The sequence below is a fragment of the Devosia sp. UYZn731 genome, from assembly GCF_040546795.1.
In the GTDB taxonomy this organism is placed as follows: Bacteria; Pseudomonadota; Alphaproteobacteria; order Rhizobiales; family Devosiaceae; genus Devosia.
On sequence record NZ_JBEPOL010000002.1, the window covers coordinates 340,856 to 668,827 of the forward strand.

The window sequence follows — 327,972 nt, forward strand, 5'->3', positions numbered from 1 at the left end:
GTGGCAATCTCCGCCACCGGCACCACCACCGCTATCTTGCCCGGCGTCTTCACCGGCCGCCCATCCAGCGCCACCGTGAACCCGCCATCCACCGCTAAGACACTGACATCCTTATAGAATCTCTTCGGCAAATCCGACTTCACACGATGATGTGCCCGGCCAAGGCCAGCGTCGCTGTGCTGGTGGGCATCTTCAAGCTGGTCACGCATCGCTCAACTCCAAAACCGTCCGGATCGCCGCGTCGAGATCCTCGTAACGATCAATCACCGCGTCCGCCCCAGCCTCCAGCATCTCGGCCGTCTCATGGTACCCCCATGATACTGCAATAGCTTTCGCCCCGGCAGCCTTGCCCATCTCGATATCGAACGTGGTATCGCCGACCATCACCGTCTGCTCGGCCGACGCCCCCGTCTCGCTCATCGCGCGATACATCATCCCCGGATGCGGCTTGGACGGATTGTGGTCCGGTGTCTGCAGGGTCACGAAGTAATCCTCGATGCCATGCAGCCCCAGAATGCGATGCACCCCATTGAGCCCCTTGCCCGTCGCAATGCCCAATTGCGTATCCGGCCACAGCCGCAGCCGCTCCAGCGCCGACAAAGCGCCAGGAAACAGGCCCTCGCGGCCCTCATCAGTGACCACCGAGGCGCGATAGTGGCTCTTGTAGCTCTCGACTAGCCGCTCGATCAGGCCGGCATCGTCGCTCTTGGCCAACCGCCCCAGCGCCACCGGCAGTGATAGCCCGATCACCCGCCGAGACTCTTCGGGCACCGGCGCCGCCAGTCCGGCTCCGGCGAATGTCGCGGCCATATGCTCGGTGATCAGCGCCTGCGTGTCGATCAGTGTGCCGTCCATGTCGAACATAACGAGGATCACGCGCCCTCCTCCTCGGGGTCCTGTTGCTGGATATCGTACCGATCCGGATCGAAACCCAGCGCATCAAAACTCTGCCGCATATGCGGCGGTAGTGGCGCCGAAATATCCAAACGTTTTCCGCCCCTCAGCGGAAAAGCGATACGTCGTGCATGCAGGTGCAAGCCCTCGCCGAGCCCCGGCGCGCCCTGCCAGTTCTCGATATTGAAGTAGCGCGGATCGCCAATGATCGGCGTGCCCAACTGCGCCATATGCACGCGCAACTGATGTGTGCGCCCGGTCACCGGCTTCAGCGTCACCCAGGCAAAGCGCCGGCTGGCCGTATCGGTCGTCGAATAATACGTGGTCGAATGCTGCGCTCCGGGCGTGCCGTTTTTCACGACAACCACCTGCTCGCCATCCATGCCGCCCTGCTTGGCGAGGAAACACGAAATTTCGCCCTGCTGCGGATGGGGATTGCCGGCGACCACGGCCCAATAAATCTTCCGCGCCGAACGCGATCGGAACACCGTGCCGAAATGGCTGGCCGCCGCGTGCGTCTTGGCAACGACGAGACAGCCCGAAGTGTCCCGGTCCAGCCGATGCACCAAGCGTGGCGGCTCGCCCTTCTTGTTGGGCAGGCTTTTCAGCATCCCGTCGAGATGCCGATAGGTGCCGCTACCGCCCTGCACCGCCAGGCCGCTGGGCTTGTTGAACACGTAGATATCGTCATCCTCATAGAGGATCAGGTCGCGAAGGAAGTCGGCGTCCTCGTCGCGCACCTTGACCGGCTTGACCGTTTCGGGATCGTCGATTGGCGGGATGCGCACGGTTTGGCCGGCAACCACTCGCGTGCTGGTCGTCACCTTGGCCTTGTCGACCTTGACCTCGCCATTGCGGATCAGCTTTTGCAGGCGCCCAAAACCGAGCTGGGGAAAATGGTGCGCGAACCAACGGTCCAGCCGCATTCCATCTTCGTCCTGGCTCACCAGGCGCTGTTGAACCGCACTCATACGGGCAGGCCTCTTGTCATCAAAAGCCCCAGATATAGGCAGACGACCGAAACCACAACCGACAACACCACATAGGTGCCCGCCTGGCCGATTTCGCCGCGCTCGATCAGCGCGATCGTATCCAGCGAAAACGAGGAAAACGTGGTGAACCCGCCGAGCACGCCGACCGCGAGGAACAGCCGTCCTTCAGGCGCCCAGCTCGGCATCGCCCTGGCCATCCCGCCAATCAGGAGCCCCATGGCCAGCGAGCCGACGATGTTGATGAGCAGCGTCGCCAGCGGGAAGCCCGATGGCCAGATACGGCCCACCAGGACCGAGGCCCCGTAGCGGGCCATGGCGCCGATCCCGCCGCCAATGCCCACCAATACCACGCCAACCATTATTCGTCCCCGCCCCGCTTCTCGGCCCGCAACCGCTCGAAATACTCGATCCGCTTGCGGTATTCCCGTTCGAAGCCGCGCTCGACCGGCTCGTAGAATTTCTGACGACCGATCTTTTCGGGGAAATATTCCTGCCCCGAAAACCCCTCCGGTGTGTCGTGGTCATATTGATAGCCGTCGCCATATCCCGAGCCCTTCATCAGCTTGGTCGGCGCATTGAGGATGACCATGGGCGGCATTGGCGAGCCGGTGGCCTTGGCGACGCTCGTCGCCCCCTTGAAGGCCGTGTAGACCGCGTTCGACTTGGGCGCGAGCGCCAGATAGACCACCACCTGCGCCAGCGCCAGCTCGCCTTCCGGCGATCCCAGCATCTGATAGGCATCGCGGCCGGCCACGGCCTGCGGCAGCGCCTGCGGGTCGGCGAGGCCGATATCCTCGACGGCCATGCGGATCAGCCGGCGCGCGAGGAACAGCGGGTCCTCGCCGGCGTCGAGCATGCGAGCGAAATAGTAGAGCGCCGCATCCGGGTCCGAACCGCGCACCGTCTTGTGCAGGGCAGAAATGAGGTTGTAGTGCCCGTCCTGCGCCTTGTCGTAGATCGGCGCCCGGCGCTGCACCACCGTCAGCAGCGCTTGCCCATCCAGCACTTCGCCGGGTTTGGCGGAAGCCAATACTTCCTCCACCAGCCCGAGCAGCGCCCGCCCGTCGCCATCCGCCAACGTCAGCAGCGTTGCGCGCGCCTCCTCGTTGAGCGGCAGGGCCTCGCCGGTCAGCTCTTCCGCACGCTCCACCAGCAGCGCCAGATCGTCCAGCGACAGGGATTCGAAGCGCAGCACCTGGCTGCGCGACAGCAAAGCGGCGTTGAGTTCGAACGACGGGTTTTCCGTCGTGGCGCCCACCAGCACCACCGTGCCGTCTTCCATCACCGGCAGGAAGCCATCCTGCTGGGCGCGGTTGAAGCGGTGAATTTCGTCGACGAACAACAGCGTCTTGTGACCGGACAGCCGCTCGAACCGCGCCTTCTCGAACACCTTCTTGAGATCGGCAACGCCGGAAAACACCGCCGATATCTGCTCGAACCGATAGCCGATTTGATCGGCCAGTAGCCGCGCCACCGTGGTCTTGCCGGTGCCCGGCGGCCCCCAAAGGATCAGCGACCCCAGCCGCCCCGAAGCGATCATCCGTCGCAGGGTACCATCAGGCCCCAACAGATGGGTCTGCCCGATCACCTCATCGAGCACCCGCGGCCGCAATTGGTCGGCCAGCGGTCGCGCGGTGTCACTATCGATGGGGTCGGCGGAAAACAGGTCGGTCATGGCTGCATTCTATCAGACTGCTCAAGCGCATACACCGTGCTCGGGCGTCAACTTCACAGTGATCCCCGATAAAGCGGGGATGCAAGTTTTCAGCGGTCACGACGAAACGCCGTGCGGCGCGAGCGGCTCACGGTTTTGCAAGGACTGCGGCATGCGGCGAGACGTGCCTCATGGTTTTTGTAGTAAGCGAGACACGTCTCGCCGCACGCGATGGGGTTTCTGGCCGCCCGAACGTGGCCCCTTTGAAGTGAGGAACGAACGTCGCACTGGCCCAGGGATCGCGCGACCGCATTCCCCTCCCACCAAACTCCCCACGGCCGTTCGTCGCGAACCCGCAGCCATTGTGGAGATATCGGCGGCGAGGATAGCGCGACGTGGAGGGGATGGGGATTAGTTGGGTAAGAGGCACAAAAGCATCCTCATTCTCGGTGTCACCCCGGCGCAGGCCGGCGCCCATTCTGAGATCGTGGAGCGGGCCGCTAAGTCGTGCGTTGTGCTACTCACTTGCGGCTGCAGCCACATCTCAGGATGGTACCGGACCTGCGCCAGCATGACACCGTGGGTGGAGCGGCGTTGTGCCAAAAGCCGAGGCGGTCGTGATGGGAGGGTCGACAGATGGGCGCCAAACCATCACGGTCAGCCCGAATCCGCCCCTAACCACTGACGATGCTGCGCAACACCTGCCCGCTACGCTCCAACGTCACCTGCCATGTGCGCACGCGCTGGGACGCGGTCCGCTCGAAGGTCTTGGCCGTATCCATTGCCGCATCGTTCAGCGTCATCAGGACATCGTCGACCTGCAAGCCCATCTGGTCCGCCGGCGAACCCTTCGCCACCACAGTCACGATCACGCCCTTGGCGTCGTAAGGCAGTCCCTTGGCCTCGGCGAGGTCCGGGGTGATCTGCCGCACCGTGGTGCCCGAAAACCGTGAATCGCCATTGATGGTCGCCAGCATATCCGGCGTCGGCACCGGCGCAGCCTCGACATTGAACGGCACGTCGTCGGTCTTGCCGCCGCGTAGCCGTTGCAGCGTCGTGGCCTTGCCGATGGGCTTGGTGGCCAGCCGGAAGTTGAAGGCGCTGGGATCGTCGATCGCCACGCCATCGACCGACAGGATCACATCGCCCGAGGCGAACCCCGCCTTGGCGGCTGGCCCATCCGGCGCCACCTCGGTGATCAGCGCACCATGCGGCGCCACCATGCCCAGGCTGCTGGCGATATCGGAATTGACCGCCTGCATCTTGGCGCCGAACCACGGCCGCACGATCGCGCCGCCGCTGACCCCGGCATCGGCCACCAACCGGGCCATGTTGGCCGGGATGGCAAAGCCGATCCCCACCGAACCGCCGGTCTGCGAATAAATCGCCGTATTGATGCCCACCAGATGTCCGTCCAGATCGACCAGCGCTCCACCCGAATTGCCCGGATTGATCGCAGCGTCGGTCTGGATGAAGAACTCGTAGTCAGAGCTCTCGACGCCGGTGCGCGCCAAGCCCGAGACAATGCCGCTGGTGACCGTCTGGCCCACCCCAAACGGATTGCCGATCGCCAGCACCAGGTCGCCGACCTGCAGCGCATCGGAATCGGCGAAAGTGATCGCCGGGAAGGTCGTGCCCTTGGGATCGCGGATCTTGAGCACCGCAAGGTCCGTCTGCGCATCCTCGACCGCCACGTCGACCGCGAACTCCCGGCCGTCCGACAGCGCGATGCGCACATCAGTTGCCCCTTCGATCACATGGCGGTTGGTCAGGATCATGCCCGAGGCATCCACGATCACGCCAGACCCCAGCGATTGGGACTCCCGCGGCCGCGACTGGAACTGGCCCTGCCCGCCGAAGAACCGCTGGAAGAACGGATCATTGGCAAAGGGCGAACTGGATTGCTGCTCGATTGTCGTCGCATAGACATTGACCACTGACGGCGCCACGGCCTTGACCACCGGCGCGAAGCTCAGCTTGACCTGAGCATCGCTGGACGGAACCACCACGTCCGGTGCTATGGCTGCCGCCAGCGTCTCGTTGCGCACGGTCAGCGGCGCCAGCGCCAGCGTGCCGCCAATAGCCAGAACTGCAAGAGCGCCAATTGCCAAAGCCAAACTGCGCGGTGTCATCGGACCAACCTCCGGATTGATACGTTCGGGGACAACCGAACGCTAACATTTCCGCAGCAGAACGCCCCGATTCCGGCGCCATTAAGGTGTCATCGCAACCCTACAAAATCGTCATAAATAAACGTTTGCGTGAGGGGGCATGCGGCCCTATATGCAGCGCTCTTCTCACCGCTTTTTGCAGCCCCAGAAAGGCAAGATGTCCATGACAGACGAGCCGAACCACGTGTTCCCGAACACCTCCGCCCTGATCGCGGCGGAAGCCCCGGATTTTCCGGCCTTCCTGTTCTCCGAACGTGAGCTGCACAAGGCCACAAAGGTGTTCAAGAAGGGTTTTGACGGGCTGCTGACCTATGCGGTCAAATGCAATCCCTCGCCCCACATCATCGCCCAGCTGCACCGCGAAGGCCTCAAGGCCTTCGACGTCGCCTCCAATACCGAAATGGAACTGGTGCGCGACAACGCGCCCGGCGCCGTGATGCACTACAACAACCCGATTAAGAACAAGCGCGAGATCGCCCGCGCTTATGAAGAATTCGGCGTTCGCTCCTTCACCATCGACCATCCCCAGCAGCTCGACCAGCTTGCCGCCGTGGTCTCGCCCTCGCGCGATGTCGAAGTCACGACCCGCTTCAAGGCCGGCAAGGCGCTGAAATCCTACGATTTCGGCATCAAGTTTGGCGTCATGGAACAGGGCGCGGCTGAAATCGCCACCATGGTCGACCAGATGGGCTACACGCCGAGCCTCTGCTTCCACGTCGGCAGCCAGTGCGAAGACGCTTACGCCTATGAGCGCCACATCGCCGCGGCCGCGCGCATCGTCGAGGAAGCCGGCATCGAGCTTAAGCGCCTCAATATCGGCGGCGGCTATCCGGCCCCCTACCCGACCAGCGAAGCCCCGCCGATGGACTATTACTTCGAAACCATCGCCACCGCCGTCAACGACCACTTCGGCGAAAAGCGCAAGCCCGAGCTGATCATCGAGCCTGGCCGGGCCCTCGTGACCTCGTCCACCTCGCTGTTGCTGCGCGTAAAACATCAGCGCGGCGGCCAGTCGGTCTATGTCAATGACGGCGCCTATGGCAGCCTGATGGAAGTCAAGTTCATGCACTTCACCCCGCCGGTCCGCGTCTGGCGCGGCGCTCGCGTGCATGACAACGATGCCGAGTTCTCCGAATTCACCGTCTGGGGCCCCACCTGCGATAGCTACGACGTGCTGCCCCAGACTTTCACCCTGCCGTCGGATATCGATGAGGATGACTGGATCGAGTTCGGCCTGATGGGCGCCTACACCCAGGCCTCGCTGACCCCGTTCAACGGCTTCGACCGCCGCGACCAGTTCTGGGTCGACGAGGTCTATACCGGCAAGGACGTGCAGCCGGAGTAAGCTCGGGCTTGCCAGCGCGATATCAGGGAGCTATAGACCCGCTCCCTTAACCGCCACAAACAATGCAGTTGCGGGGCCATTCCTTCCGGAGTGGCCCTTTCTATTGGAGCTCCGCCGACCGCTCTTCGCGCCTTTTCCACCCCGATCATCGAACGACATATCGGAACTGAAAATGCAGACATTTCCGCCTCTCGCATCATTGGGCACGCGCATCGTGATCCTCGGCCCGAGCAATTCGGGCAAATCGACTTTGGCTGTCGCCCTGGGCAATGCACTCGATGTTCCCGCTATCCACCTGGATCGGCTCCGGCATTTGCCCAATACCAATTGGCAGGCCCGCTCCAACGACGACTTCGCCAAGCTGCACGACGAGGCCATTCTGGCGCCTGGCTGGGTCATGGAGGGCAGTTATTCCAAGCTCGCGCCGCAGCGGCTTCGGCGCGCCACCGGCATCATCGTTGTCACCGACGGCCTCATGACGCGCTATCGACGCTATTTTCATCGTACCCTGTTCCAGAGCACACGTGTCGGCGCCCTGGACGGAGGGCAGGATACAGTCAATTGGACGATGATCAGTTGGCTATGGAAATCCCGGAATGCAGCCAGCAAGTATCGGAGCATGGCGCAAGCATCCGGCCTGCCGCATGTCTTCGTCAATAATCAGAGCAAGTTGAACCGGCTTTACGCGGACTGGGGGCTGGCGCCGGTCCGGAATGCCGCTAACCGCCGAGGACAACTTTGACGCCACGCGAGGCTTCACCAGCCCAAGCCGGACGCTGACCTCTTTTCGCCTTTTCCACCCCGATCCCATCAAACATATCGGAACTGAAAATGCTCGCTTTCCCGCCTCTCGACAGCCTGGGGCCACGCATCTGCGTCTGCGGCCCGTCCAATGCCGGCAAATCGACGCTGACATGGGCCATCGCCGACAAGATCGGCGCCACCCCAGTCTCGCTCGACCAACTCCGCTTCCTGCCCGATACCGATTGGCAGCTTCGTCCCGACGCCGATTTTGAGTTGCTGCATGAGCAGGCCATCGCCCGCGAACGCTGGATCATCGAGGGCAATTACATGAGCCTGCTGCCGCCGCGCGTGGCTCGCGCCACCGGCGTTATCCTGCTCGGCACAGATCGTTGGACCGCGTTCGGCCGCTATCTGCGCCGCACGCTGTTTGAGCGCCAGCGCCACGGCCATCTGGCCGGAGCCAAGGACAGTCTCAAATGGGACATGGTGAGCTTCATTCTCATCGAGCAGCCGCGCAAGCGCCAACGCGACATTGACCTGCTGCGCGCTACCGGCCTGCCCATGGTGCAGGTGGAATCCATGCGCGAGCTCAAGGCCGCCTATGCCACCTGGGATCTCGAGCGGTCGCCGGTTATTTCGCCGATGGCTTGAGCAGGCCCAGTTCGATCAGGCTTTCCGCCGCACTCAGGATTGCGTCCTTGGCCGGGATAAATGCCCGGCCGAGCAGCATCTCGCCCTTGCTGCGGTCAAAGTGCTTTTCGTTGCCGATGTCGTGGATGATCTGCCGGGTGGGCCCACCAAAGCAGGCGAGCAGCTTGATGATCCAGTCTGGCACGGACTTGGACGTGACCATCCGCTCCGGATACGCCGCGCGGAGAATGTTGGCGACCTCGGGAAACGGGACATAATCCGAGGTGGCGAGGTAGCGCTGTCCCACCGACGCCAGCTGCTGCAGCGCTGCCACATGCAGCGCCGCCACGTCGCCGTCCAGCGCCCTGGCCGCCGCCCTGCGCACGGCCCTCCGCCTTTGCGGCCGACCGAACAGTGCCGCGCACCGAATGGCCGGCGCGCAGAAGCTCGATCACGGTCCACTTGCCGACGAAGCCGCTCGCGCCCGTGACCAGAACCAGCCCTTTGCCCGCCATCGCATCCCCCAAAGCAATGATGGCCACGCACAACAAAAAGCGGCCACGGATAATCCGTGGCCGCCCAAAATTATTCCGTCAAGTCGAAGCAGTCTTACGCTGCGACCGACTCGTCTTCGTCTTCGCGCGTGAACACCGGGCCGCTATCGAGGCCCTTGGCATTGACGTCGCGATCGACGAACTCGATCACTGCCAGCGGCGCGTTGTCGCCATAGCGGAAACCGGCCTTCAGGATGCGGATATAGCCGCCCTGACGTTCCTTGTAGCGCGGCCCGAGGACTGCGAACAGCTTGGCCACCTGGCCCTCGTCGCGCATCTGCGCGATCGCTTGGCGGCGAGCATGCAGGTCGCCGCGCTTGCCCAGCGTGATCAGCTTCTCGACGATCGGACGCAGTTCCTTGGCCTTTGGCAAGGTCGTGACGATCTGCTCGTGCTTGATCAGCGCGGCGGACATATTGGCGAACATGGCCTTGCGATGGCTGGCAGTCCGGTTAAGTTTGCGGCCTGAATTACCGTGGCGCATGGTTGTCTCCTAAAGTGCTTGGCAGCGCGGGATCAATAATGATCTTCGTAGCGCTTGGCGAGGTCATCGATATTCTCGGGTGGCCAATTGGCAACGTCCATTCCGAGATGAAGGCCCATCTGCGCGAGCACTTCCTTGATTTCGTTGAGCGACTTGCGGCCGAAATTCGGTGTCCGCAGCATCTCGGCTTCCGTCTTCTGGATAAGGTCGCCGATATAGACAATGTTGTCGTTCTTGAGGCAATTGGCCGAACGCACCGAAAGCTCGAGCTCGTCGACCTTCTTGAGCAGTGCCGGGTTGAACGCCAGTTCCGGAACGGAATCCTGGGTCTTTTCCTTGCTGGGCTCTTCGAAGTTCACGAACACCGACAGCTGGTCCTGCAGGATGCGGGCGGCATAAGCCACGGCGTCATCCGGCGAGATTGCACCATTGGTTTCGACCTGCAGGGTCAGCTTGTCCTTGTCCAGGCTCTCGCCCGCACGGGTCGCATCGACCTTGTAGGAAACGCGGCGAACCGGCGAGAACAGCGCATCGACCGGGATATAGCCAATCGGAGCGTCTTCCGGACGATTCTTGTCGGCCGGGACGTAGCCCTTGCCGGTATCGACCGTAAACTCGATATTGATCTCGGCGCCGTCATCAAGATGACAGATCACGAGTTCAGGGTTCAGCACTTCGATGTCACCGGTGACCTTGATGTCGCCAGCAGTCACGGCCGCGGGGCCGGATTTGGAGAGCTGCAGGCGCTTGGGGCCTTCGCCGCCCATCTTCAACGCGATTTCTTTCACGTTGAGCACGAGATCGGTCATGTCTTCACGCACGCCCGGAAGCGACGAGAATTCATGCAAGATGCCGTCAATCTGGATTGCAGTCACTGCGGCGCCCTGAAGCGACGACAGCAGCACGCGACGAAGAGCATTGCCCAGGGTAAGCCCGTAACCGCGCTCAAGCGGCTCGGCAACCACCGAGGCCACGCGCGCGTTGTCGCTGCCCGAAACAATCTCCAGCTTGGTCGGCTTAATCAGTTCTTGCCAGTTCCTCTGGATCGTCACGGTTATGTCCTTTCAAAATCGCGGCCTCGCCCAGGCCGCTCCGCCGCAAACGCAATGAGACTCCCGGCCGCGCGGCCGGGAGCTTCTAAACCGTCTAAATTAGACGCGGCGCCGCTTGCGCGGACGGCAGCCATTGTGCGGGATCGAGGTCACGTCGCGGATCGAGGTGACATTGAACCCAGCCGCCTGCAACGCCCGGAGTGCCGATTCGCGGCCCGAACCAGGACCGCGCACTTCGACCTCAAGGGTCTTCATGCCATGTTCCTGGGCCTTCTTGGCAGCGTCTTCAGCAGCAACCTGAGCGGCATAAGGGGTCGACTTGCGCGAACCCTTGAACCCCATAACGCCCGACGAGGACCACGAAATCGTGTTGCCCTGCATGTCGGCGATGGTGATCATCGTATTGTTGAACGAGGCATTCACGTGGGCAACACCCGACGTGATATTCTTACGTTCCTTGCGCTTAACGCGAGTCGTTTCAGTCTTAGCCATGTAATTCCTCTATTCGATATCGGCGCTGCCGTTAGCCATCCGGCCCCAGCAGCTACATCGAAGAACCCGAAGCGGGTTCTTACTTCTTCTTGCCAGCGATCGCCTTTGCCGGACCCTTGCGGGTACGAGCATTGGTGTGGGTGCGCTGACCACGAACCGGCAGGCCACGACGATGGCGAAGGCCACGGTAGTTGCCCAGATCCATCAGCCGCTTGATATTCATCGCCACATTGCGGCGAAGGTCACCTTCCACGACGTAGTCGCGGTCGATGGCTTCACGGATCTGGATCACTTCCGCGTCGGTCAACTCGTTGACGCGACGATCGGCCGGAATGCCAACCTTGGTGCAGATATCCTCGGCGAACTTGTCGCCGATCCCGTGGATATACTGCAGCGCGATGACTACGCGCTTATTCGTCGGGATATTGACGCCAGCAATACGGGCCACGTCTGCTCTCCTTCATTCAACACCAGCCATCACGGCGGTGTCCTTAAACAACAAGGGACCGGATTTCGACCCCCAACCTGCGTGAGGAACCGAATCCAGCCCAATAATCCATGAGACTGGTGCGGTTCATAAGGATAAGACAGGGCAGTGTCAACTGCCCCGGCCAATCCAAAGCTTTCAGTTTTCGATGGCTGCCTTGATCGCAGCAGTTACCTGCTCGACCGGTGCCATACCGTCGACCGTTTTGACCAGCCCATGCTGGCGGTAGTAGTCCACCAGCGGTGCCGTATCGCGATTGTACACTTCCAACCGCTTGCGAATGACGTCCGGATGATCATCCGGGCGGTTGCTTTCCTTGGCGCGGTTGATCACACGCTCGACCAGGACCTCGGCATTCGCCGTCATCTCGATCACGGCGTTGAGCTGCATGCCCTTTTGCTCGAGCATTTCGTCGAGCGCCTCGGCCTGCGCAATCGTGCGTGGAAAGCCGTCAAGGATAAACCCGTTATGGCAATCAGCGGCGTCGAGACGCTCCGAGACGATACCGTTGACGATATCGTTGGACACCAGGTCACCACGGTCCATGACGGCCTTGGCCGCCAGTCCCATCTCCGTCTTCGCCTCGATGGCCGACCGCAAGATGTCGCCAGTCGAGAGTTGGGGAATACCGTAAGCTTCGACCAGAATCTTGGCCTGCGTACCCTTCCCCGCTCCAGGCGGTCCCAGCAGGATCAACCTCATCGACGCTTACCTCCCCCACCAAGACGGGACTTCTTGACGAGCCCCTCATACTGCTGCGCGATCAGATGGCTCTGGATCTGGCTCACTGTATCGAGCGTCACCGTCACCATGATCAGCAGCGAGGTGCCGCCGATGAACTGGCTGACCGCCAGCTGGTTGTGGATGATCTCGGGGATCAAGGCCACGACCGTCAGGTAGAGCGCGCCGACCACCGTGATGCGCGTCAGCACATAGTCGATATGTGCCGCCGTGCGTTCGCCCGGACGCACGCCCGGAATGAAGCCGCCGGAGCGCTTCAGGTTATCCGCGGTCTCCTGCGGATTGAACACGATGGCCGTATAGAAGAACGAGAAGAAGATGATGAACACGGCGAACAGCGTCAGGTAGAGCGGCTGGCCGCGGCCGAGCATGGCCGTTACCGTCTGCAGCCACACCGGCGCATTGCCCTGCGCAGCGAACGACGCGATGGTCGCCGGCAGCAGCAGCAAGGACGAGCCGAAAATGACCGGGATAACACCCGAAGTATTCAGCTTAAGCGGCAGGTGCGAGGTATCGCCCTGGAACATCTTGTTGCCGACCTGGCGCTTCGGATACTGGATCAGCAGCCGGCGCTGGGCGCGTTCGAAGAACACGATACCGGCGATCACCACGATAGCCAGCACCAGGATGAAGATGCCTGCAGCAGCCGGCAAGGCACCGGTGCGGCTCAGTTCCATGGTCTGCACCAGGGTCGTGGGCAGATTGGCGACGATACCGGCGAAAATGATCAGCGAAATGCCGTTGCCGACACCGCGCGACGTGATCTGCTCGCCCAGCCACATCAGGAACATGGTGCCGCCGACGAGGGTAATCACCGTGGTAAAACGGAACATCCAGCCCGGATGCAGCACGACGCCCTGGCTGGCTTCCAGCCCGATGGCAATGCCATAGGCCTGCACGGCGCAGAACACGACCGCCAGATAGCGGGTGTACTGGTTCATCTTGCGACGACCCGCCTCACCCTCTTTCTTCATCGCTTCGAGACGCGGCGACGCCGTGGCGATCACCTGCACCACGATCGACGCGGTAATATAGGGAATAAGGTTCAGGGCAAAGATCGCCATGCGCTGCACGGCACCGCCGGAGAACATGTTGAACATGCCGATGATGCCCTGCTGGCTCTGTTCGAACGTCGCCTGGAAAGCATCCGGGTCGATGCCCGGAACCGGAATGAAAGTCCCCAGACGATACACAAGCAGCGCGCCCAGTGTGAACCAGATGCGCTGCTGCAGGGCTTTCGCCTTGGAGAATGTCGAAAAATTCAGATTACGAGCTAGTTGCTCGGCTGCGGACGCCATGTATCGCTCCCTATGGCTTCAAGGCCAGGTGCGCTCGGAGCGCTTCAGGATGCAGATGCATCTGTATCCCCAACGCAACAAACCAGAAGAGCACACCCAGCCAATGGCCGGATGTGCCCGTGCCGATAATTAACCAGCGTATGGAGTCTTCTTCCACGTCGCCTTGGTCGGGATGATATCGAGCTTGCCACCGGCCGATTCAATAGCTGCCGTTGCGCCAGCGGTCGCATAATCGACCTTGAAGGTCACATTCTTGGCGGTGAAGCCAGCCGAGCCGATCAGGCGCACGCCGTCCTTGGGACGACGGATCACGCGTGCGGCGATCAAGGCAGCAGCGTCAACCACGCCCTTGATGTCCAGCTTGCCGCTGTCGATATAGGCCTGGATACGGTCGATGCGAACCTCGTTCCAATCCCCTGGGTTCAGGGCATTGAAGCCGCGCTTTGGCATACGCATGTGAAGGGGCATCTGGCCGCCTTCGAAGCCGTTGATGGCAACGCCGGAGCGCGCCGTCTGGCCCTTGCCGCCACGGCCGCCGGTCTTGCCCTTGCCCGAGCCAATACCACGGCCGATACGCATACGGACCTTGTTGGCGCCTGGATTGTCGCGAAGTTCGTTCAAACGGGTCATTACGAAGCTACCTTCTTACTCGCCGATAACACGGACGAGATGCGGGAGCTTACGAATCATGCCACGCACTTCGGGCGTATCGATCAGCTCGCGCTCTTTGTTCATCTTGTTGAGCCCGAGACCGATCAGGGTCGCGCGCTGCACTTTGTCGCGGCGGATCGGCGAGCCGATCTGCTTCACGACGAGGGTCTTTTGTTCAGCCATGATATCTCTCCGTCCGGGTTACCGGATCAAGCCTCGACTGTTTCGCCACGACGGGCTTGCAGTTCCGAAACCTTCAAGCCACGACGCGATGCAACCGAGCGAGGGCTATCGACGCGCTTGAGCGCATCGAAGGTGGCCCGCACCATGTTGTAGGGGTTTGCAGTCCCCTGCGACTTGGCAACGATGTCGTTGATGCCCAGCGTCTCGAACACGGCGCGCATCGGACCACCGGCGATGATGCCGGTACCCGGAACGGCGGCACGCAGGATGACCTTGCCAGCGCCGTGACGTCCGGTGACGTCATGGTGCAGCGTACGGGCGTCGCGCAGCGGCACCCGGATCATCTGGCGCTTGGCCTGCTCGGTTGCCTTGCGGATTGCCTCTGGAACTTCACGGGCCTTACCGTGACCAAAGCCAACGCGGCCCTTCTGGTCACCGACCACGACAAGCGCGGCGAAACCAAAACGACGGCCACCCTTGACCACCTTGGCCACACGGTTGATGTGGACCAGGCGATCGACAAATTCGCTATCGCGTTCTTGAACGTCTCTGCTCATAGTATCTTCTTTCTCGCGCCGTGGATCAGAACTGCAGGCCGCCCTCGCGGGCAGCGTCTGCTAGGGCCTTGACCCGGCCATGATAGATGTAGGCGCCGCGATCGAAGATCACTTCGGCAACGCCGGCCTTGGAGCCGCGCTCGGCAATCAACTTGCCAATCGCTGCAGCAGCCTCGGCGGTAGCACCGTTGCCAACCGACGCCTTGACGTCCTTGTCCAGCGTCGATGCGGCGGCCAGCGTACGGCCTGTCGTATCGTCGATGATCTGGGCGTAGATATTCTTGTCCGAACGGAAAACCGACAGACGCGGACGACCGAAGGCACGAGCCTTGAGCGCCTTGCGGACACGGGCCTTGCGGCGATCCGCTCCCTTTGCACTGATAGCCATTGCAGGCGCTCCTTACTTCTTCTTGCCTTCTTTGCGGAAGACGAACTCGCCAGCATAGCGAACGCCCTTGCCCTTATAGGGCTCTGGCTTGCGCCATGCACGAATGTTCGCCGCAACCTGGCCGACGGCCTGCTTGTCGATGCCGGTGATGACGATTTCCGTCGGCACTGGCACGGCAAGGGTGATTCCCTTGGGGGCTTCATAGATCACTTCGTGGCTGAACCCAAGCGACAGCTTGATGTCCTTGCCCTGAAGAGCAGCGCGATAACCAACGCCCTGGATGTTCAGGCGGCGTTCGAAGCCGGCGCTGACGCCCGTCACCATGTTCTGGATCAGAGCGCGCGTGGTGCCCCAGGCTGCCTTGGCAAACCGGGTGTCGTTCGCAGGCGACACAACCAGACCAGCTTCGGTCTGCTCGACATTGATGGCGTCCATGAGCTCGATGCTCAGTTCACCCTTGGGGCCCTTGGCGGAAACGGTGCGACCATTAATGGTCACCGTAACACCACCGACCGGGGCTACCGGCTGTTTGCCTGTACGTGACATGCTAGTTCAATCCTTGAGTAATCGTCTTACCACGCCTTCATTAGAAGACGCGGCAGAGTACCTCGCCACCAACGTTGGCAGCCTTGGCTTCGTGGTCGGCCATCACACCCTTGGGGGTGGAGAGGATCGAAACACCCAGGCCATTGGCAACCTGCGGAATATTCTTCACCGAAGCGTAAACGCGACGGCCGGGACGCGAAACGCGCTCGATCGTGCGGATAACCGCTTCATTATCCGAGTACTTGAGTTCAATCTCGTACTCGGCAGCACCGTTCTCGAACTTGGTCTCCGAATAGCCGCGGATAAAACCCTCGGACTGGAGAACGTCCAGCACCCGACCACGAAGGGTCGAAGCTGGGGTCGAAACGGAATTCTTACGGCGCATCTGCGCATTACGGATGCGGGTCAGCATGTCGCCGATGGGATCTGAAAAGCTCATCTGTCTTTTTCCTTACCAGCTCGACTTAACCAGGCCTGGGATCTCGCCCATATTGCCCAGCTGGCGCAGCGCGATGCGGCTCAGTTTCAGCTTGCGGTAGAAGCCGCGCGGGCGACCGGACACTTCGCAACGATTGCGAACGCGGACCTTGGCGGAGTTGCGCGGCAGTTCTGCCAGCTTGAGCTGGGCGGCGAAGCGCTGGTCTGCCGGGATCGACTGATCCTTGGTCAGAGCCTTCAAAGCAGCGCGCTTGGGCGCGTACTGCTTGGCAAGTGCCTTGCGCTTGTTGTTCTTTTCGATGGAGCTGGTCTTGGCCATGTCCTGATCCTTATGCCTTCCCCTGCCCGCTTACGTGCGGAAAGGGAAGTTGAAAGCCTTGAGAAGCGCACGCGCTTCGTCATCACTCTTGGCCGTCGTCGCGATGACGATGTCCATGCCCCAGACCTGGTCAACCTGGTCGTAGTTGATTTCCGGGAAAATGATGTGTTCCTTGATGCCCATAGCATAGTTGCCGCGGCCATCGAACGAATTCGGGTTCAGGCCGCGGAAATCGCGAACACGCGGCAGAGCGATGTTCACCAGGCGGTCGAGGAATTCATACATGCGCTGCTTGCGCAGGGTCACCTTGACGCCCAGCGGCATGTCTTCACGCACCTTGAAGCCGGCGATCGACTTGCGGGCATGGGTGATGACGGGCTTCTGGCCGGCGATCTTTTCCAGATCGGCCGCAGCGGTCTTGACCTTCTTGGTGTCGTTGACGGCTTCGCCAACGCCCATGTTCAGCACAATCTTGTCGAGCTTGGGTAGCTCCATGACATTCTTGTAGCCGAACTGCTCGGTCAGAGCCTTGCGGATATTTTCTTCGTACTCGACCCGAAGGCGAGGCATATAAACTGTATCAGCCATCGATCACGTCTCCGGTCGACTTGGCGACGCGCGATTTGACGCCGTCCTTGATCTGGAAACCGACGCGAGTGGCCTTGCCATCCTTATCGGCGAGCGCGATGTTGGACAGATGGATCGGCGCTTCTTTGGTGAAGATGCCGGCATCAGTCGACGCGGTCTGCTTGGTGTGGCGCTTGACAAGGTTGATACCCTGCACGAGCGCCTTGGTTTCGGTCGGAATGACGGAAAGAACCTGGCCAGTCTTGCCTTTGTCCTTGCCTGTCAGGACGACGACCTTATCGCCCTTCTTAATTTTGGCAGCCATTACAGCACCTCTGGTGCGAGCGAGATGATCTTCATGTGGTTCTTGGCGCGAAGCTCGCGCGGAACCGGTCCGAAGATACGGGTGCCGATCGGCTCTTTCTGATTGTTGATCAGAACCGCGGCGTTCTTGTCGAAACGGATCACCGTGCCATCGGGGCGACGGATATCAAAGGAAGTGCGAACGACCACTGCCTTCATAACCTGACCCTTTTTTACGCGGCCGCGCGGAATAGCGTCCTTGACCGACACAACGATAATGTCGCCAACCGACGCGTACTTGCGATGCGAACCGCCCAGCACCTTGATGCACATGACACGACGCGCGCCGGAATTATCCGCGACGTCGAGATTTGATTGCATCTGAATCATGACTGGATGCCTTCTTGTTAAACCGACCTACCGTCCCCGGAACTGCCGATCTTGACCTATATCTTACGCCGACGGCGCTGCTGCTGCAGTCGGAACAAGCGTCCAGCGCTTGTTCTTCGAAATTGGCGCGCACTCTTCGATCCACACGATATCGCCGATCTTCGCCACATTAGCTTCATCGTGCGCATGGTACTTCTTGGACCGGCGCACAACCTTCTTCATGACGGGATGCGTAAAGCGGCGCTCGACGCGCACCACAACCGTCTTCTCATTGGTGTCGGAGACAACAGTCCCCTGTAGAACGCGTTTTGGCATGGTCGCCGCTCCTTACTTCGCTGCGTTCTTCTCGGCCAGGATCGTCTTGATCCGCGCGATATCGCGGCGGACCTTCTTGACCTGGGCCGGGGCTTCGAGCTGCTGGGTAGCACGCTGGAAACGCAGGTTGAACTGTTCTTTCTTCAGGCTAACGAGCTGATCCTTCAGCTCATCCGGGGTTTTGGCCCGCACATCTTTGGCAGTGGTCATAACCGCGCCCCTCAGTCTGCAATGCGGGTAACAACCCGCGTCATGATCGGAAGCTTCATCGCGCCGAGGCGAAGGGCTTCCTTGGCAACGTCCTCAGGGACGCCGTCGATCTCGAATACGATACGGCCCGGCTTGACGCGAGCGGCCCAGAGTTCAACCGAACCCTTGCCCTTACCCATACGTACTTCGGTCGGCTTCTTGGAAACCGGTACGTCTGGGAAAATGCGGATCCAGACACGACCCTGGCGCTTCATCTCGCGGGTGATCGCGCGGCGAGCCGCTTCGATCTGGCGAGCGGTCACGCGCTCCGGCTCGGTTGCCTTGAGGGCATACTGGCCGAAAGCCAGCTCGGTGCCACCCTTGGCAACGCCATGGATGCGGCCCTTATGGGCCTTGCGGAACTTGGTCTTCTTAGGTTGCAGCATAATGAACTAACCTTCTTATGCGCGTTCGCGGTCGCGATCGGGCCGCGGAGCACGCTGCTGACCTTCGCCGCCGCCGCTATTGCCACCTTCGGTAGCACGGCGTTCGTGGGCCATCGGATCGTGCTCGAGCACTTCGCCTTTGAAAATCCAGACCTTGATACCGATGATGCCGTAGGTGGTCGCGGCTTCGGCAGTACCATAGTCAATGTCGGCACGCAGCGTGTGCAGCGGAACGCGACCTTCGCGGTACCATTCGGTACGAGCGATGTCGGCGCCACCGAGACGGCCACCAACGTTCACGCGGATGCCGCCGGCACCCATGCGCATTGCGGTCTGCACCGAACGCTTCATGGCGCGACGGAAAGCCACGCGGCGTTCCAGCTGCTGGGCAATGCCCTGGGCAACCAGCGTCGCATCGGTCTCCGGCTTGCGCACTTCAACGATGTTGATGTGCACTTCGCTGTCGGTGAACTTCTTCACCTTGGCGCGAATCTTGTCGATGTCAGCGCCCTTCTTGCCGATCACAATGCCCGGACGGGCAGTGTGGATCGACACGCGGCACTTGCGGTGCGGACGTTCGATGACGATCTTGGAGACCGCTGCGGCCTTCAGGTCTTCGAGCAGCATGGTGCGGATCTTCAGGTCTTCCTGAAGCAGGTTACCATACTCGCCCTTGTTGGCGTACCAACGGGAATCCCAAGTGCGGTTGATGCCGAGGCGAAAACCGATTGGATTGATCTTCTGACCCATTATGCGGCCTCCTCAACTTGACGGAGAATGATCGTCAGATGCGCAAATGGCTTCTGGATCTGCGCTGAACGACCACGACCGCGTGCCATGAAGCGCTTCATCACGAGCGAATTGCCCACGAAAGCTTCAGCAACGACCAGGGCGTCGGTATCGAGCCCATGGTTGTTTTCGGCATTGGCGATAGCGCTTTCCAGCACCTTCTTGACCTGGCCAGAGATACGCTTGTGGCTGAATTCGAGTTCGGCCAGAGCCTTCTCGACCTTCTTGCCACGGATCAACTGAGCCAGAAGGTTGAGCTTCTGCGGGCTGATGCGCAGCATGCGCAGCACAGCCTTGGCTTCGTTGTCCGCAAGCGCGCGCTGGGTTTTTGGCTTGCCCATGTTACTTCCTCTTGGCCTTCTTGTCGGCCGCATGACCGTAGTACGTACGGGTCGGTGCGAATTCGCCGAACTTGTGGCCGATCATGTCTTCGGTCACGTTGACCGGGATATGCTTGTGGCCATTGTGAACGCCGAAGGTGATGCCAACGAACTGTGGCAGAACCGTCGAACGGCGGCTCCAGATCTTGACCACGTCGTTGCGGCCAGATGCCAAGGCCTTCTCGGCCTTCTTGAGCATGTAGCCGTCGACGAACGGGCCCTTCCAGATTGAACGGGTCATGGCTTACCTGCCCTTCTTCACGTGACGCGAGCGAACGATAAACTTGTCCGTCGCCTTGTTGCTGCGGGTCTTCTTGCCCTTGGTCGGCTTACCCCAAGGGGTAACCGGATGACGGCCACCCGAGGTACGGCCTTCACCACCACCATGCGGGTGATCGATCGGGTTCATGGTCACACCGCGGTTGACCGGCTTGCGGCCGAGCCAACGCGAACGACCGGCCTTGCCGAGCGACGTATTGGAGTGATCCTGGTTCGACACAGCGCCAACAGTGGCGAGGCACGAACCATGGACGCGGCGCTGTTCGCCCGAGTTCAGGCGAAGGATCGCCCAACCCTGGTCACGACCGACATACTGGGCATAAGCACCAGCCGAACGGGCGACCTGGCCACCCTTGCGGGGCTTCAGCTCGATGTTGTGCACGATCGTACCGACCGGCATGCGCTCCAGCGGCATCGCATTGCCCGGCTTCACGTCGACGGTCTGCATCGACGAGATCACCTTGTCGCCGGCGCCAAGGCGCTGGGGAGCAACGATGTAAGCCTTCTCGCCATCGGGATAGATCACCAGGGCGATCCAGGCCGTACGGTTGGGATCGTATTCCAGGCGCTCGATGGTCCCGACGACGTCGAACTTGACGCGCTTGAAGTCGATGATGCGGTAGGTCCGCTTATGACCGCCACCGCGATGGAACGCAGTGATACGACCACGGTTGTTACGGCCGCCGGACTTCGAAAGACCCTGGGTCAAAGTCTTGACCGGGGCGCCCTTCCAGAGTTCGCTCCGATCGGTCGTCACCAGCTGGCGACGGCCTTCGGAAGTTGGGTTGTAAGTTTTAAGAGCCATTTTTTGTCTCTATTCCCTTAGAGGCCGGTCGAAATATCGATCGACTGGCCGTCGACGAGGGTAACGATAGCCTTCTTGACGTCATTGCGGACGCCGATCTTGCCGCGGAAGCGCTTCACCTTGCCCTTGCGGACCAGGGTGTTCACTGCCTTGACCTTGACCGAGAACAGCTGCTCGACGGCGGCCTTGATCTCAGTCTTGTTCGCATCGATGGCAACATCGAACACGACCTGGTTGGCTTCCGAAGCCATCGTGGACTTTTCAGTCACGACGGGATTGCGGATCACGTCATAAGCGCTGAGCTTGTTCATGCGAACCTCGCTTCCAGCGCTTCGAGCGCTGCCTTGGTCAGGACGAGCTTCTGACGGCGCAGGATATCAACAACGTTGATGCCCTGGATCGGGAGCACGTCGATATGCGGAATGTTGCGAGCGGCCAGAGCGAAGTTCTGGTCGACGGTCGCACCATCGATGATCAGCGCGTTCATCCAGTCCAGCTTGCCGAAAGTGATGCGGAGAGCCGCAGTCTTCGGAGCCTTGGTGATGACGCTGTCCAGCACGATCAGCTCGCCAGCTGCGGCCTTGGCCGACAGGGCATGCTTGAGCGCCAGGGCACGGACCTTCTTGGGCAGGTCGATCGCGTGGCTACGCGGAGTCGGACCGAATGCACGGCCACCACCACGGAACTGTGGAGCCTTGCGATCGCCGTGACGAGCGCCGCCACCCTTCTGCTTCTTGAACTTCTTGCCGGTGCGAACGCCTTCCGAACGATTTTTGACATCGTGCGTGCCGGCCATCGCCTTCAGCTGCTGGTAGCGGACCATGCGGTGCAGGATGTCCTGACGCACTTCCAGGCCGAACACGTCGTCTGCGAGTGTCACGGTACCGTTAGATTTGCCGTCCAGAGTAGTGATCTGGAGTTCCATTATTCAGCCCCTTCCGCAACGTCAGCAGCGGCCTTGAACGAGCCCGGGAAGGCAGCATTCTTGGGAGCAGGCTTCTTGACGGCATCCTTGATCTGGATCCAGGCGCCCTTGGCACCGGGAACCGCACCCTGGATCATGATCAGACCGCGTTCCACGTCGGTCTTGACGACCGTCAGGTTCTGCGTGGTGATGCGACGATCACCCATGTGACCAGGCATCTTCTTGTTCTTGAAGGTCTTGCCCGGGTCCTGGCGGCCACCGGTCGAACCGATCGAACGGTGAGACACCGACACGCCGTGGGTGGCACGAAGACCACCGAAGTTCCAGCGCTTCATACCGCCGGCGAAACCCTTACCGATCGAAGTACCGGTGACATCCACCAGCTGGCCTTCGACGAAATGGTCAGCCTGCAGCGTGGCGCCAACCTCGATGAGGTTTTCGGCATCGACGCGGAATTCCGCGACATGGCGCTTGGGCTCGACCTTGGCAACGGCGAACTGGCCGCGCTCTGCCTTGGTCGTGTTCTTCACCTTGGCCTGTCCGGCGCCCAACTGGAGCGCGACATAGCCATCTTTTTCCGACGTCCGCTGGCCTACCACCTGGCAGTTCTGCAGCCCGAGCACCGTAACGGGCACATGTGCGCCGTCATCGGTGAATATGCGGGTCATGCCCAGCTTCTGTGCGATCAAACCAGAACGCATCGGTTAGTACCTTCTTGTTTAGCGCTGAACCGGGTCATTGGTTCTCAAGAGGACCCTGTTATTTGGTCAGCGCGGAAATCCGTGACTTTAGAGCTTGATTTCGACGTCGACGCCGGCGGCAAGATCGAGCTTCATCAGTGCATCAACCGTCTGAGGGGTCGGATCCACAATGTCCAGGAGACGCTTGTGGGTCCGGATCTCGAACTGCTCACGCGCCTTCTTGTCGATGTGCGGCGAGCGGTTGACGGTAAACTTCTCAATTCGCGTCGGCAGCGGGATCGGACCGCGAACCTGAGCACCCGTACGCTTGGCCGTCTGCACGATCTCACGCGTGGATGCGTCGAGGACGCGATGGTCAAACGCCTTGAGGCGGATGCGAATATTTTGACCGTTCATCTTGTTATCCTGACAACAATGGACCGTGGCGCGCGCAACTCGCGCGCCACGAAATCATTCGCTTCTTATTTGAGGATCTTCGCCACGACGCCGGCGCCGACGGTACGGCCACCTTCACGGATAGCGAAGCGCAGCTTCTCTTCCATGGCGATCGGAACGATGAGCTGAACGTTCATGTTGATGTTGTCGCCCGGCATAACCATTTCCGTGCCTTCCGGCAGGGTCACGATGCCCGTCACGTCCGTGGTACGGAAGTAGAACTGGGGACGGTAGTTGCCGAAGAACGGAGTGTGACGGCCGCCTTCTTCCTTGGTGAGGATATAGGCCTCAGCAACGAAGTCGGTGTGCGGGGTCACGCTGCCTGGCTTGCAGAGAACCTGGCCGCGCTCAACCTGCGTACGGTCGATACCGCGGATCAGGGCGCCGATGTTGTCGCCAGCCTGGCCCGAATCGAGCAGCTTGCGGAACATTTCGACACCGGTGACGGTGGTCTTCTGGGTTGCCTTGATGCCGACGATTTCGACTTCTTCGCCAACCTTGACGATGCCGCGTTCGACACGGCCGGTGACCACAGTACCGCGACCCGAGATCGAGAACACGTCTTCGATCGGCAGCAGGAACGGCAGGTCAACCGGACGTTCCGGCTGCGGGATGTACGAGTCAACAGCAGCCATCAGCTCCACGATCGCGTCGTGGCCGAGCTTCTTGTCGCCGTTGTTCAGCGCTTCGGTAGCCGAGCCCTTGATGATCGGGATATCGTCGCCGGGGAAGTCGTAGCTGGTGAGCAGTTCGCGAACTTCGAGTTCGACGAGCTCGAGCAGCTCGGCGTCGTCAACCATGTCGCACTTGTTCAGGAACACGACCATTGCGGGAACGCCAACCTGATAGGCGAGCAGGATGTGCTCGCGAGTCTGGGGCATCGGGCCGTCAGCAGCGGACACAACCAGGATCGCGCCGTCCATCTGGGCAGCACCGGTGATCATGTTCTTCACATAGTCGGCGTGGCCTGGGCAATCGACGTGAGCATAGTGACGGTTGGCCGTCTCATACTCGACGTGGGCGGTATTGATGGTGATGCCGCGTGCCTTTTCTTCCGGCGCAGCGTCGATCTGGTCGTACGCCTTGAAGGTCGCGCCACCAGTCTCAGCCAAAACCTTGGTAATCGCTGCGGTCAGCGAGGTCTTGCCATGGTCAACGTGACCAATGGTGCCGATATTGCAGTGAGGCTTATTGCGGGAAAACTTTTCCTTGCCCATCGCTTCTCTCCGTATTCGTTAGCCGTTCGGCCAACCTTGAGTTTCAGTTTGTTATTAGGCGTACTTGGCCTGGACTTCGTCGGCGACAGCCTGCGGAACCTGCTCATAGTGATCGAACGTCATCGAATACTGTGCACGGCCCTGGCTCATCGAGCGCAGGGAGTTCACGTAGCCGAACATGTTCGCGAGCGGGACATAAGCATCCACAACCTGGAGCACACCACGGCTTTCAGTGCCGTGAATCTGTCCGCGTCGTGAATTCAGATCGCCGATAACGTCGCCCATGTAGTCTTCTGGCGTGACAACTTCAACCTTCATGATCGGCTCGAGGATCTTCGGCGACGCCTTGCGCAGGGCTTCATTGAAGCCTGCACGACCGGCGATTTCGAAGGCCAGAACCGAGGAGTCGACGTCGTGGTACGCGCCTTCGGTCAACGTCACCTTGACGTCCACGATCGGGAACCCGATCAACGGACCAGACGACATGACTGACTTCACGCCCTTTTCAACGCCCGGGATATATTCCTTGGGCACCGAACCGCCGACGACGGCATTCACGAAAGTCAGACCCGAGGCGACTTCGCCCGGCTCGACCGACAGCTTGACGCGAGCGAACTGGCCCGAACCACCCGACTGCTTCTTGTGGGTATAATCCACATTGGCAGACTTCGTGATCGTCTCGCGGTAAGCCACCTGGGGCTGACCGATATTGGCTTCCACCTTGAACTCGCGACGCATGCGGTCGACGAGAATGTCCAGGTGAAGTTCGCCCATGCCCGAAATGATGGTCTGGCCGGATTCTTCATCGGTCTTGACGCGGAACGACGGATCTTCAGCAGCCAGGCGGTTGAGCGCGAGGCCCATCTTTTCCTGATCGGCCTTGGACTTCGGTTCCACCGAGATGTCGATAACCGGTTCCGGGAAGATCATGCGTTCAAGGATAACCTGCGCATTGGAGGCACACAGGGTGTCGCCAGTGGTGGTGTCCTTGAGACCCACGATGGCGACGATGTCACCAGCGAAGGCTTCCGTGATCTGCTCGCGGCTATTGGCATGCATCTGGAACAGACGACCAACGCGCTCGCGCTTTTCCTTGACCGTGTTCTCGATCATCATGCCCTGCTCGAGCTTGCCCGAGTAGATACGGCAGAACGTCAGCGTACCCATGTGCGGGTCGTTGGCGATCTTGAACGCCAGCATGGCCAAGGGCTCGCTGTCGTCCGCATGACGCTCGATCGGAGCCTCGGTGCGGGCGTCGATGCCCTGGATGGCAGGAACGTCAGCCGGCGACGGCAGGAAGTCGATAACGCCATCGAGCAGAGGCTGAACGCCCTTGTTCTTGAAGGCGGAACCGGCAAACACCAGGAAGAACTTCGCGTCGATCGCACCGCGACGCAGCAGACGACGGATCGTTGCATTGTCGGGCATATCGCCGTTCAGATAGGATTCCATCGCGCTGTCGTCGAGTTCGACGGCGGCTTCGATCATGGCTTCGCGATACTTCTTGGCAGCATCCTTGAGGTCATCAGGGATCTCAACGACGTCCCAGGCAGCGCCCAGTTCTTCGTTGTGCCAGATCAGCGCGTTCATCTCGATCAGATCGACGACGCCCTTGAAGTCATTCTCGGCGCCGATCGGCAGCTGCACGGGAACGGCCTTGGCGCCCAGGCGGGTGCCGACCATCTCGACGCAGCGATAGAAATCGGCACCGATCTTGTCCATCTTGTTGACGAAGATCAGACGCGGAACGTTGTACTTGTCGGCCTGGCGCCACACGGTTTCCGTCTGCGGCTCGACACCGGCATTGGCATCCAGCAGTGCGACGGCACCGTCGAGCACACGCAGCGAACGCTCGACTTCAATGGTGAAGTCCACGTGGCCGGGGGTGTCGATGATGTTGAAGCGGTGCGTGACGCCATCACGGTCTTTCCAGAACGTGGTGGTGGCAGCGGACGTGATCGTGATGCCGCGTTCCTGCTCCTGCTCCATCCAGTCCATGGTCGCGGCGCCGTCGTGGACTTCGCCGATCTTATGGGACTTGCCGGTATAGTAGAGGATGCGTTCGGTCGTGGTCGTCTTGCCAGCATCGATGTGAGCCATGATGCCGAAATTGCGATACAGATTGATCGGGTATTCGCGTGCCATTGTAAGCTCCTACCAGCGGTAGTGCGAGAAGGCACGGTTGGCGTCAGCCATACGGTGCGTATCTTCGCGCTTCTTAACGGCCTGGCCGCGACCGTTGACCGCATCCATAAGCTCGCCGGACAGACGCTCACGCATCGTGTTCTCGCCGCGCTTGCGGGCACTGTCGATCAACCAGCGAATGGCCAGGGCCTGCTGACGATCGGTACGGACTTCAACCGGAACCTGATAGGTGGCGCCGCCAACACGACGCGACCGGACTTCAACCGACGGGCGGATGTTGTCGAGTGCGGTGTGGAACGCCACGATGGGGTCCTGCTTGGTCTTGGACTCGACGATTTCAAATGCACCGTAAACGATGCCTTCGGCGGCCGACTTCTTGCCGTCCTTCATCAAGGAGTTCATGAACTTGGTGACAACCAGATCGCCAAACTTGGGATCAGGAATAACATCACGCTTCTCTGCGCTATGGCGACGGGACATGACTCTATCTCCTTATTTCGGACGCTTCGCGCCGTACTTCGAACGGCGCTGCTTGCGGTCCTTCACGCTCTGCGTGTCGAGGACACCGCGGAGCACGTGGTAACGAACGCCCGGAAGATCGCGAACACGACCGCCGCGAATGAGCACAACTGAGTGCTCCTGCAGGTTGTGGCCTTCGCCCGGGATATACGAGATCACTTCGCGGGAGTTGGTCAGGCGAACCTTGGCAACCTTACGCAGAGCCGAGTTCGGCTTTTTCGGAGTGGTCGTGTAGACACGTGAGCAAACGCCGCGCTTCTGCGGGTTGGCTTCCATCGCCGGAACTTTGTTCCGCTTTGGCTTGCTGGCGCGTGGTTTGCGGATCAGCTGATTAATGGTGGGCATTGAGCTCTTTCCATCGTCCAAATCGTTTCGATCACAACGCAGCAAACCAAAACGGCGCTCATCCGACCCGGTTAAGGGAACGGCGGCGCCTTAATTGCAGCGGACCGTAGCCCGAAAGGACCACGTTCATGCGCACAAGGATTTGCTTCGTCTATCTACCCACCAGTGTGTTTGAGTGTCCTGGATGCCCGCACAAGATGGCAGGTACCCGAAGCGACATTCACGACCGACTGCTTAGGTATGGGCTGTTTAGTGCCGATGTCTGCATGCGTCAAGGATTCTTTCGCGAAAATCTGCATGCCGGATATGCTTTGGTAGCGTATTCGTTTCGCGCCTCTTAATGCCCGTAGCATAGCGCTTCTGCGCACAGTTACGCCCGCACAATTGATTTGGACCATACTTCTCGCCTCCTTGGGAAACGTGTAGAACCGGATGCGGGGACGCGCATGGGCCTTTCCGGCCCTGTCTGACGACTCACGAGAGGGAATGCAGATGAAATTGAATGCCATGTTTGCTGGCGGCGCACTTGCGCTTGCCTTGACGGTTTCGGCCCAGGCCCAGTCGCTAACGGCCGCCAACACCGATGAGATTCTCAATGCGGCGCGCGGCTACGGCTCGGCGACGCTGACGGCCCAGAGCAACGGTGACCCCCAGATCACCGGCAAGGTCGATGGAATCACCTACCAGATCTATTTCCGCAATTGCACCGACAACAAGAATTGCGAGGACCTGAACTTCTATCTCGGCTTCCTCGACCTCAAGCCGAAGTTCGAAGTGATCAACGACTGGAACATGAACAAGCGTTTCAGCCGCGCCTATCTCGATCAGGACAAGGACGCCGTCGTGGAGATGGATCTGGATATGGTCAAGGGCGTCAGCGCCGAATACCTCGATTCGCAGATTGGCCTCTGGACCCTGGTCGTCGGCCAGTTCGCCGATCACGTCGGCTTCAAGAAGTAAGCCACGCGTTACCATCGAATCCAAAGGGGCCCCGACGGGCCCCTTTTTTGTTGCGCTATCACTCGTCCATAGAAAAAGGGCCAAGGCCCCTTCCCCAGTGGTCTCGTTATTTGGCTTTGAGCAGGTCGGTGACGTCGAGGATCATGAATTCATCGTCATCCTGCTTGCCCTGCTCGCGGCTCACGTCGAAGGGGAAGTTGTTGTCATTGGCGACAACGATAGTGTTTTCGTCAACGCGATCGACATTCTCGATGGTGTCGAACGGGAAGGTGAAGACGCCATCCTTGGAGCCACGCGGCGCGATGCCATCGGGATCCTTGATATCGAGCAGGTCGATATAGCCCAGCTTCTTGACCACGCCATTGGCATCTAGCTGGTCGATGTCGATGAGGTAGATGCGCTTCAGCAGCGCCGGCTTGGCGGCCCAACCGTCACGGGCATCGCCCTGGTTCTGGTCACGCTCGATGACCAGCGCACGATGATCGTCGATCATGTTGAAGTCGCCGATCGAGTTCGGGGCGTCTTCCAGCGGATAGTAGCGAACCTTGTCGGCAAAGGCGCCAGTGGCCACGTCGAACTGCAGCATGCGGATGGCCGGCTTGCCGTCGATCAGTTCGAACGCCTTCTTGTCGGCATCCCAGAAGGTTTTTTCGAGCAGCGGATACAGCGTCTTGCCATCAGGCGATTGGGCCATGCCCTCAAAGCCACCCGAACGCTGGGTCACGACGCCGGTCAGTTCGGCACCGGGGTTCGGAGCCGAAACGGTCTGGTTGTCCGGGCCCTTGTAGACGAGGTCGCCGATCTGGGTCTTGTAGACATTGGTGACGACACCCTTGGCATCGGTCTTGATCAGCCAGGGGCCGAATTCATCTCCGAAATAGTAGCTGTCGCCCACGGGCTGGATCGACTCGATGTCGAAATCGGCGCCGGTCAGGTAGCGCGTATCGGTGGCTTCATTGACGATCGGGAACGGCACGACGCGGTTCGGGTCCGACAGGAACACGCCGGATTCGCGGGCGACGGTGTGGCCGGCCCAGTCGACCTTGAGGGTGTTGAACATCAGCAGCGAGTCAGCGGAATTGGCCTTGGCACCGAAGCCATTGTCGGTCAGCACGACGAAGCGGCCATCGCCAAGCGAGCGGATGCCGGAAAAACCCTGCAGTGCCTGGCCCTTGAACGGCATGCCGATGCCGGTCTTGGCATCCTTGAATTCTTCCAGTGTCTCGACGCGGGTGCCCGAGGTGAAGCGGCCCGACATCTGGAACTCGGCGGGGGCATCGGCGGGCGCATCGACGAAGGTCGCGCCCGGCTGCTGGGCGTGAGCCTTGAGCACGGCCTCAAATTTCGGGACGTCCTGGGCATTGGCAGTGGCCATGAGGCCAAGCAGGCTGACCCCAGCCAGAAGGAGGGAACGGAACATGACTTCTCCGGAAGGTAAATTGAACCCGCCTTCCCTACCCAGCCAATGTGTCGGTTCGCCTACAGGTTGATTGCACTGCCGTTACGGATTTGCGTCAGTTTGCAAACCGTAGCCGGCCCAAAAAGAAAGGGGACCTTGCGGCCCCCTTCCCTAAACTTCTCGATCGATCCGAACTTACTCGGCTGGCGTTTCCACCGGCTTGTCGAACACGCGCGGCGACGGGATCGCGGCGGTGTTGGCCTGGCGGCGGCGTTCGTCGAGGATCAGCTCGTCGCGCTTGGCGGCGATCAGCTTGGCCGAGGTGATGCCCGCGCCGGTACCGGCCGGGATCAGGCGACCCACGATGACGTTCTCCTTGAGGCCTTCGAGCAGATCGGCCTTGCCGGACACGGCCGCTTCGGTGAGGACGCGGGTGGTTTCCTGGAACGAGGCGGCCGACACGAACGAGCGGGTCTGCAGCGACGCCTTGGTGATACCGAGCAGCACAGGATTGGCCGTTGCCGGCTTCTTGCCATCGGCGACCAACTGGTCGTTGAGCTCGTCGAAGTCCAGCTTGTCGAGCTGCTCGTCCTTGAGCAGGCCGGTATCACCTGGATCGACGATCTCGACCTTCTGCAGCATCTGGCGAACGATCACCTCGATGTGCTTGTCGTTGATCAGCACGCCCTGCAGACGATAGACTTCCTGAATTTCATTGACGAGGTAACGAGCAAGCTCTTCCACGCCCTTGATTGCCAGAATGTCATGCGGAGCCGGATTGCCGTCGAGGATGTATTCGCCCTTCTCGATGGTATCGCCTTCCTGCAGATGGAACGGCTTGCCCTTCGGGATCAGGTACTCGACCGACTCTTCGCCTTCGTTATGCGGCTTGATGATGACGCGACGCTTGTTCTTGTAGTCGCGGCCAAAACCAATGATGCCGTCGATCTCGGCGATGATGGCGTGGTCCTTGGGACGACGTGCCTCGAACAGCTCGGCCACACGCGGCAGACCGCCGGTGATGTCCTTGGTCTTGGCGCTTTCCAGCGGGATACGCGCCAGCACGTCGCCGGGCGAGACCTTCTGGCCAGGTTCCACGTTAAGCACGGCATCCACCGACAGAAGATAGCGCGCTTCGCCACCACGGTCGACCTTGACCACGGCGCCGCTGCGAGCGATCGCCAGTGCCGGCTTGAGGCCGTCACCGCGCTGATTGGTGCGCCAATCGATCACGACGCGCTTGGTGAAGCCCGTCGCCTCGTCGGTGTTTTCCGCAACCGAGGTACCGTCGAGGAGATCCTCGAACTGCACTTCGCCATCGACTTCGGCCAGGATCGGACGGGTGTAGGGGTCCCATTCAGCCAGACGTTGGCCACGGCGAACCTGATCGCCCTCTTTGACGAGGAGCTTGGAGCCGTAGGTCACCTTGTGGGTGCTGCGTTCCTTGCCTTCGGCGTCGAGAACGGCCAGCGACACGTTACGCGCCATGACGACGAGCTTGTTGCCTTCGACCTTGACCACGTTCGGGTTGCGGATGGCGATAGTGCCTTCGGCGCCCGATTCCAGGAACGAGCTATCGACCACCTGAGCCGTGCCACCGATGTGGAACGTGCGCATGGTGAGCTGCGTGCCGGGTTCACCGATTGACTGTGCGGCGATAACGCCGACAGCTTCACCCATGTTCACGGGCGTACCGCGAGCCAGGTCACGACCATAGCAGGCCGCGCAAGTGCCCTGGCGCATGTCGCAGGTCAGCGGCGACCGGATGCGGATCGACTGGATCCGGGCGTCCTCGATGATATCGACATGCTTTTCTTCGAGCAGCGTGCCCTTGGCGGCAATCAGGTCACCCGTCAGCGGGTGATTGATGTCGTCAGCGGCCGTACGGCCGAGAACGCGCTGGCCGATCGAAGCCACGATCTGGCCGGCATCGACGATCGGCTCCATGGTCAGGCCGCGATCGGTCCCACAATCGGTGGAAACGATGATCGCGTCCTGCGCCACGTCGACGAGACGACGGGTCAGATAGCCCGAGTTCGCGGTCTTCAACGCCGTATCCGCCAGACCCTTACGGGCACCGTGGGTGGAGTTGAAGTACTCGAGAACGTTGAGGCCTTCCTTGAAGTTAGCCGTGATCGGGGTCTCGATGATCGAGCCGTCAGGACGGGCCATCAGGCCGCGCATGCCGGCAAGCTGCTTCATCTGGGCCGGTGAACCACGTGCGCCCGAATGGCTCATCATGTAAACCGAATTGATCGGCTTCTGGCGCTTGGTTTCCTTGTCGATCTGAACGGCAGCAATGCCCTTCATCATCTCCTCGGCAACCTTGTCGCCACACTTGGCCCAGGCGTCCACGACCTTGTTGTACTTTTCGCCCTGAGTGATCAGGCCGTCATTGTACTGCTGCTCGAATTCCTCGACCTGCTTACGCGCCGCTTCCACGATCGCATACTTGGTCGGCGGAATGACCATGTCGTCCTTGCCGAACGAAATGCCGGCCTTGCACGCATGGGTGAAGCCCAGCTGCATGACGCGGTCACAGAAGATCACGGTCTCTTTCTGACCGCAGCCACGGTAAACCGTGTCGATCATCTTGGAGATCATCTTCTTGGTCATCAGCTGGTTGGCCGTAGCGTACGGCACCGACGGATGCTTGGGAAGAATCTGGCCGATGATCATGCGGCCCGGGGTCGTTTCCACGATCTCGGTCTTGGACGCGCCGTTCTCGTCGAACGTGTGTACGCGGCCCTTGATCTTGGTGTGCATGGTCACGACGCCGTTGTAGAGCGCGTGTTCCAGCTCGCCCATGGACGAGAAGCTCATGCCCTGGCCGGGCTCGTTCTCGTTCATCAGGCTGAGGTGATAAAGCCCCAGCACGATATCCTGGGACGGCACGATGATCGGCTGGCCGTTGGCAGGATGCAGGATGTTGTTGGTCGACATCATCAAGACGCGCGCTTCCAGCTGCGCTTCGAGCGACAGCGGAACGTGAACGGCCATCTGGTCGCCGTCAAAGTCGGCGTTGAATGCCGAGCACACCAGCGGATGCAGCTGGATGGCCTTGCCTTCGATCAGGATGGGCTCGAATGCCTGGATGCCAAGACGATGCAGCGTCGGAGCACGGTTCAGCAGAACCGGATGCTCGCGGATCACTTCGTCCAGGATATCCCAAACCTCGGGCTTTTCCTTCTCGACCAGCTTCTTGGCCTGCTTCACCGTCGACGAGAAGCCCTTGGCTTCAAGACGCGAATAGATGAAGGGCTTGAACAGCTCGAGCGCCATCTTCTTGGGCAGGCCGCACTGGTGCAGCTTGAGGTTCGGACCCACGGTGATGACCGAACGACCCGAATAGTCGACGCGCTTGCCGAGCAGGTTCTGGCGGAACCGGCCCTGCTTGCCCTTGAGCATGTCGGACAGCGACTTCAGCGGACGCTTGTTGGCACCGGTGATGGTGCGGCCACGGCGGCCGTTGTCGAACAGCGCGTCCACGGCTTCCTGCAGCATGCGCTTTTCGTTGCGGATGATGATGTCTGGAGCGCGCAGCTCGATCAGGCGCTTCAACCGGTTGTTGCGGTTGATGACGCGGCGATAGAGATCGTTCAGATCGGACGTGGCGAAGCGACCGCCATCCAGCGGCACCAGCGGGCGCAGCTCGGGCGGGATGACCGGGATGATGGTCATGATCATCCATTCGGGCTTGTTGCCCGAAACGATGAACTGCTCGACGATCTTGAGGCGCTTGGCGAGCTTCTTGGGCTTAAGTTCAGTGGTGGACTCAGCAATTTCCACGCGCAGGTCGGCCGCGATCTTCTCGAGGTCGAGGGCGAGCAGGATATCGCGGATGGCTTCGGCGCCGATCTTGGCGGTGAAGCTATCGGCACCGTATTCGTCCTGAGCGTCGAGGAACTGCTCTTCGGAGAGCAGCTCATGCTGGCTGAACGGAGTCAGGCCAGCATCGAGCACGACGTAGTTTTCGAAGTACAGGATGCGCTCGATGTCCTTGAGCGTCATATCGAGCAGCAGCGCGATGCGCGACGGCAGGGACTTCAAGAACCAGATGTGAGCGACTGGCGCGGCCAGTTCGATATGGCCCATGCGCTCGCGACGAACGCGGCTCAGGGTGACTTCCACACCGCACTTTTCGCAGATGACGCCCTTGAACTTCATGCGCTTGTACTTGCCGCACAGGCACTCATAGTCCTTCACGGGGCCAAAGATACGCGCGCAGAACAGGCCATCGCGTTCGGGCTTGAACGTGCGATAGTTGATGGTTTCCGGCTTTTTGATTTCGCCGAACGACCAGGAGAGAATCTTCTCCGGGCTCGCGATGGAAATCTTCATCTGGTCGAACGTCTGCACCGGCACTGCCGGATTGAACGGGTCCATGACGTGGGAATGATGGTTCATCAATTCTCTCCTCTATCCGTCCAGCCCTACTGGGCCAGACGGAAAATGAATGGGGTTAGGAAGTGCCGGATTACTCCGCCGCTTCCTGAGGAGGTGCGAGCTCCGCGCGATCGGGCTCGATGACATCGCGCATGTCGAGTTCGACATTGAGGCCCAGGGAACGGATTTCCTTGACCAGAACGTTGAAGCTCTCGGGGATGCCGGGCTCGAAAGTGTCGTCGCCGCGCACGATGGATTCGTAGACCTTGGTCCGGCCCGCGACGTCGTCCGACTTGATCGTCAGCATTTCCTGCAGAGTATAGGCGGCGCCATAGGCTTCGAGCGCCCACACCTCCATCTCGCCGAAACGCTGCCCGCCGAACTGCGCCTTGCCGCCCAGCGGCTGCTGGGTAACGAGCGAGTAAGGACCGATCGAGCGCGCATGGATCTTGTTGTCCACCAGATGGTCGAGCTTGAGCATATAAATATACCCAACCGTCACCTGGCGATCGAACTGCTCACCGGTACGCCCATCATAAACGGTGGACTGGCCAGAGCCCTTGAGCCCCGCCTTTTCCAGCATCTTGACGATGTCGGCTTCCTTGGCGCCGTCGAACACCGGGGTGGCGATCGAGACACCCTTGGACAGGTGCTCGCCGAGCCGGATCATGCCGTCGTCGTCGAGGTCGGTGATGCTCTCATCGCCGGCAAACAGGTCCTGAATCTCGGCCCGGAGGGGCTTCAGATCGCCCTTCTGGTGATAGATCCGAACCATCTCGTCGATCTTCTTGCCCATGCCGGCGCAAGCCCAGCCCAGGTGAGTTTCGAGGATCTGACCAACGTTCATGCGCGAGGGCACGCCCAGCGGATTGAGCACGATGTCAACATGGGTACCGTCTTCGAGGTACGGCATGTCTTCGATCGGCACGATGCGCGAAACCACGCCCTTGTTGCCGTGACGGCCAGCCATCTTGTCGCCCGGCTGGATCTTGCGCTTGGTCGCGATGAAGACTTTGACCATCTTCATCACGCCCGGTGGCAATTCGTCACCACGCTGCAGCTTGTCCACCTTGTCGATGAACCGCTGTTCCAGCAGACGACGGCTCTCTTCATACTGAGCATGAAGCGCCTCCATCTCGGTCATGACCTTGTCGTCCTCGACCGCAAACTGCCACCACTTGGAGCGGGGCTGGGCCTCGAACATCTGGTCATTCAGCTTGGTGCCGACCACATAGCCCTTCGGGCCAGCAGTGGCAGCCTTGCCGAACAGCATCTCCTTGAGACGCGCATAGACGTTACGGTCGAGGATCGACTGTTCGTCGTCACGGTCCTTGGCAAGGCGTTCGATTTCCTCGCGCTCGATAGCCATGGCGCGCTCGTCCTTGTCGATGCCGTGGCGATTGAACACGCGCACTTCAACGACAGTACCAGCATCGCCCGGCGGCACGCGCAGGGAGGTGTCACGAACGTCGGATGCCTTTTCGCCGAAGATGGCGCGGAGCAGCTTTTCTTCCGGCGTCATCGGCGATTCACCCTTGGGGGTGATCTTGCCGACGAGGATGTCACCAGGAGCGACTTCGGCGCCGATATGCACGATACCGGCTTCGTCCAGGTTCTTCAGCGCTTCTTCCGATACGTTCGGAATGTCGCGCGTGATTTCCTCAGGCCCAAGCTTGGTATCGCGAGCCATCACTTCGTATTCCTCGATATGGATCGAGGTGAAGACGTCGTTCATGGCAATCCGTTCGGACAGCAGGATCGAATCTTCGAAGTTGTAGCCATTCCACGGCATGAAGGCGACGAGCACGTTGCGGCCCAGGGCGAGATCGCCCAGGTCCGTCGACGGGCCGTCGGCGATGATGTCGCCCTGGTTGATGTGATCGCCAACGACAACCAGCGGACGCTGGTTGATGCAGGTCGACTGGTTCGAACGCTGGAACTTCATCAGGTTGTAGATATCGACGCCGGACTTGCTGGCATCGGTTTCTTCGGTGGCGCGGATAACGATACGGGTCGCATCGACCTGGTCGACGATACCCTTGCGCTTGGCAACGATAGCGGCGCCCGAGTCACGAGCCACGACAGCTTCCATGCCGGTGCCCACGAACGGAGCGTGAGCCCGCAGCAATGGCACAGCTTGGCGCTGCATGTTCGAGCCCATCAGAGCGCGGTTGGCGTCGTCGTTCTCGAGGAACGGGATCAAGGATGCGGCAACCGACACCATCTGCTTGGGCGAAACGTCCATCAGATCGACGTTTTCACGCGGCGTCAGGCCGTTGTCGCCGGCATGGCGGGCAATGACGAGTTCGTCATTGAGTTCGCCCTTGGCGTTGATCTTGACGTTGGCCTGAGCGACGTAGTGCTTGGCCTCTTCCATCGCAGACAGATAGACGACGTCATCGGTGATGATGCCATCGACCAGCTTGCGGTATGGCGTCTCGATGAAGCCGTACTTGTTGACGCGGGCGAAGGTCGACAGCGAGTTGATCAGACCGATGTTCGGGCCTTCCGGCGTCTCGATCGGGCAGATACGGCCGTAATGGGTCGGGTGCACGTCGCGCACTTCAAAGCCAGCACGCTCGCGGGTCAAACCACCAGGCCCAAGCGCCGACAGGCGACGCTTGTGGGTGATTTCCGACAGCGGATTGGTCTGATCCATGAACTGGCTGAGCTGGCTCGAGCCAAAGAATTCACGCACCGCAGCCGCGGCCGGCTTGGCGTTGATCAGGTCCTGCGGCATCACCGTGTCGATTTCGACCGAGCTCATGCGCTCCTTGATCGCCCGTTCCATGCGCAGCAGGCCGAGGCGATAGGAGTTTTCCATCAGCTCGCCCACCGAACGCACGCGACGGTTGCCGAGATTGTCGATGTCGTCGATTTCGCCACGGCCGTCGCGCAGGTCCACGAGGGTCCGCACGACTTCCACGATATCTTCCTTGCGCAGCACGCGCACGGTGTCTTCGGCGGTCAGGTCGAGACGCATGTTCATCTTGACGCGGCCCACTGCGGACAGGTCATAGCGCTCGCTGTCGAAGAACAGCGACTTGAACATGGCTTCGGCCGTGTCCACGGTCGGCGGCTCGCCGGGACGCATGACGCGGTAGATATCGAACAGCGCGTCTTCGCGGCTTTCGTTCTTGTCCACGGCCAGCGTGTTGCGGATATAGGCGCCAATGGTGATGTGATCGATGTCGAGGATCGGCAGCTCATCGAAGCCGAGGTCCATCAGCTTGGCGAGAACCTTCTCGTCGATCTCGTCGCCGGCCTCGACATAGACTTCGCCCGTCTGCATGTTGATCAGGTCTTCGGCAACATACATGCCGTAAAGATCTTCATTGACCGCAAGCAGGTGCGTCAGGCCGTTGTCGGCCAGCTTCTTGGCCTGGCGGGCCGCGAGCTTCTTGCCGCCTTCATGCACGACGTCGCCGGTCTTGGCGTCGATCAGGTCGTGGCTTGGCTTGGCGCCCTTCCACTTCTCGGCATCGTAAGGAACGCGCCAGCCCTTCTCGGTCTTTTCGTAGTTCAGCGTCTTGTAATAGGTGCTGAGGATTTCCTCGGCATCCATGCCCAGCGCCTTGAGCAGCGAGGTCACCGGAATCTTGCGGCGACGATCGATACGGGCGAACACCACGTCCTTGGCGTCGAATTCGATATCGAGCCACGAACCACGGTACGGAATGATACGGCCGGCAAACAGCAGCTTGCCCGACGAATGGGTCTTGCCCTTGTCGTGATCGAAGAACACGCCAGGCGAACGATGCATCTGCGAAACGATAACGCGCTCGGTGCCGTTGACGATAAAGGTGCCGTTCATCGTCATGAAGGGCATATCGCCCATATAGACGTCCTGCTCCTTGATGTCCTTGACGGAGCGGGCGCCGGTTTCTTCGTCCACTTCGAACACGATCAGGCGCAGCGTCACCTTGAGCGGGGCAGCGAACGTGATGTCGCGCGCACGGCACTCATCGATGTCGTACTTGGGCGCTTCGAATTCATACTTCACGAATTCGAGAGAGGCCGTATTGGAGAAGTCGGTAATCGGAAAAACCGAACGGAAGACGGATTGAAGCCCTTCATCCGGACGTCCGCCCTTGGGCTCGTCCACGAGAAGAAACTGATCGTAGGAAGCCTTTTGGACTTCGATCAGATTGGGCATCTCCGTGACTTCGCGAATGGAACCGAAGGACTTGCGTACCTTGCGGCGGCCGTTGAACGTGGTAGCCATGAAAGCTCCTAGTTGTGCGATTTGTCTCGGAGGCAAATATCCAAAACTCCGACTATCAGCCGTCGGACCTCAGGATAGTTGCCCGTAATGGGCGCTCGTTTCGGCTCGTAATGCCCATGCCCTGCCCCAGCCAAGGACAGAAAGCGCGAAAACGCCAAACACCCCATGGTCAGCAAACCATAGGGCAGGATCGGTGTTACCGTGCCTTAGACATCAAATTCGTCATATATTCCGCAAATGGCGCCAGGGACCCATCCAATCGGTCCGGCGAATCGTATCCCGCATAAAAACAGATACGAGATGGCACATAATGCGCCATCTCGCTAAATTCAAGCCGTAAAGTCGAATTACTTGAGTTCGACCTTGGCGCCGGCAGCTTCGAGCTTTGCCTTGATGTCAGCAGATTCCTGCTTGTTCGCGCCTTCCTTGATGGCCTTCGGTGCGGACTCGACGAGTGCCTTGGCTTCGCCAAGACCCAGGCCGGTGATCGCACGGACTTCCTTGATGACGTTGATCTTGTTCTCGCCGAACGAGACCAGGATCACGTCAAATTCAGTCTTTTCTTCAACCGGAGCGGCAGCAGCGGCAGCAGGGCCGGCAGCAGCAGCAGGAGCGGCGGCGGAAACGCCCCACTTCTCTTCGAGCATCTTGGACAGCTCGGAAGCTTCCAGAACGGTCAGGGCAGACAGGTCGTCTACGATTTTGGCGAGATCAGCCATTTGATAAATCTCTCTTTTTTACGTGTGTTAGGGTCGAACCATGGGTGGCCCAGGATGGGCCGATGGGATTACGCTGCTTCGCTTTCAGTGCTCTTTTCCGCATGAGCGGCCAACACGCGAGCGATATTGCCTGCCGGCGCCACGATGACGGACGCGATACGCGTTGCGGGCTGCAGAAGCATCCCGGCCAGCGTTGCACGCAGTTCATCGAGCGAAGGCATGGTCGCCAGCGCCTTGACGTTATTCGCGTCAAGTGCGGTCTTGCCCATGGCGCCACCAAGAACGACGTATTTCGCGTTCTTTTCAGCAAACTTTGCCGCAATCTTGGGCGCAGTCATGGGGTCGGCCGCATAAGCGATGACGATCGGCCCGGTAAACAGGGCCGACATGTCCGCATTGTCGGTGTCTTTAAGAGCAAGCTTGGCAAGACGGTTTTTGGCGATTTTTACCTGTCCGCCGGCCTTCTTGATCTCGCGACGAAGCGATTCAAGATTAGACACGGTCAGACCGGCATTCTGCGCAAGGACGATCGATCCAGCGCCCGACAGGGCTGACTGGAGCGATGCGACAAGCTCACGCTTTTCCGCTCTTTCCACTGCTAGTCTCCACATTGAGCCCGGCGATATTCAGCCGGACCATTGCCAATTGCTGCCCTCCGCGCCCGCGAACGGGTGGAGGAGCAACGGTTACATGCCTGTGAACCGCTACCCCGAGGGGCAACCGGCCTGGTTCGAACCGACGTGTCCAACCTCGCGGCCGGAAATTTCGGTCTTCACCCCATCTATGCTGGCACCCTTCGGGCATTAAGCTGAGCTGGATCGCTCAGCACCGGCAGTCTCGGACAGGACTTCCACCCCCGAAGGAGTGATCCAGGCGGTCGAAACCGCCCGGAATTTCTTACAGAGCCGAAGCCGGCTCGATATGCACGCCCGGGCCCATCGTCGAGCTCAGCGCGACGCGCTTGACGTAGGTGCCCTTGGCGCCAGCAGGCTTAGACTTCAGAACGGCGTCGGTGAACGCCTTGATGTTCTGCAGCAGCGCTTCGTCCGAGAACGAAACCTTGCCGACGCCAGCATGCAGGATACCGGCCTTCTCGACGCGGTATTCCACGGCGCCGCCCTTGGCAGCCTTGACGGCACCAGCGACGTCCGGAGTAACCGTGCCAACCTTGGGGTTCGGCATCAGGTTGCGTGGCCCCAGGATCTTGCCGAGACGGCCGACCAGCGGCATCATGTCCGGCGTGGCAATGCAGCGATCGAAATCGATCTTGCCAGCCATGATCTGTTCCATCAGGTCTTCGGCGCCAACGATATCGGCACCAGCCTTGCGGGCTTCTTCGGCCTTGGCGTCCTTGGCGAACACGGCCACGCGCACGGTCTTGCCCGTGCCGTTCGGCAGGTTCACCACACCACGGACCATCTGGTCGGCGTGACGCGGATCGACGCCCAGGTTGATGGCGACTTCGATGGTCTCGTCAAACTTGGCGGTGGCGCGAGCCTTCACCATCTTGAGCGCTTCATCGAGCTTGTACAGCTTGTTGCGGTCGATGCCTTCGCGGGCCTTGGCCAGCTTCTTACCAATGTGTGCCATCTATCAGCCCTCGACCTGAATGCCCATGGAACGGGCAGAGCCAGCAATCATCGACACAGCAGCGTCGATATTGTCGGCGTTGAGATCCTTCATCTTCTTGGTGGCGATATCACGCAGCTGAGCGGTCGTGATGGTGCCAGCCGATTCCTTGCCGGGCAGCTTGCTGCCCGACTTGAGGTTCACGGCCTTCTTGATGAAGTAGCTGACCGGCGGCTGCTTCATCTCGAAAGTGAAGCTCTTGTCGGCATAGGCAGTGATCACGACTGGAATGGGCGAACCCTTTTCCATTTCCTGCGTGGCGGCATTGAAGGCCTTGCAGAATTCCATGATGTTCAGACCGCGCTGACCGAGCGCGGGCCCGATCGGCGGGGATGGGGTTGCGGAACCCGCAGCCACTTGCAGCTTTACGTAGCCAACGATTTTCTTTGCCATAATCGTCCTATTTAAAAATGCCCGGTGTCACCCGGACCGTTGACGCTGTGGTGTGAGGTTTTGCGGAGGCTTGGCAGCCACCACCCTCTCCCACAGATTTTGTCCAGCATGCTGGACTTCTTGCTGACTTGCGCCAGCAAAGAATGATGATCAGACCTTTTCGACCTGACCGTATTCGAGCTCCACCGGAGTGGGACGCCCGAAAATTGAAACTTCGACCTTGAGGCGCGCGCGCTCCTCGTCGACTTCCTCGACGATACCGTTGAAGGAAGCGAACGGGCCATCCGAAACGCGGACGCTCTCGCCCACTTCGAACGACACGGACGGCTTGGGATGCTCAACGCCTTCCTGCACCTGCTGCAGAATGGCCATGGCTTCCTTTTCCGAGATCGGCATCGGCTTGTTGTCCGAACCCAGGAACCCGGTAACCTTGGGCGTATTCTTGATCAGGTGGAACGCCTCGTCGGTCATGTCCATCTTGACCAGGACGTAGCCCGGAAAGAACTTGCGCTCGGTATCGACCTTGCGGCCACGACGGATTTCAACGACCTTTTCGGTCGGCACAATCACATCCTCGAACAGGTGCTCAAGCTTCTTCTGCGCAACCTTCTGACGGATGTCTTCCGCAACCTTGCGCTCGAAATTCGAATACGCCTGAACGATATACCAGCGCTTTGCCATGCAGCGTCGCCGCTCCTAATTCTATAAAGTCGGGGACCCGCTTACGCGCGGATCGAAAGCATCAGCTGCACCAGATACGAGATAATCTGGTCGGCGATCAGGAAGAACAGGCTCGCCGCGGTCACCAGAACCAGCACCATCACCGTCGAAACGAGAACCTCGTTACGGGTCGGCCAGGTGACTTTGGAAACTTCCGTACGGACCTGCTGGAAGAAAGTGATCGGGTTCGTCCGGGCCATCAGCTAACTCAATTCGTGCAGTTTTTGGTGCAAAACCAAAGGCCGCGCAGTTAACCCGCACGGCTTGAGGGGCTTATCTATGCAATTGCGACACGATTTGCAACACCGGCGTGACAGAAATTAAACACCTCATCACCAATCTGTGCGCGAGCCGCGTTAAGCAGAATCGCAGAATTCCGTGAATTGGCCTTGCGCGGCAATATGCAATGGCATTTGATCAAAATGCAGCCCATTTGTGGCAGCAATGGGGGCATCAAAGATGTCGTTCGAGGTCAAGTCTTGTGAAGTGCTGTATTATGGACCGCACCGCACCATTACCGGTCGCATGACCGGAGTCGTTCGCGTCAAGATTCGCGAGCACTTCATGGGTACATTGACTGATTACTCGCTCGACCTCAAGGTGCGTGCCGAAACTGGGTTCCGGCCGTCCGGCGAAGTCAAGAGCGCCCTGCTCGCCCACGCCGCCCGCCAGCTCAACAAGATCAAGGAACGCCACGCGCGGCCGACCATCGTCGCCAACGTCCCGCGCCCGGCCGTGGCTGCCGAATAGATTCTTCCTTCATCCACGAGGCCCTAACGGGCAAGTGCCGCAAATCTTGATTTGCATCAGGGCCCGGCACACCCCATCTTGTGGGTATGAAACCGCAAACCACCATAAAATCCGGCCTGGCAATCCTGGCACTCCTTGGTATGGCCCTGCCCGCGATGGCGGCCTGCCCTGCTTTGCCCGATGGTCCTGCCACCGATAACGTCACCAATGGCCAGCAGCAGGCCCTGTGCCTGCAGCAGGAATTGCACGACAACACCATGGACCGAAACGCTCAAACCCAGTTCGACAGCCTCAAGAGCACGATCCAGCAGCAGCAGATCCAGCGCCGCTTCGACCAATTGCCCCCCATCACGCGCCCCACGCCCTGGGACCGGAAATAGGCGGGCGCTCGGCCACCCGCCGAGCATCCCCCTCAAGCTACGAATAAAGCCCGTTCGCCCCACGCCCATGATAGGCCTGCGCTTCAAACCAGCGAGGCCTCATGGCAACCGCCTTTATCGTGCAGAGTTTCCAGCTCAAGGGCCGCAAGCTCACTCCCGACCCCATCAAGACCACCAAGACCGCCGAAGCCTGCATCGCCCTTGCCGAACGCATGGGTGAATACAAGGCGGGCGTGTTCGCCTTCTCCCAGGAAGTCGATATCGAGACCGACACCTATGATGAGCCCCGCGTCTTGCTCCGCCTCGGCAATCTGCCTCCCGGCCTGCCAGAATAGTCCGCCAGCGCGTCGCGCCGTCTTGAGCCGCGCCAATATGTTTGGTCTAGTCCCGGCATATTGGGGAGGATTTAATGACCAGGGATTTGATCTGGAAAGCGGTGCTCGCTCTCGTGGGGTGCATTGCCGGCGCCTATGTGGGCCAGGAACTGCTGGGCGGCGCGGCGCTCGGCTGGGCGGTCACCGGCGCGATCGTCGCAGCGACCTGCTGGCCGCTGTTCCGAACGTTAATGGACCGGCGCAACCTGCGCTAATGTCGAGATTTGCCTGGCAGGGGCGGGGGGACTCGAACCCACGACCCTCGGTTTTGGAGACCGATGCTCTACCAACTGAGCTACACCCCTTCAGGCGAGGCAGTGTCTAAAGGCAAAGCCGCTGCCATGCAAGACCCTGCGACGCGTTAGCTCCAGATATGTGGAACCAACGGAATGGCCATCGCCAGCGCGCCCAGCACCCCGAGCAGGAAACAGATCGAGCGCCAGGGGCTGAGGCCGCGCATGTAGCAGACGACGTGGCCCGCCCGCGCCAGGAAATAAACCGCGCCACCGACAAGGGACAACCAGCCCTGCTCGCCCAGAACGATCGACAAAATCGCGAGGGTCAGGAATACCGGCAGGGTTTCCTGCAGATTGGCCAGCGCCCGCCGCGACCGCGCCAGCTCGCGGGTGGGCTCGGGCAGGTCGTCGCGCGGACCCGTTTGCAAGGCATGGCCAACCTGCTCGGTCAAATAGCGCCCCGGCAGCATCACCTGGACCAGCAGTAAAATGAGCACGAGAAAGATAATCAACAACATCGACTTAACCTTGGCCCTCGCGGCTAAACTGCCGCTTCAATGCCCACACAACGCAGATGGAGCAACAAAGATCATCGACTCCGCGGCCGCAGCCACTGGCGAATCGTCGCGCCCCGTGGCCAAGTTTTGAATTCCGCGGCAGGAAAGCCAGTGATTTCGTGACCGAGCCAACGAGCGAGCAGATCGCCGCCATCGCCCAGACCTACCGTCTGCTGGGCGATACCACGCGGCTGCGCATCCTGTTGGCGTGCCTCGACACCCCTTGCCCGGTCAACGAGATCGCCCGCCGCGTCGACGCCTCCCAGTCGCTGGTCAGCCACCACCTGCGCCTGCTGCGCGCCGCCCGCCTGGTGCGCGGCACCCGCCAGAATCGCCAGGTGCTCTACGAGGCCGACGACGAGCACATTCGCCACATGCTGATCGATATGATCGAACATGTCGGGGAAGCCTGACGTTCACCTCAAATACGGCCTTATCCTGAGCCTGATAAAAAAGCCTTTCCCAATGGGCACGGCTAGGCCAACCTGAACGCCTGGGCTCAGAGCGTGGGAGCGGTCACATGAGGGGCGGGCCATTGGCTGCCAGGGCATTGGTGTCGGTTGCATTGGGTCTTGCCGTTGCCGCTTGCGGCGCGGCGCCCGAGCCGGCTGCGAAGGCCGCCACCATCGTGGATGCCCAGACGATATCCCTTGTGGATTTTGCGCCCCAGCTCACCCTGACCGGCACTATCCAGGCGCGCAACGAAACGCAGTTGGCCTTCCGGGTCACGGGCCAGGTCACCGAACGGCTGGCCGATGTCGGCGACCATGTCGACGCCGGACAAGTGCTCGCCCGGATCGATGGTGCCGGCCAGCAGGCAGACCTTGAGGCGGCCCAAGCCGCGCTTGATGCCGCCAAGGCCCAGGTGGACGTGGCGCAAGCCACCTTCGATCGGCAGACCTCCCTGCTGGCCCAGGGCGTCATCACCCGCAGCAGCTTCGAAACAGCGCAAACGGCCCTGCAAACGGCTCAGGGCTCCCGTGACGCCGCGCAAGCCCAGCTCGATACCGCCAAGGAAGCATTGACCTACACCGCGCTGGCCGCGCCCGCCGCAGGGGTCATCACCAAGCGCAATCTTGAAGTCGGCGAAGTCGCCCAGGCCGCTTCCCCCATTTTCGTGGTAGCCGAGGATGGTCCGCGCGATGCGGTGTTCAATGTGCAAGAATCGGCATTTCTCGGCCAGGCCGGGGATGTTAGCATCGGGTTGGCGCTGACCGCCGACGCCAGCGTGATCGCCAAGGGCAGCATACGCGAAGTGTCGCCGGTCCTTGATCCCGAGACCGGCACGGTTCTGGTCAAGGTGTCCATCGATAATCCCCCCGCCGGCATGACGCTGGGCGGCTCGGTGGCCGGCACCGTGGCGGCAAGCCCCACCCAGCAGGCGATATTGCCGTGGAGCGCCCTGTGGTCACGCGAGGGCGAGCCCTCCGTCTGGGTGATCGATCCACAGAACGACACTGTCTCGCTGCAGCCGGTCACGGTCAAAACCTACCAAACCGGCAGCGTGGTCATCGCTTCGGGGCTGCAGCCGGGGCAACTGGTCGTGACGCAAGGCGGCAAGCTGCTGGTGCCGGGTCAAACCGTTGCTATAGCGCAGGGGGCGAGCAAATGAAGGCCCGGACATTCGTGTTCCCCCTGGCGGCCTTGGCCCTGGCCTCTTGCCAGAAAGCCCCGGAAGCGCCCGCGCCGATCCGCCCGGTCCTCTCCATCGCGGTCCAGCCGCAAACGAGCGCCGGAGCAAGCTTCGTCGGCACGGTCGAGCCCCAGGTCACCGCGGCATTGGCCTTCCGGCTCGGCGGCACGTTGGTTGACCGCAATGTCGATGTCGGCGCTTCGGTCAAGACCGGCGACGTGCTCGCCAGCATCGAATCCACAACTCTCGTGCTCGCGGTGAAGTCGGCGAACGCCAATCTCGCCAATGCGCAGGCTCAGTTCCAAAATGCTGAGGCGGCCGAGGGCCGGCTCGCCGCACTGCTGCAAACCGACACGATCAGCCAAGCCAATCTCGAACAGGCCCAGCAGCAAACCAAGGCGGCGCAGGCCGGCGTCGTGCAGGCGCAATCGAGCGTGACTCAGGCGAGCGATCAATTGGGCTATGCGCAGCTCGTCGCCGGCTTCGACGGCATCGTCACCGCTGTGGGCGCCGAAAGCGGGCAAGTGGTCACGCCGGGGCAGGCAGTCGTCACCCTGGCCCAGCCGGACGCCCGCGATATCGTCATCGACGTGCCGGACGCCTTCGCGCAAAGCGTCGCCATCGGCGCCAAATTCACCATCGCGCTGCAGCTTGCGCCCCAGATCACCGCGACCGGAACCCTGCGCGAAATCGCCCCACAGGCCGATGAGGTCACCCGATTGCGGCGGCTGCGGATCGGCCTGGAACAGCCGCCGGCCAGCTTCTGGCTCGGCACCACCGCTGTTGCCACGGCTCCCGCCACCGAGGCGGATCAAATCGCCCTGCCCGCCTCGGCAGTGAACATGACCGGTGCATCCGCGTCGGTGTGGGTCGTGGATGAACCCAAGGGCACAGTGGCATCCCGGCCGGTGCAGGCAGGCCCTCCGGTTGGCGGCCTGATCCCGATCCTGTCCGGCCTCAAGCCCGGCGAGCGGGTGGTCACTGCTGGCGTTCATAGCTTGGCCGAGGGTCAGCAAGTCAGGTTCGACACAGGAGCCGTGCCATGAAGGGGTTCAACCTTTCCGACTGGGCTCTCGAGCACCGCGCCATCGTCTGGTATTTCATGATCGTGGCGGTCGTGGCCGGGCTCGTCTCCTATATCAATCTGGGCCGCGAGGAAGACCCCGCCTTCACCATCCGCACCATGGTGGTCTCCGCGCAATGGCCTGGCGCCGATGCCGAACAGGTCGCCCTCCAGGTCACCGAACGGATCGAACGCCAACTCCAGGACCTGCCCAGCCTCGACTATAGCCGCTCCATCAGCACCTCGGGCCAGACCACGGTCTATGTGAACCTGCGCAGTTCCACCCCCGCCGCCACCGTGCCGTCGATCTGGCTGCAGGTGCGGGCGATGATCAACGACATCCGCACCTCGTTCCCCCAGGGCGTGACCGGCCCGTTCTTCAACGACCGCTTCGGCGACGTCTACGGCAACATCTATGCCTTTACCGGCGACGGCCTCACCCAGCGCCAGTTGCGCGATTATGTCGAGGGTGCGCGCTCGCGCATCCTGTCGGTCCCCAATGCCGGCCGCGTCGATGTCATCGGCGCCCAGAACGACGTCATCCACCTCGAATTTTCCACGCGCAAACTCGCGGCTTTGGGCATCAGCGCCCAGGCGGTGATCGCCACCCTGCAGGACCAGAACGCGGTGTCGCCGTCCGGGGTCATCGATGCCGGGCCCGAACGCATCAACATTCGCGTCGGCGGCCAGTTCACGTCCGAGGAAAGCCTGCGCCAGTTGAACCTGCGGGTTGGTGGCCGGTTCTTCCGGCTGGCGGACGTTGCCGATATTTCCCGGGGCTATGTCGATCCGCCCACCGCACTGTTTCGCTATAACGGCGTGAACGCTATCGGGCTGGCCATCGGCATGCGTGCGGGCGGCAACCTTCTTACTTTCGGCGCAGCGGTGGACGAAAAGGTCGCTGAAATCACCCGCGACCTGCCCATCGGCGTCGATGTCCATCTGGTTTCGGACCAACCCAAAGTGGTGGAAGAGGCCGTCAACGGCTTTACCACCGCCCTATTCGAAGCCATCGGCATCGTGCTGCTCGTCTGCTTCCTGAGCCTGGGCTTTCGCGCGGGCCTCGTGGTGGCGTTTTCCATCCCGATCGTCTTGACCATCGTGTTCCTGGCCATGTCGTATCTGGGCATTTCGCTGCAACGCGTGTCGTTGGGCGCGCTGATCATCGCACTGGGCCTCCTGGTCGATGACGCCATGATCGCGGTCGAGATGATGGTGTCGCGCCTCGAGGCCGGCGACACGCTGCGGAAGGCGGCGACCGCCGTCTATACCTCCACGGCCTTCCCCATGCTCACCGGCACGCTGGTGACCGTCGCCGGCTTCATCCCCATCGGGCTCAACACCAGCTCCGCCGGCGAATTCACCTTCACCCTCTTCGTGGTCCTGGCTATCGCCCTATGCGTCTCATGGGTCGTGGCGGTGATCTTCACCCCGCTGATCGGCGTGTCCATCCTTCCCAAGACCCTGAAACACAAACAGGAGGGCGGCGGCCGCCTGATGGGCGCATTCGCCGCCTTCCTGCAAACCTGCATGCGGCTCCGCTGGCTCACAATCGGCGTGACCGTCCTGATCTTCGCCGCATCGGTCTATGGCGTCACGTTCGTCCAAAGCCAGTTCTTCCCTGCCTCCGACCGACCCGAGCTGATCGTCGACTGGAACCTGCCGCAAAACAGCTCGATCGGTGAAACCAGCGCCCAGATCGCCAAATTCGAAGCCGAAGCGCTGACCGGCAATGCTGATATCGAGCATTGGTCCAGCTATGTAGGCCAAGGCGCGCCGCGCTTCGTGCTGGCCTTCGATTCCCCCACGGCCATGCCCTCGACGGGCCAAACCGTTATCGTCACCAAGGGCAACGACGTGCGCGACCGCGTCGCCGCCCAGCTCACCGATTACCTGCGCAAGACCTTTCCCGGCACCGACGCCGTGATCAAGACGCTGTCGCTCGGACCTCCGGTGGGACGGCCGATCCAATACCGCATCAGCGGCCCCGACATTCAGGTCCTGCGCGACCAGGCCTACGCGCTGGCCGCCGCCATAGAGACCAATCCCGATCTCGGCCAGGTAGGCTTCGACTGGATGGAGCCGTCGCGCACGGTCCAGGTCAATGTGCTCGAGGACAAGGCGCGCCAGCTCGGCATCACCACGGCCGACATCACCTCCGCACTCAATGGCATCACCAGCGGCACCACCATCACCCAGGTGCAGGACAGCATTTATCTCGTCAACATCGTCGGCCGGGCCGAAAGCTCCGAACGCGGTTCCATCGAAACCCTGCAGAACCTGCAGCTTTCGACCGGCGACGGCCGCGCCGTGCCCCTCGCCGCGGTCGCCACTTTCCAATACCGCCTTGAACAGCCCGTCATCATTCGCCGCGACCGCGTCCCGACGCTGACTGTCAGCGCCGGTGTGAATGGCGATGTGCAGCCCGCGACCGTAGCCACAGCGCTCGGGCCAGTGGTCGCCGAGCTCGAAGCCAAGCTGCCCCCCGGCTACTCGATCGCCGAGGGCGGCACCGCTGAAAGCAGCGCGGAATCGATCGCGCCCATTCTCGCCGTTGCCCCGCTCATGCTGTTCGTCATGGCCACCATCCTGATGCTGCAGCTGCAGAGCTTTTCGCGCCTGTTCCTGGTCGTCGCCGTGGCGCCGCTTGCCCTGATCGGCGTGGTTGCGGCCCTGCTGCCCACCGGCAAGCCGCTCGGTTTTGTCGCCATTCTGGGTGTCCTCGCCCTGATCGGCATCCTGATCCGCAATTCGGTGATCCTGATCGTCCAGATCGAGCATCTGCGCAGCGAGGGCCGGCCGCCCTGGGAGGCTGTCGTAGAGGCCACGCAGCATCGCGTGCGACCAATCCTGCTGACCGCGCTGGCCGCCAGCCTGGGCCTGATCCCGATTGCCGGCGAAATCTTCTGGGGCCCGATGGCCTTCGCCATGATCGGCGGCATCGTCGTCGGCACGGTGCTGACGCTGATCTTTCTGCCGGCGCTCTATGTCACCTGGTTCCGCATCAAGCCTGCGGCGAGCGCGGAGCCGGTGCCCGAGCCGCAATAGAAGTTCAGCGGATATCGCGCACGCCTCGCGCCGCGTACTGAAGCACCCGGTAGGCCGCGCTGCGTGCGTTGTGCCAGGCGCGAACAGCATCCGTCGGTTCATAGGTTTGGCTGAGGACGCTCATGGCCGACATGGCCGCGTTGGCATCAGCGAAATTGCCGAAGGCCAGTGCGCCCAGGATCGCCGCCCCCACCAGAACCGGCTCGTCCGCATCGGTGGCGGCCACTGTGAGGCCGGTCGTGTCGGCCAGAATCTGCCTGACCAGCGGGCTTTGCGCGGCACCGCCACTCACCACGATGGTGTCGATCGATATGCCCTCCTCCGTCTGGGCGGCCAGAATCTGGCGCAGCCCATAGCCGAGGCCGGCCAGTCCCGCCAGATACAGCCCCACCAGCGTATCGACGCCGCCATCCATGCCCAGGCCGGCGATCAGTGCCTTGGCGTCAGGGTCGGCGAACGGCGAACGGTTGCCCAGAAATTCGGGCACGACGTGAATGGGGCCGACCAGTTGCGGCAATTGCGCGGCGCCTCCACGCCGCTCGGCCTCGCGCGCCAGCCAGCCGACCAGCGACAGCCCTTCCGACCTGGCCAATTCGCGCGTGGCGACAGCAGCTGGGTGGTACTGCACCAACTGCTCGATGGCCGCCCCGGCGGCGGACTGGCCACCTTCGTTCAGCCAGAAGCCGGGCACCATGGCCGAGTAATACGGCCCCCACACACCGGGTACGAATGCCGGAGCCCAGGTCGTCGACATCGAACAGGCCGAGGTGCCGAAAACATAGGCCATGCGGGACTCGAGGCTCCCCTGCCCGCCCCGCGCACCCACAGTGCCGAGACCGCCCGCATGCGCGTCGATCAGTCCGGCGCCTACGGCAATCCCCGCTGGCAAACCAAAATCGGCGGCGGCCGCCGCATTGAGGCCCGTCCCCAATGCCGTGCCGCCGGGCACGACTTGAGTGCCGATCCGCGCAAAGCCCTCCGCCGCCAGATCGCCCAGCCCGATGCCCTCGAAATAGCTCGGGTCCCAGCGGCTTTCATGGGCCATGTAGGTCCACTTGCAGGTCAACGTACAAATCGAGCGGGCCAGACTGCCGGTGGCGCGCCAGGTCAGGTAATCCGCCAGATCGAAGAACTGCCACGCGCCCGCATAGGTGTCCGGCTTGTTCTCCTTGAGCCACAGCAGCTTCGGCGTTTCCATCTCCGGCGAAATCACCCCGCCGACATAGATCAGAACCTTGTGCCCTAGTGCATTGATCCTGGCCGCCTGCTCGCTCGCCCGATGGTCCATCCAGACGATGATGTTGCGCTCGGCGGCGTCGCCCACCGGGAGTGGCGCCCCCTGGGCGTCCACCACCACCAGCGAACAGGTCGCATCGAACCCAATGCCCTTGATCGCGCCGGGATCGACCGCGCTTTGAGCGACTGCCGCCCGCACGCTGGCGGCCACGGCCCGCCAGATGTCTTCGCTCGATTGCTCGGCAATGTCCCCTGGCGCCTGATGCAGCAGGATGTCATGCTTGCCCGAACCGAGCATGGCGCCGGCGGCATCGAACACCCCCGCGCGGGCGCTTCCAGTGCCGACATCCACGCCGATGAAATAGGGTCCACTCATTTAAAGGTCATTGCTCTGTGGCAGGATCACCAAGTCCCGAATGGTCACGTTGCGCGGTCGCGTCAGCATGAACTTGACCGCGGCGGCGACCTCGGTCGGGTCCATCAGGTCGCCCGCGGCCAGCGCCGCATCGAGCTTATCCTTCGGCCAGTCGCTGATCAACGCCGTCACCACCGGTCCGGGCGCTACTGCCCCCACGCGTATCCCATGTGGCGCCACCTGCCGCCGCACCGTATGGACAAACGCCTGGATGGCGTGCTTGGAGGCCGTGTAGATGGGCTCCCACACCACCGGCACCAGCCCGGCAATAGAGCTGGTCATGATGATATCGCCGGTCTTGCGCGCGATCATGTGCGGCAAAACCGCGTGGACCGAACGGAAGGCCGCGTTAATGTTGAGGTTGAGCATCCGGTCCCACTGGTCCGGATCGCCCTCGGCAATTGGCCCGCCCACATAGGAGCCGGCATTGGCGTGAAAGATATCGAGCTGGCCCGCCCAATCCAGAATTTTCGGCAACATGGTGGCGACGCTGCCCGCATTGGTCAGGTCGATGACCACCGGCAAGGCGCGCGCTCCCAGCCCGGCGCAGATGTCGCGCAGCCTGGCCTCGTCGCGGTCCACCAGCGCAACGCGAGCGCCGGCGTCCAGCAGGGTCTTGGCGCATTCGAGGCCGATACCCGAGGCCGCCCCGGTAATGGCGGCAACGCGATCTGACAAATCCTGGTCCATGGATAGGCTCTTTCAATAGGGTCGATAGATGCCGAGAACGGCGCGAACCGGCAGACGCGCAAGCGGCGCCTGCCGAAGGTGGATCAGGCGCGGCCGTGCATAACCCGTGAGCGCCGCGCCAGGGAGTCGACAATGACCGCGACGGCGAGCACACCGCCGGTAATCATGTAGCGAAGCGACGAACTCAGATCGAGCAGGGTCAGGCCGTTAGCGATGGACTGGATGACGATGATCCCCAGCAGGGCCGAATAGGCGCTGCCTCGGCCACCGAACAGGCTGGTGCCACCAATCACCGCGGCCGCAATGGCGTTGAGATTGACGTCGCCGGTGCCCGCCTGTTGGCTGGCCGAAGCCAGTCGTGCGGCCGCCAGCATGCCGCCCAGCGCCGCGAACATGGCGCAGAACACGAAGGCGCTGGTATAGATGGCCTTGACGTTGATGCCGGCCCGCCGCGCCGCCTCGCGATTGCCGCCGACAGCGGTCATCGAGCGGCCCCACTGGGTGCGGGTCAGCGCATAGTTCATGCCGACGACGAGCAGCACGAACAGTGCGAACATCCACGGCACGCCCCGCGATGTGTTGAGATAGGCCACCGCCAGCTCCAGGCCGAGCGTCACCACCACGGCGAAGAACAGGACGCCGCCGAGAGACTTGGAGGACAGTCCGGCCTCCCGGCGGCGAGCGGAGGTGCGATATCCGGTGACGAGCATCGCAATACCAGGAAGAGCGGCAAGGCCGTATGCAATGGGCTGTGGCATGGTCAGCAGCTGGCCGAAATTCACCAGCGGCGAGCCGTATGGCAGGTTGATCGAGCCGGTGCCGCCCAGAATATAAAGCTGCAATCCCAACACTGCGAGCAGTCCCGCGAGGGTGGCCACGAAACTGGGCATGCCGAAGCGGTTATAGAGCTGGGCATAGATGTAGCCGATCAGCCCACCCACCGCGAGCGCGCCCAGGATTGCCAAGGGCACGGGCCAACCGTGATTGACCCACAGCACGCCCAGCAGCGCCGAGGCGAAGCCGCTGACCGAGCCGATCGACAGGTCGATCTCGCCCACCATCAGCATCAGTACCACGCCCAGCGCGATCACGCCGACCGTCGAAGAATCGAACAGCAGGTTGACGAGGTTAGTGCTGGACAGAAAAATCGGGTTCAGCGTGGTGAACACCGTCCAGATCACCACGAGACCCACGACCACCGGTAGCGCGCCGAGATCGCCCGACCGTACCCGGTCGAGAAACGCGCTGATCGCCCCGCCAATGCCCGCTTCATGCTTGACGCGAACATCGGCGCGGTCGAGCAATTGCTGCTGCTTGTCCACATTATTGCTCATGGCTGTGCATCCCCAGTGAGATTGGCTTCGGCCTTGCGACCAGCGCGGCGCGACACCGAATTGTCGGAAGCGCCGGTGATGGCGCCCACCAGTTCGGCATTGCTCGCGTCGGGGTAGAACACCCCATTATTCTTGCCCAGCCGCAGCACCACGATGCGGTCGGCGACTGCGCGCACGTCCTCCATATTGTGGCTGATCATGACGACGCCGAGCCCACGATCGCGCACCCGCTCGATCAGGTTGAGCACTTCGGCCGTCTGGGCGACGCCGAGCGCGGCAGTTGGCTCGTCGAGCAGGATGATCCGGGGGTCGAGCAGTAAGGACCGGGCAATCGCCACCGTCTGGCGTTGCCCGCCCGACAGCGAGGCCACCGCCTCGCGCACGCTGGGAATGCGGGCCGACAATTCATTGAGCAGCTTCCACGAGCGGATTTCCATGCCCACTTCGTCGAGCTGGAGCGGATTGAGCTCCTTGCCGAGGAAGATATTGGCCACCACGTCGAGGTTTTCACACAGCGCAAGGTCCTGGAACACAGTGGCGATGCCAATGGCCAGCGACGCGGAGGGATTGGGAAGGCTCACCTCCTGGCCGCGAACCTGGATGGTGCCAGAGGTCGGCCGGTGCACGCCGGAGAGGATCTTGACCAGCGTCGACTTGCCCGCGCCATTGTCGCCCACCAGGGCCACGACTTCGCCGGCATGCACGTCGAGATCAATATCGGTCAGTGCCGAAACGGCGCCGAAATTCTTGCAGATGCCGCGCAGGCTCAGCAGGAGTTCGCCGGTCGCGGCACTATCGCTGGATGAGTCAGTCATCGTGGGCGAGCCTTATGCTGGAGGGTTGCCTGGCCCCGTGTGGGGCCAGGCGAAGGATTTACGGCGTGATGCCGAGGGCCTTGCAGCCATCCACATAGCGGTCGACACAGAGCACCTCGGCGCCAACGATGCCCTTGTCGACGATCTCGGCCTTGAGGTTTTCGGCGGTCACCACGGCCGGCACGAAGAGCTGGCTGGGGGTGTCGTACAGCGTCGTCTCGGCCTTGGGCGTTTCACCCTTCAGCAGCGTCACCGCGACATTGGCGGCGGCGGCGGCCACGATCTCGCTGGGCTTGGAGATAGTGTTGTACTGGTCGCCCGCGATGATGAGCTGGAGCGCCGCGATCGTCGCGTCATTGCCCGAAACCGGCGGCACCGGATTGACGCCGGCTGCCTTGAAGGCCGCGATGGCGCCACCACCGGTGCCGTCATTGGCCGCCACGACGCCCACGATCTGCGCACCGAAGCGCGCGATCTGGCCGCTGGCCCATTCCTGCGCCTTGGGTGGCGCCCAATCCGGCGTATCGAACTCGGCCAGCGTCTTGTAGCCGGCCGTGGCGATGCCTTCGTGGATGCCGTCCTTGATCAGGCCGGCCGCCGCATCAGTCGGCGAACCATTGATCTGCAGGATGCCGACGCCATCGGTGGCGACGCCCGCTTTCGTCAGGTGCCCAACCAGTGATTCCGCGATGGCCTTGCCAATGCCCTGATTGTCGAACGACACGTAGAAATCGGCCTTGGCGCCCGGAATTGGACGATCATAGGCGATGACCTTGACGCCCTGGCTCTGCGCCGCCTGCACCATGCCGGCAGCCGCCGAGGAATCCACGGGGTCCAGCACGATAACCTTGGCACCCTGCGTGATGACCGAATTGAACTGCTGGCTCTGCTTGGTCGCATCGGCGTCGGCGTTCAGGTAGAGCACCTTGCAGGTCTCGCAGAGCTTCTTCATCTCGGCCTGGAAGCCCGGGAAATCGTGCTCTTCATAGCGGGTCGATGCCTGGTCGGGCATCAGGAAGGCGACGGTCGAATTGGCGATATCGGCCTGCGCCATGGCGGCGGTGCCGCTGAGCAGCACTATGCCCAGGGCCGCCATGCCGAGGCGCGCGCTCAAGAATTTAGTCATGCGATCTTCTCCCATTGATGTGGATTGCAGCCTTGGGCTGCGCTACAGATTTGCGAGAGGGTTTTGGCAGCGGCGTTGACGCGCCTGTGCTGTTTTGGCTCCTCCCAGATGTCGAAGTCTGGACGTGTTTTTTCGATCGCGGGCCGCCACCAGCGCGCCCGCGTTCGTCTTTCGGCGATGTCCTTCGGTCCTCCCCTGCTCCTTTGCTGTTAGGCGGCTTCGGCCGCTCTTGTGTTCTCGATCAAAAGCGTCCTGAAGCGGCTGGGCGGCATGCCCTTCTGCGTCAGGAACTGGCGATTGAAATTGGACAGGTTGTTGAAGCCTACCGCGTAGCAGATCTCGATGATCGGCATGGCGTCGTCGCTCATCAGCAACTGGCAGGCCAGGTTGATGCGCAGCCGGTTCACATATTGCACCAGCGCCATGCCGGTATGCTTGCGAAAGCTGCGCGAAAAGGCGCTCGGGCTCTGCCCGGCAATGGCCGCCAGGTCACCCTCGTTGAACGGCTCGGTCAGGTGACAACCGATATGGGCCAGCACCTTGTTGATGGCGATCGACATATAGCCCGACGGGTCCGGCAAATAGGTGGAACTGGCCAGCGTCTTCACGTCGCCGGCGCGGCACAGATTGCCCATGATGTGCATGAACAGCTCGATCCGCCGCACGCCCTGCGCCTCGATCAGCTCTTCCAGCTCGGCCGCGATGCCGTCAGCGGTGCGAGGCGAAAACAATGCGCCATGGCGGCTTTGCTCCAGCACCCGCCCGAAGGCGGTCAATTCCGGCAGCACCTTCATGGCATTGCCGATGAAATCCTCGGAGAACTGCACGATGCGGCAGCGCAATGGCACCACAACGCCTTCGGGCAGTTCGCTGACCCAGTTATGGGGCAGGTTTGGGCCGGTGAGCACCAGATTGCCGGGCTCGAATTCGCCGATGAAATCGCCGACGAAATAGCGACCGCGCGTGGCCACCACATGGTGCAGCTCATATTCGGGATGAAAGTGCCAGCGCACCGTGTGGAACGGATAGCCGTGCGACCATGCCTTGAATGACTCACCGCGGCGGATCTGAACGACCTCTAGGTCTGGCTCCATGGCCTGCTCCCTCCGACGAGGTCTCGACCCCGTCTCTTCCTGCGGGCCAGTTATCCGGTTCTCCGCATGACCCTGAAGCTAGACCTGTTAAATCCTCCGCGCCACCACAGGGCGTCGCCACAACCGATACTTTTTTGACACCAACAGCGCCTGCGCCGAACGCCGACGAGACTTGCCTACGAAATAGCGATGATTTCGAGTTCCCGGTCGCCGAGCGTGACGACGTCTCCAATGGCTTTGCCGATCAGCATGCGCGCCACCGGCGACACGTAGGAAATCGAGCCGGCTTTGGGATCGGCCTCGTCCTCCCCCACGATGCGGTATTTCTGCACCCGCCCGTCGTCGCGACTGAAGCTGACCGTGCTGCCAAAAGAGACCGTATCGGTCGAGGCCTGGTTGAGAACCACCTGGGCGGTGCGGAGGCGGTCCGTGAAATAGCGCAGGTCGCGAAACGGCACAGCCGATTGCCGCCGCCGCTCATTGACGTCTTCAATCGTGCTCGCGGCGTTGTAGGCATCGCGCGCCTCGGCGAGTTGCGACTGCAAGGCCTGCAATCCGGCCTCGGTGACAAGGTTCGGCTCTGCAGAAATCGGGCGGTCGGGCAGCAGCGTTTCCGACGCCGTTTCGGCACTGTCTTCCTTGGTAAACGCAACGCTCAATTTCGAACTCCATTTGCACAAAGGCCGATGCGCAACGTCGCAGTTCCTCAAAGGATGCGGTTCACGCTCATACGCGACAGCCGTCATGATGCCCATACCCAAGAACCGAACATCCCTCTTGCGATTACTAATACACTTAGGATACTAGACATCCTGCATAGGAAAGCAGGAGGGAACGTTGGCACGAGCCGGGTTGACCGCAGATCGCCTTGTGCGGGCCGGCGCAGTGCTGGCAGATGAAATTGGCTTCGAGCAGGTAACGCTGGCCGCTCTGGCCAGGCAATTCAACGTCAAGCTCGCCAGCCTCTATGCGCATGTGAACAATGCGCATCACCTCAAGACCGGCATCGCCCTGCTGGCTTTGGATCAACTCGCCGCTTTGGCGGCCGATGCCGTGGCGGGACGGGCCGGCAAGGAGGCGCTGGTCGCTCTGGCCAATGTGCACCGCGACTTCGCCCGGGCTCATCCCGGTCTCTTTGCCGCCTGCCAGTTCGAGCTTGACGAGGCGACTGCCGCCACCAGCGCCGGCGTTCAGCTTGCCCAAATGCTCCGCGCCGTACTGCGCGGCTATAGTCTGACCGAGCCGGACCAGACCCATGCCGTCCGGCTATTGGGCAGCGTCTTTCTTGGCTTTGCGACCCTCGAGCTGGCGGGCAGCTTCAAACACAGCCTGCCCGACCCCACCGAGTCATGGTCGCGCACCCTGGATGCAATCGACATGACCTTACGGAGCTGGCCGACAAAATGAACGTCCATCCCAATTGGATAACCACCCCGATCACCCAAAGCCTTGTGCGCGGCGCCCTCGAGCTGGAGCAGACCGCCGACGGCCTGCTGCCGCATCGGTTGCCGGCCTGGGCGCGCGCGCAATATGCCGACCCGCAATTGGCCATGGTCGAAGCGCAGCCCTCGGGAGTTCGGCTCGTCTTCCGCACTGAGGCAACCGCCATAGAATTGGACGCACTTCCTACCAAGCGGGTCTATGTCGGCATGCCGTCGCGGCCCGATGGCGTGTATGACTTACGGATCGAAGGCGACCTGACGGCACAAGGCAGCCTTGAAGGCGGCAAGGTGCTCCGCATCGATATGGCCAGCGGCTCAACCACGCTCGAAGCCGGCCCCGCTGGCACGCTCCGCTTTCACGAGCTGCCACCGGGCGCCAAGAATATCGAAATCTGGCTGCCGCATAACGAAACCACCGAGCTCATCGCGCTGCGCACCAACGCCCCCGTCCACGCCATCGATGACAGCGGCCGCAAGGTCTGGCTGCATCATGGCAGCTCGATCAGCCACGGCTCCAACGCCACCAATCCCACCGGCACGTGGCCCGTGATTGCCGCCTCGCGGGCCGATGTCTCGCTCGTCAACCTGGGCTTTGGCGGCAGCGCGTTGCTCGATCCCTTCACCGCGCGCACCATGCGCGATATTCCGGCCGATCTCATCAGCCTCAAGCTCGGCATCAATCTGGTCAATACGGACCTGATGCGCCTCCGCGCCTTCGGCCCGGCCGTGCATGGCTTTCTCGACACCATCCGCGAGGGCCACAAGACGACGCCGATCCTGCTCGTTTCCCCGATCCTGTGCCCCATCCACGAAAACACCCCCGGCCCCAGCGCGCCCGACCTCCCCGCCCTTGCCCAGGGCCAGTTGCGGTTCCAGGCCGCCGGAAATGCCGCTGACATCGCAGCCGGGAAACTGACACTCGGCACCATCCGCATGCATCTGGCGCAGATCGTCGAGCATCGCGCCGCAACCGATCCAAACCTCCACTACCTGGACGGACTTGCGCTCTATGGCGAAGCGGATATCGCCCAATTCCCATTGCCCGATGCGCTCCACCCCGATGCGGCCACGCATCAACTCATCGGCGACCGCTTCGCCAGGCTTGCTTTCGGCCCTGGCAGTCGGTGGGCGGACCCGATCAACGCGAAAGCATAAGCGTTTGCGAGCGTTTGGCAGCGTCGCCTAATGCGTTGCGGCGGCCAGAAGTTGCTCCACATAGGGCAGGATATTCGCAACGATCCGCTTCACGCCCACCGCATTGGGGTGGATGCCATCCGCCTGGTTCAACGTCGCGTCCAGCGCCACGCCATCAAGGAAGAACGGAAACAGCGCGGCCTTGTATTTTTCCGACAGCGTCGGAAACACCGTATCGAACGCGGCCACGTAATCCTGGCCCAGGCTGGGATTGGCCTTCATTCCGGCGAGCAGCACGGGTACGCCATCAGCCGCAAAGCGATCGAGGATGGCGTCAAGATTGTGCCCCACGGCCTCCGCCGGCAGCCCCTGCAGCATGTCATTGGCGCCAAGTTCGAGCAGCACCGCATCGGGCCGATCCGCCAGCGTCCAGTCAAGCCGCGCCAGCCCATCCGCCGTGGTATCGCCGGAAACGCTGGCATTGACCACCGCGACATCCAGGTGTTTTGCGTCGAGCGCGGCCTGCAATTGAGCGGCGAAACCGTCCTTCGCGTCGAGGCCCAATCCGGCCATCAGCGAGTCCCCGTAGAGCAGTAGCGTTTTGGGCGCCGCCTGCGCCAGCGTCGGCAGGGCGATGAGCGCCACCGCCCCGAGGACGATCAGCCGCAGGCCATCACGCAGAATTTGGGCGGCACGCACTGTTCTTTTGGTCATTCCTGCTTACCTGTTGGGCGATCTTCAGCCAGCCGAGAGATGCATCATGAGCGGCCCCGTAGTCGAGACTGCCGCGATGAACCTGCATCTGACCTCCGGCAAGACCCCGCTGCACATTCTCAAGGATATCAGCTTCCACATCGATCCGGGCGAGGTTGTGGCCGTGGTTGGCCCATCAGGCAGCGGCAAGACCTCGCTGCTGATGGTGCTGGGCGGTCTGGAACGCGCCACGGACGGCGCCGTCACCGTGGGAAACACCACGCTGGCAGGCTTGGGCGAAGACGAACTCGCCATTTTTCGGCGGCGCAACCTGGGCATCCTGTTCCAGAATTTTCACCTGATCCCGTCGATGACGGCCCTGGAGAATGTCGCGCTGGCGCTGGAAATCGCCGAGGACGGCAGGTCCTACAAGGCCATCCGCACTGCGGCGACCGAGGCACTGGCCGCAGTCGGACTCAGCGATCGCCTCGATCATCTGCCCAGCGCCTTGTCGGGTGGCGAGCAGCAGCGGGTCGGCCTCGCCCGCGCCATCGTCAACAAGCCAAAACTGCTGCTGGCGGACGAACCCACCGGCAACCTCGATCAGGAAACCGGTGCCATGGTCATCGACATGATGTTCGCCCTGGCGCGCGACAACGACACCGCCGTGTTCCTCATCACCCACGACCGCAGCCTCGCCGCCAAGGCGGATCGTATCCTCAACATGAACCACGGACATCTGTCGGCCGCGGTCGCCGTGCCCGCATGAGCAGGCTGGGCGGCTGGGTCCGCGTCGCCTTGGTCGATCTGCGCGGCGACGTGCGGCGCTTTGCCATCCTGCTGGCCTGCCTGGCGCTCGGCGTCGGTGCCATCGCGGCGGTCTCGTCAGTTGGCGCCGCCCTGCAATCCGCCATCGCCCGCGATGCGCGGGTGATCCTGGGCGGCGACCTGGAGGTGCGCAATAGCGGCACCGATATCCCAACTGACCAGGTCGCCTATTTCAGCAAGCTTGGCGCCGTCGCCAAGGTCGTCGATCTCAACGCCCGCGCCACTGCCGGCGATAAAAGCGTATTCTTGAGCTTGCGTGCCATCGGCGACAACTATCCCCTGGTGGGCGGCGTTGAACTCGGTGCGGACGCCAATGGCGCGACCCTGCCCGATCTGCTGGCGAGCCGCGACGGCGTGGCCGGCGTCGTTGTAGATGCCAAGGTTCTCGACCGCCTCGGCCTCTCGCTCGGCGATCAGGTCAGCATCGGCAATGCCGATTTCATCATCCGCGCCACCCTCAAGGCACTGCCGGATCAGGCCGCACAGGGCTTTCAGCTCGGCCTGCCTGCACTGATGTCGCTCGAAAGCCTGCACAATGCCGATCTCGATGTTGCCGGCGCGCTGACCCGCTTCCGATACAAGATTGCGCTGGCGACCATGGACTTCGCCACCGCCTCGGCAGACCTGCGCAAGGCCTTCCCCGATGCCCCCTGGGATCTCCGCTCTCCCCGCGATGCGACCGCCGATCTGGCCAAATTCTTTGATCTGTTCAGCCGGTTTCTCGTCCTCGTGGGCCTGTCGTCGCTGCTGGTCGGCGGCGTCGGCGTTTCCAATGCGGTCGCCGCCTATATCAACGAGCGCCAAAGCTCCATCGCCACTTTGCGCAGCCTCGGGGCCACCAGTGCGCGTGTGCTCGTGCATTTCCTCAGCCAGATCATGCTGCTGTCACTGGTGGGCATCGCCATCGGGCTGGTGCTCGGCGCTGGCTCGACGCTGATCGCGCTGCCCATCCTGTCCGGCATGCTGGCCATTGACTTGCCCCCAACCCTCGACCCCGCCGCCTTGGCTGCGGCGGCTGGCTTCGGCATCCTGATCGCCTTCGCCTTCGCCCTACTCCCGCTACGGGGCGCACAAAAACTGCAGCCAGCCAGCCTGTTCCGCGCCGCCGGCGGCAATCTGGCCGGCGGCATTAGCTGGCGCGACATCGTCCGCCCGCGCACGGCCGTGCCGCTGGTCCTCGCCTTTGCCGGCATTGCCGGCCTTGCCGTGGCGGTGACGGGCGAGCCCATGCTCGTGCTGTGGTACGGCGTCGGCGCCCTCCTCGCCTTCGCCCTGCTCCGCGCCGCGGCCTGGCTGCTGCAATTCGCGCTCCGGCTGCTGCCGCCGCTCCCCACCGGCGTGCTGCGCCAGGCCATTCGGGCCATTCATCGCCCCGGCGCCCCTGCTCCCGTCGTCATCCTGTCGCTCGGCCTCGGGCTCGCCCTGCTGCTCATGATCACCCTGCTGGACAGTAATCTGCGAGCGCAGATCGACGGCGCGGTTGCCGACAAGGCGCCCTCCTTCATCCTGATCGACGTCAAGCAGGACCAATTGGCGGCCATCAAGAGCTTCGCCGATACCGACCCGCAGATCACCAAGTTCGACAGCGTCTCGATGCTCCGCGGCACCATTGAGGCCGTCAAAGGCAAGCCCGTGACCGAACTCGGTCCCCTGCCCGACGACATCGCCGATATGTTCAAGGGCGACACCGCCCTGAGCTGGGCCAAAGACCTCCCCGCCGGCTCGACACTTGCCGAAGGCAAGTGGTGGGCGCCCGATTATTCCGGTGATCCTCTGATTTCCCTCAGCACCGAGCTGCAGAAGCCCCTTGGCCTCAAGCTGGGCGATCAGCTAACCATCAGCGTGCTCGGCCGCCCCCTCACCGCCACCATTGCCAGCTTCCGCGATATCGATTGGCGCGATGGCGGCCTCAATTTCCGCCTGCTCTTCTCCCCCGGCCTGATCGAGAAGGCGCCGCAGAATTTCATGGCCAGCATCAAGGCCGCAGACGGCGCCAATGACGCGGTCGAAAGCCGCCTGAGCAAGACATTCCCGGCGCTGACCTTCCTGCCGGTCGGCGATGCGCTTGAGCGGATTGCCGGCATACTGGCGAGCCTCGCCAACGCCGTAGCGCTGGTCGGCAGCATCGCCGTGCTCTCGGGCATGCTGGTGCTGGCCGGCGCCATGGCCGTAGGGCGCAAACAGCGCGAGGCCGACGCAGTGGTCATGAAAGTGCTGGGCGCGACGCGCCGCGACGTCATCGTGGCCTTCACCGTTGAATACGGCATCCTGGGATTGCTGGCCGCTCTGCTGGCCCTGATATTGGGCACGACCGGCGCCTGGGCAATTCTCACCTACGTGCTGGAAATTCCCTTCGCGCTCGACATTGAAACCAGCCTGACCATCACGCTCGGCGCCGTCGCGCTGACGATCGTTACCGGCATGCTCACGACCTGGTCCGCCATGTCGATCCGCCCCGCCCGCCAGCTCCGCGCGGAGTCATAGCGCGCACGATTGTCAGTCTCCCAACGTGATCCAAGTCGGCGCATGGTCGCTCGCGCCCTCTCGCCCCCGAACCTCGCGATCGACGCCCGAACTGACCAGCCGCTTCGCCAGCTTCTTGCTCAGGAGCAGATGATCCAGCCGCAGCCCGGCGTCGCGCGGCCAGCGGTTCCGCATGTAGTCCCAGAAGGTATAAACCGTCTCGTGCGGATGCTGCTTGCGGATGGCATCGGTCCAGCCTTGCTCAAGCAGGCGTGCAAACTGGGCGCGCGGCTCCGGCTGAACCAGCGCATTGGCGTCGTAGGACTTGGTCGCGTAAATGTCGCGCGGTTCGGGGACAATATTGTAGTCCCCCGCCAGCACAACCGGCAGGCCGGTGGCGAAAAGTTCGCCCGCATGGGCGATCAGCCGCTCGGTCCATTCCAGCTTGTAGTTGAACTTGGGACCCGGCTGCGGATTGCCGTTGGGGGCATAAAGCGAGGCGATGAGCACCCCATCGACCGCCGCCTCGATGTAGCGCGCCTGGCCGTCGTCGCTGTCGCCCGGCAGTTCGGTTCGCGTCAACACCGGCTCGGCGCCGCGAGCCAGGATGGCCACCCCGTTCCACGCGGATTCTCCCCGCCACACCGCGCCATAGCCCGCATCGGCAATGGCCGTTGCCGGGAACTGCCGGTCGGTCGCCTTGAGCTCCTGCAGGCACACCACATCCGGCGCCGCGTCGGCCAGCCAGTCCATAAGATTGGGCAGGCGCCGATTGATGCCGTTGATGTTGAAGGTAGCGATCTTCATCGTGCCATCACGGCACGATGCGCCCGATCCATGCCGCGACGGACGCCGCCATGGTTGCCAGGTGATCGGCCGCGCTGAACCCCGAAATCGATTTGCGCGGCTTGAGGTCGTGGTCCCCATCCTCGAGCCACATCAGCTCGATCGCTGGCGACAACTCGTAATGCATCACCTCTTGGCGGGTACCAAATTCGTCGCGGGTGCCCTGGACGATCAGGCTTGGCGTCTTGAGGCCGACCAGGTGTTTGGTGCGCAATTGCTCGGGATTTGCCGGCGGATGAAACGGATAGCCCAGGCACAGTAGCCCAGCGATCCGCCCGGCATCGTATAACGGGTCTGCCACCATGCTGGCGACGCGCCCGCCCATCGATTTGCCGCCGATGATCAAGGGACCGTTCGTCGGGCCCAGATCGTCCACCGCGGCGACGAATTCGGGCATCACCTTGTCGGCGCGCGGCGGTGGCCTGCGCCCCGCATCGGTCCGCCGGCTGGCCATGTAGGCAAACTCGAACCTGGCAATCCGGAGGCCTGCCGCGGCAAGCGCCTTGGTGGTGGCGTTCATGGAGCCGGAGTCCATCGGCGCCCCTGCCCCATGCGCCAGCAGGATGGTGACCTCGGCGTCTTCGGGGCCGTCGAAAATGAAGCTGGTTGCCATGCTATCCTGCCGTTCGAAGCTGTTGGTCTGCAACAGCAATACCGGCCCGGGCGCGCCGGGCCCAGTCCGATGTAGCATCTAGTTCAAGATAACGACGCCACCAGCCGCGCGCGGCAGACAGCACCCCGGCCTCATATTCCAGCGCGCCGATATTGTAGATCGCGTCGGCATAACCCTCGTCCAGCTCGATAGCGCGGGCCAGGTGCCGGCGCGCCGCGTCGACCTTACCGAGTTCGCGCAACAGGCCGCCATAGTTGAACCAGGCCTCCACGAATAGCGGATCCCGCTTCAGCGCCGTGGCATAGGCGATGGCTGCGTCGTCCGTCTGCCCGATCGCCCGCAGGCAATTACCCAGGTTGAACGCCGAGGTCGCGTCGGTCGGATCGATAGCCGAGCAATGCGCATAAAGCGTCGCGGCCTCGGCATAGAGTTCCGCCGCCTCCGCCGTTTCCGCCAGGCCAAAGTAGTCTTCGGCCTCCGCATCGTCATCGGGCATGGGCAGCAAACGCTGGCCGTCCAGTTCGGACGTGGAATGGGTGTCGCGTGAAAGTATCTTATCGCTGCCCCCGGAATGCAGGCTAAGCGAAGTCAGCGATCCGACCGGCCCGATTTGATGTACCGAGCGGGCAATCGCGCTCCAGCTCGCGCCGCTGGCGATCAGGCCCGCATACTTCTTCGCCAGGATCAGATCGCGAAACGAAAACGGCTCGGCGTCATGCTCGAACCCATCGAACAATGCCAGCAGGTCGAACACATCGCCGCTGAGGCCCGACTGGTCGAGGATCGACCGCCGCAACATATTGGATGCAGCGACCGGCGGCAGCGTTGCCAACGCCCGCAGAAACCCGTTCTCGCTGAGCAATCGCCGCGGCCGCGCCGCAGCCACCCGGCGTTCGATTTCGCCCTCGTCGCTCTTGGACAACAAGGTGCGCCCGAACACCACCGTCGTGGTCCCCCGGGTCACGCTGCGATGCAGCCGTCCACCCAGGCTCTCCACCCGCCTGACTGCCAGACGCACGGGAAAGGCTCGCAAGGCGCCGACGACGCCGAAACTTTCCCCATTGAGGTGCATGCTGGCCTAAGCCTTTTTCTTCGGAGCCGCCTTCGGTGCTGCCGCCTTTGACGCGTCGAGCGCGGCCTTCAACGATACCTTTGTGGGCGACTCCTTGGCAACAACAGCCGCCGCCTTGGGTTTGCTCTTGGCGGCGGGCTTGGCCTCGCCGAGGCTGGCCTTGAGCGCATCCATCAGGTTGATGACATTGCCGCGTTCCGGCGCCGAGGCGATGATGGGATTGTGGCCCTTGAGCTTCTCGCGGATCATCGCCATCAGGGCGACTTCGTAACGGTCCTCGTAGTCCTTGGGATTGAACGGCTTGACCTTCTGCTCGATCAGCTTCTGCGCCAGCTCGAGCATTTCCGGCTCGGGATCGCCATAGGGAATATTGCCGAAATATTCGCCTGTGCCGCGCACTTCGCTGGGATTGCGCAGGGTGGTGAGCACCATGCCGTTTTCGCGGGCGCCGATGGTGACGACGCGCTCGCGACTGGTCATCACCAGGCGGGCGACCGCCAGCTTGCCGCTCTTGATCATGGCTTCGCGGATGACGCTGAAGGTTTCCTCCGCCATGGCGCCATCGGGCACCAGGTAATAGGGCGCATCCTGGTAGACGGCATCGACATCGTCCTTGTCGACAAAGGCCTCGATGCTGATCGTGTGATTGGACTCGATGCGCACCGCATCGATGTCTTCATCGCTGATGATGATGTACTGCTTGGGCTCGTACTCGTAGCCGCGCACCAGGTCGGATCGCTCGACGAGGCCAAGCTCCGGGTCCACCGCCTTCATGTTGATGCGGTTGTGCGTGTCCTTGTGCAACTGGTTGAAGCTGATGCGCTCGGCGGTGCTGGTCGCCGGGTACAACTTCACGGGACAGCTGACCAAACTCAGTCGAAGATGCCCCTTCCAACTCGCCCTTGCTGCCATCGTCGCCTCCTACGCGCGCACTACTGCTCCACCACAAGAAATCATGCAGGCAAGTCCCGTGCTGACTCGTTAATGTCGGCCCAGGGGTCGCCTGTTGTGGTTAATAGACCTGGAAGAGAAGAGTAATTCAGGTCCTCGGGAGAGTCGATGGACTCGAGGTCCCGCCAATCGACTGGGGTCGATGCTGGCAGGTGCGGCCGCGCGCGCAGCGAATAGGCCGCCACCGCCGTCGCGCTGCGGGCATTGCGGTGATAGTCGATGAAGATGCGGCGCTTGCGGTTCTCGGCGCCCATGACGGTCACGAATGTATCGGGCCCGGTTGCCGCCAGCTTGGCCGCGATGGCAGCGGTCGCTTGATGCGTCTGCTTCCAGTTCCGCTTGGGCGGGATCGGCACCACGATATGCAGCCCCTTGCCCCCCGAGGTCTTGACGAACGGCACCAGCCCCATCGCCTCCAGCCCACCGCGCAGATGCACCGCCGCATTGACCACCTCACGCCACGCCACCCCCTCGCCCGGATCGAGATCGAAGATCACGCGGTCCGGCTTGTCCAGATGCGCCTCATGCGTGCCCCAGGCATGGAATTCCACGATGCCGAACTGCGCCAGCGCCAGATACCCCTTGGCGTCCTCCACCGTCAGGAACGACTTGACCTCGCCCTCCGAATTCTTGGTCTCAAAACTCTTGAGCGTCGGCGGCATGCCGGTAAACGGATGCCGCTGGAAGAAACAGTCATGCGGCTTGCCGCTGGGACAGCGGAACAGCGATACCGGCCGATTGAACAAATGCGGCAACATATAATCGCCCACCGCCGCGTAGTAGACCGCGATATCGAGCTTGGTCGGGCCCGATTTACCGAACAGCCGCCGCGTCGGATTGGTCACCCAGATACCCGCAAGGTCGGCGTCCGAGACGATGCGTTTGCGCGGCGCCGTCACCGGCGTGCTAAGTTCGGCCTCGCGCAAACCCTTGAACACGGCGTGGCGCAACATGCCGTCGGTGGTGATCGTCGCATATTGGATGCGCGCCCGCAGCGTGGGACGCACGGGCTGGATTTCCTTCGGCGCACCTTCAAGCTTGTCCGCGATGCGCAACGTCTCAAGCCGCCCGATCAGGTCGGCCATATTCACCGCGTCGAACCCGGTGCCGACCTTGCCGCGATAGACCAGATCCTCGCCCACCCATTCGGCCATGGCCAGGGCCCCGATACCGCCATTGGCCGCGCTCTCGCTATAGCCCGCAATAACGAAATCGCCGGTCTTGAGCGCCTTGACCTTGAGCCAGCTCGCGGATCGACCCCCGATATGAAGGCCGTTCGCGCGCTTGGAGACGATCCCTTCAAGGCCACGGCTGGATGCCAGGTCGTAGATGCCTTCGCCGTCGCCCTCCACATGGTCGCTATATTGCAGCGCCGAGCGGCCAGTCACGTGCCCGCCGAGCAGTTGCCCCAGCAGCGCCTTGCGCCTGAGCAGCGTCACCTGCCGCAAATCCCAGCCATCCAGATGAAGCAGATCGAAGGCGTAAAACACCAATCTGTTGCCGGCCCCTTCCGACAGGGCCTCCTGCAACTTGCCAAAACGGCTGATGCCCTTCTCGTCCAGCACGACGATCTCACCGTCAATGACCGCCTCGCGGCAATCGAGCGCCGCAAACGCCTTTGGCAGGTCGCCATAGCGCCGGGTCCAGTCGAGCCCCCCGCGAGTGATCAGGCGCACCGCACCGCCCTCAAGGAAGGCCATGGTGCGATAGCCGTCAAACTTGATTTCGTGCAGCCACGGCGTGTTCTTGTCGTGACGCGGCGGCTTCTCCGCCGGGCTGGCAAGCTGCAGTTCCATGGTAACCGGCATCGGCGCCTTGATCGCACCGGGCGCCTTGCCGGGAGCCGGCTTGATCATTTTTTGCGGTTGAACCGGCGCCGCAACAAGCTCCTCGATCCTGCGCCCCGATTTGACGCTTTCGGGACGTTCGGCAAGAATATCGACCTCGGCATCCATCGCCGTGTCGTGCTCCTTGAACAGCAGCCAGCCGATCTTGCCATTGTCCTCCGGCTTCTGCTTGAGCCGGGTCAGCATCCAGCCCCCCTTGAGCTTTTGCCCCGCCAGCCGAAACTTGAAACTGCCCTTGGCAATGTCCGCGGCCGCATCCCCCATCGGCGCCCACTCGCCAGTGTCCCACACGATCATAGGCCCGCCGCCATACTCCCCCTCGGGAATGACGCCTTCGAAGTCGATATACTCGATCGGATGGTCCTCGGTTGCCACGGCAAACCGCTTGTCCGCCGGGTTGAGCGACGGCCCCTTCGGCACCGCCCAGCTCTTCAGCACCCCGTCCAGTTCGAGCCGAAGATCATAATGATCTGCAGTGGCGGAGTGCTTGTGAACGACGAAACGGCTACTTCCACCGTCGCCCCCGCCGCTTGGTTCGGTGGTTTTCGAGAAGTCCCGCTTTGCACGGTAAGTTTGAAGTTTCTGTCGACCCATGCGCCGACGCTACACTGCAACCTCACTAGCAGGAAAGCCCAACGCATTCGTCGCAGCTTTCCGCCGCCACTTGGGCGGCCGGGCCCCTGAAACGCGGTGCTGTTTTGCCACGCGACATATAAATTTGATGCGGTGCTATCCAGAACAATTCCGGTTCTGTCCGGTTCAAGACAGCTCCGGCGACACATGACAGGTTGCGGCAAATCGCTCTGCCCGCTCAAGGATTGTCATGTATCAGCGAAACCGCCTGCCAGCTTCGGCCCGCCCGACAGCGATCCATTGCGGAATCTTGGGCCTGTCCACCTCGGCGATTGCCCTGGCTCTGGCGGGCGCGCTGTCCTCCCCCGTCCTCGCCGCCGAGATCACCGTCCCCGGCGGCGCGACGGTTGGCCAGCAGCTTCTCAACCCCGGCGACAAGCTCACTATCGAGGCAGGCGCCAAGGTCACCGATAACGTGACGCCGGTCTACGCCAACAACAACCCGGGCAATTATACTGTCGTCAACCAGGGCACCATCGAGATCGCCAATGGCAACACGATCTCCCTCGATAATTTGGACCTTAACAACAGCGGCAGCATTCTCTCCGTGACCGGCGGCGGCGTCTACATTTCGGGCACGGGCAAAATCGTCAACAGCGGCCTCATCACCGGCCACGACGCCATCATGGCGTCCTCAGTTTACGCCCTGAACAACGTCAGTGGCGGCACCGTCACCGGCGACGAATACGGCGTGCAGGCTGTCAACGTCGACCTGATCGACAACGCCGGCCTGATCAATGGCGACTACATCGCCCTCAACCTCAACGCCCTGGGCACCCTCAACAATACCGCGACGGGCGTCATCACCAATCATACCCTCGGTCGGGCAGCGATTTCCGTGGGCACAAATGTGGGTGCGATCAACAACGCCGGTGCCATCACGGGCGAAACCTTCGGCATCGAAGTCGGCGGCAATATCGCTTCGCTCAACAATAGCGGCACATTGATCGTCAACGACCTCGCAAATGGCGCTGCCGTGATCGCACATTCCATCGGCGCGGTCGACAATTCGGGCACAATGGACGGAGGCTATTTCGGCCTTTATGCCAACACCATTGGCACGCTGGTCAACTCCGGCGTGATCAACGGCAACAATTCGGGCATTGCCTCATCCGACACCATCAATTCGTTGACCAATAGCGGTCACATAACGGCCAATACCTACTACGCCATCCACGGCAATATCATTGGCTCCGTCGTCAATACCAACGAGATCCGGGGCGGTCGCTTCGGCATCGTGGCGGACACGTCCCTCGCGTCGCTGACCAACAGCGGCACCATCATCGGCGACAATGATTACGGTGTCGTCGCCAACGAAATCGGTTCGATCGGCAATACTGGCCTGATCCGCGGTGGCCAGAGTGGCATCAAAAGTTACACGACCATTTCTTCCATCGCCAATGCCGCGAGCGGCCGGATCACCGGCCTGCACGGCATCGAGGCCGACAGCAATATTGGCTCCATCACGAATGCCGGCACGATTGCCGGCGAGATCGGGGGCATCGAGTCCACCTTTGGCGCCATCACGTCCCTGACCAACACCGGCCATATCACCGTTTCAGACCAGGTCAACGGCACCGCCGTCGCCGCCACTGCCATCGGATATCTCAACAACTCTGGCGACATCGGCGGCGGCTTCACCGGCATTCAGGCCGGCGCCCTTGGCTTGGTCGTCAATAGCGGCCGTATCAGTGCCGTCAATGAAAGCCTGCTCGCCACCTCGATTGACTCGCTGGACAATAGCGGCATCATTTCCGGCGGCGACCACGCCGTGTTGGGTTTCCTCCATATCGGCACAATCAGGAACAGCGGTACGATCGTGGGCGACGCGACCGGCGTGCTCAGCACCGGCGACCTGGACTCGCTGGAAAATACCGGCACCATCAAGGCGACCGGCGAGGCCATGTATGTAGGTGGCGCCATCAAGTCGCTCGTTAACAGCGGCACGATAACGGCCCATGATTTTGCCATTGAGGCGAAAGCCTTTACCAGCCTCACCAATTCGGGGCTGATCGGCGCGGCCGATCCCACCGGCATCGCACTTCGCGAAACTGGCGCCAACAGCGATACGCTCCTCACCCTCAACGCCGGCTCGGTGCTGATCGGCCACGTCGACATCGCGGCCGGCAATGACATTCTCAACGTCGGCAATGGCCTCAATCTCGCCCTGACCTTCGATACCAGCGTACCCGAACTGATCGAGACCAACGGCGCGCCTTACGTCATCGTCGGCAACACCGTCTACGTCGCCGACCTCGCCGCCTTCGCTGCCGCTGGCGTCGCCACATCTGACCTTGCCAATGCCGTTAGCGGCGCGACCGGCGCGGCGCTGGACGAAGGCTTTGACGAGAAGGGGTCGAGTGGCCAGGGCCACTACTGGCTGCAGACCATCGGGGGACTAGGCCATGACGGCGCTACGGACATGGATCTGCGCTACGGCGGCGTTGTCGCAGGTGTGGATTTCGGCCCCGACGCGGTGACCCGCTTTGGCGCCTTCGGCGGCGCCTCGCGCGGGGCGGTGGGCGACACCAGCGCGGTCTCAAGCTTCTATGCCGGCGTCTATGGCGCCGCGCAGCTTGAAGACTTTTCCGTCAAGGGCACCCTCACGGCCGGTGCAACCAATGCCGATACCGATCGGCTGGTTGCCAACAATACGGTGGCGACCGGCATAGAAACAGCCAGCAGCACCCAGGACGCATACTTCATCGCCCCCAGCCTGCTCATCACCCGGCCATGGCAAACCCAGGACTTCAGCTTCGAGACCAGTCTGGGGTTAAGCTATACCGGCGTCTTTGGGGCGGACTTCACGGAAGACCTGGCAACCGGCCTCACCGTCGAGGGCTATGACACCCACGTGTTCAAGGCTCAGGGATTGCTGCACCTGCCGTTTCAGACCGTACTGGACGGCGGCACTCTGACCGGCGATGCCCATGCGGGGCTTGAAGGCCGCGCGGTGGTGGCGCCCGAAATCACCGGCTCGCTGGCCGGCAAGGCAATGACGCTGGCAAGCTCCAACACGCAAGCGACGGCGGGAGCCGTGGCCGGCGGGTCGCTGACATACGAGCTTGTGGGCGGCGCCTCGATCTACGGCGGTATCGACGCCATCCTGCGGACCGACGGCTCCTCCGTTCTGTCAGCCAATGCCGGGCTCAAAGGCGAATTCTAGGCGCCCATCGTCGCAATGTCGTGCACCGTCAGAACCGGGGAGTGGCCATTTCAGACGATAGTCAATTATCATCGAAATGGCCCCAGTTTGCGAAGACGCCGCCGGTATACAGATGGCGCGGGTCGTTGGGGTCGAGGGAAGCATGGGGATCGGGTTGGCCGAGTTCGGTCGAGCTATGCTGCGGCGCCCAGCCTAGTTCCGGATCGGGCGTATTGACGTAGAAGGCGTTGGGATTGCTGGAGATGCCGAACACGGTGCGGTGGCCAAGGTCGGGCATGTCCAGGCCACGCTCGACCAGGCCGGCCAGATCGTCGCGATTGCACCACAACCGGGCCTCCCGCGGCGTGCCGGGATTGCCGGCAGTGCAGATGCGGATCGCGAGGCACTCTATGCCGAATTTATCGAAATAGAGCCGGCTCAGGGTTTCGCCAAAGGCCTTGGAGACGCCGTAGAGCGAGTCCGGGCGATAGGCATCACCAGGGCCAATGGGGGCGGCGTCGAGCGGATACATGCCCTGCACATGGTAGGAGGAGGCGAAGACGACGCGTTTGACGCCGGCTTTGCGTGCGGCTTCGAAGATATTGTAGGCGCCAACGATATTGGCATCGAGCACAGTCTGCCAGCCGGCCTCCTTGGACATGCCGCCGAAATGAATGACCGCGGAAATATCCTGCGCCATCAACCGATCAACGGCGCTGCGGTCGGCCAGATCAGCGATCTCCACCGCTCCGCCGTCCTCGGCCACGACGATATCGGTGGCCAGCACCGCCCTGCCCCGCGCCGCGAACCAGGCGCGCAAATGGCTGCCCAGTCGGCCCGAAGCACCTGTCAGCAAAACTTGGGGCATGGCAAAATCCTCAGGCGGGTGCGTCGGCGCGCAGGCGCGGATTGGGCCGCGGCACCGCACTGATCAGGGTCTTGGTATAATCGTGCTGCGGTCGTTCGCAAATCTGGGCGACATCGCCGATCTCGACGATTTTGCCGTTTTTCATCACCACCACCCGGTCGCAGAAATAGCGGATCACCGAAATGTCGTGCGAAATGAACAGGTAGGACAGCCCGAATTCCGACTGCAGGTCGCGCATCAGGTCGAGCACCTGATGGCGCAGCGACACATCGAGCGCCGAGGTCGGCTCATCGGCAATGATCAGGCGCGGCCGGACTGCGATGGCGCGGGCGATGGAGATGCGCTGGCGCTGGCCGCCCGAAAAGGCATGCGGATAACGGTCACCGATATCGGCAGGCAGCCCGACGCGGGTCAGCAGATCCTGCACCCGGTTGAGCATTTGCCGTTCGGACATGTCGGTATTGGTGCGCAGTGGCTCGGAGATGATCTGGTAGATGGTCATGCGCGGATTGAGCGAGGAATGCGGGTCCTGGAAGATCATCCGCACCTCGCCATACAGCGATTTCATCTGCCGTTTCGACAGGTTGGCGATATCGACCTCGGTGCCGTCCCCCTGCCAGTAATTCACCTGGCCGGCGGTGGGGTTGTAGACGCGTAGCAGGGTGCGCCCCAGCGTGGTCTTGCCCGACCCTGACTCGCCCACCACGCCGACCGTCTCGCCCTGGTTGATGGTGAAGCTGACGCCATCGATGGCCTTGAGATAGGCGGCTGGCTTGCCCAGAATGCCCAGATTCAGCGGGAAATGCAGCGACAAGTCCTTGATCTGGGCGATCGGCAGTTCCGAGACTGGCCGCGTCGGGCGTGGGCCTGGTGTTTCCAATTTCAGCACCGAGCCGAGCAATGCGCGGGTATAGGGTTGCTGGGGGTTCTCGAACAGGTCGAACACGCCGGCCTCCTCGACCTTCTCGCCGCGGAACATCACCATGACCCGGTCGGCGATCTGGGCGACGACGCCCATGTCATGGGTGATGAACAGCACCGCCATGCCCCGGTCGCGCTGCAATTCGCGGATCAGCGACAGGATTTCCGCCTGCGTGGTCACGTCGAGTGCGGTGGTCGGCTCGTCGGCAATGAGGATTTCCGGATTGCACGACAAGGCCATGGCGATCATGGCGCGCTGGCGCATGCCGCCGGAGAATTCGAACGAATAGCGGTCCAGCGCTGCGTCGGGATTGGGAATGCGCACCCGATCGAGCAGCGCGGCGGCGCGCTTGCGGGCATCGTCCTTGCTGATGTTTTCGTGCAGCCGGATCGCCTCGATGATCTGGTGGCCGATGGTATGGACCGGCGACAACGACGTCATTGGCTCTTGGAAAATCATGGCGATGCGGCGGCCGCGAATCTTGCGGATTGCCTCGCCGCGATTGCCCAGGGCGACAATGTCGGTCTCTCCGCTCTCGGTGGAGAGCAGGATCTGCCCGCTGGTGATCTCGCCGGGCGCCGCGATCAATTGCAGGATGGCGCGGGCGGTAACGGACTTACCGGAACCGCTTTCGCCAACGACGCAGAGCGTCTCGCCCCGATTGAGCTCGAAGCTCAGATCCTTGACCGCATGCACCACCTGCTTGTGGATGGGAAAGTCCACCGTGAGGTTGCGAACCTTGAGAATGGGAGCCTGGATTTCGGTCATCGCAATCTCACTTGGCATAGGGATCGGCAGCGTCGCGCACGCCATCGCCGAGGAAATTGAGGGTCAACACCGCGATCACAATGCAGATGCCGGGCACGAACAGCCACGGCGCCTGGGTGATGGCGCGCAGGTTCTGCGTATCCTGCAGCAGCACGCCCCAACTGACGATCGGCGGCTGCAGGCCAAGCCCGAGGAAGCTCAGCGAGCTTTCCGCCAGGATCATATTGGGAATGGCCAGGGTGATGGCGGCGATGATGTGGGAATAGAGCGAAGGCATCATGTGGCGCATGATCAGCCGGAATTCGCTGACGCCATCGAGGCGCGCGGCGATGACGAAATCATCCGAGCGCAGACTGAGGAAACGGCCACGCACCACGCGGGCGATCTCGGTCCAACCGATTAGCGACAGGATAACCAGGATGGCGAAGTAGATTTGCAGCGGCGGCCAATCCTTGGGCATGGCGGCGGCCAGCCCGAGCCAGAGCGGAATGGTGGGGACCGAGCGGATGAACTCGATGACGCGCTGGATGCCGCGATCGATCACGCCGCCGTATTAGCCCGAAATGCCGCCCAGGGTCATGCCGATCAGCAGCGACAGCCCCACCCCTACCAGGCCGATAGACATGGAAATACGGGTGCCGTGGATGGTGCGGCTGAGCAGGTCGCGGCCGAGGCGATCGGCGCCGATCAGGAAGAACGGCTGGCTCTGGTCGAGCGGGCCGATGAAATGCAGGCTGCTCGGGAACAGGCCCCACATTTTATAGGGCTGGCCCTGCACGAAAAACCCGATGGGCACGATGACGCTGGGGTCGGGCACGAAGACGCGGCGGAAGCTTTTGACGTCGAGCGTAATCTTGTAGCCGGTGACATGCGGCTGGAAGCTTTGCCCGCCCTGCCCGTCATCGGCAAACAGCCCGATCGATTGCGGCGGCGCAAAGGTATAGCGCGGATCGAACTTGCCCGGATCGGCGGGCGCCAGGAATTCGGCCAGCAGCGCCACCAGATAAATCAGCCCGACCACGAACAGCGACACCAGCGCCAGCTTGTGCTTGCGGAACTTGTGCCAGATCAACACCCACTGGCCGGCTGCCTGCATGAGCCCGGCATCGATCTGGCGATCGAGCAGGTCGTCGTCGCTGGGCGGCAATTGCGTATCGACGCTCATGACAATCGGATCCTGGGGTCGGAGATGGCGAGGAGGATGTCGGAGATCAGCGTACCGATGAGCACCAGCCCGCCATTGAGCAGTATGAACGCGCCCGCCAGATACATGTCCTGGCTCTTGAGCGCCTGCAACAGCAGCGGCCCGGCGGTGGGCAGGTTGAGCACCGTCGAGACGATCAGTTCGCCCGAAATCAGCGCCGGCAGCACCCAGCCGACGGTCGAGATGAACGGATTGAGCGCCACCCGCACCGGGTAGGTCAGGATCAGCCGCATTTCGGGCATGCCCTTGGAGCGCGCCGCCTCGACATAGGGCTTGTGCAACTCATCGAGCAGGTTGGCGCGCATGATGCGGATCAGCGAGGCTGTGCCGGCGGTGCCCAGCACGAAGATGGGTATCCAGGCATGGGTGATGAAATCCCACACTTTGGCCAGCGAGAAGCCGGCATTGACGAATTCAGGCGAAAACAGCCCGCCTACCGAAACCCCGAACCACATGGTGGAGACGTAGAGCAAAAGGATGGCCAGCAGGAAATTGGGCGTCGCCATGGCGAGGAAAGCGAAGGCCGTGGCGATATAATCGACCGCCGAATATTGCCGCACCGCCGAATAGACGCCAATCGGCAAGGAAAACGACCACATCACGATCAGCGTGACGAAGGAGATCAGCGCCGTCATCGCCATGCGGCCCCAGACCAGTTCGGTCACCGGCTGGTTCCATTCGAAACTCTGGCCGAAATCGCCCTGCACGACGCCGCCGATCCATTTGAAATATTGCACCACGACATTCTCGCCCAGCCCATAACGGTCGCGCAGGCTGTTGAGCATGTCGCTGTCGACGGTCTCGCCGGATTGGGCAAGCTGGGCCGCATAGGTCGAGACATAGTCGCCGGGCGGCAATTGGATGACCGTGAAGGCCAGGATCGAGATAGCGATCATGGCCGGGATCATCCCGAGCATCCGTTTCAAGATATAGATCAGCATCAGCCCAGCATCCTGCCCGTGGGGGGAGTGGACCGGCCCGCGATGATCGCCGGCCGGGCCGTCGCATCGCGTTACGGCTTGAAGTAGAACTGCTCGACGTTCAGCGTGCCCGGATCGGGATGGATCCAGCCAGTCGGCGTATCATCGGGGACATTGCCCAGATTGTTGGCGACGATGGCGTATTTCGGAGCCGGCGTGGTTACGCCAATCTGGTAGAACTGCTCGGCCGTGATATCGAGAATCTGCTGGAACAGCTTGACCTGTTCATCGGAGTCAGCCGTCGCCTTGATGGCGTCGTAGAGTTCCCACTGCTTTTTCACGTATTCGGGCGGCTCCTCGCCACCGTCGTGGATGTAGAACTTGGCCCAATCGACAGCGAAGTTGGACTCGGTGGTGAAGGGGAAATAGTCACGCGGATCGATATAGACGTCGACGCCGCCTGAGGTGGCGCCCCAGATGACGATATCATGAGCGCTGGCGGTCTTTTCTTCGTAAAACCGGGTGCGGTCCATGACGGTAAAGCGGATATCGAGGCCAATGGCCTGCCAGTACTGCGCCATCATTTCGCCGGCGTCGGCGGACGCGCCGAGCGCGGTGATGGTGGCGAGGTTGATAACCAGCGGACTGCCATCGGGCGCCAGCCGGAACCCGTTGCTGCCGCGCTTGTCGAGACCCATGGAATCCAGCAACCGATTGGCTTCCGTGGCATCGTAGTTGATGTACTGGGTGGCCAGTTTCTCGTTGTAGAACGGGGTGCCCTTGGTCGGCGAGACCTGCTGCGGGGTGCCCTGCCCGAGATAGAGCGCATCGATCATCGCCTGGCGATCGAGCCCAAGCGACAGCGCGACGCGGAAGTCCTTGTTATCGAAAATCGGCCGCTTGACCGGATCGTGCGAGTTCAGGTTGACCGAAACGGCCAGCTCGTTACCGACCTTCGACACGCGCGGACTGATGCGGAACTTGCCCGCCTCGGCGCCATCCGCATAGACCGGCAGGTTCGCCGTGGTGGCGGTGTGACGCACTTCGTAGCTGATATCGCCGGCCAGCACGCCGAGCACCAGGGTCTGCGGTTCGGCACTGACCGACATGCTCAGGTTGTCGATATAGGGAAGCTGGTTCCCCGCGGTATCGACCTTCCAGTAAAAGGGGTTGCGATCGAGCGTCACCCGGGTGGCGCCCGCCACATAAGGCTCGACCACATGCCAGGCTTCGATCGTCGGCCGCTCCGGATTGCGCCAGCGTTCGATGTTTTCCATGCCGACGCCGCACATGCTGACCATGCGCTCGGCCCAGTCAGCAGCGCCGGCGGCCTTGGCATTGGCTTCAGCTTCGGGATTATATTTGGGCATGAACTGGCTGCAATAGGCCTTGCTCAGCAGCGTCAGTTGCACGCCATAGACGCTGGCGGCATTGAGGACGAACAGCCCGTTTGGCTTGCTCCAGGAAATGGTGAACTTGGTGGGCGACTCCACCTTGATGGCGGGCAGTTCGCCCGCAACGGTCAGCCAGCCCGGCTTGGTCGGGAACAGCTTGTCGTCGGGCAGCACGTCATTGATGAAGAAGGCGACGTCATCGGCCGTATAGGGCGTGCCGTCTGACCATTTCATGCCGTCGCGCAGCGTGAAGGTGAAGGCCGAACTATCGGCGCTAACCTCATAGGCCGACGCGACATTGGGGTGCACCTCGCCGGTCCAGGTGGCGTCCCAGGCCAGCAGCGGCTCGTAGCCAAAATAGGTGAACAGCATGTTGCGGTCGGTGCCACCAACCATGCCGCCGCGGAACGTGCCCCCATATTGGCCCACTTCGCTGACCGGTGTCAGCACGCGCGGATCGGTGCCAACACGATCGGCGACGGCCGGCAGCGTGCCGGCGGTGACCAACCCATCAAGCATCGGCGCCTGATGATAGTCCTGTGCAAAGGTGGCACCGGCCAATGCAATAAAAGATATCCCCGCCAAAGCGGCAAGCTTGAGATGCTTCAATGTTCCCTCCCATCGAGCGTAGGCCATGGGTCCGCCGGAGTTATCCCCGTGTCGGCGATGGCTGGCGGGAGCTTCGTATGACTACCCTGCCCTTGTCAATAATAAATCATACTTCTTTACCAAAAGCTTTTCTGAGAACGCCGCCAATCCGCCGTTGACAGCCGATCTTTCAGGATGTTAGCTCAAAGAAGTAATACTAATATTAGGCGCCAGGAGATGGACGTGACCTTCGACGAAATCAAGGCCAAGATCGGTTCGGGCCTGCTGTCCTTCCCGGTGACGGATTTCGATGCGGACGGGGAGTTCGATCATCAATCCTATGCCAGGCGGCTGCAATGGCTGTCCTCGTTCGATGCGGCAGGCCTTTTTGCGGCGGGCGGCACCGGCGAGTTTTTCTCGATCGGCTACGATGAATATGACGCCGTGATCCGCACGGCAGTGACCAATAGCGCGCCAAATGTTCCGGTGCTGGCGGGCGTGGGTTATGGCACCCGCCTGGCGGTGGACCTGGCGCGGCGCGCCGAAAAAGCCGGCGCGGCGGGCCTGCTGGTGCTGCCGCATTACCTGATGTTCGCCGAGCAGGAAGGCATCATCGCCCACATGAAGGCGATCTGCGACGCGGTGGGCATCGGCGTGATCTACTACGCGCGCGACAATACGCGGCTGACCCCGGACTCGCTGGAAAAGCTGGCGGAGGCTTGCCCCAATCTCATCGGCTACAAGGACGGCATTGGCGACTTGCAGTTGATGGTCCAGATCGCCAGCCGGATTGGCGACCGCATGGTGCATATCGGCGGCTTGCCGACCGCGGAGGTGTTCGCCCAGCCCTATCTCGAAATGGGCGTCACCACCTATTCGTCGGCCGTATTCAACTTCGTGCCCGAGCTGGCGCTGCGGTTTTACCGCGCCGTCCGCGACCGCGATTCCGCCACGGTGAGCGCCTTGCTCAGGAGCTTCTACCTGCCGCTGATCGAGTTGCGCGACCGCAAGCGCGGCTACGCGGTATCGATGGTCAAGGCCGGCACGGATTTGATCGGCCGACCTGCCGGCAAGGTACGCAGCCCGCTGACCGAATTGACCGGCAGCGAGCGCGACACCCTGGCGGCGCTGATCGCCTCGCATAGCTGAACGATTTCCCCGCACGCCCCTCCCGGCGCAGAGGCCCGGATCGCAAGATCCGGGCCTTGTGTTTTTCACCGACTGAGCGAAGGTTGAAGCGCCGGCGGGTGCCCGCAAAAGCCACCGCCCAAGAACCCGCGTTCTACACACGAACGGCAAATAACAACGGTCGATCCCTGCAGCCACCCCACCCACCGCCTTCCCGCGGACTTGATCCGCGGGCCACTCGCAACCCGGCACAAGTTGGCAGAGGCCCGCGGATCAAGTCCGCGGGAAGGCAGTGGGTGGGAGGCATTGGACCAAAGCAGAATACCTCCCCGCCGCCGCCGCCGCCCCCACACAACAGCGAAGCGCCCCTAAGCCCCGTACGGGTCCCACCCGTTCGCCTGGAACAGCCCGATGATATACCCGTAACAAAATGCAAACGCGGCTTCGAACGGCGCTTCACCATCGATGTCCGGCACGTGGTCAGGCATGATCATGCAGTCCGTACCCACCTCATGATAGATGCGCAGGCTATCGGCCATATCCATGTCGCCGGCGTCGGGAAATTCCTCGGTGAAGGAATAACGACCGCCCTTGATATTGCGGAAATGCACGTTGAAAATCTTCTTGCGGCTGCCGAACCAGCGGATGATGTCGCCGATTTCCTCGCGCGGATTGACCAGGCTTTCGGCGATCGTGCCCTGGCAGAAATTGAGCCCGTGATAAGGACTTTCGGCGATCGAAACGAACTTCTTGAGCCCATCGGCACTGCCCAGCACGCGCTCCTCCATGCCGCGATAACCGGGCCGCGTCAGGGGATCGTGCGGGTGGCAGGCGAGACGCACCTTGCTGGCCTCGGCCACCGGCACGACCCGCTCGAGGAACCAGGTGATGCGCTCCCACATCTGCTCGGTGCTGACCTGCCCGGCGCGGCTGAGCGTATCCTGATCGGTGGTCTGGTCGTGCCGGAAGGTCGAGAGCACCGCACCGCCCCGGCCGCGTTCCGAGGTGGTGCGCGGAATGCCCAGGATATTGAAATTGTACTTGGTGGCCTTGATACCCAGCGCACCCAGCATTTCGATCAGCGCGCAGATGCCATCCACCTCCCGCTGCCGATCGGGATCCTGGCCCAGCACGATCGAGGGTGACTTGACCTTGTCGACGCCGGCCGAGGACATCGGCAATTGCACCATGTCGAGCACGAGGCCCGCCGCATCGATACGCTCGATATGTCGCGCCAGCACGTCGCGCGTCCAGTCATGCGGGTTGCCGGCGGGGTCGACGCAGACATGCCTGACCCCCAATTGCGCTAACTGCCGCAGATAACGATCACCGACCGCCTCAAATGCCTCACCGCTGAGCTGGGTGCCAACATACATATCCATATGCCCTGTTCCATGATTTCTCCAAAGTTGTATGAAGATTTGCTCATGCTACAAGACCTCGCGGGATCGCAGCGCAATTTTTCGACGCCGCGCCGCGCTACTGCTACCGTCGGCAGGCGGATGCGATTAGTATCGAGGCCCATGATTTGCCTGCGGCACAGGCTTTAGGGATGAACGAATTGGAAGTGCAAGCAGTGCGGCTGACCGACCGGGTCAAGCAGGATCTGGTGGCCTTGATCGCGCAGGACAACCTCAAGCCCGGCGACAAGCTGCCACCCGCCGACCGGCTCTGCGAGCAGTTTTCGGTCAGCCGCACCGTGGTGCGTGAAGCCATTGCCAGCCTCAAGGCCGAGGGCCGGCTGCGTTCGCTGCGCGGCAGCGGCGTCTATGTCAGCGAGCCCCCTGCACCCTCCGGCAGCTCGATGTTCATGGAAGCGCCCCAGGACATCGGCGATGTGCTCGATTTCATGGAGTTCCGCATGAGCGTCGAGATCGAGGCGGCGGGGCTGGCGGCCGAGCGACGCACCGAAACCAACCTGTTGCGCATGGAGCAGGCCATGAGCCAATTCGCCCGGCACTTGCAGGACAATTCGCTGGCCACCGACGCCGATCGCGCCTTTCACCGCGCCATCGCCGACGCCACCAACAATGGTCGTTTTCGCCTGTTCGTCGACGAGATGGGCGAGCGGCTGATCCCGCGCCGGGCGCTGGGCGCCAGCTTCACCGACGAGAAGGACAAGACCGAGTTTCTCGGCAATATCGAGATCGAGCACCGCCGCATCTTCGAGGCGATCAACGACCGGCAGCCCGACGCCGCGCGCGCCGCCATGCGCCAGCACCTGCAACGCGGGCGTCGGCGTTACCGCGAATGGAGCCTGGCCCACGACGTGACACTGCGCAGCTGATGGCACAGCCGCAGGTGGATTTCGTGGTGGCCGAGCGCTTCGCGGTGGGCGAAAGCCCAGTCTGGGATGCCGACAATGGGCAACTGCTGTGGTGCGATATTCCCGAAGGAGCGATCCACACGCTGCATGTCGCTAGCGGCAGGCGATCACACTGGAAACTCCGGGAGCCGGTGGGCAGCTTTGGTCTCGCCCAAGGTGGCCGGCTGGTCGTAGCTTTGCGCGATGAGGTGGTCCTGTTTGATCGTGACAGCGGCGACCGCGAGCTTGTCGCCCGTGTGCGCCATGCCAAGCCCGGCATGCGGCTGAATGACGGCAAGGTCGGCCCGGACGGGGCCTTCTGGGCCGGCAGCATGGATGCCAGTGGCGACGGCGCGCCCGCGGGTGTGCTCTATCGTTTCGCGCCCGACGGCGACGTGCGGGTGATCCGCGAAGGCGTCGCCATTTCCAACGGCTTGGCCTGGAATGCCGAGGGCACGCGGCTCTATCACTCGGATTCGCGCGGCGATTACTGGCTCGATACCTGGGATTTCGACCCATCCAGCGGCGACGCAACCAACCCGCGGCGTCTCAGCGAGCACGACGACAGCTACGGCCGGTTCGATGGCGGCGCCTGCGACATGGCTGGCAATTACTGGTCGGCCGGACCTTCGGCAGGCCAGGTCAACCGCTTCTCCACCGATGGCAAATGGCTCGATGCTGTCAAGGTTCCGCTCGCTCACCCGACCATGCCATGCTTCGGCGGCCCGGACCTCCAAACTGTTTTCGTAACCAGTCTGGATTCCGGGACCGCCGGCCCGGGTCGTGATGGCATCGTGAGTTTTCGGGCCGAGGTGCCGGGCGTGCCAGTCGCGAAATTCGCCCGCTAGTCGCCTTGGCCTCGAGGCCAGACCGCCGCGGTCACTGCAAACGCGGTGCCCCGGGGGGTCTAAGCACGCAGTGACAAGATTTTAGGGCAGCCCCGCAGCTTTGCCAGTGCGGCGGAAATCGGCGCTCGCAGTCATTGTATCGCCGTCCCGCCAGCACATCTGGAACGATCCCTGGTTCCAGTCCCAAGCCGGCATGGGTGTCAGGTGCAGGCCCAGCGCTGTGACGCCCAGCACCGCTTCCGGCGAAATCCGGCTTTCCACCGTCAGCGCGTAATTATCCTCCAGCGGCAGCATGCGCGGCGCGTCCGAGGCAGCGTCGGGGCTCATGCCGAAGTCGAGGATATTGACCAGCATCTGCGCCACCGTGGCATAGACATTGCCCGGCGTCCCCAGTGCCAGCCACGGCTTGCCATCGCGCATGACGAAGGTGTTGCCCAAAATATTGCGCATCCGCGCGCCGGGCGTCCGCCAATTGGAAAAATGCGCATTCATGCTGGTCTGCTCATGCGAACCCATCATGGCAACGCCCCCCACAGCCAGGCCCGGAATGCCGCCCGACTGCACCGTGTTCATCATCTGCAGCCAGTTGCCGTCCCCGTCGACGATGGAAATTTCGCAACTCCCCACCGGCGCCTTGGACTTCGCGCTGTTCCAGCCCGATGCGGCGAAAGCGGCCGCGCCCGTCGTCAGCCGCACGTGATTGGTCAGGTCCACCTTAGGCCGGCTCGCCGCGATCATCGCCGCCAGCGAACGATGATAGGCCGGGTCCATGATTGGTCCCGCCGCCGCCCCAAAATATTCCGGGTCATGCAGGAAGCCGCAGGCCTGTTCGGCCAGCCGCAAGGCATGGCTCATGAAGAACAGATAGTCGGCCCCGAACGGCTCCATATCGGCAATGCCAGCATGCTCCAGCACGCCCAGCACCAGCGCGCAAAACACCGCCTGCCGCTCCGGCGGCGCCAGGCTGACGATCTCGTGGCCACGATGAGAAAACGCCATTGGCTCCTGCCAGCGCGGCGGATTGGCTATCATGTGGTCCAGCCGCACCGCCCAGCCCAGTTCATTGCCTGCCTTGACGAAATCGCGAGCCCACTGCCCTGTGGTGAAATAGCTCGGCCCCTCCGCCGCCAGCGCCGTCAGCGTCTTGGCCAGCTTGGCATTGCGCACCACGCTCCCCACCGGCGGCAGATAGCCATCCGGCATGAACACCGCCCGGCCTTCCTCGAAATAGGTAGAGAACGGCGCGGCAAAGACGTTCACCCCATATTCGAACGAAGAGACCGGATGCCCCTCTTCCGCCCAGCGGATCGCCGGCTGGCACAGTCGCGACCAATCCATCGTTCCAAACCGCTCATGCATGGCGCCCAGCCCCGGCATGAACCCAGGAATCGCCGCCTGCGGTCCCGGCGCGCCCTCGCGCGCCCAGCCACCGACGCCATTGATCGGCCGAAACGGGCCCAGGTCATGCGGTAGCGTGCCCAGCGAATTGAGCTGGTACGATTTCTGCGTCTTCGCATCCCAATACAGAAGCGACACCATGCCCGCGTGGCTGGTCAGGTGTGGCTCGACCGCCGCCTGCACCAGCGCCCCGGCAATCGCCGCATCCGCCGCATTGCCGCCCGCCGCCAGCGTCTCGATCACCGTCTCGGTGACGATTGGATTGCCGGTCGAAGCCACCGCCTTGCCATGCGCCAGTGGCTTTGGACCCTGGTCGACGATGTAGCGGTTTTGCAGATCAATCAGGCGTGCAGCATCCATGAGACGTCACCGGTTCGGAGGGCGAAAAGTCTATTCCTTGGGTTCCATGGCGTCGCGCAAACCGTCGCCGAGGAAGTTCACGGCCAGAACGGTGCAGAGGATCAACAGCCCCGGCGGAATGGCCAGCCACGGCGCCACGCTCAGCCACGAACTGGCGCTATTGAGCAAATTGCCCCAGGTCGGCACCGGCGGCTGGATGCCAAAACCCAGAAAGCTCAGCGCCGATTCCAGCATGATCGCGCTGCCCACCGCCAGCGTCGCCGCCACGGTGATGGGCCCGATCGCATTGGGCAGGATGTGGCGGAACATCAGCCGCGCCCCGCCTGCCCCCAGCGCCCGCGCCGCCTCGACAAATTCGCGCTCGCGCAACGCCAAAAACTGGCTGCGCACCAGCCGCGCTGTCCCCATCCAGATCAGCATGCCGACGATTGCCACCAGCAGCGGCGGGCTCGGCCGGAACAGCCCCGACAGCAACAGCACCAGCGGCAACGTCGGGATCGACAGCATCACATCGGTGAACCGCATCAGGATCGCGTCGGTCCAGCCGCGATAAAACCCCGACAAAGCCCCCACCAGCGTGCCCGCAATCGTGGCGATGATAGCGCCGGCCAGCCCCACAGCCAGCGACACGCGCCCCCCATATATCAGCCGCGTCGCGACATCGCGGCCCAATTCGTCCGTGCCCAGCCAGTGCTGCGCAGTCATCGGCCCCGGCGAGCCGATCAGGGTGAAATCCTGCCCGTCAAATGTATACGGCGACAGGAACGGCCCCACGATGATGATCACCGCCAGCAGCAACAGGAACGCCAAACCGGCCACCGCCGGCCGGTGCTTGAGGAAGCGCTTGACCACCCGCCGCCCATAGCTCTGCGGCGGCTGGATGGTGGCGAGCGGCATAACGGTTTCAGCCATAACGGATCCTCGGATCGAGCGCCGCATAGGCGAGGTCGGCAATGATATTGGCCATGATAATGCCCAGCGAGCCCATCATCATCAGCCCCATCAGCATGGGATAATCGCGCCCGTCCATGCTTTCCATGAACAGCCGTCCGATACCGGGCCAGGCGAACACCGTCTCGGTGATCACAGCGCCGGAAATCACCGTGGCGAAATCCACCGCGATCACCGTCACCGCCGGGATCATCGCATTGCGCAGCGCATGCAAAAACACCACGCCGCGCTCCGAGCGGCCCTTGGCATAGGCGGTGCGGATGTAATCCTGGTTGAGCACGTCGATCATGCCCGAGCGGATGAACCGGCTCCAGCTCGCCACCGTCGCCAGCGACAGCACGGCCGCCGGCATCACGATATGGCTCAGCCGATCCATGAAATCGCCGCCACCGATGGATTTGTAGCCCGCCGACGGCAGCCAGCCGAGTTGCACGGAAAACAGCAATTGCAGCAGCAGCGCCAGCCAGAACACCGGGATGGAAATGCCGGCAAACGAGGCCAGCGTCAGCGAGCTATCCAGCTTTGAGCCACGCCGCGACGCGCTGATGATCCCCAGCGGAATGGCGATCACCAGCGACAGCAGCAGCGCCAGTCCGCCCAGTTCGAGCGTCGGCCCCAGCCGTAGCACGATCTCGGTCAACACCGGCCGCCCAGTGCGAATGGAATAGCCCCAGTCGCCCACCACCATGGATTTGAGCCACAGCACATATTGCACCGGCACCGGCTGGTCGAGCCCATAGGCGGCCGCGATCTGGTCGAGCGCTTCCTTACTGACCGCAGGGTTCTCCGTATACATGTCCAGCGGCCCGCCGGGCGCCAGGTGGATGATGGAAAACAGGATCACCGAGATGCCGAGCAACAGCGGCACGGCACTGAACAGGCGGCGCAGAACGTAACCGAGACTCATGCCGCCACCCTCGTCTCTGAACACCTATGCGGTTCAGTTTTTGCTCGACGCATATAACTTAAGCACCATGTTGCTTTGCGCACAAAGCGGCCCCTCCCCCTACCAGGGGGAGGTTGGGTGGGGGTGCGATTTCCCCAAAGAGAACACCCCCACCTTGATCCTCCCCCTGACAGGGGGAGGCTTCGACTGAAACTCCAGGCTTTAGCCCTCCATGTACCATTCGGCCGTATGCACGAAATTGGTCATGTTGGTGGGGTTCGGCACGAAGTTCTTCAGCTTGTCGGTCACCGCGATCAGCGACACATTGGTCGTGAGCGAGATGGTCGGCAGGTCGTCGGCCAGGATCTTCTGGAATTCGGCAGCGCCTTCCTTGCGGATTGCCGGGTCCAGCGTGTTCTCGAACTTCTGGAACGCCGCATCGAGCGCCGGGTTGGAATAGGACTGGCCGTTATTGGCCCCGCCCGTGCCCCAGAACACCGAGTAAACCGGGTCTGCCGAGGTGATCCAGCGACCATAGATCAGGTCATAGCCGCCCTTGTAGCGGGCTTCGCGATACGCCACGCCGGTCTGGTTGTTGGCCGTCGCCTCGATGCCGATGGCCTTGAGCTGGGCGATGATCACCTGCTGGGCCAGTTCGTCATCGGCGCGGCCGGATTGCACCATGAAGGCGTAGCTCAGGCGCTCGCCGTCCTTGGCGCGCACGCCATCGCCGCCCATGGCGTAACCGGCATCGTCGAGGATCTTGTTGGCTGCCGCCGGATCATAGGCGATGACCGGGGTATTGGGATCGTAGAAGTCGAACACCGGCACCACTGGCGAGCTGATCGGCTCGGGAAAGCCGCCCTGCGCCTTGCTCAAAATGGTGCGGTCGATGCCCGCGGCAATGGCCTGGCGCACCTTGAGGTCGGCCAGCGAAGGCTTCTTGAAGTTGAAGTCGAGGTGCTGCCAGGAGAGCAACGGCCCCTTGACGATGGTGATGCCCGCGATGCCCTGCACCTGGCTGGCCTGGCTATAAGGCGTTGAAACCACCATGGTCACTTCACCCGACTTGAGCTGCGTCAGCAGGGTATTGGTGTCCGGGATCATCTTGAAGATGATCTTGTCGAGGTATGGCAGCGCATCGCCGTTCTCGGCCTTGGCCCAATAGCCGTCGAAGCGCTCGACCACCACATACTGGCCACGGGCGAATTCGGCGACCTTGAACGGGCCGGTGCCGACCGGGGTCTCGTTATAGCTCGACGTGTTCAGATCGGTGCCTTCGAGCAGATGCTTGGGCAGGATACCGAACGTGAACAGGGTCGAGGCAAACGTGGGCAGGATGGTGTTGTAGTTGACGATGACCGTCAGGTCGTCAGGCGTGTCGATGCTCTCGACTTCGGCGGTGCCGTCCTTGGATTCAGCGATGAATTTCTCGTCCTTGACCGCTTCCCAGGTGTATTTTACGTCGGCCGAGGTAAAGGCCTCGCCGTCATGCCACTTCACGTCCGGGCGCAGCTTGTAGCTGACCTTCATGGTCTTGCCGTCTTCGGCCACCACGATGCCGCCATTCTCGATGGTGGGCACTTCGGTGGCCAGCACAGGCACGTATTTGGCATCGGCGCCGGGCGCCAGCAGGCCCTCGACCACTGCCGCCTGGGCATCGCCCAAAAAGCCGGTCGAATAGACGTTCATGGTGTCGATTTCATAGGTCAGGCCGACAGTCAGCGTGCCGCCCTTGGCCTGGGCCCAGGCTGGAAGCGCCCGCATCGTCGTCAAAGCTGCGGTGCCGGCAAGCATGCCCTGAAGCGCTGCACGGCGGGTCAGTTTAAATGTCATGATCTCGTCCTTCTGCCTGTTGCCCTTGCGGGAGTTGCCTCGCCGGCTATCGCCGGTCTTGGTTCGATCCCCCCTCGACGGCAAAACCATCACCCGGCGAATGGGCAATTCGTCGCCTTGCTCGAAGGATACGATACTCATCGCCCTCCCTCGTTTTGGGCGATAAATATCGGTTTGATGACAGCCAGCATGGTGCTACCTCCCGCACCCAGCAATCCCCTAAAAAATCCGCTTTGCCTGCATTTCAACTCATGCATGCGCAAGGGCACCACACTGCCCAAAAAATACCCCGCACTGCTCGTATATTGAGCAAATGCGGGGCTGTCAGGGTGAACTTCAGGGCATCGGCCGACCGACTTGGAAAAGCTCTATCTATTCCGTCAGGTTAAGCTCGCCCGCCCGGATGCAGGCCACGGCATGCTGCGCCCCCACCGGATCGAGCGGCGGCACCACCGCCGCGCAGGCCTCGATGGCGAACGGGCACCTGGTGCGGAACACACAACCCGAAGGCGGATTGATCGGGCTTGGCAAATCGCCCTTGAGCGTGATCCGCTGCCGCCGCGATCGCGGATCGGGCACCGGCGCCGCGTCGAGCAGCGCGCGCGTGTAGGGATGGCGCGGATTGGCATAGAGATCGGCCGCCGTCGCCGTCTCCATGATCTTGCCGAGATACATGACCACGACGCGGTCGCAGAGGAATTCGATTACCGACAGGTCGTGCCCGATAAACAGGATCGACAGCCCCAGCTCCTGCCGCAAATCCTGCAGCAGGTTGATGATCTGCGCCTGGATCGACACGTCCAGCGCCGACACCGGCTCGTCGGCGACGATGAACTGCGGATTGACCGCCAGTGCCCGCGCGATGCCGATACGCTGCCGCTGCCCGCCGGAAAATTCATGCGGAAACCGCGCCGATGCCGTCCGCGGCAGTCCGACCTTCTCGAGTATATCCCCCACCCGCTCCGCGCGATCCTTGCGGGTGCCGATATGGTGCAGCAGCAGCGCCTCGCCGATGGTCTGGCCCACGCTCATGCGCGGGTTCAAACTGGCATAAGGGTCCTGGAAAATGATCTGCATCTGGCTGCGCAGCGCCTTGAGCTGCGGCGCCGCCATGCCGACGACCTCGCGCCCGTCGAACTGCACCGAGCCCTCGGTGGGCTCGATCAATCGCAGCACCGAGCGCCCCAGCGTCGTCTTGCCCGACCCTGACTCGCCCACGAGGCCCAGCACTTCGCCGCGCGCCACTTCGAACGACACGCCATCGACGGCCTTGACCGTCACGCCCGGCTTGAACAGTGTCTTGCCGACCGGAAAATGCACCTTGAGATCGGTGACCTTGAGGAGCGTCTCAACCATCGAGTTCACTCCAGCGGATGCAGCGGGCGCCATGGCCATTGCCGATATCGAACATGGGCGGCACCGCCGCGCGGCATGCATCGATCGCCCAGGCGCAGCGCGGATTGAAGTCGCATCCGGCAGGCGGATTGCGCGGATCGACCACGCTGCCAGGAATGGCCTTGAGCCGTGCCACGGTTCCGGCCGCCCGCGCCGCGCGATCTACCGTCGGCATGCTGGCCAACAGGCCCCGCGTGTAAGGATGGCTCGGCCGGTCGAACAGATCCTCGACCGTCGCCCGCTCGACAATGCGCCCGCCATACATAACCGCGACCGTGTCGGCGATCTCGGCGACCACACCCAGATTGTGCGTGATGAACAAGATTCCCATGCCGATCTCGCGCTGCAGGCGCCGCATCAGTTCGAGAATCTGCAACTGCACCGTCACATCGAGCGCCGTGGTCGGCTCGTCGGCAATCAGCAGCGCCGGATTGCAGGCCAGCGCCATGGCGATCATCACGCGCTGCCGCATGCCGCCGCTCATCTGGTGCGGATAAATATCGGCCCGCTGCGCCGGCTCGGGAATTTCCACCAGTGCCAGCATGTCGATCGCGCGCTTCCAGGCCTGCGCCCGCGTCAACCCTTGATGCAGCAGCGCCACTTCGGCGATCTGGTGCCCCACCTTCTGGGTCGGGTTGAGGCTGGTCATCGGCTCCTGGAAGATCATGGCGATCTCGTTGCCGCGCACCTTGCGCATCGCATTTTCCGGCTCCTGCGCCAGATCGCGCACCTGCCCGTCGCGGCCGCGAAACAGCACCTGCCCGCTGGCAATGCCACCGATGGCCGGCGGGATGAGCCGCATCACAGAAAGGCTCGTCACCGATTTACCGGACCCGCTCTCGCCCACCACGGCAACGGTCTGCCCGGCCTCGACCGTCAGGTCGACGCCCTTGACCGCGCGGACAATCCCGCTTTCGGTGCGAAACTCGGTGACGAGGTCGCGGATTTGAAGCAGCGGCGGCGCCATTGCTGCCATCAGGTCAACTGCCTCGCGCGTTCCATCTCCTGGCCGATCCAGGCCAATGGTACATGCCCATAGCTCAGCAGCGCATCGTGAAAGCTCAACGTGTCGCCCTTCCAGCGCTTGCGCAGCGCCTTAATGCCCTCGACCCCAATCCAGTACATCAACCGCGATCCCGGCAGCATGGAATTGCGCACCACTTCGCCTTCGACCCGGCTCGGCGCGAAACCCGCCTCGCGATAAAACGCCATCGCCTCGTCGAGGCTCCAGTCGCCGATATGCAGCTTGATATCGACCAGCACACTGGCGGCGTTGCGCCGTTCATACTGCTTGAGCAGCAGGATTTCCGCCGGCGTATAAAACCCCGGCGCTTCCATCAGCAGGTCTTCGACATAGCAGGCCCAACCCTCGATCAGCGTGCCGGCGCCCAGAAATGCCAACCCCAGCGCACAATCCGTCCCCGCAATCCGCGCCAGCCGCGACTCCGCCACTCGCGCCCGCGCGTTCTGCGTATGATGGCCCACGCCGCCATGATGCACCGAATGGATGGTCTTGACGGTGGCGGTATTGTTGCCGCGCAGGAACGCCTCTTCATCCTCGCCGGGCGGGGTCACCCAATAGACGCTCCCTGCCCCTGCATTGAGCGCCGGTGGCGAGCGATAGAACAGAAAGTACAGCGGCTGGCTGATCTTGCAGAAGCACGGCGCCATCCAGCGATAATCGAGATCGTATTCCTGCGCCGGGGTCACCAGTTCGTGCCCCGCCGCGATCGCCGTTACGTCCCACAGCATGTAGCTGTCATGCACCGCCTCGGCGTCAGCCGGATGGATATCGGCCAGGCCCGCCACGATGTCTTGCCAGCTCTTCGACGGATCGATCGCCTTGGCCATTTCGACGAGCTCGTTGCCCATGCGATCGTAGGCCGCCTGCGCCAGATCGATAGCCTCACGCGGGCTCATCGTCAGCCCATGAGTTGAACTCATGATGAGCGATAAATGCTCTGCGCCGCAGGCCGGGTTTTTGTCGTTCAAGAAATCCAGCATGCTGGCAAATTTCTCGAAGGCATCGGCCGCGCGCCGCGCCGGCTCGGCCCACTCGTCGGCGAACTCTTCATGCAGCTTGATATCGGTGCGGAGGAACCCCGCCATGGCGACGGATTCCCGCTGCGCCCGCTGGCACCAACCCTTGGGCACGGCAACGCCGTCGAGCCGCGCCACAGCATCACCGAGGAAGGCCGAAACGGCGTTCAGCCGTGCAACCAGGCCAAGGTGGCGGATCGGCGCCGATTGCGGCAGCAGCAGTGAAATGATCGAAAACGCCGCCTCGCCCGAATACCATGCCGGGTTGTGCAATCGCGGTCGCGCGGTCGCCGCCGCTTTCTGCACCGCGAGTTCCGCCAGCATCATCCGACGATCCAGCCGGTCGCCAAGGCTCTCTGGAACCTCGGTTTTTTCCAACCGCGCTTGCAGGGCCGCAATGCCCTCCAGCTCCCGCTCAAGCGTCTGTGCTCCGGCCAACGGCAGCACGTCGTCATAGTCCTTGGACCCCATGAACGTCGCATCCACTGGATGAAACGCCCAATAATGGCTCAGGAATTCGTCAACGATTGAAGGATCATAGCGCGTCGTCATGCGCTCTTTCCCGGCAGGTCGACCCAGCGCCGCTCGAAATGGGCCTGAATGACCGCGTCGACGATCTCCTGGCTCTTGGCGCCATCATAGAAGGTGCATTCCTGTGGCCGGTCTTCGAGGATTTCATCGACGAAGTGCCTGACAAGATTGCGATAATACAGTTCCGGCCACGGCGTATTGAGCGTCGTCCCCGGCGGCAGCGCATCGGCGCCGACATCATAGGGAATGAACTCGACTGCCTCCGCCTTGGCAATCTTGAGCGTTTCGGCAGTCCCGAACTCCGAGATCAGCCGGGCAACCGCCGCGCCCTTCGAGCCATAAACGCGCAGTTCCACGCCCGGATAATTGCCAACCGCCACATAAGAAGTCTGCAGCAAGCCTTGGGCGCCATTGGCATATTCGACCAGCGCCACAGCGCCATCTTCAATCTTGATCTTTTGCAACCCGACTTCACCGCGCACGATGCGCTCGGGAATGAAGTTCTTCATGGTCGAGGCGACCGAGCCGAACTCGCCACCCAGCCAGCGCATCAGATCGATCAGGTGGCTGCCATAGCCAATGATGGAGGCCGGGATCAGGCTGTTGCGATCGACGCCGGGCGTCACCTGACGCAAGGGCTCCTGCGGATCAAGCCATTGGGAATTCTGCTCAAAACCGTGAATGTGGTAGATTTCGCCCAGCGTGCCGTCGTCGATCCACTTCTTGATCTGCCGGATCGCCGGCGAGTAGCGGAAGGTGAAACCCAGCTTGGTGCGCACGCCCTTGGCATCAGCCCGAGCCGCTGCTTCAAAGGCCGGCGCCGCCAGCGTATGCAGCGGCTTTTCACTCAGCACATGCTTGCCTGCGTCGATCGCCAACAGGCTCAGCGGCAGGTGGGTATGGGTCGGCGTGCAGACGTCAACCATCTGCACATCTGGGTCGGCAATCAGCTTTTCCGGGTCAGAATAGACCTTCTTGGCCCCATACTTCTCACCCATCGCCTTGGCGCGATCCGGATCGATATCGCAGACCGCGATCAGGTCCACTCGCTCATGCGCCTTGTAGCCGGGCAGATGCGCCTTGTCGGCCCAGGTATGCGCACCGATAAGGCCGACGCCGAGTTTGGATTGGCTCATGGCAGGGTCTTTCCGATGGAGGCCGCGTAGGCTTCGAGTTCGTCGAAGTTGTGAAAACCAAGGTCGCGCTTGCCGTCCTCGATCTCGTAGATCATCGAGGTCAGCTTCTCGTTGAGCCGCGTGTCGGCCCCGGCTTTCTTGCCATATTCGATCAGCTTGCCGGCAAAGGCGCGCGTCTCGGACGGGCGCTTGCGGTAAACGATGTCCCACCAGATGCCCGAGCCCTTCTTCTTGAAGTTGTGGGTCGGCTTGTTGTCCTGGTCCTTCTTGAGCAGCCAGATGGCGTGGTCGATATTGGCCAAGAGCTTCTTGGTGTCCTCGGCCGTCTTGACCCGGTAATTGGCCGGATCGAAGAAGTCGAAGGCCTGGATGTCGATGCCGTTGGCATCGGCGATTTCCAACGCTTCCTTGACCACTGCCCCGGCAGTGCGGGCATATTTTTCGACGCCCAGCGTGTCGCGGATCTTGGCATCGGCCAGCGCCGAGAACACCACCTGCGCCGAATAGACTTCCTTGGCCCAGATCTGGCCCCAAATGCGGTCCGAGTACTGCACTTCGGTCAGTGCACTCAGCGCATCGCCCAGCTCCTTGAGGCGCGGCGTCATCTCGCCGTTGAGTTCGCCGAGCTGGATCGGGCCCTCATGCACGAATTCGATATAGCCGGGATCGACCAGCGCGCCGCCGTAATTGGGGATCGACCCCATGATGATTTTGTCGCCGGGCAGGCCGGCCTCGTTCAGCGCCGCCACCATATCGGGCTCGTTGAAGCCGTTCTGGTAAGACACCACTAGGCTGTCCGGCGTCAGCAGCGGAATGATCTGCTTGAGCGCTTCGATGGTGTGCTGCGATTTGGTGGCGATCAGTACGGTGCCCAGATCACCCGAAAGCTGGTCCGGTGTCAGCGCCTTGACCTTCACGTTCAGGTCGCCCCGCACCCCATCTATGGTCATGCCTTTTTCATTGAGCGCAGCGACATGCTCGGCCCAGCGATCGACCAGCGTCACGTCGTGACCGGCCTTGGTCATATAAGCACCGGCGAGGCCACCGATGGCGCCCGAACCGATAATGGTGAACTTCATGCCGAGACCTTCTCGATGACGGTTTGCGGAAACATTTCAAGGCTTTGCGGGCTATTGGCGTTGGAATAAAGCGCGTCGAGGAACACTGGCCACTGCTCCTTGCTCACCCGCTCGCGCACGCGCCGCACACTCTCATTGCCGGCCCAATAGGACGCGATGAACGGCCCCCGGAACGGATGCGCCGCCATACGCAACCGCCCCTGCACCCAGGCTTCCTGCCCCATCGCGACATCGCGCAGGTAGTCGGCCACCTCTTCGCGCGGCATGCCTTCGACCATCAGCATCCAGGCGGCGCTGGTCTGGGCGGCGGAGCGCACGCGGCGCAGTTCGACGTGGATTTCGTCGTCGCCATCTTCGATGAAATCGATCAGATGCGCGCCCTGGTCGCCAATGCCTTCCTGCACGCAGCCGGTAATCGCGTCTGTCGTGATCAGCAGCGTATCAGCCGGCGCCCTGCCCTCGTCGAACGCCTTCTTGGTCGACAGCAATTGCGTCGAGTGGCCGGGATAAACTTCGTGGCAAACCAGGTGCTTGAGCGCCGCACGGGTAAAATTCAGATCAAAATTCAGATCCATCTTGCCCTGATCGAACGAGCAACGGGCGGTATAAAACATACCGCGCACCGGGTTCAGCACCATGTCGTAATCGCCGGTATCGAAGATCAGCTTGTCGGTGCGCGCCTTGGCATCGGCCATCAGTTCGCGGAACACGGTCTCGATCTGCTCCGTCGGCACCGCGCGGGCCTCTTCCCAGGCCTGTACCCGCTCGCCGAGCGAACCATTTACGAACCCGGCCTTGCGCAGCAGCACATCGACCTTGCCGCGCGCATCCTCGATCAGCGCCGCATCCTCGCGACCGGCCGGAGCGCCCACCAGGTCGGTCACCTTCTCCTCAAACGAGGGGCTGGCGCCCGATAACATCTTGATCGTCACCCGCAGCGACTTCAGCATACCCTGAAGGAATACCTGCCGCGGCCCCGCCGCCAGCGCCGCAGTGGCGGTTTCGAGCGCCGTGATGTCAGCGCGAATGGTGTCGCGATCGGTGTAGGATTTGGCTTCGACGAGGCCATTGCCCAGGTAGATCGGCACCAGCCCTTCGCCGCCCAAGAGGCTTCCCTCCGCCGGCTGGCTGCGCTCGAACGTGTCGATCCCCATGGTGACAGCAGTCAGTTCCTGCCCGATCTCAAACGAATTCATCGTGGTCTCGATCCTCATTTTCTGCATAGCCCGATCAAAGTTCAGCAGCAGAAGCCCGCCTTCGCATGAAAGGCCCGTCCCAAAAAGCTATCCTCTTGGCGCCGGCTCACAAGGCGCATAAAGATTGCTCTTCCATGACTTGAAAGAATGATCGCCATGCGCGGACGCCTCCTCCCCTCGCTCAATGCCATCCGTACCTTCGAGGCTGTGGCCCGTTACAACAGCTTCACCCGCGCGGCCGAGGAGTTGAATGTAACGCAGAGCGCGGCGAGCCGGCTGGTCCGCAGCCTGGAGGAATACCTGCAGGTCCCGCTCTTCACCCGGCAAAGCCGCCGCATCGAGCTGACCGACCAGGGCCGTTTCTACAACGAACTGGTGCGCGACTCGCTCGACCTTATCGAAGCCGGCACAGTTGAGCTGATCTCATCCAAGGAGGGCAAAGGCACGCTCTCCATCGGCATGCTTCCGACGTTCGGCACGCGCTGGCTGGTGCCGCGCCTGCCATCCTTCCAGGAGGCACATCCGGAGATTTCACTGAACATCATCTCCAGCGATGGCGAACTCGATTTCACCAAGGAGCGCATCGATGTCGCCATCCGCTTCGGTCATGGCGAATGGAAAGACGCGATCGTCGACCCGCTCATGGGCGAGGAAATCCAGGTCGTCTGCAGCCCCAAGCTCATGCAGGGCGAACACCCGATCCTCACCTACGACTCGCTGCGCTATCACCGCCTGATCCGCCATTCAACCCGGCCCAACAGTTGGGATCACTGGTTCCGGTCCGTCGGCGCCCATCGGGAAGACCAGCAATGGGGGCCCACCCTCGAACACTTCTTCATGGTAATCCAGGCTGCTGTGGCCGGCCTTGGCGTGGCCCTCTTGCCGACCTTCCTGATCGAGGACGACATCCGCAACGGCACTCTGGTGACCCCGTTCACCGACCGTATTGCCGGCCCGGGTGCCTACTACCTCATCACCTCCGCCGCCAAAAGTGAGCTGCCGCGCGTCAAACTGTTCCGGAGATGGCTGCTGGACCAGCTTGCCTGATTGCTCCAAACTCAAGAGAAACTATCTTCTTGCCCATCAGGAAGATAAATTACCAACGTGATCGACCCAGCCCGGACAGTCCATGGACACCCGATTTCTTGAAAGCTTCGTCGCCGTGGTCGAATTCGGCTCGATGGCCGAGGCTGGGCGCCGGCTCAATCTGACTGCGGCCGGCGTGGCGCAACGGCTGCGCGTGCTCGAAGAAGATTTCGGCATCGCCCTCGTCACCCGGGTCGGACGCCGGGTTCATCCGACCGAGGCGGGCGTCGCGGTGTTCACCAAGGCTCGCGCCCTGCTGCAAGGCATTCGCGAACTCCGCCAGGTTGCGCTGGCCGACACGGAGTCCGGTGAATTGCGGCTCGGCGCCGTTTCCACCGCGATGACCGGCATCTTGCCAAGGGCCATGCGCGGGCTGCACGCCACGCATCCAAACTTCAACATTTTCGTTGCGCCGGGGACATCGATGGACCTCTACGAGCGTGTCGTCGATGGCGATCTGGATGCCGCAATCATCGTGGCGCCGCCGTTCCGCATGCCCAAAACCTGCGACTGGCGCCCCATCCGCACCGAGCCCCTTTTGCTGATCCGGTCCGAGTCACTCGCCGTCGATGACCCGCGCGAACTGCTCTCCACCCAGCCCTTCATCCGCTATGACCGCAATCATTGGGGCGGGCGCCTGGCGGAAAACTATCTGCGATACCTCGATATCGTGCCCGAGGACCGCTACGAACTCGATGCGCTCGAGGCCATCGCCGTGATGGTCGACAGCGGCCTTGGCGTCTCGCTCGTGCCCGATTGGGCGCCGCCATGGCCCGAGGGTATCCGGCTGATCAAGACGGCCATTCCCAATCCGGAATTCGCCCGCCACATCGGCCTCGTATGGCTGCGCGCCAACAATAGCCTGCGCACGATCGAGGCGTTCCTCGATGAGGTGGCCTCGACCAGCCTGTCCGACTGAGCGCTCATGCCCGCTCGATGACGCAGACCAGATCGAGCTCGACCATCCCCGAACTCGGCAGGGACGCGACCCCAACCGCAGTACGCGCATGAGCCCCGGCGTCTTCCCCCAACACCGCGACGAGCACCTGCGACGCGCCATCAATGACGGCACTGTGCTGCGTAAAATCCGGCTCGCTCATGACGTAGCCAGTCAGCTTGAGAACGCGAACACGCTCGCCCACCCCCAGAGCGGCGTCCAGCACACTCAACGCCCGCAGGGCGGCCGTGCGTGCCGCCAACTGGCCCCGCTCCAGGTCGCTGGCCAATGCCGGCCCGGCAATGGTCTCCTCGCCCAGGCGGGACACTTGCCCGCTCAAGTAGAGCATGTCGCCATGACGGATGGCAGGCCGGTATAGGCCTCGCGGCGCGATGGCCTGCAGCGACAGGCCTTGCTTGGCGCAGGCGTCTTTTATGTATCCCATGGTGTTTTCTTTCAGGCGTAACGAGACGAAATGATCCGCTCCAGCGCGCGAATGCCCTGTGCTTCGCCGCCGAAGGGGCCATGCGGACGCGGCTCAGGATTCCATGCCATGATATCGAAATGCGCCCAGGCAGTGGTCTGTTCGACGAACCGCCGCAGGAACAGCGCCGCGGTGATCGAACCCGCGAACCCATCGGTTGTGACATTGTTGATGTCGGCGATCTTGGAGTTCAGCTTGGCATCATAGGGGCTCCACAGCGGCATGCGCCACAGCGGATCCTCCACCGCGACCGAAGCAGCTGCAATCTGGCCGGCCAGCTCATCGTCATCGGTATAAAACGGCGGCAGGTCCGGGCCCAAAGCCACGCGAGCCGCCCCCGTCAACGTCGCCATGTCGATCAGCAATTCCGGCTTTTCGTCATCTGCCAGCGCCAGCGCGTCGGCCAATACAAGCCGCCCCTCCGCATCGGTATTGCCGATCTCGACGGTAATGCCCTTGCGACTGGTCAGGATATCGCCCGGCCGGAAAGCATTGGCCGAAATGGAGTTCTCGACCGCCGGAATGAGTACCCTCAACCGCACGTTGAACCGCGCCGCCATGATCATCGAGGCAAGGCCCAGCACATTGGCCGCCCCGCCCATGTCTTTCTTCATCAGCAGCATGCCGCTCGGCGGCTTGATATCCAGCCCGCCGGTATCGAAACAAACGCCCTTGCCCACTAGCGTGACTTTCGGCGCGCTCTGCGGTCCCCAGGTCATGTCGATCAAGCGCGGCGCATCCGCCGAGGCCCGACCGACGGCGTGGATCATCGGAAAATTCTTGGCCAGCAGATCATCGCCGGTGGTGACGGTGATGGCGGCGCCATGCACTGAAGCGAGGTCACGGACCGCCTTTTCCAACTCGTTGGGGCCCATGTCGTTGGTCGGCGTGTTGACCAGGTCGCGCGCCAGGAAAACCCCATCGGCAATCCGACGCGCCTTTGCGGTATCGGCTCCGAGAACACTTAGACGCAAGGAACGGCCGGGCTTTTTGCCGTAGCGCGTGAAGGCGTAACCACCCAGTACCAGGCCAAGCGCGGCTTGGTCGGTGTCGCCCGGCGTGCTCGCCAGATGCCAATCACCCTCGGGCAGCAGCTTGGCCAGCGCTCCGCTGGCGAGGCCAATCTTGCGGTCTCCCGTTCCGAGCACAGCCGCGACGATGGCGCCATTGTCGCCCGGCACCATCAGGCTGGAGCCCGCAGCGCCGGTAAAATCGTTGGCCGCCATCCAGTTGAGCACGGACTGATCGAGCCCCGATGCCGCCTGCTGGTTATGCGCGACGAGATAGACCGGGCGGGACGTGGTTGTCGGTTGATCGAGCAGTTCGACAGGCATTGAAGACCTCGGAAATGGGCCGGATAAGCGAGTGGCGGTTCTGGATGCGGAAGTGAATGCGAGCCGATACCGGCGTCAATAGCCGCGCGCTTTGTCGAATTGATTGCGCAGCTTCTCACCCCGGGTGAAACGACCGAGATTGTCGATGAAGATATCGACGATCCGGCTGTTCTCGGCGGCAACCGTGCTCGCCGAATGCGGCGAAATCAGCACGTTGGGCAGGTCCCACATCGGATTGTCCTTGGGCAAGGGCTCCACCTCGAACACGTCGAGCGCCGCGCCCTTGATACGGCCCGATTGCAGGCCCTCAAGCATCGCCGCCTCGTTGATGACGCCACCGCGCGAGATATTGACGATGACGGCGCCACGCTTGAGCGCCTCCACCTGCGGCCGGTCAATGAGCAACCGCGTTTCATCGGTCAGCGGACAGGCCAGCACCAGCGCATCGACCTCCGGCAGCACGTCGAGCAACTGCCGCTGGTCGACCAGCCGCGTGACGCCTTCGGGCAGTTCACCCCCCTGGGTGCGCCGGGCGCCCCAGACTTCGACACCGAAACGGGCGCAGTCGCGGGCCACTTCGCGCCCCAACGAACCCAGCCCCACGATCAGCACGCGCGCACCATCGAGGCCCGGCGTCGTGTAGCGCTCCCAGTGATGGGCCCGCTTCATCTGGTTGAGATATTGCACGTCGCGGAAGAAATACAGCAGCCCCAGCATGGTGAACTCGGCCAGCGGGCGCGCATGCACGCCCGATGCCGTAGTGAAAATGATGTCGCTGTCTTCCAGTTTCGTGCGCTTAAGGAACTCGCCGATGCCCGAACTTGTCGCCTGCACCCAGCGCAGCTTGGGCGCATTGGTGGGCATGTTGATGGGATCGAGCCGATCGATATCGAACAGGATATCGGCGCGCTGGAGGCACGCGGCCCAGCGGGCCTGCTCATCTGCCGTCAGGGTCCGCGGGGCGCCATTGTGGTCGGCGACATAGCGCGGCTTGGCCAGCAGGTCTTCCTCATGCACCACCTCGAACCGATCCGGGTCGAACGCCCGGATGCGATCGACAAACTCGGTTTCGAGGGGGGATGCGATGACGATGGTCAATTTGTCGGCGGTAGGAACGCTCATCTCGGTCTCTTCTTGCTTTCGGGGTCAACGACGCCGGGCATCAATACAAAAGCTGCTTGTCGAAAATGTTGGTCATCTGGCTCTGCTCGCCGCGCAGGTAGAGCGCGATATTCTTGCAGAAGATGTCGGTAATCTTGGCGTTTTCGCTGGTCACCGTGCTCGCCGAGTGCGGGTTGATCATGACGTTGGGCATGTCCCATAGCGGGCTCGAATTGGGCAGCGGCTCGATCTGGGCCACGTCGATGGCCGCAAAACCCATCTTGCCGTTGCGCAGCGCTTCGATCATCGCCACCTCGTCGATCGTGCTGCCACGGCCCGTATTGATGAACGCCACGCCCGGCTTCATCAGCGAGATCGCCGTGCGGTCCAGCATGTTCTCGGTCTCATGGGTATGAGGCACAGTGCAGACGATGGCATCGGCCTGCGGCAACAGCCGGTGCAGTTCCGATACGCCATGGATTTCGTCGAACACACCGGCGTGCTCGCGCGGCTTTTCCGGGCTGCGGGTGACGGCAATGATCCGCATCCCCAGTGCCCTACCAACCACCGCTACACCACGCGCGAGGTCTCCCGCCCCAATGGTCACCAGCGTACGGCCGGCGACTTCCTCGTCGCAATAGCGCTCCCAGCGATGCGCCTTCTGCTCGGCTTCGAGGAAGCGGAACTTCTTGAAATACATCAGCAGCGCCATGAAGCTCCATTCAGCCAATGGGCCGGAATGCACGCCACGCGCCGTGGTCAGCAGCAGGTCGGACTTATCCATGCCCGAGCGCTTGACGAATTCGCCGATGCCGCTGCTGGTGAACTGGATCCACTTGGCATTTTTCAGATGCACCAGATCGCCCGGCATCTCCTTGGGGATAGGGCAATCGAGCAGGATTTCCGCCTTCTCCAGGTTCGCCTGCCAGCGCGCCGTCTGCTCCTCCGTGCGCTTGAAGGTCTGCACGCCCTTGTGGTCGCAGGCATAGCGCAGCGGCGGATAGAGGTCGCTCTCATAGGACACCTCGACACGGTCCGGTGCCACGGCGCGAATGCGCTCCACCAGTTCGGCCTCGAGGGGCGAACAAATCATCAGTTGTATCTTGTCCATAAGCGGACTCCGGCATCATCTTGAGGAAGTTCAGGCGAGGCAATTCGCAAGGCGCCAGTGGCCACCTGCGTTTGGACTGTGCGAATGGGAAGGTGGGGGCGGCCAACCTGATCGGCCGCTCCGATATTCAGCGGTGCCGAATTACTCCGACACGCCCTTGAGCACGAGGTTCAGGTAGAACCGGCCATCCGGGCGCGGCTGGTAGTCGAGGCGCTTGGACACGCCATAGAGCGTGGGTTCGGTGAACAGCCACACCACAGGCGCCTGCTCGGCAACATAGGCCTGCGCCGCGTTGCACATGGCCGGCCACTTGGCCTGGTCGAACTCTTCGCTGAACGCCTTGAACATGGCTTCGAACTTGTCGTCCGACCAGCTCATGCGGTTGGAGCCGGAGTCCTTCTGCACCAGCAGCAGGTCGCCCTGGCAGGTGTAGTCGGGGCCCGACGACGAGTTCATCAGGTCGCGAAAGCCTGCTCCCTGCTTGGCACGCATCTGCGAGCTGACTTCGGCACTAATGGTGCGCAAATCCTTGATCTCAATACCGACTTCTTTCCAGTAATCCACCATGACCTGAGCGACTTCGGCGTCCGAGAGGTAGGAGCCCTTGGTGGTGTCGAAATCGAAGGAGAGGCGCACGCCGTCCTTTTCGCGAATGCCATCGGCGCCCGGAACCCAGCCGGCAGCGTCGAGCAGCGACTTGGCCTTTTCCGGATCGTAGGGATAAGGCTGCAAGTTGGGATCGTTGTTGGGCGAGTTGACCAGATCGATGGCGCACTTGGCCATGCCGCTGAACAGCGCTTCGTTGATTTCGTCGCAGTTGACGGCATAGTTCATCGCCTGCCGAACGGCGACATCAGCCAGCGCCGGGTTACGGCCCTGCTTGATGTTGATGAACAGGCGCCGATAGCTTGGCGCAACGATCACGTTGACGCCTGAGCTTTCGAGGTCGGCCTTCAGATCGGCCGGAACACCAACCATCAGGTCGGCGGTACCGGCCTTGAGCTCGTTGATACGGGTAGCCACTTCCGGCACGGCGCGGATGATCACGTCATCGACCGGCGGCTTGCCGAGGCGGTACTTGTCGAACGCCTTGAGCACGGTGCCTTCGCCAGGCTTGTAGGACACGAACTTGTACCCGCCGGCTCCAACCGGGGCGAACGCCACTTCTTCAAGCGTGTGCTCGCCATAGTATTTTGGCGGCAGGATGGAGAGTTCGGGATTGACCATGTGCGAGGTGATGATCGGATCGGGAAACTTCATCACCAGCTTGACGGTCAGGTCGTCGACCTTTTCCATATGGTCGTAGCGCAGCGCGCCAAGGGCAAAGTTCAGATCGCCCTGCCCGGCTGCGAACAGCTTCGTGGCGCGGTCAAAGGTGAACACCACGGCATCGGCATTGATCGGCTCGTCATTGTGGAACACCAGACCGGGACGGATTTTGATTTCCCAGTTGAGCGGATCGAGCTGCTTGATTGATTCAGCTACGGCGGGCACCACCTTGCCGTCATTGTCGAGGCGGAACAGCGTCTCGTGGATCGACAGCATGATGTTGACGTTGGATGATGCGAACATCGGGTCGAACCCATCGGGCTCGGTCTTGTCCAGCACCACGACAGGCCGGGGCGCAGCCATGGCCGGGGCTACCGCAAGGGCACCCAAGGCCAGGCCGATGGCCAAAACCGAAACTCGGACTACACGTGTCAGTTTCATTTCAACTTACCTCCAGATGTTACAGTCGTCGTCGCCGTTCCGAAGCACTTCCCACTTTGCCTACAGAATGTTTTTCAGCCTCGGGTCGAGGTAGTCTCGCAACCAGTCCCCCAGGATGTTGATCGCCAGCACGGTGAGCGAGATCGCCACGCCGGCCGGAATGGTCAGCCAGTCGGCGACCCCGATATATTCGCGGCCATCGGCCAGCATGGTGCCCCAGCTCGGAATGCTCGGCGGCACCCCGACGCCGAGAAAGCTGAGCGAGGCCTCCGACACGATGTTGCTGGCGATGGTGAAGCTGCCGATGACGATCACCGGGCTCCAGATATTGGGCAGGATCTGCTGGAACAGGATGCGCCATTGGCGCTCCCCCGCGGCGCGGGCCGCCAGCACGAATTCGTCGTTCTTGATCGACATCACCTGGCTGCGCACGATGCGCCCATAGGGCACCCAGCCGGTCAGCCCGAGCACCAGGATCAGCTTGTCGAGCCCGCTGCCCAGCACCGCCATTATGGTGAGCGCGAGCAGGATCGTCGGAAACGACAATTGCACGTCACAGATGCGCATGAAGACGTCGTCGACCTTGCCTCCGAAATAGCCGGACAGCAGCCCGATCAGCACGCCGATTACCCCGGAAATCGCCACGGCTGACACGCCCACCGTCAACGACACGCGTGCGCCATAGATGACGCGGCTCAGGATATCGCGCCCAAGCGAATCCGTGCCGAGCAGGTAAATCCCCGAGCTATTGCTGAACATCGGCGGCTTGAGCCGCTGGATCAGCTTGTTGGCAAACGGATCATGCGGCGACAGCCACGGCGCCGCTACGGCCGCCATCACCACGATCAAAAGGATGATCACGCTGATCGTCGCCGCCTTGCTCTTGAGCAGCCGCGACAGCAATTGCCGTCGCTTGGTATGCAGGGTCGCGGGCACCACAGGCACGCCGACGTCTTTGGGCTCGGTATCGATCGAACTCATGAGCCAAACCCTATGCGCGGATCGATCCAGGAATAGGCGAGGTCGATGATCAGGTTCACCACCGCAAAGATCAGCGCCAGCGTGATGACCCCAGCCTGCACGACATAGAAATCCTTGGAGCCAATCGCCTGCACGATCTCGCGGCCAACCCCGGGCCAGCCGAAGATCGTCTCGATGATCACCGAGCCTCCCAGCAGAAACCCCGCCTCCAGCCCGATCGCGGTAACGATGGGCAGCAGCGAATTGCGCAGCACATGGGAGGTCACCACGCGATATTCCGAGATGCCCTTGGCCCGTGCCGTGCGCACGAAATCCTTCTGCATGAAATCCAGCATCGACGAGCGCGTCAGCCGCATATTGCGCGCGATAGGAAAGGCCGCGAGCGCAATGGCCGGCATCACCAGATGTTGCCAAGTGCCGCTGCCCGAGATCGGCAGCCATTTGAGCTTCACCCCGAACAGCAGCATCAGCAGGATGCTCAGCCAGAAACTGGGGATCGATTGGCCCAACAGCGCCACGAACGTACTGATCCGATCGATCGGCTTGTGCGGATTGACCGCCGAGAGCACCCCGAGCGGAATCGAAATCAACAGCGACAGCACGAAGGCAATGGACGCCAGCTGGATCGTCGCCGGCATCTTTTCGGTGATGACCTGGAAGGCCGGCTGGTGGCGCGTGAATGAGTAGCCAAAATCGCCGTGCACCGCATTGCCGACGAAGCTGGCATATTGAATGTACCACGGGCGATCGAAGCCCATCTTCACCCGGAATTCCTCGATCTGCTGCACCGTCATATGGTCGGCGCCGTCACCCAGAATGATCTCGGTCGGATCGCCCGTCATGAACAGCATGAAGAATGCCACTATGCTGACGCCGAACACGACGACCACGGATTGGAGCACGCGGCGGATGACGTAGCTCATGGCTGCCCCACGCTGTCATCGGCCGGTCGCAAAGATCTGGTCTGGTGGTTCATGCGAAATGACATGCGGCCCAATGCCTCGTAGCGACTTCGCGGAATTCGGGTTCGACGGCGCGGCACAGGTCCGTGGCCATCGGGCAACGCGTGCTGAACCGGCACCCCTTGGGCGGATTCGCCGGACTGGGCAGATCGCCCTCGAGCAGCATGCGCTGACGTTGCCGCTCCAGTGGCGGATCAGGGATCGGGATCGCCGACAGCAGCGCCCGCGTATAGGGGTGGCGTGGCTCCTCGTAGAGCGCGTCGCTTGACGCCAGCTCCATCATTTTGCCCAGATACATCACGCCGACGCGGGTCGAAATGTAGCGCACCATGCTCAAGTCATGGGCGATGAACAGGTAAGTCAGCCCCAGCTCGTCGCGTAATTGCTCCAGCAGGTTGATGATCTGCGCCTGGATCGACACATCCAGCGCCGAGATCGCCTCGTCGCAAACGATGAAATCCGGCGACGTCGCCAAGGCCCGCGCGATGCCGATGCGTTGCCGCTGCCCGCCAGAAAATTCATGCGGAAACCGGTCGCGATAGGACACATTGAGCCCCACCTGCTGCATCAGTTCGGTGACGCAATCCTTTTCTTCCGCGCCATTCTTGACCAGTCCATGCACTCGCAGGGGCCGCCCGATGATCTCGCCCACGCGCATCTGCGGATTGAGCGACGCATAGGGGTCCTGAAAAATCATCTGCATATGCCGCCGCGCGCGGCGCACCGTCTCGGGGCTCTCTTTGCCCAGATCGACGCCCTTGAACGACACCTCCCCGCTGGTCGGCCGATAGAGATGCAGGATGGCGCGCCCGGCCGTCGTCTTACCGCACCCGCTTTCGCCGACAAGACCCAGAGTTTCCCCCTTCATGATGTCGAACGTCAGCCCGTCGACGGCCTTGACGGCGCCCACGGTGCGGTTGAGCAGACCCGCGCGGATCGGGAAGTGCATCTTGAGGTCTTTGACGGCAACCAGTACGTCCTCGCTCATGCGCGGCCCCCGGTCAGCCGGTCGTGCCAGCACGCCACGCCATGGCTCGGTTCGACCTCCAGCAAGGCGGGGTTCTGCGCGCGACAGATATCGGTGGCAAAGGCGCAGCGCGGCGCAAACGGACAGCCTCGCAGCTCGCCGAGCAGGTTCGGCGGCAGGCCGCCAATGGCCTCGAGCTTGGTCTTGACCCTCGCGTCCAGCCGCGGCAACGAATTGAGCAGCCCGATCGTGTAAGGATGGGCGGGCCGGGCATACAGCGCGTCGACCGGCGCCGATTCCACGATATGACCCGCATACATGACGGCCACGGTATCGGCCAGCCGCGCCACCACGCCCAGGTCATGCGAAATCCAGATCACCGCCGTACCGAGTTCGGACTGCAGCTTCTTCACCAGCTCGACGATCTGCGCCTGAATGGTCACGTCGAGCGCCGTCGTCGGCTCATCGGCAATGATCAACTGCGGCGAGCACGACAGCGCCATCGCGATCATCACGCGCTGGCGCATGCCGCCCGAGAACTGATGCGGATAATCGTCGACGCGCTTGGCCGGGGTCGGAATACCCACCCGTGCCAGCATTTCGATCGCCTTGTCGCGCGCCTGCCGGCGCGTGAGCGCCTCATGCGCCATGATGTTTTCGATAATCTGCGCCCCGACCCGCATCACCGGGTTGAGCGAGGTCATCGGGTCCTGGAAAATGACCGAAATCGCGCCGCCCCTTATGTGGCGCAGCGCATTGTCATCCAGCTTGAGCAGGTCCGTTCCCTTGAACGAAATGCTGCCACCAACGATCTTGCCGGGCGGCGATTGGATCAACCGCAGGATCGAGAGCACGCCAACGGTCTTGCCGCTGCCGCTCTCCCCCACGATCGCGAGGCATTCGCCCTTGCGAACCGAGTAGGAAATGCTGTTGAGCGCATTGACGACGCCATCGACGGTATAGAACTTCGTGGTGAGGTCACGCACCTCGAGCAGCGCCGGCTCCTGCTGGCGCCCTCCCTCCAATGGCGCGAAGCTGGAAACTGAGGTTTCCATCGCTTCCGCGCTCGCTGGAGGGACTGCCTGGATCATGCCCGGTCCAGTCCGCCTTTTCGTGCGGCCAGATCGCCGAGGACGCTGACCATGCGCTTGAGCGCGTCGGCCCAACTCTTTTCGTCGCGCGCATAGCACACGCGGAAATGCCCCGCCGCATTCGGCCCGAACTGGTAACCCGGGCTGATCAACACCCCGGCCTGCTCCAGCAAGGCCGCCGCAACCTCGGCATCCGGCAGGCCCAGCGCCGACACGTCGGCCCACAGGTAGGCCGTGCCCTGCTGCGGATGCAGCTTCAGCCAGTTCAGCGAACTCAGTGCCGTGGCGGTCATCTCCCGGAGCGCCTTGAACTCATCGATCCGCCCGACCAGCCATTCGGCATCATCGGCGAGCCAGCCACTCAGCACATGCTGCGCATAAGCCGGCGCACGCAGGGCGGTGATGGACATGATGTTTTCCACCCCACGGATCAGCGCCTCGTTGCCGACCAGCACGCCAAGGCGATAGCCGCTGAGCGACTCCGTCTTGCTCGGCCCGAGTAGCGTCGCCGTCTGCTCCATCATTCCGGCCTCGGCCGCCAGATGCACAAATTCGGTGCCGTCATAGGTCAGCCGCGCATAAAGCTCGTCCACCACCACCGATACGCCATACTGGCGCACCAGCGCCGCGATCGACTGGATGGTCTGGCGCGAATAGACCGCCCCGGTCGGGTTGTTAGGGTGCGAGAAAATGAAATGGCGCGCCTTGCGATCGGCAAACTCGGCCTCAAGCGCCTGCAGGTCGGGCGCATAGTGCCCTTCTGCATTGAGCACCAGCGACACATAGCCGATATCGGCGCCCAGAAAGCGCAGAATGCGCGCGGTGAACAGGTAATCGGGGTCCATCACCACGACCCGATCGCCCTTGTTGATGCGCGCCGAGAGCGCGCCAAACAAAGCCGCTTGCGTGCCGGGCGTCAGGATCAGGTTCTTGCGCGGATCGACCGGAATGCCCAGCAGCGTGCTGACATTGCGGGCCACCTCGTCAAGCACTTCGGGATTGCCGCGATAGCCCGTATAGGCCAGCGATCCATCCTCGGCCGCCTGGCTGAACCGCTCCACGGCCCAATCCGGCGGTGGAAACCGCACGGTGTCGAAATGGGTGGTATCGATGAAATCCTTGGGCGCCTTGCTCAGCAGGTCGATATCAGCCTGCCGCACGTTCGGAGAGGCAATCGCCGCCCGCTCCGGCAATTTCAGAGCACTGACTCTTTCCGCCTCATGTTCTTTGAAGGACGGCGCGAGTTCCAGGCCCATGACACTTTTCCTTAAGCTGCAATCTCCACCAGCTTAGGCCCGGGCGAACCGAATAAAACCCACTTTCATATTTTCTCAAACACAACAAAATGTTTGCTTATGGTGCCCTTCGGACAGGTCCAGAACGCCGAAGGATGCACCAAGCTATCCGATCTGACAGCGACCTTTGCGCCGCGAGATGTCGGCATGCGCCTGGTGGACAGCCTGACGCCACTCCGGCAATTGTGGGATACCAGCCTGCACACCAGCGGCATCCGCCTGCGAGATGCCACCGGTTGGTCCTCAACAATCTGCCTGCCACCACGCAATCCATCTGTTGGAAACGCCGAGCTCCAAGCCACTCCACCAAAGCGAACTTGTCCCTGTGGCCCCACCCGCAATCCGCGCTGGCCTGCGCGAACTGGCTCGCTCGTCGACCAGACATCCACCAGGTGGCGGCAATTCACACGCGCAAAGCCTTGACGATGGCGGAGAACGCCGGAGAGGTTTGTCGGCGACTTGGGTAATACAGATAGTATCCCGCAAAGAACGGGGACCAGTCATCCAGCACCTGCGTCAGGCGCCCCGACCGGATATCGTCAATGACGATGCTTTCGGGAAGGTAGGCAATCCCGTAGCCGCTCAACGCCGCGTCCACTTGGGCGTAGGACGTGTTGAAGATAAACTGCCCATCGACGCGCACGCGCAATTCATGCCCGTCCTGGGCAAATTCCCAGGCGTAGAGCGCCCCTGACCTGATATGGCGATGATTGATGCAGTTGTGGCCCACCAGTTCCTGCGGATGCTGCGGCGTGCCATGGGCCGCGAAGTAGTCGGGTGATCCAACCGCCGCCAGCCGCCAATCCGGCCCGATGCGCACCGCGATCATGTCCTTGTCCAGGCTTTCGCCCAAGCGCACGCCGGCGTCGAAACGCTCTTCGACGATATCGCGAAAGCCATTGTCGCTGTTCAACTCTATCGTGATGTCGGGATAATCCCGCATCACGGGCCGTAGCTTCGGCCAGACCACACTTTCCAGCGCGTGGTCCGACAGCGATATCCGAACCGTACCAGACGGCTTGTCGCGCATGGCCATCAGCGCGTCGATGTCGGTTTCCATATCGGAGATGCGCGGCCCCAGTGCTCGCATGAGGCGCTCGCCGGCATCGGTGGGGGAAACGCTGCGCGTGGTGCGCGTCAAAAGCCGCAGGCCCAGCCTGGCTTCCAGCTGTTTTATGGTGTGGCTCAAGGTGGGTTGCGACGTGCCCAGCCTCGCGGCCGCCTTGGTGAAGCTGCGCTCCTCGGCCACCGCCAGAAACCACAGCATATCCGTCAAATCATTTCGGTTCATGCCATTCACTCATATCAGAAGCCGATAAGCCTAAGCGAATTATAGGGTCTAATCCCAGCAGTGTCTGCGGTCTACGTTAGCGCCATGCAATCGAACCCAGACCGAGCGACCATGACGCAGCACAAATTCTCGCAGCGCGCCGAGATGCGGGATTGGTGGAAGCTGGGGTTTGGCCGGCAAGTCGATCACCCGCAAAAAGCGAAATAGATCATGACCGTGCACGCATCGACAGAGCCGCGGTACACGGCTGAACTTCAGCCAAGCGGCACCGCATGGGCGGCCATCATCTGCATGTCCGTCCTGACCTTTGTGCTTGTCGCTTCGGAGTTCATGCCCGTCAGCTTGCTCACGCCCATCGCCGTGGAGCTGGGGATCAGCGAGGGCCAGGCCGGCCAAGCCATCTCGGTCTCTGGCCTGTTTGCAGTGGTCACAAGCCTCTTCGGCAATTCGCTGCTGTCAAGGCTCGACCGCCGCACCGTGGTGCTGGCTTACACCGCCATTCTCATCGTCTCGGGCCTCGCCGTCACCTTCGCGCCAAACTATCTGGTCTTCATGATCGGCAGGGCATTGATCGGCATCTCGATCGGCGGGTTCTGGTCATTGTCGACGGCAATCCTGGCGCGCCTGTCGACGCAATCAGATCTGCCCAAGGCCTTGGCCATGCTGCAAGGCGGCACGGCCTTTGCTGCCGTAATCGCGGCGCCTCTGGGCAGCTTTCTTGGCGGCTTGATCGGCTGGCGCGGCGCGTTCTTCATCGTGGTGCCGATTGGGGTGATCGGTCTGCTATGGCAATTGGCCACGCTGCCAAGAATGGCGCCAGACCGGCAGGTGTCAGTCTCTGGAATGGTGGGCCTTCTTCGCAGGCCCATCATGGCAATTGGCATGGCTGCCACCGCGCTGGCCTTCATGGGGCAGTTCTCGCTTGCCACCTATCTCCGGCCGTTTTTGGAGCAGGTCACCGGTCTTGATGTGAACGCCCTCTCCATGGTCCTGCTGGGGCTTGGGCTCGGCGGTCTTGTCGGCACAACCGTCGTCGGTTTTGTGCTTCGGTCCCACCTCAAGACAGTCTTGATCGTATTGCCGCTGGCCCTCGCGCTTCTCGCGATCCTGCTTGTCCTGCTGGGTCAGTCCGCTATCCCAACGGCGGCACTGCTGGTGCTGTGGGGCTTTCTTACGACCCCGATCCCCGTTGCGTGGGGCACCTGGATGACACGCGTCATCCCCGATGACCTCGAGGCAGGCGGCGGTCTGCAGGTGGCCCTGATCCAGGTCGCAATCACTTTCGGCGCCCTGTCGGGCGGCCTGCTGTTCGACACGGCTGGCTGGTGGAGCCCCTTCATTCTGGCGGCCGCGCTTCTCCTGGCGTCCGCAGCTCTTGCGGCCAGGGCCGCGTCCTTTCAACAGACCAACACACGCAGAGGCTCATCATGATCAAAGACAAAGTCATCATTATCACCGGCGCATCCTCCGGCGTTGGCGAAGCCACCGCCCGGATGCTGGCAGCCAAAGGCGCCAAGGTCGTGCTCGGTGCGCGTCGCGCCGACAAGCTGCGGCAGATTGCAGCCGATATCGAGCAAGCCGGCGGCCATGCGGTCTACCAGGAACTCGACGTCACCAGGCAGTCCGACAATGACGCCATCGTGCAATTGGCACAGAACAGCTTCGGTAAGGTCGACGTCACCTTCCTCAATGCCGGCCTGATGCCAAACTCCATGCTTTCGGCACTCAAGACCGATGACTGGCACCAGATGGTGGATGTGAACATCAAGGGTGTGCTTAACGGCGTCGCTGCCGTGCTGCCGGCATTCACCGCGCAGAAGTCCGGCCAGATCATTGCCACCTCATCGGTCGCAGGGCTCAAGGCCTATCCGGGCGGTGCCGTCTATGGCGGGACCAAGTGGTTCCTGCGCGACTTCATGGAAGTCTTACGCATGGAATCGGCCATGGAAGGCACCAATATCCGCACGGCGACGATCTACCCCGCCGCGATCAACACCGAACTGCTGACCACGATCAGCGACAAGGGCAACGCCGAGACGATGCAGAAACTCTACGACAAGTTCGGCATTTCCCCCGACCGTATTGCCGACGTCGTCGCCTTCGCCATCGATACGCCCGAGGATACGACGATCAATGAGTTCACCGTAGGTCCGGCGAAGCAACCCTGGTAATGGGCCGGCGCCTGCAATGCCAAGACGAGAGCTTACGGGTTACCCCGGACGATACCGCAGCGCTTCGATCAGCCGGGTGAACGCCGCCGAGGTCTGGCGCCGGCTGGGGTAATACAAGTGATAACCATCGAAGGTCGGCATCCACGTCTCCAGCACGCTGACCAACTGGCCGGTTTTGAGGTAGGGCGCGACGACGTCCTCAGGAATGCACCCTAGCCCGGCGCCCGCAAGGGCGGCCGATAGAATGTAGGTGCTGCTGCTGAACGTCAGTTGCCCTTCCACCCTGACATTGAGGCGCTGACCGTCGCGCTCGAATTCCCAGGCGTAATGACCGCCATAGGTTTGCAGGTGGAGGTTGATGCAGACGTGCTCGGTCAGGTCCTGCGGACTGGCCGGTGGCTTTCGACCCTCGAGATAGGCAGGCGCCGCCACGACGGCCATGCGCCAATCCGGACCGATGCGGACCGCGATCATGTCCTTGGCCAATTGCTCACCCAGACGAACGCCGGCGTCGTAGCGCCGCGCGACGATATCGACGAACCCGTTTTCCGCGATGAGTTCGAGCTTGATATCGGGATAGGTCTCGATGAAGCCCTGCAGCCGCGGCCACAGCACGGCATTGATCGCGTGTTCACCGGCGCTCAGTCGGATAGTGCCCGACGGTTTATCCCGGAATTCGGTGACCATCTCGAGCGCCGCGTCGACCTCCAGGAAGCGCGGCTCGACGGTTTCCAGTAGCCGTTGCCCTGCATCGGTCGGCGATACGCTGCGCGTGCTCCGGGTGAGCAAGCGAACACCGAGGCGCTTCTCCAGCCGGCTCATGGCATGGCTCACCGCCGACTGCGATACGCCCAGGCGGGCCGCCGCGCGGGTAAAGTTGCGGTCTTGGGCGACCGCTACGAAAGCGATGAGGTCGGCTATGTTGTCGCGATCCATTCATGAACAGATAGCATAGAACTTAAGCGCGATCATCACTGCAGTTCACTAAAGCCAGGTTCACGCCGGGACGGCCAATCCCCAGGTTCCATGAACGAGATTCATAGGCTCATGCAGGATTGACCCACTAATCCAATGACCGAAAGCGGTCTACCTTATGCCTGTTAAGGAGAACGTCATGAACATCCAGCGCGCAGGTTCACAGCCCTCAGCAAAAGGCCCGGCCGATTGGTTCACCGGCACCGTGAGGATCGATCCGCTCTACGCGGTTGAGGCACCCAGCACCATGGCCGGCAACACCGTTACCTTTGAGCCCGGTGCGCGCACCGCCTGGCACACCCATCCGCTCGGCCAGACCCTGATCATTACCTCGGGCCGTGGCCTCGTGCAGCGTGCTGACGGGCCGGTCGAAACCGTTTTGCCGGGCGATGTCGTACGTTTCGCGCCTGGGGAAAAGCATTGGCATGGCGCCAGTGCCGAAACCGCCCTGACCCATATCGCCATTCAGGAGTCGCTCGGCGGCAAGGCCGTGGACTGGATGGAGCACGTCAGCGACGAGCAATACAGCCGCTGAACTGAGCCAGATTCATCCCTCTCGACAATTTCAGACGACCGATCCCGGAAGCATCAGGAGACACGACATGAAAACCAGAAAACTCGGCACCAGCGGCCTTGAAGTCTCGGCCATTGGCCTGGGGTGCATGGGCATCAGCCAGTCTTACGGCACACCCATGGAAACCCCCGCGGGCATTAAACTGATCCGCGACGCCTTCGAACGGGGCATCACCTTCTTCGACACGGCCGAAGTCTACGGTCCCTACAAGAACGAGGACGTCGTCGGCGAGGCCCTTCAGCCAATCCGGGACCAGGTGGTGATTGCCACCAAGTTCGGTTTCGACATCGCCGGCGGCGGCGCACCGGACAGCCGTCCGGAAAGCATCCGCAAAGCAGTAGAAGGTTCGTTGAAACGACTGCGCACCGATCGTATCGATCTGCTTTACCAACACCGCGTCGACCGCAACACCCCCATGGAAGACGTCGCCGGTACGGTCAAGGACCTGATCGCCGAAGGCAAGGTCAAGTATTTCGGCATGTCTGAAGCGGGCGTCGCCAATATCCGGCGTGCCCATGCCGTGCTGCCGGTGACGGCCCTGCAAAGCGAGTACTCGCTGATGTGGCGCGAGCCGGAAGAGCAGATCATTCCCGTGCTCGAAGAGCTGGGCATCGGCTTCGTGCCGTTCAGCCCTCTTGGCAAGGGATTCCTGACCGGCACCATCGACACCAACACCAAGTTTGGCGATAAGGATTTCCGCAATTCCGTGCCGCGCTTCCATCCCGAAAACCGCGCCGCGAACCAGGCCATGGCCGACACGGTCACGCGCATCGCTGCGGAAAAGCAGATTACGCCGGCGCAACTCGCGCTGGCGTGGGTTTTGGCGCAAAAGCCATGGTTTGCACCCATTCCGGGCACGACCAAACTGCACCGCGTCGAGGAAAACATTGGCGCGACCATGGTCGATCTGACGGCCGCGGATCTGGCTGCCATTGAGCAGGCCATCAGCGGCATCGAGATCCAGGGCGACCGTTATTCGGCCGCCAACCAGGCGCGAATCGATCGATGAAAGCCGTGAGACCTGAGATAGCCGCCATCCCACCGCCCGCGCCGTAGTGGCCACTTCCGACCCCATTGCGGTCGTCTGTCAACACCGTGCGGGAGCCCGAAAGCGGTCGGCACCAATGGGCGAAGATGACAATGCTTTATGTGTTTGGACTTAAGGGCCGTTGGAACCGGGCGACCAAAAACCCGTCCATCACCCGATCATCGCCCCTCCCCAAATACTGCCGGGGTGTAGACTTGGTCGAGCCTCCTTCAAAAAAATCCTGGCTATGCTCGCCGCTTATGGGGGAGGATCGGCGGAACATTAGACACGGTGGCAAGCGTGGAAATTCATTATTGGTTCAAGCTTATAGAGTGGCGACCATCCTGGGTCGCCAAAGAGGATGCCCCGAGGCGGCAAACCATACCAAAGCCCGTGGCATGGCAAGGGTGGGTAACCGTGGTTTTGACTGTGGCAATCTGGGCCGCCGGTGCAGTGGCATTCGTGGTCTATGTTCAATCTTTATCAGAAAGGCCTTGGCCGCTCGGCATCGCGTGGTTTGCATGGGCAGCTGCCTGTTGGGGCTGTTTCTGGCTTGTTGTGGCGACGACACGAGACCCGAAAATACAGTGGAACGGCCCTGCACCCGAAGATGGTAGTCATTCCCACGATGGCCGTTAGCCCTAGCGGATTGCCAAAAGCCGACCGACAGCTTTCCACCCCGTATCGGTCGTCACCCGCCAGTCTGGTTGAATGGCACCTATCAGGGACGAACAACGCTGCCCGCAACGGCTGAAAAAGCGGGCGTGAAAGTCATCGGCTGGAAAAGCATCACGAGCGAGTGGCTTATCACCCCCGCTCGTTACCATCTGTAAGTCCCACCTCGGCCAGCACCCTGCCCTCGTTTCTCGGCCGCTGTCGTCCAAAGTATTTGCTCAGCTTTTAGGCTCTGCTTTGTACACCCAACGAGCTAATTGTGCGCGTGGTTGGAACGATGGACAGTGAAGACACGCCCATTGTCGAGAGCCATATGGAATACCTCAAGGCGTTGCACACCCGTTCATGGGACATGACGTCGCGAACGGGGATGTTGCTCTCCGTCACCTGCGATTTTGACAGTGCTACTTTTCGAGATTTTTTCACCGAGTATGAGAAAGCTTTCGTTTTACCTGCCGAAAGGGAGGAGGAAGGCGGCTTCAAAGATTGCCTGGCCCTCAATCATGGCCGTCCCCATGACGGGTTGGAGGCGCAGTTTGGCCGGTTCGTGGAGATCGTCCTGACCGCCCGCACTCCCGAGGCTGCCGCAATGGTTGGCGGCATCAACCTGATCGCTATGCAATATGAGGTGCTGGGCAGTCCGGTCGTCACGAGCAATCTCAATTACATCTTCACCACGCAGGAGGGGCGCGGACGCGGCTATTTCCCTCGGCTCATCGATGCTGCCGCAGAGGTTGTCGAACAGCTTTTCGGCTTGCCGGAGGGCGAGCGCCCATTGATCTTCGTCGAGCAAAACGACCCGTTCAAGATGAGCGCGGAGGACTATGCGGCCGACAGCTCCCATGCCGGCATCGACCAGTTCGATCGGCTGCTGAAATGGGCCAAGGCGGGCGCCCGCGTGCTCGATTTCGACTATGTCCAGCCCGCCCTGTCGCCGGATCAACACCCAGACCAGAGCCTGGTCTATACTGTGCTCAACGCGCCTTCTGATACGCTCGACGCCGAAATCGTCTCGGCCCATCTGGAACGATTTTTTGCCATCTCGGTGGCCAAGGGCCGCCCTGCCCCCGATCCGCAGACTGCGCAAACGCAGCTGTCCCACCTTGCCGGCCGGGCGGCGCGGGGGCTACCAGTAATCGTCCAGAACCCGCTTCCATTCCTTCTCGATCGCAGCCAGGCGCGTCGTCCGGTTGACTGCAATTTTCCGAAATCGCTCTCCAGCGCCCTGCCGCGCATCTTGACCGGCTATTCCAAGACAGTGGAGCCATCGCTCCATTGGACCCTGTCGCTGCATATCGACAATGAGGAGCTGGACCGCCTTGGCAAGGCAAATGGCGCCAACGGGGACAAAACCCTGTTCGGTCAGCTTGGTGGCACGTCCGTCTCGGAACAGCCGACCGAAAATTCGACGTGGAATGCGGATAAACGGTTGCAGCGTCAGCGCGAAAACCAGCAACGGTTTCCCACCTCGGCTGAGTTGCGCGATGCGATGGAGCCAATGTTCAACGACGTTGCCGATCGGGAACGCCTCGGCATTGTCGAAGACTACATGCTCGCAATTGCGGCCAAAACCGACAACCCCTCAGCCACCGATCGGGAGATCGTGACCTTTACCCTCGATCCCGCCAAGATCGCCTGGGAGACCGAAGGGACCAAGTATCGCGCCGAGCTGGCAGAGTTACCGCCCCAGCAGGTGGAGATGCGCCGCTTTTGGTATGTGCACCGCAACTGCAGCGTTTCGTATCACGTCTCGTTCCGTATCGTGGGCTATGAACGCAGCCCGGCATTCTTCTTCTTTGTGTCTATGCTGCAGAAGCTGGTGTCTCCCAAGGAATTCCTGCTGCCCGACACGCAGGAGGCGCAAGACCTCATCGCCGACGCCCGCCCTGCCCTTACCCCATTCGAGGCCATCAGAGTTGTCAGTCACCGGGGTGATCTGGACTTCTGGCAGTTTATGGTCGGCTTGTTCGACCGGGACTTTGGCGATTTCAGCACCCGGCTGGGGCAGAAGCCACCTTCGAATACCGGCGTTTCGGCCTGGCGGACATTAACCCAGGAGCCCTATGTCGAGGTGCCCGGGCTGAAGATGCCAAATCTGCGCTCGATGTTCTATTTCGCCGACAGCGTTTTTCGCGATCTTCTTTTGCCGCGCGATGACGACGGCGCGCCAACAAAGCGCCTCAAGATGCTCTCGGAGACGTTTTTCAACGACAAGCTGGCGGAATTCCTCGACCAGGAAAATCCAGAGCGCGGGACGTCGGGACGACGCAACCCTATCCGCAAATCCGTCACGTTCGGCTTGCGGTTCTGGGATAGGCTATCGCATGCGCACCTCGACGCCATTGCGCCGGAATGGGGGCGGGCCAACCCCGTTGCTTTAGCCTCGTTGCAGAAGCGCACCGCCTATGGCGATGCTGCCGACAGTGGCGGCAGCATCGCCCTCTGCTATTTGTTCCTGGCCGGCTTTACCCAGAATATCATCGACTTCGTCAACCAGGACGCTTCCGAAGTGCTGGACAGCCTCGACCCCCTCTACCCATCGACCGAGGATGATCTGGATGAAGGCTTCTTCGTCCGCTATGCCAATCCGCGCACGCTGTTCACTTTCGTTAGCCGCATGCGCAGCCTGGACTTGGGCGCCGACTATATCGGCACCTGTCCATACGCATTTCTGATTCACGTCTTGACCTTGCACAACGAGTTTCTCACGCGCGACTTCGAAAAGAACGCTGCCACCGTACTAAACGAAGCCGAAAAGGAAGCCTCGCTTAACAATTTCAGTACGGCCGCCAACTGTTTCTACGACTTTAGGAGGAAATATGTCTCCGAGTACGACACATACAAGTATGAGAACGTCTTCCGCTACGACACCGAGGCCAAGATATTCTTTGCCCTGAACAAAATCCGCGGTGTCGAGCTGAAGCATGCCTACGTCGAACAGCTCATTAATGCTGCAGAAAAACGAACCTCCGACTACGAGGAACGGCAAAGACGAGATGGCGAGCGGCTTCTCAGCAAAAACCTGGCAGTCGTTGCGTTGTTTTCCGTGATCGGGGTGGCCTTACAACTCTCCTCCGACCTCAAAAGCGACGGGCCGATCCTCGATCTGAGGGTCGTCGCCGACGCCCTATTTTGTGTCTCTTTCATATTTGCCGTCTTCTGTATCGCTGTGGTGCACAAGTTCATGTTCGAACCATTTGGTCTAATCTCCAAGCCATTGAGCCGGATCGCAGCCTGGTACCGCCGGAAAAAGTAAAAATCGGTTTGAAAGCGATGCCTCCAGCCCAATTTTCAGCGCCTTACCGGCAATCGTTGGCGGACAGCTTTCCGGAAAAAGGATGCAGCAACGCGTCGCGCTGCGGACGCACATCGCCGATAGACCGGCTTTCCCAGCAAACGCGGACTTCGGAGGTCCAGGGCGCGGACAGAAAATCGTCAGGTCATGGGGTTTGTGGAGCGGGTAGCGGGAATCGAACCCGCATATTCAGCTTGGAAGGCTGCTGCTCTACCACTGAGCTATACCCGCCCGATGGCATGGGCCATGCGAGGATCGCTCGATGCTAGTTTCAATGCCGGGCCAAGGCAATGCCGGGCGGCATTCGAAACAGCGAAATGGTGGAGGGGACTGGATTCGAACCAGTGTACGCTAAGCGAGCAGATTTACAGTCTGCCGGATTTAACCACTCTCCCACCCCTCCACTGACTACGTCGCACGAGCGGGATAACGAAGCACCGGGGCGCGTCGTCGGGCGGTTTATGGTGATCTGTGACAGGAGTGTCAACTGCTGTTGCAACTTGCCCGCAAGAAATCCAGCATGCTTGTTCATATAGGCACCGGGAGCGGCTTGCTGGACCCGCCCAAAGGCGCTACCCCTGCCCCATGAGCTTCAACAAATTTCCCGCCAAACCACGCTACGATCCCGATGACGGTCCGGTCTATCTTTATGGACTGCACACGGTCCGCGCCGCGCTGGACAATCCCAACCGCACCAAGAAAGTGTTGTTGGTCACCCCTAACGCCTTGAACAGGCTCAAGGAAACAGGCGAGATCGGCAAGGTCTCCGTCAAGGAGACCACGCCCAAGGAGCTCGATCGTCTGCTTGGCGACGATGCCGTGCATCAGGGTGCCGCGCTCGAAGTCGACCCGGTCAGCCGCTTCGGCCTCAATGATATCAACCCCTTACGCCTGGTCGTGGTCCTGGACCAGATCACCGACCCCCACAATGTCGGCGCCATCCTGCGCACCGCCTGCGCTTTTGGCGCCGATGCAGTCATCACCACGGCCCGCCACTCGCCACGCGAGACCGGCGTGATGGCCAAATCCGCCTCCGGCGCGCTGGATCTGGTGCCGATGATCGAGGTCAAAAACCTCGGCGACGCAATTGAAACACTCAAGAAACGCGGCATGTTAGTGCTGGGCTTTGATTCGGAAAGTGAACACCAGCTCAAGCCCCGCAGCGGCGACGTGCCGCTGGCGATCGTCATGGGCGCCGAGGGCAAGGGCCTGCGCCAGCGCACCCGCGAACTCTGCGACGAGGTGGTCAAGCTCGACATGCCCGGCCCGATCAAGTCGCTCAACGTCTCCAACGCCGCCGCCATCGCCTTGTTCGCGGCCACTGCCGGACGTTCCTGATGTCGCTCTTCGAACCCTTCGCCATCGCCCTGCGCCTGTCGGGGGTCCGTGTGGGACAACTTGAACTGGATGGGGCGCTCAAGCGCCTGAGCAGCCGCTTTGAGCCCGAGGATGACGCGGATAGTTCCTACGCCCAGGTCGACGTTGAGGTGGACAACGCTGTCCGCGCAGTCCTAGAACTTGCGGAACACTGCGGGCCGGCCATCTCCGCCATGCTCGCGGATCGTCGAATCGGCAAGGCCGTCCTCGATATCGCCTTCGACTTCCCCGATGAGGGCGAGGCGATGTCGACCCGCCTGCCCGCCCACATGGTCGCCGCCATTGCCGGCCACGACATCGATATCGAAGTCTCGGTCTATCTCACCGACGTCGAAGACGCCGAGGACTAGAGCGGGGCTGGCTGCTGCTGGCTACTACCGGCAGGTTAGCACCTCCACGGAAGCAGACGCCATGACAGCGTGCGTTAGCTGAGCAGAGGCATGGCGTCCCCGGCGGCATCGAATAGCACGGCCTTGTCGGGTGTGAAACCAAGCGTCCCATCCAGCGCTGCGATCAGATTGCGGCCGCTGGGCAGGTTGAGGCTGACGATGGTTTCGTTGCCGAGGCGCTCGACCAGCCCGACCTTGCCGTGGAGGGGGCGAGCGTCGGCAAAGGTGAGACAATGCGGGCGGATACCGAGGGTGAGGTTGTCGCCGACCGACGTTGCCGATTGCCGGGATGGTGATGGCGGCGACTTCATCCGATGCCACGGTTATGCCTTCAGGTCCTATGGCGCTGACCGCGACCTCAAGGAAGTTCATCTTCGGGGAGCCGATAAAACCGGCGACGAAGGGATTGGCAGGGCGGTGATAGAGATCGAGCGGGGAGCCAACCTGCTGCACAATGCCTTGGTTGAGGACGACGATCTTGTCCGCCAGGGTCATTGCTTCGACCTGATCGTGGGTGACGTAGATCATGGTGGCGCCGAGATCCTGGTGGAGCTTTGAAAGTTCCATGCGCATATCCATGCGCAGCGCTGCGTCGAGGTTGGATAACGGCTCGTCGAACAGGAAGACTTCCGGCTTGCGCACAATGGCGCGGCGGATGGCGACGCGCTGGCGCCGGCCGCCGGAAAGCTGAGCGGGCTTGCGTTGCAGCAGATGCTCCATCTGCTGGATGCGTCGAGGCGTCTGATCTGTCGCCATCCTTGCTTGATTACGATCAAAGATGCAGTTTTTTCCGGTCTTTCGTACGGTCCTGAGTTCTGCATTTTGAGATCGCAAGCGAAAGCTGCCAGGTCCGCTTCCCACCCCAACGCAGCCGAAGCAGCCTCGTTCAGTCCAACGGTGCGAGGCGCACCAATATCTTGGTGAAACTGCCGGGCTGGCTGTCCCAGCGTGCTAGCGCAGTTGGGGCGTCGGCAAGACTGACAGTCGCGCTGACGATCAGGTCACCAGCCTCCGGATGCTCCGTCAACCAGGCAATAACGTCGTCGAAATCCGACCGCATGGCATTGCGGGAGCCACGGATATCGAGCTCCTTGGTAATGAACTGCTTGGTGTCATATTCGACAGGATGCTTGGCGTAGCCGATATAGACGATCCGTCCGCACTGACCCACAATATCGACCGCCTGCAGGAATGTGGCTGTCGTCCCGACAGCTTCGATAACGACGTCCGGCCCCTCCGGCAGGATAGCAGCGATCTGGGCGCTGACGTCGCCATCTGCGGTACAGATGATGCTGGCGGCGCCGAGTTTCTTGGCCACTTCGAGCTTTTCGGGGCTGACATCGACTGCAATGACTGTAGCGCCACGGCGCAAGCTGCCCATCAGAGCACCCAGTCCGATCATGCCACAGCCCAGAACCACGACCGTTTCGCCCCGCTCAATCTGGGCGCGATTGACCGCATGAAAGCCTACTGAGCAGGGCTCTATCAGCGCCGCGTCTCGCAGCCGCACGCCACCAATGGGCAGGACTTTGTCGCGCGGCACGACCACACGCGCGGTCATGGCGCCTTCGCGCTGAACGCCCATTGTCTGGTTGTAGAGGCAGGCATTCGGCCGCCCTGCCCGACACGCCCGACACTTGCCGCAGTTGAAATATGGCAGCACGGTCACGGTCTCGCCGATCGACAAGCCTTCGACCCCAGAGCCCAAACTGGCGATCGTCCCCGCGATCTCGTGTCCCGGCACGCGCGGGTAACTCACCAGCGGATTAAGCCCGCGATAGGAGGTAAGGTCCGATCCACAATAGCCGACGAAGGCCAGATCGATGGCCACTTCGCCGACAGCGGGCACCGGCACCGGCACCTCGATGATCTCCGCGTGTCCAGGGGAAGAGATGACGAGCGCTTGCATGAGTGTAAACCATTCCTGATTGGTATTCTTGGGCGGCCGCCAGTTCGCGACGATTGCGCCCCGCTGCGCGAAATACTGTCAGCCTAAGCCGGCGCGGTCAGGCGGCATATCCGCCCGACAGCCTGGCGGGCCAGATGCTACCGTCCGCGCCGCCGCAGCTGATCGAAAAACACGATGACGATAATCAGCACGCCGGTGATGATGCGCTGCCAGAACGAGTTGACGTTCAGCAGATTGGCCCCATTGCTGATGGTTGCAAGGATGAACGCGCCGATCAGGGGGCCATGCACGGACCCCACGGCCCCGAACAGCGACGTGCCACCGATCACGCTCGACGCAATGGCTTGTAATTCCCAGCCTTCGCCCTGGGTCGCATTGCCCACGCCCAGGCGCGCAGCCAGCATGACCCCTACAAAGGCCGCACACATGGCCGACAGCCCATAGGCGATGAAGATCATCTTGGGAACGCTGACGCCAGACAGGCGCGCTGACTCCGGATTGGAGCCGACCGCGTACAGATACCGGCCCCATTTGCTGAGGTGCAGGAATATGTAGGCCGGCACGGCGACGATCACCACCATCCAGAACAGGTTGGGAATTCCCAGGAAGCTCTCGCGCGAAAACTCGGTGAATGCCGGATCGGTAATATTGATGGTTGATCCGTTGGTCATCAGCAGGCCAATGCCGCGCAGGGAGGTCAGCGTTGCCAGCGTGATGATGAATGGCGGCAGGCCCATCTTGACGATGCCGAAGGCGTGGAAAAACCCGATCGCCAGGCCCATGACCAGGGTGATGATGATTGCCAGCCAGATCGGCATGCCACTCTGGATCAGGCCCGCCACGATCACGGTGGAAAAGCCCACAATGGCCCCGACCGACAGGTCGATGCCCCCGGTAATGATGACGAAGGTCTGCCCGATCGCGAGGATGGCAATCATCGAGCCTTGCCGCAGCAGGTTCGAGATATTGTTGGGGGTGGCGAAATTGGGGGTCGCGATGCTGAGCACCACGCAAAGCAGCAGCAGCAGCCCAACCAGCGTCAGGGCAAACAGGAAGCTGAAATTTCGCTTGGCCTTGGTCGTTGTCGGGGTAACTTCGGTTGTCATCAAGCTCTCCAATGGATGGCGTCAGACGCCGATGGCCTCGGCCAGAATGTCTTCGTGCGATGATTGCCGGTAGGTCTGCGAGCCGGTCAGCCGGCCATCGCGAAACACGTGCAGAGTGTCAGCCAACTCGTACACTTCAGGCAGATACGAGGAGATCAGGATGATCCCCGCGCCGTTCTTGAGCAGTTTGGCAAACAGGCGATAGATTTCGGCCTTGGTGCCGACATCCACGCCAACCGTGGGCTCGTCAAAAATGAACAGTTCAGCGCCGTGGTTGAGCCATTTGCCGATTACGATCTTCTGCTGGTTGCCGCCGGACATTGACGAGGCCAGCGAGCGCCGCGACGGCGTCTTGATGCCCAGGTCCTTGATCTGCTGGTCGGCGCGGCGTTTCTCCTCGCCGACATCGACGAAGGGACCGCGCGTCAGCCGATCGTAGACCGGCAGGTTCAGGTTCAGTCCGATCGGCAGGTTCAGGTTCAATCCCTGGTCACGCCGACTTTCCGGCGCCAAGGCAATCCCTAGCGCGATCGCCCTGCGCTCGTTGCGGATATCGACCTCCTGGCCTTGCCATTCGACCGATCCCCCAGTCTTGGGATTGCGCCCGAACAGGCTCAAGGCGAACTCGCTTCGGCCAGCGCCGATCAGGCCATAGAGCCCCACGATCTCGCCCGCATGCACCTTGATGGAGATGTCCGAAAAGCCCTTACCGGAGAGTTGCTTGGCCTCGAGCAGCAGTTTGCCCAAGGGTATCGTTTCCTTGTGGTAGATCTGGTCAAGCGTGCGGTTGATCATCATCGCGACCAGCTCGGTATCATTGGTCTCTGCGATATTGCGCGTTCCCACCAACAACCCATCGCGCAGCACCGAAACCCGGTCGGCCAGTTCGAACACTTCCTCCATGCGGTGGCTGATATAGACGATGGTCACGCCTTCGCTTTTCAGCCGGCGGATGAGAGCGAACAGCTGTGCTGCTTCCTGCCGGGTCAGATAAGCGGTCGGCTCGTCAAATATGATGAACTTGGTGCCGCGCACCGAGGCGCGTGCCGTCGCCACCAGTTGCTGCTGCCCGATGGTGAGCGAGCCCAGGATCGCATCCGCCTTCAAATCAAATCCGATGTCATCGAGGATTTTCTGCGCGGCGCGGGTCATCGCCCCTTTTTGCAGCATCCCGAACCGAACGGTTTCATCGCCCAGGAAAATATTGGCCGCGACCGATAGATGGCGGCACAGCACGACTTCCTGATGGACTGCATTGATGCCGTGGCCGATGGCTTCGCTGGGATTGGCCAGGCCAACTTCCTGGCCATTCCACAGGATCGCGCCGCCAGTGCGTTGAATGACGCCGGTCAACAGCTTGATCAGCGTAGACTTGCCAGCCCCGTTCTCCCCGACGATGGCGTGAATTTCGCCACGGTTGAAATCGAGCGAACTCGGCTTGAGCGCCTGGATATGGCCATAGCGCTTTTCCAGGCCGCGCAGTTGCAAGATCGGCACGATTTCCGCTTGGGCTGAATCGCTTGCAAGCTCAATCAACTCAAATCTCCTCCGCCGTTTGGCGCCCCCGGCAATTCGTCGCTCAATGGATGCGGGGCGCGGTCAATGTCGTCCGACCACGCCCCGTACCGATCAGTTGACCTTGGGGTTCAGCAGTTCCTGGCTGCGAGGATCGTTCATGTTCGCGGTGGTGATCAGATTGGCACCCGTATCGACGAACTTCTCGACGGCTTCGCCCTTGGACGCGGCCAGTGCAGTTTTGATGCCGTCATAGCCCATCCGGTAGGGGTCCTGGACAACCAGCGCGTCGATCGTGCCGTCTTTGAGGAAACCAACCAGCTTGTCGTCGCTGTCGAAACCGATCAACGCCACTTTCTTGGACGCGTCGTTTTCAGCCAGAGCCTGACCCGCACCCTGCGCCATGATCAGGTTGGAAGCAAAAATGCCAACCAGGTTGGGATTGGCGGTCAGTAAGTCAGTGGTGATGTTCAGGCCGGTCGCTGCCTGGCCATCGGCATACTTGTCCGCTACCAGCTTGAGGCCGGGATATTTGGCTGCAAGCTGCTCTGTAAAGCCTTTGCGACGCTCTTCCAGAGAGCCGGCATTGGGCACGCTGGTGATCAGTGCCACTTCGCCCTCAGCCTTGCCGGTTGCGGCCATGATGGCCGCCGCCAGACCGTCGGCGGCGATGCGGCCACCCTGGACGTTGTCGGTTGTCAGGAACGATGTGAAGGCGTCGGAGTCAGCCGACGAGTCGATGCCCACGATCGGCACGGACTTGGCGGCCTCGGTGATCGGTGCACCGAGAGCGGACTTTTCCGTCGGCGCAATCACGACCGCTGCGGGCTTGCCGGCTACGGCATTCTCGAGGATCGAAATCTGGCCGTTGATGTCGGTTTCGGCCTGCGCGCCCAGCTCAGGCACGTTGACGCCCAGATCCTTGCCAGCAGCACGCGCGCCAGCAAGCACGATCTGCCAATAGAAGGACGTGGTGTCCTTGACGATGATCGGAATGGTCACATCCTGGGCGAAGGCCGGCATCCCCGACATACCGGCGACCAGAGCAATGGCGGAAAGGCCCAGGACCGCGCGGCGGCCCAGTTTTACGGATTTCATTGTCAACTCCCTTTGGTGCGCGTTTTACGGTCTCTCCCGGACCGCCGCGCTGCACCATCTACGCACAATCAAATTTGCCGCGCCATATGTTTTTTATGCATAGAAAACACACCGGCAGGACCACGACGCGTTTACTTCCTTGAAAAGGCTTCCAGCATGGTTGTGCGGGCGGACGCCAGATGCTGGTTGCAGGCTGAGTTGACCTTTTCCAGGTCGCGGCTCTTGAGCGCGGCTATGTAATCGAGGTGTTCGCGGATCGCCACAGCATTGCGGACGCGCTCGTCACGTTTGTTCCACTGGTAGTGATAGTGGAAAATCAGCGTGATGATATCATAGAAGTCATCAATGAAGCGGTTTGGCGAAGCCCCGTTGATCAACCTGTGGAAGCGATTGTCGAGATCGGAGAAGTCATGAAACTTGGTGTCTATTGTATCCAGCAGTTCGTGATGTTGAAGCTCGATTGCGTTCAACTTCGTCCAGGCCGAGGCGTTCTTCGGTAATCTGGCAAAGGCCAGCGCCGAACGCAATTCGAACATCTGGCGGATCTCGAAAAGTTCGATCCCGAAATCCTGAGTGAACCCCTTGAACAGCCAACCTGATTTGCGGCGTTTCTCGATCAGTCCGAAGCGCTGAAAACGGTTGAGAAATTCTCTGATGACGGTAGTGCCGACATTGAATTCCCGCGCCAGTTCCAGCTCATTGATCAGCGTTCCCGGCTTGGTATCCGCCCGCAACATCCATTCCATGAACTGGTTCTCGACCTGTTCGGAGGTTGAGACGGTTTCGGTAACGGGAAAATGTGCCGCTGGGGTCGCCGGGGCAACAGCGATCCGCGTCTTGCCCACTCGAGACACCAGTTCGCGCTGGTCAAGCAAGGCAATGGCTTTTCTGACCGTCGTGCGGCTGACCCCAAGCCGGGCACTCAAGACATTCTCGGACGGCAGGGCCTGCCCAGTTGGCAGCGTTGCCAAAAGACCCAGCAATTGATTGAACGCCTGCTTAAAAACCGTGTCGCTTTTCATCTCGAAAAGGGCCCTTTGGGGTTCCAAGCTTCCACGTCACCTGTTGAATGAGTCTGTTTCATTCATCCGGCCTCTTGAGCTTTTTCGGCGGCCTGCTCGTACATCACGCGCAAACTGCAGATAGCCGAGCGGCTAGCCATGAAAGCATTGTCTCCAGACGAATCGAAAGGCTGTCTATCCGTGTGGTGCTGAAAATAATTACGGAGCGACGGCCTGCGATCGTGGTGGGACTGGCACATGCGCAAGCCTTAGCCTCAACTGTCTTGGCACTCTTTGTGTTGAGCCGCCAGCGCTTCCAAACAGCGCAAGAGCGGATCGTCGGTCTCGTCGCAATGCATAGCCATCGCGGGAGGCGATCGGCGGCAATGGGCACGGCGCTTCAACCGGGGCAGCTCTATCGGCCTTGGCTGAACGTGGTGGATCGCACGGCAAACAGCGCCAAGTGCCGCTCGGGGTTTATCAGGTCGTCGGGGATGAAGGCGCCAGCACACCCGCGTGAGGCAAACGTCAGGCAATCCAATCGGCCACGGTATTCCGTCAACGTGTGCCCTAGAGAAAATCGGGCCAGCCGCGACGTCGGATAACTGTTGGACAGAGCCGGTTTCGGTTACTTGACAATGCAGGCCGTAAATTTTGGCAGCGTTTTGGTTTTTCCGCTGAGGCGCGCGCCGGTCGACAGGCTGACCGGAAACCGGCTGATGACCAGATGCATGAGCTTTGCGCCATTGGTCGAAGTTGCCAGTCCGGACAGCACGGAAGCCAGCCGAATGCGTGTCGCGAACTGGTTGCGCCAGACCGACGCATAGGCCCTCCCTGCTGCCGCCCGCGCGGTGCTATCCCAGGTGTCGAACTGGCCCAGCTGCGCCGCAAGAATCCACCCCGATTGCAATGCCATGGCGATGCCCTCGGCGATGATGGGATGGGACTCGCCGGCGACATTGCCGACGCGGAAAATGTCGTCGGCGTAAGCTCGGCGAATTCCAGGGCGGATCGGACCGGCGGCGAGCCATGGACCGGCCAGTTCTGCGCCACGCAAAGCCTCGGCGACGCCGGGGCAATATCTGAGGATGTGATTGAACGTGGCTTCTGCCGCACTGCCGTCGGAGCTGGCGCGGCGAGCGGCAACCAGAGCGTCGCGTCGGATGCAGAACGACAGCGACAAGCGGTCGTGGTCGGCCCAGACCATGCCGCCATATCCGCCTGGAAACGCGATCAGCGGCATGAGATCACGCGGCAGCCTGCCACCAATAAAATGGGCCTTGAAGCCCAGGAAGTCATGCGGCCGATTGATCTTGGTGAGATTGGTTGGAAGTTTGCCGGGCTCCCAGGATCCGTGCGCTGCCACGATAACGGGAGCCTTGAGTTGCAGTTGCTCGGTCGCCAATTCTATCGTGACGGAAGAGCGTTCGACGCCCGCCACGATTTTGGTCGCCCGCCACGGTTGAAAAACGGTCACGCCGCCGGCACGCGCCGCGTCCAGCAACAGTCCGTCCAATATGTCGCGCCCGAGCGCCCGTCCGAAGGCTGTGCCCTGCCCTTTCGGCATCGGCGCTTCTACCGCGTCACCCGCTGCAAACAGTGCGACACGCCTGACCTCGGGCCCGGCCTGGGCGCGAAACTCTGCCCCAACCCCAAGCTGGTCGAGCAGATCAACATTGATGGCCGAGGTGAACTCGCCACAGACCTTGCGACGCGGAAATTCGCTGCGTTCCACGATCGCCACCGAACGTCCCTGCTGCGCCAAACCAATTGCCGCCGCTGTGCCTGCTGGTCCCGCACCGACGATCACGGCGTCGAAATGTTTGTCCATCACCCTGTGCCGCGCGCCACAAAGGCATGGGTGAATGGCCCAATGCGGCGTTCCTGAAAAGTCGTTGCCGCTCCCCCGGGCCAAAGCCGGGATAGATCGTCGCTAACAAAGCCGGCCCGCACGCTGGCCGCTGCATCATGCAGCGTCACCGCATTGGCGCCGATAGCACGCAACCAGCCGGTACACCACAAGGCCAGCCCGCTCCGGCGCGGTTCCGTGGCCAAAAAGCATGACGTCAGCCTCGGCATGACGGACAGCAATTTCTCAAGCTCCATATCCTCGAAATGATGCAAGAAAAGATTGGCGGAAATGGCATCGAAAATCCCGATGTCCGGTCTCTCAATCCACTCGAAGACATCGGCGACCACCGGCTGCGCCCGCCAGCCGAGAGAGGCAAAGGCGGCTTTTATGCTGGGAGACAGCAAGTCGGCCTGATCGAGCAGTATCACCTCGACATCCGGCCATTTTGGCGCCAGACGACGGGCGACCGAAAGCATGAAGCGGCCATCACCTGCGCCGATCTCCAGGATGCGCAATGGCTTGCGCTCAAGGTTGGCGCCCAGCAGACGCGCCATGATGGCGCTCTGGAACATCACCGCGTTGACGCGGACCAGATCGCGCCGTGACGCCATGGCGCGGGGATCTTCCACCGCCATTGTGTCGAGCAGTTCCGGCTCGATTCGCCGGCGCGACAGTGGACCGGGCATTAGTGCGCTGTCCCAACCGTCTGGAACATCATGGTTTCGGCGGTCAGGCCGGGCCCGAACGCCATGGCGCAGCCCAGGTCTCCAGCGGTGGGATTGGCCAGCATGCGCTCCAGCACGAACATGACAGTTGCCGAGGACATGTTGCCGTTTTCGCGCAGCACAGCTCGTGACGGCATCAGGGCTTCAGGGGGCAAGGATAGCGCCCGCTCGACAGCATCGAGGACTGACTTTCCTCCCGGATGCACGGCCCACAGGTCGATCTCGGCGACGCTCTTGTTGCCCAGAATGATGCCAATGCCGGCGTCCAACGTGTCGTGGATCGCAGTCGGCACCTGGCCCGACAGCACCATGTCGAAGCCATCGTCGCGCACGCTCCAGGTCATCAGTTCGCGGCTGTCTGCCGCTACGATAGCGCGGAAGCTGTTGAGGCCGAAGCCAATGGCGTCAGCGCTGACTATCGAAGCGGCGCAGCCATCGCCCCACAGGCAGAACGACAGCAGTTTTTCGAGGTCGGTAGTTTCCTTGAGATGGAGCGTGCACAGCTCGATGTTGACGATTAGAACACGCGCGTCGGGTTCGGAGCGTACAATGTGCCGCGCCTGCTTGAGGGCATTGATGGCGGCGTAGCAGCCCATGAAGCCAATGATCGTCCGCTCGATAGCGCTGGAAAGGCCGCACAGGGCGATGACTTCGAGGTCAATACCGGGAGCGGAAAACCCCGTGCAGGTGGTGACGATGAGATGCGTGATTGCGGTGCGATCCTCGCCGTCGAGCACCTTTTCGACAGCTTGACGCGCCAGTTCCGGAGCCGTTGCGGCAAACATGTCCATTCGTTTGGCCGTCCCCGGAAAACCGCCTCGTACGAAAATCCCCGCGCCATCGACGATGGGTCCCTCCGGATCGCCCGCAGCCTCGAAGCAGGAGAACCGGTGCTCGATCCCACCCTTGTCGGCCATGCGGTTGAAAATCGCCCGACGACGCGGGTCGTGGCTAAGTTGCGAGCTTGCAAAGCCGATGAAGAACTGGTGGACGTCATTTGACGGCACCGCGGTGGCAATGCGATTCAGGTAAGCTTGAGCGGGCATGGGCAGTCCTTTTTTCGGCCGAAATCGGCCACCGCTCAGCGGGCGGGCAACCGGCCAGCCCGAAATATCTGCGGCTCTAGCAGTCGGACCTGACGTCAAGCTGACGACTAACGAACTTGCGCATCGGTAGTTCCAGCAGGTCTTCGCCGTGTCGGAAGATGAACAGGGCATCGCGCCCGTTGAGGCCAGGGCGGGGCCATTGCTTTCGCCGGCAACCAGCAGGGCGGTCACCTACGCATCGCCGCCAGGGCATTGGGGGCCACAACGTTGACCGAGCCACAGTCCCGTGACGGCGATCGTCATTGTCGGCGGCCGGATGATGACTGGTTTCTTCGTACCGGCGTAAGCGCAAACCAGTGTCGCCCCTGGGTTCAGGATTATCTGATGTCGACTGACGTGGATTTTGGCCGAACCGTCGATAGCAAACAACGATGACCGGAGCGTTGCCGCTCCAGCCATCGCGAGCATGGAATCCGGTTTTTTGGCCCGTGATCAGTTGGCGTCTTCGGCTTCCGAACCGTTGTCCTGCCCTTCGTTACCGCCTTCCTTGTCGTCGGCCGTATCGGTTGACGATTTCGTATCCTGGAAAAGGGTCGCCTTCCCGGTCGTCGCATCGACCATATAATTGGTCTCGGCGCCGTCCTTGGCTACGGCTGTGACCCGATAGGCCGGTATCGCCGCCTCCATATCGAGGGACAGCTCCACCACTTTGCCGCCCGAAGCGGTTTCGACCGAGGCCACGGCATCGGCCGCCGCAACCTTGGTAGCGGTCAGCGCCTGCATCTCGCTATCACTGGGGGCGACAGTGTCGGTCTGGGCAAAAGCGGTCGTGACCGGTGCGCACAAGACCAGGGCCAGAATGGCGGTAGCCGTCATTGCGTTGAACTTCATCGTCTCTCTCCGTTTTGTGAAGGCGCGCTGTTGCGCCGTCGTGGGAGGAGACCTAGCGGCCGCGTCTTGCAGCGGCCTGTCGACAGATATACGGCTGCGTATAGCTTGCGGCCAAAATGCGGCGCTCAGCGCCGGTTCAACCCAAGCAGATTAGCGCCCACCCAGCACAGCAGCGCCCAGGCCGCGCCGAGCGACCATCCTGCGATCACGTCTGTGGGATAATGCACGCCCAGATAGACCCGCGATACGCCAACCAGCAGCGTCAGGAAAACGCCCGCGGCGATGCAGAGCGTTGCCAGACGGCGGTCGGCGCAGAGGGGCGCCAACAGCGCCGCCAGCGTCAGATAAACCACTGCCGACACCGTCGCGTGCCCGCTCGGGAAGCTCGACGTAAATACCCGCATTGCCTCCAGCATGGGCGGGCGGGGCCGGTCGTAAATCTGCTTGAATACCGATGACAGAATGGTGCCGCTGAGCACCGCGAAAGTGACGTAGGCTGCGGTCAAAGGACGCTTGATCAGCACCAAACTGATCAGCACCAGGATGACGATCAGGCCAAGTATGGAAAAGCTGCCCAGCGAGGTCACGTCGCGACCGGCCTCTTCGAGCCATGCCGGCCCGATCGGGTTCATGATGTCGCCGTTGTCGCGCAGGACCATGGTGACGGCGGTATCGAACACGACGGTGTCGCCTTCGATGACCTCATCGGCGACGAAGCCGAAGGTTCCGAGCAGCGCCGCCAAGGCCACGGCGGCAAACAGGATGGGGCGGCGCGAAGCGGGAATGGCTGGCAATTTCATAGCTTTGCTATGCCATGCCGCGCCGGTGGTGTCTCCCTCCCGGTTGAATTCTTACACCGATGTATAGCCGGTGACAGGCTGGCGTGACCCGGCCCTGATTATTGTGAGCGCCAGCCAATCCACGCTTTGGAGCTCACGATGAGACTTTCGCACTTTGCTCTTGCCGCCTGCCTGTTCACCCTGCCGATAGCGGGCGCCGCAACATTCCCCGCCTCCGCCGCGGTCACGGTCAGCGAGTTGGGCGACCTCTCGGCCATGCACACCATCGTGGCCGATACCCAGGCCTTGGTCGCCGCCAAAGACCCGGCCGGCGCCAAGGCCAAAATTGCCGAATTCGAGACGGCCTGGGACAACGCCGCCAACGACCTGCGGGGCAGGAACGCGGAAAAATGGGATGCCATCGACGCCGCCTCCGACGCCGCGCTCGACGCCGTACGGGCGGACGCGCCGGCTGCAACTTCTGACATGGCGCTGACCACGCTCCTGGCGCAACTCGACAATCCGGGCGCGGCCAATGCCGCGGGCGTCGTCACTACCGATACCTCCGGCAAGCCCCTGCCCTGCGAAGACATGCTGGCCAAGTACCGCGCCGCGCAGGCCAAGGCTGCCAGCCTCGACGACGCCACCAGGACCAAGGCTGCGGCGCTTGAGGCCAAGGGGCTGGAACGCTGCAATGCCGATGACGACAAGCGCGCCGATGACTTCTTCGGCCAGGCCATTCAACTGATAGGTGCATGATGGAAATCGCCAGCACAACGCGTTCCGGGCCGGAAATGGCCACCATCGACGGCGTGGAAGCCTACAACCGCGTACCCCGCGTCACGGTCGATTTCTGGCTGATCAAACTGATGGCGGTGACGGTCGGCGAGACTGCCGCGGATTTCCTCGCCCTCAATATGGGGATTGGCCTCCAGACCACGACGATCATCATGATGATCGTGCTGGCCCTCGCCATTGGCCTGCAATTTAGCCGCAAGCGCTATGTGCCATGGACCTATTGGCTGGCCGTAGTGCTGGTGAGCGTGGTCGGCACACTGATCACCGACAATCTGGTCGATACTTTCGGCATTCCGCTGGAGACCACCACGATCGGCTGCACCATCCTGCTCGGCCTGACCTTCGGCGCCTGGTACGCCAGCGAAAAGACGCTGTCGATCCACACCATCGTCACCACGCGCCGCGAGATTTTCTACTGGCTGACGATCCTGTTCACCTTTGCCCTGGGAACCGCTGTCGGCGACTACATCGCTGAAACCCTGGGGCTTGGATATCTGGCCACAGGCGTGCTGTTCGCAGCCGTCATCGCGTTGATCGCTGTGGCCCACTTCGTGTTCAAGGCCGACGCCATCCTGACCTTCTGGCTGGCCTATATCCTGACCCGGCCGCTGGGAGCCTCGTTCGGAGATTTGCTGTCGCAACCGATGGAATATGGCGGGCTGGGGCTGGGCACTATCATCACCAGCGTTATTTTCCTGGCGGTGATAGCGGGCCTCGTCGCTTACATGAGCCTGATGGCGCCGAGACGGAATGCACTCACGGCGTGAACCCGCCGAGTGATATTGTTTGAGGGCGGCGATCTCCTGATCGCCGCCACTTTCGTTGACGCGGCGTCCATCCTGATCGAGACTTGCCCCATGCGTATCCTGTTCGTCGAAGACGATGCCCGCACCGCCGACTATGTGAACCGGGGCCTCACCGAGGCGGGCCATGTCACCGACGTAATCCGTGACGGCCGCGATGGTCTGGTGCAAGCCATGAACGAGCGCTTCGACGTCATGGTGGTCGACCGGATGCTGCCCGGCCTCGATGGCCTGTCGCTGGTCAAGGCGCTGCGCGCCTCCGGCAATACCACGCCCGTCCTGTTCCTCACCGCCGTTGGTGGCGTCGATGACCGGGTCGATGGCCTCGAAGCGGGAGGCGATGATTACCTGGTCAAGCCATTCGCGTTTTCCGAATTGCTGGCCCGGCTGAACGCCTTGGCCCGCCGTCCCCCGGCGCAGACCGAGAAGATCAAGCTGCAGGTGGGCGATCTTGAAATCGACCTGGTGCGCCATAGCTGCCGACGCGGCTCCGTGCCGATCGAACTGTTGCCGCGCGAATTCTCGCTGCTGACATATCTCATGCAGAACGAGAACCGGGTACTAACCCGCACCATGCTGCTGGAGCGGGTGTGGGACTTTCATTTCGACCCCCAGACCAGCGTGGTGGAGACCCATATCAGCCGCCTCCGCGCCAAGATCGACAAGCCGTTCGACAGGCCCCTGCTCCACACCATCCGCAATACCGGCTACAGCCTGCATGCTTAAGGCCCTCTATCGCAGCACACCGTTCCGGCTGATGGCGCTGCTGAGCATGGCCTTTCTGGCGTTCTTGGGCCTGGCGGGATTTATCGCCTTCGGGCTGATCCGGGCGGAACTCGACGCCCGCCTGAAACAGCAGCTGGAGCAGACCTTTTCGATCATCGCCCAGTCCTATGGCGAGAACGACCTCACCGACCTGCTCGACCTGGTGCGCAGCAATGCGGCCGCCAATCCCGCGCTTGAGCGGGTATTTCTTTTGCGTGGGCCCGCGGGCGAACTGCTCGGGGGCAACATCACGGCGGCGCCGACCTCCATCGGCTGGTCAATCGCCAGCGCCGATCAACTGGGCCTGGCTGCCGATAAAGAGATGTACCGCATCTATTCGGGCCAGGTCGGGAACACTACGCTGGTCGTCGGCGGCAGCTTCGACGAGACCGACGCCGTCGGAGGGATCGTGCTCAACAGCCTCGGCCTGGCCGGCCTACTCTTCGTTGCTCTCGCCATCATGGCCGCCGTGCTGATCGCGACCCGCGGCCAGCGGCGGATGGACCGCATCGCCAATACGATGGCGATGATTGGTCGCGGCGAACTGGCGGCCCGCATCCCGGTCCAGCGCAACCGCGATGACCTCGATGATCTTTCAATACAGATCAATCACGCCCTGGAACGTCTGGCCGGCCTTGTGGAAGGCATGCGCCAGGTCAGCGTCGACATCGCGCACGATCTCAAGACGCCGCTCAACCGCCTGAGCTTCACGGTGCAAAACGCCATCGAAAGCGAGGAAGCCGGCCAATCGGTCGCAACCCTGCTGCAACAGGCACAAGACGAAGCCCGCCAGATCAACATGACCTTCGAGGCCCTGCTGCGCATCGCCCAAATCGAGTCTGGCGCAAGGCGAGCGCGGTTCAAGGAACTCGCCGTGGGTCCGATCCTGCAGACCCTGTTCGAAGCCTATGCGGATGTTGCCGAGGAAAACGGCCAGACCCTGACCATCGCCGTTGAGCCATTGCCTGACATCCATGGTGACAAGGACTTGCTGACCCAATTGTTCGCCAACCTGATCGAAAATGCCATCCGCCATTGCCAGCCCGGTACCACCATTGCAATGTCGGCCAGCGGGACGAGCGACCAAACTTTCGAGGTCACCGTCTGCGACAACGGTTCAGGCATTCCCGATGCCGAACGGGACAAGGTATTCCAGCGCCTCTACCGCCTCGACAAGAGTCGGAGCACGCCGGGACACGGACTGGGCTTGAGTCTGGTTAAGGCCATCGCCGAGCTGCATGGCGCGACGATCACAATGGCCGACAGCAGGCCAGGACTATGCGTCCGCGTGCGGTTCCCCCCATAGCGACCGCGCGGAATCGCCTGCCCACCGCCCCATTCAGGTCACAGATCGGAACCCCGCATGACTGCTACCATCTTCTCAACGGTGACCGCGGCCTTCCTCGCTTCCTTCGTGGAAGTGGTGGAGGCGTTCACCATCGTGCTGGCCGTTAGCCTGACGCGCGGCTGGCGTCCCGCAGTCGTCGGCGCCGGCCTGGCTCTACTGCTGCTCATCGCCTTGGTGCTTGTATTCGGTCCACTGCTGGCGCTGATCCCCATCGCGTATGTGCAGTTCGTCGTCGGCGTGCTGCTGATCCTGTTTGGCATGCGCTGGTTGCGCAAGGCCATCCTGCGCTCCGTCGGCGTCATCGCGCTGCATGACGAGGACAAAGCCTTCGCCGCCGAAACCGCCACCCTGACCCAACAGGGCGGCGACCGCCGCGCCAATTACCTTGCCGGCCTGGCCGCGTTCAAGGCGGTGCTGCTCGAAGGCATCGAAGTGATCTTCATCGTCATCGCCGTCGGAACCACCCGCGGGCTGACGCTTTATGCCGGCCTCGGCGCACTGGCCGCTGTCGTCGTGGTGATGGCCTTGGGAATGGCCCTGCACCGGCCGCTGTCGAAGGTACCTGAAAACACCCTTAAATTCGTCGTTGGCCTCATGCTGACAAGCTTCGGCGTATTCTGGACCGGCGAAGGGCTCGGCGCCGAATGGCCGGGTGCGGATCTCGCCTTGCTCGCCATCTTCGCCGTTTTTGCCATCGCGGCCTGGGCGATCCTGCAGACCGCGCGTCGCACGCGGCTTACCGTTACCGAAAAGGCAGCCCAATGAAATTCCTGCGCATTGCCGCCGACGAACTCATCAGCATGTTCATCGACGACGGGAGCCTCGCTCTGTGGTCGGTGGTGCTGATCGCCATCGTTACTGCTGCCGTGCTGTGGCTTGGTTTTCCGGGCCTTTGGGGCGGGGTACTGCTGGTTCTGGGCTGCGTCGCGATCCTGGCCGCCAGCGTCATGCGGGCCGTCCGGCGATAGCGGGAAAGCTCAGGACAGGGTGATGCGATGGTGGACACCTGGTCTGGGGTCGAAGGTCCATTTTGGCGCTAAGTGCCTGCTGACTATGGTTCGCATCATGTCGCGATCACGCCGCTGAAAACCCTGGGTCAGTGCTCGATGGCAATCAACATTGGCTTGCGCTGAATTCGTGCTGCATCACCTCATTTGCGAGTGCGCTTAGCCTGATGGTTCTGCCGGCATGCACCGTGATGTCGCGGTTCCTTGCGCTCAATACCCGTACCCAGCCAACCTCACCATTGTCCCAGCCGAAATCCAGCTCCACGCCGCCCCTTGCCCGCACGCCGCGCAAAGTGCCCTTGGGCCAGTTCGCTGGCAGGGCCGGCAATAACCAGACTGCATCTTCCGTCGATTGCACCAGCATTTCCAGAATTCCGGCGGCACCACCGAAATTGCCGTCGATCTGGAAGGGTGGATGAGCGTCGAAGAGGTTGGCATAGCTGCGGGACGGGCTGAGCAGCAATTGCAGCACCGCATGGGCGCGCTCGCCTTCGCGCAGGCGGGCCCACAGGTTGATGCGCCAGCCGATCCCCCAGCCGGTGGCCTCGTCGCCGCGGATTTCGAGGGAACGGCGCGCAGCCGCCGCCAGTTCGGGCGTCGTATCGAGGCCGATCTGGTCGCCCGGATAGAGGCCATAGAGATGGGAAACGTGCCGATGGTGGATTTCGGGAACATCCATGTCCCAGTCGTCCATCCATTCCTGCAACTGTCCTTCCTTGCCAATGCGATGCTCGGGCAGGCGCTGGCGCGCTGCAAGGGCCGCGGCAGACAATTCGGCATCCACGCCCAGTTGTTCCGCAGCCTCGGCAAAGGCGGCGAACAGGTCGCGCAGGATCTGGTTGTCCATGGTCGGTCCGGCGCAGAGCGAGGAGCCGAATGGATGGCGGTTTTCCGGCGAGATGGATGGCACGGTGACCAGATAGTCGGTGCCCGGCAGAGGCACGAGGATATCGAGCGCGAACTGCACGGCGCCCTTGAGCGGGCCGTAGAGCCGTCGCACCAATTCCTCCGGTCGCCCCTCGAAGCGAGTATGATCCCAAAGCTGCGCCATCAACCAGGCGCCGCCGGTGGGCCAGACGCCCCAGGCCGCGCCATCAACCGGGCCGGTAGCCCGCCAGATATCGGTATTGTGGTGCATCACCCAGCCGCTTGCGCCGTAATGGGCACGTGCCATTTCAGCGCCGGTGATGGCCAGGTCCTCGACCAGGGCGATGACCGGCTCCATCATATCGGGGAGGTTGGCCGGGTCGGGCAGCCAGTAGTTCATCTGCAGGTTGATATTGGCGGTGTACTTGCTGCCCCAAGGCGGCCTGGTTTCCTTGTTCCAGATGCCCTGCAGCGTGGTTGGCTGCGTGCCAGGCCGGCTGGAACTAATCATCAGGTAGCGCCCATATTGCACATAGAGCGCTGCCAAAGCCGGATCGTCGCCCGTGGCGAAATTGGCGATACGCTCATCGGTCGGCAGGTCGCTGCGGCCCGCGCCGAGATCGATGTCGAGCCGGTCGAACTGCGCCCGATGCGCCGCAACGTGGTTGGCCAATAGGGTGTCGAAATCGAGCGCCACCAGCTTCGATCGTCGCGCCGCCAGCCGCGCCTCCGGGTCGCCGGAGACATCGTCGAAGCGGGTAAAACTGGTGGCCATGTCGATCAGGAACAGGGCCGAGGTCGCGTCACGCACCACGAGACGCCGGCCTCTGCGTTCGACGCTGCCACCCTCGACGCGCAGGTGCACGTCGATACCAAAGCTCAATTGCCCCGGCACGCCATGCTTGCCAAAGTTTCGGCCCCGATACGACAGACCGCTTGCATCGCCGACGAGCAACTCACCTTCCTGCGGGCTGTCGAGCCAAGCCTCGAAGGCCAATGCGCCGGGGAGCGAACACGACACCTTCAGCACGATCAGGTCATCGGCCGCCGAGGCAAAGACCTGCCGGGTGAACTGCGCCGCATCCGGCTCGAAGCCGCTACCGAGCAGGCCATAGCGCGTGGTCGCCACGCCAGTCGCCAGATCGAGCTGGCGCCGATAGCTGCCGGCAATGGCCTCATGCTGCGTGAAATCGAGGAACAGATTGCCAGCCGGCTGATAGCTCATTTGCAGATAGGGCTTGGCGAGCAAATGGGCTTGCGTCAGCGCATGGGCGTCCTCGAAGCGCCCCGCCAGGATGAGCGCGCGCACCTCGGCCAGGTTGGGCAATGCCTCGGGATTGGTCGGCTGGTATGGCCCGCCGGACCAGAGCGTGGATTCATTGAGCTGCAATTCCTCGCGGCCCACGCCACCATGCACCATGGCGCCAAGGCGACCGTTACCGACAGGCAGGGCGTCCGTCCACTCGGTGGCCGGCTTTTTGTACCAGAGTTCGTGTGTCATCACAGGGTCCGCAGTCGAGTGCCGGAGGGAGAAAACAGCATGGCCCGTTCAGGCTTGATGCCGAAGGAAATCTGGTCGCCAGCCCTGATGCCAGAGCGTTCGCGGGCCTCCACGACGACGCTTTCGCCCGAGACCAGCGTGCCATAGACGAAGCGCGTGCCGCCCAGGTTCTCGACGACGTCGACTTTGACCGAGATATCGGCTGCACCCTGCCCCGCCTCGACGAAATGCTCGGGCCGCACGCCAACCAGAACCGCGCCATCCGGCCCGATCCCGGCCCATTCGGCCCCGGTTTCGAGCTGCAATCGGCCAGAACTGAAGACGCCGCGCAGGAAGTTCATCCGCGGCGAGCCGATGAAACCAGCGACAAACAGGCTGTCGGGATTTTCATACAGGTCCTCTGGCGTGCCAGCCTGCTCGATCTTGCCGGCGCGCATCACCACGATCTTGTCCGCCAGCGTCATCGCCTCAGTCTGGTCGTGGGTGACATAGATCATGGTCGAGCCGAGCGTGTTGTGCAGCTTGGCGATCTCCACCCGCATCGACACCCGCAATTCGGCATCGAGATTGCTCAGCGGTTCATCGAAGAGGAAAACCTCGGGGTCGCGCACGATGGCGCGGCCGATGGCAACGCGCTGGCGCTGGCCGCCCGAAAGCTGGCCGGGCTTTCGCTTCAGCAGCGGCTCGATCTGCAGAGTCTGCGCCGCGACGGCGACCCGGGCGGCGATATCGTCCTTGCTCAGCCCCGCCATGCGCAGCGAAAAACCAATATTCTGCTCGACCGTCATATGCGGATAGAGCGCGTAGTTCTGGAACACCATGGCCACGCCGCGCTCTATCGGATCGGCGTTGTTCATCGTCTTGCCGTCGATTTCCAGCTTGCCCTTGGTAATAGGTTCGAGCCCGGCGATCATGCGCAGCAATGTCGACTTGCCACATCCAGAGGGGCCCACGAACACCGTGAACGAGCCGTCCTCGATGCTGAGGTTCAGCCCCTCGATGACCTCGAGGTTGCCATAGGATTTGCTGACATTGCTCAGTACGACATTGGCCATTTTCGCCTCCTCCGGCGCGGCTCGTTAGCGTCGCAAGCGACGGGTCGAGCCTCTTAAAATAATATCCGCGTCGATGCGCACGGTGCGCTTGCCCGAGGGGCCGCCCTGCGCCAGGCGCTCCTGCAGCGTCGAGACGATCGTCTGGGCGATCTTCGCGACCGGCTGGCCGACCGCCGTGATGCCCGGCAGATGCACCGAAAAGGCCGGCACGTCATCGAAGCTGACCAGCGACATGTCGTCGGGGATCGACACATCGTGTTCCTGCAGCCAGCGCAGCGCGCCGATGCTCATATTGTAATTGGCGCCGAATACGGCAGTCGGCGGATTGGGCAGCGCCATCAGGTCGCCTATGCCACTATAGGCGCGCTGCTCGTTCCAGCCCGCATCCATCAGCAGTTCGGGGCTTTTGGCAATGCCATGCGCCTCTAGCGCGTCGCGATAGCCCTGAAGACGATCGCGCGCCACAGAGTCGCGCAGGTTGCCGTGCAGGATGGCGATGCGTTCGTGTCCGAGGTCGAGAAGGTGATCCACCAGCCGCTTGCTGGCGCGGCGATTTTCAACGAACACCCGATCAGCGGCGAGGCCCGGCAGATCGTTGTCGTAAAGCACGATCAACATGCCTTCGTCGATGTAGGGCGCCAGGCGCTGGCGCAGTTCCTCATTGCCATCCATCACCACGGCGTCGACACGGTGCCCGGCAAAAAACTCCAGCCCCTCCATGAAGGAGGTCGGATCGGTATCGTGGCAATAACAGAGCACGGCCCGCCCGGTCTGGCGCATGCGCCGGGTGAGTTGGTCCAACAGCGCCGCATGGAACTCGCTGACCGCCGGCACCAGCATGCCCACAATATGGGTGGTATTGGTCTTCATCGACGCCGCAGCGCTGTTGCGACGATAGCCCAGTTCTTCGATGACCTGGGCGATGCGCTCGCGATTGCCGACGCGAATGGGCAGGCCGTTGATGTAGCGCGATACCGTACCCACGGCGACACCGGCTTCCCGGGCGACATCGATGATCGTGGCCGGGCGAGGCCTGGTGATGGTTTGGTCGGTCATCCGTCTGCTAATCCTGCGTGAACACGCCCGGCCCCTTGCGGCCAGACGCCTTCTGTCTGCATAGTCTGCGTTTGGTGCCGGTGCTACTGCCACCGGCCAAGCCAGGCCGGTTCTAGGCACGATCTTCGAACACGACCGCGGCATGGATGCGCAGCCGGTCGAGCGTCACGCCATATTGACCGCCCCCAAGATCGGCAATGGCAACAGGCTCGCCCGAAATCGCCTCATAGGCGCGCTGGGGCGGATTGGGCAACCGAACTCTGGCACTGACCGGCCCGATGGCCGGAATATCCTCGATCATCTCCATAACGCGAACGCCATTGCCGTTGGGCACCGCATTGCCGCGCACCTGCGGCGCGCCATACAACAAATGCAGCACATGCCGACCGCGCTCGTGCTGATGGGTCAGTGAAGCACGGCCCGCGCTCGGCAGGTTAGTAGTCAGCGCCGGATCGGGCAGCAGCCTGTCGAGCAGGCCACGCACCACGTATCGATAAAGCGGCTGGCCCATGGCGCGATAGATCGAAAAGATCGGATAGGCGACATACGCCACCCCATTATAGATGGTCACCCCGGCGCCGAGCGGGGCTGCGCTGGTGTCGTCGGGCGCGTGGGCATGGGAGGAGAAATGCTGGTAGGTGCGATTGAAATAGGGCGGCACCACCTCGGCCAGGACGGTCGCGCCCTCAGCCACGATGGCCTGCGCCCGGCCATAGACCACGAACGGCGATTGGGTCATGGATGGGTCGAGCTCACTGGTAGCCCGCAGATAGGACGGTTCGAATTCGATCTGCCCGGTATTGCGGATACCCGCGGGAACCGCGAAATGCCCATCGTCCTGCAGGGCTGATATGCCACTCATCAGCAGCTTGCCGCCCCCGGCGAGATAATCCTTGAACCGCTGCGCCAGCTCATCCTCGACCGGCACTTCGTCGGGGAGGATGATGACGCGATAGCGCGAGAAATCGGCACTGGGATCGATCACGTCGAACGGCTGCTGCAATTCCTGCAGCATCTGCGCCGCGCCATCGTCGGCATTGTTATTGCGGTCGCCCGCGTGGTGGAAATATTCGGCTGTCAGGATGGCCACTTCGGACACCTGCGTCGCGCCCTCGAGAAAAGGCTCCAGCTTTTCCACCCGCGCATAGGCTGGGCCGATTGAGGCGTATGTGTCTGGATTGATCGCGCCATTGGGATGCAGTTGATCGCCGACGAGGCATTTCGAGCCCAAAGCCACCATCTGGGCGGCTTCGAATTCGAGTGCGTCGGGATGCTTGAAGCCCCCGAACTCGCCCCACGAGGTGTGGAACTTGCCGGTATGGGCCACGAAGTCGAGCCCCAGGGTGGCGGCATAGCGCGCGCTGGCCGGGAAGTGGTTATAGCCCCAGCCGCCGGTGGGCAGGCTTTCGAGTTCGAGATGGCTATAGGGGGCAAAGCGCTCGGGGCCCTGCTTATGGATGTGGCCGCAATTGTAGAAGATGCGCAGGCCGGGGAATTCGGCGTTGAGCACCGCGCTCATTTCGCTGCGGAACACCTCGTTGACCCATTCGTCCTTGGTCAGCCGATCGGCCGCATTCTCGGGATCGAGCCCCTGTGCCGCCATGGTATCGAGGCATTCCTGGCAGACACAGTCGGGCGTCAGGACGATATCGAAGAAAATGCCCGGCGTGGCGTAGCGGCTGGCGACTTCGCGCGCCATGGCGAGCAACTCGTCCCGATAGGCCTTGTGGTTGAGGCAGAGCGTATGCCACCCCGCCTTGAGCTGGCCGGGATCGAACCGGTTGGCCGTGGCCGAGCGGGCCCGCCACTCCGGATGCAGGCGCGCATTGCGCTCGTCCCACTGCACGGTGATGTAGATGGGGCACTCGATATCGGCCGCGTTGAGCGCATCGACCATTTCGCCCAGCAGGTCCGGCCGCGCCAGATTGGGATGGGGCGCTCCCACTTCGGTTGGATAATAGGCCCAGCCATGGTGGCACTTGGCGAAAATGGTCACCGAATCCACATGCGCCTTCTTGAAGGTCGCGACGAAATCGGCTGCGTCAAAATCGGCGCCGATCGCTGGGATATGTTCCGAGGTATGGAAGTCGAGATGAATTTGGCGGTAGCGCAGTGGTTTGTTGGTACGAATTTTGGTCACTCTTTGGCCCCTGTGCGGGTCTGCGACCCGGCGGCAAATTGACGTTGGAAGACGACGAAGACGATTAGTGGAACGATTGTGGTGACGATGGCGGCGACGGAGCGGAGGTCCCAGTTGCTCTCATAGGTGCCCGCGACCTTGGTCAGCAGAACCGGCAAGGGCTGGATGCTGCGCAGGTAGAGCATGGGCAGCAGCAGGGCATTCCAGGTCCACAGGAACTGCAGCACGCCCACGGCGTAGATTGGGCTCGTGGCATTGGGCAGCACGACGTGACGCAGCGTGGAGATCGGGCCGCAACCGTCGATCTTCGCCGCTTCGATCAGTTCCTTGGGAAAGTCCTCAAGGAAGTTTTTGACGAGGAAGATCGACCACGCAAAGCTCAGCCCGATATAGGGAATGAGCACCGCCGCGATATTGTCGATGAGCTTGAGGTCTCGCCACAGGATGAACAGCGGGATCACCACGACCTGCTGCGGCAGCACGAAGGCGTTGATGATGATGATCAGCAGCAGCCGGCGGAAGCGAAACTTGAGGAAGTGGAAGGCATAGGCCGCGACGGGCGCAAACAACATGGTGCCCAGCGTCGCAATGGCGGCCAGCATGCCGGTAAACCAGAATGCCTGCGCCAGCGGATATTCCGACCACACCCTTATCCACGCGCTGAGCGTGAAGCTCACATGGTCGATCCGCCACCAGCCGAGCGCCACTTCGCTGGGCGGACGCACGGAGGTGATGACGATGCCCAGCACCGGAATAACCCAGATCGTGGCGATCACGCCCACGACAACAACCGTCCACCAGGGAATACGCCCGATCATTTGGCACCTGCCGTGCGCTGGACAATGGCGGGTATGGAGATGACGAGCACGGCGATCAGCAACACCACGGTGGCGGCAGCGCCATAGCCGAGTTTGAACTGGGTCATGGACTCCCGGTACATGAAATAGCCCACCGTTTCGGTGGCGCGTACGGGCCCCCCACCGGTCATCACATAGATGATGTCGAAAGCGCGCAAGGCGCCCAGCAGGTTGATGAAGACGGCGACGCGCACGCCCGGCAGCGACAGCGGCATCATGATGTGCCGCATGATCGAAGCCGGCTTGGCGCCATCCATATAGGCGGCTTCCAGCACGGTGCGGGGAATGGACTGCACGGCCGCAAAGCACAGCATCAGCGGCAGCCCGACGCCGCTCCAGGAGGCGACGAAAATCAGCGACCAGAGCGCCGTATTGGGATCGCCCAACCAGGAATGCGCATAGCCGGGCACGAAGATGCCGATCACCGCATTGAGCAGGCCGGCCTTGTCGGGCCGCAGGATATTGAGCCACATATAGCCCGAGACCGCCTCCGATATGCCGAAGGTCACGAACATCATGCCGCGAAAGGGCGTGGTCTGGGCTGGCGCAAAGGCGCACAGCATGGCCAGCGCCCAGCCCAGGCTCACCGAGACCACAGTGGTGCCCAGCGTGAAGATCAGCGTGGTCAGCAGGGTATTGCGAAAGGTCGCATCGCCAAACAGCGTGACATAGTTGCCCAGGCCTACCCATTTGGCAGGGGCCAGGCCCTTGATATCGAAAAACGAAATCCGGATCGTGTCGAACAACGGGTAGACGACCGAGATTCCGAACAGCACGATGACGGGTGTGATGAGCAACCAGGCCGCCGGCGCATCGGTGAGGCGCCACCCGCGGGTGACGGGCAGCCGAAGCCGCGCGCCACCCTTGGGGGAGGAAACATCCACCGGGCCTGCCGCCTGTTCTGCGACAGTATTGGCCATCAGTAAGCCGTCGCTGCCTTGGCCTCGATCGCGGCCAGCACCGTGTCGACGGTGGCCTCGCTCGGATCCTGCAGGAACTTCTGCAACTGCACCCGGTACTCGTCGACCAGATCGCCGGGCAAAAGATCGCCCAGCACGAACTGCACCTTGGACTTGGCCACGGCGCCGGTCGCGATCTGCTGCACTGGCCCCAGCAGCGAGCCATCCGCCGCCGTGCTTGGCGAGGCATAGCCGTACTTGGCCATAATATTGGCTGCGTCCGCCCCGATGATGAAATCGGCGAACGCATCGGCTGCCGCCGGATTGGCCCCGTTGGTGGTCAGGTTCAGCTCCTTGGCATCTACGCTAGCCGTGTCGTCAAAGCCCATGCCCAGGCTGGGGAACTGGAAGATCGAGTAATCGACCCCTTCCTTGAGCCCCAGATCGTTCTTGAGCGCCGAATTGGTCCACATGCCGAACAGCAGGTAGCTCGAGTCCTCGGAGGTATAGAGGGTGGGATAAGGTTGCTCGATAGCGAGCATCGTCGCTGGCTCGGCGCAGCATCCGGCCTTGAGCATTTCGGCATATTTCATCAGCGCCACTTTGACCTTGGGATCGGTCCAAGGGACCTTGTGAGCGGCCAGTTCGGCGGCAAAATCGACGCCCGCCGTGCGCAACAGCAGCGTTTCGAACCACTCGGTATGGGCCCAGTATTTGGCCGGGATGACCACCGGGGCGGGATAGCCGGCGGCCTTGAGCTTGTCGAAGCTGGCGAGGAATTCGTCCCAGGTGGCAGGCGGCTTGATGCCTGCCTTTTCAAGCTGGGAGGTCTTGTACCAGATGGCCGAGCGGTCGCCATAGGTATACGTTACGCCATAGGTGGTGCCATCGATGCTGCCCAGATCGCGCCAGGCCTGGCTCAGCTTGCTGTCCCAGCCAAAGCTTTTCCACTGATCGTCGACGGGCCGCAGGATGCCAGAATTGACCAGTTCGGCGCGAAAGGCCGGCCAGGTGTTGATCAGGACATCCACCACTTCACCGCCGAGCAGTGCAGTGCGTATGCCGCCGCGCGGATCGCCTTGGGTGCCGGCCGGCAAAAATTCCTTGATCGTCACGCCGGGGTTCAGTTCCATAAACTTGGCTTCGACGTCTTTCCACATTTGGCCGTCGGCACCAGTCTGCCACTGCAGGATGACGAGCTCGCCGCTCACTCCCTGTGCCAGAGCTGAAGAACTGACGCCTGCAAGGGCTGCGAACATGGCGCCGGCCAAGACGGTGCGGCGCCGCAGAGTGCGGTTGAACATGATTTCTCCTCCTCCTTGACGCGGCTGTTTCGCCGTTTCATCAAGTAAGTTGAAACGTTATCAACTAAGATGGTTTTGGCAAGTTCTAATTTTGCAACGCTGTGCCGGGAGAGGTTGTGGATTGTGATTTTGGCACTGCAGCCTCTAGCCTTGCGACAGAAGCCAGTGCTGGTGATGTCCGCTTTTAGGGCGCCAAGAGGTCAATGCAAACGCCCGACTTGGCTTGTTGCGGAACGGCCGGATTGTCGCGCCAAGCACTAGGGCGATCTGAGAATATTGACCGTCCCGGACAGTTACATTTGGTGATGCCAACCGTGGTGGGAGCGCAGCCAGACCCTTGGAAAGATGAAGCTAGTTTCGTTGTCAGATAGAGAAAGGACCACAGCCATGACAGCAACCAGCATAGGATCATGAAACCAGACTTGCATTCGCTTGATTTAGCGAAACTCGGATGTTTCAATTGCGGTCCAGAAATTCCGATTCAGTCGCAGCACGCCGGAACCGGCGCTTCGGCGGTGATGACGTCGCGGCCGAAGACGCCCGGATCGCGCGGCACCAGCCGGACCACCGAGTAGCCCCGCTCATCCAATTGCGCCAGGAAATCCGGCAGTAGCGCGACCGTGCGCGCGTGGATGTCGTGGAACAGGATGATGCCGCTGCCGCGCGCCTCCAGCCGCTGCAGGGTGCGGGCAATGACCTGGTCGGGCGTCTCGGAATAATAGTCTTTGCTGTCGATATTGACGTCGAGGACCACCACGTCGTTCTGCGCCATATTGGTGCGCAGGAATCCGGTCTGCGCCAGGTACGGAAAACGGAAGAACGGCGACAGCGTCGCGCCGCTGCCCGCTAGCGCCCGCGATATCGCTCGTTCGCCCCTGACGACGTCGTCAAGCGCTGCCTGGCTGGTCAGCTTCGACAGATCGGCATGGTCATAGCTATGGCTGCCGATGGTATGGCCATGCGCCGCCACTGCCCGCACCAGTTCGGGATGCGCATCGGCGGCGCAGCCCAGCATCAGAAAGCTTGCCTTGACGTCATAACGGTCGAGAATGTCGAGAATGGCATCGGTGCGACCAGCGCGCGGACCATCATCGAAGGTCAGGATGACCTCGCCGGGATGCAGCACGATGTCGGCGGATGATGCCACCGTCAGCGTGCGGCCACTGAGCGGGCCACGCGAAAACAATCGGTCAGGCATGGATTGCGGGGAGCTTGCTGGCGATACTTGGGGAACGCTGCCCGTTATTGTCGGCCTTGAGGCCGCAAATTCCAGGCGCGAACTCGGTGGCTTGGCGCATCCGCCAAGCAGCATACTCGCCAGGGCGGCGACAATGACAAAACGCGAAAGCAACACGACCTGAACTCTGCACCATCACCACAGAGCCAGTTTTTGCGATTATGGTTAATAATGCGTCAGCGGCCGGTCGTTTCCGAGCGAGCGGCGACTTTTGCCTTCACCACGAGCGTGTCCAGCGCGCTAAGAAAGGCCGAACGATCGGCCGGTCGGAAGCTGGCATTGTAACCCTTGCTTTCACCGGTTTCGCGCAGGTGCTGGTTGAGTTCGCGCATCGCCAACGCCATGCCGATCGACGCCTGCGTAAAGGGCTTGCCGGTGAAGCCGAGCACGTGCGAGCCACGCGCCAGCGCTCGCCCGGCCAAGGGAATGTCGGCGGTCAGTACAATATCGTTGGGCTGCGCCTGCTCGACAATCCAGTCGTCCGCAGCGTCGGCGCCCTGCGGCACCACGACGACGCGAACCATCGGATCGCGCGACGGCCTGATGCCGCCATTGCTGACAAAAGTCAGTACCAGCCCATGCCGCTCGGCGACGCGCAGGGCTTCGTCCTTGACGGGGCAGGCATCGGCGTCGACGTAAATTTGAGGAGTGGACATGGGCTGGTGCTGTATCTGGCTAGACGGCATTGACCGGAGGATGCAGCCGCGTATCGAGAGCGAAACGCTCCTGCGACCGCAGGCTGAAGGCCCCGGCAGCAGCCGAGGCAACAAAGATCAGGTTCCAACTATGGATCGATACCGCGCTCGGAAGCAGAACGAATTTGTGCTGCGCCAGCAAGGCATCGCCAAAGGCCTGCTGGCCAGCGCTGGGATTGCCCGGGTGCAGCCAGTTGGGATTGGGTACGGCGCTGGGATCGACCACATGGACTTGGGATGGAACAGTGATTGTGAACGAGGTCAGCACATGGGCGACGGTATCTAGGATATCGAAGCCTTTATGGACCGCGACTTCCAGAATTGTCGTCGCCGGATCGATCGAGCAATAGACCGCGCGAACGCCTCGGCTGCTCCAGCGCCCGCCAAAACGGTACGCCCCCTCCCCACTATCCCAGGTGGCAGCGAAGCGGGCGTCATCAAGGCGCCAGGCGACAAGTTCGGTGCCGCCCAGCGCGGCGGGCAATGGCGTCACGTATAGACGCCGTATTCGATGCGTCCCAACAGGGTCTCGACGAGATCGACGCCGGCTTGAGTGGCCAGCAGATCGATCGGGCGGCGGCCGTCAAGGCCAATGGCCCGACGCTCCAACCATTGTTCCGCCGCACCCTGCCCCCCGAAAATCTCGCTGGCCTTGGCCAGGATTTCCGCGAACTTCCAGGTCCGGTTGCTTTGCTCGGTGTTCAACGCCTGGCTCGGATCCGCCTTGCGGCGCTGCACGGTGCGCACGCTCATGCCGATAGCCTTCTCAAAGGCCGCCGCATCGAGGAATTTTAGGCTGCGTTCCAGATAGGTGAGCGCCTCGCCCGGCAAGCCGGCCAGCAGCATTTCATGGGCATCCAGCGGACCGCTCAACGTATGCTTGAGCACCCGGTGCCCACCCAGCAGCGCGGCGACGTGATTGACGTCGCCCGCCTCAAAGGGCGTCTGCGCCTCTTCAAAACCAGTCATCGCAATTTGAGTCATTTGCCGCCTCCGTCACGTGTCGTAAAATATATGTCACATGACGGCTGAGAATACAACCTCAGACGCGGCTCTAATATAAGATGGAGTACTCAGCTCCGTGCTGAAGCTCGCGTACCGAAACGACGCACCGCTCATGGTTAGAACACCACAACGCTACGGATGCTTTCCCCGGACCGCATCAATTCGAACCCTTTGTTGATGTCCTCGAGACGTAGCGTGTGGGTGATCATCGGGTCGATCTCGATCTTGCCGTTCAGATACCAGTCGACGATTTTCGGCACGTCGGTACGGCCCTTGGCGCCGCCGAAGGCGGTGCCCATCCAGGTGCGGCCGGTGACCAACTGGAACGGACGCGTGGCAATCTCCTGCCCCGCGGCCGCAACACCGATGACGACGGACTTGCCCCAGCCGCGATGGCTGGCTTCCAGCGCCTGGCGCATCACCGTGGTGTTGCCGGTGCAATCGAAAGTGTAATCCGCCCCGCCAATGGTATCGCCGCGCCGTTTCGTCATGTTGACCAGATAGGGGACGATATCGCTCTCGATCTCCTTGGGATTGACGAAGTGGGTCATGCCGAAGCGCTCCCCCCATTCCTTCTTGGAATTGTTCAGATCGACGCCAATGATCATGTCAGCGCCCGCCAGGCGCAGCCCCTGGATGACGTTGAGGCCGATGCCGCCCAGGCCGAACACCACGGCGGTGGCGCCGACTTCGACCTTGGCGGTGTTGATGACTGCGCCGATGCCGGTGGTGACACCGCAACCGACATAGCAAACCTTCTCGAACGCCGCCTTGGCGTCGATCTTGGCGACGGCGATTTCGGGTAAGACAGTGTAGTTGGAGAAGGTCGAGCAGCCCATGTAGTGGAACAGCGGCTGGCCCTTGTAGGAGAAGCGCGACGTGCCATCGGGCATCAGCCCCTGCCCCTGGGTCGAGCGGATCGCAGTGCACAAATTGGTCTTGCCCGAGCGGCAAGAATAGCACTCGCGGCACTCCGGCGTATAAAGCGGAATGACGTGGTCACCCACCTTGAGGCTGGTAACGCCTACCCCAACCTCTACCACGACCCCTGCGCCCTCGTGGCCCAGAATGGCCGGGAACAGGCCCTCCGGATCGGCGCCCGACAGGGTGAAATCGTCCGTGTGACAGATGCCCGTCGCCTTGATCTCGATCAGCACCTCGCCGGCGCGGGGGCCTTCCAGATCGACTTCAACGATTTCAAGTGGTTTTCCAGCCTGAAAGGCGACGGCGGCGCGGGATTTCATGATGCGGTTCCTCGATTCAATCCCTCGCAGTTCTGGCATGATGTGCCGGAGCCGACAACGTTAAAGGTCTGAACGCCAGACGCCGGCGGACTTACCACTGATTACAAGTACTTGCGGACGAAACCGGACTCAATCCGGCAGGTGACACCGCACCAGGTCGCCCTCGGCATCATCGATATTGATGGTCTCTCCGTCGATCACTCGCACGGCGAAAGTGGCTTCGGTGTGCTCGCCTTCATCCTCGCACATGGCGGTCAGCGAGTATCCTTGCGGCCTGGATAGCGCCGGCCCGGTGCTGCAATAGGAGCCGTAACTGCGCAAATGGGTCGGCGTAATGATGACGAAACCATCATAGGGCGTATCGGTCTGGATGATGGCACAATCCGGCGGCGTATTGGCCCAGACGCCCACATAGGACAGGCCACTGCCCTTCCAGTCGAACCGCGCGGCTTCGAGCGTTTCGGCATCCAGCCCGGCGGCGGGTTGCAGCAAAGCCGCCGGCGCGGCCATCGCAGGATGCGCCGCCATCAATCCGAGCATCAATCCGACGAGAGGTAATTTCATTTCATACCGCCGAGTGTGACGGCCACATTGACGGTGGCAGCCAGGATGACGGTGTTGAAGAAGAACGAAAAAATGCCGTGAAACAGCACGATCCGCTGCATTTCCCTTGAGGTGACTGACACGTCGGCGACCTGTGCGGTCATGCCGATGACGTAGGAAAAATAAAGAAAACTACCGCCATCTGGCTCATCGCCGGTGGGAAAGTCGAGCCCGCCGACCACGGCCTTCTTGTCTTTTTTGCCGCCCGAACTGGCCTCAGGCACTGCATAATATTCAAAGGCATAGTGGTGAGCGACCATCGCGTGAATGGTAAACCAGCCCAGTGGCACTGACACCGCCGTCACGATCAGCCGGAATGCGTCCGCCTGCCCGTCGGCATTCAACAGTTGGAACAGCGAAATCACCGCCGCGACGATCACCGCCGCCGTCACCACAAAGATGATCCAGACCGGCGCATCCTCCTGATCCGCATGGCTTTTGAGAAAGGCCGCGCTGGCCCGCGGGAAAAACATCAGGCTCACCACGAGATAGCCGATGAAGAACGCATTGGCACTCCAGACTATCGCCTGGGCCGGCAGGAAGAACAGCGTCACCGCCAGCACCATGAAGCCCGCGATCAGCCCGACATAGAACGCCTTATGCCGCCGGTAGCGCCCTAAGATCATGCCATTCTCCACCCTATTGAGGTAAGGATAGCCCCTTCCGCAGCGGCGTCAAACCTTTGAACGCGCGCAAGGATAACGATGGTCAGTCCTCAAGCGCGCCTGGGCCAGCGGTGGCGCCCGCGGGCACCTTGCCGAGAATGATCATACCCAGCACTTCGTCCTTGGTGACGTCCTCTGTACGCGCACTGCCCACGACCTGGCCGTTCTTCATCACCACCACGCGGTCCGCGAGGTCGAACACGTCGTGGATGTCGTGGCTGATAAGGAAAATGCCGATGCCATCGGATTTGAGCTGCTTGATCAGGTCGCCAACCTGCGCAGTTTCCTGCGGACCCAGCGCCGCAGTGGGCTCGTCCATGATCAGGATGCGGGCATTGAACAGGATGGCGCGAGCAATCGCGACGGACTGGCGCTGTCCACCGGACAAGGCCTTCACCGGCTCCTTGAAGCGGCGAAAATTGGGATTGAGCCGCCCCATGACTTCGCGCGCCTTGGATTCCATCGCTGCATCATCGAGCGTGCCGATCGGAGTCACCAATTCGCGCCCCAGAAACAGATTGGCGGCGGCATCGACATTGTCGGCCACGGCGAGCTGCTGGTAGATCGTTTCGATCCCATAACCCTTCGCATCGCGCGGATTGTTGATCGTGGCGTCCTTGCCATTGATGCGAATCGAGCCGGCGTCGCGCTTGTAGGCGCCCGACAGGATCTTGATCAGCGTCGACTTGCCGGCGCCGTTATGGCCCAACAAGCCCACGACTTCACCGGGATAAAGATCGATCGAGGCCCGATCGACGGCGCGAATGCCGCCGAAGGAAATCGAGATGTCGTCCATTTCGACGAGCGGTGTTCTGGTGTCCAGCATGATCAAGGACTCCCTAATTCTTGTTGCGGCGGTAGAGCGTATCGAGCCAGACTGCGAAGACGAGGACGATGCCGACGACGATAGATTGCAGCGGGCTATCCATGCCCATCAGCACCATGCCCGATTGCAGCGATTGCATGACCAGGGCGCCGAGCAGCGCACCGGCGATAGTGCCAACGCCGCCCGCCAACGACGTGCCGCCGATCACCGCTGCGGCGATGACATAGAGCTCATCGAGCGTGCCCAAGGCATTGGTCGCTGCGTTGAGGCGGGCCGACGAGATGGCGGCGGCGATGGCGCAGAGCCCGCCCATCAGCATGAAAATCTTGACGGTCACCCACCGGGTATTGATACCCGCCAGCTCCGCCGCCTCGGGATTGCCGCCCATGGCGAAGACATAGCGGCCAAAGCGGGTGCGCATGGAGATGAAGGTCATCACTACGCCGACGCCGACCGCGATCAGCACTGGAATGGCGATGCCGTGAGAGATGAATAGTCCGCCTTCGGGAATGGCGATGCCATTGGCTGCGGCGAAATTCTCGGCGATGCGGCGCGGCCACGGATAGGCATTGGCCACCCAGACAGCCGCAATCGTCAGGCCGCAGCCGATGACGCCAAGCGAAATTTCGGCCCAGATCGGACGCAGCGGAAAGTTGAAGCGCAGGCGCTGCTTGCGTCCGAAATAGAGGCCCACAAGGATGGCGACGCAGGCAATGGCCGCGACCACCCAGCTCCAGAAGAATCCAATCGAACCGGCAGGCCCACCGCCCATCAGTTGGAATCTCACATCCATTGGCGCCACGGTGCGCCCCATGGTGACCCACCACGCCGCGCCGCGCCACACCAGATAGCCACCCAGCGTGACGATGAAGGCCGGCACCTTAAGATAGGCGATGATGACGCCTTGCAGCGCACCGATGCCGACGCCGACGATGAGGCCGGCAGCCAGCGACAGCACCCAGATCATGGGATGACCGAGGCCAAGGCCGAGCTGATTGGGCAGGATATCGGTCTGCATGACGCCCATCACCATCCCGACGAGCCCCAGAATGGAGCCGACTGACAGGTCGATATTGCGGGTGACGATGATCAGCACCATGCCGGTGACCATCACCGCCACCGAGGCGGTCTGCACAGACAGGTTCCACAGGTTGCGGGGCGTCAGGAACAGCCCGCCCGAAAAAATGTGAAAGCCGATCCAGATGATGGCCAGCGCGCCCACCATGCCGAGCAGGCGCGTATCCAGCTCGGTGGCAGCCAGAAAGCGCTGCAGCGGATTTGTGACGTGCCGGCTTGGATGCGCGGCCGTTGAAACCGCAGGCTGATGAGCCATCATAGAGTCCCCCATTTACAGCGGTGCCGCGGCTGAGGCCACGGCACCGCCAGTTCGATCAGATTATAGCGCGTTCTTAGTTGCAGGCCGCAACAGTGCCGGCAGCGACGCCCTGGCACACGACATCCTTGGTCACCCAACCGGCGTCGATGACGACGTTGAGGTTGTCCTTGGTGATGGCGACGGGAGCGATGAAGAACGAGTTCATCTCGACGCCCTTCGGCCCGCCCGAGAACTTGGTGCCGCCGGTGACGGCGTCAAGCGCCGTGCCGCCAGCCAGCTCGAGCGCCACTTCGGCGGCTTTCTTGCCCAGTTCGCGAGCGTCTTTCCAGACCGAGACGGTCTGGGTACCGAGCGCGATGCGGTTGAGGGCGGCGTGATCGCCGTCCTGGCCCGAAACCGGCACCGAGCCGGCAAGGCCCTGCGCAGTCAGCGCTGCGATTGCACCGCCGGCAGTGCCGTCATTGGAGGCGACGACGGCGTCGACTTCGTTGTTATTGGCGGTCAGGAACTGTTCCATGTTCGCCTGGGCGACTTCGGGGTTCCAGTTTTCGGTATAGGCTTCGCCGACATTCTTGATGGCGCCAGAATCGATGGCGGCCTTGAGGACCTCCATCTGGCCCTCGAACAGGAAGTCAGCATTGGGATCGGCGCCGTTGCCCTTGATGAAGACGTAGTTGCCGGTCGGCTGCACGGCGAACACGCCCTGAGCCTGCATGCGCCCGACTTCCTTATTGTCAAAGGTCAGGTAGAAAGCATCTGGATTTTCGATCAGACGGTCATAACCAACCACCGGGATGCCTTCAGCGACGGCGGCCGCGACGGCTGGGCCGACAGCATCGCTATCCTGCGCCAGCACGATGATAGCATCGGCGCCCTGCGAGATCAGGCTTTCGATATCCGTCAACTGCTTGCCGGCGGACGACTGGGCGTCGGCCGAAATATAGGTGGCGCCGGCGGCGTCGAGCACGGCCTTGATCGCCGCTTCGTCAGTCTTCCAGCGTTCTTCCTGGAAATTATTCCAGGATACGCCAACGGTCAGCTTGTCCTGCGCCAGGACGGCGCCGGCAGCACTGGAAATGACGGTCGTGCACAGCAAGACCGCGAAAAATTTGTTCATGATGTCCTCCCATTTGGCGGTTTCCCGCCCGATTGCTGGCGAATAGCCCAGCGGGGCCCCTCCAGCGCCCTGAGCATTATTTTCAATGCTCGAAAAAACAAGTGACATGAGGTACGTACGTCTGTCAACATCATTTCGATACTCGAAATAATCAACCGAGTAGGCTATCGATAGCGATATTCATTCGATCCGATTGGGGAAAGCGGCTTGACGCGATTTGTCAGCGATAGCGACAGCGTCCGGCGGCAAAACCGTGGCCTGGTCCTGAGTGCCCTGCGCGTTCACGGCCCTCTGTCGCGCACCGTTCTTGCATCCCAAACCGGCCTCAGCCATGCCAGCATGACGGCGATTACGCAGGACCTGCTGGCTCAGCATATTGTTACCGAACTGGCGGAAACGCCAAGCTCCGATGCCAAGGCTCGCGGGCGTCCTGCCGTCAGGATCGGCTTCAACCGCACCGCCGCTTATGCCGCGCTGTTCGAGATTGAAGTCAGCCGCGCACGCCTGTCGCTGGTGGACTATGGCGGCACGCTGGTCGACCGCATCGACTTGCCTTTGGCCCCTACCCTGTTCGCTACCATTGCGCCGGGCGAGTTCCTGCGCGAGCGGATCGAGTATCTGGGCAAGCGCAATCCGGTCGAGACCAAGACGCTACGACGGATCGCCATTTCCGTGCAGGGCATTCTCGACCGCGACGGGCGCAGCCTCAAGTGGTCGCCCATCGCCCATCTGGCCGGCACGCCATTCGCCGATAGCCTGGCAGACGCATTCGATCTGCCGGTGACGCTCTATAAGCGCGGCCGGTTGCTCGCCGAAGGAACGCGTTGGCTTAATCCGGAACTGCACGATGCCAGCGTGGCCACCGTGTTTGTCGGCTCGACCGTGGCCATGGGCATGACCTTTCCCGGCGAGATTCTAGGACGCGGCAACGAGGGCACCACAGAATTCGGACATATGAACCACATGCCCAACGGCGCTCTGTGCCGTTGTGGCATGCGTGGCTGCATCGAAGCCTATGCCTCCGACTACGGCGTGCTGCGCACCGCCTATTCGGTGCCTGAGACCACCACTCCCGCTCCGTCGGTACCTCCACAGCAATATGACGACCTCATCCAGCGTGCCGAAACCGGCGATCGTAGCGCCACCCACGCCTTCAACATCGCGGGCCGCGCCATCGGCTTCGGGCTCAGCCGAATGATGGCGGTGTTCGATCCATCCCACATTCTCATCGTGGGCCCCGGCGCTCGTTCGTTCGAACTGATGCGCACGGAAATCGAAACTGCTCTGGCCGGTGCCCTCGTCTGCCGCGTTAATGGCCTGCCCGCCATCATCGCTTATCGCGACGAGAAGGAGCCTATCTTTCGCGGCCTGATGATGAAGGCGCTCAACGAGATCGACCAGGCCGAGTTCGCCGCGCTGCCCACCTTATCGCGCGGCGTCGAGCGCTCGACAGGCTAGGCAACCTTCGCTGCGGATAGCGGTTAAGCGTTGTCAACTGGCAGAAATTTCTGCCATGACCCAACGTTGACATAGTATAGAAGCTGCCAGCATCAGTTGCCCAACGCGCAGCCTTCCCGGAGCCTCCATGACGAAATTGATTGTGCCTGTGGTGCTTGCCGGTGGCCAGGGTACGCGGCTATGGCCGATGTCGCGCGCAGCACGGCCCAAGCAGTTCCTGCCGCTGACCGGCCCCACCAGCCTGTTCCAGGCGACGTTGCAGCGCGTCGGCGATCGTTCGGTCTACGACAAGCCCATCATCGTCACCAATGCCGAATACCGCTTTCTCGTGGCGGAGCAAGCGCTGGAGATCGGCTGCGAACTTGGCGGCGTGTTGCTCGAGCCCGTGGCTCGCAACACCGCCGTCGCCATCGCCGCCGCTGCCGCCTATGCGATGACCAATTTCGGCGCCGATGCCATCCTGCACGTGCTGCCGTCCGACCACGACGTGCTGGTTGACGAGGGCTATGCGGTCTCCGCCCAGCGCGCCGCCGAGGCCGCTCGCGCCGGCAAACTGGTGACCTTCGGCATTGTGCCGACGACACCGGAAACCGGCTACGGCTATATCAAGACCGGCCAAGGCGTTGGTGAAGGCGTCAACGCCGTCGACCGTTTCGTTGAAAAGCCAAATCGTGAGACTGCCGAAGACATGCTGTCGAGCGGCGGCTTCCTGTGGAATTCGGGCATGTTCATGCTCGGCGCCGGCAAGTTCCTCGAAGAGTGCGAGGCGTTTTCACCCGACACCTACACCGCCGCCAATGAAGCGGTTCTGCAAGCCAAGGTCGATCTGGACTTTGTGCGCCTAGACGAGGCCGCGTTCGCGCAAGCGCCAAATATTTCCGTCGATTATGCCATCTTCGAAAAGACTGCCGATGCAGTCGTAGTACCGGTCAGCTTCCACTGGTCCGATCTGGGCAGTTGGGACGCGGTGTGGAAGGTCGGTAGCAAGGACGCGGCCGACAATGTCACCAGCGGCGCCGTTACGCTCAACAATGTCAGCAACTCATTGGTGATGACCGAGCACGCCCATGTCGCCATCGACGGGCTGGACGATATCGCCGTGATCGCCAGTGACGACGCCATCTACATCGGCAAGCTTTCGGAGGCGCAGAAAGTCGGCGCCATGGTCAAGGTGCTGCGCGGCAATGCCGATACCGCGGCGCTGACCGAAATCCACAAGACTGCCTATCGGCCCTGGGGCGGTTATTCGTCCGTGGTGATTGGCGAGCGCTTCCAGGTCAAGCGCCTGTTCGTCAAGCCCGGCAAGAAGCTCAGCCTGCAAAAGCACCATCACCGTTCCGAGCACTGGGTGGTCGTGCGCGGGACCGCAGAAGTGACGCTCGACGGCAAAGTTATGATGCTGAGCGAGAACCAGTCCATCTACCTGCCGCTCGGCTGCACCCACCGGCTGGCTAACCCGGGCAAGATCGAACTGGAACTGATCGAAGTGCAGACCGGGTCCTATCTCGGCGAAGACGACATCATCCGCATCGAGGACGAATTCGGCCGGGCGTGAGCTTCTTCACCTCTCCCTCAGGGGGAGAGGTCGACCCCTCTTGGGTCGGGTGAGGGGGCCTTTACTGGGTGAGGTGCTGCGGGAAGGCGCCCTCACCCGTTGCTGCCCGCCGACCTCTCCCCCAAAGGGGAAAGGTGTAGAAGCCTCAGCGCGCAAACACCAGCTTGGCGTAAAGCTGCTCGGCCAATTCCTCCGGCGTGCTGATCGCGCCATGCAGCACGATGTCGGGCGTCTTGGGCGGCTCGAACGGGGAATCGATGCCGGTGAAATTCTTGATCTCCCCTGCCCGCGCCCGCGCATAAAGCCCCTTTGGATCGCGCGCTTCGCACACTTCCAGTGGCGTGTCGACATAGATCTCCGTGAACGGAATATCGCCGGCGATCTCGCGCGCCAACTGCCGCTCCTTGGCGAAGGGCGAGATGAACGATACCAATACCACGAGGCCAGCATCGGCCATCAACCGGGCCACTTCAGCGACGCGGCGGACATTCTCGACACGCGCGGCTTCGGTGAAGCCCAGATCTTTGTTGAGCCCATGCCGCACATTGTCGCCATCCAGAATATAGGCGTGGCGACCCTCGGCGGTCAGGCGCTTTTCGATCAGGTTGGCAATGCTCGACTTGCCTGAACCCGACAGGCCAGTGAACCACACCACCTGCGGTGTTTGCCCCTTCATGGTGCCGCGCACTTCGCGGTTTACGTCGAAGGACTGATACGTCAGGTTCTGAGCGCGGCGCAGGCCGAATTCGATGGTGCCCGCACCCAGCGTGGCGTTGGACAACCGGTCGATCAGGATGAAGCCGCCGGTCAGGGCATTGGAAGCATATGCGTCGAAAGCGATCGGCTTGTCGGTGGCGATGGTCAGCGTGCCGACCTCGTTGAGATCGAGCTTGGTCGCTGCCGTCTGCTCCAACGTGTTGACGTTGGTGCGGAATTTGAGATCGGTGATCGTCGCCGGTACGGTCTGCGAGCCGATCTTGAGCAGATAAGAGCGCCCCGGAAACGCCGACTCTTCGCTCATCCAGACCACGCGGGCCTGGAACTGGTTGGAAAATTCGGGCGTCTCGCCCGGATGGGTCAGCACGTCGCCGCGCGAAATATCGACCTCGCGATCCAGCACCAGCGTCACCGCCTGCCCGGCCAGCGCCGATGTCAAATCGCCATCCATGGTAACGATCCGCGCTACCTTGGCCGGCTTGCGCGAGGCGGCAATCAACAGATCATCGCCGACGGCAACCCGGCCGGATGCCACCGTGCCGGAAAACCCACGGAAATCCAGGTTTGGTCGATTGACCCACTGCACCGGAAACCGCATCGGCTGCGCTGACAGGTCTTCGCTGACGTCGATGGTCTCCAGGTACGGCACCAGTGACGGGCCACTATACCAGGGCGTATGCTTGCTCTGCGCCAGCATGTTGTCGCCACGCAGTGCCGAAACCGGGATAGCCGCCAGCGTCTTAAAGCCCAGCGGCGCAGCGAAGGCTCGATACTCCGCGTCGATACGGTCGAACACCGCCTGGTCATAATCCACCAGGTCGATCTTGTTGATCACCAGCACGACATGCTTCACCCCGATCAGCGACAGGATGAAACTGTGCCGCCGCGTCTGTGTCAGCACGCCCTTGCGCGCATCGATGAGCACCAGCGCCAGCTCGGCATTGGACGCGCCGGTCGCCATGTTGCGGGTGTATTGCTCGTGGCCGGGCGTATCGGCCACGATGAACTTGCGCTTGTCGGTCGAGAAGAAGCGGTAGGCCACATCGATGGTGATGCCCTGCTCGCGCTCGGCTGTCAGGCCATCCACCAACAGCGAAAAATCGATGCCTTCGTCACCGGTGGTACGGTTGCGGCTTTCCTTTTTGAGGCTCGCCAACTGGTCATCGAGGATCAACTGGCTGTCATAGAGCAGCCGACCGATCAGCGTGGATTTGCCGTCATCGACGCTGCCGCAGGTCAAAAACCGCAGCAGTGACTTGTCGGTCTGCTGGCTAAGCCACAGGTCGAGATCGGTATCCGGCGTTGCCATCGAGAGCGTCATCTCAGAAATAGCCTTCCTGCTTCTTCTTCTCCATCGAGCCCACGGAGTCGCTGTCGATCAGGCGCCCTTCGCGTTCGGAGGTTCGGCTGGCCTGCATTTCCATGATGATCGAAGGCAGATCGTCGGCGGTCGAACGAATGGCGCCGGTCAGCGGATAGTCGCCAAGCGTGCGGAACCGCACGACATCGTCATGCGGCTTTTCGCCCGGCTCGAAGCGGAAGCGGTCATCGTCGATCATGATCAGCGTGCCCGAGCGCTCGACCACCGGCCGCTTGCGGGCAAAATACAGCGACGGAATCTCGATGTTTTCCGAATAGATATAGGTCCATATATCCAGCTCGGTCCAGTTCGAGATCGGAAACACCCGCATGCTCTCGCCGGGGTTGAGGCGGGTATTGAACACCCGCCAAAGCTCGGGCCGCTGGTTCTTGGGATCCCATGCATGCTGGGCATTGCGGTGGGAGAACACGCGTTCCTTGGCGCGGCTCTTCTCCTCGTCCCGGCGCGCCCCGCCGATCGCCGCATCATAGCGGCCGGCGTTGAGCGCCTGCCGCAGTGCCTGCGTCTTCATGATATCGGTGAACCGCGACGAGCCGTGATCGAACGGATTGATGCCCTGCGCCAATCCCTCGGGATTGGTGTGACTGATCAGGTCGAACCCATATTGCTCGGCCATCCGATCGCGAAACGCGATCATCTCGTGGAATTTCCAGGTAGTATTGATATGCAGCAGCGGAAACGGGATCCTGCTGGGAAAGAACGCCTTGCGCGCCAGATGCAGCAGGACGCTGGAATCCTTGCCGATCGAATACATCATCACGGGCCGCTCAAAACTGGCGGCGACCTCGCGCATGATCTCGATGCTCTCGGCCTCAAGCGCGCGCAAGTGGGTCATTTTGTCGGACGTCAATTGGCCATCCCCGGCTGAACTTTTCGCTCACTGGTCACGAGCGCCTTTGGCCTTGGTGGTTAGGCGCGGAAGGCCCGGCGAGCAAGGCCAAACTGGCGTTTCGGCCAGCGCCCTCAGGGCGTTCAGAATAATGCACCAAGCCGAGGCGCGAACGTGGCCGAATTATCCACGTAGCCCTGCACTAGAGTGACCCGCCAACGTCGTTCGATCCGCAGTTAGAAAAAAAGTTTCACGTCGCCGCAACTTTAAATCTACAAACTAAATCAACTTATTGGCCTGTTGCCTTGAAATGACTGTAGACGTAGCAAGGACATCCGCCGGAATACTTGATGTCTGCGAAGGGTTCGAAGCAGAGAACCTGATTTCAAGGTCAGGTGTAAAATCCAAAGGGGTTCTGTGGTGACAGAACGCGGTGGTCAAGCTAACGTCTCGATATGTCCAACCTCTATACCATGACGAGCCAGCCGCGCGCAGTGGCGCACGGCAGCCGGGTCGTCCGCGCCGCGTTGAGGGCCCGCTTTGTTTGATCCCCGTTTGACCTTGGCCCGCGACGGGATTGCCGCCCGGTCCCTGGAAGGGATCATTCCGGCTACTCGCTACGTCGACACGACCATGCGACAGACGAACACCCCCTCTTCCGCCCTGCGCCGCGCGCCCTCGCCCGATGCCGAGCAACTTGACCAGTTGCTATTCGGCGAGCTGTTCGAGGTGCTGGACGAGGCTGATGGCTGGGCCTTCGGGCAGGCGAAACGCGACGGCTATGTCGGCTATGTCGAGACCGCGACGCTGATTGGGCAGGCGACCGCCCCGACCCACACGGTACGGGCGCTGCGCACCTACGGCTTTAGCGCGCCCAGCATAAAGGCTGCGCCCATAGGGCTCTATTCGATGAACGCGCTGCTAACCGCCGAAGGACAGGATGGTCGTTTCATCAAGACGTCGGGCGGCTGGTTTGTTGAGGAGCACCTCGCGCCCATCGGCCAGCCTGAGACGGATTACGCTGGGGTCGCCCAGCGCTTCGTCGGCGCGCCCTACCAGTGGGGTGGGCGCGAAAGCCTGGGGCTGGACTGTTCCGGGCTGGTGCAACAGGCGTTTTACGCCAGCGGTCGAGCCTGTCCACGCGACAGCGACCAGCAGGCGGCGATGGGCGAGCCGGTGGAGACATTGCGGCGCCGCGACTTGGTGTTCTGGCGCGGCCATGTGGCGATCATGACCAGCGCGACCGATATCGTCCACGCCAATGCCACCCATATGGCCGTGGTGATCGAACCGCTGGCCGAGGCCATCGCGCGCACCACCGCCCGTGGCGGCGGGGAGCCGACGGCCTATAGACGGATTTGACCGGAGAACAATGGGGAGGACCTCCGACCAATGCGACCGCTTCGATATTCGATCAATGTCACCCTCGACGGCTGCGTCGATCACAATGCCGTCGAGCCGGATCAGGAGATGCATCACTACTCGGCCCGGATCATCGAGCAGGCCGATGCGCTGATTTTTGGCCGCGTCATGTACGAGATGATGGAGGGTGCTTTCCGGGAACCGGCGGAAACGAAATCTGGCCCGACTGGTTGGCCGAATGGATGCGGCCCTTCGCGCGGACTATCAACGCGGCCAAGAAGTACGTCGTGTCCGATACGCTCGGGCAAGTCGATTGGAATGCCGAGCTCATCCGGGGTGATCGCCTGGAGGATACCGTCCGGCAACTGAAGCAAGAACCGGGCAATGGGTTGTATGTGGCCGGCGTGAAGCTGCCGCTGGCCTTGGCAGAGCTGGGACTGATCGACGAGTATGAATTCCTGGTGCATCCGCGGCTGGCAGGCCACGGGCCAACGCCGTTCGCGGGTCTGTCGAAACCCCTCGACCTGAAGCTCGTGGGTCAGCAGCAATTGAGTTCCGGAGCCGTGGCACTGCGGTATGAGCTGCGCCGGTAGCTAGGCCGGCATCGGGCGGATGAAGTGGTTCGGGGCGATCTCGCGCACATTGGATTGCGCGATGGCGGATTGCCGGCGGATCATGTCGATCTGGCTCAGTTCGTCCTCAAACCGTGTGTCGGCGAAGCGACGGTCGGGATCTGGAACGGCGGACAGCAACAGCCTTGTATAGGGGTGTTGCGGATTGCCCAGCACGCTTTCCGTGGCGCCCCACTCGACGATCTGGCCCGCATACATAACCATGATGTCTTCGGCCACATAGCGGGCCGTGGCGATGTCGTGGGTGATGTAGAGCACTGCCAGCCCCAGTTGCCGCTTCATGTCGTTCAGCAGGTTGAGGATGCCCAAGCGCACCGAGACGTCGAGCATGGAGGTCGGCTCGTCGGCGACGATAACCTCGGGATTGACCGCCAGCGCGCGGGCGATGCTGATGCGCTGGCGCTGACCGCCGGACAGCTCATGGGGGTATTTGGTCGCGATCAATACCGGGTCGAGCTTGACCCGCTCAAGCAGCTCCGAAATTGCCGCCCGCCGTTCGGCCGAACCCAGCCCAGGCTGATGCAGACGCAACGGCCGCTCAAGGTGGTAGCGAACCGTATGGGTTGGGTTGAGCGACGAAAAGGGGTCCTGAAACACCATTTGTACGGAGGCGCGATAGGCCCTGAGACTGTCATTGCCGACCGGGATGCCGCGGAACAGCAATTGCCCTTCGTCCGGCCGATACTCACGCATGATGAGGCGGGCAGCGGTGGTCTTGCCCGAGCCGGACTCTCCCACCAGCGCAAGGGTGCGGCCGGCATGGAGGGCAAATGACATCGAGCGCGCGGCATAGACACGGGCATCTGCCCGACCGAAGATCTTCGAGACATTGTCGAGGGCGATGATCTGGGTGGTGTCGCTCATTTTGCGTCCTGCGCAATCTGCTCGCCGTGCAGGCGCGGCATCGAAGCCCAGAGTTTTCGCGTGTAGTCGTGGCTTGGTGAACGATAGATGGTCTGCGCGTCGTTCACTTCCACCAGTTCGCCTTCGAGCATGATGCCGATGCGGTCGCTCACCTGCACCATCAGGGCCAGGTCATGAGTGATGAACAGCACTGAAAAACCCAGCTCCTGGCGCAGTTTGTGGATGCGTTGCAGGATTTCGCGCTGCACGACGACATCGAGCGCGGTGGTCGGCTCGTCCATGATGATGAGCTTGGGTTTGAGCGCCAGGCAGATGGCGATGACGATGCGCTGGCGCATCCCGCCCGAGAGTTGGTGCGGATAGGCCGACAATCGATCGGTCGGAATGTCCACCAGACCAAGCAGTTCGGCCGCTCGCTCCCGAGCCGCCGATCGCGACATTCCCGTGTGGGTGTTGAGCACGTCGTAGAACTGGTCCTCGATGGTCAGCACCGGATTGAGCGAGTTCATCGCGCTCTGGAACACCATCGCCACCTCGCGCCAGCGGAAGCTGCGCAGTTCGGCGTCGTCGAGCTCGAGCACGTCGCGCCCATCGACCAGAATGTGGCTGCCGGTCCGGATCAGCGCCGGCGGGCGATGCAGGCGGCTGATGGCGAAGGCGATGGTGGACTTGCCGCAGCCCGATTCTCCCGCGAGGCCAAAGAATTCGCCCGGTGCGATATCGAAGCTCACGTCCTTGACGGCGTGGAACACGGTTTTTGCGCCGATATAGTCGATGGAAAGGTTCCGAACCGAGAGGACGCTCATACCTTGCCCTCCCCGGCACGAACCATTCGTGTCCAGCGACCCAGCATGCCGCCGGTGCGCAGGCGCGGATTGGCGACTTCGTCGATGGCGAAGTTGATCAGCGCGAGGCCAAGGCCCAGCAGGGCCAGCGCGAAGCATGGTGACAGCAGATCCCACCACGCGCCAACCGACAGGGCCGAGGCGTTCTGGGCATTGTAGAGCATGATGCCCCAGGACACCGTGTTGGGGTCACCCAGGCCGAGGAATTCCAGCGTCGCCTCGCTGATGACGGCGAAGATGACGCTGCCGATGAAGTTGATGCCGACGATGGAAATCAGGTTCGGGAAAATCTCGAAAGCCATGATGCGCCAGCTTGGCTCACCCAGCATTTCGGCGGATTTGACGTAGTCGCGCTGGCGGATCGACAGCGTTTCCGAGCGGGTGACGCGCACGCCCCAGGCCCAGGATGTGAGTCCCAGGATGACCGCGATGACCGGCGGGCTCGCCTGGCCGACAAATGCGGCGATCACCAGCAGCAGCGGCAGGTTCGGGATGACCAGCACCAGATTGGTGAAGAAATTGATGATCTCGTCGACCACGCCACCCCTGTATCCGGCAATGATGCCCAGCACGGTGCCGACCAGGGTGATCATCAGGCCCGCCCCGAAGCCGACGGCCAGCGACACGCGGGCACCGTAGATCAGGCGGGTGAAGACGTCATGGCCGAGGCGCGTCGTGCCGAGCCAGTGATCGAGCGACGGGGGCTGATGCGGACGGCCCACGCGTTGGGTGGGGCTATACTCGCTCAGGAACGGCGCGAAGATGGCCACGAGCAGGATGACGGCGAGAATGATGACGCCCACCAGCGCCTTCTTGTTCTGCACGAGTTGGGAAAACAGTTGCATCGGTCAGGCCTTTTTCAGGCGTGGATCGAGCAGCACATAGCTCAGATCGACAACGAAGTTAGCGACCAGCATAGCCGCGGTCATAATCAGCAACTGGCCCTGGATCACCGGATAGTCGCGGGCGAGGATGGCCTGGTAGAGCATATTGCCCAGGCCCGGATAGTTGAACACCACCTCGGTCACCAGCGAGCCGCCCAATATCGCGCCAACGGATATGGCCAGGGCCGACACAGTGGGTAGCAGCGCGTTACGGGCGGCGTACCAGAGCATGACCTGGTTGTCGCTGAGCCCCTTGGCACGGCCCATGACGATGTAGTCGTCTCCGAGCAGGTTGATCATGTTGTTGCGCATGGTCACGGCGAACCCGCCGGTGAGCACGATGACCATGGTGAACATGGGCAGCGCGCCATGATGGATCACGCTGGAGATGTAGGCCCAGCCAAAGGCCGGATCGAGCATTGGATCGGCGGCATAGCCGTTCGGAAACCAGTGCAGGCTGTAGCCGAAGACGAACAGCATGGTCAGCGAGATGACCACGGCGGGCACGGAACTGGAAAAGATAGACAGCAGCGACACCACCGAGTCAAACAGCGTCCCGCGGCGCCAGGCGGCCATCACCCCGAGCAGGGTACCGAGCACGAAACTGACGATGGTAGCGCTGCCGACGAGACCCAGCGTCCACACCAGTGCGCGCGCCAGCAGCTCAGTGACCGGCAACGGAAAATACTTGATCGAACGGCCGAGGTCGCCGGTGAACACGCTTTGCAGATAATGCAGATATTGCTGGCCGATCGGGGCGTCGATGAAGCCGAAGGTCAGCTTGAGGGCGTTCAGGTTTTCCATCGACAGGTTGGAGCCGGCACCGGAAAACATGATCTGGATCGGATCGCCCGGCATCAGGCGGGGAAGGAAGAAATTGATCGTGGCTGCGGCGATAAACGCCGCCAGATAAAACACCACGCGCCGGAGCAGAAAGGCCATTGGATACGTGTTCCTCCGAGGGTCGCGTGCTTCGAAGCAGAGTGAGGGCGCTGTGACGCGCCCTCACGTGAGGTCGGTTCAGGTCATGGCGCAACTGGACGTAGCGCCAGCAGTTGGATCAGGCGGCCTGGATTGGCATTGGAAATCACCGGCGAGGTGATGGGATTGTCGGCGCTGGCCCAGCCGGTAAAGCGCTTGGTGCTGTACTGATAGAACGAAGGGCTGTTGTAGACCGGAATCACCGGCATGGCCGCAGCCACCTTGAGCTGGATCGCATCCATGATCGACTTCTGCTCGGCCGGGTCCTTCACCTGGGTATATTTGTTGAGCATGTCGATCACTTCAGGATCAGTCCAGCGCTGGGCCGAGAAGCGGCTCTTGCCGAAATCGGCAGGATTGAACGAGCGGATATAGGGGAAATATGGATTGGCGGCCGATGCGATTGCATTGAGCGACATCGAATATTTCGCGTCGATCAGGTCGGAGGCCCAAACCGATTCCTCGGGCGTGCTCATCTTCACGTTGAGGCCGCCCTGCTTCAGGCTTTCGATGGCGATCTGCGTGGCGTCGATCCAGTCGGTCCAGCCATTGGGGATTTCGATATCGATTGCGATCGGCGTGCCATCGGGGTTATCGCGGAAACCGTCGCCATCTTTGTCGACATAGCCGGATTTCTCCAGTAGGGCCACGCCGGCATCGAGGTCGAACTTGCCGTATTGGCCAAACTGGGTGGCCACTTCCGGATTGCCGAAGGCTTTGTAGAACTCGCCCAGCATGGCGGGATCTTCGTTGATCACCGGATAGCCATAGCCGGCAATGTCGATGATGGTCTGCCGGTCGATCAGCATGCTGACCGCACGCCGGAAGTTCACGTCGTTGAAGGCCTTCTTGTTATTCGCGTCCGGACTTTCGAAGTTGAGCGTGAACGCGACAAGGCTCGACGGCAGGAACCAGTACTTGTTGTGCTCAGGGTCCTTGGCCACGAAAGTATTGTCGATGTCCGGGATGAAGCTCGTCGCCCAATCGAGCGTGCCATCGGCCAGCGCCGCCAGGACTTGTGGGTTGTCGGCGAGCTGGGGTAGCCGGATACAATCGACATGCAGGCTCGCCGCGTCCCAGTAATTGGGGTTGCGGCATTGCTCATAGACCTGGGGGGTGAAACGGGTGATCTCCGTCAGCGGACCGGAACCGACCGGCGTCTCGTTGGCGAAGGTCACCGGATCGGCGATGTCCTTCCAGATGTGCTCTGGCACGATCGGCATGCCCACGATGGTGGTGGCGATCAGCGAATTGGGCTGCACCAGGTTGAAGCGGACGGTCTTGTCATCCACCTTTTCAACCGATGCCATCAGGGGGGCCACCGAGGAGAAATCGAGGGCCGGAAACTTCTTGAGATAGCCGTAGGTGAACACCACGTCATCCGCGGTGAGGGGCTCGCCGTCGGACCATTTGAGCCCGTCGCGCAAGGTGAAGGTGATCGACTTGAGATCGTCCGCCAGTTCGAAGTTTTCGGCCAGGCGGTATTCCCATTTGTTGCCGGCGAGGCGGTTAAAGATCGCCAGCGGCTCGTAGATGAAGTCCTTGGTCGTGGCGCGGGCAGAGGTCTGGTTGAACGGGTTGAAATTGCGAACCCAGGTCGTGGTCTGTTCGGAACTGACTGTCAGCACCGCTTGGGCGCTGGCAGGCGCTGCGGCCATCGCCAGAACCATGGCGGAAGCCGCCAGGATCACTTTATTCTTCAGCACTGCTGTTCTCCTCTGCATCTGAACATCGCTCAAGCGATGCCGTTCTCCTTGAAGATCTGCTCAACCTCGGCGTGTAGAGCGGCAATGTCCACCCGCTTGGCGCCGCGCATGGCCTGACCGCGGGCAATCCGCACCAAGCTTTCCTGGCTGAGCGGGCGCGCCGCCCTGGCCGCGGCCTGGCTGGCCGCCAAATCACCCTGGCTGTGGAGGGCAATGTCATAGCCGGCATCGAGCGCGGCGGTGACACGTTCGGCCCAAGTGCCCTTGAGGGCTTCCATGGTCAGGCAATCGGTAATGATCACCCCGTCATAGCCAATGTCCTTGCGGATCAGCTCGCACACCAGGGGCGAAACCGAGGCCGGGCGCTCGGGATCGATCTGGCTGAAGATCAGGTGTGCAACCATGGCCCAGGGCGTATCCCGCAGCGCGATGAAGGGACGAAAATCGGTGTCGCGCAAGTCCTCGCGGCTGGCATCGACCACCGGACAGTCGAAATGCGGATCGACCGTGACCCGCCCGTAGCCCGGAATATGCTTGATCACCGGCAATTCGCCGGCCTCCAGCATGGCGTTGATGACTTCGCGCGCCATGGTGATGACGAGGTCCGGATCGTCCCCGAACGAGCGCTGACCGATCACCTCGTGAGTGCCCTTGCGGGCCAAGTCGACCACCGGCGTCGTGCCGCTGTCGATGGTCAGGTCGGCCATCAGCGATCCCATGGCCTGCGTTGAGAACCGCATGGCGCGCTTGCCAAGTTCCAAATCCTTACGCGCCAGCGCACCGAATTCGCCCAAGCTGCGGAAGCTCGGCCACTTGCCATTGTTGAGACGCTGGACCCGCCCGCCTTCCTGGTCGATGGAGACCGGGGCATCGTCGCGCCCCACCGCGTCCCGGAACTGTGCGCACAGGCGCCGCACTTGCTCGGGATTGTCGAGATTGCGCCGGAACAGGAACAGCCCGAATGGGTTGGCCTCGCGGAAGAAGGCGATTTCGTCGGCCGAAAGCTCCAGCCCCGGCATTCCGACGAACAAGGCAAGCGGCGTTGATGACGCCATTACGCGTCGGCCTCCGGCTTGGGCCGGACGCGCAGCAGGCCCTGATAAATATCTTCCTTATCTGCTTCGATCGGCACCGCTCCCACCGCCTTAACATAAAAATCCACCGGCCCGGCCGAACCGATGATTGCGTAGGCATATCCGTGCGCCTTCATCGCGGCCAGCGTGTGATAGAACAGTGCTAAGCCGATTTTGTTGCCGCGCTGGCTTTCGGCGACCCCGGTCGGCCCGAAAAAGCCGCGCGCCGTGGCATCGTAGCAGGCGAAGCCGATGAGCTGGCCGTCGACGACGGCGACGAGGCAACCCGGCGGCCGATGCGACATGGCCACCGTCACCTCGCTCACCCAGTACTCGCTGAAATGCTCCCGAACCCAGGACTGGACGAAATGCAGTTCCGGCGGGAGCGCAATGCGAATCGTCGCATTAACGTTCTCGACCCGCTCCGCCAGGGCGGTCATCCGCTGAGAATAGAGGTTTACCAGGCAATCCATGGACAAAACGAACCAATTTGATTCCTGTCACTAGGAATACGCGACGCAATCCAAGGGGTCCACGCACATTCTGCCCTATCCCGCCCCGAGGGCATAGCGGACGTCGATTCACCGCGATGACGTCTCGTGTTGGCCTGACTGCGCGACGTGAACTTGAACATCTGCCTGTTCAAATGCGGCCGCCGCGCCAATGGTGCTCCTGTTCCCGACCGCCTATGCCGCTTTGGCGACTATGGGCTTCACCATCATGGCCCGCTGAGCGACTAGATGACGCGCAAAGCACACCGCGGCTTTCCGAAGCGTTTACGCCTCGCGTGGCATGTTCTTCGCCATGAAGATGGCCGAGACATTGGCGCTGCGCAACGAGCGGGCGCTGCTGCGTTTCAACAAGGCTCTGCCGGAGGTATTTCCGGAGGCTGTGCTGACGCACGCAATGGCCAGACGCTGGACCCCGCCGACGCCGAGGCTCGCCGTCGACAGCTACTGGCGGACGCATCCCCTGCGGGCCGACCGGCTGGCGCGCGCCCTTGCGGCCAAGAGCGGAACACCCGAAGGCTGGACGTGGCGACTTAGGTCAGCCGACGAACCCGATCTCGCCCCCAGTTTTCGCATGCCACCGGCGCCCTATCGCCAGCAGGCCTTTTCGCGCGGGCCTGGCCATTGCGTGGTCTGCGGCCAACCCGTCTACCGACTTGGCTGGCACGTCGACCTTTGGGGCAAGGGCCCCAACAAGAACGCCGTCTGGCACACAGCCTGCGTTACCGCCTGGCAGATGTGGACTGCGCCCAGCAACCACGCCAAACTGCTGCGCAAGCTGCAAACCCGGCGCTGTGCGACAAGTGGCGCAAGGCTCCTGCGAACGTCCGAAGTCGACCACCGCACGCCGCTGTTCCGGGTGTGGCATGAACATCGCGACACCGACTGGCCAACGCTGCTGAATTATTGGGGCCTGCCCAACCTGCAAGTTATCAACCGCGACGCGCATGTAGAAAAGTCTTCCGCCGAAGCGACGACCCGGCGGCGCGGCAAAGTCGTGGTCGGCGGTGAAGGTCTAGCGACCTAGAGGCATGCTCCGGCGCGTCGGCGTGGTTCGCTTGACTCAAGGCTCCCGTCCGCATGATCATTCAACGACGAGGATGGGAAAATGACCGGCCATCGCATTTTTGCAGTCAGCGTCGCCAGCGTTTATCCGCACTATGTCGCCAAGGCCGAGAAGAAGGGGCGGACCAAGGCAGAGGTCGACGAAATCATCTGCTGGCTGACCGGGCATAGCCGGGAAACGTTGGACGGCGAGCTGGCAAAGAAGACAAGTTTTGAGGATTTCTTCTCCCAGGCGCCCGAGACGAACGCCTCGCGGTCCCTGGGGAGTCGTTTGCGGCGTGCGGTGGAAGATATCCAGGAACCCACCATGCGGGAAATCCGCTATCTGGACAAACTGGTCGACGAACTTGCCAAAGGGAAGGCGATGGAGAAAATCCTGAGAACCACGTAGACGCCTGGCTGGGACCGCCAAACTTGGCTCCTACCAGCGTACCTTGTTGCTAACACCTGATTGGATATCATGAGCACGACAACGATCACCGTGGCCGCAGAGGCGATGCCGGACGAGCTGGCGGCGATCGGCGATGGCTTGGCGGCGTTCAACCAAGCCGATGTCGGCCCATCCGGACGGCTTGCAGTCACCGTGCTGGCGCGAGACGAGACCAATGCCATCGTCGGTGGCATTTCGGGATACACCGCCTGGGGCTGGCTCTATGTGCAATGGCTTTGGATCGCCGAGGCGCTGCGTGGGCAAGGCATGGCAGGGCAAATGCTGGAGGCGGCCGAGACCGAAGCGCGCAAACGCGGTTGTCACGCCGCTTATATTGATACGTTCAACCCGGTCGCGCTAAAAGTCTACCAAAAGCAAGGCTATCTGACATTCGGCGAACTAGCCAACTTCCCACCTGGCCGTACCCGCACCTTCTTGCAGAAGCCGCTTTAGCCAGCGACACGGCCGCCCTGCAAAGGAAATGGCGCGCCGGTGGTCGATGGGAAACTGATCGGCAAGCCGCGAATAACGCGGGTCGCCAGAAACGCAAAGCATTCTGCCTCGATCGCATCCCCGCGCCAGCCGACAGCCTCGGCGGGCACGACGTCGACATGTGCGCGAACCGGCAGCATGGCCATGATCGCCGGATTATGCCGCCCGCCACCGCAGACCACCAGCTTGCCAGGACGTTGCGGCAGAAGATCGAGCGCCTTGCCTACTGCGCTGGTCGTAAAGGCAGTCAGCGTCGCCGCGCCGTCGGCGGGCCCGAGACCATCGGCCATGGTGGATAGAAAGTCGAACCGGTCAAGGGATTTTGGATGAGGCGCCGATAGATACGGATGCTTCAGCAACTCCTTCAGCCGCGGCTCATCGACCTCGCCACGCAGTGCGAGTTCGCCATTACGGTCCATTTCTCCCAGGCCGAGATCCTTGATGAAATCGTTGATCGGCGCGTTGGCGGGGCCGGCGTCGAAGGCGATCAGCGTATCGGCGCCGTCCCACCAGGTGACATTGGCGACACCGCCCAGATTGAGCACCGCGATATCGCCCTTCGCTCCAAGGCCACGCAGCAGCGCCTGATGATAGATCGCCGCAAGCGGCGCGCCCTGCCCGCCGGCGGCCACATCGGCTGAACGGAAATCATACGCCACCTTGACGCCAAGCAGCCTGTGCATCAACGCCCCATCGCCAAGCTGGCGGGTGGCCCCAATCCGGCCCGGCTGTGGCGCGCGATGCAACACCGATTGGCCGTGAAATCCGACGACGCCGATATCGGCCATGGTCATGCCATTGGCCTCGACCAGTTGGCGCACCGCAGCCGATTGCGCGCGGGTCAACGCCTCCTCAGCCTCGGCGAAGATCGCTGGGTCGGCACCCTCGAAATTCCATTTCCGCGCCTGCGCCAGCGTTTCCTCCAGCAGGCGGCGGATCGAAGCAGGATAGGGCGCCAGCGTATAGGGCCCGAAGCTCTCCACACGCTCGCCATCGGTTTTGAGCATGGCGACATCGATATTGCCGTCGAGCACAGTGCCCGTCATCAGGCCCACGGTCCAGATCTGGTCCATAAAACGCTCCTAGCCTTGGTTGATGAGATCGCCGACTGCACGGCGCAAAGCCACAATGCCGCTATCGAAATGCCGGGTGGGATGGACGCGATTGGTCAGCAGCGTCCAGGCGCTGCCCCTGGCGAAATCGATCCACAGCCCGGTGCCGGTGAAACCAGTATGACCGATGGTCTCGGGCGAGCAGTTATCCCCGCCCGACCAGCCATCATGGGAGCGTTCCCAGCCATGGGTGCGGCGGTCCGACACCGGCGTTCGAATGAGGGCCGAAGCGCCCTGCCCGGCCAGCAGTCCCTGGGCGAAATCGAGCACGGACCTAACCGTGCCGAACAGCCCGGCATGACCCGAGCCCTGCAGTGCAAAACAGTTCTCGTCATGCACTTCACCGACCACAACGCGGTTGCGCCAGGAATCGAACTCGGTGGCCGCCGCCTGTGCCGGATCGGCGGACCAGGCGAAGCCCCGACCGGGGTCCATCTGGCGGATCGCGCGGCCCTCCAGCCGCTCCAGCGCGATGCCGAGCAAGATGAAGTTGATGTCCGAATAGACCGGCGGACCTGAAGGCCACTCGTGCTGCAGGACGAAAGCACGCAGCCGGTTTGCATCGCTGCCATACGTGTAGAGCGGAAAAACGCCGGGAAACGGCGTCTCATGGCCAAGGCATTGGCGGAACGTGACTTTGCGCTCCCATGCATTGGGATCGTATTGCCGGAAATCGGGGATTGCCGAGATCAACGGCGCATCGAGATCGAGGCTGCCCGCTTCCGCCAGCGCCAGAATGCGCTGCGTGGTGAAGATGACTTTGGTCAGCGAGGCGAGATCGAACCAGGTATCCTCGGCCATCGGCCGTTGCGCCGGAACGATTTGGGCCGAGCCGATAACGCGCGTCGCGCGCTGGCCATCGGCGTCGATCACCCCAAGGATACCGCCAGGAATGCGCTTGGCCTCCACCGCCGCCTGAAGAGGAGCGAAGGCCCGGTCGAGGACGGCTTGAGCTGAACTCATGCTGTCTCCAGACGAACACGATGATCGGGGCCAGCCTCGCGCCATTGCGGCGGCGGAGGCTCGTAGCCCTTCGGACGCACCAGTGACGGCACCTGCGTGGCATCAACGGTGAATACTTGCTTGCGGCGTTCGATGGCCGGCACGGCCGCAATCAGCCGCTTGGTATAGCTGTGCTGCGGATCGGACAGTACCGAGGCCGCATCGCCGATCTCCACCAGTTGGCCGGCATACATCACTGCGATGCGATGGGCGATGCGCTCAACCACGGCCATATCATGCGAAATGAACAGGTAAGCCAGGCCAAATTCGCGTTGCAGATCGATTAGCAGATCGAGCACGCGCGCCTGGACCGAAACGTCGAGGGCGGAGACGGCCTCGTCGAGTACGACCACTTCAGGATTGAGCATGAGCGCGCGGGCGATGCAGAGGCGTTGGCGCTGACCGCCGGAGAATTGGTGTGGATAGCGGACCAGCGCATCTTCGGGCAGGCCGACGCGGGTAAGCAGGAAGGTCATGCGCTCGCGCAGTTTGGCATCTCGCCGCTGCCCTGCCGCGATGGCGGGCTCGGCCAACAGGCTTTCGACATTAAGCCGCGGATTGAGCGAGGCGAAGGGATCCTGGAACACCATCTGCACAGGACGGGGACTGCGGCCCGAGGCTCTGTCGATGCGGCCGCGCGTCGTGCTGACGAGGCCTAGGATGGCCCGCGCCGTAGTCGATTTACCTGAGCCACTTTCGCCGACAATGGCGAGCGTTTCTCCGGGGACCAGATCGAAGCTGACACCGTCCACGGCATGTACCGCCCCGGCGGCACGAGCGAACAGTCCCTTGGCTGCGGGAAATCGTACGACGAGATTGTCCACCGTGACCACGGGTGCGGCGCCCGCTGCGCGGCTGCCATCGCTGCGGACCGCACGGCCACCATTGAAGTGGGGCACCGCCTTGAGCAGGTGGCGCGTATAGTCGTGCTGGGGATTGTCGAGGACGGCGTTTAAGGCGCCCTGTTCCACCGCGACGCCATTCTGCATCACCATGATCTGGTCGGCGATGCCGGCGACGAGGCCGATATCGTGGGTGATGAAAACCATCGACATGCCGAGCTCGTTGCGCAGTTCGGCCAGCAGTGCCATGATTTGCGCCTGCACGGTCACGTCCAGCGCCGTGGTCGGCTCATCGGCGATCAAGAGGCGCGGATTGCTGGCGATCACCATGGCAATCATGACGCGCTGGCGCATGCCGCCGGAAAGCTGATGCGGATAATATTTGAGCCGCTGCGCTGCATCGGGAATGCGCACCCGCTCCAGCGCTTCCTTGGCGGCCCGGGTCGCGGCACTGCCGGTGAGACCGCGATTGAGCTTGAAGGCTTCCTCGATCTGGGCGCCCACGGTGTGGACGGGATTGAGCGAGGTCATCGGCTCCTGGAAGATCATGCCGATATCGCTGCCGCGCACCCGGACCAGCGCCGACTCGTCAGCCTTGGTGACGTCGAGAACAGTGCCATCGCCCCGTTGCAGCGTAATCGCGCCGCTGGTGATCCGGCCGCCGCCGAAATCGACCAGCCGGTTGATCGACAGCGCCGTCACGGACTTGCCCGACCCGCTCTCACCGACAATGGCCAGCGTTTCGCCGGCCGCCAGATCAAAGCTCACACCCTTGACCACCTCGTTGGCCTTGGGATCACGGCCGAAGCCGACATGCAGGTCCTTGACCGACAGCAGCGGCATCATGCCGACCTCTCCTGCGTGCGCGGATCGAGAATGTCGCGCAGCGCGTCGCCGAACAGGTTGAAGCCGAGGATCGCGAGCATGATGGTGAGGCCGGGAAACACCATCAGCCATGGCGCGCGCGTCATCATCGACTTGCTCTCGGCGAGCATTACGCCCAGCGACGGCGCCGGTGGCTGTGTTCCGAGGCCCAGGAAGCTGAGCCCGGATTCGGTCAGCAGGGCCCAAGCGAGCGCCAGCGTGATCTGTACCGTCAGCGGCGCGACCAGATTGAGCAGCAGATGGCGTGACAGGATGTAGCGCTGCGAACTACCGAAGGTGCGTGCTGCCTCGACGAACTCACGCGCCTTGAGTGCGAGCGCGGGCGCCCGCACGACGCGGGCAAAGATGGGCGTATAGATGATGCCGATTGCCGTGATGCTGGTCAGGACACCGGGGCCCTGGATCGCGACGATAAGCAGTGCGAACAGGATCGCCGGAAATGCCAGCAGCACATCCATGATCCGCATCAATATGCCGTCCCAGAGATGCCCCCACCAGGCGGCAAACAGCCCGATCACCGTGCCGGCCGTCGCGGCGACCGCAACCGATGCGAATGCAACGAGGAAGGACTCGCCGATGCCGAGCATCAGGCGGCTGAAAGTGTCGCGACCCAGCAGGTCTGTGCCGAACCAATAGGTGCCGCTCGGCGGTTTCAACCGGTCGATCACATACTGCTTCAATGGGTCGTGCGGCGTCAGGCCGATGGCGCCCAATGCCGCCACGACGAGGAACAGCAAGATGATCGCCGCGCCGATACGGCCACTAGGGTGCCTCCGCACCGCGTTGAGCAAACCCATCACTTGCCCCCGAGCCGGATGCGGGGATCGAGCGCCGCATAGGCGAGATCGACCAGGAGGTTCACGACAAGGAAGTTGAAGGCGATGAACAGAACAGCGCCCTGCACCAGCGCATAATCACGCTGCGAGATCGCATCGAGCGTCAGCCGGCCAAGCCCTGGTAGGGCATAGATTTGCTCGACGATCACTGCGCCGCCGAGCAGGTAGCCGAACTCGACGCCGCTCAGCGTCACCACCGGGATCAGCGCATTGGGCAATGCGTGCCGCCAAACCACATCGCGCTGCGACGCGCCCTTGCTTCGCGCCGTACGGACATAGTCGTCGCTCAGCACATCCAGCATCGCCGATCGAGAGATGCGGGTCACCGCCGCCGCAAAGCCCAAGCCCAGCGTAATCGACGGCAGGATCATCTGCGCCAGATTACCCAAGGGGTCCTGGAACAGTGGCGTGAACGAGCCCATTGCCGGCAGGACGTGAAAGTTCACCGAAAGCAGATAGATCAGCACCAGCCCGATGACGAAGCTCGGCGTTGATTGCCCGAGCATCGCGAACAGCCGCACCACCAGATCGGACGGCCGATCGGCGCGCGTTGCGGCAAACACGCCGGCCGGCAGGCCAACGGCCAGGGCAATCACCATCGACAAAAGCGCCAGCTCGAGCGTTAGCGGAAAGCGGGCGATAATCACCTCGAGCACCGGCTTGCCGTAGGTCGTCGAGATGCCGAGATTGCCGTCGAACAGCCCGACAAGCCAGCGGCCGTACTGCGCGATGACCGGTTGATCGATGCCGAAATACGCGGCAAGCGAGGCCCGTTGCGCATCCGTCAACAGGCCCGCTTCGGTGCCCAGCATCGCGATGATCGCGTCGCCGGGCACGAGCCTTATGGCAAAGAACACCAGCAGCGATACCCCCAGCAGAACCAGCGGGAACGTCAGCAGCCGTTGCACGAGATAGTTCATATTGGCACTTACCGGTAGTGAGGCGGGATTGGCTCCCGCCTCGGAGACGCTTACTCGCCCACAGTCACCTTGCTCAGCGAGAAGATCAATCCGCTCGGATTGATCTCATAGCCTTTCACGGTGCCCAGGTTGGCAGTGTAGGTCACGGTGCTGCTGATCCAGATCCAGGGGGCTTCCTCGGCAAGGCGCGCCTCGAACTGCTGGAAAATTGGCTTGCGCTTGGCGATATCGGTTTCGATGCGGCCTTCCTGCAGCAGCTTGTCGAGCTCGGGATCGGTGAAGTTCGACACCTTGATCAGGTTGCCATCCTTGGTGAAGTAGCGGTTATACATCGGGTAGGGATCGGGGCGGCCGCCGTTCTGCGCCACCGCCATGTCGAAATCGCCCTTGAGCCAGGTGTCGACATAAACCTTGAGATCCATGGTCTGGATGGTGAGCTTGACGCCGATCGCAGCAAGCTGGCTCTGCAGCACCTGCGCTTCGTTGGCGGCGTAGGGTGGCTCGCCGGTCGCGGCGATCACGTTAACCGAAAACCCGTCCGCAAGGCCGGCTTCGGCCATCAGCGCCTTGGCCTTCTCGACGTCCTGTTTATAGCAGAACAGGCTTGCCGGATCGGACGCAAAGGCTGCCATGGTCAGCGGTCCCGTGACCTTGCCTTCCCCCACCAGCGCGGTGTCGATGATTTCCTGCCTGTTGACGGCGCAGGAGATCGCCTGCCGCACCTTCACATTGTCCATTGGCGGACGCGAGGGATTAAGCTGCAGCACGTTGTAGGCGAGGCCGGGAATACGGTTGAGCGTCATGTTCGGCTCACCGGGGATCAGCGTCGCGATGGTCGGGTCATTGAACAGCGCGAAGTCGATCTGGTTGGCGCGCATCGAGTCGATGATCGAGCTCTCGCTCGGCAGCACCGAAATGATGATGCCGTCAACGCCGACCTTGCCGCCAGCCCAGTTCGGGTTGGCACTCAGCACTTCCTTGACGTTCGGATCCCACTCGTCGAGCTTGAACGGGCCCGACCCGACCGCTTTGGTGCCCACGCTACCATCGGCGATCGCACTGGCGGGAACGATCGAGGCATTGGTCCCCGACATCGCGATCAGGATCGGCGCGTCTGGCTGGCTCAGGTTAAACACCACGGTCTGCGGGTCTGGCGTGTCGATCGTTTTGATCGAGAGGAAGTTAGCGCGGGCCGCGGCGGCAGTCGCCTCATCGAGCAGGCGTTCGAAGGAGGCCTTCACGTCGGCGGAGGTCACCGCATCGCCGGTCGAGAACTTTGCGTTCGGATCGAGCTTGAAGGTGAGCGTCAACCCGTCGCTGGAGAATTCCCAACTCTTGGCGACGGCCGGCCCGACATTGTACTCCGCATCGAGGCGGACCAGCGGCTCATAGATCAGCTCAAGCAGCCGCAGCGAGGAGAATGCCGTCTGGGTATGCGGATCAAGGCCGGTGGCATCCTGCGCCCAAGCCATGCGCAAGGTCGCCGCCTGCGCCGGCAGGGCCAGCGTCGCGGTGCCCAGCAGCGTCGCCAAGGCGAGGCCGGTCAAAAACGTCTTGCCGAAATTCAAATGCATGAAGATCTCCCGCTCCGAGGTTTTTAGTGAGCCGCGCTGTTCCGCACCCCAACGGAAAAGGCATTGCCGGAGTAGAGCTTACGACTGCTTTCGCGCTAACGGCAATCGCATAATCGTTCGCCGGACACGGAGGACGACTCCGTGATCGATTTTACAGATCGAGCAATGAAGGCAGGCTTGCATCCTTTACGCCGGCCAAGCCGTGGTCGATGTTGTGGCGAGCTTCCCCCAGATCGACGCCGCCGCCCACGCCGCCCAATGGGCGCGGCAAAACAGCCAAGAAAACGAGATGTCTCAATGAGCACTACCGAATCCGCCTCCCTCCGCTACGCGACCTTGGAAGACTGGTCGAGCAGCGACCTCGTCGCCGGCATTCTCGAAGGCCAATACGCTGCCATCGCCGCCGTGCAGGCGGCGAGCGCGCCAATCGCCGAGGCCATTGATCGCGGTGCCGAGCACCTGGCCCGCGGCGGGCGGCTGATCTATCTCGGCGCCGGCACCTCCGGCCGCATCGCCACCCAGGACGCGTCCGAATTGCCCCCGACCTTCAACTGGCCCTATGAGCGCGCGATCACGCTGATGGCCGGCGGCAAGGACGCGGTGTTCCACGCCGCCGAAGGCGCCGAGGACAGCGAACAGCTCGCTATCGATGGGCTAGACAGCATCAATGTGTCCGAAAACGACGTGATCATCGGCCTCGCCGCCAGCGGGCGCACACCCTATGCCATCGGTGGCTTGGTTCATGCGCGCGCCAAGGGCGCCCTGACCATCGGCATCTTCAACAATCGCGGCGGGCGGCTGGGTGAAGTGGCAGATATTTCGATCCTGATCGAGACCGGGATCGAGGTGCTGTCCGGGTCCACCCGGATGAAGGCCGGGACAGCCCAAAAAGCCGCGCTCAACTGCATTTCCACCGGCGTGATGATCCGCCTCGGCTTCGTCTATCGCGGCCTGATGGTCGAGATGCGCCCCACCAACGTCAAGCTGCAGGACCGTGCCGTCAAGATGGTCGCGACCCTGGCTGATGCCGAATACGACGTGGCCAAGAGCGCGCTGGACACCGCCGAAGGCAGTATCAAGGTGGCCACGGCGATGTTGATCCTGGGGCTGGACCGCGATGCCGCGCAGCAGCGCCTAAGCGCGGCGGGCGGGAACCTGCGCGCGGCGCTGCAGGGTCCTAAAGACTAGCCGAACCGGGTAACGCTATACGGCGCCGGCTCGATAAACGGCGTCTGGCCAGTCATCATTTCGGCCAGCAGACGCCCGGTCGCGGGCCCCAAGGTCAGGCCATGGTGCGCATGGCCGAGCGCCAGCCAAAGTCCCTCGCGGCCTTCGGGGCCGATGACCGGCTTCATGTCTGGCGTACAAGGACGCGCACCCATCCAAGGACTTGGATTAAGCCGCTCACCCAAAGGATAATCGCCGGCAGCAATCTTTTCCGCGGCGTCCAGTTGCGCCGGATTGGGCGCCGCATCCAGCAAGGCAAACTCCGCCCCTGTAGTCAGGCGCAGGCCGCCATTCATCGGCGCGATGAGGAAACCCGCGTCATCATAGATCGGCATGGAAATAGTGGCATTGCCGCGTGGGGCATAATGCATGTGATAACCGCGCTTGACGCCCAGGGGCAGTCGCCGCCCCAGCTTGCGCAGCATCTTGTCCGACCACGGCCCCAAGGCAATGACGGCCTCCTTGGCGGTCACCGCGCCGTCGACGGTGTCAACCTCCCAGCCCCCGGCAACACTGCGCAATGTCATCGCATCGCCGGTGACGAACTGTCCCCCTAGCGTCTGGAACAGCCGCAGGTAGGCCTGCGTCAGCGCCAGCGGATCGCGCACGCTCCAGGGCTGCGTCCAATGGACGGCGCCGGCAAGCGGGGCGGTGATGCCTGGCTCTTGCTGACGCAGCGCGTCGCCATCGAGCGCCTCGTGCTCCAGGCCGAACCGCTCAAACGCTTCCGCCTGTTCGCGGGCGGCGCGATAGTTCGCCTCGCTGCGATAGGCCTGCATCCAGCCGGCCTTGCCGATGAGATCGGTGGCACCCGCCTCCTCGATCAGCGGCGCATGCTCGCTGACCGCATGGGCGATGAATTTTGAGTAATCCTCGACAATGGCGCGATACGACGATGCGCGCGACGACCACCAATATTGCACCAGAAACCGCGATATGCGCGGCAGCGCTCGCCACTGAAACCGCATGCTCGTGCTCTGGTTGCGCGCATATTTGAGCAGCGTCGCCATATCCTGCGGAAACAGGTGCGGCGCCACGCCCTCCCGCTGGATCAGCCCGGCATTGCCGAACGAAGTCCCCTCACCCGCGCCCTGCCGATCGACCAGCACGACCGAGCGGCCGCGCTTGACCAGATGGATGGCGACGCTGACGCCAACGACCCCGGCGCCAAGCACAAGGACATCCGTCTTCATTTGCGAAAACCCATTCTGCAGAATCAATTCACGCCATACGCCGATGATTTGCCGCGTCTGGCAATTAGGCGCCGCTACAATTCACTCCCCAGACAGCCGTCCTACGGATCTGGCCGGTCGGAGCGTCTGCGCATGAATGCTGGAGATTGTGGTGCCGGCATCAGGGTTCGAACCCGAGACCCCCTGATTACAAATCAGGTGCTCTACCAACTGAGCTATACCGGCGACGCGACCGCATCTAGCATTGCGCGCCGTGCGGGGCAATAGTGGGCAAAGCCTCGAACCGGACTGATATCATGCTTCAATCGCTTATGCGTTCATTGTTCGGCGCGCCCACTCCACCGGCGCCGGAACGCCAGCGCCTGACGGTCTCGGAATGGCCCGCCGCCATCTACGCGATCGGCGATGTTCATGGGTGCCTTGCAGAGCTTGAGCGTCTCGAACAGGCCATCTATGCCGATGGCGCCGCGTTCGCGGGCGAGAAGTGGATCGTCATGCTGGGCGATTACGTGGATCGCGGACCCAACAGCGCCGGAGTGCTCGATCACCTGCTGGCCCCAGTGCCGGCCGGATATCGGCGCATCTGCCTGGCCGGCAATCATGAGACCATGATGCTGGCCTTTCTCGATGAGCCCCTCTCAGGGTCGGACTGGCGTCGATTTGGCGGCAACCAGACGCTGCAATCCTACGCCATCGATGAGCACTTTGACGCCCACACTCTGGAGCAACGACGCCAAATCCTGCACCGCCATGTGCCCAGGCGGCATGTGGACTTCATGGGCAGCCTGCCCCTCTATCTGCGCGTCGGCAATACAGTCTTCGTCCATGCCGGACTGCGGCACGGCGTGCCGCTGGAGCAGCAGAGCGAACGCGACCTGCTCTGGCTGCGCCCCGGCGACGACATACCCTTCGAGGCCGGAACGGTCGTCGTGCATGGACATACCCCTGCCGCGACTCCTACGCTGTCGCCTTGGCGCATCGGCATCGACACCGGCGCAGCCATGACCGGCATTTTGACCTCGGTCAGATTGACGCCGCATGGCGACCCAGCAATATTTCAAGTCGGCAATTGATTAAAATGCGAAAATTGCTCTCGGCAAGACTCTCTAATCCGAAGATTTGTGGCTAGGCTCAATGCGATTGCGGCGGGGTCTTCATGAGCGACGGCGAAATCGACATAAGGGCCATTTTCGGCCTGTTGCGGCGGCAATTTCGTTTAATTGCCATTACCACCCTTGCCATCGTCGCTGCCGCAGGCCTGGCGACACTGGCGCTGACGCCGGTCTACACCGCCACGGCGCTGATCATGGTCGATCCAAGCCGTAAGGATCTGCTGGATCCCGAGAACCAGGTGCGCAACAGCGCCTCCGACAGCGCCCGCGTCGAGAGCGAAGTGGAATTGATTCGCTCCGATACAGTTCTGATGCAGGTCATCGAGGACCGGCACCTGGTCTCCGACAGCGAGTTCGGGGCGGGCCCGGGATGGACCGCGCGCCTGCTGGCCCTTTTCCGCCCTGACAATGAAGCGGCGCCTGCCGGCCAGCGCGCGCTTGGTGAAGTGCTGAACAGGCTGCGCGCCGCCGTCAGCGCCCAGCGCCGCGGCCTGACCTATGTGATCGCCGTGCAGGCCCGTTCGGAGAACCCGACGCACGCTGCCGACCTGGCCAATGCCATCACCCAAGCCTATATCAGGGATCAGCTCGCGTCCAAAGTGGCGGGCACATTGGCATCGCACGACATTTTGCAGGCCCGGATCGAGCAGGCACGGCAGGCGATCGTGGCCTCCGAAAACTCGTACGATAATTTCATTTTCGACAACATCGATCGTCTTGTCGGCCAATCTGGCGACAGCCAGCTCGCCAATCTGGTCGATCAGATCGGTGCGATCAAAAATGCCGCCGAGCAGAATTCGCAGACCGCCGATATCGTGCGGCGAAGCGTGGAGACCGCCAATTGGGGCGAACTCTCCGCCTCCCTGACCTCCGATACACTGAAGAAGCTCGCTCGGCAGCGCGAGGAGATCGCCAACAGTCTCACCCAGCTCGCCGATAGCGCGCCCGCTTTCGCCAGCCTGCGGGCCGAACTCGATCGTCTCGACGCGGAGCTGCGCGACGCCGCGACGACCGAACTGACGGCGCTGCAGGCGACGATCGCCGAAGGGCGAAACGGCGAAAACCAGCTCCGCGACACCCTTCGCACCGCGGTCCTCAATAGCGACCTGCCGCCGGGCGTGCTGACGCAAATCTACGAATCCCAGCAAACCGCCAGCATTGCCCGAACGCAATACGAAACCCTGTTGGCGCGAGCGCAGGACCTAAGTGCCCAGGCCGACCTTCAGGTGGCCGACAGCCGCGTCGTCTCGCCCGCCTTGGTGCCGGCGGCCCCCTCATTTCCCAATCCACAGTTGATCCTGCCCCTGAGCGCCCTTGCTGCGCTGAGCTTTGGTGTCGGCCTGGCCTTTCTCTATGAAAATGTCATCGGCGGATTCAGTAGTGAAGAGCAGGCGGAGTCCGTGCTGCGCGTCAAGGTGGCCTCGTCCCTGCCACGGCTGAAGACCGGCCGTCCAGACCAAACCAGCTTTGCCGAACTGATGGTCAATGCGCCAATTTCGGTGTTTTCCGAATCGGTCCGCCGGGTTCGAGCCTCGGTGGATCGCGCAGCCAAATCCGGCACGATGCTCGGCCAAGGCACGGTCGTCATGGTCTCCTCGACGGCTCCGGACGAAGGCAAGACCACTGCGGCCCTGGCACTGGCGCGTAGTTATGCCCTATCCGGCAAATCGACCCTGCTGATCGATTGCGACCTGCGCAAGCCCAGCGTGCATCGCCAACTCGGCATCGAGCCATCGGTCGGCTTTCTCGATTATCTGACGGCAGAAGCGGGGGACGCGATCAATATCCAGGCCATCACCGCCAGGGACCCGCTCAGCCCGGCGACGGTGATTGCCGGCGCCCACCGCAGCAGCCTTCCGACGGACCAATTGATCGTCAGCACCGCCTTTGTGCAGTTGATCACCGCTGCGCGACGTAGTTTCGACATCGTAGTGCTCGATACCCCGCCCATCGGGCCAGTCGTCGACAGCCTCTATATAGCCCAGCATGCCGACGTGATCGTGTTCGTCGTGCGTTACGCCTCCACGCCGCAGACCGAGGCGCGCAAGGCGCTGGCCAGCCTGGGCGCTGCCAAGTCCCATGGCGCTGAAATCCTCGCCGTGCTCAACCAGCAGGACAGTTCGGCCCCCGGCTATTCCAAGCGCTATGGCGCCTATTTCTCTCAGGCCTGACAGCCCGCGATCGTGCGGGAGACTATCCACCTGTCCCACTTGTCCCCCTCGTTAGCCGACGCCGCATAATCCGGCTCGAACCATCTGAGCGAGGACCCTATGCCCGATCGTTACGCCGACCATGCCGGCAGCCTGGAAGCACCAGCCGAGACCGGCTTTTCCATCACCCCCAATGACGCAACCGATCTGAGCGAAACCACGCGCGCCATCTATGTCGGCAATGGCGGCAGCGTCGTCGTCGTACTCGCCTCGGGCGTCGAATTGACCCTGGCGGGCCTGCAGACCGGCTCGATCGTCCCCATCCGTGTGCGCCGCATCAAGGCCACGGGCACCACCGCCACCGCGCTGGTCGGCCTGCTATGATGCTTGGCCTCACCCTGATGACAGGGCGCCCCAGCTATCCTTGGTGGGCGGTCGACGCCGCCTACGCTGCAGATTTCGTCGACAACCGCTATATGCGCGGCGGCGTTGCTGTGGATCGCGCGACGGCGCTCATCTTTACCAGAAGCACGCCGAAGCTGGCTCAGGACAGCAGTGGCGTCTGGCACAGTTTCAACATCGACGCCCCCGCCCTGACCGATCGCGGCCTGTCGCTCGAACCGGCCGCGACCAATCGTGTACCAAACGCCGCTATGGCCGGCGCGGTGCTCGGCGTAGTCGGCGGGGGCGGCACGTTACCCACCGGCTGGACGGCCGCCGATTTCGCCATCGTCGAGATCACTGCCACTGGTAGCGAAGCTGGCCTGCCGTTTGTCGAACTGCGCCTTCAGCACGAAAACAGCACTGGGGGCAGTCAGTTCCCCCGCCTTGGCTGCGCCCAGGCGGTCGCCGCCGGGATCGGCGAGCATTGGACGGCCAGTTGTTTCTACAAGAAAGTTGCCGGCGCCTGGCCGGCAATCACCGGTGCATTTCTCAATGTGGAAGAGGTCGGCACCACCACCGCTTATGCCACGGCCGATCGTCCAGACCATCTGGAAACGCGTACCCGCCTTGCGGCCACCTGGATCACGAGCAGCCCGGGAACGATCGGCCTCGATATGCGGGCGCTGATGCTCAACCTGTCGCCGGGCGAGCTGTTGGATGTCACCCTGCGCATCTACGCGCCGCAATTAGCGAAGGAAGTTGCGGCATCGAGCCCCATCATTACGTCCGGCACTGCTGCGACCCGCGCGGCCGACGCGGCATCACTGTCACTGTCCGGCGGGACGTATAGCCTCGCGCTTACCTTTGACGATGCCAGCACGCATAGCGTCGAAGGCCAAAGCGGCAGCTATGGTCTGGAAAATTCCAGCGCCAACGCCATCAGACAGGTGATCGCCAGCTAGTGGTCGGGGTGGTCGAGTTCTCTGCGCATCCCATAGCGGATCGCGCCCAGAACGAGGCCACCCACCACTGGCAGCAGATAAAACAGGCCGGTCGCAACCAGGAAAATCCCCGCAACCGCCTGCACCACGATACCGGCGACAACATGCGGCAAATACCGCCCCTCGCGCCCTCGAGCATAGCTCAAGGCCTCGAACGGCGGCACCAGCGCTGACAGCGTGTATCCAATCGACGCCGCGGCGGCCACCGCAGCAATGCGCCATTCGAAGGCGCCGAAAACCATGTAGCCCCAGACGCAGGCGAATATTGGCGCCATGACACCGAGCCCGACCACCATCAGCCGGACTGCCCGATACGACCGACCAAAGATGCGTTGAACGGAAGCCCGGTCCGTGGCCGCCACGAAACTGGCGAGGACCGGCTGGATGGAATTGATATAGGCGATGACCGGGAAGGTCAGAACCACAGTCATCCGGCTGGCAAACGCATAATACGACAACTCTTGGCCGCTCACGAACAGGCCGACAATCCACAGGTCGAGCTGGGAAATGCTGCTCACCAGGATCGTCACGACCAGCGAGGCGAAATCCAGCACTTTGACCGGCTGACCCACCACGACGGGGCCGGACGCCCGGCGCCAGCCGATAAGCCGGAGGGCGATCAGGCCAAGCCCTGCCCCTGCCGCCAGACAAAGCGCATAGAGCCGCATGGCATCCACAGCGACAAACGGCAGGGCCACGATAAAGATCACGTTCGGTACGATCACGAAATTCAGCCGTGAGATGACGAAGCGGCCCAGCCCGTTAGCCACCCCGCTAACGACAAACTGGATGCCCACCAGGACCGCCCCGGCCCCATAAAGCGCGACGCTGGTATCCCCGCCGAGCCAGACCAACAATGCGCCAAGGACGATCCCCAGCCAAAGAACCGCCTCAAGGCCGGCCCGCGGCTTCAATCGCCCGGCCGCATCGAGATTTTGTGCAACCAGATATGGTCCACGCTGATATCCAGCCAGCGAGGCCACCTGCCCCAAAATATAGACGACCGAGTAAAAGACGAGGAATGGCCCGACAACGTCGGCGCCACGTACTGCGCCGATTTCGGCCGAAATCAGCATCAGGCTCGCAAACGCACTGCCGCCGAAAAGCAGGCTGAAGACAAAGCGTCTCACGATGGACCGATCATCGTGCCGCCAGACCCGCCGGAACCGCCGCGGTCACAGCGGTCTGCTCCGCCAAAGCCCGCTCCGGTCCTGATCTGACGATCGACAAGGCCACGGCCAGCGGCAGGATGAACACGCTATTGTATCCAGCCCCCGTGGCTGCCGCGAACAGTGCTAGCACCGCCAGTGGCAAGGCAAGATGCCCCCGGGTTCGCAGTGCTCGCCACAATCGCAGCAGGCACCAGACGATAAAACCCATCCCCGCCAGCCCGAAATAAACGACCAGCCAGACGTAGAAATTGTCCAGAGTTGAGAACTGGCGACCGGCAAAATCGACAAGATAGTCGCGCGTTAGCAGGAAGGTTGGATCATTGATCGGCAGACCGAGCAGGCCCTTGCCCAGCACCTCGCCGATCAGCATGAACGGGCCGGTGAAACGAATGTAGATTGACCCGCCCGCTTCACCGGCGCCATCCACCCGGTCCATGAGGTATGAGCCGCCCACAAGAGCTGCAACCACCACCGCCAGCAGTGCCATCGAGTAAATGCCGAGCTTGTGGCTCGATTTCATGCCGCGCGCGCCAAACACCATGAAACAGGCCAGCACACCGCCCAGCATGGCCCAACCCGTCAAGGCAAAGGTGGCAAAGGCGCCCGCGGCAAGAACCACCGCCATAATGACCTTCTGCCCGCTTCGTAGTGTGGTCGCCGATAATACGCAGGCCAACGCGAAAACAGTGTATGCCGCCGCGACCGATGGTTCTGAGTAGAACCCGTTCGGTCGCATGACGCCGTCATCATAGGGCAGATAAGGTGCCTGCAAGGCACCAAGCTCCCCCGCTGGTCCGATAGCAGAAAACGGCCCGAACGGATTCTGCAGGACGAACGATCCAAGGACGTTGAGCGCGATGCACTGCGCGATCAACAGCACGGCATGCAGGGTCATCAGCCGGCCGAACAGCACGGCGAAGCCTTCCCGATGCACCAGATTGCCGCGTCGGACACTGAAGATGCAAAGGCAAAGCGCCGCCGCGATGATCTGGGCCCCGGACTTCGCGGACTCTTCGAGGTTTTCGGTCCCGATGGCCTTTACTGCCACGATAGCCACAACGATCGCCACCGCCAGCAACGGCCATCGTCGCACCCGACCCACGATGACCAAGGTCAGCATGGCCGACGCCGCTAAGGCAAGGAACGACCCGTTCAGCGCGTAGCCGCCCAAATAGGTCACCGTAAAATTGGCAAACAAGCAGCCGAATGCAAATACAGGCGTCAGGATATCCGACAACTGCCCACCCGTTGCCGTGGCCGGCCTCATGCCCGCCCCGGCAAGGTCTGGATTATTCGGATAGCCCCGATCGCCACCGCCTTCCGGGCAAGACTGGCCCATTTGATAACCGCCGGCACATTCAGCACTTCGGTCTGAATTCGATGATGATCCCGCAACATGCGCAACGGGTGCCGGGCGGTGAATGACGCCCCGCCGATCGGCGTCTGCGCCACCTCATAGTCCAGTAGCAGCACGTTATCGCGCCGATTCTGATAGATTTTGGCGATCGTGTAATAATCCGAGCTGACGCTATAGCTCAGATCGTGCGGAATAAGCCGATGGTCGGTCAAGCTGATGAACGTCGCCTGATGCGAGGTGGGCATGCGATGCCAAAGGTGGACATCGGGCGGCAGCACCTTGCGATGCCGAACCCGGCCATTGCTGAACAGCAGCGCCACTTCCCCGAAAATCAGGCTATAGCCGCACCCCTCGTCGGCGAGCTTTTGCTCGGTTCGCGCCAACACATCAGGCAGCAAGATATCGTCGCCATTGAGAAACAGCACATACTGCCCGCTTGCCCGGGCAATGCCCTTATTCATGGCGTCATAAAGCCCACGATCCGGCCCCGACTGGAAATGATCCATCAGGCCGGAGAATTCGCCAAGCGCCTGCATCGTGCCGTCGGTCGAGCCGCCGTCCACCACGATCCATTCAAACAATTCGCGCCGCTGTTCTCGCAGGCTCTGCGCCGTCTTTCGCAATCCGGAAAGGTTGTTCCAGACGATGGTGACGATGGAAAATCTCACACCGGCTCTCCCACCTCAGCACTATCCTGCAGACTGAAAATCGGCACAGTTTCTGCTTGAGGCGTTGGTGAGGCATTGCGCAGGATCAGTTCAAACCGTGTAGAGATGAGGTCGATGTCGAACGCTTTTTCCGCGTAGGCACGACCAGCCTGACCCATCGTGGCCCGCAACTCCGGCTGCTCCAGCAAGGTACGCGCATACTGAACCAGCGCTTCGATATCGCCCGGTGCGGCGACCAACCCGGCCCCTTCGCGCGCCACAGTGACAGCCGCTAGGTTCTGCTCAGGGATCGACGCCAAGATGGGCTTCCCGGCTGCCAGATAGCTCAGCACCTTGGACGGTACTGAGAACACACCGGCATCGGCCTCGATGATCGCCAATGCAATATCGGCGCCGGCGAGCATGCTCGGCAAGTCGTCCACCGAGACCCATGGCCTGACGATGACATTGCCCAAACCCTCGGCCGCTGCGGCACCACGCACGACGTCTGCTCCCGATCCTTGGGAGAACAAATACACATCGGCATCCAGCTTGCGCGCCAGATCCAGCAGCAGGTCCGGATTGTGCTTGCGGGCGAGTGTGCCCGAATAGACCACGCGGTGGCGCCCTTCCCGCATGTTCTCTCGAACCCAGACATTGTCGCGCGGCAGGGCCGGCATGTCGGCCATATTGGCCCAGTTCTCGATGACGACCATGTGCGAGACATCCAGCCCCCAGCGCGGCCCGGCCAACACATCGCGAAAGGCCTCGGCAATCACCACTACGCCATCGCTGTTTCGCAGCACTCGCGCTTCCTTGCGTCGATAATAAGCCCCCACCAGCCTGCCCAAAACGCCATTTTTCTTGCCGATGATCCGCTCGATCGCCTCGGCATGAATATCCTGCACCCAAAACACGAACGCCGCCGCCAGTGTCCGGCAAGCGGCCAGCAACTGCTCCTGCACCTCAATTGGCGCATTGGCGGACAACACCACATCCGGCTTCTCAGCCAGCACCAACGCACGAATCCGCCTTGCATATTCGAGCTGCTGGCGATGCCGTTTCAGCAGATTGTCCTTGTCGAATTCTCCCGAAATGCCGATCTGCACCGCGCGAAAACTGGCCGGATCGCCCTCCACTCCAGCCACCCGGCCCTTGGGCGTCGCGAACCCCTCGAAGGAGGCGTAGACGACCTGGATGCCCCGACACGCCAACGCCCGCCCCAACTGGGCGGTGAACGCGTGGCCGCTATAATCGTGCAGCAGCAGCTTCATAGGTCGCCGGGCTCCATCATCACTTGAAATCACTGATGGCTTTCCAGCGCGCCAACGCCTCCGTCAGCGAATAGCGAAACGTCCATCCACGATCGAGCAATTGACGCGGATAGACATTGGTCGAATGCAGCAACTTGCCCATCCGAACGCGGTTGATCGAGGTCTTCAGTCCGATTTTTGCCAGCAACTCGAACGCACACGCCCCAGCCATCATCAGACTGGCTGGAATGACCAGACGGGGCGTTCTGAAGCCCCCAGCCTCGGCAAAACTCCGGTTGATTGCCTCGGTCGTCGTACGTTCCGGATAGGCGTAAATATAGGTGAGGACGGGCTCGTCAAACGCACTCATGAAAGCGATGCTGCGCGGAAAATCCTCCACCGGGGCGCAGGCCTTGATCGTATCGGTTCGCCCCGGATAAACAAACAATCCCCGTCGCAACAGCCTTGCCAGCCGGGTGAAATTTCCGCGTTCGCCTTCGCCAAAGATCACCGCAGGCCGCACAACCAGCAGCCGGTTGGCAGCGTCGCTCGCCTGCCAATCGCGATGGATTTGCTCCGCCAGCAGCTTGGAGCGGCCATAGGCATTGACCGGCCTCGGCACGGTGGTTTCATCGACCTGCACTTCCTGCGGCCCATAGACCGACATGGTGCTGGCAAACACCACCCGCCTTGCGCCGACCCGCGTCGCGAACCGGCACGCATTGGTGGCTCCTGCCACATTGGTCCAGTAATATTCCCAATCCTCGTGCCCCGGCGTCGTGTGCACGGCGGCGAAATTGTAGACCTCGACCTCGCCGGATACCGGCAGATCGATCGCCTCGCAGACATCGACGCGGACATATTCGGCCTTCGCCGACAACTCGCGAGGCTCCTTGATGTCGGCCAGGATAATGCGCTCATACGCTGTATCAAGTGCCAGCGCCCGCATCAGATGCGTCCCGAAAAACCCGCAGCCTCCCGTGATGACCGCCGTCTTGCCCATCACGCCGATTCCAAAGTCGTCGGCATATTAGCTAGGAACCACCGATAGGTGTCGGCGATCCCCTGTTCCAGGCCGATGCGCGGCGCCCAGCCCATCGCCCGCAGCTTGTCGCTGCTCATCAACTTGCGCGGGGTGCCGTCAGGCTTGGACAAATCGTGCACAATCGCACCGGTAAAACCCACCACTCGGCAGACAAGCTGCGTCAGTTCCAGAATGGTGCAATCTGCGCCCGAGCCGATATTGATGTGCTCGAACTCCGAATAGTTCTTGAGCAGGAACACCAGTGCATCGGCGCAATCGTCGACATGCAGGAATTCGCGGCGCGGCGTCCCCGTGCCCCACACCACGATTTCCGTCTCGCCCCGCAACTTGGCCTCGTGCGCCTTGCGGATCAGGGCCGGCAGCACGTGACTAGACTTCAGATCGAAATTGTCGCCAGGGCCATAAAGGTTGGTGGGCATCGCTGAGATGAAGTCATGGCCATGCTGCTTGCTGTAGGATTGGGCAAGCTTGATCCCCGCAATCTTGGCGATGGCATACCATTCGTTGGTCGGCTCCAGCGGCCCGCTCAGCAGCGCCGCTTCCGGGATGGGCTGCGGCGCCAGTCGCGGATAAATGCAGGACGAGCCGAGCGAGAGCAGTTTTTCCACGCCGCTCGAATGTGCCGCGTGGATGATATTGGCCTCGATCATCAGGTTGTCGTAGAGGAAATCAGCCGAAAAGCTGTCATTTGCCAAGATGCCGCCGACCTTGGCCGCGGCGATCACAATGGCATCCGGCCGGGTCTTGGCGACGAAAGCCTCCGTTTCGGACTGGCGCCTGAGATCAACCTCGCGGCGGTCGGCGGTGATCAGTTCCGCCCCCTCTGACGCCAGGCGGCGTACCACCGCGCTGCCAACCATTCCCCGATGGCCCGCCACCCAAACCTGTTTGCCAGCCAGCGCGTAGGTCATGCGTCCACCATCGCGGGCGCGAGCTGTACGCCCCTGAGGTCTTCGCGCACCATTTCGGCGATCAGCGCACGCACCGATATTTCGTGCGTCCAACCCAATTTCTCATACGCCTTGGCGGGGTCGCCGAGCAGCAAGTCCGCTTCTGTTGGGCGGAAATAACGCGGATCGACTTCGACCACGACCTTGCCCGTTCTGGCGTCTCGGCCCTTCTCGTCGGCCCCACAGCCCGTCCACTCCAGCGCCATACCGACATCCTCAAACGCCCATTCGGCGAATTGGCGCACAGAGGTGGCCCGACCAGTGGCCAACACGTAATCGTCCCCCGTCTCCTGCTGCAGCATCAGCCACATGCCGCGCACGTAATCCCGCGCATGCCCCCAATCGCGTTGCGCATCCAAATTGCCGAGATACAATTTATCTTGAGCGCCCAGATGGATGGCTGCAACGGCTCGCGTGATCTTGCGGGTCACGAACGTCTCGCCCCGCAACGGGCTTTCGTGGTTGAACAGAATGCCTTTGGAGGCGTGCAGCCCATAGGCCTCGCGGTAATTGACCACGATCCAATAGGCATAGAGCTTGGCCACCCCATAGGGCGAGCGTGGATAGAATGGCGTCGTCTCGCGTTGCGGCACTTCCCGGGCTTGGCCATAGAGTTCCGAGGTCGAGGCCTGGTAGAATTTGCACTTCTCCCCAAGCCCGAGAATGCGCATCGCCTCCAGCAGGCGCAGCGTGCCCAGGCCATCGACATTGGCGGTATATTCGGGCGTCTCGAACGACACCTGAACATGGCTTTGCGCCGCCAGGTTGTAGATCTCGTCCGGCTGGGTTTCCTGCACGATGCGGATCAGGTTGGTGGCGTCGCTCATATCGCCATAGTGCAGCACGAACCGCGGATCGGTCTCGTGCGGGTCCTGATAGATGTGCTCGATCCGCCCGGTATTGAACGAGGAGGACCGCCGTTTGACGCCATGGACGATATACCCCTTGTCCAGCAGCAGTTGCGATAGGTAAGCCCCGTCTTGCCCCGTGACGCCCGTGATCAAAGCAACCTTGGGCAAACTCAAAACCCCGTCTCGACGGTGAAAGGACCTTGCTCGGGGAGGTTGTCCTGCGCCAGATTGGCGCCATTGACCTGCAGCAGCGCGTCGAAATAGCGGACGGTCCGCGCCAGCCCTGCGCGCAATTGCACGCTGGGCTCCCACCCCAAAACCTGCCGCGCCTGGGTGATGTCGGGCCTGCGCTGGCGCGGATCATCGACCGGCAACGCCTTGTGGACCAGTCTGGAGTTCGAATTGGTCATTTCGATCACCAGCTCGGCCAATTGGTTGACGGTAATCTCATCGGGATTGCCGATATTGATGGGTCCGGTTACCGAGCCGTCGGTATCCATCATCGCGACCATGGCCTTGACCAGGTCGTCGACATAGCAAAACGACCGCGTCTGGCTGCCATCGCCATAAATCGTGATGTCCTCGCCGCGCAGCGCCTGCACAATGAAATTGGATACCACGCGCCCGTCGTCCGGATGCATGTTGGGGCCATAGGTATTGAAGATGCGGATTACCTTGATCTGCAACTGGTGCTGGCGGTGATAGTCGAAGAACAGCGCTTCGGCACAACGCTTTCCCTCGTCGTAGCAGGCGCGCGGGCCGATGGTGTTGACGTTGCCCAGATAGCTTTCGGGCTGTGGATGCACTTCGGGATCGCCATAGACCTCCGAGGTCGAGGCCTGCAGGATCGGCACATCGAGCCGCCTGGCCAAATCCAGCATGTTGATCGCGCCCATGACGCTGGTCTTGGTGGTCCGCACCGGATCGGCCTGGTAATGCACCGGCGAGGCCGGACAGGCCAGATTATAGATCTGATCGACCTCAACCCGCAGCGGCGACGTGACGTCATGCTCCATGATCTCGAAATGCCGGCTATCGAGCAGATGCTCAACATTAGCCTGGCTGCCGGTCAGGAAATTGTCGACGCACAGCACGTCATTGCCGCCCCGCAGCAGCCGGTCGCAGAGATGGGAACCGATAAACCCGGCCCCACCAGTCACTAAAATACGCTTCGCCATATGAGCCCCCCACTCATAGTCGACACCGCCGCACAGAGCGGCGCTTACATTTCGTCGTCTCAACGGTCCCTAACCCGTCGAGATTATTCGGCCGCCTCCGCCAAATGTCCTGGCGCCGCGCCTTCGGGCCGGCCGATGCTTGAATACATCAGTCCATGGGCCATCGCGTCGGCGCGATTGTAGATATTGCGCAGGTCCACCAGTACCGGTTCGGCCATGATGGTGCGCAAATGAGCCAGGTCGAGCGAGCGGAACTGGTTCCACTCGGTTACGATCACCGTCGCATGCGCGCCCCTGGCAACGTCATAGGCATCGGTGCCGAACTGCATATTGTCCAGCAGCCTGGCAGCCGGCTTCATGCCTTCAGGATCGAACGCGCGGATGATCGCGCCGTTGTCCTGCAACGCCTGGATGATGGTGATGGAAGGAGCGTCGCGCATGTCATCGGTATTGGGTTTGAAGGTCAGTCCGAGGATGGCGATGGTCTTGCCGCGCACGCTGCCGCCACACGCCGCGATGATCTTGCGCGCCATCGCCCGCTTGCGGTTGTCGTTGATGGCGACGGTGGTCTCGATCAAGTTGACCGGGCTATTGTGATCACGCGCTGTCTTCACCAGAGCCAACGTATCCTTGGGAAAACACGAACCGCCATAGCCCGGGCCCGCATTGAGAAATTTCATGCCGATCCGGTTATCGAGGCCAATGCCGCGCGCCACGTCCTGCACATTGGCGTCCACCGCCTCGCACAGATCAGCCATCTCGTTGATGAAAGTGATTTTCATCGCCAGGAACGCGTTCCCCGCATATTTGATCAGTTCCGCCGTCCGTCGCGTAACGAAGAACAGTGGCGACTGGTTGAGAAACAGCGGCCTATAGACTTCCGTCATCACTTGCTTGGCGCGCTCACTGTCCAGGCCCACAACGATGCGGTCGGGGTGCTTGAAATCCTGGATCGCGGCGCCCTCGCGCAAGAATTCCGGGTTGGACACGACGGCGAAATCGGCCTCGGGATTGACCTCGCGGATCAGCCGCTCCACCTCGTCTCCCGTGCCGACCGGCACCGTGGACTTGGTCACCACGACCGTGAACTGCTTAATCGACCGGCCGATCGTGCGCGCAGCGTCGTACACATAGGACAGGTCGGCATGACCGTCGCCGCGTCGCGACGGCGTCCCCACGGCGATAAACACCACTTCGGCGCCCGCGACCGCTTCGGCCACATTGGTGGAAAAAGTCAGGCGGCCGGCCTTGGCATTGTCGGCCACCAGAGAATTAAGACCCGGCTCGAAAATCGCAATCTCGCCGGCCTGCAAAGCGGCAATCTTGGCCTCGTCCGTATCGACGCAGGCAACCGAATGCCCAAAGTCGGCAAAGCAGGCGCCGCTCACCAGCCCAACATACCCCGAACCAACAACAGCGATGCGCATCTGACTGACCTCCCACTGAGCGTTGACATCTCAGGATCGATTAATAGCCCGTTCCCGTGACGAATTCGCGCAGAACCGTCCGGATCATGATCCGGATATCCAGCAGCAGATTGAAATTCTGAATGTAGGCAATGTCGTGCTCGATGCGGGCGCGGGCCGTCGTCGCATTGTCGGTCGGCCCCCGCAGGCCATTGGCCTGCGCCCAGCCTGAAATCCCAGGCCTCATGACATGGCGCGCGTGATAATACGGCACCAGCGCTTCATACGGGCTACCCGCTGCAAGCAATCCGACCGGATGCGGACGCGGCCCGACGAGGCTCATATCGCCCCGGATCACGTTCAACAATTGCGGAAGCTCGTCGATACTGGTCCGGCGGATAAACCGGCCTATTGGCGTTACCCCGGCGCGGTCGACATACATGGAGCGAAATTTATAGACCGAAATGACGGTGCCGTGCAGCCCGTCCCGATCCTGCCGGAATAGCGCCGGTCCCTTACTGGTCAGACAGATGACGATCGCCAGTAAAACCAATACTGGCGCCAAGACCATCAAGGCTAAAGCCGCCAGAACCACGTCCATGGCACGCTTGACCACGAGTTGCACCGCCCGCGATGTCGTCAACCGCGCCGACACTGGCCTGCCCGCCAACAAATGCATCGGCAGGCCACTGGCAGAATGCACTGTCACTGAGTGCTTGTTGGCCGAGGGATCTAAGGCTGAGAAACGAACAAATTCAGCTGCCACGCTGCTATTTGCGCGCGCAGTATCATAGGACGACAAAACTTGCATCGCCGCCCGCTCCTGCCCAGCCCTGACGCCATTACTTCCGTCTTTGTACGTAGGTTACCAAGATATTAAGAAATGCCAATACCAAATCAGGCGCGGTGCAAATTACCGCCGGCCAGTGTCGTTGCTCCCTGCCGGCTGGCACGCTGGCGGCCCGCGTGATAGCAGTCGCCGCATCGGGCTCTAGAGTCTTTTGGGGAATGTCGTGGCCAGCCGACCCACCGAGCGCATCAGTTTCGTCACCAACGGCACGCCGGAGGCCGATGTCGCGGCCCAGCGCCTGCAGCAGCGCTATGGCAACATCGCCTTCGAGTCCGCCGAGGTGGTCGTGGCCCTGGGCGGCGACGGCCTGATGTTGCAGACCTTGCACCGCGTCATGCGCACCAGCGTTCCGGTCTATGGCATGAATTTCGGCTCGGTCGGCTTCATGATGAACGCCTTCTCGGAGGATGACCTGGGCGACCGCTTGGCGGCGGCACAGCAGACCCGGATCTATCCGCTCTCGATGCAGGTGGTCGATACCACCGGCCGCGCGCAGAACGCCCTGGCGCTCAATGAAGTGTCCCTGTTCCGCTCCACCTATCAGGCTGCCAAGATTCAGATCGTCATCGACGGCGAAACCCGGCTGGAAGAGCTGATCTGCGACGGCGTGCTGCTCTCGACGCCTGCCGGCTCCACAGCCTATAACCTGTCGGCCCACGGCCCGATCCTGCCGATCGAGGCCCCACTGCTGGCGCTAACGCCGATCTCGCCGTTCCGCCCTCGCCGCTGGCGCGGTGCTATCCTGGGCAATCGCGCCGTGGTCAAGTTCATCACCCGCGAAGCGGCCAAGCGTCCGGTCAGCGCCGTGGCGGACAACATCGAATTCCAGAATGTCCTTGAGGTCACGGTGCGCGAAGACCGCTCGCATGGCGTGACACTGCTGTTCGATCCCGGCACTAGCCTGGAAGAACGCGTGCTGAGCGAACAGTTCCGCTATTAGGCCGCCGGCAGCGCCAGCCGCTCGTCCAGCATCGGCAGGGCCATCGGGGCATTGGCAATCCCGGCGAACGCCGCCATCACGCCGCGCGCGGCCTTGCGTGCCAGTTGCACATTCTGCTCGCTGAGATAGGCGAAGGCCTCTTCCAGCTGCTCGGGAATGACGCCGCCATGATCGACGATCAGTTCCTCGGTCAGCGCCGTCACCACGTAATGGCGGGCGGCTGCGTCGTCGGCGAGGTCAGCCGCGCGGGCGTGCATCACCAGCTTGGCGAACAGGGCGCGCATCTCCTCCCCCAGCCCGCAACGCACCAGCAGCGCATTCAGCGCCGGCCGGCTGCCGCTCTCCAGCAGCGAAAACACTTTGTCGCGTGGGGTCTGGCCGAGTTCGGCGAGGCAATCGGCGAAAAACATTACATGCCCGGTCACCACCGCGTGCAGCAGCAACCGCGTATTCAATTGGTCGGCCCCGATCAGCCCGGCGGCAAAACCCGTTTGCGCCTTCACCGCCTCGCGTTCGCCGATCGCAGATAGCGCGGTATCGCCGCTATTGCGCAACAGGCGCTCCAACCGGTCACTGGCCAGCGCGCCCTTGACAATGCGCGCATTGCCCAGGGCGGCGGCAACCTTCTGCACCAGCAGAGCCCTGATGCTGGCCGGCAGGTCGCGGCGGCCCAGCAGCGCCCCACGCATCTCGGCATCATGGCCATCGGTTTGCGCCAAAGCTTGCAGCAGTCCCGCACCCACCGGCACATCCGCCCGCCTGAGCAGCCGCAACGTCACCGGACGCTCCTGTCGTCCGATGAGAGCGGCGCCGAGACGTTCGCTGATCCGGCTGCGTTGGCACACCGCCACCAGCATCGACAGATCGAAACCGCGGACCAGCCCCATGATATCGGCATCGATCAGCACCGGCGAATATTGCAGGACGGCGCGCGAAATGATCGAGCTGTCATGCAGCAGCGCCAGCATGATCGGGCGCGGCGCGATATCGGCATGCAGCAGGCCGTAGGCCAAAGCCGCACGCACCTTGACCGAAGGATCATCGAGGAAATTGATCAGCGAGGCGTACAGAGCAGCCTGTTCGTCGGCCGGCCCCTCATGGTTGAGATAGGCCATGGCAGCCAGATGGGCCGCACTGCCACGCTCTTCGCTATCGCTGGATTGAGACAGCCGGACGAAGTCCTTGTACGCAACCATTACACTCTCCGGATACCCGGAGCTGAAGTTAGCCGCGAAGGTTTAAGGAACGGTTCACCATGATTGCGGTGATATCGTCATACGCGTCCTAGAACGCGGCGGCCACAAAGTGAAACAGCCCGGAAGCGATCTGGATCGTCAGAACCAGGAGGCCCCAGGATGCCAGGGCAAGACCGAGAACAGTCCATCCTCTAGGCAGGGAGTTCAATCGATCAGCTACAGCAAAAGCACGACGCATGGCACTCTCCTCGGAGCTGGACGGACGCGGTGATTACTGCGTGAACACCTTTAACAGGCCGTCAATTTGCTTCACGTATTTCGTCTCGACTCAAACTACTCGCGCCCTATTCACTTTATCTCGATCAGGGTAAACGCCTAATTGAGCCGCGCGTTCCTATTTTGCGTAAAGCTGCGTGAAGAACGCGCTACCGCCTGCCCCCACCGGGTTTAGCGGCGATTCCGGGCCGACCTGCTCCTCGTTCTTAAACAGGCCCGTGAACGACATATTGGCCGGCGAAAAGCGCGAGGCCACGACGGGCGCCGCACTGGCAACCGGCTGGCTCGCCAATTGCTGCGCCGCAAAGCCCGACGATTGCCCACCGCCCTCATGCTTGGCGACCAGCGCGCGATATACCTGCCGGATCGTGCGTGGCTGGCCTTCGTCGTAAAAAATGGTCCTGTTAGCCTGCGCCTGGCGCGGAAACAGGTCGGCAGCGATCTGGTCGGGGTTCTGTAGCCCCGCGTTGAACATCCGCTCGGCCCCCTGCGCGCCCAGGAAATGCGCGATATAAAGCTCCCCGGCGCTCGGCTGCCGGCCGAATTTGGCGCTCAGATAGTCGCCATTCGATTTAGTGAACGCGGCCGCGAGATCGGATGCAATCTGCGGGTCCTCGCGAAGCTTGAGGATTTGCGCCCGTGCGTCGGGGTCGCGCACCGTATAGCCGTTGCCGCTCTTTTCGATCTGGTCGGCATATTGCCCATAGCCCAGCCGGGGCCCCTGCTCCTTCATGGTTTGGAGCCAGGTCGTATCGAGGAACTGGAACAGGCCGGTGGCGGACGAGGTCTGAGCCTTCGCCTGCGGATTGAGACTGCTCTCGCGGATCGCGGTTTGCAGCAGGTAGTTAAAGTCCACGCCGTTGCGATCGCCCGCCGAAGTCAGGACATAGGCAAGACTTTGCGGTATCGCGATTGGCTGGACGCCCATTAATCCGTCTCGAAAGAATCGTGTCGGTTAATGAAACACTAACAGCAGTTAACCGCGCGTTAACTTCGGTTCACACTTAGGCCCGCGTCGCCAGTTCCTCGTCGCTGTTGTCATCAGCGCCCGACCGCCACGCGCTGTGGAACGTGGAATCGATGTCCTGCACCAGCACCTCGACCTCGCGCCCCTTTGCCGATTGCAACTTTGCTTCGGCGACCGCCGCCACGATGGCGTCTTCCTTGGTCTCGAACGGGCTCTGGTCGGAGCCGTGAAAGCTCACTTTCCAGTGACTATCGCAGCGCGCGACGATGAAATGATCTGCAACCATGAATGCCTCCCTTGCGCCGGCATAACGCAGGCGCACGCTTTGATGTTGCATCCTACTCCGGCAATTGCCAACGCGATACGATAGTGTCCAGCTTGGGTCGCGGCCGGTCCTCGATCACCGCGGTCGGCGTGCCGATCTGCACGAAGGCCACGAACCGCTCGCCCTCCCGCGCGCCCAGCATGCGGGCCGCTTCTGCGTCCATCGAATACCACCGGCTCACCCAATTGGCCGCGTAGCCCAGTGCGAATGCCGCATTCACCAGGTTGAACGCCACATTGCCGGCGGACAGGAACTGCTCCCATTCCGGCACGCTCGGATGGGCCTTGGGCGATGACAGCACGCCGATTGTCAGCGGCGGCGGCAGGAACCGCCCCAGTTCGCGGTCCAATTCTGCCCCCTCCAGGTTGGGGTTCTTTGCCTTGGCCATCGCCGCCAGCTTTTCACCGATCAGCGCTCGGTCGTCGCCGCTATACAGCACCAGCCGCCACGGATTGAGCTTGCCGTGATCGGGCACGCGCGTGCCGATGGTGAGGATCTGCTCCAGTTCCTCCGCATTCGGCCCCGGCTCCTTGAGAAAGGCCTGCCCCACCGACCTGCGGCTCATCAGATAATCGCGCATCGCTGCATTGGCCGGCATCATCATCTCCTTCTCATCGAAGTCATCCAATAATCAGACTGCGGCGATCACGATAGTCCCCAGTGGCTATTCACATAAAATCGTCTGCGCTGGCGCACAGGGCTGTTCCAAAGTGGCAGCGTCTATGACACAGCTTTTCCCCAATCGCCGCCTATTGCGTCGCGACTCTCCACACACGACGCCAATTTTGGGCGTACCTACCGGGGCCGGGAAAACATATGCGTTCGGGACTAGTCTTTGCCCTTTTGCTGCTCTTGCTGGCGCCCTTGGCGCCTGCGGCTTTCGCCCCGCCGGCATTCGCGCAGGACGCTGCCACCGAAATGCCCCCCATGCCTCGCCCGCGCCCCAATCGCGACGCGACACCGCCAGTGACGCCCCCCGCTGCGCGGACGCCCGCCACTGAGGCCATCAGCGCCCTGACCACGGTGCCGCAACCCGTCTCGCTCAAGGCCCGCATTACCGAGGATGGCACCACCATTCCAGAAGGGCTGGTCTGGCGCATTTTTGGCACCACGCCCGATGCCAATGGCGAACTGGCCTTGGTGGCCAAATCCGACGAAGCCATCGCCTCGGTGGAATTGCCGCCCGGCGAATATGTAGTTCATGTCGCCTATGGCCGCGCCCAGGCCAGCGATACGCTGACGGTCACCGAAGGCGCCAACGAAAAGAGCTTCGTCATCGGCGCCGGCGCCCTGCGGCTCAATTCGGCGATCACCGGCGATATCGCCATCCCCGCCAACCTGCTGAAATTCGACATCCTCACCGCAGGCGACGAAGCCACTCGCACCACAGTTGCCGAAGGCCTGCGACCCAATGAGATCGTCACCCTCAATGCCGGCACCTATCACATCGTCTCCCATTTCGGTGACGTAAACGCCGTGGTGCGGGCCGATCTACGGGTCGAGCCCGGTCAGCTCACCGACGCGACACTCTATCAGAAGGCCAGCCAGATCTCGTTTAAACTGGCCTCCGAGGTCGGCGGCGAGGCCATTGCCGACGTCGAATGGACCGTCAAGACTGCAGACGGCACCACGGTCTTCACCGATCTCGGCGCCTTCCCGGCAACCGTGCTGGCCGAAGGCGAATACCGCGTACTGGCCAAGCAGGGCGAAACCGTCTTCAACCGGGACTTCGAAGTCAAAGCCGGCTCCAGCCAGGAAATCGAAGTGCTGACGACCGCGCACTAGGTCCGTTGCGCCCTAGTTGCTCAGCTTGCTCTGAACCTTGGCATCGACGTTCAGCACGAATTTGAAACTGCCGTCCCATGGACCAGAGTCGCGCGAGGCCACGCCATTGGCCTGCGAGCCGCTATAGCTGGCCTGTCCCGGCATGACCTCGATGACAACGAGGCCGGTTTGCCCCGGTTGCACTGCGCCCGCATGCACGGCTGCGGCGGCTACCGAGGAATCGTCGGTATAAATGCCGTCGCCCCAGACGGTCTCTGCTGTTGATCCCGTGACTTCGAATTCCAGCAAGGTCCCGTTCTGCCCGCGATACAGTCAGGGCCGATGCAGAAATGACGCCAAGCAACGCCATAAATGCGCCGGTCACTATGGTGTGCTGAACTTTGGTCGCCAAAATTATCAAGCCCCGGCCGTCTCGTCGGCTACCGGTTATAGTGCTCACCGCCACACCACTGACAAGCATTTGCGCTCGGCCAGCGGCGGCGCCTTAACATTTGACCAACCCTATGCGCGACGACGCTCTTTGCCTATTGATGGCGACGGCGCGATGGCACAAATTGCGCACCGAACAAGCCCGGAGAGTTAGCCGTGACCTTTGATATCCTGTCCCGCCCCAAACTGGCAGCTTTTGCTGCTGCCTGCCTGCTGACCGTGGCCCTGCCCGCCGGAACCGCAATCGCCAAGGAAAAGATCAAGACGCCGGTCGAGCAAAGCACGCCGGCTGTCTCGACGCCTCCAGAATTCTCGGTCGAAATCGCTGACCTCGACGCCGTGGACTCCAATGTCGATGACACCACGCTGCGGGCCATTTTCAGCGGCGATGTGATCGACAACGCCGATGCGCTGGCCGGCCTCACCGCCACCAGCATTACCATTCCCGATATTACCGTCAGCTTCACGTCCACCGTGGATGGCACGGCCAAGTCCGGGAAAGTCAGCTTCAAGAACGTGGTGCTCGACAATGTCCAGGATGGCGTCGCCGCAAGCGTGTCTCTGGGCGGAGCCGAGCTAAGCGCCGATGAAGACGTGTCGGGCAGCTTCGGCGCCATCTCGGCCACCAATTTCGATATCGGCGGCATGCTCGCCGTCTATGGCCTGGTCGATAACGCCGGGCAGACCGAACTCACCACCCTCTACAGCGATTTCAAGGCCGCAGGCGGCACCATGAACGTCAAGGACGTGGCTTGCCATGTCGGCGCGGTCGAAACGGCCGAGTTCAAGGGCCGCCCGCTGAAATTCTCCTTTGCTGACTTGATGGCGATGTCCCAGTCGATCGAAGCCGAAGGCGAGACCCCATCGCCGCAGACCATCGGCAAGGCGCTGCACATGTATGCCGATATCTTCACCGCCTTTGAATCTTCCCCGGTCACTTTTGGCGGCTTCGATTGCAAGGGCACCGACGAGGATGGCACGCCGCTGGACTTCGCCATTGGCGGCATGACCATGGACGGCATGGCCCCCGGCACCTATCCCGCGATCGCCATGCAGGATTTCCGTATCGCCGTCGAAGGCGACGGTGAGATGAGCATCGCCAATATGGCCTTCAAGGCAATGGACCTCAGCGGCCCGATCGCTGCCGTCGAGGCCGCGCCCGAAGCCATCGACCAGGCCTGGCTCGATGCGAATGCCCGCTCGCTGATCCCGTCCTTTGCCGGGTTCTCGTTCGACGGCTTCAAGATGGATATTCCCAATCCCGACGCCACCGATGAGCGCGTCAAGGCCGATATCGGCGCCTTCGATCTGTCGCTGAGCGACTATCGCAACGGCATCCCGACCAATGTCTCGACCACCGGCGACAGCATCGTGATCGATGTGCCCAAGGATTCCGGCGACGATCAGTTCCAGCAATTGATCGATCTGGGCATCACCTCGGTCAACCTTGGCTTTGCCGTCAAGGCCGCCTGGGACGAAGCAGCCAACGCCATCAACATCGAGGATGTCTCGATCAGTGGCGCCGACCTCGCCACCGTCAAGCTTGCCGGCACCATTGGCAATGCCACCGAGGCCCTGTTCGCTATCGATCCAGACACTTCGCTCGCCGCCGCCATGGGCGTCGTCATCAATAACCTCAAGGTCAACGTGGTCGATGCCGGCCTCTCCGACATAATCCTGAAGCGTGTTTCTACCGAACAGGGCTCCGATGCCGCCAGCATGCGTCCGATCTATGCGGGCCTAGCCGAAGGCACTATTTTGGGCATGCTCGCCGGCGCCGCCGAGGGCCAGAAGGTCGGCAAGGCCGTCAGCGCTTTCATCACCGGCGATGCCAAGGACCTGACCATTGAAATGACCGCCAAGGACCCAGCAGGCCTCGGCCTCGCCGATTTCATGGCCGCCGAACAAGACCCCACAGTCCTGATCGGCAAGACCAATATCACCGCAACGTCGAAGTAATCGAACACAGCGGCCCCGCTCCGGCGGGGCCACTTGCTAACCGTAAAACTGCCGATACCAGGCAACGAGTTTAGCCACCCCATCCTCGATAGAGGTCCGTGGCACCGTGCCAATCAACTGCCGCAACAGCGACACGTCCGAATAGGTTTCCAGCACGTCGCCCTGCTGCATCGGCAGGAATCTGAGCCTGGCCTTCTTGCCCAGCGCCGTCTCGATTGCCGCAATGAAGTCCATCAACTCGCGCGGCTTCCCACCACCCAGATTGACGATCCGGCTCGGTGCCACCGGCGACAGCGTATCGCCCTCCAGCCCCTCGCCCGCAACCGGTGGTCGGCCAATGATCCGCACGATGGCCTCGATCAAATCATCGATATAGGTGAAATCGCGCCGCATCCGGCCTTCGCCATAAACCTCGATGGCCTCGCCCGCCTCGATCGCCCGCACGAATTTCAGCGCCGCCATATCCGGGCGGCCCCAAGGTCCATAGACGGTAAAAAACCGCATGCTGGTCGCCGGGATGCCCCACAGATGCGCATAAGCATGCACCATGGCCTCGCCGCCCTTTTTGGTGGCGGCATAGAGCGAAACCGGATTGTCGGCGCGGTCGGTCTCGGCGAACGGCATCGCGAGATTTCCGCCATAGATCGAACTGGTCGACGCGAACACCAGATGGCGCGGCCGATGTGCCCGTACCGCCTCTAGCAGGTTCGCGGTCCCTACCAGATTGGAGCTGATATAGGTCTGCGGCGCCTCGATGCTGTAGCGAACCCCCGCCTGCGCGGCCAGATGAACCACGACCTCGGCTCCACTGGCGCGCAACGCCTCGGTCAGCCCCGCCGCGTCCTCGAGCATGCCCTGCACGCCCGAAAAGCCCGCCTGCGCCGATAGCAGCGCCATCCGCCCGGCCTTGAGCCCATCATCATAAAACGGCGTCATCCCGTCATAGCCGGTGACACTGTGGCCATCGGCCAGCAACCGCCGCGTCAGATGAAACCCGATAAAGCCGGCACTGCCCGTCACGAATATCTTCACGACGCCTCTTTCAGCGCACCAGCCGCCGCCGCCAGCCCCCATTGCAACAAGGCCCGCGCGCCCGCTTCCGATCCGCTCTCGACGTAGCAGCGCAGCTCCGGTGCATTCCCCGACGCCCGGAAATGCACCATCTCCCCAGCCCGCGTCCAGAACTGCAGCCCATCGATCTGCGACAGGCGGTCAATCTGGTGATCCGGCGCAAAAAACGCCGCGGCGTAGTCCGCATCCGCCGCCAACCGCCTCAACAGCGCCGCGCTTTGCTCTCCCGGCACATGCTCGATCCGGTCACTCGCCGCATATTGCAACGGCAAGCTCTCCACCAGTTCCGCCAACGTCACGCGTTGCCGCGCCGCCAGACCCAGCGCGCTCAACAGCGGCAGCACCGCGTCGCGGGTTGGCAGTGCCGAAATCTCGACGCCGCCCACGGCGACGGACGTGCCCAGCAAGGTGCCGCCATTCGCCTCGAACCCGACAACCACAACAGCGCCATCCGCGACCGCCTCTTCAATGCCCGCCACCACATAAGGCGAGCCCACCCGCGTGCGGATCACCTTAGGGAAAAAGCCCGTCTTCTCGATAGCGCTGTTGGAGGTAACCGGCGTCACCACCGCATCGGCGCCCAGAAAACGCGCGGCCAGCAGCCCCAGCACATCGCCGCGCACAAAGGCGCCTTGCCCATCCATCAGCAGCGGCCGGTCGCCATCGCCATCCGCCGACACAATCGCATCCAGCCGTTCCGAGCCTATCCAGCCCTTGAGCGGCGCAAAAACCGCATCCCCGAACGCCTCGGTATCCACCGCCACAAAGCCATCGACCCGCCCCAGCGGCACGACCTCCGCCCCCGCCCGATGCAGAATGGCGCCAACAATATCGCGCGCCACGCTCGAGTGCTCGAACACCCCGATCCGCCAATCCCGCAGCGTGCCTTCCGGCACCAGATCGGCAAACCGCATGACATAGCGCTCGACTGCCGCCACATGCTCGTGACCGACCAGCGCCGTAGCGTCGGCAATCGCCTCGTCCCGCAGCGCCGCCAGTATCCCCGCCTCGTCGGCTTTGCTGATCTCGCCGCTCGGCGTGTAAAACTTGAGCCCGTTCCGATCCGCCGGAATATGGCTCCCCGTAATCATGATCGAGGGGCTTCGCGCCGCCATGGCGTGCAAGGCCAGCGCCGGAGTCGGCAGTGCTCCACAATCCACCGCCCGCAACCCATGCGCCTCGATCGCCGCCGCACAATCCGCCGTGATCGCCGCGCTCGATGTCCTGAAATCGCGCGCCAGATACACAACGTCGCTGACAATGGCGCCAAGCCCATCAAGATGCCGCAGGAACGCCGCCGTATAACGCCGCGCCGCCTGCCCTTGCAGCTCAACCGCAAGGCCACGCAACCCGCTGGTGCCGAATTTCAGACTATCCATCAATCGCCATCCGGAATGTCGCGCCGCATCGTCTTGGTCACCGAGCGGATGGACTTACCCTCCAGCCGCCGCTTTTTCGAGGCCAGCGTTGGCCGCGTCGCCACTCGGAATTTCGGCGCTACCGCGCCTTCCCTGAGCAACGCCACCAGCCGCTCCTGCGCATCGGCGCGGTTCATCGGCTGGTCGCGATGCGAATTGGCGGTAATCACCAGCACGCCCTGCTTGGTGAGCTTGCGCCCCGCCAGCACCGCCACGCGCCGCTTCATCGGCTCGGGAATATTGGGAGAATTCATCAGGTCGAACCGCAGTTGCACCGCGCTCGACACCTTATTGACGTTCTGCCCGCCCGGCCCGGCACTGCGCACGAACGTCTCCTCCAACTCGCTGGAGTCGATGCTGATCCGGGGGGTGATTTCTATCGGATCAGGCATTCTAAGAGGATACCCCCACCTAACCTCCCCCCTGATAGGAGGAGGAAGATCTAGTTCTTGGCAACATCTCGTCCGACCACCAAACAGTCTCTCCCCTACCAGGGGGAGGTTAGGTGGGGGTCCTTAGTTTCGGTACCGACCGGCGAAGATGATCTCACCCTCGTGAATAGTCAGCCCCTTGATCGTCGCCCGGAACTTGCCGGGCAGTCCCTCCGCAGGAACCACCCAGCCTTTTTTGAGCATACCGGCGAAAACCTTCTCGCCGATATCCTTGAAGTCGTCCGGCCCAAGCGCGTTTTCCTCACCCAAATGGGTCAGCGCCTTGATTTCGCGATTGGACGGACGCTGTGGCATCAGGCCGCCTTGAGGTCCGGCGGGGTTGCGTCCGCCATCAATTCGACCAGCGCATCCATGAACGGCATCACCTTCTGCCCTTCGGTGCCGAGACGGCGCACCGAAACGGTACCCTCCTCGGCCTCGCGCTTGCCGACCACGAACATCAACGGCACCTTGCCCACCGAGTGCTCGCGCACCTTGTAGTTGATCTTCTCGTTGCGCACGTCCAGTTCCGCCCGAATGCCCGCCGCCTTCAACTGGCGCACCAGCTTCTCGGCGGTTTCGTCCGCTTCCGAAACGATGGTCGCGACCACGACCTGCACCGGCGCCAGCCACATCGGCATCTTGCCCGCGTAGGACTCGATCATCATGCCGATGAACCGCTCCAGCGATCCGAGGATCGCCCGATGCAGCATCACCGCATACTTGCGCGAACCGTCCTCGGCCACATAGGTGGCGTCCAGCCGCTCCGGCAGCACATAGTCGAGCTGCAACGTCCCCACCTGCCACGAGCGCCCGATGGCGTCCTTAAGGTGGAATTCCAGCTTGGGCGCATAGAACGCGCCTTCGCCCTCGGCGATCTCAAAATCGTAGCCGGTCGCGCGCAGGGCATCGCCCAACGCCTTCTCGGCCGCATCCCAACGCTCCACGGTGCCGCCGAACTTCTCCGGACGCGTGGCGAGCTTAATCACCACGTCCGAAAAGCCCATATGGGCATAGACCGAATAGAGCAGATGCACGAAATGCTCGGTTTCACTCTGGATCTGGTCTTCCCGACAGAAAATATGCGCGTCGTCCTGCGTCATCTGCCGCACGCGCATCAGCCCATGCAGCGCGCCATGCGCCTCGTTGCGGTGGCAACAGCCAAATTCCGCCATCCGCAGCGGCAGATCGCGATAGCTCTTGATGCCCTGGTTGAAGATCTGGATGTGGGCCGGGCAGTTCATCGGCTTGAGCGCCATGAGGTCGCTCTTGCCGCTCAACACCGGGCCCTCATCTTCCGTGCCGGGCACCTCATCAGGCACCACGAACATGTTTTCGCGATACTTGCCCCAGTGACCGGAGGCTTCCCAGAACTTGGACGACATCAATTGCGGCGTCTTGACCTCGACATAACCCGACGAGTTCAAGCGGCGACGGATATAGGTCTCCATCTGGTTGTAGAGCACATAACCCTTGGGATGCCAGAACACCGATCCCTGCGCTTCCGGCTGGAAATGGTACAAGTCCATCTCCTGCCCGATCTTGCGGTGATCGCGCTTCTCGGCTTCCGCCATCATATGCAGATAAGCGTCCAGCTCTTCCCTGGTGGCAAAGGCCGTCCCATAAATCCGGCTCAACACCGGATTATTGCTGTCGCCACGCCAATAGGCGCCGGCCACCTTGGTCAGCTTGAACGCCGTGCCGATGTCCTTGACCGTGCGCATATGCGGGCCACGGCACAGGTCGATCCACTGGCCCTGCTTGTACATCTTGAGCGACTGGTCGGCCGGAATGGCATCGACCAGCTCGACCTTGAAGTTCTCGCCGCGCGTATTGAAGAACGCCTTGGCCTGATCGCGGCTCCAGATTTCCTTGGTGAAGGCTGCACCGCGATCGATAATCTCGGCCATCTTCTTCTCGATGACCGGAAAATCGTCCTCGCTGAACGGCTCGTCCCGCTTGAAATCGTAGTAGAAGCCGTTCTCGATCACCGGCCCGATCGTCACCTGCGTCGTCGGCCACAGCTCCTGCACTGCTTCGGCGAGCACGTGCGCCGTGTCGTGCCGGATCAGTTCCAGCACGTCCGCCGACCCGCTATCGCGCGTCACGAATTCGATTTTGCCGTCGGCGTCCAGCGCGTCGGACAGATCGCTTAACACGCCGTTCCAGCGCATCGCGACCGTCTTTTTCGCCAGGCTCTTGGAGATGCCTTCGACGATGGTGGTCCCGGTGGTGCCACGCGCATAGTCGCGAGCTGCACCGTCGGGGAACGTCACCTTGATCGTCATTTTCAAATCTCCAGAAATTGGATTGATGCAGCGACCTTCGCTGCAAGGCGGCTTGTCTAGCACGACTGGATTTTATTTCCAGCTTCCATAGGTCCATGGCGCAAACCAATGCGCCCGCTGGGGCACGAACACCGGCACCGGATCATAACCATGCGTCCCGCCTGGCCGGCATCGCACGACCCGCGCCAAGCCCATCCAGCCTCCCGGCCAGAACCCATGCTGCCAGATGGCGTCGCGGGTAAATTCCGAGCAGGTCGGCGCATGCCGGCAGGTCCGCCCCACGAAAGCCGACAGCGTATAGCGATAAATCTGGATCAGCGTGACCGCGACCAGCTTGAACGGCCAATCGATCACCCGCCACATCAGGTCGATGACTCTGTCCATCAACCCGCCGCTCTAACCGATTCTACCGCCTGGATTTTATCCAGCGCCTCAACCATCGCGTCGAACACCAGCAGCGTCGAGGTATGTCGCGGACGATACTCCCGCACCGGCTCGAGATATTTGAGGTCGCTCCACTTGCCCGTCGGCGGCGCTCCATTCTCCTTGAGCATGGCATGCATCTGCGCCCGTAGCGCACGCACCTCGTCGACCGAAGTGCCGACAATCTCCCGCGCCACCACCGCCGCCGAGGTCTGCCCTAGCGCGCAAGCCGAAATTTCGTGCCCATAAGCGACGATGATGCCGTTGCGCACCGCCAGGTCGACCTCGATCACCGAGCCGCAAACCCGGCTCACCTTGCGAGCCGACGCGTCGGGCGCAGTCAACCGCGCCGGCTGCACGGCGTTTGCTGCCAGATCGAGGATTTTTTCGGAATAGAGATCGCTGAGGTCCATAAAACGCACAAATCTGTTTCTTGTCGGCTTGGGTCCGCCCACTTATATAGGGTGTCCCGCGTGGGCTGCCATGGCAAAGAATTATCCTTGCCCACGGGAATCCAATCCACGTCAGCGCATCTAAGTTGTGCCGTAGCCAAGGAACCGACTTATGGACGCCCGTGTAACACCCCTCGACACCGAGCCGACCGCCTTCCCCGTGCGCCTTCGTCCCAGCCAGGCCGAGGCAGAAGCCGCCGTGCGCACGCTGATTGCCTGGGCCGGCGACGACCCGACCCGCGAGGGCCTGCTGGAAACCCCTGCCCGCGTCGCCCGCTCCTATGGCGAACTATTTTCTGGCTACGACCAGGACCCCAAGGAAATCCTCAGCCGCATCTTCAAGGAAGTCGGCGGCTATGACGATATCGTGCTCATGCGCGATATCCCGTTCCATTCCCATTGCGAGCACCACATGGTGCCCTTCGTCGGCAAGGCCCACATCGCCTATCTGCCCCATGATGGCGTCGTCGGGTTGTCCAAGCTCGCGCGGCTCGTGGAGGTGTTCGCCCGCCGCCTGCAAACTCAGGAAAACCTCACCGCGCAGATTATCGACGCGCTGAACGAGCATCTGGGCCCCCGCGGCGTCGCCGTGATGCTCGAGGCCGAGCACATGTGCATGACGATGCGCGGCGTCCGCGCCCATGGTGTCGCAACCATCACCCACCGCTTCACCGGCGTCTTTGCCGAAGACCGCGTCGAGCAGGATCGCTTCTTCGCCATGATCAAGCGCTGAGACCAATCCCGCGTTAGACTCGCCGTGCATGCGCGATCAAATGCGCAGGCCGGCGCCGTGGCATAGAATCGGCGTCTCAAGCGAGTTCTGCCCATGTCCGACGTCGCCAAAATGCTCTGGGTCCTCGAAAGCCGGCTCACCGAGCCGGTATCGCTGGATGATCTGGTGGAAGTCACCGGCCGGTCGAAATCCTACCTGTCGCGCGCCTTTCCCCTGGCCACCGGCTATTCGATCTCCGGGTATATGCGGGCCAGACGGCTCACCGAAGCAGCACGCACACTGGCGGATGGCGCCCCCGATATCCTGTCGGTAGCGCTCGATGCCGGCTACGGCTCGCACGAGGCATTCACCCGCGCTTTCGGCGATCAGTTCGGCATCACGCCGGACGTACTTCGCCGCGGGCGTAATCTGGAAGCCATCCAACTCGTGGAGCCTCAACGCATGGATACCACCGCAACGATCGATATCGCGCCGCCTCGTTTCGTAACCAGCTCGCGTATGCATTTTGCCGGCATCGCCCAGCGTCATCCGATGAATAATCCGGCCGGTATTCCGGCCCAATGGCAACAATTTCAGGCCTATATCGGCAATATCGAGGGGGCCGTCACCGACGCCGCCTATGGAATAGTTGGCGGCATGGAAGGCGGCAATTTCGACTATATCGTCGCCGTCGAGGTGCGCGAAGGCGCCGATGTTCAGCCCGAACTCAAGCGCATCACCATTCCAGCGCTGAACTGGGCGCGTTTCGTCCATCAGGGCGACGTCACGACCATCCGTTCGACCATTGGCGCTGCCTCTGAATGGCTCGCCGATGCCGGACGGGAACTGAGCGATGCCCCATTCGCGTTTCTTGAATACTACGGCCCCGCCTTCGATACGGCCAGCGGCGCCGGCGACATCGAAATCTGGTTCGGGCTCAAGGCCTGATCTGGCGCAATCTCATGGCGCGGTTTAAAACCGCGCCATGCCCCTCACTTTTGCCGATGCCAAAACCCTCAGCCATGCCGAACTCGAAGAAGGCGCCACTCTCGCGCCCGCCTTCGACGCCAACGGCCTCGTCACCGCCGTCACCATGGAGGCAGGCAGCAACGAGTTGCTGATGCTCGCCCACATGAATGCCGAGGCACTCGCGCTGACGCTGGAGACCGGCTTCGCACACTACTGGTCCCGCTCGCGCGGCAAAATCTGGAAAAAGGGCGAAAGCTCGGGCGAACTGCAGCGCGTGATCGAAGTCCGCGTCGATTGCGACCAGGACGCTATCGTCCTGCTGGTCGAACAGACCGGCCGCGGCGCCGCCTGCCACACCGGCCGCAAATCCTGCTTCTACCGCCGCGTGGTGACGAAACACGGGACCGCGTCGCTGGAAGACACCGGCCTGCCAAAACTGTTCGATCCCAAGGACGTATACTAACCCTCTTCACCTCTCCCTCTGGGGGAGAGGTCGACCCTCTCGGGTCGGGTGAGGGGGCCTTCACTGCGCAAGCGGCGGCCTCATTCCCTTCGCTCAAACAACCCCACAAGAAGTATCCCCGCGAAAAACCCGCCCAAATGCGCCTGCCACGCCACCTGCACATTGGCACCGGTGAAAATCGGCAGCAGCGGCACCGCGGCGTTCAGCACCACCCAGATCAGGATGAACATGCGCGCCCGCGTGTCCTTGGCCAGATCGGCGAAACTCGCTAGCCGCCGCCCCACCGGCACGCGCTCCCCTGTCTCGGGATTTTGCATCACCAGCACCGGCTGGAAAATGAATCGCACCGCAGCGCCGGTCAGCCCAGCAATCCCGCCTGAAGCGCCCACGAGATAAGCCCCGCTCCACAACGTTGTGGCCGCGAACAGTGCCGCGCCCGCCGCCGAGGCCACGAAGAACAGAACCAGCGTCGCCACCGTCCCGTAGCGCCGCGCAATCGGCGTCCCGAAAATCGCCAGCCATGCCATATTGATCAGCAGATGGTCCCAGCCGCCATGCATCAGCGCGTGGGTAAACGGCGTCCAGATCAGCGGCAGCGCCAGCGACAGATTCTCCTGCGCCGCCAGGATTCGCAGCGGCAAAAATGCGAACCAGAAAATCAGTTGCCCATACCCATCCTGGTTAAGAACAAAGGTTGACGCCGCCTGAATGGCAACCATGACGCCAATCATCGCGGTGATCACGCCCGGCAGCAGGAAAACCGGCTCGCGCCCGCCCGCCCTGACATTTTCCGAGCCCGGCGCATGTGGTCCTTGTTCACTCATCACTTCGCTCCGACTCGCAGGCGCCGCGCCGCTCTGCCTCTTCTTTTCCACATTGGGACACCTGCGTTAACCTTAAGTATTCTTTAATGGCGCTTTTGCCCCGCCCTTTTGCCAATGTCATCCCATGGCGGAAGCGTTCCCTTTGGGGTCGAGCGCGAGTCCATTTGGGTCATGACGAATGCAAAAGACGAGCACCAAGACGCTCTACGAATATTGGAACGGCATCCGTGGCGCCCGCAGCGCGCCCGACCGCAAGGATATCGACCCGACCCGCATTCGCGAAGCCCTGGCCAATACCTTCATCCTCGAGCTGGATGAAGACGAAAAATTCTCGTTCCGCCTCGCCGGCTCTCACCTCTGCACTGCCTATTCGCGCGAACTCAAGGGCCGCTCCTTCTCCGGCCTTTGGCATGACCGCGACAAGGATGCGCTCGATACCCTGATGCGCGCCGTGACCGAGGATCATGCCGTCGCCCTCGTGACCTTCCAAGGCACCACCGCCATCAATACCAAGGCCAGCTTTGAGACCATCCTGATGCCGCTGCGCCACAATGGCTCTACCCATACCCGCATGCTCGGCGCCATGACCGCCGTGGATGAACCCTACTGGCTCGGTGTGCAGCCGATAATGGAACAGCGCATTACCGGCCTGCGCCTGATCTGGCCCGACGACGTGGCGATGCAGGATGTTGCCAGCGACGTGGCCACCACGGTCAACAGCGACATTGGTTACACGTCCCCCGTCGCCATGCCCGCCGTGGTCTTCGGCCGCACGGCCCGCCGCTATGCCCACCTCGCAGTCATCGATGGTGGCCGTCAGTAAGCAAATTGCTGCCCGGCCGCCGCCAATTTGAACCGCATTTGCGGCGCTTCCTCGCCGGCAGACACAACCATGCGTTAACCAAAACCCGATAGCGTGATCATAGAGTCACAGCTTTTTATCGGTCAGGCGCATGCTCAGCGACGATATTCCATCTCCGCAGTACATCGCCCCGTTGCGGACGCGCGCCGAAAAAGTGCGCTTCCAGCGCGTGAAGGTTTCCGTGCTCGGCCGCTACATGCTGGCCGATCGCCGTGAATTCCCCTGCCAGGTGCTGGAAATGTCGCCCGGCGAAGCCATGGTCATCGCTCCGGTCTCAGGCGTCGTCGGCGAACGGGTCATCGCCTATATCGATCATATTGGCCGCATTGAAGGCACTATCATCGAGCAGGTCGAGGGTGGCTTCCTCATGGAAGTGGCCGCCTCCCCGCGCAAGCGCGACAAGATGGCCGCCCAGCTCACCTGGCTGGCCAATAAGGACGTCCTCAACCTGCCTGAGGATCGTCGCCACGAACGCGTCGTGCCCGACAACCGCCATTCCACCGTCGTGCTCGACGATGGCCGTCGCTACAACTGCAAGATCATCGATATCTCGCTCTCCGGCGCCGCCATCGAACTCGATGTGCGCCCGGCCATGGGCACGCCGGTCACCCTGGGCCGCATGCGCGCCCGCGTGGTCCGCCATTTCCAGAACGGCGTCGCCGTCGAATTCGCCTCCGCCCAGGAAATGCTGACCGTGGTGCAGCAGAACCTGCGCATGAACTAAGACGCCGGTTCCTGCCGGAATCCAAAACTGCAGCCTTCAACCCAAGCGCCTGATCTGCATAGTTAATCCGGCCTGAACCCGTTCGATAAAACTTGAATCAAAACTGCATTGCAGTTTTCGGACCGGCGAAATCCGGCCCCCATAGGTTGGTCTCCATCAGGGAGATCAACAATGTCATTCAATCAAAAGGGACTGCCGGCGGCGTTGATTGGCGCAGTTCTGGCTCTGGCAGCGATCGTCGCGCCGGCCCACGCCTTCGACACCTCCAACGTCGCTTTCATCCAGACACTCGATGTCACAACCTCCATTCCGGTCGGCGCTGCCGAGTTCTGCAAGACCCACCGCGATGAGTGCCGTCCCAATGCCGTCGTCGTCCCTGCCGTCAATCTGGACGAAGCGAGCTGGAGCCAGCTGCTCACCGTCAACGCCACTGTCAACCAGACCGTGGTGCCCGTGACCGATCAGGAGCTTTACAACGTCTCCGAATTCTGGACCTATCCCAACGGCTACGGCGATTGCGAAGACATCGCGCTGGAAAAGCGCCGCGATCTGATCAACGCCGGCTGGCCCGCCAGCACCCTGCTGATGGCCGTGGTTCGCGAGCGCAATGGCGATGGCCATGCCGTGCTGATGGTGCGCACCGATCGCGGCGATCTCGTGCTCGACAACCAGGAAGGCCAAGTGCGCGTCTGGAACGAAACCCCCTACCACTACATCAAGCGCCAGTCCCAGGCCGACGCCGGCAAATGGGTCGACATGATCGACGACCGCCCGGTCATCGTGGCCGCCGCCAACTAATTCCGGACCCCGCCAAAAGCCTATCCCTGATAGGGGTCTGATGAATGAGGCCAGTTTCGTGAAAGCGAGACTGGCCTCATTGTTTTTGGAAAACCATTAGCCTTGACTAATCAATTAGTACTCGCTATTGCTTTTTCATGACCCAAGCCGCCCCCATCAACGCCGTCATGCGCGCCCTTGCCGATCCCACACGGCGGGCCGTGTTCGAGCAGATCGTCAGCGCCAACGAAATAACCGTCGTCGAACTGACGCGCGGTAGCAGCGTGACACAGGGCGCCGTTTCCCAACACCTCAAGGCTCTCAAGCAAGCCGGCCTGGTCGTCGAACGCCCCGAGGGCCGCAACGTCTATTACCGCGCCGAGCCCGAAGGCCTCGCACCCCTCGTCGATTGGATGAGCCATTACGGCGTGTTCTGGCGCGAACGCTTCGCCAATCTGCGCACCCTTCTCAAGGAAATCGATCCATGACCGACGCCGCGTTGAAACCCGCCACACAGGACATCGTTGTCGACGAAGTCTTCCCCCACGCGCCCGAGACCATCTGGAATGCGCTGACCAGTGGCGCGTTGATAGCGCGCTGGCTGATAGCGCCGACAGGGTTCGCGCCCGTTCCGGGCACGCATTTCACCTATCAGACCACGCCGGCCGGTACATGGGACGGGGTCATTCAATGCCAGGTGCTGGAGGTGATCCCCAACGAACGCTTCGTCTACGCCTGGAGGGGCGGCCATGAGAGCAATGCGGGCTACGGCTCGCGGCTCGACACCGTGGTGACGTTCATTCTCTCCAAGGTCGAGAATGGCGCTCGTCTTCGCCTCGTCCATTCCGGCTTCGTCATGCCGGTGAACGACGTCGCGTTCAAGAACATGAGCGAGGGCTGGACGAAAATCCTGCCCCGCCTCATCGCCATCATCGACGAGCAGGCCTGAGGACCAGCAAATGAGCCAGCCCTATACCGGCGGATGCGCCTGCGGCGCGATCCGCTACGAAATCTCGGCCGAGCCGATTGCGATGAACGATTGCCAGTGCAGCGACTGCCAGAGCACCAGCGGCACCGGACACGGATCTTACCTGACCTTCCCCAGCCGGCAGGCGGTGGCCCTTGAGGGCGAAGCGACGCATTGGGACATGATCGGCGACAGCGGTAACGTCAAGACGCGCGGTTTCTGCCCCGCCTGCGGCTCGCCCGTCTATCTGACCTTTTCGGCCATGCCTGACCTTTTCACCATCCACGCCGCCAGTCTGGACGATCCAACCCGATACCAGCCGCAAATGGTGACCTACACCATGCGTGGCCATGTCTGGGACCAACTGGATCCGACCGTACCGAAATTCGAAAAAATGCCGCCGATGTGAAAACCTAGCTGCGAACGGCCACGTAGAGGCCCACGATCAACAGGCCGGTCAAAAAAGCCCAGCCAAAGGCGACCAACGCGGACAGCAGCGCCGAGCCCATATTGACCGATGCCCCACCCTCCTGGCTCCAGCCCATTTGCAACATGATGTAGGGCCCGCAGAAAAAGCTCATCACCAGGTTTCCCATCGAGGCGAAGACGGTCGCCCCGTCATAGCGCAGCATGGCCTGCTGGCGCAGCCGCCACTGGTAGAAGTGCGTCCCTGCCCCCGCCACGCACAATCCCACGGCGATGATGAACGCTGCCAGCAGCAATTCCTTGGTCATGCTCTATTCCCCGCCGCCCGATCGCCGAGATCGGACACCTGTTAACCCTTCATTAATCATATTGCGGGCTCTATGCCCTGTCACCTCTCCTCGGCAGAACTGGTTAATTCTGGTCATGCGCACTCATGCGGCCGCACCGCAGCCCAGCTCGCTCGGCTTCAACCTTGCCGGCATTGCCGTTCTGGTGCTGTTGCTGGCCGTCGGCGCCGCCTACGTGGTCGATATCCTGGGCAAGAACAACCGCACCGCGCCGCCGAACCTTGCGGACAAATCCACCATCGCCATCGCCGTCGCCGGCAAGGAACTGACCATCCCCTCGTCCTGGTTCCGTTACGGCGAGCAATTGCGCGGCGGTTTCGTCAACCAGATCGACCTGCACGTCCTGTTGGGTCAAACCGCCATCCCGGTGGACGTCACGCTGCTTCCACGCAGCCGCGTCCGCCCGAGCGCCACGCTGCTCGACGGCGTCTATCTGCATCAATTTGACGATGCCACCCTCAGCGGCGTCCCGGGCCTCGTCGGCAAGCCATTGCACGATGGCGATGGCTTCACCGGCGAAAGCGTCTGGTACGATGCGCTGTCGGCCAACCCATTCGTGGCCAAATGCCTGGCGCCTGTCCGGGAGACCGAACCGGTGCAATGTCTGCGCACCGTCTTCCTGCCCAGCGGGATCGCGGCGGTCTACGCTTTCGACGCCAGCGCCCTGCAATCCTGGCGCCAGTTCGATTCCGAAATGCAAAAATGGCTGGGTCAGATCGGGGCTTGGTAGTCACCCCGGCTCGTACCCTCGCTTGACGCGAGGGCTCTTGGCGAGACCTGAGCTTCAGATATCTTCCAGGTCGATATCGAGGATCGACATGTTGAAGATGTAGGACTTGTCGCCATCCTCGTCGTCGAGGTGGATCAGGCCGACCGATTCATCGCCGATGAACACTTCCACCGAATCGTTGAGCTTGTGGCGCGGCCGCACGTCGATGTTCTTGTTGTTGAACTTCACCTGCAAAAACTTCTGCAGCTTGAGGATCTCGGGCTGATTCACTGTCACGCGTCCTGTTTGTTGGCTGAGGCCGCAATGTAGGGCCTCAAGCGCTTGGGGCAACCCCCGGGCTGTCCGAATTAGCGGTGGAAGGCGCAGTTTCGAGGTCGTGCACCAGGATCATCTGGTCCATGACCAGTGCCGGTTGCGCGCAGCCCGCTTCACCGATCACCTTGGCCGGAACCCCGGCGACGGTCGTGCGTGGCGGCACTTCCTTGAGCACCACCGAGCCCGCGCCGATGCGCGAGCAATCGCCCACCTTGATATTGCCCAGCACCTTGGCGCCTGCCCCGATTAGCACGCCATTGCCGATCTTGGGATGCCGGTCCTGGTCGGCCTTGCCGGTACCGCCCAGCGTAATGCCCTGCAGCAGCGACACATTATCGCCCACGACTGCGGTCTCGCCGATCACCAGCCCCGTGCCATGATCGAGCATGATGCCCTTGCCGATCCGCACTGCCGGGTTGATATCCACCTGGAACACCTGGCTCGCCCGGCTCTGCAGGTAGAGGGCAAAATCGCGTCGTCCGGCCAGGAACAGCGCATGGGCGAACCGGTGCGTCTGGATCGCCTGATAGCCCTTGAAATACAGCAGCGGCTCGACCGCGCGGTGGCAAGCGGGATCGCGCTCCAGCGTCGCCGCCAGGTCGACCCGCGCATCGGTGCCGATCTTGGGTGTATCGGCAATCACTTCGGCAAAGGTCTGCCGGATGATATCGGCGGACACATCCTCATGATCCAGCCGCGCCGCGATGCGATGCGCCAAAGCCTGCTCGAAGGTTTCGTGATTGAGGACTGCCGAGATCACCAGATTGGCCAGCGACGGCTCCGTGACGATGATCTGCCGCGCTCCTGCCCGCACCGCATCCCAGACCGGATCGATCGACTGGACGCTGCTGGATTTCTTGGCGCTCGCGCTCATGGCACGTCACTCCCACATTCAAGTCCGTCGATATAAGCTATCCCATGCTCCAAAACAAAGCCCCAACGATCCGTTTGGTTCACGTTCATCTCACCGCGGCGAAATTCCTGCTCAAAAACTCCAGCGCCGCCGCCTTGAACTTGGGATCGCCGGTGCCGCGCATGTGATCGCGCTTGGGAATGACGAAGGACTCGCCCTGCGGCAAAAGCTCCGCCAGCGCCTCCGGCGGCCCCGCCATCGTATCGGCCTCGCCCACCGCAACCAGCACCGGCACCGCGATTCGTCGCACGTCGGCACGCGCCATCGGCTCGCGCGATGTCTCCATGCAAGCGGCGAGCGCCTCCCGATCGGCCTTCGTATGGTCCGCGAAAATCCGGAACTGCCGCGCGGTCGGATGACTCAGTTCCGCCAGCGTCGGTGCCCGCAGCCCCGCAATAATGTCATTGCCATCGCTCAGCCCGTTGATCAGGTTGATCCCCATGCCGCCGAATATTGCGCAGGCCACCCGCTCCTCATCCTGAAACGCCGCAAACGCCGCAATCCGCGCACCCATCGAATAACCCAGCAGCGCCGCCCGCTCGATCCCCAGGTGATCCAGCAACCGCACCGCATCCCGGGCCATATCCTGCGGATAATAGCGTTCTGGATCATAAGGCTTGTCCGACGCCCCATGCCCACGATTGTCGATCAGGATCGCCTGGTAACCGGCCCCCGTCAGCGTCTCTACCCATCCCGTGTCGATCCAGTTCACTTTGCCGCTGGAGGCAAAGCCATGAATGCACAGGATAGGTTGCCCCTCGCCGAACACTTCATAGGCCAGGGTCAGGCCATCGGACTGGAATGTTGGCAAGGCAATAACCTCGTTCAGATGCTAAAGCCGGCTTTTAGAACGTCCAACGTCGTCGCGTAACCCCACTCTCGCCCTCATCCGTCGCGCAGCCCTTCCCTATTCTACTCTTCCCGCGGGCTTGACCCGCGGGCCTCTCGCCATCCGGCATGAGTGCATAGCGACCCGCCGATCAAGTCCGCAGGCAGGAGCGTGGGTGGGGCGCAATCAAGCGACCTCCACGATGCTCACCGCCCCAAGCCCTTCCAAATCCCGCCCCACTTGGATATGGTCCGCCCCAAATCACCACCTGCGCAGGTCTGCACCATGGCTCACGGCACAACGCCCCATTTCCACAATACCGAGGGCCTTCGCCAGATCGAGGTGGGCTCAAAGGAATTCCAGTGCGTCGGCGCCCTGCCCCCGTTCGATCACCCCCATATCTACATCGATATGGGCAAGGACAGCGAAGCAGTCTGCCCCTATTGCTCGACCCATTTCGTGTTCAATTCCCGCCTCGCCGCCGGCACCGCCAATCCGCTATCCGCCGTCTTCCAGGCCGACGCCGCCTGACGGGTTTTCGCCATGCCCGGTAAGGGCCGCATCTATTACATCGTGGGCGCCGGAATTTCCGGCCTCACCCTCGCCTTGGCGCTCGCCAAGTTCGGCACCCATGTGGTGGTGCTCGAACGCAGCCTGGTACTGTCCGAATTCGGCGCCGGCCTGCAGATCAGCCCCAATGCCCGCCATGTGCTGAACGACCTCGGCCTCGACGCGGCACTTGCCGCCCATAGCCTTGAGCCCTCCGGCATCGATATCTACCCCTACCGCCGCCCCGCTCCGCTCGTCACCCTGGAACTCGGCGCCACCATCCGCGAAAAGTTCGGCGCGCCCTACGCCGTCATGCACCGCGCCGATCTCGCCGATGCGCTCTACAAGGCCTGCCGCCGCTTCGCCAATATCGACATGCTGTTCGGCGTCCCCGCCTGGAGCGCAGTCCCCAGCGATCGCGGCATCACCCTCACCATCGAGGACGCCAACGGCCAGTCCCGCACTGGCCGCGCCGATGCGCTGATCGGCGCGGATGGCGTTCATTCCACCACCCGCACCACCCTGCTGGATGGTCCCGTCGCTGACTATCGCGGCCGCGCCGCCTGGCGCACGCTGCTGCCCTTCGATGCCATGGCCGGCCAGGTCGCGCTCGATCGGGTTTCGGTATTCTTCGCACCCGCCTACCACATGGTCTGCTACCCGCTGCCCCATCGCCGCCAAGTCAATATCGCGCTCTTTGCCAAAGGCCCGACGTCGCGCTCCGACGACGCAAAGCTGGCGCTGCCCAAATCTCTGCGCCGCAGCCCGCGCCTCGACGTGATTCTGGCCGCGGCCGGCACGTCCTGGACGCCGTGGCCGCTCTACACCGTGCAGACGCCCCACTGGCACCGCGGCAATATCGGCCTCATCGGCGACGCCGCCCACGCCATGGAGCCCTTCCAGGCGCAGGGTGCCGCCATGGGCATCGAAGATGCCGCAGTTCTCGCCCCACTGCTGATCGCCGGCCCCGATGCGCAAGCCGCTTTCGCCAAATTCGACGCCCTGCGCCGCCCCCGCGTCGCGCGCGTCGCCAAGCTATCACACACCAATGGCGCGATTTTCCACATGAAATGGCCGCTCAGCACAGCGCGCAACCTGGTCATCGCGGCACAGGGCGGACGTGCTCACCTCAAGCGGCTCGACTGGCTCTACGGCTATGACGTCGCCACCGCAATGCGCGACAAATTCCCCACTTCGACCTGAATCAATCTCTCGCCTCCGCGTCACAAGCCCTTGATTGTCAGCCGAAATCCGCCCCTCAAAAGCAAGTCGCCCAACGCACAAACTACCCTGCGGCCTTGCTTTGGCAGGTCGGGCTGTGTCAACTGCGCGACAGATTGAAAGGGTAGCGACCACTCTATGCAAGCCGCCACACGCTCACGACTGACCCTCGCCTGTATCCTGATCACCATTCTGCTCGATATGGTCGGCGTCGGCATCATCGTGCCGGTCCTGCCAGAATTGCTGGAACAGTTGACCGGCGGCGGCGTGGCCCAGGCTGCAGTCATCGGCGGCTATCTCGTGTTCGCCTATGCGTTCATGCAGTTCGTGTTTTCCCCGGTCCTCGGCAATCTGTCGGACCGCTATGGCCGCCGGCCCGTGCTGCTGATGTCGCTGGCCGGACTGACCTTCGACTACCTGATGATGAGCATCACGCCTGTCGTCTGGTATCTGTTTATCAGCCGCATCGTTGCCGGCATTGCCGGCGCCGCTGTCGCCACCGCAACCGCCTACATGGCCGATATCACCCCGCCCCATAAGCGCACCCATCGGTTCGGGCTGATCGGTGCCGCCTTCGGGCTCGGCTTCATCATCGGCCCGGTCATCGGCGGCGAATTGGGCGAACTCGGCCCCCGCGCGCCGTTCTTCGCCGCCGCCGGCCTCGCCTTCGCCAATCTGCTGTTCGGCCTCTTCGTGCTGCCCGAAAGCCTGCCCAAGGCCAATCGCCGCAAGTTCGATATTCGCCGCGCCAATCCCTTCGGCGCCGTCATCGCCCTGCGCAAATACCCCATCGTGCTCTGGTTGCTGGGCGTGCTGTTCGCCTTCTCGCTGGCCGCCCAGGCGTTGCCCTCGGTATTCAGCTACTTCACCGTCGAGGTGTTCCATTTCACCTCCTCCAATATCGGCCGCTCGCTCGGCGCCTTCGGCGTCGGCTTCGCCATCTGCCAGGCCTTCCTCGTCGGCCCGTTCGTCAAGCGGCTGGGCGAAACCCCGGTCGTCATCCTCGGGCTGCTGGCCGCCATCGCCGCCTTTGCCGGCGTCGCCTTTACCAGCGAGGTCTATTACCTCTACCTGTTCATTATGATCGGCGCCGTCAGCGGCCTTGCCGCCCCCGCCATCAATGGCGTGCTGTCCCGTCAGGTGCCCGATAACAGCCAGGGCGAGCTACAGGGCGCCGTCAACGCCGCCAATTCGCTAGCCACCATTATCGGCCCCCTCGCCGCGACCCAGATTTTCTCCTACTTCACCTATGCCGAAGAATCGCCCGGCTATTTCCCCGGCGCCCCCTTCGTTGCGGCCGCCGCCTCGGTGGTGCTGGCCCTGGTGATTTTCGTCGTCGCGGCCTTCAAGTTCGATCTGGCGCATCGCCCCAGCATCGCCAACAAGCCAATGCGCCCCGACATGAGCCCGCCCGGCCAGATCGACATCCCCTTTCCCGATGAAAACGGCGACGGCATCCCCGATGACCACAATTCAAATCCGCCCCGCCGCTGAGGCCGATCGCGCCGCTATCCTCGCCATCGTGGCTCCGGTCCTCCGCGCCGGCGAAACCTATGCGATTGCAAACGACCTCACCGACGCGCAGACGCTCGCCTACTGGTTCGCACCCACCCACGAAGTCTTCCTCGCCGAAGGCGAGGGTATGATCCTGGGCACTTATTATCTCATGGCCAACCAGGGTGGCGGCGGCGCGCACGTCGCCAATTGCGGCTACATGACCGCCCCGGCCGCCCAGGGCAAAGGCATTGCCCGCGCCATGTGCGAACATTCGCTAGCGCGCGCTGCCGACCGCGGCTTTCGCGCGATACAGTTCAACCACGTCGTCTCCACCAATGCCCGCGCCGTGGCGCTCTGGCAGAAACTGGGCTTCGACATCGTCGGCACATTGCCCGCCGCGTTTAATCACCCCGTCCACGGGTATGTGGACAGCTATGTGATGTTCAAGACGCTCACCGGCTGATCCAGCCACGAGGCTTGGCATTGAGCTTTGCCGGCAAGGATCGACCACGAGACAGCCCCACCCACAGTCCTTCCCGCGGACTTGATCCGGCCCATCGGCCGATCCATCTCAGCCCAAAGTGACCGCACAAAGAAAAGGCCCCGCCAACGCGGAGCCCTCAAAATCATATCGGCCTGAACCAGCTTATTTGCCCAGCGTACTTGGCCAAGTTCCGTGCAGATCAGCACCACGACCCACGATCTCAAACCCATGCGCGCCGAAAAAGTCACGCTGCCCCTGCGTCAAGTTTGCCGTGCCCTGCGCCTGGCGATAGCTGTCGAAATAGCTCAGTGCCGCCGAGAGGCAGATCATCGGGAATTCGCCGGTCGCAGCGGCTGCAATCACCTTGCGCAGCGACGGATGGCTGTCCTTCATCAACGTCACGAAGTCCGGCACCACCAGCAGGTTGGCATTGCCGCCCTTGGAATAGGCCGCTGCCATCTGGTCGAGGAACCGCGAGCGGATGATGCAGCCAGCGCGCCAGATCTTGGCAATGGTCGCCAGCGGCAGGTTCCAGCCATTCTCTTCGCTGGCCTTGGCGATGACCGCAAAGCCCTGCGCGTAGCTGACAATCTTGCCGGCCAGCAGTGCCTTTTCCAGGTCTGCCAGGGTCACATCGGTCTTGGCGCGGTTCGGCTTGCCATAGATGGCTTCGGCCGCGACACGCTCGTCCTTCCGCGATGAAATCGAGCGCGCTGCTACGGCGCCTTCGATAGCGGTGGCGGGCACGCCCATCTGCTGGGCCGCGATAGCCGACCAGACGCCGGTGCCCTTCTGGCCCGCCTTGTCGAGGATAAGTTCGACCAGCGGCTTGCCGGTGTCCTTGTCGATTGCTTCGAGCACGTAGCCGGTGATTTCGATCAGGTAGGAATTGAGCGGCCCCTTGTTCCATTCCTTGAACACGTCCGACGCCTGCTTCGGCGTCATCCCCAGGCCGTCACGCATCACGCCATAGACTTCGGCGATCATCTGCATGTCGCCATATTCGATGCCGTTGTGGATGGTCTTGACGAAATGGCCCGCGCCGCCCTCGCCGAGATAAGCGCAGCAGCTTTCGCCATTGAACTGCGCCGCGATCGCGGTCAGCACCGGCTCGGCATTGTGCCACTGCTCCTTGGAGCCGCCCACCATGATGGAGGGGCCGTGCCGCGCGCCCTCTTCACCGCCGGAAACGCCGACGCCGAGATAGCCGATGCCCTTGGGCTTGAGATAATCGAAGCGGCGTTGGGTGTCGGTGAAAAGGGAATTGCCGCACTCGATGATCGCGTCGCCCTTTTCCAGGTGCGGCAGCAGGTGTTCGATCATTTCGTCGACCGGTGCGCCGGCTTTGACCATGATGATGATCGAGCGCGGACGCTTCACGGCTTGCACGAAATCGGCCAGGTCCGCCTTGGCGATCACCTTGCCGTCGAGTCCCTGCTCCTTGGCCATAGCGACGAATTCATCGATGCGGCCGGCGCTGCGATTATGCACGGCAACCATGTAGCCCTTTTCGGCGATATTCAGCGCCAGGTTCGAGCCCATGACCGCAAGGCCAATAAGGCCGATATCCGCTGTCGACATCCGTAAGTCCTTCCGAGGTCCCAATGCGTCAAGTCGCCGCATGCAATTGCAGTTCGCGGCGGGCGCACATGACCACAAAGCGCGCCTAGACGGAAGTCGAATAAGCGTAGTTTTTGGGCATAGCTGCCTTCTTGTATGGCAGCTTGTATTGCCGGATCGCTGCGCCATGGCATAGGGTCGCGCCGATTGCCGGAGGACCGCATGGCCAAGCTTTCTCAGTTCGACTTGACGGGCAAGCGCGCTCTCGTCACCGGATCCAGCCGCGGGCTGGGTTACGCCATCGCCGCCGCCCTTGCCGATGCCGGCGCCTCCGTCATCCTGAACGCGCGCGACAATGTCGCTCTGGGCGCCGCCGCCAGCGAACTCGCGGCCACCGGCGCCAGCGTCAAGGCCATTGCCTTCGACGTCACCAGCCGCGACAGCGTCAACGACGCCATAGCCTATTGCGAAGACGAAATCGGCCCCATCGATATCCTGGTCAACAATGCGGGCATGCAGTTCCGCAGCGCGCTGGAGGCCTTCCCCCCCGAAAAATTCGACCAGCTCATCACCACCAATGTCACCTCCGTGTTCAACGTCGGTCAGGCCGTCGCCCGCCACATGATCAGCCGCGGCCATGGCAAGATCATCAACATCTGCTCGCTGATGTCGGAACTCGCCCGCCCCTCCATCGCCCCCTATGCCGCCAGCAAGGCTGCCGTCGCCAATCTGACGCGTGGCATGGCCGTCGATTGGGCCAAGCACGGCCTCAACGTCAACGGCATTGCACCCGGCTACTTCGCCACCGAGCTCAACGAAGCCCTGACCAAGGACGAAAAGTTCAACGCCTGGATCGAAACCCGCACTCCCATGGGCCGCTGGGGTGAGCCGCACGAACTGGGTGGCGCCGCTGTTTTCCTCGCTTCCGATGCCGCCAAATTCGTCAACGGCCACATTTTGTACGTCGATGGCGCGTTCACCGCGACGGTGTAGGAGACCCCGATGCCCCTGATCCCCGCCCGCATCATCATCGTCATGGGCGTCAGCTCATCCGGCAAATCCACTGTCGGCCAGTCGATCGCGCGCCGCCTCCACGTGCCCTTCCTCGACGGCGACGGCTATCACCCGCCCGCCAATGTCGAAAAAATGCGCGCCGGTATCCCCCTGACCGACGAGGACCGCTGGCCCTGGCTGGAACGCCTGGCAATCGCGCTGCACGAGGCCGCCGACAAGAAGGGTGCCGCCGTCGGCGCCTGCTCCGCCCTGCGCCGCAGCTACCGTGAGTACCTGACGAACAAAGCCGGCGAACCGATTCTATTCGTTCATCTCTCCGGCACCCGCGAAGTCATCGCCGAGCGCATGGCCCGCCGCCAGCACGAGTATATGCCCACCAGTTTACTCGACAGCCAGTTTGCCACCCTTGAGCCGCCCGACCCCGCCACGGAGAATGTCCTCGTCCTGCCGGTGACCGACCCGGTCGAGAAGCTCACCGGCGCCATGGTCAAGGCACTCGACCACCTCAAGACCTTCAAGCGCTGGCAGTAAGCGATCGTGAACGGGCCGTTCACGATTGGTTAGGCCGCTCGGCGCTTACTATGGGCATGGCCGGCAATATCCGGCCGCCAATCGAGGATGTGACATGAGCAAGCTCTCTCGCACGATCCCGACCGATGCCCGCTCCGGCCGCCCCACGGCGCCGAACCTGCCGGCCTGGATGATTACCAACCGAATGCATGCCGAAACCGAACGCCTGACTCCCCAGGCGCTTCACCTCGAATTGCCACCAGCGCGCCCTTGGGCCGACGATCCCGTGGATGGGGAATCCGAAGGCATGTTGACCCTCGATCTCTGAGCGGGACGCGCCGCAAACCGGCCAATTGCGCCAGTCGATTGGCTGGTCGGTGTGCCTTCAGGCGCCGGCCAGCGCCGAATTGTAATACCGCTCGTCGCCGGTCACGTCCTTGCCCACCCAATCGGGCAGTTCGACCCTGGCGTCTTCGCTTTCCATCTCGATTTCGGCCAGCACCAGGCCCGCGTGCCGCCCCTCGAACACGTCGACCTCCCAGTCGCGCCCGGCATAAGGCACCGTATACCGGCGCTTCGCGATCACCTGCTGCCCGGCATGCGCCAGCAGTTCGCGCCCATCTTCCAGCGGCACCTCGTATTCATATTCGTCGCGCGAAAACGCCGTCCCACCCGCCTTGATGGTCAGTACCGCGCGCGCATCCTCGAAGATCCTGATCCGCACCGTGACCCCATCCCCGCGCGCCAGATAACCCTGCACAATCGCCTCGCTGCCGCTGGCGGCCCTGCGCCAGGCATCCGAGTTGACCAGAAACTTCCGTTCGATCTCCTTGGCCATCGCTAAGCGTCCTCCAGCGCCCAATAGCGCTGCAGGCGTTCGGTGAGCGCGCCCGGCTTCTCCGCGGCGATCTGCCGGCCCAGCGCAAAAGCCTGCTCCCCAAGGCCGTGCTGCCGTTCGTTGGCCAGTTCCACCACCGAATTCAGCGCCGCCGGTGCGCCAGCGACCCTCCCACTCAGCACTTCAACCAGCACCGCCAGATCGTGGTGTCGGCCCAATAGATCGGCGAGTTCCGCCAAGAGCTTGCTGCGCCCATCCAGCATGTCGGGCGCATGGCGGCGCAACAGCAGCATATGGTGACGATGATATTTCGCCTGCTTGCGCCAGGCATGCAGCGTTTCCGGCGAACCATCTTCCGCCGCATCGCGCATGCTTTGCCGCATACGCCGATACGTGTCCTCAACGCCGCCGGCGATCGCGCCGAACTTCTTGCGCTTCAACCTCCAGTCGCCCACTCGCTCGCGCATGGCCAATACGGCCTCGCAAAACTTTGCCAGCAATGCCTGCTCGTCGACATGCTGGGCCAGCGCCTGACTGCGTTCGGTCAGCATATCGCGCAACTGCTCCCGTCCGTCCGCGTCCGGCTTCTCTGCCATCAGGCTATCGAACGTTGCCACCATCACTGCCGCATCGCGCGCCTGCGATAGCTGCGAAGCCGCGTCGGCGATTGCGGCGTCTTCCAGCTTGAACGCCTTCAACTGCGGCCGCACGATCCGTAGCAGGCCGCGCAAATTCTTGCAGCGCCGCCGCAACTGATGCACCGTCGCATCGAATTCTGCCTGCGGCGCCGACGCCTCGAGCAGCGCCTTGTGGATCTGCTCGATAGCGATCCGGCGCAAGCCTCGCTCAACATTGCCATCGTCCGTCTCGAAGGCAAACGACATCCGGCGTCTCCGTCTCAGAATCAACAAGGGCAAAACCCATGTCCCAGGTGATCGGTTGCAGTCCCCACGCGCCAGAGCAAATTGCCGAAGGCGGGAAGTCGCTTTCACCAACGCTTTCGACAATGAGAAGCTGGAGCATCAGACCATGCGTTGGAATCGGATTACGGCGCACCGCCATCACATCGTTTGTCCGGATGGATAGCGAACACGGCTGCATCTTGATTGGCCCGGACAAACTCCGCAAAGACGGCAACCGACGTTCTGATACACCCGAACGCTTGCTGCCCCAGGACCAATCCACGTTCAAAACCTGCCACTTCGCCGCCGGTCTGCTTTTCTCCTCCTCAAGAGGAAGGATTGAGCGTGACCGTCCTGACGCACTCACCAACCTGACTATTCCAAGGTTATGACAGCCCCATCCCCGGCGACCGCCGTAGCGTCCGGCATCCAGATCAGCTCGCCCTTCAGCTCGCTTCACCACCACGGCGAGCAAGCCAACCGGTGCCCCTCCCACACCGCCCGAGTATCGATCCTCCTAGAACGCGAACGACCGCTGCCCCGTATCGGGCGGCCCGACCTGCACGCCCTCCAACGCCAGCATGCGCAGCTTGGATGCCGCCCCGCCCGGCGCCGAAAACCCGCCCGGCTTGCCGTCGCTGGCCAGCACCCGATGGCAGGGGATGATCAGCGGGATGCGATTCGCGCCCATCGCCTGCCCCACTGCCCTCGACAGACCCACGTCGCCCAATTGCCGTGCCAGCGCGCCATAGGTCGTCGTCTCGCCATAGCCGATCTGAACCAGCAATTCGTAGGCTCGGCGGTGAAACTCCGGCAGCCCCTCCAGATCGAGCGGCACCGAAGCAAAGTCAACCTGCCCACCGCGCGCATACTCTCGCACCATTGCCATCACGCCCTGGATCGCCGCCGGCGGCTCGCCGACTTCCGCGCCATGCCGCAAAAGCCGCGCTTCCACGCTCTCCCCGGACAGTCCCGGCAGATGCGCCCGCGCAACGCCTGCCTCAGTCCAGCCGAGACCGAACATGCCAAGCTCGGTTTCAAAAACACAGATTTGCATTGGTCCGGTCTACCCTCCTTCGTTCGCCCCGGAGAACCCGATATTGACGCGCTGGATGAAGACGCTTTGAGATTCACATCAGGTCTCCTCCCTGAATCCCACTCCTACCGGCCCTCACCATTCATCGCCGACGCAACCTCCTCCGGCGGCGGCTCCTGGCCGAACACGCTCCGCCCACCATAGCCATGAGAGCGCCAGCGCTCCTGCGCGATGAACGACTCCACGGACGGCCCCGTCGCATAAGGCTCCATCAACCGCGATTGGTCGTCCAGCCGCTTCATCGCATCCAGTGCCTCGCTTTGCCCCAGTTTGGCCTTCTGAACCGCTGACTTCAAAATGCCGATGGTCTCGTCATAAACCTTGATCGGCACCGGGAACGGGTGCCGGTCCTTGCCGCCATGGGCGAAAGAAAACCGCGCCGGATCGCTGAACCGGCAGGGCGCGCCATGCACCACCTCGGCCACCATGGCCAGTGCCTCAACAGTCCGCGCGCCGACCCCAGGCACCATCAACAGTTCTGCAAAATCCTTCGGCCCACGATCCGCCGCCGCGGCCAATGCTCCATGCAGCCGCCGCGTGATCACATCTTTGGGCCGCACATCATGATGCGCCGGCATCACCAGATAGGGCAGCGCCATCTGCGTCGGCTCCTCCACCTCGGCTTTCGGGTTCATCTTGCCCAACTCGCGCGCAATCCCATCCGGCCCCAACGACGCCAGCAGATCGAGCTGCCGACCGCGCGACGCCTCCGCCCGCCGATCCGTCAGGTTGACGATATTGCCCTGCCCCGCCCCTTCGATCGCCGCATGCGGCGCGTCGACGAAACTGGTCAGCCCCTCGGAATGCCAGTGATACCGCCGCGCCACCCGGCTATCGCCATTCATGCCTTGCTGCACCACCACCCACTTGCCGTCATCGGTGACGATGAAACTATGCAGATAGAGGTCGAACCCGTCCTGCACCGCCGCGCTGTCGACCTTGGCCACCAGCCGGCTGGCCTGCCCCAGCGCCACGCCATCCAGCCCAACTTTTTCGCCAACCCGCAGCAATTCCACCGGCGTCTGCCGCGAGTGCTTGCCCCGTCCGCCACAGACATGGATGCCCAACTCTCCTGCCAGTGGCGTCAACCCGCGCTTCAGCGCCCCTATCATGCTGGTGGTGATGCCCGAGGAATGCCAGTCCATCCCCATCACCGCGCCAAACGACTGGAACCAGAACGGATGCGCAAGCCGCGCCAGCAATTCGTCGCGGCCATATTCCATCACGATGGCCTGGCAGATGACGCTGCCGAGCCGCGTCATGCGGTCGGCCAGCCATTTCGGCACCAGCCCGCCATGCAGCGGCAGATCGGCGCTTCCCGCCCGTTGTCCCATTTCAGCCTCGGACCAAACTCACGCCTAAAGCCTACGACGCCTTTGATCGCAATGCAAACAAAACAAGAACATTACTTTTTGGCCTTCGCCCGCAGCACCACGGCGCACCAGTCGTGCAGTTCCTCTGCAATCACCACTGCCGGATCGCCGCGCCGCGAAAATGCCCACCAGATTTGTGCACCCTGCCATTGGCTGGCCATCAACCGGCCCAGCCGCATCTGGTCCACCCAGTCCTGCGTCAGCCGCCTGCCCAGCGCCAGCGCCAATACTTCGCCCCATGCCATGCCCCGCGCCCGCAATACCGGATCGCGCATGTCTTCGCGCAGGATCAGCAGCCCCTCTGCATAGTCGCTCTCGCCCGTGCCAGTCGGAAACATGCGCACCAGCATGGCTATCGCGCCCTCGACGCTTACCGGTTCGGCCCGATCCGCCTCCGCCGTCAGCGCATCCAACTGGTCCCAAGCCCGCACCAATGTGGCCCGAAGAAACGCCTCCTTGCTCGGATAACGCTGCACCAAAGTGGCCGGCGACAACCCCACCGCCTTCCCCACCGCCGCGAAGGTCAGTGCCTCCGGCCCACCCCGATGCATCACTGCGAGAGCTGCATCCAGGATCGCCTCATCCGTCACCGTTCGTGGCCGCGCCATGCAAAATCCATTTGTAAACGAACGTTCATTTATATATCCTGACCACCTTATCAAAGGAGAATCCCGATGGCTAGAATCCTCGGATATATTGCCGCCAGCCTTGATGGTTTTATCGCTACGTCCGATGAGAATCTCGACTGGCTGATGCAGCAACCCGACCTTGACCTGGGCGAATATGACTACCGCCACTTCATCAAAACCATCCGCACCGTGGTCATGGGCCGCGCCACCTATGACTGGATCGAGCGCTTCCCCGGTCCTTGGGACTATGCCGACCAGCGCGTCATCGTCGTCACCTCGCGCCCCATCGATAATCCCAAAGGCCCCCTCGAAACCCGCTCCGATCTCGGCGCCCTGATCGAGGAACTGCGCACCCTTGATGACGGCAATGTCTGGATGCTCGGCGGCGGCAAGCTGCAGATGGAATTCATGGCGCGCGGCGCGCTCGACGAAATCGAAATCTACGTCATTTCCGAAATCATCGGGGGCGGCATTCCCCTGTTCCCCGCCACCGGCGCCCGCCTCAGCCCCAAGCTGATTTCCGCTCAAGCCATCGGCACCGCCTGCGCGCGCCTCCATTACCGTTTTGGCTAGACGACACGCCTCGGCCTGCACCGGCCACAGCGCATTCCACGGAATTGCAATGACCCTGGCAAACGAAAAAGGCCGCCCCGAAGGGCGGCCTTTTTCAGTCTGCTATGAACCTAGCGCTTCAGCGCGTCGCCGGCCTTATTTTTGACGTCGCCGACCTTGGACTGCACCTTGCCGACGGCCTTATCGGCTTTACCTTCAGCCTGCAGCTTGGTGTTGCCTGTCAGGCCGCCCACGGCGTCCTTTACGGCGCCCTTTGCTTGCTTGCCGGCGCCGTCAACTTGATCTTTATTCATCTGGAATTCTCCTCGGGGTTTTCCTGCCGATACAACAAGCGACCCGCCGGGACGTTGCATTACAAATTTGTTACGCGTCCAAATTCACGATCAAGGCCGGTTGTGACCACGCGCAATCTGTCCTCGCCCGCCAAACCCTGCTAACAGGCGCCATGTCCGGTCCCATGCCCACCCTGCTCGACTATTTTCCGCCGCTCGAGCCCTATCTCAATCTCATCTATGGCGATGACGACCTGCTGGTCTTCGACAAGCCCAGCGGCCTGCTCAGCGTGCCTGGCAAGGACCCATCGCTTTGGGACAGTATTCGCCACCGCGCCCGCCAGAAGTGGGCCACGGCCGAAATGGTGCATCGCCTCGACAAGGACACCTCCGGCATCATCCTGATGGCGCTGAACAAGCGCGCCCATGGCAAGCTCGGCGCCCAGTTCGAAAACCGCCTGACGCAAAAGAGCTACGTCGCCCGCGTCTGGGGCAATGTGGAGGCCGACGAGGGCCTGGTCGACCTGCCCCTTGCCAGCGATTGGGATAACAAGCCGCGCCAGAAGGTCGATCCCGAAACCGGCCGCGCCTCCCAGACGCGATGGACCGTCATGGAGCGCGAGGGCAATGCCACCCGCCTGCGCCTCATCCCGCTCACCGGCCGCACCCATCAGCTCAGGGTTCACATGAAGGCCATCGGCCATGTGATTCTAGGCGATGCATTTTACGCCGATCCCGAGGCCTTCGCGGCCGCCGATCGCCTCCAGCTCCACGCCGCCGAACTCAGCTTCACCCACCCCACCACGGGCGAACTCCGCCACTTCACGGCGCCGGTGCCGTTTTAGCCTTCGCCCAAATACCCCACCTCGATCCGATGAAAAAACTCCCCCGCCTTCATCGTATCGAGCCACCTGCGAAACCCCGCCACATCGGCGAATCCTGCCCGCCTCGCATCGGCATCGCTGACATCATCGGGCGACATTTCGTCCATCGCCTTGATCGCCAATAGCCCCACCTTGGTCTTGAGCGTCCCGCCCGGCCGGACGCTCGGCCGGCTCCAGCGCCGGAAGACCAAGTCGACCTTCCCCGCCTTGATCTCTTCCAAAAGTTCGCGTTTCAGCAGCATTGGCCTGGTCCCGGATCAATTTCCTCGCACCATGCGGCCCCCCGAAACGCCGCACAACTGCCGATCCGGTTTTCCACCGCCAGGGCACTGTTCAACTTGCCTTTGTCTGCGCCCATGCCATGCCTATAGTGCCCGCCGAAACGGCCAGCTTCATACCGCCAGGATGCCTGCCATGAGTTTGTTTGCCGCCCTAAGAATGCCGCGCGAAGTCCTGTTCGGCGTCGGCCAGCATGGCCCCTTGCTGCGGGCCGCCTTTGCCGGCAACCTCCCGGCCGCCCGCTAGAACACAAGGATCACCCCATGACCGCCGCCACGAAATTTGATCCAGCCAGCATCGACTGCGCGCCCTATGCCAAGGGCCTGTTCATCGGCGGCAAGTGGCTTCCTGGCAGCGGCATTCCGGTGGTCAATCCATCCGACGAATCCATCCTCGCCGAGGTCCCCGACGCCTCCGTGGCCGACGCCATGGCCGCCGTTGATGCCGCCGATGCCGCCGCCAAGGGCTGGCGCAAAACCCCGCCCCGCCAGCGTGGCGAAATCCTCCGCCGCTGCTTCGAATTGATGACCGCCCGCGCCGAGGAACTCGCCACCCTGATCTCGCTCGAAAACGGCAAGGCCCTGTCCGATGCCCGCGGCGAAGTCGCATACGCCGCTGAATTCTTCCGCTGGTATTCCGAGGAAGCGGTGCGCATCGCCGGCGAATTCCGCATGGCCCCCGCCGGCACCAACCGCATTCTGGTCGATTACCAGCCCATCGGCATCGCCGTCCTCATAACCCCGTGGAATTTCCCGGCCGCCATGGCCACCCGCAAGATCGCCCCCGCGCTTGCCGCCGGCTGCACCGTGATCCTGAAGCCCGCCAGCGAAACCCCGCTTACCGCCTACGCGCTGGCCGATATTTATGCCGAAGCTGGCGTACCTCCCGGCGTCGTCAACGTCATCACCACCACCCAGCCCGGCCCAGTCACCAATGCCATGCTGGCCGATCCGCGCGTGCGAAAACTCTCTTTCACTGGCTCGACCCCGGTCGGCCGCGCCCTCCTCGCCGAGGCGGCCAAAACAGTGGTCAATTGCTCCATGGAGCTCGGCGGCAACGCCCCCTTCGTGGTCTTCGACGATGCCGATCTTGAGGCCGCGCTCGATGGCGCCATGGTCGCCAAGATGCGCAATGCCGGCGAAGCCTGCACCGCCGCCAACCGCTTCATCGTCCAGTCCGGCATTCACGATGCCTTCGTCGCCGGGCTGACCAAGCGCATGGCCGCGCTCAAGATGGGCCCCGGCACCGATGCTGCAACCGGCGTCGGCCCGATGATCACCAAGAAGGCCGTCGACAAGATCGAGCACCTCGTCGCCGATGCCGTCACCCGCGGCGCCAGGATCGAGCTCGGTGGCAGCCGCCCCACCGACAAGGGCTTCTACTATCCGCCGACGGTGATGACCGGCGTCTCCACCGCATCCGAAATGATGCACGAGGAAATCTTTGGCCCCGTGGCGCCGGTCTACCGCTTCGAGACCGACGAAGAGGCCATCGCCATGGCCAACGACACCGAATATGGCCTTGCCGCCTACGTCTTTACCCAGGACCTCAAACGCGGGCTGAGCGTTTCCGGCGAGATCGAGGCCGGCATGGTCGCCCTCAATCGCGGCCTGGTGTCCGATCCGGCCGCCCCCTTCGGCGGCGTCAAGCAGAGCGGCCTGGGCCGCGAAGGCGGCGTGCACGGCATTCTCGAATATATGGAAGCCAAATATATCGCGACGGCGTTCTGACTAACTCAAAACTGCCGTCGCCAGCATTTCCACCCGCAGCCCGCTGGCCAGCAGTTCCTTGACCACAACCGTCGCCCGCACCGGGTACGGCTGTTTGAAGAACTCGGCATAAACCGCGTTCATTCCCTTCGCATCCGCCTTGTCGATCAGGAATACCTGCACCTGCACGATATTGGCCAGCGTCCCGCCGGCTGCGCGAATGGCGATCTCGAGATTCTGGATCGTCCGCCGCGTCTGCACCACGATATCGCCGTGGACGATATCGCCGCTCACCGGGTCTTCGGCGATCGCCACCAGCCAAACCTGCTGTCCGGCGCGAATGGCGTCATTCACCGGCGACGACGATGGCGCAATGCCCGTTTCAATCCGCTCGATCATACTGTGCTCCTCAGACATACCCCAGCGCCGAGAACTGCTGCTGGAACCAGAAATACCCAGCCGCCCCCAACGCCATCCCCAGGATAAACAGCACCCAACCGACCACCGTAAGATTGCTGTGCTGCGCATTGCGATACTGCAACCGCTCGCCGGCTACGAGGAACCCGACACCGAAAATGATGCAGAGCGGCACCAGGATGAAAGCCTTGAGCTGATAGCTCACCTCCTGCGCCCCGCTTTGCGCCTCCTGCAGCGGCAGCCAAAGGAAAAACCATGCCACCGCAACCCCGATGGCGATGCTCGCCAGTCCGCCCAGCCTCAACTTGAGATCCTGCAACATCATAATTTCCCCAATAATCCCATGGCCTCACTGCCATGCCCGGCTTTATCGCGTCAATTCTGAACCGTGTCCGAACGCGCTTGAACGCGCCGACAATAGCAGCCTCCGATTGCCAGATTTTCCCCAGTGTGACAAACAACCCCGTCGACTGACCGGCTTGCGGGCGTGGTGGAATGGTAGACACACAGGACTTAAAATCCTGAGGGGGTATCCCCGTGCGGGTTCGAGTCCCGCCGCCCGCACCAAAGGCCTAATCGCCTGCGCCAAGTTCGATGGGAAATGCTGACGGTTCCCAGAGATGCTCGAGCTTCCAGCCTTTCACCGTCAGTCTCTCCCACTCGCGCAACAGCGCACCAATCGCGGCTCTATCGCCGCTCTTGAGAACCGTTAGCAGAGGCCTCAGTTTCTCAATGGTGCCCAAATCGTGAACCGCGTACTCCACGTCAAGCTTGGCAATCGCGCTGTTTGTACGCTTTGAAAACTCGAGCTCTGCTCGGGCCAACCGTGCAAGTCGCGATCGCTCAATGCCCTCAACGGCAAGCGCAAGAACATCGTGTGCTTCGCCAATACGCCCAAGAGCAGCCAGAACGGTGGCATAGTGTGGGGGTCGACTGCTCAGGGACCGATAAAGTTTTCCGAACCCATTCAGCGTCACCGGATCTGTTCGAGCGAGAAAATCCTCGAGGGTTAAGACACGGGAGAAATCGAGATTTAAAGCCGCCTCAGTCTTCGAAACGACATCTTCGACAAACCCCTGTTCGTGGGTCCTCTTGACGGGAAACCAACCGCTATTCTCGAACCAAAGCCCGGACTGCTCGTCATGGAAGCTGCATAACTTATTCACATACCATACGGGACGACAAAGATTTTTGTCCCAAGATGCGTCAAAGTAGATGCCGCGCACAATATGCTTCACCGGCCCAATAACTAGATTTCGCCCCACCAGGACAAGATCATCTCGCCGCTGCAACAGAGGCAGCATCCATTTCTTGACTTCTGACGCAGTCGTCATCGGTTTGGGCGCACTTCCAGAACGTAAAACAAGACACCGCCAAATTTTTTTGCAACGACTTGCGCAATCTGTTTGATACGGGCCGTTGTCAAGCCTGCATTCCCAGTCTTTACGTCATAAACGCATATCGCTCCCATATCCTCCCGCCTGTCTTCTAGAACGTCAAGGCGCGTCGACCCCAACTTTCCATAGTGGGCGTCACCATTGGCCCCATCTAATGACAGCTCGGCAAAGATGTCATTATTGCTTTCGGGAAAACTGTTCTGGAGAGCGGTGATGATGTCTTTGACTCTCTTGTGAACCGCAGTTCCCCAGCGAGTGGCATCCATTGTCGATCTTTGCGGCGTCAATTCCACCGCAGCCTGATCCGTCCAAGTCTGCACGTCTAGGAGACGCTTGCAGGACAGCCTCAGTTGTTCGGCCGTCAGGGTGGTAACCAGCACCGGTGCCGCATCGGTCTCCTTGCCGTTAGTCCAGGCCTTGAAGGCAACGACAGGAACATCAGCGCTACCGAGATTGGCACCGACCGCATTTAACATGTTATACAGCGCAACCAGCGCGGCGCCGACACTCGCTCCAGGGCCGACCGGGCCAGTCCCACCTCCTGGGCCCGGCTCGTTGTATGGGAAGACGTCGCCAAACGGGTCAGTCGGATTGCGCAACAGGAACGCCAATTCGCGTCTGGCCCTGAGCACAGAAGGCCCCTTGGCAGTCCACGCGCTCTCCAGCAGCGGCGCTACCTCGTCGCCGACATAGGTTGTCTGCACGCCACCAGTCGTTGCAAACCGAACCTTGCCGCCCGTTGGCAGCGTTATCGCGTGTCGAACGGAACTGCCGGAAAACGACGATCGGAACTTGGTACCATCACTACCGATAATGCTGCTTTCCGCGACACTCCCGTCCGGCCGCGCCAGCGTTTCGATGCTGGCCCAATGCTCTCTGCCGGAGTTGTCGACCCGCTGCTCATGGACAAGCTGCAGCAGCGTATTGGCAATACGGGGATCGCCGTAGTACGGCTCGGGCCAGCACCGGCAGTTCGGCGCAGTACCGGGGTGACCACCGGCGGGTGGGCTCGCCCAGGAAAATACCTGCCCGGCATGCGCCGCATGGGACGACCGCACCCGCTCGTCGCCTGCCGAACGCCAAGTGTAATATGTGGTGGGTTTCAGGCGGGTGAACTCGGCCAGCGAGACGTCCGCTCCAGAGCCTAGCGCCTTCTCTGCGTCTACAGCAAAAGCCGCCGCCTGCTTGTGCAACTCCGGCACATGCCCGTAACGCATATAGCTTTCAAACGCGCGGCGTTGCGCCAGCGCCAGCAGCTTGACCCGCTTCTCCTCAAGCGCCCGCGGTAGTCGCACCATGATCGTCTCCAGATTGCCCTGGAGACAATTTCTCATGGTGCTGAATGCGCAGGATAAGCAGGATAAGCCTGATCAGGTGACCCTAAAATCCATCTTCAGGCCATCGGAGGACCGGTCGATTTTCAGCTCAGGCCGAGCCGAAAATGCCGGTTCTCGAGAACCGGACCGGAGCGTACGTTTAGGTACGTGAGGACCGGAAGCGCAGAGAACCTGCATTTGCAGGCCGGCATCAGCCGAAAGGCGATCGGTCCTAGTCCGTGCCGCCGCCGATGGGCGCGGCATACGCCACATCCAGATCCCACGGGAAGAAAATCCAGGTGTCTTGGCTGACTTCGGTGATGAACGTATCCACCAGTTCGCGCCCCATCGGCTTGGCGTAGACCGTGGCAAAGTGGGCGCCCGGCAGCATTTCGCGCACGGCGCGGGCCGTCGAGCCGGTATCGACGAGATCGTCCACGATCAAAATCTTGCCGCCCTTTTTGGCCAGGTCCAGGATTGGCTGGCTGATCGGCTTGAGCACCTGAATACCGCTTTGGCTCTGGTGGTCGTAGCTTTTGACCGCCACTGTTTCGACGGTGCGGATATTGAGTTCGCGCGCCACGATGGCTGCCGGCACCAGCCCGCCCCGGGCAATAGCCACCACCGCGTCGAACGAGCCCATGCCCGTCAGCCGCCATGCCAGGGCCCGGCTGTCGCGATGGAACTGGTCCCAGCTCACCGGAAACGACTTCTGGTTCGGATTGTTCACGCTCGTGTCTCCTGCAGTCGCCCCCACCGGCGAAGAACGGCTCATAGCAAACTCAACGCCCGCCGCCAAATGCTTAGTCTTCCGGGGGCACGATCCCGGCCTTTTCATGCGCCGCCGCCACCATGGCCCGCACTTTCTCGGCCGCTTCCTCCAGCCGCACCGCATCGGACGAGCGCAGCACCAGCTCGGTCATCAACCGCCCTTTGCCCATCTGCGGATAGCTGCCCATCTTCACGTCCGGATACTGGTTCTGCAATTCGCCCAGCGGCCCGCCCACCGTGCCCTCGCCCACCGCCGCCTTGACGGTGATCGACAGCACCTTTTTGCCACCCTTTAGCGTCGGCACCAACGCCTCCAGCATGGCGCGCATGATGACCGGCACCCCCGCCATCACATGCACATTGCCAATCCGAAAACCCGGCGCCGCGCTCACCGAATTGACGATCAGGTCCGCCCCCTCGGGAATCCGCGCCATGCGCAACCGCGCCTCGTTGACCTCGGTGCCGGTCTCTTTCCAGCGCGCTTCCAGCATGGCGCGCGCCTGCGCATTGATCGGCAGCGCCACGCCGAACGCCTTGGCGATGGCGTCAGCGGTGATGTCGTCATGCGTCGGCCCGATGCCGCCGGTGGTGAACACATAGGTATAGCGCTCGCGCAACGCGTTGACCGCGGCGACGATGTCGTCGGTCTCGTCCGAGACGACCCGCACTTCCCTTAACTCGATCCCGAGATCGGTGCAGAAATCGGCGGTCGCGCCAATGTTTACGTCCTTGGTGCGCCCCGACAGGATTTCATCGCCGATAACGAGCAGGCCCGCGGTAACCGATGGGGAAGTGGTCATGATGCAACCGTTTGGAGGAGGTGCCCATGGATGCCCCTGCCTGCCCGCGCCGTCAAGCAAGGCACGCCGATTTAAGGCCTGCATTCAAGGACATGTGCCCGCCCTGGCTCTTTCAATCGCCGCGCGCAGCGATTACCTTCGGCTTTGCCGCTCCGGAGTCTGCCATGATTACCTATGTCGATGCCCCATCCAAAGCCCGCCGCACCGCCGGCGTTATCCCGCTGCACGGCGAGGAAGGTTTTGCCGGCATGCGCAAGGCCGGCGCGCTGACCGCATTGGCACTCGACGTGCTCACCCCCTTCGTTGAGCCCGGCGTGCCCACCGCCACCATCGACAAGATCGCTTATGAATTCGCCCGCGATCACGGCGCCGTTCCGGCGACGGTATTCTACAAGGGCTACCGCCACTCGCTCTGCACCTCGATCAACCACGTCGTCTGCCACGGCATTCCCGACGACCGCCCGCTGCGCGACGGCGACATCGTCAATATCGACCTCACTCTGGTGGTCGATGGCTGGCATGGGGACTCGAGCCGCATGTATCCGGTCGGCGAAATCACGCGCAAAGCCGAGCGGCTGATCGAAGTCACCTATGAGAGCCTCGCGGCCGGGCTCGCTGCGGCCGTCCCCGGCAATACCACCGGCGATATCGGCGCCGCCATCCAGAGCTACGCCGAGGGCGAACGCACCAGCGTGGTGCGCGATTTCGTCGGCCATGGCGTCGGCAAGCTGTTCCACGACGAGCCCAATATCATGCATTTCGGCACCCCCGGCACCGGCGTGCCGCTCCGCCCCGGCATGATTTTCACCATCGAGCCGATGATCAATCTGGGCCGGCCCCACGTCAAAATCCTCTCCGACGGCTGGACCGCGGTCACCCGCGACCGCACGCTCTCGGCCCAGTGCGAGCATTCCATCGGCATCACCGAAACCGGCCACGAGATTTTCACCCTCTCGCCGGGGGGGATTTTCAACCCCATGGCTCCGGCGAAAGCCGCCTGATGGCTCCCCCTTCGGAGACGCCGCCGGGCAGCCTGGGCGAAAGCCCTTTCATTCCCATGGAGGCTGACGCCAAGCCGGAAGCCGATAATGCCGGCCATCGCCAGCGGGTGCGCGAACGCTTCCTTAAGTTGGGCGGCGACGCCTTCGAGGATTACGAACTGCTGGAACTGGTGCTCCAACTGGTCGTGCCCCGGCGCGATACCAAAAAGCTCGCCAAAACCCTGCTCAAGGAGTTCGGCTCGTTCTCCGGCGTCTTCTCCGCCGCCCCCGAGCGCCTGGCCAAAATCGATGGCCTCGGCGACACCTCAGTGGCTCATATCAAGGTCATCCAGTCCGTCGCCGTCCGCTTCGGCCGCGACCGCATCAAACTGGAAAAGCCGTTGCTGGCGTCCTGGTCCGAACTGATCGACTACTGCCGCGCCCAGATGGCCTATGAGAGCATCGAGCAGTTCCGCATTCTCTTCCTCGACAAGAAAAACCGTCTCATCGCCGATGAAGTGCAGCAGACCGGCACCGTCGACCACACCCCGGTCTATCCCCGTGAAGTCATCAAGCGCGCGCTGGAACACTCCGCCACCGCCTTGATCCTGGTGCACAATCACCCCTCCGGCGACCCCGCCCCGTCCTCCGCCGATGTCCGCATGACCCGCGAAATCACCGACATCGCCAAGCCGCTGGGCATCACGCTGCATGACCACATCATCATCGGAAAGTCCGGGCATGCGTCGCTGCGCGGGCTGAAGCTGCTGTAGGACGTTCGGCCCAGCTTGCCCCTGCGCTTGGCTTGGCTTGGCTTGGCTTGGCTTGGCTTGGCTTGGCTTGGCTTGGCTTGGCTTGGCTTGGCTTGGCTGGCTTGGCTTGGCGCTTTAGCCTCGGCCCTTTATGCCTTAGCTTGATCCAACCCCACCCACCGCCCTTCCCGCGGGCTTGACCCGCGGGCCACCATCAGCACGGCACAAGCGGCCAATGGCCCGCGGGTCAAGCCCGCGGGAAGACCGCTGGTGTGGAGAGTTTTCTGGGCAAGTTGACGAACTTGCCGTGGCCAATTGAGGGAACTGGAGCGTTCGATATTCCTCTGAGGCCGAGAACCGGACCGGAGCGTACGTTCCGTATGTGAGGACCGGAAACGCAGAGAACCGGCATTTGCAGACCGCCCCCAGCTGAATATCGAATGCTCTAGCCAAAACTCTGCAGCACCGGAAAAGTCTCCTGAAACCAGTATGACATCCGGCTAAAATTGCCCGTCAAAAACAACAACCCCGCCACCACAAGCAGCGCGCCCATCACCCGCTCCACGGTCCGCAAATGCCGCTTGAACGTGTTGAAAAACGTCAAAAACGGCCCAATCGCGATACCGGCCAAAAAGAACGGCACGCCCAGCCCCAGCGAATAAACCCCCAGCATGGACGCGCCTTCCAGCGCGGTATTCTTGCTCGCCGCCACCGATAGCACCGCCGCCAGCACCGGTCCGATGCATGGCGTCCAGCCGATGGCGAAAGCCAGCCCCAGCAGGAACCCGCCCAGGGGTCCGCTCGCCACACCCGGCCCGTTGTGCCGGATCTGCCGGTCCAGCAGCGCGATGCGGAATACGCCGAGAAAGTGCAGCCCCATGGCGATGATCATCAGCCCGGCAATCGGCGTCAGGATCGGCAGCAACTGCCGGAATGCCTGACCAAAGGCCGTTGCCGTCGCGCCCAGCGTCACGAACACCACGCCGAACCCCAAAATGAAGAACAGCGAAGTGATCATAACCTTGCGCTGCAACGCGCCCGGGCTCGCGCCCTCGGTGCGCAACTGATCGAAGCTCGCCCCGCTCATATAGGTCAGGTATGGCGGCACCAGCGGCAGCACGCAGGGGCTGAGGAAACTCAACACCCCCGCGCCGAACACCGTAATCAGCGAAAACTCCAACGCGACGCTCCCCGCAATTGCCCGCCCTATGTATCCCCTGTCCCCCACAAAGCAATGTGCGCTCCCGTCGCATCGCCGGTTTGTGACCGGCTCGCCGGCTTTGATGCCTCTAAATAGGGAAGTACGATCCGAGCCCTCCCCGTTTGGGTAAGGGCTATCGGATATGACAAGTCAGCTGGTTGCCATGCCTCAGTCGATACCTCCCCCTTCCAGGGGGAGGATCAAGGTGGGGGTCCTCGCTGCCAAATCGGTCTTCCCGAACCCCCACCCAGCCCCCCTGGCAGGGGGAGGAGCCCCCGGTGATTGGAATGGGAGCGTGCCACATGCCATAGGCGGTAGCCCGCATTAAAACCCCTCAAACCTCTTCCAGCTCGATCAAAACCCCATCGAAATCCTTGGGATGCACGAACACCACCGGCCGCCCGTGCGCCCCGATCTTCGGCTCGCCCAGCACCCGCGCACCGCCAGCCACCATCCTTGCCGCAGCAGCCGCCAAATCCGGCACCTCAAAGCAGATATGATGCATGCCGCCGCCAGGATTCTTCGCCAAAAACCCCGCAATCGGCGAATCCTCCCCCAACGGCTCCAGCAATTCCACCTTGCTATTGCCGGTATCGATAAACACCACGGTCACCCCATGCTCCAGCAGTGCCTGCGGCTGACCAACCAGCGCACCCAGTAGATCGCGATATTTCGCCGCCGCCACCGCAAGATCAGGCACGGCAATGGCGATATGGTTGAGGCGGCCAATCACAGCGCCCCCTCATCGGCCCTTCGGGCACCTTCTCCCACGACGGGAGAAGGGAGATGGAGCCGGTAACTCTCAGTCGGCCCCTTCTCCCCTCGTGGGAGAAGGTGGCGCGCAGCGCCGGATGAAGGGGCCTGACTAGTCATCGATTGCTCAGCCTCCCCTCGATCTGGCTCAACACCGAGAACGCTGCCGACAACACATTCGTCCCCGGCCCGAAGATCGCCGCGACCCCCGCCCCGAGCAAAAACTCATAATCCTGTTCCGGGATCACTCCCCCCACAATCACCGTCACCTCATCCAATCCACGATCACGAAGCGCCCCGATCAGCTCCGGCACCAGCGTCTTGTGTCCCGCCGCCAGCGACGACACCCCCACCGCATCCACGCCCAGTTCATCGACATGCGCCGCCACTTCGGGCGCCGTCTCGAACAACTGCCCCAGATGCACCTCGAACCCCAGATCGGCAAAGGCCGACGCTATCACCTTGGCCCCCCGGTCATGCCCATCCTGCCCCATCTTGGCGATGAAGATCGACGGCGCCCGCCCCCGCGCCGCCTTGAAACTGGCGATATGCCCCGCAATGGACGCATATTCCGCATCCCCGGCATACCCATCGGCATAAACGCCCGAAATCACCCGCGTCACCGCCGAGTGCCGCCCGAATACATCCTCCAGCGCCGCGCTGATTTCCCCCAAAGTCGCCCGTGCCCGCGCCGCCTCTATCGCCGCCGCCAGCAAATTTCCCTCGTCCTTGGCCGCAAATTCCCGCAGCGCCGATAGCAGCGACTGGCATTTCGCCTCGTCCCGCCCCCGCCGTACCTCGGCCAAGCGCGCGATCTGCTCCTCGCGCACCTTGGCATTGTCGATCTGCCGCACCTCGATCCCATCTTCGACGTCAAGCCGATACCGATTGACCCCGACGATCACGTCTTCGCCCCGGTCCACCCGCGCCTGCCGCTGCGCCGCCGCTGTCTCGATCGCCAGCTTCGGCCCGCCCGCCTGCACCGCTTGAGTCATTCCTCCGGCCGCCTCGGCCTCCCCAATCAGCGCCTTGGCCCCCGCCACCAGCTCCGCCGTCAGCGCCTCGATATAATACGAGCCCCCCAGCGGATCGACCACGTCGGTCACCCGGCTTTCATGCTGCAAAATCAACTGTGTATTGCGCGCGATTCGACTGGAAAATTCAGTCGGCAGCGCAATCGCCTCGTCGAACGAATTGGTATGCAGGCTCTGCGTGCCCCCCAGCACCGCCGCCAGCGCCTCGATGGTGGTGCGCACGATATTGTTGTGCGGGTCCTGCTCGGTCAGCGAGACGCCAGAGGTCTGGCAATGCGTCCGCAGCATCTTGCTGCGCGCGTCCTGCGCCCCCAGCCCCGTCATGATCTCGCTCCACAACTGCCGTGCCGCCCGCAGCTTGGCGACCTCAAGGAAAAAGTTCATCCCGATGCCGAAAAAGAAGCTCAGCCGCCCGGCAAACGCATCAATATCCAGCCCCCGCGCCTGCGCCGAGCGCACATATTCCATGCCATCGGCCAGCGTATAAGCCAGCTCCTGCACCGCCGTCGCGCCAGCCTCGTGCATGTGATAGCCCGAAATCGAGATCGAATTGAACTTGGGCATATGCTCGGCCGTGTGGGCAATAATGTCCCCCACGATCCGCATCGAAGGCTCCGGTGGATAGATGTACGTATTGCGGACCATGAACTCCTTGAGGATGTCGTTCTGGATCGTGCCGTCGAGCTGGGCCTGGCTCACCCCCTGCTCCTCCGCCGCCACGATGAACATCGCCAGCACCGGAATCACCGCGCCGTTCATGGTCATGCTGACGCTCATCTGATCGAGCGGAATCCCCTCGAACAGGATTTTCATATCCTCGACACTGTCGATCGCCACGCCAGCCTTGCCGACATCGCCGACCACCCGCGGATGATCTGAATCATACCCTCGATGCGTCGCCAGATCGAACGCCACCGACAGCCCCTTCTGCCCCTTCTCCAGCGCCTGCCGATAAAACGCATTGCTCTCCCGCGCCGTGGAAAACCCGGCATATTGCCGGATCGTCCACGGCCGGTTCGCATACATTGTCGCGCGGACACCACGGGTAAACGGCTCCGCCCCGGGGACTTCTGGATCGTCGCCGAGATAGACGGGCCGGACCGGTATGCCGCCATAGTCTCGATCCAGCGACGCGATGGGCGTATCGCGGAGTTCCTTTTGCGCGAGGGCGGCCCAGTGGGCGAAATTGGGCTTGTCGCTCATCACACCGCCTCGAACTCGATCATCACCTGATCGACCGCCAGCACCGCGCCGGCGACCACGTGAACCTTGCTCACCCGCGCCCGCTTTTCGGCCTTGAGCACGTTCTCCATCTTCATCGCCTCGACAATGGCCAGCACCTGCCCATCCTCGACAATGTCCCCCTCCACCACATCCACCCGCACCACCTGCCCCGGCATTGGGCACAGCAGGAACCGGCTCATATCCGGCGGCACCTTGACCGGCATCAGCGGCAGCAGCGCCGCGATATGCTGGCGCACCACCATCACCTTCAAATCCGCCCCGCTATAGCGAATGCGGAACCCTGACGTCATCGCGTTGACCTTGAGCACGCTGGCCGCGCCGCCCTCCCATTCGATCCGCGCAATCGTCCGCCCCGGCGCCCAGTCGAACCGCGCCACCGCCGCGGTCTGGTTGAACAGGTTCAGCTCCCACGTGCCCTCCGGATCGAGCCGATGCAGCTTGAGCGCAATCTGTTCGCCCCCGATCACCACCACCCACTCACCATAAACCTCGGTGGAATGCCCCAGCGGCGCGCGCGAAACCTGACCCTTCCGCTCCTCCACCACCAATTGCATCATCGCCGCCGCCGCCGCGACTTCGAACACCCGTCCGCGCGGCAGAGCCGCGCCGGTAAATCCCTCGGGAAATTCCTCGGCAATATACCCCGTCGTCAGCCGCCCCTCGCGGAACCGCTCCTGGTCCATCACCGTCGATAGGAACGGCAGGTTGTTCCCCACCCCCTCGACCTCAAAGGCGTCCAGCGCCGTCGCCATCGCGTCGATGGCCTCGAGCCGCGTTGGCGCCCAGGTGCACAGCTTGGCGATCATCGGATCGTAGAACGTCGAAATCTCCCCGCCCTCGAACACCCCGGTATCGTTACGCACCGCCACTGCGTCGCTGGCAAATTCCTCCGGCGGCCGATACCGCGTCAGCCGCCCGGTCGACGGCAAAAAATTCCGATACGGGTCCTCGGCATACAGCCGGCTTTCCATCGCCCAGCCATTGAGCTGCACCTGCTCCTGCGTCAGCGGCAGAACCTCGCCATTGGCCACGCGCAGCATCAGCTCGACCAAGTCCAGCCCGGTGATCAGCTCCGTCACCGGATGCTCCACCTGCAGCCGCGTATTCATTTCGAGGAAGTAGAAATTGCGCTCGCCATCGACGATGAATTCCACCGTCCCGGCGCTGGTGTACCCCACCGCCTTGGCCAGTGCGACCGCCTGCTCCCCCATCGCCTTGCGCGTCGCCGCATCGAGAAACGGGCTCGGCGCCTCCTCGATCACCTTCTGGTTGCGCCGCTGGATCGAGCATTCGCGCTCGTTGAGATACAGCACATTGCCATGCTGATCCCCGATCAGCTGGATTTCGATATGCCTTGGCTGCGTCACGAATTTCTCGATGAAAATCCGGTCATCCCCGAACGAACTCGCCGCCTCCGACTTGCTGCGCTCGAACCCCTCGCGCGCCTCCGCATCATCCCAGGCGATCCGCATCCCCTTGCCGCCGCCGCCCGCCGAGGCCTTGATCATCACCGGATAGCCGACCTGCCGTGCGATGATCACCGCCTCGTCCGCGTCGGCGATCAGCCCCATATGCCCCGGCACGGTCGATACCCCCGCCTCGGCCGCCAGCTTCTTGGAGGTGATCTTGTCGCCCATCGCCTCGATCGCCTTCACCGGCGGCCCGACAAAAATGATCCCCGCCGCCTCCAGCGCCTCGGCGAATTTCGGGTTCTCGCTCAAAAACCCATACCCCGGATGCACCGCCTCCGCGCCCGTTTCCCGGCACGCCGCAATGATCTTGTCGATCGACAGGTACGACTCCTTGGCCGGCGACGCCCCGATATGAACCGCCTCATCGGCCATGCGCACATGCAGCGCCTCGCGGTCCGCATCGGAATAGACCGCGACGGTGGCAATACCCATGCGCTTGGCCGTCTTGATCACCCGACAGGCAATTTCGCCGCGGTTGGCAATGAGCAGTTTTGAAAACATCACGCGACCTGCTTTGCAGAAAGACGCCGCACATTGCCCAGCACATAGGCCAGGATGGCGACATGGATCAGAATGGCAATCGCAATTGCCACGATTTGCTGCGTCAACGTTACCGCGCCAGTCCCATTGACCGCCCAACTGCCCAACACGCCGAGCGGCAGAAACAGCACGATTGACGTCACTAGCCCCGGATTATAGCCGCGCGTCACCACCGCCTGCACGATATGCACGACGCCATTCGCGAGCATGAGATAGAGCGCCATCAGCCCCCAGCCGATTCCGGCAGTGGCCGCCAGCCCGAACGCCAGTGCATTGAGCCCCCAGGCCAGAGGAACATTGATCACGAACACGGCAGAGACTGGCAACACATCCCGCCCCCTGCCGATCATCTCATTGATCTTGGCCCGAAACCGATCCGCGTCATGCTCCTCATACTGATGCAGCATGTAGATCGGCACGGTCAGAAACACCGCTGTCAGCGCCCACGGCCAGCCCGACGAAATAATCGGCACCAGCGCCAGCAGCATCAAACCAGCCAGAAAGCCGCCATAAACCCAATTGTCGATCAGACGCTGAAACATGGCCGGGTCCAATCACAGCGGTATATTCCCATGCTTCTTCTTCGGCATGCTCTGCTGCTTGTTCCGCAGCGTTGAGAACGCCCGGATCACCCGCCGCCGCGTGCCATGCGGCATGATAACGTCGTCGATAAACCCGCGCTCTGCGGCGACGAACGGATTGGCGAACCGCGCCTCGTAATCCGCCGTCCGCTGGGCAATCTTGTCCTTATCCCCAAGCTCGGAGCGATACAAAATCTCCACCGCCCCCTTGGCCCCCATCACCGCAATCTCAGCTGATGGCCAGGCATAGTTCACGTCCGCCCGAATATGCTTGCTCGCCATCACGTCATAGGCCCCGCCATAGGCTTTACGGGTAATCACCGTCACCAGCGGGACCGTTGCCTCGGCATAGGCGAACAGCAGCTTGGCGCCGTGCTTGATGATCCCGCCATATTCCTGCGCCACGCCCGGCAAAAATCCCGGCACGTCCACAAGCGTCAGGATCGGAATTTCAAAGCTGTCGCAGAAGCGGATGAACCGCGCTGCCTTCTTGGCTGAGTTGATGTCGAGGCACCCCGCCAGGACCAGCGGCTGGTTCGCCACCACGCCCACGCTCTCCCCATCCAGCCGGATGAACCCCGTCAGGATGTTCCCCGCATGGTCCTTCTGCAGCTCCAGAAAATCGCCCTCGTCGGCAATCTTGAGGATCACCTCGCGCATATCGTACGGCTGGTTGGCGCTATCGGGGATGATGGTATCAAGGCTCGCATCGCCCCGATCCACCGCATCATGGGTCGCCACGCGCGGCGCCTTGTGCCCCGCCGCCAGCGGCAAAAACGAGAACAGCCGCCGCACTTCCAGCAACGTCTCGATATCGTTGTCGAAGGCCGCGTCCGCCACCGATGAAATCTTGGTATGCGTCGAGGCCCCACCCAGCTCCTCCGCCGTCACCACTTCATTCGTCACCGTCTTGACCACGTCCGGCCCGGTCACGAACATGTAGCTGGTGTCCTTGACCATGTAGATGAAGTCGGTCATCGCCGGCGAATAGACCGCCCCGCCCGCGCATGGCCCCATGATGACGGAAATCTGCGGCACCGCCCCGCTCGCCTGCACATTGCGCAGGAACACATCGGCATAGCCCCCCAGCGAGGCCACACCCTCCTGAATGCGCGCCCCGCCAGAATCGTTGAGCCCGATCACCGGCGCGCCATTCTGCATCGCCAGGTCCATGATCTTGCAGATCTTCTTGGCATGGGTCTCGCTCAGCGAGCCGCCGAAGACGGTGAAATCCTGGCTGAACACATAGACCATGCGGCCATCGATCGTACCCCAGCCCACCACGACACCATCGCCAGGAATGATCGTATCGGCCATGTCGAAATCCGTCGCCCGATGGGTGACGAACATGTCGTATTCCTCAAAACTGCCCGGATCGAGCAGCACATCGAGCCGTTCCCGGGCGGTCAGCTTGCCCTTGGCGTGCTGCGTGTCGATCCGCTTTTGCCCGCCCCCAAGCCGCGCCTGCGCCCGCTTGTCCTCAAGTTGTGCGATGATCTTTTGCATATGGCCTCGCTTCGATTGGCGGCGAGCCTATAGAACCATATCGCTTTGCCCAAGCAGGTTAGCGGCGTTCCCCAGCGCAATTGCACAAGCCTTTCCAGTCTCTGTCGTGTGGTGAGTGCCAATCAGTCGACACCTCCCCCTTCCAGGGGGAGGATCAAGGTGGGGGTCCTTTTCGCAAAATTGGGGCTCTCACACCCCACCCAACCTCCCCCTTGAGGGGGAGGAGCAGGTTCGTGGGTACTGGCAGGATGGCGGGAGTCACACCCACCACTCTTGTCCTGTCTGCCTTGGAGCGTTATGGCAGGGACAATAACCCCGAGGGCCAGATGACACACCGACCGATCCGCATCGCCCCCTCGATCCTGTCCGCCGATTTCTCCCGCCTCGGCGAGGAAGTGCGCGCGCTCGACGCTGCCGGCGCCGATTATTTCCATGTCGATATCATGGACGGCCATTTCGTGCCCAATATCAGCTTTGGCCCCATGGTCATGGCGTCGATCCGCACGCTGACCACCAAGACCTTTGACGTTCACCTGATGATCGCCCCCGTCGATCCCTATATCGCTGCCTTCGCCAAGGCCGGCGCCGATAGCATCACCGTCCATGCCGAGGCCGGCCCGCATTTGCAGCGCTCCCTCCAGGCCATCAAGGCCGAGGGCAAGCGCGCGGGCGTCGCCATCAATCCGGGCACCCCGCTGTCCGCCGTCGAACACATCCTCGACGATATCGACCTGCTGCTGGTGATGAGCATCAATCCCGGCTTTGGCGGCCAGACCTTTATCCCCCACGCCATGGAAAAAATCCGCCAGGCCAAGGCGCTGCTCGGCAACCGACCCATCGATCTGGAAGTCGATGGCGGCGTCACCGCCGACAATGCCCGCGAGCTGGCCCAGGCCGGCATCAACGTCTTCGTCGCCGGCACCGCCATTCTCGGCGGCAATGACACGACGACCTACGCTTCACGCATCGCCGCCATCCGCACTGCCGCCTCGACCGTCACCGCCTGACTCAATTTCTGAACCACAAGGCTTAAGCCCATGATTCCGCGCTATTCCCGCCCCGAGATGGTTGCCATCTGGTCGGCCGAAACCCGCTTCGCCATCTGGTTCGAGATCGAAGCCCACGCCACCACCAAGCTGGCCGAGCTGGGCGTCGTGCCGAAGGAATCCGCCCAGAAAATCTGGGACGTGATGAATGCCCGCAAGGCCGAGTTCGGCGATTATCACTTCGATGTCACCCGCATCGATGAGATCGAGCGCACCACCAAGCACGACGTCATCGCCTTCCTGACGCATCTCAGCGAACTCGTCGGCCCCGAAGCGCGCTTCGTGCATCAGGGCATGACCTCCTCCGACGTGCTCGATACCACCCTCTCGGTCCAGCTCGCCCGCGCCGCCGATTTGATGCTGGCCGATATCGATGCCCTGCTGGCCGCCCTCAAGCGCCGCGCCCTCGAGCATAAGAACACCATCACCATCGGCCGCAGCCACGGTATCCATGCTGAGCCGACCACCTTCGGCGTCAAGCTAGCCGAGGCATATGCCGAATTCACCCGCGCCCGCGCCCGCCTGGTCAATGCCCGCGCCGAAATCGCCACCGCCGCCATTTCTGGCGCGATAGGGTCCTTCGCCAATATCGATCCCTCGGTTGAGGAATACGTCGCCGAAAAACTGGGCCTGGCGGTCGAGCCGGTCTCGACCCAGGTCATTCCGCGCGATCGCCACGCCATGTTCTTCGCCACGCTGGGCGTCATTGCCTCCTCGGTGGAGCGCGTCGCTATCGAAATACGCCACCTGCAGCGCACCGAGGTTCTGGAAGCCGAGGAGTTCTTCTCCCCCGGCCAGAAGGGTTCTTCGGCCATGCCGCACAAGCGCAACCCGGTGCTGACCGAAAACCTCACCGGCCTCGCCCGCCTCGTGCGCGGCATGGTCACGCCGGCGCTCGAAAACGTCGCCCTCTGGCACGAGCGCGATATCTCCCACTCCTCAGTCGAGCGCATGATCGGCCCCGATGCCACTATCACGTTGGACTTCGCCCTGGCCCGCCTCACCGGCGTCATCGATAAGCTCGTGGTCTATCCCAAGAACATGCGCCGCAATCTCGACCTGCTCGGCGGCTTGCACAATTCCCAGCGCGTCCTGCTCGCGCTCACCCAGGCCGGCTATTCCCGCGAGGACAGCTATTCGGCCGTGCAGCGCAACGCCATGAAGGTCTGGCAGATGGACGGCGACCGCGCCGGCCAGTTCGCCATCAACCTCAAGGCCGACCCGGAAGTGACTCTGAGCGACGAACAAATCGACGCCATGTTCGATGATGCCTACCACCTCAAACACGTCGATACGATCTTCACCCGCGTCTTTGGCGAGGCATGATGACCATTTTCTACGCCCAGGAAACCGGCCTCACCGCCGAAGAATATATCGAATGCGTCAGCCAGTCCGAGTTGGGCTCGATTCGCCCCATCGGCAACCCCGAGCGAGTGCAGGCCTATCTCGAAAACTCCAACCTGGTGATCACCGCCCGCAACAAGAACGGCACCCTTATCGGCCTGTTTCGCGGCATGACGGATTGGCACTGGGTCTGCTACTGCGCCGATCTGGCCGTTGCCGAAACCCATCAGGGCCAGGGCATCGGCAAGGCCCTGATGGACAAGGCAACCGAAATCCTTGGTCCGGGCGTCACCGTCACCCTTTTGTCGGTGCCCGGCGCCGAAGCCTTCTACAAACACATCGGCCTCAGCCAGACCAGCGCCGCCTTCTATCGCGACAGGACCAACCGCTCATGAAGATTTCCGAAGCCGATGTCCTGATTCTGCCCGGCCTGGGCAGTGCCGGCCCCGGCCACTGGCAAACCCGCTGGGCCGAGCGCCTGCCCTATGCCGCCATCGTCGAACAAGCCGATTGGGACGAGCCCGAACTGGACGATTGGGTCGACACCATCGAGCAGGCCATCATCATGGCCACCCGTCCGGTCGTCCTCGTCGCCCATTCGCTCGCCTGCATCGCCGTGGCCCACACCGCCTCGCGCCTCGCCGATACCAAGGTGCGCGGTGCCTTCCTCGTTGCCCCGCCCGATGTCGAGTTGCACCCCGACGTGCCCGAGGCCACGTGGCCGTTCCGCCCGATTCCGCGCGACCCGCTGCCCTTCCCCTCTATGCTCGTCGCCTCCAGCAATGACCCCTACTGCTCGCTCGACCGCGCCGTCGAATTCGCCACCTGCTGGGGCAGCGATTTCCACCAGGCTGGGGAAGCCGGCCACATCAACCTCGCCTCCGGCCACGGCCCTTGGCCCGAGGGCCTGCTGATGTTCACCCGCCTGATGCAGCGCCTCAAGGCCTAGTGCCACAACCTTGCCGTAAATCCGCCAAGCTCCTTCAATGATGGCGAAATTCATCATTACGAAAATTAATAATCCCTAATTTGAGAAACTTCCGCGGCAGTTCTAATTCTCTCATCGCCGGTTTGAACCGCGCCGGCCGATCCCCTGATCGGCGACACGACGCGATCCGAAAACTGGCTACTGTTCCGGATGCCAAGTGCCCGGACTTTTCGATGGATGCCTAAAATGCGCAAGTTCCTCGTTCCTGTTGCTGTCGCTCTCGTCCTGGGTACATCTGGTCTGGCCATGGCCGCCAGCACCACGGCTATCGCTACCAAGCCCGCAGCAGCGGCAATGGCCGCCCCTCAGGCGGTCACCAACACCATCAAATCGGTCGATATGAAGACCCATACGCTGGTGCTGGCGAACGGCATTTCCTACAAGCTGCCAAGCAACTTCAAGGATCCAGGGCTCAAGGCCGGCCAGAAGGTCACCGTGAAGTGGCAGATGAACGGCAAGGCTTACGACGCCACCAGCGTCGTCCTGGGCTAATCAACACCACAGCCTGATTGAAAAAGGGAGCCCGTCTCGCGACGGGCTCCCTGATCTATTGCAACGATACTTCGGCTATGGAGGATGCGTTGAGATTCAAGTCAGGCCGAAGCGAAAATGGTGGGTTTCGAGAACCGGAGCGGAGCGTACATTTGGTACGTGAGCACCGGAAGCGCAGAAACCCGCCATTTGCAGCCAGGCATCACTTGAAGATCAATGCATCTTAGCCCTCGGCACGAACCTGCTCGTTCGCCACGGCGGTCAGCTGCGCCATCTTCTGGCGAATCACATCGTCGCCCAGCGTCACGTTCTTGGCCTTGAGGTCGGCCGCAACCTTGCGGAAAACGTCCTCATCGCCGGCTTCCTCGAAATCGGCGGCCACCACTTCGGCGGCATAGCTCTTGGCTTCGTCGCCGGTCAGCCCCAGCAGCTCGGCCGCCCAGATACCCAACAGCTTGTTGCGGCGGGCTTCGGCCTTGAAGCGTGTCTCGGCGTCAAATGCGAACTTGGCTTCCTGGCCCTTCTTGCGATCGTCGAATCCGCTCATCTTTTATGCCCCTCGGCTCTGGGTTGTTCGCCTTGCACATAAGGCGTCGCGCCGCTCAAATCAACGCCATGCGACTTTATGCGGCCGATATGCAATAAGCTTATGTCGCAACGGCCGCCATGGCCCGCGCCGAACCGAAAAGGCTTGCATTTTCGTGCCGATCTGGCGCATGAAGCGGCCAAATTTCTCACCCCCAATTCTCCTTCATTGATACGGACAGACAGATGAACCGTCGACGCAGAATCTATGAAGGCAAGGCCAAGATCCTGTTCGAAGGTCCTGAGCCCGGCACTTTGGTTCAATATTTCAAGGACGACACCACCGCCGGCGACGGCGCACGCCACGAAGTTCTCGATGGCAAGGGCGTCCTCAACAACCGCATTTCCGAATTCATCTTCACCAAGCTGAATGGCCTCGGGATCCCGACTCACTTCCTCAAGCGCATCAACATGCGCGAGCAGCTGATCAAGGAAGTGGAGATCATCCCGCTCGAGATCATCGTGCGCAATATCGCGGCCGGCTCGCTGGTCAAGCGCCTCGGCCTCGAGGAGGGCACCCAGCTGCCCCGCTCGATCATCGAGTTCTGCTACAAGGACGATGCCCTGCACGATCCGATGGTGAGCGAAGAGCACATCACCGCCTTCGGCTGGGCCACTCCCGCCGAGCTCGACGACATCATGAGCCTCGCCATCCGCGTCAACGACTTCCTCTCGGGCCTGTTCATGGGCGTCGGCATCCAGCTCGTCGATTTCAAGATCGAGTGCGGGCGCCTCTATGAAGGCGACATGATGCGCATCGTCCTGGCCGACGAAATCTCCCCCGACTCATGCCGCCTGTGGGACATCAAGACCCGCAACAAGATGGACAAGGACCGCTTCCGCCAGAATCTTGGCGGCGTCGTCGAGAGCTATCGCGAAGTCGCCCAGCGCCTTGGCATCCTGGTCGAAACCGACAACGCGCTGACCACTGGTCCGCGCCTCGTTCAGTAATCTGCCGTTAAGGGTATCCGCATGAAAGCGCGCGTCACCGTCACCCTGAAATCAGGCGTTCTCGACCCACAGGGACAGGCGATCGAAGGCTCGCTGAAGAGTTTGGGCTTCGCCGGCGTCGGCGCAGTCCGGCAGGGCAAGGTGTTTGACCTTGCCCTGGAGGGCACCGACGAGGCTGTTGCGCGCTCGCAACTCACCGCCATGTGCGATCGGCTGCTTGCCAATACTGTGATCGAAAACTACGCGATCGAAATATCTCATTAATATCTAATTGCCATAACTCTAGACGTGCCCACGTCCGGCGCAGGACCATTCTGCCATGCTCAGAACCATCTCCCTTTCGGTCATCTTCTTCGCCACCATGGGCCTGCTCTTCGCAGCCTATGCGTCGGTTCCGCTGTAGCTCTAGGGATCGCATTATCCAAACGCTTACCAGTTGAGCAGTTTGCGCGACCACATACTCACCTGTTTACCGACTTGATCCCAGCCGCAGGCTAGACTGCCTCCGATATCCGGAGGAGCGTCATGTCGGAACCTGCGAATCGCCTGCAATGGGTGGATATGGCCAAGGGCCTGTCGATCCTGCTCGTGGTCATGATGTATTCCGCCTTCAGCACCGGCGAAGACACCGGCGGCACCGGCGTGCTGCACTGGGTCATCGGCTTCGCCACCCCATTCCGCATGCCCGAATTCTTCATGATTTCCGGCCTGTTCCTGTCCCAAGTCATCGCCCGCGACTGGAAGCGCTATGCCGACCGGCGCGTGCTGCATTACTTCTATTTCTACGCGCTCTGGGCGCTCATCCACATCATCTTCAAGGAAGCCCTGATCGCCCGCGATCCGGCGACCGCCCTCAGCTATATCGTCTGGGGCATTGTCGAACCCTATGGCGTGCTGTGGTTCATCTACATGCTCGCCGTGTTCAGCGCTGCCACCAAGCTGCTGCATGATCTGCGCGCGCCCCATTGGGCGGTCCTTGCCGTCGGCGCCATCCTGCAGATGTCCGCCGTTCACACCGGCAGCTACGTGGTCGACCAGTTTGCCGCCTATTTCGTCTACTTCTACGCCGGTTACGCCTTCGCGCCGCAGATCTTCAGAATCGCCGATTGGGCAGCAGCCAACGTGCTGCCCGCCATCGGCGCGCTGTCCGTCTGGGCCATAGCCGAGACCGCCCTTGTGTTCTCCGCCGGCTTCGAAGTCGCCCCCGGCCACGTCACCATGGGCCTCGCCGCCCTGCCCGGCATCCATCTGGCGCTGGCCATCATCGGCACCGTCGCGCTCTGCGTGCTCGCGGTCCTTTTGACCAAGCTGCCCGCGATGAACTGGCTGGGCTGGCTCGGCTCCAAGTCGCTCATCATCTATCTGGTCTTCGTGCTGCCCATGGGCATCGTCCGCACCATCCTCCTCAAGCTCGGCATCATCACCGATGTCAGCACGATCAGCATCATCGTCATGGCCGCCTCGGTGATTTCGCCGCTGATCCTCTACTGGATCGTCGAGCGCACCGGCTGGGGCAAATTCCTGTTCGAGCGCCCCGCCTGGGCCCACATCCCCGGCACACCGGGGGCCCGCCAGCCGCGCGACACCACCGCCACCGCGCCCGCGGAATAGCCGATGCGCTCATACCTCGACGCATTGCTGCGCTATTTCGAGTTCTCCGGCCGAACCGGCCGCGCCCAGTACTGGCTGTACCAGTTGGTCACGCTCATCATCGTGGGTGGAGCCATCTATTACGAATATCGCAGCACTGGCCTGCTGCCCGCTGAAGACAATCTCAGCCCGCTCATGATTTTCTTGAGCTTGTTCCACGTCATACCCGGCATCACCGTCACCGTCCGCCGCCTGCACGATATCGGCAAATCCGGCTGGTGGTATCTGCTCAATTTCGTCCCGTTCGGAGGGCTCTGGGTCCTGGTCTGGACCTGTTACGCTTCCGAGCCCGGCTCCAACGAATACGGCGACCGCGACGGCGACTCGGGTCAGCGCCAAAAGTCGCGCCGCGCTGAACCCGAGCCTTATTACGCCCGCGCCCTGCGCCCCAGCGCCGCAAGCGCCAGCAACTCCTCCGCTGGCCCTTCGCGCCCCAACGGCTCCACCGAACGCTTCATCTAAGCTCCCGCTTCCGATCGCCTCGCTCCCCAAAGCCATGGCTCCTTCCTCCATCCTTGGGGGGAGGGCCAGTTGGGGTCACCCACCATCTATCCCCGCTACCGCGCCCCTTCAGACCCAATCCCACCCCACCCACCGCCTTCCCGCGGGCTTGACCCGCGGGCCACCCTCAGCCCGGCACAAGCGGCGAACGACCCGCGGATCAAGTCCGCGGGAAGGCGGTGGGTGGGGATGCTTTGGCGCCTCTCGTTCATCTCAAGGGGAGGGAAGCACACCCTCCCCGCCCCCGGCAGGGTGTGTCGAGCATGAGGTCAGGCCGAGTCGCAAACCGTGGTCTTCGAGAACCGGGGCCGGGCGTACATCTGTACGTGAGCGCCGGAAGTGCAGAAGAGCGCGGTTTGCAGACCGGCATCACCTCAAGACCCTTGCGTTTTCCTCCAAGACTCACGACAAGACGCCCACAACTCCTGACATAGCGAGGATCAGCCGATGAAATCCGCAGTCATCGTCTTTCCGGGCCTCAATCGCGACCGTGACATGATCGCGGCGCTCACCAAGATTTCCGGCACGGCCCCCGCCGTCGTCTGGCATCAGGATGCCGACCTGCCCGATGTCGACCTCATCGTCATCCCCGGCGGCTTCTCCTACGGCGATTATCTGCGCTGCGGTGCCATCGCTGCCCGCTCGCCCATCATGGACAAGATCCGCGCCCGCGCCGAGGCCGGCGTCAAGGTGCTCGGCGTCTGCAACGGCTTCCAGATCCTGATCGAAGCCGGCCTGCTGCCCGGCGCGCTGATGCGCAATATGAGCCTCAAATTCGTCTGCCGCGAGGTCAAGCTCGAAGTCACCAATGCCGCGACCGACTTCACCCGCGGCTACGCGCAAGGCCAGATCATCCGCTGCCCCGTCGCCCATCACGACGGCAACTATTTCGCCGATAGCGAGACCATCGCCCGTCTCGAAGGCAATGGCCAGGTGGCCTTCCGCTACGCCGAAGGCACCAATCCCAACGGCTCGATCAACGACATCGCCGGCATTCTCAATGACCGCAAGAATGTCCTCGGCCTGATGCCCCACCCGGAAAACCTGATCGAATCCGCCCATGGCGGCACCGATGGCCGCGCCCTGTTCTCGGGTCTCTTGCAACAGGTCGCCTGATATGGTGCGCCGCCCCGCCAGAAACCCGCGCATTCTGCTGCCCTGGGTTGGTCTTGCCGTCGGCATTGGCGGCGTGGGGCTGCAATTTTCCCTGTCGATGCCGGCCTATGCCGCCGTGGGCAAGGATATTCCCGGCGCGCTCGGCACGTTCCTGGCGTTCTACACCATCCTGACCAACATCGTCCTGGTGCTGGTCTACCTCTCCGTCGTGACGACCTGGCGCTGGCTTGACCTGTTCCGCCACCCGATCACGCGCGGGCTGATGGCCGGCAATATCGCGCTGGTCATGCTCTACGTCTATTTCATGCTGCGCCATCTGTTCGTCCTCGAAGGCCAGGCGCTGACCGCCGACAACATGCTGCATTACCTGGCGCCGATCCTGTACCTCTTGTGGTGGGTCATCGCCCAGCCGCACGGCACGCTGAAGTGGCCCAACCTGCCGCTGATGCTGGTCCCCACGCTAGCCTACCTGCTCTACATCCTGGCCCGCGGCGCCTGGGTCACCGAATATCCCTACCCGATCCTCGCGGTAAACAAGATCGGCTACGGCGCCGTTCTGCTCAATTCCGCTTACATGACCGTTGGCCTCGCCGCCCTGATGGCAATCGTCATCGCCGCCGACCACCTCCTTGCCCGTTTCTCCCGGACAGTGCCCGCATGACCTATCAGAACCACATCGCCATCACGCCCAAGCTCGTTGCCGATCACGGCCTCAAGCCCGATGAATTCGAAAAGATCGTCGCCCTGATCGGTCGCCAGCCGACCTATACGGAGCTCGGCATTTTCTCGGCGATGTGGAACGAGCACTGCTCCTACAAATCCTCCAAGAAGTGGCTCAAGACCCTGCCAACCAATGGCCCCCGCGTCATTCAGGGCCCCGGCGAAAATGCCGGCGTGGTCGATATCGGCGATGGCCAGGCCGTAGTCTTCAAGATGGAGAGCCACAACCACCCCAGCTTCATCGAGCCCTATCAGGGCGCCGGCACCGGCATGGGCGGCATCCTGCGCGACGTCTTCACCATGGGCGCCCGCCCCGTCGCCGCCATGAACGCCCTGCGCTTCGGCGCACCCGATCATGAAAAGACCCGCCATCTCGTTTCCGGCGTCGTTGCCGGCATCGGCGGCTATGCCAATGCCTTCGGCGTCCCCACCGTCGGTGGCGAAGTCGAATTCGACGCTCGCTACAACGGCAATATCCTGGTGAATGCCTTCGCCGCGGGCCTGGTCGATACCGACAAGATTTTCCTGTCCGAAGCCAAGGGCGTCGGCCTGCCCGTCGTCTATCTCGGGGCCAAGACCGGTCGCGACGGCGTCGGCGGCGCCACCATGGCCTCGGCCGAATTCGGCGACGACATCGATGAAAAGCGCCCCACCGTGCAAGTCGGCGACCCCTTCACCGAAAAGCGCCTGCTCGAAGCGTGCCTCGAACTGATGGCCACCGGGGCCGTCATCGCCATCCAGGATATGGGCGCGGCGGGTCTGACCTGCTCGGCGGTCGAAATGGGTGCCAAGGGCGATCTCGGCATCGAACTCAACCTCGACATGGTCCCGGTCCGCGAAACCGCCATGACCCCCTATGAAATGATGCTGTCGGAATCCCAGGAGCGCATGCTCATGGTCCTGCATCCCGAAAAGGAAGCCGAAGCCCGCGCCGTCTTCGTTAAATGGGAACTCGATTTCGCCACCGTCGGTAAAACCACCGACGATCTTCGCTTCCGCGTCATGTGGCAGGGCGAAGAAGTCGCCAATCTCCCGATCAAGGATTTGGGCGACGAAGCCCCCGAATATGACCGCCCGTGGATCGAGAGCAAGAAGTCCAGCATGCTGGCTGAAAACGACGTCCCGCAGATGGATGTCGCCGACGCTTTGCTCGCCTTGATCGGCGGCCACCAGATCGGCTCCCGCCGCTGGGTTTACGAGCAATACGACACCCTGATCCAGGGCAATTCCCTGCAACGCCCAGGCGGCGATGCCGGCGTCATCCGCGTCGATGGCCACCCCACCAAGGCCCTGGCCTTCACCTCCGACGTCAACCCGCGCTATTGCGAAGCCGACCCCTATGAGGGCGGCAAGCAGGCCGTCGCCGAAGCCTGGCGCAACCTCACGGCCACCGGCGCAGACCCCCTCGCGGCCACCGATAACCTGAACTTCGGCAACCCCGAACGCCCTGAAATCATGGGACAATTGGTCGGCGCCATCAAGGGCATCGGCGAAGCCTGCATCGCGCTCGACTTCCCCATCGTCTCCGGAAACGTGTCGCTCTACAACGAAACCAACGGCAAGGGCATCCTGCCCACCCCAACCATTGGCGGCGTCGGCCTCCTGCCCGATTGGTCGCAAATGGTCCGCATCGCCTTCGCCGGCGAGAACCAGGTCATCCTCCTCGTCGGCTCCCCCGCCAATCGCGGCAGCCACCTTGCCCAGTCGATCTATATGCGCGACCTGTTCGACCGCAAGGACGGCCCACCGCCCCCCGTCGATCTCGCCCACGAGCGCCGCACCGGCGATTTCGTCCGCAAACTCATACGCTTAGGCATCGCCACGGCCGTCCACGACCTCTCCGACGGCGGCCTCGCCGTGGGCCTGGCTGAAATGGCCATCGCCTCCGGCATTGGCGCCACCGTTACCGACATCACCACCGCCGACCCGATCCCGCAGTTCTTTGGCGAAGATCAGGGCCGCTACCTCGTCACCATCAACCTCGACCCCCAAGGCGAGGAAATCGTCGCCCTCTGGGACGAAGCCAAAGCCTTGGGCATCCACGCCCCCTGGATCGGCTCCACCGGAGGCACCGACCTCGTCCTCGGCGATGCCCGCCCTATCCCCGTATCGGCTCTCAAGGCCGCCCACGAGGGCTGGTTCCCCAAGTTCATGGCCGGCGAATGACCTCCTGGGCGCGTTTTTCCGCGAGTTTCGCCTCTCGCATGCGCGCGCGCATGCATCTGAGCCTGCTCAAAAAAACCTACCTGCGCGCCTTGAGCGAACTACCGACCATCACTGGCCCAACCATCGTGGTCGGCAGCGCGCCCAACCCGTACCCGCCGAAGGGGCTGAACGACAACTGGTTCGTCATCAGCGTCAATGCCTCGCAAGTCACCGCCGAACAGTTCGGCCTGCCCCGGCCCGACCTCACCATCCTCCGCGACAATATTTTCTTTCGCGGTAACGTCTTCGTGCCCACCGAGATTCACGACGCCCTATGGGCCGCATTGCGCGGCAGGCAAACCGCCCATGCGGTCGCCATCATGGGTAGCAGCGAGGACAAGGGCGCCACCGCTCAACTCGCCATCCATGACTACCGCGCCGACAGCGTCACCGAGCTAGACCGCCATGTCCGCGGCGCTGTCATCATGGAAATGACCGGCCTTTCTCACGTTGGCCTCAGCGCGGGCATCTCGAACGGCATCTTCGCGGCGTTGCTGGCGCTGAAGCTCGGCGCCAACCCGGTTGTCATGTCGGGTTTCTCGTTCACCCCAGGCTGGCATTTCGCCAAGGACGTTGCCGTACCGCGCGGTCATATCCAGCCCGATCGAGCCGTGCTCAAGGCCATGGTGAACCGCGGATATCCGGTCTTTGCCTCGGACCCGGACTTCGCGAAAAACTCCGGCCTGCCGCTTTGGACCGGCCCCGCCGCCTGATATCGCGCCAGGTTAGGTCCTGCGGTACACTTTACGCGCTGTTCAAATCCCAGCATCGCCTTATGATCGCCGCTCTTTGGCGTCTTCTGGCGCTTGTATTGTGCGATGATTTTGGAGAGCCGTGATGAACAACCGCTGGGCCCTGGCCCCCTGCCTTCTGGCCGCGGCCGCTCTCCTGCCCGTCGGGGCTTATGCGCAATCCGATGTCACGGTCACCCGCTCTATCCTGCCCGATCAGCCCTATACGCTGATCTATCCTGCCGTCATGACGGCCACGGGCGGCGCCGCCGATCCGCTGACCATCAACCATCCCGATGCGCCGCTGCAGTGCAGTGTCACCATCGTGCCGGCCGTCACCGACACCAACTGGACCCCCGACAGCGCCCTGGCCGATTTTGACGACGCCAAGGTCGCCGCCACGTGGACCGACAGCTTTCCCGGCTTCACCGTAGCCAGCAAGGGTACCACCGCCTATCAAAGCGGCCCCGCCCTCATTTATGAGGGCCAAAGCACCAATTCGCCCATGGGCGTGCCGCTGACCATCATGCACACCGAAACCGTCGATGGCGGCCGCGGCTATGTTCTCGATTGCCTGTTCGCCACCGAGGTGGCCGAAAAAGCCCGCCCTATCGCCAGTTTCATCATCGCAAACTTCTCCACCAAGGCGGATGCGGAATGTTGCGTTGGCGCCGAGGTCGCGCCGGAGCCCACGGCACCGGCAGCACCCGCACCCTAGGCCCAGGCGCCGCCTCGTATTGAAGCCTCCCTGCGCACGTGCCATATCAGTCTGACGCGGCCCGCGCCGCCAACTGCCCAGGAGTGCCCGCCATGCCCATGGAATCCGCCGAGATCGAACGCCGCATCAAAACGGCCCTGCCCGATGCGTCCATTGAAATCCGTGACCTGGCCGGCGATGGCGATCATTGGGCCGCTACGGTGATTTCCGAGCAGTTCCGCGGTAAAACCCGCGTGCAGCAGCACCAGCTCGTCTATGCCGCCCTGCAAGGCGACATGGGCGGGGCGCTCCACGCTCTCGCCCTCCAAACGAGTGCCCCCGAATAACATGGCGTCATCGCTGCGCGAATCGCTCGACCTGATCCGCATGGTGCGGCCCGAAGCCGGCACCACCGCGCTCGATCACGAAATTCTCGCCGAGCGCGCCTCCTCGCTCGGTGCCGCTGAACGCCACGTCATCGACGCCATCGCGGCATTGGCGACGGCCACCACAGACCGCGACCAGCGCCTCGCCGAGGCGCGCCAACAGGTCTGGCAATATTTCGTGCAGCGCGAACTGGTCGGCTTCCGCCGCCACACGGACGTGATTCAAGACCTCAAGATCCCGCCCGAAGTGCTTGCCGGTCTTGGTGCAATGCCGGCGCGGCGCAAGTGATCCAGATGCAGAGCGAGCCGGGCTGCCGCTTCTGCCTCGCCAATAATTTGCTGGTCGACACGCCGTGGCTTGAGAGCGATCATTTCTTCTGCCTCGGCAGCATCGATCCCCTTAGTCCCCACGGCATTATGATCATCCCACGGCGCCACAGCGAAACGCCGTTCGAGCTGAATGCTGCCGAATGGGCCGGCATGGGCGAGATGATGGCCAAAGCCAGTGAGCGGCTGGCTCCGCACGGACCTGACGGTTTCACCGTCGGATGGAACGTCGGCGCCGTCGGCGGCCAGAGCGTCTTTCACACCCACATGCACATTATTCCCCGCTTCAAGGGCGAGATCAACGAGGGCGCCGGCCTGCGCCGCGTGCTCCGCCCCGTCAAACTACTGGATGCAGACGCATGACCCGCGCCGTTTTCCTCGATGTTGATGGCGTGCTGGTGCACGGCTATCACGCCCGCCCTGACCTCCAGCAGCGCTGGGACGAAACCCTGCTCGCCGATCTCGGCGTCGATCCCCAGCGCTTCCGCGACGAGTTCATCTATGACGTCTTCATCAAGAAGGTGATCATCGGCGAAATATCGTTGATCCACGCACTGGAACGGCGCCTGCCCTCGATGGGCTTCAGGGGCTCACCCATGATGTTCGCGCACTATTGGATGACCCACGACACCAAGCTCAATCACCCGCTGCTGGCGCTGGTCAAACAGCTCAAGCAACGCGATGACTTGACGCTCTACGTCGCTACCAACCAGGAGCACATGCGCGCCCTCTGGCTCTGGCAGCAATTGGGCATGAGCGAGCTGTTCGAAGACATTTTCTATTCCGCCCGCATTGGCGCGATAAAGCCAGCGCCCGCTTATTTCGATTTCATCATGGCCCGCATTGGCCCCCAGTCCGAGCCGCCGCTGTTCTTCGACGATACGCCTAAAGTCATCACCGGCGCCCGCGCGGCCGGCTGGGACGCCGTGCAATTTGACACCATCGACGATTTCACCAGCCATCCCTGGATCGCCGAACGGCTGGCGCTGTAAACACCCAATTCACCCGCAGTTCATCCCCGCTCCGCCAGAACACGGCATCGCCACTGGCCCGGAGCCAAAATGATCCGCCTCGTCATCATCGCCACCCTGCTCGCCCTTTGCGCCCCCACCGCCTTCGCTCAGGCGACCGCGCCGGACGAGGCGCTCGAGTGCCACGCCAATGACCTGCACTACGTCATCGGCATCCCCTCTGCCGACGGCGGCACCAGCTACCGCGTCGGTGACTTCACCGGGCCGGACCAGACCAATACCTGTAGCATGGACGCGCCCTTCACCCGCGAATTCGTCGCCGAGGACGGCAACCGGCTCTCTTTCCAGGCCATCTCCGACGACCTGCTGGTGCTCGCCGAATCCACCGGCCCGCAATATTTCCTAGAGGTCTATAATCTGGAGCCGTCCGGCCCGATCCTGAAAGCCGATGCCCAGGACGTGGAAATCTCCGAGCTTGGCATTCACTATTATGCGCCCGCAGGCCCCGCCACCCCGCAGACCTGCCCGCGCTACGACGAACTCACCGCGGGGGGCATGGGCGCCATCATCGGCGAGGAACGCTTTTACGCCTTCACCACCGCATCGATCGTACCCGGCAAGGGCACGCGGTGCTACCAGACCCCATGATCACAGCATCGGTAATTGCCGATGAAACCCTCGACAGCGCCGCTTTGAAGTCCTATTTATGGACCAACAATTTCCCGGCCCTCCCCCGGACCCCAGAAAGGCAGCGACCCATGACCGATATCAACGCGTTCATCGACGAGAAGGTGAAGAGCAACGACGTGTTCCTGTTCATGAAGGGCTCGCCGGACTTTCCGCAGTGCGGCTTTTCGGGCCAGGTCGTGCAGATCCTGAACTATCTGGGCCTCGACTATGGCAGCGCCAATGTGCTCGAAAGCGCTGAACTGCGCGACGGCATCAAGGCCTATACCAACTGGCCGACCATTCCCCAGCTCTACGTCAAGGGTGAGTTCGTCGGCGGCGCCGATATCGTGCGCGAGATGTTCCAGGCCGGCGAATTGCAGAGCCACCTCGAAGCCGCCGGCATCCCGGTCAAGCAGACCGCCTGATTTTAATGTGACGGAATTGAAAACGCCGGTCCAATGGGCCGGCGTTTTGTTTTCATCGACGCAAATCTCTCCTATCCGCAGCCCTTCCCACGGGCTTCTGCGAGAGGCACCGAGTTTTATGGTGTGCTGCGAGTGACCCGCGGATCAAGTCCGCGGGAAGAATAGGCTAACCCTGCGCCTTCACGTCCGCCGAAAACCGCAATTCCCGCAGCGGGCGCACGCGATCCGTCGCCTTGGCGTAAGTCGGATGCGCCTTATACGCCGCCAGCGCCGCCGCATCCTCGAATTCGGCATAGACCACCACGTCGATCTCGTTGGAGATCTGGTCAACCTTGGAATTGCGCGTCACCTCGAAATGGCGCGAATGCGGAATGGTGCCAAGCAGCATCAGCCCCTCGCAGATCGCGTCCAGATTATCGTTGGATTTGGCGGTGAAAAATACGATGTGACGGATCAAAGTAGATGCTCCTGGCGCAGCGGTCTTGTCCCCGCGATTGACGCAAGCGTCAACCCTCATCAACGGCCTTGATAGATCCCATTCAGCAAATGCGCTTTGCGACACGCCGCCGCAGGGGTAGGTAACGTGTCCAATCTGGATGCGCCCCATGCCCAACACCACGCTTCGCCCCGCAGTGCCACTGCTCCTGCTGATTATCGCCGGCTGCGCCATCGCCGCCATCGGCAACGGCATCCGCACCAGCTTTGGCCTGTTCACCCTGCCGATGACGGCTGATCTCGGCCTGACGCGCGAGGGCTATGCCATGGCCATGGCGATCCAGAACCTGGCCTGGGGCATTGCCCAGCCGTTCGCCGGCAATTTCGCCGATCGCGTCGGCACCGGCCGCACCATCGCGCTCGGCGCGCTGATCTACGCCACCGGCGTTATTCTCACCGCCTTCTCGCCCAGCGCCAGCCTGCTCATCCTCACCGCCGGGATCATCACCGGTACCGGCATCGCCATTTGCTCATTCAGCGTGGTGATGGCCGCGTTCGGGCGCTCCGTGCCCGCCGAAAAGCGCCCGATGATCTTCGGCATCGCCACCGCCGCGTCCTCCTTCGGCCAGTTCGCTTTCGCCCCCATCAGCCAGGGTTTTATCAATGCCTTCGGCTGGCAGACCGCGCTGGTCTATCTCGGCATGCTGCTGCTGCTCATCGTCCCGCTGTCCTTCGTGCTACGCGGCCGCACCGAAAGCACGCCCGGTCAGGCCGACCTGCCATTCATGGAAGCTCTGTCGAAAGCCTGGGGCCACGGCTCCTATCGCCTGCTGGTCATCGGCTTCTTCGTCTGCGGCTTCCACCTTGCCTTCATCAACGTGCACATGCCCGCCTATCTGGTACAATGCGGCCTGTCGCCTGAAGTCGGCTCCTGGGCTATCGCGGTCATCGGCCTGTTCAACATTGTGGGCTCCCTGCTCGCCGGCTATCTCGGCTCCCGCATGCCCAAGCAGATGCTGCTCGCCTCGATCTATTTCCTGCGCGCCGTCGCCATCGCGGCGTTCCTCTTGATCCCGGTCAGCGAGTTCACCGCCTACGCCTTTGCCGCCGCCATGGGCCTGCTCTGGCTCTCGACCGTCCCGCTGACCGCCGGCCTCGTCAGCCTGTTCTTCGGCCCGCGCTATATGGGCATGCTCTATGGCGTGGCGTTCTTTTCCCACCAGCTCGGCTCCTTCACCGGCGTCTGGCTGGGCGGTTATGTGTTCGACGTTACCGGCTCCTACAGCTTGGTCTGGTATCTCGGCATTCTGCTTGGCCTCGGCTCCGCCGCCATCCACCTGCCCATTCACGAGCGTGGCGCCAAGGCGTTCGCCGTCACACCATTGCCGGCCTGAGCCAACGGGTTACGACCAAAGTCTGACTCATTTTCGCAACGCTGCCATGATCCATCGGCTTTTGCCGATGCTCAGGGTTGCCAAACCATCCCGCCGGGTTCAAGGTCCGCGCAATATTGAGCCGCCTCCCCGGCCGCCCCTTTTCGAGTTTCATTCATGTCCAGCCACTTGACGCGGGTCCTCTCCCGCCCCGAATTCATTGCCTTGATGGCTGCGCTGATGGCGCTGAACGCCCTCGCCATCGACGTCATGCTGCCCGCTTTGCCTTACATGGGCGAAGCCCTCGGCATCTCCAGCGAGAACGAACGCCAGTTCGTCATTACCGCCTATATGCTCGGCATGGGCATTGCCCAGCTTGCCTTTGGCCCGCTCTCGGATCGCTTCGGCCGCCGTGCGCCCCTGTTCATCGGCATTGCTGTCTATGTAGCCGCCGCTTTCGCCGCCGCCTTTGCGCCTAGCTTCGCCATCCTGCTCGCTTTGCGCTTCACCCAGGGCGTCGGCGCCGCGGGTACGCGCGTGATCGCCACTTCGATCGTGCGCGACATGTATTCGGGCCGCGCCATGGCCGAGGTCATGTCGCTGACCTTCATGGTCTTCATGGCCATTCCAATCGTCGCGCCGGGCATCGGCCAGCTCCTGCTGCTCACCGGGCCGTGGCAATATATCTTCCTGTTCATGGCCGGCCTCGCCACCATCTTCGGCCTCTGGGGCTTTTTGCGCCTGCCCGAAACCCTGGCCATCGGCAATCGTCGTCCGCTGACCTTCAAGGCCGTCGCTGACGGCTTCCGCATCGTCTGCACCAACCGCGTCGCCTTCTCGTACGGCTTGGCCGGCATGTTCCTGTTCGCCGCCCTGTTTGGCTTCATCAGCTCGGCCCAGCAGGTCTATGTCGATATCTATGGTCTGGGCGTCTATTTCCCCGTCGCCTTCGCCGCCATGGCTGCGCTGATGTCGGTGTCGTCCTTCACCAATTCGCGCATCGTCAGCCGCCTCGGCATGCGCCGGCTCTCGCACTTCGCCATTTTGGTCTATACCGGCGTCGCCGCCATCTGGCTGGGCCTCTCCATTGCCGGCTTCATGCCGCTCTGGCTGTTCTTCCCGCTGCTGGCGATTATCATGTTCGCCTTTGGCTGGGCCGCTTCGAACATGAATTCGCTCTCCATGGAGCCTCTCGGCGCCGTTGCCGGCACCGCCTCATCGGTGTTCGGCTTCATCCAGACCGTGGGCGGCGCCGTGATCGGCAGCTATATCGGGCAGCAGTTCAACGGCACCGTCGTGCCCGTCGCCGCCGGCTATTTCGTGATGGGCGTGCTGACCCTGGTCTGCGTGCTGGTCGCCGAAAACGGCAAGCTCTTTGGCGTGGGCACCGAATATGCCCACACCGACATGAGCCAGCACGCGGCGCACTGAGTTCAGTCGGGGCGGCCCGCCGCCTCGACCTCCCCACGATCGGCGTAAACGTGGTCAACTATGCCCCAGGTCTTGGCTTCCTGTGGCGTCATGAAGTTATCCCGCTCCAGCGCCGCCTCGACCTCCTCATAGGTCCGTCCGCAATGCTTGGAATAGAGCGTGTGCATGCGCCGCTTCAGCCGCTCGCTCTCCTGGGCATGGATCATGATATCGGTGACCTTGCCCTGATAGCCGCCGCTGGGCTGATGCAGCATGATGCTGGCATTGGGCAGGCAGACCCGGCTTCCTGCAGCCCCGCCCATCAGCAGGAACGAGCCTGCCGACATCGCCATGCCCATGCACAGTGTGCCCACCGGGGCCTTGATGAATTGCATCGTGTCGTACATCGCCAGCGCCGAGGTCACGACGCCGCCGGGTGAGTTGATATAGAGGCTGATCTCCTTGGCCGGATTTTCGGCCTCGAGGAACAGCAACTGCGCGCAGACCAGCGAGGCCATATTGTCCTCGATTTCGCCATTGACGAAAATGATCCGCTCCCGCAACAGCCGCGAGTAGATATCGAACGAGCGTTCCCCCCGGCTGGATTGTTCCACCACCATGGGGACGAGTTGCATCATGTCGCGCATCGGCGATCTCCGTTCAGAAGTTGAGTTGAAATTTTCCGGGTGGCGAGATGACCTCCATGGCCCCTCCCCACCTCCCTTCCCGCGGGCTTGACCCGCGGGCCACTCACCGCTCACACCGTGCTGCCAAAGGCCCCCGGATCAAGTCCGGGGGAAGCGCGGTGGTTGTGGAAGACTCATCAGGCCGCCATCAGCATCGGCGTATTCCCGTTCGCCGCCACCGGCAGCGCCATCGGTGCATGCGTCAGCCGAAACCACGTCCCGCCATCGCTCATCGGCGTGATCTCAAACGTCACCAAGCTGTCCTCGGCCCCCACGATGGCGCCCTGCCCGCTGTCGCGCCAGCGATAGGTCAGCGACTTGTTCTCTTCCGAGGTCACCACCGCCAGATCGATGTTCTCGGCAGTCGGCTTCAGCCACCGCTCCAGATATTCCGGAATGCTCAGCGCCCGCCAAACCTTCTCGGGCGGCGCGTCCAGCGCGCATTCGAACACCAGCGCGTCCTCGTCGGTCGTCATTGGTCCATCTCCTTGAGCAAGTCCTTGAGCGCATCGATCCGCTCCGGCCAAAAGGCCCGATACCGCGCCAGCCACGCATGCAGCGGCGCCATGCCATCAGGCTCCACCCGGTAATGCGCAAACCGCCCGGCCCGCCGCTCGCTGACCAGCCCTGCCCCGCGCAACACGGCCAGATGCTGGCTCATCGCCGGCTGCGAAATGGCAAAGCCCTCGCGCAATTCCGTGGCGGTCATCTCGCTGCCGGCCAGCCGCTCCAACACCGCCCGCCGGGTCGGATCGGCCAGTACTTTGAAAATCTCTGCTTCGCTCATGATCATACATAAGCACAGACTTATGCGTCGCGCAAGCTTCCCCAATCAATGCCATTTTCACCCGCCGCGCGAACGCGCTACAGCTTGATGCAGCTAAGGAATCACCGGCGGAGACGACGACATGGCCTACGTATCGGGGCGCACCTACCTAGCCATTCCCGGCCCCTCCGTCGCTCCGGATCGTGTGCTGTCGGCCATGCACCGCGCCGCGCCCAATATCTATGAGGGCGAAATCGTCGAGATGACCCATGGCATCATCGCCGATCTCAAGCGTGTCGCCGTCACCACCCAGCACGTCGCCATCTATATCGCCAACGGCCACGGCGCCTGGGAAGCCGCCAATGCCAACATGTTCTCGCGCGGCGACCGGGCCCTGCTGGCCGCCACCGGCCGCTTCGGCCATGGCTGGTCCGAACATGCCCGCCGCATGGGCATCGATGTCGAAATGATCGATTTCGGCAAGAACGCACCGGTGGACCCCGCCCGCGTTGCCGAAGCCCTCCAGGCCGATACCAATCACACCATCCGCGCCGTCCTGATGACCCATGTCGATACCGCCTCCACCGCGCGTAGCGACATCGCCGCCGTCCGCGCCGCCATCGATTCGACTGGTCACCCCGCGCTCCTCGCCGTCGACGCCGTGGCCTCGCTCGCCTGCGATGAGCTGCATATGGACGAATGGGGTATCGATGTCGTCGTCGGCGCCAGCCAAAAGGGCCTGATGCTGCCGCCTGGCCTGGGCTTCCTCTGGTTCTCCGACAAGGCGCTGGAAGTCTCCAGAACCGCCGATCTCGTCAGCCCCTATTGGGACTGGAAGCCGCGTGGAACCGGCACCGAGTTCTGGCAGTTTTTCGGCGGCACCGCCCCGACGCACCACCTCTACGGCCTGCGCGAATCGCTCACCATGCTGTTGGACGAGGAAGGCCTGCCCAATGTGTGGCGCCGTCACGAAACCCTCGCCAGCGCCGTCTGGGCCGCCTTCGACGCATGGAGTACGACGGGCAATATCGCTCTCAACATGACGGACCCAGCCGCGCGTGGCCGCTCCGTCACCGCTGCCCGCATCGCCAATGGCGGCGCCGGTTCCCTGCGCAAGTGGCTCGAAACCGAAGCGGGCGTCACCCTGGGCATTGGCCTCGGCATGGCCCTGCCCACCGATCCCGCCTACGCCGATTTCCTGCGCGTCGCCCATATGGGCCACGTCAACGCCCACATGACCCTAGGCGTCCTCGCCACCATGGAAGCCGGCCTGCAGGCGCTGGACATTCCGCATGGCTCGGGGGCGCTGGAGGCGGCGGCGTGGGCTATTGCCCGCGGTGCGGCATCTAAACCGTAAACACCTCGCGCCGCAGCGTCTCCCAGCTCTCCCGGTCGCTCGCCACAAGCAGCCCGCCACCGCGATGCTCGGCCCGATATTTGGTGCCGTCCAGCCGCGCCACATGCCCACCGGATTCGGCGCAGATCAGCGTGCCCGGAACATGATCCCACGGCATCAGCTTGTTGTAGAACAGGTAATTCAGATGCCCGCCGGCCGCCATGCGGTATTCCTGCCCGGCGCAGCGGAAGCTCGACGACACCCGCACCTTGGCAAGATTGGTGAGCACCCCAGCGCGCTGCTCCAGTGGCAGATAGAACGGCGATGCCATCCCGGTCATCTGCTCCAGCGGCAGGGGCGCGGCAAACTGTTGACGCACCGTCGAGCCATCCGGCCGCCGCAGCCATGCGCCACTGCCCTTCTCGGCCAGCACCCAGTCGTCGCCCATCGGATCGTAGATGATCCCGCCGACCGTCTCGCCCTTGACCACCACGCCCGCCATCACCGCAAACAGCGGCACCCCGGCGGCAAAGTTGGACGTACCGTCCACAGGATCGAGGAAGATCGCCAGATCGGCGCCCACCGAACGATCCAGCACGGATGCGTCGGCGGACACCGCCTCTTCACCCACCACCATAGCCTCTGGCCAGAGCGTGTTGATCGCCGCCGTGATGACCCGCTCAGCCTCGGTGTCGGCCTCCGTCACCAGATCGATGGCCTCGGTCTTCTCGTGCACCATGCTGGCATCCAGCCGACGAAACCGCGGCAGAATCTCCGCGTGAGCCGTTTCGCGTAACAGCTCGGCCAGCTTAACAATATCCACGCTCACTCAGTCGCCCTCCGGTCGAGCAGTCCGGCAAAATCGAACAGCTTTGGGTCCAGCAAATGGCTGGCATTAACGTTCCCTAGCGCACGGATCATGACATCCTTGCGACCCGGCATCCGCTTTTCGATGTCACCCAGCATTGCCTTCATCGCATTGCGCTCCAGCCCATCCTGGCTGCCGCACAGATCGCAGGGGATGATCGGAAACGCCATAGCATCCGAGAATTTCTGCAGGTCGTCCTCGGCACAATAGATCAGCGGCCGAAGCACCTCGACCGTGCCCTCGTCGTTCAGCAATCGCGGCGGCATTGCCGCGAGCTTGCCGCCATGAAACAGGTTCATGAAGAAGGTTTCGAGGCTGTCGTCGCGGTGGTGTCCCAGCACCAGCGCCGAACAGCCCTCCTCCCGCGCGATGCGATAGAGATTGCCCCGCCGCAGCCGCGAACACAGCGAGCAATAGGTCGCCCCTGCCGGCAGCTTGTCGGTGACGATGGAATAGGTGTCCCGATATTCGATCCGGTGCTCGATCCCCAATCCGGTCAAGAATTCGGGCAGGATATGCTTGGGAAAATTCGGCTGCCCCTGGTCCAGATTGCACGCTAGCAGTTCAACCGGCAACAGCCCGCGCCATTTGAGATCCAGCAGGATCGCCAGCAGTCCGTAGCTGTCCTTGCCGCCCGATAAAGCCACCAGCCACTTTTCGCCCGCCCGCGCCATGGCGAACTTCTCGATAGCCTCGCGGGTATTGCGGATCAGCCGCTTGCGCAGTTTGTTGAACTCCACCGATCGCGGCGCCCTGGCATAAATTGGATGCGCGCCACCCTCGGTTTCGGATTCATCAAGGGGCCGCTCGGCCAAGTCCATATCGCTCATGGTCGAAACTCTCCGCATCGCGCCCCGTTGCTGATACCGCCTCCCCCGCCGCAGGGAAAGAGCAAGCGCGCCCGAACCTTACGGCGAATTCATTCCGCCGTTCTTGCTTATGCCGATTTGTGTCCGCTAGATGACAGCAGTTCATCGACACCCAGGAGTTTGCCCGGTGTTCCGTTCGTTCTTTCCCGCGCCAAAGATATTCTTCACGTCTGCCGCGCTGTGGATCGCGCTGACGATGCTAATCTGGTTCACTATCGGGGGTGCCATCGAGCCCTATCTTAGCCTCGGTCCTTGGCTGAGCATTCCCGTCACCGAAGCCAATCCAGCCCCCTTCTTCAACAGCGACAAGGTTTGGCTCTACCAATATGTGATCGTCGCCGGATATTTGTTCTGCGTGCCGTGGTTCTTTTTCAACGACAACCGCCGCTGGTATTGGTGGAGCGTCGTCGGCACGGTTACTATTATTGAGGTGGTTTATTTCAACGTCCAAGTCAGCGCTTGGCTGAACGATTGGTATGGCTCCTTCTATGACCTGATTCAAACAGCACTCGATCCGGCAAAGAAAGGCACGGTGACTCTCGATCAATACTTTGGACAGATCGCTACGGTGGCTATCGTCTTCGCCGCCAACGTTCTAGTCCTTGTGATCAACGCCTTCCTCAATGCGCATTATTTGCTGCGCTGGCGCCGGGCGATGACGTTTTACTACATGGCAAACTGGCCGCAGGTGCGCACCATCGAAGGCGCCGCCCAGCGCGTACAGGAGGATACTCAGAACTTCTCATCGATCGTGGAGGGGTTGGGGCTCAACATAATCTCGTCGTTCATGACGTTGATCGTGTTCCTGCCCATCCTGTGGAATCTATCGAGCCACATCATCGATATTCCGATATTTGGCGCGGTGCAGGGCAGCCTGGTGTGGCTGGCGCTGTTCCAGGCAATCTTTGGAACCGTGCTGTTTGCAGTCGTTGGCATCCGCCTACCAGGTCTCAACTTTGCCAACCAGCGCGTAGAGGCAGCCTTCCGTAAGGAATTGGTCTATGGCGAGGACAATGGCGGTCGGGCAGATCCAGTCACTGTGCGCGAGCTCTTTCAAAACGTTCAGCGCAATTACTTCCGCATCTATTTCCACTACACCTACTTCAACGTCGCCCGCTACGCGTTCATCAACTCCTCGCAGTTCTTTCCTTACCTCGCCATGGGTCCAACGGTGATCGCGGGGGCGCTCACCTTTGGTTTGTTCCAGCAAATCCTCTCGGCCTTCGGTCAGGTGGCTGACTCATTCAGCTTCCTGATGAATTCGTGGACCACAATCATCAACCTCATCTCGATCTATCAGCGTCTACGCGGCTTTGAAAAACAGATCCCGGCCAAGACAAAGATTTTCGCCAACGACTATGACGACCCCCGTTTTCTAGACTCGCGCAATATTTTCGTCGATCCCATCCCACCCAGCCCTGCGCTCTGATCGGTGACGGGCAGGTCACGGGTGGTTCTCTAAAAGGCGCCACTCGATAACCTGAAAAACAAAAGGGCCGCTCCGAGGAGCGGCCCTTTCCAATTCTAGATCGATCGAAAACCCGTATGGAGCTTCGTTCCCGTGAGTCAGCTGGTGTGGTCTTCGAGAACCGGAGCGGAACGTACGTTTGGTACGTGAGCACCGGAAGCGCAGAAGACCGCGCCAGATGGCCGCCGGAGCAGAAGCTCCGGGCGGGTTTTTAGCGCGAGTAGAATTCGACGACCAGGTTCGGTTCCATCTGGACCGGGTACGGCACGTCCGACAGAGCGGGAACGCGCACGAAGGTCGCGGTCATCTTGTTGTGGTCGACTTCGACATATTCCGGCACATCGCGCTCAGCCAGCTGCACGGCTTCGAGCAGCACGGTCAGCTGCTTGGAGCGATCGCGCACTTCCACCTTATCGCCAACCTGAACCTGATAGGACGGGATGTTGACGCGCTTGCCGTTGACCAGGACATGGCCGTGGGAAACGAACTGACGGGCAGCGAACACGGTCACCACGAACTTGGCGCGATAGATGATCGCGTCCAGACGGCTCTCGAGCAGGCCGATCAGGTTCTCGCCGGTGTCGCCCTTGACGCGGGCAGCTTCGGAATACAGGCGCTTGAACGCTTTTTCGGTGATCGAGCCGTAATAGCCCTTAAGCTTCTGCTTGGCGCGGAGCTGCAGACCGTAATCGCTCAGTTTGCCCTTGCGGCGCTGACCATGCTGGCCGGGGCCATAGGCACGGGCATTGAGCGGGCTCTTCGGACGGCCCCAGATATTCTCGCCAAGACGGCGATCGATTTTATGCTTTACTGAACTGCGCTTCGACATCGCGTATCCTTTTCAAAAGTCGAATGGATCGCGCCCTCCTCTGCCATCCGGAAACCGGATGACCGACAGATCCCAAATATATGAGGAGATCCCGGGTGCGCCTAGGGGCCATGAGGCCCGGATAGGTAGCGGCGTCATATAAGCGACATGGGTCGAAGTCAAGCCGGTCAGGCTTTGGCGATTGGCTCGACGATGCCATCGTGCACCATTTTGCGGTCAAGCGTCTTCTGTTCGCGCAGGCCGGGGAAAATCTGGCTCCAGATGCCGGCTACCGCCATGGCGCCAAAGCCCCCGATCACCACTGCCCCGACCGGCCCGATGAAATGCGCCACCGTTCCCGCCCGGAACTCGCCCAATTCGTTGGAGGCCCCGATGAACACCGAATTGACCGCGTTGACGCGCCCACGCACCTCTTCGGGCGTCCACAACTGCATGATGGTCTCGCGAATCGTCACGCTCACCATGTCCGATGCGCCCACCAGGGCGAGCGCCGGGATCGAGACCCACAACGACGTCGAGACTCCAAACACCATCGTGAATGCCCCAAACAGCGCCACGAAAACGAACAAAATCCGCCCGGCAAAGTTGCGGATTGGAAACTTGGTCAGGTACAGCGCCATCACGATCGCCCCAAGACCCGGCGCTGCCCGCAGCAACCCATTGGCAATCGAGCCGCCATGCAGGATGTCGGTGGCATAGATCGGCAACATGGCCACCGCGCCGCCCATCAGCACGGCAAACATGTCGAGCGAAATGGCGCCCAGCACCACCTTGTTGGCGAAGATGTATTTGAACCCGCCCAGTAGGGTTTCAACGCTGGTCGCCTGATGCGACTCGCGCTTCGGCGGCTGCGGTATCAGCATCACACTGACGATCGCGCAGGCGAGCAAGACTGCCCCGGTGCCAAAAGCGACCACGGGGCCAAAGCTGTAAAGCACCCCACCCAGTGCTGGGCCGGCAATCGAAGCAAACTGCCAGGCGGAGGCATTGACCGTTATGGCATTGGACAGCGCCTCGGACGGCACCAGGTTGGGCGCCAGCGACTGCGCCGCCGGTCCCCAAAACGCACGTGCGGTACCCAGCACCACCAAAATCACGAACAGCGGCGCGATTTCATGGGCTTGGGCATTGGAGAACAGCAGGAAACTGATCGCACAGGCAAGTTCCACGCAGAGGCAAATTGCCATGATGCGGCGACGATTGAACCGGTCGGCGACGAGGCCCGTCACCAAGATCAAAACCAGCGCGGGCAAGAACAGACATAGCCCCACCAGCCCCAAAAGCAGCGGCTCGCGCGTCACCATGTAAATCTGGTAGCCGATGGACACCGACATGATCTGCACGGCGAAACTGACCAGCAGCGTGGTCAGCCAGAAAAACCGGAAGCCGATATAGGAAAAGGCTTGTCTGCTTTTATCGTGGGGGGCGAGCGTACTCATGGCACAAGCCCATCGCACGACCTTTTGCCGCAGTCAAAGGCGGAACTGCCCAAATGCGTCTGCCCCGCCCGATTCCTAGGTTTTGTCACCCTGCGGCTTCTGTCGGTTGGGATTGGGCCGCTCATGCTTGCGGTCGATGGATGAAATCACCCCGCGCAGGGTGCGGATTTCCTGACTGGTGAACTGCCCCCGCGCCAGCATGGTGCGCAGATTGTTGACCACCGTCGGCCGCTTGTCCGGCGCAGTGAAAAATCCGGAGCGGTCCAGCGTATCCTCCAGATGCCCGAACAAGCCCACTAGTTCCTCGCGCGGCGCCGTGTCGGCCATAGTGTCGCCGAACGGCAGCGCGCTGCCCGCAGCGCTATGCCGCCGCCACTCATAGGCCATCAGCAGCACCGCCTGCGCGATATTGAGCGAGGCGAAAGCCGGCTCAACGGGCAGCGTCACGATCGCGTCCGCCAGCGCCACTTCCTCGTTCAGCAGGCCCCAGCGCTCCCGACCGAACAGCAGGCCCGCGCCATGGCCGGCGCCAATATGCGCCGCCAGCCGCGTTGCCGCTTCATCTGGGCCGAACACCGTCTTCTGCAAATCGCGCGAGCGCGCCGTGGTGGCATAGACCAGCGTTAGATCGCCGATCGCCGCTTCCAGCGTCTCGAACACCCGCACCCGCTCCAGCACATGGTCGGCGCGGGAGGCGGCGTTGATGGCTTCTTCATTGGGCCAGCCGTCGCGCGGGCGCACCAGCCGCAGGTCCCACAGTCCGAAATTGGCCATGGCCCGGGCGGTGGTACCGATATTCACACCAAGCTGCGGCTCGCACAAAATTACCGCCGGTCCGGGCGCTAGAACGATCTCGATCGATGAATCTGTACCAGCCATGTCGCCTCATCCTGCGGATAGAGGCGCACATAGCGCATTTGCCAATGCCAACGCAAATGGATGGCTAGGCGACCCGGTGGCGCGGCGGCAAGTCCTTGACCTTCGTCGACCGCTGCCATTCACGATCGAGGATGGCAAAATGCAGTTCCTCGTCCCATTCGCCTTGGAACAGCGCGTGTTCGCGATAATGCGCCTCGAGCCGCATGCCCATCTGCTGCAGCAGCTTGATCGAATGGTGGTTGCGACCGTCGCACCGCGTGAAAATCCGATGGATGCGATAATGCTCGAACGCCAGGTCGAGCAGCGCCGAAATCGCCTCATTGGCATAGCCTTGCCCCGAATAGCTGGGGTTGATGACGAAGCGGACTTCGCCCTGCCCCGCTGTCGCGTCGGACCAATGCAGCGACACGTGCCCGATGATCTGCTGGTCACCCTTGCGCACCATGGCCAGCGTCAGCGTATCGCCCGGCCGCTGCAGGCTGACATGCCCGCGCATAATGTTGAGTGCCGCGGCAACTTCGGAGCGGTCGCGCGTCCGGCTGAAGACATAGCGCTGCACCGTGGGCAGTGCATGATAGGCGGCTACGCCCTCGATATCGCCGCGCTCAAACGTCCGAAGGATCAACCGATCCGTCTGCACCGGTAAAATGGAATTGGTCATCTTGGCACGATCCTCCCGCACATCGTCGTAAGCCCAAGTCAAGAACGCGACCTCGGCTGCGGAAGTTCCTGCTGCGATTGGGAATAACTTGCTAACCGGCGAGACTGGAATCGATACCAAACACTACCGGTCGTCCGCTCATTCCGGCCGCGCCTGCCATTCCCGGCGCAGGATGGCGTAGATGAACTCCTCGTCCCACTCCCCTTTCACAATAGAGTGCTCGCGGAAATGCGCCTCCCGCCGCATGCCCAGCCGTTCCATCAGGCGCGATGATGCCAGATTGCGGGCGTCGCAGCGCGCCATCGCCCGGTGCATGTCACCGGGGCCGAAAGCCAGGTCCAGCAAGGCGCGCGCCGCCTCGGTGGCAAAGCCCCTGCCATGGTGATCCGGACTGAAAATCCAGCCAAGCTCGCATTGCCGCGCCTCGACACTGCGCCAGATCAGCGAAACCTCGCCAATGAGCTGGCCGGTGGCCCGCTCGTCGACCGCCAGGATGATCTTGTCGTCATTGACTTCCAGCGCCACTTGCCCGATGCGCTGCTGCACCGCCATGGCGCATTCCTCGCGGCTCAGCGCCACGTCGAACAGGTAGCGGGCGACATCTTCCCGCCGGCGATAGGCATAAACGGCCTCGACGTCGCCGCGCGTGAAAGGCCGCAACCGCAGCCGTTCCGTCAGCACCGGATAGTCCGGATAAAGCGTCATGCGAGCCCCCAAGTGTCGCGACGCACTTTTGCCAGTGCGTCGCGCAATTGCAAGGGCCCAAGGATTAGCCGGCGCGGCTGAACACCAGCGCCGCATTGACGCCACCAAAGCCGAAGGCGTTGACCAGCACGTGGCGCAAATCCTTGGCCTTGGCCGTGTGGGGCACCAGATCGAAGCGGTTTGCGTCCTCGTCGGGTTGGTCCAGGTTGAGCGTGGCGGGAACCATGCCGTGGCGGATAGCTTCGATCGAAAAGATTGCCGCCAGAGCGCCAGCTGCACCCAGCAAATGCCCGGTCGCCGACTTGGTGGCGCTGACCGCAAGGTCCTTGCCCCGTCCTTCGAATACCGTGCCGATCCCAGCGATTTCCGCTGCGTCGCCCACTTCAGTTGAGGTGGAGTGCGCGTTGACGTAGTCGATATCTGCCGGCGTCAGCCCGCCCATCTTGAGCGCATTGCGCATCGCCGTGATTGCCCCCTCGCCGTCCGGCGAGCCGGAGGTGAGGTGATAAGCATCCGCCGAGGTGCCATAGCCGGACAGCACGGCCAGCGGGGTCGCGCCGCGCGCCTTGGCGTGGCTGAGCTTTTCGATAACCAGGATCGCCGAGCCTTCGGACAGCACGAAGCCATCGCGCTTGGCGTCGAATGGACGCGAAGCCTTGGTCGGATCGTCGTTATGCGCCGATGACAGCGCTCGCAACGCACCGAATCCACCGATGGAGATCGGATCAACCGAGCCCTCGGCACCACCCACGATAGCCACATCGGCCTCCCCGGTCATGATCAGGCGCATGCCATCGCCGATGGCCTGGGCCGAAGCCGCACACGCCGTCACCGGCGCGCCCAGCGGGCCCTTGAAGCCGTATTTGATCGACACCCAACCCGCCGCCAGGTTGGCCAGGAAGGACGGCACCGTGAACGGCGACAGCCGCCGCGGCCCGCGCTCGGCGATCAGCTGCGCCGCCTTTGCCATTACCGGCGAGCCACCCACGCCCGAGCCAATGATCGTCGCTGTCGCGCGGCGATCTTCGTCGGTTTGCGGCGCCCAGCCCGATTGAGCAATCGCCTCGGCGGCCGCGACAAGTCCATACTGGATGAACAGGTCCATCTTCTTGACGTCCTTGGGATCGACCGCCACCAGCGGATCGAACCCCTCTGGGTCCTTGTCCTTGGTCGGCACCAGCCCGGCGATACGCGCGGTATAGTCCGTGGTATCGAAGCGGTCGTTTTGCACGATCCCGCTCTTGCCGGCGATCAGCCGCGACCAGTTGGTCCCCACGCCGACGCCCAGCGGGCTGACAACCCCCATGCCGGTGACAACGATGGGATCATTCGGATCGGGCTTCAGCATATGGTTCTCCTGAACATGGGAAAGGATTGCGATCGACCGCTCTTGCGGTAATCAGATTTGGGGAAGTCTCTGCAGTCCGGCAATCAACGCGTTCATCGCGTCACCGCCAAGCAATGCGTTCATCTCACTTTGCAGTCCACGCCAGACCGGCAACAGCTTGGGCACCAGCGCCGCGCCTTCTTCGCTCAGGCTGACCAGCCGTCCATTGCCCTTCTCCGCGTCACGCCCGGCGATCAGCCGTTTGCGCTCCAACAGATCCAGGTTGCGCGATAAGGTTGTCCTATCCATGGCGATCGACTTGGCGAGGTCGGTGACCGATTGACCGGGACGGGTCGACATTGTGCTCAGAATCGTGAACTGAGCCGCCGTGACACCAAATGGACGCAGTTCGCGATCATAGCGCCGCGTCACGGCCCGTGCGGCCATGCGCGTGTTCAATAGTAGACATCGCGAAAAATCATCCTGCATGGTCGCCATATAGTCGTGCATATACACGACGTCAAGTTGAACGCCAGAACGGCAAGCCCCCATGCCGACCTAGCCTTTGCGCTTTCCCACAGCGATGCTATACGGGCGCGAAGCGGGCCGATGGGCCTTTTGCAGGATTTCAGGGAGCTATTGAATGAGCAAAATCAAGGTCGCCAATCCGGTCGTCGATCTCGACGGCGACGAGATGACCCGCATCATCTGGCAGGCGATCAAGGACAAGCTGATCCATCCCTATCTCGATCTGCCGATCGAATATTACGACCTGTCGATCGAAAGCCGCGACGCCACCAACGACCAGATCACCATCGACAGCGCCCACGCCATCCAGAAATACGGCGTCGGTATCAAGTGCGCCACCATCACCCCCGATGAGCAGCGCGTCGAAGAGTTCAAGCTCAAGAAGATGTGGAAGTCGCCCAACGGCACCATCCGCAACATCCTGGGCGGCGTGATTTTCCGCGAGCCCATCATCTGCACCAATGTGCCGCGCCTGGTGCCCGGCTGGACCCAGCCGATCATCATCGGCCGCCACGCCTTCGGCGATCAGTACCGCGCCACCGATTTCACCTTCCCCGGCAAGGGCACGCTGACCATCAAGTTCACCGGCGAAGATGGCAAGGTCATCGAGCACGAAGTGTTCCAGGCCCCCGGCGCCGGCGTCGCCATGGCGATGTACAACCTCGATGCCTCGATCCGCGATTTCGCCTATTCGTCCTTCAACTACGCGCTCGATCGTGGCGTGCCCTGCTACCTCTCGACCAAGAACACCATCCTCAAGACCTATGATGGTCGCTTCAAGGACATTTTCCAGGAGATCTACGAGGCTGAGTTCAAGGAAAAATACGAAGCCAAGAAGATCTGGTACGAGCACCGCCTGATCGACGACATGGTCGCCTCCGCCCTCAAATGGAGCGGCGGCTATGTCTGGGCCTGCAAGAACTATGACGGCGACGTGCAGTCCGACATCGTCGCGCAGGGCTTCGGCTCGCTCGGCCTGATGACCTCGGTTCTGGCCACGCCCGATGGCAAGATCGTCGAGGCCGAAGCCGCCCACGGGACCGTCACCCGTCACTATCGCCAGCACCAGGCCGGCAAGGAAACCTCGACCAATTCGACCGCCTCGATCTTCGCCTGGACGCGGGGCCTGGCCCACCGCGCCAAGCTGGATGACAACGAAGCCCTCAAGAACTTCGCGCTGACACTGGAAAAGGTCACCGTCGACACCATCGAAGAAGGCAAGATGACCAAGGACCTGTCCCTGCTCGTCGGCCCCGATCAGCTCTGGCTCTCGACCATTGGCTTCCTCGACGCCATCGACCAGAACCTGCAGAAGGCCATGGCGTAAGCTTTTCGGTTTCGACTTCCGGGGCGGCGCATGGCGCCGCCCTTTTTGTTTGTCGCTGATGCCGCTAGGATGAGGCCTCGCAGCAGGAGGCAGACATGGCACAAGGCACCGGCACCAAGGACGACCCCTGGCTTCTAAAGACCCCACCCGGCACGTCCGACATCGTCCTCTATCGCGCCGCCGACGCCACACCACCTGCGCTCGTTTGCATCGCTGGCGGCACCGAGCTGCGGTACCACCTACGCGCCATCGAAGACTATCACGCCATGCTCAAGGCCCATGGCGACTGGATGGAACTGGGCAATGCCGACGAGCAAAAGCCCGCCAAGGCCGGCACTGTGGAAGCCTGGGCCCGCGCCGCCGATAACCCGGTCGGCGGTTGGTACGGCATCAAGAAGGGCCTGCGCGGTCGCTTCGCCAATTACGTCTCGCCGGTGATGGAAGTCCTCGGCCTGGTCGAACTTGAACACAGCCCGCGCAACAATCGCGTCCGTGCCATCTGAGACACGCTCCTCATCACGCCGGCGTGAAAACCTTTCGTCCGAGCCCTTGTGGCCGGGCGCTTCGCCTCCGATATCCGGCTCTGGTCCAGCATCGGGCCTGCTTCGAGGGAGGCCAGTTTGCGCCAGATTCTACGATTTGCACTTGCCGGTTCGATCGCCCTGGCCATGGCCGGCGGCGCCATGGCCGAGAGTCGCGATTTCGATCTGAAGGGGTTTACCAAGGTCGAAGTCAATACCGGCATCAATGCCACGGTTACGCTCGGCGATGCGTTTTCCATCCACGCCGTATCCGCCAACAAGGACCTGCTCGACAAGCTTGAAGTCACCCTTGACGGCGATACGCTGAGCGCCAGCGTCGATCAGAACTTTCTCGACTTCATCTTCAACGGCGGTGTCGTCGGCCAATTGCTCGGCGCCAATAATCTCACGCTAGCCATCACCCTGCCCACCCTGACCGGCGTCAGCGCCAGTTCCGCCGCGGATGTCGATGTAACCGGCGCCAAGGGCGATCTGGATATCAACGCATCGAGCGGCGCCGACCTCGCCATCACTGGCGCAACGCTCGGTGCCGTTCGCGTCGATGCCTCCAGCGGTTCGGATGTCAGTCTGGGTGGCACCTGCACCAGCCTAACCGCCCAGACATCGACCGGCGCAGACCTCAAGGCCGCCGACCTGCAATGCGCCAGCGCAATCGTGGACGCCTCAAGCGGCGGCGATGTCTCCGTATTTGCCAGCGCCAGCATTAAGGCCGAGGCCTCGACCGGCGCCGATGTCACCGTAGGCGGCAACCCGGCCGAGCAAGTCGTGGACAGCTCAAGCGGCGGCGACATCACCATCACGGACTGACCAATTCAAAGGGCGCCCCGTCAAGGAGCGCCCTTTGAATTGAGGTTCTCCCCGCCGTCATCACCGGGCTTGTCCCAGTGATCCATCGTGCCGCACGCGCTGCGGCACGGATTGCCCGGACAGGCCGGGCAATGACGGCGCTGTGGAAACCCGACTACTTCTTCTTGCCTGTGGGCACTGCCGGCGCCGTCAGCGTGATCTCGTTGCGCTGTCCGGCAACGATCGTCACCGGCGTCTCGAAATCCACCCCCGCTGCATCGCGGCTGAGGATGACATAGTCGCCGGCCTTCAGCGTCGTTTCGAAGCTGGGACCATAGCCATAGTCGAAGCTCTGGCGATTGCCCTTGATGTCCTTGGTGGCACTGAACAATTCGACATAGTTGTCGGCTGGCGTCGTCACCGCCAGCACGCCCGCATCGAGCACAATGGTCACATCGGTCTTCTCGGCGGTTTTGACGCTGAACGGAATTTCGCCCTTGGTACCATCCAGGTCATAGGTCACCACATAGTCGCCCTGCGCCAGATCGAAGGTCTGGTCGCCGCCATAGCCGTAAATCACCGACTTGCGCGTGCCATCCAGCGCCTTCTTGGCCTCGAAGACCTCAAGGTAGATATCGTCCTCGACCGGCTGGCCTTCCACATATTCCGACTGGAACTGGGCAATGCCAGAGCCGACCACGATGTCCTTGTCCACCGTCTCGCCGGCCGCCGCGGTAAAGCTGTCCACCACCTTGGCCGCCCCGATGCTGACATTGAGCGTGATGTCGCCGGCCGGCACTACGGTATCGACTTCACCATAAAACGTCGTCTGGTCCTTGGGCCACACCACATTGACCGTGGCGTCGCTATCGACATCGGCGCCTTTGCTCGGCCGCGGATGCACTTTGAGCACCGCCGCGTCGAGCACGAAATGCGGCTCAGCCACTGCGCCGGCCTTGATGGTCACAGTCTGGCTGGCGATCGCATAACCCATGGTCGCGGTGATGATGTAGTCGCCGGGCTCCAGCGTACCCTTGAAGGTCGAATAGTAGTCCGTGCCGACATACTCGCCCTGGCCGCCATCGGCCGCCACCTTGTACCAGGTCCAGACCAGGTCGGCCGCGTCATCGACGATATCGGGCCCACCCTCTGCCAGCGAGGCGCTCGGCTTGAAATTGTAGTCGGCAACCGCCGGCTTTGGCTCGGGCGCCGGTTCGGGCGCGGGCTGCGCCACCTCGGCCACGGTCTCCGTCAGCGCCTGCACCAGCGAGGCGCCATCCTGCGCCGAAAGGTACTTGCCGCCGGTGTTTTCCGCCAGGCACGCCACCTGCTTGCCCTCGTCATCCGACAGGCCAAACCCCAGCACGTGGACGGTAAAATCGACGCCCTTCTGCTCCAGCTCAGTCCCCAGTGCGCAGGGATCGACCTCGCAGGTCTCCAGCCCATCGGTGATCAGGATCACCGTGGATTTCTCCTCGGTATATTTCAAATCCTCGGCCGCCAGTCGCACGGCGTCCGAAAGCGGCGTCATCCCCTTGGGATTGATATCCGCCACCGCCGCCTTGATCGCCTCGGCGGTTCCCGCGGCCGGCTCGACCAGCATTTCGATATCGCCGCAATCGCCCTTTTTGCGATGGCCATAGGCCATTAATCCCAGCTCGACATCGGGTGAGATGGTCGACAGCACAGAGTCTAGCGTCTCCCGCGCGATGGTGATGCGCGCTTTGCCATCAATCTGCGCCCACATCGAGCCCGACGCATCCAGCACGATGATCGCCCGCTCGGCGGCCATGGCCGGCATTGCCAGTCCAAGGACCGCAACCGCGCCAACGAGAATTTTGTGAAGTAACCGCATGAGCGAAGCCCCTCCGTTCGCTTGTCTGTACGAAGACTGTAGTACATCACGCAATACACAGCATGCGCCGGCTGACGCCAAACTGAACACATCGTTCAGACTGCACCGAAACTATCAGACATTTACGAAATTTCATCGACACCCCGATGATGACGTGGCGATCACCGGAACACCACCCCCTAGGCCGTCGCCATGATGACGTGTGCCTGAATTTTGGCGCTAACCGCGCCGTCGCCGTGTCTGCGGGCGATCGCGGCCGCGACGTAGTCGGTTGCGGCGTCCAGTTTCCCTGGGTCCCTGGCCTCAATTTCGGTACGAAGAACAGTTCCCTGGCAATAGGCAACGGCCGGAATTCGCGGCGATGACGCCTGGCTTTGTTCGGCCCTCGTCTCAATCGCCACTTGGGCAAAACCCGCGTCTTCCAACTCGCGACGGATCAGTGCCGTATCGTGGTAGCCGTGCGGCGTGCGCGCCAAAAAGCGCGGCGGATCGTTCGGAAAAACCTCTGCGAGAGCATTCGTCACGTCATCCGCAAACACATTCTCTTCGATACGATCCCACACGTTGAACAAAAAATGTCCTTCGGGCTTCAGGACGCGCTTTGCCTCGCGGTACGCAGATAGGCGGTCGGGAAAGAACATTGCGCCGAACTGACAGCAAACCAGATCGAACGTCCTATCCTCAAACGGCAGCGCCAGGGCATCCGCCTGGAGCCAGTCGATGCGACTGTCGGCGGCTTGTCGCGATGCGGCGTAATCGAGCATCGGCTGGTTGAAGTCGGTGACCACATAGCTCGCGTTCGGGGACAATTTTGGCGCCAATGCGCGGGTGACGACACCCGTGCCTGCGGCTGTTTCCAAAACGGCGCTTGGCGACAAAGACGCCGCTCGTCGCGAAATATCCGCAGCGAACGGCTCGAAAATCAACGGCACCATATAGCGGTCGTAATTTTCCGGAATTGAGCCGGCGAACACCTGGTCCGTTTCCAGCATCGCTCTCACCCGCCATCCAGTGGATCGCCAGCAAGCTAGCACAACTGGCTGTATCCCGCACGCGATCCAGACGGCCGCGCGCTAATGAGCGCACACCCTGTTTTCCAGTCGACGGCAATGGCCGTGCCGACTAGGCTGAAATCCTCGCCTGCTCCCTCCAGCCATCGGTGTCGTTATGCCCGTCGGGGTTCTGTTCGCTATCGGCGCCTATTCGATCTATTCGGGCGGCGATGCCATCATCAAAGGCTTCGGCACCACCCTCAGCGTCTTCGAGATCGGCTTTTTCGTCGCCCTTTTCTCCCTGCTGCCGGCCCTGTTTGCCAAACCAAAGGCCGAGCGCTGGCGCGACGCTTTCCAGTTGACCCGACCTGGACTGGTGCACTTGCGCTCGTTCAGCGGCGTCATGTCCTCGCTGCTGGTCACCTACGCCTTCGTTCATATCCCCTTCGCCGAAACCTATTCGCTGGTCTTCATGATGCCGCTGTTCATCACCGTGTTCTCGGTGGTCCTGCTCAAGGAGAGCGTCGGCCTCACCCGGTGGGCCATGTTGCTCATCGGCTTTTGCGGCGTCATGCTGGTGGTGCGCCCCGGCTTTCGCGACCTCGAACTCGGCCACATGGCGGCCCTGGCCTGCGCCGTGTTCGGCGCTATCAGCACCACAGTCCTGCGCGTCGTCGCGGGCGACGAAAAGCGCGTCAGCCTCATCGCCCTGCCCGCGCTTTATCTTATCGTCGCCACCGGCGTGCTGATGCTGCCCGGCTTCATTATGCCCAGCCCGGCCCAATTCGCCCTGCTGGCCCTCAGTGGCAGCCTTGTCGGCATGGGCCATATCCTGCTGATCGCCGCTACCCGCAATGCGCCCGCCAACCAGGTCGCGCCGATCCAATATATCCAAATCCTCTGGGCCATCGGGCTGGGCTCATACTTCTATTCCGAACATCCGGACGCGCTGGCTTATGTGGGCATGGCGGTCGTCACCATGTCGGGCCTCGTCAATGTCCTGCTTGATGGCGCCCGCGCCCGCATCGCCGGCCGCTATGCCGAATATCGCGCCCGCCAGGGCACATCGCCGACCGACATTGCCGAAGTTCAGGGACCGGAAATTTAACGCCACCAACAGCTTCGTCCTCGACGCCGTCGCCGCGATCTTGTATGGTAACGCCAATCCCCGCCGTCCCTCCTGTATCCGGACTATTCGATGCCAATCGGCGTCATTCTTGCTTTTGTGGCCTATGCCAGTTTCTCTATGGGCGATGCGCTAATCAAGGCCATCGGTCCCGGTTTCACCGTCTTCGAAATCGCCTTTTTCACCACCAGTTTCTCCATCATTCCGCTCGCGCTCACCAACCGCCATGAGCGTTGGCGCGAAATGTTCAAGATGACACACCCTTGGCTGGTGCAGCTGCGTTGCCTGACGGCAATCTGCGGCACTGCCCTCATCATGTACGCCTTCACCCACATTCATTTCGCCGAAACCTACGCCATTGCCTTCACCACGCCGATTTTCGTCACCCTGCTATCCGTGCTGATCCTCAAGGAACACGTGACGCCGCTGCGCTGGGTTTTGCTGCTGGTCGGCTTCGCCGGAGTGCTGCTGGTGGTGCGGCCCGGGTTCCGCGAACTGGGGCTGGGGCACCTCGCAGCCTTTGCCAGCACCCTTGTGGGGGCGGTCACGACCGTCATCCTCCGCCATATCGCACCAACAGAAAAGCGCGTCACCCTGGTCGGGGTTCTCGTGGTCTATTCCGTGCTCTTCAATGGCACGATGATGCTACCCAGCTTCGTCTGGCCCAGTTGGGAACAGTTCGGCATCCTGGCGCTGTGCGGTGCCTTTGGCGGCTGCGGTGGCCTGCTGCTCATCGCTGCGACCAAGGTCACGCCGGCCAACATGCTGGCGCCGGTCCAATATAGCCAGTTGATCTGGGGCATTGTCCTCGGCGCCGCCTTTTACCACGAATATCCCGACGCCCTGGCGATCGGTGGTCTCTTCGTCGTCCTCGGCGCCGGCCTGATGAACGTGCTCAGCACTAAAACCAAAATCCGCTGGAAGCCGCGCGTCTTCTTCTATCGCAGCGGGCTCTAGATACGCCAAAGCCCGCACCGGTAAGGATGCGGGCTTCAAGATCTCTAGACTGCGTCTAAAGCGCCGAACGGATTGCTGCCATGGCTTCGCTGGCCTTGCTGCCATCGGGACCACCGGCCTGCGCCATGTCCGGGCGACCGCCGCCGCCTTGACCGCCCAGGGCGGCAGAACCGGCGCGCACCAGATCAACCGCAGACACCTTGCCGACGAGATCCTCGGTCACGCCGACCGCCAAGCCGGCCTTGCCATCCTCGGTTAGCCCGATCACGACGACGACGCCCGAGCCGACCTGCTTCTTGGTCTGGTCGACCAGGCCGCGCAAATCCTTGGGCTGCAGGCCATCGACGATACGACCGACGAAGTTGACGCCATTGATCGTCTCGGTTTCGGCGGACGGACTATCCGCCCCGCCGCCCATTGCCAGCTTCTGGCGAGCATCCGTCAGAGCACGTTCGGACTTCTTGAGCTGATCCTGCAAAGCGGCGATACGATTGAGCACCTCCACTGGCTGAGTGTGCAACACATCAGCCACGCTGGCGACCAGATTGCTATTGGTGCGGGCATGATGACGTGCCCCCCGCGCCGTCAGCGCCTCGATGCGACGTACGCCGGCGGCCACGCCGGATTCCCCGAGCACTGAAATCAGCCCGATATCCCCGGTCCGGCCAACATGCGTGCCGCCGCACAATTCGACGGACCAGCCCACCGCATTGCCGGTCGGATCGCCCATCGAGACCACACGGACCTCGTCGCCATACTTTTCGCCGAACAAAGCGCGGGCGCCCGATTGCTTGGCTTCCTCGACGCCCATCAACCGCGTTTCCACGCGTGAATTCTGCAAGACTATATCGTTGGCGATATCCTCGATCTGCGCCATTTCCTGTGGGCTGATCGGCTTGGTATGAACGAAGTCGAAGCGCAGCCGGTCGGCCGAGACCATCGAACCCTTTTGAGCGACATGATCACCCAGAACGATGCGCAACGCTTCGTGCAGCAGGTGGGTGGCTGAGTGATTGGCGCGAATGGCCGAGCGGCGGCCATGATCGACCACCAGGCCAAGCGGCGCACCCAGCGCAAGCGTGCCCTGCCGGACAGTTACCTTGTGGCCGAAGATGCCATGATTCTTGACCGTGTCGGTGACGTCGGCGGCAACGCCTTCGCCCGCGATGGTACCGGTATCGCCGACCTGCCCACCACTCTCGCCATAAAATGGCGTCTGGTTGAGGACGACAAAGCCCTCCTCACCGGCAGCAAGCGTCTCGACCATCGCGCCGTTGCGCACCAGAGCGGTGACGACGCCCTCGGCCACCTCAGTTTCGTAGCCGAGAAATTCCGTCGGACCGACCTTGTCCGCGACGGCAAACCAGACCTTGTCCTCGCCCGCCTCGCCCGAACCGGACCAGCTCTTGCGTGCTTCCGCACGCTGGCGCGCCATTGCGTCTTCAAAGCCCGTCAGATCGACATTGATGCCGCGCATGCGCAGCGCATCCTGCGTCAGATCGAGCGGAAAACCATAGGTGTCGAACAGCTTGAAGGCAGTGACGCCCTCGAGCATGTCGCCTTGGCCAAGACCCGTGGTGGCCTCGTCAAGCAGTAACAGGCCGCGGCTCAGCGTCTTGAGAAAGCGGTTCTCTTCAAGACGAATAGTTTCCTCGATCATGGCTTCGCCCTGAACCAATTCAGGATAAGCCTGACCCATCTCCCGGACCAGGGTTGGCACGATACGGTGGATCACCGGCTTGTCCGCCCCCAGCAAGGTGGCGTGCCGCATCGCACGCCGCATGATACGGCGCAGCACATAACCGCGACCCTCATTGGAGGGCAGCACCCCCTCCGCGATAAGGAAACTCATCGACCGCATATGGTCGGCGATGACGCGCAGGCTCGGGGTCGTCGGATCACCGTGGAAGCCGGTGGCTTGCATGGTCGAGGCGATCAGCGTCTTGAACAGGTCGATTTCGTAATTGTTGTTGGTGCCCTGCATGACCGCAGCCACGCGTTCTAGCCCCATGCCGGTGTCGACCGACGGCTTGGGTAGCGCCGTGCGGCTCCCGTCCGGCGCCTGCTCGAACTGCATGAAGACGAGATTCCATATCTCTACGAAGCGGTCGCCGTCTTCCTCGGGCGATCCCGGAGGGCCACCCCAATACTTGTCGCCATGATCGAAGAAAATTTCCGAGCAGGGGCCGCACGGCCCCGTATCGCCCATCTGCCAAAAGTTCGACTTGGCGCCAAGCCGCACGATCTTGTCGTCAGGAAGGCCCGCAATTTTCTTCCACAGCGCAAAAGCCTCATCATCGTCCTGGTAGACGGTGGCGCTGAGCTTGTCCTTGGGCAGGCCCCATTCCTTGGTCAGCAGATTCCAGGCGTATTCGATCGCCTGTTCCTTGAAATAATCGCCGAACGAGAAATTGCCCAGCATCTCGAAGAAGGTGTGGTGCCGAGCGGTAAATCCGACATTGTCGAGATCGTTATGCTTGCCGCCAGCGCGCACGCTTTTCTGGGCCGAGGTCGCGCGCTTGTAGTCGCGTTTTTCGACGCCGGTGAAGACGTTCTTGAACTGCACCATCCCCGAATTGACGAACATCAGGGTCGGGTCGTTGCGGGGCACCAGCGGGCTCGACGCCACTTTCTCATGCCCGTTGCGGGCAAAGTAATCGACAAAACTCGACCGGATCTCGTTTACGCTCGTCATCAGACACTTTCATCGCGGGAATGGCGCATCGCGAGGCGCCGAAGAAGGTACGGCTTTCTATCGCGGCCCCGGCTTCCCTGTCCAGCATTGGCGCCCCGTCGCTGCTTCAATCAGCCCAGAAAAACGCCATTCCGTAAAAATGGCGGCGCCGAAACACAAAAAAGGGGCAGTGCTTGCGCACCACCCCTAAATCCCTGCATGGGATAATCTTATTCGGCGTCGTCCGCCGCATCCTCGTCACCGGCCACGGCCAGCAGCACCTCGCCCAACAGGCCCGAGCTCTCGCGCACGCCCTGTTCGATGGTGGCGGCAATCGCCGGATTGTCCTTGAGGAACTGGCGCGAATTCTCGCGGCCCTGCCCCAGGCGCTGGCTATCATAGGAGAACCAGGCGCCGGCCTTCTCGACGATGCCGCTTTTCACGCCAAGGTCGAGCAATTCACCGGTCTTGGAAATGCCTTCGCCATACATGATGTCGAACTCGACCTGGCGGAACGGCGGCGCCAGCTTGTTCTTGACCACCTTGACGCGGGTCTGGTTGCCGACGATTTCTTCGCGATCCTTGATCGCGCCGATGCGACGGATATCGAGGCGCACCGAAGCATAGAACTTGAGCGCATTGCCGCCCGTCGTGGTCTCGGGCGAACCATACATCACGCCGATCTTCATGCGGATCTGGTTGATAAAAATGACCAGGCACTTGGACTTGGAGATCGAGCCCGTCAGCTTGCGCATTGCCTGGCTCATCAACCGCGCCTGCAGGCCCGGCAATGAATCACCCATTTCGCCTTCGAGTTCGGCCCTTGGCGTCAGTGCCGCCACCGAATCGATGACCAGCACGTCGATAGCGCCGGATCGAACCAGCGTATCGGTGATTTCCAGCGCCTGCTCACCAGCATCGGGCTGCGAGATCAGCAGGTCATCAATATTAACGCCCAGCTTGCGGGCATAAATAGGGTCCAGCGCATGCTCGGCGTCGACAAACGCGCAGATGCCACCGGCGCGCTGCGCCTCAGCGATCACATGCAGTGCCAACGTGGTCTTGCCCGAGCTTTCCGGCCCAAAAATCTCGACGATACGGCCCTTTGGCAAGCCGCCAATGCCCAGCGCAATATCGAGACCCAGCGAACCCGTGGAGATCGATTCCACCTCGATCGAAGCGCTTTCGCCAAGGCGCATGATCGAGCCCTTGCCGAAATTGCGCTCGATCTGGCTGAGAGCCGCCGCGAGCGCTTTATCCTTATCCATCGATCCACCTTCAACAACGCGAAGCGGCGAGCTAGCCATGATTCTCTCCTTATTTCACGCTCTTGTGGGCCTGGCAACGCGCTGACGCCGTAAGTAGCTGTGCATTGAATGTGCCCTATTTGTTCTCATTTTGTTTCTAGCCTGTCAATGGGGAATTTTGCTTTCCGCGCAAACCTCGCCGGTACGCTCCAGAATCTGCGCGCCCCATCGACGCCGCGCCATTTTCCGCTTGCTCAGGACTAACATGTTGCGTTTTATGCCGGCCAATCAGCCCGAACCGGGCCAGCCACGGCCAGGAGCCACGCGATGAATCTCATTCAGTATTTCGACCTCAATGGCGAACGCGCCGTGGGCCAGGTCGATGGTGACCTCACCCGGCAGGTCAATGACGCCACCAGCGTCTACGATCTGGCGATAGCCGCGCTCGCCCGCAATATCGGCATCGGCGCGCTGATCGCCGAAAAGGGCCTCGGCGCCACCGTCGACAAGGCAGCGATTCTGGCTGAGGGGCGCATGCTGGCGCCGATCAACCATCCCGATCCGGCCCATCTCTATGTCACCGGCACTGGCCTAACCCATTTGGGGTCGGCCTCGACACGCGACGCCATGCACAATTCCAACAAGCCGGCGGGCGAGCTGACCGACTCGATGAAAATGTTCCAGATGGGCCTGGAAAATGGCAAGCCGACCGACGGCACCAAGGGCGTGCAGCCGGAATGGTTCTACAAGGGCAACGGCTACACCGTGGTCAATCCCGGCCACCCGATCCCCTCCCCGTCCTTCGCCCGCGATGCCGGCGAAGAGCCCGAAATCGCCGGCATTTATGTCATCGATCAGAACGGCCAGCCGCGCCGGCTCGGCTTCGCCTTGGCCAATGAATTTTCTGACCACGTCACCGAGCGCGTCAACTACCTCTACCTCGCCCATTCCAAACTGCGCGCCTGCGCCTTCGGCCCCGAGCTGCGCGTCGGTGACCTCCCGGCCCATATCGAGGGCATGTCGCGCATCAAGCGCGATGGCCAGGTGATCTGGGAAAAGCCCTTCCTCAGCGGGGAGGACAATATGAGCCACACCATCGCCAACCTCGAATATCACCACTTCAAATACGAGCTGTTCCGCAATCCGGGCGATATCCACGTCCACATGTTCGGCACCGCCACGCTGAGCTTTGCCGATGGCGTGGTCACCCAGCCCAATGATGTGTTCGAGATCGAAGAGCGCCAGTTCGGCGCAGCTTTGCGCAACCCGATCCGCATCGAAGCCGAACACCCGGTCATCGTCGGCAACGTCTACTAAAGCGTTTCCAGGAAATCGCTCGCTAACTTTGGTCGCCCCGCCTTTACGCCGCGCCACTAACATGTCAGTTGTCCCTCCACCCGGAGGGACAATCATGACCAAGCTCAGTTTTGAAAAACGCCGCGTCGGCAAGACCGCGCTCGAAGTGACCACTCTAGGCCTCGGTGGCGCCTCGCTCGCCGGCATTTTCAGCGCCGTGCCGGCCGATCAGGCCCGCGCCACGGTGGCCCACGCGCTCGATGTGGGCATCAATTACGTCGACACTGCCCCCCAATATGGCCTCGGCCGGTCCGAGCATCTGGTTGGCGACGCGATCCGCGAGCGCCGTAGCGACACGATCCTGTCCAGCAAGGTCGGCCGCCTGCTCAAGCCCGTCAAAGCGACCGAACAGGACAAGGGCGCCTGGGTCGATCCCCTGCCCTTCAACCAAGCCTATGACTATTCCTATGACGGCGTCATGCGCTCGTTCGAGGACAGCCTGCAGCGCCTCGGCCTCAATGCGATCGACATCGTCTATGTCCACGATATCGGCGTTTCCACCCACGGCGCCGAGGCCAACAAACCGCTCTGGGCACAGCTCGCCAACGGCGGCTATAAGGCCTTGCGCGAACTGCGCGATAGTGGCGTCATCTCGGCCATCGGCCTTGGCGTCAACGAGTGGGAAGTGCTGATGGACGCCTTCGCGCTCGGCGATTGGGACGTCTTCCTTCTCGCCGGCCGCTATACGCTGCTGGAGCAGACCTCCTTGCATCCCTTCATGTCCACCTGCATCGAGCGCGGCGCGTCGGTCGTGGTCGGCGGTCCGTTCAATTCCGGCATTCTGGTCGGCGGCGACAAGTTCAACTATGCCAAGGCGCCCGACGATATCGTCGCCAAGGTCAGGGCCATCGAAGCGGTATGCAAGGATTTCAACGTGCCTCTGCCGGCCGCTGCGCTGCAGTTCCCCCTCACGCATCCGGCCGTCTGCAACGTCCTCCCTGGCCCGCGTTCTCCCGCCGAACTCGACGGTATTCTCGATTGGTGGCAGGTCAAGATTCCTGCTGAACTCTGGACGGCCCTGGCCGATAAGGGCCTCCTCGCCGAGGGTACGCCGGTCCCCCATACTGCCGCCTGATCTGCTTGACGTCACGCCGCGTCCAGCACTAATATAACCAGATAGTTTTAGAACTCTCGGGTTATAGAAATGCTGGACGCGGCGCGCCTCGACGCTACCTTTTCCGCCCTTGCCGATCCAACACGGCGGGCCATTTTGGCGCGACTGGCGCAGGGCGACGCCTCGGTCACCGAATTGGCCGAACCATTTGCCATGAGCCAGCCGGCGATTTCCAAGCATCTCAAGGTGCTGGAAGGCGCCGGCCTGATTTCGCGCGGCCGCGACGCCCAGCGCCGTCCGTGCAAGCTGGAGGCCGAGCCACTGGCCGAAGCCACTGGCTGGCTGATCGAATATCGCCAATACTGGGAAACCAGCTTCGAGCGCCTCGATGACCTGCTGGACGAATTGAAGCGGCTCGAAAAACTGGCTGGCAATCGCAACTGAGGAGGACCGCATGGGCTTTGCCGGACCATTGACCATCACGACGCCGAGCGACCGCGAAATCGTCATCACCCGCCAGTTCGACGCCCCGCGCCATCTGGTATTCGCCTGCTACACCCAGCCGCCATTGATCCGCCGCTGGCTCAACGGTGCGCCGGGCTGGACCATGCCGGTCTGCGAGTTCGAGCCCAGGGTCGGCGGCAAATACCGCTACGAATGGAAAAGCCCCGATGGCTATGTCATGGCCATGGGCGGGGTAATCCGCGAAATCGAGCCGGTTGAACGCATCGTCAGCGCCGAGGTGTTCGACGAGGACTGGACCGGCGGCGAAACCGTCTCCACCATCCTGCTGGATGAAGCCGATGCCCGGACCACGCTGGTCAACACCATCGTCTACAGCTCGAAGGAAGCCCGCGACGGCGCCTTGGCAACGCCGATGGCCGAGGGCATGGAAATGAGCTTCTCCAACCTCGATCTATTGCTGGAACAGGGCCCAGATCATTCCAACGCATAATGCTCCGGCCTGAATCGTCAATTCAGGTCGCGCGCGTAAGCCCTTAGCGTTTCAAGCGGAATCAGGTCCAGCACGACCTGGTTGGTGGCGCGCAGATAGACGCGCGGCGCCATGCCAGCCTCGTGCGCTTGCTGCCAGCGCATCGCCACCAGGCACCAGCGGTCGCCCGCCTTGAGGCCGGCAAACGCAAAGGCCGGCATAGGGGTGCTCAGGTCATTTCCCACCGAACTGGAATAGGCCAAAAATGCCTCAGTGGCTTCGATGCAGACCAGGTGACGCGCAGCCCCGTCCGGGCCTGCCGCACAATAGCCGGTGCGGAAAAACCCGGTCAGGGGATCGCTCGAGCAGGGCTGCAGGGCTTCGCCCAGCACATTGAGTTCGGCCATTCCTTCGAACCGCGCGGCGGCGGTCACGCCTCGTCGTCCTTGCCGATTTTCTGCAGCACTTCCTTGACCTTGGTGTTAATCTGGTCGAGCGAATAGGGCTTGGGCAGGAATTCGACGCTCTGGTCGTCCTCGATATCGCGCCGCACGCTTTCTTCGGCGTAACCGGAGACGAAAATCACTTTCAGATTGGGCATGGTCTCGCGCACATGCTTGAGCAGCGTCGGCCCGTCCATTTCGGGCATGGCGACGTCGGAAATCATCAAGTCGATCTTGAAGTCTTGGTCTTCCAGCACTTCGAGCGCTTCTTCGCCGCCATCAGCCTCAAACACCTGGTAGCCCGTCGCGCGCAACGCCGTGGCCGAGAATGCCCTAACGCTTTCCTCGTCATCGACGAGCAGGATACGTTCGTGACCGGTGAGATCGCGCACCGGCGCAGCCACTGCGGCCTTGACCACCTCGGCTTCCACCGGAATGTGCCGCGGCAGGTAAATCTTGAACGTCGTACCCACGCCAACGACCGAGACAGGATAGATAAAGCCCTCGGTCTGCTTGACGATGCCATACACCGTCGACAGGCCCAGGCCGGTGCCCTTGCCCAATTCCTTGGTGGTGAAGAACGGCTCGAAAATCTTCTCGATGATTTCCGCGCTCATGCCGGTGCCGGTATCCTGCACTTCGATCAGCACGTAGTCGGCCGGCACCATGCCCTTGAACGTCAGCTTTTCGGCCTCGTCATGGGTCACATTGCCAGTCCGCAGCGTGATCGAACCACCATCGGGCATCGCATCGCGCGCATTGACGACGAGGTTGATGATAACCTGCTCCAGTTGCACCACGTCGGCGCGCACCGGCCAGATATTGCGGCCATGCTCGACCTGCAGCGTATTCTTCTCGCCGATCATGCGCTTGAGCAGCACGGTCAGGTCGTCGACGATCAGCGGCAGTTCCAGCGTCTGCGGCCGCAGCGTCTGCCGGCGCGAAAAGGCCAGCAATTGCCGCGTCAGGCCCGCCGCGCGATTGGCATTCTGCTTGATCTGCATCAGTTCGCTGAACGAGGGGTCCCCCGGCTTGTGCTTGAGCAGCAGCAGGTCGGAGAAGCCGATGATCGCGGTCAAAAGGTTGTTGAAGTCATGCGCAACACCGCCCGCCAACTGGCCGACCGCCTGCATCTTCTGGCTCTGGGCAAACTGCGCCTCGAGCTTACGCTGGTCGGTCATGTCGAGCGCATAGACGTTGACCTGTTCGGGCGAGCTGGCGCTCATTTCGGACCCAGACACATAGAGCCGCACCGCGTGATCGCCCTCGGCGGTCAGCAGGGCATCGACCGGATCGATCTCGGACTGATGCGCCGCCGCGTTCTCGATGGCCTTGGCGAACTTTTCGCGGCTCCCCTCGCCGATAAGTTCGGCCAGCGACTGCAGTTCCAGGCTCTTTTCCTCGCCCGACCATTTGAAGATGCGTCCGAACGGCGCATTGGTGCGGATGATCCGCCCCGCGCCGTCCAGCGTCGCGATGGCAAACGGCGTATCGTTGAAGAACCGCGAGAACCGAACCTCGGCCGCCCGCAACTCTTCCTCGTTGTCCGGGGCGCTGGAGCGGTCCAGCACCAGGGTCCGCGTCTCGCCCAGTTCGCCATCGGCCATGCGCGCCGCGCGGTGCAGTAGCCGTACCGGGAAGCTGGTGCCGTTGCGGCGGACCAGGTCGATATCGATGATCTCGGTGCGGATTTCGCCATCGCTACGACCGCGCATCAACAGCGTCGCGCCATCGCCGCGCACGATATCGGACATGCTGAGATGGCCCGAATTGAACTCGGCGAGGTCATAGCCCAGCCAATCGGTCAGCGTCGAATTGAGATACTGGATCGCCCCATGCGCGTCGGCCGAGAAGAACCCGGCCGGCGAATGGTCGAGATAGTCGATTGCCCGCTGCAGGTCGCGGAACGCGCTCTCATTATTGTCCCGATCGCGGGTGATGTCCTCCACTGACCACATGATCAGCGGTTTGCGGACCTCGTCGGTCTCCGGCAGTGGCCGCACGGCCACGCGATACCAGAACGCGCGATTACTCTCCGCCTGCGAACCGCCGAGCCCGCCGACCAGCCGAATGTCCTCGACCGCGCCACGCCCATCCTTGGCCGCGCGAGACAGCCGGTAGATCGCTTCGCTGGCCTCCGACTGCCCGGCAAACAGGCGTGGGACGCCCAGCGGCACCCCATTGCTGACGCCGCCGGCAAAAGAGCCGTAATGTCCATTCACGTAGGAAATCTTGCCGTCCCGATCGGCCACCACAGCGCCATAGGGCAGGCTATCGACCACGGCGCGCGAAACCGTCCGCCGTTCCTCGGTGCTGCCGAAGCGGAACAGGCCCGCCGCCAGCCCGAACAGGCAGAACACACCGACAACCGCCAGCACGCCGACAAAAGCGATAACCCAGTCGCCCGGAATCTGCTCCCCGAACACCGAGAACACCACTGCCGCGACGACGAGCACCAGCCCCAGCGCGGCCACCCGCCACACGCCGGCATTGCTGCGGGACGATGCCAGCAGCGGCTCCGGATAATTGCCATCGCCCAGCGGCGTCGATGTCATGGATGTCGCACTCCGATGCCGAATCAGTGGCTGCCCCTAGCTCTAGCAAATGGCCCGCCCGTGCGGGAGGTGCATGCGCGTTATCAACATGGTGCACCCGCCCGATGGCGGCATAATGACCGCACTATCACGCCTACAACGCCTATTCGCCGGGATTTACTTGGCTGCTTTCCAGCCGGTCCGGCTCTTTAGCCGCATCACGAAGCCGATGACCTCGGCGACGGCCTTGAAGTGATCGCCCGGGATCACGTCATTGACCTCGACGCTGGAGAACAACGCTCGCGCCAGCGGCGGGTTCTCGACGATCGGCACATTATTCTCGGTCGCCACCGTACGAATACGCAAAGCCACCGCATCGGCGCCCTTGGCCACGCAGATCGGCGCCCGCATGGCCTTGTCATAACGCAGCGCCACGGCAAAGTGGGTGGGGTTGGTGATGACCACGGTCGCGTTCGGCACCGCTGCCATCATGCGCGAGCGAGAACGCTCCTGCCGCAATTGGCGAAGGCGGCCCTTGATCTTGGGATCGCCTTCCATCGATTTGTATTCTTCGCGGGTTTCCTGGACCGTCATCATCTGCCGCTTCCACCATTTCTGGCGCTGGTAGATGAAATCGGCCATGGCGATGATGGTCATCACCGCCAGCACCGCCGTAAAAATCTTGACCCCGATTTCCTGGAAATCCGCCAGGATCATTCGCGGATCTACCGTCATCATCGTGTCGAGGCGATCGCGTTCGGGCCAGATCGTAAAGAACAGCACCGCGCTGACGATCCCGATCTTGGCCAAGCCCTTGCCGAAATTGACCAGCGCCTCGCCCGAAAACAGCCGCTTGAACCCGGCGAGCGGCGATACTTTCGAGAACTTCGGCGTGATCGGCTCGGTCGACAGCAGCGGCCGATGCTGCACCAGGTTGGAGGCGATGGCGCAGGCCGACAGGATCGCCAGCGGCGGCAACACGATGCCCAGCAGCGACAGCGCCAACCCGTTGAAGAAACTGCCGAATGCCGCGCCACCCAGCTCGAACTGGTCCGAATTGGCCATCAGGACGCGCAGCGACTCCATCAGGCTGGCGCTGGCCGATGGCGCGAACATCGCGAACACCGCCGCCGAACCGAGCAGCATGAACCAGGTCGTCACCTCCTGGCTTTTGGCGACGTCGCCTTTTTTGTGGGCGTCTTCGAGCTTCTTTTGTGAGGGGTCCTCACTTTTACTGGATTCTTCCGGGGCTTCGTCTGACATGGCGTCAGCCCCTCCACATCGCGAGATGCTCTTCGAATGCCGATAGGTACCAGCCCATCATCATCGTCAGCAGCAGTGCAAAAAGGATCAGCCCACCGATAATATTGGCGGGCATCAGCACGAAGAACACCTGCATTTGCGGCATCAGCCGCGCCAGGATGCCGGCGCCCAGGTTGAACACCAGCCCGAACACGATGAACGGTGCCGACATCTGCACGCCAATGATGAAGGCATGCGACACTGTCTTGATCATCAACTGTGCCGCATCATCGAACATCAGCGGGCTTTCGACAGTGAACACCATATAACTGTCGTAGATCGCCGCCAGCGCCACGTGGTGCAGGTTGGTGGCAAAGATCAGCGTCACCCCGACAAACGACAGGAAACTGCCGAACACCGCGCCCTGAATGCCAGCCTGCGTCGGATCGGCGGACTGCGCGGTACTCAGACCCGACTGAAACGCCACGATCGCGCCGGCCACCTGCGTGGCCATCACCGTCACCCGCACGATGGCGCCAAGCATCAATCCGATCGCCAGTTCGTGAAACACCAAGCCGATAACCGCCATCGAGTCGCCGGGCAAAGCGGGCATGCTGGGCGACAGCAGGGGAAAAAGCACCAGCGTGAAAGCCAGCGCAAAACTCAGCCGCATCCGGGCCGGGATCATCTGCTCGCCCAAGGCGGGCATCAGCATCAGAATGGCGCCAATGCGCGCAAACAGCAGGATGTAGATAAAAGCGGTCTGGGGCAGCCAGTTGAGCCCGATGGTCAAGGGCTATCCGCCCACGATGATCATATCGATCACCCGATTCATGTAGCCGCCCATGGTGGCGCCGAGAAACGGCAGCGTTATCAGCATGGTCAGGAAGATGGCGATAATCTTGGGCACGAACACCAGGGTCTGTTCCTGAATCTGCGTCAGCGCCTGGAACAGTGAAATCACCACGCCCACGAGCAGTCCAACCAGCATCATCGGCGCCGACACGATAATCAGTGTCCAGATGCCATCGGTGGCAATATCGAGAACTTCAGCACCGTTCATCGTGGCTTCCTGTGACGTCTCGCCGGCGAATCGTCGCCCCACTCTACTCCCGTCGTATCATTCCGGCACAAGCCAGAATCCAGTATTCTGCGCTCCGGCGATCACTTCCGGCTTGGGCCGGAATACCCGCCCGGCTAAAGTCAGATCGGCATCCGCATGATTTCTTCGTAGGCCGAGATCACGCGATCGCGCACGGTGACCATGCTCTCGATAGCGATTTCGGTCTGCGACAGCGCGGTCACCATGTCGACCACGTCAGCCTTGCCGTTGACCATGTTCATGGCCATGGCGTCGGAGGTCTTGCCGGTATCGACTACACCCTGAACGGTCTGCGAGAGCATCTTGGCGAAGTCGGGCTGCAACGCGTGCTGCGCCAGCAGATCACTGCCAGGGCTCGAAGCCTGGGACACCTGCGATATGAGTTGGGAGGCATTGTTATAGGCCGCCGTGGCGGCATTCAAAGGTACGGTCATGATCTGGTCCCTTAACCACGCAGGATGTCGAGTGTCCGGCCCAGCATCTGCCGGGTAACGGTCACTACATTGAGGTTGGCTTCATAGGTTCGTTGGGCCTCGCGCATATCCATGGCCTCGATCAGGGGATCGACATTTGGATATTGCACATAGCCCTTTGCGTCGGCGGCCGGATGGCCGGGCTCGTACCGGCTCTGGAAATCGCTCATGTCATAGGCCAGCTTGCCGACTTCGACGATCTTGCCCCCCACATCGGCGTCGAACTTGGTATCGAAGGTGGGAACCCGCCGGCGATAGGGATCTTCCCCTGGCTTCTTGCCGGTCGAGTCGGCATTGGCCAGGTTTTCGGCGATCACCCGCATCCGCGCGGTCTGCGCGTGCAAGCCCGTGGCCGCAATCCGTAGCGAAGCATTGAAATCGGCCATGCTCTAAACTCCTAGGCCTGCCGGCCCATTGCGGTGCGCAGGATCTTGATCGACTTCTGGTACAGCGAGGTTGCCGCCTGGTAGTCCATCAGGTTGGTGGAAACCTTCATCATCTCGTCTTCCAGCGACACGCCGTTGCCTTCCGGCGTAATCTCGAAATTGGCCATCGGCTGGCCGCTCAGGGCGCCCTGCCCGTCATTGCCCACGGAAAAGTGTTTGGGCTGCGTTGCCGTCGTCGTCACGGTCGCCGAGGAGAATGGCCCCACCTGATCGGCGAAATTGAACTCTTTCAGGTCCCGCCCGCGAAACCCGGGCGTTTCCGCGTTGGCCACATTTTCGGCCAGCAGCCCTTGACGCGCCTGATGCCAGTGCATTTTGTCGGTCAGTGCAGTAAAGACTGGCATGTCCAGCAGGCCCATAGATCAAACTCCCCACGACTCTGGCGTGATGGGCAATTCTTGCCGCCTGATGGTTAACCAAGTGTTAACGCAGGGCGGCTACACCCCCTAGCAGTGTCGCAATTTGCGAATTTGCAGGTTAAATCGGCAAAATATGCCGCCTCAGGGTCGGCGCGTCTCGGAGATACACAGTGAATTTCATCACTAGCCTTTTTGGTGGCGAGGGGAGCTCCCTCTTCACCGCCCTGTTCGCGCTAGGCGTTGTCATCGTCTTGATCGTGCTTGCCGTTTGGCTACTCAAGGTAGTGTTCAATGCCTCGGGTAATATCGCGCGCGGCCGCAACCGGCGCCTGTCGGTGGTCGATAGCCTGGCGCTCGATCCCAAGCGGCAATTGCTGATTATCCGCCGCGACAATGTGGAGCACCTGATTTTGACCGGCGGCCCGCAGGACGTCGTCATCGAGGCGGGAATCGCCATCGAGGAAGCGGCAGTTCAGCCCAGCCGGCGCCCGCTGCCAGTCGCGCCACGCCGCCCAATGCCGATTCGTCCCGCCGCGCCTGCCGTTGCCAGCGCCGCTCCGGTATCCACGCCGGCCGCCGATCCTGAGCCTTCGGCTGCCCCTGCCCGCGCCATTGAAAAGCTGCGCACCCCTCAGCTTCGCTCGCCAACAAAGTCGCTGCGTCATACCGGCCTGATGCGCCCCGTGCCGCCGGTTGAACCGGCTGTTAACCTCTCCGAGAATTCAGATCAGCTCGATCACGACTCAGCTAAAGAGGTTGAGGGCTACTCCAGCACTGGAATCACAGAGTTTGACGAACAGGACGGCGACATCCGGCGAGATGAACGAAAAGCCGACGGCGTCTAGGCGCCGCCGTTACCTGCCGTGGCTGGGGTTGGCCGCCGCACTGGTACTGACCTTCGCGCCAAGCCTGGCCTTTGGCCAGGAGTTGTCCATCGATTTTGGCAACGAGACGACACTGACCCAGCGGGCCATCCAGCTCATCGGGCTGATCACCCTGCTGTCGCTGGCGCCGTCGATCCTGATCATGGTCACCAGCTTCACCCGCATCGTTGTGGTGCTGTCGCTACTGCGCACCGCCATTGGCCTGCAGACCGCGCCGCCCAACTCGGTGATGGTGTCGCTGGCCATGTTCCTGACGCTGTTCGTCATGGCGCCCACTTTGCAGCAGACCTACGACCAAGCCATCGCTCCCCTGATGGCGGGCCAGATCGAGGCCACCGAGGCGTTCGAGCTGGGCAGCAAGCCGATCCACGAATTCATGCGCGCCAATGTGCGTGAGAAGGACCTGCAGCTCTTCTACGAGCTCACCGATGCCCAGCCGCCCCAGGATCCGGCCGCCATTCCGCTGCAACTGCTGATCCCCGCCTTCATGATCTCGGAACTGCGCCGCGCCTTCGAAATCGGCTTCCTGCTGTTCCTGCCCTTTGTGGTCATCGACATGGTGGTGGCATCGGTGCTGATGTCGATGGGCATGATGATGCTGCCGCCCATCGTGATCTCGCTACCGTTCAAGCTGATCTTCTTCGTGCTGGTCGATGGCTGGTATCTGGTAGCCGGCTCGCTCGTCCGCAGCTTCGTCACCGGCACTACCGGGGCCGGCTAAGCGCCTCGGGAGCACGCCGTAGGGGTTTGCTGGAAACGCTTCTGCGCGGAGACGTTGCACCCCCGCCGTCATCGCCGGCTTGTCCCGGCGATCCATCTTGCACCTTCCAGCCCCGGATCGCTATTGCGCGCTGGCCAGCGCCGGCTGACCATTGGTGGCGAATGGCGGCGCGAGGGCACCGGTGCTGCCATAGGTCTGGCGATAGGAGTCGAGGAAGGCGTTGAGCCCGTCGAGGCCGGACACGTCGCGGGCGACCTTCTTGAACTCCAGGCTGCTCGTGGTGATCTGGCCGGTAACGTAATCGAACATCGGCCACTCCGGCGTCGTCACCATGCGATCGGAGAATTTGGAGCGTAGCCGCGCCGAGCCAAAATCATCGCCGCTCAGCACATAGCCAACCGCTGCCTTGATCACGTTCATGCGCGTCGATGGCCCCAGCGGCTGCGTGGGATCTTGCCCCAGCACCATGGCCTCGATCATCTCGCTGGCCTGCGAATACCGCCCCGCCTTCCAGTGTGCATCAATGCGCAACAGGTCGGCATCCTGCCCGTCCATGTCTTTGAGCACATCCAGCGCCAGTTGATCGCGCCCGCCATCGATCAGCGCCCGCGCCTCCAGAACCCGACGCTGCCGTGCCAATGATGGCGGAATGCTGGGCAGCCGGCTGCTGTTGAGCACGCGCAAGGCGTCCTGCGGCTTGCGGTCGGCCAGATAGATTACGGCGAGATCCGCCGCGATCTGCGTGCGCGCCACGCCGTGCAGACGGTTCTCAAGCTGATAGTTCAGCAACTGCGCCGCCTGTGCCAACAGGTCGACCTTCACCAACCGCCGCGCCAGATTGCGGATCATCTCGTCGCCTCGGGCGCCAGCCGGCGTGAGCTGGCGGAAATCGTAATACAGCCCCAGCGCATCGACCGGCCCCAGCGAGTCCGCCAGACCATCGAGATAGAGGTCGCTGAAAATCTTCTGCGCATCGTCACGCAGTTCGTTGACCGGCGTGCTTTCAGGATAATTGGCCACTGCCTGCTTGACGGTCTCGAAACCTTCCCGGTAGTCCCCCTCGCGGAAATAGAACCCGGCCAGCATGCGCTGCATGTCGGACTCCAGGGAATTGCCGCGCCATAGCAGCGCCTCGGCCGCTAGCGTGTCGGTGGCCTTCTTCAGGTCGAGATTGCCCTGCTTGTCGAGCAGGCCCAGCGTGCGGTAGATCGCCTCCGCCCGTGTGGGCCTGAAGTCGGCAGTGATGACCTGGCCATAGGTGTCGATGGCCTCAGCCGTCCGCCCCGCCGCCTCGTCGATGCGACCGGACAGCAGATGATAAAGGCTGACTTCCTCAAGGTCGAGGCTACCGAAATCGATCTCGTTCAGCATCCGCTCGGCCATGGGCGTGTCGTCGCTCTCGACGGCGGAACGCACGGCGGCGAAGTAGAACCGCTTGCGCGCCCACAACGGATAGCTGCCCACGATTCCCTGGGCCTCCAGCGCATCGCTGCGCGCACCCTTGAATTCATAATTGTCCGCCCGGGCGATTGTACGCCAGAGCAGGGCGTCGACTTCCTCGGCCAGCGAATCCGAGTTGAGAATTGCCAGCGCGTCCTTGGGCCGCGCGGCCATGGTATCGGCAATCGCCAGCGACATGCGGACTTTGCGCGTCAGGTTCTTGTCCTTGAGCTCGTTCTCAAGCACATGCAGCACGCCGATCGCCTCATGGGCGAACTGGTTGGCCAGGTAATAATCGGCCAGGTTCAGGCGGGCGATATCGCGTTCGCGGCCATCGGTCTGCGAAGCGGTCGCCGTCAGGTCTTCGCGCGTCTTCACAAAGGCCGCGGGATCACGCTCTTCCAGGCGCGTCAGGTCGATGAAGCTGGTCCGCGTCGATTCCGCCGCGCCATTGCCCAACTCACGCGGATGATCGAGCGCCGAAACGGTCAGGCCGTCCTGGGTCGAGATCACCGCTATGTCATTCTCGACGGCCACTTTGACATCGAGATTGGCCGGCTTCACCACCAGCCCGTGCACACTGCGCAGGGCGGAAAAATCGACATAATCCAGCGTCCGCGTCAGCCCGCGCGCCGGTGGATAGGCAGTCACCACCTCCAGCACGTCACCCACCGATGGATCGCGGAATTCGTGCACCCGCGCTGGCCGCGCCAGGTCGGCCGTCATTTCGAACAGGCCCTCCAGATCGCGGCGACGCGTCAGCGTCACCGGCTCAGTCGGGGTCAGCATGATATCGCCCAGCGACAGCACCCATGCCATGCCTTCCGAACCCAGCGTCGCCAGGCGGTCCTGCGACAGGTCGATCCGCACCACCTGGGTGTCGCCCGATGAAATCACCGAGAAATTGCTGGCCAGCGCGTTGAGCGCCTCGTTATCGGCCGGGGACGTGATGCCGGCGACGGTGTCGAACAGCATCCACACCGTATCGCCGCGCCGGAATACCGCAGCCGGCGTATCCTGCTCGAACGGAAACACCACCCGGACGGTCGATCCCAGCACGCTGACAAACGGCGTTACAGTATGAGCCGCCTGCGGATAGAGCGCATTGATCGGATTGGGGGCGTCGGGATGCGCACTGGCCCCCTGCGCTGCCGCATCGGCGGCTGCAGCGTCCTTGGCGAGGTCCGGCGCCGTCAGCTCCGGCAGCTTGGCGCCAGCCAGATCGACGTCGATCACATATTGACGCGGCGACGTCTCATAGAAGCGCGGCGTCACGCCCTTGGCGAACGCCATGGTCACGGTGGCACCGTCGGGAGTATTGGCGCTGTTGACCGACAGGATTTCGGCCGGCAGGTCGGTTGCCAGCGCCAGCATGTTCACATCCACCGGCCATTCGAAGGTCACTTGCCCGTTCTGGTCGGTCTGTACGAACTTGGCCGTGGTATCGACGCTCCAGTCGAACTGCACGCGCATGAATGTCGGATTGCGGCCGATCCGGACCGTCGCCGCTGGCTTCAGCTCAAGGGCGCCGGCCGCCTTGCGCTCCTGCTCCGCCTTGATGGCGGCAAGGCGCGCGCGCTCCGCCAGCTCGTCGATGACATCCTGCGGCAATGCCGGCGGCATGCCCTGCCAGCTCAGCGGCAGCAGATCGACGAATAGCTTCTCGCCGGCATCGATCTTATTGAAATTGAAACCCGACTTCAGCGCCAGCCGCAGCCCTTTGCCATCGGGATCGACCCGAGCAATCGACACATAATTCGGCAGGATCGTGCCCACGTCGGGAAGCTGGATATTGACCGGCTGTTCGAACTGGATGGACAGCACGCCATTGTCCGCCTTGATCGTATAGGCGGGCAGACTGTCGCGGTCGGGAAAGCTGAGGATTAGCCTCGCATAGCCGCCGGCTTCCTCGGTTACGAAAAGCTGGCCCTGGTCGAGGCCATAGGCCGGCGCCATCGCCCCCCCAAGCACCGCCAGCACGATGGATAGCAGCAGGCCGCGCAGGGCCTTCTGCCAGTTTAGTTTGAACGCAGTCTCCACCGGCTGCCCTGCCCGACGCAATTTGCGTTTCGGGCGAAGTCCAGGACTTCGGATTCCCAAGAACGCGGGTTACAACTCTACTGGAGCTGACCATATCGCGCCGGACTTAACGTCGCCTTACGCAGACCGAGAAGGCATTGCTACTCTTCGATATTATTGTCCGACGATTTGCGGCAGGGCGGCCAGCGCATCGGGCGTCATCTGCTCGGGTGGCTGGTCGGACAATGCCGCCATCCGCACCGTCAACTCCTGCGCTCGCGCGGGGTCCATCGCTGCCATGATCGGCGACATCTTGCGCGGATTCATCAGTTTGGCGACCCGTAGCAGCACTTCGATGTCGAGCGTGTTGAAGATCGTCGCCGCGTCCTTCGGCTTCATGTTCTGATAGAGGGTCACGATGCCGGCAAACTGCCCCGCTTCCAGCGTCTTGCGCTGATCGACCAACGCCGCGATCTGGTCTTCAAGCGCCTGCAAGGTTGCCTGGCGTTCCGCAACCTTCTTTTCGGCCGCATCGACCAGCGACGAGCGCAGCACCAGTTCCTGCTCGTAATTCTGCAGTTCGGCACGACGCTTGCCCAGGCTCTCCAGCACCGCGGCTTCGCTCAGGGTCTGGCCATCCTCGCCGACCAGCGGGATCGGCTGCCCATCGGCGCCCAGTCGCGTTGGCAAGGCATCGGTCAGCGGCACGCAACCGGCACTGACCGTCGGCGCGGCAGGAACCCCATGATCGCCGGCCGCAGGCGCAGCCGCCGTAGGGTCGAGTGCCGACGGACTGGTCGCCCCTTCGCCCAGGACAGGGGTTGCGGCACCGGTTGGCGGGCAAACCACGTCGAGGCCTGCCGGAAGACCACCCTCGGCGCCGTGTTCGCTCGGGGCGCCATGCTCGCCTTCAACCGCGGGGGCGGCGTCGTGTGCTGTCTCGGCTTGCGCGACCTCAGTGGGCGCACCGTGATCGCCCGTCGCTGCGGCTGGCGCGGCGCCGTGTTCGCCTGCCGCCACCGCAGGCTGCCCCAGCGTCGGGGCGCCATCGGACAGCGTCGGGCTGCTATCGGCCATGGTGGGCTCGACCGGCAGCGTCATCGTGCCATCGGCCCCAACCTGGGCGGCGGCGGGGGCACCATGGCCACCGCCACCCTCTTCCGCCTGCACCGCCGTTACACCGCCGAGCACGTAGCTGCCGGTAATCACAAGGCCCATGGTCTTGAGAACCAGCAGCGCGCTAACGGCCAGAATAACGACAGGCAGCAGACGGATCGATTTCACGCCGCGTTCTCCCGGGCCCGAGCGCGCGCATTCAACTGCTGCAGCGCCGATTGCACCTTGTTGGTCTCTTCGAGCGCCGGCTCGACGGCAACCGGATGGCTGCGCGCGATGCTGGTGATCTTGGCGATGCGCTCCATCAGCATCGAGCCGGCGCTGACGTGGTTGGCCAGTTCGATCCCGAAGCGCTCGGCCTCTTCCAGCCGCGCAGTCAGCGCCAGGTCGGCATCCATGGCGGTGGTCTTGAGTTCCTTGATCGCCTGGTTGGCGAGATTAGTGGCCCCCACCAGGTCCGCCACCATCTGCTGCAACATCGAGCGGTCGGCATGCAGCCGCTTGAGGCGACTATTGAGCACGACGCAATATCCAATCGTCAGCGCCATCAATACAGCGACCGCCGATTCCACGAAAAACCCCAAAGGCAAACCGAACATCATCGTCCTTCCATTTTCTCGTCGATCGCCTCGAATGCCGCCATGGTGACCTTGGGCGGATTGAGCGGACGAATCGCCCGCACCGAAACATGATTGCCAATATGGCCCATAATGGCCTCTGTGAGATCGACATCGCCACACCGCAGCCGCACCGGATCGTTGGGCGAACGTTCGAACATGATGGTATCGCCGGGCTTGAGGCCCAGCACGCGCGACAGCGACAGGTCCTGCTCATGCAGCACCGCCTCGACCTCGACATCGGCCGCGTAGATCTCGGTGGCCAGATGGCCTTCCCAGGTCGCGTCGCGGCCGAATTTTTCGCCCATGAACATCTGCAGCAGCTGTTCGCGGATCGGCTCGATGGTGGCGTAGGGCAAGAGGATTTCCACCTTGCCGCCGCGATCGTCCATCTCGATGCGCAGTTCGATCAGGATGGCCGCATTGGCCGGGCGCGTAATCGCGGCAAACCGCGGATTGGTCTCGATGCGCTCCAGCTTGAAATGCACCTGCGTCACCGGCTCGAAAGCCCGATGGGTGTCCTCGAGAATGATGTCGATCATCTTGCGGGCCAGCGCCATTTCGATGGTCGTATAGGGCCGCCCCTCGACCCGAACGTTGCCGCCGGTGCGCCGTCCGCCCAGCAATACGTCGATCATCGAATAGATCAGGTTGGAGTCGACCGTCAGCAGCCCGTAATTCTCCCATTCCTCGGCCTTGATCACCGATAGAATGGCGGGCAGTGGGATGGAATTGAGATAGTCGCCGAACCGCACCGACGAGATCGCCTCCATGGTGACTTCGACATTGTCGCTGGTGAAATTGCGCAGCGACACCGTGGCCAGCCGCACCAGCCGGTCGAACACGATTTCCAGCATCGGCAGGCGTTCGTAGCTCACCAGCGCCGAATTGATCAGCGCCTGCACGCCGGTCAGCTCCACATTACTGGCGGCGCTGGAGTCAAAGCCCAGCAGGTTGTCGATTTCGTCCTGGTTGAGTACCCGGTCGACGCCATCGTTGACGGCGCCGGCCTGCGCGTCGATCATCGCCGCCCATTCGGCGGCCGCGTCGGCGGCACTGGTCTCGCCTGCGGGCTCGGAGCCGTTCTGGACATCGTCCAGACCCCAGTCTTCCGCCAGTTTATCCTGATCGTTGGGACCGGCCATTATTGCACCAGGATTTCTTTGAACAGGATGCTTTCCACCTTCTCGGGATAGATCGCCACGTTCACGCGCCGCAGCAATTCTTCCTTGAGTCGATAGATGCCGGCCGAGCCTTCGAGATCACTCTTGCGCAGCTCGCGCAGGTAAACCTGGAAGGCGTCGACGACCTTGGCCATGCTGGGCTGAATCTTGGTCATCATCTCTTCATTGGCCACTTCCAGCGCCACCGTCAGCTTCATGAAAGCCTCGCCGTCGGTCTCGTTGTTGAGATTGACGGTCATCGTGGGCAGGTTGAAGATGAAGCTCGGATGCGCGGCCAAAGCCGCGTCCGCGGCGGCGTCCGCACTCTTGCCGGCGGACAGGAACAGGTAGAGCCCCGCGCCCGCCAGCAGGACGACGACGACCGCGGCAGCGATGATGATCAGCTTGCCTTTGCCCTTCTTGGCAGCGGGGCCGCTTTCGATTTCAGCTTCGGCGGCCATGCTAAACCTCGGAGAACAGGGGATTTTCGGACGATTCCGTCCCCGCCATCAGCTAAGCGATCGATGGTTAACGAATAGTTACAAATCCCGGTCAGGCGGCAAAAATTGCCGGGCAGCATTTGCCGCCCCGTCACGGCAATTCCTGCCAAAATCCAGATCCCTGTCGCACCAGATCGTTGAATTCATTCATCTTTCCGATCTGGCATGGTTTCTGCAAGGTTAACGGCGAGCCTGCCAGCTTGGGGAAGCGGGACGGCTCGGGGATATTCGGGGACTGAACGATGATTAAGAATGCGCAACTGATTGGACTATCTCGCCAGATAGCCTTGGCGCGCCAGATGGACGTGGTGGCCAACAATATGGCCAACATCAACACCACCGGCTTCAAGGCTGAAGAATCGCTGTTCGAGGAATATGTGGGTCCCGTGGCCCGCGACCAGGACTTCATGGGCAAGGACCAGCCGCTCTCCTATGTGCAGGATTGGGCGACCATGCACGACCTGTCCGCCGGCGACATGGTGCAGACCGGCAACCCCCTCGACGTCGCCATCAACGGTGCCGGCTTCTTTGCCGTGCAGACCGCCGGCGGCGATCGCTGGACCAAGGCCGGTGCCTTCCAGATCAACGCCGGCGGCACGCTGGTCGACCTGAGCGGCAATCCGGTGCTCGGCGACGGCGGCCCGATCCAGTTCGGCCCCGAAGAAACCGACGTCAATATTTCGGAAGACGGCGCCGTCAGCAGCAGCGCCGGCGCCAAGGGCCGGCTGCGCATCGTCGAATTCGCCAATCCGCAGGCCATCAAGCACGAGGGCGGCAACCTGTTCTCCGGTGGCGCTCCGATCGCGCCGAACGATAGCCGCGTCATGCAGGGCTTTATTGAAAAATCCAACGTCTCGGGCGTCTCCAGCATGGCCGAAATGATCAAGGTGCAGCGCGCCTATGAGTCCGCCGCCGCCCTGTCGCAACGCCAGGACGATATGCGCCGCAGTGCCATTCAGCGCCTCGGCGACCCTAACGCTTAAAGGATCATGCCATGAAAGCCCTTTATATCGCATCGACCGGCATGAGCGCTCAGGAGCGCAACGTCGAAGTCATCTCCAACAATATCGCCAACATGCGCACCACTGGCTTCAAGCGCCAGCGCGCCGAGTTCCAGGACCTGCTCTACCAGCAGATCACCCGCGCCGGCTCGCAGACTTCGGACCAGGGCACCAACCTGCCGGCCGGTGTCGAAATCGGTTCGGGCGTCCGCACCGTCGCTACCCCGCGCATCATGAGCCAGGGCAGCGTCGAGCCCACCGAAAAAGAACTCGACGTCGCCATCCGCGGCGAAGGCTTCTTCATGATCAACATGCCCGATGGCCGCACTGCCTATACCCGCGACGGCTCGTTCGACCGCAGCGACCAGGGCACCATCGTCAATTCCAGCGGCTATGAGCTGCAGCCCGGCATCACCATCCCCGGCACCGCCAAGTCGGTCAGCATCTCGCCCGACGGCATGGTCGAAGCCGTGCTGGCCAATGACTCGGTGCCGACCCAGATGGGCCAGCTCCAGCTCGCCCGCTTCGTCAACAAGGCCGGCCTTGAATCCCTCGGCGATAACCTGTTCGGCGAAACCGCCGCCAGCGGCGCCCCGCAGATCGGCACGCCCAATGCCGATGGCGTTGGCGACCTGCTTGAAGGCTACCTCGAAATGTCCAACGTCAACTCCGTCACCGAAATCGCCGATCTGATCGCCGCCCAGCGCGCCTACGAGATGAATGCTCGTGTGATCAGCGGTGCCGATGAGATGATGCAGTCGACCACGCAATTGCGTTGATAGGAGCTCCGTAAATGATCAAGCGCTCCCTCATTGCCGCATTCGCCACCGCCCTGCTTGCCGGCAGTGCTCTTGCCGCCCCACAGCTCAAGGCCGAAGTCGTCGTCATCGGCGCCGTGGTCACCGTCGGCGACATGTTCGACGATGCGGGGCTCCAGGCCGAGCTCCCGCTGTTCCGCGCACCCAATCCCGGCACCAGCGGTTCGGTCCCCGTCGCCGCCATCACCGCCGCTGCCGCCCGTATCGGCATTGCCGCCTTCGAGGCCAATGGCCTGCAGAGCGTCAACGTCATCCGCCGCGCCAGCGTGGTCGATGAGGCGGTCCTGACCGACCTGATCACCCGTGATCTCGTGACCCGCGGGACCATTGGCGCCTCTGTCCATGCCCAGGCCATGTTCGCCACGCCCGTCACCCCGATCAATGCCGAAGCCACCGACGCACCCGCCACCCTGCTCAGCCTGCGCTACCTGCCCGGCAACGGCGTGTTCAGCGCCCGCTTCGCCGTCGCCGGCATGGCCAAGCCGCTCGATGTTTCCGGCACGCTCGACCTCACCGTCGAAGCCCCCCATCTGGCGGCAAACCTGGCGGCTGGCACCGTCATCTCGGCCACCGATATCGAGATGCGCCCGGTCTCGCTGCGCAACGGCGATAACAGCGGCTTTGCCGACGCGGCACAACTGATCGGCATGCAGCTCAATCGCCAGAGCCGCGAGGGCATGCTGCTCAAGCCAACCGATGTCTCGACCCCCACGATGATCGCTCGCAACGACCTCGTTACCATCTATTTCCGTGAGGGTCCGATGACACTGACGGTCAAGGGCCAGGCCATCACCAACGCCGTCGCCGGGGCACCGGTCCAGGTGCTCAATCTTATGTCCAAGCGCGTCATCACCGCCAAGGCGCTCGCCGCCGGCGCCGTCGAAGTGAGCAAGGATCCGCTCGCTCTCGCCGGCCTCTGACCAGCTTTCAGGAGAATTCCAATGACACTTTTCAAGATCACCGCAATCCTGGCCCTGACCGCGGCGCTGGCCGGCTGTAACACCATCGACCGCCTCGCCGATGTCGGCAATGCCCCGCGCCTCACCGCCATCGAGGACCCCACTACGGTGGCGGGCTACGTGCCGGTCCGCATGCCGATGCCCGAGGCAATCGAAGATACATACCAGCCCAATTCGCTCTACCGCATGTCGGCCAAGGGCTTCTTCAAGGACGAGCGCGCCCACCGCGTCGGCGACATCCTGACGGTGATGGTCACCATCAACGATAACGCGCAGATCGACAACGCCACCCAGCGCGCCCGCAGTTCGTCCAATTCGGCGGGTCTCGGCGGCATCCTCGGCTCGGCCGTCACGAATCTCAGCGCCGGCGCAGTCGATCCTGCGGGTGCCATCGATATCACCTCGGGCATGAAGGATACCGGCAACGGCTCCGTCAACCGCTCGGAAAGCCTGCAGACTTCGGTCGCCGCCGTCATCACCCAGGTCCTGCCCAACGGTAATCTCGTGATCGAGGGCCGCCAGGAAGTGCGCGTCAACTTCGAAGTGCGCGACCTGATCGTCGCCGGCATCGTCCGCCCCTCCGATATCCAGGCCAACAACACCATCCCGTCGTCCAAGATCGCCGAAGCCCGAATCGCCTACGGCGGCCGCGGCCAGATCACCGACGTGCAGCAGCCGCGCTACGGCCAGCAGGTGATGGACGCCATCCTGCCCTTCTAAGGCAGAACTCCCCTTCCCGGCCGCACAATCCCCCATTGGTGCGGCTGGGCTCCTCGGCAAGGTCCAGAAGGAATTGCCACAAGGCTTGTCTCCAGAACAGAGGCGGCCACCAGAGAGGCGCAGTCCCCCGGCTGCGCCTCTTCCCCATTTTAGCCATGGCTCTTTTGCAGACTGGGCGGCGTCCCCATGTGTGACACTCACAGACAAGGAGAACCAGAATGACCAAGTCCCTGACCTCCGGCATCATCCTCGGGCTCGTCCTCGGCGTCGCGATTGGCTCGCTGATGGGCAATATCGCGATGGGAATCGGCGTCGGCATTGCTCTCGGCATCGTTATAGGCGGCGCGTGGCAGGCGATAAGCGGCAGCAGCCGGCCAAAATAAATCCTCCATCATATTGGCCAGAATTGCTTGATCCATTAAATGCCACCAAGCGTCCAATTAACGAAACATTATCCATAGCAATATTTACCAGTGGAACTTCAAACTGTAACTTCGCGTTCTTTCGGGCTCAGGAGGACGCGCTATGGCTTTTCTTCCGCTCGGCATTTCATTTGGATTATGTCTCGGCCTCATCATTGGCCTCGCCACCGGCAACTTGATGTTGGGCATGGGGCTTGGCGTCGCCATCGGCGCCGGTGTTGGCGTGACGCTCATGGCAATGACGCACGAAAAACCCCTGCACTGGCCTTTCATCTGGCGCTAGGCTGTGGAACATCTCCGGCACTGATATCCGGAGCCTCTCATGTCCTTTGCCAAACTCGACGATCTCGGCCGCAAGCTCGAAGCGCTCGAACATGCCCTCTCCATTCTCGGTGCCGACGAAGCCACCCACATGGCTGTCGGCGGCGGCGAGAAGCGCGCGGAAGCAATGTCGAATCTGGCCGGCATGTATCACGCGCAGGCCACCGCCCCGCAAATCGCCGATTGGATCGAGGCCGCCCAGCCGGAATCCGAGGACCAGCGCCTGGCCCTGGCCGAATTCAAGCGCAGCTACATCAACGCCACCTGCCTGCCCACCGAGTTCGTCGAACGCCGCACCGCCGCCACCATGCGCTCCGAACAACTCTGGCGCGACCTCCGCGCCAAGAATGACTGGGACAGCTTCCTGCCCGCGCTCGAAGGTGTCGTCGCGCTCGTCCGCGAAGAAGCCCAGTTGCGCGCCGACGCCCTCAAGCTCGCGCCCTATGACGCGCTGATGGAACAATACGATCCCGGCAACCGCACTGCCGAACTCGATGGCGTCTTTTCCGACCTCAAGACATTCCTCAAGGGCTTCGTCCCGGAGGCGCTCGATGCCCAGGCCGAACGCCTCGCCAAGCGCCCCCGCAAATCCCTCAACGGCCCCTATCCCATCGAAAAGCAGCGCGAACTCGGCCTCGCCGCCATGCGCGCCGTCGGTTTCGACTTCACCCACGGCTCGCTCGCCGTCTCGCACCACCCGTTCTGTGGCGGCGTCCCCACCGATGTGCGCATGACCACGCGCTACCGCACCGACGAATTCCTCTCCTCCCTGATGGGCGTGCTGCACGAAACCGGCCACGCGCTCTACGAACAGGGCCTGCCCAAGGCCTGGTCGCACTGGCCACTCGGCAAGGCGCGCGGCATGGGTATTCACGAAAGCCAGTCGCTGTTCGTCGAGATGCAGCTCGCCCGCTCCCCCGAATTCTGGGAATTTGCCCTGCCACTGGTGCATCTGCATCTTGGCCCCGACGCCATCCCCGGTTGGGCTATCGAGGATGTGCTGGCCGAGGTGAACTTCGTCGAGCGCGGCTATATCCGCGTCGATGCCGACGAGGTCACCTACCCGCTCCACGTCATCCTGCGCTACGAGCTGGAGCAGGACCTGGTCAATGGCAAACTCGAGGCCAGCCAAATCCCCGAAGCGTGGGACGCCAAGATGACCGAATATCTCGGCCTCTCGACCCTCGCCGATCCCAAGGACGGCCCGATGCAGGACGTCCACTGGCCCGGCGGCGCCTTCGGCTATTTCCCTAGCTACACGCTGGGCGCCATGATCGCCGCCCAGCAATGGGCCGCGCTGGAAAAGACCAGCCCCAATGTGCGCTCCGACATCGCCAAGGGCGACTTCACCGGCGTCAATCAGTGGCGCAGCGACAACATCTGGACCCAGGCCTCGCGCTATTCCACCCCGGACCTGATCACTCGCGCCACCGGCGAACCCCTCAACGCGGATGTGTTCAAATCCCACCTCAAGCAGCGCTATCTCGGCTGATAGCTTGGCGTACGGCACCCGCTTCCACCCGCGGCAGCGCTTGAGGGCACCACCCCTCCTCCCCACCGACCCTTCCCGCGGGCTTGACCCGCGGGCCTCCATCAGCATTGCACGAGCGGCCAATGGCCCGCGGGTCAAGCCCGCGGGAAGATCGGTAGTGGGGGAAATCAGGAGGTAACTGGGAATGAGTTGGCGGAGCACCACCCAAAAAGCCAACAGCCCGTTCCAAAGGTTTGAAGCGGCACCGGCCTTCCTCGCCACTATATGGCCTTGAGGGCACCACCCCTCCACCCCTCCGACCTTCCCGCGGGCTTGACCCGCGGGCCTCCATCAGCCCTGCACAGCGGCCAATGGCCCGCCGGAAAATCGGTGATGAGGAATGAGTTGGTGCAGCACACCCACAAAAACCAACAGGCCGCCCCGAAAGGCGGCCTGTTGTGTCATCCGATGGCGGATGCGCCTAGAACTCGTTCCAGTCTTTGTCCACGGCCGCATTGCCGTGCGTCATATAAGTGCGCGCGGCGGAAACCACCTTCTTCTGCAACGCCTTGATGCCCATGCTCCGCGGCGCCGGCTCCCGTGCCGGGGCACGCGACGGCGCGGCAACACGATGCTCGTCCAGCGTGAAGATGCCAACCACGCGGTCGAGCTCGCTGGCTTGCGCTTCCGTCTGCTCGATCGCCGCATTGGTCTCTTCCACCAGGGCGGCATTGTGCTGGGTCATCTCGTCCATGGTGCGAACCGCCACGGTGACTTCCTCGATCGCCGAAGCTTGCTCGCGGCTTTCGCGGGCAATCCCGTCCATCAGCTCATGGCTCTGGCGCGCCGCGACCAGCATGGCCTGCAGCTTACCCGCGGCTTCCGCCACCAGCTTGCTGCCGCCATTGACTTCGCTGGCGCTCTGCTCGATCAACAGCTTGACCTCGCTCGACGCCTGCGCCGCCGATTGCGCCAGCCGCCGCACTTCCACCGCAACCACCGCAAAGCCCTTACCCGCCTCGCCGGCCCGCGCCGCTTCCACCGACGCGTTCAGCGCCAAGAGGTTAGTCTGGAACGCGATATCGTCGATCAGCCCGATGATATTGGAAATCTTGGACGATGACGCCGTGATGCGGTCCATGGCGAGGTTGGCCTGGCTCATCACCTGCCCGCCCTCTTCCGCCGTCCGCGTCAGCGTACCGGCCGCCACGCTGGCATTATTGGCCCGCTCGGCGTTCTGCACCACAGTGACCGCCAACTGCTCCATTGCCGCCGAGGTTTCTTCGATCGTCGCCGCCTGTTTGGTGGTGCGTTCGCTCAGGTCATTGGCGCCGGACAGGATTTCGCTGGTGGCGGTCTTGAGCGCACCCGACGTCTCGCGCAACTGCCCGACGATCTCGGTCAGCTTGTCCGCCACCGCATTGGTGTCGGCCTTGAGCTTGGCGAAGGCACCCGAATATTCGCCCTCCATGCGCTTGGTCAGGTCGGTATTGGCCAGCGCAGCCAGCACGTCGCCGGTCTCGGAAAGCCCGTGCTCGACGGTTTCCACCAGGCCATTGACGCTCGACGCCAGGCCATTGAGTTCCGGATCGGGAAATTCCACCTCGACCCGGCGGCTGAAGTCGCCAGCGATGGCGGCATCGACCACCAGCCCGAAGGCGCTCTGCAACTCGCTCATCATGGCGGCGCGATTGGCCTGGTCGGCGATGATCCGCGCGGCTTCCGCCTCGGTCATCTGCGCAACGCGCTGGCCATTCTGGCGGAACACCTCGACGGCGTTCGACATCTGCCCGATCTCGTCGTTGCGGTCCGCATAGGGCACTTCAACTTCGAACTCGCTATTCGCAATCCGGCGCATCGTCGCCGTCATGCGCATCACCGGCTTGGCAATGGAATTACCCACCAGCCAGAACACCGCAATCGCCGCGAGCAGCACGCCGATGCCGCCGCCGATCATGATATTGCGCTGCTGGTCGGCAGCGGCGAGCAGGGTCGCCTCCGGCACCGCGGCAATGACCAGCCATTTTTCGGTCGTGTTGATCACGTCGAAATCCTTGACCGTCACGCGCCAGGCGCCGCCGCCGAAGTTATCGACATATTGAAACATGTCATGGTCTTTGAGCCCATTGACCGCATTGACCACCCAGGCGTCCTCCGCCTTGGTGCCCAGCACCTTTTCGTCGGCGTTGAGCAGCCAGACCTGGTTCTCGTCGAGTGCGCCGATGAGGCCGCTGCCCATTGGCGCCTCGGCGCCGACCACGGTCTGGATTTGCCGGGAGTCGAAGTCGATGCCCGAAACCCCCACCACCTTGCCGCTGGCGTCGTGGATGGTGTTGTAGAACGAGGTATAGAGCACCCCGTCATAGTTGATCGGGCCCTGGATTGTTGGGCCATCGGCCGCCATCGGCGCATCCATCCAGGTGAAGCCGGCAGTCGATGTCGGGAAGGGAATGAGACTGGCTTTGCCATTGGCGTCGCGCTGGGCGAAGGCGGCAAAATGGCCATCTGCCGTCATGAACTGTGAGGTCGCGTAGAACTGATTGGCGGCAACCCCGGCATCGGGCGTCAGCACGATCGAGACGCTGCTCGCCTTGGGCAGGCTCTCCAACTGCTGCAGCACGATGGCGCCGTAGACGTCCGGCATCATGGTCTGCGCCGAGAGCAGGGCTGTGGCCGTCTCCGCATTCGCCGTACTCGCCGAAACGTAGCGGCCCAGTTCGACATTGATGGCGGCCGCCTTGTTTTCGGCAATGCCAAGCACGACTCGGTCCGCGTCCACGAGATCGGCGGCGCGAATGGTGCTGACGACGTAGAACAGGCTGCCGGAAATAGCGATTGTGAAGACCGCCGCAGCGGCGAGGATCAGCTTGCCGCGCATCTTCAGCGCTGGCAGCCGGAAATTAGACGTTTTTGACATTCGACTCTGCCCCGCAGCGTTCTGCTGCCCGTTCGGCGCCTCATGCGCGTCTATGGGAATCTGCGGATTCGTCGTTAACGAGAGGTCAATTTCCCACCTGCCCCCGCGAAGATATCTATGGCATCGCCTGGCTAAATTGTCGCAGTGCCGCCCCCTAGGCGTAAATCCCTACAGCTAAAGGATAACTTATCGGGAATCTGGCCCCGGATGGCCCATGATAAGCGCCCAGGCCGGACGCCCACTGCCCCGGCAGACCAAACCGAACACCGTGCTGGAACGTTTGTCACGAGCGCCCGTTTCCAACCGTTGCCATTCCATCCATAAGCACCCGTGTACAAATTCAATCACGCCCGCTCGCCTGCCCGCGTTTCCGGTAGAGCCTCATGACCGCACGCCGTTACCCAATTGGTGCCGAGGCCACGCCTGATGGCACGCATTTCCGTGTTTGGGCTTTGGGCCACCGGGCGGTATCGCTCGTCCTCGAAGGTCATGTGCCGCTCCCGATGCAGTCGACTGAGGACGGCTATTTCAGCGTCTTCGTGCCTGATATCGGGCTAGACACGCGTTATCACTTCCAGATCGACGGCGGCGAGGTCCTGCCCGATCCCGCCTCACGCTGGCAACCTGAGGGTCCCGACGGGCCATCCGTCGTCACAGACAACACCTTCGCCTGGAGCGACGCCCACTGGCGCGGCGTTCCGCCCGACGGGCAGGTGCTCTACGAGGTCCATATCGGCACCTTCACCCCCGAAGGCACCTGGGCCGCCGCGATCGAACGGTTGCAGACCCTGCGCGATCTCGGCATAACCGTCTTGCAGGTCATGCCGATCGGCGAATTCAATGGCACTTTCGGCTGGGGCTACGACACCGTCCTGCCCTACGCCCCCAGCCACCTCTACGGCCAGCCGGACGATCTGCGCCATTTCATCGACCGCGCCCACGCGCTGGGGATCGGCGTCATTCTCGACGTGGTCTACAACCATGCAGGCCTCGGCGATCGCTTCAAGGACTTCAGCCCCCACTATTTCAGCGCTACGCATAAGGGCGAATGGGGCGCCATCTTCAACTTCGATGGCGAAGGCGCGGCCGGCGTGCGCGAATTCATGGTGCAGAACGCGGTCTATTGGGTCCGCGAATTCCACTTCGACGGCCTGCGGCTGGACGCCACCCAGGCGCTGTTCGATGACAGCGACACCCACATCATCGCCGAAATCGCCGCTGCCGCCCGCGCCGCGGCGCCCGATCGACAGCTTTTCATCGTCGCCGAAAACCAGCCGCAGAACCGCCGCCTCGTCGACCGCCCCAAGGCCGGCGGCTACGGCATCGACGCTATCGGCAATGACGACTTCCATCATGCCGCCCGCGTCGCCCTGACGGGCCACAACGACTTCTACTATCGCGATTACCACGGCACCCCGAGCGAACTGCTCGCCGCCGCCAAATACGGCTTCCTCTACCAGGGCCAGCGCTCCGACATGCGCGAGGCGCCCTATGGCACGCCGTCGCTGAACCTCAAGCCCACCAATTTCGTGCATTTCCTCGAGAACCACGATCAAGTCGCCAATTCGGCGCGCGGCCTGCGTATGGATCGCCTCGGCTCGCCCGGCGCCGTGCGGGCAATCACCGCGCTGTTCCTGCTCGCCCCTCAAACCCCCTGCCTGTTCCACGGCCAGGAATTCGGCGCCTCGACCCGCTTCCTCTATTTTGCCGGCTTCACCGGAGAAACCGCCGCCGCCATCGCCAAGGGTCGTGCGCAAAACCTGCGCCAGTTCGCCGGCGTTTCAGACCCGGCCATGGATGAACGGCTCGCCGATCCGGCGGACCCGGCAACCTTTGCCGCCAGCAAGCTCGATTGGACCGAATACGACCAGCACGGCGAAATCGTCGCCCTGCACCGCGACCTGCTCCGCCTGCGCCGCAGCGAGACCGCCTTCACCCAGCAGGGTAAGGGCGCGCGCATCGACGGCGCCGTCCTGGGAGATGAGGCTTTTTTCCTGCGCTATCTGGCGGAAGATGGCGATGACCGCCTGCTGTTCATCAATCTCGGCCACGACCGGCACATGAACATCATTCCCGACCCCCTCGTGGCCCCGCCGGCGGGACGGCACTGGGAGGCGATCTGGTCGAGCGAGCATCCCGACTATGGCGGGTCCGGGCGCTACGCTTCGGACATGAGCAAGTTCTGGATTTTGCCCGGCCGCAGCGCGCTATTGTTCGGCGCCATCGATATGAAGGCCCGCATTGCTGCGAGCCTCATAAGTTCGATCAGGCGATCGGTGCAGTGACCTATTCGTCCCGATAGACCTTCTCGCGGCGCTCGTGCATTTCCTGGGCTTCCAGGCTGAGCGTGGCGATCGGGCGGGCGTCGAGCCGGGCAATGCCGATCGGCTCGCCGGTATCTTCGCAATAGCCGTAGGTGCCGTCGTCGAGCCGCTTGATCGCGGCATCGATCTTGGAAATCAGCTTGCGCTGACGATCCCGGGTGCGCAGTTCCAGCGAACGATCGCTTTCCGACGAAGCGCGGTCGGCCATGTCGGGATGGTTCTGGCTTTCTTCCTGCAGGTTTTCGAGGGTACCGCGGCTTTCGCGAAGGATATCTTCCTTCCAGCCATTCAGCCGGGCCCGGAAATATTCCCGCTGCCGCGGGTTCATGAACGGCTCGTCGTCACTGGGCCGGTATTCAACTACGTCAACAACCGAAGACATCAGCAGACTCAACTCCAATGCACCCCATAGGTGGGCCTCTATAGTCCAGCAGGCGAGGACCGGCAAGCGGCCAACGGCGCTGTGATTAACTTGTGAGACCCCTTTCGCATCAGGCGCATAGCGCCCAATCGATGACATTGTAACGACGCTGTCTCTCAAAGACCGTTTGGAAACTCGTTCCCGCGAGTCAGATGGCTGCTCAAAAGGCTGGAAACAGCCCGAGCTTGGCCAGCTCAACCCGCACCCGCAGGTCGATATCGTCGAGCAGACCATCGAGGCCCGGCTCGGACCGTTCGCGCGCCTGGGCCACCATGGCCATGAGATTGTTGAGCCGTTCGGGGCCGACCTGTCCGGCCAGCAGATCGGCTTTCACCTCTTCCAGCTCATCGAGCAGCGTGCGGGCAAGCATGATGACCTTTTTCTTGCGTCCATGCAGCGGGTCTTCGACGCCCTGCAGCGCCAGCAGGTAATCCAGCGACGCAGGCGCGGCCGCCGGCGCGGTGGTGGCGGCCCGGGTCGGCGCCTCTGCGCCCGTCGGATTGAAGACAGCGCCGCCCTGATCGCGACCCGCTGGGCCGCGTCCGTTGACGCCGTTGTTTCGCTGGACAGTGTCGATGCGCAAGGAAGGGACTCAAATGAATTGGTGTCTATATCCGGCAAAATCTGCCGCAATCTCTTAACAAGACGTTAACGGGCCCGGCAAGAATTGCTCACCCCACCCCTCGCCTGAGCCATCGTATCGCTAGATGACAGTTCAAACCCAACAAAAACCCATAGTTATCAGCCCGTTAACCCCGGTGTATCTACTTTGGCACGGTTTTCGCTAATGGGAGGGTGAAGCGGCGCCATGGGGATGGTGCTGCCCCATCGGGGACCCGAGACTATGGCAAAGCTGTTACGGATTGTACTTGCGGGCTGGATCGCGGCAGCGACCCTGATCGCGCCCATGGTGCCCGCCCAGGCCGCCGCGGCGCGGATCAAGGACATCGTCGATGTCGAAGGCATCCGCGAAAACCAGCTCGTCGGCTACGGCCTCGTGGTCGGCCTCGACGGCACCGGCGACAGCCTCAACAATTCGCCCTTCACCAAGCAATCGCTGCAATCCATGCTGGAGCGGCTGGGCGTCAACACCGCCGGCCAGAACGTGCGCACGGCGAACGTCGCGGCTGTGATGGTCACCGCCAACCTGCCGCCCTTCTCCACTCAGGGTTCGCGCATGGATGTGTCGGTCGCCTCCCTCGGCGACAGCAAGAGCCTGCAGGGCGGCACCCTATTGGTCACCCCGCTGCTCGGCGCCGATGGCGAAGTCTACGCCATCGCCCAGGGCCCGGTGTCCATCAATGGCTTCAAGGCCCAGGGCGACGCCGCCACGATCATCTCGGGCGTGCCGACCACCGGCCGCATTTCCTCCGGCGCCGTGATCGAACGCGAAATCGACTTCAAGCTGGGCGCCCAGTCCACGCTCCGCCTTGCCCTCCGCAATCCCGACCTGACCACCTCGCGCCGCATTGCCCTTGCCATCAACGATTTTATCGGCACCCCAACCGCGACGCCCGAAGATCCCTCCACCGTGCGGCTCACCCTGCCCCGCGGCTTCAACGGCAATATCGTCGACCTAGTGACCGATATCGAGCAACTGGTCATCGAAACCGACCAGACCGCCAAGATCGTCATCGATGAGAACTCCGGCATCATCGTCATCGGCAAGGACGTGCGAGTCTCCAGCGTCGCCGTGGCTCAGTCCAACCTGACCGTTACCATCGCCGAAAACCCCACCATCGTGCAGCCCGCCCCCCTCAGCAATGGCGTGACCGCGGTGCAGCCGAGTACCAACATCAACGCCAACCTCTCCAATACCGCGCTGGCCGTGGTCAACGAGTCGGTGACGCTGCAGCAATTGGTCGATGGCCTCAATGCCTTGGGCATCGCCCCGCGTGACCTGATCGCCATTCTGCAGGCGATCAAGGCAACCGGCGCGCTGCAAGCCGAAATCGAGGTGCTGTAATGGAACTGCGCGGCGCCACGCCCACCCAGCCATCCAATCTCGATCCAGCCGCCATGGGCCGCCTGCGCAAGCAGGCCGAAGAACTCGAAGGCGTGTTCCTCAACACGCTGACCAAGCAGATGTTTTCCTCCCTCAAGACCGACCAGGCCTCGTTTGGCGGCGGCTTCGGGGAAGAAACCTGGCGCTCGATGCAATCCGAACAGATCGCCAATTCCATGGCCCAGAACGGTGGGCTCGGCATCGCCGACCAGATGATGGGCGATTTGGTGAAGATGCAGGAAGCCGCCCAAAATCCTTACAATATGACCTCAGAGGGAACATCGACACGATGACCGCCGCAGCCCGCATTGAAGCTCTCGACACCATGCCCTCGCCCGATCTGTGCAGCCAGGCGGAAATCGCACTGACGGCACTGGTCGACGTGATGAACCAGGAGACTACCCTGCTGCGCGCCGGCCGTCACAACCAAGCCGTCGCCCTGACCGCCGAGAAGGCGCGTCTGGCCCAGGATTATGTGGTGCTGGCCCGCTCGGTGCAGCGCCAGGCGGCCCGGCTTCAGGCCGACGCGCCCGAGCTGATCGATCGCCTGCGCAATGGCCACGAGCGCCTCGCCACCCAGATGGCGGAAAATCTTCGCGTATTGGCAACGGCCCGTACGGTCACCGAAGACCTGCTGTCCGACGTCGCCGAAATGGTTGGCCAGCAAGACAAAGCCCGCATTTACGGCAAGAGCGGCGCTATCGCCATCGACCCGGCTTCCTCTGCTCGCGGCATAGCGCTCAATCGCTCGCTTTGATTTGCTTCCCATTTGATTAAAAACCCTGGAGATCGGGCAAGACTGGCGTAAAGGCCATGCATCTATCCTGCGAACGGCATTGAAGCCCCAAAGGATAGTTTTATGGTCGCCAGAATCGCGTCCGATCCCATTTTAGTCAGCACTCATAGCCTGACCGATTTTCGTTCGCGCCAGGTGACCGGCGAGCGCTCGCTGTTGCAGGACGGCGTCCTCCCGACGCCCAAGAATTCCGATGCCGGCGGTCGCTTTCCTGATCCCGAGCAGCAGTCGCAACCCGAGCATAAAGAGCCCGTGGCGCCGTTGCTGCCTCCCGGCGCAATGTTCGCCGCAGCCGTCATTGCCGGCCGGCTGTCGCCGCGCCCCGAAACTCTGGAAGAAGTTTACGCCCGCATCGGCAGCGCCTGGATTCCCCCCGAATCCGAATTTCAGCTCCGCGACTTCGCGGTTTAACGCCGAAGTTCTCATTGCCGCTGAACAGCCGCCACACCGGGCCACTCCCGTGTCGGCGGAGATTCCATAACCACAGAGCCGAATCCCCCTACCCGGGGAGGATGTCGACTGCCACTTGGCACCAAGCTCGAATCCGCCCGCCGAACCTCCTCTCCCATACAGGGATGAGACGCAGAGGACGCCACCCTATCCCGGCGCCGTCCCACATCGCTCAACCGCGCGGCAAACCTTGCCGAGCGCCGCGATAGCGGGCGTTTCGGCGCCAAACTGCCCCTTTCACGCGCCATTAACCGGGTCGTCGAAATCGTACAGATAGTTGCTAATGCGATGGGCCAATTAACCAATTTTTATATCCTGTCGGGCAAGGATCAGGGCGTCTCAGGAAGAGGCGTTCGTAACTAATCGAATCCTAGAAAAGGACTATCCAGAATGGCAATGATTAATTTGACGGCAGCCGTCCGTTCAAACCTGTCGGCTCTCCAGGGCACCGCGACCCTGATGGCCAAGACCCAGGACCGCCTTTCGACCGGCAACAA

General features: G+C 62.2%; 333 protein-coding genes, 5 tRNA genes and 2 pseudogenes (1 of these 340 running past the window's edge). 121 read left to right on the forward strand and 219 right to left on the reverse strand.

Features of this window, described 5'->3' with window-relative positions; translation table 11 throughout:
* The 6 genes from ABIB57_RS06080 to ABIB57_RS06105 form a co-directional block, all read right to left on the reverse strand.
* Window positions 1-209: the 5' portion of an ATP12 family chaperone protein gene (locus tag ABIB57_RS06080; RefSeq protein WP_354039231.1), read on the reverse strand. Its footprint begins 568 nt before the window's first position; 209 of the gene's 777 nt are visible here — the first part of the coding sequence; its start codon is at window positions 207-209; its stop codon lies beyond the left edge, outside the window.
* Window positions 202-876 carry an HAD-IA family hydrolase gene (locus ABIB57_RS06085; protein ID WP_354039232.1) on the reverse strand — a complete coding sequence of 225 codons (675 nt, stop codon included), beginning with the start codon at window positions 874-876 and terminating at the stop codon, window positions 202-204. The genes ABIB57_RS06080 and ABIB57_RS06085 overlap by 8 nt, the downstream gene beginning before the upstream one ends.
* Complete coding sequence (locus tag ABIB57_RS06090) at window positions 873-1,865, reverse strand: RluA family pseudouridine synthase (protein WP_354039233.1); 993 nt, start codon at window positions 1,863-1,865, stop codon at window positions 873-875. The genes ABIB57_RS06085 and ABIB57_RS06090 overlap by 4 nt, the downstream gene beginning before the upstream one ends.
* Window positions 1,862-2,245, reverse strand: coding sequence for a fluoride efflux transporter CrcB (crcB, locus tag ABIB57_RS06095; RefSeq protein ID WP_354039234.1), 384 nt, complete (start codon window positions 2,243-2,245; stop codon window positions 1,862-1,864). Before crcB ends, ABIB57_RS06090 begins: the two co-directional genes overlap by 4 nt.
* Window positions 2,245-3,561, reverse strand: a complete 1,317-nt coding sequence (locus tag ABIB57_RS06100) for a replication-associated recombination protein A (protein WP_354039236.1) — start codon at window positions 3,559-3,561, stop codon at window positions 2,245-2,247. The genes crcB and ABIB57_RS06100 overlap by 1 nt, the downstream gene beginning before the upstream one ends.
* 653 nt (window positions 3,562-4,214) lie before the next feature.
* Entirely contained in the window at window positions 4,215-5,672 is a 1,458-nt protein-coding gene (locus ABIB57_RS06105) for a Do family serine endopeptidase (RefSeq protein WP_354039238.1), read from the reverse strand.
* Window positions 5,673-5,868: 196 nt separating this feature from the next.
* Here ABIB57_RS06105 and ABIB57_RS06110 point away from each other — a divergent pair, with 196 nt between their 5' ends.
* The 3 genes from ABIB57_RS06110 (at window position 5,869) to ABIB57_RS06120 (ending at window position 8,451) form a co-directional block, all read left to right on the forward strand.
* Window positions 5,869-7,056, forward strand: coding sequence for a type III PLP-dependent enzyme domain-containing protein (locus tag ABIB57_RS06110; protein WP_354039239.1), 1,188 nt, complete (start codon window positions 5,869-5,871; stop codon window positions 7,054-7,056).
* Between the two features lie 172 nt (window positions 7,057-7,228).
* Window positions 7,229-7,798: a P-loop NTPase family protein gene (locus ABIB57_RS06115; protein ID WP_354039241.1), complete on the forward strand. Its 570-nt coding sequence runs from the start codon at window positions 7,229-7,231 to the stop codon at window positions 7,796-7,798.
* Window positions 7,799-7,887: 89 nt separating this feature from the next.
* Window positions 7,888-8,451, forward strand: a complete 564-nt coding sequence (locus tag ABIB57_RS06120) for a P-loop NTPase family protein (RefSeq protein WP_354039243.1) — start codon at window positions 7,888-7,890, stop codon at window positions 8,449-8,451.
* Here the strand turns inward: ABIB57_RS06120 and ABIB57_RS06125 are convergent.
* From ABIB57_RS06125 to rpsL, 33 genes and pseudogenes are all read right to left on the reverse strand, one after another.
* Window positions 8,432-8,815 (reverse strand): hypothetical protein, encoded by a 384-nt coding sequence (locus ABIB57_RS06125; protein WP_354039724.1) that lies wholly within the window; start codon window positions 8,813-8,815, stop codon window positions 8,432-8,434. The genes ABIB57_RS06120 and ABIB57_RS06125 overlap by 20 nt on opposite strands.
* A 22-nt stretch (window positions 8,816-8,837) precedes the next feature.
* A pseudogene (locus tag ABIB57_RS06130) lies at window positions 8,838-8,945 on the reverse strand (NAD-dependent epimerase/dehydratase family protein); the annotation flags it as partial.
* 94 nt (window positions 8,946-9,039) lie between these two features.
* Window positions 9,040-9,468 carry a 50S ribosomal protein L17 gene (gene rplQ / locus ABIB57_RS06135; RefSeq protein WP_299746349.1) on the reverse strand — a complete coding sequence of 143 codons (429 nt, stop codon included), beginning with the start codon at window positions 9,466-9,468 and terminating at the stop codon, window positions 9,040-9,042.
* 32 nt (window positions 9,469-9,500) lie between these two features.
* A complete protein-coding gene (locus ABIB57_RS06140) occupies window positions 9,501-10,526 on the reverse strand; it encodes a DNA-directed RNA polymerase subunit alpha (RefSeq protein WP_299746486.1) in 1,026 nt (341 codons plus the stop codon).
* Between the two features lie 93 nt (window positions 10,527-10,619).
* Window positions 10,620-11,012, reverse strand: a complete 393-nt coding sequence (gene rpsK / locus ABIB57_RS06145; RefSeq protein ID WP_035102656.1) for a 30S ribosomal protein S11 — start codon at window positions 11,010-11,012, stop codon at window positions 10,620-10,622.
* 79 nt (window positions 11,013-11,091) lie between these two features.
* On the reverse strand, window positions 11,092-11,460 hold the full coding sequence (gene rpsM, locus ABIB57_RS06150) for a 30S ribosomal protein S13 (protein WP_299723831.1): 369 nt from the start codon (window positions 11,458-11,460) through the stop codon (window positions 11,092-11,094).
* 177 nt (window positions 11,461-11,637) lie between these two features.
* Entirely contained in the window at window positions 11,638-12,201 is a 564-nt protein-coding gene (locus tag ABIB57_RS06155) for an adenylate kinase (protein ID WP_299723828.1), read from the reverse strand.
* Complete coding sequence (secY, locus tag ABIB57_RS06160) at window positions 12,198-13,538, reverse strand: preprotein translocase subunit SecY (protein WP_299723825.1); 1,341 nt, start codon at window positions 13,536-13,538, stop codon at window positions 12,198-12,200. The genes ABIB57_RS06155 and secY overlap by 4 nt, the downstream gene beginning before the upstream one ends.
* Before the next feature lie 129 nt (window positions 13,539-13,667).
* Window positions 13,668-14,168, reverse strand: coding sequence for a 50S ribosomal protein L15 (gene rplO, locus ABIB57_RS06165; protein WP_354039245.1), 501 nt, complete (start codon window positions 14,166-14,168; stop codon window positions 13,668-13,670).
* Window positions 14,169-14,183: 15 nt separating this feature from the next.
* The gene (gene rpmD, locus ABIB57_RS06170; RefSeq protein WP_299723819.1) at window positions 14,184-14,372 is read right to left on the reverse strand and encodes a 50S ribosomal protein L30; all 189 of its coding nucleotides are present in this window, start codon (window positions 14,370-14,372) and stop codon (window positions 14,184-14,186) included.
* 26 nt (window positions 14,373-14,398) lie between these two features.
* Window positions 14,399-14,929: a 30S ribosomal protein S5 gene (gene rpsE, locus ABIB57_RS06175; protein ID WP_299723816.1), complete on the reverse strand. Its 531-nt coding sequence runs from the start codon at window positions 14,927-14,929 to the stop codon at window positions 14,399-14,401.
* 25 nt (window positions 14,930-14,954) lie between these two features.
* A complete protein-coding gene (gene rplR / locus ABIB57_RS06180; RefSeq protein ID WP_299723813.1) occupies window positions 14,955-15,317 on the reverse strand; it encodes a 50S ribosomal protein L18 in 363 nt (120 codons plus the stop codon).
* A gap of 12 nt (window positions 15,318-15,329) precedes the next feature.
* Window positions 15,330-15,863, reverse strand: coding sequence for a 50S ribosomal protein L6 (gene rplF, locus ABIB57_RS06185; protein ID WP_299746335.1), 534 nt, complete (start codon window positions 15,861-15,863; stop codon window positions 15,330-15,332).
* Between the two features lie 40 nt (window positions 15,864-15,903).
* Window positions 15,904-16,302: a 30S ribosomal protein S8 gene (gene rpsH / locus ABIB57_RS06190; protein ID WP_299723807.1), complete on the reverse strand. Its 399-nt coding sequence runs from the start codon at window positions 16,300-16,302 to the stop codon at window positions 15,904-15,906.
* A 12-nt stretch (window positions 16,303-16,314) separates the two neighbouring features.
* Window positions 16,315-16,620 carry a 30S ribosomal protein S14 gene (rpsN, locus tag ABIB57_RS06195; protein WP_299723804.1) on the reverse strand — a complete coding sequence of 102 codons (306 nt, stop codon included), beginning with the start codon at window positions 16,618-16,620 and terminating at the stop codon, window positions 16,315-16,317.
* 30 nt (window positions 16,621-16,650) lie between these two features.
* A complete protein-coding gene (rplE, locus tag ABIB57_RS06200; RefSeq protein ID WP_299723801.1) occupies window positions 16,651-17,208 on the reverse strand; it encodes a 50S ribosomal protein L5 in 558 nt (185 codons plus the stop codon).
* Window positions 17,201-17,512: a 50S ribosomal protein L24 gene (gene rplX / locus ABIB57_RS06205; protein ID WP_299723798.1), complete on the reverse strand. Its 312-nt coding sequence runs from the start codon at window positions 17,510-17,512 to the stop codon at window positions 17,201-17,203. The genes rplE and rplX overlap by 8 nt, the downstream gene beginning before the upstream one ends.
* Complete coding sequence (gene rplN, locus ABIB57_RS06210; protein ID WP_299723795.1) at window positions 17,512-17,880, reverse strand: 50S ribosomal protein L14; 369 nt, start codon at window positions 17,878-17,880, stop codon at window positions 17,512-17,514. Before rplN ends, rplX begins: the two co-directional genes overlap by 1 nt.
* A 63-nt stretch (window positions 17,881-17,943) precedes the next feature.
* Window positions 17,944-18,195: a 30S ribosomal protein S17 gene (gene rpsQ, locus ABIB57_RS06215; protein ID WP_299723793.1), complete on the reverse strand. Its 252-nt coding sequence runs from the start codon at window positions 18,193-18,195 to the stop codon at window positions 17,944-17,946.
* Window positions 18,196-18,207: 12 nt separating this feature from the next.
* A complete protein-coding gene (gene rpmC / locus ABIB57_RS06220) occupies window positions 18,208-18,405 on the reverse strand; it encodes a 50S ribosomal protein L29 (RefSeq protein ID WP_299723790.1) in 198 nt (65 codons plus the stop codon).
* An 11-nt stretch (window positions 18,406-18,416) separates the two neighbouring features.
* The gene (gene rplP, locus ABIB57_RS06225) at window positions 18,417-18,830 is read right to left on the reverse strand and encodes a 50S ribosomal protein L16 (RefSeq protein ID WP_354039248.1); all 414 of its coding nucleotides are present in this window, start codon (window positions 18,828-18,830) and stop codon (window positions 18,417-18,419) included.
* Window positions 18,831-18,845: 15 nt separating this feature from the next.
* Window positions 18,846-19,580: a 30S ribosomal protein S3 gene (gene rpsC, locus ABIB57_RS06230; RefSeq protein ID WP_354039249.1), complete on the reverse strand. Its 735-nt coding sequence runs from the start codon at window positions 19,578-19,580 to the stop codon at window positions 18,846-18,848.
* Window positions 19,580-19,960, reverse strand: coding sequence for a 50S ribosomal protein L22 (rplV, locus tag ABIB57_RS06235; RefSeq protein WP_354039250.1), 381 nt, complete (start codon window positions 19,958-19,960; stop codon window positions 19,580-19,582). The genes rpsC and rplV overlap by 1 nt, the downstream gene beginning before the upstream one ends.
* Window position 19,961: 1 nt before the next feature.
* On the reverse strand, window positions 19,962-20,240 hold the full coding sequence (gene rpsS / locus ABIB57_RS06240; protein WP_299724814.1) for a 30S ribosomal protein S19: 279 nt from the start codon (window positions 20,238-20,240) through the stop codon (window positions 19,962-19,964).
* Window positions 20,241-20,243: 3 nt separating this feature from the next.
* Complete coding sequence (gene rplB, locus ABIB57_RS06245) at window positions 20,244-21,083, reverse strand: 50S ribosomal protein L2 (protein ID WP_299724812.1); 840 nt, start codon at window positions 21,081-21,083, stop codon at window positions 20,244-20,246.
* A 17-nt stretch (window positions 21,084-21,100) separates the two neighbouring features.
* Window positions 21,101-21,394 carry a 50S ribosomal protein L23 gene (locus tag ABIB57_RS06250; protein WP_299724810.1) on the reverse strand — a complete coding sequence of 98 codons (294 nt, stop codon included), beginning with the start codon at window positions 21,392-21,394 and terminating at the stop codon, window positions 21,101-21,103.
* The gene (rplD, locus tag ABIB57_RS06255; protein WP_299724808.1) at window positions 21,391-22,008 is read right to left on the reverse strand and encodes a 50S ribosomal protein L4; all 618 of its coding nucleotides are present in this window, start codon (window positions 22,006-22,008) and stop codon (window positions 21,391-21,393) included. The genes ABIB57_RS06250 and rplD overlap by 4 nt, the downstream gene beginning before the upstream one ends.
* Window positions 22,008-22,709, reverse strand: coding sequence for a 50S ribosomal protein L3 (gene rplC, locus ABIB57_RS06260; protein WP_299724806.1), 702 nt, complete (start codon window positions 22,707-22,709; stop codon window positions 22,008-22,010). Before rplC ends, rplD begins: the two co-directional genes overlap by 1 nt.
* Before the next feature lie 87 nt (window positions 22,710-22,796).
* The gene (gene rpsJ / locus ABIB57_RS06265; RefSeq protein ID WP_299724804.1) at window positions 22,797-23,105 is read right to left on the reverse strand and encodes a 30S ribosomal protein S10; all 309 of its coding nucleotides are present in this window, start codon (window positions 23,103-23,105) and stop codon (window positions 22,797-22,799) included.
* Window positions 23,106-23,170: 65 nt separating this feature from the next.
* Entirely contained in the window at window positions 23,171-24,361 is a 1,191-nt protein-coding gene (tuf, locus tag ABIB57_RS06270; RefSeq protein ID WP_299724802.1) for an elongation factor Tu, read from the reverse strand.
* A gap of 54 nt (window positions 24,362-24,415) precedes the next feature.
* Window positions 24,416-26,506 carry an elongation factor G gene (gene fusA, locus ABIB57_RS06275; RefSeq protein WP_354039253.1) on the reverse strand — a complete coding sequence of 697 codons (2,091 nt, stop codon included), beginning with the start codon at window positions 26,504-26,506 and terminating at the stop codon, window positions 24,416-24,418.
* A gap of 9 nt (window positions 26,507-26,515) precedes the next feature.
* Window positions 26,516-26,986: a 30S ribosomal protein S7 gene (gene rpsG, locus ABIB57_RS06280; RefSeq protein WP_299724798.1), complete on the reverse strand. Its 471-nt coding sequence runs from the start codon at window positions 26,984-26,986 to the stop codon at window positions 26,516-26,518.
* Between the two features lie 12 nt (window positions 26,987-26,998).
* Window positions 26,999-27,370: a 30S ribosomal protein S12 gene (gene rpsL, locus ABIB57_RS06285; RefSeq protein ID WP_046136734.1), complete on the reverse strand. Its 372-nt coding sequence runs from the start codon at window positions 27,368-27,370 to the stop codon at window positions 26,999-27,001.
* A 486-nt stretch (window positions 27,371-27,856) separates the two neighbouring features.
* Between rpsL and ABIB57_RS06290 the strand changes: the two genes are divergently transcribed.
* Window positions 27,857-28,330, forward strand: a complete 474-nt coding sequence (locus ABIB57_RS06290; protein WP_354039255.1) for a YbjN domain-containing protein — start codon at window positions 27,857-27,859, stop codon at window positions 28,328-28,330.
* Between the two features lie 106 nt (window positions 28,331-28,436).
* Here ABIB57_RS06290 and ABIB57_RS06295 read toward each other — a convergent pair whose 3' ends face one another.
* The 9 genes from ABIB57_RS06295 to secE all read right to left on the reverse strand — a co-directional run bounded on the left by ABIB57_RS06295 (window position 28,437) and on the right by secE (window position 42,001).
* On the reverse strand, window positions 28,437-29,750 hold the full coding sequence (locus ABIB57_RS06295) for an esterase-like activity of phytase family protein (RefSeq protein ID WP_354039257.1): 1,314 nt from the start codon (window positions 29,748-29,750) through the stop codon (window positions 28,437-28,439).
* A 174-nt stretch (window positions 29,751-29,924) separates the two neighbouring features.
* The gene (gene rpoC / locus ABIB57_RS06300; protein ID WP_354039259.1) at window positions 29,925-34,136 is read right to left on the reverse strand and encodes a DNA-directed RNA polymerase subunit beta'; all 4,212 of its coding nucleotides are present in this window, start codon (window positions 34,134-34,136) and stop codon (window positions 29,925-29,927) included.
* Between the two features lie 70 nt (window positions 34,137-34,206).
* Window positions 34,207-38,340, reverse strand: a complete 4,134-nt coding sequence (rpoB, locus tag ABIB57_RS06305) for a DNA-directed RNA polymerase subunit beta (RefSeq protein WP_354039261.1) — start codon at window positions 38,338-38,340, stop codon at window positions 34,207-34,209.
* 347 nt (window positions 38,341-38,687) lie between these two features.
* The gene (gene rplL, locus ABIB57_RS06310) at window positions 38,688-39,059 is read right to left on the reverse strand and encodes a 50S ribosomal protein L7/L12 (RefSeq protein ID WP_299724784.1); all 372 of its coding nucleotides are present in this window, start codon (window positions 39,057-39,059) and stop codon (window positions 38,688-38,690) included.
* 68 nt (window positions 39,060-39,127) lie between these two features.
* Window positions 39,128-39,655, reverse strand: coding sequence for a 50S ribosomal protein L10 (rplJ, locus tag ABIB57_RS06315; RefSeq protein ID WP_299724782.1), 528 nt, complete (start codon window positions 39,653-39,655; stop codon window positions 39,128-39,130).
* Window positions 39,656-39,956: 301 nt separating this feature from the next.
* Window positions 39,957-40,649 (reverse strand): 50S ribosomal protein L1, encoded by a 693-nt coding sequence (gene rplA / locus ABIB57_RS06320; protein WP_354039264.1) that lies wholly within the window; start codon window positions 40,647-40,649, stop codon window positions 39,957-39,959.
* A gap of 3 nt (window positions 40,650-40,652) precedes the next feature.
* On the reverse strand, window positions 40,653-41,081 hold the full coding sequence (gene rplK, locus ABIB57_RS06325) for a 50S ribosomal protein L11 (protein ID WP_354039265.1): 429 nt from the start codon (window positions 41,079-41,081) through the stop codon (window positions 40,653-40,655).
* 150 nt (window positions 41,082-41,231) lie between these two features.
* Window positions 41,232-41,762 carry a transcription termination/antitermination protein NusG gene (gene nusG / locus ABIB57_RS06330; RefSeq protein WP_299724776.1) on the reverse strand — a complete coding sequence of 177 codons (531 nt, stop codon included), beginning with the start codon at window positions 41,760-41,762 and terminating at the stop codon, window positions 41,232-41,234.
* A 41-nt stretch (window positions 41,763-41,803) separates the two neighbouring features.
* Window positions 41,804-42,001 (reverse strand): preprotein translocase subunit SecE, encoded by a 198-nt coding sequence (gene secE, locus ABIB57_RS06335; RefSeq protein WP_299724774.1) that lies wholly within the window; start codon window positions 41,999-42,001, stop codon window positions 41,804-41,806.
* Between the two features lie 259 nt (window positions 42,002-42,260).
* Here secE and ABIB57_RS06340 point away from each other — a divergent pair, with 259 nt between their 5' ends.
* From ABIB57_RS06340 to ABIB57_RS06355, 4 genes are all read left to right on the forward strand, one after another.
* Window positions 42,261-42,551, forward strand: coding sequence for a hypothetical protein (locus tag ABIB57_RS06340; RefSeq protein WP_354039267.1), 291 nt, complete (start codon window positions 42,261-42,263; stop codon window positions 42,549-42,551).
* A 140-nt stretch (window positions 42,552-42,691) separates the two neighbouring features.
* A complete protein-coding gene (locus tag ABIB57_RS06345) occupies window positions 42,692-42,931 on the forward strand; it encodes a hypothetical protein (RefSeq protein WP_354039269.1) in 240 nt (79 codons plus the stop codon).
* Window positions 42,932-43,032: 101 nt separating this feature from the next.
* Complete coding sequence (locus tag ABIB57_RS06350) at window positions 43,033-43,266, forward strand: hypothetical protein (protein WP_354039271.1); 234 nt, start codon at window positions 43,033-43,035, stop codon at window positions 43,264-43,266.
* Between the two features lie 74 nt (window positions 43,267-43,340).
* Entirely contained in the window at window positions 43,341-43,520 is a 180-nt protein-coding gene (locus ABIB57_RS06355) for a hypothetical protein (protein WP_354039273.1), read from the forward strand.
* Window positions 43,521-43,534: 14 nt separating this feature from the next.
* Here ABIB57_RS06355 and ABIB57_RS06360 read toward each other — a convergent pair.
* A tRNA-Trp gene (locus ABIB57_RS06360) sits at window positions 43,535-43,610 on the reverse strand.
* Between the two features lie 56 nt (window positions 43,611-43,666).
* Window positions 43,667-44,059 (reverse strand): MAPEG family protein, encoded by a 393-nt coding sequence (locus tag ABIB57_RS06365; protein WP_354039274.1) that lies wholly within the window; start codon window positions 44,057-44,059, stop codon window positions 43,667-43,669.
* Between the two features lie 158 nt (window positions 44,060-44,217).
* Here ABIB57_RS06365 and ABIB57_RS06370 point away from each other — a divergent pair, with 158 nt between their 5' ends.
* From ABIB57_RS06370 to ABIB57_RS06385, 4 genes are all read left to right on the forward strand, one after another.
* Window positions 44,218-44,511 (forward strand): ArsR/SmtB family transcription factor, encoded by a 294-nt coding sequence (locus ABIB57_RS06370; RefSeq protein ID WP_354039275.1) that lies wholly within the window; start codon window positions 44,218-44,220, stop codon window positions 44,509-44,511.
* Between the two features lie 107 nt (window positions 44,512-44,618).
* Entirely contained in the window at window positions 44,619-45,710 is a 1,092-nt protein-coding gene (locus ABIB57_RS06375; protein ID WP_354039276.1) for an efflux RND transporter periplasmic adaptor subunit, read from the forward strand.
* Window positions 45,707-46,777 (forward strand): efflux RND transporter periplasmic adaptor subunit, encoded by a 1,071-nt coding sequence (locus ABIB57_RS06380; protein ID WP_354039277.1) that lies wholly within the window; start codon window positions 45,707-45,709, stop codon window positions 46,775-46,777. The genes ABIB57_RS06375 and ABIB57_RS06380 overlap by 4 nt, the downstream gene beginning before the upstream one ends.
* A complete protein-coding gene (locus ABIB57_RS06385; RefSeq protein ID WP_354039279.1) occupies window positions 46,774-49,842 on the forward strand; it encodes an efflux RND transporter permease subunit in 3,069 nt (1,022 codons plus the stop codon). The genes ABIB57_RS06380 and ABIB57_RS06385 overlap by 4 nt, the downstream gene beginning before the upstream one ends.
* Before the next feature lie 4 nt (window positions 49,843-49,846).
* Here the strand turns inward: ABIB57_RS06385 and ABIB57_RS06390 are convergent, their stop codons facing one another.
* The 7 genes from ABIB57_RS06390 to greA form a co-directional block, all read right to left on the reverse strand.
* On the reverse strand, window positions 49,847-51,454 hold the full coding sequence (locus ABIB57_RS06390; RefSeq protein ID WP_354039281.1) for an FGGY-family carbohydrate kinase: 1,608 nt from the start codon (window positions 51,452-51,454) through the stop codon (window positions 49,847-49,849).
* Window positions 51,455-52,183, reverse strand: a complete 729-nt coding sequence (locus ABIB57_RS06395; protein WP_354039282.1) for an SDR family oxidoreductase — start codon at window positions 52,181-52,183, stop codon at window positions 51,455-51,457.
* An 83-nt stretch (window positions 52,184-52,266) separates the two neighbouring features.
* Window positions 52,267-53,517: a sugar ABC transporter permease gene (locus tag ABIB57_RS06400; protein WP_354039284.1), complete on the reverse strand. Its 1,251-nt coding sequence runs from the start codon at window positions 53,515-53,517 to the stop codon at window positions 52,267-52,269.
* Complete coding sequence (locus tag ABIB57_RS06405; protein ID WP_354039286.1) at window positions 53,514-54,332, reverse strand: ATP-binding cassette domain-containing protein; 819 nt, start codon at window positions 54,330-54,332, stop codon at window positions 53,514-53,516. The genes ABIB57_RS06400 and ABIB57_RS06405 overlap by 4 nt, the downstream gene beginning before the upstream one ends.
* Before the next feature lie 58 nt (window positions 54,333-54,390).
* A complete protein-coding gene (locus tag ABIB57_RS06410) occupies window positions 54,391-55,458 on the reverse strand; it encodes an ABC transporter substrate-binding protein (RefSeq protein WP_354039287.1) in 1,068 nt (355 codons plus the stop codon).
* Between the two features lie 209 nt (window positions 55,459-55,667).
* Window positions 55,668-56,552 carry an AraC family transcriptional regulator gene (locus ABIB57_RS06415; protein WP_354039288.1) on the reverse strand — a complete coding sequence of 295 codons (885 nt, stop codon included), beginning with the start codon at window positions 56,550-56,552 and terminating at the stop codon, window positions 55,668-55,670.
* Window positions 56,553-56,728: 176 nt separating this feature from the next.
* Window positions 56,729-57,211, reverse strand: a complete 483-nt coding sequence (greA, locus tag ABIB57_RS06420; protein ID WP_354039289.1) for a transcription elongation factor GreA — start codon at window positions 57,209-57,211, stop codon at window positions 56,729-56,731.
* A 178-nt stretch (window positions 57,212-57,389) separates the two neighbouring features.
* Between greA and ABIB57_RS06425 the strand changes: the two genes are divergently transcribed.
* Window positions 57,390-57,959 carry a TetR/AcrR family transcriptional regulator gene (locus tag ABIB57_RS06425; protein WP_354039290.1) on the forward strand — a complete coding sequence of 190 codons (570 nt, stop codon included), beginning with the start codon at window positions 57,390-57,392 and terminating at the stop codon, window positions 57,957-57,959.
* Complete coding sequence (locus tag ABIB57_RS06430; protein WP_354039292.1) at window positions 57,956-59,149, forward strand: SGNH/GDSL hydrolase family protein; 1,194 nt, start codon at window positions 57,956-57,958, stop codon at window positions 59,147-59,149. Before ABIB57_RS06425 ends, ABIB57_RS06430 begins: the two co-directional genes overlap by 4 nt.
* Window positions 59,150-59,176: 27 nt before the next feature.
* Here the strand turns inward: ABIB57_RS06430 and ABIB57_RS06435 are convergent, their stop codons facing one another.
* On the reverse strand, window positions 59,177-59,842 hold the full coding sequence (locus tag ABIB57_RS06435) for an arylesterase (RefSeq protein WP_354039294.1): 666 nt from the start codon (window positions 59,840-59,842) through the stop codon (window positions 59,177-59,179).
* Window positions 59,843-59,888: 46 nt separating this feature from the next.
* On the opposite strand from ABIB57_RS06435, the gene ABIB57_RS06440 reads away from it, so the two are divergent.
* Together ABIB57_RS06440 and ABIB57_RS06445 are read left to right on the forward strand one after the other, a co-directional pair.
* Window positions 59,889-60,590 (forward strand): ABC transporter ATP-binding protein, encoded by a 702-nt coding sequence (locus ABIB57_RS06440; protein WP_354039296.1) that lies wholly within the window; start codon window positions 59,889-59,891, stop codon window positions 60,588-60,590.
* Window positions 60,587-63,133, forward strand: a complete 2,547-nt coding sequence (locus tag ABIB57_RS06445; RefSeq protein ID WP_354039298.1) for an ABC transporter permease — start codon at window positions 60,587-60,589, stop codon at window positions 63,131-63,133. Before ABIB57_RS06440 ends, ABIB57_RS06445 begins: the two co-directional genes overlap by 4 nt.
* 12 nt (window positions 63,134-63,145) lie before the next feature.
* On the opposite strand, the gene ABIB57_RS06450 is transcribed toward ABIB57_RS06445, so the two are convergent.
* From ABIB57_RS06450 to ligD, 5 genes are read right to left on the reverse strand one after another with little or no spacing between them, the layout of a single operon-like run.
* Window positions 63,146-63,919 (reverse strand): exodeoxyribonuclease III, encoded by a 774-nt coding sequence (locus ABIB57_RS06450; RefSeq protein ID WP_354039300.1) that lies wholly within the window; start codon window positions 63,917-63,919, stop codon window positions 63,146-63,148.
* 7 nt (window positions 63,920-63,926) lie between these two features.
* Window positions 63,927-64,571: an alpha/beta hydrolase family protein gene (locus ABIB57_RS06455; RefSeq protein WP_354039302.1), complete on the reverse strand. Its 645-nt coding sequence runs from the start codon at window positions 64,569-64,571 to the stop codon at window positions 63,927-63,929.
* A 1-nt stretch (window position 64,572) separates the two neighbouring features.
* Entirely contained in the window at window positions 64,573-65,643 is a 1,071-nt protein-coding gene (locus ABIB57_RS06460; protein ID WP_354039304.1) for a tetratricopeptide repeat protein, read from the reverse strand.
* Between the two features lie 6 nt (window positions 65,644-65,649).
* Entirely contained in the window at window positions 65,650-66,555 is a 906-nt protein-coding gene (gene ku / locus ABIB57_RS06465) for a non-homologous end joining protein Ku (RefSeq protein ID WP_354039306.1), read from the reverse strand.
* 41 nt (window positions 66,556-66,596) lie between these two features.
* On the reverse strand, window positions 66,597-69,035 hold the full coding sequence (gene ligD, locus ABIB57_RS06470) for a DNA ligase D (RefSeq protein WP_354039308.1): 2,439 nt from the start codon (window positions 69,033-69,035) through the stop codon (window positions 66,597-66,599).
* A gap of 229 nt (window positions 69,036-69,264) precedes the next feature.
* Here ligD and ABIB57_RS06475 point away from each other — a divergent pair, with 229 nt between their 5' ends.
* The gene (locus ABIB57_RS06475) at window positions 69,265-72,240 is read left to right on the forward strand and encodes an autotransporter outer membrane beta-barrel domain-containing protein (RefSeq protein WP_354039309.1); all 2,976 of its coding nucleotides are present in this window, start codon (window positions 69,265-69,267) and stop codon (window positions 72,238-72,240) included.
* Between the two features lie 61 nt (window positions 72,241-72,301).
* On the opposite strand, the gene ABIB57_RS06480 is transcribed toward ABIB57_RS06475, so the two are convergent.
* The 5 genes and pseudogenes from ABIB57_RS06480 to ABIB57_RS06500 all read right to left on the reverse strand — a co-directional run bounded on the left by ABIB57_RS06480 (window position 72,302) and on the right by ABIB57_RS06500 (window position 78,904).
* Complete coding sequence (locus ABIB57_RS06480) at window positions 72,302-73,087, reverse strand: NAD-dependent epimerase/dehydratase family protein (RefSeq protein ID WP_354039311.1); 786 nt, start codon at window positions 73,085-73,087, stop codon at window positions 72,302-72,304.
* 10 nt (window positions 73,088-73,097) lie between these two features.
* Window positions 73,098-74,777, reverse strand: a complete 1,680-nt coding sequence (locus ABIB57_RS06485) for an ABC transporter ATP-binding protein (RefSeq protein ID WP_354039312.1) — start codon at window positions 74,775-74,777, stop codon at window positions 73,098-73,100.
* A gap of 7 nt (window positions 74,778-74,784) precedes the next feature.
* Window positions 74,785-75,873, reverse strand: a pseudogene (locus ABIB57_RS06490) (ABC transporter permease).
* A gap of 65 nt (window positions 75,874-75,938) precedes the next feature.
* Complete coding sequence (locus tag ABIB57_RS06495; protein WP_354039314.1) at window positions 75,939-76,922, reverse strand: ABC transporter permease; 984 nt, start codon at window positions 76,920-76,922, stop codon at window positions 75,939-75,941.
* 71 nt (window positions 76,923-76,993) lie between these two features.
* Window positions 76,994-78,904: an ABC transporter substrate-binding protein gene (locus ABIB57_RS06500; protein ID WP_354039315.1), complete on the reverse strand. Its 1,911-nt coding sequence runs from the start codon at window positions 78,902-78,904 to the stop codon at window positions 76,994-76,996.
* 222 nt (window positions 78,905-79,126) lie between these two features.
* Here ABIB57_RS06500 and kdgD point away from each other — a divergent pair, with 222 nt between their 5' ends.
* Complete coding sequence (kdgD, locus tag ABIB57_RS06505; RefSeq protein ID WP_502914351.1) at window positions 79,127-80,032, forward strand: 5-dehydro-4-deoxyglucarate dehydratase; 906 nt, start codon at window positions 79,127-79,129, stop codon at window positions 80,030-80,032.
* 347 nt (window positions 80,033-80,379) lie between these two features.
* Here the strand turns inward: kdgD and ABIB57_RS06510 are convergent, their stop codons facing one another.
* Window positions 80,380-81,387 carry a mannonate dehydratase gene (locus tag ABIB57_RS06510; RefSeq protein WP_354039694.1) on the reverse strand — a complete coding sequence of 336 codons (1,008 nt, stop codon included), beginning with the start codon at window positions 81,385-81,387 and terminating at the stop codon, window positions 80,380-80,382.
* A gap of 176 nt (window positions 81,388-81,563) precedes the next feature.
* Here ABIB57_RS06510 and ABIB57_RS06515 point away from each other — a divergent pair, with 176 nt between their 5' ends.
* Both ABIB57_RS06515 and ABIB57_RS06520 read left to right on the forward strand, forming a co-directional pair.
* Entirely contained in the window at window positions 81,564-82,298 is a 735-nt protein-coding gene (locus ABIB57_RS06515; RefSeq protein WP_354039317.1) for a FadR/GntR family transcriptional regulator, read from the forward strand.
* On the forward strand, window positions 82,298-83,164 hold the full coding sequence (locus ABIB57_RS06520; protein ID WP_354039318.1) for an SMP-30/gluconolactonase/LRE family protein: 867 nt from the start codon (window positions 82,298-82,300) through the stop codon (window positions 83,162-83,164). Before ABIB57_RS06515 ends, ABIB57_RS06520 begins: the two co-directional genes overlap by 1 nt.
* Before the next feature lie 81 nt (window positions 83,165-83,245).
* On the opposite strand, the gene ABIB57_RS06525 is transcribed toward ABIB57_RS06520, so the two are convergent.
* The 10 genes from ABIB57_RS06525 to ABIB57_RS06570 all read right to left on the reverse strand — a co-directional run bounded on the left by ABIB57_RS06525 (window position 83,246) and on the right by ABIB57_RS06570 (window position 95,972).
* Entirely contained in the window at window positions 83,246-84,922 is a 1,677-nt protein-coding gene (locus ABIB57_RS06525) for a gamma-glutamyltransferase (protein WP_354039320.1), read from the reverse strand.
* A gap of 30 nt (window positions 84,923-84,952) precedes the next feature.
* Entirely contained in the window at window positions 84,953-85,834 is an 882-nt protein-coding gene (locus ABIB57_RS06530; protein WP_354039322.1) for an ABC transporter permease, read from the reverse strand.
* Window positions 85,827-86,780 (reverse strand): ABC transporter permease, encoded by a 954-nt coding sequence (locus ABIB57_RS06535; RefSeq protein WP_299732476.1) that lies wholly within the window; start codon window positions 86,778-86,780, stop codon window positions 85,827-85,829. The genes ABIB57_RS06530 and ABIB57_RS06535 overlap by 8 nt, the downstream gene beginning before the upstream one ends.
* Window positions 86,781-86,981: 201 nt before the next feature.
* Window positions 86,982-88,736 (reverse strand): ABC transporter substrate-binding protein, encoded by a 1,755-nt coding sequence (locus tag ABIB57_RS06540; protein ID WP_354039325.1) that lies wholly within the window; start codon window positions 88,734-88,736, stop codon window positions 86,982-86,984.
* Window positions 88,737-88,967: 231 nt separating this feature from the next.
* Window positions 88,968-89,951 (reverse strand): ABC transporter ATP-binding protein, encoded by a 984-nt coding sequence (locus ABIB57_RS06545; RefSeq protein WP_354039326.1) that lies wholly within the window; start codon window positions 89,949-89,951, stop codon window positions 88,968-88,970.
* Window positions 89,944-90,966 carry an ABC transporter ATP-binding protein gene (locus tag ABIB57_RS06550; RefSeq protein ID WP_354039328.1) on the reverse strand — a complete coding sequence of 341 codons (1,023 nt, stop codon included), beginning with the start codon at window positions 90,964-90,966 and terminating at the stop codon, window positions 89,944-89,946. The genes ABIB57_RS06545 and ABIB57_RS06550 overlap by 8 nt, the downstream gene beginning before the upstream one ends.
* Entirely contained in the window at window positions 90,966-92,582 is a 1,617-nt protein-coding gene (locus ABIB57_RS06555; RefSeq protein ID WP_354039329.1) for a DUF885 family protein, read from the reverse strand. Before ABIB57_RS06555 ends, ABIB57_RS06550 begins: the two co-directional genes overlap by 1 nt.
* Window positions 92,579-93,697, reverse strand: a complete 1,119-nt coding sequence (locus ABIB57_RS06560) for a Gfo/Idh/MocA family protein (RefSeq protein WP_354039330.1) — start codon at window positions 93,695-93,697, stop codon at window positions 92,579-92,581. Before ABIB57_RS06560 ends, ABIB57_RS06555 begins: the two co-directional genes overlap by 4 nt.
* Window positions 93,694-94,776, reverse strand: a complete 1,083-nt coding sequence (locus tag ABIB57_RS06565; RefSeq protein WP_354039332.1) for a ketopantoate reductase family protein — start codon at window positions 94,774-94,776, stop codon at window positions 93,694-93,696. The genes ABIB57_RS06560 and ABIB57_RS06565 overlap by 4 nt, the downstream gene beginning before the upstream one ends.
* On the reverse strand, window positions 94,773-95,972 hold the full coding sequence (locus ABIB57_RS06570) for a hypothetical protein (protein ID WP_354039334.1): 1,200 nt from the start codon (window positions 95,970-95,972) through the stop codon (window positions 94,773-94,775). The genes ABIB57_RS06565 and ABIB57_RS06570 overlap by 4 nt, the downstream gene beginning before the upstream one ends.
* A gap of 147 nt (window positions 95,973-96,119) precedes the next feature.
* Here ABIB57_RS06570 and gcvA point away from each other — a divergent pair, with 147 nt between their 5' ends.
* Window positions 96,120-97,019 (forward strand): transcriptional regulator GcvA, encoded by a 900-nt coding sequence (gene gcvA / locus ABIB57_RS06575; protein WP_354039336.1) that lies wholly within the window; start codon window positions 96,120-96,122, stop codon window positions 97,017-97,019.
* An 82-nt stretch (window positions 97,020-97,101) separates the two neighbouring features.
* Window positions 97,102-97,977 (forward strand): LysR family transcriptional regulator, encoded by an 876-nt coding sequence (locus ABIB57_RS06580; protein ID WP_354039338.1) that lies wholly within the window; start codon window positions 97,102-97,104, stop codon window positions 97,975-97,977.
* A 4-nt stretch (window positions 97,978-97,981) separates the two neighbouring features.
* Here ABIB57_RS06580 and ABIB57_RS06585 read toward each other — a convergent pair whose 3' ends face one another.
* The 10 genes from ABIB57_RS06585 to ABIB57_RS06630 form a co-directional block, all read right to left on the reverse strand.
* Window positions 97,982-98,440, reverse strand: coding sequence for a RidA family protein (locus ABIB57_RS06585; protein ID WP_354039340.1), 459 nt, complete (start codon window positions 98,438-98,440; stop codon window positions 97,982-97,984).
* A gap of 11 nt (window positions 98,441-98,451) precedes the next feature.
* A complete protein-coding gene (locus ABIB57_RS06590; protein WP_354039342.1) occupies window positions 98,452-99,813 on the reverse strand; it encodes a leucyl aminopeptidase family protein in 1,362 nt (453 codons plus the stop codon).
* Between the two features lie 75 nt (window positions 99,814-99,888).
* On the reverse strand, window positions 99,889-100,935 hold the full coding sequence (locus ABIB57_RS06595) for a D-2-hydroxyacid dehydrogenase (RefSeq protein ID WP_354039344.1): 1,047 nt from the start codon (window positions 100,933-100,935) through the stop codon (window positions 99,889-99,891).
* A 40-nt stretch (window positions 100,936-100,975) separates the two neighbouring features.
* Window positions 100,976-102,025, reverse strand: coding sequence for a D-2-hydroxyacid dehydrogenase (locus ABIB57_RS06600; RefSeq protein ID WP_354039346.1), 1,050 nt, complete (start codon window positions 102,023-102,025; stop codon window positions 100,976-100,978).
* A gap of 141 nt (window positions 102,026-102,166) precedes the next feature.
* On the reverse strand, window positions 102,167-103,735 hold the full coding sequence (locus tag ABIB57_RS06605) for an ABC transporter substrate-binding protein (RefSeq protein ID WP_354039347.1): 1,569 nt from the start codon (window positions 103,733-103,735) through the stop codon (window positions 102,167-102,169).
* 60 nt (window positions 103,736-103,795) lie between these two features.
* On the reverse strand, window positions 103,796-104,716 hold the full coding sequence (locus ABIB57_RS06610) for an ABC transporter permease (RefSeq protein WP_354039349.1): 921 nt from the start codon (window positions 104,714-104,716) through the stop codon (window positions 103,796-103,798).
* Window positions 104,713-105,639: an ABC transporter permease gene (locus ABIB57_RS06615; protein ID WP_354039351.1), complete on the reverse strand. Its 927-nt coding sequence runs from the start codon at window positions 105,637-105,639 to the stop codon at window positions 104,713-104,715. Before ABIB57_RS06615 ends, ABIB57_RS06610 begins: the two co-directional genes overlap by 4 nt.
* Before the next feature lie 49 nt (window positions 105,640-105,688).
* On the reverse strand, window positions 105,689-106,666 hold the full coding sequence (locus ABIB57_RS06620) for an ABC transporter ATP-binding protein (protein ID WP_354039353.1): 978 nt from the start codon (window positions 106,664-106,666) through the stop codon (window positions 105,689-105,691).
* Entirely contained in the window at window positions 106,663-107,700 is a 1,038-nt protein-coding gene (locus ABIB57_RS06625; protein ID WP_354039355.1) for an ABC transporter ATP-binding protein, read from the reverse strand. Before ABIB57_RS06625 ends, ABIB57_RS06620 begins: the two co-directional genes overlap by 4 nt.
* 32 nt (window positions 107,701-107,732) lie before the next feature.
* Window positions 107,733-108,992 (reverse strand): aminotransferase class I/II-fold pyridoxal phosphate-dependent enzyme, encoded by a 1,260-nt coding sequence (locus ABIB57_RS06630; RefSeq protein ID WP_354039356.1) that lies wholly within the window; start codon window positions 108,990-108,992, stop codon window positions 107,733-107,735.
* A 69-nt stretch (window positions 108,993-109,061) separates the two neighbouring features.
* Here ABIB57_RS06630 and ABIB57_RS26825 point away from each other — a divergent pair, with 69 nt between their 5' ends.
* Window positions 109,062-109,454, forward strand: a complete 393-nt coding sequence (locus ABIB57_RS26825) for a hypothetical protein (RefSeq protein ID WP_502914360.1) — start codon at window positions 109,062-109,064, stop codon at window positions 109,452-109,454.
* Here ABIB57_RS26825 and ABIB57_RS06640 read toward each other — a convergent pair.
* Entirely contained in the window at window positions 109,435-110,322 is an 888-nt protein-coding gene (locus ABIB57_RS06640) for a LysR family transcriptional regulator (RefSeq protein WP_354039358.1), read from the reverse strand. The two genes, ABIB57_RS26825 and ABIB57_RS06640, sit on opposite strands and share 20 nt — an antisense overlap.
* Window positions 110,323-110,532: 210 nt before the next feature.
* Between ABIB57_RS06640 and ABIB57_RS06645 the strand changes: the two genes are divergently transcribed.
* Window positions 110,533-111,753, forward strand: a complete 1,221-nt coding sequence (locus ABIB57_RS06645; protein ID WP_354039360.1) for an MFS transporter — start codon at window positions 110,533-110,535, stop codon at window positions 111,751-111,753.
* Complete coding sequence (locus ABIB57_RS06650) at window positions 111,750-112,493, forward strand: SDR family oxidoreductase (protein WP_354039361.1); 744 nt, start codon at window positions 111,750-111,752, stop codon at window positions 112,491-112,493. Before ABIB57_RS06645 ends, ABIB57_RS06650 begins: the two co-directional genes overlap by 4 nt.
* Window positions 112,494-112,532: 39 nt before the next feature.
* Here ABIB57_RS06650 and ABIB57_RS06655 read toward each other — a convergent pair whose 3' ends face one another.
* The gene (locus ABIB57_RS06655; RefSeq protein WP_354039362.1) at window positions 112,533-113,429 is read right to left on the reverse strand and encodes a LysR family transcriptional regulator; all 897 of its coding nucleotides are present in this window, start codon (window positions 113,427-113,429) and stop codon (window positions 112,533-112,535) included.
* Between the two features lie 178 nt (window positions 113,430-113,607).
* On the opposite strand from ABIB57_RS06655, the gene ABIB57_RS06660 reads away from it, so the two are divergent.
* The 3 genes from ABIB57_RS06660 to ABIB57_RS06670 all read left to right on the forward strand — a co-directional run bounded on the left by ABIB57_RS06660 (window position 113,608) and on the right by ABIB57_RS06670 (window position 119,000).
* On the forward strand, window positions 113,608-114,003 hold the full coding sequence (locus ABIB57_RS06660) for a (R)-mandelonitrile lyase (protein ID WP_354039364.1): 396 nt from the start codon (window positions 113,608-113,610) through the stop codon (window positions 114,001-114,003).
* 67 nt (window positions 114,004-114,070) lie between these two features.
* Window positions 114,071-115,051, forward strand: coding sequence for an aldo/keto reductase (locus ABIB57_RS06665; RefSeq protein WP_354039365.1), 981 nt, complete (start codon window positions 114,071-114,073; stop codon window positions 115,049-115,051).
* A 1,006-nt stretch (window positions 115,052-116,057) separates the two neighbouring features.
* Window positions 116,058-119,000 (forward strand): hypothetical protein, encoded by a 2,943-nt coding sequence (locus tag ABIB57_RS06670; protein WP_354039367.1) that lies wholly within the window; start codon window positions 116,058-116,060, stop codon window positions 118,998-119,000.
* Window positions 119,001-119,196: 196 nt separating this feature from the next.
* On the opposite strand, the gene ABIB57_RS06675 is transcribed toward ABIB57_RS06670, so the two are convergent.
* Window positions 119,197-119,270, reverse strand: a tRNA-Gly gene (locus ABIB57_RS06675).
* Window positions 119,271-119,357: 87 nt separating this feature from the next.
* Window positions 119,358-119,442: transfer RNA gene (locus tag ABIB57_RS06680), tRNA-Tyr, on the reverse strand.
* 182 nt (window positions 119,443-119,624) lie between these two features.
* On the opposite strand from ABIB57_RS06680, the gene rlmB reads away from it, so the two are divergent.
* Both rlmB and ABIB57_RS06690 read left to right on the forward strand, forming a co-directional pair.
* Complete coding sequence (rlmB, locus tag ABIB57_RS06685) at window positions 119,625-120,377, forward strand: 23S rRNA (guanosine(2251)-2'-O)-methyltransferase RlmB (protein WP_354039368.1); 753 nt, start codon at window positions 119,625-119,627, stop codon at window positions 120,375-120,377.
* Entirely contained in the window at window positions 120,377-120,766 is a 390-nt protein-coding gene (locus ABIB57_RS06690; protein WP_354039370.1) for a hypothetical protein, read from the forward strand. The genes rlmB and ABIB57_RS06690 overlap by 1 nt, the downstream gene beginning before the upstream one ends.
* 24 nt (window positions 120,767-120,790) lie before the next feature.
* Here ABIB57_RS06690 and ABIB57_RS06695 read toward each other — a convergent pair whose 3' ends face one another.
* The 11 genes from ABIB57_RS06695 to ABIB57_RS06745 all read right to left on the reverse strand — a co-directional run bounded on the left by ABIB57_RS06695 (window position 120,791) and on the right by ABIB57_RS06745 (window position 132,748).
* A complete protein-coding gene (locus tag ABIB57_RS06695) occupies window positions 120,791-121,561 on the reverse strand; it encodes an ABC transporter ATP-binding protein (RefSeq protein WP_502914352.1) in 771 nt (256 codons plus the stop codon).
* A 130-nt stretch (window positions 121,562-121,691) separates the two neighbouring features.
* A complete protein-coding gene (locus ABIB57_RS06700; protein ID WP_354039371.1) occupies window positions 121,692-122,714 on the reverse strand; it encodes a zinc-binding alcohol dehydrogenase family protein in 1,023 nt (340 codons plus the stop codon).
* 137 nt (window positions 122,715-122,851) lie between these two features.
* Complete coding sequence (locus tag ABIB57_RS06705; protein ID WP_354039373.1) at window positions 122,852-123,820, reverse strand: ABC transporter permease; 969 nt, start codon at window positions 123,818-123,820, stop codon at window positions 122,852-122,854.
* A 21-nt stretch (window positions 123,821-123,841) separates the two neighbouring features.
* Window positions 123,842-125,356, reverse strand: a complete 1,515-nt coding sequence (locus ABIB57_RS06710; protein ID WP_354039374.1) for a sugar ABC transporter ATP-binding protein — start codon at window positions 125,354-125,356, stop codon at window positions 123,842-123,844.
* Window positions 125,357-125,449: 93 nt separating this feature from the next.
* Entirely contained in the window at window positions 125,450-126,433 is a 984-nt protein-coding gene (locus ABIB57_RS06715) for an ABC transporter substrate-binding protein (RefSeq protein ID WP_354039376.1), read from the reverse strand.
* Between the two features lie 131 nt (window positions 126,434-126,564).
* The gene (locus ABIB57_RS06720) at window positions 126,565-127,455 is read right to left on the reverse strand and encodes a GntR family transcriptional regulator (protein WP_354039378.1); all 891 of its coding nucleotides are present in this window, start codon (window positions 127,453-127,455) and stop codon (window positions 126,565-126,567) included.
* A 607-nt stretch (window positions 127,456-128,062) separates the two neighbouring features.
* Window positions 128,063-129,265, reverse strand: coding sequence for an NAD(P)/FAD-dependent oxidoreductase (locus tag ABIB57_RS06725; RefSeq protein ID WP_354039380.1), 1,203 nt, complete (start codon window positions 129,263-129,265; stop codon window positions 128,063-128,065).
* A complete protein-coding gene (locus tag ABIB57_RS06730; protein ID WP_354039382.1) occupies window positions 129,265-129,972 on the reverse strand; it encodes a methyltransferase domain-containing protein in 708 nt (235 codons plus the stop codon). Before ABIB57_RS06730 ends, ABIB57_RS06725 begins: the two co-directional genes overlap by 1 nt.
* Window positions 129,972-131,057, reverse strand: coding sequence for a type III polyketide synthase (locus ABIB57_RS06735; protein WP_354039384.1), 1,086 nt, complete (start codon window positions 131,055-131,057; stop codon window positions 129,972-129,974). Before ABIB57_RS06735 ends, ABIB57_RS06730 begins: the two co-directional genes overlap by 1 nt.
* Before the next feature lie 492 nt (window positions 131,058-131,549).
* A complete protein-coding gene (locus tag ABIB57_RS06740; protein WP_354039386.1) occupies window positions 131,550-131,948 on the reverse strand; it encodes a PepSY domain-containing protein in 399 nt (132 codons plus the stop codon).
* Between the two features lie 125 nt (window positions 131,949-132,073).
* Window positions 132,074-132,748 (reverse strand): phosphatase PAP2 family protein, encoded by a 675-nt coding sequence (locus ABIB57_RS06745; RefSeq protein WP_354039387.1) that lies wholly within the window; start codon window positions 132,746-132,748, stop codon window positions 132,074-132,076.
* Window positions 132,749-132,886: 138 nt separating this feature from the next.
* On the opposite strand from ABIB57_RS06745, the gene ABIB57_RS06750 reads away from it, so the two are divergent.
* The 6 genes from ABIB57_RS06750 (at window position 132,887) to ABIB57_RS06775 (ending at window position 137,409) form a co-directional block, all read left to right on the forward strand.
* Window positions 132,887-133,486, forward strand: coding sequence for a hypothetical protein (locus tag ABIB57_RS06750; RefSeq protein WP_354039388.1), 600 nt, complete (start codon window positions 132,887-132,889; stop codon window positions 133,484-133,486).
* Between the two features lie 35 nt (window positions 133,487-133,521).
* Complete coding sequence (locus ABIB57_RS06755; protein ID WP_354039695.1) at window positions 133,522-134,292, forward strand: COG4705 family protein; 771 nt, start codon at window positions 133,522-133,524, stop codon at window positions 134,290-134,292.
* Window positions 134,293-134,382: 90 nt separating this feature from the next.
* Entirely contained in the window at window positions 134,383-135,054 is a 672-nt protein-coding gene (locus ABIB57_RS06760) for a winged helix-turn-helix domain-containing protein (RefSeq protein ID WP_354039697.1), read from the forward strand.
* The gene (locus tag ABIB57_RS06765) at window positions 135,047-136,399 is read left to right on the forward strand and encodes a HAMP domain-containing sensor histidine kinase (RefSeq protein ID WP_354039389.1); all 1,353 of its coding nucleotides are present in this window, start codon (window positions 135,047-135,049) and stop codon (window positions 136,397-136,399) included. Before ABIB57_RS06760 ends, ABIB57_RS06765 begins: the two co-directional genes overlap by 8 nt.
* A gap of 57 nt (window positions 136,400-136,456) precedes the next feature.
* Window positions 136,457-137,206 (forward strand): COG4280 domain-containing protein, encoded by a 750-nt coding sequence (locus tag ABIB57_RS06770; protein ID WP_354039391.1) that lies wholly within the window; start codon window positions 136,457-136,459, stop codon window positions 137,204-137,206.
* Entirely contained in the window at window positions 137,203-137,409 is a 207-nt protein-coding gene (locus ABIB57_RS06775; protein WP_354039393.1) for a hypothetical protein, read from the forward strand. Before ABIB57_RS06770 ends, ABIB57_RS06775 begins: the two co-directional genes overlap by 4 nt.
* Before the next feature lie 145 nt (window positions 137,410-137,554).
* On the opposite strand, the gene ABIB57_RS06780 is transcribed toward ABIB57_RS06775, so the two are convergent.
* The 17 genes from ABIB57_RS06780 to xylF form a co-directional block, all read right to left on the reverse strand.
* On the reverse strand, window positions 137,555-139,816 hold the full coding sequence (locus tag ABIB57_RS06780) for a glycoside hydrolase family 95 protein (RefSeq protein ID WP_354039395.1): 2,262 nt from the start codon (window positions 139,814-139,816) through the stop codon (window positions 137,555-137,557).
* Window positions 139,816-140,871, reverse strand: coding sequence for an ABC transporter ATP-binding protein (locus ABIB57_RS06785; RefSeq protein ID WP_354039396.1), 1,056 nt, complete (start codon window positions 140,869-140,871; stop codon window positions 139,816-139,818). The genes ABIB57_RS06780 and ABIB57_RS06785 overlap by 1 nt, the downstream gene beginning before the upstream one ends.
* Window positions 140,872-140,895: 24 nt before the next feature.
* Complete coding sequence (locus ABIB57_RS06790) at window positions 140,896-141,927, reverse strand: LacI family DNA-binding transcriptional regulator (protein WP_354039398.1); 1,032 nt, start codon at window positions 141,925-141,927, stop codon at window positions 140,896-140,898.
* A 112-nt stretch (window positions 141,928-142,039) separates the two neighbouring features.
* Window positions 142,040-144,067 (reverse strand): beta-galactosidase trimerization domain-containing protein, encoded by a 2,028-nt coding sequence (locus ABIB57_RS06795; RefSeq protein WP_354039400.1) that lies wholly within the window; start codon window positions 144,065-144,067, stop codon window positions 142,040-142,042.
* Window positions 144,064-144,885, reverse strand: coding sequence for a carbohydrate ABC transporter permease (locus ABIB57_RS06800; RefSeq protein WP_354039401.1), 822 nt, complete (start codon window positions 144,883-144,885; stop codon window positions 144,064-144,066). The genes ABIB57_RS06795 and ABIB57_RS06800 overlap by 4 nt, the downstream gene beginning before the upstream one ends.
* Window positions 144,882-145,844, reverse strand: coding sequence for a carbohydrate ABC transporter permease (locus tag ABIB57_RS06805; RefSeq protein ID WP_354039403.1), 963 nt, complete (start codon window positions 145,842-145,844; stop codon window positions 144,882-144,884). Before ABIB57_RS06805 ends, ABIB57_RS06800 begins: the two co-directional genes overlap by 4 nt.
* On the reverse strand, window positions 145,844-147,127 hold the full coding sequence (locus ABIB57_RS06810) for an ABC transporter substrate-binding protein (RefSeq protein ID WP_354039404.1): 1,284 nt from the start codon (window positions 147,125-147,127) through the stop codon (window positions 145,844-145,846). Before ABIB57_RS06810 ends, ABIB57_RS06805 begins: the two co-directional genes overlap by 1 nt.
* A 481-nt stretch (window positions 147,128-147,608) precedes the next feature.
* Entirely contained in the window at window positions 147,609-148,325 is a 717-nt protein-coding gene (locus ABIB57_RS06815; protein ID WP_354039406.1) for a polysaccharide deacetylase family protein, read from the reverse strand.
* A 215-nt stretch (window positions 148,326-148,540) separates the two neighbouring features.
* Complete coding sequence (locus ABIB57_RS06820; protein ID WP_354039407.1) at window positions 148,541-149,020, reverse strand: YaiI/YqxD family protein; 480 nt, start codon at window positions 149,018-149,020, stop codon at window positions 148,541-148,543.
* 19 nt (window positions 149,021-149,039) lie between these two features.
* The gene (locus ABIB57_RS06825) at window positions 149,040-149,552 is read right to left on the reverse strand and encodes an RES family NAD+ phosphorylase (protein ID WP_354039409.1); all 513 of its coding nucleotides are present in this window, start codon (window positions 149,550-149,552) and stop codon (window positions 149,040-149,042) included.
* Entirely contained in the window at window positions 149,549-150,043 is a 495-nt protein-coding gene (locus tag ABIB57_RS06830) for an Xre family toxin-antitoxin system antitoxin (RefSeq protein ID WP_354039411.1), read from the reverse strand. The genes ABIB57_RS06825 and ABIB57_RS06830 overlap by 4 nt, the downstream gene beginning before the upstream one ends.
* Before the next feature lie 137 nt (window positions 150,044-150,180).
* Window positions 150,181-151,308: an S-(hydroxymethyl)glutathione dehydrogenase/class III alcohol dehydrogenase gene (locus tag ABIB57_RS06835; RefSeq protein ID WP_354039413.1), complete on the reverse strand. Its 1,128-nt coding sequence runs from the start codon at window positions 151,306-151,308 to the stop codon at window positions 150,181-150,183.
* Between the two features lie 129 nt (window positions 151,309-151,437).
* Window positions 151,438-151,872 carry a hypothetical protein gene (locus ABIB57_RS06840; RefSeq protein ID WP_354039415.1) on the reverse strand — a complete coding sequence of 145 codons (435 nt, stop codon included), beginning with the start codon at window positions 151,870-151,872 and terminating at the stop codon, window positions 151,438-151,440.
* A complete protein-coding gene (locus tag ABIB57_RS06845; RefSeq protein ID WP_354039416.1) occupies window positions 151,869-152,537 on the reverse strand; it encodes a DUF1345 domain-containing protein in 669 nt (222 codons plus the stop codon). Before ABIB57_RS06845 ends, ABIB57_RS06840 begins: the two co-directional genes overlap by 4 nt.
* A gap of 82 nt (window positions 152,538-152,619) precedes the next feature.
* Window positions 152,620-153,402: an ATP-binding cassette domain-containing protein gene (locus tag ABIB57_RS06850; protein WP_354039418.1), complete on the reverse strand. Its 783-nt coding sequence runs from the start codon at window positions 153,400-153,402 to the stop codon at window positions 152,620-152,622.
* Between the two features lie 13 nt (window positions 153,403-153,415).
* The gene (locus tag ABIB57_RS06855) at window positions 153,416-154,735 is read right to left on the reverse strand and encodes a sugar ABC transporter permease (protein ID WP_354039420.1); all 1,320 of its coding nucleotides are present in this window, start codon (window positions 154,733-154,735) and stop codon (window positions 153,416-153,418) included.
* Window positions 154,736-154,811: 76 nt separating this feature from the next.
* Window positions 154,812-155,855, reverse strand: coding sequence for a D-xylose ABC transporter substrate-binding protein (gene xylF / locus ABIB57_RS06860; protein ID WP_354039422.1), 1,044 nt, complete (start codon window positions 155,853-155,855; stop codon window positions 154,812-154,814).
* Between the two features lie 207 nt (window positions 155,856-156,062).
* Here xylF and ABIB57_RS06865 point away from each other — a divergent pair, with 207 nt between their 5' ends.
* Window positions 156,063-157,313: an ROK family protein gene (locus ABIB57_RS06865; protein ID WP_354039424.1), complete on the forward strand. Its 1,251-nt coding sequence runs from the start codon at window positions 156,063-156,065 to the stop codon at window positions 157,311-157,313.
* Window positions 157,314-157,440: 127 nt separating this feature from the next.
* Window positions 157,441-158,868 carry a mannose-1-phosphate guanylyltransferase/mannose-6-phosphate isomerase gene (locus ABIB57_RS06870; RefSeq protein ID WP_354039426.1) on the forward strand — a complete coding sequence of 476 codons (1,428 nt, stop codon included), beginning with the start codon at window positions 157,441-157,443 and terminating at the stop codon, window positions 158,866-158,868.
* Between the two features lie 145 nt (window positions 158,869-159,013).
* Here ABIB57_RS06870 and cysN read toward each other — a convergent pair whose 3' ends face one another.
* Window positions 159,014-160,894, reverse strand: coding sequence for a sulfate adenylyltransferase subunit CysN (gene cysN, locus ABIB57_RS06875; protein ID WP_354039428.1), 1,881 nt, complete (start codon window positions 160,892-160,894; stop codon window positions 159,014-159,016).
* A gap of 13 nt (window positions 160,895-160,907) precedes the next feature.
* Window positions 160,908-161,801, reverse strand: a complete 894-nt coding sequence (gene cysD / locus ABIB57_RS06880) for a sulfate adenylyltransferase subunit CysD (RefSeq protein ID WP_354039699.1) — start codon at window positions 161,799-161,801, stop codon at window positions 160,908-160,910.
* A gap of 627 nt (window positions 161,802-162,428) precedes the next feature.
* Between cysD and ABIB57_RS06885 the strand changes: the two genes are divergently transcribed.
* Window positions 162,429-163,157: a C40 family peptidase gene (locus ABIB57_RS06885; RefSeq protein WP_354039429.1), complete on the forward strand. Its 729-nt coding sequence runs from the start codon at window positions 162,429-162,431 to the stop codon at window positions 163,155-163,157.
* 287 nt (window positions 163,158-163,444) lie between these two features.
* Window positions 163,445-163,750, forward strand: a complete 306-nt coding sequence (locus tag ABIB57_RS06890; RefSeq protein WP_354039430.1) for a dihydrofolate reductase family protein — start codon at window positions 163,445-163,447, stop codon at window positions 163,748-163,750.
* Here the strand turns inward: ABIB57_RS06890 and ABIB57_RS06895 are convergent, their stop codons facing one another.
* The 7 genes from ABIB57_RS06895 to ABIB57_RS06925 all read right to left on the reverse strand — a co-directional run bounded on the left by ABIB57_RS06895 (window position 163,751) and on the right by ABIB57_RS06925 (window position 170,615).
* Window positions 163,751-164,653: an ABC transporter ATP-binding protein gene (locus ABIB57_RS06895; RefSeq protein WP_354039432.1), complete on the reverse strand. Its 903-nt coding sequence runs from the start codon at window positions 164,651-164,653 to the stop codon at window positions 163,751-163,753.
* Window positions 164,650-165,459, reverse strand: coding sequence for an ABC transporter ATP-binding protein (locus ABIB57_RS06900; RefSeq protein ID WP_354039434.1), 810 nt, complete (start codon window positions 165,457-165,459; stop codon window positions 164,650-164,652). Before ABIB57_RS06900 ends, ABIB57_RS06895 begins: the two co-directional genes overlap by 4 nt.
* Window positions 165,456-166,343 (reverse strand): ABC transporter permease, encoded by an 888-nt coding sequence (locus ABIB57_RS06905; RefSeq protein ID WP_354039435.1) that lies wholly within the window; start codon window positions 166,341-166,343, stop codon window positions 165,456-165,458. The genes ABIB57_RS06900 and ABIB57_RS06905 overlap by 4 nt, the downstream gene beginning before the upstream one ends.
* A gap of 3 nt (window positions 166,344-166,346) precedes the next feature.
* Window positions 166,347-167,324, reverse strand: a complete 978-nt coding sequence (locus ABIB57_RS06910; RefSeq protein WP_354039437.1) for an ABC transporter permease — start codon at window positions 167,322-167,324, stop codon at window positions 166,347-166,349.
* Window positions 167,325-167,407: 83 nt separating this feature from the next.
* Window positions 167,408-169,033 carry an ABC transporter substrate-binding protein gene (locus tag ABIB57_RS06915; protein ID WP_299725430.1) on the reverse strand — a complete coding sequence of 542 codons (1,626 nt, stop codon included), beginning with the start codon at window positions 169,031-169,033 and terminating at the stop codon, window positions 167,408-167,410.
* A 65-nt stretch (window positions 169,034-169,098) separates the two neighbouring features.
* Window positions 169,099-170,124, reverse strand: coding sequence for a beta-N-acetylhexosaminidase (gene nagZ, locus ABIB57_RS06920; protein ID WP_354039439.1), 1,026 nt, complete (start codon window positions 170,122-170,124; stop codon window positions 169,099-169,101).
* Window positions 170,124-170,615, reverse strand: a complete 492-nt coding sequence (locus ABIB57_RS06925; RefSeq protein ID WP_354039441.1) for a GNAT family N-acetyltransferase — start codon at window positions 170,613-170,615, stop codon at window positions 170,124-170,126. Before ABIB57_RS06925 ends, nagZ begins: the two co-directional genes overlap by 1 nt.
* Before the next feature lie 319 nt (window positions 170,616-170,934).
* On the opposite strand from ABIB57_RS06925, the gene ABIB57_RS06930 reads away from it, so the two are divergent.
* From ABIB57_RS06930 to ABIB57_RS06940, 3 genes are all read left to right on the forward strand, one after another.
* Complete coding sequence (locus tag ABIB57_RS06930; RefSeq protein ID WP_354039442.1) at window positions 170,935-171,678, forward strand: hypothetical protein; 744 nt, start codon at window positions 170,935-170,937, stop codon at window positions 171,676-171,678.
* Window positions 171,679-171,759: 81 nt separating this feature from the next.
* Window positions 171,760-172,107 carry a DUF2200 domain-containing protein gene (locus tag ABIB57_RS06935; protein WP_354039444.1) on the forward strand — a complete coding sequence of 116 codons (348 nt, stop codon included), beginning with the start codon at window positions 171,760-171,762 and terminating at the stop codon, window positions 172,105-172,107.
* A 69-nt stretch (window positions 172,108-172,176) separates the two neighbouring features.
* Window positions 172,177-172,599, forward strand: coding sequence for a GNAT family N-acetyltransferase (locus ABIB57_RS06940; protein WP_354039446.1), 423 nt, complete (start codon window positions 172,177-172,179; stop codon window positions 172,597-172,599).
* Here the strand turns inward: ABIB57_RS06940 and ABIB57_RS06945 are convergent.
* The 6 genes from ABIB57_RS06945 to ABIB57_RS06970 are packed head-to-tail and all read right to left on the reverse strand — an operon-like array spanning window position 172,596 to window position 179,809.
* On the reverse strand, window positions 172,596-173,711 hold the full coding sequence (locus ABIB57_RS06945) for an anhydro-N-acetylmuramic acid kinase (protein ID WP_354039448.1): 1,116 nt from the start codon (window positions 173,709-173,711) through the stop codon (window positions 172,596-172,598). The two genes, ABIB57_RS06940 and ABIB57_RS06945, sit on opposite strands and share 4 nt — an antisense overlap.
* A gap of 9 nt (window positions 173,712-173,720) precedes the next feature.
* The gene (locus ABIB57_RS06950) at window positions 173,721-174,713 is read right to left on the reverse strand and encodes a serine hydrolase domain-containing protein (RefSeq protein ID WP_354039450.1); all 993 of its coding nucleotides are present in this window, start codon (window positions 174,711-174,713) and stop codon (window positions 173,721-173,723) included.
* Window positions 174,710-176,440 (reverse strand): ABC transporter ATP-binding protein, encoded by a 1,731-nt coding sequence (locus tag ABIB57_RS06955; RefSeq protein ID WP_354039452.1) that lies wholly within the window; start codon window positions 176,438-176,440, stop codon window positions 174,710-174,712. The genes ABIB57_RS06950 and ABIB57_RS06955 overlap by 4 nt, the downstream gene beginning before the upstream one ends.
* Entirely contained in the window at window positions 176,437-177,276 is an 840-nt protein-coding gene (locus ABIB57_RS06960) for an ABC transporter permease (protein ID WP_354039454.1), read from the reverse strand. Before ABIB57_RS06960 ends, ABIB57_RS06955 begins: the two co-directional genes overlap by 4 nt.
* Window positions 177,276-178,235 carry an ABC transporter permease gene (locus ABIB57_RS06965; protein ID WP_354039456.1) on the reverse strand — a complete coding sequence of 320 codons (960 nt, stop codon included), beginning with the start codon at window positions 178,233-178,235 and terminating at the stop codon, window positions 177,276-177,278. The genes ABIB57_RS06960 and ABIB57_RS06965 overlap by 1 nt, the downstream gene beginning before the upstream one ends.
* A gap of 50 nt (window positions 178,236-178,285) precedes the next feature.
* Complete coding sequence (locus ABIB57_RS06970) at window positions 178,286-179,809, reverse strand: ABC transporter substrate-binding protein (protein WP_354039457.1); 1,524 nt, start codon at window positions 179,807-179,809, stop codon at window positions 178,286-178,288.
* A 258-nt stretch (window positions 179,810-180,067) separates the two neighbouring features.
* Here ABIB57_RS06970 and ABIB57_RS06975 point away from each other — a divergent pair, with 258 nt between their 5' ends.
* Entirely contained in the window at window positions 180,068-180,997 is a 930-nt protein-coding gene (locus tag ABIB57_RS06975) for an N-acetylmuramic acid 6-phosphate etherase (RefSeq protein WP_354039459.1), read from the forward strand.
* Here ABIB57_RS06975 and ABIB57_RS06980 read toward each other — a convergent pair.
* Window positions 180,994-182,229 carry an NAD(P)/FAD-dependent oxidoreductase gene (locus ABIB57_RS06980; RefSeq protein WP_354039461.1) on the reverse strand — a complete coding sequence of 412 codons (1,236 nt, stop codon included), beginning with the start codon at window positions 182,227-182,229 and terminating at the stop codon, window positions 180,994-180,996. The two genes, ABIB57_RS06975 and ABIB57_RS06980, sit on opposite strands and share 4 nt — an antisense overlap.
* Window positions 182,230-182,378: 149 nt before the next feature.
* A tRNA-Thr gene (locus ABIB57_RS06985) sits at window positions 182,379-182,454 on the reverse strand.
* Between the two features lie 71 nt (window positions 182,455-182,525).
* On the opposite strand from ABIB57_RS06985, the gene ABIB57_RS06990 reads away from it, so the two are divergent.
* From ABIB57_RS06990 to ABIB57_RS07005, 4 genes are all read left to right on the forward strand, one after another.
* Window positions 182,526-183,302 carry a metallophosphoesterase family protein gene (locus ABIB57_RS06990; protein ID WP_354039462.1) on the forward strand — a complete coding sequence of 259 codons (777 nt, stop codon included), beginning with the start codon at window positions 182,526-182,528 and terminating at the stop codon, window positions 183,300-183,302.
* An 83-nt stretch (window positions 183,303-183,385) separates the two neighbouring features.
* A complete protein-coding gene (locus ABIB57_RS06995) occupies window positions 183,386-185,512 on the forward strand; it encodes a GumC family protein (protein ID WP_354039464.1) in 2,127 nt (708 codons plus the stop codon).
* A 99-nt stretch (window positions 185,513-185,611) separates the two neighbouring features.
* The gene (locus tag ABIB57_RS07000) at window positions 185,612-185,875 is read left to right on the forward strand and encodes a spike base protein, RCAP_Rcc01079 family (RefSeq protein WP_354039466.1); all 264 of its coding nucleotides are present in this window, start codon (window positions 185,612-185,614) and stop codon (window positions 185,873-185,875) included.
* Entirely contained in the window at window positions 185,872-186,837 is a 966-nt protein-coding gene (locus ABIB57_RS07005; RefSeq protein ID WP_354039467.1) for a phage head spike fiber domain-containing protein, read from the forward strand. Before ABIB57_RS07000 ends, ABIB57_RS07005 begins: the two co-directional genes overlap by 4 nt.
* On the opposite strand, the gene ABIB57_RS07010 is transcribed toward ABIB57_RS07005, so the two are convergent.
* The 10 genes from ABIB57_RS07010 to ABIB57_RS07055 form a co-directional block, all read right to left on the reverse strand.
* Window positions 186,834-188,006, reverse strand: coding sequence for a polysaccharide biosynthesis protein (locus ABIB57_RS07010; RefSeq protein WP_354039468.1), 1,173 nt, complete (start codon window positions 188,004-188,006; stop codon window positions 186,834-186,836). The two genes, ABIB57_RS07005 and ABIB57_RS07010, sit on opposite strands and share 4 nt — an antisense overlap.
* Before the next feature lie 10 nt (window positions 188,007-188,016).
* Window positions 188,017-189,315 (reverse strand): hypothetical protein, encoded by a 1,299-nt coding sequence (locus tag ABIB57_RS07015; RefSeq protein WP_354039469.1) that lies wholly within the window; start codon window positions 189,313-189,315, stop codon window positions 188,017-188,019.
* Window positions 189,312-190,073, reverse strand: coding sequence for a glycosyltransferase (locus tag ABIB57_RS07020; RefSeq protein ID WP_354039471.1), 762 nt, complete (start codon window positions 190,071-190,073; stop codon window positions 189,312-189,314). Before ABIB57_RS07020 ends, ABIB57_RS07015 begins: the two co-directional genes overlap by 4 nt.
* Window positions 190,070-191,326, reverse strand: coding sequence for a glycosyltransferase family 4 protein (locus ABIB57_RS07025; RefSeq protein WP_354039473.1), 1,257 nt, complete (start codon window positions 191,324-191,326; stop codon window positions 190,070-190,072). The genes ABIB57_RS07020 and ABIB57_RS07025 overlap by 4 nt, the downstream gene beginning before the upstream one ends.
* Window positions 191,327-191,345: 19 nt before the next feature.
* Window positions 191,346-192,308, reverse strand: coding sequence for an NAD-dependent epimerase/dehydratase family protein (locus tag ABIB57_RS07030; protein ID WP_354039475.1), 963 nt, complete (start codon window positions 192,306-192,308; stop codon window positions 191,346-191,348).
* The gene (gene fcl / locus ABIB57_RS07035) at window positions 192,308-193,261 is read right to left on the reverse strand and encodes a GDP-L-fucose synthase (protein WP_354039476.1); all 954 of its coding nucleotides are present in this window, start codon (window positions 193,259-193,261) and stop codon (window positions 192,308-192,310) included. The genes ABIB57_RS07030 and fcl overlap by 1 nt, the downstream gene beginning before the upstream one ends.
* A complete protein-coding gene (gmd, locus tag ABIB57_RS07040; protein ID WP_354039702.1) occupies window positions 193,258-194,319 on the reverse strand; it encodes a GDP-mannose 4,6-dehydratase in 1,062 nt (353 codons plus the stop codon). The genes fcl and gmd overlap by 4 nt, the downstream gene beginning before the upstream one ends.
* A 2-nt stretch (window positions 194,320-194,321) precedes the next feature.
* Window positions 194,322-195,329 (reverse strand): UDP-glucuronic acid decarboxylase family protein, encoded by a 1,008-nt coding sequence (locus ABIB57_RS07045; RefSeq protein ID WP_354039478.1) that lies wholly within the window; start codon window positions 195,327-195,329, stop codon window positions 194,322-194,324.
* Window positions 195,330-195,412: 83 nt separating this feature from the next.
* Window positions 195,413-196,756, reverse strand: a complete 1,344-nt coding sequence (locus ABIB57_RS07050; protein WP_354039479.1) for a UDP-glucose dehydrogenase family protein — start codon at window positions 196,754-196,756, stop codon at window positions 195,413-195,415.
* A gap of 40 nt (window positions 196,757-196,796) precedes the next feature.
* Complete coding sequence (locus ABIB57_RS07055; protein WP_354039481.1) at window positions 196,797-197,546, reverse strand: sugar transferase; 750 nt, start codon at window positions 197,544-197,546, stop codon at window positions 196,797-196,799.
* A 202-nt stretch (window positions 197,547-197,748) separates the two neighbouring features.
* On the opposite strand from ABIB57_RS07055, the gene ABIB57_RS07060 reads away from it, so the two are divergent.
* Window positions 197,749-198,525: an NAD kinase gene (locus tag ABIB57_RS07060; protein WP_354039483.1), complete on the forward strand. Its 777-nt coding sequence runs from the start codon at window positions 197,749-197,751 to the stop codon at window positions 198,523-198,525.
* On the opposite strand, the gene ABIB57_RS07065 is transcribed toward ABIB57_RS07060, so the two are convergent.
* From ABIB57_RS07065 to ABIB57_RS07080, 4 genes are all read right to left on the reverse strand, one after another.
* Window positions 198,522-199,721 carry a DUF2336 domain-containing protein gene (locus ABIB57_RS07065; RefSeq protein ID WP_354039485.1) on the reverse strand — a complete coding sequence of 400 codons (1,200 nt, stop codon included), beginning with the start codon at window positions 199,719-199,721 and terminating at the stop codon, window positions 198,522-198,524. The two genes, ABIB57_RS07060 and ABIB57_RS07065, sit on opposite strands and share 4 nt — an antisense overlap.
* A 394-nt stretch (window positions 199,722-200,115) precedes the next feature.
* A complete protein-coding gene (locus ABIB57_RS07070) occupies window positions 200,116-200,925 on the reverse strand; it encodes a transglycosylase SLT domain-containing protein (RefSeq protein ID WP_354039487.1) in 810 nt (269 codons plus the stop codon).
* A gap of 76 nt (window positions 200,926-201,001) precedes the next feature.
* A complete protein-coding gene (locus ABIB57_RS07075) occupies window positions 201,002-201,250 on the reverse strand; it encodes a hypothetical protein (RefSeq protein ID WP_354039488.1) in 249 nt (82 codons plus the stop codon).
* Between the two features lie 52 nt (window positions 201,251-201,302).
* The gene (locus ABIB57_RS07080) at window positions 201,303-201,887 is read right to left on the reverse strand and encodes a nitroreductase family protein (protein WP_354039489.1); all 585 of its coding nucleotides are present in this window, start codon (window positions 201,885-201,887) and stop codon (window positions 201,303-201,305) included.
* 218 nt (window positions 201,888-202,105) lie between these two features.
* Between ABIB57_RS07080 and ABIB57_RS07085 the strand changes: the two genes are divergently transcribed.
* Entirely contained in the window at window positions 202,106-203,074 is a 969-nt protein-coding gene (locus tag ABIB57_RS07085) for an RgsD C-terminal domain-containing protein (RefSeq protein WP_354039491.1), read from the forward strand.
* 12 nt (window positions 203,075-203,086) lie between these two features.
* Here ABIB57_RS07085 and ABIB57_RS07090 read toward each other — a convergent pair whose 3' ends face one another.
* Window positions 203,087-203,362 carry an LCCL domain-containing protein gene (locus ABIB57_RS07090; RefSeq protein WP_354039493.1) on the reverse strand — a complete coding sequence of 92 codons (276 nt, stop codon included), beginning with the start codon at window positions 203,360-203,362 and terminating at the stop codon, window positions 203,087-203,089.
* A gap of 297 nt (window positions 203,363-203,659) precedes the next feature.
* Between ABIB57_RS07090 and ABIB57_RS07095 the strand changes: the two genes are divergently transcribed.
* Entirely contained in the window at window positions 203,660-205,462 is a 1,803-nt protein-coding gene (locus tag ABIB57_RS07095; RefSeq protein WP_354039495.1) for an aq_1923 C-terminal domain, read from the forward strand.
* Window positions 205,463-205,498: 36 nt separating this feature from the next.
* On the opposite strand, the gene ABIB57_RS07100 is transcribed toward ABIB57_RS07095, so the two are convergent.
* From ABIB57_RS07100 to ABIB57_RS07130, 7 genes are all read right to left on the reverse strand, one after another.
* Window positions 205,499-206,494, reverse strand: coding sequence for an NAD-dependent epimerase/dehydratase family protein (locus ABIB57_RS07100; protein WP_354039497.1), 996 nt, complete (start codon window positions 206,492-206,494; stop codon window positions 205,499-205,501).
* Window positions 206,491-207,912 (reverse strand): phosphohexomutase domain-containing protein, encoded by a 1,422-nt coding sequence (locus tag ABIB57_RS07105; protein WP_354039499.1) that lies wholly within the window; start codon window positions 207,910-207,912, stop codon window positions 206,491-206,493. Before ABIB57_RS07105 ends, ABIB57_RS07100 begins: the two co-directional genes overlap by 4 nt.
* Complete coding sequence (arfB, locus tag ABIB57_RS07110) at window positions 207,912-208,343, reverse strand: alternative ribosome rescue aminoacyl-tRNA hydrolase ArfB (protein ID WP_354039500.1); 432 nt, start codon at window positions 208,341-208,343, stop codon at window positions 207,912-207,914. The genes ABIB57_RS07105 and arfB overlap by 1 nt, the downstream gene beginning before the upstream one ends.
* 123 nt (window positions 208,344-208,466) lie before the next feature.
* The gene (locus ABIB57_RS07115; RefSeq protein ID WP_354039502.1) at window positions 208,467-208,697 is read right to left on the reverse strand and encodes a hypothetical protein; all 231 of its coding nucleotides are present in this window, start codon (window positions 208,695-208,697) and stop codon (window positions 208,467-208,469) included.
* Window positions 208,697-210,670, reverse strand: coding sequence for a threonine--tRNA ligase (gene thrS / locus ABIB57_RS07120; protein ID WP_354039504.1), 1,974 nt, complete (start codon window positions 210,668-210,670; stop codon window positions 208,697-208,699). Before thrS ends, ABIB57_RS07115 begins: the two co-directional genes overlap by 1 nt.
* 72 nt (window positions 210,671-210,742) lie before the next feature.
* Entirely contained in the window at window positions 210,743-211,054 is a 312-nt protein-coding gene (gene yidD / locus ABIB57_RS07125; protein WP_502914353.1) for a membrane protein insertion efficiency factor YidD, read from the reverse strand.
* Window positions 211,054-211,506, reverse strand: coding sequence for an iron-sulfur cluster assembly scaffold protein (locus ABIB57_RS07130; RefSeq protein ID WP_354039706.1), 453 nt, complete (start codon window positions 211,504-211,506; stop codon window positions 211,054-211,056). Before ABIB57_RS07130 ends, yidD begins: the two co-directional genes overlap by 1 nt.
* A 151-nt stretch (window positions 211,507-211,657) precedes the next feature.
* On the opposite strand from ABIB57_RS07130, the gene folE reads away from it, so the two are divergent.
* From folE to hisI, 3 genes are all read left to right on the forward strand, one after another.
* Entirely contained in the window at window positions 211,658-212,278 is a 621-nt protein-coding gene (gene folE / locus ABIB57_RS07135) for a GTP cyclohydrolase I FolE (protein ID WP_354039506.1), read from the forward strand.
* Between the two features lie 93 nt (window positions 212,279-212,371).
* Window positions 212,372-213,205: a GyrI-like domain-containing protein gene (locus tag ABIB57_RS07140; RefSeq protein WP_354039508.1), complete on the forward strand. Its 834-nt coding sequence runs from the start codon at window positions 212,372-212,374 to the stop codon at window positions 213,203-213,205.
* A 37-nt stretch (window positions 213,206-213,242) separates the two neighbouring features.
* Complete coding sequence (gene hisI / locus ABIB57_RS07145) at window positions 213,243-213,689, forward strand: phosphoribosyl-AMP cyclohydrolase (RefSeq protein ID WP_354039510.1); 447 nt, start codon at window positions 213,243-213,245, stop codon at window positions 213,687-213,689.
* Between the two features lie 80 nt (window positions 213,690-213,769).
* Here hisI and ABIB57_RS07150 read toward each other — a convergent pair whose 3' ends face one another.
* The gene (locus tag ABIB57_RS07150) at window positions 213,770-214,513 is read right to left on the reverse strand and encodes a rhomboid family intramembrane serine protease (RefSeq protein ID WP_354039512.1); all 744 of its coding nucleotides are present in this window, start codon (window positions 214,511-214,513) and stop codon (window positions 213,770-213,772) included.
* A gap of 178 nt (window positions 214,514-214,691) precedes the next feature.
* Here ABIB57_RS07150 and ABIB57_RS07155 point away from each other — a divergent pair, with 178 nt between their 5' ends.
* From ABIB57_RS07155 to ABIB57_RS07180, 6 genes are all read left to right on the forward strand, one after another.
* A complete protein-coding gene (locus tag ABIB57_RS07155) occupies window positions 214,692-215,336 on the forward strand; it encodes a PAS domain-containing protein (RefSeq protein WP_354039513.1) in 645 nt (214 codons plus the stop codon).
* 130 nt (window positions 215,337-215,466) lie between these two features.
* Window positions 215,467-216,099 carry a PilZ domain-containing protein gene (locus ABIB57_RS07160; RefSeq protein ID WP_354039515.1) on the forward strand — a complete coding sequence of 211 codons (633 nt, stop codon included), beginning with the start codon at window positions 215,467-215,469 and terminating at the stop codon, window positions 216,097-216,099.
* Window positions 216,100-216,270: 171 nt separating this feature from the next.
* A complete protein-coding gene (locus tag ABIB57_RS07165; protein WP_354039516.1) occupies window positions 216,271-216,897 on the forward strand; it encodes a transglutaminase-like cysteine peptidase in 627 nt (208 codons plus the stop codon).
* 137 nt (window positions 216,898-217,034) lie between these two features.
* Window positions 217,035-217,364: an ArsR/SmtB family transcription factor gene (locus tag ABIB57_RS07170; RefSeq protein ID WP_354039517.1), complete on the forward strand. Its 330-nt coding sequence runs from the start codon at window positions 217,035-217,037 to the stop codon at window positions 217,362-217,364.
* The gene (locus tag ABIB57_RS07175) at window positions 217,361-217,825 is read left to right on the forward strand and encodes an SRPBCC family protein (protein WP_354039519.1); all 465 of its coding nucleotides are present in this window, start codon (window positions 217,361-217,363) and stop codon (window positions 217,823-217,825) included. Before ABIB57_RS07170 ends, ABIB57_RS07175 begins: the two co-directional genes overlap by 4 nt.
* Window positions 217,826-217,835: 10 nt before the next feature.
* Window positions 217,836-218,252, forward strand: a complete 417-nt coding sequence (locus ABIB57_RS07180) for a GFA family protein (RefSeq protein ID WP_354039520.1) — start codon at window positions 217,836-217,838, stop codon at window positions 218,250-218,252.
* Window positions 218,253-218,256: 4 nt separating this feature from the next.
* Here ABIB57_RS07180 and ABIB57_RS07185 read toward each other — a convergent pair whose 3' ends face one another.
* Window positions 218,257-218,577, reverse strand: a complete 321-nt coding sequence (locus ABIB57_RS07185; RefSeq protein WP_354039522.1) for a DUF6949 family protein — start codon at window positions 218,575-218,577, stop codon at window positions 218,257-218,259.
* A 115-nt stretch (window positions 218,578-218,692) separates the two neighbouring features.
* Between ABIB57_RS07185 and ABIB57_RS07190 the strand changes: the two genes are divergently transcribed.
* Window positions 218,693-219,346, forward strand: coding sequence for a hypothetical protein (locus tag ABIB57_RS07190; RefSeq protein ID WP_354039523.1), 654 nt, complete (start codon window positions 218,693-218,695; stop codon window positions 219,344-219,346).
* A gap of 54 nt (window positions 219,347-219,400) precedes the next feature.
* Here ABIB57_RS07190 and ABIB57_RS07195 read toward each other — a convergent pair whose 3' ends face one another.
* The 3 genes from ABIB57_RS07195 to ABIB57_RS07205 all read right to left on the reverse strand — a co-directional run bounded on the left by ABIB57_RS07195 (window position 219,401) and on the right by ABIB57_RS07205 (window position 221,385).
* Window positions 219,401-219,616, reverse strand: a complete 216-nt coding sequence (locus ABIB57_RS07195; protein WP_354039524.1) for a DUF3126 family protein — start codon at window positions 219,614-219,616, stop codon at window positions 219,401-219,403.
* A gap of 43 nt (window positions 219,617-219,659) precedes the next feature.
* Entirely contained in the window at window positions 219,660-220,535 is an 876-nt protein-coding gene (cysE, locus tag ABIB57_RS07200) for a serine O-acetyltransferase (RefSeq protein WP_354039526.1), read from the reverse strand.
* Window positions 220,536-220,620: 85 nt separating this feature from the next.
* Window positions 220,621-221,385 carry an alpha/beta fold hydrolase gene (locus tag ABIB57_RS07205; RefSeq protein WP_354039527.1) on the reverse strand — a complete coding sequence of 255 codons (765 nt, stop codon included), beginning with the start codon at window positions 221,383-221,385 and terminating at the stop codon, window positions 220,621-220,623.
* 303 nt (window positions 221,386-221,688) lie between these two features.
* Between ABIB57_RS07205 and ABIB57_RS07210 the strand changes: the two genes are divergently transcribed.
* The 4 genes from ABIB57_RS07210 (at window position 221,689) to ABIB57_RS07225 (ending at window position 225,133) form a co-directional block, all read left to right on the forward strand.
* Window positions 221,689-221,934: a zinc-finger domain-containing protein gene (locus ABIB57_RS07210; protein ID WP_354039529.1), complete on the forward strand. Its 246-nt coding sequence runs from the start codon at window positions 221,689-221,691 to the stop codon at window positions 221,932-221,934.
* Between the two features lie 12 nt (window positions 221,935-221,946).
* The gene (locus ABIB57_RS07215; protein WP_354039531.1) at window positions 221,947-223,155 is read left to right on the forward strand and encodes an FAD-dependent monooxygenase; all 1,209 of its coding nucleotides are present in this window, start codon (window positions 221,947-221,949) and stop codon (window positions 223,153-223,155) included.
* A gap of 156 nt (window positions 223,156-223,311) precedes the next feature.
* A complete protein-coding gene (locus ABIB57_RS07220; RefSeq protein WP_354039533.1) occupies window positions 223,312-224,667 on the forward strand; it encodes a TCR/Tet family MFS transporter in 1,356 nt (451 codons plus the stop codon).
* On the forward strand, window positions 224,645-225,133 hold the full coding sequence (locus tag ABIB57_RS07225; protein WP_354039707.1) for a GNAT family N-acetyltransferase: 489 nt from the start codon (window positions 224,645-224,647) through the stop codon (window positions 225,131-225,133). Before ABIB57_RS07220 ends, ABIB57_RS07225 begins: the two co-directional genes overlap by 23 nt.
* Before the next feature lie 183 nt (window positions 225,134-225,316).
* On the opposite strand, the gene gnd is transcribed toward ABIB57_RS07225, so the two are convergent.
* A complete protein-coding gene (gene gnd, locus ABIB57_RS07230; protein ID WP_354039534.1) occupies window positions 225,317-226,735 on the reverse strand; it encodes an NADP-dependent phosphogluconate dehydrogenase in 1,419 nt (472 codons plus the stop codon).
* A 201-nt stretch (window positions 226,736-226,936) separates the two neighbouring features.
* On the opposite strand from gnd, the gene ABIB57_RS07235 reads away from it, so the two are divergent.
* The 3 genes from ABIB57_RS07235 (at window position 226,937) to ABIB57_RS07245 (ending at window position 228,566) form a co-directional block, all read left to right on the forward strand.
* Window positions 226,937-227,707 carry a glucose 1-dehydrogenase gene (locus ABIB57_RS07235; protein ID WP_354039536.1) on the forward strand — a complete coding sequence of 257 codons (771 nt, stop codon included), beginning with the start codon at window positions 226,937-226,939 and terminating at the stop codon, window positions 227,705-227,707.
* 9 nt (window positions 227,708-227,716) lie between these two features.
* Entirely contained in the window at window positions 227,717-228,259 is a 543-nt protein-coding gene (locus ABIB57_RS07240) for a gluconokinase (protein ID WP_354039538.1), read from the forward strand.
* Window positions 228,260-228,353: 94 nt separating this feature from the next.
* Window positions 228,354-228,566 carry a hypothetical protein gene (locus ABIB57_RS07245; protein WP_354039540.1) on the forward strand — a complete coding sequence of 71 codons (213 nt, stop codon included), beginning with the start codon at window positions 228,354-228,356 and terminating at the stop codon, window positions 228,564-228,566.
* 57 nt (window positions 228,567-228,623) lie between these two features.
* On the opposite strand, the gene ABIB57_RS07250 is transcribed toward ABIB57_RS07245, so the two are convergent.
* The 5 genes from ABIB57_RS07250 to ABIB57_RS07270 form a co-directional block, all read right to left on the reverse strand.
* Window positions 228,624-229,076 (reverse strand): CYTH domain-containing protein, encoded by a 453-nt coding sequence (locus tag ABIB57_RS07250; RefSeq protein ID WP_354039542.1) that lies wholly within the window; start codon window positions 229,074-229,076, stop codon window positions 228,624-228,626.
* A 2-nt stretch (window positions 229,077-229,078) separates the two neighbouring features.
* Complete coding sequence (locus ABIB57_RS07255) at window positions 229,079-229,960, reverse strand: CHAD domain-containing protein (protein ID WP_354039543.1); 882 nt, start codon at window positions 229,958-229,960, stop codon at window positions 229,079-229,081.
* Window positions 229,961-230,495: 535 nt separating this feature from the next.
* Entirely contained in the window at window positions 230,496-231,035 is a 540-nt protein-coding gene (locus ABIB57_RS07260; protein WP_354039545.1) for a methylated-DNA--[protein]-cysteine S-methyltransferase, read from the reverse strand.
* Between the two features lie 104 nt (window positions 231,036-231,139).
* Window positions 231,140-232,408 (reverse strand): DUF763 domain-containing protein, encoded by a 1,269-nt coding sequence (locus ABIB57_RS07265; protein WP_354039546.1) that lies wholly within the window; start codon window positions 232,406-232,408, stop codon window positions 231,140-231,142.
* A 71-nt stretch (window positions 232,409-232,479) separates the two neighbouring features.
* Window positions 232,480-233,055, reverse strand: coding sequence for a TetR/AcrR family transcriptional regulator (locus tag ABIB57_RS07270; protein ID WP_354039548.1), 576 nt, complete (start codon window positions 233,053-233,055; stop codon window positions 232,480-232,482).
* A gap of 66 nt (window positions 233,056-233,121) precedes the next feature.
* Between ABIB57_RS07270 and ABIB57_RS07275 the strand changes: the two genes are divergently transcribed.
* Entirely contained in the window at window positions 233,122-233,649 is a 528-nt protein-coding gene (locus ABIB57_RS07275; RefSeq protein ID WP_354039550.1) for a dihydrofolate reductase family protein, read from the forward strand.
* A gap of 110 nt (window positions 233,650-233,759) precedes the next feature.
* Here ABIB57_RS07275 and ABIB57_RS07280 read toward each other — a convergent pair whose 3' ends face one another.
* Window positions 233,760-233,942 carry a CsbD family protein gene (locus tag ABIB57_RS07280; protein WP_354039551.1) on the reverse strand — a complete coding sequence of 61 codons (183 nt, stop codon included), beginning with the start codon at window positions 233,940-233,942 and terminating at the stop codon, window positions 233,760-233,762.
* Between the two features lie 152 nt (window positions 233,943-234,094).
* On the opposite strand from ABIB57_RS07280, the gene ABIB57_RS07285 reads away from it, so the two are divergent.
* Entirely contained in the window at window positions 234,095-234,766 is a 672-nt protein-coding gene (locus ABIB57_RS07285) for an RluA family pseudouridine synthase (RefSeq protein ID WP_354039552.1), read from the forward strand.
* On the opposite strand, the gene ABIB57_RS07290 is transcribed toward ABIB57_RS07285, so the two are convergent.
* On the reverse strand, window positions 234,763-235,047 hold the full coding sequence (locus ABIB57_RS07290) for an ASCH domain-containing protein (protein WP_354039554.1): 285 nt from the start codon (window positions 235,045-235,047) through the stop codon (window positions 234,763-234,765). The genes ABIB57_RS07285 and ABIB57_RS07290 overlap by 4 nt on opposite strands.
* Before the next feature lie 300 nt (window positions 235,048-235,347).
* Here ABIB57_RS07290 and ABIB57_RS07295 point away from each other — a divergent pair, with 300 nt between their 5' ends.
* The gene (locus ABIB57_RS07295; protein WP_354039555.1) at window positions 235,348-236,814 is read left to right on the forward strand and encodes an NAD-dependent succinate-semialdehyde dehydrogenase; all 1,467 of its coding nucleotides are present in this window, start codon (window positions 235,348-235,350) and stop codon (window positions 236,812-236,814) included.
* Here the strand turns inward: ABIB57_RS07295 and ABIB57_RS07300 are convergent, their stop codons facing one another.
* Both ABIB57_RS07300 and ABIB57_RS07305 read right to left on the reverse strand, forming a co-directional pair.
* Window positions 236,815-237,192 (reverse strand): RidA family protein, encoded by a 378-nt coding sequence (locus tag ABIB57_RS07300; RefSeq protein WP_354039557.1) that lies wholly within the window; start codon window positions 237,190-237,192, stop codon window positions 236,815-236,817.
* A 10-nt stretch (window positions 237,193-237,202) separates the two neighbouring features.
* Window positions 237,203-237,532: a hypothetical protein gene (locus ABIB57_RS07305; protein WP_354039559.1), complete on the reverse strand. Its 330-nt coding sequence runs from the start codon at window positions 237,530-237,532 to the stop codon at window positions 237,203-237,205.
* 159 nt (window positions 237,533-237,691) lie between these two features.
* Between ABIB57_RS07305 and ABIB57_RS07310 the strand changes: the two genes are divergently transcribed.
* Window positions 237,692-237,777 (forward strand) — tRNA-Leu (locus tag ABIB57_RS07310).
* Window positions 237,778-237,782: 5 nt separating this feature from the next.
* Here ABIB57_RS07310 and ABIB57_RS07315 read toward each other — a convergent pair.
* From ABIB57_RS07315 to ABIB57_RS07330, 4 genes are all read right to left on the reverse strand, one after another.
* Window positions 237,783-238,544, reverse strand: coding sequence for a hypothetical protein (locus tag ABIB57_RS07315; protein WP_354039560.1), 762 nt, complete (start codon window positions 238,542-238,544; stop codon window positions 237,783-237,785).
* Entirely contained in the window at window positions 238,541-239,905 is a 1,365-nt protein-coding gene (locus tag ABIB57_RS07320; RefSeq protein ID WP_354039562.1) for a phage minor head protein, read from the reverse strand. The genes ABIB57_RS07315 and ABIB57_RS07320 overlap by 4 nt, the downstream gene beginning before the upstream one ends.
* A gap of 250 nt (window positions 239,906-240,155) precedes the next feature.
* Window positions 240,156-240,698: a xanthine phosphoribosyltransferase gene (gene gpt, locus ABIB57_RS07325; protein ID WP_502914354.1), complete on the reverse strand. Its 543-nt coding sequence runs from the start codon at window positions 240,696-240,698 to the stop codon at window positions 240,156-240,158.
* Between the two features lie 28 nt (window positions 240,699-240,726).
* Entirely contained in the window at window positions 240,727-241,494 is a 768-nt protein-coding gene (locus ABIB57_RS07330; protein WP_354039564.1) for a competence/damage-inducible protein A, read from the reverse strand.
* A 164-nt stretch (window positions 241,495-241,658) separates the two neighbouring features.
* On the opposite strand from ABIB57_RS07330, the gene map reads away from it, so the two are divergent.
* Both map and radC read left to right on the forward strand, forming a co-directional pair.
* Entirely contained in the window at window positions 241,659-242,495 is an 837-nt protein-coding gene (map, locus tag ABIB57_RS07335; protein WP_354039565.1) for a type I methionyl aminopeptidase, read from the forward strand.
* On the forward strand, window positions 242,495-243,247 hold the full coding sequence (gene radC, locus ABIB57_RS07340; RefSeq protein ID WP_502914355.1) for a RadC family protein: 753 nt from the start codon (window positions 242,495-242,497) through the stop codon (window positions 243,245-243,247). The genes map and radC overlap by 1 nt, the downstream gene beginning before the upstream one ends.
* A 424-nt stretch (window positions 243,248-243,671) precedes the next feature.
* On the opposite strand, the gene ABIB57_RS07345 is transcribed toward radC, so the two are convergent.
* The 6 genes from ABIB57_RS07345 to ABIB57_RS07370 form a co-directional block, all read right to left on the reverse strand.
* Complete coding sequence (locus ABIB57_RS07345) at window positions 243,672-244,406, reverse strand: cytochrome c biogenesis CcdA family protein (protein ID WP_354039567.1); 735 nt, start codon at window positions 244,404-244,406, stop codon at window positions 243,672-243,674.
* A gap of 355 nt (window positions 244,407-244,761) precedes the next feature.
* A complete protein-coding gene (mce, locus tag ABIB57_RS07350) occupies window positions 244,762-245,160 on the reverse strand; it encodes a methylmalonyl-CoA epimerase (protein ID WP_354039568.1) in 399 nt (132 codons plus the stop codon).
* A 136-nt stretch (window positions 245,161-245,296) separates the two neighbouring features.
* Window positions 245,297-247,417: a methylmalonyl-CoA mutase gene (gene scpA / locus ABIB57_RS07355; protein ID WP_354039569.1), complete on the reverse strand. Its 2,121-nt coding sequence runs from the start codon at window positions 247,415-247,417 to the stop codon at window positions 245,297-245,299.
* Complete coding sequence (locus tag ABIB57_RS07360) at window positions 247,417-249,432, reverse strand: acetyl-CoA carboxylase biotin carboxylase subunit (RefSeq protein WP_354039711.1); 2,016 nt, start codon at window positions 249,430-249,432, stop codon at window positions 247,417-247,419. Before ABIB57_RS07360 ends, scpA begins: the two co-directional genes overlap by 1 nt.
* Window positions 249,432-250,013 carry an HXXEE domain-containing protein gene (locus tag ABIB57_RS07365; protein WP_354039570.1) on the reverse strand — a complete coding sequence of 194 codons (582 nt, stop codon included), beginning with the start codon at window positions 250,011-250,013 and terminating at the stop codon, window positions 249,432-249,434. The genes ABIB57_RS07360 and ABIB57_RS07365 overlap by 1 nt, the downstream gene beginning before the upstream one ends.
* 12 nt (window positions 250,014-250,025) lie before the next feature.
* Window positions 250,026-251,558 (reverse strand): acyl-CoA carboxylase subunit beta, encoded by a 1,533-nt coding sequence (locus ABIB57_RS07370; protein ID WP_354039571.1) that lies wholly within the window; start codon window positions 251,556-251,558, stop codon window positions 250,026-250,028.
* Window positions 251,559-251,884: 326 nt separating this feature from the next.
* Between ABIB57_RS07370 and rpe the strand changes: the two genes are divergently transcribed.
* From rpe to ABIB57_RS07395, 5 genes are all read left to right on the forward strand, one after another.
* Window positions 251,885-252,565, forward strand: a complete 681-nt coding sequence (gene rpe / locus ABIB57_RS07375) for a ribulose-phosphate 3-epimerase (RefSeq protein ID WP_354039572.1) — start codon at window positions 251,885-251,887, stop codon at window positions 252,563-252,565.
* 30 nt (window positions 252,566-252,595) lie between these two features.
* Entirely contained in the window at window positions 252,596-253,930 is a 1,335-nt protein-coding gene (gene purB, locus ABIB57_RS07380) for an adenylosuccinate lyase (RefSeq protein WP_354039573.1), read from the forward strand.
* Complete coding sequence (locus ABIB57_RS07385) at window positions 253,930-254,343, forward strand: GNAT family N-acetyltransferase (RefSeq protein ID WP_354039574.1); 414 nt, start codon at window positions 253,930-253,932, stop codon at window positions 254,341-254,343. Before purB ends, ABIB57_RS07385 begins: the two co-directional genes overlap by 1 nt.
* The gene (locus ABIB57_RS07390) at window positions 254,340-254,897 is read left to right on the forward strand and encodes an RBBP9/YdeN family alpha/beta hydrolase (protein WP_354039575.1); all 558 of its coding nucleotides are present in this window, start codon (window positions 254,340-254,342) and stop codon (window positions 254,895-254,897) included. The genes ABIB57_RS07385 and ABIB57_RS07390 overlap by 4 nt, the downstream gene beginning before the upstream one ends.
* 225 nt (window positions 254,898-255,122) lie before the next feature.
* Window positions 255,123-255,428, forward strand: a complete 306-nt coding sequence (locus tag ABIB57_RS07395; RefSeq protein WP_354039576.1) for a DUF1344 domain-containing protein — start codon at window positions 255,123-255,125, stop codon at window positions 255,426-255,428.
* A 223-nt stretch (window positions 255,429-255,651) separates the two neighbouring features.
* Here ABIB57_RS07395 and ABIB57_RS07400 read toward each other — a convergent pair whose 3' ends face one another.
* Complete coding sequence (locus tag ABIB57_RS07400; protein WP_354039578.1) at window positions 255,652-255,975, reverse strand: DUF1476 domain-containing protein; 324 nt, start codon at window positions 255,973-255,975, stop codon at window positions 255,652-255,654.
* Window positions 255,976-256,199: 224 nt separating this feature from the next.
* On the opposite strand from ABIB57_RS07400, the gene purC reads away from it, so the two are divergent.
* The 15 genes from purC to grxD all read left to right on the forward strand — a co-directional run bounded on the left by purC (window position 256,200) and on the right by grxD (window position 267,362).
* Window positions 256,200-256,964 carry a phosphoribosylaminoimidazolesuccinocarboxamide synthase gene (purC, locus tag ABIB57_RS07405; protein ID WP_299728986.1) on the forward strand — a complete coding sequence of 255 codons (765 nt, stop codon included), beginning with the start codon at window positions 256,200-256,202 and terminating at the stop codon, window positions 256,962-256,964.
* 21 nt (window positions 256,965-256,985) lie between these two features.
* Window positions 256,986-257,228, forward strand: coding sequence for a phosphoribosylformylglycinamidine synthase subunit PurS (gene purS, locus ABIB57_RS07410; protein ID WP_299728989.1), 243 nt, complete (start codon window positions 256,986-256,988; stop codon window positions 257,226-257,228).
* Between the two features lie 261 nt (window positions 257,229-257,489).
* Entirely contained in the window at window positions 257,490-258,575 is a 1,086-nt protein-coding gene (locus ABIB57_RS07415) for an acyltransferase family protein (protein ID WP_354039581.1), read from the forward strand.
* 3 nt (window positions 258,576-258,578) lie between these two features.
* Window positions 258,579-259,076: a DUF805 domain-containing protein gene (locus ABIB57_RS07420; RefSeq protein ID WP_354039583.1), complete on the forward strand. Its 498-nt coding sequence runs from the start codon at window positions 258,579-258,581 to the stop codon at window positions 259,074-259,076.
* A 486-nt stretch (window positions 259,077-259,562) separates the two neighbouring features.
* Window positions 259,563-260,231 (forward strand): phosphoribosylformylglycinamidine synthase subunit PurQ, encoded by a 669-nt coding sequence (gene purQ / locus ABIB57_RS07425; RefSeq protein ID WP_354039585.1) that lies wholly within the window; start codon window positions 259,563-259,565, stop codon window positions 260,229-260,231.
* Between the two features lies 1 nt (window position 260,232).
* A complete protein-coding gene (locus ABIB57_RS07430; protein WP_354039587.1) occupies window positions 260,233-260,892 on the forward strand; it encodes a Pr6Pr family membrane protein in 660 nt (219 codons plus the stop codon).
* Window positions 260,889-263,117, forward strand: a complete 2,229-nt coding sequence (purL, locus tag ABIB57_RS07435) for a phosphoribosylformylglycinamidine synthase subunit PurL (RefSeq protein WP_354039589.1) — start codon at window positions 260,889-260,891, stop codon at window positions 263,115-263,117. The genes ABIB57_RS07430 and purL overlap by 4 nt, the downstream gene beginning before the upstream one ends.
* Window positions 263,118-263,155: 38 nt before the next feature.
* The gene (locus ABIB57_RS07440; RefSeq protein WP_354039591.1) at window positions 263,156-263,869 is read left to right on the forward strand and encodes a hypothetical protein; all 714 of its coding nucleotides are present in this window, start codon (window positions 263,156-263,158) and stop codon (window positions 263,867-263,869) included.
* Between the two features lie 124 nt (window positions 263,870-263,993).
* A complete protein-coding gene (locus ABIB57_RS07445; protein WP_354039593.1) occupies window positions 263,994-264,605 on the forward strand; it encodes a hypothetical protein in 612 nt (203 codons plus the stop codon).
* 92 nt (window positions 264,606-264,697) lie between these two features.
* Window positions 264,698-264,931, forward strand: coding sequence for a BolA family protein (locus ABIB57_RS07450; protein WP_299728179.1), 234 nt, complete (start codon window positions 264,698-264,700; stop codon window positions 264,929-264,931).
* Between the two features lies 1 nt (window position 264,932).
* Window positions 264,933-265,259, forward strand: coding sequence for a DUF6665 family protein (locus ABIB57_RS07455; protein WP_354039595.1), 327 nt, complete (start codon window positions 264,933-264,935; stop codon window positions 265,257-265,259).
* Window positions 265,260-265,264: 5 nt separating this feature from the next.
* Entirely contained in the window at window positions 265,265-265,660 is a 396-nt protein-coding gene (locus ABIB57_RS07460) for an HIT family protein (protein WP_354039713.1), read from the forward strand.
* The gene (locus ABIB57_RS07465; protein WP_354039597.1) at window positions 265,657-266,289 is read left to right on the forward strand and encodes an HAD-IA family hydrolase; all 633 of its coding nucleotides are present in this window, start codon (window positions 265,657-265,659) and stop codon (window positions 266,287-266,289) included. The genes ABIB57_RS07460 and ABIB57_RS07465 overlap by 4 nt, the downstream gene beginning before the upstream one ends.
* Before the next feature lie 69 nt (window positions 266,290-266,358).
* A complete protein-coding gene (locus ABIB57_RS07470; RefSeq protein ID WP_354039599.1) occupies window positions 266,359-266,916 on the forward strand; it encodes a hypothetical protein in 558 nt (185 codons plus the stop codon).
* A 110-nt stretch (window positions 266,917-267,026) separates the two neighbouring features.
* A complete protein-coding gene (gene grxD / locus ABIB57_RS07475) occupies window positions 267,027-267,362 on the forward strand; it encodes a Grx4 family monothiol glutaredoxin (RefSeq protein WP_354039600.1) in 336 nt (111 codons plus the stop codon).
* 166 nt (window positions 267,363-267,528) lie between these two features.
* Here grxD and ABIB57_RS07480 read toward each other — a convergent pair whose 3' ends face one another.
* Entirely contained in the window at window positions 267,529-267,819 is a 291-nt protein-coding gene (locus ABIB57_RS07480) for a Dabb family protein (protein WP_354039601.1), read from the reverse strand.
* A gap of 148 nt (window positions 267,820-267,967) precedes the next feature.
* Here ABIB57_RS07480 and ABIB57_RS07485 point away from each other — a divergent pair, with 148 nt between their 5' ends.
* Complete coding sequence (locus ABIB57_RS07485) at window positions 267,968-269,191, forward strand: MFS transporter (protein ID WP_354039603.1); 1,224 nt, start codon at window positions 267,968-267,970, stop codon at window positions 269,189-269,191.
* A gap of 156 nt (window positions 269,192-269,347) precedes the next feature.
* The gene (locus ABIB57_RS07490; protein WP_354039605.1) at window positions 269,348-270,601 is read left to right on the forward strand and encodes a multidrug effflux MFS transporter; all 1,254 of its coding nucleotides are present in this window, start codon (window positions 269,348-269,350) and stop codon (window positions 270,599-270,601) included.
* A gap of 2 nt (window positions 270,602-270,603) precedes the next feature.
* Here ABIB57_RS07490 and ABIB57_RS07495 read toward each other — a convergent pair whose 3' ends face one another.
* From ABIB57_RS07495 to ABIB57_RS07505, 3 genes are all read right to left on the reverse strand, one after another.
* A complete protein-coding gene (locus ABIB57_RS07495; protein ID WP_299744402.1) occupies window positions 270,604-271,227 on the reverse strand; it encodes an ATP-dependent Clp protease proteolytic subunit in 624 nt (207 codons plus the stop codon).
* Between the two features lie 176 nt (window positions 271,228-271,403).
* A complete protein-coding gene (locus tag ABIB57_RS07500) occupies window positions 271,404-271,742 on the reverse strand; it encodes an SRPBCC family protein (RefSeq protein WP_354039607.1) in 339 nt (112 codons plus the stop codon).
* Window positions 271,739-272,053: an ArsR/SmtB family transcription factor gene (locus tag ABIB57_RS07505; RefSeq protein WP_354039609.1), complete on the reverse strand. Its 315-nt coding sequence runs from the start codon at window positions 272,051-272,053 to the stop codon at window positions 271,739-271,741. The genes ABIB57_RS07500 and ABIB57_RS07505 overlap by 4 nt, the downstream gene beginning before the upstream one ends.
* Before the next feature lie 121 nt (window positions 272,054-272,174).
* Between ABIB57_RS07505 and ABIB57_RS07510 the strand changes: the two genes are divergently transcribed.
* Complete coding sequence (locus tag ABIB57_RS07510) at window positions 272,175-273,389, forward strand: pyridoxal-phosphate-dependent aminotransferase family protein (protein ID WP_354039611.1); 1,215 nt, start codon at window positions 272,175-272,177, stop codon at window positions 273,387-273,389.
* On the opposite strand, the gene ABIB57_RS07515 is transcribed toward ABIB57_RS07510, so the two are convergent.
* Both ABIB57_RS07515 and ttcA read right to left on the reverse strand, forming a co-directional pair.
* On the reverse strand, window positions 273,379-274,197 hold the full coding sequence (locus ABIB57_RS07515; RefSeq protein WP_354039612.1) for an inositol monophosphatase family protein: 819 nt from the start codon (window positions 274,195-274,197) through the stop codon (window positions 273,379-273,381). The two genes, ABIB57_RS07510 and ABIB57_RS07515, sit on opposite strands and share 11 nt — an antisense overlap.
* The gene (ttcA, locus tag ABIB57_RS07520; RefSeq protein WP_354039715.1) at window positions 274,194-275,057 is read right to left on the reverse strand and encodes a tRNA 2-thiocytidine(32) synthetase TtcA; all 864 of its coding nucleotides are present in this window, start codon (window positions 275,055-275,057) and stop codon (window positions 274,194-274,196) included. The genes ABIB57_RS07515 and ttcA overlap by 4 nt, the downstream gene beginning before the upstream one ends.
* Before the next feature lie 175 nt (window positions 275,058-275,232).
* Here ttcA and sbmA point away from each other — a divergent pair, with 175 nt between their 5' ends.
* Window positions 275,233-276,534 (forward strand): peptide antibiotic transporter SbmA, encoded by a 1,302-nt coding sequence (sbmA, locus tag ABIB57_RS07525; RefSeq protein ID WP_354039613.1) that lies wholly within the window; start codon window positions 275,233-275,235, stop codon window positions 276,532-276,534.
* 250 nt (window positions 276,535-276,784) lie between these two features.
* Here sbmA and rpsD read toward each other — a convergent pair whose 3' ends face one another.
* From rpsD to ABIB57_RS07560, 7 genes are all read right to left on the reverse strand, one after another.
* Complete coding sequence (gene rpsD, locus ABIB57_RS07530; protein WP_299728220.1) at window positions 276,785-277,402, reverse strand: 30S ribosomal protein S4; 618 nt, start codon at window positions 277,400-277,402, stop codon at window positions 276,785-276,787.
* A gap of 167 nt (window positions 277,403-277,569) precedes the next feature.
* Window positions 277,570-278,841 carry an MFS transporter gene (locus ABIB57_RS07535; protein ID WP_354039614.1) on the reverse strand — a complete coding sequence of 424 codons (1,272 nt, stop codon included), beginning with the start codon at window positions 278,839-278,841 and terminating at the stop codon, window positions 277,570-277,572.
* A 75-nt stretch (window positions 278,842-278,916) separates the two neighbouring features.
* Window positions 278,917-279,720 carry an RNA methyltransferase gene (locus ABIB57_RS07540; protein ID WP_354039615.1) on the reverse strand — a complete coding sequence of 268 codons (804 nt, stop codon included), beginning with the start codon at window positions 279,718-279,720 and terminating at the stop codon, window positions 278,917-278,919.
* A 64-nt stretch (window positions 279,721-279,784) separates the two neighbouring features.
* Entirely contained in the window at window positions 279,785-280,381 is a 597-nt protein-coding gene (locus ABIB57_RS07545; RefSeq protein ID WP_354039616.1) for a GNAT family N-acetyltransferase, read from the reverse strand.
* 138 nt (window positions 280,382-280,519) lie between these two features.
* Entirely contained in the window at window positions 280,520-281,086 is a 567-nt protein-coding gene (locus ABIB57_RS07550) for a GNAT family N-acetyltransferase (RefSeq protein ID WP_354039618.1), read from the reverse strand.
* A gap of 64 nt (window positions 281,087-281,150) precedes the next feature.
* Complete coding sequence (gene fabF / locus ABIB57_RS07555; RefSeq protein WP_354039619.1) at window positions 281,151-282,434, reverse strand: beta-ketoacyl-ACP synthase II; 1,284 nt, start codon at window positions 282,432-282,434, stop codon at window positions 281,151-281,153.
* A gap of 51 nt (window positions 282,435-282,485) precedes the next feature.
* Window positions 282,486-282,923 carry a MarR family winged helix-turn-helix transcriptional regulator gene (locus ABIB57_RS07560; protein WP_354039620.1) on the reverse strand — a complete coding sequence of 146 codons (438 nt, stop codon included), beginning with the start codon at window positions 282,921-282,923 and terminating at the stop codon, window positions 282,486-282,488.
* A gap of 133 nt (window positions 282,924-283,056) precedes the next feature.
* Here ABIB57_RS07560 and ABIB57_RS07565 point away from each other — a divergent pair, with 133 nt between their 5' ends.
* From ABIB57_RS07565 to ABIB57_RS07575, 3 genes are all read left to right on the forward strand, one after another.
* Window positions 283,057-284,268, forward strand: a complete 1,212-nt coding sequence (locus ABIB57_RS07565) for an NADP-dependent isocitrate dehydrogenase (RefSeq protein ID WP_354039622.1) — start codon at window positions 283,057-283,059, stop codon at window positions 284,266-284,268.
* Window positions 284,269-284,363: 95 nt separating this feature from the next.
* Window positions 284,364-284,771 (forward strand): DUF6855 family protein, encoded by a 408-nt coding sequence (locus ABIB57_RS07570; protein WP_354039624.1) that lies wholly within the window; start codon window positions 284,364-284,366, stop codon window positions 284,769-284,771.
* 117 nt (window positions 284,772-284,888) lie between these two features.
* Window positions 284,889-285,617, forward strand: coding sequence for a head GIN domain-containing protein (locus ABIB57_RS07575; RefSeq protein ID WP_354039625.1), 729 nt, complete (start codon window positions 284,889-284,891; stop codon window positions 285,615-285,617).
* 154 nt (window positions 285,618-285,771) lie between these two features.
* Here ABIB57_RS07575 and ABIB57_RS07580 read toward each other — a convergent pair whose 3' ends face one another.
* Both ABIB57_RS07580 and ABIB57_RS07585 read right to left on the reverse strand, forming a co-directional pair.
* Window positions 285,772-287,451, reverse strand: a complete 1,680-nt coding sequence (locus ABIB57_RS07580) for a vWA domain-containing protein (protein ID WP_354039626.1) — start codon at window positions 287,449-287,451, stop codon at window positions 285,772-285,774.
* A 179-nt stretch (window positions 287,452-287,630) separates the two neighbouring features.
* Window positions 287,631-288,443, reverse strand: coding sequence for a class I SAM-dependent methyltransferase (locus ABIB57_RS07585; RefSeq protein WP_354039627.1), 813 nt, complete (start codon window positions 288,441-288,443; stop codon window positions 287,631-287,633).
* Between the two features lie 175 nt (window positions 288,444-288,618).
* Here ABIB57_RS07585 and ABIB57_RS07590 point away from each other — a divergent pair, with 175 nt between their 5' ends.
* Window positions 288,619-289,551 (forward strand): DMT family transporter, encoded by a 933-nt coding sequence (locus ABIB57_RS07590; RefSeq protein WP_354039629.1) that lies wholly within the window; start codon window positions 288,619-288,621, stop codon window positions 289,549-289,551.
* Between the two features lie 90 nt (window positions 289,552-289,641).
* Window positions 289,642-290,526, forward strand: a complete 885-nt coding sequence (locus ABIB57_RS07595) for a DMT family transporter (RefSeq protein WP_354039630.1) — start codon at window positions 289,642-289,644, stop codon at window positions 290,524-290,526.
* A gap of 55 nt (window positions 290,527-290,581) precedes the next feature.
* Here ABIB57_RS07595 and alaS read toward each other — a convergent pair whose 3' ends face one another.
* Together alaS and recA are read right to left on the reverse strand one after the other, a co-directional pair.
* Entirely contained in the window at window positions 290,582-293,221 is a 2,640-nt protein-coding gene (gene alaS, locus ABIB57_RS07600; protein WP_354039631.1) for an alanine--tRNA ligase, read from the reverse strand.
* Window positions 293,222-293,430: 209 nt separating this feature from the next.
* Entirely contained in the window at window positions 293,431-294,507 is a 1,077-nt protein-coding gene (recA, locus tag ABIB57_RS07605; RefSeq protein WP_354039633.1) for a recombinase RecA, read from the reverse strand.
* Window positions 294,508-294,774: 267 nt separating this feature from the next.
* On the opposite strand from recA, the gene araD1 reads away from it, so the two are divergent.
* From araD1 to ABIB57_RS07625, 4 genes are all read left to right on the forward strand, one after another.
* A complete protein-coding gene (gene araD1 / locus ABIB57_RS07610) occupies window positions 294,775-295,764 on the forward strand; it encodes an AraD1 family protein (protein WP_354039635.1) in 990 nt (329 codons plus the stop codon).
* Window positions 295,765-295,858: 94 nt separating this feature from the next.
* Window positions 295,859-296,878 carry an aldo/keto reductase gene (locus ABIB57_RS07615; protein WP_354039637.1) on the forward strand — a complete coding sequence of 340 codons (1,020 nt, stop codon included), beginning with the start codon at window positions 295,859-295,861 and terminating at the stop codon, window positions 296,876-296,878.
* A gap of 69 nt (window positions 296,879-296,947) precedes the next feature.
* Window positions 296,948-297,301 (forward strand): ArsR/SmtB family transcription factor, encoded by a 354-nt coding sequence (locus ABIB57_RS07620; protein ID WP_299730974.1) that lies wholly within the window; start codon window positions 296,948-296,950, stop codon window positions 297,299-297,301.
* A 10-nt stretch (window positions 297,302-297,311) separates the two neighbouring features.
* On the forward strand, window positions 297,312-297,812 hold the full coding sequence (locus ABIB57_RS07625) for an SRPBCC family protein (RefSeq protein ID WP_354039639.1): 501 nt from the start codon (window positions 297,312-297,314) through the stop codon (window positions 297,810-297,812).
* 17 nt (window positions 297,813-297,829) lie between these two features.
* Here the strand turns inward: ABIB57_RS07625 and ABIB57_RS07630 are convergent, their stop codons facing one another.
* The 8 genes from ABIB57_RS07630 to flgB all read right to left on the reverse strand — a co-directional run bounded on the left by ABIB57_RS07630 (window position 297,830) and on the right by flgB (window position 304,390).
* Window positions 297,830-298,225: a DUF2237 family protein gene (locus ABIB57_RS07630; RefSeq protein ID WP_354039640.1), complete on the reverse strand. Its 396-nt coding sequence runs from the start codon at window positions 298,223-298,225 to the stop codon at window positions 297,830-297,832.
* A complete protein-coding gene (gene cckA / locus ABIB57_RS07635; RefSeq protein WP_354039641.1) occupies window positions 298,222-300,789 on the reverse strand; it encodes a cell cycle histidine kinase CckA in 2,568 nt (855 codons plus the stop codon). Before cckA ends, ABIB57_RS07630 begins: the two co-directional genes overlap by 4 nt.
* Before the next feature lie 156 nt (window positions 300,790-300,945).
* Window positions 300,946-302,031 (reverse strand): flagellar biosynthesis protein FlhB, encoded by a 1,086-nt coding sequence (gene flhB / locus ABIB57_RS07640; protein WP_354039643.1) that lies wholly within the window; start codon window positions 302,029-302,031, stop codon window positions 300,946-300,948.
* A gap of 4 nt (window positions 302,032-302,035) precedes the next feature.
* Window positions 302,036-302,803 (reverse strand): flagellar biosynthetic protein FliR, encoded by a 768-nt coding sequence (gene fliR / locus ABIB57_RS07645; RefSeq protein ID WP_299730985.1) that lies wholly within the window; start codon window positions 302,801-302,803, stop codon window positions 302,036-302,038.
* A gap of 3 nt (window positions 302,804-302,806) precedes the next feature.
* On the reverse strand, window positions 302,807-303,073 hold the full coding sequence (gene fliQ, locus ABIB57_RS07650) for a flagellar biosynthesis protein FliQ (protein ID WP_299730987.1): 267 nt from the start codon (window positions 303,071-303,073) through the stop codon (window positions 302,807-302,809).
* Window positions 303,074-303,213: 140 nt separating this feature from the next.
* A complete protein-coding gene (gene fliE / locus ABIB57_RS07655; protein ID WP_354039646.1) occupies window positions 303,214-303,546 on the reverse strand; it encodes a flagellar hook-basal body complex protein FliE in 333 nt (110 codons plus the stop codon).
* An 11-nt stretch (window positions 303,547-303,557) separates the two neighbouring features.
* Window positions 303,558-303,971, reverse strand: coding sequence for a flagellar basal body rod protein FlgC (flgC, locus tag ABIB57_RS07660; protein WP_299744307.1), 414 nt, complete (start codon window positions 303,969-303,971; stop codon window positions 303,558-303,560).
* 11 nt (window positions 303,972-303,982) lie between these two features.
* The gene (gene flgB / locus ABIB57_RS07665) at window positions 303,983-304,390 is read right to left on the reverse strand and encodes a flagellar basal body rod protein FlgB (RefSeq protein WP_354039648.1); all 408 of its coding nucleotides are present in this window, start codon (window positions 304,388-304,390) and stop codon (window positions 303,983-303,985) included.
* A gap of 257 nt (window positions 304,391-304,647) precedes the next feature.
* Between flgB and ABIB57_RS07670 the strand changes: the two genes are divergently transcribed.
* Entirely contained in the window at window positions 304,648-305,235 is a 588-nt protein-coding gene (locus ABIB57_RS07670) for a flagellar biosynthetic protein FliO (protein WP_354039717.1), read from the forward strand.
* Entirely contained in the window at window positions 305,210-305,995 is a 786-nt protein-coding gene (gene fliP / locus ABIB57_RS07675; RefSeq protein ID WP_354039650.1) for a flagellar type III secretion system pore protein FliP, read from the forward strand. Before ABIB57_RS07670 ends, fliP begins: the two co-directional genes overlap by 26 nt.
* A gap of 120 nt (window positions 305,996-306,115) precedes the next feature.
* On the opposite strand, the gene ABIB57_RS07680 is transcribed toward fliP, so the two are convergent.
* From ABIB57_RS07680 to ABIB57_RS07700, 5 genes are all read right to left on the reverse strand, one after another.
* Window positions 306,116-309,475: a tetratricopeptide repeat protein gene (locus tag ABIB57_RS07680; RefSeq protein WP_354039652.1), complete on the reverse strand. Its 3,360-nt coding sequence runs from the start codon at window positions 309,473-309,475 to the stop codon at window positions 306,116-306,118.
* 153 nt (window positions 309,476-309,628) lie between these two features.
* A complete protein-coding gene (locus tag ABIB57_RS07685; protein WP_354039654.1) occupies window positions 309,629-310,738 on the reverse strand; it encodes a hypothetical protein in 1,110 nt (369 codons plus the stop codon).
* Window positions 310,735-311,172, reverse strand: coding sequence for a DUF6468 domain-containing protein (locus ABIB57_RS07690; RefSeq protein WP_354039656.1), 438 nt, complete (start codon window positions 311,170-311,172; stop codon window positions 310,735-310,737). The genes ABIB57_RS07685 and ABIB57_RS07690 overlap by 4 nt, the downstream gene beginning before the upstream one ends.
* Window positions 311,169-312,332, reverse strand: coding sequence for a flagellar motor switch protein FliM (fliM, locus tag ABIB57_RS07695; protein WP_354039657.1), 1,164 nt, complete (start codon window positions 312,330-312,332; stop codon window positions 311,169-311,171). Before fliM ends, ABIB57_RS07690 begins: the two co-directional genes overlap by 4 nt.
* Window positions 312,332-312,811, reverse strand: a complete 480-nt coding sequence (locus ABIB57_RS07700; RefSeq protein WP_354039659.1) for a flagellar basal body-associated FliL family protein — start codon at window positions 312,809-312,811, stop codon at window positions 312,332-312,334. Before ABIB57_RS07700 ends, fliM begins: the two co-directional genes overlap by 1 nt.
* A 284-nt stretch (window positions 312,812-313,095) precedes the next feature.
* Between ABIB57_RS07700 and flgF the strand changes: the two genes are divergently transcribed.
* From flgF to ABIB57_RS07735, 7 genes are all read left to right on the forward strand, one after another.
* A complete protein-coding gene (gene flgF, locus ABIB57_RS07705; RefSeq protein ID WP_354039718.1) occupies window positions 313,096-313,833 on the forward strand; it encodes a flagellar basal-body rod protein FlgF in 738 nt (245 codons plus the stop codon).
* 11 nt (window positions 313,834-313,844) lie between these two features.
* On the forward strand, window positions 313,845-314,630 hold the full coding sequence (gene flgG, locus ABIB57_RS07710; protein ID WP_299731015.1) for a flagellar basal-body rod protein FlgG: 786 nt from the start codon (window positions 313,845-313,847) through the stop codon (window positions 314,628-314,630).
* 14 nt (window positions 314,631-314,644) lie between these two features.
* The gene (gene flgA, locus ABIB57_RS07715) at window positions 314,645-315,589 is read left to right on the forward strand and encodes a flagellar basal body P-ring formation chaperone FlgA (protein WP_354039661.1); all 945 of its coding nucleotides are present in this window, start codon (window positions 314,645-314,647) and stop codon (window positions 315,587-315,589) included.
* A 21-nt stretch (window positions 315,590-315,610) separates the two neighbouring features.
* The gene (flgH, locus tag ABIB57_RS07720) at window positions 315,611-316,348 is read left to right on the forward strand and encodes a flagellar basal body L-ring protein FlgH (RefSeq protein ID WP_354039663.1); all 738 of its coding nucleotides are present in this window, start codon (window positions 315,611-315,613) and stop codon (window positions 316,346-316,348) included.
* Window positions 316,349-316,566: 218 nt separating this feature from the next.
* A complete protein-coding gene (locus tag ABIB57_RS07725) occupies window positions 316,567-316,731 on the forward strand; it encodes a hypothetical protein (protein ID WP_354039664.1) in 165 nt (54 codons plus the stop codon).
* Window positions 316,732-316,873: 142 nt separating this feature from the next.
* Window positions 316,874-317,053 carry a hypothetical protein gene (locus ABIB57_RS07730; protein ID WP_354039665.1) on the forward strand — a complete coding sequence of 60 codons (180 nt, stop codon included), beginning with the start codon at window positions 316,874-316,876 and terminating at the stop codon, window positions 317,051-317,053.
* Window positions 317,054-317,092: 39 nt separating this feature from the next.
* Window positions 317,093-318,583 carry a carboxypeptidase M32 gene (locus ABIB57_RS07735; RefSeq protein ID WP_354039666.1) on the forward strand — a complete coding sequence of 497 codons (1,491 nt, stop codon included), beginning with the start codon at window positions 317,093-317,095 and terminating at the stop codon, window positions 318,581-318,583.
* A gap of 460 nt (window positions 318,584-319,043) precedes the next feature.
* On the opposite strand, the gene ABIB57_RS07740 is transcribed toward ABIB57_RS07735, so the two are convergent.
* Window positions 319,044-321,479, reverse strand: a complete 2,436-nt coding sequence (locus ABIB57_RS07740) for a methyl-accepting chemotaxis protein (protein ID WP_354039668.1) — start codon at window positions 321,477-321,479, stop codon at window positions 319,044-319,046.
* 383 nt (window positions 321,480-321,862) lie between these two features.
* On the opposite strand from ABIB57_RS07740, the gene treZ reads away from it, so the two are divergent.
* A complete protein-coding gene (treZ, locus tag ABIB57_RS07745; RefSeq protein ID WP_354039670.1) occupies window positions 321,863-323,764 on the forward strand; it encodes a malto-oligosyltrehalose trehalohydrolase in 1,902 nt (633 codons plus the stop codon).
* Between the two features lies 1 nt (window position 323,765).
* On the opposite strand, the gene dksA is transcribed toward treZ, so the two are convergent.
* Together dksA and ABIB57_RS07755 are read right to left on the reverse strand one after the other, a co-directional pair.
* Window positions 323,766-324,185: an RNA polymerase-binding protein DksA gene (gene dksA, locus ABIB57_RS07750; protein WP_354039672.1), complete on the reverse strand. Its 420-nt coding sequence runs from the start codon at window positions 324,183-324,185 to the stop codon at window positions 323,766-323,768.
* 199 nt (window positions 324,186-324,384) lie between these two features.
* The gene (locus ABIB57_RS07755; RefSeq protein WP_354039673.1) at window positions 324,385-324,807 is read right to left on the reverse strand and encodes a flagellar assembly protein FliX; all 423 of its coding nucleotides are present in this window, start codon (window positions 324,805-324,807) and stop codon (window positions 324,385-324,387) included.
* 261 nt (window positions 324,808-325,068) lie between these two features.
* Between ABIB57_RS07755 and ABIB57_RS07760 the strand changes: the two genes are divergently transcribed.
* From ABIB57_RS07760 to ABIB57_RS07775, 4 genes are all read left to right on the forward strand, one after another.
* On the forward strand, window positions 325,069-326,190 hold the full coding sequence (locus ABIB57_RS07760; RefSeq protein WP_502914356.1) for a flagellar basal body P-ring protein FlgI: 1,122 nt from the start codon (window positions 325,069-325,071) through the stop codon (window positions 326,188-326,190).
* A complete protein-coding gene (locus ABIB57_RS07765) occupies window positions 326,190-326,522 on the forward strand; it encodes a rod-binding protein (protein WP_354039675.1) in 333 nt (110 codons plus the stop codon). Before ABIB57_RS07760 ends, ABIB57_RS07765 begins: the two co-directional genes overlap by 1 nt.
* On the forward strand, window positions 326,519-326,986 hold the full coding sequence (locus tag ABIB57_RS07770) for a hypothetical protein (RefSeq protein ID WP_354039677.1): 468 nt from the start codon (window positions 326,519-326,521) through the stop codon (window positions 326,984-326,986). The genes ABIB57_RS07765 and ABIB57_RS07770 overlap by 4 nt, the downstream gene beginning before the upstream one ends.
* Window positions 326,987-327,088: 102 nt before the next feature.
* Window positions 327,089-327,436 (forward strand): hypothetical protein, encoded by a 348-nt coding sequence (locus ABIB57_RS07775; protein ID WP_299731050.1) that lies wholly within the window; start codon window positions 327,089-327,091, stop codon window positions 327,434-327,436.
* Window positions 327,437-327,972 lie beyond the last annotated feature (536 nt).

Bases quoted from the DNA above. Each gene is read 5' to 3' on its own strand.
- ABIB57_RS06090 (WP_354039233.1), bottom strand. From the start codon at position 1,865: ATGAGTGCGGTTCAACAGCGCCTGGTGAGCCAGGACGAAGATGGAATG.
- crcB (WP_354039234.1), bottom strand. From the start codon at position 2,245: ATGGTTGGCGTGGTATTGGTGGGCATTGGCGGCGGGATCGGCGCCATG.
- ABIB57_RS06100 (WP_354039236.1), bottom strand. From the start codon at position 3,561: ATGACCGACCTGTTTTCCGCCGACCCCATCGATAGTGACACCGCGCGA.
- ABIB57_RS06105 (WP_354039238.1), bottom strand. From the start codon at position 5,672: ATGACACCGCGCAGTTTGGCTTTGGCAATTGGCGCTCTTGCAGTTCTG.
- ABIB57_RS06110 (WP_354039239.1), top strand. From the start codon at position 5,869: ATGTCCATGACAGACGAGCCGAACCACGTGTTCCCGAACACCTCCGCC.
- ABIB57_RS06115 (WP_354039241.1), top strand. From the start codon at position 7,229: ATGCAGACATTTCCGCCTCTCGCATCATTGGGCACGCGCATCGTGATC.
- ABIB57_RS06120 (WP_354039243.1), top strand. From the start codon at position 7,888: ATGCTCGCTTTCCCGCCTCTCGACAGCCTGGGGCCACGCATCTGCGTC.
- rplQ (WP_299746349.1), bottom strand. From the start codon at position 9,468: ATGCGCCACGGTAATTCAGGCCGCAAACTTAACCGGACTGCCAGCCAT.
- rpsK (WP_035102656.1), bottom strand. From the start codon at position 11,012: ATGGCTAAGACTGAAACGACTCGCGTTAAGCGCAAGGAACGTAAGAAT.
- ABIB57_RS06155 (WP_299723828.1), bottom strand. From the start codon at position 12,201: ATGAGGTTGATCCTGCTGGGACCGCCTGGAGCGGGGAAGGGTACGCAG.
- secY (WP_299723825.1), bottom strand. From the start codon at position 13,538: ATGGCGTCCGCAGCCGAGCAACTAGCTCGTAATCTGAATTTTTCGACA.
- rplO (WP_354039245.1), bottom strand. From the start codon at position 14,168: ATGACCCGTTTGAACGAACTTCGCGACAATCCAGGCGCCAACAAGGTC.
- rpmD (WP_299723819.1), bottom strand. From the start codon at position 14,372: ATGGCTGAACAAAAGACCCTCGTCGTGAAGCAGATCGGCTCGCCGATC.
- rpsE (WP_299723816.1), bottom strand. From the start codon at position 14,929: ATGAGCAGAGACGTTCAAGAACGCGATAGCGAATTTGTCGATCGCCTG.
- rplR (WP_299723813.1), bottom strand. From the start codon at position 15,317: ATGGCTATCAGTGCAAAGGGAGCGGATCGCCGCAAGGCCCGTGTCCGC.
- rplF (WP_299746335.1), bottom strand. From the start codon at position 15,863: ATGTCACGTACAGGCAAACAGCCGGTAGCCCCGGTCGGTGGTGTTACG.
- rpsH (WP_299723807.1), bottom strand. From the start codon at position 16,302: ATGAGCTTTTCAGATCCCATCGGCGACATGCTGACCCGCATCCGTAAT.
- rpsN (WP_299723804.1), bottom strand. From the start codon at position 16,620: ATGGCCAAGACCAGCTCCATCGAAAAGAACAACAAGCGCAAGGCACTT.
- rplE (WP_299723801.1), bottom strand. From the start codon at position 17,208: ATGGCTGATACAGTTTATATGCCTCGCCTTCGGGTCGAGTACGAAGAA.
- rplX (WP_299723798.1), bottom strand. From the start codon at position 17,512: ATGGCTGCCAAAATTAAGAAGGGCGATAAGGTCGTCGTCCTGACAGGC.
- rplN (WP_299723795.1), bottom strand. From the start codon at position 17,880: ATGATTCAGATGCAATCAAATCTCGACGTCGCGGATAATTCCGGCGCG.
- rpsQ (WP_299723793.1), bottom strand. From the start codon at position 18,195: ATGCCAAAACGCGTTCTACAGGGGACTGTTGTCTCCGACACCAATGAG.
- rpmC (WP_299723790.1), bottom strand. From the start codon at position 18,405: ATGACCACTGCCAAAGATGTGCGGGCCAAAACCCCGGATGAGCTGAAG.
- rplP (WP_354039248.1), bottom strand. From the start codon at position 18,830: ATGCTGCAACCTAAGAAGACCAAGTTCCGCAAGGCCCATAAGGGCCGC.
- rpsC (WP_354039249.1), bottom strand. From the start codon at position 19,580: ATGGGTCAGAAGATCAATCCAATCGGTTTTCGCCTCGGCATCAACCGC.
- rplV (WP_354039250.1), bottom strand. From the start codon at position 19,960: ATGGGCAAGCCAAAAACCCAGCGCGCGCTTGCGGACAACGAAGCCAAG.
- rpsS (WP_299724814.1), bottom strand. From the start codon at position 20,240: ATGACCCGTTCAATCTGGAAGGGCCCGTTCGTCGACGGCTACATGCTC.
- rplB (WP_299724812.1), bottom strand. From the start codon at position 21,083: ATGGCTCTTAAAACTTACAACCCAACTTCCGAAGGCCGTCGCCAGCTG.
- ABIB57_RS06250 (WP_299724810.1), bottom strand. From the start codon at position 21,394: ATGAACAAGCTCAGCGCTTATGACGTGATCCGCAATCCCGTCGTGACT.
- rplD (WP_299724808.1), bottom strand. From the start codon at position 22,008: ATGGAACTCCAGATCACTACTCTGGACGGCAAATCTAACGGTACCGTG.
- rplC (WP_299724806.1), bottom strand. From the start codon at position 22,709: ATGCGTTCTGGTTTGATCGCACAGAAGCTGGGCATGACCCGCATATTC.
- rpsJ (WP_299724804.1), bottom strand. From the start codon at position 23,105: ATGAACGGTCAAAATATTCGCATCCGCCTCAAGGCGTTTGACCATCGC.
- tuf (WP_299724802.1), bottom strand. From the start codon at position 24,361: ATGGGCAAGGAAAAGTTTTCCCGCAATAAGCCTCACTGCAATATCGGC.
- fusA (WP_354039253.1), bottom strand. From the start codon at position 26,506: ATGGCACGCGAATACCCGATCAATCTGTATCGCAATTTCGGCATCATG.
- rpsG (WP_299724798.1), bottom strand. From the start codon at position 26,986: ATGTCCCGTCGCCATAGCGCAGAGAAGCGTGATGTTATTCCTGATCCC.
- rpsL (WP_046136734.1), bottom strand. From the start codon at position 27,370: ATGCCCACCATTAATCAGCTGATCCGCAAACCACGCGCCAGCAAGCCA.
- ABIB57_RS06290 (WP_354039255.1), top strand. From the start codon at position 27,857: ATGCAGATGAAATTGAATGCCATGTTTGCTGGCGGCGCACTTGCGCTT.
- ABIB57_RS06295 (WP_354039257.1), bottom strand. From the start codon at position 29,750: ATGTTCCGTTCCCTCCTTCTGGCTGGGGTCAGCCTGCTTGGCCTCATG.
- rpoC (WP_354039259.1), bottom strand. From the start codon at position 34,136: ATGAACCATCATTCCCACGTCATGGACCCGTTCAATCCGGCAGTGCCG.
- rpoB (WP_354039261.1), bottom strand. From the start codon at position 38,340: ATGGCTACCACGTTCAACGGCCGCCGCAAGGTACGCAAGTCCTTCGGT.
- rplL (WP_299724784.1), bottom strand. From the start codon at position 39,059: ATGGCTGATCTCGCCAAAATCGTAGACGACCTGTCTGCCCTGACCGTT.
- rplA (WP_354039264.1), bottom strand. From the start codon at position 40,649: ATGGCACACATTGGTAAGAAGCTGGCCAAGGCCCGCGAAGGCATCGAC.
- rplK (WP_354039265.1), bottom strand. From the start codon at position 41,081: ATGGCAAAGAAAATCGTTGGCTACGTAAAGCTGCAAGTGGCTGCGGGT.
- nusG (WP_299724776.1), bottom strand. From the start codon at position 41,762: ATGGCAAAGCGCTGGTATATCGTTCAGGCGTATTCGAATTTCGAGCGC.
- secE (WP_299724774.1), bottom strand. From the start codon at position 42,001: ATGGCCCGGACGAACCCGATCACTTTCTTCCAGCAGGTCCGTACGGAA.
- ABIB57_RS06340 (WP_354039267.1), top strand. From the start codon at position 42,261: ATGTCGTTCGAGGTCAAGTCTTGTGAAGTGCTGTATTATGGACCGCAC.
- ABIB57_RS06345 (WP_354039269.1), top strand. From the start codon at position 42,692: ATGGCCCTGCCCGCGATGGCGGCCTGCCCTGCTTTGCCCGATGGTCCT.
- ABIB57_RS06350 (WP_354039271.1), top strand. From the start codon at position 43,033: ATGGCAACCGCCTTTATCGTGCAGAGTTTCCAGCTCAAGGGCCGCAAG.
- ABIB57_RS06355 (WP_354039273.1), top strand. From the start codon at position 43,341: ATGACCAGGGATTTGATCTGGAAAGCGGTGCTCGCTCTCGTGGGGTGC.
- ABIB57_RS06365 (WP_354039274.1), bottom strand. From the start codon at position 44,059: ATGTTGTTGATTATCTTTCTCGTGCTCATTTTACTGCTGGTCCAGGTG.
- ABIB57_RS06375 (WP_354039276.1), top strand. From the start codon at position 44,619: ATGAGGGGCGGGCCATTGGCTGCCAGGGCATTGGTGTCGGTTGCATTG.
- ABIB57_RS06380 (WP_354039277.1), top strand. From the start codon at position 45,707: ATGAAGGCCCGGACATTCGTGTTCCCCCTGGCGGCCTTGGCCCTGGCC.
- ABIB57_RS06385 (WP_354039279.1), top strand. From the start codon at position 46,774: ATGAAGGGGTTCAACCTTTCCGACTGGGCTCTCGAGCACCGCGCCATC.
- ABIB57_RS06390 (WP_354039281.1), bottom strand. From the start codon at position 51,454: ATGAGTGGACCCTATTTCATCGGCGTGGATGTCGGCACTGGAAGCGCC.
- ABIB57_RS06395 (WP_354039282.1), bottom strand. From the start codon at position 52,183: ATGGACCAGGATTTGTCAGATCGCGTTGCCGCCATTACCGGGGCGGCC.
- ABIB57_RS06400 (WP_354039284.1), bottom strand. From the start codon at position 53,517: ATGAGCAATAATGTGGACAAGCAGCAGCAATTGCTCGACCGCGCCGAT.
- ABIB57_RS06405 (WP_354039286.1), bottom strand. From the start codon at position 54,332: ATGACTGACTCATCCAGCGATAGTGCCGCGACCGGCGAACTCCTGCTG.
- ABIB57_RS06410 (WP_354039287.1), bottom strand. From the start codon at position 55,458: ATGACTAAATTCTTGAGCGCGCGCCTCGGCATGGCGGCCCTGGGCATA.
- ABIB57_RS06415 (WP_354039288.1), bottom strand. From the start codon at position 56,552: ATGGAGCCAGACCTAGAGGTCGTTCAGATCCGCCGCGGTGAGTCATTC.
- ABIB57_RS06430 (WP_354039292.1), top strand. From the start codon at position 57,956: ATGAACGTCCATCCCAATTGGATAACCACCCCGATCACCCAAAGCCTT.
- ABIB57_RS06435 (WP_354039294.1), bottom strand. From the start codon at position 59,842: ATGACCAAAAGAACAGTGCGTGCCGCCCAAATTCTGCGTGATGGCCTG.
- ABIB57_RS06440 (WP_354039296.1), top strand. From the start codon at position 59,889: ATGAGCGGCCCCGTAGTCGAGACTGCCGCGATGAACCTGCATCTGACC.
- ABIB57_RS06445 (WP_354039298.1), top strand. From the start codon at position 60,587: ATGAGCAGGCTGGGCGGCTGGGTCCGCGTCGCCTTGGTCGATCTGCGC.
- ABIB57_RS06450 (WP_354039300.1), bottom strand. From the start codon at position 63,919: ATGAAGATCGCTACCTTCAACATCAACGGCATCAATCGGCGCCTGCCC.
- ABIB57_RS06455 (WP_354039302.1), bottom strand. From the start codon at position 64,571: ATGGCAACCAGCTTCATTTTCGACGGCCCCGAAGACGCCGAGGTCACC.
- ABIB57_RS06460 (WP_354039304.1), bottom strand. From the start codon at position 65,643: ATGCACCTCAATGGGGAAAGTTTCGGCGTCGTCGGCGCCTTGCGAGCC.
- ku (WP_354039306.1), bottom strand. From the start codon at position 66,555: ATGGCAGCAAGGGCGAGTTGGAAGGGGCATCTTCGACTGAGTTTGGTC.
- ligD (WP_354039308.1), bottom strand. From the start codon at position 69,035: ATGGGTCGACAGAAACTTCAAACTTACCGTGCAAAGCGGGACTTCTCG.
- ABIB57_RS06475 (WP_354039309.1), top strand. From the start codon at position 69,265: ATGTATCAGCGAAACCGCCTGCCAGCTTCGGCCCGCCCGACAGCGATC.
- ABIB57_RS06480 (WP_354039311.1), bottom strand. From the start codon at position 73,087: ATGCCCCAAGTTTTGCTGACAGGTGCTTCGGGCCGACTGGGCAGCCAT.
- ABIB57_RS06485 (WP_354039312.1), bottom strand. From the start codon at position 74,777: ATGACCGAAATCCAGGCTCCCATTCTCAAGGTTCGCAACCTCACGGTG.
- ABIB57_RS06495 (WP_354039314.1), bottom strand. From the start codon at position 76,922: ATGCTGATCTATATCTTGAAACGGATGCTCGGGATGATCCCGGCCATG.
- ABIB57_RS06510 (WP_354039694.1), bottom strand. From the start codon at position 81,387: ATGTATGTTGGCACCCAGCTCAGCGGTGAGGCATTTGAGGCGGTCGGT.
- ABIB57_RS06515 (WP_354039317.1), top strand. From the start codon at position 81,564: ATGAACGAATTGGAAGTGCAAGCAGTGCGGCTGACCGACCGGGTCAAG.
- ABIB57_RS06520 (WP_354039318.1), top strand. From the start codon at position 82,298: ATGGCACAGCCGCAGGTGGATTTCGTGGTGGCCGAGCGCTTCGCGGTG.
- ABIB57_RS06525 (WP_354039320.1), bottom strand. From the start codon at position 84,922: ATGGATGCTGCACGCCTGATTGATCTGCAAAACCGCTACATCGTCGAC.
- ABIB57_RS06530 (WP_354039322.1), bottom strand. From the start codon at position 85,834: ATGGCTGAAACCGTTATGCCGCTCGCCACCATCCAGCCGCCGCAGAGC.
- ABIB57_RS06535 (WP_299732476.1), bottom strand. From the start codon at position 86,780: ATGAGTCTCGGTTACGTTCTGCGCCGCCTGTTCAGTGCCGTGCCGCTG.
- ABIB57_RS06540 (WP_354039325.1), bottom strand. From the start codon at position 88,736: ATGAGTATCGTATCCTTCGAGCAAGGCGACGAATTGCCCATTCGCCGG.
- ABIB57_RS06545 (WP_354039326.1), bottom strand. From the start codon at position 89,951: ATGGTTGAGACGCTCCTCAAGGTCACCGATCTCAAGGTGCATTTTCCG.
- ABIB57_RS06550 (WP_354039328.1), bottom strand. From the start codon at position 90,966: ATGGCAGCAATGGCGCCGCCGCTGCTTCAAATCCGCGACCTCGTCACC.
- ABIB57_RS06555 (WP_354039329.1), bottom strand. From the start codon at position 92,582: ATGACGACGCGCTATGATCCTTCAATCGTTGACGAATTCCTGAGCCAT.
- ABIB57_RS06560 (WP_354039330.1), bottom strand. From the start codon at position 93,697: ATGAGCCAATCCAAACTCGGCGTCGGCCTTATCGGTGCGCATACCTGG.
- ABIB57_RS06565 (WP_354039332.1), bottom strand. From the start codon at position 94,776: ATGAAGTTCACCATTATCGGTTCGGGCGCCATCGGTGGCCTCGCCGGT.
- ABIB57_RS06570 (WP_354039334.1), bottom strand. From the start codon at position 95,972: ATGAATTCGTTTGAGATCGGGCAGGAACTGACTGCTGTCACCATGGGG.
- gcvA (WP_354039336.1), top strand. From the start codon at position 96,120: ATGATCGCCATGCGCGGACGCCTCCTCCCCTCGCTCAATGCCATCCGT.
- ABIB57_RS06580 (WP_354039338.1), top strand. From the start codon at position 97,102: ATGGACACCCGATTTCTTGAAAGCTTCGTCGCCGTGGTCGAATTCGGC.
- ABIB57_RS06585 (WP_354039340.1), bottom strand. From the start codon at position 98,440: ATGGGATACATAAAAGACGCCTGCGCCAAGCAAGGCCTGTCGCTGCAG.
- ABIB57_RS06590 (WP_354039342.1), bottom strand. From the start codon at position 99,813: ATGCCTGTCGAACTGCTCGATCAACCGACAACCACGTCCCGCCCGGTC.
- ABIB57_RS06595 (WP_354039344.1), bottom strand. From the start codon at position 100,935: ATGAGCGTTCCTACCGCCGACAAATTGACCATCGTCATCGCATCCCCC.
- ABIB57_RS06600 (WP_354039346.1), bottom strand. From the start codon at position 102,025: ATGGACAAGATACAACTGATGATTTGTTCGCCCCTCGAGGCCGAACTG.
- ABIB57_RS06605 (WP_354039347.1), bottom strand. From the start codon at position 103,735: ATGAAACTGACACGTGTAGTCCGAGTTTCGGTTTTGGCCATCGGCCTG.
- ABIB57_RS06610 (WP_354039349.1), bottom strand. From the start codon at position 104,716: ATGAGTTCGATCGATACCGAGCCCAAAGACGTCGGCGTGCCTGTGGTG.
- ABIB57_RS06615 (WP_354039351.1), bottom strand. From the start codon at position 105,639: ATGAGCTACGTCATCCGCCGCGTGCTCCAATCCGTGGTCGTCGTGTTC.
- ABIB57_RS06620 (WP_354039353.1), bottom strand. From the start codon at position 106,666: ATGAGCGAGGACGTACTGGTTGCCGTCAAAGACCTCAAGATGCACTTC.
- ABIB57_RS06625 (WP_354039355.1), bottom strand. From the start codon at position 107,700: ATGGAAACCTCAGTTTCCAGCTTCGCGCCATTGGAGGGAGGGCGCCAG.
- ABIB57_RS06630 (WP_354039356.1), bottom strand. From the start codon at position 108,992: ATGGGCCTGGAACTCGCGCCGTCCTTCAAAGAACATGAGGCGGAAAGA.
- ABIB57_RS06640 (WP_354039358.1), bottom strand. From the start codon at position 110,322: ATGAACCGAAATGATTTGACGGATATGCTGTGGTTTCTGGCGGTGGCC.
- ABIB57_RS06645 (WP_354039360.1), top strand. From the start codon at position 110,533: ATGACCGTGCACGCATCGACAGAGCCGCGGTACACGGCTGAACTTCAG.
- ABIB57_RS06650 (WP_354039361.1), top strand. From the start codon at position 111,750: ATGATCAAAGACAAAGTCATCATTATCACCGGCGCATCCTCCGGCGTT.
- ABIB57_RS06655 (WP_354039362.1), bottom strand. From the start codon at position 113,429: ATGGATCGCGACAACATAGCCGACCTCATCGCTTTCGTAGCGGTCGCC.
- ABIB57_RS06660 (WP_354039364.1), top strand. From the start codon at position 113,608: ATGAACATCCAGCGCGCAGGTTCACAGCCCTCAGCAAAAGGCCCGGCC.
- ABIB57_RS06665 (WP_354039365.1), top strand. From the start codon at position 114,071: ATGAAAACCAGAAAACTCGGCACCAGCGGCCTTGAAGTCTCGGCCATT.
- ABIB57_RS06670 (WP_354039367.1), top strand. From the start codon at position 116,058: ATGGAATACCTCAAGGCGTTGCACACCCGTTCATGGGACATGACGTCG.
- rlmB (WP_354039368.1), top strand. From the start codon at position 119,625: ATGAGCTTCAACAAATTTCCCGCCAAACCACGCTACGATCCCGATGAC.
- ABIB57_RS06690 (WP_354039370.1), top strand. From the start codon at position 120,377: ATGTCGCTCTTCGAACCCTTCGCCATCGCCCTGCGCCTGTCGGGGGTC.
- ABIB57_RS06695 (WP_502914352.1), bottom strand. From the start codon at position 121,561: ATGGCGACAGATCAGACGCCTCGACGCATCCAGCAGATGGAGCATCTG.
- ABIB57_RS06700 (WP_354039371.1), bottom strand. From the start codon at position 122,714: ATGCAAGCGCTCGTCATCTCTTCCCCTGGACACGCGGAGATCATCGAG.
- ABIB57_RS06705 (WP_354039373.1), bottom strand. From the start codon at position 123,820: ATGACAACCGAAGTTACCCCGACAACGACCAAGGCCAAGCGAAATTTC.
- ABIB57_RS06715 (WP_354039376.1), bottom strand. From the start codon at position 126,433: ATGAAATCCGTAAAACTGGGCCGCCGCGCGGTCCTGGGCCTTTCCGCC.
- ABIB57_RS06720 (WP_354039378.1), bottom strand. From the start codon at position 127,455: ATGAAAAGCGACACGGTTTTTAAGCAGGCGTTCAATCAATTGCTGGGT.
- ABIB57_RS06725 (WP_354039380.1), bottom strand. From the start codon at position 129,265: ATGGACAAACATTTCGACGCCGTGATCGTCGGTGCGGGACCAGCAGGC.
- ABIB57_RS06730 (WP_354039382.1), bottom strand. From the start codon at position 129,972: ATGCCCGGTCCACTGTCGCGCCGGCGAATCGAGCCGGAACTGCTCGAC.
- ABIB57_RS06735 (WP_354039384.1), bottom strand. From the start codon at position 131,057: ATGCCCGCTCAAGCTTACCTGAATCGCATTGCCACCGCGGTGCCGTCA.
- ABIB57_RS06740 (WP_354039386.1), bottom strand. From the start codon at position 131,948: ATGAAGTTCAACGCAATGACGGCTACCGCCATTCTGGCCCTGGTCTTG.
- ABIB57_RS06745 (WP_354039387.1), bottom strand. From the start codon at position 132,748: ATGAAATTGCCAGCCATTCCCGCTTCGCGCCGCCCCATCCTGTTTGCC.
- ABIB57_RS06750 (WP_354039388.1), top strand. From the start codon at position 132,887: ATGAGACTTTCGCACTTTGCTCTTGCCGCCTGCCTGTTCACCCTGCCG.
- ABIB57_RS06755 (WP_354039695.1), top strand. From the start codon at position 133,522: ATGGCCACCATCGACGGCGTGGAAGCCTACAACCGCGTACCCCGCGTC.
- ABIB57_RS06760 (WP_354039697.1), top strand. From the start codon at position 134,383: ATGCGTATCCTGTTCGTCGAAGACGATGCCCGCACCGCCGACTATGTG.
- ABIB57_RS06765 (WP_354039389.1), top strand. From the start codon at position 135,047: ATGCTTAAGGCCCTCTATCGCAGCACACCGTTCCGGCTGATGGCGCTG.
- ABIB57_RS06770 (WP_354039391.1), top strand. From the start codon at position 136,457: ATGACTGCTACCATCTTCTCAACGGTGACCGCGGCCTTCCTCGCTTCC.
- ABIB57_RS06775 (WP_354039393.1), top strand. From the start codon at position 137,203: ATGAAATTCCTGCGCATTGCCGCCGACGAACTCATCAGCATGTTCATC.
- ABIB57_RS06780 (WP_354039395.1), bottom strand. From the start codon at position 139,816: ATGACACACGAACTCTGGTACAAAAAGCCGGCCACCGAGTGGACGGAC.
- ABIB57_RS06785 (WP_354039396.1), bottom strand. From the start codon at position 140,871: ATGGCCAATGTCGTACTGAGCAATGTCAGCAAATCCTATGGCAACCTC.
- ABIB57_RS06790 (WP_354039398.1), bottom strand. From the start codon at position 141,927: ATGACCGACCAAACCATCACCAGGCCTCGCCCGGCCACGATCATCGAT.
- ABIB57_RS06800 (WP_354039401.1), bottom strand. From the start codon at position 144,885: ATGATCGGGCGTATTCCCTGGTGGACGGTTGTTGTCGTGGGCGTGATC.
- ABIB57_RS06805 (WP_354039403.1), bottom strand. From the start codon at position 145,844: ATGGCCAATACTGTCGCAGAACAGGCGGCAGGCCCGGTGGATGTTTCC.
- ABIB57_RS06810 (WP_354039404.1), bottom strand. From the start codon at position 147,127: ATGTTCAACCGCACTCTGCGGCGCCGCACCGTCTTGGCCGGCGCCATG.
- ABIB57_RS06815 (WP_354039406.1), bottom strand. From the start codon at position 148,325: ATGCCTGACCGATTGTTTTCGCGTGGCCCGCTCAGTGGCCGCACGCTG.
- ABIB57_RS06820 (WP_354039407.1), bottom strand. From the start codon at position 149,020: ATGTCCACTCCTCAAATTTACGTCGACGCCGATGCCTGCCCCGTCAAG.
- ABIB57_RS06830 (WP_354039411.1), bottom strand. From the start codon at position 150,043: ATGACTCAAATTGCGATGACTGGTTTTGAAGAGGCGCAGACGCCCTTT.
- ABIB57_RS06835 (WP_354039413.1), bottom strand. From the start codon at position 151,308: ATGAAATCCCGCGCCGCCGTCGCCTTTCAGGCTGGAAAACCACTTGAA.
- ABIB57_RS06840 (WP_354039415.1), bottom strand. From the start codon at position 151,872: ATGAAATTACCTCTCGTCGGATTGATGCTCGGATTGATGGCGGCGCAT.
- ABIB57_RS06845 (WP_354039416.1), bottom strand. From the start codon at position 152,537: ATGATCTTAGGGCGCTACCGGCGGCATAAGGCGTTCTATGTCGGGCTG.
- ABIB57_RS06850 (WP_354039418.1), bottom strand. From the start codon at position 153,402: ATGCTGGACACCAGAACACCGCTCGTCGAAATGGACGACATCTCGATT.
- ABIB57_RS06855 (WP_354039420.1), bottom strand. From the start codon at position 154,735: ATGGCTCATCAGCCTGCGGTTTCAACGGCCGCGCATCCAAGCCGGCAC.
- xylF (WP_354039422.1), bottom strand. From the start codon at position 155,855: ATGAACAAATTTTTCGCGGTCTTGCTGTGCACGACCGTCATTTCCAGT.
- ABIB57_RS06870 (WP_354039426.1), top strand. From the start codon at position 157,441: ATGACGAAATTGATTGTGCCTGTGGTGCTTGCCGGTGGCCAGGGTACG.
- cysN (WP_354039428.1), bottom strand. From the start codon at position 160,894: ATGGCAACGCCGGATACCGATCTCGACCTGTGGCTTAGCCAGCAGACC.
- cysD (WP_354039699.1), bottom strand. From the start codon at position 161,801: ATGACCCACTTGCGCGCGCTTGAGGCCGAGAGCATCGAGATCATGCGC.
- ABIB57_RS06885 (WP_354039429.1), top strand. From the start codon at position 162,429: ATGCGACAGACGAACACCCCCTCTTCCGCCCTGCGCCGCGCGCCCTCG.
- ABIB57_RS06895 (WP_354039432.1), bottom strand. From the start codon at position 164,653: ATGAGCGACACCACCCAGATCATCGCCCTCGACAATGTCTCGAAGATC.
- ABIB57_RS06900 (WP_354039434.1), bottom strand. From the start codon at position 165,459: ATGAGCGTCCTCTCGGTTCGGAACCTTTCCATCGACTATATCGGCGCA.
- ABIB57_RS06905 (WP_354039435.1), bottom strand. From the start codon at position 166,343: ATGCAACTGTTTTCCCAACTCGTGCAGAACAAGAAGGCGCTGGTGGGC.
- ABIB57_RS06910 (WP_354039437.1), bottom strand. From the start codon at position 167,324: ATGGCCTTTCTGCTCCGGCGCGTGGTGTTTTATCTGGCGGCGTTTATC.
- ABIB57_RS06915 (WP_299725430.1), bottom strand. From the start codon at position 169,033: ATGGTTCTGGCGATGGCCGCAGCGCCTGCCAGCGCCCAAGCGGTGCTG.
- nagZ (WP_354039439.1), bottom strand. From the start codon at position 170,124: ATGGCGTCATCAACGCCGCTTGCCTTGTTCGTCGGAATGCCGGGGCTG.
- ABIB57_RS06925 (WP_354039441.1), bottom strand. From the start codon at position 170,615: ATGGATTGCCTGGTAAACCTCTATTCTCAGCGGATGACCGCCCTGGCG.
- ABIB57_RS06930 (WP_354039442.1), top strand. From the start codon at position 170,935: ATGTTCTTCGCCATGAAGATGGCCGAGACATTGGCGCTGCGCAACGAG.
- ABIB57_RS06935 (WP_354039444.1), top strand. From the start codon at position 171,760: ATGACCGGCCATCGCATTTTTGCAGTCAGCGTCGCCAGCGTTTATCCG.
- ABIB57_RS06940 (WP_354039446.1), top strand. From the start codon at position 172,177: ATGAGCACGACAACGATCACCGTGGCCGCAGAGGCGATGCCGGACGAG.
- ABIB57_RS06945 (WP_354039448.1), bottom strand. From the start codon at position 173,711: ATGGACCAGATCTGGACCGTGGGCCTGATGACGGGCACTGTGCTCGAC.
- ABIB57_RS06950 (WP_354039450.1), bottom strand. From the start codon at position 174,713: ATGAGTTCAGCTCAAGCCGTCCTCGACCGGGCCTTCGCTCCTCTTCAG.
- ABIB57_RS06955 (WP_354039452.1), bottom strand. From the start codon at position 176,440: ATGATGCCGCTGCTGTCGGTCAAGGACCTGCATGTCGGCTTCGGCCGT.
- ABIB57_RS06960 (WP_354039454.1), bottom strand. From the start codon at position 177,276: ATGGGTTTGCTCAACGCGGTGCGGAGGCACCCTAGTGGCCGTATCGGC.
- ABIB57_RS06965 (WP_354039456.1), bottom strand. From the start codon at position 178,235: ATGAACTATCTCGTGCAACGGCTGCTGACGTTCCCGCTGGTTCTGCTG.
- ABIB57_RS06970 (WP_354039457.1), bottom strand. From the start codon at position 179,809: ATGCATTTGAATTTCGGCAAGACGTTTTTGACCGGCCTCGCCTTGGCG.
- ABIB57_RS06975 (WP_354039459.1), top strand. From the start codon at position 180,068: ATGGGCGCGGCAAAACAGCCAAGAAAACGAGATGTCTCAATGAGCACT.
- ABIB57_RS06980 (WP_354039461.1), bottom strand. From the start codon at position 182,229: ATGAAGACGGATGTCCTTGTGCTTGGCGCCGGGGTCGTTGGCGTCAGC.
- ABIB57_RS06990 (WP_354039462.1), top strand. From the start codon at position 182,526: ATGCTTCAATCGCTTATGCGTTCATTGTTCGGCGCGCCCACTCCACCG.
- ABIB57_RS06995 (WP_354039464.1), top strand. From the start codon at position 183,386: ATGAGCGACGGCGAAATCGACATAAGGGCCATTTTCGGCCTGTTGCGG.
- ABIB57_RS07000 (WP_354039466.1), top strand. From the start codon at position 185,612: ATGCCCGATCGTTACGCCGACCATGCCGGCAGCCTGGAAGCACCAGCC.
- ABIB57_RS07005 (WP_354039467.1), top strand. From the start codon at position 185,872: ATGATGCTTGGCCTCACCCTGATGACAGGGCGCCCCAGCTATCCTTGG.
- ABIB57_RS07015 (WP_354039469.1), bottom strand. From the start codon at position 189,315: ATGAGGCCGGCCACGGCAACGGGTGGGCAGTTGTCGGATATCCTGACG.
- ABIB57_RS07025 (WP_354039473.1), bottom strand. From the start codon at position 191,326: ATGAAGCTGCTGCTGCACGATTATAGCGGCCACGCGTTCACCGCCCAG.
- ABIB57_RS07030 (WP_354039475.1), bottom strand. From the start codon at position 192,308: ATGGGCAAGACGGCGGTCATCACGGGAGGCTGCGGGTTTTTCGGGACG.
- fcl (WP_354039476.1), bottom strand. From the start codon at position 193,261: ATGACCTACGCGCTGGCTGGCAAACAGGTTTGGGTGGCGGGCCATCGG.
- ABIB57_RS07045 (WP_354039478.1), bottom strand. From the start codon at position 195,329: ATGGCGAAGCGTATTTTAGTGACTGGTGGGGCCGGGTTTATCGGTTCC.
- ABIB57_RS07050 (WP_354039479.1), bottom strand. From the start codon at position 196,756: ATGCGCATCGCTGTTGTTGGTTCGGGGTATGTTGGGCTGGTGAGCGGC.
- ABIB57_RS07055 (WP_354039481.1), bottom strand. From the start codon at position 197,546: ATGCAAGTTTTGTCGTCCTATGATACTGCGCGCGCAAATAGCAGCGTG.
- ABIB57_RS07065 (WP_354039485.1), bottom strand. From the start codon at position 199,721: ATGGTTGCGTACAAGGACTTCGTCCGGCTGTCTCAATCCAGCGATAGC.
- ABIB57_RS07070 (WP_354039487.1), bottom strand. From the start codon at position 200,925: ATGGGCGTCCAGCCAATCGCGATACCGCAAAGTCTTGCCTATGTCCTG.
- ABIB57_RS07075 (WP_354039488.1), bottom strand. From the start codon at position 201,250: ATGGTTGCAGATCATTTCATCGTCGCGCGCTGCGATAGTCACTGGAAA.
- ABIB57_RS07080 (WP_354039489.1), bottom strand. From the start codon at position 201,887: ATGCCGGCCAATGCAGCGATGCGCGATTATCTGATGAGCCGCAGGTCG.
- ABIB57_RS07085 (WP_354039491.1), top strand. From the start codon at position 202,106: ATGCGTTCGGGACTAGTCTTTGCCCTTTTGCTGCTCTTGCTGGCGCCC.
- ABIB57_RS07105 (WP_354039499.1), bottom strand. From the start codon at position 207,912: ATGGATAGTCTGAAATTCGGCACCAGCGGGTTGCGTGGCCTTGCGGTT.
- arfB (WP_354039500.1), bottom strand. From the start codon at position 208,343: ATGCCTGATCCGATAGAAATCACCCCCCGGATCAGCATCGACTCCAGC.
- ABIB57_RS07115 (WP_354039502.1), bottom strand. From the start codon at position 208,697: ATGCCACAGCGTCCGTCCAATCGCGAAATCAAGGCGCTGACCCATTTG.
- thrS (WP_354039504.1), bottom strand. From the start codon at position 210,670: ATGACGATCAAGGTGACGTTCCCCGACGGTGCAGCTCGCGACTATGCG.
- yidD (WP_502914353.1), bottom strand. From the start codon at position 211,054: ATGGACAGAGTCATCGACCTGATGTGGCGGGTGATCGATTGGCCGTTC.
- ABIB57_RS07130 (WP_354039706.1), bottom strand. From the start codon at position 211,506: ATGGACCTCAGCGATCTCTATTCCGAAAAAATCCTCGATCTGGCAGCA.
- folE (WP_354039506.1), top strand. From the start codon at position 211,658: ATGGACGCCCGTGTAACACCCCTCGACACCGAGCCGACCGCCTTCCCC.
- ABIB57_RS07140 (WP_354039508.1), top strand. From the start codon at position 212,372: ATGTCCGACGTCGCCAAAATGCTCTGGGTCCTCGAAAGCCGGCTCACC.
- hisI (WP_354039510.1), top strand. From the start codon at position 213,243: ATGCCCCTCACTTTTGCCGATGCCAAAACCCTCAGCCATGCCGAACTC.
- ABIB57_RS07150 (WP_354039512.1), bottom strand. From the start codon at position 214,513: ATGAGTGAACAAGGACCACATGCGCCGGGCTCGGAAAATGTCAGGGCG.
- ABIB57_RS07155 (WP_354039513.1), top strand. From the start codon at position 214,692: ATGCAAAAGACGAGCACCAAGACGCTCTACGAATATTGGAACGGCATC.
- ABIB57_RS07160 (WP_354039515.1), top strand. From the start codon at position 215,467: ATGCTCAGCGACGATATTCCATCTCCGCAGTACATCGCCCCGTTGCGG.
- ABIB57_RS07165 (WP_354039516.1), top strand. From the start codon at position 216,271: ATGTCATTCAATCAAAAGGGACTGCCGGCGGCGTTGATTGGCGCAGTT.
- ABIB57_RS07170 (WP_354039517.1), top strand. From the start codon at position 217,035: ATGACCCAAGCCGCCCCCATCAACGCCGTCATGCGCGCCCTTGCCGAT.
- ABIB57_RS07175 (WP_354039519.1), top strand. From the start codon at position 217,361: ATGACCGACGCCGCGTTGAAACCCGCCACACAGGACATCGTTGTCGAC.
- ABIB57_RS07180 (WP_354039520.1), top strand. From the start codon at position 217,836: ATGAGCCAGCCCTATACCGGCGGATGCGCCTGCGGCGCGATCCGCTAC.
- ABIB57_RS07185 (WP_354039522.1), bottom strand. From the start codon at position 218,577: ATGACCAAGGAATTGCTGCTGGCAGCGTTCATCATCGCCGTGGGATTG.
- ABIB57_RS07190 (WP_354039523.1), top strand. From the start codon at position 218,693: ATGCGCACTCATGCGGCCGCACCGCAGCCCAGCTCGCTCGGCTTCAAC.
- cysE (WP_354039526.1), bottom strand. From the start codon at position 220,535: ATGAGCGCGAGCGCCAAGAAATCCAGCAGCGTCCAGTCGATCGATCCG.
- ABIB57_RS07210 (WP_354039529.1), top strand. From the start codon at position 221,689: ATGGCTCACGGCACAACGCCCCATTTCCACAATACCGAGGGCCTTCGC.
- ABIB57_RS07215 (WP_354039531.1), top strand. From the start codon at position 221,947: ATGCCCGGTAAGGGCCGCATCTATTACATCGTGGGCGCCGGAATTTCC.
- ABIB57_RS07220 (WP_354039533.1), top strand. From the start codon at position 223,312: ATGCAAGCCGCCACACGCTCACGACTGACCCTCGCCTGTATCCTGATC.
- gnd (WP_354039534.1), bottom strand. From the start codon at position 226,735: ATGTCGACAGCGGATATCGGCCTTATTGGCCTTGCGGTCATGGGCTCG.
- ABIB57_RS07235 (WP_354039536.1), top strand. From the start codon at position 226,937: ATGGCCAAGCTTTCTCAGTTCGACTTGACGGGCAAGCGCGCTCTCGTC.
- ABIB57_RS07240 (WP_354039538.1), top strand. From the start codon at position 227,717: ATGCCCCTGATCCCCGCCCGCATCATCATCGTCATGGGCGTCAGCTCA.
- ABIB57_RS07245 (WP_354039540.1), top strand. From the start codon at position 228,354: ATGAGCAAGCTCTCTCGCACGATCCCGACCGATGCCCGCTCCGGCCGC.
- ABIB57_RS07250 (WP_354039542.1), bottom strand. From the start codon at position 229,076: ATGGCCAAGGAGATCGAACGGAAGTTTCTGGTCAACTCGGATGCCTGG.
- ABIB57_RS07255 (WP_354039543.1), bottom strand. From the start codon at position 229,960: ATGTCGTTTGCCTTCGAGACGGACGATGGCAATGTTGAGCGAGGCTTG.
- ABIB57_RS07260 (WP_354039545.1), bottom strand. From the start codon at position 231,035: ATGCAAATCTGTGTTTTTGAAACCGAGCTTGGCATGTTCGGTCTCGGC.
- ABIB57_RS07265 (WP_354039546.1), bottom strand. From the start codon at position 232,408: ATGGGACAACGGGCGGGAAGCGCCGATCTGCCGCTGCATGGCGGGCTG.
- ABIB57_RS07270 (WP_354039548.1), bottom strand. From the start codon at position 233,055: ATGGCGCGGCCACGAACGGTGACGGATGAGGCGATCCTGGATGCAGCT.
- ABIB57_RS07275 (WP_354039550.1), top strand. From the start codon at position 233,122: ATGGCTAGAATCCTCGGATATATTGCCGCCAGCCTTGATGGTTTTATC.
- ABIB57_RS07280 (WP_354039551.1), bottom strand. From the start codon at position 233,942: ATGAATAAAGATCAAGTTGACGGCGCCGGCAAGCAAGCAAAGGGCGCC.
- ABIB57_RS07285 (WP_354039552.1), top strand. From the start codon at position 234,095: ATGTCCGGTCCCATGCCCACCCTGCTCGACTATTTTCCGCCGCTCGAG.
- ABIB57_RS07290 (WP_354039554.1), bottom strand. From the start codon at position 235,047: ATGCTGCTGAAACGCGAACTTTTGGAAGAGATCAAGGCGGGGAAGGTC.
- ABIB57_RS07295 (WP_354039555.1), top strand. From the start codon at position 235,348: ATGACCGCCGCCACGAAATTTGATCCAGCCAGCATCGACTGCGCGCCC.
- ABIB57_RS07300 (WP_354039557.1), bottom strand. From the start codon at position 237,192: ATGATCGAGCGGATTGAAACGGGCATTGCGCCATCGTCGTCGCCGGTG.
- ABIB57_RS07305 (WP_354039559.1), bottom strand. From the start codon at position 237,532: ATGTTGCAGGATCTCAAGTTGAGGCTGGGCGGACTGGCGAGCATCGCC.
- ABIB57_RS07315 (WP_354039560.1), bottom strand. From the start codon at position 238,544: ATGACGACTGCGTCAGAAGTCAAGAAATGGATGCTGCCTCTGTTGCAG.
- ABIB57_RS07320 (WP_354039562.1), bottom strand. From the start codon at position 239,905: ATGGTGCGACTACCGCGGGCGCTTGAGGAGAAGCGGGTCAAGCTGCTG.
- gpt (WP_502914354.1), bottom strand. From the start codon at position 240,698: ATGAGCCGTTCTTCGCCGGTGGGGGCGACTGCAGGAGACACGAGCGTG.
- ABIB57_RS07330 (WP_354039564.1), bottom strand. From the start codon at position 241,494: ATGACCACTTCCCCATCGGTTACCGCGGGCCTGCTCGTTATCGGCGAT.
- map (WP_354039565.1), top strand. From the start codon at position 241,659: ATGATTACCTATGTCGATGCCCCATCCAAAGCCCGCCGCACCGCCGGC.
- radC (WP_502914355.1), top strand. From the start codon at position 242,495: ATGGCTCCCCCTTCGGAGACGCCGCCGGGCAGCCTGGGCGAAAGCCCT.
- scpA (WP_354039569.1), bottom strand. From the start codon at position 247,417: ATGAGCGACAAGCCCAATTTCGCCCACTGGGCCGCCCTCGCGCAAAAG.
- ABIB57_RS07360 (WP_354039711.1), bottom strand. From the start codon at position 249,432: ATGTTTTCAAAACTGCTCATTGCCAACCGCGGCGAAATTGCCTGTCGG.
- ABIB57_RS07365 (WP_354039570.1), bottom strand. From the start codon at position 250,013: ATGTTTCAGCGTCTGATCGACAATTGGGTTTATGGCGGCTTTCTGGCT.
- ABIB57_RS07370 (WP_354039571.1), bottom strand. From the start codon at position 251,558: ATGCAAAAGATCATCGCACAACTTGAGGACAAGCGGGCGCAGGCGCGG.
- rpe (WP_354039572.1), top strand. From the start codon at position 251,885: ATGACACACCGACCGATCCGCATCGCCCCCTCGATCCTGTCCGCCGAT.
- purB (WP_354039573.1), top strand. From the start codon at position 252,596: ATGATTCCGCGCTATTCCCGCCCCGAGATGGTTGCCATCTGGTCGGCC.
- ABIB57_RS07385 (WP_354039574.1), top strand. From the start codon at position 253,930: ATGACCATTTTCTACGCCCAGGAAACCGGCCTCACCGCCGAAGAATAT.
- ABIB57_RS07390 (WP_354039575.1), top strand. From the start codon at position 254,340: ATGAAGATTTCCGAAGCCGATGTCCTGATTCTGCCCGGCCTGGGCAGT.
- ABIB57_RS07395 (WP_354039576.1), top strand. From the start codon at position 255,123: ATGCGCAAGTTCCTCGTTCCTGTTGCTGTCGCTCTCGTCCTGGGTACA.
- ABIB57_RS07400 (WP_354039578.1), bottom strand. From the start codon at position 255,975: ATGAGCGGATTCGACGATCGCAAGAAGGGCCAGGAAGCCAAGTTCGCA.
- purC (WP_299728986.1), top strand. From the start codon at position 256,200: ATGAACCGTCGACGCAGAATCTATGAAGGCAAGGCCAAGATCCTGTTC.
- purS (WP_299728989.1), top strand. From the start codon at position 256,986: ATGAAAGCGCGCGTCACCGTCACCCTGAAATCAGGCGTTCTCGACCCA.
- ABIB57_RS07415 (WP_354039581.1), top strand. From the start codon at position 257,490: ATGTCGGAACCTGCGAATCGCCTGCAATGGGTGGATATGGCCAAGGGC.
- ABIB57_RS07420 (WP_354039583.1), top strand. From the start codon at position 258,579: ATGCGCTCATACCTCGACGCATTGCTGCGCTATTTCGAGTTCTCCGGC.
- purQ (WP_354039585.1), top strand. From the start codon at position 259,563: ATGAAATCCGCAGTCATCGTCTTTCCGGGCCTCAATCGCGACCGTGAC.
- ABIB57_RS07430 (WP_354039587.1), top strand. From the start codon at position 260,233: ATGGTGCGCCGCCCCGCCAGAAACCCGCGCATTCTGCTGCCCTGGGTT.
- purL (WP_354039589.1), top strand. From the start codon at position 260,889: ATGACCTATCAGAACCACATCGCCATCACGCCCAAGCTCGTTGCCGAT.
- ABIB57_RS07440 (WP_354039591.1), top strand. From the start codon at position 263,156: ATGCGCGCGCGCATGCATCTGAGCCTGCTCAAAAAAACCTACCTGCGC.
- ABIB57_RS07445 (WP_354039593.1), top strand. From the start codon at position 263,994: ATGAACAACCGCTGGGCCCTGGCCCCCTGCCTTCTGGCCGCGGCCGCT.
- ABIB57_RS07450 (WP_299728179.1), top strand. From the start codon at position 264,698: ATGCCCATGGAATCCGCCGAGATCGAACGCCGCATCAAAACGGCCCTG.
- ABIB57_RS07455 (WP_354039595.1), top strand. From the start codon at position 264,933: ATGGCGTCATCGCTGCGCGAATCGCTCGACCTGATCCGCATGGTGCGG.
- ABIB57_RS07460 (WP_354039713.1), top strand. From the start codon at position 265,265: ATGCAGAGCGAGCCGGGCTGCCGCTTCTGCCTCGCCAATAATTTGCTG.
- ABIB57_RS07465 (WP_354039597.1), top strand. From the start codon at position 265,657: ATGACCCGCGCCGTTTTCCTCGATGTTGATGGCGTGCTGGTGCACGGC.
- ABIB57_RS07470 (WP_354039599.1), top strand. From the start codon at position 266,359: ATGATCCGCCTCGTCATCATCGCCACCCTGCTCGCCCTTTGCGCCCCC.
- grxD (WP_354039600.1), top strand. From the start codon at position 267,027: ATGACCGATATCAACGCGTTCATCGACGAGAAGGTGAAGAGCAACGAC.
- ABIB57_RS07485 (WP_354039603.1), top strand. From the start codon at position 267,968: ATGCCCAACACCACGCTTCGCCCCGCAGTGCCACTGCTCCTGCTGATT.
- ABIB57_RS07490 (WP_354039605.1), top strand. From the start codon at position 269,348: ATGTCCAGCCACTTGACGCGGGTCCTCTCCCGCCCCGAATTCATTGCC.
- ABIB57_RS07495 (WP_299744402.1), bottom strand. From the start codon at position 271,227: ATGCGCGACATGATGCAACTCGTCCCCATGGTGGTGGAACAATCCAGC.
- ABIB57_RS07500 (WP_354039607.1), bottom strand. From the start codon at position 271,742: ATGACGACCGACGAGGACGCGCTGGTGTTCGAATGCGCGCTGGACGCG.
- ABIB57_RS07505 (WP_354039609.1), bottom strand. From the start codon at position 272,053: ATGAGCGAAGCAGAGATTTTCAAAGTACTGGCCGATCCGACCCGGCGG.
- ABIB57_RS07510 (WP_354039611.1), top strand. From the start codon at position 272,175: ATGGCCTACGTATCGGGGCGCACCTACCTAGCCATTCCCGGCCCCTCC.
- ttcA (WP_354039715.1), bottom strand. From the start codon at position 275,057: ATGGACTTGGCCGAGCGGCCCCTTGATGAATCCGAAACCGAGGGTGGC.
- rpsD (WP_299728220.1), bottom strand. From the start codon at position 277,402: ATGTCGAAGCGCAGTTCAGTAAAGCATAAAATCGATCGCCGTCTTGGC.
- ABIB57_RS07535 (WP_354039614.1), bottom strand. From the start codon at position 278,841: ATGAGTACGCTCGCCCCCCACGATAAAAGCAGACAAGCCTTTTCCTAT.
- ABIB57_RS07540 (WP_354039615.1), bottom strand. From the start codon at position 279,720: ATGGCTGGTACAGATTCATCGATCGAGATCGTTCTAGCGCCCGGACCG.
- ABIB57_RS07545 (WP_354039616.1), bottom strand. From the start codon at position 280,381: ATGACCAATTCCATTTTACCGGTGCAGACGGATCGGTTGATCCTTCGG.
- ABIB57_RS07550 (WP_354039618.1), bottom strand. From the start codon at position 281,086: ATGACGCTTTATCCGGACTATCCGGTGCTGACGGAACGGCTGCGGTTG.
- fabF (WP_354039619.1), bottom strand. From the start codon at position 282,434: ATGCTGAAGCCCGATCCGAATGATCCCATCGTTGTCACCGGCATGGGG.
- ABIB57_RS07560 (WP_354039620.1), bottom strand. From the start codon at position 282,923: ATGCACGACTATATGGCGACCATGCAGGATGATTTTTCGCGATGTCTA.
- ABIB57_RS07565 (WP_354039622.1), top strand. From the start codon at position 283,057: ATGAGCAAAATCAAGGTCGCCAATCCGGTCGTCGATCTCGACGGCGAC.
- ABIB57_RS07570 (WP_354039624.1), top strand. From the start codon at position 284,364: ATGGCACAAGGCACCGGCACCAAGGACGACCCCTGGCTTCTAAAGACC.
- ABIB57_RS07580 (WP_354039626.1), bottom strand. From the start codon at position 287,451: ATGCGGTTACTTCACAAAATTCTCGTTGGCGCGGTTGCGGTCCTTGGA.
- ABIB57_RS07585 (WP_354039627.1), bottom strand. From the start codon at position 288,443: ATGCTGGAAACGGACCAGGTGTTCGCCGGCTCAATTCCGGAAAATTAC.
- ABIB57_RS07590 (WP_354039629.1), top strand. From the start codon at position 288,619: ATGCCCGTCGGGGTTCTGTTCGCTATCGGCGCCTATTCGATCTATTCG.
- ABIB57_RS07595 (WP_354039630.1), top strand. From the start codon at position 289,642: ATGCCAATCGGCGTCATTCTTGCTTTTGTGGCCTATGCCAGTTTCTCT.
- alaS (WP_354039631.1), bottom strand. From the start codon at position 293,221: ATGACGAGCGTAAACGAGATCCGGTCGAGTTTTGTCGATTACTTTGCC.
- recA (WP_354039633.1), bottom strand. From the start codon at position 294,507: ATGGCTAGCTCGCCGCTTCGCGTTGTTGAAGGTGGATCGATGGATAAG.
- araD1 (WP_354039635.1), top strand. From the start codon at position 294,775: ATGAATCTCATTCAGTATTTCGACCTCAATGGCGAACGCGCCGTGGGC.
- ABIB57_RS07615 (WP_354039637.1), top strand. From the start codon at position 295,859: ATGACCAAGCTCAGTTTTGAAAAACGCCGCGTCGGCAAGACCGCGCTC.
- ABIB57_RS07620 (WP_299730974.1), top strand. From the start codon at position 296,948: ATGCTGGACGCGGCGCGCCTCGACGCTACCTTTTCCGCCCTTGCCGAT.
- ABIB57_RS07625 (WP_354039639.1), top strand. From the start codon at position 297,312: ATGGGCTTTGCCGGACCATTGACCATCACGACGCCGAGCGACCGCGAA.
- cckA (WP_354039641.1), bottom strand. From the start codon at position 300,789: ATGACATCGACGCCGCTGGGCGATGGCAATTATCCGGAGCCGCTGCTG.
- flhB (WP_354039643.1), bottom strand. From the start codon at position 302,031: ATGTCAGACGAAGCCCCGGAAGAATCCAGTAAAAGTGAGGACCCCTCA.
- fliQ (WP_299730987.1), bottom strand. From the start codon at position 303,073: ATGAACGGTGCTGAAGTTCTCGATATTGCCACCGATGGCATCTGGACA.
- fliE (WP_354039646.1), bottom strand. From the start codon at position 303,546: ATGACCGTACCTTTGAATGCCGCCACGGCGGCCTATAACAATGCCTCC.
- flgC (WP_299744307.1), bottom strand. From the start codon at position 303,971: ATGGCCGATTTCAATGCTTCGCTACGGATTGCGGCCACGGGCTTGCAC.
- flgB (WP_354039648.1), bottom strand. From the start codon at position 304,390: ATGGGCCTGCTGGACATGCCAGTCTTTACTGCACTGACCGACAAAATG.
- fliP (WP_354039650.1), top strand. From the start codon at position 305,210: ATGAACGAAAAGCCGACGGCGTCTAGGCGCCGCCGTTACCTGCCGTGG.
- ABIB57_RS07690 (WP_354039656.1), bottom strand. From the start codon at position 311,172: ATGATGTTCGGTTTGCCTTTGGGGTTTTTCGTGGAATCGGCGGTCGCT.
- fliM (WP_354039657.1), bottom strand. From the start codon at position 312,332: ATGGCCGGTCCCAACGATCAGGATAAACTGGCGGAAGACTGGGGTCTG.
- ABIB57_RS07700 (WP_354039659.1), bottom strand. From the start codon at position 312,811: ATGGCCGCCGAAGCTGAAATCGAAAGCGGCCCCGCTGCCAAGAAGGGC.
- flgG (WP_299731015.1), top strand. From the start codon at position 313,845: ATGAAAGCCCTTTATATCGCATCGACCGGCATGAGCGCTCAGGAGCGC.
- flgA (WP_354039661.1), top strand. From the start codon at position 314,645: ATGATCAAGCGCTCCCTCATTGCCGCATTCGCCACCGCCCTGCTTGCC.
- flgH (WP_354039663.1), top strand. From the start codon at position 315,611: ATGACACTTTTCAAGATCACCGCAATCCTGGCCCTGACCGCGGCGCTG.
- ABIB57_RS07725 (WP_354039664.1), top strand. From the start codon at position 316,567: ATGACCAAGTCCCTGACCTCCGGCATCATCCTCGGGCTCGTCCTCGGC.
- ABIB57_RS07730 (WP_354039665.1), top strand. From the start codon at position 316,874: ATGGCTTTTCTTCCGCTCGGCATTTCATTTGGATTATGTCTCGGCCTC.
- ABIB57_RS07735 (WP_354039666.1), top strand. From the start codon at position 317,093: ATGTCCTTTGCCAAACTCGACGATCTCGGCCGCAAGCTCGAAGCGCTC.
- ABIB57_RS07740 (WP_354039668.1), bottom strand. From the start codon at position 321,479: ATGTCAAAAACGTCTAATTTCCGGCTGCCAGCGCTGAAGATGCGCGGC.
- treZ (WP_354039670.1), top strand. From the start codon at position 321,863: ATGACCGCACGCCGTTACCCAATTGGTGCCGAGGCCACGCCTGATGGC.
- dksA (WP_354039672.1), bottom strand. From the start codon at position 324,185: ATGTCTTCGGTTGTTGACGTAGTTGAATACCGGCCCAGTGACGACGAG.
- ABIB57_RS07760 (WP_502914356.1), top strand. From the start codon at position 325,069: ATGGCAAAGCTGTTACGGATTGTACTTGCGGGCTGGATCGCGGCAGCG.
- ABIB57_RS07765 (WP_354039675.1), top strand. From the start codon at position 326,190: ATGGAACTGCGCGGCGCCACGCCCACCCAGCCATCCAATCTCGATCCA.
- ABIB57_RS07770 (WP_354039677.1), top strand. From the start codon at position 326,519: ATGACCGCCGCAGCCCGCATTGAAGCTCTCGACACCATGCCCTCGCCC.
- ABIB57_RS07775 (WP_299731050.1), top strand. From the start codon at position 327,089: ATGGTCGCCAGAATCGCGTCCGATCCCATTTTAGTCAGCACTCATAGC.